Origin of the sequence: Nocardia sp. CS682 (assembly GCF_004634405.1) — a bacterium.
GTDB lineage: Bacteria > Actinomycetota > Actinomycetes > Mycobacteriales > Mycobacteriaceae > Nocardia > Nocardia ninae.
The window spans coordinates 2,862,540-3,319,137 of record NZ_CP029710.1 but is presented as its reverse complement, the minus strand read 5'-3'; the positions used below and the strand labels follow the sequence as shown (position 1 = coordinate 3,319,137).

Annotated in this window: 424 protein-coding genes, 1 tRNA gene and 1 pseudogene (2 of these 426 only partly in view); 198 read left to right on the top strand and 228 right to left on the bottom strand. The window is 68.1% G+C overall.

Annotated features, from left to right (window positions below; genetic code table 11):
- The 4 genes from DMB37_RS14990 to DMB37_RS14975 all read left to right on the top strand — a co-directional run.
- Positions 1 to 1,078, top strand: partial view of an FAD-dependent monooxygenase gene (locus DMB37_RS14990; protein ID WP_167768845.1) — the 3' portion only. 23 nt of this gene lie to the left of the window's left edge; 1,078 of the gene's 1,101 nt are visible here — the last part of the coding sequence; the start codon falls outside the window, past its left edge; the stop codon is at positions 1,076 to 1,078.
- A 215-nt stretch (positions 1,079 to 1,293) separates the two neighbouring features.
- A complete protein-coding gene (locus tag DMB37_RS14985) occupies positions 1,294 to 2,013 on the top strand; it encodes a DUF3558 family protein (RefSeq protein ID WP_135233235.1) in 720 nt (239 codons plus the stop codon).
- Between the two features lie 229 nt (positions 2,014 to 2,242).
- Entirely contained in the window at positions 2,243 to 2,794 is a 552-nt protein-coding gene (locus DMB37_RS14980) for a hypothetical protein (RefSeq protein ID WP_135233234.1), read from the top strand.
- An 85-nt stretch (positions 2,795 to 2,879) separates the two neighbouring features.
- A complete protein-coding gene (locus tag DMB37_RS14975) occupies positions 2,880 to 4,928 on the top strand; it encodes a thioredoxin domain-containing protein (RefSeq protein WP_135233233.1) in 2,049 nt (682 codons plus the stop codon).
- Positions 4,929 to 4,938: 10 nt separating this feature from the next.
- Here DMB37_RS14975 and DMB37_RS14970 read toward each other — a convergent pair whose 3' ends face one another.
- Complete coding sequence (locus DMB37_RS14970) at positions 4,939 to 6,525, bottom strand: adenylate/guanylate cyclase domain-containing protein (protein WP_135233232.1); 1,587 nt, start codon at positions 6,523 to 6,525, stop codon at positions 4,939 to 4,941.
- Positions 6,526 to 6,621: 96 nt separating this feature from the next.
- On the bottom strand, positions 6,622 to 7,245 hold the full coding sequence (locus DMB37_RS14965) for a hemolysin III family protein (protein WP_135237588.1): 624 nt from the start codon (positions 7,243 to 7,245) through the stop codon (positions 6,622 to 6,624).
- Positions 7,246 to 7,459: 214 nt separating this feature from the next.
- Between DMB37_RS14965 and DMB37_RS14960 the strand changes: the two genes are divergently transcribed.
- Complete coding sequence (locus tag DMB37_RS14960) at positions 7,460 to 8,239, top strand: isoprenyl transferase (protein ID WP_135233231.1); 780 nt, start codon at positions 7,460 to 7,462, stop codon at positions 8,237 to 8,239.
- Between the two features lie 30 nt (positions 8,240 to 8,269).
- Positions 8,270 to 8,884, top strand: a complete 615-nt coding sequence (locus DMB37_RS14955) for a hypothetical protein (protein WP_135233230.1) — start codon at positions 8,270 to 8,272, stop codon at positions 8,882 to 8,884.
- 6 nt (positions 8,885 to 8,890) lie between these two features.
- Here the strand turns inward: DMB37_RS14955 and coaA are convergent, their stop codons facing one another.
- Complete coding sequence (coaA, locus tag DMB37_RS14950) at positions 8,891 to 9,823, bottom strand: type I pantothenate kinase (RefSeq protein WP_107659191.1); 933 nt, start codon at positions 9,821 to 9,823, stop codon at positions 8,891 to 8,893.
- A gap of 235 nt (positions 9,824 to 10,058) precedes the next feature.
- On the opposite strand from coaA, the gene DMB37_RS14945 reads away from it, so the two are divergent.
- Positions 10,059 to 11,255, top strand: coding sequence for a DUF885 domain-containing protein (locus DMB37_RS14945; RefSeq protein WP_135233229.1), 1,197 nt, complete (start codon positions 10,059 to 10,061; stop codon positions 11,253 to 11,255).
- 311 nt (positions 11,256 to 11,566) lie between these two features.
- Here DMB37_RS14945 and DMB37_RS14940 read toward each other — a convergent pair whose 3' ends face one another.
- Entirely contained in the window at positions 11,567 to 12,016 is a 450-nt protein-coding gene (locus tag DMB37_RS14940; protein WP_135233228.1) for a nitroreductase family deazaflavin-dependent oxidoreductase, read from the bottom strand.
- A gap of 18 nt (positions 12,017 to 12,034) precedes the next feature.
- Positions 12,035 to 12,493 carry a PaaI family thioesterase gene (locus tag DMB37_RS14935; protein ID WP_107660922.1) on the bottom strand — a complete coding sequence of 153 codons (459 nt, stop codon included), beginning with the start codon at positions 12,491 to 12,493 and terminating at the stop codon, positions 12,035 to 12,037.
- 95 nt (positions 12,494 to 12,588) lie between these two features.
- Here DMB37_RS14935 and DMB37_RS14930 point away from each other — a divergent pair, with 95 nt between their 5' ends.
- Positions 12,589 to 13,221: a TetR/AcrR family transcriptional regulator gene (locus DMB37_RS14930; protein WP_135233227.1), complete on the top strand. Its 633-nt coding sequence runs from the start codon at positions 12,589 to 12,591 to the stop codon at positions 13,219 to 13,221.
- Between the two features lie 9 nt (positions 13,222 to 13,230).
- On the top strand, positions 13,231 to 14,526 hold the full coding sequence (gene glyA, locus DMB37_RS14925) for a serine hydroxymethyltransferase (protein WP_135233226.1): 1,296 nt from the start codon (positions 13,231 to 13,233) through the stop codon (positions 14,524 to 14,526).
- 131 nt (positions 14,527 to 14,657) lie between these two features.
- Here the strand turns inward: glyA and DMB37_RS14920 are convergent, their stop codons facing one another.
- The 5 genes from DMB37_RS14920 to DMB37_RS14900 form a co-directional block, all read right to left on the bottom strand.
- Entirely contained in the window at positions 14,658 to 15,401 is a 744-nt protein-coding gene (locus DMB37_RS14920; RefSeq protein WP_135233225.1) for an ESX secretion-associated protein EspG, read from the bottom strand.
- Positions 15,398 to 16,597: a hypothetical protein gene (locus tag DMB37_RS14915; RefSeq protein ID WP_135233224.1), complete on the bottom strand. Its 1,200-nt coding sequence runs from the start codon at positions 16,595 to 16,597 to the stop codon at positions 15,398 to 15,400. Before DMB37_RS14915 ends, DMB37_RS14920 begins: the two co-directional genes overlap by 4 nt.
- Positions 16,598 to 16,619: 22 nt before the next feature.
- A complete protein-coding gene (locus DMB37_RS14910) occupies positions 16,620 to 17,204 on the bottom strand; it encodes a DUF3558 domain-containing protein (protein WP_135233223.1) in 585 nt (194 codons plus the stop codon).
- Positions 17,201 to 17,590 (bottom strand): hypothetical protein, encoded by a 390-nt coding sequence (locus DMB37_RS14905; RefSeq protein ID WP_135233222.1) that lies wholly within the window; start codon positions 17,588 to 17,590, stop codon positions 17,201 to 17,203. Before DMB37_RS14905 ends, DMB37_RS14910 begins: the two co-directional genes overlap by 4 nt.
- Before the next feature lie 170 nt (positions 17,591 to 17,760).
- Positions 17,761 to 18,957 carry an FAD-dependent monooxygenase gene (locus tag DMB37_RS14900; protein WP_135233221.1) on the bottom strand — a complete coding sequence of 399 codons (1,197 nt, stop codon included), beginning with the start codon at positions 18,955 to 18,957 and terminating at the stop codon, positions 17,761 to 17,763.
- 112 nt (positions 18,958 to 19,069) lie between these two features.
- Here DMB37_RS14900 and DMB37_RS14895 point away from each other — a divergent pair, with 112 nt between their 5' ends.
- On the top strand, positions 19,070 to 19,801 hold the full coding sequence (locus DMB37_RS14895; protein ID WP_135233220.1) for a TetR/AcrR family transcriptional regulator: 732 nt from the start codon (positions 19,070 to 19,072) through the stop codon (positions 19,799 to 19,801).
- Positions 19,802 to 19,853: 52 nt separating this feature from the next.
- Positions 19,854 to 20,273 carry a limonene-1,2-epoxide hydrolase family protein gene (locus DMB37_RS14890; RefSeq protein ID WP_135233219.1) on the top strand — a complete coding sequence of 140 codons (420 nt, stop codon included), beginning with the start codon at positions 19,854 to 19,856 and terminating at the stop codon, positions 20,271 to 20,273.
- 10 nt (positions 20,274 to 20,283) lie between these two features.
- Here DMB37_RS14890 and DMB37_RS14885 read toward each other — a convergent pair whose 3' ends face one another.
- Positions 20,284 to 20,994 carry a GbsR/MarR family transcriptional regulator gene (locus DMB37_RS14885; RefSeq protein ID WP_135233218.1) on the bottom strand — a complete coding sequence of 237 codons (711 nt, stop codon included), beginning with the start codon at positions 20,992 to 20,994 and terminating at the stop codon, positions 20,284 to 20,286.
- Positions 20,995 to 21,231: 237 nt separating this feature from the next.
- Here DMB37_RS14885 and DMB37_RS14880 point away from each other — a divergent pair, with 237 nt between their 5' ends.
- A complete protein-coding gene (locus DMB37_RS14880; protein WP_135233217.1) occupies positions 21,232 to 22,416 on the top strand; it encodes a cytochrome P450 in 1,185 nt (394 codons plus the stop codon).
- Positions 22,417 to 22,429: 13 nt separating this feature from the next.
- A complete protein-coding gene (locus DMB37_RS14875) occupies positions 22,430 to 22,636 on the top strand; it encodes a ferredoxin (RefSeq protein WP_135233216.1) in 207 nt (68 codons plus the stop codon).
- Positions 22,637 to 22,675: 39 nt separating this feature from the next.
- On the opposite strand, the gene DMB37_RS14870 is transcribed toward DMB37_RS14875, so the two are convergent.
- Entirely contained in the window at positions 22,676 to 22,948 is a 273-nt protein-coding gene (locus DMB37_RS14870; RefSeq protein ID WP_107659177.1) for a hypothetical protein, read from the bottom strand.
- 316 nt (positions 22,949 to 23,264) lie between these two features.
- On the opposite strand from DMB37_RS14870, the gene DMB37_RS14865 reads away from it, so the two are divergent.
- The 3 genes from DMB37_RS14865 to DMB37_RS14855 all read left to right on the top strand — a co-directional run bounded on the left by DMB37_RS14865 (position 23,265) and on the right by DMB37_RS14855 (position 26,346).
- The gene (locus DMB37_RS14865; protein ID WP_135233215.1) at positions 23,265 to 24,650 is read left to right on the top strand and encodes a PhoH family protein; all 1,386 of its coding nucleotides are present in this window, start codon (positions 23,265 to 23,267) and stop codon (positions 24,648 to 24,650) included.
- Between the two features lie 169 nt (positions 24,651 to 24,819).
- Complete coding sequence (locus DMB37_RS14860; protein WP_240772394.1) at positions 24,820 to 25,386, top strand: esterase; 567 nt, start codon at positions 24,820 to 24,822, stop codon at positions 25,384 to 25,386.
- A 102-nt stretch (positions 25,387 to 25,488) separates the two neighbouring features.
- Positions 25,489 to 26,346, top strand: a complete 858-nt coding sequence (locus tag DMB37_RS14855; protein WP_135233214.1) for an acyl-ACP desaturase — start codon at positions 25,489 to 25,491, stop codon at positions 26,344 to 26,346.
- A gap of 347 nt (positions 26,347 to 26,693) precedes the next feature.
- Here DMB37_RS14855 and DMB37_RS14850 read toward each other — a convergent pair whose 3' ends face one another.
- The gene (locus DMB37_RS14850) at positions 26,694 to 28,097 is read right to left on the bottom strand and encodes a class II fumarate hydratase (RefSeq protein ID WP_135233213.1); all 1,404 of its coding nucleotides are present in this window, start codon (positions 28,095 to 28,097) and stop codon (positions 26,694 to 26,696) included.
- 204 nt (positions 28,098 to 28,301) lie between these two features.
- Positions 28,302 to 29,345: a class II fructose-bisphosphatase gene (glpX, locus tag DMB37_RS14845; RefSeq protein WP_135233212.1), complete on the bottom strand. Its 1,044-nt coding sequence runs from the start codon at positions 29,343 to 29,345 to the stop codon at positions 28,302 to 28,304.
- A gap of 191 nt (positions 29,346 to 29,536) precedes the next feature.
- On the opposite strand from glpX, the gene DMB37_RS14840 reads away from it, so the two are divergent.
- Together DMB37_RS14840 and DMB37_RS14835 are read left to right on the top strand one after the other, a co-directional pair.
- Positions 29,537 to 30,103: a DUF4245 domain-containing protein gene (locus tag DMB37_RS14840; RefSeq protein WP_135233211.1), complete on the top strand. Its 567-nt coding sequence runs from the start codon at positions 29,537 to 29,539 to the stop codon at positions 30,101 to 30,103.
- A 104-nt stretch (positions 30,104 to 30,207) separates the two neighbouring features.
- Positions 30,208 to 30,414 (top strand): hypothetical protein, encoded by a 207-nt coding sequence (locus tag DMB37_RS14835; RefSeq protein ID WP_135233210.1) that lies wholly within the window; start codon positions 30,208 to 30,210, stop codon positions 30,412 to 30,414.
- Here DMB37_RS14835 and DMB37_RS14830 read toward each other — a convergent pair.
- The 4 genes from DMB37_RS14830 to DMB37_RS14815 form a co-directional block, all read right to left on the bottom strand.
- Entirely contained in the window at positions 30,411 to 30,755 is a 345-nt protein-coding gene (locus tag DMB37_RS14830; RefSeq protein ID WP_135233209.1) for a VOC family protein, read from the bottom strand. The two genes, DMB37_RS14835 and DMB37_RS14830, sit on opposite strands and share 4 nt — an antisense overlap.
- Complete coding sequence (locus DMB37_RS14825) at positions 30,752 to 31,000, bottom strand: exodeoxyribonuclease VII small subunit (protein WP_135233208.1); 249 nt, start codon at positions 30,998 to 31,000, stop codon at positions 30,752 to 30,754. Before DMB37_RS14825 ends, DMB37_RS14830 begins: the two co-directional genes overlap by 4 nt.
- Positions 31,001 to 31,002: 2 nt before the next feature.
- Entirely contained in the window at positions 31,003 to 32,349 is a 1,347-nt protein-coding gene (gene xseA, locus DMB37_RS14820) for an exodeoxyribonuclease VII large subunit (RefSeq protein ID WP_135233207.1), read from the bottom strand.
- Positions 32,350 to 32,425: 76 nt separating this feature from the next.
- Positions 32,426 to 33,100: a lipid droplet-associated protein gene (locus tag DMB37_RS14815; RefSeq protein WP_135233206.1), complete on the bottom strand. Its 675-nt coding sequence runs from the start codon at positions 33,098 to 33,100 to the stop codon at positions 32,426 to 32,428.
- A gap of 163 nt (positions 33,101 to 33,263) precedes the next feature.
- Here DMB37_RS14815 and DMB37_RS14810 point away from each other — a divergent pair, with 163 nt between their 5' ends.
- Both DMB37_RS14810 and DMB37_RS14805 read left to right on the top strand, forming a co-directional pair.
- Positions 33,264 to 34,274, top strand: coding sequence for a 4-hydroxy-3-methylbut-2-enyl diphosphate reductase (locus DMB37_RS14810; protein WP_135233205.1), 1,011 nt, complete (start codon positions 33,264 to 33,266; stop codon positions 34,272 to 34,274).
- Between the two features lie 226 nt (positions 34,275 to 34,500).
- Positions 34,501 to 35,448, top strand: a complete 948-nt coding sequence (locus DMB37_RS14805; RefSeq protein WP_135233204.1) for a phosphotransferase — start codon at positions 34,501 to 34,503, stop codon at positions 35,446 to 35,448.
- A 10-nt stretch (positions 35,449 to 35,458) separates the two neighbouring features.
- Here the strand turns inward: DMB37_RS14805 and DMB37_RS14800 are convergent, their stop codons facing one another.
- Together DMB37_RS14800 and DMB37_RS14795 are read right to left on the bottom strand one after the other, a co-directional pair.
- Positions 35,459 to 36,337, bottom strand: a complete 879-nt coding sequence (locus tag DMB37_RS14800; RefSeq protein ID WP_206055253.1) for a DUF6542 domain-containing protein — start codon at positions 36,335 to 36,337, stop codon at positions 35,459 to 35,461.
- A 57-nt stretch (positions 36,338 to 36,394) separates the two neighbouring features.
- A complete protein-coding gene (locus DMB37_RS14795) occupies positions 36,395 to 37,552 on the bottom strand; it encodes a DNA recombination protein RmuC (protein ID WP_135233203.1) in 1,158 nt (385 codons plus the stop codon).
- Between the two features lie 393 nt (positions 37,553 to 37,945).
- Here DMB37_RS14795 and DMB37_RS14790 point away from each other — a divergent pair, with 393 nt between their 5' ends.
- Together DMB37_RS14790 and DMB37_RS14785 are read left to right on the top strand one after the other, a co-directional pair.
- On the top strand, positions 37,946 to 39,124 hold the full coding sequence (locus DMB37_RS14790) for an exonuclease SbcCD subunit D (RefSeq protein ID WP_135233202.1): 1,179 nt from the start codon (positions 37,946 to 37,948) through the stop codon (positions 39,122 to 39,124).
- Between the two features lie 88 nt (positions 39,125 to 39,212).
- Complete coding sequence (locus DMB37_RS14785) at positions 39,213 to 42,626, top strand: AAA family ATPase (protein WP_135233201.1); 3,414 nt, start codon at positions 39,213 to 39,215, stop codon at positions 42,624 to 42,626.
- A 109-nt stretch (positions 42,627 to 42,735) separates the two neighbouring features.
- Here DMB37_RS14785 and DMB37_RS14780 read toward each other — a convergent pair whose 3' ends face one another.
- From DMB37_RS14780 to DMB37_RS14765, 4 genes are all read right to left on the bottom strand, one after another.
- On the bottom strand, positions 42,736 to 43,308 hold the full coding sequence (locus DMB37_RS14780; protein WP_135233200.1) for a methylated-DNA--[protein]-cysteine S-methyltransferase: 573 nt from the start codon (positions 43,306 to 43,308) through the stop codon (positions 42,736 to 42,738).
- Positions 43,305 to 44,918 carry an Ada metal-binding domain-containing protein gene (locus DMB37_RS14775; RefSeq protein WP_167768844.1) on the bottom strand — a complete coding sequence of 538 codons (1,614 nt, stop codon included), beginning with the start codon at positions 44,916 to 44,918 and terminating at the stop codon, positions 43,305 to 43,307. Before DMB37_RS14775 ends, DMB37_RS14780 begins: the two co-directional genes overlap by 4 nt.
- Before the next feature lie 170 nt (positions 44,919 to 45,088).
- Positions 45,089 to 45,268, bottom strand: coding sequence for a YbdD/YjiX family protein (locus DMB37_RS40515; protein WP_107660914.1), 180 nt, complete (start codon positions 45,266 to 45,268; stop codon positions 45,089 to 45,091).
- Positions 45,269 to 45,348: 80 nt separating this feature from the next.
- Positions 45,349 to 47,643, bottom strand: coding sequence for a carbon starvation CstA family protein (locus DMB37_RS14765; RefSeq protein ID WP_135233198.1), 2,295 nt, complete (start codon positions 47,641 to 47,643; stop codon positions 45,349 to 45,351).
- A gap of 369 nt (positions 47,644 to 48,012) precedes the next feature.
- Here DMB37_RS14765 and DMB37_RS14760 point away from each other — a divergent pair, with 369 nt between their 5' ends.
- The 3 genes from DMB37_RS14760 (at position 48,013) to DMB37_RS14750 (ending at position 51,079) form a co-directional block, all read left to right on the top strand.
- Complete coding sequence (locus DMB37_RS14760; RefSeq protein WP_240772392.1) at positions 48,013 to 49,296, top strand: sugar ABC transporter substrate-binding protein; 1,284 nt, start codon at positions 48,013 to 48,015, stop codon at positions 49,294 to 49,296.
- Between the two features lie 65 nt (positions 49,297 to 49,361).
- Positions 49,362 to 50,240: a carbohydrate ABC transporter permease gene (locus tag DMB37_RS14755; protein ID WP_135233196.1), complete on the top strand. Its 879-nt coding sequence runs from the start codon at positions 49,362 to 49,364 to the stop codon at positions 50,238 to 50,240.
- A 26-nt stretch (positions 50,241 to 50,266) separates the two neighbouring features.
- On the top strand, positions 50,267 to 51,079 hold the full coding sequence (locus tag DMB37_RS14750) for a carbohydrate ABC transporter permease (RefSeq protein WP_135237584.1): 813 nt from the start codon (positions 50,267 to 50,269) through the stop codon (positions 51,077 to 51,079).
- Positions 51,080 to 51,174: 95 nt separating this feature from the next.
- Here the strand turns inward: DMB37_RS14750 and DMB37_RS14745 are convergent, their stop codons facing one another.
- Together DMB37_RS14745 and DMB37_RS14740 are read right to left on the bottom strand one after the other, a co-directional pair.
- Complete coding sequence (locus DMB37_RS14745; RefSeq protein ID WP_135233195.1) at positions 51,175 to 51,597, bottom strand: VOC family protein; 423 nt, start codon at positions 51,595 to 51,597, stop codon at positions 51,175 to 51,177.
- 4 nt (positions 51,598 to 51,601) lie between these two features.
- Complete coding sequence (locus DMB37_RS14740; RefSeq protein WP_135233194.1) at positions 51,602 to 52,444, bottom strand: AraC family transcriptional regulator; 843 nt, start codon at positions 52,442 to 52,444, stop codon at positions 51,602 to 51,604.
- Between the two features lie 144 nt (positions 52,445 to 52,588).
- Between DMB37_RS14740 and DMB37_RS14735 the strand changes: the two genes are divergently transcribed.
- Together DMB37_RS14735 and ychF are read left to right on the top strand one after the other, a co-directional pair.
- Complete coding sequence (locus tag DMB37_RS14735) at positions 52,589 to 53,530, top strand: zinc-binding dehydrogenase (RefSeq protein WP_240772391.1); 942 nt, start codon at positions 52,589 to 52,591, stop codon at positions 53,528 to 53,530.
- 171 nt (positions 53,531 to 53,701) lie between these two features.
- Positions 53,702 to 54,781: a redox-regulated ATPase YchF gene (ychF, locus tag DMB37_RS14730; RefSeq protein ID WP_135233193.1), complete on the top strand. Its 1,080-nt coding sequence runs from the start codon at positions 53,702 to 53,704 to the stop codon at positions 54,779 to 54,781.
- Positions 54,782 to 54,856: 75 nt separating this feature from the next.
- Here the strand turns inward: ychF and DMB37_RS14725 are convergent, their stop codons facing one another.
- Entirely contained in the window at positions 54,857 to 56,185 is a 1,329-nt protein-coding gene (locus DMB37_RS14725; protein WP_135233192.1) for an RNA polymerase sigma factor, read from the bottom strand.
- 189 nt (positions 56,186 to 56,374) lie between these two features.
- On the opposite strand from DMB37_RS14725, the gene DMB37_RS14720 reads away from it, so the two are divergent.
- Positions 56,375 to 56,689 (top strand): hypothetical protein, encoded by a 315-nt coding sequence (locus tag DMB37_RS14720; RefSeq protein ID WP_135233191.1) that lies wholly within the window; start codon positions 56,375 to 56,377, stop codon positions 56,687 to 56,689.
- Positions 56,690 to 56,707: 18 nt separating this feature from the next.
- On the opposite strand, the gene DMB37_RS14715 is transcribed toward DMB37_RS14720, so the two are convergent.
- Positions 56,708 to 57,091, bottom strand: coding sequence for a VOC family protein (locus tag DMB37_RS14715; RefSeq protein WP_135237582.1), 384 nt, complete (start codon positions 57,089 to 57,091; stop codon positions 56,708 to 56,710).
- A gap of 315 nt (positions 57,092 to 57,406) precedes the next feature.
- Here DMB37_RS14715 and DMB37_RS14705 point away from each other — a divergent pair, with 315 nt between their 5' ends.
- Together DMB37_RS14705 and DMB37_RS14700 are read left to right on the top strand one after the other, a co-directional pair.
- The gene (locus tag DMB37_RS14705) at positions 57,407 to 57,988 is read left to right on the top strand and encodes a TetR/AcrR family transcriptional regulator (protein ID WP_135233190.1); all 582 of its coding nucleotides are present in this window, start codon (positions 57,407 to 57,409) and stop codon (positions 57,986 to 57,988) included.
- A 107-nt stretch (positions 57,989 to 58,095) separates the two neighbouring features.
- Complete coding sequence (locus tag DMB37_RS14700) at positions 58,096 to 58,671, top strand: NADPH-dependent FMN reductase (RefSeq protein ID WP_135233189.1); 576 nt, start codon at positions 58,096 to 58,098, stop codon at positions 58,669 to 58,671.
- 169 nt (positions 58,672 to 58,840) lie between these two features.
- Here DMB37_RS14700 and DMB37_RS14695 read toward each other — a convergent pair whose 3' ends face one another.
- The 3 genes from DMB37_RS14695 to DMB37_RS14685 form a co-directional block, all read right to left on the bottom strand.
- Complete coding sequence (locus tag DMB37_RS14695) at positions 58,841 to 60,670, bottom strand: lipase family protein (RefSeq protein WP_135233188.1); 1,830 nt, start codon at positions 60,668 to 60,670, stop codon at positions 58,841 to 58,843.
- 341 nt (positions 60,671 to 61,011) lie between these two features.
- Complete coding sequence (locus DMB37_RS14690) at positions 61,012 to 61,329, bottom strand: hypothetical protein (RefSeq protein ID WP_135233187.1); 318 nt, start codon at positions 61,327 to 61,329, stop codon at positions 61,012 to 61,014.
- An 81-nt stretch (positions 61,330 to 61,410) separates the two neighbouring features.
- Positions 61,411 to 62,313: a DMT family transporter gene (locus DMB37_RS14685; protein WP_135233186.1), complete on the bottom strand. Its 903-nt coding sequence runs from the start codon at positions 62,311 to 62,313 to the stop codon at positions 61,411 to 61,413.
- A gap of 64 nt (positions 62,314 to 62,377) precedes the next feature.
- Between DMB37_RS14685 and DMB37_RS14680 the strand changes: the two genes are divergently transcribed.
- Positions 62,378 to 63,208: an AraC family transcriptional regulator gene (locus DMB37_RS14680; protein ID WP_206055252.1), complete on the top strand. Its 831-nt coding sequence runs from the start codon at positions 62,378 to 62,380 to the stop codon at positions 63,206 to 63,208.
- Between the two features lie 38 nt (positions 63,209 to 63,246).
- Here DMB37_RS14680 and DMB37_RS14675 read toward each other — a convergent pair whose 3' ends face one another.
- Complete coding sequence (locus DMB37_RS14675) at positions 63,247 to 63,729, bottom strand: MarR family winged helix-turn-helix transcriptional regulator (protein ID WP_135233185.1); 483 nt, start codon at positions 63,727 to 63,729, stop codon at positions 63,247 to 63,249.
- A 75-nt stretch (positions 63,730 to 63,804) separates the two neighbouring features.
- Here DMB37_RS14675 and DMB37_RS14670 point away from each other — a divergent pair, with 75 nt between their 5' ends.
- On the top strand, positions 63,805 to 65,262 hold the full coding sequence (locus tag DMB37_RS14670) for an MFS transporter (RefSeq protein WP_135233184.1): 1,458 nt from the start codon (positions 63,805 to 63,807) through the stop codon (positions 65,260 to 65,262).
- Positions 65,263 to 65,320: 58 nt separating this feature from the next.
- Here the strand turns inward: DMB37_RS14670 and DMB37_RS14665 are convergent, their stop codons facing one another.
- Together DMB37_RS14665 and DMB37_RS14660 are read right to left on the bottom strand one after the other, a co-directional pair.
- The gene (locus DMB37_RS14665) at positions 65,321 to 65,971 is read right to left on the bottom strand and encodes an HD domain-containing protein (protein ID WP_135233183.1); all 651 of its coding nucleotides are present in this window, start codon (positions 65,969 to 65,971) and stop codon (positions 65,321 to 65,323) included.
- Between the two features lie 153 nt (positions 65,972 to 66,124).
- Positions 66,125 to 67,093 (bottom strand): YafY family protein, encoded by a 969-nt coding sequence (locus DMB37_RS14660; protein WP_135233182.1) that lies wholly within the window; start codon positions 67,091 to 67,093, stop codon positions 66,125 to 66,127.
- A gap of 92 nt (positions 67,094 to 67,185) precedes the next feature.
- Between DMB37_RS14660 and DMB37_RS14655 the strand changes: the two genes are divergently transcribed.
- Positions 67,186 to 67,833 (top strand): TIGR03086 family metal-binding protein, encoded by a 648-nt coding sequence (locus DMB37_RS14655; RefSeq protein WP_135233181.1) that lies wholly within the window; start codon positions 67,186 to 67,188, stop codon positions 67,831 to 67,833.
- 134 nt (positions 67,834 to 67,967) lie between these two features.
- Here DMB37_RS14655 and DMB37_RS14650 read toward each other — a convergent pair whose 3' ends face one another.
- The 6 genes from DMB37_RS14650 to DMB37_RS14625 all read right to left on the bottom strand — a co-directional run bounded on the left by DMB37_RS14650 (position 67,968) and on the right by DMB37_RS14625 (position 72,312).
- Positions 67,968 to 68,942, bottom strand: coding sequence for a glycine betaine ABC transporter substrate-binding protein (locus DMB37_RS14650; RefSeq protein WP_135233180.1), 975 nt, complete (start codon positions 68,940 to 68,942; stop codon positions 67,968 to 67,970).
- Complete coding sequence (locus tag DMB37_RS14645) at positions 68,939 to 69,721, bottom strand: ABC transporter permease (protein ID WP_135233179.1); 783 nt, start codon at positions 69,719 to 69,721, stop codon at positions 68,939 to 68,941. The genes DMB37_RS14650 and DMB37_RS14645 overlap by 4 nt, the downstream gene beginning before the upstream one ends.
- The gene (locus tag DMB37_RS14640) at positions 69,718 to 70,917 is read right to left on the bottom strand and encodes an ABC transporter ATP-binding protein (RefSeq protein WP_135233178.1); all 1,200 of its coding nucleotides are present in this window, start codon (positions 70,915 to 70,917) and stop codon (positions 69,718 to 69,720) included. Before DMB37_RS14640 ends, DMB37_RS14645 begins: the two co-directional genes overlap by 4 nt.
- Complete coding sequence (locus tag DMB37_RS14635) at positions 70,910 to 71,560, bottom strand: ABC transporter permease (protein ID WP_135233177.1); 651 nt, start codon at positions 71,558 to 71,560, stop codon at positions 70,910 to 70,912. The genes DMB37_RS14640 and DMB37_RS14635 overlap by 8 nt, the downstream gene beginning before the upstream one ends.
- A 105-nt stretch (positions 71,561 to 71,665) precedes the next feature.
- Positions 71,666 to 72,058 (bottom strand): type II toxin-antitoxin system VapC family toxin, encoded by a 393-nt coding sequence (locus tag DMB37_RS14630; RefSeq protein ID WP_135233176.1) that lies wholly within the window; start codon positions 72,056 to 72,058, stop codon positions 71,666 to 71,668.
- On the bottom strand, positions 72,055 to 72,312 hold the full coding sequence (locus DMB37_RS14625; protein ID WP_167768843.1) for a type II toxin-antitoxin system VapB family antitoxin: 258 nt from the start codon (positions 72,310 to 72,312) through the stop codon (positions 72,055 to 72,057). Before DMB37_RS14625 ends, DMB37_RS14630 begins: the two co-directional genes overlap by 4 nt.
- Before the next feature lie 161 nt (positions 72,313 to 72,473).
- Here DMB37_RS14625 and DMB37_RS14620 point away from each other — a divergent pair, with 161 nt between their 5' ends.
- The 3 genes from DMB37_RS14620 to DMB37_RS14610 all read left to right on the top strand — a co-directional run bounded on the left by DMB37_RS14620 (position 72,474) and on the right by DMB37_RS14610 (position 75,555).
- Positions 72,474 to 73,127: a CHAP domain-containing protein gene (locus tag DMB37_RS14620; RefSeq protein WP_135233175.1), complete on the top strand. Its 654-nt coding sequence runs from the start codon at positions 72,474 to 72,476 to the stop codon at positions 73,125 to 73,127.
- Between the two features lie 211 nt (positions 73,128 to 73,338).
- On the top strand, positions 73,339 to 74,553 hold the full coding sequence (locus DMB37_RS14615) for a hypothetical protein (protein ID WP_240772390.1): 1,215 nt from the start codon (positions 73,339 to 73,341) through the stop codon (positions 74,551 to 74,553).
- Between the two features lie 291 nt (positions 74,554 to 74,844).
- Positions 74,845 to 75,555 (top strand): DUF1906 domain-containing protein, encoded by a 711-nt coding sequence (locus DMB37_RS14610; RefSeq protein ID WP_135233174.1) that lies wholly within the window; start codon positions 74,845 to 74,847, stop codon positions 75,553 to 75,555.
- Between the two features lie 52 nt (positions 75,556 to 75,607).
- On the opposite strand, the gene DMB37_RS14605 is transcribed toward DMB37_RS14610, so the two are convergent.
- Positions 75,608 to 75,967 carry a hypothetical protein gene (locus DMB37_RS14605; RefSeq protein WP_135233173.1) on the bottom strand — a complete coding sequence of 120 codons (360 nt, stop codon included), beginning with the start codon at positions 75,965 to 75,967 and terminating at the stop codon, positions 75,608 to 75,610.
- A gap of 202 nt (positions 75,968 to 76,169) precedes the next feature.
- Positions 76,170 to 76,952 (bottom strand): hypothetical protein, encoded by a 783-nt coding sequence (locus tag DMB37_RS14600; protein WP_135233172.1) that lies wholly within the window; start codon positions 76,950 to 76,952, stop codon positions 76,170 to 76,172.
- Positions 76,953 to 77,292: 340 nt separating this feature from the next.
- Here DMB37_RS14600 and DMB37_RS14595 point away from each other — a divergent pair, with 340 nt between their 5' ends.
- Positions 77,293 to 78,519 (top strand): mannosyltransferase, encoded by a 1,227-nt coding sequence (locus DMB37_RS14595; protein ID WP_240772530.1) that lies wholly within the window; start codon positions 77,293 to 77,295, stop codon positions 78,517 to 78,519.
- 6 nt (positions 78,520 to 78,525) lie between these two features.
- Here the strand turns inward: DMB37_RS14595 and DMB37_RS14590 are convergent, their stop codons facing one another.
- On the bottom strand, positions 78,526 to 78,822 hold the full coding sequence (locus DMB37_RS14590; RefSeq protein ID WP_135233170.1) for a 4a-hydroxytetrahydrobiopterin dehydratase: 297 nt from the start codon (positions 78,820 to 78,822) through the stop codon (positions 78,526 to 78,528).
- Positions 78,823 to 78,998: 176 nt separating this feature from the next.
- On the bottom strand, positions 78,999 to 79,175 hold the full coding sequence (locus tag DMB37_RS40510) for a hypothetical protein (protein ID WP_167768842.1): 177 nt from the start codon (positions 79,173 to 79,175) through the stop codon (positions 78,999 to 79,001).
- A gap of 153 nt (positions 79,176 to 79,328) precedes the next feature.
- Between DMB37_RS40510 and typA the strand changes: the two genes are divergently transcribed.
- From typA to DMB37_RS14565, 6 genes are all read left to right on the top strand, one after another.
- Entirely contained in the window at positions 79,329 to 81,227 is a 1,899-nt protein-coding gene (gene typA, locus DMB37_RS14585) for a translational GTPase TypA (protein ID WP_135233169.1), read from the top strand.
- Between the two features lie 11 nt (positions 81,228 to 81,238).
- The gene (locus tag DMB37_RS14580) at positions 81,239 to 83,026 is read left to right on the top strand and encodes an ABC transporter family substrate-binding protein (RefSeq protein ID WP_240772389.1); all 1,788 of its coding nucleotides are present in this window, start codon (positions 81,239 to 81,241) and stop codon (positions 83,024 to 83,026) included.
- Positions 83,023 to 83,898, top strand: coding sequence for an N-acetyl-1-D-myo-inositol-2-amino-2-deoxy-alpha-D-glucopyranoside deacetylase (gene mshB, locus DMB37_RS14575; protein ID WP_135237579.1), 876 nt, complete (start codon positions 83,023 to 83,025; stop codon positions 83,896 to 83,898). The genes DMB37_RS14580 and mshB overlap by 4 nt, the downstream gene beginning before the upstream one ends.
- Positions 83,899 to 84,077: 179 nt before the next feature.
- Positions 84,078 to 85,547 (top strand): amino acid permease, encoded by a 1,470-nt coding sequence (locus DMB37_RS14570; RefSeq protein WP_135237578.1) that lies wholly within the window; start codon positions 84,078 to 84,080, stop codon positions 85,545 to 85,547.
- A gap of 45 nt (positions 85,548 to 85,592) precedes the next feature.
- The gene (locus tag DMB37_RS40505; protein ID WP_167768841.1) at positions 85,593 to 85,751 is read left to right on the top strand and encodes a hypothetical protein; all 159 of its coding nucleotides are present in this window, start codon (positions 85,593 to 85,595) and stop codon (positions 85,749 to 85,751) included.
- 26 nt (positions 85,752 to 85,777) lie between these two features.
- On the top strand, positions 85,778 to 86,176 hold the full coding sequence (locus DMB37_RS14565; RefSeq protein WP_240772388.1) for a hypothetical protein: 399 nt from the start codon (positions 85,778 to 85,780) through the stop codon (positions 86,174 to 86,176).
- On the opposite strand, the gene DMB37_RS14560 is transcribed toward DMB37_RS14565, so the two are convergent.
- Positions 86,173 to 87,681, bottom strand: a complete 1,509-nt coding sequence (locus DMB37_RS14560) for a PH domain-containing protein (RefSeq protein WP_135237577.1) — start codon at positions 87,679 to 87,681, stop codon at positions 86,173 to 86,175. The genes DMB37_RS14565 and DMB37_RS14560 overlap by 4 nt on opposite strands.
- 59 nt (positions 87,682 to 87,740) lie before the next feature.
- A complete protein-coding gene (locus tag DMB37_RS14555) occupies positions 87,741 to 88,238 on the bottom strand; it encodes a PH domain-containing protein (protein ID WP_135233167.1) in 498 nt (165 codons plus the stop codon).
- A gap of 264 nt (positions 88,239 to 88,502) precedes the next feature.
- On the opposite strand from DMB37_RS14555, the gene DMB37_RS14550 reads away from it, so the two are divergent.
- The 5 genes from DMB37_RS14550 to DMB37_RS14530 all read left to right on the top strand — a co-directional run bounded on the left by DMB37_RS14550 (position 88,503) and on the right by DMB37_RS14530 (position 95,478).
- Positions 88,503 to 91,103: a bifunctional FO biosynthesis protein CofGH gene (locus DMB37_RS14550; protein WP_135233166.1), complete on the top strand. Its 2,601-nt coding sequence runs from the start codon at positions 88,503 to 88,505 to the stop codon at positions 91,101 to 91,103.
- A 261-nt stretch (positions 91,104 to 91,364) separates the two neighbouring features.
- The gene (gene fdxA / locus DMB37_RS14545) at positions 91,365 to 91,688 is read left to right on the top strand and encodes a ferredoxin (RefSeq protein ID WP_107659126.1); all 324 of its coding nucleotides are present in this window, start codon (positions 91,365 to 91,367) and stop codon (positions 91,686 to 91,688) included.
- 7 nt (positions 91,689 to 91,695) lie between these two features.
- Complete coding sequence (gene dapC, locus DMB37_RS14540; protein ID WP_135233165.1) at positions 91,696 to 92,805, top strand: succinyldiaminopimelate transaminase; 1,110 nt, start codon at positions 91,696 to 91,698, stop codon at positions 92,803 to 92,805.
- 76 nt (positions 92,806 to 92,881) lie between these two features.
- Positions 92,882 to 94,516 (top strand): L-glutamate gamma-semialdehyde dehydrogenase, encoded by a 1,635-nt coding sequence (gene pruA, locus DMB37_RS14535; protein ID WP_135233164.1) that lies wholly within the window; start codon positions 92,882 to 92,884, stop codon positions 94,514 to 94,516.
- A gap of 5 nt (positions 94,517 to 94,521) precedes the next feature.
- Positions 94,522 to 95,478, top strand: a complete 957-nt coding sequence (locus tag DMB37_RS14530) for a proline dehydrogenase family protein (protein ID WP_135237576.1) — start codon at positions 94,522 to 94,524, stop codon at positions 95,476 to 95,478.
- Between the two features lie 14 nt (positions 95,479 to 95,492).
- On the opposite strand, the gene DMB37_RS14525 is transcribed toward DMB37_RS14530, so the two are convergent.
- Positions 95,493 to 96,362, bottom strand: a complete 870-nt coding sequence (locus tag DMB37_RS14525; protein ID WP_135233163.1) for an oxygenase MpaB family protein — start codon at positions 96,360 to 96,362, stop codon at positions 95,493 to 95,495.
- A gap of 156 nt (positions 96,363 to 96,518) precedes the next feature.
- Here DMB37_RS14525 and DMB37_RS14520 point away from each other — a divergent pair, with 156 nt between their 5' ends.
- Positions 96,519 to 97,151: a TetR/AcrR family transcriptional regulator gene (locus DMB37_RS14520; protein WP_135233162.1), complete on the top strand. Its 633-nt coding sequence runs from the start codon at positions 96,519 to 96,521 to the stop codon at positions 97,149 to 97,151.
- A gap of 40 nt (positions 97,152 to 97,191) precedes the next feature.
- On the opposite strand, the gene DMB37_RS14515 is transcribed toward DMB37_RS14520, so the two are convergent.
- Together DMB37_RS14515 and DMB37_RS14510 are read right to left on the bottom strand one after the other, a co-directional pair.
- A complete protein-coding gene (locus DMB37_RS14515; RefSeq protein ID WP_135233161.1) occupies positions 97,192 to 97,902 on the bottom strand; it encodes a hypothetical protein in 711 nt (236 codons plus the stop codon).
- A gap of 117 nt (positions 97,903 to 98,019) precedes the next feature.
- Complete coding sequence (locus DMB37_RS14510) at positions 98,020 to 98,874, bottom strand: oxygenase MpaB family protein (RefSeq protein WP_135233160.1); 855 nt, start codon at positions 98,872 to 98,874, stop codon at positions 98,020 to 98,022.
- A 145-nt stretch (positions 98,875 to 99,019) separates the two neighbouring features.
- On the opposite strand from DMB37_RS14510, the gene DMB37_RS14505 reads away from it, so the two are divergent.
- Positions 99,020 to 100,447 carry an acyl-CoA synthetase gene (locus tag DMB37_RS14505; protein ID WP_206055251.1) on the top strand — a complete coding sequence of 476 codons (1,428 nt, stop codon included), beginning with the start codon at positions 99,020 to 99,022 and terminating at the stop codon, positions 100,445 to 100,447.
- A 14-nt stretch (positions 100,448 to 100,461) separates the two neighbouring features.
- On the opposite strand, the gene dapD is transcribed toward DMB37_RS14505, so the two are convergent.
- The gene (dapD, locus tag DMB37_RS14500) at positions 100,462 to 101,409 is read right to left on the bottom strand and encodes a 2,3,4,5-tetrahydropyridine-2,6-dicarboxylate N-succinyltransferase (RefSeq protein ID WP_135233159.1); all 948 of its coding nucleotides are present in this window, start codon (positions 101,407 to 101,409) and stop codon (positions 100,462 to 100,464) included.
- Positions 101,410 to 101,662: 253 nt separating this feature from the next.
- Between dapD and dapE the strand changes: the two genes are divergently transcribed.
- The 9 genes from dapE to DMB37_RS14455 all read left to right on the top strand — a co-directional run bounded on the left by dapE (position 101,663) and on the right by DMB37_RS14455 (position 112,190).
- On the top strand, positions 101,663 to 102,769 hold the full coding sequence (gene dapE / locus DMB37_RS14495; RefSeq protein WP_135233158.1) for a succinyl-diaminopimelate desuccinylase: 1,107 nt from the start codon (positions 101,663 to 101,665) through the stop codon (positions 102,767 to 102,769).
- Positions 102,770 to 103,063: 294 nt separating this feature from the next.
- Complete coding sequence (locus DMB37_RS14490; RefSeq protein WP_135233157.1) at positions 103,064 to 103,873, top strand: TIGR00730 family Rossman fold protein; 810 nt, start codon at positions 103,064 to 103,066, stop codon at positions 103,871 to 103,873.
- On the top strand, positions 103,867 to 104,436 hold the full coding sequence (locus DMB37_RS14485; RefSeq protein WP_135233156.1) for a TIGR00730 family Rossman fold protein: 570 nt from the start codon (positions 103,867 to 103,869) through the stop codon (positions 104,434 to 104,436). Before DMB37_RS14490 ends, DMB37_RS14485 begins: the two co-directional genes overlap by 7 nt.
- Positions 104,437 to 104,451: 15 nt before the next feature.
- Positions 104,452 to 106,209 (top strand): long-chain-acyl-CoA synthetase, encoded by a 1,758-nt coding sequence (locus DMB37_RS14480; protein ID WP_255508383.1) that lies wholly within the window; start codon positions 104,452 to 104,454, stop codon positions 106,207 to 106,209.
- A gap of 166 nt (positions 106,210 to 106,375) precedes the next feature.
- Positions 106,376 to 107,260 carry a dihydropteroate synthase gene (gene folP, locus DMB37_RS40975; protein WP_135233155.1) on the top strand — a complete coding sequence of 295 codons (885 nt, stop codon included), beginning with the start codon at positions 106,376 to 106,378 and terminating at the stop codon, positions 107,258 to 107,260.
- Complete coding sequence (locus tag DMB37_RS14470) at positions 107,257 to 108,195, top strand: glucosyl-3-phosphoglycerate synthase (protein ID WP_186818664.1); 939 nt, start codon at positions 107,257 to 107,259, stop codon at positions 108,193 to 108,195. Before folP ends, DMB37_RS14470 begins: the two co-directional genes overlap by 4 nt.
- Before the next feature lie 214 nt (positions 108,196 to 108,409).
- Positions 108,410 to 108,943 (top strand): (2Fe-2S)-binding protein, encoded by a 534-nt coding sequence (locus DMB37_RS14465; protein ID WP_370465380.1) that lies wholly within the window; start codon positions 108,410 to 108,412, stop codon positions 108,941 to 108,943.
- A complete protein-coding gene (locus tag DMB37_RS14460) occupies positions 108,940 to 109,950 on the top strand; it encodes a xanthine dehydrogenase family protein subunit M (protein ID WP_135233154.1) in 1,011 nt (336 codons plus the stop codon). Before DMB37_RS14465 ends, DMB37_RS14460 begins: the two co-directional genes overlap by 4 nt.
- Positions 109,947 to 112,190 (top strand): xanthine dehydrogenase family protein molybdopterin-binding subunit, encoded by a 2,244-nt coding sequence (locus DMB37_RS14455; RefSeq protein WP_135233153.1) that lies wholly within the window; start codon positions 109,947 to 109,949, stop codon positions 112,188 to 112,190. Before DMB37_RS14460 ends, DMB37_RS14455 begins: the two co-directional genes overlap by 4 nt.
- A 234-nt stretch (positions 112,191 to 112,424) precedes the next feature.
- On the opposite strand, the gene DMB37_RS14450 is transcribed toward DMB37_RS14455, so the two are convergent.
- The 8 genes from DMB37_RS14450 to sigE form a co-directional block, all read right to left on the bottom strand.
- Complete coding sequence (locus DMB37_RS14450; RefSeq protein WP_135233152.1) at positions 112,425 to 113,501, bottom strand: XdhC family protein; 1,077 nt, start codon at positions 113,499 to 113,501, stop codon at positions 112,425 to 112,427.
- A gap of 90 nt (positions 113,502 to 113,591) precedes the next feature.
- Complete coding sequence (locus DMB37_RS14445) at positions 113,592 to 113,813, bottom strand: hypothetical protein (RefSeq protein ID WP_135233151.1); 222 nt, start codon at positions 113,811 to 113,813, stop codon at positions 113,592 to 113,594.
- A gap of 22 nt (positions 113,814 to 113,835) precedes the next feature.
- On the bottom strand, positions 113,836 to 114,408 hold the full coding sequence (locus DMB37_RS14440) for a hypothetical protein (RefSeq protein WP_135233150.1): 573 nt from the start codon (positions 114,406 to 114,408) through the stop codon (positions 113,836 to 113,838).
- A gap of 148 nt (positions 114,409 to 114,556) precedes the next feature.
- Positions 114,557 to 115,414 carry a hypothetical protein gene (locus DMB37_RS14435; protein WP_135233149.1) on the bottom strand — a complete coding sequence of 286 codons (858 nt, stop codon included), beginning with the start codon at positions 115,412 to 115,414 and terminating at the stop codon, positions 114,557 to 114,559.
- Positions 115,415 to 115,556: 142 nt separating this feature from the next.
- Positions 115,557 to 115,973: a Sec-independent protein translocase protein TatB gene (gene tatB, locus DMB37_RS14430; RefSeq protein ID WP_135233148.1), complete on the bottom strand. Its 417-nt coding sequence runs from the start codon at positions 115,971 to 115,973 to the stop codon at positions 115,557 to 115,559.
- Between the two features lie 33 nt (positions 115,974 to 116,006).
- Complete coding sequence (locus DMB37_RS14425) at positions 116,007 to 117,518, bottom strand: S1C family serine protease (protein WP_135233147.1); 1,512 nt, start codon at positions 117,516 to 117,518, stop codon at positions 116,007 to 116,009.
- A 10-nt stretch (positions 117,519 to 117,528) separates the two neighbouring features.
- On the bottom strand, positions 117,529 to 117,918 hold the full coding sequence (locus tag DMB37_RS14420) for a hypothetical protein (RefSeq protein WP_135233146.1): 390 nt from the start codon (positions 117,916 to 117,918) through the stop codon (positions 117,529 to 117,531).
- Between the two features lie 63 nt (positions 117,919 to 117,981).
- Complete coding sequence (sigE, locus tag DMB37_RS14415) at positions 117,982 to 118,638, bottom strand: RNA polymerase sigma factor SigE (protein ID WP_135233145.1); 657 nt, start codon at positions 118,636 to 118,638, stop codon at positions 117,982 to 117,984.
- 296 nt (positions 118,639 to 118,934) lie between these two features.
- Between sigE and DMB37_RS14410 the strand changes: the two genes are divergently transcribed.
- From DMB37_RS14410 to DMB37_RS14400, 3 genes are all read left to right on the top strand, one after another.
- On the top strand, positions 118,935 to 119,567 hold the full coding sequence (locus DMB37_RS14410) for an O-methyltransferase (protein ID WP_370465379.1): 633 nt from the start codon (positions 118,935 to 118,937) through the stop codon (positions 119,565 to 119,567).
- 107 nt (positions 119,568 to 119,674) lie between these two features.
- Positions 119,675 to 119,902 carry a hypothetical protein gene (locus tag DMB37_RS14405; protein WP_135233144.1) on the top strand — a complete coding sequence of 76 codons (228 nt, stop codon included), beginning with the start codon at positions 119,675 to 119,677 and terminating at the stop codon, positions 119,900 to 119,902.
- 387 nt (positions 119,903 to 120,289) lie between these two features.
- Positions 120,290 to 120,508, top strand: coding sequence for a hypothetical protein (locus DMB37_RS14400; RefSeq protein ID WP_135233143.1), 219 nt, complete (start codon positions 120,290 to 120,292; stop codon positions 120,506 to 120,508).
- Here DMB37_RS14400 and DMB37_RS14395 read toward each other — a convergent pair.
- Genes DMB37_RS14395 through glgC form a run of 3 tightly spaced genes read right to left on the bottom strand, consistent with a single transcriptional unit; the run spans position 120,486 to position 123,436 of the window.
- Complete coding sequence (locus DMB37_RS14395; RefSeq protein WP_135233142.1) at positions 120,486 to 121,658, bottom strand: DUF6545 domain-containing protein; 1,173 nt, start codon at positions 121,656 to 121,658, stop codon at positions 120,486 to 120,488. The two genes, DMB37_RS14400 and DMB37_RS14395, sit on opposite strands and share 23 nt — an antisense overlap.
- Positions 121,659 to 121,676: 18 nt before the next feature.
- The gene (locus DMB37_RS14390) at positions 121,677 to 122,177 is read right to left on the bottom strand and encodes a hypothetical protein (RefSeq protein WP_135233141.1); all 501 of its coding nucleotides are present in this window, start codon (positions 122,175 to 122,177) and stop codon (positions 121,677 to 121,679) included.
- Positions 122,178 to 122,221: 44 nt separating this feature from the next.
- Complete coding sequence (gene glgC / locus DMB37_RS14385; RefSeq protein ID WP_107659100.1) at positions 122,222 to 123,436, bottom strand: glucose-1-phosphate adenylyltransferase; 1,215 nt, start codon at positions 123,434 to 123,436, stop codon at positions 122,222 to 122,224.
- A 138-nt stretch (positions 123,437 to 123,574) separates the two neighbouring features.
- Between glgC and glgA the strand changes: the two genes are divergently transcribed.
- Entirely contained in the window at positions 123,575 to 124,732 is a 1,158-nt protein-coding gene (gene glgA, locus DMB37_RS14380) for a glycogen synthase (protein WP_135237572.1), read from the top strand.
- A gap of 157 nt (positions 124,733 to 124,889) precedes the next feature.
- On the opposite strand, the gene DMB37_RS14375 is transcribed toward glgA, so the two are convergent.
- The 9 genes from DMB37_RS14375 to DMB37_RS14335 all read right to left on the bottom strand — a co-directional run bounded on the left by DMB37_RS14375 (position 124,890) and on the right by DMB37_RS14335 (position 132,668).
- Positions 124,890 to 125,741, bottom strand: a complete 852-nt coding sequence (locus DMB37_RS14375; protein ID WP_240772387.1) for a putative RNA methyltransferase — start codon at positions 125,739 to 125,741, stop codon at positions 124,890 to 124,892.
- The gene (locus DMB37_RS14370; protein WP_011211259.1) at positions 125,728 to 125,895 is read right to left on the bottom strand and encodes a DUF3117 domain-containing protein; all 168 of its coding nucleotides are present in this window, start codon (positions 125,893 to 125,895) and stop codon (positions 125,728 to 125,730) included. The genes DMB37_RS14375 and DMB37_RS14370 overlap by 14 nt, the downstream gene beginning before the upstream one ends.
- A 141-nt stretch (positions 125,896 to 126,036) precedes the next feature.
- A complete protein-coding gene (locus tag DMB37_RS14365) occupies positions 126,037 to 126,648 on the bottom strand; it encodes a DNA-3-methyladenine glycosylase I (protein WP_135233140.1) in 612 nt (203 codons plus the stop codon).
- Positions 126,645 to 126,965, bottom strand: a complete 321-nt coding sequence (locus DMB37_RS14360) for a DivIVA domain-containing protein (protein WP_135233139.1) — start codon at positions 126,963 to 126,965, stop codon at positions 126,645 to 126,647. Before DMB37_RS14360 ends, DMB37_RS14365 begins: the two co-directional genes overlap by 4 nt.
- 190 nt (positions 126,966 to 127,155) lie before the next feature.
- On the bottom strand, positions 127,156 to 128,292 hold the full coding sequence (locus DMB37_RS14355; RefSeq protein WP_107659096.1) for an Mrp/NBP35 family ATP-binding protein: 1,137 nt from the start codon (positions 128,290 to 128,292) through the stop codon (positions 127,156 to 127,158).
- A gap of 19 nt (positions 128,293 to 128,311) precedes the next feature.
- Positions 128,312 to 129,175 (bottom strand): lytic transglycosylase domain-containing protein, encoded by an 864-nt coding sequence (locus DMB37_RS14350; RefSeq protein ID WP_135233138.1) that lies wholly within the window; start codon positions 129,173 to 129,175, stop codon positions 128,312 to 128,314.
- 142 nt (positions 129,176 to 129,317) lie between these two features.
- Positions 129,318 to 130,478, bottom strand: a complete 1,161-nt coding sequence (locus tag DMB37_RS14345) for a lytic transglycosylase domain-containing protein (protein WP_370465378.1) — start codon at positions 130,476 to 130,478, stop codon at positions 129,318 to 129,320.
- 350 nt (positions 130,479 to 130,828) lie between these two features.
- Positions 130,829 to 131,389: a DUF1003 domain-containing protein gene (locus DMB37_RS14340; protein ID WP_135233136.1), complete on the bottom strand. Its 561-nt coding sequence runs from the start codon at positions 131,387 to 131,389 to the stop codon at positions 130,829 to 130,831.
- A complete protein-coding gene (locus DMB37_RS14335) occupies positions 131,382 to 132,668 on the bottom strand; it encodes a magnesium transporter MgtE N-terminal domain-containing protein (protein ID WP_135233135.1) in 1,287 nt (428 codons plus the stop codon). The genes DMB37_RS14340 and DMB37_RS14335 overlap by 8 nt, the downstream gene beginning before the upstream one ends.
- A gap of 57 nt (positions 132,669 to 132,725) precedes the next feature.
- Here DMB37_RS14335 and DMB37_RS14330 point away from each other — a divergent pair, with 57 nt between their 5' ends.
- The 3 genes from DMB37_RS14330 to DMB37_RS14320 are packed head-to-tail and all read left to right on the top strand — an operon-like array spanning position 132,726 to position 134,777.
- Positions 132,726 to 133,688 carry a CoA ester lyase gene (locus DMB37_RS14330; RefSeq protein ID WP_255508382.1) on the top strand — a complete coding sequence of 321 codons (963 nt, stop codon included), beginning with the start codon at positions 132,726 to 132,728 and terminating at the stop codon, positions 133,686 to 133,688.
- 12 nt (positions 133,689 to 133,700) lie between these two features.
- Complete coding sequence (locus DMB37_RS14325; protein WP_135233134.1) at positions 133,701 to 134,192, top strand: general stress protein; 492 nt, start codon at positions 133,701 to 133,703, stop codon at positions 134,190 to 134,192.
- Between the two features lie 3 nt (positions 134,193 to 134,195).
- Positions 134,196 to 134,777 (top strand): suppressor of fused domain protein, encoded by a 582-nt coding sequence (locus DMB37_RS14320; protein WP_135233133.1) that lies wholly within the window; start codon positions 134,196 to 134,198, stop codon positions 134,775 to 134,777.
- A 7-nt stretch (positions 134,778 to 134,784) separates the two neighbouring features.
- Here DMB37_RS14320 and DMB37_RS14315 read toward each other — a convergent pair whose 3' ends face one another.
- Positions 134,785 to 135,855 (bottom strand): magnesium and cobalt transport protein CorA, encoded by a 1,071-nt coding sequence (locus DMB37_RS14315; RefSeq protein WP_135233132.1) that lies wholly within the window; start codon positions 135,853 to 135,855, stop codon positions 134,785 to 134,787.
- A 138-nt stretch (positions 135,856 to 135,993) separates the two neighbouring features.
- Between DMB37_RS14315 and DMB37_RS14310 the strand changes: the two genes are divergently transcribed.
- The 4 genes from DMB37_RS14310 (at position 135,994) to DMB37_RS14295 (ending at position 140,748) form a co-directional block, all read left to right on the top strand.
- Complete coding sequence (locus DMB37_RS14310; RefSeq protein WP_135233131.1) at positions 135,994 to 136,848, top strand: PHP domain-containing protein; 855 nt, start codon at positions 135,994 to 135,996, stop codon at positions 136,846 to 136,848.
- A complete protein-coding gene (locus DMB37_RS14305; protein ID WP_135233130.1) occupies positions 136,845 to 137,111 on the top strand; it encodes a hypothetical protein in 267 nt (88 codons plus the stop codon). The genes DMB37_RS14310 and DMB37_RS14305 overlap by 4 nt, the downstream gene beginning before the upstream one ends.
- Before the next feature lie 107 nt (positions 137,112 to 137,218).
- On the top strand, positions 137,219 to 139,111 hold the full coding sequence (locus DMB37_RS14300) for an FAD-binding protein (RefSeq protein ID WP_240772386.1): 1,893 nt from the start codon (positions 137,219 to 137,221) through the stop codon (positions 139,109 to 139,111).
- A gap of 440 nt (positions 139,112 to 139,551) precedes the next feature.
- Positions 139,552 to 140,748, top strand: a complete 1,197-nt coding sequence (locus DMB37_RS14295; protein ID WP_370465377.1) for an NADP-dependent malic enzyme — start codon at positions 139,552 to 139,554, stop codon at positions 140,746 to 140,748.
- 4 nt (positions 140,749 to 140,752) lie between these two features.
- Here the strand turns inward: DMB37_RS14295 and DMB37_RS14290 are convergent, their stop codons facing one another.
- Together DMB37_RS14290 and DMB37_RS14285 are read right to left on the bottom strand one after the other, a co-directional pair.
- The gene (locus tag DMB37_RS14290; RefSeq protein WP_135233129.1) at positions 140,753 to 140,974 is read right to left on the bottom strand and encodes a hypothetical protein; all 222 of its coding nucleotides are present in this window, start codon (positions 140,972 to 140,974) and stop codon (positions 140,753 to 140,755) included.
- Positions 140,975 to 141,015: 41 nt separating this feature from the next.
- Positions 141,016 to 141,903, bottom strand: coding sequence for a glycine betaine ABC transporter substrate-binding protein (locus DMB37_RS14285; RefSeq protein ID WP_135233128.1), 888 nt, complete (start codon positions 141,901 to 141,903; stop codon positions 141,016 to 141,018).
- A gap of 196 nt (positions 141,904 to 142,099) precedes the next feature.
- Here DMB37_RS14285 and DMB37_RS14280 point away from each other — a divergent pair, with 196 nt between their 5' ends.
- The 7 genes from DMB37_RS14280 to DMB37_RS14250 all read left to right on the top strand — a co-directional run bounded on the left by DMB37_RS14280 (position 142,100) and on the right by DMB37_RS14250 (position 148,510).
- Positions 142,100 to 143,032 (top strand): ABC transporter substrate-binding protein, encoded by a 933-nt coding sequence (locus DMB37_RS14280; RefSeq protein ID WP_135237568.1) that lies wholly within the window; start codon positions 142,100 to 142,102, stop codon positions 143,030 to 143,032.
- Between the two features lie 10 nt (positions 143,033 to 143,042).
- Positions 143,043 to 144,206 (top strand): ABC transporter ATP-binding protein, encoded by a 1,164-nt coding sequence (locus tag DMB37_RS14275; RefSeq protein ID WP_135233127.1) that lies wholly within the window; start codon positions 143,043 to 143,045, stop codon positions 144,204 to 144,206.
- A complete protein-coding gene (locus DMB37_RS14270) occupies positions 144,203 to 144,871 on the top strand; it encodes an ABC transporter permease (RefSeq protein ID WP_135233126.1) in 669 nt (222 codons plus the stop codon). Before DMB37_RS14275 ends, DMB37_RS14270 begins: the two co-directional genes overlap by 4 nt.
- A complete protein-coding gene (locus tag DMB37_RS14265; protein WP_135233125.1) occupies positions 144,868 to 145,584 on the top strand; it encodes an ABC transporter permease in 717 nt (238 codons plus the stop codon). The genes DMB37_RS14270 and DMB37_RS14265 overlap by 4 nt, the downstream gene beginning before the upstream one ends.
- A 240-nt stretch (positions 145,585 to 145,824) precedes the next feature.
- Positions 145,825 to 146,514 carry a PadR family transcriptional regulator gene (locus DMB37_RS14260; RefSeq protein ID WP_135233124.1) on the top strand — a complete coding sequence of 230 codons (690 nt, stop codon included), beginning with the start codon at positions 145,825 to 145,827 and terminating at the stop codon, positions 146,512 to 146,514.
- Positions 146,515 to 146,579: 65 nt separating this feature from the next.
- Positions 146,580 to 148,061 (top strand): DHA2 family efflux MFS transporter permease subunit, encoded by a 1,482-nt coding sequence (locus DMB37_RS14255; RefSeq protein WP_135233123.1) that lies wholly within the window; start codon positions 146,580 to 146,582, stop codon positions 148,059 to 148,061.
- A gap of 122 nt (positions 148,062 to 148,183) precedes the next feature.
- Positions 148,184 to 148,510, top strand: coding sequence for a hypothetical protein (locus DMB37_RS14250; protein WP_135233122.1), 327 nt, complete (start codon positions 148,184 to 148,186; stop codon positions 148,508 to 148,510).
- Between the two features lie 20 nt (positions 148,511 to 148,530).
- Here the strand turns inward: DMB37_RS14250 and DMB37_RS14245 are convergent, their stop codons facing one another.
- The 6 genes from DMB37_RS14245 to DMB37_RS14220 form a co-directional block, all read right to left on the bottom strand.
- Entirely contained in the window at positions 148,531 to 150,105 is a 1,575-nt protein-coding gene (locus tag DMB37_RS14245) for a molybdopterin-dependent oxidoreductase (protein WP_135233121.1), read from the bottom strand.
- A 127-nt stretch (positions 150,106 to 150,232) separates the two neighbouring features.
- Positions 150,233 to 150,889, bottom strand: coding sequence for a transcriptional regulator (locus tag DMB37_RS14240; protein WP_135233120.1), 657 nt, complete (start codon positions 150,887 to 150,889; stop codon positions 150,233 to 150,235).
- A gap of 252 nt (positions 150,890 to 151,141) precedes the next feature.
- Positions 151,142 to 152,935, bottom strand: a complete 1,794-nt coding sequence (locus tag DMB37_RS14235) for a long-chain fatty acid--CoA ligase (RefSeq protein ID WP_135233119.1) — start codon at positions 152,933 to 152,935, stop codon at positions 151,142 to 151,144.
- Between the two features lie 119 nt (positions 152,936 to 153,054).
- Positions 153,055 to 153,969, bottom strand: a complete 915-nt coding sequence (locus DMB37_RS14230) for an alpha/beta hydrolase (RefSeq protein ID WP_135233118.1) — start codon at positions 153,967 to 153,969, stop codon at positions 153,055 to 153,057.
- A 14-nt stretch (positions 153,970 to 153,983) separates the two neighbouring features.
- Positions 153,984 to 154,814 (bottom strand): SDR family oxidoreductase, encoded by an 831-nt coding sequence (locus DMB37_RS14225; protein ID WP_135233117.1) that lies wholly within the window; start codon positions 154,812 to 154,814, stop codon positions 153,984 to 153,986.
- On the bottom strand, positions 154,811 to 156,340 hold the full coding sequence (locus DMB37_RS14220; protein WP_135233116.1) for an NAD(P)/FAD-dependent oxidoreductase: 1,530 nt from the start codon (positions 156,338 to 156,340) through the stop codon (positions 154,811 to 154,813). The genes DMB37_RS14225 and DMB37_RS14220 overlap by 4 nt, the downstream gene beginning before the upstream one ends.
- A 60-nt stretch (positions 156,341 to 156,400) precedes the next feature.
- On the opposite strand from DMB37_RS14220, the gene DMB37_RS14215 reads away from it, so the two are divergent.
- The 5 genes from DMB37_RS14215 (at position 156,401) to DMB37_RS14195 (ending at position 162,890) form a co-directional block, all read left to right on the top strand.
- Entirely contained in the window at positions 156,401 to 157,042 is a 642-nt protein-coding gene (locus tag DMB37_RS14215; RefSeq protein WP_135233115.1) for a TetR/AcrR family transcriptional regulator, read from the top strand.
- 161 nt (positions 157,043 to 157,203) lie between these two features.
- Positions 157,204 to 157,821: a LysE family translocator gene (locus DMB37_RS14210; protein ID WP_135233114.1), complete on the top strand. Its 618-nt coding sequence runs from the start codon at positions 157,204 to 157,206 to the stop codon at positions 157,819 to 157,821.
- 57 nt (positions 157,822 to 157,878) lie between these two features.
- On the top strand, positions 157,879 to 161,325 hold the full coding sequence (locus tag DMB37_RS14205; RefSeq protein WP_135233113.1) for an aminotransferase class I/II-fold pyridoxal phosphate-dependent enzyme: 3,447 nt from the start codon (positions 157,879 to 157,881) through the stop codon (positions 161,323 to 161,325).
- 10 nt (positions 161,326 to 161,335) lie between these two features.
- Positions 161,336 to 162,097 carry an SDR family NAD(P)-dependent oxidoreductase gene (locus DMB37_RS14200; protein ID WP_135233112.1) on the top strand — a complete coding sequence of 254 codons (762 nt, stop codon included), beginning with the start codon at positions 161,336 to 161,338 and terminating at the stop codon, positions 162,095 to 162,097.
- Positions 162,098 to 162,176: 79 nt separating this feature from the next.
- Positions 162,177 to 162,890, top strand: a complete 714-nt coding sequence (locus DMB37_RS14195) for a GAP family protein (RefSeq protein ID WP_135233111.1) — start codon at positions 162,177 to 162,179, stop codon at positions 162,888 to 162,890.
- 125 nt (positions 162,891 to 163,015) lie between these two features.
- On the opposite strand, the gene DMB37_RS14190 is transcribed toward DMB37_RS14195, so the two are convergent.
- The 12 genes from DMB37_RS14190 to DMB37_RS14135 all read right to left on the bottom strand — a co-directional run bounded on the left by DMB37_RS14190 (position 163,016) and on the right by DMB37_RS14135 (position 179,012).
- A complete protein-coding gene (locus tag DMB37_RS14190) occupies positions 163,016 to 163,528 on the bottom strand; it encodes a hypothetical protein (protein WP_135233110.1) in 513 nt (170 codons plus the stop codon).
- Positions 163,529 to 163,692: 164 nt separating this feature from the next.
- A complete protein-coding gene (locus DMB37_RS14185) occupies positions 163,693 to 164,367 on the bottom strand; it encodes a pentapeptide repeat-containing protein (protein WP_135233109.1) in 675 nt (224 codons plus the stop codon).
- Positions 164,364 to 165,851, bottom strand: coding sequence for a hypothetical protein (locus tag DMB37_RS14180; protein ID WP_206055250.1), 1,488 nt, complete (start codon positions 165,849 to 165,851; stop codon positions 164,364 to 164,366). Before DMB37_RS14180 ends, DMB37_RS14185 begins: the two co-directional genes overlap by 4 nt.
- A gap of 3 nt (positions 165,852 to 165,854) precedes the next feature.
- Positions 165,855 to 166,154 carry a WXG100 family type VII secretion target gene (locus tag DMB37_RS14175; protein WP_135233108.1) on the bottom strand — a complete coding sequence of 100 codons (300 nt, stop codon included), beginning with the start codon at positions 166,152 to 166,154 and terminating at the stop codon, positions 165,855 to 165,857.
- Entirely contained in the window at positions 166,151 to 166,492 is a 342-nt protein-coding gene (locus DMB37_RS14170; protein WP_135233107.1) for a WXG100 family type VII secretion target, read from the bottom strand. Before DMB37_RS14170 ends, DMB37_RS14175 begins: the two co-directional genes overlap by 4 nt.
- Before the next feature lie 145 nt (positions 166,493 to 166,637).
- Positions 166,638 to 167,315: a hypothetical protein gene (locus DMB37_RS14165; RefSeq protein WP_135233106.1), complete on the bottom strand. Its 678-nt coding sequence runs from the start codon at positions 167,313 to 167,315 to the stop codon at positions 166,638 to 166,640.
- 407 nt (positions 167,316 to 167,722) lie between these two features.
- Positions 167,723 to 171,508 carry a multifunctional oxoglutarate decarboxylase/oxoglutarate dehydrogenase thiamine pyrophosphate-binding subunit/dihydrolipoyllysine-residue succinyltransferase subunit gene (locus DMB37_RS14160; protein WP_135233105.1) on the bottom strand — a complete coding sequence of 1,262 codons (3,786 nt, stop codon included), beginning with the start codon at positions 171,506 to 171,508 and terminating at the stop codon, positions 167,723 to 167,725.
- Between the two features lie 126 nt (positions 171,509 to 171,634).
- Positions 171,635 to 175,315: an ABC transporter ATP-binding protein gene (locus tag DMB37_RS14155; RefSeq protein ID WP_135233104.1), complete on the bottom strand. Its 3,681-nt coding sequence runs from the start codon at positions 175,313 to 175,315 to the stop codon at positions 171,635 to 171,637.
- A 61-nt stretch (positions 175,316 to 175,376) separates the two neighbouring features.
- Positions 175,377 to 176,159, bottom strand: a complete 783-nt coding sequence (locus DMB37_RS14150; RefSeq protein ID WP_135233103.1) for an ABC transporter permease — start codon at positions 176,157 to 176,159, stop codon at positions 175,377 to 175,379.
- Positions 176,156 to 177,163 carry an ABC transporter ATP-binding protein gene (locus DMB37_RS14145; protein ID WP_135233102.1) on the bottom strand — a complete coding sequence of 336 codons (1,008 nt, stop codon included), beginning with the start codon at positions 177,161 to 177,163 and terminating at the stop codon, positions 176,156 to 176,158. The genes DMB37_RS14150 and DMB37_RS14145 overlap by 4 nt, the downstream gene beginning before the upstream one ends.
- Entirely contained in the window at positions 177,160 to 177,891 is a 732-nt protein-coding gene (locus DMB37_RS14140; RefSeq protein WP_135233101.1) for a hypothetical protein, read from the bottom strand. The genes DMB37_RS14145 and DMB37_RS14140 overlap by 4 nt, the downstream gene beginning before the upstream one ends.
- A gap of 98 nt (positions 177,892 to 177,989) precedes the next feature.
- Positions 177,990 to 179,012: a glutathione S-transferase family protein gene (locus DMB37_RS14135; RefSeq protein ID WP_135233100.1), complete on the bottom strand. Its 1,023-nt coding sequence runs from the start codon at positions 179,010 to 179,012 to the stop codon at positions 177,990 to 177,992.
- A 116-nt stretch (positions 179,013 to 179,128) separates the two neighbouring features.
- Here DMB37_RS14135 and DMB37_RS14130 point away from each other — a divergent pair, with 116 nt between their 5' ends.
- Both DMB37_RS14130 and DMB37_RS14125 read left to right on the top strand, forming a co-directional pair.
- On the top strand, positions 179,129 to 179,923 hold the full coding sequence (locus tag DMB37_RS14130) for an enoyl-CoA hydratase/isomerase family protein (protein WP_135233099.1): 795 nt from the start codon (positions 179,129 to 179,131) through the stop codon (positions 179,921 to 179,923).
- A 92-nt stretch (positions 179,924 to 180,015) separates the two neighbouring features.
- A complete protein-coding gene (locus tag DMB37_RS14125) occupies positions 180,016 to 181,284 on the top strand; it encodes a class I adenylate-forming enzyme family protein (protein WP_135233098.1) in 1,269 nt (422 codons plus the stop codon).
- A 7-nt stretch (positions 181,285 to 181,291) separates the two neighbouring features.
- On the opposite strand, the gene DMB37_RS14120 is transcribed toward DMB37_RS14125, so the two are convergent.
- Positions 181,292 to 182,038: a tyrosine-protein phosphatase gene (locus tag DMB37_RS14120; protein WP_135233097.1), complete on the bottom strand. Its 747-nt coding sequence runs from the start codon at positions 182,036 to 182,038 to the stop codon at positions 181,292 to 181,294.
- A 416-nt stretch (positions 182,039 to 182,454) separates the two neighbouring features.
- Here DMB37_RS14120 and DMB37_RS14115 point away from each other — a divergent pair, with 416 nt between their 5' ends.
- On the top strand, positions 182,455 to 182,934 hold the full coding sequence (locus tag DMB37_RS14115; protein WP_135233096.1) for a TetR family transcriptional regulator: 480 nt from the start codon (positions 182,455 to 182,457) through the stop codon (positions 182,932 to 182,934).
- Positions 182,935 to 183,017: 83 nt separating this feature from the next.
- Entirely contained in the window at positions 183,018 to 184,196 is a 1,179-nt protein-coding gene (locus tag DMB37_RS14110) for an amino acid deaminase/aldolase (protein ID WP_135233095.1), read from the top strand.
- 1 nt (position 184,197) lies between these two features.
- Here DMB37_RS14110 and DMB37_RS14105 read toward each other — a convergent pair whose 3' ends face one another.
- Both DMB37_RS14105 and DMB37_RS14100 read right to left on the bottom strand, forming a co-directional pair.
- The gene (locus tag DMB37_RS14105) at positions 184,198 to 187,563 is read right to left on the bottom strand and encodes a bifunctional RecB family nuclease/DEAD/DEAH box helicase (protein WP_240772385.1); all 3,366 of its coding nucleotides are present in this window, start codon (positions 187,561 to 187,563) and stop codon (positions 184,198 to 184,200) included.
- Between the two features lie 259 nt (positions 187,564 to 187,822).
- Positions 187,823 to 189,613: a DEAD/DEAH box helicase gene (locus DMB37_RS14100; RefSeq protein ID WP_135233093.1), complete on the bottom strand. Its 1,791-nt coding sequence runs from the start codon at positions 189,611 to 189,613 to the stop codon at positions 187,823 to 187,825.
- A gap of 62 nt (positions 189,614 to 189,675) precedes the next feature.
- On the opposite strand from DMB37_RS14100, the gene DMB37_RS14095 reads away from it, so the two are divergent.
- Together DMB37_RS14095 and DMB37_RS14090 are read left to right on the top strand one after the other, a co-directional pair.
- On the top strand, positions 189,676 to 190,524 hold the full coding sequence (locus DMB37_RS14095) for a carbon-nitrogen hydrolase family protein (protein ID WP_135233092.1): 849 nt from the start codon (positions 189,676 to 189,678) through the stop codon (positions 190,522 to 190,524).
- 191 nt (positions 190,525 to 190,715) lie between these two features.
- Positions 190,716 to 191,339, top strand: coding sequence for a phosphoribosyltransferase (locus tag DMB37_RS14090; RefSeq protein ID WP_135233091.1), 624 nt, complete (start codon positions 190,716 to 190,718; stop codon positions 191,337 to 191,339).
- Positions 191,340 to 191,400: 61 nt separating this feature from the next.
- Here DMB37_RS14090 and DMB37_RS14085 read toward each other — a convergent pair whose 3' ends face one another.
- From DMB37_RS14085 to DMB37_RS14070, 4 genes are read right to left on the bottom strand one after another with little or no spacing between them, the layout of a single operon-like run.
- Positions 191,401 to 192,174, bottom strand: a complete 774-nt coding sequence (locus DMB37_RS14085; protein WP_135233090.1) for an ESX secretion-associated protein EspG — start codon at positions 192,172 to 192,174, stop codon at positions 191,401 to 191,403.
- Positions 192,171 to 193,484, bottom strand: a complete 1,314-nt coding sequence (locus DMB37_RS14080; RefSeq protein ID WP_135233089.1) for a hypothetical protein — start codon at positions 193,482 to 193,484, stop codon at positions 192,171 to 192,173. Before DMB37_RS14080 ends, DMB37_RS14085 begins: the two co-directional genes overlap by 4 nt.
- Positions 193,477 to 193,938, bottom strand: coding sequence for a hypothetical protein (locus DMB37_RS14075; protein ID WP_240772384.1), 462 nt, complete (start codon positions 193,936 to 193,938; stop codon positions 193,477 to 193,479). Before DMB37_RS14075 ends, DMB37_RS14080 begins: the two co-directional genes overlap by 8 nt.
- An 18-nt stretch (positions 193,939 to 193,956) precedes the next feature.
- On the bottom strand, positions 193,957 to 194,682 hold the full coding sequence (locus tag DMB37_RS14070) for an alpha/beta hydrolase (protein WP_135233088.1): 726 nt from the start codon (positions 194,680 to 194,682) through the stop codon (positions 193,957 to 193,959).
- 191 nt (positions 194,683 to 194,873) lie between these two features.
- On the opposite strand from DMB37_RS14070, the gene DMB37_RS14065 reads away from it, so the two are divergent.
- Positions 194,874 to 195,785: an SMP-30/gluconolactonase/LRE family protein gene (locus DMB37_RS14065; protein ID WP_135233087.1), complete on the top strand. Its 912-nt coding sequence runs from the start codon at positions 194,874 to 194,876 to the stop codon at positions 195,783 to 195,785.
- Here DMB37_RS14065 and DMB37_RS14060 read toward each other — a convergent pair.
- A complete protein-coding gene (locus DMB37_RS14060; RefSeq protein ID WP_135233086.1) occupies positions 195,770 to 196,759 on the bottom strand; it encodes a YafY family protein in 990 nt (329 codons plus the stop codon). The two genes, DMB37_RS14065 and DMB37_RS14060, sit on opposite strands and share 16 nt — an antisense overlap.
- 96 nt (positions 196,760 to 196,855) lie before the next feature.
- Between DMB37_RS14060 and DMB37_RS14055 the strand changes: the two genes are divergently transcribed.
- Positions 196,856 to 198,001, top strand: coding sequence for an epoxide hydrolase family protein (locus tag DMB37_RS14055; protein ID WP_135233085.1), 1,146 nt, complete (start codon positions 196,856 to 196,858; stop codon positions 197,999 to 198,001).
- A 42-nt stretch (positions 198,002 to 198,043) separates the two neighbouring features.
- Here DMB37_RS14055 and DMB37_RS40500 read toward each other — a convergent pair whose 3' ends face one another.
- The gene (locus tag DMB37_RS40500; RefSeq protein WP_167768840.1) at positions 198,044 to 198,928 is read right to left on the bottom strand and encodes a hypothetical protein; all 885 of its coding nucleotides are present in this window, start codon (positions 198,926 to 198,928) and stop codon (positions 198,044 to 198,046) included.
- Between the two features lie 207 nt (positions 198,929 to 199,135).
- On the opposite strand from DMB37_RS40500, the gene DMB37_RS14040 reads away from it, so the two are divergent.
- Positions 199,136 to 200,308, top strand: a complete 1,173-nt coding sequence (locus DMB37_RS14040) for an acyl-CoA dehydrogenase family protein (RefSeq protein ID WP_135233082.1) — start codon at positions 199,136 to 199,138, stop codon at positions 200,306 to 200,308.
- A 9-nt stretch (positions 200,309 to 200,317) separates the two neighbouring features.
- Positions 200,318 to 201,445, top strand: a complete 1,128-nt coding sequence (locus DMB37_RS14035; protein ID WP_135233081.1) for an acyl-CoA dehydrogenase family protein — start codon at positions 200,318 to 200,320, stop codon at positions 201,443 to 201,445.
- Between the two features lie 38 nt (positions 201,446 to 201,483).
- Here the strand turns inward: DMB37_RS14035 and DMB37_RS14030 are convergent, their stop codons facing one another.
- A complete protein-coding gene (locus tag DMB37_RS14030) occupies positions 201,484 to 201,984 on the bottom strand; it encodes a hypothetical protein (protein WP_135233080.1) in 501 nt (166 codons plus the stop codon).
- Positions 201,985 to 202,275: 291 nt separating this feature from the next.
- Here DMB37_RS14030 and DMB37_RS14025 point away from each other — a divergent pair, with 291 nt between their 5' ends.
- Both DMB37_RS14025 and DMB37_RS14020 read left to right on the top strand, forming a co-directional pair.
- A complete protein-coding gene (locus DMB37_RS14025) occupies positions 202,276 to 202,569 on the top strand; it encodes a hypothetical protein (RefSeq protein WP_167768653.1) in 294 nt (97 codons plus the stop codon).
- A gap of 117 nt (positions 202,570 to 202,686) precedes the next feature.
- Positions 202,687 to 203,520 (top strand): GNAT family N-acetyltransferase, encoded by an 834-nt coding sequence (locus DMB37_RS14020; protein ID WP_135233079.1) that lies wholly within the window; start codon positions 202,687 to 202,689, stop codon positions 203,518 to 203,520.
- Positions 203,521 to 203,580: 60 nt separating this feature from the next.
- Here the strand turns inward: DMB37_RS14020 and DMB37_RS14015 are convergent, their stop codons facing one another.
- A complete protein-coding gene (locus DMB37_RS14015) occupies positions 203,581 to 205,353 on the bottom strand; it encodes a serine/threonine-protein kinase (RefSeq protein ID WP_135233078.1) in 1,773 nt (590 codons plus the stop codon).
- Positions 205,354 to 205,356: 3 nt separating this feature from the next.
- Entirely contained in the window at positions 205,357 to 207,159 is a 1,803-nt protein-coding gene (locus tag DMB37_RS14010) for a serine/threonine-protein kinase (RefSeq protein WP_135233077.1), read from the bottom strand.
- A 340-nt stretch (positions 207,160 to 207,499) separates the two neighbouring features.
- On the opposite strand from DMB37_RS14010, the gene DMB37_RS14005 reads away from it, so the two are divergent.
- The 6 genes from DMB37_RS14005 (at position 207,500) to tuf (ending at position 212,912) form a co-directional block, all read left to right on the top strand.
- Complete coding sequence (locus DMB37_RS14005; protein WP_107659041.1) at positions 207,500 to 208,270, top strand: deoxyribonuclease IV; 771 nt, start codon at positions 207,500 to 207,502, stop codon at positions 208,268 to 208,270.
- 59 nt (positions 208,271 to 208,329) lie between these two features.
- A complete protein-coding gene (locus DMB37_RS14000; RefSeq protein ID WP_135233076.1) occupies positions 208,330 to 209,547 on the top strand; it encodes a CaiB/BaiF CoA-transferase family protein in 1,218 nt (405 codons plus the stop codon).
- On the top strand, positions 209,544 to 209,702 hold the full coding sequence (locus DMB37_RS40495) for a hypothetical protein (RefSeq protein WP_159080695.1): 159 nt from the start codon (positions 209,544 to 209,546) through the stop codon (positions 209,700 to 209,702). The genes DMB37_RS14000 and DMB37_RS40495 overlap by 4 nt, the downstream gene beginning before the upstream one ends.
- The gene (locus tag DMB37_RS13995) at positions 209,699 to 210,628 is read left to right on the top strand and encodes a hydroxymethylglutaryl-CoA lyase (RefSeq protein WP_135233075.1); all 930 of its coding nucleotides are present in this window, start codon (positions 209,699 to 209,701) and stop codon (positions 210,626 to 210,628) included. The genes DMB37_RS40495 and DMB37_RS13995 overlap by 4 nt, the downstream gene beginning before the upstream one ends.
- A gap of 455 nt (positions 210,629 to 211,083) precedes the next feature.
- Positions 211,084 to 211,323, top strand: coding sequence for a hypothetical protein (locus DMB37_RS13990; RefSeq protein WP_135233074.1), 240 nt, complete (start codon positions 211,084 to 211,086; stop codon positions 211,321 to 211,323).
- Positions 211,324 to 211,733: 410 nt separating this feature from the next.
- Entirely contained in the window at positions 211,734 to 212,912 is a 1,179-nt protein-coding gene (tuf, locus tag DMB37_RS13985; protein ID WP_135233073.1) for an elongation factor Tu, read from the top strand.
- Positions 212,913 to 212,963: 51 nt separating this feature from the next.
- On the opposite strand, the gene cqsA is transcribed toward tuf, so the two are convergent.
- The 4 genes from cqsA to DMB37_RS13965 form a co-directional block, all read right to left on the bottom strand.
- Positions 212,964 to 214,199 carry an alpha-hydroxyketone-type quorum-sensing autoinducer synthase gene (cqsA, locus tag DMB37_RS13980; RefSeq protein ID WP_135233072.1) on the bottom strand — a complete coding sequence of 412 codons (1,236 nt, stop codon included), beginning with the start codon at positions 214,197 to 214,199 and terminating at the stop codon, positions 212,964 to 212,966.
- A gap of 233 nt (positions 214,200 to 214,432) precedes the next feature.
- A complete protein-coding gene (gene fmdA, locus DMB37_RS13975) occupies positions 214,433 to 215,686 on the bottom strand; it encodes a formamidase (protein ID WP_135233071.1) in 1,254 nt (417 codons plus the stop codon).
- Positions 215,687 to 215,702: 16 nt separating this feature from the next.
- Positions 215,703 to 215,981 (bottom strand): FmdB family zinc ribbon protein, encoded by a 279-nt coding sequence (locus DMB37_RS13970; RefSeq protein WP_135233070.1) that lies wholly within the window; start codon positions 215,979 to 215,981, stop codon positions 215,703 to 215,705.
- A 103-nt stretch (positions 215,982 to 216,084) separates the two neighbouring features.
- On the bottom strand, positions 216,085 to 217,158 hold the full coding sequence (locus DMB37_RS13965) for a substrate-binding domain-containing protein (protein WP_135233069.1): 1,074 nt from the start codon (positions 217,156 to 217,158) through the stop codon (positions 216,085 to 216,087).
- A 64-nt stretch (positions 217,159 to 217,222) separates the two neighbouring features.
- Between DMB37_RS13965 and DMB37_RS13960 the strand changes: the two genes are divergently transcribed.
- The 4 genes from DMB37_RS13960 to DMB37_RS13945 all read left to right on the top strand — a co-directional run bounded on the left by DMB37_RS13960 (position 217,223) and on the right by DMB37_RS13945 (position 222,098).
- On the top strand, positions 217,223 to 217,660 hold the full coding sequence (locus tag DMB37_RS13960; RefSeq protein WP_240772383.1) for a MarR family winged helix-turn-helix transcriptional regulator: 438 nt from the start codon (positions 217,223 to 217,225) through the stop codon (positions 217,658 to 217,660).
- A gap of 81 nt (positions 217,661 to 217,741) precedes the next feature.
- Positions 217,742 to 218,518, top strand: a complete 777-nt coding sequence (locus DMB37_RS13955; protein WP_135233067.1) for an ABC transporter ATP-binding protein — start codon at positions 217,742 to 217,744, stop codon at positions 218,516 to 218,518.
- Between the two features lie 11 nt (positions 218,519 to 218,529).
- On the top strand, positions 218,530 to 221,043 hold the full coding sequence (locus DMB37_RS13950) for an ABC transporter permease (RefSeq protein WP_135233066.1): 2,514 nt from the start codon (positions 218,530 to 218,532) through the stop codon (positions 221,041 to 221,043).
- Positions 221,044 to 221,270: 227 nt separating this feature from the next.
- Positions 221,271 to 222,098 carry a phosphatase PAP2 family protein gene (locus DMB37_RS13945; RefSeq protein ID WP_135233065.1) on the top strand — a complete coding sequence of 276 codons (828 nt, stop codon included), beginning with the start codon at positions 221,271 to 221,273 and terminating at the stop codon, positions 222,096 to 222,098.
- Positions 222,099 to 222,295: 197 nt separating this feature from the next.
- Here DMB37_RS13945 and DMB37_RS13940 read toward each other — a convergent pair whose 3' ends face one another.
- From DMB37_RS13940 to DMB37_RS13920, 6 genes are all read right to left on the bottom strand, one after another.
- Entirely contained in the window at positions 222,296 to 222,724 is a 429-nt protein-coding gene (locus tag DMB37_RS13940; RefSeq protein ID WP_167768839.1) for a PIN domain-containing protein, read from the bottom strand.
- Positions 222,721 to 222,960 (bottom strand): AbrB/MazE/SpoVT family DNA-binding domain-containing protein, encoded by a 240-nt coding sequence (locus tag DMB37_RS40490; RefSeq protein ID WP_167768838.1) that lies wholly within the window; start codon positions 222,958 to 222,960, stop codon positions 222,721 to 222,723. Before DMB37_RS40490 ends, DMB37_RS13940 begins: the two co-directional genes overlap by 4 nt.
- Positions 222,961 to 223,027: 67 nt before the next feature.
- A complete protein-coding gene (locus tag DMB37_RS13935; RefSeq protein ID WP_135233063.1) occupies positions 223,028 to 224,188 on the bottom strand; it encodes a VWA domain-containing protein in 1,161 nt (386 codons plus the stop codon).
- Between the two features lie 94 nt (positions 224,189 to 224,282).
- A complete protein-coding gene (locus DMB37_RS13930) occupies positions 224,283 to 226,748 on the bottom strand; it encodes a DUF5682 family protein (protein WP_135233062.1) in 2,466 nt (821 codons plus the stop codon).
- Positions 226,745 to 227,839, bottom strand: a complete 1,095-nt coding sequence (locus DMB37_RS13925; protein WP_107659029.1) for an AAA family ATPase — start codon at positions 227,837 to 227,839, stop codon at positions 226,745 to 226,747. The genes DMB37_RS13930 and DMB37_RS13925 overlap by 4 nt, the downstream gene beginning before the upstream one ends.
- Positions 227,840 to 227,841: 2 nt before the next feature.
- Positions 227,842 to 230,715: an SWIM zinc finger family protein gene (locus DMB37_RS13920; RefSeq protein ID WP_135233061.1), complete on the bottom strand. Its 2,874-nt coding sequence runs from the start codon at positions 230,713 to 230,715 to the stop codon at positions 227,842 to 227,844.
- Positions 230,716 to 231,136: 421 nt separating this feature from the next.
- Between DMB37_RS13920 and DMB37_RS13915 the strand changes: the two genes are divergently transcribed.
- From DMB37_RS13915 to DMB37_RS13900, 4 genes are all read left to right on the top strand, one after another.
- Positions 231,137 to 233,554 carry an AAA family ATPase gene (locus tag DMB37_RS13915; RefSeq protein WP_135233060.1) on the top strand — a complete coding sequence of 806 codons (2,418 nt, stop codon included), beginning with the start codon at positions 231,137 to 231,139 and terminating at the stop codon, positions 233,552 to 233,554.
- A 172-nt stretch (positions 233,555 to 233,726) separates the two neighbouring features.
- Positions 233,727 to 234,179, top strand: coding sequence for a hypothetical protein (locus tag DMB37_RS13910; RefSeq protein WP_135233059.1), 453 nt, complete (start codon positions 233,727 to 233,729; stop codon positions 234,177 to 234,179).
- 71 nt (positions 234,180 to 234,250) lie between these two features.
- Positions 234,251 to 234,640, top strand: a complete 390-nt coding sequence (locus DMB37_RS13905; RefSeq protein ID WP_234391231.1) for a YchJ family protein — start codon at positions 234,251 to 234,253, stop codon at positions 234,638 to 234,640.
- A gap of 44 nt (positions 234,641 to 234,684) precedes the next feature.
- Positions 234,685 to 234,960 carry a SelT/SelW/SelH family protein gene (locus DMB37_RS13900; protein WP_107659024.1) on the top strand — a complete coding sequence of 92 codons (276 nt, stop codon included), beginning with the start codon at positions 234,685 to 234,687 and terminating at the stop codon, positions 234,958 to 234,960.
- Between the two features lie 47 nt (positions 234,961 to 235,007).
- Here DMB37_RS13900 and DMB37_RS13895 read toward each other — a convergent pair whose 3' ends face one another.
- Positions 235,008 to 235,232, bottom strand: a complete 225-nt coding sequence (locus DMB37_RS13895) for a zinc ribbon domain-containing protein (RefSeq protein WP_107659023.1) — start codon at positions 235,230 to 235,232, stop codon at positions 235,008 to 235,010.
- Between the two features lie 151 nt (positions 235,233 to 235,383).
- On the opposite strand from DMB37_RS13895, the gene DMB37_RS13890 reads away from it, so the two are divergent.
- On the top strand, positions 235,384 to 236,982 hold the full coding sequence (locus DMB37_RS13890) for a carboxylesterase/lipase family protein (RefSeq protein ID WP_135233058.1): 1,599 nt from the start codon (positions 235,384 to 235,386) through the stop codon (positions 236,980 to 236,982).
- 50 nt (positions 236,983 to 237,032) lie between these two features.
- Here DMB37_RS13890 and DMB37_RS13885 read toward each other — a convergent pair whose 3' ends face one another.
- From DMB37_RS13885 to DMB37_RS13875, 3 genes are all read right to left on the bottom strand, one after another.
- Positions 237,033 to 238,340: a cytochrome P450 gene (locus tag DMB37_RS13885; RefSeq protein WP_135237566.1), complete on the bottom strand. Its 1,308-nt coding sequence runs from the start codon at positions 238,338 to 238,340 to the stop codon at positions 237,033 to 237,035.
- A 113-nt stretch (positions 238,341 to 238,453) separates the two neighbouring features.
- The gene (locus tag DMB37_RS13880) at positions 238,454 to 239,176 is read right to left on the bottom strand and encodes a TIGR03089 family protein (RefSeq protein WP_135233057.1); all 723 of its coding nucleotides are present in this window, start codon (positions 239,174 to 239,176) and stop codon (positions 238,454 to 238,456) included.
- A gap of 3 nt (positions 239,177 to 239,179) precedes the next feature.
- A complete protein-coding gene (locus DMB37_RS13875; protein WP_370465376.1) occupies positions 239,180 to 240,658 on the bottom strand; it encodes an LCP family protein in 1,479 nt (492 codons plus the stop codon).
- A gap of 242 nt (positions 240,659 to 240,900) precedes the next feature.
- Between DMB37_RS13875 and rfbD the strand changes: the two genes are divergently transcribed.
- The 5 genes from rfbD to DMB37_RS13850 all read left to right on the top strand — a co-directional run bounded on the left by rfbD (position 240,901) and on the right by DMB37_RS13850 (position 246,332).
- On the top strand, positions 240,901 to 241,770 hold the full coding sequence (rfbD, locus tag DMB37_RS13870; RefSeq protein WP_135233056.1) for a dTDP-4-dehydrorhamnose reductase: 870 nt from the start codon (positions 240,901 to 240,903) through the stop codon (positions 241,768 to 241,770).
- Between the two features lie 11 nt (positions 241,771 to 241,781).
- Positions 241,782 to 242,684 (top strand): glycosyltransferase family 2 protein, encoded by a 903-nt coding sequence (locus tag DMB37_RS13865; protein ID WP_186818902.1) that lies wholly within the window; start codon positions 241,782 to 241,784, stop codon positions 242,682 to 242,684.
- A gap of 248 nt (positions 242,685 to 242,932) precedes the next feature.
- Positions 242,933 to 244,012 carry a sugar phosphate nucleotidyltransferase gene (locus DMB37_RS13860; RefSeq protein WP_135233055.1) on the top strand — a complete coding sequence of 360 codons (1,080 nt, stop codon included), beginning with the start codon at positions 242,933 to 242,935 and terminating at the stop codon, positions 244,010 to 244,012.
- 130 nt (positions 244,013 to 244,142) lie between these two features.
- Positions 244,143 to 244,475: a hypothetical protein gene (locus DMB37_RS13855; protein WP_135233054.1), complete on the top strand. Its 333-nt coding sequence runs from the start codon at positions 244,143 to 244,145 to the stop codon at positions 244,473 to 244,475.
- A 450-nt stretch (positions 244,476 to 244,925) separates the two neighbouring features.
- Positions 244,926 to 246,332: a hypothetical protein gene (locus tag DMB37_RS13850; RefSeq protein WP_135233053.1), complete on the top strand. Its 1,407-nt coding sequence runs from the start codon at positions 244,926 to 244,928 to the stop codon at positions 246,330 to 246,332.
- 66 nt (positions 246,333 to 246,398) lie between these two features.
- Here DMB37_RS13850 and DMB37_RS13845 read toward each other — a convergent pair whose 3' ends face one another.
- Positions 246,399 to 247,097 carry a response regulator gene (locus DMB37_RS13845; protein ID WP_107659019.1) on the bottom strand — a complete coding sequence of 233 codons (699 nt, stop codon included), beginning with the start codon at positions 247,095 to 247,097 and terminating at the stop codon, positions 246,399 to 246,401.
- Positions 247,094 to 248,680 carry a sensor histidine kinase gene (locus tag DMB37_RS13840; protein WP_240772382.1) on the bottom strand — a complete coding sequence of 529 codons (1,587 nt, stop codon included), beginning with the start codon at positions 248,678 to 248,680 and terminating at the stop codon, positions 247,094 to 247,096. Before DMB37_RS13840 ends, DMB37_RS13845 begins: the two co-directional genes overlap by 4 nt.
- Before the next feature lie 125 nt (positions 248,681 to 248,805).
- Between DMB37_RS13840 and DMB37_RS13835 the strand changes: the two genes are divergently transcribed.
- Positions 248,806 to 250,173 (top strand): cation:dicarboxylate symporter family transporter, encoded by a 1,368-nt coding sequence (locus DMB37_RS13835; RefSeq protein WP_135233051.1) that lies wholly within the window; start codon positions 248,806 to 248,808, stop codon positions 250,171 to 250,173.
- A gap of 57 nt (positions 250,174 to 250,230) precedes the next feature.
- Here the strand turns inward: DMB37_RS13835 and DMB37_RS13830 are convergent, their stop codons facing one another.
- Both DMB37_RS13830 and DMB37_RS13825 read right to left on the bottom strand, forming a co-directional pair.
- A complete protein-coding gene (locus tag DMB37_RS13830; protein ID WP_135233050.1) occupies positions 250,231 to 250,446 on the bottom strand; it encodes a DUF4287 domain-containing protein in 216 nt (71 codons plus the stop codon).
- 189 nt (positions 250,447 to 250,635) lie between these two features.
- On the bottom strand, positions 250,636 to 251,061 hold the full coding sequence (locus DMB37_RS13825) for a DUF4267 domain-containing protein (protein WP_135233049.1): 426 nt from the start codon (positions 251,059 to 251,061) through the stop codon (positions 250,636 to 250,638).
- 113 nt (positions 251,062 to 251,174) lie between these two features.
- Between DMB37_RS13825 and DMB37_RS13820 the strand changes: the two genes are divergently transcribed.
- A complete protein-coding gene (locus DMB37_RS13820) occupies positions 251,175 to 251,765 on the top strand; it encodes a TetR/AcrR family transcriptional regulator (RefSeq protein WP_135233048.1) in 591 nt (196 codons plus the stop codon).
- Between the two features lie 177 nt (positions 251,766 to 251,942).
- Positions 251,943 to 253,397, top strand: a complete 1,455-nt coding sequence (locus DMB37_RS13815; RefSeq protein WP_135233047.1) for an NAD(P)/FAD-dependent oxidoreductase — start codon at positions 251,943 to 251,945, stop codon at positions 253,395 to 253,397.
- Here the strand turns inward: DMB37_RS13815 and DMB37_RS13810 are convergent.
- From DMB37_RS13810 to DMB37_RS13780, 7 genes are all read right to left on the bottom strand, one after another.
- A complete protein-coding gene (locus DMB37_RS13810; RefSeq protein ID WP_135233046.1) occupies positions 253,394 to 254,314 on the bottom strand; it encodes a cation diffusion facilitator family transporter in 921 nt (306 codons plus the stop codon). The two genes, DMB37_RS13815 and DMB37_RS13810, sit on opposite strands and share 4 nt — an antisense overlap.
- A 110-nt stretch (positions 254,315 to 254,424) precedes the next feature.
- Positions 254,425 to 255,642 (bottom strand): mannose-6-phosphate isomerase, class I, encoded by a 1,218-nt coding sequence (gene manA, locus DMB37_RS13805; protein ID WP_107659011.1) that lies wholly within the window; start codon positions 255,640 to 255,642, stop codon positions 254,425 to 254,427.
- A complete protein-coding gene (locus DMB37_RS13800) occupies positions 255,642 to 256,844 on the bottom strand; it encodes a tobH protein (RefSeq protein WP_135233045.1) in 1,203 nt (400 codons plus the stop codon). Before DMB37_RS13800 ends, manA begins: the two co-directional genes overlap by 1 nt.
- 118 nt (positions 256,845 to 256,962) lie before the next feature.
- Complete coding sequence (locus tag DMB37_RS13795) at positions 256,963 to 258,339, bottom strand: phosphomannomutase/phosphoglucomutase (protein ID WP_135233044.1); 1,377 nt, start codon at positions 258,337 to 258,339, stop codon at positions 256,963 to 256,965.
- Positions 258,340 to 258,402: 63 nt separating this feature from the next.
- On the bottom strand, positions 258,403 to 258,783 hold the full coding sequence (locus DMB37_RS13790) for a DUF3499 domain-containing protein (RefSeq protein WP_135237563.1): 381 nt from the start codon (positions 258,781 to 258,783) through the stop codon (positions 258,403 to 258,405).
- Positions 258,784 to 259,023: 240 nt separating this feature from the next.
- On the bottom strand, positions 259,024 to 259,503 hold the full coding sequence (locus tag DMB37_RS13785; RefSeq protein ID WP_167768837.1) for a metallopeptidase family protein: 480 nt from the start codon (positions 259,501 to 259,503) through the stop codon (positions 259,024 to 259,026).
- A 177-nt stretch (positions 259,504 to 259,680) separates the two neighbouring features.
- Positions 259,681 to 259,914 (bottom strand): WhiB family transcriptional regulator, encoded by a 234-nt coding sequence (locus DMB37_RS13780; protein ID WP_029901515.1) that lies wholly within the window; start codon positions 259,912 to 259,914, stop codon positions 259,681 to 259,683.
- A gap of 522 nt (positions 259,915 to 260,436) precedes the next feature.
- Here DMB37_RS13780 and cofD point away from each other — a divergent pair.
- The 8 genes from cofD (at position 260,437) to DMB37_RS13740 (ending at position 267,220) form a co-directional block, all read left to right on the top strand.
- The gene (gene cofD, locus DMB37_RS13775; protein ID WP_135233043.1) at positions 260,437 to 261,435 is read left to right on the top strand and encodes a 2-phospho-L-lactate transferase; all 999 of its coding nucleotides are present in this window, start codon (positions 260,437 to 260,439) and stop codon (positions 261,433 to 261,435) included.
- Entirely contained in the window at positions 261,432 to 262,787 is a 1,356-nt protein-coding gene (locus DMB37_RS13770; RefSeq protein WP_135233042.1) for a coenzyme F420-0:L-glutamate ligase, read from the top strand. Before cofD ends, DMB37_RS13770 begins: the two co-directional genes overlap by 4 nt.
- Positions 262,784 to 263,302 carry an NUDIX hydrolase gene (locus tag DMB37_RS13765; RefSeq protein WP_135233041.1) on the top strand — a complete coding sequence of 173 codons (519 nt, stop codon included), beginning with the start codon at positions 262,784 to 262,786 and terminating at the stop codon, positions 263,300 to 263,302. Before DMB37_RS13770 ends, DMB37_RS13765 begins: the two co-directional genes overlap by 4 nt.
- A 183-nt stretch (positions 263,303 to 263,485) precedes the next feature.
- Positions 263,486 to 264,736 (top strand): alkane 1-monooxygenase, encoded by a 1,251-nt coding sequence (locus DMB37_RS13760; protein WP_135233040.1) that lies wholly within the window; start codon positions 263,486 to 263,488, stop codon positions 264,734 to 264,736.
- Entirely contained in the window at positions 264,733 to 264,906 is a 174-nt protein-coding gene (locus DMB37_RS13755; RefSeq protein ID WP_135233039.1) for a rubredoxin, read from the top strand. The genes DMB37_RS13760 and DMB37_RS13755 overlap by 4 nt, the downstream gene beginning before the upstream one ends.
- A complete protein-coding gene (locus tag DMB37_RS13750) occupies positions 264,903 to 265,085 on the top strand; it encodes a rubredoxin (protein WP_135233038.1) in 183 nt (60 codons plus the stop codon). The genes DMB37_RS13755 and DMB37_RS13750 overlap by 4 nt, the downstream gene beginning before the upstream one ends.
- A gap of 40 nt (positions 265,086 to 265,125) precedes the next feature.
- A complete protein-coding gene (locus DMB37_RS13745) occupies positions 265,126 to 265,746 on the top strand; it encodes a TetR/AcrR family transcriptional regulator (RefSeq protein ID WP_135233037.1) in 621 nt (206 codons plus the stop codon).
- A gap of 193 nt (positions 265,747 to 265,939) precedes the next feature.
- Entirely contained in the window at positions 265,940 to 267,220 is a 1,281-nt protein-coding gene (locus DMB37_RS13740; protein ID WP_135233036.1) for an alkane 1-monooxygenase, read from the top strand.
- Positions 267,221 to 267,239: 19 nt separating this feature from the next.
- Here DMB37_RS13740 and DMB37_RS13735 read toward each other — a convergent pair whose 3' ends face one another.
- Complete coding sequence (locus tag DMB37_RS13735; RefSeq protein WP_135233035.1) at positions 267,240 to 268,286, bottom strand: glycerophosphodiester phosphodiesterase family protein; 1,047 nt, start codon at positions 268,284 to 268,286, stop codon at positions 267,240 to 267,242.
- Positions 268,287 to 268,387: 101 nt separating this feature from the next.
- Here DMB37_RS13735 and ahcY point away from each other — a divergent pair, with 101 nt between their 5' ends.
- The 7 genes from ahcY to hpf all read left to right on the top strand — a co-directional run bounded on the left by ahcY (position 268,388) and on the right by hpf (position 276,882).
- Positions 268,388 to 269,872: an adenosylhomocysteinase gene (gene ahcY, locus DMB37_RS13730; RefSeq protein WP_135233034.1), complete on the top strand. Its 1,485-nt coding sequence runs from the start codon at positions 268,388 to 268,390 to the stop codon at positions 269,870 to 269,872.
- Positions 269,873 to 269,997: 125 nt separating this feature from the next.
- A complete protein-coding gene (locus DMB37_RS13725; RefSeq protein ID WP_135233033.1) occupies positions 269,998 to 270,645 on the top strand; it encodes a dTMP kinase in 648 nt (215 codons plus the stop codon).
- A 78-nt stretch (positions 270,646 to 270,723) separates the two neighbouring features.
- Positions 270,724 to 271,401 (top strand): MtrAB system response regulator MtrA, encoded by a 678-nt coding sequence (gene mtrA / locus DMB37_RS13720; RefSeq protein ID WP_040738310.1) that lies wholly within the window; start codon positions 270,724 to 270,726, stop codon positions 271,399 to 271,401.
- A gap of 70 nt (positions 271,402 to 271,471) precedes the next feature.
- Positions 271,472 to 273,244, top strand: coding sequence for an MtrAB system histidine kinase MtrB (gene mtrB, locus DMB37_RS13715; protein WP_135233032.1), 1,773 nt, complete (start codon positions 271,472 to 271,474; stop codon positions 273,242 to 273,244).
- Between the two features lie 92 nt (positions 273,245 to 273,336).
- Entirely contained in the window at positions 273,337 to 275,160 is a 1,824-nt protein-coding gene (lpqB, locus tag DMB37_RS13710) for an MtrAB system accessory lipoprotein LpqB (protein WP_135233031.1), read from the top strand.
- Positions 275,161 to 275,302: 142 nt separating this feature from the next.
- Entirely contained in the window at positions 275,303 to 275,947 is a 645-nt protein-coding gene (locus DMB37_RS13705; RefSeq protein WP_135233030.1) for a ComF family protein, read from the top strand.
- Positions 275,948 to 276,129: 182 nt separating this feature from the next.
- Positions 276,130 to 276,882, top strand: a complete 753-nt coding sequence (gene hpf / locus DMB37_RS13700) for a ribosome hibernation-promoting factor, HPF/YfiA family (RefSeq protein WP_370465375.1) — start codon at positions 276,130 to 276,132, stop codon at positions 276,880 to 276,882.
- Positions 276,883 to 276,963: 81 nt separating this feature from the next.
- Here the strand turns inward: hpf and DMB37_RS13695 are convergent, their stop codons facing one another.
- Genes DMB37_RS13695 through DMB37_RS13680 form a run of 4 tightly spaced genes read right to left on the bottom strand, consistent with a single transcriptional unit; the run spans position 276,964 to position 279,826 of the window.
- Positions 276,964 to 278,100, bottom strand: coding sequence for an MAB_1171c family putative transporter (locus DMB37_RS13695; protein WP_135233029.1), 1,137 nt, complete (start codon positions 278,098 to 278,100; stop codon positions 276,964 to 276,966).
- Positions 278,097 to 278,621: a hypothetical protein gene (locus tag DMB37_RS13690; RefSeq protein WP_135233028.1), complete on the bottom strand. Its 525-nt coding sequence runs from the start codon at positions 278,619 to 278,621 to the stop codon at positions 278,097 to 278,099. Before DMB37_RS13690 ends, DMB37_RS13695 begins: the two co-directional genes overlap by 4 nt.
- Positions 278,622 to 278,670: 49 nt before the next feature.
- Positions 278,671 to 279,108 (bottom strand): hypothetical protein, encoded by a 438-nt coding sequence (locus DMB37_RS13685; protein ID WP_135233027.1) that lies wholly within the window; start codon positions 279,106 to 279,108, stop codon positions 278,671 to 278,673.
- 10 nt (positions 279,109 to 279,118) lie between these two features.
- Positions 279,119 to 279,826, bottom strand: coding sequence for a helix-turn-helix domain-containing protein (locus tag DMB37_RS13680; RefSeq protein ID WP_135233026.1), 708 nt, complete (start codon positions 279,824 to 279,826; stop codon positions 279,119 to 279,121).
- Between the two features lie 318 nt (positions 279,827 to 280,144).
- Here DMB37_RS13680 and DMB37_RS13675 point away from each other — a divergent pair, with 318 nt between their 5' ends.
- Positions 280,145 to 281,437 carry an acetyl-CoA C-acyltransferase gene (locus tag DMB37_RS13675; protein WP_135233025.1) on the top strand — a complete coding sequence of 431 codons (1,293 nt, stop codon included), beginning with the start codon at positions 280,145 to 280,147 and terminating at the stop codon, positions 281,435 to 281,437.
- 218 nt (positions 281,438 to 281,655) lie between these two features.
- On the opposite strand, the gene DMB37_RS13670 is transcribed toward DMB37_RS13675, so the two are convergent.
- The 3 genes from DMB37_RS13670 to DMB37_RS13660 form a co-directional block, all read right to left on the bottom strand.
- Positions 281,656 to 281,901 (bottom strand): hypothetical protein, encoded by a 246-nt coding sequence (locus tag DMB37_RS13670; protein ID WP_135233024.1) that lies wholly within the window; start codon positions 281,899 to 281,901, stop codon positions 281,656 to 281,658.
- A 178-nt stretch (positions 281,902 to 282,079) separates the two neighbouring features.
- Positions 282,080 to 282,700 carry a 5,6-dimethylbenzimidazole synthase gene (gene bluB, locus DMB37_RS13665; RefSeq protein ID WP_167768836.1) on the bottom strand — a complete coding sequence of 207 codons (621 nt, stop codon included), beginning with the start codon at positions 282,698 to 282,700 and terminating at the stop codon, positions 282,080 to 282,082.
- Positions 282,701 to 282,993: 293 nt separating this feature from the next.
- Entirely contained in the window at positions 282,994 to 284,268 is a 1,275-nt protein-coding gene (locus tag DMB37_RS13660) for a fatty acid desaturase (protein WP_135233022.1), read from the bottom strand.
- Positions 284,269 to 284,632: 364 nt separating this feature from the next.
- Here DMB37_RS13660 and DMB37_RS13655 point away from each other — a divergent pair, with 364 nt between their 5' ends.
- A complete protein-coding gene (locus DMB37_RS13655; protein ID WP_135233021.1) occupies positions 284,633 to 285,631 on the top strand; it encodes an endonuclease/exonuclease/phosphatase family protein in 999 nt (332 codons plus the stop codon).
- A 48-nt stretch (positions 285,632 to 285,679) separates the two neighbouring features.
- Here the strand turns inward: DMB37_RS13655 and DMB37_RS13650 are convergent, their stop codons facing one another.
- From DMB37_RS13650 to DMB37_RS13635, 4 genes are all read right to left on the bottom strand, one after another.
- On the bottom strand, positions 285,680 to 287,116 hold the full coding sequence (locus DMB37_RS13650) for a fatty acid desaturase (protein ID WP_135233020.1): 1,437 nt from the start codon (positions 287,114 to 287,116) through the stop codon (positions 285,680 to 285,682).
- A gap of 82 nt (positions 287,117 to 287,198) precedes the next feature.
- Positions 287,199 to 288,356, bottom strand: a complete 1,158-nt coding sequence (locus tag DMB37_RS13645) for a ferredoxin reductase (RefSeq protein ID WP_135233019.1) — start codon at positions 288,354 to 288,356, stop codon at positions 287,199 to 287,201.
- Positions 288,357 to 288,506: 150 nt separating this feature from the next.
- Positions 288,507 to 289,043 carry a hypothetical protein gene (locus DMB37_RS13640; RefSeq protein WP_135237561.1) on the bottom strand — a complete coding sequence of 179 codons (537 nt, stop codon included), beginning with the start codon at positions 289,041 to 289,043 and terminating at the stop codon, positions 288,507 to 288,509.
- A gap of 10 nt (positions 289,044 to 289,053) precedes the next feature.
- Positions 289,054 to 290,466, bottom strand: coding sequence for a wax ester/triacylglycerol synthase family O-acyltransferase (locus tag DMB37_RS13635; RefSeq protein WP_135233018.1), 1,413 nt, complete (start codon positions 290,464 to 290,466; stop codon positions 289,054 to 289,056).
- Here DMB37_RS13635 and DMB37_RS41930 point away from each other — a divergent pair.
- The 3 genes from DMB37_RS41930 (at position 290,398) to DMB37_RS13620 (ending at position 295,041) form a co-directional block, all read left to right on the top strand.
- The gene (locus tag DMB37_RS41930; RefSeq protein WP_370465374.1) at positions 290,398 to 291,186 is read left to right on the top strand and encodes an Rv3235 family protein; all 789 of its coding nucleotides are present in this window, start codon (positions 290,398 to 290,400) and stop codon (positions 291,184 to 291,186) included. The two genes, DMB37_RS13635 and DMB37_RS41930, sit on opposite strands and share 69 nt — an antisense overlap.
- Positions 291,187 to 291,391: 205 nt before the next feature.
- The gene (gene secA / locus DMB37_RS13625; protein WP_135233016.1) at positions 291,392 to 294,244 is read left to right on the top strand and encodes a preprotein translocase subunit SecA; all 2,853 of its coding nucleotides are present in this window, start codon (positions 291,392 to 291,394) and stop codon (positions 294,242 to 294,244) included.
- Between the two features lie 395 nt (positions 294,245 to 294,639).
- The gene (locus DMB37_RS13620) at positions 294,640 to 295,041 is read left to right on the top strand and encodes a nuclear transport factor 2 family protein (RefSeq protein ID WP_135233015.1); all 402 of its coding nucleotides are present in this window, start codon (positions 294,640 to 294,642) and stop codon (positions 295,039 to 295,041) included.
- Positions 295,042 to 295,061: 20 nt separating this feature from the next.
- Here the strand turns inward: DMB37_RS13620 and rsgA are convergent, their stop codons facing one another.
- From rsgA to DMB37_RS13605, 3 genes are read right to left on the bottom strand one after another with little or no spacing between them, the layout of a single operon-like run.
- Positions 295,062 to 296,078: a ribosome small subunit-dependent GTPase A gene (rsgA, locus tag DMB37_RS13615; protein ID WP_135237559.1), complete on the bottom strand. Its 1,017-nt coding sequence runs from the start codon at positions 296,076 to 296,078 to the stop codon at positions 295,062 to 295,064.
- Positions 296,075 to 297,385 (bottom strand): 3-phosphoshikimate 1-carboxyvinyltransferase, encoded by a 1,311-nt coding sequence (aroA, locus tag DMB37_RS13610; RefSeq protein ID WP_135237560.1) that lies wholly within the window; start codon positions 297,383 to 297,385, stop codon positions 296,075 to 296,077. Before aroA ends, rsgA begins: the two co-directional genes overlap by 4 nt.
- Positions 297,386 to 297,413: 28 nt before the next feature.
- Positions 297,414 to 298,922, bottom strand: coding sequence for an aldehyde dehydrogenase family protein (locus DMB37_RS13605; RefSeq protein ID WP_135233014.1), 1,509 nt, complete (start codon positions 298,920 to 298,922; stop codon positions 297,414 to 297,416).
- 209 nt (positions 298,923 to 299,131) lie between these two features.
- Here DMB37_RS13605 and DMB37_RS13600 point away from each other — a divergent pair, with 209 nt between their 5' ends.
- Positions 299,132 to 299,917, top strand: coding sequence for an SOS response-associated peptidase (locus tag DMB37_RS13600; RefSeq protein WP_135233013.1), 786 nt, complete (start codon positions 299,132 to 299,134; stop codon positions 299,915 to 299,917).
- A 23-nt stretch (positions 299,918 to 299,940) separates the two neighbouring features.
- Here the strand turns inward: DMB37_RS13600 and DMB37_RS13595 are convergent, their stop codons facing one another.
- Together DMB37_RS13595 and ybaK are read right to left on the bottom strand one after the other, a co-directional pair.
- Positions 299,941 to 300,255 carry a hypothetical protein gene (locus DMB37_RS13595; RefSeq protein WP_135233012.1) on the bottom strand — a complete coding sequence of 105 codons (315 nt, stop codon included), beginning with the start codon at positions 300,253 to 300,255 and terminating at the stop codon, positions 299,941 to 299,943.
- A gap of 72 nt (positions 300,256 to 300,327) precedes the next feature.
- Positions 300,328 to 300,822 (bottom strand): Cys-tRNA(Pro) deacylase, encoded by a 495-nt coding sequence (ybaK, locus tag DMB37_RS13590; RefSeq protein ID WP_135233011.1) that lies wholly within the window; start codon positions 300,820 to 300,822, stop codon positions 300,328 to 300,330.
- Between the two features lie 299 nt (positions 300,823 to 301,121).
- On the opposite strand from ybaK, the gene DMB37_RS13585 reads away from it, so the two are divergent.
- Together DMB37_RS13585 and rsrA are read left to right on the top strand one after the other, a co-directional pair.
- A complete protein-coding gene (locus tag DMB37_RS13585; RefSeq protein WP_107660877.1) occupies positions 301,122 to 301,757 on the top strand; it encodes a sigma-70 family RNA polymerase sigma factor in 636 nt (211 codons plus the stop codon).
- Between the two features lie 20 nt (positions 301,758 to 301,777).
- A complete protein-coding gene (rsrA, locus tag DMB37_RS13580; protein WP_135237558.1) occupies positions 301,778 to 302,053 on the top strand; it encodes a mycothiol system anti-sigma-R factor in 276 nt (91 codons plus the stop codon).
- A 76-nt stretch (positions 302,054 to 302,129) separates the two neighbouring features.
- Here the strand turns inward: rsrA and DMB37_RS41925 are convergent, their stop codons facing one another.
- The gene (locus tag DMB37_RS41925; RefSeq protein WP_022597109.1) at positions 302,130 to 302,204 is read right to left on the bottom strand and encodes a 50S ribosomal protein bL37; all 75 of its coding nucleotides are present in this window, start codon (positions 302,202 to 302,204) and stop codon (positions 302,130 to 302,132) included.
- Between the two features lie 135 nt (positions 302,205 to 302,339).
- On the opposite strand from DMB37_RS41925, the gene DMB37_RS13570 reads away from it, so the two are divergent.
- Both DMB37_RS13570 and DMB37_RS13565 read left to right on the top strand, forming a co-directional pair.
- Positions 302,340 to 302,555: a biotin/lipoyl-binding carrier protein gene (locus DMB37_RS13570; protein WP_107658974.1), complete on the top strand. Its 216-nt coding sequence runs from the start codon at positions 302,340 to 302,342 to the stop codon at positions 302,553 to 302,555.
- 22 nt (positions 302,556 to 302,577) lie between these two features.
- Entirely contained in the window at positions 302,578 to 304,092 is a 1,515-nt protein-coding gene (locus DMB37_RS13565) for a sensor histidine kinase (protein WP_107658973.1), read from the top strand.
- A gap of 112 nt (positions 304,093 to 304,204) precedes the next feature.
- On the opposite strand, the gene DMB37_RS13560 is transcribed toward DMB37_RS13565, so the two are convergent.
- Positions 304,205 to 304,459: a WhiB family transcriptional regulator gene (locus tag DMB37_RS13560; protein WP_011211115.1), complete on the bottom strand. Its 255-nt coding sequence runs from the start codon at positions 304,457 to 304,459 to the stop codon at positions 304,205 to 304,207.
- Between the two features lie 252 nt (positions 304,460 to 304,711).
- Positions 304,712 to 305,656 carry a diacylglycerol kinase family protein gene (locus DMB37_RS13555; RefSeq protein ID WP_135233010.1) on the bottom strand — a complete coding sequence of 315 codons (945 nt, stop codon included), beginning with the start codon at positions 305,654 to 305,656 and terminating at the stop codon, positions 304,712 to 304,714.
- Between the two features lie 96 nt (positions 305,657 to 305,752).
- Here DMB37_RS13555 and DMB37_RS13550 point away from each other — a divergent pair, with 96 nt between their 5' ends.
- A complete protein-coding gene (locus tag DMB37_RS13550) occupies positions 305,753 to 306,187 on the top strand; it encodes a hypothetical protein (RefSeq protein ID WP_167768835.1) in 435 nt (144 codons plus the stop codon).
- A gap of 21 nt (positions 306,188 to 306,208) precedes the next feature.
- On the opposite strand, the gene DMB37_RS13545 is transcribed toward DMB37_RS13550, so the two are convergent.
- Genes DMB37_RS13545 through DMB37_RS13535 form a run of 3 tightly spaced genes read right to left on the bottom strand, consistent with a single transcriptional unit; the run spans position 306,209 to position 307,999 of the window.
- The gene (locus DMB37_RS13545) at positions 306,209 to 306,895 is read right to left on the bottom strand and encodes an endonuclease V (RefSeq protein WP_135233009.1); all 687 of its coding nucleotides are present in this window, start codon (positions 306,893 to 306,895) and stop codon (positions 306,209 to 306,211) included.
- Positions 306,896 to 306,905: 10 nt separating this feature from the next.
- Positions 306,906 to 307,391 (bottom strand): GNAT family N-acetyltransferase, encoded by a 486-nt coding sequence (locus DMB37_RS13540; protein WP_135233008.1) that lies wholly within the window; start codon positions 307,389 to 307,391, stop codon positions 306,906 to 306,908.
- Entirely contained in the window at positions 307,388 to 307,999 is a 612-nt protein-coding gene (locus DMB37_RS13535) for an acid phosphatase (RefSeq protein WP_135233007.1), read from the bottom strand. Before DMB37_RS13535 ends, DMB37_RS13540 begins: the two co-directional genes overlap by 4 nt.
- On the opposite strand from DMB37_RS13535, the gene DMB37_RS41700 reads away from it, so the two are divergent.
- Positions 307,998 to 308,120 carry a hypothetical protein gene (locus DMB37_RS41700; RefSeq protein ID WP_255508379.1) on the top strand — a complete coding sequence of 41 codons (123 nt, stop codon included), beginning with the start codon at positions 307,998 to 308,000 and terminating at the stop codon, positions 308,118 to 308,120. The genes DMB37_RS13535 and DMB37_RS41700 overlap by 2 nt on opposite strands.
- 44 nt (positions 308,121 to 308,164) lie before the next feature.
- On the opposite strand, the gene DMB37_RS13530 is transcribed toward DMB37_RS41700, so the two are convergent.
- The gene (locus tag DMB37_RS13530; protein ID WP_135233006.1) at positions 308,165 to 309,400 is read right to left on the bottom strand and encodes a PQQ-binding-like beta-propeller repeat protein; all 1,236 of its coding nucleotides are present in this window, start codon (positions 309,398 to 309,400) and stop codon (positions 308,165 to 308,167) included.
- 27 nt (positions 309,401 to 309,427) lie between these two features.
- The gene (locus DMB37_RS13525; protein WP_135233005.1) at positions 309,428 to 311,188 is read right to left on the bottom strand and encodes a DEAD/DEAH box helicase; all 1,761 of its coding nucleotides are present in this window, start codon (positions 311,186 to 311,188) and stop codon (positions 309,428 to 309,430) included.
- A 368-nt stretch (positions 311,189 to 311,556) separates the two neighbouring features.
- On the opposite strand from DMB37_RS13525, the gene DMB37_RS13520 reads away from it, so the two are divergent.
- The 3 genes from DMB37_RS13520 to DMB37_RS13510 are packed head-to-tail and all read left to right on the top strand — an operon-like array spanning position 311,557 to position 314,284.
- A complete protein-coding gene (locus tag DMB37_RS13520; protein WP_135233004.1) occupies positions 311,557 to 312,414 on the top strand; it encodes a hypothetical protein in 858 nt (285 codons plus the stop codon).
- Positions 312,415 to 312,468: 54 nt separating this feature from the next.
- Entirely contained in the window at positions 312,469 to 313,536 is a 1,068-nt protein-coding gene (locus DMB37_RS13515) for an alpha/beta fold hydrolase (RefSeq protein ID WP_135233003.1), read from the top strand.
- A gap of 58 nt (positions 313,537 to 313,594) precedes the next feature.
- Entirely contained in the window at positions 313,595 to 314,284 is a 690-nt protein-coding gene (locus DMB37_RS13510) for a ferritin-like fold-containing protein (RefSeq protein WP_107658964.1), read from the top strand.
- Positions 314,285 to 314,287: 3 nt separating this feature from the next.
- Here the strand turns inward: DMB37_RS13510 and DMB37_RS13505 are convergent, their stop codons facing one another.
- Complete coding sequence (locus DMB37_RS13505) at positions 314,288 to 315,124, bottom strand: helix-turn-helix transcriptional regulator (protein WP_135233002.1); 837 nt, start codon at positions 315,122 to 315,124, stop codon at positions 314,288 to 314,290.
- A gap of 102 nt (positions 315,125 to 315,226) precedes the next feature.
- Between DMB37_RS13505 and DMB37_RS13500 the strand changes: the two genes are divergently transcribed.
- Both DMB37_RS13500 and DMB37_RS13495 read left to right on the top strand, forming a co-directional pair.
- A complete protein-coding gene (locus DMB37_RS13500) occupies positions 315,227 to 315,778 on the top strand; it encodes a YceI family protein (RefSeq protein ID WP_135233001.1) in 552 nt (183 codons plus the stop codon).
- Positions 315,779 to 316,026: 248 nt separating this feature from the next.
- Positions 316,027 to 316,254 carry a DUF3107 domain-containing protein gene (locus DMB37_RS13495; RefSeq protein WP_135233000.1) on the top strand — a complete coding sequence of 76 codons (228 nt, stop codon included), beginning with the start codon at positions 316,027 to 316,029 and terminating at the stop codon, positions 316,252 to 316,254.
- Between the two features lie 75 nt (positions 316,255 to 316,329).
- Here the strand turns inward: DMB37_RS13495 and DMB37_RS13490 are convergent, their stop codons facing one another.
- Positions 316,330 to 316,986: a TetR/AcrR family transcriptional regulator gene (locus DMB37_RS13490; protein WP_107658960.1), complete on the bottom strand. Its 657-nt coding sequence runs from the start codon at positions 316,984 to 316,986 to the stop codon at positions 316,330 to 316,332.
- 309 nt (positions 316,987 to 317,295) lie between these two features.
- Here DMB37_RS13490 and DMB37_RS13485 point away from each other — a divergent pair, with 309 nt between their 5' ends.
- The 3 genes from DMB37_RS13485 to DMB37_RS13475 all read left to right on the top strand — a co-directional run bounded on the left by DMB37_RS13485 (position 317,296) and on the right by DMB37_RS13475 (position 320,697).
- Entirely contained in the window at positions 317,296 to 318,465 is a 1,170-nt protein-coding gene (locus tag DMB37_RS13485; protein ID WP_370465373.1) for a DUF3152 domain-containing protein, read from the top strand.
- Positions 318,466 to 318,561: 96 nt separating this feature from the next.
- Positions 318,562 to 319,746 (top strand): adenylyltransferase/sulfurtransferase MoeZ, encoded by a 1,185-nt coding sequence (moeZ, locus tag DMB37_RS13480; protein WP_135232999.1) that lies wholly within the window; start codon positions 318,562 to 318,564, stop codon positions 319,744 to 319,746.
- Positions 319,747 to 319,842: 96 nt separating this feature from the next.
- Positions 319,843 to 320,697, top strand: a complete 855-nt coding sequence (locus tag DMB37_RS13475) for a TIGR02569 family protein (RefSeq protein ID WP_135232998.1) — start codon at positions 319,843 to 319,845, stop codon at positions 320,695 to 320,697.
- An 85-nt stretch (positions 320,698 to 320,782) separates the two neighbouring features.
- On the opposite strand, the gene DMB37_RS13470 is transcribed toward DMB37_RS13475, so the two are convergent.
- The gene (locus tag DMB37_RS13470) at positions 320,783 to 322,273 is read right to left on the bottom strand and encodes an MFS transporter (RefSeq protein WP_135232997.1); all 1,491 of its coding nucleotides are present in this window, start codon (positions 322,271 to 322,273) and stop codon (positions 320,783 to 320,785) included.
- Between the two features lie 208 nt (positions 322,274 to 322,481).
- Positions 322,482 to 323,153 carry a FadR/GntR family transcriptional regulator gene (locus DMB37_RS13465; protein ID WP_107660875.1) on the bottom strand — a complete coding sequence of 224 codons (672 nt, stop codon included), beginning with the start codon at positions 323,151 to 323,153 and terminating at the stop codon, positions 322,482 to 322,484.
- A gap of 65 nt (positions 323,154 to 323,218) precedes the next feature.
- Between DMB37_RS13465 and DMB37_RS13460 the strand changes: the two genes are divergently transcribed.
- The 8 genes from DMB37_RS13460 (at position 323,219) to DMB37_RS13425 (ending at position 335,861) form a co-directional block, all read left to right on the top strand.
- Complete coding sequence (locus DMB37_RS13460; protein ID WP_240772381.1) at positions 323,219 to 324,478, top strand: MFS transporter; 1,260 nt, start codon at positions 323,219 to 323,221, stop codon at positions 324,476 to 324,478.
- A 321-nt stretch (positions 324,479 to 324,799) separates the two neighbouring features.
- Positions 324,800 to 327,310: a nitrite reductase large subunit NirB gene (gene nirB / locus DMB37_RS13455; RefSeq protein ID WP_135237553.1), complete on the top strand. Its 2,511-nt coding sequence runs from the start codon at positions 324,800 to 324,802 to the stop codon at positions 327,308 to 327,310.
- A gap of 64 nt (positions 327,311 to 327,374) precedes the next feature.
- A complete protein-coding gene (gene nirD / locus DMB37_RS13450) occupies positions 327,375 to 327,776 on the top strand; it encodes a nitrite reductase small subunit NirD (protein ID WP_135232996.1) in 402 nt (133 codons plus the stop codon).
- Positions 327,777 to 327,780: 4 nt separating this feature from the next.
- Positions 327,781 to 329,004: a uroporphyrinogen-III synthase gene (locus tag DMB37_RS13445; RefSeq protein ID WP_135232995.1), complete on the top strand. Its 1,224-nt coding sequence runs from the start codon at positions 327,781 to 327,783 to the stop codon at positions 329,002 to 329,004.
- Entirely contained in the window at positions 329,001 to 329,756 is a 756-nt protein-coding gene (locus DMB37_RS13440; protein ID WP_135232994.1) for a sirohydrochlorin chelatase, read from the top strand. Before DMB37_RS13445 ends, DMB37_RS13440 begins: the two co-directional genes overlap by 4 nt.
- 347 nt (positions 329,757 to 330,103) lie before the next feature.
- Entirely contained in the window at positions 330,104 to 334,360 is a 4,257-nt protein-coding gene (locus DMB37_RS13435) for an amino acid adenylation domain-containing protein (RefSeq protein WP_240772380.1), read from the top strand.
- A 139-nt stretch (positions 334,361 to 334,499) separates the two neighbouring features.
- Positions 334,500 to 335,477, top strand: a complete 978-nt coding sequence (locus tag DMB37_RS13430; RefSeq protein WP_135237551.1) for an alpha/beta hydrolase family protein — start codon at positions 334,500 to 334,502, stop codon at positions 335,475 to 335,477.
- Between the two features lie 45 nt (positions 335,478 to 335,522).
- Positions 335,523 to 335,861 (top strand): TfoX/Sxy family protein, encoded by a 339-nt coding sequence (locus DMB37_RS13425; RefSeq protein WP_135232993.1) that lies wholly within the window; start codon positions 335,523 to 335,525, stop codon positions 335,859 to 335,861.
- Between the two features lie 4 nt (positions 335,862 to 335,865).
- Here DMB37_RS13425 and DMB37_RS13420 read toward each other — a convergent pair whose 3' ends face one another.
- Positions 335,866 to 337,569, bottom strand: coding sequence for a metallophosphoesterase (locus tag DMB37_RS13420; protein ID WP_135232992.1), 1,704 nt, complete (start codon positions 337,567 to 337,569; stop codon positions 335,866 to 335,868).
- Between the two features lie 249 nt (positions 337,570 to 337,818).
- Here DMB37_RS13420 and DMB37_RS13415 point away from each other — a divergent pair, with 249 nt between their 5' ends.
- The 3 genes from DMB37_RS13415 to DMB37_RS13405 all read left to right on the top strand — a co-directional run bounded on the left by DMB37_RS13415 (position 337,819) and on the right by DMB37_RS13405 (position 340,411).
- On the top strand, positions 337,819 to 338,712 hold the full coding sequence (locus DMB37_RS13415; RefSeq protein WP_135232991.1) for a hypothetical protein: 894 nt from the start codon (positions 337,819 to 337,821) through the stop codon (positions 338,710 to 338,712).
- A 285-nt stretch (positions 338,713 to 338,997) separates the two neighbouring features.
- Entirely contained in the window at positions 338,998 to 339,852 is an 855-nt protein-coding gene (locus tag DMB37_RS13410) for an aminoglycoside 6-adenylyltransferase (RefSeq protein WP_206055249.1), read from the top strand.
- A gap of 109 nt (positions 339,853 to 339,961) precedes the next feature.
- The gene (locus DMB37_RS13405; RefSeq protein ID WP_135232990.1) at positions 339,962 to 340,411 is read left to right on the top strand and encodes a VOC family protein; all 450 of its coding nucleotides are present in this window, start codon (positions 339,962 to 339,964) and stop codon (positions 340,409 to 340,411) included.
- 33 nt (positions 340,412 to 340,444) lie between these two features.
- On the opposite strand, the gene DMB37_RS13400 is transcribed toward DMB37_RS13405, so the two are convergent.
- The gene (locus DMB37_RS13400) at positions 340,445 to 341,251 is read right to left on the bottom strand and encodes a CPBP family intramembrane glutamic endopeptidase (protein WP_135232989.1); all 807 of its coding nucleotides are present in this window, start codon (positions 341,249 to 341,251) and stop codon (positions 340,445 to 340,447) included.
- A 118-nt stretch (positions 341,252 to 341,369) separates the two neighbouring features.
- On the opposite strand from DMB37_RS13400, the gene DMB37_RS13395 reads away from it, so the two are divergent.
- Positions 341,370 to 341,801, top strand: coding sequence for a YdeI/OmpD-associated family protein (locus tag DMB37_RS13395; RefSeq protein WP_135232988.1), 432 nt, complete (start codon positions 341,370 to 341,372; stop codon positions 341,799 to 341,801).
- A 5-nt stretch (positions 341,802 to 341,806) separates the two neighbouring features.
- Here DMB37_RS13395 and mtnC read toward each other — a convergent pair whose 3' ends face one another.
- The 5 genes from mtnC to DMB37_RS13370 all read right to left on the bottom strand — a co-directional run bounded on the left by mtnC (position 341,807) and on the right by DMB37_RS13370 (position 347,678).
- Positions 341,807 to 342,496, bottom strand: coding sequence for an acireductone synthase (gene mtnC, locus DMB37_RS13390; protein WP_135232987.1), 690 nt, complete (start codon positions 342,494 to 342,496; stop codon positions 341,807 to 341,809).
- On the bottom strand, positions 342,493 to 343,068 hold the full coding sequence (locus tag DMB37_RS13385) for an acireductone dioxygenase (protein WP_135232986.1): 576 nt from the start codon (positions 343,066 to 343,068) through the stop codon (positions 342,493 to 342,495). Before DMB37_RS13385 ends, mtnC begins: the two co-directional genes overlap by 4 nt.
- The gene (gene mtnA / locus DMB37_RS13380; RefSeq protein ID WP_135232985.1) at positions 343,065 to 344,798 is read right to left on the bottom strand and encodes an S-methyl-5-thioribose-1-phosphate isomerase; all 1,734 of its coding nucleotides are present in this window, start codon (positions 344,796 to 344,798) and stop codon (positions 343,065 to 343,067) included. Before mtnA ends, DMB37_RS13385 begins: the two co-directional genes overlap by 4 nt.
- Before the next feature lie 115 nt (positions 344,799 to 344,913).
- On the bottom strand, positions 344,914 to 345,261 hold the full coding sequence (locus DMB37_RS13375) for a DUF1330 domain-containing protein (protein ID WP_135232984.1): 348 nt from the start codon (positions 345,259 to 345,261) through the stop codon (positions 344,914 to 344,916).
- 104 nt (positions 345,262 to 345,365) lie between these two features.
- Positions 345,366 to 347,678, bottom strand: coding sequence for an arylsulfatase (locus DMB37_RS13370; protein ID WP_135232983.1), 2,313 nt, complete (start codon positions 347,676 to 347,678; stop codon positions 345,366 to 345,368).
- A 106-nt stretch (positions 347,679 to 347,784) separates the two neighbouring features.
- Between DMB37_RS13370 and DMB37_RS13365 the strand changes: the two genes are divergently transcribed.
- Complete coding sequence (locus DMB37_RS13365; protein WP_135232982.1) at positions 347,785 to 348,072, top strand: hypothetical protein; 288 nt, start codon at positions 347,785 to 347,787, stop codon at positions 348,070 to 348,072.
- A 107-nt stretch (positions 348,073 to 348,179) separates the two neighbouring features.
- Here the strand turns inward: DMB37_RS13365 and DMB37_RS13360 are convergent, their stop codons facing one another.
- The 5 genes from DMB37_RS13360 to DMB37_RS13340 all read right to left on the bottom strand — a co-directional run bounded on the left by DMB37_RS13360 (position 348,180) and on the right by DMB37_RS13340 (position 352,699).
- Complete coding sequence (locus DMB37_RS13360) at positions 348,180 to 348,938, bottom strand: class I SAM-dependent methyltransferase (RefSeq protein WP_135232981.1); 759 nt, start codon at positions 348,936 to 348,938, stop codon at positions 348,180 to 348,182.
- Positions 348,939 to 349,016: 78 nt separating this feature from the next.
- Positions 349,017 to 350,753, bottom strand: coding sequence for an NTP transferase domain-containing protein (locus tag DMB37_RS13355; RefSeq protein WP_135232980.1), 1,737 nt, complete (start codon positions 350,751 to 350,753; stop codon positions 349,017 to 349,019).
- Between the two features lie 77 nt (positions 350,754 to 350,830).
- Complete coding sequence (locus DMB37_RS13350) at positions 350,831 to 351,580, bottom strand: VOC family protein (RefSeq protein ID WP_135232979.1); 750 nt, start codon at positions 351,578 to 351,580, stop codon at positions 350,831 to 350,833.
- Positions 351,581 to 351,620: 40 nt separating this feature from the next.
- The gene (locus DMB37_RS13345; protein WP_107658936.1) at positions 351,621 to 351,917 is read right to left on the bottom strand and encodes an MGMT family protein; all 297 of its coding nucleotides are present in this window, start codon (positions 351,915 to 351,917) and stop codon (positions 351,621 to 351,623) included.
- A 5-nt stretch (positions 351,918 to 351,922) separates the two neighbouring features.
- Positions 351,923 to 352,699, bottom strand: coding sequence for an alpha/beta fold hydrolase (locus DMB37_RS13340; protein WP_135232978.1), 777 nt, complete (start codon positions 352,697 to 352,699; stop codon positions 351,923 to 351,925).
- A 71-nt stretch (positions 352,700 to 352,770) separates the two neighbouring features.
- Here DMB37_RS13340 and DMB37_RS13335 point away from each other — a divergent pair, with 71 nt between their 5' ends.
- Both DMB37_RS13335 and DMB37_RS13330 read left to right on the top strand, forming a co-directional pair.
- Positions 352,771 to 356,580 (top strand): ATP-dependent helicase, encoded by a 3,810-nt coding sequence (locus DMB37_RS13335; RefSeq protein ID WP_370465372.1) that lies wholly within the window; start codon positions 352,771 to 352,773, stop codon positions 356,578 to 356,580.
- A 279-nt stretch (positions 356,581 to 356,859) separates the two neighbouring features.
- Positions 356,860 to 360,855, top strand: coding sequence for an ATP-dependent helicase (locus DMB37_RS13330; protein ID WP_135232977.1), 3,996 nt, complete (start codon positions 356,860 to 356,862; stop codon positions 360,853 to 360,855).
- Here DMB37_RS13330 and DMB37_RS13325 read toward each other — a convergent pair.
- Positions 360,812 to 361,225 carry a hypothetical protein gene (locus DMB37_RS13325; protein WP_135232976.1) on the bottom strand — a complete coding sequence of 138 codons (414 nt, stop codon included), beginning with the start codon at positions 361,223 to 361,225 and terminating at the stop codon, positions 360,812 to 360,814. The genes DMB37_RS13330 and DMB37_RS13325 overlap by 44 nt on opposite strands.
- Before the next feature lie 139 nt (positions 361,226 to 361,364).
- On the opposite strand from DMB37_RS13325, the gene DMB37_RS13320 reads away from it, so the two are divergent.
- Together DMB37_RS13320 and nudC are read left to right on the top strand one after the other, a co-directional pair.
- Positions 361,365 to 362,420 (top strand): TrkA family potassium uptake protein, encoded by a 1,056-nt coding sequence (locus DMB37_RS13320; RefSeq protein ID WP_206055333.1) that lies wholly within the window; start codon positions 361,365 to 361,367, stop codon positions 362,418 to 362,420.
- Positions 362,421 to 362,465: 45 nt separating this feature from the next.
- Entirely contained in the window at positions 362,466 to 363,365 is a 900-nt protein-coding gene (gene nudC / locus DMB37_RS13315) for an NAD(+) diphosphatase (RefSeq protein WP_135232974.1), read from the top strand.
- Between the two features lie 109 nt (positions 363,366 to 363,474).
- Here the strand turns inward: nudC and DMB37_RS13310 are convergent, their stop codons facing one another.
- Positions 363,475 to 363,771: a mycoredoxin gene (locus DMB37_RS13310; protein WP_135232973.1), complete on the bottom strand. Its 297-nt coding sequence runs from the start codon at positions 363,769 to 363,771 to the stop codon at positions 363,475 to 363,477.
- Here DMB37_RS13310 and DMB37_RS13305 point away from each other — a divergent pair.
- The gene (locus tag DMB37_RS13305) at positions 363,738 to 364,046 is read left to right on the top strand and encodes a hypothetical protein (protein ID WP_135232972.1); all 309 of its coding nucleotides are present in this window, start codon (positions 363,738 to 363,740) and stop codon (positions 364,044 to 364,046) included. The two genes, DMB37_RS13310 and DMB37_RS13305, sit on opposite strands and share 34 nt — an antisense overlap.
- Before the next feature lie 9 nt (positions 364,047 to 364,055).
- Positions 364,056 to 364,514, top strand: a complete 459-nt coding sequence (locus DMB37_RS13300) for a MarR family winged helix-turn-helix transcriptional regulator (protein ID WP_135232971.1) — start codon at positions 364,056 to 364,058, stop codon at positions 364,512 to 364,514.
- Here DMB37_RS13300 and DMB37_RS13295 read toward each other — a convergent pair.
- Positions 364,509 to 365,768, bottom strand: a complete 1,260-nt coding sequence (locus tag DMB37_RS13295) for a low temperature requirement protein A (RefSeq protein WP_135232970.1) — start codon at positions 365,766 to 365,768, stop codon at positions 364,509 to 364,511. The two genes, DMB37_RS13300 and DMB37_RS13295, sit on opposite strands and share 6 nt — an antisense overlap.
- A 48-nt stretch (positions 365,769 to 365,816) precedes the next feature.
- On the opposite strand from DMB37_RS13295, the gene DMB37_RS13290 reads away from it, so the two are divergent.
- The 3 genes from DMB37_RS13290 to DMB37_RS13280 all read left to right on the top strand — a co-directional run bounded on the left by DMB37_RS13290 (position 365,817) and on the right by DMB37_RS13280 (position 368,905).
- Positions 365,817 to 367,991, top strand: a complete 2,175-nt coding sequence (locus DMB37_RS13290) for an ATP-dependent DNA helicase UvrD2 (protein WP_370465371.1) — start codon at positions 365,817 to 365,819, stop codon at positions 367,989 to 367,991.
- Positions 367,992 to 368,101: 110 nt separating this feature from the next.
- A complete protein-coding gene (locus DMB37_RS13285; RefSeq protein WP_135232969.1) occupies positions 368,102 to 368,443 on the top strand; it encodes a hypothetical protein in 342 nt (113 codons plus the stop codon).
- A 192-nt stretch (positions 368,444 to 368,635) separates the two neighbouring features.
- The gene (locus DMB37_RS13280) at positions 368,636 to 368,905 is read left to right on the top strand and encodes a WhiB family transcriptional regulator (protein ID WP_135232968.1); all 270 of its coding nucleotides are present in this window, start codon (positions 368,636 to 368,638) and stop codon (positions 368,903 to 368,905) included.
- Positions 368,906 to 369,035: 130 nt separating this feature from the next.
- Here the strand turns inward: DMB37_RS13280 and DMB37_RS13275 are convergent, their stop codons facing one another.
- From DMB37_RS13275 to DMB37_RS13255, 5 genes are all read right to left on the bottom strand, one after another.
- Entirely contained in the window at positions 369,036 to 369,659 is a 624-nt protein-coding gene (locus DMB37_RS13275) for a helix-turn-helix domain-containing protein (RefSeq protein ID WP_240772379.1), read from the bottom strand.
- Positions 369,660 to 369,770: 111 nt separating this feature from the next.
- Complete coding sequence (locus DMB37_RS13270; protein ID WP_167768834.1) at positions 369,771 to 370,187, bottom strand: SSI family serine proteinase inhibitor; 417 nt, start codon at positions 370,185 to 370,187, stop codon at positions 369,771 to 369,773.
- A 103-nt stretch (positions 370,188 to 370,290) separates the two neighbouring features.
- Positions 370,291 to 371,634: an AarF/ABC1/UbiB kinase family protein gene (locus DMB37_RS13265; protein ID WP_135232965.1), complete on the bottom strand. Its 1,344-nt coding sequence runs from the start codon at positions 371,632 to 371,634 to the stop codon at positions 370,291 to 370,293.
- 78 nt (positions 371,635 to 371,712) lie between these two features.
- The gene (locus DMB37_RS13260; protein WP_135232964.1) at positions 371,713 to 372,618 is read right to left on the bottom strand and encodes a hypothetical protein; all 906 of its coding nucleotides are present in this window, start codon (positions 372,616 to 372,618) and stop codon (positions 371,713 to 371,715) included.
- Between the two features lie 86 nt (positions 372,619 to 372,704).
- A complete protein-coding gene (locus DMB37_RS13255; RefSeq protein ID WP_135232963.1) occupies positions 372,705 to 374,132 on the bottom strand; it encodes a zinc-dependent metalloprotease in 1,428 nt (475 codons plus the stop codon).
- 126 nt (positions 374,133 to 374,258) lie between these two features.
- Here DMB37_RS13255 and DMB37_RS13250 point away from each other — a divergent pair, with 126 nt between their 5' ends.
- Positions 374,259 to 375,284 (top strand): PDZ domain-containing protein, encoded by a 1,026-nt coding sequence (locus DMB37_RS13250; RefSeq protein WP_206055248.1) that lies wholly within the window; start codon positions 374,259 to 374,261, stop codon positions 375,282 to 375,284.
- A gap of 5 nt (positions 375,285 to 375,289) precedes the next feature.
- Here DMB37_RS13250 and DMB37_RS13245 read toward each other — a convergent pair whose 3' ends face one another.
- On the bottom strand, positions 375,290 to 375,895 hold the full coding sequence (locus tag DMB37_RS13245; RefSeq protein ID WP_135232961.1) for a PPA1309 family protein: 606 nt from the start codon (positions 375,893 to 375,895) through the stop codon (positions 375,290 to 375,292).
- A gap of 225 nt (positions 375,896 to 376,120) precedes the next feature.
- Here DMB37_RS13245 and DMB37_RS13240 point away from each other — a divergent pair, with 225 nt between their 5' ends.
- Positions 376,121 to 379,126, top strand: coding sequence for a UPF0182 family protein (locus DMB37_RS13240; protein ID WP_135232960.1), 3,006 nt, complete (start codon positions 376,121 to 376,123; stop codon positions 379,124 to 379,126).
- A 78-nt stretch (positions 379,127 to 379,204) separates the two neighbouring features.
- Here the strand turns inward: DMB37_RS13240 and DMB37_RS13235 are convergent, their stop codons facing one another.
- On the bottom strand, positions 379,205 to 379,762 hold the full coding sequence (locus DMB37_RS13235; protein ID WP_135232959.1) for a transglycosylase family protein: 558 nt from the start codon (positions 379,760 to 379,762) through the stop codon (positions 379,205 to 379,207).
- 552 nt (positions 379,763 to 380,314) lie between these two features.
- Between DMB37_RS13235 and DMB37_RS13230 the strand changes: the two genes are divergently transcribed.
- Positions 380,315 to 380,388 (top strand) — tRNA-Met (locus DMB37_RS13230).
- A gap of 67 nt (positions 380,389 to 380,455) precedes the next feature.
- Here DMB37_RS13230 and DMB37_RS13225 read toward each other — a convergent pair.
- The 3 genes from DMB37_RS13225 to DMB37_RS13215 all read right to left on the bottom strand — a co-directional run bounded on the left by DMB37_RS13225 (position 380,456) and on the right by DMB37_RS13215 (position 384,122).
- Positions 380,456 to 381,046 (bottom strand): TetR/AcrR family transcriptional regulator, encoded by a 591-nt coding sequence (locus tag DMB37_RS13225; RefSeq protein ID WP_135232958.1) that lies wholly within the window; start codon positions 381,044 to 381,046, stop codon positions 380,456 to 380,458.
- A 57-nt stretch (positions 381,047 to 381,103) separates the two neighbouring features.
- Positions 381,104 to 382,783 (bottom strand): ABC-F family ATP-binding cassette domain-containing protein, encoded by a 1,680-nt coding sequence (locus DMB37_RS13220; RefSeq protein WP_135232957.1) that lies wholly within the window; start codon positions 382,781 to 382,783, stop codon positions 381,104 to 381,106.
- 76 nt (positions 382,784 to 382,859) lie between these two features.
- The gene (locus tag DMB37_RS13215; RefSeq protein WP_135232956.1) at positions 382,860 to 384,122 is read right to left on the bottom strand and encodes an MFS transporter; all 1,263 of its coding nucleotides are present in this window, start codon (positions 384,120 to 384,122) and stop codon (positions 382,860 to 382,862) included.
- A 203-nt stretch (positions 384,123 to 384,325) separates the two neighbouring features.
- Here DMB37_RS13215 and DMB37_RS13210 point away from each other — a divergent pair, with 203 nt between their 5' ends.
- Positions 384,326 to 385,132 carry a VOC family protein gene (locus DMB37_RS13210; RefSeq protein ID WP_135232955.1) on the top strand — a complete coding sequence of 269 codons (807 nt, stop codon included), beginning with the start codon at positions 384,326 to 384,328 and terminating at the stop codon, positions 385,130 to 385,132.
- Here the strand turns inward: DMB37_RS13210 and DMB37_RS13205 are convergent, their stop codons facing one another.
- From DMB37_RS13205 to DMB37_RS13195, 3 genes are read right to left on the bottom strand one after another with little or no spacing between them, the layout of a single operon-like run.
- The gene (locus DMB37_RS13205) at positions 385,133 to 385,594 is read right to left on the bottom strand and encodes a CinA family protein (RefSeq protein WP_135232954.1); all 462 of its coding nucleotides are present in this window, start codon (positions 385,592 to 385,594) and stop codon (positions 385,133 to 385,135) included.
- Between the two features lie 28 nt (positions 385,595 to 385,622).
- A complete protein-coding gene (locus DMB37_RS13200; protein WP_135232953.1) occupies positions 385,623 to 386,294 on the bottom strand; it encodes a response regulator transcription factor in 672 nt (223 codons plus the stop codon).
- On the bottom strand, positions 386,291 to 387,454 hold the full coding sequence (locus DMB37_RS13195) for a sensor histidine kinase (protein ID WP_240772378.1): 1,164 nt from the start codon (positions 387,452 to 387,454) through the stop codon (positions 386,291 to 386,293). The genes DMB37_RS13200 and DMB37_RS13195 overlap by 4 nt, the downstream gene beginning before the upstream one ends.
- A 266-nt stretch (positions 387,455 to 387,720) precedes the next feature.
- On the opposite strand from DMB37_RS13195, the pseudogene DMB37_RS13190 reads away from it, so the two are divergent.
- Positions 387,721 to 388,326: pseudogene (locus tag DMB37_RS13190) on the top strand (sterol desaturase family protein); the annotation flags it as partial.
- 212 nt (positions 388,327 to 388,538) lie between these two features.
- Here DMB37_RS13190 and DMB37_RS13185 read toward each other — a convergent pair.
- A complete protein-coding gene (locus DMB37_RS13185) occupies positions 388,539 to 389,345 on the bottom strand; it encodes a nuclear transport factor 2 family protein (protein WP_135232951.1) in 807 nt (268 codons plus the stop codon).
- Positions 389,346 to 389,497: 152 nt separating this feature from the next.
- On the opposite strand from DMB37_RS13185, the gene DMB37_RS13180 reads away from it, so the two are divergent.
- Entirely contained in the window at positions 389,498 to 390,844 is a 1,347-nt protein-coding gene (locus DMB37_RS13180; protein WP_135232950.1) for a TIGR01777 family oxidoreductase, read from the top strand.
- Between the two features lie 9 nt (positions 390,845 to 390,853).
- On the opposite strand, the gene DMB37_RS13175 is transcribed toward DMB37_RS13180, so the two are convergent.
- Positions 390,854 to 392,116 carry a cyclopropane-fatty-acyl-phospholipid synthase family protein gene (locus DMB37_RS13175; protein ID WP_135232949.1) on the bottom strand — a complete coding sequence of 421 codons (1,263 nt, stop codon included), beginning with the start codon at positions 392,114 to 392,116 and terminating at the stop codon, positions 390,854 to 390,856.
- A gap of 407 nt (positions 392,117 to 392,523) precedes the next feature.
- Complete coding sequence (locus DMB37_RS13170; protein WP_135232948.1) at positions 392,524 to 393,369, bottom strand: MerR family transcriptional regulator; 846 nt, start codon at positions 393,367 to 393,369, stop codon at positions 392,524 to 392,526.
- Positions 393,370 to 393,562: 193 nt separating this feature from the next.
- Here DMB37_RS13170 and DMB37_RS13165 point away from each other — a divergent pair, with 193 nt between their 5' ends.
- Positions 393,563 to 394,174 carry a lipocalin family protein gene (locus DMB37_RS13165; RefSeq protein WP_370465370.1) on the top strand — a complete coding sequence of 204 codons (612 nt, stop codon included), beginning with the start codon at positions 393,563 to 393,565 and terminating at the stop codon, positions 394,172 to 394,174.
- A 125-nt stretch (positions 394,175 to 394,299) separates the two neighbouring features.
- Positions 394,300 to 395,625, top strand: a complete 1,326-nt coding sequence (locus DMB37_RS13160; RefSeq protein ID WP_135232946.1) for a deoxyribodipyrimidine photo-lyase — start codon at positions 394,300 to 394,302, stop codon at positions 395,623 to 395,625.
- 216 nt (positions 395,626 to 395,841) lie between these two features.
- On the opposite strand, the gene DMB37_RS13155 is transcribed toward DMB37_RS13160, so the two are convergent.
- Together DMB37_RS13155 and DMB37_RS13150 are read right to left on the bottom strand one after the other, a co-directional pair.
- Positions 395,842 to 397,356: a cell wall metabolism sensor histidine kinase WalK gene (locus DMB37_RS13155; protein ID WP_135232945.1), complete on the bottom strand. Its 1,515-nt coding sequence runs from the start codon at positions 397,354 to 397,356 to the stop codon at positions 395,842 to 395,844.
- Positions 397,357 to 397,612: 256 nt separating this feature from the next.
- A complete protein-coding gene (locus DMB37_RS13150) occupies positions 397,613 to 398,158 on the bottom strand; it encodes a peptide deformylase (RefSeq protein ID WP_135232944.1) in 546 nt (181 codons plus the stop codon).
- Between the two features lie 46 nt (positions 398,159 to 398,204).
- Between DMB37_RS13150 and DMB37_RS13145 the strand changes: the two genes are divergently transcribed.
- Positions 398,205 to 398,750: a PadR family transcriptional regulator gene (locus tag DMB37_RS13145; protein WP_135232943.1), complete on the top strand. Its 546-nt coding sequence runs from the start codon at positions 398,205 to 398,207 to the stop codon at positions 398,748 to 398,750.
- 9 nt (positions 398,751 to 398,759) lie between these two features.
- Complete coding sequence (locus tag DMB37_RS13140) at positions 398,760 to 399,296, top strand: AAA family ATPase (RefSeq protein WP_135232942.1); 537 nt, start codon at positions 398,760 to 398,762, stop codon at positions 399,294 to 399,296.
- Between the two features lies 1 nt (position 399,297).
- Here DMB37_RS13140 and DMB37_RS13135 read toward each other — a convergent pair whose 3' ends face one another.
- Together DMB37_RS13135 and ctaD are read right to left on the bottom strand one after the other, a co-directional pair.
- Positions 399,298 to 399,930, bottom strand: coding sequence for a class I SAM-dependent methyltransferase (locus DMB37_RS13135; RefSeq protein ID WP_370465407.1), 633 nt, complete (start codon positions 399,928 to 399,930; stop codon positions 399,298 to 399,300).
- Between the two features lie 93 nt (positions 399,931 to 400,023).
- Positions 400,024 to 401,808 carry a cytochrome c oxidase subunit I gene (ctaD, locus tag DMB37_RS13130; RefSeq protein ID WP_135232940.1) on the bottom strand — a complete coding sequence of 595 codons (1,785 nt, stop codon included), beginning with the start codon at positions 401,806 to 401,808 and terminating at the stop codon, positions 400,024 to 400,026.
- Positions 401,809 to 402,007: 199 nt separating this feature from the next.
- On the opposite strand from ctaD, the gene DMB37_RS13125 reads away from it, so the two are divergent.
- The gene (locus tag DMB37_RS13125) at positions 402,008 to 403,303 is read left to right on the top strand and encodes a cytochrome P450 (RefSeq protein ID WP_135232939.1); all 1,296 of its coding nucleotides are present in this window, start codon (positions 402,008 to 402,010) and stop codon (positions 403,301 to 403,303) included.
- Positions 403,304 to 403,309: 6 nt separating this feature from the next.
- Here DMB37_RS13125 and DMB37_RS13120 read toward each other — a convergent pair whose 3' ends face one another.
- Complete coding sequence (locus DMB37_RS13120; protein ID WP_135232938.1) at positions 403,310 to 403,534, bottom strand: hypothetical protein; 225 nt, start codon at positions 403,532 to 403,534, stop codon at positions 403,310 to 403,312.
- Between the two features lie 231 nt (positions 403,535 to 403,765).
- Between DMB37_RS13120 and DMB37_RS13115 the strand changes: the two genes are divergently transcribed.
- Positions 403,766 to 404,596 carry a mycofactocin-coupled SDR family oxidoreductase gene (locus tag DMB37_RS13115; RefSeq protein WP_135232937.1) on the top strand — a complete coding sequence of 277 codons (831 nt, stop codon included), beginning with the start codon at positions 403,766 to 403,768 and terminating at the stop codon, positions 404,594 to 404,596.
- Positions 404,597 to 404,720: 124 nt separating this feature from the next.
- The gene (locus DMB37_RS13110) at positions 404,721 to 406,694 is read left to right on the top strand and encodes a cytochrome c oxidase assembly protein (RefSeq protein WP_135232936.1); all 1,974 of its coding nucleotides are present in this window, start codon (positions 404,721 to 404,723) and stop codon (positions 406,692 to 406,694) included.
- A 19-nt stretch (positions 406,695 to 406,713) separates the two neighbouring features.
- Here DMB37_RS13110 and DMB37_RS13105 read toward each other — a convergent pair whose 3' ends face one another.
- Both DMB37_RS13105 and DMB37_RS13100 read right to left on the bottom strand, forming a co-directional pair.
- Complete coding sequence (locus tag DMB37_RS13105) at positions 406,714 to 408,978, bottom strand: cation-translocating P-type ATPase (RefSeq protein ID WP_135232935.1); 2,265 nt, start codon at positions 408,976 to 408,978, stop codon at positions 406,714 to 406,716.
- A gap of 13 nt (positions 408,979 to 408,991) precedes the next feature.
- A complete protein-coding gene (locus tag DMB37_RS13100) occupies positions 408,992 to 409,735 on the bottom strand; it encodes a zf-HC2 domain-containing protein (protein ID WP_167768833.1) in 744 nt (247 codons plus the stop codon).
- Between the two features lie 142 nt (positions 409,736 to 409,877).
- On the opposite strand from DMB37_RS13100, the gene sigC reads away from it, so the two are divergent.
- Positions 409,878 to 410,444, top strand: a complete 567-nt coding sequence (sigC, locus tag DMB37_RS13095) for an RNA polymerase sigma factor SigC (RefSeq protein WP_135232933.1) — start codon at positions 409,878 to 409,880, stop codon at positions 410,442 to 410,444.
- 5 nt (positions 410,445 to 410,449) lie between these two features.
- Here the strand turns inward: sigC and DMB37_RS13090 are convergent, their stop codons facing one another.
- From DMB37_RS13090 to DMB37_RS13050, 9 genes are all read right to left on the bottom strand, one after another.
- Entirely contained in the window at positions 410,450 to 411,238 is a 789-nt protein-coding gene (locus DMB37_RS13090; RefSeq protein WP_135232932.1) for an ABC transporter ATP-binding protein, read from the bottom strand.
- Entirely contained in the window at positions 411,235 to 412,281 is a 1,047-nt protein-coding gene (locus tag DMB37_RS13085) for an iron ABC transporter permease (protein WP_135232931.1), read from the bottom strand. Before DMB37_RS13085 ends, DMB37_RS13090 begins: the two co-directional genes overlap by 4 nt.
- Positions 412,278 to 413,330, bottom strand: a complete 1,053-nt coding sequence (locus DMB37_RS13080) for an ABC transporter substrate-binding protein (protein ID WP_135232930.1) — start codon at positions 413,328 to 413,330, stop codon at positions 412,278 to 412,280. The genes DMB37_RS13085 and DMB37_RS13080 overlap by 4 nt, the downstream gene beginning before the upstream one ends.
- Positions 413,324 to 417,718, bottom strand: coding sequence for a non-ribosomal peptide synthetase (locus tag DMB37_RS13075; protein WP_167768832.1), 4,395 nt, complete (start codon positions 417,716 to 417,718; stop codon positions 413,324 to 413,326). Before DMB37_RS13075 ends, DMB37_RS13080 begins: the two co-directional genes overlap by 7 nt.
- Positions 417,715 to 417,951, bottom strand: a complete 237-nt coding sequence (locus DMB37_RS13070; RefSeq protein WP_135232928.1) for a phosphopantetheine-binding protein — start codon at positions 417,949 to 417,951, stop codon at positions 417,715 to 417,717. Before DMB37_RS13070 ends, DMB37_RS13075 begins: the two co-directional genes overlap by 4 nt.
- Positions 417,952 to 417,956: 5 nt before the next feature.
- On the bottom strand, positions 417,957 to 419,495 hold the full coding sequence (locus DMB37_RS13065) for a long-chain-fatty-acid--CoA ligase (protein WP_135232927.1): 1,539 nt from the start codon (positions 419,493 to 419,495) through the stop codon (positions 417,957 to 417,959).
- Positions 419,492 to 420,031, bottom strand: a complete 540-nt coding sequence (locus tag DMB37_RS13060) for an FcoT family thioesterase (protein ID WP_135232926.1) — start codon at positions 420,029 to 420,031, stop codon at positions 419,492 to 419,494. Before DMB37_RS13060 ends, DMB37_RS13065 begins: the two co-directional genes overlap by 4 nt.
- Positions 420,028 to 420,903 (bottom strand): TauD/TfdA family dioxygenase, encoded by an 876-nt coding sequence (locus DMB37_RS13055; protein WP_240772377.1) that lies wholly within the window; start codon positions 420,901 to 420,903, stop codon positions 420,028 to 420,030. Before DMB37_RS13055 ends, DMB37_RS13060 begins: the two co-directional genes overlap by 4 nt.
- 109 nt (positions 420,904 to 421,012) lie before the next feature.
- Positions 421,013 to 421,600 (bottom strand): TetR/AcrR family transcriptional regulator, encoded by a 588-nt coding sequence (locus DMB37_RS13050; RefSeq protein ID WP_135237546.1) that lies wholly within the window; start codon positions 421,598 to 421,600, stop codon positions 421,013 to 421,015.
- Between the two features lie 95 nt (positions 421,601 to 421,695).
- Between DMB37_RS13050 and DMB37_RS13045 the strand changes: the two genes are divergently transcribed.
- Positions 421,696 to 422,127: an STAS domain-containing protein gene (locus DMB37_RS13045; RefSeq protein ID WP_135232925.1), complete on the top strand. Its 432-nt coding sequence runs from the start codon at positions 421,696 to 421,698 to the stop codon at positions 422,125 to 422,127.
- An 18-nt stretch (positions 422,128 to 422,145) separates the two neighbouring features.
- Here the strand turns inward: DMB37_RS13045 and DMB37_RS13040 are convergent, their stop codons facing one another.
- On the bottom strand, positions 422,146 to 423,210 hold the full coding sequence (locus DMB37_RS13040; RefSeq protein WP_135232924.1) for a DoxX family protein: 1,065 nt from the start codon (positions 423,208 to 423,210) through the stop codon (positions 422,146 to 422,148).
- Positions 423,211 to 423,410: 200 nt separating this feature from the next.
- On the opposite strand from DMB37_RS13040, the gene DMB37_RS13035 reads away from it, so the two are divergent.
- Entirely contained in the window at positions 423,411 to 423,695 is a 285-nt protein-coding gene (locus tag DMB37_RS13035; protein WP_107658887.1) for a hypothetical protein, read from the top strand.
- 8 nt (positions 423,696 to 423,703) lie between these two features.
- Here DMB37_RS13035 and DMB37_RS13030 read toward each other — a convergent pair whose 3' ends face one another.
- The 5 genes from DMB37_RS13030 to DMB37_RS13010 all read right to left on the bottom strand — a co-directional run bounded on the left by DMB37_RS13030 (position 423,704) and on the right by DMB37_RS13010 (position 429,883).
- Positions 423,704 to 424,561, bottom strand: a complete 858-nt coding sequence (locus tag DMB37_RS13030; RefSeq protein WP_167768831.1) for an alpha/beta fold hydrolase — start codon at positions 424,559 to 424,561, stop codon at positions 423,704 to 423,706.
- 85 nt (positions 424,562 to 424,646) lie between these two features.
- Positions 424,647 to 426,296 (bottom strand): class I adenylate-forming enzyme family protein, encoded by a 1,650-nt coding sequence (locus DMB37_RS13025; protein ID WP_135232922.1) that lies wholly within the window; start codon positions 426,294 to 426,296, stop codon positions 424,647 to 424,649.
- A 17-nt stretch (positions 426,297 to 426,313) separates the two neighbouring features.
- On the bottom strand, positions 426,314 to 427,354 hold the full coding sequence (locus DMB37_RS13020; RefSeq protein ID WP_135237545.1) for an NAD(P)-dependent alcohol dehydrogenase: 1,041 nt from the start codon (positions 427,352 to 427,354) through the stop codon (positions 426,314 to 426,316).
- Entirely contained in the window at positions 427,354 to 428,505 is a 1,152-nt protein-coding gene (locus tag DMB37_RS13015) for a serine hydrolase (RefSeq protein ID WP_135232921.1), read from the bottom strand. The genes DMB37_RS13020 and DMB37_RS13015 overlap by 1 nt, the downstream gene beginning before the upstream one ends.
- 10 nt (positions 428,506 to 428,515) lie before the next feature.
- Entirely contained in the window at positions 428,516 to 429,883 is a 1,368-nt protein-coding gene (locus DMB37_RS13010) for an NAD(P)/FAD-dependent oxidoreductase (RefSeq protein WP_135232920.1), read from the bottom strand.
- A 235-nt stretch (positions 429,884 to 430,118) separates the two neighbouring features.
- Between DMB37_RS13010 and DMB37_RS13005 the strand changes: the two genes are divergently transcribed.
- Positions 430,119 to 430,748, top strand: coding sequence for a TetR/AcrR family transcriptional regulator (locus tag DMB37_RS13005; RefSeq protein WP_240772376.1), 630 nt, complete (start codon positions 430,119 to 430,121; stop codon positions 430,746 to 430,748).
- A 162-nt stretch (positions 430,749 to 430,910) separates the two neighbouring features.
- On the top strand, positions 430,911 to 431,684 hold the full coding sequence (locus tag DMB37_RS13000) for a DUF6319 family protein (protein ID WP_135232918.1): 774 nt from the start codon (positions 430,911 to 430,913) through the stop codon (positions 431,682 to 431,684).
- Between the two features lies 1 nt (position 431,685).
- On the opposite strand, the gene DMB37_RS12995 is transcribed toward DMB37_RS13000, so the two are convergent.
- Both DMB37_RS12995 and DMB37_RS12990 read right to left on the bottom strand, forming a co-directional pair.
- Positions 431,686 to 433,167 carry a GGDEF domain-containing protein gene (locus tag DMB37_RS12995; RefSeq protein WP_135232917.1) on the bottom strand — a complete coding sequence of 494 codons (1,482 nt, stop codon included), beginning with the start codon at positions 433,165 to 433,167 and terminating at the stop codon, positions 431,686 to 431,688.
- 86 nt (positions 433,168 to 433,253) lie between these two features.
- On the bottom strand, positions 433,254 to 433,820 hold the full coding sequence (locus DMB37_RS12990) for a hypothetical protein (RefSeq protein WP_135232916.1): 567 nt from the start codon (positions 433,818 to 433,820) through the stop codon (positions 433,254 to 433,256).
- A 171-nt stretch (positions 433,821 to 433,991) separates the two neighbouring features.
- Between DMB37_RS12990 and galK the strand changes: the two genes are divergently transcribed.
- The 3 genes from galK (at position 433,992) to DMB37_RS12975 (ending at position 437,341) form a co-directional block, all read left to right on the top strand.
- Positions 433,992 to 435,125, top strand: a complete 1,134-nt coding sequence (gene galK, locus DMB37_RS12985; protein WP_135232915.1) for a galactokinase — start codon at positions 433,992 to 433,994, stop codon at positions 435,123 to 435,125.
- A 248-nt stretch (positions 435,126 to 435,373) separates the two neighbouring features.
- On the top strand, positions 435,374 to 437,077 hold the full coding sequence (locus DMB37_RS12980) for a sodium:solute symporter family protein (RefSeq protein WP_135237544.1): 1,704 nt from the start codon (positions 435,374 to 435,376) through the stop codon (positions 437,075 to 437,077).
- Between the two features lie 9 nt (positions 437,078 to 437,086).
- Positions 437,087 to 437,341 (top strand): hypothetical protein, encoded by a 255-nt coding sequence (locus DMB37_RS12975; protein ID WP_135232914.1) that lies wholly within the window; start codon positions 437,087 to 437,089, stop codon positions 437,339 to 437,341.
- Between the two features lie 64 nt (positions 437,342 to 437,405).
- Here DMB37_RS12975 and DMB37_RS12970 read toward each other — a convergent pair whose 3' ends face one another.
- Complete coding sequence (locus DMB37_RS12970; RefSeq protein ID WP_135232913.1) at positions 437,406 to 437,885, bottom strand: DUF4383 domain-containing protein; 480 nt, start codon at positions 437,883 to 437,885, stop codon at positions 437,406 to 437,408.
- Positions 437,886 to 437,902: 17 nt separating this feature from the next.
- Positions 437,903 to 438,364, bottom strand: coding sequence for an SRPBCC family protein (locus tag DMB37_RS12965; protein WP_107658875.1), 462 nt, complete (start codon positions 438,362 to 438,364; stop codon positions 437,903 to 437,905).
- Positions 438,365 to 438,653: 289 nt separating this feature from the next.
- Here DMB37_RS12965 and DMB37_RS12960 point away from each other — a divergent pair, with 289 nt between their 5' ends.
- Complete coding sequence (locus tag DMB37_RS12960; RefSeq protein ID WP_135232912.1) at positions 438,654 to 439,145, top strand: FBP domain-containing protein; 492 nt, start codon at positions 438,654 to 438,656, stop codon at positions 439,143 to 439,145.
- 201 nt (positions 439,146 to 439,346) lie between these two features.
- Here the strand turns inward: DMB37_RS12960 and DMB37_RS12955 are convergent, their stop codons facing one another.
- The 8 genes from DMB37_RS12955 to DMB37_RS12920 form a co-directional block, all read right to left on the bottom strand.
- On the bottom strand, positions 439,347 to 440,705 hold the full coding sequence (locus DMB37_RS12955; RefSeq protein WP_167768829.1) for a PepSY domain-containing protein: 1,359 nt from the start codon (positions 440,703 to 440,705) through the stop codon (positions 439,347 to 439,349).
- Positions 440,706 to 441,080: 375 nt separating this feature from the next.
- Entirely contained in the window at positions 441,081 to 441,641 is a 561-nt protein-coding gene (locus tag DMB37_RS12950; RefSeq protein WP_135232910.1) for a hypothetical protein, read from the bottom strand.
- A 185-nt stretch (positions 441,642 to 441,826) separates the two neighbouring features.
- Positions 441,827 to 443,485, bottom strand: coding sequence for an acyl-CoA synthetase (locus DMB37_RS12945; RefSeq protein WP_135232909.1), 1,659 nt, complete (start codon positions 443,483 to 443,485; stop codon positions 441,827 to 441,829).
- A 172-nt stretch (positions 443,486 to 443,657) separates the two neighbouring features.
- Positions 443,658 to 445,283, bottom strand: coding sequence for an acyl-CoA synthetase (locus DMB37_RS12940; protein ID WP_135232908.1), 1,626 nt, complete (start codon positions 445,281 to 445,283; stop codon positions 443,658 to 443,660).
- A 408-nt stretch (positions 445,284 to 445,691) separates the two neighbouring features.
- A complete protein-coding gene (locus tag DMB37_RS12935; protein WP_135232907.1) occupies positions 445,692 to 446,183 on the bottom strand; it encodes a helix-turn-helix transcriptional regulator in 492 nt (163 codons plus the stop codon).
- A 111-nt stretch (positions 446,184 to 446,294) separates the two neighbouring features.
- Complete coding sequence (locus DMB37_RS12930) at positions 446,295 to 446,927, bottom strand: hypothetical protein (RefSeq protein ID WP_135232906.1); 633 nt, start codon at positions 446,925 to 446,927, stop codon at positions 446,295 to 446,297.
- Positions 446,928 to 447,665: 738 nt separating this feature from the next.
- Positions 447,666 to 448,895: an acyl-CoA dehydrogenase family protein gene (locus tag DMB37_RS12925; protein WP_107658868.1), complete on the bottom strand. Its 1,230-nt coding sequence runs from the start codon at positions 448,893 to 448,895 to the stop codon at positions 447,666 to 447,668.
- A 33-nt stretch (positions 448,896 to 448,928) separates the two neighbouring features.
- A complete protein-coding gene (locus tag DMB37_RS12920) occupies positions 448,929 to 450,323 on the bottom strand; it encodes an acyl-CoA dehydrogenase family protein (protein WP_370465369.1) in 1,395 nt (464 codons plus the stop codon).
- 129 nt (positions 450,324 to 450,452) lie between these two features.
- On the opposite strand from DMB37_RS12920, the gene DMB37_RS12915 reads away from it, so the two are divergent.
- Positions 450,453 to 451,943 carry a glycosyltransferase family 39 protein gene (locus tag DMB37_RS12915; protein WP_135232904.1) on the top strand — a complete coding sequence of 497 codons (1,491 nt, stop codon included), beginning with the start codon at positions 450,453 to 450,455 and terminating at the stop codon, positions 451,941 to 451,943.
- Positions 451,944 to 452,106: 163 nt separating this feature from the next.
- Here DMB37_RS12915 and DMB37_RS12910 read toward each other — a convergent pair whose 3' ends face one another.
- On the bottom strand, positions 452,107 to 452,868 hold the full coding sequence (locus tag DMB37_RS12910) for an alpha/beta fold hydrolase (protein ID WP_135232903.1): 762 nt from the start codon (positions 452,866 to 452,868) through the stop codon (positions 452,107 to 452,109).
- A gap of 58 nt (positions 452,869 to 452,926) precedes the next feature.
- On the opposite strand from DMB37_RS12910, the gene DMB37_RS12905 reads away from it, so the two are divergent.
- A complete protein-coding gene (locus tag DMB37_RS12905; protein WP_135232902.1) occupies positions 452,927 to 453,295 on the top strand; it encodes a MerR family transcriptional regulator in 369 nt (122 codons plus the stop codon).
- Between the two features lie 150 nt (positions 453,296 to 453,445).
- Here DMB37_RS12905 and ftsX read toward each other — a convergent pair whose 3' ends face one another.
- The 5 genes from ftsX to prfB all read right to left on the bottom strand — a co-directional run.
- A complete protein-coding gene (ftsX, locus tag DMB37_RS12900; RefSeq protein WP_107658863.1) occupies positions 453,446 to 454,351 on the bottom strand; it encodes a permease-like cell division protein FtsX in 906 nt (301 codons plus the stop codon).
- A complete protein-coding gene (ftsE, locus tag DMB37_RS12895; RefSeq protein ID WP_107658862.1) occupies positions 454,351 to 455,040 on the bottom strand; it encodes a cell division ATP-binding protein FtsE in 690 nt (229 codons plus the stop codon). Before ftsE ends, ftsX begins: the two co-directional genes overlap by 1 nt.
- Before the next feature lie 73 nt (positions 455,041 to 455,113).
- On the bottom strand, positions 455,114 to 455,293 hold the full coding sequence (locus DMB37_RS12890) for a hypothetical protein (protein WP_159080682.1): 180 nt from the start codon (positions 455,291 to 455,293) through the stop codon (positions 455,114 to 455,116).
- 25 nt (positions 455,294 to 455,318) lie between these two features.
- On the bottom strand, positions 455,319 to 456,164 hold the full coding sequence (locus DMB37_RS12885; protein ID WP_107660856.1) for a mechanosensitive ion channel family protein: 846 nt from the start codon (positions 456,162 to 456,164) through the stop codon (positions 455,319 to 455,321).
- Positions 456,165 to 456,279: 115 nt separating this feature from the next.
- Positions 456,280 to 456,598 carry the end of a peptide chain release factor 2 gene (gene prfB, locus DMB37_RS12880; RefSeq protein ID WP_135232900.1) on the bottom strand. The gene runs 797 nt beyond the window's last position, so the window shows 319 of its 1,116 coding nt (coding positions 798-1,116); the start codon falls outside the window, past its right edge; it ends in the stop codon at positions 456,280 to 456,282.

Sequence of the window (456,598 nt, the reverse complement as noted above, 5' to 3'; positions counted from 1 at the left end):
CGTCGTCGGGGCCGGGGTCGCCGGGATGGCCGCCGCGGCCGCGCTGGATCGGCGCGGGTTGTCGGTGGACATCATCGAGCGGCGGACGCACAGCCCGGCCGGGGCGGGACTCTTCTTGCCGGGCAATGCAGTTCGGGCGATGGCCGAGCTGGGACTCGGGGATGCGTTGCGCGACGGTGTGCCGATCCGCACGCAGCGCCTGCTGGACCACCGGGGTCGAACGCTCGCCGACATCGACATGGCCGCCCTGTGGCGGGGCGTCGGGCAGCCCGTGGGCATCACCTATGACCGGTTGCGGTCGGCGCTGGCGGACAAGCTGCGGCTGCCTGTCCGGACCGGGGTCACCGTGCGCACGCTCACCGAATCCGATGACGGCGTGGCGGTGACGTTCAGTGATGGGACCAGTGGCCGCTATGACGTCGTGGTCGGTGCCGACGGGGTGCACTCCGAGCTGCGGCACATGGTGAATCCGCACGCCGAAGCCGTCTATGCGGGGCAGATCTGCTGGCGGTTCGTCACCGGCAATGCCGCGGGTATCGATGACTGGACTGTGTGGCTGGGGCGAGGGGCGACCTTCCTCGCGGTTCCGGTCGGCGAGGACCAGCTGTACTGCTACGCCGATCTGTCCATGCCCGAACCGGCTGCCGTCGCACCGGCGGGAATGCCACTGGCCGAACGCTTTTCCCAGTTCGACCGGGAGGTTCGAGATTTGCTCGCGGTCCCGGACGCCCACTTCTCCGCCATCGAGGAGGTCACCGACTCGACCTGGCGGACCCGGCGCATCATCCTCATCGGTGACGCCGCGCACGCGAGTTCGCCCAATATGGCTCAGGGCGTGGCGATGTCGGTGGAGGACGCACTGGTACTGGCCGAATCCCTCGGTGACACCGGCGAAATCGAGCACATGCTGGCTCGCTATCGGCTGCGGCGTCTCCCGCGTACCCGATGGGTGCAGGCGCGGGCGCGGCGCCGCGACAGCACCAGGGGCATGGCCCCGGTTGTCCGTGACGCGGTGCTCCGGCTGGCAGCACCTCGAATCTACGAGCGCGACTACGGACGGCTCCGCGCCCTCCCATGAGCCGCTGAATTCCTTGCTGCGCAGGACTTTTACGCCTCGCGGTGCACGGCCCGACGCGCCTGTGCTTGCGACCGAACAGGCAGGCAGGTGACTACGTGTCCTTAGCTCGCGTTAACAAACTGGTCGTTCTACCGATATCAGAAGCACGCGCTGCGGATGCAGTAGCGAGAACAGCCAATCGGTGGGGAAATCCCTTGGCAGTGAGGAACTTCGAGATGTTCACCAGGAATACCGCGCGCGGTGTCGCGGCGCTGGCCTGTGGGGCGGCCATGCTGCTCGCCGGGTGCGATGCCAACTCCGCGGATAGTTCGCCGAAGCCCGGCGCGACCGCCTCAGTGACAAGCGCCCCCGCAGTGCCCGCGCCGGTTCCGGGGGACGCCGGCGCACCTGCCCCTGCGCCCGCACAGGCGCCCGCGCCGGTACCAGCACCTGCACAGGCGCCCGCACCTGCACAGGCGCCCGCACCTGCACCTGCGACCGCTGCGCCTGAGAGCCCAGCCAAAGTCGAACAGCCTGTGGCCGGCGCACTCTGGGACCCCTGCTCCCTCCCGGAATCCAAGATCTCCGCCGCCGCACTGGACACGTCCACCAAGAAGCGGCTGACCCATCCCAACCATCCCACCTGGCAAATGTGCCAGTGGCAAGCCATCGACCGATCCTTCGAATTGGTGATCGGCACCTCCGACCGCACCATCGACGACCTACTCGAACCAGGAACCTTCCAGGATCTCCGCCGAACCGAGTATTACGGCCGCCAGGTAGTCCTCTACCGCTCAGTCCAGGACACCCACAAACGAACCTGCAACGTCGGCACCCCCGCCCCCTTCGGCAGCACCGAACTCGCAGTCCGCACCACCAAAATCCAAACCGACGATTTCGACTCGTGCGCCGACGTACAACGCATGGGCGCCGCCCTGCTCACCTCGCTGCCCTGACCCCGGCACCGAACACGCGCGCCCGCTACTGAGCGCGCGGACACAATGGCCCAGCGGAGATAAACCGCTGGGCCATCGGCCGATTCGGGCTGCCGTCGGCAGCTGGCCGCTGTTGCTGCTCGGTAGTGGTGCCCCGGTGGGGAATGGGTGGATCGAATTCCCTACGGTCCTCGTGATGCCGGCATTCCTGGCAGTCTCTACCGATCTGCTGCTCCGAGGAGTCGTTGTCATGAAGATTCCAGCCCCGTTGTCGCCGGCGAGTGCTATTCCTGTCACGGATTTCGCCGATCCGTGCACCCGTGCTCTGCTGGCGAACAACGGCACCACGACACTGCTCCTGGAGGCCGCGCTTCGCACCTCGGTCACCGTCGTGGTCCAAGACCAATACCTGCAGAGCGCAGGCGAATTGCCGCCGGACGTCGGTCGGGCCCTGCAGCTGCCGGGGCAGCATCGAGTACTAGTGCGGCACTCGATCCTGATGACGCCCGACCAGCGCCCGGTCTCGTGCAACCGGGCAATCATCGCCGCGCCACTCGAAAGTCCGCTGTCCGCTCTCGGCGACGACCAGCACACGCCACTCGGCCGGACCCTGCTGTCCGCCGGTATCGAACAGCACCGACAAGTCTTGACCACCGGTCACCATCCGTGGCCCCTCACCGCCGAGTTCCGGGCCGCCGCGGGCAAGACCTACCTCGTCGGTATCGACGGCCGACCTCGGCTGCACCTGACCGAGACCTACAATCCGGACCTGTTCTCGGCCGATCTCGACCCGGTCACCTGACGGGACGATCGGCCGTAGTGCCGCGCATCCCCGGCGGATCGACCACCTACCGACCTGTGCACCGTGATTGTGAGACGGTGGAGTCATGAATCGGCTCGGGAACGCGACCTCTCCGTACCTGCGGCAGCATGCGGACAATCCGGTGCATTGGCAAGAGTGGGATGCGGCGGCGCTGGGGGAGGCGCGGGAGCGGGATGTGCCGATTTTGTTGTCGGTGGGGTATGCGTCGTGTCACTGGTGTCATGTGATGGCGCACGAGTCGTTCGAGGATGTGGCGACTGCGGAGTTGATGAATGCGAACTTCGTGTGTGTGAAGGTGGATCGGGAGGAACGGCCTGATCTGGACGCGGTGTATATGAATGCGACCGTGGCGATGACGGGGCAGGGGGGCTGGCCGATGACGTGCTTCCTCACGCCGGAGGGGGAGCCGTTCTACTGCGGTACTTATTACCCGAAGTTGCCGCGTGGGGGTATGCCGTCGTTCACGCAGTTGCTCACCGCGATCACCGAGACCTGGCAGCAGCGGCGCGATGAGGTGCACAAGGCGTCGGCGCAGGTGACCGAGGCGCTGCGGGCGCAGGCCGGGGGGTTGCCGGACTCGGATCTCACGCTCAGTGCGGAACTGCTGGATCATGCGGTGGCGGCGGTGCTGCGGGATGAGGATCCCGAGCATGCGGGATTCGGTGGGGCGCCGAAGTTTCCGCCGTCGGCGTTGCTGGAGGGCTTGCTGCGCAGTTGGGAACGGACCGGTGATTCGGCCGTTCTCGCGGCGGTGACTCGGACGGCCGACGCTATGGCGCGGGGTGGGATCTACGACCAGTTGCGCGGGGGTTTCGCGCGTTACTCTGTCGATCCGGCCTGGGTGATACCGCATTTCGAGAAGATGCTCTACGACAATGCTCAATTGCTGCGTGCCTATGGGCATTTGGCCCGACGGGCGCCGGTAGACGAGCCGGAGTCGTTGGCGCACAGGGTCACTAGGGAAATCGTACAGTTCCTACTCGATGACCTGGGGACCGAGCACGGCGGCTTCGCCTCAGCCCTCGACGCCGACACCCATCTCGAACCCGGCCAGCCGGGAGTAGAAGGGGCGACCTATGTCTGGACGCCGGCTGAGCTGGTCGGCGAACTCGGGCCGATCGACGGTGCCTGGGCCGCCGAGTTTTTCGGCGTGAGCACCGCGGGGAACTTCGAGCAGGGCACCTCGGTGCTCACTCGATACACCGATCCCGCGCCCGCCGACGCCGATCGGCTCGAACAAGTCCGTACGGCGCTGCGGAAGGCGCGAGACGGACGGCCGCAACCGGACCGCGACGACAAGGTGGTCACCGCCTGGAACGGGATGGCGATCACGGCACTGGCCGAGGCCGGGGCCGCACTCGGTGCCGACGACTGGGTGTCCGCCGCAGTCCGCTGCGCCCGATTCCTGTTGTCCGAGCACGTGGTCGACGGCCGGGTGCGCCGCGCCTCGCTGAACGGTGTCGCGGGTGCGTCGCCCGGCGTGCTGGAGGACTACGCCTGGCTCGTCACCGGCCTGCTGGCCCTGCATCAGGCCACCGGCGAACTCAGCTGGCTCGACGAGGCACAACGGTTGCTGGACACGGCAATCCAGCACTTCGCCGACCCGAACGTCCCGGGCAGCTGGTTCGATACCGCCGACGATGCCGAAATCCTGGTCACCCGTCCCCGCGATCCCATCGACGGTGCCACCCCCGCGGGCGCGTCGTCGCTCGCCGAGGCGCTGCTCACCGCGGCCGCGGTCAGCGAGGCGGATCGGGCCGTCCCGTACTTCGCGCTCGCCGAACAAACTCTGCAGCGCGGCGCCGTCGTGCTGGCACGCGCCCCGCGCTCGGCGGGACAGTGGCTCACGGTCGCCGAGGCCGCGCTCCGCGGTCCCCTTCAGGTCGCCATCGCCGCCGAAGCTCCGGGTGAGTCCAGTGCACTGCTTGCCGCCGCTCGCGCCGCAGCGCCCGGCGGCACGATAGTCATTGCCGCCCCGCCGAACTCGGTTCCCCTGCTGGCCGACCGACCGCTGGTGCACGGCGAGCCTGCCGCCTACGTCTGCCGAGGCTCGGTCTGTGACTTACCGGTATCCACCGTCGCCGAACTACAGGAAGCCTTGGCGCGGCCGTAGCGGCGCGGGGTCAGTCGGTTTCCGTTGCGGCGGTGCGCACCTCGACGACCGCACTGCGCTCGATCGTCGGGTCGGCGGTTCCGGACGGTTCCGCCTCGGCTCCCGGCACAGCGGCGGCCGGGTGGTCCAGATCAGTCCAGCATGCCGTCGGCTTCTTCATACCCCGCAGCAGGATCGTCTCGTAGAGCGTCCATTTCGCGCGCTCATGATCCGCAGCGGCCTCGATGACCGCCCCGCTCACCAGGATTCGGTGCGGCACCTCTTTGGCCTCGGTGGTCAGCCGAGCGGCCTCGTTGACCGCATCACCGATAACGGTGTACTCCAACCGAGTGTCGGTGCCGACGTCGCCCGCGAAGACCCGGCCGTGCGCGACACCGATGCCGATATCGAGTTCACCGGCCGCGACCACCTCGTCGCGGATCCGGCGAGCGGCGCGCAAAGCAGGAGTCGCGTTGTCCCGCAGGGCGATCGGAGCGCCGAAGATACACAGCGCGGCATCACCCTCGAACTTGTTGACCAGCCCGTTGTTCTCCTCGGTCGCCGTGACGACGGTCGCGAGCAGCCGATTGAGCTTGGCGACGAACTCCTCGGGCGGTAACCCGGTGGACAGCTCGACCGAGCCGGTCACGTCGACGAACAGTGCGGTCACCACCCGCACGTCACCGGTCAGATCCACCCCGCCGGCCAGCGCGCGCTCGGCCACCTCGGTGCCCACGTGCCTGCCGAACAGGTCCCGCATGCGTTGGCGCTCACGCAGATTGGCGACCAGCTCGTTGACCGAGTTCTCCAGCCGCCCGATCTCGCTGGTGCTGCCCACCGGGACCCGCACATCGAGATCACCCCGGGTGATGCGGTCCAGCGCCCGGCGCAAGGTGCGCATCGGCGTGGCCACCGCACGGGCCAGGAAGGCGGTGGCCAGCGCGCCGACCCCGAGCCCGACCACCGAGAGGTAGATGGCGGTGCGCACCCGGTCGGACGGGTCGGCGACCGGATTGGCCAGGACCACGATCAGCATCAGCAGCGGCAATGCCGCCGCCACCGCCCAGCTCACCACCACCCGGACCAGCACCGAGGAGCTCCAGTGCATGGTGGGTCCGAGCACCGCGGCCACGATCGGAATGGTCGGCCGGATCAGCCGGTCGACGATGAGGAAGGTCAGCCCGACCGATTCGAACCCGCCGAAGGTGAACAGGGCCGCCATCACCGCGGGGTCGTTGTCGGGCGTCAGCCGCATCAGCATCACCGTGGCCACGATGACGCCGGTGATCCACACCACGAACGCGCGTGCGGTGATGGTGATCGGCAGCCGGAGCAGCTGCCGCGCCTCCTCCTCGGTCGGTTTGCGCCCCTGATCGAGCCAGCCGAAATGCGAGGACCGGTCCCGGATGGCGAGCGCGACTCCGGCCACGAAGCCGATCGAGGGATAGATACCCACCAGCGCGGTGGAGCGGATCCAGTCGGGCCCGAGCCTGCTGAGCGATCCGCTGAGCCACAGCTCGGTGATGATGACGGCCAGACCGCTGAGATTGGCGGTGATCACCACCGCCGCCAGCCCCGCGCGGGCTTTGAGGGCCCAGATGACCAGCCGGGCGATCATGGCGTTCGCACGCGCACGACGGCCCGTCCGGGCAGCGCGGCGCTGCGAACGGCAGTGACTAGGAACACGATCGAGCAGCTTAGCCGTTGGTGCTGGTCACCGGAGGACGACGAGCCAGACCGCCACATAGTGGGTGAGCGCGGCGAGCACGGTCGCGGCATGGAAGAACTCGTGATGACCGAAAACGGTCGGCCACGGGTTGGGCCACTTGGTGGCGTAGAGGATCGCGCCACCGCTGTAGAGCAGCCCGCCGACCAGCAGCAGGATCAGCGGCGCGATGCCGATCTGGGTGTTCAGCTGCCCGGCGACCGGCACGATCGCCCAGCCGAGCAGCAGGTAGAGCGGCACGCCGACCCAGACGGGGGCGGTGGGCCACAACAGTTTCAATGCGACCCCGGCCAGCGCGCCTGCCCACACCACGAGGAGCAGCGTCTGTCCGGTGCGGCCGGGCAGACCGAGCAGTGCGAACGGCGTGTAGCTGCCCGCGATGAACAGGAAGATCATCGAGTGATCCGCGCGCTTCATCCGGATCCGGGCCTGCGGCGTCGGCCAGGTCACCCGGTGATAGATGGCACTGATGCCGAACAGTCCGCACACCGTCAGCCCGTAGATGGCGGTGGACCAGCCTGCGGTCGCGGAGAGGGTGGCGGCCTTGGCGACCAGCACGATCGCGGCGATCGCCGCGATGCCGACCGCCCAGGTGTGGATCCAGCCGCGCATCCTGGGTTTGACCAGCGCGTCGGGCGCCGACTCGGCGGCTGACCCCGATTTTTCGGTCACTCCGGTGCCTGCCGCACCGACCGATTCGGCCACGAGCTACCTCCTGGTTGAACTCACCGGTAACCTACGGAACCGTAGGTTGCGGCCCTCCGTCACTGTACCGGGAGTACCCGGTCGCTGCCGGGATCGTGCCGGTGGGGCGTAGGGTGGCCGCGTGGAGCTTCCGGTTCGGGTGCGGGGTTTGCCGTATCGCATCTACGAGGCCCGGCTCATGAAGCAGCTGGCCGGCAAACAACATCCCCGGCACGTCGCGGTGATGTGTGATGGTAATCGGCGGTGGGCCCGGGAAAACGGATTCACCGATGTGAGCCACGGACATCGGGTCGGTGCGGTGAAGATCGCCGAGCTGGTCGGCTGGTGTCAGGCCGAGGGTATCGAGATGGTCACCGTCTACCTGCTCTCCACCGAGAACCTGCAGCGCGACCCCGACGAGCTGGAGACGCTGTTCGAGGTGATCACCGATGTGGTCGAGGAACTCTCGGCGCCGGAACAGAATTGGAGCGTGCGGATCGTCGGCTCGCTCGACGGGTTCCCGGAGCTGATCGCGAAGCGCATGCGCACCGCCGCCGAACGCACCGAGGGCCGCGACGGCGTGCATGTGAACGTGGCCATCGGCTACGGCGGCAGGCAAGAGATCACCGACGCGGTGCGCTCGCTGGTGCGCCAGGAGATCGCCGCGGGGGAGACCGGCGAGGATCTCGTGCAGTCGATCACCGTGAACGCCATCGGCCAGCACCTCTACACCTCGGGTCAACCGGACCCGGACCTGGTCATCCGCACCTCCGGAGAACAGCGACTCTCCGGATTCCTGCTGTGGCAGAGCGCATACTCGGAGATATGGTTCACCGAGGCATACTGGCCGGAATTCCGGCGTGTGGACTTCCTGCGAGCACTGCGCGACTTCGCGGCACGGCACCGCCGCTTCGGGATCTGACGCCCGCCCCGAGACGCCGCGGGGTGCGTGATGAGTGAGCTCGACAGCCGCGCCGACGGACAACGGGCCGCACCCGCCGCGTCGACCGATGCGGTGCCGTACATCAGCTACGAGGAGTTCGGCAGGCGGTTCCTCGAATACGCCGCCACCGAACAGCGCATCCTCGGCGCCTTCGACCAGTTGACCGGCGCCGCCTTCGATTTCGGTCCGATCGGGGTCGGCCCAGGGCGGCTGGCCAAGGCGAGCGCGCAGGTGCAGCTCGGTCAGGCCCAGGTGCGCCGCGATCTCGACGAGGTGATCTCCTTCGCGCTGAAGATCCCGCTGAGCGTCGACATGCTCATCGACCTCGCGCTGGACAAGCACCGCTTCGAGGTGGACGGCCACATCCATTTACAGCTGATCGTGCGCGCCGCCGAGCCGCTGCGCGTGGTCATCGACATCGCTACTCCGCGCTCCAGCGACGTGCGCATCAATGTCGCCACCGACACCATTCGGGGGCAACTACTGCGCATCCTCGCCAGCGTCGACCAGGAGATCCGGCGATTCATTGCCCGCTATATCGCCAAGGAGATCGACAAACCGCACATTGCCGCGGCCCGCGATATCAATGTGGCGAAACGCCTCGACGAAGCCTGGAAATTGTAAGCGGGATCACAATTTACGCAGGCGCAGTCTATTGATGCTGTGGTCGGCGTCCTTGCGTAAGACCAGGGTGGCGCGCGGCCGGGTCGGCAGAATGTTCTCCACCAGATTCGGGCGGTTGGTGTTGTTCCAGATCTCCTGGGCCGCGCCGGTCGCCTGGTCGTCGGTGAAGGCGGCGTAGTGGTGGAAATGCGCGTTCGGGTCCGCGAACGCGGTCTTGCGCAGCGCGAGAAACCGTTGCACGTACCAGTTCTCGATGTCCTCGATGCGGGCGTCGACGTAGATGGAGAAGTCGAACAGATCCGAGACCATCAGCCGCGGCCCGGTCTGCAGCACGTTCAAGCCCTCGACGATGAGAATGTCGGGTTGGTGCACGCAGTGGAACTTGCCGGGCACGATGTCGTAGGAGATGTGCGAATACACCGGCGCGCACACCTCGGCCGCGCCGGATTTCACCTCGGTGACGAATCGCAGCAGCTTGCGGCGGTCGTAGCTCTCCGGGAACCCCTTGCGGTGCATGATGCCGCGACGGGTGAGTTCGGCGGTGGGATAGAGGAATCCGTCGGTGGTGACCAGATCGACGCGCGGATGGTGGTCCCAGCGAGCCAGCAGCGCCTGCAGCACGCGGGCGGTGGTGGACTTGCCGACCGCGACGCTGCCCGCGACACCGATCACGAACGGCACCTGCTGATCGGGGTGGGTCTCGCCGAGGAAGGTCGCGGTCGCGGCGAAGAGCCGCTGGCGCGCGGCGACCTGTAGATGGATGAGTCGAGCGAGCGGCAGATAGACCTCCGCTACTTCTTCGAGGTCGATCTGTTCGCCGAGACCGCGCAGGCCCCGCAGTTCTTCCTCGGTGAGCACCAAGGGAGTCGACTTTCGCAGTGTGCGCCACTGTTTCCGGTCGAATTCCACATACGGACTGGGCTCGCTCATTCGTCCCACTTACCCGACGCTCCAGTTCGGCAAACGCGTACACATACCGTGCCGGCTCCGTGTGATTCGGTCTAACTCTCGCCGCATAACCGAATTCTGCTCTGCCTCAACAGCGTGCGAAAAGCGGGGTACCGATAAGGGGCTATCCGGGACGATGCCGACGGCTTTCACCGGGGCGAGCACACGGCGGCCGCGCGCGATTATGCCGCGCGCGGCCGCCCGCTGAGCGACTAATGTCGGGCGGATGGCAGCGCATCCACTGGTGACCGAGTACCTGCGGCTCGGCTTGGCCTTCGACCGGCTCGAGGACGGATTCGTCGACGCGTACACCGGCGATCCAGCGCTGCGTCGCGACGTGCAGAACGCCCCCGCGCCGGAGCCGGGGCAGCTGGCCCGCCGGGCCGCCGAGCTACGCGCCGAGTTGCCCGAGGCCGGGCTGAGCGCGGAGCGCACCGAATTCCTCGACGTGCACCTGCGCGCGCTGGAATGCTCCGGCCGCAAGTTCGCGGGGGACGACATCGGTTTCGTGGAGGAGGTCCGCGCCTACTTCGACGTGGACATCGTGCCGGGTGACGTCGAGGACTACCGGGACGCGCATCGGCAGATGGACGAGGTGCTGGCCGGGGACGGCCCGCTGGCCGAACGGATGGCCGCGCACCGCAAAGCTGACGAAATCCCGCCGGAGCGGCTGCCCGCCTGCGTCGAAGCCTTCTCCAGCGCGCTGCGTGAGCTGGTCCGCGAGCGTTATCCACTGCCCGACCACGAGCACGTCACCTACGAGGTGGTCGGCGACAAGCCTTGGTCCGGTTTCAACTACTACCTCGGCAACTTCCACTCGCGCGTCGCGATCAACTCCGACCTCAAGCAGCACATGACCCATCTGCCGACTCTGATCGCGCACGAGTCGTATCCGGGGCACCACACCGAGCACTGCCGCAAGGAGGCCGGGCTCGTCGCCGCAGGCCAGGCCGAGCAGACCCTGTTCCTGGTGAACACGCCCCAGTGCCTGATGGCCGAGGGCCTGGCCGACCTGGCTCTGCACTCCATCGTCGGTCCCGGCTGGGGCAAGTGGGCCCAGGAGATCTACGCCGACCTCGGCTTGCGCTTCGACGGTGAACGCGCGGAGCGACTTTCGACCGCGGCGGCCGGGCTGATCAGCGTCCGTCAGGATGCGGCCCTGCTGCTGCACGATCGACACCGCAGCGAGGACGAGGTCGCCGAGTTCCTGCAGACCTGGAGCCTGGTCACCCCGGTCCGCGCCCGTCAGTCGTTGCGTTTCCTGTCCTCGCCGCTCTGGCGCGCCTACATCTCCACCTATGTGGAGGGCTACCGACTGCTCGGCGACTGGCTCGACCGCGCCATCGACGCGGACGAGCGGGCCGATCGTTTCCGTCGCCTGCTCGACGAACCACTGACACCGGGCGCTGTGCGCCGCGGCTGATACGGAGTCGCCCCCGCTGCCGGGCAGTGGCAGCGGGGGCGAATCTTCGGCGCGTACAGCGACGGTCTTACTGGATGACCGCGCAGTTGGTGCCGGAGGAGATGGAACACATGATGAAGGCGAGCTGACGGAGCAGGCCTTCGAGCGGGTTGGTGGGAACCGCGATCAGACTGAACATATAAACAACCTCGTGATGTTGAGATGGACAACCTCACGAGATTAACCGGTTGGGTTCGGGCGCCTGTTACGGCTCCGCATGCCCCGAAATCCGGTGTCGGAAGAAGCGTTGTCGACGGTGTGACAGCGCTGCTTCAGGCGTCGGCAAAGGTGATGCGCACCGAAATCGGGTCGCTTTCCAGCGCTTTCATGGTCCATTCCGCGGCGGACTCGGGCACGCGGCCCTTGGCGAAGCTGCGGGCGCGGGCGACCACGTCGTCGTCGGGGACGAAGGCGGCGGTGCCGGTGTACCAGCGTTTGCCTTGGCGCAGGCGGACTTTCGGGTCCGCGACGATATTGCGAGCCCAGCCGGAGCGGCGGCCGTGCTGTGAGATGAGCCAGGCGCCCTGCTCGTCTATCGAGACGGTGACCGGAACGCGGCGCGGCTGACCGGTTTTCGCGCCGGTGGTCTCCAACTCCGCGAGCAGCGCGGAGCGGATGCCGAGACGGTCGAGCAGGCCGACGGCGGGGTTCGCCAGATAGCGGCCGACGAGGCGTTCGCGCCGGAACTTGCGGACAGCGGCGCTGGTGCTGCGTTCACGCATGGCGGTACTCCTTGTGTCTCAACGGTTTCCACGGAAGATGACGCAGGTGGTGGTGGCGTGCGCGACCAGGCGGCCCTGCTCGTCGACGACCCGGCCCTCGGCGGTCGCGGTGGTGCGGCCGACGTGGATGGTGGTGCCGGTGGCGGTGAGCCGCTGGCCGTCGGTGGGCACGGCGCGGATGTAGTTGATCTTCAGTTCCAGCGTGGTGTAGCCGACGCCCGCCTCGAGCGTCGAGTGCACCGCGCAGCCCATCACCGAGTCCAGCAGGGTGGCGCAGATGCCGCCGTGCGTGGTGCCGAGCGGATTGGCGAAGTCGGGACGGGTCCGCAGCGCGAACACCACCTTGCCCTGCTCGAGCAGGTCAACCTCCATGCCGAGCAGGTCGCCGATGAACGGTGGCCGCCCCTCCATGGTCATGGCGGTCCGGAGCAGCTCCAGGCCGGACAGTTGGGCCAGATCGAGCGTGGTTTCCGACATTGATTCGTCCTTTCGGTGAACCGATCGGTCCACATCTGTCATGATTGGAGCATGAACCGATCGGTTCACGCAAGCAGGTACCGGAGGGAGCTGGCATGACCGGCCCACGCGCGCGGCTGATCGAGAGCGCCATCGAACTGGTGCGCGTACAGGGCGTGCACGCGGCAGGCCTCACCGCGCTGCTCGACCGCAGCAAGGCCTCCCGCAACTCGCTCTACCAGCACTTTCCGTCCGGAAAGAGCGAACTGGTCGCCACCGCGACCACCATCGCCGGTGCTCGCCTCACCACCGTGTTCGAGAAGATCACCGCGTCCCGGTCGCCCGATCGGTGGCTGGAGTCGCTGATCGGCTGGTGGGTCACCACGTTGCAGACCAGCGCGTACCGCTCCGGCTGCCCGATCGTGGGTGCGGCGCTCGCCGAATCCGAGCCCGAGATCCAAGCGGCGGCCGGCGCGGCCTTCGCCGACTGGCACGACAAACTCGGGGCAGGCTTCGCCGCCGCGGGCATACCGGCCACGGAAGCGAAGTCCTTCGCCAGTTTCGTGATCAGCGCGCTGGAGGGCGCCATCGTCCAGTCGCGCGCGGTGAAGTCGACCCAGCCGCTGACCGACGCGCAAAAGCACCTTTCGGTTCTGCTCGACCACTACCTCCCGGCCCCGGCCGAGGGCGATGGCGCGGTCGCGACATCGGGCGAACCCCGTGCCGAACAGCACAGCGGCGGCCAATAGACTGAGGCCGTGACGCAGACGACGGCCTCGGTCAATACTCAGTCTCTCGGTGAGCTCGATCCGGAGCTCGCCGCCGCGATGGCGGGTGAGCTCGCCCGCGAACGAGACACGCTCGAGATGATCGCCTCGGAGAATTTCGTGCCGCGCGCGGTGCTGCAGGCGCAGGGCAGCGTGCTCACCAACAAGTACGCCGAGGGTTACCCCGGCCGGCGCTACTACGGCGGTTGCGAGCACGTCGATGTCGTCGAGACCCTCGCCCGCGACCGCGCCAAGGAACTCTTCGGCGCCGAATTCGCCAATGTGCAGCCGCATTCCGGCGCGCAGGCGAACGCCGCGGTGCTGATGGCGCTGATGAACCCCGGCGACCGGCTGCTCGGCCTCGACCTCGCGCACGGCGGGCACCTGACCCACGGCATGCGGCTGAACTTCTCCGGCAAGCTGTACGAGACGCACTTCTACGGCGTCAGCAAAGAAGACCACCGCATCGACATGGACGAGGTGCGCAAGACCGCGCTCGACGCCCGTCCGAAGGTGATCGTGGCAGGCTGGTCGGCCTACCCGCGCCAGCAGGACTTCGCCGCGTTCCGCTCGATCGCCGATGAGGTGGGTGCCTACCTGTGGGTGGACATGGCGCACTTCGCCGGTCTGGTCGCGGCCGGCCTGCACCCCTCGCCGGTGCCGCACGCCGATGTGGTGTCCTCCACCGTGCACAAGACCCTCGGCGGTCCGCGCTCCGGCCTGATCCTGGCCAAGCAGGAATTCGCCAAGAAGCTGAACAGCGCGGTCTTCCCCGGCCAGCAGGGCGGCCCGCTCATGCACGCCATCGCCGCCAAGGCCGTCGCCTTCAAGATCGCCGCGGGCGGTGAGTTCAAGGAGCGTCAGGAACGCACCCTGTCCGGCGCCAAGATCCTGGCGGAGCGGCTCACCGCCGACGACGTCAAGAACAAGGGCGTCAGCGTGCTCACCGGCGGCACCGACGTGCACCTGGTGCTCGTCGACCTGCGCAACTCCGAGCTCGACGGCCAGCAGGGCGAGGATCTGCTGCACGAAATCGGAATCACGGTGAACCGCAACGCCGTTCCGTTCGACCCGCGCCCGCCGATGGTCACCTCCGGCCTGCGCATCGGCACCGCCGCGCTGGCCACCCGTGGCTTCGGCGACACCGAGTTCACCGAGGTCGCCGACATCATCGGCACCGCGCTCGCCGGTACCTCCGATGTCGAGACCTTGCGCGGCCGGGTGACCAAGCTGGCGCAGAGCGTTCCGCTGTACGACGGGCTGGAGGACTGGCGCCTGCTCGGCTGAGCCTGCGTTTGCGCGAATCCGTTGTCGGGCTCGTACCTCCGGTGGTCTGCCGGGGTACGAGCCCGAGCTGTATGCCGCTGCTCAGCGCCCGAACGGTGGGGGATCTACTCCGGCCGTTGTCGTGTGCGACGCTACGCGGAATCCATTCTGGCCCTGGCGCGGGCAATCGCCTCGTCCAGATACCGGATGATGTCGGCGCTGGTGCCGGGGCGGATCATCAAGGCACGGTTGGCGGGTACCTCGTAATACCGGCCGTCGGCGGCATCTATCCAGCGGAGGCGACCGGTGCGCAGCGGTTCGGCGTTGCGTGGGCCGAGCAGGACCGTCGCGGCGCCTCGGGTGGCACAGGGTTGGCGCCAGAAGCGGCGGTAGCGGTCCTTCACCTCGCTGGCCTCGGCGTTGCCGAAGAGGTCGGGGCGTTCATCGGTGAGATCGTCCAGCAGGAAGGACTTTTCGCCGGTGGTGCCCGCGCCGGTGTTCGGTAGCAGGCGCACCAGCTCGGACGTGAGTTGCTCGGTTCGGCAGCGGCGCAACTGAACCCGGCCGCCGGTGGGGGCGGGTGTCTGCTGCGCGATCACGCCCGCTCCGCCGCGGGTGGCGCAGCCGATCGCGCGCAGCTCGACGCCGTCGCGGGTGTTGTCGTAACCGAAAAGCTCGATGCGCCAATCAGGTCGGGCGAGCACGGTGATGGCACGCGAGAGTGGGGCGCGTTCCGGGCGGGCCAGCTCGTCCCGGAATTCCTGCTGGTAGGTCTGGTATTCGCGCAGGCCGGGGAAGCGGCTGGTGAAGCGGAACGGAAAAGGTAAGCGGTCGAGGCCGGTACCGAACCAGGCCGCCGCGAACTGCTCGGCGGACAACGACCACTGCGCCGTCATTTCTCGCCGATCACCGGCGGCACAGTCTTTTCCCTTTCACCCAGTAGTTCTTTGGCGTGCTCGGCGGTGCGCAGGTAGCCGGGGGACTTGTGTTCGTCGTCGTCCTCGCCTCGGCTGCGCGCTCCGGGCGGAAACATGCCGGGATAGCCGGCTACACCCGGGGTGCCCGGTCGGCCGGGGGTGGCGGCGGGTTGTGGGCCGGCGGCACCGGTGGTGGTGGCCGGTGGTGCGGGGCGTGAGGTGCCGGGCTGGGCTTCGCTGCGCGGACTCGCGGAGGTGCTGGGGTTAGCGGAAGTGCTAGGCGTGCCCGTCCGGCTCGGAGTTCCGTTAGCGGCGGCCGCGACCGTTGTGGGGGTGGACGGGAGCGTGCTGGTCGGGAACGCCGCGGTGATCGGACTTGCCGTGCTGGCCGGGGTGGTGATCGGGGAGTTCGGGGTGGACGCGGCCGTCGTTGTGGCGGCAGGGGTGGTCGGCGCCCCGTTGTTGCCCTGCTCCTGGGAAACCGCTTGCGGAGTGGTCTCTTCCGATGTGGGCTCGGTCTCGGGTGTGCTGGTTCCCGTTGGGTTGTCGGTCTCGGCTGTCGCGGCCTGCTTGCCGGAATCCCCGGTGCCCGAGCCGTTCTCGGCGGGGCTCGTGCTCGTGCCGGGGGTGGTGCCGGGGTCGATACTGCTGTCACCGCCGGGCGTCGGTATGGAGATCGGGTTGATCGGTGGCGGCAGTGTCGGAATGGCCGGGGCGGTGGTCCCGTACGGCTGGATGTACTGGGTGGTCATCTCGTCGCGGGCCTGCTCCTCGCTGGAGTTCCGCAGCTCGGCTCCGCGAGGATTGGTCGAGGTGTCCACCACGTCGGGCACCGACATCTTGAACTTCGCGGCCGCACTCGCCGCCTGCGACAGGGGCGTGCTCTGCGCGTTCAGCGTCTCGCCGAACTCGCCGACCCTGGTCGCGTAGTCCCGGATGCCACGCACCGCATTGTCGGCCGCCGCACCCTCCCAATGCTGTTCGACGGCCTGCTTGATGGCCGTCTCGAATTGGTGACCGGCGTTCGTCACCGCTGCCGCGATCTTCGACCAGGCGTCGAATGCGCTGCCGAGCCCGGCCGGGTTCATCTCGTCGGCCGCCTGCTTGATCTCGGCGTGCGTAAAGCTCTGCGCGTTCTCGGGATTGGTGATCGCGCGGCCGTCGGTCTGTCTCATGATCGCTCCCCCGTGGGGTTGTTCAGCTGCCCGCGGGCAGCAGTGGTGCGACTGCTTGGGCGATTTCGGTGGCGATATCGCAGGCGGCGAGGTTCCTGTTCGCCGGTGTCTGCGGAACGTTGGTCAGGATGTACAGCGAGCCGGCTCGCATCTCGATGTTGATCGAGCACCCGCCGGGGACATCGGGGCGCGCTTCGTAGCGCACCGCTTTGCGAGGGCCCGCCGGGATCTCCACGGCGGCAGGGAATTTGTCGCGCACCTGGCTGAATGTGTTGTTGGTCGTCTCGATCACGAAGCCGTAGCCGGCCTTGGCGACATAGCGGCAGCCCTTCCAGGTGACGCCGCCCGCGCTGTCCTGCTTGGGTTCCGGTGGCTTCGCGTTCCACTGCTGCTGGGCCAGGAACTGCGGTGTCAGCGCTGTGCACGGGTCGAAGGCGACGTGTGGATTCGACTCGCTGGATATTTTCGGTACGGCGGACGATGTCGACGTGGCCGGTGTCGGTGTGCCCGCGGCCTTTTCACCGACGCATCCGGTCAGCAGCAGTAATCCCGCCGCAACCGCGAAAACGGCACCGGGAGTCGCGGTTCCGCCGGAACCCGGATTCATACGCTGAGCTCCCGCAGCTTGGCGGCGAACCCGGCGTCGGTGCGGACGTAGGTGTCGCGGATGGCGGTGAACATGGCTTGGATCTCTTGTGCGACAGCGATGTAATCGGCGATGGTGTCGAAGGCGTTGTTCGGGCCGCCTGCGGCCTTCTCGCGGAACAGGGCGACCAGTTCGACGGCGGAGGACAATCGCGCATTGCCTTCGCCCAGGCCCCAATACGATCGTTCACCGAGTTCGCGCGCGTCGGTCTGCACTGCCACCAGCGAATCGATCAACTCTTGACACGCCTTGTCGATATCGACGAATCCCTGCGGGTCCATCCGCACCGTCAACGCCCCGGCCTTCGCATCCTCGATGTACCCGGGAAACGGGCTGTCCACCGCCATCACCGTCCCCTTTCATGAGTGCCTCTGACCCTATAGACGCGCCCCGCCCCGCTTCGGTTCCATCGAAACACAGCGGATTCTCCGGTGCGACCGGATCGGCGCATCGACCGTGCATACCGGTCGGCCTCGAATCCGCGCGAAAGATCGAAAACTCGCTGCGGCCAACGCTTTCAGTTGATCTCGCGCTGCCGCACCATGGCCGGGTAGTCCTGCAGGTCGATGTCGTTGGCGGCCTTGTCGGCGTACTTCGCCATGAGGGTGAACAGCCACGATCCGAGGAACCAGTTGCGCACCCGGATACCGAGGGCCGTCTTCGGCGCGAGGAACTTGCCCGTGTTGTTGTTGTCGGCGATCTTGGCGTAGCTCCGCATGATCTCGTCGTAGCGGGCGAAGGCCACCGGGTAATCGCCGTCGGCGACGGCGAGTTCGCCGGCGATGACGTAAGCGCCGATCAGCGCGAGCCCGGAGCCGAAGCCCGCCAACGTGTTTCCGTAAGCGGAGTCGCCGACCAGCGCGATCCGCCCTTTGGTGTAGCCGCCCGGCAACCGCATCCGGCTGAGCGAATCGAGATAGATGTCGTCGACGTCGGCCAGCTCGCTGAGCATCCGCGGTACGTCCCAGCGCACGTCGGCGAAGACCTGCTCGATGATGCGTCGCTGGGCGGCGGTGTCGTCGCGGGAGTAGTCGAGCTCGGGGGACGCGAACATGTAGAACTGCTGCGCTTTCGGGCCGCCGCTGATGGCGAGTTTGCCCGGCGCGTTGTGGCCGTAGGCGGTGGCGCGGGCACGCGGTCCGGTCGCGTTCGCGGTGGACGGGGCCGCGCCGGCGATGCAGTAGTAGTGGCCGAGGTATTCGACGAAGTCCTTTTCCGGTCCGAAGGTGAGTCGGCGCACCCGGGAGTGGATGCCGTCGGCGCCGAAGACCAGGTCGAAGGTGCGCGCGGGCCCGTGCTCGAATTCGACGTGCACGCCGTCGGCGAGCTCGGTGAGCGCGCTGATCGAGTCGCCGAACAGATATTCGCAGTGTTCCGCAGTGCGCTGGTACATGATCTCGGCGAGATCGCCGCGCAGGATTTCGAGGTCCCCGCCGGTGAAGTCGCCGGACATGGTGGCGAGCCGATTGCCGTTCGCGTCGACGAAGACGGTGTCGGTGGTGCCGGTCCGGCGCTGCTCGAGGTCGTCGCGCAGGCCCATGCGGTCCAGCACGGTCAGTTGGGTGCGGCCCTTGAAGTCGATGGCCTGGCCGCCCGGCCGCAGCCCGCGAGCCCGCTCGACCACGGTGACGGCGAAGCCGTAGCGGTGCAGCCAATAGGCGAGGGCAGGGCCCGCGATGCTGGCGCCGGAGATGAGAACGGTCTGGTTACGCATGAGTGCTCCATCCACATTTATCTGTGTCCAACGGATTCTGTTTCCGCCGGACACAGAGCAGCGTATGGTAGACACAGTTTCCGAGTCAAGCTGCCCTCGAAAGGATCCGGTCATGCCGACCCCGACCACCGTGCAGCTGCTGTGGGGCACCCAGCAGCGGCCCAAGCGCGGCCCGAAGCCCTCGCTTTCGCTGGACGGGATCGTGGCCGAGGCGATCGCGCTCGTGGATGCCGAAGGCCTGGCGAACCTGTCCATGCAGCGGCTGGCCGAGCGGCTCGGTTTCACCAAGATGTCGCTGTACCGGTACGTGCCGGGCAAAGAGCAGCTGACCGCGCTGATGCTCGACGCCGCGATGGGCACACCACCGGATATCGCTGCGTGGCAAGAGGATCCGTCCGCCGAGCGGTGGCGAGCCGGGCTGCGCCGGTGGGCCGAGACGATCTACCAGCGCTACTGCGCGCATCCCTGGATCATCGAACTGACCGTCGGTGCGCGGCCGTTCGGCCCCAATGAGATGGGCTGGCTGGAGAGCGCCCTCGTCGCGCTCGCGGACACCGGCCTCACCGGTCCGGAGCAGCTCGACACCATCGTGCTGGTCAACGGCCACGTCCGCAGCCTGGTCCAGCAGACCCAACCCTTGGGCGATGACCCGACCGCGCAGTTCGCCGAGATGATGAGCGTGGCGGGCGATCGCTACCCGGCCGTCACCGCCGCTTTCGCGGCGGAGGCGGCGGCAATGAGCGCACCACCAGACTCCGGCGGTGCGAACGACGCCCTGCGCTTCGGTATCGAACGCGTGCTGGACGGTTTGGGCGTCCTGATCGCCCGCCGAGGTGGCGGCTGAATCGGCCGACGGGGACTCCCCATCGCCCCCGGCCAGGGCCTATCGTCGGACCATGACCCAGGACCTGGAACTTCAGCAAGACGCGATCACCACTGTGCGGGAGTTTCTTTCCGCGCTAGAACTCGGCGCCGTCGACGAGGCGTTGGAACTGCTGCACCCGGACGTCGTCTGGAAGAACACCTCGCTGCCCGACGTCGGCGGCGGGCTGGCCCGCAAGATCCTGCGGAACCTGAATCGGGACCCGTTCGGTTTCGAGGTCGACGTGCACCACATCGCCGCCGACGGCAATATCGTGCTCACCGACCGCACCGACTTCCTGCAGTTCGGCCCGCTGAAGATCGGGTTCTGGGTGACCGGGACCTTCGAGCTGCGCGACGGCCGGATCATCCTGTGGCACGACCACTTCAGCTGGGAGAACCTCCTGCGCGGCACCGCCGTCGGGGTATGGCGCGCCGTGTTCTCCCGCGACTGAACCGGCAGGCTCAGTCCTGAATCCGCTGCTGCTGGAGCAGTTTGCGCCAGCGTTCGGCGGATTCGACCATGTCGTGGCCGACGAAGTCGAGGAATCGACTGGTGTTGTATGCGCGTACGCCAGCCGGTGTGTCGCTGCCGAGCAACTCGGCGCCGCGCCGGGTCACCGCGGCCAACTCGCATACCTCTTGCGCGCTGACCACGGTCGCGTGGACCCAGATGTTGTCGTCGACGAAGTAGCGATCCCGGCGGCTGCGGGCATCGCGTTCTCTTTGCACCAGTCCTTGGGTTTCGAGCATGTTGATGGCCGAGGAGATGGTGGCCGGGCTGACCCGAAGTCGTTGCGCCAGTTCGGCGGCGGTGAGGCTGCCGCTGTCGGTGATGTAGAGGCAGGCCAGCGCGGCCGCTGCGGTGCGCGGAACTCCGGTCCTGGTGATCTGCGCGACGAACTGCGTCACGAATTCGTCGAGCACCACATCGCCTGCCGCCGGGGCGCTTTCGGCGGTCGCGCCGCGCGCTCGGTGGCGACGCGCGCGTAACTCGGTCGCTCGGTGCGCCCGCCCAGGGTGGTAGCGACCTGGTCCGCCGTTGCGGATGACCTCCCGGCTGACGGTGGAGGTAGGCCGGTTCAGCTGCCTGGCGATCTCGGCGTACCCGAGACCTTCCGCGAGGCCCTCGGCGATCTGCCTGCGATCGTCCTGGGTCAACCTGCCACCCGGCATGAACCGCCTCCCTCGTGGTCGAGTGGTTCGTCGTGCCGAACCGTTCCGCGAGTATTGCGCTCAGTGGCAGACCATTGCAATACCTAGGTCAGCAAGGCGCATTCAGCGGCATCTTCATTGCAATTCGTTTCTGGAATCTACCTGCTGATATGGCCTGATAGCCTGCTTTTATCGTTGGAAGATAATTGAATGCAACGTAGCGTTCGGGCATACCCAAACTCGAACGAAGTAGGAATCATGGTGCATCAACCACTCTCCGAATCCGTCGAACTCCCCACTACGCGGCCAGCCGGTTGCCCCTTCGACCCGCCCGCGGAACTGGCCGCGCTGCGCCCGCTGGTGCGCATGACTTTCCCCGACGGCCATCAAGGCTGGCTCGCCACCGGGCACGCGACGGTCCGCGCGGTCTTCGCCGACCCGCGCTTCAGCGTGCGCTACGAACTCGGGCACAACCCGCTGGCCGACAGCGGCCCGATGCCGCCCGCCCCGCCGGGCGACCTGCTCGGCGTCGACCCACCGGAACACACGCGCTATCGAAAACTGTTGTCCGGCAAGTTCACCGTGCGCCGAATGGCCATGCTCACCGAGCGCGTCGAGGAGATCACGGCCGACCACCTGGACGCCATGGCCCGCGACGGCGGACCGGTCGACTTGATCGAGGCGTTCGCCTTTCCGGTCCCCGCGCTGACCATCTGCGAGTTGCTCGGCGTTCCGTCCGCCGAGCGCGACACCTTCCGCGAGTTGGTCGCCGTGGCCAACGACCTGGCCACGTCCGTCGACGAGCGGGTGGCGGCCTTCGCCGACGGCGAGAAGTACCTGCGCACCTTGGTACTGGCAAAGCGCGCCGAGCCCGCCGACGACCTGCTGAGCGACCTCACCGACACCGACCTGACCGATGACGAGCTCGCCGTCGTCGGCACCCTCCTGCTCGGCGCGGGCCTGGACACCACGGCGAACATGCTGGCGCTCGGCACCTTCGCTCTGCTGTCGTATCCCGACCAGCTCGCCGAGCTGCGCGCCCGGCCCGAACTCGCCGATCAGACCGTCGAGGAGCTCATGCGCTACCTGAGCATCGTGCACACCTCGTCGCGGGCGGCGCTCGAGGATGTCGAGCTGGATGGTCAGCTGATCAAGGCGGGGGAGACGGTCGCGCTGTCGACCCAGGCGGCCAACCGCGACCCGGCCAAGTTCGACGATCCGGACACCTTCGACATCCGGCGCAACGCGGTCGGACATGTCGGCTTCGGGCACGGCATCCATCAGTGCCTCGGCCAGCAACTCGCCCGCGTCGAGATGCGAGTCGCGTTGCCTGCCTTGGTGCGTCGCTTCCCGACGTTGCGGCTGGCCGTCCCGGCCGAAGAGGTCCCGTTGCGACACGACATGGACATCTACGGCGTGCACCGGCTCCCGGTCACCTGGTAGCGGGCGGGCACCGATGAAGATCACGATCGACCGGCACCGCTGCATCGGCGCGGGCATGTGCGCGCTGCTCGCACCCGAGGTTTTCGATCAGGACACCGACGACGGAAAGGTGCGGCTGCTCGACCCCGCGCCGCTGCCAGCTCGGCATGCGGTGGCACGAGAGGCGGAGCACGCCTGTCCGTCCGGCGCCATCGACGTCGTTCCGGACGGAGGATCGTAATCGCAGGTCAGGTGGGATAAATCACACCTGTGCGATCACTCAGCTGTGCTCGTTCAGGTACTCCAGATAGAACGGCCGCAGCACCTCGGCGACCTCACCGTCGCCCGCGTGGATGTAGTCGTCGATCATCGGCAGCACGTACTTGATGTCGGCTTCGCTCTCGCCGAGGTTGCCCGCGGCGGCCTCGGCGGCCGGGATCGAGGTGAGCAACCGCCACAGGAACTTGACGTCCCCGTGCCGCACGGCCAGCTTCACCGCGCGATCGTGCAGTTCCTTCGACGACAGCTTCTCCAGGTCCTCGTTACCGGCCATGCCAGCGACTCTAACCGGCGCGCCGGCCCGGCCGCGACGGCCCGGCCATTCCGGTCGGCGAGTGAGGTTAACGACAAATTCACGGACACGCCTACCTGTGCGGGAGCGGGGAAGCGTAGTTCGGCGGTAGCGTCGATGGTGCGGGCCGCGGCGGTGTGGCTCGTACGGGAGGTCCTGACCGTGACTGAGCTATTCAGTACGAGGGGGCCGGCACCCGGCCCTCGTGGCATCTGACGGCAACGTCAGGTCCCATCAGGACGGACCGGTCCAGCGAGATCGTTCGCGCGGGTGCCGTGCGGACACAGAGGAGCCCACCGTGACTGCTTCACGCTCCGTTCCCGCTCCCTCGGCGCAATCCCGTTCCGCGAAAGGCGGAACCGCCGCGAAGGGTGCACACCCCTCGCATTCCCTCGCCAATACCTTCGTCATCGACACGTCGGTCCTGTTGTCCGATCCCTGGGCGTTCACCCGGTTCGGCGAACACGATGTGGTGCTTCCGCTGGTGGTCATCAGCGAACTCGAAGGCAAACGGCATCACCACGAATTGGGCTGGTTCGCGCGGGAAGCCCTGCGCAACCTGGACGATCTGCGTCTGCTGCACGGCAGGCTGGATCAGCAGGTGCCGATCGGCACCGAGGGTGGAACGCTGCAGGTGGAACTGAACCACACCGATCCCGCGGTCCTTCCGGTCGGATTCCGCACCGACACCAATGATTCCCGAATCCTGGCCTGTGCACTCAATCTGGCGGCCGAGGGCCGTCAGGTGGTGCTGGTGTCCAAGGACATTCCGCTACGGGTCAAAGCGAGTGCGGTGGGCTTGCAAGCCGACGAATATCACGCACAGGACGTCGTCACCTCCGGCTGGTCCGGCATGGTGGAGCTCGACGTCAGCTCGGGACAGATCGACCAGCTCTACTCCGAGTCCGTGCTCGACCTCGACGACGCCCGGGAACTGCCCTGCCACACCGGAATCCGGTTGTTGGGCAGCAGCTCGAGCGCGCTCGGCCGGGTCACCCCGGACAAGCGGGTTCAGCTGGTGCGCGAACGCGAGGCGTTCGGCCTGCACGGCCGCTCCGCCGAGCAGCGCATCGCGCTCGATCTGCTGCTGGACGAGAGCATCGGCATCGTCTCGCTCGGCGGCCGGGCCGGTACCGGCAAATCCGCGCTCGCGTTGACCGCGGGCCTGGAGGCGGTGCTGGAGCGGCGAACTCAGCGAAAGGTGGTTGTCTTCCGTCCGCTCTACGCGGTCGGCGGTCAGGAGCTCGGTTACCTGCCGGGCAGCGAGAGCGAGAAGATGGGCCCGTGGGCCCAGGCGGTCTTCGACACCCTCGACGGGCTGGCCAGCCGCGAGGTGATGGAGGAGGTGCTCGCCCGCGACATGCTGGAGGTGTTGCCGCTCACCCACATTCGCGGCCGGTCGCTGCACGACTCGTTCGTGATCGTGGACGAGGCCCAGTCGCTGGAGCGCAATGTGCTGCTCACGGTGCTCAGCCGGCTCGGCACCGGGTCGCGGGTGGTGCTCACCCACGACGTGGCCCAGCGCGACAACCTGCGGGTCGGCAGGCACGACGGCGTCGCCGCGGTGATCGAAAAGCTCAAGGGCCACCCGTTGTTCGCCCACATCACGCTGACCCGCAGTGAGCGCTCGCCGATCGCGGCGCTCGTGACCGAGATGCTGGAGGAGTACGGCCCCAACGCCTGAGCCGGTTGGTGTGTTTCCCCTCACAGTTGCCGGGTAATATCCCGGCGATAGCTGTTCGGTATGACCCGGCGTGTCCCTGGAGGATTCGCCGGGTCATTGCTGAACATCGGCCTAGGCTGCCAGCGGCGTCACCGAGTCGGCGACGTTTTCGGTAGCCACTTTCGAGAGGATGGAAATGCACCACTTCGCTCGACGAACGGCTGGATACACTGCCCTGCTCGCCGCCACCGGCCTGATCATCGCCGGCTGCAGCAGCAATGACGACGACGACAAGAACGACAGCGCGGCCTCGGCGGGAGCGTCGGCGGCCTCGGCGCTGATGACCACCACGGTCCCGATGGGCACCACCGAGGAGCACACCTCCGGTGCCGCGGAAGAGACCAAGATCGCGACGCAGCGTGGTGACATCGCCGTCTCCGGGCACATTTTCGACAAGTACGTGCAGACCGGCGGCCCGACGGGCCCGCTCGGCGCTCCGCTGGAAGCGCAGGAAGACGGACCCGACGACGGCAAGTACCAGGACTTCGTCGGCGGCACCATCTACAAGGCCAAGGACGGCCAGCCGCACATCGTCTGGGGCGAGATCCGCAAGGCGTGGGAAGACAACGGCGGCGCCAAGGGCAAGCTCGGCTACCCCACCAGCGACGAGAAGGACATCGCGGGCGGCAAGGAGAGCGACTTCTCCGGTGGCACCATCACCTGGGTCGACGGCAAGACGACCGTCACGCCGAAGTAGGTAGTCGGTTCGGCGCCCGGGACGGCTCGGCCGGTCCCGGGCGCCCGTCCGGTCTCATCCAATGAATGCCCGTATTTCGGGCTCAACCGCTAGGTTGGCTAGGTGCAAACTCTCTTGACCGATCGCGAGTTGCTCGAATCCCTCGCGCTGGACGTGGAATCCATTCTGCGTCGCCACATCGACGCCGCCGACGGATGGCAGCCGCACGACTTCGTACCGTGGGACGACGGCCGTAACTTCGCGTTCCTCCACGGGACCGACTGGGCGCCGGAGCAGTCCGAGCTCAGCGAGGTCGCCAAGCTGGCGTTGACCGTCAGCGTGCTGATCGCGGACAACCTGCCCTCGTACCACCGCGAGCTGGGCAAGTACCTGCGCACCGGCGCGTGGTGGCGCTGGGTCGGCCGGTGGACCGCCGAGGAGAACCGCCACGAGATCATGATCCGCAACTTCCTCATGGTGACCAGGGCGGTGGACCCGGTCGAGCTGGAGCGGATGCGGATGAAGCACATGACCGACGGCTTCCGCCGCCCGGGCATGCACCTGCTCGACGTGCTGGCCGCCTGCGCCTTCGAAGAGGTCGCCGCCGCCATCCGGCATCGCAACACCGCGGCGCTCGGCGAGAGCCCGATGGTCACCGCGATCGCCGAGCGGATCGCGCTCGATGACGAGATGCAGGCGGTCGTGTTCGCCGAGCTGGTCGAGGCGGGCCTGAACGTGGCGCCCGATCAGGCGATGCGCGCCATCGCCGACCAGGTCGCCGGCTTCAAGGTGCCCTCGGTGACGCTGGCCGACGGCCGCAACAGCGACGAGGTGCTCGCCGCGGCCGGGATCTACGACCCGGCCAAGGAGAACGAGTTGGTCTTCAAGCCGCTGTTGCAGCGGTGGAACGTCTTCACTCGGACCGATCTCGGCGAAGCGGGCGAAGCGGCTCGCGCCGAACTCGCGCATCTGCGCGACTGAATTACCCCCGGTCGGCGCGTGGATTTACCGCGCCGACCGGATTTCTTTCCTTTTCCGCGTAGTTGTGATGAAACAAACGCGGCATTGCCAGCGATTAGCTGAGTACATCCGCATTACGCGGGAGAAGGAAAGGAAAGAACCATGATTTCAGCAATTCTAGGCGGCCTCATGGCGCTGGCCACCGTCGGCGCAGGTGCGTTCCTCGCGGCACTCGGCATCTTTTTGTGATGCCCCGCGCGGGTATGTCGACTTCGGCTGACATACCCGCGCACACGCTTGCTCGAGCGTCACGCCGGACCAGTATGAGGGTGTCCGGCGTGCCGCTCGACCTGCGTCGAAAGTACTGACTATTTCTTATCTTCGACCTTCGCCATGGACAGCACATCCAATCGGCGGTCGAGTTCTTCCTCGGTGAGCTTTTCATCGAGCAGACCGCGATCGATAACCGTCTGGCGAATTGTCTTCTTGTGCTTCAACGCTTCTTTGGCAACGGCCGCCGCCTCCTCGTAACCGATCACCGAATTCAGCGGGGTCACAATGGAGGGCGAGGACTCCGCCAACGTGCGCAGATGATCGACATTGGCGACCAGTCCGCGCACACACTTGTCGGCGAAGAGCCGGGAAACATTGGCGAGCAAGCGAATCGATTCCAGCAGATTGCGCGCCATCACCGGGATATAGACATTCAGTTCGAAGGCGCCGTTCGCGCCGCCGAAAGCGACAGTGGCGTCATTACCGATCACCTGCGCCGCGACCTGCGTAACCGCCTCGGGCAGCACGGGATTGACCTTGCCGGGCATGATCGAACTGCCGGGCTGCAGATCGGGCAGCTGGAGCTCGCCCAGGCCGGTCAGCGGGCCCGAGCCCATCCACCGAATGTCGTTGGCGATCTTGGTGAGACTCACCGCGACGGTGCGCGCCGCACCCGACGCCTCGACCAGCCCATCCCGGGCCGCCTGCGCCTCGAAGTGATCCCTGGCCTCGCGCAGCGCGTCGAGACCGGTCGACCGGACCAGCTCCGCAACGACCTTCCCGCCGAAGCCATCCGGCGCATTGAGGCCGGTGCCCACCGCGGTGCCGCCGATGGGCAGCTCGCCGAGGCGCGGCAAGGTCGCCATGAGACGGTCGATGCCCGCGGCGATCTGCCGGGTGTAACCGCCGAACTCCTGACCGAGGGTCACCGGCACCGCGTCCATCAGGTGGGTGCGGCCCGACTTGACCACGGTCCGCCACTCGGTCGACTTGTCCAGCAGGGCCAGCCGCAGGTGCTCGAGCGCGGGCACCAGGTCGGTGATGATCGCCTCGGTCGCGGCGAGATGCACCGCGGTCGGGAAGGTGTCGTTGGACGACTGCGACATGTTCACGTCGTCGTTGGGGTGCACGGTGACGCCGTTCGCCTTGGCGATCGAGGCGATCACCTCGTTGGCGTTCATGTTCGAGCTGGTGCCCGAGCCGGTCTGGAAAACGTCGATCGGGAACTGGTCGTCGTGCTTGCCCGCGGCGATCTCGTCGGCGGCGGCGATGATGGCGTCGGCCTTCGCGGGGTCGAGCAGCCCCAGATCCCGATTCACCTTGGCGCAGGCGGCCTTCAGCAAGCCGAGCGCGCGGATCTGTGCGCGCTCCAGGCCGCGTCCGCTGATCGGGAAGTTCTCCACGGCCCGCTGGGTCTGCGCCCGCCACAGCGCGTCCACCGGGACCCTGACCTCGCCCATGGTGTCGTGCTCGATGCGGTACTGCGTCTCCTCCGTCATGTTTCCGACCATATGCCCGAGACGACCGTCATGGGGCTGCCACGCCTGTAGTGATTCGCACACCCGCGGCTGTGTCGCACCCGGAATATCCGAGGGACGGTCGACAGGTCGCGGCGTGTGACCATTCGACTCGCCTCGATTCCGCCGAAAAAGCAGAGACGCGCAGGGGATACCTGCGCGTCTCTGGGTCTCGATGGTGCCGGATCAGGGCAGCGGCGGCACCGCGTGCTCGTCACCGATGAAGTCGACCGAGGAGTACTCGCGCAGCTTGGTCAGCCGGTGGTAGGCGTCGATCATCCGGACCGTGCCGGACTTGGAACGCATCACGATCGACTGGGTGGACGCGCCGCCACCGTAGTAGCGCACGCCGCGCAGCAGGTCGCCGTCCGTGACGCCGGTCGCGCAGAAGAAGACGTTGTCGCCTGCCACCAGATCCTCGGTGGTGAGCACCCGATCCAGATCGTGGCCCGCGTCGATCGCCTTCTGCCGCTCGTCGTCGTCGGTGGGGGCCAGCATGCCCTGCAGCTCGCCACCCATACAGCGCATCGCGGCGGCCGCGATGATGCCCTCGGGGGTGCCGCCGACCCCGACCAGGATGTCGGTGCCCGAGTCGGGCCTGGCCGCGGCGATGGCGCCGGCGACGTCGCCGTCGGAGATCAGCCGGATACGCGCGCCCGCGTCGCGGACCTGCTGGATCAGCTCGGCGTGCCGGGGGCGGTCCAGGATGCAGACGGTCAGGTCCGACTTCGACAGGCCCTTGGCCTTGGCGACCCGGCGGATGTTCTCACTGATCGGGACCGAGATGTCGATCACGTCGGCGGCGTCCGGGCCGACCGCGATCTTGCTCATGTAGAACACCGCGGACGGATCGAACATCGCGCCGCGCTGGGCGACCGCGAGCACCGCGATGGCACCGGGGGAGCCCTTCGACATCAGCGTGGTGCCGTCGACCGGGTCGACCGCGAAATCGACCTCGGGGCCGGTACCGTCACCGACGAGCTCGCCGTTGAACAGCATGGGCGCCTCGTCCTTCTCGCCCTCGCCGATGACGACCACGCCGCGCATGGACACCGAGTTGACCAACTGGCGCATCGCGTCGACCGCGGCGCCGTCGCCCCCCTCCTTGTCGCCGCGCCCGACCCACCGACCGGCGGCCATCGCACCGGCCTCGGTGACGCGGACCAGCTCGAGCGCGAGGTTGCGGTCCGGCGCCTCGCGGCGGCTCGGTGTCGGGGAAGATGCCGTCATTGCGGGGTGCCTCCTGTGCGTCGGTACAAAAGCTGTGCGCCGCGCGCGGGGTCCTGGGTGGTTACGCAAGCTGCATGACCGCGCGCGTCGGTCCGGACGATTGTCTCACCCGAACTGAGACGGGCGTACACCCTGCTCGGTCGATCGGGGTGCGTGCGGGCGCACCGGACGCGCGAGTGGATACTGAGTGCGTGTCCCCGCAAAAGCCACGCATCATGAACGACTACCGGGATCTGTTCTGGTCGCTGATCCCCCTCGTGTTGATCGCCGTGGTTTTCGCCGGCCTGGCGAGCCAATGCAGTTTTGCCGCAAAGGGTCCGACCCAGGGGCAGATCCCGCACTTCGATGCCAAGGCCGCGCTCACCTCCGACGCACGCAGCCTGCCGTTCCCGATCCGGAACCCGGCCGTGCCCGCCGACTGGACCCCCAACTCGGGCAGCCGCGAGAACATCAGCGGCAACGGCGGCGGACCGATCAGCACTGTCGGCTATATCACTGACCACGGCGCCTACATGCGCTTCAGCCAGAGCAGCGCGACCGAGGAAGCCCTGTCCCGATTCGTGCTCGGCTCCCGCTACGCCACCGGTACCGAGCAGATCGGCGACCAGAAATGGATCGTCTACGCCGAGCCCGGCTCGGAGTCGGCCTGGATCACCGACCTCGGCCAGGCACGGGTGCTCATCACCGGTGCCGGTCAGCGTGAGTCGTTCGTCACGCTGGCGCAGGCCATCACCGCGGCACCGCCGATCAAGCCCTGACCTCGGGTGCGCGTCGAGCCCTGATGAATGGGGTCGTGCGCAGCGGACGAAGTCGTCGAATACTGCGTGCTGGGCGGGGATTCGGACGAACTCGGACAGAGCTGATGCAGAAAACCATTGCAGGCCTCGCGGTCGCCACCATGCTGCTGGCACCGGCGACGGCGACCGCCGCCACTCCGCTCGATCACTCGCCCGCGGCGCTCGTCGCCGACAGTGGTTCGGCAGGCGACTACCTGTGCAGACTGCTGCGGATGTTGCGCGCCGGATGGGTAGACAGCTCGGGCGGCGGCCCCGCCTGCACGTTTCCCTAGCGGTGGTTGACCACGTTGACGATGGTGCCGCTGGGGTCGCGGACGAAGAAGCGGCGCACGCCCCACTGTTCGTCGGTCAGCGGATAGACGATGTCGGCGCCCGCGGCGGTCATCGCCGCGTGCACCGCGTCCACGTCTTCCACCTCGACGCTCATGTTCGGCTGCAACTTCTCCGCGCCGGGGCCGATGAGCAGCACCTGGGCGGTGGGGTTGGCGGGGGAGGCCATCGTGACGACCCAGCCGAGGTCCATCGCCTCCTCGAAGCCGAGCAGCCGGTAGAAGTCGCGGCTGCGCTCGATGTCGGTGGTGTGGATGTCCGGCGTCGCCCGGCGGATCGTCATTTCTCAGCCTCCAGGTCGGTGCGTGACAGCGCGTCCTCGACGCGCTTCCTGGCACCGGCAAGGTGTTCCTCACAGCGGTTGGCGAGCGCTTCGCCGCGCTCCCACAGGGCGAGCGACTCATCCAGATCGAGGCCGCCTTGTTCGAGCATCTTCACGACATTGACCAGTTCGTCGCGGGCACGCTCGTAGCCGAAGGTGGCGATCTCAGCCAATTCGGTCTCGGCATCCTTGCCGGGCTCGGCCAAGGTCAGCTCCTCCTTGTTGCGGTGTCGTCGGTCTTGTCCTTGGTGCGGGGGCCTAGTGCCTGGGTGCCGAGCGCGGCCGCGGTGACGGCGCCGTCGGCGACCCTGATGCGCAGCTGGCTGCCCGCGGGTGAGTCCTCGATCGTGCGCACTACGTGCCGTTCCGGGCCTGCGACGCGCTGCACGACAGCGTAGCCACGGGCCAGGGTGGCGGCCGGGCCCACCGCGGTCAACTTCTCGCGCAGGTGGCGGGTCGCGGTGGCCTCAGTGCGAATGAACTGCTCGGCACAGCGGCGGGTCGAGGCGCGAAGGCGCTCGATCTCCTCACGGCGCCGGTCGATTTCGCGCAGCGGATCGGCGAGCACCGGGCGCGAACGCAGTTGAGTCAGCGCGCGGGTCTCGCGGTCGACCCAGCCGCGCAGCGCGGCGGCGGAGCGGGCGCGCATATCGCGCACGCCGGCCAACTCCGCGGCGGCGTCGGGCACCACGCGCTTGGCGGCGTCGGTGGGCGTCGCCGCGCGCACATCGGCGACGAGATCGCTGAGCGGGTTGTCCGGCTCGTGGCCGATCGCGCTCACGATGGGAGTGGTCGCGGCGACGATGGCGCGGCACAGCGCCTCGTCGGAGAAGGCCAGCAGGTCCTCCACGCTGCCGCCGCCGCGGGCGAGCACGATCACCTCGACGGACGGGTCGCGGTCGAGCTGGGCGAGCGCCTCGAGCATCTGCGGCACCGCGGTCGGGCCCTGCACGGCGGTATTGCGGATCTCGAAACGCACTGCGGGCCAGCGGTTTCTGGCCACCGTCAGCACGTCGCGTTCGGCGGCGCTGGCCCGGCCGGTGATCAGGCCGACGGTCTTGGGCAGGAACGGCAGCGGCCGCTTGAGCCGCACGTCGAAGAGGCCTTCGGCGGCGAGCAGGGCCTTCAGCCGCTCGATGCGGGCGAGCAGTTCGCCGATGCCGACCGGGCGAATCTCGATGACGCGCAACGACAGCGTGCCGCGGCCGGTGAAGAACGAGAGTTTGCCGTAGACCACGACCCGGCTGCCTTCCTGCAGCGGGATCGGGGACTTGCGGATGAGGTCCGGGTCGCAGGTCACCGACAGCGACATGTCCGCGGACGGGTCACGCAGCACCAGGAACGCCGTGCGGGTGCCCGGTCGCAGGTTGATCTGGGTGATCTGGCCCTCGACCCAGATGCTGCCGAGCCGGTCGATCCACTGCGCGACCTTGATCGCGACGGAACGCACCGGATACGGCTGCTCGGCGGAGTTGGCGGGCGCGGCGGAACCCGAGGGCGCGGCGGGGGCCTGCGCGGGCGGTTGGCCGGTGCGCTCCGGTTGACCGGGGGTCACCCGGCCAACCGTCGACGAAGGTGTGCGTGGCACCTGAGGCCGGGGGCCCCGAGGAGGCTTACGCGCATGGTTTCGGTCACTGCGCCTGCACGGTGGCGATCCGATTCGTCAGCATGGTCACGAACGGCGCCCGGTTGCGGGTCTGCTGCTCGTAGTCCAGCAGCGCGGTGAGGTCTTCGACGGTCAGCATGCGCAGGCGGGCGCGCAGCTGAGCCAGGGTCATGCCGCCGTAGTCGTAGCGGGTGGCTACTTCGGGCACGCTGATCTCCGGCGCGGGGTCGGCCGCGGGGACGATCTCCAGCTTTGTTTCCGACACCGGCTCAGTGGTTTCCGGCTCGTCGGCGCTCGGCGCCGAGGTGCTGTGGCCGTTGCCCTCGGCGGCACGGGCGGTGTCGGCGGGCAGTGTCCCGCGAGCCGTGAAGGTGGCAGGCTCGGGCTCGTCGGTGGCGTACAGGTCGAAGCGGCTGGTGCGCGTCGTGCTGCCGCTCTGGGTCGGCTCCGGGTCGAGGTCCTCGTCGAAGGTGGCCCACTCCGGCTGTTCCTCCGGAGAATTGGCCAATCGATCGAAGACCGCGTCGCCCTTGAGCGCGAGGCTCGTCACGAACTGCTGGACGTGCATCGTCGTCTGCAGCAGCTGGCTGATGGCGGTGATCGGTAAATTCATTGCGGCCGTGGGTAGCCGACGAGTTTCCTCAACGGCGTATACGGCGGCCCCGGCGGCTACCCGGGCCAGGAACGGTGGTCGAAACATGGTCCTAGCCTGCCCGAAATGGTGTGCTATGCAAAGGTCGGGGCTCACGAGAGTGATTCTGGCGTATGTCACGGCGCGCACGGACCACGCCTCGCCGCACGGTAGCGACTTCGGCGCACTGCCCGGACGGCGGGTAGTCGGTCGGCGCACGTAAGCTGTCGGCATGTCCTCGGCCATACCCTTGAACGTCGGAATCACCCGCTCAGCGGGTGCCGGAACCGTCGATCCCGTCGGCGGCAAGCGGGTGCTGCTCGCCGAGCCGCGGGGGTACTGCGCCGGCGTGGACCGAGCGGTGGAGACCGTCGAGAAGACGCTGGAGAAGCACGGTGCGCCGATCTACGTGCGCAAGGAGATCGTGCACAACCGCCACGTCGTGGAAACGCTGCGTGAGCAGGGCGTCATCTTCGTCGACGAGACCGACGAGGTGCCCGAGGGCTCGGTGCTCGTGTTCTCCGCGCACGGTGTCTCACCCGCGGTGCACACCTCGGCCGCCGCCCGCAACCTGCACACCATTGACGCGACCTGCCCGCTGGTGACGAAGGTGCACCAGGAGGCCAAGCGGTTCGCCCGCGACGACTACGACATCCTGCTGATCGGCCACGAAGGCCACGAGGAAGTCGAGGGCACGGCGGGCGAGGCGCCCGAGCACGTGCAGCTGGTGGACGGCCCCGCCTCGGTGGACAAGGTCACCGTTCGCGACGAGTCGAAGGTGATTTGGCTCTCACAGACCACGTTGAGCGTCGACGAGACGATGGAGACGGTGCAGCGGCTGCGTGAGCGCTTCCCCGCGCTGCAGGATCCGCCCAGCGACGACATCTGCTACGCCACCCAGAACCGTCAGGTCGCGGTGAAGGCGATGGCGCCGGAATGCGATCTGGTGATCGTCGTCGGCTCGCGCAACTCCTCGAACTCGGTGCGCCTGGTCGAGGTCGCGCTCAATGCCGGTGCCAAAGCTTCGTACCTGGTCGACTACGCCCGCGAGGTGGACCCCGCGTGGCTCACCGACGTCCGCACCGTCGGCATCACCTCGGGCGCCTCGGTGCCGGAGATCCTGGTCCGCGGTGTGCTGGACATGCTCGAGGAACATGGCTACGCCGACGTTCAGCCGGTGACCACGGCGAACGAGACCCTGGTCTTCGCGCTGCCGCGCGAGCTGCGCACCGCCCGAAGCTGACCTGCGGCGAACGAGGGGTTTCGAGTTGCGGCGAACCATGCGGGGTTGAGTTGCGGCGAACAATCCGGCGGTGAGGCTGAGCCGAATTGCCCGGGTGTGAGCTGCGCCGAGCTGTTCGGCCGGCTATGCCGGCGGCGAGTGGTCGGATCAGCGTCCGATGCCGATTCCGGCGCGCAGCGCTGATAAATATGTCGCGCCGCGGCCGTCGGCCTGACACCATCGCCGCATGCCAGCAGCCATGACATCCGACCAGCTCGCCGCCCGCACCACCCGAGCGGTCACCGCGGCGGTCGACGCGGGCCGTGACCTCGGGCTGACGGTGACCGACCCGAAGGTCCTGCACGACGCGTTCTCCGTGGTCGTGCACCTCGCTCCGGCGCCGGTGGTGGTCCGGGTGCCCACCGTCCTGCTCTCGCCCGATCTCGATCCGCAAACGACACGCCAGCGTTCGGAGCTCGAGGTGGTGGCGTGGCTGGCGGAGCAGGGCATCCCGGTGATTCCGCCGAGCCCGCTCGTGCCTCGGGAACCCGTGCGGCGCAACGGTTTCTCGATGACGTTCTGGCAGTTCGTGGAAGTGGACGCGAGTGTCGAACCCGACTACGTGCACAATTCCGGTCTGATCGCGGACCTGCACGCCGCGCTGCGCGCTTACCCGGGCGAGCTGCCGTTCCTGTCCTCGGCCGAACCGGCGGTGGTCACGGAGAGCCTGGCCGCCCTCGCGCAGAGTCCCGACCTCATCGACGCCGCGGATCTCGCTCGTGCGCAGCGGGAATGGGAGATCCTGGAGCCGGTCATCCGGTCGCGCGCGGCGTTCGAGGCGGAGTTCCCCGGTATCGACCTTCAGCCGATCCACGGGGACGCTCCCGCGGTCAACGTCGTGCACACCCCGGGTGGACCGTTGTACGCCGACTTCGAGCTGACCACGCTCGGCCCGGTCGAATGGGATCTGGCGTTTCTCGGCCCCGAATGCGAGGCCGCGTACAACGCCGCGGCGCAGCGCCGAGGCCTGCGCCCGCTGGACGAACGCCTGATGCGTTTCATCAACGCCGTAGGCATGGCCAGAACGCTGGCGTGTCTAGCGGTGGTGCCGCAGCTGCCCATGCTGGCTGAGGCTTTGACACCGTCCATCGAGTACTGGCGGTCGATGCCGTTCGCAGGCGGACTGAGTAGCTGAGCGACCGCGGCTAGAGGTTTTCGGGCCTGCGGCGGTCGGTGCGGCTCGAATCCCGTTCGCGGTAGCGGACGTTGGGCTGGGGGTGCGGCGGCGGCAGATCGCCCCGGCGGCGCGGCGGATTGCCGCGCGGCGGTTCGTTGTCCGTGCGCGGTGGCGCCGCGGCGGGCCTGCCGCCGGTGCGCGGGGCGGGGCGTCCCTCGCGGGGCCGGGCGGGCGCGGCGACCCGCGGCGGTGCGTCGGCCACGGAGGGTGCGGGCCGACGGGACGGGCGTGGGGCCTTCTCCTCGAGGTCGTGTTCGAGGTCGTCCGCTTCGTCCTTGGGGCGGCGGGTGCGGCGGCGGGCCGACTCGGCCAGGCCCGCGGCGCCGGTCCGGCCGGAGCGCGGGCGCTTGGTGGCGGTCCGGCCCCAGCTTTCGCCGCGCCGCGATTCCGTCGCGCGCTCGCCGGGCTCGCTGCGGCGCTGCATCATGATGCGCGCCCCACCGATCAGCAGCACCAGGGCGGTGGCGAGGAACATCGTGGGGAACCGCTCCACCAGCGGGACCGCCAGCTTCAGCAGGATTTCGGTGATCGAGCTCATCGCGACGCCGGTCAGCTGCTTGTAGGCGAGCGGGACGGCGACGAACAACAGCAACGGCGGCAGCACCATGGTGGTGAACAGGCCGCGATAGCGGACCGTCAGCACGGCTGCCAGACAACCGACGATGTACAGCGCGGCGAAGGTACCGGTCAGATCGGTACTGTCGCCGTTCGCATCGATCAAGAAACCCAGAAACGTGCAGGCAACCGCGATCAGGACCGCCGCACCCACCGGGAGACCCGGAACGGTCGGCAGTATCGAGCGTTGCGGCGCGGGCACCCGGGTTCGCACACGTTGGGAAGCAGCCACATTGTGAACACTAACCGGCGCCGCGCCGGAGGGCGTTATGGCACGGCGGTTACCCGGCTAATCAGCGGCGTCGGCGAAGCCCACCGCGCGGGGCCAGGAATCCACCCGCTGGATTGCCGGCACCTCCTCTTCCGCAATTTCCAGGTCGTGCAGTTTGCGTGCGGTGACCATGACCCGCGATTCCACCGATGCCACGGTGTAGTTGAAAGCGTCCACGGCTTTACCGAGTTGCGCGCCGAGCCGATCCAGATGCCGGCCGGTCATGCCGAGCCGGGCGTACAACTCCTTGCCTAATTGCTGAACGGTTGCCATATCTCGGGACAGTGCTTCTTGCCGCCAGCTGAACGCGACCGTGCGCAGCAAGGCGATCAAAGTGGTCGGCGTCGCGAGGATCACGTTCCGGCCGAACGCGTACTCCAGCAAGCCGGAGTCGGTGGTCAGCGCGGCGTCCAGGAACGGATCGCCGGGCACGAACAACACCACGAACTCCGGCGCGGGATCGAAAGCGGCCCAATACGCCTTGTCGGCCAGCTGGTCGATATGTCCGCGTAGGTGTTTCGCATGCCTGGTGAGATGCTCGGCCCTGATGTCCGGATCGTCGACCGTGCTGGCGTCGAGATAGGCACTGAACGGAACCTTGGCGTCGACCACGATGTGCCTGCCGCCCGCCAGGTTCACCACCAGGTCGGGCCGGACGTTGCCGGTCCGGTCGCCCGCGCCGTTGCCGCGGGCCGCGCGGGTCACCTGGGTGTCGAAGTCGACGTGCCTGGTCATGCCTGCGAGTTCGACCACGCGCTCCAACTGGATCTCGCCCCATCGCCCGCGCACCTGCGGCGCCCGGAGCGCGGCGACCAGCTGGCTGGTCTGGCTGGTCAGCTGCAGCGAGGTGCGCTGCATGCCCGCCACCTGCTCGCGCAGACCCGAATACGCGTTGATCCGATGGTGCTCGACCTGTTGGATGTGCTGGTTCAGCGCGCCGACCGCTTCGCGCAGCGGGTCGACCATGGCCCCGATCGCGTGCGAATGCCTGCGCGCCGCATCCTCGTTCGCCGCGGTGAGCGACTGCCGCAGCAGCCGCTCGTTGTCGGTGGCCGCGGCCAGTCTTGCCTCCGCCGCGGTGGCCCGGTGCCCGGCGCGCGCGGCATGGCCGAGCCAGCCGAGTCCGACTCCAGCGGCGAATACCAGCATCAGTGCGACAAGCATCGGTGCGGTCATAACGCCGATAGTGCCGCACGCCACCGACAAGTACCGCCGGTTGGCAATTACCCAGCGCCGTGTCGGCAAACGAGGTGGTCAAGCCGTACATACGGCGCGCTCGGTCATGACGGGGCAACCGAATTCGTGACCTACCTCGCTTCTCGGCCGCCGGTCGCGCGGTGCCCGCGACCCGCCGCCGCGTGGCGTGACCCCGAAAACCTTGCTCCCCGTGGAACTCTGAGCCGGCCGCCAGGGCGATACGGATCGATTCCAGCAGGTGCGCGCGCACCGCGGAACAGCCATCGGAGTGCCGGACGAATCACCGCTGACACGCCGGAGAAAAGGGCGGCAATCCGACACGGCGGTCACGGCAATTGAATTGTGTCGGTGCGGTGGCCTACGGTTTCGCGGATGCGGATGCTGCACACCTCGGACTGGCACATCGGGCGCACGTTCCACGGGGTCGATCTGCTTGCCGACCAGGCACGTTCACTGGCCGCGATCGCGGAGCTGGTGGCCGAGGAGTCGGTCGAGGTGGTGGTGCTACCCGGCGACGTGTACGACCGCTCCATTCCGAGTGCCGACGCGATCGCGGTGTGCAACCGCGGATTCGAGGCCATCCGTGCGGCGGGCGCCCGGATCGTCGCCACCTCGGGCAACCATGACTCGCCCGCGCGGCTCGGCGCGGGCGCGAGCTTCGCCGCGGCGGGCGGGCTGTATCTGCGCACCACCGTCGCCGATGCCGACCGCCCGGTACTCCTCGACGACGAGCACGGTCCCGTGGCGTTCTACGGCATTCCGTACCTGGAGCCCGACATCACCCGCGCGGAACTCGATGTGCCGCAGGCGCGTTCACACGCGGAGATCCTCGACGCCGCCATGCGCCGGATCCGCGCGGATATCGCGCAGCGCGACGGCACGCGCACGGTGGTGCTCGCCCACGCCTTCGTTGTCGGTGGCGAGGCGACCGGCTCGGAGCGTTCCATCTCGGTCGGTGGTGTGGAGACCGTGCCCATGTCGGCCTTCGACGGCATCGACTATGTCGCGCTCGGCCACCTGCATTCCCCGCAGACGCTGTCGGAGTCCGTGCGCTATTGCGGCTCCCCGCTGCCGTACTCGTTCGCGGAGAGCTCACATCGCAAGGCGGTGTGGATCATCGAGCTGGATGCCGCCGGACTGCACGCGGTCGAACGGCGCGACCTGCCCCTGGTCCGCGGCCTGAGCAAACTCACCGGAACGCTCGACGAGCTGCTCACCGACACGAACCACGCGGCGGCCGAGGAGCACTACGTCTCCGCGGTGCTCACCGACTCCACCCGCCCGGTCGACGCGATGCGCAAGCTGCGCGAGCGCTTCCCGCACGCGGTGCACGTCGAGTGGGTGCGCCCCGAAGGCAACCCGGAACTGCGCTACCGTGAGCGGGTGCACGGCCGCCGCGACACCGAAGTAGCGCAGAGCTTCCTCACCGACGTCCGCGGCGAGCCGAGCGCGGGCGAAATGGCCTGGCTGGAGCGGGCGCTCGCGGCCGCCGTCGCGGAGCCGGATCAGGCGCTGACGGCCGCCGACTCGGCAGCGGAACTCTCGGCGTGAGGGCGCGGCTCGCCGCTCGCCCCGCGATACCGAGCGGTCCGCGCGCGGGTCGCCGCCGCACGACGGCCGACCGCGGTGGTGCCGCCGGATGAGGCTGCACCGGCTGGAGATGACCGCGTTCGGCCCGTTCGCCGAAACCACGGTCGTCGACTTCGACGCGCTCGGCGCCGACGGACTCTTCCTGCTGCACGGGCAGACCGGCGCGGGGAAGACCACCGTGCTCGACGCGATCGCCTTCGCGCTCTACGGCCGGGTCCCCGGCGCCCGCGGCGAGAGCAAACGCCTGCACTCCGACCACGCACCGGATCAGACACCGCCGCAGGTGATCCTGGAGGCCACCCTCGGCGGCCGACGGGTGCGTCTGACCCGCATCCCCGAGTTCGAACGCCCGAAGCTACGCGGCACCGGCATGCGCACCGACCCCGCCAAGGCGACGCTGGCCTGGCTGGACGGGCGCGGCGAAAACCTTTCCCGGATACCGGATATCGGCGAGGAGATCATCCGGCTGCTCGGCATGAGTGCCGACCAGTTCTTCCAGGTGGTGCTGCTGCCGCAGGGCGACTTCGCGCGGTTCCTGCGGGCGGACAACGAGGATCGCGAGAAGCTGCTCGAAAAGCTCTTCGACACCGAACGATTCGGCAGCGCCGAACAGTGGCTCGCGGACAAACGCCGTGCCTCCGCCGCCGACCTCGATACGCGCAAGCAAGGCATCGACCGGTTGATCGCACAGCTCGGTGTCGCGGGTGGCACCAGCGCGGCCGAGACGCTCGGCCCGCTGGAGGCCGTCGGCTGGTCACAGGACCTGCTCGCCACGGCGCGCACTGATCTGACCACCGCGGCCGCGGCAGCCGAACGCTGCCAACAGGAGTCGGCGCGGGTGCGGGGAGTTGCCGAGGAGCAGCGCCGCCTGCACGAGCTACGGCGTCGAATGTCCACCGCCCGTAAGCAGCTCGAAGACTATGCCGCCGCAGCGGAGCAGCGCGCCGCTCTGCAGGCCGAACTCGAACTCGCGCGGCGTGCCGAACCGGTCGCGGCAGCCATCGACGAGGCACGCGACGCGGTCATGGCGATGCGCCGCCGGGCGGCCGAGGCGCGCAGCGCCAGTAAGCAATTGGCCGCACGGCTGCTCGAACCCGGTGCCGTCGATCTCGGTGGCGCGGAACTGGTCGAGTACGCCGATGCCGACGCGAGTGTGGGCGCCGATCGGTCGACCCGTGCGAATCACCATGGCGCCGGGACGGATCGGGTAGGGGAGGCCGAGTCTGCGACCGCCCCAGGCCAGGCCGTCATCAAGGACGACGCCGACATCGATGGCGCGATTCGCCGCTGGAGTGCGCAGATCGGCGCACTGGACGAGGTGCGCGTCGACGCGACGACGGCCGATCGGCTCACCAGGGAGCTGGCGGGGCTACGTGACCAAGATGCGGCACTCAACACCCAGGTGACCAAACTGACCCGGCTGCGTGAGCAGCTCCCCGGCTCCCTCGCCACCCTCGAGGCGCGCCTGCGCGAGGCGACCACCGCGGCCGCGACGCTGCCGACCTTGACCGCGGAATGCGAGCGTCTACAGACGGCCGCCGCCGCTGCGGTCGAACTCGCTTCTCGCAAAACAGCTCTGGATCACGCACGGGTCGAGTTCGAGTCGGCCCGCGCCGCGCACAACGATGCCAAGGAGCGCGTCCTCGACCTGCGCGAACGCAGGCTGGCAGGCATGGCCGCCGAATTGGCGGCCGGGCTGACCGACGGTCTGCCCTGCACGGTGTGTGGTTCCGCCGATCACCCCGCGCCCGCTCGACCCACCGCGGGCGCGGTCGCCAAGGAGGCCGAGGAGGCGGCGGTCGCGGCCGAACGCGCCGCTGAGGACGCCCGGGACCGAATTTTCGCCCGAATCAGCGCCTTGGAGCGGGAGATCGAGGCACTCACTGCCCGCGGCGGCGACGTCGACCGCGTGGAGTTGGCCGCCGCGTTGCGTGCGGCCACCGATCGCTACGAGGACACCGCCGAGCTGGCTGCCCTCGCCGACGGCCTGACCGCGGAACTCGCCCGGCTGCGCACCGACGAGGCCCGCCTGCACGACGAACTCCGCGACTCCGATTCGCGCCGCAGCACCGTCGCCGCGAATGTCGCCACCGTGACAATCCGTCTCACCGAACTCAACGACCGCCTTCGCGCCGCCGCGGGCGCGGACGAGACCATCGACCGCCGCTACGCCCGGCTCACCGCCCTCGTCGCCGACGCTACCGCCCTGCGTGACGCGCGCGCCGCCGCCGCAGCAGCCCGCGAGCAGGTCGCCGTGATCGCCGACCGCGTCGAAAACCTGGCCCGTGCAGCCGGTTTCGTACCCGAGCAGGAGAATGCGGCCCGGCCCGGCGTTGCAGGGTCCGGCGCTGCCGGAGCCGACATAGCTGGAGTCGGCGCTGCAGCCGCAGATGTTTCTGGCGCCGGAGTCGCTGGGGTCGCAGGCGCTGCAGGGGACAGTGTTGCTGGGGTCAGCAGTGCCGGGGGCGCAACCGCAGACGCTGCTGACGCCGACGACGTCGCAGGGGCCCGCGCTGTAGGCGCCGACAATGCTTCGCGGAGTGCCTATGTTGCGCAGGGAGTTTCGGCCGCAGTCCCACGAGATGAGGTAGCGCGACTGACCGCGTACGCGCGAGTGGTCAACGCGGCCAGCCGGACTCCGCAACGGCAGTCTGCGATCGAAGCTGAACTCACGTCCGCCGACCGTGCCCGCGCGCACGCGGAAGCCGTGCTCGCCGAACCGGAAGTCCAGGCGGCGGCATCGATCGAACCCGGCGACCTGACCGAGCTCGAAGCCGCCGTCGCGGCAGCGCAGACCCAGCTGAATGTCGCTGTCGCCGCGCACGCCGAGGCGACCAGGCGAGTCGCCCTGCTCGAAGATCTCGGCGGCCAGCTGTGGGCAGCGGTGGACCGGATCGCGCCACTCCAGCGCACGCACGACGAACTGGCCGGGCTCGCCGAAGTGGTGGCCGGTCGCGGCGAGAACAATCGCCGGATGTCGCTGCGCTCTTACGTTCTCGCCGCCCGACTGGAAGAAGTGGCGCAGGCCGGTTCGCTGCGCCTGCGTCGAATGTCCGGCGGCCGTTACGAATTCGTGCACACCGACAAGGCAGGACCGCGCGGCCGCCGCGGCGGTCTCGGCCTGGACATCCGAGATGACTACACCGGCGCGATCCGGCCCGCCAAAACCCTTTCCGGCGGCGAAACCTTCATGGCGTCACTGTCTTTGGCGCTCGGCCTCGCCGACACCGTCGCCGCCGAATCCGGCGGCCTGGTGCTGGACACCCTCTTCATCGACGAGGGCTTCGGCGGACTCGACGCCGACACCCTCGACGCCGTGATGGGCGTTCTCGACGAACTCCGCGCGGGCGGCCGCGTGGTCGGCGTGGTCAGCCACGTCGACGAGATGCGCCAGCGCATCCCCAGCCGCCTGCATGTACGTCGCGGCCGCAACGGTTCCCGGCTCGAGGCAACCGTCGCCTGACCGGGCGCCCGAAGGCCACGGGTCAACATGGGTATCTCCGGCGGTCGCGGGTGCGGGGGGCGATGCCGGAGTGCGCGGCTCGCGGTAGCGATCTCGGCGATCGCGGCCCTCAGGTGGTGGCGAACAGCGCAGACCGCGACTCACCCTCGTGATCGAGCAGCCAGCGCTTGATCGGCAGCCCCCAGCGGAACCCGCCCAGCGCACCGCCGATGCGGAAGATGCGGTGGCACGGGATGAACAGGGCGGCCGCATTGCGCGCGCATGCGTTGGCCGCGGCGCGGGTGGCGTCGGGGCGACCGGAGATGGCGGCGTATTCGGTGTAGGTGATGGGCGCGCCTGCCGGGACTTTGCGCAGGACTTCCCAAGCGTGCAGCAGGAATTCGCCGGAGTGCTGGCGGACCGGGACGGTGTCGATCGCGGTGAGGTCGCCCGCGTGATAGTCGGTGATGATTCGAGTGAGCTCGCCGAGCGAATCGCGTCGGCGCAGTTCGGCCGGGCGCAAGGCCGGGTGGATCAGGCTGCGCAGATTCTCCGCGTCGGCGGTCCACCCGGAGGCCAGCACGATGCCGTCGGTGTCGACGAGGGCGGTGAACGGCCCGATGGGCGTGTCCGTGGTCGCGAAATCCGCGGTGCTGGTACCGATGTGGCGCTGGGTGGCGCGAACAACGGTGGGGGCGTTCATGCTTGGGCACTCGCTTTCGAGGAGGTGGACCTGGCGGCCTTGGATCGGTCGGCGCGATCGGTCAGCGCCGCCTTCCACAGATGCATGGAGAGGTAGGACCGCCACGGCGCCCAGCGCGCGGTGTCGGTGAGGTCGATGCCGAGCACCGCGGCACCCTGGCGGACCACCAGGTCGGTGCTGAGCAGCACGTCCGGGTCGGCGAGCAGACGCATGGTCACGTAGTCGGCGGTCCACGGCCCCACCCCGTCCAGCGCGAGCAGGTCCCGGCGGAGATCCGCGGACGTACGGCCCTGATGCAACGCCAGTTCGCCACTGGCCAGCGCTTCGGCGGCCCCGATGATCGAGCGGATGCGCCGGGTGGGGCCGGTGAGCACCTCGGCGCCGCGCTCGGCGATCACCGCCGGGGTGGGGAACAGCAGGGGTATCGGCCCCTCGACCCGCTCGCCGAGCGCCTCGACCAGTCGTGCGGTGTGCGTGGCCGCCGCCGACACCGAGATCTGTTGACCGATCATGGTGCGCAGCAACAGTTCCGGCCCATCGAGGCAGCCGGGCACCCGGATACCGGGGGAGAAGACCGGCCGCCGCACGTCGACCGGGTCGAGCGCGGCCTCGGCGTCCGGTGGTGAGCCCGCGCCGGCGTCCGGTAGCCGAGTGGGATCCGGGTCGGCCGGCTCTGGTGCTGAAACCCACCGTCCCGGAGCGACGCCCAGCGCCTCGTCGATGCCGATCGGGTCGGCGTCGAGGTCGAGCAGGTGCCGCAGCCGGGCGACCGTCGGCGCCAGGTCGCGCATGTCGTGCAGGGCCAGCTCGGCCCGCACGTGGTCGCGCTGGAAGCTGAGCCGCGTGGTCGCATGGCCGTGCGGAGTGCGCAGGTTTCGGGTGTAGACGCGGTTCTCCCACAGCTCCATGCCCGGCGCCACATGCGAGGAGAGAAACCACTCCAGCCAGGCACGATCCAGCGGCTCGCGGTAGGGCAGCCGGAGGCTGAGCGTCCCGTTGACGGCGGGCACGGGGCGGCCGTTCGCGCCCGACTTCACCCGGTGCGCCTCGGCCCGCATGGTGGTCGGGCTGACCGCGAACACCTCGCGGACCGTGTCGTTGAACTGACGGATGCTGGCGAATCCGGCCGCGAAGGCGATGTCCGACATGGGCATCGCCGTCGTCTGGATCAGCAGCCGCGCTGTATGCGCCCGGTGCGCGCGGGCCAGCGCCAGCGGTCCCGCGCCGAGCTCGGTGGTCAAGACCCGGGTCAGCTGCCGCTGTGAATAACCGAGCGTGGCGGCCAGCGCGGGCACGCCGCCGCGTTCGATCACGCCGTCGCCGATCAGTCGCATCGCCCGCGCGGCAAGGTCGGCGCGGGTGTTCCAGAGCGGGGAGCCGGGGGCCGCGTCCGGCAGACAGCGGCGGCAGGCCCGGTAGCCCGCCTGTTGCGCGGCCGCCGCGGTTGGTAGAAACGATACGTTTGCCCGTTTCGGCGTAATCGCCGGACACGAAGGGCGGCAATAGATTCCGGTGGTCCGCACCGCGGTGAAGAACTGCCCGTCGAAGCGGGAGTCCCTGGTCGATACCGCGCGATAGCACAGGTCGAAATCAAATGCCGTGATCGTCACGCCCACCACAATGTCAGTTGAGCACAGCCTCCGCTAGCGGGAATCTGCCATCACCCCTCCGGTGGGCCTGATCGATCCCCGAAGGCGGACGGGCCGAGCCGCGTGTACGCGGCTCGGCCCGTCGGTCGGCGGGGCAGAGCGGCACCCTCATCGCACCGCCCTGCCGTGCCTCAACAGCAGCGGTTCGTCGGATTGTTGTCCGCGTCCGCGTGCCGTGTCCGCCAGTACTCGCGTTCCGTCGGCACCTCGCAACCGGGATGGTTGCGGGCCAGATGGTCCACATACCGCCGGTAGTCCTGGCCGCCGAGAATCGAGTCGAAATACCAGACAACCTTGCGAAGCGCTGTCACGCAAGCGTTTCCAGCGTCGCGCAGGCGCCGCGGCACGGCCGATCGGGTGGACCGGCCGTCCCACGAGGCGTCCTGCACGGTCAATGAATCGCTTTCGCGTGCGCGGCGCCGGGTGCGCGGACCTTGCCTGATTCGATCAGGGCGTCCCATTCCCGTTGCACCTCCTTCTCGGCAGGGGTCGCGAAGAAGGCCTTCGGCGCGAAGATCTTCGACGGTTCGTCCTCGGACTCGCTGCTCGGCCCGCCACCCGCGCGCCAGGCACGCACACAGACCAGCACGCCGACGATGGCCACGACCAGCACCAGTACCGCGAAGATGATCGACAGGGTGCCCTGGATGAAGGTATTGCGCACCACCTTCTCCATGTCTTCGACCGTCTTGGCGGGTGCCAAGATCTTCCCGGCGTCCAGCGCGTTGCTGTAGTTGCTGTGCTGCTTCCAGTAGCCGATTTTCGGGTCGGCGGAGAAGATCTTCTGCCAGGACGCCGTCATCGTCACCGTCAGATCCCAGAACAGCGGCACCGCGGGAATCCAGGCCCACTTGATCAGGCCCTTCTTGATCACGATGGTCAGCACCACGGTCAGCGCGATCGCGGCGAGCAACTGGTTGGAGATGCCGAACAGCGGATACAGCGTGTAGATGCCGCCGAGCGGATCGGTGACACCCATCAGCAACACCGAACCCCAGGCGGCGACCACGATGGCCGAGCAGAGCCACGCGCCCGGCCGCCAGGACGGATCCTTGAACTTGCGGGCAGGCCCACCGAAGTTACCGAGCGAGTCCGACAGCATGAACCGCGCGACCCGGGTGCCCGCGTCGATCGTGGTGAGGATGAACAGCGCTTCGAACATGATCGCGAAGTGATACCAGAACGCCTTGAGCCCGGTGCCGCCGAGGAACCGGTGCAGCACCTCGGACATGCCGACGGCGAGCGTCGGCGCGCCACCGGTGCGCGAGACGATGCTGGTCTCGCCGACGTCGGAGGCCGCCTTGTTCAGGTCGGCGGCCGTGATCGGATCTCCGGCCAGCCCAAGGCTATTGGTGTAGGCCGCCGCCTTCTCCGCGGTGCCGCCGGTGAGACCTGCGCTCGCGTTCATGGCGAAGTACAGGTGCTGGTCGATGATGCTCGCGGTGATGATCGCCATCACCGCGACGAACGACTCCATCAGCATGCCGCCGTAGCCGATCATCCTGGCGTGCGACTGCTTCTCCAGCAGCTTGGGCGTGGTGCCGGAGGAGACCAGCGAGTGGAATCCGGACAGCGCGCCGCAGGCGATGGTGATGAACAGGAATGGGAACAGGCTGCCCGCGAAGGACGGGCCGTTACCGGAGAACGCGAACTCCGAGACGGCAGGCGCCTTCAGCACGGGCATGGTGACCAGTACGCCGACCGCAAGCAGGACGATCGTGCCGATCTTCATGAAGGTCGACAGGTAATCGCGCGGGGCGAGCAGCAGCCACACCGGCAGCACCGAGGCGATGAAGCCGTACAGGATCAGGCCCCACGCGATGGTGGTACCCGACAGCGTGAACCAGTCCTGGCCCCAGCCGGACCCGGCGACCCAGTTGCCGGAGATGATGGCCAGCATCAGTAGCGCGAACCCGATGAGGGAGACCTCGCCGACCGCGCCAGGCCGGAGGTAGCGCAGGTACACGCCCATGAACAGGGCGATCGGGATGGTCATCGCGATGGAGAACACGCCCCATGGGCTGCCACCGTGCAGCACCCCGTCCGGGCCCGGTGTCGCGGCCAGCGCGTTCACCACGACGATGCCGAGCACCGCGAGCAGGATCATCATGATCACCAGCACGGCGATGATCGCGGCCACGCCGCCGATCGCGCCGAGCTCGTCGCGGGCCATTTGCCCGAGACTGCGTCCCCGGCGGCGGGTCGAGGCCCACAGCACCAGGTAGTCCTGCACCGCGCCGGCGAACACGACGCCGATCACGATCCAGATCGTGCCGGGCAGGTAGCCCATCTGGGCGGCGAGGACGGGGCCGACGAGCGGGCCCGCGCCCGCGATGGCGGCGAAGTGGTGCCCGAACAGCACCCGCCGGTCCATCGGCATGTAGTCCTTGCCGTTTTCCAGGATCTCGGCCGGGGTGGCCTGGTCGTCGCGTGGTTTGACGATCTTGTATTCGATGAGCCTGGAATAGAACTGGTAGGCGAGCACGTAGGTGCTCACCGCCGCGACCACGATCCAGACCGCGTTGACGGACTCGCCGCGGGCGATGGCGATGATGGCCCAGGCGATCGCGCCGATTATCGCGATTCCGGCGAAAATGCCCTTTTTAACAGGCGTGATAGGCGAACGGTCCACGACACCCACGGGAGGTAGGTCGGGATCTGTCCGGAGGTATTCGATGGTCGCCATGCGAACTACTCTCCCGTGATATAGAGCTGGACTTGCTGAAACGTTCACAACGTAGCTGAACTGAAGCGGCTATGAGCCGGACTTAGTGAAGTCTGAACATTGCGACGCGGATCGAGATCGCCGCGACGACTCGTGCTGTGGGTTTCTCCGAGCGGGGCTCGATCCGGTACGCGGCGGGTATGGGTGGCCCGCGGGGCGTCAGCTGCCCGTCGGCCGATGTTCACGATCTCCGGGTGTTCGCGCGTGCGCGTGGGCGTGTTCCCTCGCACGGCGATGTTGCCATCCGTATGCTGCCATGCTGGCTCCGGCAGTCGCCGATCGGTCCGTTCCCTGCCGAGATTCACGTATCCACCGCCGTGGAGGAGCAACGTGTCACCGGTTCGTCGTCGCACCCTGCTCGGCTCGGCGCTGGCCGCGCCGCTGCTGACCGCGACCGGCTGCGGGTCCGCCGACGACGCGCTGACCTTCTTCTTCCAAGCCAGGCCGGAAGAGGCGCGGGTGCGACTGGCGATCATCGAGGAATTCCAGAAGCGGCACCCGGACATCAGGATTCGCACCATCATGTCCGGTCCGGATCCGCAGCAGCAGCTGCTCACCTACTGCGCGGGCGGTAAATGCCCCGACGTCGTGATGGCGTGGGAACTGCTCTACGCGGGGCTCGCCGAGCGTGGTGTGCTGCTCGATCTGCGGACACTGCTGAGCAAGGAATCCGAGTATGCGGAAAGGTTGCGCGCGGACAGCTATCCGGCGCTGTACGACACGTTCACCTATGCCGGTGGGCAGTACGCCTTGCCCGAGCAGTGGTCCGGGGTGTTCCTCTATTACAACCGGGAGCTGTTCGACGCGGCCGGGCTGACGCCACCCACTCGCTGGCGCGGCGCGTGGTCGTTCGACGAATTCCTCGACGCCGCGCGGACACTCACGCGACACCGGCAGTGGGGTTTCGCGGATGCGTGGGTGCCGTACTACTCGGCGGCCTGCTTCGGCATGAACAACGGCGCGGAGTGGTTCACGCCGTCGGTGGCGCCGACCAGGGCCAACCTCGGGGATCCCCGGTTCGCCGCGGGGTTCCAGTTCTACGCCGACCTCGCGGTGCGGCACCGGGTGGCGCCGAAAGTGGCTGACCAGCTGTCGGTTTCGGCACCGGATCTGTTCCGCGCGGGTCGGGCGGCGATGGTGCTCGGCGGGCATTGGTTGTACTCCGAATTCGCAGGGCAGGAGGGGCTTTCGATCGATGTAACCGTGTTGCCGGTCGGGCCGCAGGGCGGGCCCGGTGCGATCACCGACGTCGGCAGCACCGGGTTGGCCATCGCGGCGGGCAGTCCGCGTATCGAACAGGCGTGGGAGTTCGTCAAATTCGCTACCGGGCCGGTGGGGCAGGCCATCATCGCCGCCTCCGGACTGTTCGTGCCGGTGCTGAAATCGGCGATGGGTTCGCCGGGTTTCGCTGCCGCGCATCGGGAGATCCGCAACCTCGCCGTCTTCACCGAGGGGCCGGACAACTCCCGCCCGCTGCCGGTGACGCCCGCCTGGGGCAAGGTCTCCGCGCTGCTGGAGCGTGGAAGCAACCGTGTGCTGCGCGGTGCCGCCACCGCCGACTCGCTCGACGGTCGATTCACCGCCGACCTCGACGCGCTGCTGGACGCTCCGTGAGTGGCACACGGCTGCGGCGAATCGCGAGCAGGGCGCACCACCGTGTGCCACTCACAGAGCGCGGGATGCTGGCACGCAAGCGCGAGCGGGCGGGGTGGGCTTTCGTGGCGCCGAATGTGGGGGCGGTGGCGGTCTTCCTACTGTTTCCGCTCGGATTTTCGCTGTATCTGAGTTTTCATTCGTGGGACTTGTTCCGGCCGATGCGGTTCGTCGGGGTGGCGAACTATCAGCGGTTGTTCGGGGCGGATCCGTTGTTCTTGATCGCTTTGCGCAACAGCGCGGTGTTCACCGTGCTGACGCTGGTGCCGACGGTGCTGCTCGGCTTGGCGATCGCGGCGGCGTTGAACCGGAAGCTGGCCGGTATCGGGATCTTTCGGACGGTGGCGTTTCTGCCGTTGGTCGCGTCAACGGTGGCGATGGCGGTGGTGTGGCGGTTCATCTTCACCGAGGACGGGGTGCTGAATATCGGGCTCGGGTGGGTCCGGTTGGGGCCGGTGCCGTGGTTGACCGATCCGGATCTGGCGTTGGTTTCGCTGAGCGTGGTCACCGTGTGGAAGGGCGTGCCGTTCGCGACGGTCATTTTGCTGGCCGCGCTGCAAGGGGTGCCGGAGCCGCTGTACGAGGCGGCGAAGATCGACGGAGCCGGTGCGCTGCGGCGGTTTTCGGCGATCACGCTGCCGTTGATTCGTGGGCCGCTGTCGTTCGTCTTCGTGATCACCGTGATCAACTCGGTGCAGGCGTTCGATCAGGTGTACGCGCTCACCGGTAGCAATGGCGGACCGGAAACGGGGACTTATCTGCTGGGGATCATGTTGTTCCAGAATGCCTTCGGGTTCTATGAGGTGGGGTACGCGTCGGCGTTGGCGTGGGTGATCTTCGCGATCCTGCTGGTACTCACCCTGGTGCAGTTGCGGTTTGCCCGGCGGGGCGCGGTGGATCTGTGAGGGTGCGGCATGCGGTGCTGCGGCGGATGGTTCGTGGTGCGGGGATCTACGCGGTGTTGATCGGCATCGCGTGGTGCGCGTTGGCGCCGGTGCTGTGGGCGTTGTCCGGGTCGTTGAAGCGGGACGGGGAGATCGTCGAGCCGACGCTGCTTCCGGCGGACCCGCAGTGGTCCAACTACAGCACGGTGTTCGAGCTGCTGCCGCTCGGGCGGATGCTGGTCAACACCGCGATGTATGCGGTGTGTGTCACCGCAGGCCAGGTATTCTTCTGCTCGCTGGCCGGATACGCGTTCGCACGCTTGCGATTTCGCGGCCGAGAGGTGCTGTTCGTCGCCTACCTCGGCACGCTCATGGTGCCGTTGACCGTCACAGTGATTCCGCAGTTTCTGGTGATGCGGGCGTTCGGCTGGGTGGATACGCCGTGGGCGATGATCGTGCCCGGGCTGTTCGGCAGCGCGTTCGGTACCTATCTGATGCGGCAGTTCTTCGCCACGCTGCCGGTCGAATTGGAGGAGGCGGCCATCCTCGACGGCTGCTCCACCTGGCAGGTCTACTGGCGAGTGCTGTTGCCGCACACCCGTCCTGCCCTGATGGTGCTCGGGGTGCTCACCTGGATCACCGTCTGGAACGACTTCCTGTGGCCCCTGGTCATGATTCAGCGGAATGAGATCGCCACCGCCACACTGGGATTGGTGCGTCTGCAAGGGCAGTATCACACGCAGTGGCCGATTCTCATGGCCGCCTCGATGGTCATTCTGTTGCCGCTGCTGGTGGTGTACGGGGTCGGCCAACGCGCGTTCATTCGCGGCATGGCCATGTCCGGACTCGGTGGCCGATGAAGTTGCCTATGGCCCAACGGTATTGAATGCCGCCGGGCCTAGGCCCCCAGGTGAACTTACGCTGTGCTCCCGGCTGTTTTCCGCTGTGTTTAGGGCTATTCGCCCCAGTAGGTGCCGAAGCTCCAGAGGTTGCCCTCGGGGTCGCGGACGGTGAAGCCGCGCGAACCATAGTCTTCGTCGCGCAGGCCGCGCAGCACCTCGGCCCCGGCGGCGGTGGCACGCTCGAACAGCGCGTCCGGGTCCTCGCAGACGACGTAGGTCGAGTCGTTGCCCGGCACGCGCTTGCCGAACTCGCTCTCGTCCTTGCACGCGGAGCCGAACATCACGCCACCGCCGAGCGGCCAGCGCAGTTCGGCGTGCTCGACGATCGACGGGTCGTCGTCCCGGGTGTACATCGCGGTCTGCACGAAGCCGAAGGCTTCGACGAGGAAGGCGGACATGGCCCGTGCGTCGCGGAAGGTCAAAGTGGGCCACACGGCGGTGCGGGTGGCGGTCTCGGTAGGTGCTGGATTCGTCATGCCCTCAGCGTCGTCCGGCGGACCGGTCGGTGTCTTGGACGGATGGAATCTCCTCGCTCAACCAGTTCGTCGGGCTGGTTCCGGCCAACTCGGCGAAGTCGCGATTCAGGTGGGCCTGGTCGTAATAACCACAGCTGGCCGCCACCTGCGCGATGCTGATGTAGGACGGGGTGCGTTCGAGCATCCGCCGCGCCCGTTCGAAGCGGGTGATGCGGGCCGCGAGCTTCGGGCTCAAGCCGAACTCGTCGTTGAATCGGCGCGCGAGATGCTGTCTGCTCCAACCGATCTCCTCGGCCAGCGCGCCGACGGTCAGTACCCCGCCGGACCCGACGACCGACCGCCACGCCCACGCCAGCTCGGGTGCGACCACGCGATCGGGGGAGGCGAGGCGGGTCAGGATCCGATCGACGGTGGCGAAGCGCTCCGGCCAGCCGAGCGGTTCCTGCAACCGCTCCCACAGCTCACGGCCCAGCGGGCCGACCACATCGGCGCATTCCACCGAGGTATCCCAGAGTGCGGCGGCAGGCATCCCGAACAGCGCGCGGCTACCGAGCGGGGTCAGCGCGATCGAGACACCCTCCTGGTAGCCCTCGTGCGCGATGATCGCCGAGCTCGCCTGCAACCCGCTCACCGAACAGCGGTAGTCCTGCGGGGACTGGCTCGGATCCGTCTGCGCGACTACATCAATGGACGCGCCGATGCTGACGATGAACGTCATGTGCGCGGACGGCAGGCCACGATGCAGCCCCGCCGCGTACCCCACCATGCGATAGCCCATGTAGTGATCGATGAACGGCGCGAGCATGGGCGCCGGCCGCGCCGTCACCATCTCGGTGCTCGGCTCCATGCAGGTCACGGTACGCCGCACGGGAGGTTGTGCAAGGTGGGTCGGATGACTCCGTGGGTGGGTTACCGGCCCGTGAGATGGAGCACTCGGGGCCGAAATCGAGTAGGAGCGCACAGCGGGGGCTGGTTACCGTTGCGTCTTCTCATGAGCTTGGAGGTGTACATGCGGCGGGTCCAGTACGAGCACAGCGGTGGTCCTGAGGTGCTCGAGGTCGTGTCGGCCGAGGTGCCGACGCCGGGGCCCGGTGAACTGCTGGTCCGGGTCGAGGCGATCGGGGTGACCCTGCCGGTGGTGCGGAAGGTCCGCGAGCAGCGTGAGCCGATCGCGCTGGGTGGTGAGGTCGCGGGTGAGGTGGTCGCCGTCGGTGAAGGCGTCACCGGATACGCGCCGGGGTATCGGGTGACCGGGCTGGTGTTCGGGCACGGATACGCCGAGTACGCGCTGCTCGCGGTGGCGATGGCGACGCCGATTCCCGACGGGGCGTCCGCCGTCGACGCGGTCGCGCTGGTGCGCAGTGGTTTGGTCGCGCTTGGTGCGCTCGAAGCGGCGAGCCCGAAAGAAGGGGAGTCGGCGCTCGTCACGGCGGCGGCCAGTGGCGTGGGGCATCTCGCGGTGCAGCTCGCGCGAGTACGCGGGGCGGCGCGGGTGGTCGGTGCGGTGTCGGATCGGGCCAAGGCGGAGTTCGTGCTCGAGCTCGGTGCGGACGAGGTGATCGAGTACGGGCAGGAGTCGTGGGGTGAGCCCGTCGACTACGCGCTGGATGCGGTCGGTGGTGAGCTGCTCGGGCCCGCTGTCGCGGCGGTCGCACCCGGCGGGCGTCTGGTGGCCTACAGCTCCGGCGGCGGCACGATCGAGGCTTACGACCTGCTGGTCGGTGCGAAGTCGGTGATCGGGTTCCAGATCGCTCGCATCGCGAAGGGGCAGCCGGATCTGTACGACCACTGGCGGCAGGAGCTGTGGCAGTACGTCGCGTCCGGGCAGCTTCGGCCCGCGGTGCACGCGGAATTCGCGCTCGACGAGGCGGCCGAGGCGCACCGGGTGATCGAGGGGCGCGCCAACCTAGGCAAGGTCGTCCTCATCCCCTGACACCTCGATTCGGCTCGCTGGTCGCGCTGAATTGATCGCGCAGGACGGCCATACCGTGCACACCGGGTGCAAGGCCCGGTGCACGGTGTGGACGCCTGTGAGACTCGGGGGTTTCCGCTGGGGACGGGCGCGGGGCAGGGGATCGGGGTTGCGGCGTAGACTCTCGTCCTCGTGAGTCTCACTCTTGGAATCGTCGGTCTGCCCAACGTCGGAAAGTCGACGCTTTTCAATGCGCTGACCAAGAACGACGTGCTGGCCGCGAACTACCCGTTCGCGACCATCGAGCCGAACGTCGGCGTGGTGCCGCTGCCCGACCCGCGGCTGAACACCCTGGCCGAGATCTTCGGTTCCGAGCGCATCGTGCCCGCCGTCGTGTCGTTCGTCGACATCGCGGGCATCGTGAAGGGCGCCTCCGAGGGGGCCGGTCTGGGCAACAAGTTCCTCGCCAATATCCGCGAGGCCGACGCCATCTGCCAGGTGGTGCGCGTGTTCGCCGACGACGACGTGGTGCACGTGGACGGCCGCGTCGATCCCGCCGCCGACATCGAGGTGATCGAGACCGAGCTCATCCTCGCCGACCTGCAGACCCTGGAGAAGGCGGTCGTGCGGTTGGAGAAGGAAGCCAAGATCAAGAAGGACCGCAAGCCGGTCGCCGAGGCCGCGAAGGCCGCGCAGGAACTCCTGAACAACGGCACCACCCTGTTCGCCGCAGGCAACAAGGTGGATACCGAACTGCTCAAAGAACTTTCGCTGCTCACCACCAAGCCCTTCCTCTACGTCTTCAACGCCGACGAGTCCGTGCTCACCGACGAAGCGAAGGTCGCCGAGCTCAAAGCCTCTGTCGCACCGGCGGATGCGGTCTTCCTCGACGCCAAGGTCGAGGCCGAACTCCTCGAACTCGACGACGAATCCGCCCTCGAACTCCTCGAATCCATCGGCCAGACCGAACCCGGCCTGCACGCCCTCGCCCGGGCCGGTTTCCACACCCTCGGCCTGCAGACCTACCTCACCGCAGGCCCGAAAGAGTCCCGCGCCTGGACAATCCACCAGGGCGACACCGCCCCCAAAGCCGCAGGCGTCATCCACACCGACTTCGAACGCGGCTTCATCAAAGCCGAAGTGGTTGCCTTCACCGACCTCGTCGAAGCAGGATCCATGGCCGCTGCCAAGTCGGCGGGCAAGGTGCGGATGGAAGGAAAGGACTACGTCATGCATGACGGCGACGTAGTCGAATTCCGCTTCAACGTATAGCTTTTCGCTTCCGGCGGGTAAACAGTTCGCCGAATGGTGGTGGGCAGATCGGGGCTGAAGGCAGGGGCGTCCCGGTTATCGTCTGCCGCGGCACCAGTCCCACGGCACGCCTTGGTAACCGGGCTCGATGAGGCAGACGGTGGCCCTGCCGGCCGGTACGAAGGTGCAGGAGTCGCCGGTGGAGGTCGAACCCATGGGGCAACCCCACCACGTGAGCGTTGCGTCGGGTGACGCGTATTCGCCTCGTTGGGATGTGAGCGTTACGCGGGTGCCGGGGCGTAGCCGGACGTCGCAGTTGCTCCGCTGCACCGGGGTGCACGTCTGTCCGGTCGGCGCGACGTACACCGCGTAGGCGGCGGGGACCCAGATCTCCAGCCGCACCGTGTTAGGTGTGTTCGGTAGCTTGTCGAAGACGTTGGGGAACAGTTTGGGTCCGAGCGTGCCGACGAGGGCAATGATGAATACCACCTTCAGCAAGCCGAAAAAGCCATCCAGTAGCCAATTGTTTTTCTCGACTTTCTTGTCGGCGCCCCCGTCCAGTGCCACGCCTGCGGCGGCGAGGCGCACGCCATCGTGCTTGTCACTGCGATCGCGTTCTTCTTCATCGAGGAGTCGACGGATGATCTCGGGTATTTTCTCCAACAGCTCCGGCGCAATGAGAATCGGGATCAAAACCGGCGAATAGACCATTTTGAGGCGGACCTGCTGTTGGTCGCAGGTGCCACAGTTATCGCATTTGCGGCAGGTGCCGAGGTGGCGGACGATGCGTTGCCGCAGGACGCGGGTGAACTGCTCGTCGCCCCCGCCATGCCAGCCGGACCGATCGAGAATTCCGGCCAGTTGAGCGCAGAAAGGCCGACCATGCTTGGCCAGGATCAGGGCACCGAACCCCTCATCCAGTCGAATCTTGTTCTCGTAGGCGAATTTGTAGGCGTTCTTCGCGGTTACTGAAAGGGCGGTGGCCAGCGCCTTTCCGTGTAATTCCTGACGTATATGGAATTGGTAGATCTTCCGCTGCTGCGAAGTGAAGGTCGTCGCGACGATGTCGAGCATGCGATTGACCTCGTCCAGTCTTCGCGAGCTGTCCAGCTCCTCGTCGTTCGTCGTCAAGGTCTTCAGGGGCAGGGGCCCCTCGCTACTGCGGCTTCGGCGGTCCTCGTGACATCGGTTGCGAGCGATCCCGCACAGCCACGCCCGCAGTTTGTCGGGCTCCCGCGGGTTCTCCCCCCGGACAAGTTCTTTCGTGGCGACCTCGACGGCGTTCTGGACGACATCCGCAACGCGATCGAGGTCATCGAGGTTGTAGACGCAGACGGTGGACATGGCCTTGTGGTAGCGCCGGAAGATCTCGTTGAGTGCCGCTTCCTGCTCGTCCCGGTCGATCGGGCGTCGGGCGCGTTCCACCAGCCCAGTGTCCGAGACTCGGACCCAGCGGGGCTCGGTAGGCATCACTAACCCCCGGGGCATTCCTGAGAGTTCCCTGAGAACCCTGACAACTTCGGGGGAGATTTCGGCCGTCCCGCTCCCAAGCCTCCACAACCACAATTTCGAGGAGGTACATCATGATCGATAATGCGTACGGCGTGGTGGGGCGTGAGCGCCATGGGTAGCTCGAGAACCGTTGGCAGCCTGGCGTTTGCAGCACTGGCGGCGGTGGGCCACCACACCCTCGGATTAGTAATCGGCGCCATGGTGCTGGTCCTCGCCGTGCTGGTTCCCGTTCTTGCGCAGGCCATCTCGGAACTGTTCTGGCTCAGGGCGCTGAACAAGCCCGAAAATAACCTCCGCTGGATACTCAACCACGCTGCCTCGCTCAGCGAGGCAGAACGCATGATACGGCTTTTGCGTGGTGCTCAGCGCGACATACTGGACGCCCGAATTAAATCCGGGCAAAGTCCACGGCGGTGATCATCGCGGACGGAGGTCTCACCACTCGCGTTCTTCGGATACGCCGATGATGTAGCCGTCGGGGTCTTGGAAGTAGAACAGCTTCATGCCGTGTTCGGTGTGTTCTTTGATCACGTTGACGAGGGGGCGGATTTTGGTGGTGTAGGCCTCGTGGTCTTTGACGGAGAGGTAGAACATGCCGAAGGCTCCGGTGGGGAAGTTTTGGAGTTGGGGGAGCCATTGGCGCAGGTTGTCTGCGTTGTAGACCATGAAGGCGAAGTTGCCTTGCCAGGTGAGCATGCGGATGTCGTCTTCGGGGTTGTCGCTGCCCGGGGCGGCTTCGAAGCCGAGGCTTTCGTAGAAGGTGACGGACGCGGTGGTGTCCGCGACGCCCAAGCAGGGGGCTACGCCGGTGGCTTTCATGGGGAACTCCTTCTGGAGGTTGGGATTTCGAGTGATGTCAGGCGCCGGTTCATGGCTGGCTGATGCAGAAGGCTGGCCGGAAGGGTCGAGTAGGACGGTCCAGTTTTCGCCGCCGGGCCGGTGGTCGGGTTTGGTTGCGAATGGCGGCATCATCAGGGTGCTCGTACCGCTGGGCGAATGTTGAGCAAATCGCACTGAGTACATTTGTACCTTACGACGCCACGGTGCGACAGTGGGTTGTGACACATATCGCATCAGGGTACATATGTACCCTGATGGGCATCTACCCGCGGAAAAAGTTCTGATGGAGGCGCAGTGGCCGACGAACCAGCCGTCCAGGCCAAACCTGTCCGGCGACGGCGGTTCGATCCGCACCGCCGCCGACGCATTGCGGAAGCCGCGATCCAGGTCATCGGCGAACGCGGCGTGGAGGGTCTCACGCACCGGGCCGTCGCCGAGGCGGCGGACGTTCCGATCGCGGGCACGACGTACCACTACAAGGACAAGGAAGACCTGCTCCAAGCGGCGCTGGAAATCTGTGTGGCCGACTATGCCGCGATCATGGCGGCCATCCCATCGAGCAATCCCGATCTGACGATCGCCGATGTCATCGACCAGACGGCGGATGCGCTCATCGGATGCTTCACCACCGAGCGCACCATCACGACCGTCCAGCTCGAGCTGTATGTCGCGGCTATTCGACGCCCCTCGCTGCGGCCGATCGCCGACCGCTTCATCGGGGCTACTCGAACGATGTATGCCCACTACACCGATCAGCCCACGGCCACCCTGCTCGCCGACGCCGCGCAGGGAATTACGTTGCGCGGCATGGCAAGTGCTGAGCCCCCAACCCTGGATCAGATCCGCGACCTACTCCTTCGCTGCCTGCCCCGGTAGTCGGCGTGCCCCGGGGTCGGCTGGTCGCCGATGCGCCGACTTGACCTGAACCATTGTTGATGTTCGACGCTTGCAGTCATCACCTGCACACGTCGAAAGGAACTGTCATGACGGAGAATCCGATTCAGCTCGCAGTGATTGTGGGAAGCACCCGGCCGGGGCGCTTCGGCCCCACGGTCGCCAACTGGTTCGTCGAACATGCAGAACAACGTGCCGACATCGCGATCGAACTCATCGATTTGGCGGAAGATGAACTGCCCCGGCATGCTTCGGACCCCGCAGGCACCCGCTCATCGCAGCCCGTCGGTGCGCGACTTGCGGCAGCCGACGGGTTCGTCATCGTGACACCTGAGTACAACCACAGCTACCCGGCGCCCCTCAAAAGCGCGATCGATGCTCATTACACCCAGTGGCAGGCCAAGCCGATCGGATTCGTCTGCTACGGAGGCGTTTCCGGCGGCCTGCGCGCCGTCGAACACCTCCGCCACGTGTTCGCCGAACTCCACGCCGTCACCGTCCGCGACACTGTGAGCTTCCACGGCGCCGCCCAAGTCTTCGACGGGACAGGCAAACCCACGGACCCGAAGCCTGCGGCCGCAGCCGCCGACCAACTCCTCGACCAACTCGTCTGGTGGGGAGCTGCACTCCGTTCGGCCCGCGCCGAACGCCCCTACGTGGCCTGATCAGCGCGTGGCGCGGTGCGGGCCCGGGTGATCCTTGCGACGGATGCAGGCGACACCGGCGCGGGGAAGCACGGCGCCACAGCGTGGTTCGCCGCGCTCGCCGACGATCCGGCTCAGGGTAGCCAGCATTGACTCCAGCGCGCGCCGAGGCGGCGGCGGTCGAGTGTGGCTAGTGGCCGGTGAGGGTGGCGGGGAGGGGTTGGCCGCAGTTGTTGGGGGTGGGGGTGTGGGTGAGGTGGTCGGCGAACCATTGGATGACGCGGGGGGCGACGGCTTTTTCGTTGGCGTTGTCGTGGCCGACGCCGGGGTTCCACTGGGTGGTCACGGGGGTGCCTGCGGTGCAGTAGCGGTCGACGAGGGCGGCGGTGAATTTTGGGGGGACGAGGGTGTCGTCGAGGCCTTGGGCCAGGTAGACGGGGATGCCGGGGGGCATGTCTGGGGCGCGGTTCTCCTCGAAGGCGCGGCGCCAGGCGGGGTCGGCGAGGGGGTCGCCGTTGAAGTAGTCGCCCATGCCGGGGACGATGGTGAGGCGGGCGAACAGTGCCGCGAAAGGTGTTGCGGCGCAACCGGCCGCCGCCATTTCCTGGTTGCGCGCGGCGGCCTGCGGGGTGAGCAGTGCGTTGGGGTCGAGGTGGGGGTAGGCCTTGGCGTACTGGGTGGTGAGGAAAGGGGTGACGGCCCAGCCGTTGAGGAGTTGGGGCGGACTCTCGCGGAGGATGCCCGCGATATCGGAGGCGGGCGCGGTCGCGGCGTCGGCGACGAGGTGGAGTTCGGGGGCGTAGGTGGGCGTTTGGGCGGCGGCGGCCAGGGAGATGAGGCCGCCCTGCGAGACGCCGTAGATCAGCATGTCGTTGCCCGCATGCGTGTCGGGCAGATTGCGGGCGGCGCGGGCGGCGTTCACGGTGTCGCGGCCCTGATCGGTGGCGACGAGATAGTGCTCGCCGTCGCCGGTGCCCGCGGCGCCGGCGTAGTCGCTGGCGGCGACCACCCAGCCGCGGCCGAGCGCGTCGTTGAGCCAGGGCATCGATGAGGCGATCTCGGATTGCCTGCTCGGCGCGCATTCGGCACCCAGACTGACGGTGCCGTGCGCGAAGTTCAGGATGGGTCGATCGGTGCCGTCGGTGAGCGGCGTCCAGATCATGCCGGAGGACACCGTTGGGGTGCCGTGCCGGTCCTGCGACCAATAGAGGATGCGCTGGCCGTGTCCGTTCACGCCCGGTAGCGACATCGGGGCCGAACGGATCACGGTGCCCGGCGGGCCAGGTGAAATGCCTTGTGGCACTTGATAGAACGCGTCCAGTCGAGTTTGCTCCGCGTCCTGTCGGGCAGCTTGGGTGACGACCGTTCCATACCAGCCGACCGCCACCGCGAGCACGACCAGCTGCACGCTCACCGCGACGGGCCGCCACCAGCGCAGCGTGCTCGCGCGGGGCAGCGGAGCAGTCAGCCGGACACCGCGGACCACCATCGCCGCGCCGGTGATCAACAGCGTGATGATGGTCCACGCGGTGAAATCCAACCCGGTACGAAACGGCAGCGTCGCGAGGATCACGCCGGCGAGCACCTGCCAGCCCGCGAACGCCGCGGAGGCGACGAGTACATCATCGCGGCGTGCACCGGCCGTCAGCCCGCAAACGCCGAGCCCGATCCAGCACGCCCCGACCCAGAGCAACGACGTCGACACCGACATGGTCAGTGCGGCAATGCCGAGCGCACCGAACCCGGTGGCGACAAGCGCCTCGACGCCCAGCAACCGTTCGGCGCGCACGTATCCGGCGGACTCGTGGACCGGCAGCTGACTATCGGCCCGTGCCCACCACCACCGCGCGGCCGCTGACCCGCCGAGCATCAGCATCGCGGCCGCGACAACAACCCGTCCCTCGATGAGCGAGACACCGAAGGGCGAGTACAGGAGAACACCCGACACGAACACGGCCAACCCGGGCAGCCACCACGCGATCCCGCGTAGGTTCCAGGTCCGGGCCTGACCGCGGGTCACGCCTGCACCTCGCTGGTGAGCAGCTCATCCGCGCGCGGGGATGCGTTGTGCCTGCGGTTCACACGCAGACACCCGCTCACGACTGCGCCTCGCTAGCACTCGGCTCCGCTGGGCTCGCAGGAGCACTGTCCCGTCGGTTCACTCGCTGACGCTCGCTCACGGCTGCGCCTCGCTGACGCTCGGCTCCGCCGTGCGCGAGGGCGCACTGTGCCTGTGGTTCACTCGCTGACGCTCGCTCACACCGCGGCCTCCGTCCTTCGGTTACGCGGCAAAAAGCTGGATGCCGACAACTCTACGGACGGCTGACGAACGGTCGATGTGATCTTCGTCGGCCTGTGGCTTCAGCGGTCCCGCCACCGCCGTCGCGCCCATTTTCGCGCCGCCGGGCTGACGGCGAGAATTGGGAGCAACAGAACGAATCCGACCAATGCGACCGGAATCAGCAGGTAGATGAGTAGTTCGCCGAGGATTTGAACGATGGTCGGAATCGCGAACGGGACCGCCAGCGCCGCGAGCGTGATCGCCACCGGGTAGGCCCCACCCGAGGCTGCGGCGATCGCCGCGATGGCGAATCCGGCCGCGAGGACGAGCCCCAACAGGGCGACGAGATAGTTGTCCCACCATGCGTGTTGTTTCGTGTGAATCGAAGCGCCTCCCAAGACGTCGGGTCCGACCCAGCCGCAGAGCCTAGCGCGGTGTCACCACCATGACCGGCGAAGGCACGGAACACATTGTGCTGGTCAGGAACTCAGCGTGACAGGCTGAACGGTCGGTGGTATCGCTTCGCGCGGCGTTTCCTTGCGTGTGTTCAGCCAAGCGCCCACGAACATCAGCGCCGCCCCGACACCCTGTACCGGCGCGATCGTTTCACCGAGAACGACCCAGGCGCCGGCCAATCCGAATGCGGGCACCAGGAACATGGCGGTCGCGGCGGTGGCCGGCCCGACCTGTCCGACGGCGCGGTAGTAGAGGACATACGCCAGCGCGGTCGGCAACACCCCGAGATAGGCCTGGTTGAGCCAGAATTCGGGACCGAGCTCGGACCACGCGACGCCCGGCAGCGCCGGTGCCGCGAACACGCCCAGCGCCGCCGTGCCCGCCGCGGACGCGTAAACAGTGACGGTCGGTGCGGCGAGCCGAGCCAGGATCGGCGCGCCGAGCATGGTGTAGCAGGCCCAACAGGCCGCAGCGCCCAAGAAGACGAGATCGCCGAGCAGGCGTTGCCCGCCGGACGACGGGATGCCGACGAAGAAGACGACACCGCCGATCACCGCGGCGGCAAGGCCGAGCGCTCGCGCACCGGACGGGCGCGTACGCGAGCGCACGGCCAAGACGACGACGGTGATGACCGGCGCGGTCATCGGCACGATCACGCTGCCGTCGGCCGCGGGCGCGAGGGACAGACCGAGGAAGAACAGCACGTTGTAGCCGAAGACGCCGATCAGGCCGAGCCCGGCGACGCGGGCCGCCTCCGTCGTCGGCAGTCGGGGCAGCCGCAGCACGATCACCAGCACCACGGTGCCCAGCAAGAACCGCAGGAACCCGGCGACCTCGTGCGGCACATCGTGCACCGCCAGCTTCGAGGAGGCGAACGCGCTGCCCCACAACGCCATGACCAGCACAAGCAAGAGTCGAATACGCACGCTTGCGATCCTGGTTCCGAGACCGGTGCGCGGTATTGAACGCTGGTGCGGTGACAATGGTTCGGTGGCCGAGCAGGAATGGGTGACGTACCGGCGGATGGCGCACCGCCCGGTCGAGGTGATGCACGCGCACTTCGAGCGGCACGTCTACCACCTGCACAGCCATGAGACGTACTCGTTCGGGCTCACCGAGTTCGGCGCGCAGAGTTTCGATTGCCGCGGTGCGTCACGGGTGAGCGCGGCGGGCATGGTGATGGCGTTCAACCCGGACGAGCCGCACGACGGTCACAGCACCACCGAGCTCGGTTTCACCTACTCGATCGTGCACATCGGCACCGAGCTGATCACCGATCTGCTGTCCGACCAGACCGGGCGCCCCACCGGTCTGCCGCTTTTCGCCGACCCCGTCTTGCCGGACCCACTGTTGTCGTCCGCGCTACATCGACTGTGCGCCAGCCTGATTCAGCCCGCCACCGAGCTGGCCGCGGACGAGGCGCTGGCCGCTTCGGTCGCCGCCATGGTGCGCCGCGGTGCCCGCCGTCCGCTGGTGAACTCGTCGGCCACCCTGCACGGCGGCGCGAGCGCCGATATCGCCCGCCGCGTCCGCACCGTTCTCGACGACCGCTACCTCGACCCTCTCTCCATGGACGACCTCGCCGAAGCCAGCGGCTGCAGCCGTTTCGCCCTCTACCGCGCCTTCCGCACCAATTACGGTCTCTCCCCGAGCGATTACCAACGCCTGCTCCGCCTCCGTGCCGCCCGCCGTCTCATCGCCGCAGGCCATCCCGTCGCGCGAGCCGCCACCGAATCCGGCTTCGCCGACCAAGCTCACCTCACCCGCTGGTTCCGCCGCTGCTACGGCATCACCCCCGGCATCTACGCCACCGCAGCCTGAATCGCGAAAACCGGGGCGGTACCAGGTAACCGGATCGGCTACCGCACCTCGGGCGGCCGCGGCCACGGGTTGTCTTCGATGTGTTCGACGGACTGGTTGAAGCGGGCGATCAGCCTGCTCAACTGGTCGACGTCGGTGTCGTCCCAGTCGGCGACGACCGTGCCGATCCCTTCGCGGCTCTGTCGGCGGTCGGCGGCCAGTACTTCGAGACCTTTGCTGCTGGCTTGGATCTTGCGGGCGATGCCGCCGTCGGGGTCGGGGACGCGGTCGACCAAACCCTGCTTGAGCATCGCGGCGACCTGGCGGTTGATGGTGGAGATGTCGAGTTGGAAGGCTTCGGACAGCTCGCGCAGGCTCAGGGCGGTATCGAATTCCAGCCTGGTGAGGATGAGAAAGGCCGAGCGGTCGAGCTGGAAGCCGGGGCGCCGGAGTAGCGACGCGGGGAAGTGCCGGGCGAGCAGGGTCAGCTCGAAGACCAGGCGGGTGAGGGCCGCGTTGTCGGCGGGACCGGATTCGGACATGGCGCTCACTATGTCGTGTTCGTCACGACGATATCAAATTGTGCACGATACACATCGTGTGTAGCGTGCACATTCGTGACTGTTGCTGCCGACGCGTCTTCGACCGCCTCCGATACCGATGACGGACGGCGCCCGGCGCCTGCCGTGCTCATCGCGACCCTCGGTATGGTCGGTGTCGTCGTCTCGCTGATGCAGACGCTGGTCATCCCGATCATTCCGACGTTGCCCGACCTGCTGAACACCTCGGCGTCCAACGCCTCCTGGGTGGTCACCGCGACCCTGCTCGCCGGTGCGGTGGCGACGCCGATCAGCGGTCGCCTCGGCGACATGTTCGGTAAGCGACGGGTGCTGTTCGCCAACCTGCTCTCGCTGGTCGCCGGCTCGGTGGTCTGCGCGACCTTCTCCGCGCTGGTCCCCGAGATCATCGGGCGCTCGCTGCAGGGTGCGGCGGTCGGCGCGATCCCGCTGGGCATCAGCATCATGCGCGACGAACTGCCCGCCGAGAAGGTGGGTTCGGCGATGGCGATCATGAGCGCGACGCTGGGCGTCGGCGGCGCCCTCGGCCTGCCGCTGGCCGCGGTGATCGCGCAGAACGCGGACTGGCACATGCTCTTCTGGACCGCGGCCGGCCTCGGCCTGGTCTGTGCCGTCCTGGTTTTCGTCTTCGTGCCGGAGTCGCCGGTGCGCACCCCGTCCCGGTTCGATTTCGGTGGCGCGCTGGGTCTTTCGATTGCACTGCTGGCGTTGCTGATTCCGATCACCAAGGGTGCGGACTGGGGCTGGGGCAGCCCGACGACCCTGATCCTGTTCGCGGTGTCGCTGGTGGTGTTCCTCGGCTGGGGCTGGTACGAGCTGCGTCAGGGTGCGCCGCTGGTCGACCTGCGGGTCTCGGCGCGGCCGCGGGTGCTGTTCACCAACGTGGCCTCGATCGCGGTCGGCTTCGCGCTCTACGGCATGTCGCTGACCTTCCCGCAGCTGCTGATGGCGCCCGAACAGACCGGTTACGGCTTTGGCCTGAGCATGGTCAACGCCGGATTGGCGCTGGCGCCAACCGGTTTCGTGATGATCCTGCTCTCGCCGGTGTCGGCGAAGCTGTCCGCCGCGCGCGGTCCGAAGATCACGCTGGCGCTCGGCTCCGCGGTGATCGCGGCGGGCTACCTGTGCGCCGTGGTGCTGATGAACAGCGTCTGGGAGATCATGCTGGCGTCGATGATCGTCGCGGGCGGCGTCGGCCTCGCCTACGCCGCGATGCCCGCGCTGATCATGGGTGCGGTGCCGATCACCGAGACCGCGGCGGCCAACGGACTCAACTCGCTTATGCGCTCCGTCGGTACGTCCACCTCGTCGGCGGTGATGAGCGTCGTGCTCGCGCACATGACCATGCAGCTCGGCGTGCACGTGTTCCCGTCCCGCGACGGATTCCACACCACCTTCCTCATCGCCACCGCGGCTGCCGTGGTCGCGATCGTGCTGACCACGCTGATCCCGATGCGCAAGGCGCCGGATGCGGCGGCGACGGTGGGACACGCCTGACCTGAACCGAATCGAGGCCGACCCGAGTTCGCTCGGGTCGGCCTCGGCTGTTTCCGGGTCAGTTACCCCAGCGGCTCACTTGGGCAGCTTTCTCGATCAGGGTTGTCTCGCCCGGCTGAGCCCGTACCCGCAGGAATTCGGCGGCCGGGGAGAACGGTGGCGCCTTGGTCGGTCGTGCCGTCGCCTGCTCGACAATGATGTCCACCAGTGCGGTAGCCATCGAGTGCCGCGGATACCGGTCGTGGATCGCCGCGCCGACCTCATCGCTGATGAACGCGCTCTCGGCGCCGAAATCCAGCACGATCCCCATGCGGGTGAATTTGCACAGGGCGTTGCGATTTTCGGCGATCTGCGAGGACGTGTGCAGCGCTATCGCATCCCAGACCGCGTCGACGGCCGCGGCCTCGAGGCCGTGCTCGGTCAGGAACTCCGCGGCTTTGTTCGCCCCGTCGACCTCGAAGCGCAGGTCGCCGTTGGCCGCATCGCTGAGGCCGATGTCGTGTAGCAGGCAAGCGGCGAACAGTAGCTCGGTGTCGTAGTCTGCCGCCGGCTTTGCCCCGGCGTGCTCGGCGAAGAGTCTCGCGAACAGGAAGCTGCGGATGCTGTGATGGGCGACCTCCGGTGTCTCCACCCGCAGCACCAGCGCCAGCACGTGCTGGGCAAGCGCCGTCTGTGGCAGCGCCAGTGCCGTCGTTGTCTGGCTGGTCATCCGCGACCCCTCTCACATCGACCTGGAAGGAGCGCCGATACAGGCAACTGGACAGTGAAATGCCTGCAAGCATAGGAGAGGCGGCGACCAGCGGGGGCGTGAGAAGTGATACAGCACGTGCTGGGAACTTCGACCGGCCCGCCACCGACACGGCTAGGGCGCGGTGGCCTCGGTGTAGCGGCGGGCCAGGGTGCGGATGTGCGCGACCAGCTCGGGTGGGCCTTCGACACGGAAGTCCATCATCAGCATGCTGAGGTAGATGGCGATGGTTTCCAGGGCGTCGGCACCGGTCAGCAGTACACAGGTGTCGGCGTCGACGGCTTCCACGACACCGACCGCGGGATTGATTCGGGCGATGACGGTTTCGGCGGGGGCCAGCACGGTGACCCGCGCGTGCACCTTCCAGCCGGTGCTGGCGATGTGCCGCATGACGAAGGCAACCAGGTCGTCGTCGGGGAGGGCGCGGGCGGCGAAGCGGCGGCTGCCCGGCCTCGCCTGCTGGATTCTGGCGACGGGAATCGCACTCCAGGAATGGGTTTCGAGATGGTAGGCGACCAGGTACCAGCGGCGCTGCCAATTGATGAGTCGATATGGCTCGACTTCCTCGTGGTGCACGGGGTCGATCTGCTCGATGGAAACCGTTGCCCCGTCCCGGATAGCACCGGCCAGCGTGGTCAGGACCGCGGCCGGGACCGGGGCATCCGGTTCCCTGGAGCCGGTGGTGGCCGGGCCGATGGCGGTGGCCTCGCGTAACGCGGTCACCTTGCGCTGCAAGCGTTTCGGCAGGATCTGGTCCAGTTTGGCCAGGGCGCGGGTGACGTTGTCGCTGATATCCGCGATCCCGGTGGCACCGTCCTCGGCCAGTCCGACGGCGACCGCGACGGCCACCGCTTCGTCGTCGTCCAGCAGCAGCGGCGGCATGGTGGAGCCGCGACCGAGCCGGTAACCACCGATCGCGCCACGTTGCGCCTGCACGGGATAGCCAAGATCGCGCAGGCGCTGGATGTCGTTGCGCAGGGTGCGATCGGTGATGTCCAGCCGCTCGGCCAGTTCCCGGCCGGTGTGGGCGCGGTCTTGTAAAAGCGCCAGCAAACGCAGCACGCGCACTGTGGTCGGCGTCACATCAAGCCTCCGGAAAATTAGGAACGATATCAGCCTAATGGACTCATAAGCTCATGTCAGAAGCAAGGAACACCCACTCGAAAGGCCCTGACATGAACGCCACCAGCACCGCCATCGCCACCCTGAACCCCGTCTGGCGCGACGTGCTCGCCGAGTCCTACCGCGCCCTGGCAACCGTGGTCGCCGGCGTCCGCGACGACCAGTGGCAGCTGCCGACCCCGTGCTCGGCGTGGAATGTGACGCAGGTGGTGCAGCACGCCGCGGGCGATCAGCTCGCCTACGCCGCGACCCTCGGCATCGGCGGCGGGCCGTCCGAGAACCCCTTCGAGCCGTCCGGACACATCGACGGCGCACCGGCCGCGCTGGTCGGCGACGCGATCGAGCAGACCGCCGCTGCCTGGGCGACCGTCGCCGACGGCACCGAATCCGTGCCGACGCCGCTGCCGCACGGCGTCCTCGCCACGCCGGTCGCCGCCGTGATGGGCGCGCTGGACGCCGCGGTGCACGCCTGGGACATCGCGATCGCCACCGGCCAGCCGTCGCCGCTGACCGAGGAATTGGCCGGCTATCTGCTCACCGCCGCGCGCTCCGGCCACCCCGCACCCGGCAGTGGCGAGGAGACGGAAATCGTTGAGCCGCTCCGTCAGTGGGGCGCTTACGCTGCGATCGTCGACGGTAAGTCCGAGGACACCGCGGTCGACCAACTGCTGCGCTACCTCGGTCGTGACCCGCAGGCCTGAGGCAGCGAGCGCGGCGCCGCTCCGGTTCGTCGCCGACCCGAGAAACGCACCCCCTTTGACTTCCCGCACCCGAAATCGCAAATGATTCGATGTGTGGGGGATCAAAGGGGGTGCGGCCGTTAGGCGTGTGCCGATCACCGAGCGGTGACGAACCCCTGCGCGACCATCCAGTCGCGGGCCACCTCGGCCGGCTCCCGGCCCGCCACGTCGACCTGACGATTCAGCTCGGTGATCTCCGCATTGGTGAGGCGCTGGGAGATCGGCGCCAGGACGGCGGCGACCTGGGGGTGGGCGTCGGCGAAGGACTTCCGCATCACCAGCGCCGCATTATATTTCGGGAAGAAGCCCTGATCATCTTGCAGCAGCACGAGATTCAGGGCGGGAATGCGTCCGTCGGTCGCGGCGACCGAGCCGAACCGGCACTGTTTGGCGTCGGCGGTGGCCTGATAGACCACGGCATCCTGCACGATCTGCTTACGAACCTTGCCCGCGTCGATGTTGTACTTGCGGGCCAGACCGGGGAATCCATCCTGGCGCACGTTGAATTCGGTGCCGACGCAGGTGGCCGCGGCCGCAGGGTCTTTCGCGATCAACGCGGCGTAGTCCGACAGCGTCCGGACGCCGGTCTCCTCGGCGGTACGCGAGCTGGTCACCAGCGCATAGGTGTTGTTCATCGGCGCCATCGCGGTCCACACCATGCCGTGCGCGGCGAGGTCGGCCTCGCGGACTGCCTCGAACTGGCCGACCTCGTCCGGGATCGGGGTCTCCTTGCCGAGGTAATTGATCCAGCCGGTGCCGGTGTAGTCGTAGGCGACATCGATCTGGCCGTGCAGCTGGGCGTCGCGCAGACTGTTGGAGCCCTGGATGTTCGTCAGGTCACGCACCTCGGCACCCGCCGCCGACATGGCGAATTCGATGAGGTAGCCGAGGATGTTCTGCTCGGTGAAGTCCTTGGAGCCCACGATGACTCGGGCGCCTTCGAGTTCGGGAACCGGACCGATGCTGCCCGGACCCACCCGAAGGGGCACCGCGCCACCGGATTCCAGTCCGCAGCCGGCGACCAGCAGCAGCCCGGCCGCCACCGCCAGGCCACGCCACCACCGGTTCACTTGAGCCCCCTCGGTCCGAGGAACTGCTCGGCGAGCGCGCCGAGCCAATCGACCAGCAGGGCGAGCGCGACCGCGAGGACAGCGCCGACCACCAGCGTGACGTTGTCGCGCAGCTTGTAGCCGGTGTCGATGAGGATGCCGAGACCGCCGGCGCTCACCAGGAAGGACAGCGTCGCGGTGCCGACCGCCAGCACCAGCGAGGTGCGCAGGCCTGCCAAGATGTAGGGCACGGCGAGCGGGAACTCGATGCGGCGCAACACCGTTACCGCCGACATGCCCTGGCCGCGCCCGGCGTCGGTGAGGGTCTGATCGACCTGCTGGTAGCCGAGGATGGTGTTGCGCAGCACCGGAAGCAAGGAATAGAACGCGATCGGCGCGACACCGATCCAGAAGCCGGTGGTGCGGGTGGCCAGATAGCACAGCACGATGAGCCCGACGGCCGGTGCGGCCGCGCCGATATTGGCGATGCCGACGAAAACCGGTGCCAGACGGCGGTATCCGGGCCGGGTGAGCAGGGTGCCGAGCGGTACGGCGACCACAACGACGATCAAGACAACGGTCGCCGTGATCACCACGTGCTGCCAGGTGACGGTCATGATGTTGCGGGCATTGAGGCTGGCCTGCTGGGTGGTGGTCAGGTCCCGGGCGAAGGCCCATACCAGCACGCCCGCGGTGAGCAGCAGCACGACCACCGGTTGGATGAGCAGCCGGATGCGTTCGGCCCGGCGCTGGGCGGCGGGCGCGGACGTCGCGGGTGGTGTTCCCGTGGCCGCCGTCACGGCGCGGCCCCCGGTGCGGGCCGGCCGGAGCCGTGCTCGGCGCGCATCGCCGACAGGTGCGCGACCAGCGTGTCGATGGTGATCAGCCCGGCGTACTCGCCGCGCTTGCCGGTGACCACCGCGTTCGCCGTCTGATCGGCGAGCAAGGCCTCCAGCGCGTCCTGCAGGGTCGACCGCAGCGACAGCGGCTCGCCGATCGGTGATCCGGTGCCGCGCAACGAGTTCGCGTGCGCCAGGTGCTCGGAAGATACCCAGCGCAACGGTCGTCGTTGCTTGTCGAGCACCAGTGCCCACGGCCAGTCCTGTCCGGCCAGCGCGGCTCGCAACACCTCGACCGGCTCGTCTTCCGTGGCGGTCGGGCATTGCCCCAGTTCGACATCGCTCACCCGGGTGAGGGTGAGCTGTTTGAGCGACGCGTCCGCGCCGACGAAGCCGGCGACCGTCTCGTCCGCGGGGTCGGCGAGAATCGCCGCCGGAGTGTCGTACTGCAGGATGCGGGACTGGTTGCCCAGCACCGCGATTCGGTCGCCGAGCTTGACCGCCTCGGTGAAATCGTGGGTGACGAAGACGATGGTCTTGCCCAATTCGCCTTGCAGCCGCAGCAATTCGTCTTGCAGCAGGCCGCGGGTGATCGGATCGACCGCGCCGAACGGCTCGTCCATCAGCAGCACCGGCGGGTCGGCGGCGAGCGCGCGGGCGACGCCGACGCGTTGCTGCTGGCCGCCCGACAGCTGTCGGGGGTAGCGATCGCGATAGGTATCGGGATCCAGGCCTACCAGGTCCAGCATCTCGTCGGTGCGGGCGGCGATCTTCTTGCGGTCCCAGCCGATCAGGCCGGGCACCGTCGCGACATTCTTGGCGACCGTCATGTGCGGGAACAAGCCGGCCTGCTGGATCGAGTAGCCGATACCGCGGCGCAGCTGGTCGGGATCTATCGACGCGGCGTCGCGTCCGCCGATGGTGATGGTGCCGGACGTTGGCTCGATCAGCCGGTTGATCATCCGCATGGTGGTGGTCTTGCCGCAGCCGGAAGGCCCGACGAGCACGACGATTTCGCCCGCCGGGATGGTCATCGACACCTGGTCGACGGCCGGATCGCGCTGGCCGGGATAGTGTTTGGTGACGCCGTCGAGCACGATCTCCTCGCCGGACACCGCCGATTCGGTGGCGCCGGAACGGGTTTCGGTGTCAGTCACGAATTCCCCTCGAGGTGGTGAGACGGCCGATCAGGACGTAGATCCCGTCCAGTACGAGCGCGAGGACAACGATCAGCACCGTGCCGACCAGGGCCTGTGGCACCGCGTTCGGGCTACCGAGACGGGCCAGTCCGGAGAAGATCAGGTTGCCGAGCCCCGGTCCCTTGGCGTAGGCGGCGATGGCGAGAATGCCCATGATCAGCTGCGTGCTGACCCGCATGCCCGCCAAGACGGCGGGCCAGGCGAGGGGGAGTTCGATGGCGGTGAGTATCCGCAGCCGGTTCATGCCGACGCCGCGGGCCGCGTCCGTGACCGTGGGATCCACCGAGGACAGGCCGATGATGGTGTTGCGCAGGATCGGCAGCAGGGCATAGAGCACCAGCGCGGTGATCGTCGGGGCGACACCGAGGCCGAGTATCGGGATCAGCAGGCCGAGCAGTGCGAACGACGGGACGGTGAGGATGGCGCTTGCCACGGCCGTCGCGATCGAGGAGCCGAGCGGGCTGCGGTGCACCAGGATGCCGATCAGCACCGCGACGATCGTCGCGAGCAGCACCGACTGCACCACCGCCGACACATGCAGGTAGGAGTCGATGAGCAGCTGATGTCGCCGGTGTACTACGAAGGTCCACAGCGTGTCCAGGGTCGTACCTCCCCGTCGCCCGGTGTCCTGGGAGGGTAGCGCGGATTCGGTTCGCCCGGACGGTATTCCGGGCGGCGGCGCGCCGCCCGGAATCGAGCTCCGAGGTCAGACCGCGGATCGGATATCGGTGTGGCCGAAGTCGTTGCCCTTGTACAGCAGCGGCTTCTTGGTGACGGTGGCGAGTGCGTAGGCGAAGCAGTCGCCGAGGTTGAGTTGTGCCTTGTGTCCGCTGCCCTTGCCGAAATCGCGATACGCAGCACGTGCGATAGCGGCCTGCTCCAGCGAGACGGGAGCGAGCTCGATGTCGCCGTCGTTGATCAACTCCGCGAACCGGCGCGCGATGATCGGGTCCGGACTGCGATCTACTTTGATCGCCACTTCGAAGTGGTTGACCACCGACATCGACCGGCTCTCCGCCGAATCGAGTGCATCGATGAAGCTGCCTCGTTCGGGTTCCTGGTTGATGATGGCGAGCAGAGCCGATGCGTCGACGATCATGCGGGCAGCCCCTGATCGTCGTAGAGATCATCGGTGGTCAGCAAGGTGCGGGTCTCCGGTGTCATCCTGGCGTCGATATCCGCCACGATCTCCCAGAGCCGAGCCTTTCGGGTCTGTCGTGCCGCTTCGCGCTCGGCATCCAGTTCCTTCAACATGCGTTTCAGTGCCTCCTCGACAACGCTGGTTTGGGACATCCCCGTCCGCTCCGCTGCCTCACGCACCAAGGCGTGCACCTTCTCATTTTTTATGTTCAAGCCCATTGGATTCTACCTTCCGTGGACCGGGATGGTAGACACTCTACCCTGGTACCCCTATTCAGGGAAATAATTATTCGAGCGGGAACCCGACGGCCGCCTCGTTCGTCCAACTCAGCAAGGACCAACGACGGTCGCGAGCACGATGAACCGGGGGAGAGATGGTGGAGCGACAGGTCAGCGCCTCGCATCGGGTGCGTTCCTACAGCGCAGGCGCCAGGCACGGCCGCCCGGACCGGCGCACCGGCCCGTGGCTCGCGGTGGCGCTGGTAGTCATCGCGCTCGTGGTGGCGGGTGCGTTGGGAGTGCGCTGGTGGCAAGACCATTCGAACCCGGCCGCGATCGTCGGGCAGCGCGGCACCGAGTTCCCGGTGATCGACCGGTCGACGCTGGACCAGACGCAGGCTCGAATCGTCGCGGTGGCAGAGCGGGAGTTCCGTAGCCCGGGCGCAGGCACCAAGTACGCCGAAGGGGTGACCGAACCGTGGTGCGCGGACTTCGTGAGCTGGGTGATGCGCGAAGCAGGCGCACCGCTGGCGAACCCGAATTCGGGCTCGTGGCGAATACCTGGGGTCTACACCCTGCGGGAGTACTACGCGAGCGCCGGAAGGTTCGCGCCCATCGGCTACCAGCCACGCACCGGCGACGTCCTGCTATACGACGGCACCAGCCCGTTCGGTCAGCACACCAATATCGTGCTGAAGTCCGACGCAGGCACCGTGACGACCATCGGCGGAAACGAGTTCGGGGAGATCAGCATCCACACGTTCCCGTTGGCGGCGGCCGGGGGAATTGTCGGATTCGGGCGATTGTGAGAACCGTTGTCGGCCAACGACGGTCGGTGCGGGGTGCGCGAGTCGGGCGAGCCGCGGTGATAGCCCTACGATAGAAGTGGCGGCGCCCGGCAGCGCCGTCGCCGATCCCCGCCCTGCCTCCCCCTCATCGGCAGGACGGGGATCTCGGGTTCAGACTCGTGCAAGTTCCGGGCAATGTCGGTCGCGTAGCGTGTCGAGTGTCCATCGAGAGGTGAGGGTTCCGGAACATCTGATGCAGCCGACCGACGAAACGAGCAGCGATCCCGCCTGGATCGACTATGCCGACTTCGGCGAGCGCTTCGTCACCGCCGCGGTGACGAAGGACCGGATCGAGGCCGCGGTGGCCGGGATGACCGGCCGCGGCATGACGATCGGCCCGTTCTCGCTGGGTCCGGCCGGCCTCGCAGGCTTCGTCGCCGAGGGCAAGGTCGGTAAGCCGGAGGTGGTGCACAGCGGCCCTCACGTCACCTTCGAGGTCACTGTTCCGGTGTCGTTGGCACTCAAGGTGATGCTCGGCGGCAAGAAGTTGCGGCTGGAGGCACGCGTCGAGATCGACCTGACCCTGCACGCGCGCACCGCCGATCCGCTGCTGATCGTCATCGACATCCCGCCGGTCACCCCGTCGGATGTCAGCTTCGTACTGCGCGCCCAGGCGGTGGACGCGGCCGGAGAAGTGCTGCTCGACCCGATCGCGGGGCTGGTGCAACGTGAGGTCGCCGCCCGGGTGAACGGCATGCTCGCCGACGCGCAGGCACGGCGCAGCCGGGTCTTCGATGTCGAGGCCATCGTGAGCGGTACCCCCTCGGCGCGCCGCGAGCAGGCCGAGTTCGACTGGATCGGCTACGACGAATTCGGGCACCGATTCTTCTCCCACATCGTCACCCGGGATCGGGTGTTCGACGTGGTGGAGCGGCTGGCAGGCCGGCCGATCGAGGTCGGTCCGCTCAAGACCGGGCCGGGAAAATCGGCGACCGTCACCGTGCGCGGCAATGTTCGCGTGCCGCAGCTGGCCGACAAGGCAGATACACCACGCGCTTTCGACTTGACGCTGCCGGTCAGCCTCGACATCACCGTGGACGTGCTGAAGGCCAATCGCTATCGCGCCGATGTGGAGGTGCCGCTGGTGTTGACCGCGCGCGCCGCCGACCCGCTGCTCATCGTGATCGACGTGCCGCCGCCGGACCCGGACGATATCCGGCTGGAGTTCAAGGCGCACGGTGTTCGCGCCGCGACGCTCGGTGCGCTCGCGGGGATCAAGAAGCAGGTGGTCGCCCAGGTCGCCGGGGTGGTGCGGAAAGAGCTCGCCGACAGCTCGGGCCGGACCATAGACGTCGCCGCTCGGATCGGGTCGTCGGCTCCCCGAAGTGCTCCTGGCTCCTCCGCATCCGCAGCGGCCGACTCGGCAGAGGCGTCCAGCCGGTCTTAGCCGCGGGTAACGCTCGCCGGTGACAGCCGCGTGCCGATGCCCGGGAGTAACCGATTCCTGCGAAGCCGAGGCTTCGCGAAATCCAGCGCGCCGGATTCCGGTAGCCCGTGCCCTAAGCAGGTCGATCCATGTGACCAATGTGAAAGGGTATATCCGGTGGGTCTGGCGGTTCCCATGTGAATATGGTGAAATAAGTACACGTTCGAGGCTCCCGGCGCGCACACAATGTTTGGGGAAGGTGCGCCGGGCACGCTGCCAGCCATAGTCGGGGTTGCGCGAAGGAGTCCTGCGATGCGTTCTAGTTCGGTGTCCCGGCGTGAGCTATTCGGGTATGCCGCGGCTGCGGCCGCACTCGGCATCACCGCCGCGGCGACGCCCGCCACTGCCGCCGATGCCTACGGCACCCTCATCGACTACTCGGGCGGCGTGCCGTCGGCGGAGTCGATCAGGGACGCGGGGCATCTCGGCGTGATCAGGTACGTCTCCGACCGGCGTCCCGGCGCGGAATGGATGGCGGGCAAGCCGCTGCGCGCCGACGAGGTGGACCAGCTGCACGAGACCGGCCTGCACATCGTGTCCTGCTATCAATTCGGCAAGGGGCCCACCGCCGACTGGCGCGGCGGACTGGAGGCAGGCAAGAAGCACGCCCAGCGCGGGCTCGACTTGCACCGTGCCGCAGGCGGTCCCGACAACGTGCCGATCTACGCCTCCATCGACGACAACCCGACCGCGGTCGAGTTCGCAACCATGATCGCGCCCTATCTGCTCGGCTGGGAGTCGGTGCTCGGCAAGGAGAACACCGGCATGTACGCCAACGCGCCCACCATCGAACTGGCCCGCGTCGCAGGCCTGGGTTCCTGGTACTGGCAACACAATTGGGGCTCCAAGGGCGTCGTGCACCCCGCCGCCCACCTGCACCAGTTCGAGATCGACAAGCGCTCACTGGACGGCATCGGCATCGACCTCAACAACATCCTCGCCGCCGACTTCGGCCAGTGGTAGCCCGCCGGAGGTAGACCCTCGAGTCCCATCCGGCCGGACCTCAGCACGGGACCTAAGTTTGGCAGTGGCTCAGCGGCTCTTCGCGCAGGTCGGGTTCCTCATCGGGCACCACCCGCAACGTCGGACGCGTGTCCGGAGCCTCGTGGTCGCCGAGCCAGGAGAACAGCGACCACCGGGACAAACCGGAGAACGCCGAGCCCAGGCTGGTGAACGAGAACGAGGAGATGGCCGACCCGAACGAGCCGATGGAGCCGATGGACAGCACCGAGCCGACGCTGCCGATCGAGAGGATCGAGTAGGCCGAGCCGATGGACAGGATGGAGCCCTCGGATCGGATGGACAGTATCGATCGATGCGAGCGCCTGCTCCGGATGGAGCGGCCGGGCCGTATCGAATGTTCGATCGTCGCCATAGTTAGCGGTCTACCACAATCGGCACCGCCGCATGCGTCGTTCCGGCGGCCGGGTTGCCGTTTCGAGTGATTCCGTGCCAACAGATTTCGTGAGCACATGGGTAACTCGTCGGGCACGCCCAGAAATCCTGGGCGCCCAGCCGCCGGCCCGCGAGGGGACTGACGAGGCTCTTACGACCGGCAAAAGGCGCGCAGAGGCGGACTAGACGGTGAAGAATCCGAGCGTCGGGAGGAAAGAGCAGGTGCGCGGGTCCGCGTCGTCGGCCTTGGTGGTCAGCGAGCCGGACACCACCGCGACGACCCGGCCGGAACCGGTGTCGGCGATCGCGGACAGCGTGGCCGGGCCACCGGGGTTGATCTTGGCCTCGTCGGTCAGCGGCTGGAAACCGGTCTGCCGGGTATCCAGGTTCATCCACTGCACCGTCATCGGCGGGTTCTGCTCCGCTGTCGGCGCCTTGGTGCCGAGCGCGGTGAACACGAACCCGGCCTGACCGGCCTTCGGTCCGGGCGGCGGCAGCTGGGCCGGGCCGGACACGGCGAGCGCGGTACCGATCGAGTCGGCGGTCGGGCCGATGCAGCCCTTGCCGATGGTCGGGTACAGGAACTGGGCGATGACCGGGCCGTCCTGCGGCAGTTCGGGGCCACCGCCACCGCTGCCGTCCAGGAAGGTGATGATCCGTTCCAGGGTGGACTTGATCTGCGGCGGCAGGCCCAGCGTCGCGAGCAGCCTGCGGGCTTGATCGAGGATGGCGGACTGCGGACCAGCCGCGATATCGGCGGGGCCGGCGATCGAACCGATGATGGCGGGGGCCAGGGCGGCGAGGGCGTCGATCGGGACGCCTTCCGGAACCATCGGCACGGTGTTCGGGGACGCCGCAGGCGCGGGCGCGGGCGCCGCGACTGCTGTCGTCGGCGCGGCAAGCGTGGCACTCGCCGCGATGGCGAGCGCGGACAATGCAATCCGCGATCCTCGGGTGCGAAGCACTGGTCTAGCCGTCCTTACCTCGGGTACATCTGGGGCCGATGCTGAAAAGCCATCGTTTCGGGGGTCACTCTAGGGACATCGCGGCTATGTGTACAGCTGCAGCGCCCTACTGATGGTGCGGACGATCAGTGTTATCAGACGTTAGCGCGCCCCAGGTGTTACTGGTGTTAAAGGTGATGCAAATGTTATCAGTGATTCCCATGGAGCCACTGACGCCAGGGTGCGACGACCGGGATCGACGCTGCGGTTAATCTAGTCGCAGCCGTCCATCCTTGTCGCCGAACACTCGCATCGCCGGGTGCCGGGCCGACGTACCGCACCCGAGTCGAAAGCCTGCGATTTGAACCGTCAACTCCGATGGGCTGTCTCGGCACTCGGTCTGTCCGTGCTGGCCAGGCTGCTCTGGATGTTCTTGAACAAGAACGGGATCAACGTCGTCGACCTCCACGTGTACGTGGACGGCTCGGCGTCGCTGCTGACCGACCGGCTCTACGACTTCACCTACGCGGAGAAGACCCCGGACTTCCCGCTGCCGTTCACCTATCCACCGTTCGCGGCGCTGGTGTTCTTCCCGCTGCACTATCTGCCCTTCACGGTCGTCGCCGTCGGCTGGTTGCTGGCCACCGTCGCCGCGCTCTACGTCGTCGTGCGGATCGCGCTGGAGTTGATCCTCGGCACGGAGCGGGTGCGCGAGCCGGGCTGGCAGGCCGCCGCCGTCGGCTGGACCGCGCTGGGCCTGTGGATGGAGCCGGTGCGAACCACGATCGACTACGGCCAGGTCAATGTCTTCCTGGTGCTCGGCGCGATGGTCGCGGTGCGCAGCTCACGGTGGTGGCTGTCCGGCGGGCTGATCGGTGTCATCGCCGGGATCAAGCTGACCCCGGCGATCAGCGGTCTGTACTTCGTCGCGCAGCGGCGCTGGCTCACCGTGGTGTGGTCGGCGGTGGTGTTCGGCGCGACGGTCGGGATCAGCTTTCTGATCGCCCCGCACATGGCGGACCACTACTTCGGCAAGCTGCTCGGCAAGGCCGACCGGATCGGTCCCGTCGGCTCGGTGTGGAACCAGTCGCTGCGCGGCGCGCTGAGCCGGATCCTGGGGTACGACGTGGAATCCGGCCCGTGGTGGCTGGCGGGGGTCGTGGTTGTCGCGGTGCTCGCCCTGCTGGCCTGGCGGGCACTCGCCTTCGACGACCGGATGGGCACGCTGATCGTGGTGCAGATGTTCGGGCTGCTCGTTTCGCCGATCTCCTGGTCGCACCACTGGGTCTGGCTGCTGCCCACGGTGTTGTGGCTGCTCTACGGTCCGCTGCGGCAGGCGCCCGGCGCCAAGATCATGGCGGGCTACTGGCTGGTGACCACGTTGATCGGGGTGCCGTGGGTGCTCTCGTTCGCCCAGGACTCGATCTGGACCATCCCGCGACCGGCCGTGCTCGCCTGGCTCGGCACGGTGAACGTGCTCGGGGCGCTGGCGTTCTTCGTTTGGGTGATCAAGGTCGGGCGTCGCCCGCAAGCGGACCCGCCGGAGACGGCGCGCGTGCTCGCCGGAGGCCGCACGCGCGCCGCTTAGGGGGTATCAGGCGAGCTCGGCGGTCAACTGGTCGATCTTGCGGGCCAGCTCGACGTCCAGCGCGGTGAGACCGCCGGAATCATGGGTGGACAGCGCGAACCGCACCTTGCGCCAGCGGATATCGATATCGGGGTGATGGTTGGCGGTCTCGGCCGCTTCGGCGACCTGACGGACCAGCTCGATGCCGGCGAGGAAGGTCGGCGCTTGGACGGTACGGGTCAGGACATCGCCGTCCCTGGTCCAGTCCGGCAGTTCGGTCAGTGCCTCGGCGAGTTCGGTTTCGGTCAGCAACGGAGCGCTCACGACTGCGCCTCGCTGACGCTCGGCTCCGCCGTAACCGCTCTGGTGGCTGTGTCTCTGGTTCGCTCGCTACGCTCGCTCATAACCCGGTTCTACTCCTGTGCCGGGAGTGATGTCCGTCATTGTCGGATCAGCCGAGCGCAGCGGGTCGCGCGGGCCGGCGCGGCGGCGCGAAAAGGTCAGGCGGCGCGCGCCTGCTTGAGCGCCTTCTTCAGGTCTTTGCCGCAGATGCCTGCGGCTTCGCACTTCTTCATACGCATAATGACCACAGGGCATTTCAGGCAGCGCGTCTTTTTTCGACAGCACTTTTTCTTCGGTTTCAAGCGTGAAACCTGCTTAGCCTTGACCTTGCCCATGTCGGTTAGCATACCCTTAGTACGGTGCCTGAAGCGTTGGGGTGACCCGAACGCAGGTAGGGTGTATATGGCCGCAATGCCCGGTGAGTTTCGATTCTCCACCTGTTTGCAGGGGTCGGCCGGTACCAACACCTAACAGCAGGAGGATTCAGCGTGTCGTCTGCGCGCGATTTTCGCAACGTCGCCATCGTGGCCCACGTCGACCACGGTAAGACGACGCTGGTCGACGCCATGCTCCGCCAATCCGGCGCCTTCGCCGAACGAGCCGAGCTCGTCGATCGGGTGATGGACTCCGGTGATCTGGAGCGCGAGAAGGGCATCACCATTCTCGCCAAGAACACCGCGGTGCATAAGCACCACCCGGACGGTTCCGTCACCGTCATCAACGTGATCGACACACCGGGCCACGCCGACTTCGGTGGTGAGGTCGAACGCGGCCTGTCCATGGTCGACGGTGTCGTGCTGCTGGTCGACGCCTCCGAGGGGCCGCTGCCGCAGACCCGGTTCGTGCTGCGTAAGGCACTCGCCGCGTCGTTGCCGGTGATCCTGGTGGTCAACAAGACCGACCGTCCCGACGCCCGGATCGAGGAGGTCGTCGAGGAGAGCCACGACCTGCTGCTCGACCTGGCCTCCGACCTGGACGACTCCGCCGCCGAGGCCGCCGAGCTCGCGCTCGACCTGCCGGTGCTCTACGCCTCCGGCCGTGAGGGCAAGGCGTCGAAGGAGCGTCCGGAGAACGGGCACGCCCCCGACGCGGAGAACCTCGACGCACTGTTCGACGTGCTGCTCAACAACATCCCGGCGCCCAAGGGCGATCCGGCCGCGCCGCTGCAGGCGCACGTCACCAACCTGGACGCCTCGGCGTTCCTCGGCCGCCTCGCGCTGGTCCGCATCTACCAGGGCGAGCTGCGCAAGGGCCAGAACGTCGCGTGGATGCACGCCGACGGCGTCAAGCAGGTGAAGATCACCGAGCTGCTGCAGACGATCGGTGTCGAGCGGCAGCCCGGCGAGGTCGCCGTGGCCGGTGACATCGTCGCCATCGCGGGCATCCCGGAGATCATGATCGGCGACACCCTCGCCGATACCGACAACCCGGTCGCACTGCCGCGCATCACCGTCGACGAGCCCGCCATCTCGGTGACCATCGGCACCAACACCTCGCCGCTGGTCGGCCGGGTGCAGGGCCACAAGCTCACCGCCCGCATGGTGAAGTCGCGGCTGGACCAGGAACTGGTCGGCAACGTCTCGCTGCGGGTGCTCGACATCGGCCGTCCGGACGCCTGGGAGGTGCAGGGCCGTGGTGAGCTCGCGCTGGCCATCCTGGTCGAGCAGATGCGCCGCGAGGGCTTCGAGCTGACCGTCGGCAAGCCGCAGGTGGTCACCAAGCAGGTCGACGGCAAGGTGCACGAGCCCTACGAAGAGCTCACCATCGACTGCCCCGACGAGTACCTCGGTGCGGTCACCCAGCTGCTGGCCGCCCGCAAGGGCAAGATGGTGCAGATGGCCAACCACAGCGCGGGCTGGGTGCGGATGGAGTTCATCGTCCCGTCGCGCGGCCTGATCGGTTTCCGCACCGACTTCCTCACCGAGACCCGAGGCACCGGCATCGCCAACGCCGTGTCGCACGGCTACGCACCGTGGGCAGGCGAGATCCGGGCCAGGCACACCGGTGCGCTGGTGTCGGACCGGGCAGGCACGGTGACCCCGTTCGCGATGATCCAGCTCGCCGACCGCGGCCAGTTCTTCGTCGAGCCGGGCGCGGACACCTACGAGGGCATGGTCGTCGGCATCAACCCGCGCGCCGAGGACCTCGACATCAACGTGACCCGCGAGAAGAAGCTGACCAACATGCGCAGCTCGACCGCGGACGTGTTCGAGACGCTGGCCAAGCCGCTGCAGCTCGATCTGGAAGCCGCGATGGAGTTCTGTGCCGACGACGAGTGTGTCGAGGTCACCCCGGAGGTGGTCCGGGTGCGCAAGGTGATCCTTGGCGCGACCGAGCGTGGTCGCGAACTGTCGCGCCGGAAGGCTCGGGACCGGGCCGCGCTGTAAATCGCGGTAGAGTGCGCAGCGTGAGCTCGGGGGCTGTATCTGGTCGCGCCACGTGGCGCACGCTGCTGGTCATCGTGACGGCATCGTTGACGGTGTTCGCCGGTTGCACGGCGAACCCGCCACCGCCGATCGAGAGCACCGACAGCCCGAAGACTACGCCCGCCAAACCGGGCAAGACCACGGTGGTCGCCGCGATCGACACCATCGGTATCGGCTTCAATCCGCACCTGCGTTCGGATCAGTCGCCGGCCACGGCGGCGTTGAGCTCGATGGTGCTGCCGAGCCCGTTCCGTCCGGTGCCGAACCCGGTGGCGCCCAACGTCACCGACTGGGTGCCGGACACCTCGCTGATCAGCACGGCCGATGTCACCGCGCAGGAGCCGTTCACCATCACCTACACGCTGCGCAACGAGGCGAACTGGTCCGACGGCGCGCCGATCGCCGCCGAGGACTTCCAGTTCCTGTGGCAGCAGATGATTTCGCAACCCGGTGTGGTCGACACGGCGGGCTACCGGTTGATCACCGACATCGGCTCCGCCGGCGGCGGCAAGACGGTGACGGTGACGATGCGCGAGCCGTACCCGGCGTGGCGGCAGCTGTTCGCCAATCTGCTGCCGTCGCATCTGATGAAGGACTCGCCCGGCGGCTTCCAGGACGGCTGGGTGCAGAGCATCCGGGTGTCGGGCGCGCAGTTCACGATCAAGAACATCGACCGCGGCCGCGAGGAGATCCTGCTCGAGCGCAACGCCCGCTTCTGGGGCACCCCGGCCGCGCCGGACGAGATCCTGTTGCGGCGCGGCGGAACTCCCGCGCAGCTGGCGGAGTCGCTGCGCACCAACGACGCGCAGATGACGCTGGTGCACGGCGGGGTCGCGACGCAGGCGCAACTAGCCGCCATCCCGTCGGTGCGCACCGCGATCATGCCGCAGTCGCGGGTGCTGCAACTCGCGCTCAACGGCCGGACCGGTCCGGTGAGCGATATCCGGGTCCGCCGCGCGGTGCTCGCACTGCTCGATCCCGCGCTGCTGGCCACGGTCGGCGCGCAGACCGGCGGCTGGGTGGAACCGGCTCGCGCGCAAATACTTTCACCGTCCGACCCCGGCTACGCGCCGACCGCCCCGCCGCGCCCACCCGCCGAGGAAGCCTTCGCGCTGCTCGCGGACGCGGGCTATGGCCGTGCGCCGGAGCCGCCGCCGGTGAATTCGCCGACCTCGCCCGCGCCGACCCCGCGGCCGGTCGCGAAAAACGGTAAGTCGCTGACGATGCGGATCGGCGCGGTGGAGGGCGACCTCACCGCGCTCGCCGTCGCGAACACGGCCGCCGACCAATTGCGCAGTGCCGGAATCGATGCCACGGTGCGTAGCGTGGCCGCCGATCAGCTGTACGGCCGCGAGCTCGTCGAAGGCACGGTCGACGCGATAGTCGGCTGGGAGCGTGCGGGTTCCGATCCGGCCACCGTGCTCGCCTCCCGATATGGTTGCCCGCCACCGGATCCCGGCACGGGTACCGCGGGAACCGCGCAGCAGAGCGCGGATCCGGCGCGGCGCGCGCCCGCCAACCTGTCCGGAGTGTGCGACCCGGCGCTGCAGTTCCCGATCGATGAAGCATTGCGCGGCATCGAGACCGGCCGGGTTATCGCCGAGGCCGAGCCCAAGCTGTGGGAGCTGGCCACGGTGCTGCCGATCGTGCAGGACAACCTCGTCGCCGCGGCAGGCCCCCGGGTCGACGGTGCGTCGCTCAGCGGCAGCATCCAGGTCGGCATCTTCGGTGACGCCGGACAGTGGCGAAAGATCCAATGACCGGCGGTCTGCTGCTGGTGCACGCGCACCCGGACGACGAATCCATCACCACCGGCGGCACCATCGCGCACTACCGCCGCCGCGGCGTGCCGGTGACCGTGCTGACCTGCACCCTCGGCGAAGAGGGTGAGGTGATCGGGGACGAGTGGGCACAGCTCACCGCCGACCGCGCCGATCAGCTCGGTGGCTACCGCATCCTCGAACTGACCAGGGCATTGCAGGCTCTGGACGCCGCGCCGCCGCGCTTCCTCGGCGGGGCGGGGCACTGGCGGGATTCCGGCATGGCGGGCACCCCGGCGGCGGACAAGCCGCGCGTCTTCGTGAAATCCGGCGACGAAGCGGTGCAGGCGCTGACCGAGGTGATCCTGGAACTGCGGCCCCAGGTGGTGATCACCTACGACCCGAACGGCGGCTACGGCCACCCCGACCACATTCGCGCCAACCAGATCACCACGGCCGCGATACCCGCCGCGGCCGAACGCGGGTGGGACACACCGAAGTTCTACTGGACCGTCACCGACACCGACATGCTGCGCCAGCACACGGCCGCGCTGGCCAAGCGCACCGTGGACGGGCTGCCCGGCAGGCTGCCGCCGGGCTGGCGGCTGCCGGCCGAGGGTGAGCTCGCCAGTGTGCCGAGCCGCACCGTGACGACCACCCTCGACGTGTCCGACGCGCTGGCCGCCAAACGCGCCGCGCTGCGTGCGCACGCGACCCAGGTGACGGTGGCGCCGTCCGGTCGCGAATTCGCGCTGTCCAACAATGTTGCTCAGCCGGTACTGCCGGAGGAGTGCTTCGTCCTGGTGCGTGGTCACCGGGGCCCGGTCGGAGCGGACGGCCGTGAACATGATCTGTTAGCCGGGCTTGAATAGTGAACTTCTGTCGATTGTCCGGCTAGCCTTCCGCAGTTCCTGCCATATCACGGCATAATCACCGAATGCCTCCTGATCTGCGAATATTCGTAGCTTGAGGGTTGCTGTAACCCCGAAAACTTTCGCCGGGTACCGTTCCCGTGATCTCGAATTCATCGATGTGGAGGGCGAAGCGGTTCATGACGGCGGTCGGCGACAAGGCGCACCTCAGCATCGAGGACGAGGGGTACCACAAGAGTCTCAAGCCGCGGCAGTTGCAGATGATCGCCATCGGTGGCGCCATCGGCACGGGGCTGTTCCTCGGCGCGGGCGGCAGGCTCGCCAACGCGGGACCGGGCCTGTTCCTCGTCTACGGCGTCTGCGGATTCTTCGCGTTCCTCATCCTGCGCGCGCTCGGTGAACTCGTGCTGCATCGGCCCTCGTCCGGGTCGTTCGTCTCCTACGCGCGCGAGTTCTTCGGCGAGAAGGCCGCGTTCGTGGCCGGCTGGATGTACTTCCTCAACTGGTCGATGACCGGCATCGCCGACACCACCGCCATCGCCCAGTACTTCCACTACTGGTCCGGGTTCAGCAGCATCCCGCAGTGGCTGCTCGCGCTCATCGCACTGGTCGTGGTGCTCAGCATCAACCTGATCTCGGTGAAGTGGTTCGGCGAGATGGAGTTCTGGGCCGCGCTGGTCAAGGTGTTCGCGCTGAGCGCGTTCCTGATCGTCGGCACCATCTTCCTCATCGGCCGCTTCACCGTGCAGGGACACCCGACCGGGCCGAGCGTGATCGCGGAGAGCGGCGGCCTGTTCCCGACCGGCGTGCTGCCGCTGGTCGTCGTGGTCTCCGGCGTCGTGTTCGCCTACGCCGCGGTCGAATTGGTCGGCACGGCGGCGGGCGAGACGGAGAACCCGGCCAAAATCATGCCGCGCGCGATCAACTCGGTGATCGCCCGCATCGCCATCTTCTACGTCGGCTCGCTGGTCCTGCTCGGCCTGCTGCTGCCTTACACCGCGTACACGGCCAAGGAAAGCCCGTTCGTCACCTTCTTCACCATGCTCGGCGTGCCCGGCATCGGCAGCGTGATGAACCTGGTGGTACTCACCGCAGCGTTCTCCAGCCTCAACGCCGGGCTGTACTCGACCGGCCGCATCCTGCGGTCCATGTCGATGAACGGCAGCGCGCCGAAGTTCACCGGCGTGATGGGGCGCAACGGCGTTCCCTACGGCGGCATCCTGCTGACCAGCCTGATCGCGCTCGTCGGCATCGCACTCAACGGTGTGGTGCCGGACCGGGCCTTCGAGATCGTGCTGAACATGGCCTCGCTCGGCATCGTCGCCTCCTGGGCCACCATCGTGCTGTGCCAGTTGCAGCTGTGGCGGTGGTGCCAGCAGGGCAAGGCGGAGCGGCCGTCGTTCCGCATGTTCGGCGCGCCCTATACGGGCCTGCTGACGCTGGTGTTCCTGTTCTTCGTGGTGGTGCTGACCGGTTTCGACTACCCGGTGGGCACCTGGACCGTCGCCTCGCTGGCGTTGATCATCCCGATGCTGATCGTCGGCTGGCTGGTCGCGCGCAAGCGGGTGCTGTCCATCGCCGAGCAGCGCGCGGGCTACACCGGCGAGTTCCCGGTGGTCGCCAACATCCCGATGGATGGGGACAAGTGATCATGCGGGTCCCGCCCGCGGCAACGCCGGAATAGACTCGTTCGCATGTACAACTGGTCGGTCCAGGACGCGATCGTCGCGTTCGTGGACAGCATGAAGCCGAACTGGCAGGCGCAACACGACCTGTACCTGAGGGTGCTGTACGGGTTCGTCGATATGCAGAGCCACCTGCTGACCCTCCTCGGCTTCCCACCGGTGCCGTGAGGGCGGCCGTCGACGGTCAGGTGCCCGTGACGTACCGGGAGTTACCCACCGCCGCACTGCCCTGGCTGGCGCCGCTCACCTTGGCGGTACTGGTGCTCGACGCGTTCATCACGCTCGCGTTGGAGGTGCTGTACCTGCCGTTCTACTTCGGTGGCACCGCGTTCCCGCTGTCGGGTGTGCTGGCCGGTGCCGTGAATGTCGCGCTGGTGCTCGGCGCCCGCGCCGTCTCGCCACGGACCGCCGCGATGTTCTTACCCTTGGCCGCTTGGACTTTCGGGTTCCTGCTGTGCGCGAGCACCGGTCCCGGCGGGGACATCATGCTCGCCAGCGACTGGCGCACCGTGCTGCTGCTGTGCTGCGGCCTGGTGCCGCCGCTGGTGTTCATCTACGTCCGCCTGAATTCGGGGTTGTTCAGCAAGCGTTAGCGACGGCCCAGCTGACCGGGGGTCACCGCATCGATGAGGGCCCAGGCCTCGTCGAGCGGGATATCGACCACGTGATACCGCTTCTTGCCCGCGGCGGCGGCCGCGACCAGGGTGGCGACGCCCGCCCGGCGCTGGAAGAACGTCTGCCGGACGGTCCAGCCGATCACGCCGGGGGCTTCCAGGCAGTCGCGGTCGCGGTCGAGTGAGCCCGAACGCGTGATCAGCCAGGTCGGGCTGGTGGGGGTCGCGGGGAGCACGGTGTGGCCGAGGCCGCGATAGCGGTCCTCCGCCAGCGCGAGCGCGACCGGAACCAGTAGCACGGGCACCAGCCACCACAATGGCGAAAAGTCCGCGCCCGCAACGGAAAAGGCGAGCATGACGAGCGCCGCCACGGCGATCGGCGTCAGCGTGCGGGTATGGCGCCTGCGGCGGGCGACCGGCCCGTGCGCGAGCAGCGGTGCGCTACCGGGGCTCGGGCCCCCGGCGGGCCGGGCAATGGTCTTGTCCTGGAACTCGTTCGGCGCGAGCAGGTGGCTCAGGGTGTGTTCGATGGCGGTGCGCGGCGCCTGGGGGAGGATCTTCTGGCGCGGGTTCTCCCCGACCATGATCGCCTCCAGTTCGGCGGCGCCGGCCAGGCGCAGCAGCAGCGGCTCGTTCACCGTCGCGCCGCGGAAGCGGGCCAGATCCAGGGTGATCTGGCGGGTGGTGAACAGGCCGTGCCGCAGGTGCAGCGTCCGGCCGTCGTCGGTGACCCGCAGGCCGAAATAGGTGGTCAGATAACGGGCGCAGGCGGCGAGGCTGACCACCAGTACGATCACCGCGATGAGCGCGATGGTGCCGAGGGCGATGATCACCGCGCCGCCGTTCTCCACCCGCTGCACGGCGTCGGAACGGAACAGCACCTGGCCGACGCCGTACTGGAACGCCAGACCGACGATCGGCGCGACGATCGCGAAACCCGTCAGCGACAGTGGCGCGTACCGCACCCAGCTCGGATTCCAATGGGCGATCTCGCGTCGGGGCCGTGCCTCCGGGGCTTTCGCCATCGTGACACCGGTTGGGTCAACGGTCGAATCAGGTGGCCCGGCAACGCTTTGCGGCGTTCCGGTGTGCGCGAGCAGGGCGGTACGCAGGTCGGGCACCAATCGCGCGTCCAGCGCGTCCAACTTGAACTTCTCGCCCGACTCTGCCTGCTGCCCGGTGCCGATGGCCAGCACCGCGAGCCCGAGCAGGCGGTGCAGCAGGTCCGCCTCGATGTCCACCGACCGGATCCGGGACCGCGGCACCGCCAGCTTCTTACGCTGAATCAACCCGGTGCGCAGTTCGACATGGGTCGGCCCGACCCGATAGGTGGTGGTGAACCAGCGGGTGAGCGCGAACCCGACGATCAAGATGAGCGGGAAGACACTCCACACATGATTGCCGCTGCTGGTGCCGAGGATTACCGAGCCGATCAGCACCGGAATGAACTTGATCACCTCGGTGACCGGGTGCACCAACAACATTCGCTTGTCCAGCCGCGACCACGGTTGATCCGTCTCCGGCGCGAGAGCCGCTGCCGAGTTCACGTGGCGTCTCCGCGATGCTGCGCGGCGATTCGGGTCAGCCGGGTCACCGTCTCCTCGGCCACCGGCAGGTCGAGGGCGGAGATCTGCACTGCGCCCGCGGACGAGGCGGTGGTCACCGTGACGGTGGCCAGCCCGAGCAGCCGCTCCAAGGGCCCGCGTTCGGTGTCCACCGTCTGCACCCGCGAGATCGGCGCGACCCGGCTCTCCTGCGACAGCCAGCCGACCCTGGTGTAGACCGCCTCCTCGGTGACCTCCCAGCGATGCACCGCATATCGCCACCACGGCACCACCGCGATGTTCAGCACGGCGAGCACCAGCGTCACTGAGAACACCACCAGCTGCCATCCCCGGTGCCCGGAGTCGAGGATCGCCCAGACGAGCTGCGCCGCGAACGGAACCACCCAGACCAGCGCACCCTGCACGGTCCACAGGAGTTTGGCCTTGGGGCTGGGACGCCAGGCCGGATCGGCCATGATCGTGCGCGGCTGCGACATGCTTGCCATGGTTCCATGAACTTCGGCCGCCGGGGCTGCCGATCGTGTGCGGCGCGGCGGACCTGGCAGCCGTACCACACCGGTCGCCGCGGGATTTTCCTGGCCCGGCGATGGAATAGGGCCGCGCTTCGCGCAGTTGTCAACGCTCACACGGTCCCTCGTTAGCAGAGGGCGCGTGGTGAGCGCAGCGTCCCGCCCCGGTGAGTCTCGGTCGCTACGCTCAGTCATCAGCATCGGAAGGAGACAGGTCCGGATGGTTAGCGCATGATCGAGGACGTGACTGAACTGCCGAACCCGAGCATTCCTGCTGCACCGCCTTCGCCATCGGCCATGCGGAGGGCGCTGCGGCGAGCCCGCGACGGCGTCACGTTGAACGTGGACGAGGCCGCGGTGCTGCTGCATGCGACCGGCGACGATCTGAAGGATCTGAGTCACAGCGCTGCCAGAGTGCGCGACGCGGGGCTGGAGTCGGCCGGGCGGCCGATGACGATCAGCTACTCGCGCAATGTCTTCATCCCGCTGACCCGATTGTGTCGCGACAAGTGCCACTACTGCACGTTCGTCACGGTGCCCGGCAAGCTGCGCGCCGAAGGCAAGGGCATGTTCCTGGAACCGGACGAGGTGCTCGACATCGCCCGCCGCGGCGCCGCCCTCGGCTGCAAGGAAGCCCTCTTCACGCTCGGTGACCGTCCCGAGGACCGCTGGCCCGAGGCCGCGCAGTGGCTCGACGAGCGCGGCTACGACTCCACCCTGGACTACCTGCGCGCCGTCTCGATCATGGTGCTGGAGGAGACCGGCCTGCTGCCGCATTTGAATCCGGGTGTGATGTCGTGGGAGGAGATCTCCCGGCTCAAGCCGGTCGCGCAGTCGATGGGCATGATGCTGGAGACCACCGCAACCAGGCTGTTCACCGAGAAGGGCAACTGCCACTACGGCAGCCCGGACAAGGATCCGGCGGTCCGGCTGCGCGCCATCACCGACGCCGGCAGGCTGTCGGTGCCCTACACCACCGGCCTGCTGGTCGGCATCGGCGAGACGCTGACCGAGCGCGCCGAGTCGATCATGGCGATTCGCAAGCAGCACAAGGCTTTCGGGCACATCCAAGAAGTGATCATCCAGAACTTCCGGGCCAAGGACGACACCGCCATGCGCGATGTCCCCGACGCGGGCATCGAGGAGTTCCTGGCCACCATCGCGGTGACCAGGCTGCTGCTCGGCCCGGACGTGCCGGTGCAGGCGCCGCCGAACCTGGTGTCGCACGAGGACTGCCAGGCGCTGATCGACGCGGGCATCGATGACTGGGGCGGCGTGTCGCCGGTGACGGTGGACCACGTGAATCCGGAGCGGCCGTGGCCGAACCTGGACACCCTGCGCGAGATCACCGAGGCGGCCGGTTACCAGCTGGTCGAGCGGACCTCCGCGCATCCGAAGTACGTGCGGGCAGGCAGTCCGTGGATCGATCCGCGGATCGGCGTGCATGTCGCCGCGCTGAGCGATCCGGCGACCGGCCTGGCGAACCCGGACGCGATGCCGGTCGGGCTGCCCTGGCAGGAGCCGGACCAGTCCTGGGAATCCGCAGGCCGAGTCGACCTGAACACCGCCATCGATACCGAGGGCCGCAACACCGAGAGCCGCAGCGACTCCGCGATCGGCCAGGACGTGGTCGGCGCGTTCGGTGATTGGGACACCATCCGCGAACAGGCCCGCGATCTCGCGATCGTGGCGCCGGAACGGCTCGACTCCGAGGTGCTCGCCGCGCTGCGTGCGGCCGAGAAGGACCCGGCCGGGCTCAGCGATGCCGAGTATCTGGCCTTGGCCACGGCCGACGGCGCGAACCTTGAGGCCGTCGCCGCGCTGGCCGATCAGTTGCGCCGCGACACCGTCGGCGACGACGTCACCTACGTGGTGAACCGGAACATCAACTTCACCAACATCTGCTACACCGGCTGCCGGTTCTGCGCGTTCGCCCAGCGCAAGGGTGACGCCGACGCGTTCACGCTGAGCATGGACGAGGTCGCCGACCGGGCTTGGGAGGCGCATGTCGACGGCGCCACCGAGGTCTGCATGCAGGGCGGCATCGACCCCGACCTGCCGGTCACCGGCTACGCCGACATCGTGCGGGCGGTCAAGCAGCGGGTGCCGTCGATGCACGTGCACGCGTTCAGCCCGATGGAGATCGTCAACGGCGCCTCGCGCGGCGGGCAGAGCATTCGGGACTGGCTGGTCGCGCTGAAGGAGGCCGGCCTGGACACCATTCCGGGCACCGCCGCGGAGATCCTGGACGACGAGGTGCGCTGGGTGCTCACCAAGGGCAAGCTGCCCACCTCCGCGTGGATCGAGGTGATCACCACCGCGCATCAGATCGGCCTGCGCTCCAGCTCGACCATGATGTACGGCCACGTGGACAACCCGAAGCACTGGGTCGGGCACTTGCGCGTGCTGCGCGGAATCCAGGACGAGACAGGCGGTTTCACCGAATTCGTGCTGCTGCCGTTCGTGCACCAGAGCGCGCCGCTGTACCTGGCGGGCGCCGCGCGACCCGGCCCGACGAACCGGGACAACCGGGCCGCGCACGCGCTGTCGCGGATCATGCTGCACGGCCGGATCGACAACATCCAGACCAGCTGGGTGAAGCTCGGCACCACCGGCACCAGGGTGATGCTCACCAGCGGCGCCAACGACGTCGGCGGCACGCTGATGGAGGAGACCATCTCCCGGATGGCAGGCTCGCAGCACGGCTCGGCGAAGACCGTCGCGGAACTGGTGGAAATCGCCGCGGGCATCGGACGGCCGGCCCGCGAACGGACCACCACGTACGGCATTCCGCAGCACAAGTTTTCGGCACTGCCGCTCTCGGTCGGCTAGCCGCGTAGGCTTTCGGTGGCAGTCTTCTCGGCGGGAGGGCGGCACGCGCCGACCGGGAAGCTGCCGACTGGATGGACCGGACCCGCAATGACGTGGACGGCTCCGAACAGCCTGGTCCTGACGGGGGTTTCGCAGCACGAGAAGTGGCGTGCGGAACATCTGAAGTTAGGCAAGGCTGACCCGGAGTAGCGTGGGGTGTCCGGATAGGGTTTCGCTGGGCGGACTATCCCCGCAAGGTGAGGACAGACTAGGAGAACGGCAGTGCCGTACATCATCGCTGAACCGTGCGTTGACGTGAAGGACAAGGCATGCATCGAGGAATGCCCCGTGGACTGTATCTACGAGGGTGGTCGCATGCTGTACATCCATCCCGACGAGTGCGTGGACTGTGGTGCATGTGAACCGGTGTGCCCGGTGGAGGCGATCTTCTACGAAGACGACACCCCGGACCAGTGGAGCGGCTACGTGAACGCCAACGTCGACTTCTTCAACGAGCTCGGCTCGCCCGGCGGCGCGACCAAGGTCGGCCAGGTCGACCACGACCCGCCGTTCATCAAGGAACTGCCCCCCATGGCGAGCGAGTAGCTCTGCCGTGTCCGTTCGTGGCCGGGAGAGCAGTCTGCTTCCCGATTTTCCCTGGGACACCATCGCTTCGGTGAAGGCGAAGGCGGCGACCCATCCCGGCGGGATCGTCGACCTGTCGGTCGGCACCCCGGTGGACCCGGTCGATCCGGTCATCCGCGCGGCATTGAGCGCGGCGGCCGCGGTGCCGGGTTATCCGGCTACCCACGGCACGCCGGAGCTGCGCGCGGCCGCGGTCGACGCGCTGAAGCGGCGCTACGGGATCACCGGCCTCGACCCGGCGGCGGTGCTGCCTGCGATCGGCACCAAGGAACTGATCGCCGGACTGCCTCGGTTGCTCGGTCTCGGTGCGGACGACCTGGTCGTCATCCCCGAGGTCGCCTACCCGACCTACGAGGTCGGCGCGCTGCTCGCGGGCACTCGGATCGCGCGTGCCGACGGGCTGACTCAGCTCGGTCCGCGCACGCCTGCCCTGCTGTTCGTGAACTCGCCGTCGAACCCGACCGGGCGCGTGCTCGGGGTCGACCACCTGCGCAAGGTCGTCGAGTTCGCCAGGGAGCGTGACGTGATCGTCGCCTCCGACGAGTGCTACCTCGGCCTCACCTGGGAGGGCCGGGCGGTCTCCATCCTCGATCCCGAGGTGTCCGACGGCGACCACACGAACCTCCTTGCCGTGCACTCCCTTTCGAAGACGTCCAACCTGGCCAGCTACCGGGCCGGTTTCGTCGCGGGCGATCCCGCGCTGATCGCCGAGCTGCTCGAGGTGCGCAAGCACGCGGGCATGATGGTGCCGTTCCCCATCCAGGCCGCGATGACCGCCGCGCTCAGCGACGATGCGCACGAGTCGCAGCAGCGTGAGCGATACCGGGCACGGCGGGAAATCCTGCGAAAGGCCTTGCTGGCGGCCGGTTTCCGGATCGATCACTCGGAGGCCGGACTGTACCTCTGGTCGACCCGCGGCGAACCGTGCCGGACCACCCTGGAGTGGCTCGCCGAGCGCGGCATCCTCGCCGCCCCCGGCGACTTCTACGGGCCGACCGGCGCCGAACACGTGCGGATCGCGCTGACCGCCACCGATGAGCGTATCGCCGCCGCCGCCGAACGACTGACCGCAGGCTGACCACCGCCCCGACGACACGCCGGATTACTGACGGCTGGGCCGGAGCCTCGGCAACGCCGGAGCGCTAGCCTGGGGTATGGACGCTGTCACGGTTGTTCCTACCCCGAGTAACGAGCCGGTGCATTCGTACGCGCCGGGCAGTCCCGAGCGGGAGCTGCTGGTTGCCAAGCTCGCTGAGATCGCCGCGGAATCCGTCGAGGTGCCGCTGGTGATCGGCGGTAAACACCGGCCGGGGATCGGGAAGCGGCACGATATCGTCGCGCCGCATCGGCACCGTCACGTGCTGGGAACCTATACCGATACCACGCATTCGGAAGCACAAGGCGCGATCGACGCCGCGATGGCCGCGGCCCCCGGCTGGCGCACCCTGCCGTTCGACGAGCGGGCCGCCGTTTTCCTGCGGGCCGCCGATCTGCTGGCGGGGCCGTGGCGGGAGACCCTGGCCGCGGCGACGATGCTCGGGCAGTCGAAGTCGGCGCAGCAGGCCGAGATCGACGCGCCGTGCGAGCTGGTCGACTTCTGGCGGTTCAACGTGGCGTTCGCGCGGCAGCTGATGACGCAGCAGCCGGAGTCGAGCGCGGGGGTGTGGAACCGGCTCGACTATCGGCCGCTGGAGGGTTTCGTCTACGCGATCACGCCGTTCAATTTCACCGCGATCGCCGGAAACCTGCCGACCGCGCCCGCCCTGATGGGCAATACCGTGGTGTGGAAGCCGTCGCCGACGCAGACACTGTCCGCGTTCTACACGATGCGGTTGCTCGAAGCGGCCGGCCTGCCGCCGGGGGTGATCAATATGGTGACCGGTGACGGCATCGACCTGTCCGAGGTGGCGCTGGCCGATCCGCGGCTCGCCGGGATCCATTTCACCGGGTCCACCAAGACCTTCCAGTACCTGTGGCAGCAGGTCGGCGCGAATATCGGCCGGTACCACGGTTATCCGCGGTTGGTCGGGGAGACCGGCGGCAAGGACTTCATCGTCGCGCACCCGTCGGCGGACCCGGATGCGTTGCGGGCCGCGTTGATTCGTGGCGCTTTCGAGTATCAGGGGCAGAAGTGTTCCGCCGCTTCCCGCGCTTATATCGCGCGTTCGGTCTGGCGCAAGATGGGCGACGACTTCCTGCATCTCACCGACGGGCTGACCTACGGCGACGTGGCCGATCTGTCCAATTTCGGTGGCGCACTGATCGATCGACGCGCCTTCGACAAGAACGTGGCCGCCATACGGCGCGCCAGGGACGCGGGAATCACCATCCCCGTCGGTGGCGGCTGCGACGACAGCGAAGGGTATTTCGTCCGGCCGACGGTGCTGCTCGCGGACGACCCGCACGACGAGTCTTTCGGCACCGAGTATTTCGGGCCGATCCTGTCGGTGCACGTCTACGACGACGCCGAACCCGGCGCCTACGCATCCATGCTGGCCGAGGTCGACACGGCGGCGCCGTACGCGCTCACCGGTGCGATTTTCGCCCAGGATCGGCAGGCGATCGAACAGGCGAGTGCGGCACTGCGATTCGCGGCGGGCAACTTCTACGTCAACGACAAGCCGACCGGCGCGGTGGTCGGTCAGCAGCCGTTCGGCGGTGCCCGCGCCTCCGGCACCGACGACAAAGCGGGCTCTCCGCTCAACCTGTTGCGCTGGGTGGCACCGCGCACGCTCAAGGAAACCTTCGCTCCGCCGAGCGAATACGCCTACCCGCACATGCAGGCGTGATCGAGGTGAATCCGCTGCGCCCCCTCATCCTCGCCGCGGCGGAGTCGCCGCGGTTGAAGCGGGCGCTCACCGGCATTCCGGTCACCGCCGATATCGTGCGGCGGTTCGTGGCGGGGGAGACGCGCATCGACCTGATCGGGGTGGCGCGGACGCTGTTGAACAGCGGGCGGATGGTGAGCGTGGACTTCCTCGGGGAGAACACCACCGACCGGAATCAGGCGGAGGCCACAGTGGCCGAATATCTGTCGCTGATCAATGATTTGGCCGCGCTGGACCGGCCTGTCCTGCCGGGGATCGCGGTGCCGCCGGTAGAGGTGTCGGTAAAGCTGTCCGCGCTGGGCCAGGCCCTGCCGGTGGACGGTCCGGCGATCGCCACGGAGAACCTGCGCATCCTGTGCACCAAGGCCGCGCAGGCCGATGTGTGGGTGACCGTCGACGCCGAAGACCACACCACCACCGAGGCCACGCTGGCTACCGTGCGGGAGCTGCGGTGCGAATTCCCGTGGCTCGGTGCGGTTTTGCAGGCGTACCTGCACCGGACCGAGTCGGACTGCCGCGAAATGTCCGGGTCTGGATCGCGAATCCGGTTGTGCAAGGGCGCCTATCGGGAACCGCCCGAGGTCGCCTTCCAGCGCGCGAGCGAGGTGACCGACTCGTATCTGCGCTGCCTCGAAGTGCTCATGCGTGGCGAGGGTTATCCGATGGTCGCCTCGCACGACCCGGTGCCGATCGCCGCCGCGGCGGATCTCGCGGCGCAAAGAGGCCGAGACGCAGATCGTTTCGAGTACCAGATGCTGTACGGCATCCGCTCTCCCGAGCAACAGCGGTTGGCCGCGGCGGGTAGCGCGGTGCGGGTTTATGTGCCCTACGGCAGCCAGTGGTACGGCTATCTGACCAGGCGGCTGGCCGAGCGGCCCGCCAACCTGGCGTTCTTCCTGCGCGCCCTGGTCAGCAAATCCTGAAGGCCCGAAAGTTCCTACACCAGCGGCTTTCCCAGTCGCATCCGCCTACGCAGGTCGAACAGGTAGATATTCAACGGAAACAGCCGCGCCTGCTTCGGCAGCCGGTTGTGTACGAGGGAGATGCCTCGCAGCAACCGATCGAAGCGGGCCTGGTCGCGTTCGGTCCAGGTCATCCGCATCTCGTCGCGCACATGCTGCGGCAGCAGCCCGGCCACGATGAACCGCTGCAGCTTGGCGAAGGTGAATCGGACTGGGCGCGGCATCATTTCGAGGTCGATGAGGCCGTCGAAGTAGTCGCGCAGGGCGGGCTCGATGCGGTGCTGCGCCAGGGTCTGCTCCCACCACGGGAAGAACTCGGCGCGGCTGGCGGGCCACATCTCCGGCCGCATCTGCAGAGTGGTGCCGAGTCGCGCGCTGTACTGGTAGAGCGCCTCGGCTACCGCCGGATCCAGCGGTCCGTGCATGCGGGTGTAGAGGTCTTCGATGCCCCAGTAGATGGTGCCCGCCACCCACAACTGCAGTTTCGGGTCGAAGGCGTTGTACTTGACCGGGCTCTGCGGGCCGGAGCGGATGGGGCGGTGCGAGCGGTTGACCGCCTCGCGGTAGGCCACGCGCTCTTCGTCGGAGCCCATCATCGCGACGGCGATGTAGGTCAGTGTGGTGCGCAACCGCTTGACCGGGTGCAGGGTGACCTTGCCGCTGTCCACGGTGCTCTCCAGCACGCCGCGGCCGACCGGTCGCAAGCTCAGCTGCATGATCACGTTGGCGGTGCCGCCGAGGAAGGCTGCGAGACCGTCCATGTACTGCTCGACGCTGTCCGGCGTGAGGGGCTCGGCGAGCTGCGGAACCGGGTCGTGCGCGGGGGTGCGCAGCGGTGCGGTCATCGTTGACCTCGTCTTTCTGTGGCCGGACGCGCCGCAGGCGGGCGAACGGATGAGAAGGTTCTTAACTCACTTTCTCACTGCCTCGTCGGCTGTGTCAATGATGCGCTGCAATGGTTCTTGTGTCATCGTTTCGGCGACCCGGATAGGCTGACAGGCATGGCGAGGCTGAGCAGACTGCTGCCGCTGGTGCGGAGCGCCGGTCCGGAAGACCGCAACCAGGCCCGCGTGCTCGACGCCGCGATGCTGGCCTTCCTCGACTTCGGCATCAAGCGCACGAGCATGGTCGAGGTGGCCCGGCGCTGCGGTCTCTCGCTGGCCACGCTGTATCGCCGCTTCGCCAGCAAGTCCGATCTGATCGAGGCGGTCGGGTTGCGGCAGACGCGCGAGTTCGTCGAGGAGGTCGACGCCGCCCTGCAGCGGCAGGTCGATCGCGACGCCGGCGCACAAGAACAGATCATCGAGCTGTTCGCCGCGTTCATCACCGGCCTGCGGAACAACCGGCTCGTGCACCGGCTGCTGGCGACCGAACCCGAGTTGGTGCTGCCGTATCTCACCACCAAGGGCGCGCCGGTCCTCGAGCTCGGCCGGGACTACGTGGCCGAGTTCATCGCCCGGTTGCAGCAGGAGGGCAAGTTGCCTCCATACGATCCGGAGCCACTGGCGGAGATGATCGCGCGCACGGCGTTGTCGCTGGCATTGACGCCGCAGACCGTGATTCCGCTGCACGACGACGCGGCGATCCGGCAGTTCGCGCGCGATCACGTGGTGGTGTCGTTCCGGGTGCCCTGAAATCCGTTCTGCCGCACAGTGATCGGTTGGATAGGCGGAGCTACTCGGTTACGAGCAAGCCGACCGTGGCCATCGGGAACGCGGCCATCAGGTCGAGGGTCTGTTCGGCGGCGGTGCCGTGGGTGTGCGCGACCACCACGAAGCCGGTGCCGTACGAGGCGGAGGCGACGTCGGGCGGGCCGATGTCCGACCAGCCCCACTTGGTGCCGCGCACGAACGGCCAGCGGGCGGTGCCCCAATCCTGTTCGGTGCCGTCGGCGGCGGTGGCGCCCGCCGCGGCCATCCATTCGAAGATCGGCGAACCCGGGTCGGTGCGCAGCTTCGTGATCAGGAAGTCGGCCACGTCCGCGGTGCTCGTCGCGGCCAGGCCCCACTCGCCGAAGGACTGAGTATCGGACAGCTCGTACTCGGCAGCGACGGCGTCGATCGCTTGCGGATACTTGGCCTCGATCGCGCTCGCGGCGCCGTCGTCGGAGTAACGGATCATGTGTTCGGCGAGTTCGCGATCGTGCTCCGCGCCGTCGCCGTGCCGCAGGGCGTAGTCGGCCAGGTACAGCTTGACCAGCGACAGTGCCGCACGGGACTCGTGCTCGTTCGGGGTGCTCCAGTCGCTGCCGCCTGCCACGGTGCGGAACGAGAGGGCGGTGCGTGGCGGCACCAGGTCGGGCTCGAACGGTTTCGCACCGGCGGTGGGTGGGTGAAAAGCGAAGCAGAGTGCAATGGCGAGCACCGCGATGGTCCCACGGTTCACGAGTCCTCCTAGCCGCGTCCCCTTTGTGCCGAATGCCCGTCTCAGTCGAGATAACACTGCTCGACGCCGAAAAGTCGGCAGGACATGCGTGGGTTCGGCGGATTTGTGCCCGGAGGGCTACACCAGGCGCAGGCCGAGCTTGCGGCGGAGGCGGAAGTCGAGCAGGTAGGCGTTGACCGGGAACAATCGGGCCGGGCGGGGGAGCAGGGTCGCTGCGGTGCCGACGGTGCGCAGGATGTGGGCGAGGGCGCGGTCCTCGCGTGCGGACCAGGTGAAACCCATCTGGTCGCGGAGATGTTCGGGGAGCAGGCCGATGACGAAGAAGCGGTGGATCCGCGCGAAAGGCAGCCGCAGCGGTAAGGGCAGCATCTTCAGATCGACCAGATCGTGGAAATAGTCGCGGATCGGCGGATCGATCGCGGTCCTGGCCAGATGCTGATTCCAGTAGGCGGCAAAGGCTTTCCGGTCGGCGGGCCACATGTCCGGGCGCACCTGCAAGGTGGTGCCGAGGCGGGCGCTGTGTCGATAGAAGGCGTCGGCGGTCGCCTCGTCCATCGGCCCGTGCAGCCGCGCATAGGTGTCCTGCGCACCCCAGTACAAGCAGGCGGCCACCCACAATTGCAGGTCGGGATCGAAGGCGTTGTAGCGCACCGGGCTCGACGCGGTCGAATGCACCGGGCGATGGGAACGGTTGACGGCGTCGCGGTAGTCGGCTCGCTCGGCGTCCGTGCCGAGCATGGCCACGGCGAGATAGGTGATGGTCGTGCGCAACCGCTTGATCGGGTGCAGCATGACATTCCCGCTGTCGACGGTGCTCTCCAGGACGCCGTAGCCGACCGGCCGGGTGCTTAGCTGCATGATGACGTTCGCGGCCCCAGCGAGCAGGCCGGCGATGCCGTCGATGAACTGCGTGATGTCGAGCTCGTCCGGCGGTGCGGCGTCGGGCGTCGGTGCGCGAAGTGGCCTGGTCATCGTTGACCCCTGTCTCATTGAGAAGGCTATGCGGCAACTGTCTCACCGCCTCATCCGCTGTGTCAACCGTCACATCAACGGGTATTTGCGGGTTCTGGGCCGAGGTTCCGGGAGCACGGCGAGGTGCGGGAAGTAGTTTGGGCGCATGTCGTTCGGTCCGCCCTTGCTGCTCAGTTCCCTGCACCCGCTCGCCGTCGCCAGCGGTGCGGACATCCCGGATGCCGTCACCATCGACGGGGTGACGCTGTCGCGCAGCGATCTACTCGGCGCCGCGACCTCGGTCGCCGAACGCGTGGCCAGGGCCGATCGGGTCGCGGTACTCGCCGAGCCGACGGTGACCACGGTGCTCGCGGTGGTCGGCTGCCTGATCGCCGGCGTGACCGTGGTTCCGGTGCCGCCGGATTCGGGCACCGCCGAGCTCGCGCACATCCTGGCCGACTCCGGAGCACAGGCCTGGCTCGGAAAGGCTCCTGCGGGCAGCGAGTTGCCGGTCGTGCCGGTGCGGGTGCACGCCAGGTCGTGGCATACCTATCCCGAACCCGACGCCGCGACAACCGCTTTCGTGCTCTACACGTCCGGGACGACCGGCTTGCCGAAAGGTGTCGTGCTCAGCCGCGGCGCCATCGCGGCCGGGTTGGATGCGCTCGCCGACGCGTGGGCCTGGACGGCGAATGACGTACTGGTGCACGGGCTTCCGCTGTTCCACGTGCACGGACTGATCCTCGGGTTGCTCGGCCCGCTGCGGGTCGGTAGTCCGCTCGTGCACACCGGCAAGCCGACCCCGCAGGCGTATGCCGCCGCGCCGGGCACGCTGTATTTCGGGGTGCCGACGGTGTGGTCGCGGATCGTCGAAGACCCCGACGCCGCAAAGCAATTGGCCGCTGCCCGGCTGCTCGTCTCCGGTAGCGCGCCGTTGCCGGTTCCGGTGTTCGAGCGGTTGCGCGAACTCACCGGACACGCGCCGATCGAGCGCTACGGCATGAGCGAAACCATGATCACGCTGTCCACCCGCGCCGACGGTGAGCGCCGTCCCGGCTGGGTCGGTACCCCGGTGCAGGGTGTACGAACGCGGCTGCGCGACGAGTCCGGCGCCGATGTCGCGCACGACGGCGAAAGTATCGGCGGGCTCCAGGTTTCCGGCCCGATGCTCTTCGACGGATACCTCAACCGGCCCGACGCCACCGCCGACAGCTGGACCGAGGACGGGTGGTTCAAGACCGGCGATGTCGCGGCGATCGATCCGGACGGCTTCCACCGCATCGTCGGCCGGGAATCGGTCGACCTCATCAAGTCCGGTGGTTACCGCATCGGTGCGGGCGAAGTGGAGACCGTGCTGCTCGGCCACCCCGAGGTAGCCGAGGTCGCCGTCGTCGGCCTCCCCGACCCCGACCTCGGCCAGCGCATCGCCGCTTTCGTCGTATTACGCGGCACCGCACCGGACTCGATCGAGCAGGACCTGGTCGCCCATGTCGCCGAACAACTCTCGAACCACAAACGCCCCCGGGAAATCCGCGTGGTCGACTCGCTGCCCCGCAACGCGATGGGCAAGGTGCAGAAGAAGCGCCTCACCTGACCTGCGATACGAAATCAGTCGTTCGCGTGCAGGGCGGCGTTGAGTTCGATGCCGGTTCCCTTGCGGGGCACCACCTCTACCGCGCCGCTGACGGAGTTGCGGCGGAACAGGAGGTTGTTCTGGCCGCTGAATTCGGCGGCCTTGACGAGGGTGCCGTCGGGGGTGCTGACCTTGGTGCCTGCGGTCAGGTAGAGGCCTGCTTCCACCACGCAGTCGTCGCCGAGCGGGATGCCGAGACCGGAGTTGGCGCCGAGCAGGGAGCGCTCGCCGATGGAGATGACGGTGGTGCCGCCGCCGGAGAGGGTGCCCATGGTGGAGGAGCCGCCGCCGATGTCGGAGCCGTCGCCGACCACGACGCCCGCCGAGATCCGCCCCTCGACCATCGAGTTGCCGAGGGTGCCTGCGTTGAAGTTCACGAAGCCCTCGTGCATGACCGTGGTGCCGGAGGCGAGGTGCGCGCCGAGGCGGACCCGGTCGGCGTCGCCGATGCGCACGCCGGAGGGCAGGACGTAGTCGACCATGCGCGGGAACTTGTCGACGCTGTACACGGTCACCGGACCGCGGGCGCGCAGCTTGGCGCGGGTGGTCTCGAAACCTTCCACCGCCGCCGGGCCGTGATTGGTCCACACCACATTGCTCAGCAGCCCGAACTGACCGTCCAGATTCACCCCGTGCGGCCGGACCAGCCGGTGCGAGAGCAGGTGCAGCCGCAGGTAGACGTCGTGCGCGTCGACCGGCGCGGCGGACAGGTCGGCGATCGTCGTGCGCACCGCGACCACATCGACGCCGCGCGCCTCGTCGAAACCGAGCAGCGCCGCGTACTCCGCGGGCGCGTCGTCCAGCCGCTTGGTCCCCGTCTCGGCGAACTCGCCGAGTTCCGGACTCGGGTACCAGGTGTCCAGGACGGTCCCGTCCGCGGTCACATTGGCAATACCGACTGCAGCTGCTCCCTGAGTACTCACGTCCACAGAGGTTACCGACCCATCGTCACCAGCGGTGACCCCGCTCCGCCCATGTGCCGCACTCCACTGCGCGCGGCAGGCGGACTGAGCTCGACGGCGGCACCGATCCGCGTCGAGAGCACGAGCTTGCCCGCGCTGCTCGACCGGCTCCTTGTCCCGTGTGGGGACGGCTGGCGCGGGACCGTTGTTCGTGGGCGGGCGACAAGGATGCGCGGCGCTGCCGTCGCGAGTGCGGCGGTCGTAGGGTGGTCAGGTGACCATTGACCTGCGTGCCGACCCGATTACGCTGACCGCCGCTCTCGTCGATATCCCGAGTGTTTCGCGGGACGAGGCGGTGATCACCGACCTCGTCGAGCAGGCGCTGCGCGAGCAGACCAGTGGGTTCGAGGTGCTGCGGCACGGCAACGTGGTGCTGGCGCGCACGCATCGAGGGCTGCCGACGCGGGTGGTGCTGGCCGGACACCTCGACACCGTGCCGATCGCCGACAACGTGCCGGGGCACTTCACGGTGAACGCGGCGGGGGAGCGGGTGCTGTACGGGTGCGGGTCGGTCGATATGAAGTCCGGCGACGCGGTGTTCCTGCACCTGGCCGCGACGGTCGCCGAACCGGTGCACGACCTGACGCTGATCTTCTACGACTGCGAGGAGATCGCCTCGGAGTTCAACGGGCTCGGGCACATCGAACGTGACCTGCCGGAGTGGCTCGCGGGTGATCTCGCCGTGCTCGGCGAACCGTCCGGCGGCTGGATCGAGGCGGGTTGCCAAGGGACGCTGCGGGTTCGGCTGTCCACCGCCGGGATCCGCGCGCATTCGGCGCGAGCCTGGCTGGGCGACAACGCGATTCACCGCCTGGCGCCGATCTTGCAGCGGCTGGCCGACTATCGGGCCCGCGAGGTCGATATCGACGGGTGCGTCTACCGCGAGGGCTTGTCCGCGGTGCGCGTGTTCGGCGGGGTGGCGGGCAATGTGGTGCCCGACGCCGCCGAGGTGGACGTCAACTTCCGCTTCGCCCCGGACCGCACGGTCGCCCAGGCCATCGAGCACGTCCGCGAGGTCTTCACCGGGCTCGAGCTGACCTTCGAGGTCACCGACGCCGCACCCGGCGCGCTGCCCGGCCTGACCGCCCCGGCCGCCAAGGACCTGATCGCCTCGGTGAACAGCCACGGCGGCGGCGGAGTGCGCGCCAAATACGGCTGGACCGACGTTTCCCGTTTCGCTGCCCGCGGCATCCCCGCCGTGAACTTCGGCCCCGGCGACCCCAACCTCGCCCACAAACGCGACGAACATGTCCCGGTCGACCAGATCACCGCCGTCACCGCCATGCTGCGGACTTACCTCACCGGCGGTGGCACGCACTGATCGGCCACGACCCGTATGCCGCCCTTTCGGCGCCTGAGCTAGGTGTCGAACCCGCGTCCCCAAGATGGGGCGGTCAAGTAGCGAGCAGCGGACACCGGTGTGACCACCTCATCGGCCGCGACCGAATCCGCGTCGACCCGACCGCGACCGCACGACTGATTTCGTGAACACATGGGTAACTCATCGGGACGGGCTGACTTGACGGCGACATAACCGCCGGTCGCCAACGTCACTGGTGTGGCACCTGAATCTGGCCTGAATACGCGGAGAGGCGGATGAGCTAGCGTGATCGGCATGTCTACTGACGCCGCTGACCGCGAGGTTGCCAACAAGCCGAAGTCGACAGCCAAGTTCCGCGGGCCAGTCATGTTCCGCCGTGACCGCAAGGACGGTATCGGCACTGCCGACCGGAATCTGCTGGATCGGCGCGGCGACACCGATTGGGTGCACACCGACCCGTGGCGCGTGCTGCGCATCCAAGCTGAGTTCGTGGAGGGCTTCGGCGCGCTCGCCGAGGTGCCACGCGCGGTCACCGTGTTCGGTTCGGCGCGCACCGGACCGGATCACCCGGAGTACCAGGCCGGCCGGGCGATCGGCGCCGCGCTGGCCAAGGCCGGTTTCGCGGTGATCACCGGCGGTGGGCCGGGCGCGATGGAGGCGGCCAACCGGGGCGCGTGCGAGGCGGGCGGTTACTCGATCGGTCTCGGCATCGAGCTGCCGTTCGAGCAGAGCCTCAACGACTGGGTCGATCTGGGCATCAACTTCCGCTACTTCTTCGTCCGCAAGACGATGTTCGTGAAGTACTCCGAAGCGTTCATCTGCCTGCCCGGTGGCTTCGGCACCCTGGACGAACTGTTCGAGGCGCTCACCCTGGTGCAGACCCGCAAGATCACCCGTTTCCCGATCATCCTGTTCGGCAGCAGGTACTGGTCCGGCCTGGTCGATTGGCTGCGTGACTCGCTCGGCGGTTCCGGCAAGATATCGCCCGGTGATCTCGATTTGATCCACGTGACCGACAGCGTCGAGGAGGTCGTGCAGATCATTCTCGCCAACGCGGAGGCGAACGGCGCGGAGGATGCGCTGGGCACGGAGGATCAGTGGTGACCGAGCCGGTGCAGCCGTACTCGATCTGTGTCTACTGTTCCGCGAGCACCGCGGATCCCGACTACCTCGCGCTGGCCGCCCAGGTCGGCACCGAGATCGCCCGCCGCGGTTGGCAATTGGTGTCCGGCGGCGGCAATGTCTCGATGATGGGCGAGGTGGCGACCGCGGCACGGGCCGGCGGCGCGAACACCGTCGGCGTCATCCCGAAACACCTGGTGCACCGGGAGGTCGCCGACGTCGACGCCGACGAGCTGATCGTCACCGACACCATGCGCCAGCGCAAGCAGACCATGGAGGACCGCGCCGACGCCTTCCTCACGTTGCCCGGCGGCATCGGCACGCTCGAGGAGTTCTTCGAAACCTGGACCGGAGGCTATCTGGGACAGCACAATAAACCGGTGGTGTTGCTGGACCCGAATGGCTTCTACCGAGGCCTTTTCCAGTGGCTCGACGAATTGCACAACCGGAAGTTCGTCCCCCAGCCCGCCATGGACCGCATCACCGTGGTCACCGATCTACCGTCGGCCTTCGCGGCGTTGGAGGCGCGAGCAACACCTTCCTGATGAGGAGCATGGCAAGTGAGTGACCGTGTGAGCCTGCTGAACCTGGCAAAACACCTACCCGCGATGGCGCTCGACGCACCGGGCATGCTGCGCAACGCGACGGGCATGCTGGTGAAGCCGGACGACAAATCCTCTGTCGGGCTGTACTTTCAGCGCACCGCGCACCGGTACCCGGACCGTCCGTTCCTGCGCTTCGAGGGCACCACCTACACCTACGGCGCGGCCAATGCCGCGGCGAACCGCTACGCGTCCGTGCTCGCCGAGCACGGGGTCGGGCGCGGCGACGTGGTCGGTGTGCTGATGACCAACCGGCCCGAAACCCTGTTCGTGGTGCTGGCTTCGGTGAAACTCGGCGCCACCGTCGGACTGCTCAACCACAATCAGCGCGACCACGTACTCGCGCACAGCTTCGGGCTGCTGAACAGCGTGCTCAACGTGATCGGCGAGGAATGCAAAGAAGCGCTGGACTCGCTGTCCGAGCCGCTCGCGAATACGTTGTCCGCCAACGACTTGCAGGTCGCCGCCGAGTCGGCGGCGGCCACCGATCCGCCGGTGTGCGCGGAGGTCACCGCCAAGGAGCGGGCTTTCCTCATCTTCACCTCGGGCACCACGGGTCTGCCGAAGGCCAGCGTGATGACGCACCTGCGCTGGACCAAGAGCATGGCAGGGCTCGGCGGGCTCGGAATTCGCTTGCACGGCAACGACACCCTGTACTGCTGCCTGCCGCTGTACCACAACAACGCGCTGACCGTCGCGCTGTCGGCGGTGGTGGGCGCCGGCGGCACCTTGGCGCTCGGCAGGCAGTTCTCGGTGTCGCGTTTCTGGGACGAGGTGATCCGCGAGGAGGCCACCGCGTTCATCTACATCGGTGAGCTGTGCCGGTATCTGCTGAACCAGCCCGCCAAGCCGACCGATCGGCGGCACCGGGTCCGGCTCGCGGTCGGCAACGGGCTACGCCCGGAACTCTGGGACGAGTTCAAGCAGCGGTTCGGCATCAACCGGATCGTCGAGTTCTACAGCGCCAGCGAGGCGAACGTCGCCTTCATCAACGCGTTCAGCGTGGACCGCACCGCGGGCTTCGGACCGCTGCCGTACGCGGTGGTCCAGTACGACGAAGAGACCGGAAAAGCCAAGCGCGACAACAACGGTCGGCTGCGCAAGGTCGGCACCGGCCACGTCGGGCTGCTGCTGTCCAAGGTGACCGACCGCTCGCCGTTCGACGGCTACACCGACAAGGAAGCCTCCGAGGCCAAGCTGCTGCGCGACGGTTTCCAGCAGGGCGACGTCTGGTTCGACACCGGCGACCTGGTCCGCGACCAGGGCTGGCATCACATCGCGTTCGTGGACCGGCTCGGCGACACCTTCCGCTGGAAGGGCGAGAACGTCGCGACCACCGAGGTCGAGGGCGCGCTGACCCGATCCGACGCGATCGCCGAGGCGGTCGTCTACGGCGTAGATGTGCCGGGCGCCGACGGTAAGGCGGGCATGGCCGCGGTGACGCTGAGCCCGGACGCGCAGTTCGACGGCAAGGCGATCGCCGAGCTGGCCTACCGGCAGCTACCCGGCTACGCCGTCCCGCTGTTCATCCGCGTGGTCGACGAGCTGGAGCAGACCTCCACCTTCAAGAGCCGCAAGGTCGAGCTGCGCAAGCAGGGCTACGCCGCCGACGGCGCCGGCACCCTGTACGTCCTGGCGGGCCGCTCCGACGGCTATGTCCCCGCCTACGAGGACTACGCCGAGGATGTAGCCGCGGGCCGCGCCCCGAAGAACTGAGTCGCCCCGGTTGTCCCGACGGTACGGCTGATTGCGCGCGAACATGGGTAACTCACCGGGTATGGGCTGACTTCGCCGACCTCGCGCCGCCGGTCGCCGACGGCGCTGTGGTGGAACCTGGGTCTGGCCCGAGTACGCGGAGAGGCGGGTTAGCTACAGTCAAGGGATGTTCCGCACCACCGCAGAGCCGCTTCCTACGCTGTGCGGCAAGCCGGTGGCGACCGATCGGGCGCTGGTGATGGCGATCGTGAATCGCACACCCGATTCGTTCTATGACAAAGGCGCCACCTTCACCGACGCGGCGGCGATGGACGCCGTGGCCCGTGCGGTGGACGAGGGTGCGGATCTGGTCGATATCGGCGGGGTGAAGGCGGGCCCCGGCTCGCTGGTCGACGCGGCCGAGGAAGCGCGCCGGGTGATCCCGTTCGTCGCGGCCATTCGCGCGAAATACCCCGAGCTATTGATCAGCATCGACACCTGGCGGGCCGAGGTGGCGCTGGCCGCGGTCCAGGCGGGTGCCGACCTGATCAACGACACCTGGTCCGGCGCCGACCCGGATCTGGTGCGGGTGGCCGCCGAGCAGGGCGTCGGCATCGTGTGCAGCCATACCGGCGGTGCGGTGCCGCGTACCCGTCCGCATCGGGTTCGCTACGCCGATATCGTGGCCGAAGTCACCGACACCGTGGTGCGGGCGGCCGAAAACGCCGCCGCCGCCGGGGTGCGCAAGGATTCGATTCTGATCGATCCGACCCATGATTTCGGCAAGAACACTTATCACGGGCTCGAGTTGTTGCGCGGAGTGGACGTTCTTGTAAATACCGGGTGGCCAGTCCTGATGGCACTCAGCAACAAGGATTTCATCGGGGAGACTCTAGGTGTCGATCTTTCCGAACGGCTGGAGGGCACATTGGCAGCAACAGCATGGTCGGCCGCCGCAGGCGCCAGAGTCTTCCGCGTCCACGAAGTCGCCGCGACCCGGCGGGTGGTGGACATGATCGCCGCGATCCAAGGCATCCGGCCCCCAGCACGCACCCTGCGAGGTTTGGTATGAAATTCCACCACCGCGAGCCCCACTGGGCGACGACGAATACCTGGGACACCCCCGACTGGACGGTCGACGAACTCGTCGCCGCCAAGGCGGGCCGCACCGTTTCGGTGGTGCTGCCGGCCCTGAACGAGGAAGACACCGTCGCCGACGTGGTGGCCAGCATCATGCCGCTGCTCGGCACCCTGGTCGACGAGCTGGTCGTGCTCGATTCCGGCTCGACCGATGCCACCGCCGAGCGGGCCGCCGCCGCGGGCGCCGAGGTGATCACCCGCGAGCAGGCGGTACCCGAGCTGGACCCGGTGCCGGGCAAAGGCGAGGTGCTGTGGCGTTCGCTGGCGGTCACCAGCGGCGATCTGATCGCCTTCGTAGATTCCGACCTGATCGACCCCGATCCCGCTTTCGTGCCGAAACTGCTCGGCCCGTTGCTCACCGTCGACGACATGCATCTGGTCAAGGCCTACTACCGCAGGCCGCTGCGGCAGGGCGGTGCGGTGGACGCGCACGGTGGCGGCCGGGTCACCGAGCTGGTCGCCCGCCCGCTGCTCGCCGCGCTGCGCCCCGAGCTCTCGCAGGTGCTGCAGCCGCTCGGCGGTGAGTACGCGGGCAGCCGCGAGCTGCTCACCGCGGTCCCGTTCGCGCCGGGCTACGGCGTGGAGATCGGCTTGCTGCTCGATACCTACGACCAGCTCGGGCTGTCCGCGATCGGGCAGGTGAACCTGGGGGTACGCACGCACCGCAACCGTCCGCTGGCCGATCTCGGCGTGATGAGCAGGCAGATCCTGGGCACCGTGCTCGGCCGCAGCGGCGTGCAGGACTCCGGGGCCGCGCTCACCCAGTTCCCGCTGATCGGCGACGCCTTCACCGCGCACAGCACCGAGGTGTCGCTGGCCGATCGGCCGCCGATGAATACGCTGCGCCCCGCGTGGGTAGCGGCCTGAGCACAGCCTGATCAGTGAACCCGGGTGCCGTCGGCGCTCGGGTTCACTGCTTTTTCGTCCAATCACCTGCGCTGACAACGTATGCGATCTACGCATTCACGATTTTGCCCAGCGCGTTAGCTGATCGGACGCTAGGGTGAGGATGGTCTTACGTTCGCTTTCTGTACTTCACGGTGTTGCGTCCATCGCACGCTCATGAGCAGGAGATACGTCGATGACTATTGGTGAGCTACCCAAGCAGGACACGCGGCAACCAGAGTTTGCCGGTCCCGATTACACGCTGGCGACATTGCGGGTGAACGGCCACGTTTTCCCGGTGGCCCTGGAACCGAGAGTCAGCTTGCTCGACGCTTTGCGCGAATACCTCCGGCTCACCGGCACCAAGAAGGGGTGCGACCAGGGTGCCTGCGGCGCGTGCACGGTATGGGTCGACGGTAAGCGCGAATTGTCGTGCCTCACCTTGGCATTGAGCGTGGAGGGGCGCGAGGTCACCACGATCGAGGGCGTCGCGGAGGGGGAGGAACTGCACCCGGTGCAGCGCGCGTTCATCAGCTGCGACGGCTTCCAATGCGGCTACTGCACGCCGGGACAGATCATGTCGGCGATCAAATGCATCGAAGAGGGCCACACCGGCAGCGACGCGGAGATCGCCGAGTGGATGAGCGGCAATATCTGCCGCTGCGCCGCCTATCAGAACATCAGGGACGCGATAAAGAGCGCAGAGGCCGAGCTGGGGGAGACTCGATGAAACCCATCGCCTTCGCCCGCGCCGAGACGGTCGACCAGGCGCTCGCCGCGGTGGCCGCCCGCCCGAACACCGTATTCCTCGCCGGCGGCACCACTTTGGTGGACATGCTGCGGATCGGCGCGATGGAGCCGGACAACGTCGTCGACATCAACCGGTTGCCGCTCACCGACCTGGAGCACCGCCCGGACGGCGGCCTGCGCATCGGCGCGATGGTCCGGATGAGTGAGGTCGCCGCCGATCCCGGTGTGGTAGAACGCTTTCCGTTTCTATCAATTGCCCTGCGGAAGGGCGCGTCCGCGCAGATCCGCAACATGGCCTCGATGGGCGGCAACCTGATGCAACGGGTGCGCTGCCCGCAGTTCCGCGATATCGCCTACGCCTGCAACAAACGCGACCCCGGTAGCGGGTGCGGCGCGCAGGAAGGACTGCACCGCGGCAATGCCGTGTTGGGTACCAGCGAGCACTGTTTCGCCATGCACCCCTCCGACATGGCTGTCCCGCTGACCGCCCTCGACGCCGTCGTGCAGGTGCAGGGACCGCGCGGCACCCGCGCCATCGCCTTCGACGACTTCTTCCTCTTGCCCGGCGACACACCGCATCTCGAACATCCGATCACCGCCGACGAGCTGATCGTCCGAATCGACGTGCCGCCCTTGGCGTTCGCGCGGAACTCGCACTATCTGAAGGTGCGTGACCGCGAATCCTATGAGTTCGCCGCCGCTTCCGCGGCGGTGGCGCTCGAGCTGACCGACGGTGCGGTGAGTGACGTTCGCATCGGCCTCGGCGGCGTGGCGACCAAGCCCTGGCGCGCCAAGATGGCCGAGGCGCTGCTGATCGGCAAGCCCGCCACCAAGGAGAACTTCGCCGCGGCCGCGGCCACCGAACTCGCCGCCGCCGACGGCAGCCACGAGATGAACCGGTTCAAAATCGAACTGGCACAGCGCACCATGGTGCGCACGCTGGAGACGGTCACCGCGCAGATCACGCAGGCGGGAGGCCGGAAATGAGTGCACCCACCGCCCCGAAGCTCGTCGGCCAGGGCCTCGACCGGATCGACGGGCACGCCAAGGTCACCGGTGCCGCACGGTATACCGCCGAGATCCCGATGCCGAACGCCGCCTACGGCGTCATTGTCGGTGCCGAGATCGGCAGCGGCACCGTGACATCCATCGATGTCAGCCACGCGTTGCGCGCCGGTGCGGTGGCCGTGCTCACCCACGAGAACCTGCCGCGGGTCCCGTCGGTGCCGCTGATGCCGTCCCTGTTCGGCCAGCCCTCGCCCGGGCAGACCTTCTTTCCCATGCAGGACACCACGATCCACTACTTCGGCCAGCCGATCGCCGTGGTGGTCGCGGACACCTTCGAGGTAGCCCAGCAGGCCGCCAGGCTGGTCGAGGCCACCTACGACGCGAAGCCGGCACTGGTGCAGTTGGACGACGGACGCGCCGAGCAGTACCTGCCGGACAGCATCTTCGCGGGCATGGTCCCCGCGTCCCAGTCGCGCGGCGACTTCGCGAGCGCGAGCGCGGCCGCCGCGCACACCGTCGACGCGACCTTCCGTTTCGCCGCCAACCACCACAATCCGATCGAATGCTCGGTCACCGCCGCGATGTGGAACGGGGATTCGGTCACCGTCTACGACGCCACCCAGGGCATCGTGGCCAGCCAGCTGACCATCGCGGCGCACCTCGGTATCTCGCCGAGCAAGGTGCGGGTCGTCGCCGATTATGTCGGCGGCGGGTTCGGCGCCAAAGCCCTGATGTGGCCGCACGTCACGCTCGCCCCGCTGGTCGCGCGCGAGCTCGGCAGGCCGATCCGGGTGATCCTGAACCGCGAGCAGATGTTCTACGGCACCGGATTACGGGAAGAGCAGGAGCAGCGCGTCACCCTGGTCTGTGACGCCGACGGCCGGTTCACCGGACTGCGCCACCACAAGCTCTCCGTCACTTCGCATTTCGACGACTGGGCCGAGCCGTCGCTCGAGGTAGCGAGCAAGGCGTACGGAATCCCGCACTGGGAGGGTCAGTATCGGCTGATCAAGGGCAACACGATGACGCCGACCTTCATGCGCGGGCCGGGCGAGGCGTCCGGCATGATCGCGCTGGAATGCGCCATCGACGAACTCGCCGATCAGCTCGGTGCCGACCCGGTCGAACTGCGACTGCGCAACCACGCCGCCGTAGACCCGGAGAGCGGAAACCCGTGGAGCTCGGACGGTTACCTCGACTGCCTGCGGCTGGCCGCCGAGCGTTTCGGCTGGAAAGACCGTAACCAGACCCCCGGACCACACACCGACGGCAACTGGCTGATCGGCTGGGGCGTCGGCACCGCGGGCTACCCCGTGTACGAACCGGGTCAGCCGCAACGAGCCCACGCACGATTGCGTTCGGACGGCTCTTTGGTCGTGCAGACCGGCACCCAGGAGTTCGGCACCGGTGTCGCGACCGCCATGTCCCAGGTCGCCTGCGATGCCATGGGCATGCCGTTCGACCGCATCCGCTTCGAGATCGGCAACACCGACTACCCGAACATCGCGGCCACCGTGGGCTCGATCGGCGCAAGCGCGGTCAGCGCCGCGGTACATACCACCTGCACCCAGTTGCTCGCGCAGCTCATCGAGATCGCGGTCGCCGACATCGACTCGCCGCTGCGCGGCCGGACGCCCGACGAGATCGAAGGCGTCGCGGGCGTGCTGCGGTTGATCGACGACCCGTCGGTGTGCGATGCCTACGCGGAAGTACTGGAGCGCAACCATCTTTCGGATATCGAGACCACCGGTAGCTGGCGGCCGGACACCGCCCCGTCGGGCTACGCGAAGATGAGCTTCGGCGCCCAGTTCGCGGAGGTCGCGGTGGATCCGGAACTCGGCCTCATCCGGGTCCGCCGGATGGTCGGCGCCTTCGCACCCGGCCGGGTGCTCAACGTGAAGCTGGCGCGCAGCCAGGTACTCGGCGGCATGAACTGGGGCCTGTCCCAAGCGCTGATGGAGGCGAGCCTGCCCGATCCCAGGGACGGTCGCTGGGCCAATGCGTCACTGCTGGAATACCTGCTGCCGGTCAACGCCGACGCCCCCGAGGTCGACATCTCCTTCGTGCCGGTCGAGGACGCGGTGGTGAACCCGTTGGGCGTCAAGGGCATCGGCGAACTCGGCATGATCGGTGCCGCCGCAGCCATCATCAATGCCGTGCACCACGCCACCGGCCGCTCCATCCGCGACATACCCCTGCGCATCGAACACCTGCTCTGAGCCGAACACTCACCCCCTCGGGATCCGCACCGCGTCGGGTGGCCGCACGCGGTGCAGGTCTCGAGAACGGGTGCAACCTGGGGTCTGCACTCCCTGTCCGGGGGCCGCCCGCAAGCGGTGGGGGTCCCGGGAGCGGGCTGCACTCGCTGTTGGGATCCGCACCGTCTCGGGCGCCCGCGTGCCGTGCAGGTCCCGAGAACGGGTGCGCTCTTTAGCTGGTTGCGGGGCGCGGGGTCAGCGGTGGATAGGGCCGTCGGTGCGATCCAAAGGGCGGGCTGAGGCGTTGCCGCGGTCGGCGAGGATCTGGGCGGCGATGGAGATGGCAGTTTCATCCGGGGTGCGGGCGTTGAGGTCAAGGCCCAGTGGGCTTTTGAGCCGCGCGAGACTGCTCTCGGTGACGCCGGCCGCGCGTAGTCGATCGGTGCGTTCGGCGTGCGTGCGGCGGGAACCGAGGGCCCCGACGAACGCGATCTCCTCGATGCTCAAGGCCGCCACAATGGTCGGCACGTCGAACTTGGTGTCGTGGGTGAGGACACAGACCACGGTGCGCCCGTCGATGCGCCCCGCCTCGTGCTCGGTGCGCAGGTACCGGTGCGGCCAGTCGACCACGACCTCGTGCGCGGACGGGAAACGTGCCGGGGTGGCGAAGGTTTCGCGAGCATCGACGACGGTGACCCGGTAGCCGAGTTGGCGGCCGGTGCGGCTGAGTGCGCGCACGAAATCATTGGCACCGGCCAGGATCATCCGCGCGGGGGTGGCGAAGACCTGCACGAAGACCCGGGGGCGTGGTGAGGCGTCGGCCTCGCATTCGTCGGCACCGACCACGCCGCTGTGCCCCGCGGCGAGCAGTGCGAGGACGTCGCGATCGACGCCGTGCCACGGCTCGGTCGAGCCGGTGTGCGACAACTTCCATTCCGCCGTCGCGTCCAGCCGGGTGGCCAGCGCGACGGGGCTGCCATCGGTGGTCCGGCGGTGCAACTCCGACAGCAGCGGGAGGTGTTCCGGTCCCACCTGTTCGACGAAGACCTCGATCTCGCCGCCACAGGTCAGCCCGACCGCGAGACCGTCGCCGTCGGCATAGCCGAACCTGTCGGTCACCGCTTGGCCGGTGGCCAGCACCTGCCGCGCCGTCTCGACGACCGCGGCCTCCACACAACCGCCCGACAGCGAGCCGACGATCTCACCCGAGCCGGTGACGATCATTGCGGCCCCTGTTTCGCGCGGTCCGGGACCGGTCGTATCCACCACCCGAGCCAGGGCCACCGGCCCCCGCCCGGCGAGGGCTATCAACTGCTCGAGCATTGCGCGCATCAGCACGGATCCTCTCTCGAGCCGGCACGCCGGAGTAGACCGGCTACCTCGAGCCTAGCTACTCGAAAGCTATTCGTCCGTGCGCGCGGGTCAGGACTCCCGTTGCTGCGCGCTCGCGTGCTCCATCTCCGGCGCGACCAGGCGTTCGGCCGTCTCGTCGGCCGCAGGAGCGTCCTCCTCGGCGAGTCGCCGTTGCAGCGCGGCGACGGTCAAGTGTCCCGGCGACGCGGCGGGTCTGCGCAGCATGGTGACGATCAGGATGAGCAGGCCGAGCGCCAAGAGGGCGCCGCCGGCGATGGCGAGCGGATTCATCACTGCCTCCTCGGGACACGCATCATTCGGCCGTTTCGCGGAGGGCGAGGCCGGGTGGGACCGTGCCGGTGTGGAAGTAGCCCGCGAAGATCTCGGCCGCGTCCTCGGCGGTGAAGACCTCGTCCGGGTAGATCCACGGAGCAGGCATGCTCTCCGGAACCTGCACGCAGATGCCGGGCTCGCCGTCGCGGCTGCCCGCCCGGCCGACGACACACCGGCGCGCGGCGCCGTCGACGACGGTGTGCAACTCCAGGATCAGCGCGTCGGCCGAGCCGGTGCAGCGCAGGTAGTTCTGGCCGGGCGCGGAGCTGATCGCGGGAGTGATGTCGGCCGGGCGCATCGGCGCGGGCAGGCGGGTCAGTTGCACCGAGAAGCGGTGGTGGCCGTCCAGCCTGCGCAGCGGGCGCAGGAAGTTGTCGATGCTCTCACCGGTGCCGATGAACAATTTCAGCCGGTCGCTGTAGGTGACCCGATGGGTCGTGACGATCGGCTCGGCCGCGTCGACGGTGGCGGTCGGTGCCTGTTCGACCGGCTGCCGTCGCGCCGTCCGGACCGTGGGCGCGGAGCTGGCCGCCGTCGAAAGTTCAACACTCATCAGAGCTCACCTATCACGCATAGTTATCTTCTAGCTATTCAAGCATCGCACCGCGATTTGCCTAAGGGAAGACCTGAGTGACCTGAGACACAATTCGGTCACGGTTGTCATCGGCCACGCCCTGCGCAGGCCCGACTGCCAGCGGAAATCAGCGACGGATACCCGGTGCGGGCAAACGGGTTTCGGGATCGTGCCGGTAGACCGGCGTGAGTAGCTCGGCTTCCAGCGGTTCGCCGGTCGCCCGGTCGAACCGGCAGGCGACCAGCACCGAGAACAAGTGGGTGCTCGCTCGTTCGTGCAGAGTGGCCAGCCGGGTGGCGAGCAAACGGATGGCACCGAGCGAACCCGGCGGGTGCATGCCGTCGATCATCAGCACGCTGCCGCGCCCGTCCGGACGTGGCAGTCGTGCCAGGTAGGCGATGTCGTGCGGGTCGGGTCCGCCGGGCCGATATACCCGCCGCGCGGCCCGGTCCTCGATGCCGCGCCTGGCATCGCCCGCCCTGGCCACCGCGCGCCGCAGCCGCGGATCGGCCGCGATGAGCTGCCGCACGCTGGGCGAGAGCTCCGGGCCGCCGAGCACGATGAGACCGTCCCGGTTCAGGTCGACCGGTCTACCGGGTAGGAAGTGTTCGATCGATGCGGTGAAACCCAGCTCGCGTAGTAGCTCGACGAGCCGATGCGGCGCCGCGGGATCCGGTGCGCCGATCACTCGGCCCGCCCGCACCTCCGGCACCAGCACCGTCAGCGTCCCGTGCCCGAAGAACAAGCCCTCCGGTGCGGGACCCTGGGTACTCACCTGATGAATTCGAGCGCGGGAAAGCCCGGCTGCCGCACCGATTCTGGCGAATGTCCAGCCTTCGGCGTGGAGCTCCCTGATCACCGCACGGCGGATCCTGGTGAGCTCGTTGATGGTCTGCTGGGCCGCAGCCACACCATCGGTGGCCGCCTTCAATCGCTCGACCTTGTCCTCGATCGCGAAAACGCGCGCCACGTCATCGGCCGACATGTGGGAAGTCTAGACAGCTGGACAGGCCAAAGTGTCTAGTTCGGTTGACACTGCGGCCTTCTCGTGACGCGTTCGGGCCGGCATTCGGCGGAGAACGGCGGTCCGGCGGTGTCGACTCGGGCAGTCCGCCGGGCGGGTGAACTCAGGTGGCGTCGGTGTCGATCGGGGGACGTTCGTTGCGCTCCAACGGCTTTTCCAGCTTGGGCATCGGATAGTCCGGCATGCCGCTGTTCGTGCCGTAGATGTCCTTCTTGTCCGGCAGTGCGTCCTCCATGTTGCGGAAGATCGAATCGTCGCCATTGAGAAGGTGTTTGGTCACCATCGAGCGTGGGCTCATGCCGCGCAGTTCGTTCAGGTCGGCCAGCGGCTTGCGTAAGTCCTCGAACTCCGGGCCGAGCTCGTCCTTGAGCTGCGAGGTCGCGCCGCTGGCGTAGTCGCGTACCTGACGCAGGCTGCGCGTGGTCCAGCGAACCGCGCCGGGCAGTCGCTCCGGTCCGAGGATCACGAGGGCGGCGACGAGCAAGATCATCATCTCGCTCCAGCCGATGTTGCTGAACACCTAACCAGGCTACCCGGCCATTCGACCAGCGGCTCAGTCGGATTCCAGGGTCGCCGTCACGTCCACCCGCCTGCCATCGCGGATCAACTGCACGTTCACCGTGTCGCCGATCTTGTGCATCTGCACCGCGACGACGAGCTCGTCGCGCGAGGTCACCTCGCGATCACCGACCTTGACGATGACATCGCCCTCGACGATGCCGGCCTTGGCAGCGGGGCTGCCCGGCGAGACATCGGCGACCCTGGCTCCGGAGATGACCTCGTTGGCCACGTTCTTCGTCTGCGCGCTGACGCCGAGCTGCGCGTGATGGATGGCGCCGTCGCGGATCAGCGTCTGCGCCACGCTGGTCACCCGGTCGACCGGGATGGCGAAGCCGAGGCCGACCGAGCCGCCGGATTCGCTGCGGATCGCGGTGTTGATGCCGATCAGCCTGCCCTCCATGTCGACCAGTGCGCCACCGGAGTTGCCCGGGTTGATCGAGGCGTCGGTCTGCACCGCGTCGATCACGGCTTTGGTGTCACTGCCCTCGCCCTCCAGGTTCACGGGGCGGTGCAGTGCGCTGACGATGCCGGAGGTGACCGTCTTGCTCAGCCCGAGCGGCGAACCGATGGCCAGCACCTCGTCGCCGACCTGGACGTCGTCGGATTTACCGAGCTTGGCGACGGTCAGGTTCTTGACGTCGACCTTGAGCACGGCGAGGTCGGTCTTCGGGTCGCGCCCGACGATGTTGGCGGGCACCTTGGTGCCGTCGGCGAACTGGACCTGGATGGTGGCCCGGTTGGTCTTGTCCTGGGCGGCCATCGAGACCACGTGATTGTTCGTCGCGAGGTAGCCCTGGCCGTCGAGCACCACGCCGGAGCCGGTCGCGCCGTTGTCGCCGACGGTGACCCGGATGGACACCACCGACGGCAACACCGCGTTGGCGACGTTGGCGATCTGGCTGTGCGGCTGGTCGCCGCCGTCGTCGGTCTGCTTCAGCGTCACATTGCGCGAGGTGAGGCTGGAGGCCTGTTCGGCCGTCAGCCTGCCGACCAGACCGCCGAGCACGCCGACGGCGAGGGCGACGAGCGCGAGCAGCGCGAGAGCCTTGGGGGCGACACGGGAGCCGAAGAGAACCTCGCGGGCGCTGAGGCGGTGGGCCTGCGGCAGCGGCTCGGCCTTGGGGGTCGGCACCGCGGGGGCGCCGAGCCGGGCTGCGGAAGTCGGGTCACGCCACGGATCGACCGGCCCGGCCACCGGTGTGCTGGTGTCGGCCGCGTCGGGGTCGCGCTGCAGGAGTTCGGTGGAACCCTCGGGGCGACCGAACGCCTCGGCGAGCACGGCGTCCGGCGGGCGGTTCTGGGCGTCCTGGCCCGCGATCGGCCCGGCACCGCGGGGCAGCGGCTCGGCGAACGAGCCGGACAGGCCCGCAGGCCTGCGGAAGGCGCGGGCGGTGTGCTTGTCGACATGGGGTCGATAGACCGGGCGCGGCCCGAGGACGGGCGCGTCCGGCGGCCGCAGGTTCCCCCTGTTGGCGCCTATGGTTCCCTCGCTACGCTCAGTCACTCGGGAAACTCTACTTGCGCCACCACGTAGTCCACCGGGTCGCGGCGAACGAATCGGTAAGAAAGCCGAAAACCGCCTCGTTGCGCGGAGTCCCGTTGGTGCTCGCGGTCTGGCTGGATGCGCCGCCGGGCAGATCGGCGAGCGGAATCCGGGTCAGGCTGTCGTGCAGGCCGTGCGGAATCGAGATCGGGCCGGACTGGCGCAGCGCGATGCGCGCCTGCTGCTGTGCGTCGACCTCGCCCGCGCATTCCGGGCATTGAGAAAGATGCTGGGCGGCACGCAGATAGGCGTTCATCCGCAACTCGCCGTCCACATAGGCCGCGACCGCTTCGCTGGCCAGATGCTCGGTGGGACGGAATCGAGGCGGACGACGACCGGGCGTGCTGGAGTCGCCACTCATTCGGTGCTCACCCTTCCAACCGACATCATCCGATCCGTAGGGTGATGCCGGCTTTCGTCCAGCTCACCCGAGGCTTGCTTCAGCAGCGAACCGCTGCTCACTTCCATTATGCGCAAGGTAGTCGCGCAGTGCCTGTCGCCCACGATGAATCCGGCTGCGCACGGTGCCGAGCTTCACGCCGAGCGTAGCGCCGATCTCCTCGTAGGAGAGTCCTTCGATGTCACACAGCACGACCGCGGCCCGGAATTCCGGGGCCAGCGAATCCAGCGCCCGCTGCAGATCCGGGTCGAGGCGGGCATCGTGATAGGCCTGCTCCGGGTCGGGACCCTCGGAGGGGACCCGGTCGTAGTCCTCGGGCAGCGCCTCCATCCGGATGCGGTTGCGGCGCCGGACCATGTCCAGGAACAGGTTCGTGGTGATGCGGTGCAGCCAGCCTTCGAAGGTGCCGGGCTGGTAGTTGGACAGCGAACGGAACACGCGGATGAAGGTCTCCTGGGTGAGATCCTCGGCATCCTGTGCGTCGCCGGAGAGACGGTAGGCCAAGCGGTACACCCGGTCGGCGTGCTCACGGACCAGGTCGTCCCAGGACGGCATGGCCGCCCGGTCACCGGTGGCATCGAAAGCAGCGGTACCGGTGAGATCGACGGCCTCTTCGGCGTCGGACTCGATCGGGAGGATCTGCTCGGGAAGGGTGGCGTGCTCACGCGCCGCATCGACCATGTGGATGGGGCTACCTCCTACTAGGGACCGTAAACTCGGAACTCGGCTCGGTTCCGAAATCTCTTTCGGAGGTGGAACCGTTACGTTCGGATACAACCGACAACCTGTATGCCGTTGTTCCCGCGTCCCGTGTCGAAGGTCGACTGGTCTTGCGTTGCCCCTACTCTTTCCTAGCCTGATATGGCCTGGATATGGAGATGCTGAGGGACACCTGAGAAAACTGGCGGCGAGATTGCCCGGCGGGGCAGGAGTTCGGAACGCGCGGATACCAGCTGCCCAGCATTAACCTCATACCCGTGGCATCGAATTTGGAGCGAAATCTCGCCTACGTGGAGGAATCCGTCGTGGAAGACGAGATCCTCGTCAGCGCGCGCGAACGGGCCACCGAGCTCGGTGCGGTGCCGGTACCGCCGTCGGTGGGGGCATTGCTGAGCATGTATGCGCAGCTGCTCGACGCCAAAGCGGTGGTCGAAGTGGGTACCGGCGCGGGAATCAGCGGGCTGTGGCTGCTCGACGGCATGCGCGAGGACGGCACGCTGACCACCATTGATTCCGAGCCGGAGCACCAGCGCGCTGCCAAGGAGGCTTTCCGCGCGGCCGACATTCCGCCCGCGCGCACCCGGCTGATCAACGGCCGCGCACTCGATGTGCTGCCGCGGCTCGCCGACGGCGCCTACGACCTGGTGTTCATCGACGCCGCGCCGCTCGAGCACCCGCAATACGTCACCCAGGCGGTGCGGTTGCTGCGTGCGGGCGGGGCGATTCTGCTGCACAACGCGTTGCTCGGCGGCCGGGTTCCCGATGCGGCGCAGCGTGATCCGGCGACCCAGGCGGTGCGCGCGGCCACCCGTGCGATCGCCGAGGATCCGGAACTCACCAGTGTGCTGATCCCGGTCGGCGACGGTTTGCTCTGCGCCTCGCGCGGTTAGTCGCGTCACCATTCGGTGCCCATAGTGGATATCCGTGCGTGACATGGGATTCCTCCGCCTCGCTCCGGGTACCCGATGGGCAGCCAATGGCGGCGGAGGTATAGCAAATGCGTGGATACGAACTGTTCGAAATCGGTCACGTCGGTCATGTCGTCGTAGAACATCGATCGAGTTGGTTGCGGCCCACGCTGTTCTTGCTCGGTTTGGTCATTGTCGCCGCGATCGTGGTGATGCTGGTGGTGAGTAACACCGATTTCGATACCGGCCCCGCGAAATTCACTCCGACCCCGGGTCCCTGCGAACCGTTCTGCACGGCGCCGCCCGCGCCCCGATAGGTAGTCCACCGCGCGCACGCACACCGGCAGGTGATGCGTGTTTTCCTGCTGCCCGCGGTGCAGGCGAATTCACTTGTCGCACTGAGCATTGCGCGTCCCGGTCGGTGACAGATCATGGAATGCGAAGGCTCGCAACGGATGTACGATGGCCGGTTGCCCTTCGGGAGGTCGCGTTCGCAACGCCGAGTACCGGTACCGCGCGCGCACGGAGGACAACCGGATCGCCGGTGACCGACCCCGGAGGGGTGGGCCGGTCGCCGGCGCTGCCCTCGGCCGAGTCGCCGAATACAGCAACAGCGCGGCGATTCGAGGCGCATGCTGCTCAGAGCACGTCTGTACCGGAGAGGTAGTGCCCCGCTCGACGCCTGCGGAAGAGGTGCGACCCGAGTGATCTACTACATCTTGAACAACAACAATGCCGACGGACGTCCGCCGATCCACTGGGGCGGGGCGATGATCGCGTTCGCCCTGGTCTTGGTCGGCGCGGTGCTGGTGGTCTACCTGGTCAGCACCGCCGACTTCGGGCAACCGGCGACGTCGACGGTGCCGCGCACGCCGGGCCCCTGCGCGCCGTTCTGCCCGGCTACGCCCGTGCCGCCGCGCTGATCGCCGGGTCGGCCACCAGCGCCTGTGCACGGGACCACTGCGCGGCGATGGCGGCGAGTTGCGCGGCCTCCTCCACCAGGTTGTCGCCGGCGCAGTGGTGCATCGAGCCTGCGCCCGTCGGCGCATCGCCACGAGACTTGGCGGCGCAGGCGCGCACGAGTCGCACCGCGAGGTCCAATGCTTCGCGTTCCGGGGCGGTGCGGGCGGACGCGGTGATCGCGGCCCGGAGCTCCGCCGGCGTGGGGGTGGCGTACCGGGCCAGGATGAGCACACTGTCGCGGATCTCGATGACGGTGCGATGCAGGAAGTAGCGGCTGCGATGCGCAGCCACCGGCACCGAGGTGCGATGCACGATCTCGGGGCAGGCTTTCGTCAGATCGAACCACAACGGCAGCAGACGTTTCCGGCGTCGTGACCAGGCATCGAGCCCGATCGCATCGATGAGCCAGGCCGCCACCGGTACCGCGCCGATCACCAGGAACGGCAACGCCTGGAAGAACACCGCGTTGTTGTCGATGACGAGTTGCGCACGCGTCAGCCGGTTCTCGTGCCCCAGCGCGCGCAGGCCGGTGCTGACGAAGGTCAGGCTGAACATCAGGAAGACGGTGCAGCCCGCACCGAGGACCGTGGCGTGCAGGGCGCGTTCGCGGCGAGCGTGCTGGGTGCGCATCTCGGCGATGCATACCCGGCCGAAGTAGAAGACCATCCAGTAGGACAGCGGCGCCAACGCCAGCCAGAAGCCGAACTGGCCCCAGCCCGGCTGCTCGTACATGGTGAACGGGCTCGGCCCCTGTGCAGGCCCGCTGAAGAGGATTCCCACCGCACAGGACGCGCCCGCGAGCCCGTAGACGGGGGCGGCCGACTGCGCACGACCCAGCATGGCGGCCGCGACCAGCAGACTCGCCGCGGTGCTGAACATGAAACCGATGGCGCCGAGCTGATAGATCAATCCGATGCTCAACCGTCCGCCGGAGAGCGCGCTGAGTTCTGCGCGCAGCGTCGGCTCGTGCGTCGTGAGGATCCCGGTCACCGTCGCGAGCAACATGTTGAATCGGCGTTCCGCCAGCGTGGTGCGGAAGCGGAACAGGCGGACCGTCAGCAACAGCCATGAGGCGACCGTGATCGGCAGTGTCACGGCGATCGGCAGCATCAGCGCGTATCCACGTCCCTAGCGGCGGAAGATCGCCCGGCCGAGCACGGAACCCGAACGGGGAGCATCGGTTTCGGACATCACCAGGGAGGCGAACAGTTCGGCTTGGCTTTCGAGAACGTCATCGTAGTCGGTCCGCGCCAGCACGCGGAGCACAACGTCGGTGTCCACTTCGGTGAACAACTGCTGCAGTGTGCGCAGGCGCGACGAGGGAGATACGTAGCCCGCGTGATCCAGCAGCAGGTGCGCGATCTCGTGCAGCACAATGTGATCGGTGTGGTAGCCGGAGCTCGCCGCGTCATAGGCGACGAGGAAACTGTCCGGTCGTTCGATGACCACCCCGCACGGAAACCCCTTGGCGGTCAGTTCGGGTTGCGGGAACAGCGTGATCGGCTTGCCGAGCAGCGTCGCGACATGATCGACGAAAGTTTCCAGGTGCCAGGGGCGCGGCACATCGAGCGACGCGGTCAGCGTGCGGACCTGTTCCAGCGCGGGGTCGGACGGCGCGCGCCTGAACATGACTCCATCTTCCGGGCCGAAAGCCCTTGCTGTCCAATGTTTCGCTACACCCAGACACCCTTGCCGACGGTGACGACGCCACCGTTGCTGATGGCGAAGCGTTCCCGGTCGCGCTCCAGATCGACGCCGATGATCTCGCCCTCGCCGACCACCACGTTCTTGTCCAGGATGGCCCGGCGCACCACCGCGCCACGGCCGATGCGCACACCCGGCATGAGCACGCTGCCCTCGACGGTCGCCCCGTCGTCGATCACCACATTGGAGCTGAGCACCGAATTGCGCACCGTGGCGGCCGACAGGATGCTGCCCGCGCCGACGATGGACTCCTGCGCCAGGCCGCCCTGGGCGAACTTGGCGGGCGGCAGGTTCTCCGCGGCCCCGCGGATCGGCCAGTGCCGGTTGTAGAGGTTGAACACCGGGTGCACCGACACCAGGTCCATGTGCGCGTCGTAGAAGGCGTCGATGGTGCCGACGTCGCGCCAGTACCCGCGGTCGCGTTCGGTCGCGCCGGGTACGTCGTTGTCGGCGAAGTCGTAGACCCCGGCCTGCCCCGAGGCGACCAGCGACGGGATGATGTCGCCGCCCATGTCGTGATCGGAGTCGGAGTTGTCCGCGTCGGCCTTGATCGAATCCACCAGCACCTTGGTGGTGAAGACATAATTGCCCATTGACGCAAAAGTGACATTGGGATCATCGGGCGTGCCCGGCGGATGCGCGGGCTTCTCCAGGAACTGGGTGATCAGGCCGGACTCGTCGGAGTCGATGCAGCCGAACGCGCTGGCCTCGCTGCGCGGCACCCGGATACCCGCCACCGTGACGCCCGCGCCGGACTCGATGTGGTGGTTGACCATCTGTTCCGGATCCATCCGGTACACGTGGTCGGCGCCGAAAACCACGATGTAGTCGGGATCTTCGTCGTAGATCAGGTTCAGCGACTGCATGATCGCGTCGGCGCTGCCGGTGTACCAGCGCGGGCCGAGCCGCTGCTGCGCGGGCACTGGGGTGATGTATTCACCCCCGAAACCGGACAGGCGCCAGGTCTGCGAGATGTGCCGGTCCAGCGAGTGCGACTTGTATTGGGTGAGTACGCACAGTCGCAGAAAACCCGCGTTGACCAGGTTGCTGAGAACGAAATCGATCAGTCGATAGGCACCGCCGAACGGCACCGCTGGTTTGGCACGGTCCGCCGTGAGTGGAAAGAGTCGCTTGCCCTCGCCACCGGCGAGCACGATCCCGAGTACGTGCGGCTGGCTCCTCACACCTGCCAAACTACCGGGTAACTGGCGCGCGAGTGGCCCCAGCGGTGGTGAACGTCTACTTTGAAGCGGGTGAGTTTCGGCACGGACACCGGTCGCTCGACGGCGGATTCCGGCGCGCACGACCGGCTTCGGGTCGCGATGCTGACCCGTGAGTACCCACCCGAGGTCTACGGCGGTGCGGGGGTACACGTCACGCAGCTGACCGCCCAGCTGCGCAAGTTGTGTGAGGTCACCGTGCATTGCATGGGTGTCGCGCGCAGCGATGCCGTGGTGCACCAACCCGATCCGCAGCTCTACGCCGCCAACGCGGCGGTGCAGATGATGTCGGCGCAGCTGCGCATGGCCGACGCCGCCGGACAGGTGGATGTCGTGCACTCGCATACCTGGTACACCGGCCTGGCCGGGCATCTGGCCGCCACCCTCTACGGCATCCCGCACGTGCTCACCGCGCATTCGCTCGAGCCTCGACGGCCGTGGAAGGCCGAACAGCTGGGCGGTGGCTACCGGCTCTCTTCATGGTCGGAACGCAACGCGGTCGAGCACGCGGACGCGATCATCGCGGTGAGCGAGGGGATGCGCCACGACGTGCTCGACGCCTACCCCGCCGTCGACCCGGACCGGGTGCACGTCGTGCACAACGGCATCGATGCGGGCGTGTGGTACCCGGGTCCGGTGGCGGCGGGCGCGCGGCCGGTGCTCACGGTGCTCGGCGTGCGGACCGACCGGCCGATCGTTGCGTTCGTCGGACGGATCACCCGGCAGAAAGGTGTCGGGCATCTGCTCGCCGCCGCGCGCGACTTCGACCCGGACATCCAACTGGTGCTGTGCGCGGGCGCGCCCGACACCAAGGAGCTGGAGGCGGAGACGGCCGCCGCGGTCGAGGAGCTCCAGCGCAGCCGGGGCAATGTGTTCTGGGTGCGCGAGATGCTGCCCACCGAGCAGATCCGGCAGATCCTGGCCGCCGCGACGGTGTTCGTGTGCCCGTCGGTGTACGAGCCGCTCGGCATCGTCAACCTGGAGGCGATGGCGTGCGCGACCGCGGTGGTCGCCTCGGATGTGGGTGGCATCCCCGAGGTGGTCAGCGACGGTAGCACCGGGCGGCTGGTGCATTACGATCCGAGCGCGCCGGAGGCGTACGAGCAGGCGTTGGCCGCGGCGATCAACGAGGTGGCCGGTGATCCGGTGCTGGCCGCGGAGTTCGGGGCGGCGGGGCGGGCGCGGGCCATCGCGGAGTTCGATTGGTCGCGGATCGCGGCGCAGACCGTCGAGGTGTACGACCAGGTTCGCAAGCTCTGATCCGAGGTGAGCTCACCCGGTGGGACGTGGCCGGTGACTGGACTACCTGGCGCGGTCGGACGTCGATGGCGGCAGCGGGCCAGGTCGGAGACGACGGCGGCGGGCTAGATCGGGGAACGACGGCGGCGGGGCTGAGCCGGGGGACGAGTGCGCCGGGCTAGGTCGGGAGATACGTGGCGACCAGGACCGAGGCGGTGACCTCGAGGGCATCGGGGAGGGTGGCGATGCGCGGATCCTCGGTCGCGGCGTGATGGGCTGACGGCCCCATGCCGACGACGTTGGCCACGTCGGCCCGCGTGAGCTTCATCGGATACTCGACCAGCACGCGTTCGGCCGCCGTGAAATGCCCGGACATGGCCGCGTCGAGCCTGCGGTCCTTGTCCGGATCGATCGTCACCATGCCGAGCGGGCCGATCAATTCGCACAGGTGCCGGTCGGTGGGGGTGGCGACGACGAATCGGCCGTCCGCATCGAGCACGCGGGCGACCTCGGCCGGATTACGCGGGGCGAACACCGACAGCACGGCGCGCAGCGCGCCGTCGCGGACGGGCAGCCCACGCCAAGCGTCGGCGAGGACGGACGCCGCCCGTGGATGGGCGCGGGCACAGCGCCGGGCGGCAGGCTTGGCCACGTCCAGCGCGATCCCGGTGCCGGCGGGTGCGGCGTCGAGCGCACCGGCCAGGTAATAGCCGGTGCCCGCGCCCACCTCCAGCACTGTGCCGGACGCATGCTCGTCCGGCCCGACCGCCTGTGCTGTCGCGGCGGCGATCGGTGCGAAATGTCCCCCACCTTGAAAGGCGGCACGCGCGTCCAGCATGGCCGCGGTGTCGCCGGTCATCTTCGTCGACGCGCCGGTCAGCAGGCTGACATAGCCCTGCTTGGCGATGTCGAAGCTGTGCCCGTGCGCACACCGCAATGCCCGATCACGCGGCTCGAGTCCGAGCGCGCATTCCGGGCAGGACAGCAGGCCGGCCACAGCTGCCAGCGCTGAAGTATCAGCTGGTGACACTCTTCAGTTCGTCGCCGAGCGCCGCGGCCTCGTCCGGCGTGAGTTCGACGACCAAACGCCCGCCACCCTCGAGTGGAACCCGCATGACGATTCCACGCCCTTCCTTGGTTGCCTCGAGGGGACCGTCCCCGGTACGGGGCTTCATGGCCGCCATCCTCTGCTCCCTCCAGATCTGCGCGATATGCTGCGCACTTTCTTGGAACTCCAGTTGTCACCAACCAGCGAGCTCGCCGGCATTTGGCGAGCTACACCTGTCCCATTCTTCCCTATCGCGGATGTGGACGGATACCTGAGTTCAAAAAGTGACCGGTCGGACTGTGTCGGACACGTCACTACCGACCCAGCAATCGGCCAGGTGATCGTCTACCATCCCCGTCGCCTGCATCAGTGCGTACGCTGTGGTCGGTCCGACGAAACGGAACCCCCGCCGCTTCAATTCTTTTGCCAGAGCGACGGATTCAGGTGTGCTGGCGGGCACATCGGCACCGGTTTTCGGGCGCGGCCGCGGGTCGGGTGCGAAGGACCAGAGCAGTGTGTCCAGTCCGATATCGAGGTCGCGGGCAACCCGGGCGTTGCCGATCGCCGCCTCGATTTTCAGCCGGTTGCGGACGATGCCCGTGTCGGCGAGCAGCCGCGCCACATCGGCCTCACCGAACTCGGCGACCCGCGCGATCGAGAATCCGGCAAACGCCGCCCGGAAGGCGGGCCGCTTGCGCAGGATGGTGATCCAGGACAGCCCCGACTGGAACGCCTCGAGGCACAGCCGCTCGAAGAGCGCGTCGTCGCCGTGCAGCGGCTTGCCCCACTCGAAGTCGTGGTAATCGCGGTACAGCTGGGTCTCCAGCGGCCAGGCGCAGCGGATCCGGCCGTCGTCCTCGGCGCGGCGCAGCAGCTCGGGCGAGCTCATTTCGATTCCGGGGTGGCCGGGGTCTGCCAGCGCGCGGCCTGCGCCTCGGCGAGCTGGTGTTGTAGCTCGTCGATCCGCGCGGCGAGCCGGGCCAGCGCCCAGTCCACCTCGGACGCCTTGTAACCGCGCACCACCTGCTGGAACCGCAGCGCCCGGACATCGGCGCCGGAGACCCCCTCGGCGGGCAAGACCGTCGCCGTCGTCCCCTCCGGCAGCGGCCCCAATTCCTCGGCCCGCCCGAAGACCGCACTGGCGAGCAGGAACAGCACCGCGGCGACGAGACCGACGATCAGCACGTAGAGCAGCAACGTGAGCATGAGACGAGCTTATTGGCTGGGTCCGACACCGGGCACGCCGTGCCCATGCGGAAATCGGACGTCGAGGTCACCAGCACAGCTGATTTCGTACGCGGGTAGCCAACTCGCCGGGCATGGGCCGCCTTCCACCAGGCCGCCGACACGACTGCTACGGCACCGGTGTCCCGGCCCGAATACGCGCAGCGTCGGACTATCCGTGACGCGTGGTGTCGATGTTGAGGGACATGCCCGCCAGACCGCGGCGGCGGACTGCCAGTTTGTCGGCGATGTCGAGCAGCGCCTTGGCGGCGGGGGAGTCGGGGCTGCGCAGGACGATCGGCGAGCCCTCGTCGCCCGCCTCGCGGACGGCCTGCTCGATCGGGACCTGGCCGAGCAACGGCACGTCGGCGCCGACGGCGCGGGTGAGGCGGTCGGCGACCACCTGTCCGCCGCCGGAGCCGTAGAGCTCCATCCGGCTGCCGTCGGGCAGGTCGAGCCAGGACATGTTCTCCACCACGCCGGCGATGCGCTGCCTGGTCTGCAAGGCGATGGCGCCCGCGCGCTCGGCCACCTCGGCGGCGGCGATCTGCGGGGTGGTGACGACGAGGATCTCGGCGCCGGGGATCAGCTGGGCGATCGAGATGGCGATGTCGCCGGTGCCGGGCGGCAGGTCGAGCAGCAGCACGTCCAGATCGCCCCAGAACACGTCGGCGAGGAACTGTTGCAGCGCCCGGTGCAGCATCGGGCCGCGCCACACCACCGGCGTATTGCCCTGGGTGAACTGCGCGATGGAGATCATCTTCACGCCGTGCGCCTGCGGCGGCATGATCATCTTCTCGACCTGGGTCGGCCGGGCGTCGGTGCCGAGCATGCGCGGGATGGAGTGGCCGTAGATGTCGGCGTCCAGGATGCCGACCGAGAGCCCGCGCGCGGCCATGGCGGCGGCGAGATTGACGGTGACGCTGGACTTGCCGACGCCGCCCTTGCCGGACGCTACCGCGTACACGCGAGTCAGCGAGCCGGGCTGGGCGAACGGGATGACCGGGTCGGCCGAGTCGCCGCGCAGCTGCTTGCGCAGATTGGTGCGCTGCTCGTCGTTCATCACGTCGAGGTCGACGGTGACCGCGCCGACGCCGGCGACATCGGCAACGGCCTTGGTGACCCGCTGGATGATCTCCGTGCGCAGTGGGCAGCCCGCCGTGGTCAGGTAGACCTCGATGTGGACATTGCTGTCCGGACTGATCGCAATGCTCTTCACCATGCCCAGTTCGGTGATCGGCTTGCGGATCTCCGGATCGTCGACCTTCGCGAGCGCGCCCCGCACATCCGATTCCGTAACTACTGGCATGGCAGGAATTTTAGGCGTGTCAAATTCTGGGCAGGTCCCCGGCCCGTGGTGCGACACCACTGCTGTAGGAGGTTTCCCAGGCCATGACGTTCGCGACGTAGGCCATCGAGTTGTTGTAGCGCAGGATCGCCTTGGACTGCTGGGCAAAGTCGCGCATGTTCAAACCGCCGTCGCACAGGTACTTTCCGGCGGTCAGTGCCGCGTCGAAGAGGTTCTGCGGATCGGCGATGCCGTCGCCGTTGCCGTCGGCGGCGTAGCGCTTCCAGGTTTGCGGCAGGAACTGCATCGGGCCGATGGCGCGGTCGTAACTGCCGAGGCCGTCCAGCTCGCCGCCGTCGGAGTCGCGAATGACGTTGTTGCCCGCCAGGCTTCCGTCCAGCACCGGACCGTAGACCGGGGTGAGCGGGTTGCCGTCGGCGTCGGCCTTGCCGTAGGCATGGGTGGATTCGACGCGGCCGATTCCGGCGAGCATCGACCACGGCATGTTGCAGGTGGGGTTGTCCGCGGCGAGGATGCGCTCGGCGTTCTCGTAGGCCGCGATCGCGATGCCCGGAACGCCCATCGGGCCGACGGGCAAAGCGGCGAGCTGCCGATTATCTGCCAGCGCAACGGATTTCACCACCGGCGGGCCGCTCGGCTTCGCCATCTTGTTGACGACGAACTCGGTCTCGGCGGCCGGCTCCAGCAAGGTCTGCGGCTTCGCGCCGACCGCGATCTGATCATCCCCCGGGAGATGCTGCTCCACCGCTGCCGCGGCCTGACTCGCGTTACCCACATCGGACGCGGCAGTGACTGCCACGAGTCCAGCGGGAACCAATCCGGTAAGTGCGAGAACCGAGCTGCGCCTGACGGTGACAGCCGGTTGTTTACGGTGACGCCCCACTGTGCGGTGACCCTCCAACGGCTCTTCGTGAGCCCTTCGTGATCTGACGAAGAGGAGACTACCGCATTCGAGACCCTTTTGTTACTGCTTCGTGACCTGCTTCGAGTTTGGCATCAGCCTTGGGGGGCAGGCGGCAGCGGAATCACGATGCCGAACGGCAACGTGATGCCGGGCGGCGGAGTAGGTGTCGCCGCGGCCGTGGGGGTGCGGGCTCGACCGTTACCGTCGGCGGCGCGTCCGGCGTCGGCACCGTCCGCTGCTCGGGCGCGGGCGCCTGCTGGGGTTGCGGTTGTGGTTGCGGCGCCTGTGCTTGCTGCTGGGCCTCGGGCGGCGTGCACACCGGCACCACGGGCGGCTGCTCGGGGTGCGCGGGATCCTGCGGAGCGGCCGCTCCCGCGCCGAAGGTCTGTCCGGGTGCGCCGGGCACGATCGCGGGCTCAGCGGGCTCGCCAGGGCGCGGCATGGGCGCCGGAATCACGGCGGGCTCACAGGGATTGAGCGGCTTCGGCGGCGGCGGGCAGAAGATGCCACACGGGATCGGCGGCAGACCGGGGATGGTGATCATCACCTCGGTCGGCGTCGGTGTCGTCGTACTGGTCTGCGGCGCCGCGGGCGTGGTCGTGGCAGGCGCGGCGTTGGTGTAGGTCGCCGCGGTCATGTTCGGGCCCTGGGCTGGTGTGCTGCTGCCGGGCGGGATCAGGTCGGGAGAGATGGTCACCTGGGTCGGCGCGCCACCGGTGCGGTAGGCCGCCGCCCAGCTGAGCACGTTGGCCGCGTAGGCGGTGGAGTTGTTGTAGCGCAACACCGCGCGTAGTTCCTGGGCTTGGTCGCGCAGGTTCAACCCGCCCGAACACAGGTACTTGCCCGCGGCGAGCGCGGAGTCGAAGACGTTGTTCGGGTCGGCGACACCGTCGCCGTTACCGTCGGCGGCGTACTGGCTCCAGGTGCCGGGCAGGAACTGCATCGGGCCCATCGCGCGCACGTAACCGCCGCTGGCGGCCTTGATGATCTCGTTGCCCGGCAGCGTGCCGTCCAGCGCGGGGCCGTAGATCGGGGTGACCGTGGTGCCCGCGGCGTCGGTGCGCCCGCCGCCCGCGTGGCCGGATTCGATCCGGCCGATGCCCGCGAGCAGGCTCCAGGACAGTCCGCAGCCGGGGGTGGAGGATTCGAGCGCGAGCTCGGCGTTGCGGTACGCGGCGAGCACGACCTCGGGGATCCCGAGCGCGCCACCGATCAGCGGGAGCGAGATCTCCTGCAACGGCACCCGTCCGGCAAACGGCGCCGAGCCGTCGGACGGGGTCATAGCCCGTAGTTTGCGGGGAGCTTCCTGGGTCACCGGGAGCAGGCCGACTGTCTTAGACAGTCCTGTTTCACTTGCCTTGCCCGTACCGCCCGTCGGATTGGCGGACGACGCGAGCAAAGCCTCGGGTGCCTGCGGCGCGCCGGTGGAGGTGGTGGGGTCGGAGGTCGAGCCTGTGGCTACCAGACCAGCTACGACCAGGGCCGAGACGGTTATCGGAGCAGATATACGCATTCAGCCACACCAATCCTCTACGTCGTTTGAGCGGCTGTCCGGGACATCCCCTTCCCGAGCCGCTCGGGACAACGCTGTCCAGGTTACCCACCAGTCAGGTAGTTGTTCGGTATTTCCCGTCAATCATCAGCTACAGCCGGTGAAACCAGGGTGGACGTCTGCTTTCGGCCGGAGTTTTTCTTGCGCTGCGGGTTGTCGTCGCTCGCGCCCTCGATCCGATCGAGTATCTCCTTCATCTCCTCCAATTCCCTGCGCAAATAGTCGCGAGTCGCCACTTCGCCGACCGCGATCCGCAACGCTGCGAGTTCGCGGGCGAGGAATTCGGTGTCCGCCTTGGTCTGCGCGGCCCGCATCCGGTCCTCCTCCAGGGAGACCCGGTCGCGATTGTCCTGCCGGTTCTGCGCAAGCAGGATCAACGGCGCGGCATAGGCGGCCTGGGTGGAGAACGCCAGATTCAACAGAATGAACGGATACGGGTCCCAGCGCAATGCGATGACGAAGACATTCAACGCGATCCAAATAATCACGATGATCGTCTGAATGGCCAGGTAGCGGCCGGTGCCGAGGAAGCGGGCGACCCGCTCGCTGCTGCGCGCGAGCGCCTCGGCATCCCACTCGATCCGGAACCGGGACTCGACCGGCGTCTCCAGCCGCTGCCGAGCGCCGCCTTTGTCAGTCATGACGGACTATCCCTTCGTGCAGCTCTTCCTGATCCCGCCAGTCGTCGGGCAGCAGATGGTCGAGCACATCGTCGACGCTCACCGCGCCGAGCAGGTGGTTCTCCTCGTCCACCACCGGTCCGCAGACCAGGTTGTAGGTCGCGAAGTAGCGCGTGACCGCGGCCAGCGGGACGTCGGGGCGCAGCGGAGCCAGCTCCGCGTCGAGAATGCCGCCGACCAGATGGGCCGGTGGCTCGCGCAGCAACTGCTGGATGTGCACCGAGCCGAGGTACCGGCCGGTGGGTGTCGCGGTCGGCGGGCGCACCACGAACACCATGGACGCCAGCGCGGGCGTCAGATCGGGGTTGCGTACCCGGGCGAGCGCCTCGGCGACCGTGGTGGACGGCGTCAGGATCACCGGCTTCGGCGTCATCAGGCCGCCCGCGCTGTACGGCGAATGCTCGAGCAACCGGCGCACCGGTTCGGATTCCTCCGGGTCCATCAGCGCGAGCAGCGATTCGGCCTCACTGACCGGCAGCTCGCCGAGCAGGTCGGCGGCGTCGTCGGGATCCATGGCCTCGAGCACGTCGGCAGCCCGGCGCACCTCCAAGTGGCCGAGCAGGGCGACCTGCTCGTCGTCGGGCAGCTCCTGCACGACATCGGCGAGCCGTTCGTCGTCCAGCGCGATGGCGACTTCGATGCGCCGCTTCTCCGGCAGTTCGCGCAGCAGATGCGCGACATCGGCGGGGCGCAGTCCCTCGAACTGCTCCAGCAGCTGGGTGACCTCCTGGCCCGGCCGATCGATCTCGGTCGGCGTCAGCCCCGATACGTGGATCCAGTCCACCACGTGCACGGTGCGGCGGCGCCCGATCCTGCGGTGCCCGCGTACCGCCACCCTGGTGACCCGCCAGTCCCTGGTGCGGGTCTGCTCCATGCCGAGATCGACCACCACCACATCCACCCCGGCGAGGTCCGGCAGATCCGGATCCTCCACGCGCACCGCGGAATCCACGATCTGCGCGAGCGCGAGCATCTCGCCGGGGCGCTGGGTGAACCGGCGCAGGCTCACCGTCCCGGTGTTCAGTGTCACCACCCCCGGCTCGATCGCGGTGACCCGCAGGATCGGCACGAAAATGCGCCGACGGGTGGGCAATTCGACGACGAGACCGTGGATCCTCGGCTGTTGCCGGTCGTACCGGATGGCCACGACGACATCGCGGACCCGGCCGATAGACTCGCCGTCCGGTCCCAACACCGCCAGGCCGGCCAGCCTGGCGACGTACACCCTGGTAGCTGCCATGCTTGCCAGGCTAGAGGTTCGCAGGCGGGGGCAAGTACCTCGCCACGATCGACGGGAGTGATCTTGAAGCCGCGCCGTTCGGTGCTCGCCTGTCCGGGCAGCAACAAGAAGATGATCGAAAAGGCCAAGGGCCTGCCCGTCGACGAGGTGTTTCTCGATCTGGAGGACGCCGTCGCGCCGGCCGCCAAGGCCGAGGCGCGGGCGAATATCGTGGCGGCGCTGAACGACTCCGACTGGGGCGACCAGCTGCGCGTGGTCCGCGTCAACGACTGGACCACCCAGTGGACCTACGCCGACGTGATCACCGTCGTCGAGGGCGCGGGCACCGCCCTGGATGCCATCCTGCTGCCGAAAGTCACCGACGCAGGCCAGGTGCGTGCCCTGGATCTGCTGCTCACCCAATTGGAGAAGGCGACCGGGCTCGAGGTCGGCCGGATCGGCATCGAACCGCAGATCGAAAACGCGCTGGGGCTACGCAATATCGACGAGATCGCCACCGCGAGCCCGCGGGTGCAGGCGCTGGTCTTCGGGCCCGCCGACTTCATGGCGAGCATCAACATGCGCACCCTGGTGGTCGGCGAGCAGCCGGAGGGCTACGACACCGGTGATGCCTATCACCACATCCTGATGACGATCCTGCTCGCCGCCCGCGCGCACGGTTTGCAGGCGATCGACGGCCCGTACCTGCAGATTCGGGACGTGGACGGCTTCCGGCGGGCCGCCGCGCGCACCGCGGCACTCGGCTTCGACGGCAAGTGGGTGCTGCATCCCGGCCAGATCGAGGCGGCCAACGAGATCTTCAGCCCGCGCCAGGCCGACTACGATCGCGCCGAGCTGATCCTGGACGCGTACGCCTTTCACACCTCGGCCGAGGGTGGTGCCCGCGGCGCGGTGATGCTCGGTGACGAAATGATCGATGAGGCGAGTGCGAAAATGGCTCAGGTGATCGCGGAAAAGGGCCGGGCCGCGGCAATGACGCGTACCACGCGTTTCACACCCCCGGGAATCCGGTCGGAATAGCAGAATAGAGACATGACGAATCCCTTGGGGAACTCGAATCGCGCACGGCAAGCGCTGCCGACGCCGCCGTCCGGCTGGCCGGTCGGCTCCTATCCCACCTACGCCGAGGCCCAGAAGGCCGTCGATTACCTGGCCGACAGCCAATTCCCGGTGCAGGACGTCACCATCGTCGGCGTCGACCTGATGCAGGTCGAGCGCGTCCTCTACCGGCTGACCTGGGGCAAGGTCATCGGTGGCGGTGTGGTGAGCGGAGCCTGGCTCGGCCTGTTCCTCGGCTTACTGCTCAGCCTGTTCACCACCAGCGGCGCGCTCGGCCCGCTGCTGGTCGGCCTGGTCGGCGGCGTCATCTTCGGCGTCATCTCCACCTCGATCCCGTACGCGGCGACCAAGGGGCAGCGCGACTTCGCCTCCACCATGCAGTTGGTGGCCGGGCGCTACGACGTGCTGTGCGACCCGAAGTCCGCCGAACAGGCGCGGGACATGCTTGCGCGGCTGGCCATCTGACGCATGGAGGTGGTGTCGACGGTCCGCACCGGTGTGCTGGACCACTTCGGTGTGCAAGCGGCCGGCGTCGATTCGGCGTCGGTGACGTTCCTCGGCTTGGAACCCATCGAGATCCTGCGGATCGCCGACGGCGAACTGGTGCACTACGCGACGGTGGGCGGCTCGCGCCATCCGATGGGCGATCCCACTGCGCTGCTTGCCGATCCGGTCAAAGGCCCGCGGGCCGAGCTCGTGCTCACCTTGCGCGGCACGGCCGGTGCGAGCTCGGGTCTGGCCAAGACGCTCGGTGTGCTCGCCGCCGCGCCCGCCGTGGAAGGCGTTGTGCTGCAAGCGGATGCGCTGATGGACCTGGGCGAGCCGATGTGGCAGGGCGCGCCGTTCTCGGCAGTGTTGTTGGGCGAGAGCCGGATTCCCGAGGTGGTGCTGCCCGCGCCCGCCGAACCGGTGCGGTACTTCGCGGTGACGCCGGTGACCGCGACCGAGGCGGCCTGGGTGCGGGTGCGCGGCGCGCAGGCGTTGCGGGATGCCTGGGCGGAGGCGGGGATCGACGTGCGTGACCCCGAAAGAGGCGCCGCCAGTCTGTGATCCGGCGCTACAGCCAGTTGTTGCGGTGAAAGTTGACGTACAACCCCACGCAGATGCCCAGGGTGACCACGACGACCAGCCAAAAGCCCCATACGTCTTCGGATCCCGGGATGTGGGTGAAGTTCATGCCGTAGAGGCCCGCGATCATCGTCGGCACCGCGGCGATCGCGACCCACGCCGAGATCGTGCGCATGTCGGTGTTCTGCTGCACCCCGACCTTGGCCAGCACGGCACTGATCAACGCGCTGAGTGCCTCATCGAAATCGGTGATCCGCTCGGCCACCCCGGCGTGGTGATCGGCCACGTCACGCATGTAGCGTCGAATCTCCTTGGGCAGCGGCACATCCGGCTTGTGCCCGAGCACCTGGAGCGGGACCGCGAGCGGGTTCACCGCCCGGCGTAGCTCTACCACTTCGCGCTTGAGTTGATAGATCGACTCGATGGTGATGTGGTTGCGCGGCGTGAAGACCGCTTCCTCCATCGCGTCGATATCGAGTTCGATCGACTGCGTCACTTCGATGTAGGTGTCCACCACGTGATCGGCGATCGCGTGCAGCACCGCGCCGGTGCCGAGCATCAGCTTGGCCGGATCGGCCTCCAATTCCTTACGGAGCGAGGCCAGTTCGGAGTGTTCGCCGTGGCGCACGCTCACCACGAAGTCCGGCCCGGTGAAGACCATGATCTCGCCGGTCTCCACGATCTCGCTGACGCTGTGCATCTCGTGTTCGACGTAGGCGACCGTGCGCATCACCAGGACCAGCGTGTCGTCGTAGCGCTCCAGCTTCGGGCGCTGGTGCGCGTGCACCGCGTCTTCGGCCGCGAGCGCGTGCAGCCCGAACGTCTCGGCGATATCTGCCATCTGGCCCTCGTCCGGATCGTGCAGGCCGACCCAGACGAATCCCGCGCCCCGGTTGCGCACCTCGGCGAGCGCGTCGCGGTGGGTGAATCGGCCGGGCAGCCGATGACCATCGACGTAGACGCCGCAGTCCACAATGGCCCGCGCGGTCGGAATCGGAATGCGCGGCAGCTGCGGCTGTGGTCCGCGGCCGGAACCACGGAACGACGGTATCGATGGCACACGGCGATGCTACGTCGCCGGTGGATGCGGTTCGGGGTGCACGCCCGCGGCAGGAGCGACGGGCCCGGAGGCGGTAGCGAAGCGTCACCACGCAGGGACCCGCGAGTGCCGCCGATCGAGCACTGTAAGACTGAGGGCGTGCGCATTGATCTGCATACCCACTCGACCGCGTCCGACGGCACCGACACCCCGGCGGAACTGGTTCGCAACGCGGCCGCCGCGGGGTTGGACGTCCTCGCGATCACCGACCACGACACCACGTCGGGCTGGACCGAGGCGGTCGAGGCGCTGCCGCAGGGGTTGACGCTGGTCCGTGGCATGGAGATGTCGTGCATCGGCCTCGGCGAGGACGGCTGGCCGGTGCCGGTGCATCTGCTTGCCTATCTCTTCGACCCGACCGACCGCAGTTTCGCCGACGAGCGGGAGCGGTTGCGCGGCGAGCGGATCGAGCGGGTGCGCGCGATGGCCGAGCGGATGGTGGCCGACGGGTTACCGATCGATCCGGATGCCGTGCTCGCCTCGGCCGGGCCGTCCGCGGGTCGGCCGCACTTGGCCAGGGCGCTGGTGGCGGCGGGTGTGGTGCCCAGTGTCGACGCCGCCTTCGAGGAATTGCTCGCGCCGCACGGCCCGTACTACGTGGAGAAGGCCGACACGCCGCTGCGGCGCGCGGTCGAGATGATCGCCACCGCGGGCGGGGTCAGCGTGATCGCGCACGCGCGAGCCCGTAAGCGCGGCAGGCTGCTCGCCTTGGACGACATCAGGGAGTTGGCCACGCTCGGCCTGGGCGGCGTAGAGCTCGACCATCCGGACCATTCCGCGCAGGACCGCGCGGTGCTGGCTGACCTGGCCGCCGAGCTCGGCCTGCTCACCACCGGCTCGTCGGACTACCACGGCACCAACAAGACCATCCGCCTCGGTGAGTTCACCACCGACCCCGCGCAATACGAGGTGCTGGTGGGCAAGGCGACCGGTGTGCCGGTGATCGCTTCGTGAGGCTCCTGCGTGGCCTCAGCGGGATCGTCGCCGCGGGCACCGTCGCGCTGATGCTGGTCATCGTCGGTACGGCGTTCATGGCGGGTCGCCGCGACTTCCCCGGTCCGGGTGGCGAGTCGGTGGCGTGGCATGTGGTGGTGGCCGCGATAGCCGTTGCGGCGCAGATTTATTCGGACAAGCGTCGGGGTTTGGCCGCCTTTTCCGGATCGGCGGTTGTTTTTATCTTCGCTGGATTATTGCTGTGGACGCAGTGGTGGAGTTGATCTACGGCGGCGTTATGGCATTCGGCTGACATCGAATCGAAAACGCCACCGCTAAATATTCCGCTAATGGTTGCGGCAACGTGAATTGTGGCCGAATATTTCTCATTGTGACCGAACTCGAGACGGACGTGCTGGTTCTGGGCGGAGGCCCCGCCGGAACCTGGGCCGCCGTCTCCGCCGCCGCCACCGGCGCCCGTGTCGTGCTCGCCGATAAGGCCAGATGCGGCACCAGCGGCCCGACCGCACACGGCACCACCTCGTTGTGGAACATCCCGCCCGGACCGGCCAGGGACGAGGCGGTGCGCCGCGGGTACGCGCACGGCGGCGGACTCGGCGATCCGGAATGGATGCACCGCGTGCTGGAGGAGACGCACCTGCGGGTAGAGCAGCTGGCCCGCTGGGGGTATCGATTCCCCGGCGCGGGACCGGGATCGTCGCTGCGGGTGTATCTGGACGGCGCGAGTTACCTGCGCCGGATGCGGCGCAGCGTGCTCGACGCGGGGGTGCGCGTCCTCGACCATCATCCGGCCCTGCAACTGCTCGTCGATCGCGACGGCGGCGTCGCCGGAGCCACCGGGGTACAGCTGCACAACGACTGCCGGGGGTGGTCGGTCCGGGCGGGCGCCGTGGTGGTGGCCACCGGTGGCTGTGCCTTCCTCTCCGGTGGCGCGGGCACCGACGTGGACACCGGCGACGGACTGCTGTTCGCCGCGGAAGCCGGCGCCGAGCTTTCCGGCATGGAGTTCTCCAGTGCGTACGGCCTGACACCCGTGACGCATCTGCCGAATACCGCCCGGCCGAACTCGGTGTCCGGGCTCGGTCTGCATTTCGCCACCCTGTACGACGAGTCGGGGGCGATCCTCGAAGGTCACCGCGCGGCGGCCTTCGCCGCCATCGCCGACGGCCACCGGGTGTTCGCGGCACTCGACGACGTGCCCGTCGCGATGCGCGGTTGGCTGACCGAGCAGGGCCTGGTCGACCACACCGGCCGGGTACCGCTGCGCGCGGTGCTCGAGGGCACGGTGCGCGGCACGGGCGGGTTGCGGGTCGCGGACCGCGACTGCGCGACCACGATCGGCGGGCTGTTCGGTGCGGGTGACGTGACCACCAGGGAGCTGATCACCGGTGCGGTCAGCGGCTTCGGCGGTCAGGGCGGCGCATGGGCGATCGCCTCCGGGGTGTGGGCCGGTGCCGGCGCGGCCAGGTACGCGCGCGCGGCCGACCTGCGCAGCCCGGTGCGCGAGGTGCCGGGGGCGGGGCTGAGCGAGGTGTCGCGCATCGATCCGCGCGCGGTGGTCGGGCTCGTGCAGGAGCACACGCTGCCGCTGCGACGCAGCTACTGGCGCAGCGCGGGCAGCCTGGTCGACAGCATCGGCGAACTCGACTCGATGTGGCCCGGCGCCGAATTCGACCTGGGCGGTACCGGATTGGATCGGTTGCGGGCGCGGCAAGCGGCCGCGCTGCTGGCCGTGGCGCGGTGGACCAAATACAGCGCGCTGGCGCGGACCGAGAGCCGCGGCATGCATCGGCGCACCGATCACCCCGGGGCCGAGGCGGATTGGCGGGTGCGGTTGATGTCAGGAGGCCTGGACAACGTGTGGGTGCGCCCGGACGCACGCGAGATCGCCGCATTGGACGCGGGCATGGTCGGTGCCAAGGAGATTGCTGTGCCGCCCGCCCGCGAGCCGGTCGCGCGGGGCAGGCGCGAGACGCTCGTGCTCGAGGCGCACGACCCGTCCGTCCGGCGGGAGACCCTGGTGTTCGACGCACGCGGTCCGGCCACTCGCCGAGAGACGCTCGTGCTCGACGCCCGCGGTCCGTCGAGGCGCGACGCGCTCGTACTCGATGCTCGCGGACCGGCCGTCGCGCATGCCCGCGAGGCCGGCGTGCTGAGCACGCGGTCGGCGGCGATTCCGGACGCGCCGGAGATCCGGCCCGCGGACGACATACCGGCGGTGACCGACGAGCACCTCACACCGGCCGACCCGATCGCGATGTGACAACTCACCGCCCGATCGGAGCGGTACGCGAGTTTTCGCTTACCGTCCGGTAATTCCGTCGCAGTAAGCTGGCTGCGGGCAGGCGACACGGCGAGAACCAGACCGGTTTGGCAAGTCGCAGACCGTGCTGGCAGAATGTGTCGGATTCCTTACCCAAGCCACCGCCGGGTACTGGAGTTACGGAGATCTCCGCCTCGCGACGCACCGTCGCGACCCGAGGATCACGCCGCATGTTCTGTCCGGACCCACCCGTCCGGCTCCCGCTCCGCGGATCAGTGCCGCGCCACGTCAGCGAAAATCGGCAACGGGTTTTTCGTGACCCGCCGTAACACGCGAAACGTACCGGTCAGCGCACTCGATGAGCTTAAAGAATCTACTAATACCTATATACCCGGCGGTAACCGTCCCCCGGTTTGTCCGGCCCGAGCAGGAGTGAAATCGTGTCACCTGTGACTGACGCACCGAATGCCACTGCAAGTCTTTCCGAAATCACCCACGACGAGATTTTCGCGGGACATCTCGGAGGCAAGCTCTCGGTAGAACTCAGCTCGCCGCTGGAAACCCAGCGCGACCTGTCGATCGCCTACACCCCGGGCGTCGCTCAGGTGAGCCGGGCGATCGCGCAGGACGCCGAGCTCGCCAAGCGCTACACCTGGACCGACCGGCTCGTCGTGGTGGTCAGCGACGGCACCGCGGTGCTCGGTCTCGGCGATATCGGCCCGCGCGCCTCGCTGCCGGTGATGGAGGGCAAGGCGGCGCTGTTCAAGAAGTTCGCCGACCTCAACTCGATCCCGATCGTGCTGGACACCAAGGACGTCGACGAGATCGTTGAGACGGTCATCCGGCTGCGCCCGAGCTTCGGCGCGGTGAACCTGGAGGACATCTCGGCGCCGCGCTGCTTCGAGGTGGAGAAGCGACTCATCGAGGCGCTCGACTGCCCGGTCATGCACGACGATCAGCACGGCACCGCCATCGTGGTGCTCGCCGCCCTCAACGGCGCGGCCAAGGTGCAGGGTCGCGCCATCGCCGATATGAAGGTGGTGGTGTCCGGTGCGGGCGCCGCCGGGGTCGCGTGCACGAATATCCTGCTGGCCGCGGGTGTTCGGGACGTCACCGTGCTCGACTCGAAGGGCATCATCGCCCGTGAGCGCACCGACCTCAACGACGTGAAGGCCGAGCTGGCCACCCGGACCAACCCACGCGGGCTGACCGGCGGCGCGGCCGAGGCCCTCACCGGCGCCGACGTCTTCCTCGGCCTGTCCGCGGGCCTGATCGCCGAGGAGCTCATCGCCTCGATGGCGCCGGAGTCGATCGTGTTCGCGATGTCCAACCCGGACCCGGAGATCCACCCCGAGGTCGCGCGCAAGTACGCCGCGATCGTGGCCACCGGCCGCAGCGACTTCCCGAACCAGATCAACAACGTGCTCGCCTTCCCCGGCGTGTTCAAGGGAGCGCTCGACGCGGGTGCCCGCCGGATCACCGAGGGCATGAAGATCGCCGCCGCCGACGCCATCCTCAGCGTCGTCGCCGCCGAGCTCGGCCCGGAGAAGATCGTGCCGAGCCCGCTGGACCCGCGGGTCGCTCCCGCGGTCGCCGAGGCCGTCGCGGCCGCCGCGCGTGCCGAAGGTGTTGCCTAGCAACTCACTCGCTGGAAGGCGCCTTGTCCCGATCGGGGCGGGGCGCCTTTCGCGTATTGCGCTGCCGACGGTTGGACAGGTGGATCCAGACGTTCATGGCGATCATCGCGCACAGCGCGAAAACCAGGGACGCCGCGAACACGGGATTGCGGTCCGTGTTGGTCGCCCACACGAACAGCAGAATCGCCACGAGCGCCACATAGCCGCCGATGAACCTGATACTCACTGGTCAGACGTTAGCGATGTCCGGTGCCGGACGTGCGGTGTTTACAGCGAGTGGTCGTCGAGCCACTTGCGCGCCAGCTCCGCGGGCTTCGCACCCTCGTCCCGGACGCCGCGGATCATCGCCGCGAGCTCGTCGGTGGTGAGTTCGCCCGCAACGTAATTGAGCTTCTTGATCTGCACCTCGTCGAGCACACCCTTGCGGAACAGCGGCAGCACGTTCTCCGCGCGCAGGGCGTAATCGGCGTCGGACAGGATCGTCAGCCCGTCGGTCGACCCGGGTACGACGGCGGGCGGACCGGTCAGCAGCCCGGCGTGAACCTGCCCGTCCAGCAGCGCCTTTCGCAGCGCGGCCGCGTCCGGAAACCGCACGGTCGCGGCGCAGTCCGTCACCTGTTCGAGCGCGGGTGGCAGGGCGATCAGGTCGGGGACGGGCGCAACGCCGATCGTGAGCGTGCCGCAGCGGGGCACGAGATCGCCGACGGTGCGCACATTGTCACGTGCCGCGGCCGCGCTGCCGAGGACGACGCGCGGCCGCAGATCGGTGCCGTCGGCGGCATCGGTGACCACCAGACCCTCGGGCAGCGACTTGCTCAGCGCCTTACGCACATGATCGGGTGTGCGGTCGGGGGCGGTGGTGTCGAGGAAGGCCAGCAGCGCACCGTTGTGCTCACCGACCAGGTCGACCCGCCCCGCGTCGAGCGCGGCCAGATAGTCGGCGCGCCCGCCGAGTCGCGCCTCGATCGAGGTGCGCGCGCCGGTGCGAGCCAGTGCGCCCGCATATATTTCGGCGAGCAGCCCCGACTCGATCGAATCACCGGCGCCGACCGTGATCCGCGCGCCCTGCGCACCGTTCCCGCAGGATACGGCCAGTGCGGCGGTCGCGACGACCAGTAATCGGGCCAGCATCCGCAGCGACGCGGGCAACACCATCCGGCGACACCAACTCTCCGAGAGACCGACAGAGCTAACAGGAAGACCCTGAAGCGGGCAGTATGGACACCCAGAATGTACCGGTGGCTGTGCTGCACCGGGACCTCGCACTGCCCGTCATGCCGGAAGGACTTCAGTGAAAACCTCGATCACCCCCGATGCCGCGCGGCACGGTCGGTCGGCGCTGCGGCTCACCATGCGCGCCGTCCGATTCATCGTCGCCGCGACGGCGTTGGCCGCCGCCATGATCCTGTCCGCCTGTGGCAACTCCGACCCGCTCGCCAGCAAGGGTGACTGCGAAGGCGACGGCCTCATCGTCGGCTCGGCGAACTTCCCGGAGTCCGAGACCGTCGCCGAGATCTACGCGGAGGTCTTGCGGGTCAACGGATTCAAGGTCGAGACCAAGCTGAACATCGGCAGCCGGGAAGCCTACGTCCCGGCGGTGCGCCAGTGCGCGATCTCGGTGATCCCCGAGTACACCGGCAACCTGCTGCAATACCTGGACAAGAACGCCACCGCGACCAGCGCCGCCGACGTCGACGGCGCGCTCGCCAAGGCCCTCGGTTCGGAGCTGGCCATCGGAACCCCGGCCCCCGGTGAGGATTCCGACGCCGTGGTGGTCACCAAGGCCACCGCGGAACGCTGGAACCTGCAGTCCATCGCCGATCTGGCCGCCCACTCCGCCGAGGTGAAATTCGGTGCGCCCGCCGAATTCCAGGAGCGCCCGGGCGGCCTGCCCGGCCTGAAGAAGAACTACAACCTCGACATCGCCGCGAACAACTTCGTGCCGATCGCCGACGGTGGCGGGCCCGCCACCGTGCGCGCGCTGGTCGAGGGCCAGGTGACCGCGGCCGATATCTTCACCACCTCGCCCGCCATCCCGCAGAACAACCTTGTAGTGCTTGCGGATCCGAAGCACAACTTCGCCGCGCAGAACGTGGTCCCGCTGTTCAATGCGGCCAAGAAGTCGGACAAGGCGCTGGCCGCCCTCAACGCGGCCTCGGCGAAGCTGACCACCGCGGAACTGATCAAACTGAACGAGGCCGTCTCCGGTAGCAGCAAGACCGAGCCCAAGGCCGCGGCCGCGGCGTGGGTGGCCGCGCAGGGGCTGAAGACCCCCACCGGGTAGGAGAAAAGCGTTGTCCGATATCGAATTCCGCGGTATCAGCAAGACCTATCCGGACGGCACGCACGCCGTCACCGACCTCGATCTGCGCATCGACTCCGGTTCGTTCACCGTGTTCGTCGGCCCGTCCGGCTGCGGCAAGACCACCTCGATGCGGATGATCAATCGGATGATCACACCCAGTTCCGGCACCATCACCATTGCCGGACAAGACATTTCGACGGTCGACCCGGTAAAGCTGCGGCTCGGTATCGGTTACGTGATCCAGAGCGGTGGACTGCTGCCGCACCGCACGGTCGTCGACAATGTGGCGACCGTGCCGGTGCTGCGCGGTGATTCGCGCAAGGCCGCCCGCGCGGCGGCGCTGGAGGTGCTCGACCGGGTCGGGCTGGATCGGTCGCTGGCCGGCCGGTATCCGGCGCAGCTGTCCGGCGGTCAGCAGCAGCGCGTCGGGGTGGCCAGGGCGCTGGCCGCGGACCCGCCGGTGCTGCTGATGGACGAGCCGTTCAGTGCGGTGGACCCGGTGGTACGGGCCGAGTTGCAGACCGAGATGCAGCGGCTGCAAGCCGAATTGCAGAAGACCATCGTGTTCGTGACGCACGACATCGACGAGGCAATCACCCTCGGTGATCGCCTCGCGGTGTTCGGCCGTGGTGGGGTGTTGCAGCAGTACGACCCGCCGGATCATGTGCTGGCCCAGCCTGCCACCGATTTCGTTGCCGATTTCGTCGGACGCGACCGCGGCTATCGCGGGCTCTCCTTCCGATCGGCGAAAGACGTTCCGCTGCACGAGATTCGGACCGCGACATCGGCGGAGGTGCCGTCGCTGCGGCTGGACCGCGGCGACTGGGTGTTGATCGTGGACGCCGAAGGTAAGCCGTCGGGCTGGATCGACGTCTCCGGGGTGGAGGCGGTGCGTGGCGGCCGCTCGCTGGCGGAGAGCACGTCCGCGGGCGGATCGCTGTTCACACCGTCGGGTGATCTGCGACAGGCGCTGGACGCCGCGATCTCCTCGCCGTCCGGAGTCGGTGTCGCCGTGGACGACTCGGGTGCGGTGCGGGGCGGCGTGCTGGCCACCGAGATCCTGCAACGGCTCGCCGATCAGCGCGCCGTCGAAGACGCCGAGCGCAACAGGCACTTCTTCGAACAGGAAGTGGGCGGCGGGGGATCGACGTGAGGTACCTGATCGACAACTTCGCCGAGATCATGGGGTTCACCAGAACCCATCTCTACCTGGCGCTGGTGCCGCTGGTGCTCGGCTTGGTGATCGCGGTGCCGGTGGGTGCGCTGGTGCGCCGGGTCTCCTGGCTGCGCCGGACGACGGTGACCGTGGCGAGCCTGGCGTACACCATTCCCTCGCTCGCGCTGTTCGTGATCATCCCGCCGCTGGTCGGGATTTCGACGATCGACCCGTTGAACGTGATCATCGCGCTGACCGTGTACTCGACCGCGCTGCTGGTGATCGCGGTGCCCGCGGCGCTGGACTCGGTGTCCGCCGAGGTGATCGACGCCGCCGACGCGGTGGGTTTCAGCTCGCTGCGGCGCACCTTGACCGTCGACATGCCGCTGGCCATCCCGGTTTTCGTGTCCAGCCTGCGGGTGGTGGTGGTCACCAATATCGCCATGGTGTCGGTCGGCGCGCTGATCGGGGTCGGCGGGGTCGGCAAGCTGTTCACTCAGGGCTATCAGCGTGACTATCCGGACGAGATCGTCGCGGGCATCATCGTGATCCTGGCGCTTGCCCTGATCTTCGACCGTCTCGTCTACGCGCTCGGCCGCTGGGCCACGCCGTGGGTGCGGGCCGATGCGCGATCGGCGCAGGCGAAAGGCGTTGCGGCATGAACCTTTTCATCGATGCCTGGCACTATCTCACCGACGGCGCGAATTGGAATGGCCCCGCGGGCATCGAACACCGTATCGCCGAACATCTTTGGTACAGCTTCCTCACCATCGTCGCGTCCGCCGCGGTCGCGCTGCCGCTCGGTCTGGTGATCGGACACACCAAACGTGGCGCGGCCGTGCTCGTCGGCTTCGCCAACGCCATGCGGGCGCTGCCGACCCTGGGCCTGCTCACCTTTCTGGTGCTCGGCCTCGGCCTCGGTTTGATCCCGCCGCTGCTCGCCCTGGTGACCGTGGGTATTCCGCCGCTGCTGGCCGGCGCCTACGCCGGAATCGCCAATGTCCCCGCCGATGTCGTCGACGCCTCGCGCGCCATGGGCATGACCGAGACCCAGATCCTGTTCCGGGTCGAGGTGCCCAACGCCATGCCGATCCTGCTCACCGGCCTGCGCGGCGCCACCCTGCAGGTCGTGGCCACCGCGACCATCGCCGCCTACGTCAATCTCGGCGGACTCGGCCGCTACATCTTCGACGGCATCAGCCTCTACCGATACGACCGTGTTCTCGTCGGCGCGCTGCTGGTCGCGGTCCTGGCCATGGTTCTCGACGGGTTGCTCGCCATGGTCGTGTGGGCGAGCGCCCCGGGCACCGGGCGGCTCCGTCGCGCCACTGTCCTGCCGGTGGCCCCTGACCTCAGCGTGCGAACCGCTGGCTGAGCCGCCGAACCCGCCAGTTCAACCCGGCCTCCGACTGATGTCGGGGGCCGGTCTGCTGTGCCCGCGATCACCGCTGCGCGCGGTGGCCAAACCTTGCGATCGTATTGTTCCGCGCCGTATATTCCACGTGGAGTATTTAGTGTGGAGTATGTCGGCAGCCGAGGCTACGTTCGCCTCGCGGGCCGATGACTTCGGCTCGTGCGGTGACCACGCGCGAGTGATCTGCGGGAGGTGACGGAGATGGCGCAGCAAGCGCGTCCGGCGGTGACGCCACTGGCGATCGCTGTGCTCGCGCTGCTCGAGGAGCAGCCCATGCATCCGTACGAGATGTACCAACTGCTGATCGCGCGCCGGGAAGACATCCTGGTAAAGGTGCGGCCCGGCTCGCTGTATCACACGGTCACCCGGCTGGCCGAGCATGGTTTGGTGCAGGCCGAAGGGGTGGACCGGGAGGGAAATCGGCCCGAACGCACCACCTATCGCATCACCGAGCACGGCCGCGTGGCGCTGCGCGGCCGGATCGCCGAGATCCTGCGCTGCCCCGTCCCGGAGTATCCGGTGTTCCCGATCGCGCTCGGCGAATCGCACAACCTGCCCAAGGACGAGGTGCTCGCGTTCCTGCGGGAGCGGGCCGAGCACCTGAAAACCGAGCTGGCCGAGGTCGAGCTGATGATCGGCTGGGCGGGCGAGCGCGGGGTGCCGCGCCGCTACGTCATCGCGCTGCCGTACCTGCACGCCATGCTCGGCGCCGAGATCGCCTGGATCGAGAGCTTCCTCGTCGAATTGGCCAGTGGGGCACTCGAATGGGAGGACTTCGACCCGGCCACCGGCGATCGGCCCGTCAAGCACCACCAAGGCTGGACCAGTGATGACCTCACCGGGGTGCCACCGGTGACCAAGATCCGGCGCGGCGCGGGCGCACCGCCTTGATGCCGCGGCTCACCGACTTCGTTCGCCCGTCATCGGGAACCTCCGAGATAGGAACTGTCGAATCCATGACCACTCAACGCAATCCGTGGCTGGCGCTCACCGCGCTGGTTGTCGGCTTCTTCATGATCCTGCTCGACATGACGATCGTCGCGGTCGCCAACCCGGCGATCATGGAGGATCTGCACGCCGACATCTCGAAGGTGATCTGGGTGACCAGCGCCTACCTGCTCACCTACGCGGTGCCGCTGCTGGTCACCGGCAGGCTCGGTGATCGCTTCGGCCCCAAGAACATCTATCTGATCGGCCTGACCGTGTTCACCGCGGCGTCGCTGTGGTGCGGCCTGTCCGGCACCATCGGCATGCTGATCGCCGCGCGGGCCGCCCAGGGCATCGGCGCCGCGCTGATGACGCCGCAGACCATGGCGGTGATCACCCGCACCTTCCCGCCGGACAAGCGCGGCGCGGCCATGGGACTGTGGGGCGGCGTGGCCGGGCTCGCGACGCTGGTCGGGCCGATCCTCGGCGGCGTGCTGGTCGACGGCCTCGGCTGGAAGTGGATCTTCTTCGTCAACGTGCCGATCGGCATCGTCGCCTTCGCGCTGGCCGCCTGGCTGGTACCCGCGCTGCCGACCAACCGGCACAAGTTCGACATCCCCGGCGTGCTGCTCAGCGCTGTCGGCATGTTCCTGCTGGTGTTCGGCATCCAGGAGGGCAACAGCAACGATTGGTCGCTGCGGATCTGGTTGGTGATCGGCGCGGGCGTACTGGTGCTCGCCGCGTTCGCGGTGAACCAGGCGCGCAATACCGGCGAGCCGCTGCTGCCACTGAAGTTGTTCAAGGAACGCAACTTCGCGCTGTCCAACACCGCCATCGCCGCGATGGGCGCCACCGTCACCGCGTTCAGCGTGCCGTCCTACTTCTATCTGCAGGCGGTGCGCGAGATGTCGCCGACCGAGTCGGCGCTGGTGTTCGCGCCGATGGCGATCGTCACCCTCGTGTTCGCGCCGTTCGTGGGCCGGTTCGCCAACCGCCTGCACCCGCGGGTCCTGCCGACCGTCGGGTTCGCGCTGTTCGCCGTGTCGGTGTTCTGGTTCTCGGCATTGATGACGCCGGACGCGCCCATCATCTGGTTCCTGGTGTCCGCCGCGCTGGCCGGTTTCGCGAACTCGTGCATCTGGGGTCCGCTCGCGACCACCGCCACGCACAACCTGCCGGTGCAGCAGGCCGGTGCGGGCGCGGGCGTCTACAACACCACCCGTCAGGTGGGGTCGGTGCTCGGTAGCGCGGCGATCAGCGCCTTGATCGCCGCTCGGATGTCGGCCAACGGACTGGGTGGCGGCAAAGTAGCCGAGGGTGGTGCTGGCCAAGGACCCATCCCCGAATTCGTCAAGGATTCGTTCAGTACCGCACTGGGCCAATCAATGCTGTTGCCCGCGGGCATCCTGCTGATCGGTGTTATCGCCTCGGCCCTGTTCATTCGGCACGGCAAACCTCCGGTGGCAGACCCGAAGGACACCCCTGCCAAGGCGGAGTCGCTGACCGGCTGACAATTCGGTGCCACTGCGCCGCACGGACATTCGTTTCGTGGGCGCAGTGCCGCACGCGGACCGTAAGCTGTCCGCACGCCGTTGCCTAACGCGGCATTGGAGTCGGTGGGGGTTGTGCAGGTATGGCAGAGAACTATCGCGTCGTTTTCCCGGAGGGGTATCGCGGCCGACGGGAGGCGGAGACCGCGGACAAAGGGTGGCTCGATGTCGAAGTCGCGTTTGCCGACGGCTCGGTATTCCCGGTCTCCTTCTACGACCCGGGCCGGCTGCGACAAACCATCGAAGACGAGATCGCCGGTGGGAGTCTCTATTTCACCGAACCGAATCTGGTAATTCTCAAGAAAGTCACCACCGCGAACATCGAACTAGCGGTCAAAGACATGGTCGATACCGGTTTCTTCGACAGCATCGAGCCCAAGGACGGATTCACCGGCGATTCTGGCCAGTGAACAGCGCGGATCGTGATCGTTCAGTTGACCTGGAGGGTGACCGAGGGATAGCCGGTGGCGCCGTCGGGGACTACATCGCGGCGTTCGGCGGTTTGCACCTCGCCGGTGCCGTCGGTGGTGCGGGCGCGCAGGGTATGCGGACCCGGGGTGGCGTCCCAGTCGAAGGTCCACTGGCGCCAGGTATCGATGGAGTGTTCTTCGGCCAGCTGGGCGGGTTGCCACGGGCCGTTGTCGATCTGCACTTCCACGGCGCGGACGCCGCGATGCTGCGCCCAGGCGACGCCCGCGACGACGGTGCGGCCCTGTTTGATTCGGCCACGGGGTCGCGGGGTGTCGATGCGGGTGCCGGTTTTGACCGGACCCAGGGCAGACCACCCACGACGGGTCCAATAGGCGGTGGCGCGATCGAACCGGGTGACCTCCAGCTCGGTCACCCACTTCGTCGCGGAGACATAGCCGAAGAGCCCGGGGACCACCAGCCGGGCGGGATAGCCGTGCACCACGGGGAGTGGTTCGCCGTTCATGCCGACGGCGAGAAGGGCGTCGCGGCCGTCGGTGAGCACCGACAGCGGAGTGCCCGCGGTCCAGCCGTCGGTGCTGTGCGAGAGCACCATGTCCGCGTCCGCGTGCGGTCCCGCTTCGGCGAGCAGGTCGTCGAGCCGGTAGCCGAGCCAGCGGGCGTTGCCGATCAGGTCGCCGCCGACCGGATTGGACACGCACGCCAGCGTGACCAGTCGCTCCACGGCCGGTCGATTCGCCAAATCCGCCCAGGTGAGCCGGATTTCCCGGTCCACCATGCCGTGGATGCGCAGCGACCAGTCGTCCTTGGAGACCTGCGGCACGATGAGCGCGGTATCGATGCGGTAGAAGTCCGAGTTGGCGGTCAGGTAAGGCGTGAGGCCGGGGACCCGCAGATCGGCGCCCGGCGCGATCGGTACCTCCGGCGCACTCGGCTGCGGCAACTCGACCGCCGCTCGCTCACCCGACACATCGCTGCGCCGCACCCCGAATAATCGTCCGCCGACGCCGGTGACCACCGCCAGGCCGCCCACCACCAGCATGCCTTGCAGCACCTGCCGTCGCTCCGGAGTCGCGTCGGCGGCGACCTGCTCCGGCGCACCCGTCACGGATTCCCCGCCAGCGCTCGGTGTTTCAGCGTCGCTCCGCGGTTCGGTGGCATCGATCCGCCGGGTCAGGACGCGCAACGCGTAGATGCCGGCGCCGACACCGGCGATGGTCGGCAGCGCACCGGACGCACCGGTCCGCGCGACCGCCGCGCAGACCGCGACGACGCCGAAGACCGCGAGGATCGCCGAACCCGCCGCCCGCGAGGTGCGTTCGACCGCACCCGCCACCGCAGCGACGACCACCGCGACCACCGCCATGCAGGCATACAGCACCGCCTTGTCGCTGGTGCCGAAAGTGCTGATGGCCCATTCGCGAATGCCGTCGGGCGTGTGGTCGACCACGGTCGCGCCGAGGGCATTGAGGGGCGCGCTGTCGGCGCCGACGAACGCCGCGAGCAGTTCCGCGACGCCGAGCGCCACACCTGCCGAGACGATCCCAGCCGCGACCCGCACTCGCAGATTGGCCATGAACTCGAGCGTACTGCCGGGTCACCTCCGCCAGATGACCAATCAAGGAAGGTGATAGGCAGGGAAATCGACCAAGATCAAGGTGAACTGGCGGCGGCGCCTTTTCGCGCGACGCCTACCGATCTTGTTAATCTGCGAATTCGTCGGCCAAGGTGTTCCAGAACATGAGTTCGTAGCTCTGGAAGAGCCGGGCGTAGAGGTGCGCCTCGTCGGTGTTAAGGCGCGCGGAGTCGATGCCTGCTTGGATGGCGCGCAGCGCTTGCTGTTCGACCTCGGGGGCGTCCGCGGCGAAGTGGTCGAAGAACGCGCAGGCCGCGTCCTCGAAGCCGTAGTGCTCGCGCATGCCCGCGGCGACATTGCGGCAGTAGCGGCCGAAGGTGGCGAGATTCGCGAAGATGCCCGCGGCGACCGCGGCCGGTTCGCCATTCAGTGCCAGCCAGGCCACGTAGGCGGGGTACGCCTGGCAGCCCGCGCGCGGCAGTTCGGCGCCGGGGTCTCGTCCGGCCGCCACCACCAGCGCGTGCAACATCTCCTGCGCCTGCTGTTCACCCGGCGCGAGCATGCCGAAGAAGGTGCGGGCATGCGGGTGGTCCGCCCGGGCCGCCAGCGCGTGGAAGCTGCGCCAGTCGCTGCTGGTGATCCGCCACTCCTCGGTGGCGATCGCGGCGAACACCGCCCGCGCCGCCTTACCCGTGGTGATCAGCGGTACGAGCCGATTGTCCGCGTCCCGCGGCGCCAGCTCCGCCTGGATCGTGGCGAGCAATTTCCTTGCGCCATCAGTCATCTCAGCAACCTCCGGTTCGCGATGGGGTTGCTCCATTGAAACCCGAACAGCGGGTGGTGCGCCGCAAAAGGCCGAAAAGTCATCTCGCACTGGAGAACTCGGCCGGGTACTGGATCGTGACCCGAATGGCGGCTTTGCTCCGCTGAGTACCTGGCTGCTCACCGGCCGGCCGGATCGCCGCCGCCCCCGCAGACAGCCGAAAGGCGCCGCGCACGAGGAAACCTCGCGGGCGACGCCTCCGGGCGTTTCAACTCAGCTGTAGATCTTCGCTACGTCGTCGGCGTGCTGCTTCATCACAACCGCGCGCTTGAGCGACAGCTTCGGGGTGAGCTCGCCACCCTCCTGCGTCCAGTCGACCGGCAGGATGCTGACCTTCTTGATCCCCTCGGCATGGGAGACCTTCTTGTTGGTCTCGGCGACCGCCGCGTCGATCTCGGCGACCAGCTCCGGGTTCTCGATCAGCTTCTCGATCGGGGTGTCCGCAGGCACGTTGTGGTTCTTCTGCCAGCCAGGCAGCGCCTCCGGATCCAGCGTGATCAGCGCGGCGATGAACGGCTGACCGTCGCCGACCACCATCACCTGACTGATCAGCGGGTGCGCCCGCAGCGAGTCCTCGAGCAGCGCGGGGGACACGTTCTTGCCGCCCGCGGTGACGATGAGTTCCTTCTTGCGGCCGGTGATGGTGATGAACCCGTCCGCGTCGATGGCGCCGAGGTCGCCGGTCTTGAACCAGCCGTCCTGGAAGGCTTCCTCGGTGGCCGCCGGGTTGCCCCAGTAGCCGTCGAACACCACCGAGCCGCGCAGCAGCAGCTCGCCGTCCTCGGCGATCTTGGCGGCGTGGCCCTGGATCGGCTTGCCGACCGAACCCACCCGGATGTGCTCGGGGGTGTTCACGGTGATCGCCGCGGTGGTCTCGGTGAGCCCGTAGCCCTCGTAGATGGTGACGCCGACGCCGCGGAAGAAGTGGCCGAGGCGCGCGCCCAGCGGGCCACCGCCGGAGACCGCGGCGTCGCACTGGCCGCCGAGCGCGGTGCGCAGCTTGCTGTAGACCAGCTTGTCGAACAGCGCGTGCTTGAGCTTGAGCACCAGCCCGGGCCCGCCGTTGTCGATCGCCTCGCTCCACGCGATGGCGGTGTCCGCAGCGGCGTCGAAGATCTTGCCCTTGCCGCCGTCGTGTGCCTTCTGCTTCGCGCTGTTGAACACCTTCTCGAACACGCGCGGCACCGACAGGATGAAGTGCGGCTTGTACGTGCCGAACTGGTCGACCAGGGTGGACCAGTCGGAGGTGTGCGCGACGGTCACCTTGGCGTCGAACGCGACCAGCGCGACCGCGCGGGCGAAGACGTGCGCCAGCGGCAGGAACATCAGCGTCTTCTTGCCCGGCCGGATGAACGTGGCCAGTGCGATCCCGTCGGACCTGGACTCGGCGTACAGGTTGGCGTGGGTGAGCATGACGCCCTTGGGGCGCCCGGTGGTGCCGGAGGTGTAAATGAGGGTGGCGGCCGAGTCCGCGTTCACCTGCTTGCGCCGGTCGTGCACGAGCTGGTCGTCCAGCTCGGCGCCGCGGGTGATCAGCTCGTCGACGACACCCTTGTCGATCTGCAGGGTCTCCTTCAGCTCCGTCAGCGCGCCTGCCTCGATCTCGTCGATGGTGGCGCGGTGCTTGTCGCTGTCGACGATCAGCAGCTTGGTGGCGGAGTCCTGCAGGATCCACTTGGCCTGCTCGGCGGCCGAGCTGTCGTAGATGGCGACGGTGCAGCCGCCGACCGCCCAGATGGCGAAGTCGAGCACGGCCCACTCGTAGCGGGTCGGGGCCATGATGGCGACGCGGTCGCCGAGTTCGATGCCCGAGGCGATCAATCCCTTGGCGACGCCGGTGACGGTCTTCGCGAACTCCGCGGCCGTCACGTCCCGCCAGCCGCCGTTGCCCGCCGGCACGTTGAACAGCACCGCGTCGGGCGACTGCTCGGCATGCCGGAAGACGTTGTCGGAATTGTTCGCGTCTTCCGGAATGGTGTAGGAAGCCGGGACTTCGAACTCTCGCATCAGTGCCCTTCCACGTGGGTTTACTCGCCAGTAATCTACGACACCTGTGTCAGGGCCGTGAGGTCGACCACCAGAAACGGATCCGTGCGTAACACCCGAGCTACGGACCCGCTTCGTAGTTATCCTAAGTCCCGGACATCCGCCGGTTGAATCGCTTCCCGCAGGAACGCGGCCAGTTCGCTGAGCGCCGCGGCGGCCGGAGCGACCAGTGCGGCCTGCAGTTGCGCGACGTGCCACAGGCCGGTGCTCTCGGTGAACCGCACCGTGACCCCGGCCGCGCGCAGCGCGTCGACCAGGTCCCCGCACTGCCCGTGCAGCAACTCGTCGACGTCGACCTGGACGTAGGTCGGCGGCAGCCCGACTAATACGCCGGTGAGCGGCGCGTAACCAGGATCACTCGAATCTCCGCCACCGAGATAGGCCGCGGCGCAGGCGCGCGACCACCGCCGGTTGATCACCAGGTCGCCGTCGCGTTCCGGGACCTGGTTCGGGTCGGTCCACGGCGCGATCAGGCCGAGTGCGGCCGGGGTGTGCCCGTGCCGGGCGATCAGCCGCTGTGCGGTGGCCAGCGACAAACCGCCGCCCGCCGAGTCACCGGACAGGGCGATCTGGTCCGGGCGGTAGCCCGCGCTGTCCACCAGCTCCAGGAAAGCCGCCTCGGCGTCGTCGAGCGCGGCGGGGAACGGATGCTCCGGAGCCAGTCGGTAGTCGGGAACGTAGACAGCAGCACCGGTTTGGTGGGCGAGCCGGGCGGCCAGCGACCGGTGGGTGGCCGGCGAGCCGACCGCGTAACCGCCGCCGTGCAGATAGAGCACCGCACCGGTGGGCGTCGGGGTGGCCGTGAGGCGTTCGGCGGGCCTGCCGCCGAGTCGAATCCGTTGCACGGTGGTGCCCGCGGGCACCAATTGCGCGACCGAGCCCAGTTCGAGCAAGCGGCGCTGCAGCCACCACGGCGCTCGCTGGTTCAGCGTGGCGCGGAAGATGGGACGCAGCACCGCTCGTGCGACGGGCATCGGAAGGTTGAGATCCCGCATGGGTCAAACTCGAATCAGGGTAGGAACGGGCGATTCACGACGGCGGCGATGCGCTGGTAACCGGAGGCGGTGACCCGGACGAACACGTCGAGCAGCTTGGCCTCCCAGCCGATCAGCACCCGCCCGTGGCCCTTGCGCACGCCCTCGGTAATGGTCTGTGCGGCCATCTCCGGTGAGTGCATGGCCAGCTTCGCGTCGAACATCGAGGCGGCCTTCTTGCCGTCGATGCCCTCGGCCCAGGTGGCGTTGCGCGCGACGGCGGTCTTGATGCCGCCGGGGTGCACGCAGGTGACCTTGACCGGGTGCTTGCCGACAAGCATCTCCTGGCGCAGCGACTCGGTGAACCCGCGCACCGCGAATTTCGCCGCGTTGTAAGCACTTTGGCCGGGCACCGCGATCAGCCCGAACAGGCTGGACACATTGACCACGTGCCCCTCGCCGGACTCCATCAGGAACGGCAGGAACGCCTTGGTGCCGTTGACCACGCCCCAGAAGTCGACGTCCATGATGCGCTCGATGTCCTTGAACTCGGACTTGATCACGTCACCGTGGTAGGCGATGCCCGCGTTGTTGTAGACCTGGTGCACCTTGCCGAAGTGGGCGTGCACCGCGTCGGCGTAGAGCAGCACGGCCTCGCGCTCGGCCACGTTGATCCGATCGGATTTCACCTCGGCGCCGAGCTGTTCGCAGCGGCGCACGGTCTCGGCCAGACCTTCGGTGTCGATATCGGACAGCGCGAGTTTGGCACCGCGCTTGGCCAGGTTTTCGGCGAGTGCGCGACCGATACCGGAGCCTGCCCCGGTGATCACACAAACCTTGTTCTGGAAGTAAGCGTCTTTGCTCACTGCGCTCCCACTTTCTCGGCACGGGACAATGTGGTTGTCTCATAGGCGGACAGGTCGAAATTCTTGGTGAGCCTACGGAATTCGAAGGTGAAGTCCGGCCACAGCGTGGTGTTGTTGCCGTGTTTGTCCAAGTACCAGCTGGCGCAGCCACCATTGATCCAGACGCTCTTGCTGAGTTTGCGCTGCAGGTCCACGTTGTATTCGTCCTGCACGTCGCGGCGCACCTCGACGGTTTTCAGGCCGAGCCGATCGACGGTGGCCAGCGCGTCGGCCACATAGTTGAGCTGCGACTCGATCATGTACACCATCGAGGTGTGGCCGAGGCCGACGTTCGGGCCGAGCAGGAAGAACATATTGGGGAAGTTGGCGATGGTCGCGCCCTTGTAGGCCTGCTGACCGATCTCGTCGAACACCTCGCTGAGCGTGCGACCGTCGCGCCCGGAGATGGTCTCGTAGGTCGGCGAATCGGTGACGTGGAAGCCGGTCGCCACGATGAGCGCGTCGATCTCGCGCTCGGTGCCGTCCTCGGTGACGATCGAGTTCGCCCGCACCTCGGTGATGCCGGCGGTGACCACGTCCACGTTGTCGCGGCTGATCGCGGGGTAGTAGTTGTTCGAGATCAGCATGCGTTTGCAGCCGATCCGGAAGTTCGGCGTCACCTTGGCGCGCAGCTCCGGATCGCGGACCTCGTACCGCAGCTTGGCCTTGGCGAGCAGCTCGAACGCCTGCATCAGCGCGGGGAACTTGGCCAGGCCGACCACCTGGGTCTCGCGCGCGGCGTAGATGGCGGCGCGGGACAGGCGCTGGAAGCCGGGCACGTACTTGAAGGCGAGGTGTTCGGCCTTGGTGTACGGGCGGTCGATGCGGGGAAGCAGCCAGGGCGCGGTGCGCTGGTAGACGTCGAGGTGGGCGACCTTGTCCGCGATGGCAGGCACGATCTGGATGGACGAGGCGCCGGTGCCGATGATCGCGACGCGCTTGCCGGTCAGGTCGGCCTCGTGGTTCCACCGGGCGGAGTGGAAGATCTCGCCCTCGAAGTCGTTGATGCCCTTGATATCCGGCAGTGCGGGCTCGCACAGCGCGCCGATCGCGGAGACGAGGGTGTCGGCGACGAAGCTGCCCTTGGACGACTCGACTTCCCACTCGGCGGTGTCGTTGTTCCACCGTGCGCTGGTGACGTCGCAGTTGAAGACGTGCTTGTCGAGGACCCGGTACTTCTCCGCGACGCCCTTGATGTACTGCTGGATCTCGCCTTGCCGGGAGAACGAGCGCGACCAGTCCGGGTTGAGTGCGAACGAGTAGGAGTACAGGTGCGAGGGCACGTCGCAGGCCGCGCCGGGGTAGGTGTTGTCGCGCCAGGTGCCGCCGACATCGCCACCGCGTTCGAGCACCAGGTAGTCGTTTCGACCCTGCTGGCTCAGGCGGATGGCTAGGCCGAGGCCCGAGAATCCGCCACCGATGATGATCGTCTTGACGCGGCGAACGGGCCGGTCGCCGACAGCTTTGTCTGTAACCTTGCGACTCATATAACCGAGCGTAGAGGCTTATTGAGCAGCAGTCAACAGTATTGAATCACGTTCAGTAGGATGTCGGTTGTGAGTAGCAGTCGTTCCGGTTCAGGAGAGACCAAGCGCGTCCGGCTCAGCCCGGACGAGCGCCGACTACAACTGATCACCCTCGGTGCCGAGATGCTCGCCGAGCGGGCGCTGGAGGATATCTCCGTCGAGGACATCGCCAAGCAGGCGGGCATCTCCCGCGGCCTGCTGTTCCACTACTTCAGCTCGGTGCACGAATTCCACGAGGCCATCGCCCGGCAGGTCAGCGCCGAGTTCCTGATCGCGACGGCGCCGGACCGCAGCCTCGGCCTGTTCGACATGCTCCGCGACTCGGTCGAGCGCTACGTCGACTACGTCGAGCAGAACCGGGCCGCCTACCACGCCATCCTGCGCGGTCCGTCGAGCTACAACCCCGGCATGGTCACCTACGTGAACGAATCCCGCAGCGCGATCGCCGAACTCGTACTCACCGAGATTCCCATTCCGCCGGACGATCCCGATCGGCCCCGGCTGTCGCTGGCTATTCGCGGATGGATCGCCTTCGTGGAGGAAACAATTCTCACCTGGATGAGCGAGAAACCCATTCCGCGGGCGCAACTCATCGAATTGCTGGTGGAATCGCTACCGGCACTGGCGTTGAGCCCGGAACTTACCGCCGCATTGCGCGGTTGAACAACCCCCCGACCGGGGGCAAGTTGTTGTCATGCTGCACCCAGAATTCCTGTCATGACGTCCGTCGGATGACGAGATAGCGTTTATCCCAATGCCTTCCGAGCGCATTGCGGCGAGGTCCGCCGCCGGGTACAGGGAGTTCAGGGGGAGGGGGCCCAACGATGTCCTCCATCACGCAATACGCCGCATTCGCCGGGGTGATGTTGGTGGTGTCGGCGTCACCGGGGCCAGACCTCGCGGTGATCATGAGCCGGGCGTTGAGCGGTTGGGCGGCCGGTGCGGCGGCGACGCTCGGGGTGGCGGCCGGGATGTTTCTGTGGGTGCTCGCGGCGGTGACCGGAGTTTCGGCCCTGCTCGCGACGTCGTCGGAGGCGTTCACCGCGGTGCGGCTGCTCGGGGCGGCGTATCTGATCTTTCTCGGGGTGCATGCGCTGGTACAGGCGCGGCGCACTGCCGGTGAAGCTATGCTCGGACCTGTTGCCGCGCAAGGATTCCGGCGCGATCTGGGGCGCGGGTTCGGTAGCAGCATCCTCAATCCCAAGACGGCGGTCTTCTTCGTCGCGTTGATCCCGCAGTTCATTCCGGACGGGGCGACGGTCACCGATGCGGTGGCGCTTCCGCTGGTCGCGGTGGTGGTGGTGACGGCGTGGTTCCTGTTCGTCACCAGTGTGGTGACGTGGCTGCACGCGCGGTTCGCGCAGGCGCGGACGCGTCGGCGGATCGATACGGGGGTTGGCGTTGCTTTGGTGACCGTCGGAGTGGGAGTGGCCCTTCAGTAACCAGCGCGGCGAGGGTTCGGCGCGAACGATATAACGAGTGGGACAAAGCAATTGAGCATGATCAGCAATGACACCATCGGTATCGACAACAATTCGCTGCATCGCGCCTATCGATCCGGTGCTTTCGTGGCTCGTGTGGACTGGGAGCCCCAGGTAATTGCGGTGGCGCTGCATGTGCTGCTCGATCGGGTATTCGGCACGGGGGGCAGTATTTTGATCGCCACTTCGGCGCGGCTGCGGGTGGTCGATGTGTCCGGTATCGATGTCGAGCGGCACACGCTGGCGGATCTGGGTAAATTGATCGAGGCTTCGCCGGTGGTGCGTGAGGTCGATGTCGCGGCGGGACATCTCGTCTCCGATGTCGAACCGGCGCGGCACCTCGAGTTGATCGAGCGGTTCCGGCCGGCGACCGCGGTGCACATCGGTAGCGGCGAAATCAGTGTTGCCCTACCGCAAGACGGAGATGTCGATGTGCGCGAGGTCATCGAGGTGATGTCCGGCGCGTGGGCTCAGGGGGTGTTGGCTCGGGCCGAAGTGGTTCTGCAAGAAGCGTTCACCGGGCCGAGTTTCCAGACGCGTATTCGTGCCGATGAGCCGGACCTTTTCGTCACTCGTTTCGTCCAGATGGCTCGCGAATATCCTTCGCGGATTGCCATCGAGACGGCCAGCAAGGCGATTTCCTACGCCGAACTGGATCGCACTGCCGACGGTATCGCCGCGGACCTCGAGCAGCGCGGCGTGCGGGCCGGCGAGACGTTGCTGCTCGTGCCCAACCGGGATGAGACGCTCGTGGCGACCTTTGTGGCGGCGCTCAAGGCCGGGATCACCGTATCGATCGCTGATCCCGACGCTCCGACCAGCTATATCGAGGAGTGTGCGCGGGTCGCGGGCGCCGATCATGTGGCCGATCTTGCCGGTGTGGGCATCGCAGGGGCGTTCACCGCACTCGGTCTCGAATCCGCCGTCGAGCCCGATCGTTACGAGGCCGAACGGTTCCGGCGCGACGATTGCGCGATCATCACCTTCACCTCGGGGACCTCCGGGACGCCCAAGGCGGTGCGTGGACGGTACGGCTCGCTCACCTACTTCTTCGATTGGATGGACAGTCGATTCGGCTCGCTGCGCGGCGCCAGGTTCGGTATGTGTTCGAGCATCGGTCACGACCCGTTGCAGCGGGACATCATGACTCCGCTCTATCTCGCCGGCACCATCGTGGTGCCCGAGCATCGGAGTTCGACTGTCACCGAGGCTTTTCCGCGTTGGCTGGCCGAGCATCGGGTACAGGTCGTGTGCGTCAATCCGGCGGCGATCCGGCTGCTCGCGGGTGCCGATGATCCGCTGTCGGAACTGGCTGTCGTCTTTCTGGTCGGCGCGGCGCTGACCCGTGCACAGGTAAAGACGGTGGCCAGGGTTGCGCCCGGCGCGCGCATCGTGAATCTCTACGGCTCTACCGAAACACAAAGGGCCGTCGGCTATTTCGAGGTCGACACCAGTGCTGCCGGATTGGCCGGGGTGCCCGAGGTCATTCCGGTCGGTTCGGGCATGAAGGACGTCGATGTTCTCGTTGTCACGCCGGGGCGGCGAGTTTGCTTGCCCTTGCAGACCGGGCAGATCGTGGTGCGCAGTTCGCAAGTCGCGCTGGGCTATGCAGGCGATGCTGAGCTGACCGCTTCCAAATTCTGTACCGGGATACCGGAGGGCAGCATGATTCCCGCTTATCTGACCGGCGACCTCGGTTATCGTTCGCCCCGCCACGGGGTCATGTTCGGAGGGCGCGCGGACCATCAGGTCAAGATCAACGGCTACCGCATCGAACTCGACCACATCTCGGAGAAGTGCCGCACCATGCCCGCGGTGAAGGACGCGGCCACCATCGGCTTCGAGCTCGACGGTGCTACGGCGCTGGCGGTGTTCCTCGTTCCCGTGGATGATTCGATCCGGTTCGAGCCCATGGCCTTTCGGGCCTCGCTTGCGGCACGGGTACCGAAATATATGCTGCCGCAGCGGGTGCTGACGGTGACCGGTATGCCGATGACGCGCAACGGGAAGGTCGATGTCACGGCCTTGCGTGCGATGTTGTCCGAGCCGAGCCCGAGGGGGGATGCCGCGGCCACGGGTACGGAGGCACAAATCCGTGACTATCTGCGCTACACCACGGGACTCGATGAGCCCGACATGAATGCGCCGTTCGACGCCCTCGGCATCGACTCGCTGCGGTTCGCCGCGCTGCTCAGCAGAGTTGCCGGGCCCGGAGCGTCGCGGGCCGGTATGACCAACGCGCTCACCGCTGCCGAGCTGGTGGAAGCCCTCTTCGACACCGAAGTGCGCAAGCCTGCCACCCCGTCATCCAGTGCGCCGGCGCCGACGCAGCTCGATGTGCGCGCGCTGCTCGGTCCCGCCGCCGAGGTCAGCGAAACCACGATCCATTTTCGCGGTCGGCGCTTCGACCATCTGTGTTCCAACAGCTATCTCGGCTTGAACTCACACCCGGAGATTCGTGCGGCGATGGTCGAGTTCGCCCGGAGTTCCACGACTTTCGGTTCACACGGGTCCGGCGCGATCAACGGTTACACCGTCGTGCATCAACGATTGACCGATGCACTGCGGTCCCTGCTGCAGTGCGAGGCCATAACCCTTTACAGTTCCGGCTATTTGGCGAACGTCTCCGCGATTCCCGCGATCGCCGGGCCCGACGACGCGTTGTTCATCGATGAGCGGTGCCATCGCTCACTGCTGGACGGCTGCCTGCTCAGCGGTGCCGCCCTGCACATCTATCGGCACAACGACCCCGACGACCTGCGTGGACAGTTGCAGCGCTTCCCCACCCGCGGACGACGAGTCATCGTGTGTGAGGCGATCTTCGGCGTCGGCGGGGACATCGCCGACCTGCCCGCGCTCGTCGCCTGCGCCCGTGACGCAGGCGCTGTGCTGTTCGTCGACGAGGCGTCCTCGGTGGGCCAGCTCGGTCCGGGTGGGCGCGGCATCGAAGCGCACTACGGGATGCCCGGAAGCATCGATGTCCGGGTCGGCTCGCTCGCCAAGGCGTTCGTCGGTGGGGGCGGGTTCGTCACCAGCTCAGGTGAGTACGCCGAGCAGCTGCGCCGGCATCGCGGGGCTACATTTTCCACGGTGATCGCGCCGATGGCGGCTGCGCTGGCCGCCGCGTCCGTCGAGTTGCTGCTGCGCGAGGGAGACACGTTGATGGCACGGCTCGCGATGAACCGAGCGACATGGACGACCGCGCTGCACTCGGCGGGATTCGATACCGGTGTCTCCGCGACCGCGATTGTGCCGCTGCTGTTTCCGGACGCCGGGGATACCGCCCGTTGGTTCCATGCGGCGCTGGATGCCGACGTCTTCCTGTTGCCGCTGTCCGGCGCGTGGAGTTCGCGGCCCGGTGGTGCGTTGCGGTCGACGGTAACCGCGGCACACGATCCAGAAGTGCTCATCGATGTGGCGGATCGTCTGCGGCGAGCGGGATCTCGCCTGGCTGCGGCGGAATAGGTTGGACACCATGGGAAATCGTTCGGTTCAAGTAGTGGTCGGCGGAACCAGAGGGATCGGCGCCGCGACCGTCGAACTACTCGCCGCGGACCCACGCAACCACGTCGTCTTCTGCGGACGGGACCGCGCCGCCGGACACGATCTGTGCGAAAAGCTCGGCGACAACGTCGAATTCATCGCCGCCGACGTCACCCGCCCCGCCGAGGTCGATTCCTTCTTCGACACCGTCGAGAAGTACGCCGGCGACTTCGCCGGCGCCTTCAACGCCGCAGGCGTCATCGGCACCGACACCATCCTGCGCGGCGCCCGCTTCCACGACTCCACCGAAGCCCAGTTCGACACCGTCTTCGACGTCAACGTCAAAGGCCTCTGGCGCTGCCTCCGCCGCGAACTACGCATAATGTCCGCCAACGCCGCAGGCGCCATCGTCAACTGCTCCTCGGTAGCCGGCCTACGCGCCGCCGACAGCCTCTCGGTCTCCTACACCGCCAGCAAACACGCAGTCGTCGGTCTTACCCGCGCCTTGGCCGCCGAATACGCCCGAGACAACATCCGCATCAACGCCGTCTGCCCCGGCGTCATCGACACCGACATGCTCGGCGGCCTACACGACCAACTCCTCGCCCACCTGCGCGCCAAAAACCCCGGCGCTCGCATCGGCGACCCCGTGGAAGTTGCCGGGGTAGTGGAGTTTCTACTGTCGGAGCGAGCGTCGTACATCAGCGGAGCTGCGATTCCCATCGATGCAGGCGGGTTGTACGGGGCGCTCTGAGGTCCTCCCTTAGTCGGACGCGGCAGCGCAACGGATACGACAGCATCAGAGCCGTGTCGTCTACCGGAACGGAACACCGATGACCCTCCCGCTCGTCGCAGGGCTGATCGCCCTCGCCCTCGTCGACAGCACCAGCTTCGGCACCCTGCTCATCCCCATCTGGCTGCTCCTGACCCCCGGCCGCCTCCGCCCAGGACGCATCGCCGTGTACCTCGCCACCGTGGCGATCTTCTACTTCGCCGTCGGCGTACTGCTCGTCCTCGGCGCCGATACCGCACTGACCGCCATCCGCACCGGCTCCCTCGACCTCCCCGAATTCCCCCTGCGCATCGCCCAACTCGTCCTCGGCCTCCTCGTCATCGCCCTCAGCTACTGGCTCGAAGCCAGAGCCAAACGCCAAGCAGGCCAACCCGGCAAAATTCACCGCTGGCGCACCAAAGCCATGTCCGGCACCGGCAGCCCCCGCAGCTTGATGAGCCTCGCCCTAGCCGCAGCCGCCCTAGAGGTAGCCACCATGCTCCCCTACCTGGCAGCCATCGCCCTGATCGCCAACGCCGACCTCTCTTGGTCGCTGACCGGCCTAACCCTCGCCGCCTACTGCATCCTGATGACAGTCCCCGCCCTCGCCCTAGCCGCCGCCCGCCTGATAGCCCACCACCGAATAGACCCCCTCCTCCAACGAATCAACAACTGGCTAACCAAAAACAGCGCCACAGCCATCGGCTGGACCGTAGGCGGCATAGGAATCTGGCTAACCCTCAACGCCGCCGCCAACCTGCTCTCCAACGGATAGCGCCCCACACCGCCACGACCTAACGCGCAAAGCATCCTCTCGAGGCACGCTGCTACCTTCGTCAAGAGCCAGCTCTATACGTCAAGTCGATCAACGCGACATGGCCTTGCGTTGGAGTGGTTGCGTCAGTCGTTTATATCGTCCGAATCGTAATTGATCGGGAGGTCGTCGGGCTTCGATGGCCATGGCGGCGCCGTAATTTGCTCTCCAGTCCAACGATCGACCTGTACCACAGAATATTCTGTCTGATCCAACAGGCCAGTTCGGTCCGATATCAATGTCTCACCGGAGAAAACTGCGAAAGCAAGGTCCGGCTGTCGATAGGACACAAACATGATCCACCCATTCCGGAAGCCCAGTCGAACGCGGCCGGATTTGAAAAGGACCGCAGAAACTATCGGCGCAGAAAGATTGCGCTCTACTACGGTCGTCGGCCAGTGAGTGATCACGTGCCGATCGGGATGGTCTAGAGCCAACGACTGCGGCGATAGCTCGGCCCCATAGCCTGCAACGATCCGCAATGGAGAATCCAGCAACAGCTCAAAGCTATCCGAGCCCCACTCGATACCGACAACACAGCTGCCTCGCAAGGGTCGCAACAACCATCTGTCATCGTATTCGATAATCTCCCGGATCATCCGTTCCTTCTTCGTGCCAGCAAGAACAGTCCGATAATTAGTTTACGAACACTGAATTATCGTCGGTGGCGAAAAGGGCGATGGTTGTCGCCGGATCTCGCCACTCGGAGTATTCGGTCCGCTCGTTGGCTGGGGCGTAATCGACACGATGGTTCGTTCGCTGGTCAGCCCTGTGGAGAAGCGTGGATTTCGACGTCCGGTGCGGCATGAGCGGCGAACCAGGCCTTCAATGGGGCGCCGGCGAGGATAGAGGTGGACTGGTCGCCGACATCGACCGGGCCCAGGATCATTCCCCTGGCTCCTTCCACATTGCTGCCGCCGATTCGACAGTTCGAGAGATCGGTCCAACCGAATTGGCAACGGCGAAGATCTGTATCACGCAGGTCGGAGCCTGCGAAACTGGTGTCATGAAGATTTGCCTCGTGGAAATCAGCCTGTCGGAAATCGGCGTCCTCGAATACTGCGCCCTGTAGCTGTGCTTCCCGAAAGATTGCGTTGGCGGCTTGGCAGCCCCGACCTTCGATCTTCCGAAGGTCGGAGCGTGTCAGGTCGGCATGGCTTATATTGGCGGACATCATCCACGCTTGGTATAGATCGGCTTCCACCATACGAACATTGCTCAGATCGGCTTCGTTGAGCGCAGCCTCTTGTAGCTGCAGACCGGAGAGGTCCGCACCGGCGAAGTTCAACCCATCAGCCGCCAGCAAAGAACCCTCCATCAACGATTCTGGCGATCCCGCTGAAAGTCTGTCCAGATATCGCTGGAGAGTCTCGCGTGTTTTCGCGTCGTCAGGCCACGCGACCACACTCTCGCTCGACCGTCCGTACACTCTGGTCATCGACCCCAAACTACCTTTCCTTGCCAATTCGGATTGTTTGCCACCAACTGCTCGAGATGGGCTCGACGAGCAGGTGACATGCCGTCAGGATCGAGAAGTACCTTTTCGCCGGTAGCGATGTCCTTGTCGACCATTCTAGTGAATGCCTCGTCCGTCTGCGGGTTAGGGATCGGTTTGCCGGCCTCCGGCCGGTAACTCGGATGGGAGTCCGGCGAGCTTTTCACGTCCCACCGTTCGTTCTTGGAATCTACGAATTCGCCCTGATCTTCGCCGTTCGGGCCGGGTTGTGCCCTGGTTATCGGCCCAGGGATCGCACCGTCATGCTCGGCCTGCAGGCCGACTTCCGCTTCTCTTCTGGACTGCGGGCTGGATGCGCCGTTCTTGGCGGGGTCTCTAGCCAATTCGTCCACGCGCCTTTGGTACTCGCTGCTTCCCGGGGTATTGCCTGAGTTCGCCGGGCCAGTGGCGCCGTCATCATCGATCAGCACGCGCATGGCGATGATGGAGGCCAGGGAGGTGAGGGTGGTGCCTAGGTCGGGGACCTTGTCGAAGGATTGGATTACGCCGACGGCTCCGGCGGCGGCGGTGGCCAGGCCTACCGCTTTCAGGAGGTTGCTGCCTTGGTAGACGGTGCGGATTGTGTTGATGGTGTTGGTGACTATGACGCCGACACCGCCGGCTCCTGCTGCGGCGCTGCCGCCGAAGGTGAAGAAGGCGGCGGCTGCCGCGGCGACTACGGTGAGGCCGATGGCCCATTCTGCTTGGGTGATGGAGGATTCGATGTTTCCGCGCACCTGGACGGTGCCTGCGTGGTAGTCGGCGACCGGCGCGGCCAGGTTTTGGGTTGCGGCGGCGACCTGGGTTGCGCCGTTGCGCAGGGTTTCGAGGTGGTCCAGCAGTGGCGGGAGGTTTTCTTCGTCTTCGATGTTGTGGAACAGTCCGATGATCGTGGTGATTCGGGCTGCGGCGCCGGTGACGGTTTCGTGGTTGGCAAAGGTCGTCCAGGTGGAGGAGGCCTTCTCCAGCTTCTTGATGTCGCCGTTGGGTAGCTTTCCGAACTTCTCCAGGATTTGCGCGATCAGGAGATCGAAGAGTTCCTGGACTCCGCCGTGGTGTTCGATGCCGATGCCGTTGTCGCGCACCGAGGTCGGGATGGTGACCTGGTATTGCGGTACCTCGCGGACATCGGGGCGAGGAGGTGGCGGATTGCTCTTGTTGCCGATGCCGTAGTTGTAACCGGTCGCGTACAGCACGTATCCGAAATTGGTGAGGGCGTCAGCCAGGTTCGTGCACGACTGCATGGTGTCGCGCGCGGTGCGGTCGTACTTCTCGCCCCATTCTTTGCAGCCGGGTGCGTCGCCGGCCATGCCTGCGCACTCGCCTTTGACGGCGTCGTGCACCGGCTTGTCGGCCTGGCGCAGTTCGGCGGCGAGATCGTGGCATTTCTTGGCGGCGTCGTAGTAGGTCTGCCAGTCGATGCGCACGGCTCAGCCCCCTCGCAGCATCTTGCTGTTCAGTTCGATCGCCCGGGTATAGCGGCCGTGCGCTTTCTTCGCCGCATCACTCATCTCGCGCACCCCCTCGACGAATTCGCGTGCGCCGGTAGCCCATTGACGGTGGGCGTCGGAATAGGCGTCGGCGGCAACACTTTCCCACCCGGTGCCGTGCAGTGCCGCGACGCGGTCGTCGATCTCATCGAGGTGCTCGGCGACGAAACCGGCCAGTCCGGCGAGCCGGGCGACGATCTGGTCCAGGTGTTCGAGGTCGACCGAGAATTCCGAGCTCATGGCAGGTCCAGGGTGGAGGTGTTGAGCGCGGCGGCGTTGTTTGCGTCGCGGGCCTGGTAGGTGTCGGCGGTGACGCCGAGTTTCTCCGCCATGCCGGTCAAGGCCGACATGATGGCAACGCCCCCGTCCCGCACGTCGGTCCAGCCATTGGCGAACTCGGTGGCCGAGTCGCCGGTCCAGCTTCCGCTGGTCAATGCGTCCACGTCTTTGGCGGCGGAATCCAACGCCGATCGGAGAGCCTCGGCCAGCTCGTAGACGTATTTCCCGACGTCACGCACCTGCTCGGGAACGACCGAAACCTGCTGACCGGATGTTGTCGGCGTACCCCCGTCGCTCATGGTGGCGAAGTTTACTGACGGCGCTGTGCACTGTCGACCACGGAAAACGCCGGACGCCGGGTCGAATCCGCAGGAAAGCGGAGTCGACCCGGCGTCGTTTCAGTGAATCAGTTGGTCGCCTCGAAGGTTCGGCGACGACTGATCATCAGGGCAGGACCTGCGGGATCACGTGCGGGGCAGCCGCACCGAGGATCGCGCCGATCACGGCAGCGAACACGACGTAGCTGATGCCGCTGGCCACCACGCAGGCGAAGTAGCCGATGACGAAGGCGAGCACGGCGGGGATGCACAGGATGGCCGCGATGCCCAGACCGACCAGGGCGCCGGCCGCGAGACCGTTGGCGACCGGGTCGTGATTCTGCGCGTCCGGGTTGGTGGCGATGGGCTTCAGGTCACCGGTGGCAGTGACGTTCTTCAGCTCAGCGGCGGCCTCCGGGGTCACCTGCGGGGTGACGACCAGGGTCTTACCGTCCGCAGATACCTGCGGAGCCAGCGAAATCGTGTTGCCCGCAACCGTCTTCAGGGTCATCGGGAACTCGGTGACCTGCGCACCGGTGGTGGATTCCACGCGCACCGTCGATGAATCCGCGGCCAAGGTGAACTTGCCGCTGTTCAGCTCGGTGGAGATGGACTTCAGGTCCGGTGCCGTCGTGGTCTTGTATTCGACGCCCTGCTCGTTACCCGTCGCAGTCAGGCTCTCGGCCCACCGTGTCTGCTGCGCGGCGTAGTCGGTCGCGGACGCGGTGCCCGCGTTGGCGAGGCTGGCCACTACCGCGAAGGGCAAAACCACGGTGAGGATCTTGCGGACAGTCTTGTGGAACATTTCGGTTTCTCTCCCGCCCCCGATCACCATGGAACGCCTTGTCCCCCAGTCGAATCGAAGCGTTGATGTTGTTCGAACACCGATATTCATATCCGACGCCGCTTCGAAAACTGGAATTATGTGACGAGTGCCACATTTTGTGCAGCGAAACCGCTACTTCTGGGGCGCAGTCGACCGGATTCGTGCGAAATGAGTACTTCGATCTGTAGGAAACTCCGCGTAACCCACGAAGCGGGGATTCGCTTGCGGGCCAAGCATTTCGGTGGTAGGCGGAAAGTCGACAATTGTCAGCAGGCAGCCAATCCTGAAAATCCATCGAAACGGGCTCGATAAACGCCGAACGCCGAGTCGAATCCGCTTCATACATACGCGGATTCGACCCGGCGTCCGGGGTCGACGGTGAACTGCTAGCTGGTCGGCTCGAAGGCTTCGGCGACGATCTCCGCCTGCTCTACCGCGTGCACCTTGCTGGAACCCGAGGAGGGGGCCGACATGGCGCGGCGGGAGATGCGGCGCAGTTTGCCGAGGCGGTCAGGCAGGACCTCGGGGAGGTTGAGGCCGAAGAAGGGCCAGGCGCCCTGGTTGGCCGGTTCCTCCTGGACCCACACGATGTCGGTCGCGTTGGTGTAGCGGTCGAGCGACTCGTTCAGGCGGTAGGTGGGCAGCGGGTAGAGCTGCTCGATCCGCACGATCGCGACGTCTTCGCGCTTCTGCTTCGCCTTCTCGGCGGCCAGCTCGTAGTAGAGCTTGCCGCTGGTCATCAGGATCCGCTTCACCTTGCTGCGGTCGCCGATGCCCTGCTCGTAGGCGGGCTCGTCGAACACCGAACGGAACTTGCTCTCGGTGAAGTCCTTCAGATCCGACACGACGGCCTTGTTGCGCAGCATCGACTTCGGGGTGAAGACGATCATCGGGCGGCGGATGCCGTCCAGCGCATGGCGGCGCAGCAGGTGGAAGTAGTTCGCCGGGGTGGACGGCACGGCGACCGTCATCGAGCCCTCGGCGCACAACTGCAGGAACCGCTCGATCCGACCGGAGGTGTGGTCGGGGCCCTGGCCCTCGTGGCCGTGCGGCAGCAGCAGCACGACGTCGGAGAGCTGACCCCACTTGGCCTCACCGGAGGAGATGAACTCGTCGATGATGGACTGCGCGCCGTTGACGAAGTCGCCGAACTGCGCCTCCCACAACACGAGTGCGTTCGGGTTGCCCAGCGAGTAGCCGTATTCGAAACCGACGGCGGCGTACTCGCTCAGCGCCGAGTCGTGCACCGCGAACCAACCGGGGTTGGTGCTGCCGATGTTGTGCAGCGGGGTGTACTCCTCGGCCGTCTTGCGGTCGATGATCACCGAGTGCCGCTGGGTGAACGTGCCGCGGCGCGAGTCCTGACCGGTCAGGCGCACCGCGCGACCCTCGTCGATCAGGGTGCCGAAGGCCATCAGTTCGGCGAAGGCCCAGTCGACCTTGCCCTCGTAGGCCATCTCGCGGCGCTTCTCCAGCACCGGCTTGACGCGCGGGTGCACGTTGAAGCCGTCCGGCACGTTCAGGAACGCGTCGCCGATGCGTTGCAGCACAGCCTTGTCCACGGCCGTCTGCACGGTGGTCGGGACCTTCTGGTCGTCCTCGACCGACTCGCTCGGTTCCGGCGTGTACTTCTCCAGCTCGCGGACCTCGTTGAACACCCGCTCCAGCTGACCCTGGTAGTCGCGCAGCGCGTCCTCGGCCTCTTTCAGCGAGATGTCGCCACGGCCGATCAGGCTCTCGGTGTAGGCCTTACGCACCGAGCGCTTGGTGTCGATGACGTCGTACATCGACGGCTGGGTCATCGACGGGTCGTCGCCCTCGTTGTGGCCACGGCGCCGGTAGCAGACCATGTCGATGACGACGTCCTTGCGGAACTTCTGCCGGAAGTCGACCGCGAGGCGAGCCACCCAGTCGCAGGCCTCCGGGTCGTCACCGTTGACGTGGAAGATCGGCGCGCCGATGAACTTCGCGATGTCGGTGGAGTATTCGGTGGAGCGGCTGTTCTCCGGCGCGGTGGTGAAGCCGATCTGGTTGTTCACCACGATGTGGATGGTGCCGCCGACGCGGTAGCCGCGCAGCCCGGACAGGTTCAGCGTCTCGGCGACCACACCCTGACCCGCGAACGCGGCGTCACCGTGCAGCATGAGCGGCATGACGGAGTAGCCGTCCGGGCCGTCGCCCTTGTCCAGCAGGTCCTGCTTGGCGCGGACCAAGCCCTCGAGCACCGGGTCGACCGCCTCGAGGTGCGACGGGTTGGCGGTGAGCGAGACCTCGATCTCGTTGTCGCCGAACATCTGCAGGTAGGTGCCGTGCGCGCCGAGGTGGTACTTCACGTCGCCGGAGCCGTGTGCCCCGGCCGGGTTCATGTTGCCCTCGAACTCGGTGAAGATCTTCGAGTACGGCTTGCCGACGATGTTGGCGAGCACGTTGAGGCGACCGCGGTGCGGCATGCCAATGACGACCTCGTCGAGACCGTGCTCGGCGCACTGGTCGATGGTCGCGTCCATCATCGGGATGACGGCCTCGGCGCCCTCCAGCGAGAAGCGCTTCTGCCCGACGTACTTGGTCTGCAGGAAGGTCTCGAAGGCCTCCGCCGCGTTCAGCCGGTTCAGGATGTACTTCTGCTGCGCGACAGTCGGTTTGACGTGCTTCTGCTCGACCCGCTCCTGGATCCACTGCAGCTGCTCGGTCTCCAGGATGTGGGTGTACTCCACCCCGACGTGCCGACAGTAGGCGTCGCGCAGGACCGAGAGGACCTCGCGCAGCTTCATCTGCTCCTGGCCGTGGAAGCCGCCGACGTTGAACGTGCGGTCCAGGTCCCACAGCGTCAGGCCGTGCTGGGTGACGTCGAGGTCGGGGTGGCTGCGGAACTTGTCCTTGACCAGCCGCAGCGGATCGGTGTCCGCCATCAGGTGGCCGCGGTTGCGGTAGGCGGCGATCATCTCGAGCACGCGGGTGCTCTTGTCGACGCCGCGTTCGCGAATGTCCTTGCGCCAGCGCACCGGCTCGTACGGCACGCCGAGGCCGTGGAAGATCTCGTCGTAGAACTCGTCGGAGATCAGCAGCTGGTGGATGGTGCGCAGGAAGTCACCGGACTCCGCACCCTGGATGATGCGGTGGTCGTAGGTGGAGGTGAGCGTCATCAGCTTGCCGACGCCGATGTCGGCGATGCGCTCGTCGCTCATGCCCTGGAACTCGGCCGGGTACTCCATCGCGCCCGCGCCGATGATGGCGCCCTGGCCCGGCATGAGGCGGGGCACCGAGTGCACGGTGCCGATGGTGCCGGGGTTGGTGAGCGAGATGGTGACGCCGCTGAAGTCGTCGGCGGTCAGCTTGCCATCGCGGGCGCGGCGGACGATGTCCTCGTAGGCGGTGTGGAACTGGCCGAAGGTCATCGACTCGGTGCCCTTGATGGCCGCGACGACCAGCGATCGGCTGCCGTCCTTGCCTGGCAGGTCGATGGCGAGACCGAGGTTGGTGTGCGCCGGGGTGATCGCGTTCGGCTTCCCGTCGATCTCGGCGAAGTGCCGGTTCATGTTCGGGAAGGCCTTGATGCCCTGCACGATCGCGTAGCCCAGCAGGTGGGTGAACGAGATCTTGCCACCGCGGGTGCGGGCCAGGTGGTTGTTGATGACCAACCGGTTATCGATCATCAGCTTCGCCGGGATGGCGCGCACGCTGGTCGCGGTCGGAATCGACAGCGACAAGGCCATGTTCTTGGCGACCGCGGCGGCGGCGCCACGCAGCACCTTGGCCTCGTCGGCCGGGGCGTCGGTCTTCGGGGCGCCGGAGGTGGGCGCCGCGTTGGAGGTCGGCGCGGGCGTGGTCTGCGGCGTGCGCGCGGTGGTCTTCGCCGGGGCGGGCGCGGGGGCCGCGGGCTTGGCCGGTGCGGGCGCGGCGGCCTTGGGCGCCGAGTTCTCCTTGGGGGCCGAGTTCACCGGCGCGGGTGCCGGAGCCGGGGTCGGCGCCTGCGCGGGAGCGGCCGCGGCCGGGGCGGCCGAGCTGTTACCGGAATCACCCGTGGCTTCGGGCGTGTAATCGGCGAGGAACTCGTGCCAACTCTCATCGACCGAAGATGGATCTTGCTTGAACTTCTGATACATCTCATCGACTAGCCACTGGTTCTGTCCGAACTGGGAAGTTGAGCTGCTCACAGCAGGTGTTCGCCTCATTTCGTTCTTCGCGCTGCGACGTTTGTGACGTGCCCGGCACGGGGATCAGCGGATGCGCGCCGATGCGCCCTATCTGAGGATAGGCCCAGCAGCAAACCGACGGAGCGACTGACCACCCGACAAACCTCACCTCATAGAAGACGACTTGTCCGTAACCGAGAATATTCCCCCGGTTTCACGTGCCGCTGCCCACAGTCGGGCATACCCGCCACCTTCGGCGAGCAACTCGACGTGAGTGCCGATTTCGGCGATCCGGCCGTGTTCGACGACGGCGATGCGATCGGCTCGCGCCGCCGTACCGAGCCGGTGTGCGACGAGGACGGTGGTTCGCCCGCGGGTCAACGATCGACTCGCGGCGAGCACCGCTGCCTCGGCGTCCGGATCGAGGGTAGCCGTCGCCTCGTCGAGCAGTAGTAAGTCGGGGCGCACAAGCTCGGCGCGGGCCAGCGCGACCAGCTGCCGCTGACCCGCCGACAGGCCGCGGCCGCGCTCGCCGACCGGTTGGCGCATGCCGAGCGGCAGGGCCGCGATCATGTCCGTCGCGCCGACCGCGGCGGCGGCTTCGGCGATGTCGGCGTCGGTCGCGCCGGGCTTGCCGAAGGCGATGTTGCTGGCGACGTCACCGCTGAACAGGTGCGCTTCCTGCGGCACGATGCCTAGGCGGGCGCGGTAGTCGGTGAGCCGGTAGTCACGGATGTCGGTGTCGTCGACCAGGATCGCGCCGGTGCCGTCCGCGTCGGGTGGCAGGTCGTACAGCCGGGCGAGCAGCTTGACGATGGTCGACTTGCCCGCGCCGGTCGGGCCGACCAGCGCGAGGGTGCTGCCCGCGGGAATCCGCAGCGAGACGTCAGCCAGGGCGAGTTTCTGCACACCGGGGTAGTGGAAGCGCACGTCGTCGAGGACGACCTCGCCGCGCAGCCCGTGCTCGATCGGGACCGCGTCCGCTCGGTCGCTCGCGATCGCCGAGGGCGTGCGCAGCAACTCGCCGATCCGGCGCAGCCCGACGCGCGCCTGCTGATATCCGTCGAACACCTGCGACAGCGCGAGCACCGGTGCGAACAGCAGTTCCAGGTACAGCACGAAGGCGACCAGGGTGCCTGCCGTCGTGGTACCCGCCGCCACCTCGCGGGCACCGACGAAGATCACCGCGGCCAGCGAGATCCCCGACCAGGCGGTGATGAACGGGAAGTACAGCGCGATCGAGGTCTGCGCGCGCATCCGGCTGTTTCGGTACCGATCGGAGTACTCGGCGAAGCGGCGGGCCGCGACGGGCTCGTGCCGATTGGCCTGGACCGCGCGCAAGCCGGCGACGTTCTCCTGGAAGTCGGCGTTCACGGTGGACACGTTCTCCCGCGAGACGGTATACGCCGTGGACGCGAAGCGCCGGAACAGCACCGTCGCCACGAACAGCGGCGGCAGTGTGGCCAGCACGACCAAGGCCAGCGACACGTCGATCACCAACAGCGCCACCGCGATTCCGATGAAGGTCAGCCCGCCGATCAACGAGGTGGCCAGCCCGGTCTGCAGGAACGTGGACAACGAGTCGAGGTCGGTGGTCATCCGCGTCATGATCCGGCCGGACAGTTCGCGCTCGTAGTAGTCGAGGCCGAGCCGTTGCAGGTGCGCGTAGCTGCGGATGCGCAGCCCGTAGAGCACCCGTTCGCCGGTCCGCGCGGTGATCAGCGTGTTGGCCGCGCCGACCAGCCAGCCCCCGGCGACCAGGGCGATGCCGAGCCCGGCGGCCAGCCAGAGTGCCCCGGAATCACCGCCACCGACGCCGGTGTCGATCGCGAATCGCACGATCGGGGGGAAGGCGACACCGACCAGTGCGTCGAGCAGCAGCAGGGCAACCGCGGCGATCACCAGCGCGCGAACCGGCCGCAACAGCCTGGTCAGCCGGAACTTCGGATCGGGCTGCCGCAGCCGTTGGTCGTCCAGTTTCGGCTGCTCGTTCGCGGGTGGCAGGCGCGCGATTTCCCGGCGTAGCTCAGGCGTTTCGGTGAGGTCGGCGGCGGCCGCGGCGAAGGTGTGGCCCGCGCTGCCGTTGGCCGTGGTGGCCGGAGTCGGGGCGGCTGCTTTGTGTTCGGTCAGCTGCGCACCCACCGGTGCGGGCAGCCGGATCACCCGATCGGCGTGGGCGAGGGTCGATTCGCGGTGCGCCAGGATCAGCGTGGTGCGCCCGGCCTGATCGGGCAGCGTGCCGAAGATCGCGGCCTCGGTGATCGCATCCACCGCGGAGGTCGCGTCGTCGAGCACGAGGATGCGCGGCCGCGCGAGCAGGGCTCTGGCCAGCGCGATGCGTTGGCGTTGCCCGCCGGAAAGGGTCAGGCCGCGTTCACCGACCACCGTGTCGTAGCCGTCGGGGAGTTCGCCGATGAAGTCGTCGGCGGCCGCGGCCTGCGCGGCCGCCCGGATCTCGGCATCGGTGGCCTCCGGGCGGCCGATGGCGATATTGGCGGCGATGGTGTCGGAGAACAGGAACGGGTCGTCGAACACCACGCCGATGGCGCTGCGCAGGTCGGCGGCGCGCAGGTCCGCGAGGTCGACGCGGTGCTCCGGCTCGGCGCCGAACAGACGGATGTGGCCCGCGTCGGGCGCGTAGAAGCGGGGGAGCAGCAGCGAGAGCGTGGTCTTTCCCGAGCCCGCGGGCCCGATGATCGCCACCGTCTCGCCGGGGCGCACGGTCAGGTCGAGTTCGCGCAGCACCGGCTGTTCCGGGTCGAATCCGAAAGTCAGCGAGTCGATCTCGATGCCGAGCGGGCCCGCGGGCAGCGGTGCGGGCTCGGGTGGATCGGTGATCACCGGCGCGGTGTCGATCACCTGGTACACGCGCTCGGCGGCGGCGCGGGTCAGTTGCGCGAGGACCAATGCCCCCGACATGATCCGCGCGGTACCGCTCATCGTCGCGACGTACGCGGCGAAGGCGACGAACGTGCCAATCCCGATCGTCCCGTGCAAGGCGAGCAGCCCGCCGACCACGATGACGCCGACCATGCCGAGTTGCGGAATGGCGGCCACCGTCGGCGCGAAGCGCGAGTTCACCGCCGCCGCGCGCATCCGCTCGGCATACAGGGTGCGACTGTGCTTTTCGAGCACGTCCACCATCCGGGCTTCCTGCCCGAACCCCTTCACCACCCGAACCCCGGTGACGGTCTCCTCGACGTGCTGGGCGACATCGGCGGCACGCTGCTGCGCGGACCAGGTGGCCGCGTAGAGCCGCGGCCGCAGCCGGTAGACCACCAGCGCGATCGCGGGCACGATCAGCAGCGCGAGGAGCGCGAGCGGCGGCGACAGCCACATCATCACCACCGCGGCGAGCACGAACTGCACCACCGCCATGCTCGCCAGCGGCACCATCGCCAGCAGTCCTTGCACCAGTTGCAGATCGGTGATCGACCGCGACACCACCTGACCGGTCCGGATCGCGTCCTGGCCGACCCCGTCCAGCCGTTGCAGCGACCCGAGCAGGTCCACCCGCAGCGAATGCTGCACGTCCAACGACAGCTTCCCCGCCAGCAACCGCCGGCCGAATCCGGCCGCGAACCGGCCCACCGCGAGCAGCACCAGCAGCCCGGCGACGACCCCGATCACGGCGGTCTGCCCGGTCTCCGCGGCGTCGATGGCGCGCTTGGTCAGCAGCGGCCCGGCGATCTCCACCGCGGCCCCCGCCAGCACGGCAGCGCCGAGACCGGCGAGCGTGCCGCGGTGCGTCCGGCTCTCGCCCCACAGCCGGCGAATCCAGCCGGCACCGCCCGGGTCGCGCTCAGCTGACCCGGTTTCCGCACCCGCTTCGACTACCCCGCCCATAACCATCCACGGTAATGACGCGCACCGACACGTCGTTGTTCCCGTTCGTCAGCTGCCGGGTTCAGAGGTCGAGACGGCGCAGGTTCCACCAGCCCGCGCCGCCGATGCCGATGGCCCACAGCAGCAGCACCACGATGGCGGCGGGGGTCGGCGCGAGGAAGTCGCTGTCAGGGTAGGACCCGACGGCGATGGTGCTGATGGTGGCGGAGCCGGGGAACAGGGTGACGAAGCCGGTGGCGCCGACGCCGTTGGCGATCAGCCAGAGCAACGGCTCGGCGATGACGAACCAGCCGAGCATGACTCCGATCGCGGTCGACGACGAACGCAGCAGGAACCCGAGGCCCGCACCGATCAGCGACCAGCAGACCACGGCGAACAACCCGCCGCCGAGGACGGCCGCCAGATCCAGGTCGAAGTCGAATTTGCCTCGGCCGAAAGCCCCGAGCGTCAGCACGGAGACCAGTTCCACCACCACCGCGACCGCCAGCGCGAACACACCGGTGACTCCCAGCTTCGCCGCCGCGAGCCGGTCGCGATCCCCGGCGAACAGCGCGGTGATGGGCATGGTGTGGTGCCCGTACTCGGCGCCGGTACTCATCGCGCCGAACACCGCCGCCGCCACGACCACCACCGCGAGGCCGATGTACAGGCCAAGGGTCGCGGTGCCGGTAATGGGTTCGCCGCTGGGATCGGCCTTGCCCGCCATGAGCGCGCTGGCCATGCTCGCGAGGAGCGCGACCACCAGCGGCACCCAGACGAGCAGCCGGTTCGCCGGCAGCGTGGCCACCTTGCGCACCTCGGAGTTGACGGAGGGCACGAGCTCCGGCGGCAGAATCGTGATCATCGAGGAATTCCGTAGGGCATCGGCGTCGGATGATGAGCGGTCCCGGACAGGCCGGGGTAGGGCGAGATCGCCGGCGCTTGTGGTTTGGTCAGCGAGGCCAGCACCCGATCGGGATGGATCAGGTCGGGAATGATGCTGTCCAGCCGGACCTGTGCGGCCGTTGCGGCGTCTCTGATGTCGGCCTCGGTCGCCTCGGCCACCGCCAGCCGCCCGTCCGGCCGGATCACGGCGTCGGTGAAGCCACGCGCGGCCAGCACGGTCGCCAGGGCGATCGGAGTCGAGGCCGCGACGACGAGCCGATCGGGGTGCCCGCGGCGCAGTCGCGCCGGACTGCCCTGATAGACCACCGCACCGTTGCTCAGCACGATGACGTTGTCCGCACCCGGCAGCACCGCCGCGAGGCTCTCACTGGTGACCAGTGCGCTACCGCCGCGCTTGGCGTGCCTGCGCAGAAAGTCTTGCAGCCAGCCACGTTCGGCGGTGTCGAGGCCGTCCATCGGTTCGTCGAGCACCAGCAGCGGCGGGTCGCCGAGCACCGCGGTCGCCAGTGCCAGCCGCGTCTGCTGTCCGGCCGACAGCGCACCGGCCTTCGAGCGGGCCACGTCACCGAGCCCGACGAGCTCGAGCACTTCCTCGACTCGCCCGTCCGGCACGCCGACCGCCGCGGCGTAGACCCGGAGGTGGTCGCGCGCGGTCCGCCCGGCATGCAGTCCGCGTGGCGCGAGCACCCCGCCGACGACCCGAGCCGAGCTGCCTGCGTCACGATCCGCGTCGCCGCGGGGCCGATTGGTCCCCGGCCCGCCGACCGACGCGGTCCCCGAGGTGGGTTCGAGTAATCCGAGCAGAGTCCGCGCGATGGTGGTCTTGCCCGCACCGGGCGGCCCGACCAGGGCGGCGGTGGTGCCGGACGCGACGGTGAAACTCACGTTCTCGACGGCGGAGACCAGGCCGTAGCGCTTGGTCATGGCGCGCACGGCGAAGGCGAGCGATGTCACCCCGGTCACTGCGGCTTGGTCGGCGGTTGCGGCTGCGACGGGTCGATCGCGGTGAGCGGATCGGCATCCACGATGAGGTGCCGATCGGCGGGCCAGACCACCGGCGGCGGCCCGAAGGCCTGGCGCGCGTTCTTGATCGTGGTCTTACCCATCGCCCGGTTGCCGACGCCGCCGATCACCGCGCCGATGCCCGCGGGCACCACCTTGCCCGCCATCAGCGCCGCGCGGCGGGTGATGAAGCGGACGATGAACCGCTTGAGCAGCGAATCGTTCATCGACGAGAGACCGGGAATCCGGTTGGCGAACACCGTGCCCCAGTTCTTCGCCGACGTGCCGACGGTCTTCTGCACGATATCCATGCCGCCCTCGCCGAGCACGACGGCGAGCACCAGCGCCCGGCGCTGCTCCTTGTCCTCCGGCGAGATGCCGTGCACGGCCGCCACCGCGAGGGTGAACACGGCTGAGGCCTCCATGAAGAACGTGGTCTCCGCGCTGACCGCCGCGACCGCCGCGACCGTGCCGACGCCGGGCACCGCCGCCGCCGCGCCGACGGCGCCGCCGCTACCGGTCACCGCGAGCAGGTACTGGTTCTCCAGGCGCTCGATGATTTGTGCTGGGCTTTCCGACGGGTGGGAGCGCCGGATCCGGTCGACGTACTTGGCGACCGCGGGCGCCTGCATACGCGACCCTGAATCGAGTAGCTGGACCACCGTCTTCTCGAACGCGCCTTTGAACATCGGCGGCACCCTCCTCTTCCGGTCTGCTGGTTGAACTCTATGGCACCTACGCCGACCAGCTCGTCATGACAACGATGTACCCAGCCTCGTCGGTTCCATCAGTCCGGCTGCTGCAGCGCGGGCACCCGCTCGGCCAACGGCGGCGGAGGCGGCGGCGTGCCGTCGCCGAACGGCCTGCCGCCCAACGCCTCCCGGCCGTGCGGGGTCAGCCAGTTCGCCAGGTCCGGTCCCTTCGGCACGATCCCGGTCGGATTGATGTCGCGGTGCACCACGTAGTAGTGCTCCTTGATCTGCGCGAAGTCGGTGGTGTCGCCGAAGCCCGGGGTTTGGTAGAGGTCACGCGCGTACGCCCACAACACCGGTAGCTCGCTCAGTTTCGAGCGGTTGCACTTGAAGTGGCCGTGATAGACCGGGTCGAACCTGGCCAGCGTGGTGAACAGCCGCACATCGGCCTCGGTGATCGTGTCGCCGACCAGATAGCGTTGCGTCGCAAGGCGTTCGGAGAGCCAGTCCAGCCGGGCGAAGAGCCGGTCGTAGGCGGTCTCGTAGGCGTCTTGTGAGCCGGCGAAACCGCAGCGGTAGACGCCGTTGTTGACGTCGCGGAACACCGCCCGGTTCACCTCGTCGATCTCGGCGCGCAGCGCTTCGGGATACAACTGCGGCGCGCCGGGCCGATGGAACTCGGTCCATTCGGTCGAGAAATCGAGGGTGATCTGCGGGTAGTCGTTGGTCACCACCTGCCCGGTCGGCACGTCCACCACCGCGGGCACCGTGATGCCGCGCGGGTAGTCGGGGAACCGGGCCAGGTACGCGTCGCGTAGTCGGGGGATGCCGAGCACCGGATCGACGCCGCCGGGATCGAGATCGAAGGTCCAGCTGAGCTTGTCGTGCGTCGGCCCGCACAACCCCAGCGAGAGCACTTCTTCCAGGCCGAGCAGGCGACGCACGATGAGCGTGCGGTTGGCCCACGGGCAGGCCCGCGCCGCGATCAGTCGGTAGCGTCCCGGCTCGACGGGGTAGCCGTCGCGACCGTCGGCCGTGATCCGGGTGGTGATGTAGTTCGTGTCCCGCTTGAACTCGCCGGGCTCGACATAGGAGCCGCTTTCCGCCGACTTGGTCACCTCGACAGTCTGGCAGACGAAGGTCTTACGCTGACCGGCATGAGTGAGCGAAGCGAACGAATCAACGACACAGCCCCCACGGGGATGCCGGAGCCGAGCGCCAGCGAGGCGCAGGCATGACCGATGCGAAGGCCACTCGCCTGGAACGCGAAATCACCGACGGCGGCGCCGAGGTAGCGACTCTGACGCTCGCCAACCCGCCGCTGAACCTCTTCGACCGGGCGATGCTCGACGCCCTGATCGAGGACTTCGCCGAACTGTCGGCGAACCCGCCGCGCGCGCTGCTGCTGCGCGCCGAGGGCAAGCTGGTCTCCGGCGGCGTCGACGTGCACGTCTTCGACGGCCTGTCGGTGGACCAGGGCGCCGAACTCTGGCGGACCCTGTTCGCACAGATCATCCACCCGGTCGAGGCGCTGCCGTGCCCGGTGGTGTTCGCCGCGCACGGGCTCACGCTGACCGCCGCCTTCGAGATCGCGCTGGCCTGCGACATCATCCTGGCCGCGCCGAAGGCGAAGTTCGGTCTGGTGGAGACCGTGGTCGGCCTGACGCCGTCGATGGGTGGCCCGCAGCGGCTGGCCGAACGCGCGGGCTCGGGCCGGGCGCGCGAGTTCGTGATGACCGGTGACCTGTACGACGCGGCGACCATGGCGGAGTGGGGCGTGGTGAACGCCGTGCACGACGACGTCGACACGGCCGCAAGGGCATTGACGCACCGCCTCGCGCAGGGACCGACAATGGCGCACGCCGCGACCAAGAAGATCATCGAGGCCTGGCGTTCCGGCGGTGTCGCCCACGCGGATTCGGTGACACCGGAGGTGTCCGGCGCGCTGTTCGACACCGCCGATCTGCAGGGCGCGGTGCGCAGCTTCCTCGAGGTCGGGCCGGGGAAGGCCACCTACACGGGGCGGTGACAGCTAGGACACGTTCGTCGCCTCTGCCCGCGAAAATGTGACTCTCGTCATATAGTCGCAGTGCCTGCTGACTCGAGGCGCGCGGAGGACGGATGTCGCAGTTGCTCGTCGAATACCCCCTGACCCATCCGCATGCCCGTGATGCCCCGCTGGCTCGCGGCGCCGACGGGGTGCTGCGCTACGGCAACCTGACCCCGGCGCTCACCGAGCTACTCGACCTGCAGGTGCACGCGTTCTCCACGCGGGAGGCCGTGGTCGAGGTGGGTGGCCCGCGGCTCACCTACCGGGAGCTGTGGCACTCCGCCTCCCGCATCGCGGGCGGGTTACAGGAGCACGGCATCGGTTACGGCGACCGGGTCGCGGTGCACATGCCCCCGGGCGTGCGCTGGGTGCAGGCGTTTCTCGGCGCCCTGCTCAGCGGCGCGGTACCGGTGCTGGTGCACGACGGCTTACCCGACGCGGTGGCCGAGCGGGTGATCGCCGACAGCAGTGCGGATTTCGTGCTCGGCCGCGAGATCGCGCGCGGCGCGGAGCTGCCCGACGGTGCCGCGTTCATCGATGACGGTGCGGCACTGGGGGATCTGGCGCTGCTCAGCTACACCAGCGGCACCCCACGTTGCGCGACCACCGCGCCCAAGGGGGTTGAGCTGACAAACGAAAACCTTTTGTCGGCAATACGTTCGGTGGTCGCCGCGCTCGACCTGCCGACCGACGGCCTGCGCAACCTGGTGCTGCTGCCGCTCGCCCATGCCAGCGGCTGCGTCGACCAACTCTTACCGACCTTCGCGGTCGGTGGCACCGTGGTGCTGGCGCGCGACACCCGCGGGCTCGCGGAAGCCATTGTGGCCGAACGCATCGACATGGTGTCGGCGACGCCGCGGATCTTCGCGGGCCTGCTGCCCGAGCTCGCCGCGTTGCGCGCGGACGGCGTGCACACCGAGGGCATCGCCAGGATCAGCAAGGCGGGTCATCGGGGCGAGCGGGCCGTGACGCCCGCTACCCCAGCCGATTTGGCCGTCGAACTGCGCGAGATGTTCCCGGTCGCCCGGCAATGGTCGATCTGGGGCGCCACCGAGACCAGCGGCATCGGCCTGGCCGTCGACGACGCGGCGGAGTCGGCCACCGACGCCGACACCGTGCTCGGATTCCCGTTCGGCGGTACCGAACTGGCGCTGTGGGGACCGCGGGCGCAGGCGGGCCACGGCGAACTGCTGTGCCGCGGCCCGAACGTCTGCCCGCGCTACTGGAACGACCCGACGACCACCGCGGCTCGCTTCACCGGTACCTGGTTCCACACCGGCGATCAGGTCACCATCGATACCGACGGCCTGGTGCGCCGCGACCCGGCTCAGGCCGAATAGTCCTGCGTCACTCCAACATCCGCTCGCGCAGCCGTGCGCGCAGCTCCGGGGTGATCCCGGCGGCCGTCAGGTAGGAGTCCACATCACCGTGCAACTCGTGCATGGATGCGGTAGCGGTGCTGAGGTATTCCTCGCGCACGCCGAGCAGATCCACCGAGAGTTCTTCACCGCCGAGCAGTTTCGTCGTCATCATGGCGCGCAGGGCGGGGATGGCGCCGTTGCTCAGCAGGAAATCGGCCTCGACGTCGGTCTCGGTCACGCCGACCGCGCGCAGCAGCGTGGCGACGGCCCAGCCGGTACGGTCCTTGCCCGCCGCGCAGTGCACCAGCACCGCGCCCTCGCCGCGCGCGATCGACTCGGCCAGCGCGGTGATCGCCGCGTGGGCCTCGGGCAACGCGGGGAACATCCGATAGACCTCGAGCATGTGCGTGAACGCGCCCTGGGCGTCGGTGTGGTGCGGCGGCGCCTCGGCCATCCTGGCGTCGAACGGCGTCACGTTCAGCCGGACGCCCTCGGGCAGCCGGTCGCTGCCGATGTGGTCGATCTCGCGTTCGCCGCGCAGGTCGTGCACGTCGCTGACGCGCAGTTCGCGCAGGGTGGCCAACCCGGCGTCGTCGAGGCCGGTCAGTTGGGCCGAGCGCAGCAGCACGCCGGGACGGACCTTCGCGCCGTCGTCGGTGCGCAGCCCGCCCAGATCGCGGAAGTTGAAGGTGCCGGAGATGAAGTACTGGTCGGCTGGCGGCGAGAGAGTCACCGACTCAGGCTATCCGGCCGCAGGCGTCGCGCGGGTGTCGTTTCCGGATCGGACTCGACACCGGTCGATGACCGTTTTGCGTGCTTCACCTGTGTGATCGGCCACAGGATTCGGGGCACGTCGGTACGCGCCCGTACAGTGGACAACGGTCTGCTTATCAGCCGGGCAGGGCTGAGAGTGACCCCGAGAGAGGGAAATCCGGGCAGGGCTCGATGGCACCCCGACCATTCCGTTTGGGTAACAAAACATTCTTGCGGTCTGGAAATACCCATTGAACCTGTTCTCAAACCCCGAAAACCCTCTACCATTGATGAACGTTGGACCGGGCAGCCTGGGATTTCCAGCGGAGTGCCCGCCATGTTCGACGAGTCGCGCCGACGAGGGTGCGCGAGATCTTTTCGCCGAGGGAGTCGTCGTTGAGCGTACGAGGAGACACCGCAGTGGTTCGGCTGCGGCCGACCATCTGCGAGGCCGTCGAGAAGGCGGCCGCGTCACTGGATCACGGAGGAGTGCGCGCACTACGGGTGCTACTGCACGCCGGTGTGAGCGCGTACTGGCCATTGGTGAAGGCCGCCCCATCCAAGCAGGTGCAGGCCTACGAGGCCACGGTGCAGACCCTGCGTCAGCGCTGGGAGGCGCAGACCGATTGCCTGGCCGACCCCACCGCGTCCGCGGTCTATCGGGAGATGGACACCGAGGTCGCCGCCTTCCTGCAGCTGTGTGCCGACCGATCGGGTGTGCAGTGGCTCGAGCCGGTGGAGGCCATCGCGACCTACGCGGTCTCGGTGCTGCAAGGCACCGTGTTGCGCTGGCTCGCCGATTGCAACGACGAAACAATGCTGGTGGTCCTCGACGATCTGGTGAGCAGCCTGGCCACCCGTGCCGCCGAGGTCTAGTCGCCGCCGGGCGTGCGGTGACCTCGGAAAATGGGTTACCGCAAGTACTGGACGTTTGACCAGTTTGGTGGTTGAGTTGAGGGGTGACGGACACGTCCCCCATCGCGGGGCTGCACGCGGCCACCGCCGAACTCGACCCGCCGCTGGCCGCTCTGGACCTGCCAGCCTTGCGCGCGAACGCCGCCGACCTGGTGCGCCGCGCGAACGGTGTGCCGATTCGGGTCGCCAGCAAATCCGTGCGCTGCCGCGCCGTCCTCGAAGAAGTGCTCGGCGGTGAGCTCACCGCCTCTGGTGGCTTCGCAGGCCTCATGAGCTACTCGTTGCCCGAGGCCATCTGGCTGGCCAGGCAAGGCGCCCGCGACATCCTGCTCGGCTACCCGACCGTCGACCGGGCCGCACTGGCCGAACTCGCCGCCGACGAGACGCTGCGCCGTTCGATCACCCTGATGATCGACGATGTCGCCCAGCTCGACCTCATCCGCGCCGCCCTCGGAACCGACCTGGTCCACCCAAGGGTGTGCCTCGATGTCGACGCCTCCCTTCGGATCGGCCCGATCCACCTCGGGGTGCGCCGTTCGCCGATCCGCACTCCCGAGCAGGCCGCCACCCTCGCCGCGGCAGCGTTGCGTCGCGGGTTCGAGGTGGTCGGCGTGATGACCTACGAGGCGCAGATCGCCGGCATGCCCGACAGCAATGTCGCACTGCGCCTGATGAAGCGGGCCTCCGCCGCGGAAATCACCAAGCGCCGCAAGCGGGTACTCGACGCGGTGCGTTCGGTGACCGGCAAGCTGGAGATCGTCAACAGCGGCGGCAGCGGGTCGATCGAGGTCAGCATCGCCGATCCGGATGTCACCGAGGTGACCGCGGGTTCCGGGCTCTATGTGCCGACGCTGTTCGATCACTACCGGTCCTTCACACCGAGGCCCGCACTGTTTTTCGCCACCTCGGTGCTGCGGCGGCCGACCCCTTCCATCGCAACGGTTTTCGCGGGCGGCTACATCGCGTCCGGCCCGACCGGTGCGTCGCGCGTACCGATGCCGGTGTGGCCCAGCGGTTTACGACTGATCGGCACCGAAGGTGCGGGCGAGGTGCAGACCCCGCTGACCGGTGCGGCGCAGCTGCGCATCGGCGACCGGGTGTGGTTCCGCCATGCCAAGGCGGGCGAACTGTGCGAGCGCTTCGACAAGGTGCACCTGGTCGACTCGGACGGCACCAGGACCACCGTGCCCACCTATCGCGGTGAAGGCAACTGTTTCGGCTAGGTCAGAGCCGCAAGAACCCGGCGAGCTCGGGCATCTCGTCCGGGCTGGCGGGCAGGTATTCGCTCAGCAGCGGTGAGCGGATGATGATCGCCTTCCACATCGCGCGGCACAGCGCGGCGTGAATCAGCGCGCGCGACAACAGGAATGGCATTCCATAGGGCGCGTCGGCCGGACTGGACGTGGTCATCGAGAGCAGGACCACGGCGGCTTCCCTGCCGCGGAATCGGTCCGGGGTGCCGACCAGCACGTCCTCGATCCTGGCCCGGGCGAGCAGCGTTCGGATCCGCCCGACCTGCGCCGCGTACGGCGCGACCACGAAGATGTCGTGCGGATGCAACCGCCGGGTCATCGCCCCGATGGTCCAGTTCATCGCGAGCAGTGCGCGTACCCGGCGCACCACCTCGCGAGCCTCGGCTGCGGATTCGGTGGCGTTGCCGTGATGGGGCACCAGGACGGTGCTCACGCCGGGCGACTCGCCGTCGAGTTCCCTTGCCAGCGTGACGGTTTCGTTGGCCCGCAGCCGTCCGTCGTAGTACAGCCGGGAGATCGGGTCGCACACCTGCGGATGCATCCGCCAGGTGCGATCCAGGAAGTAGCCGCGCTCGCCGGGCAGCGTGTGCCGCCCCTCGGCGAGCCAGCCGAGCACCGATTCGCCGACCGGTTCCGGGTGGGCGCTGTGCGTGGCAGGCGGCACCGGATCGCCGAGCAGCAACAGGTTTCGTGCGCTGACGCCGACCGCGACGGCGTCGGCCAGCGGGAACCGGCCCGCGTCGGCGATCACCAGCAGATCGAGCCCCGCCCTCGGCACCATCGCCTCGTTCGCGAAATCCGTTGGCGTGCCGCCGAGTACGCAGCCGCTGATGGCGTTGTCCAGGAAACGCGCGTACCGGGAGGCGTCGATGACCACCCATTCCGGCGCCACCGACTCGACGTCCTTCTTGGCGACCAGCTCCGGCAGCACACCGACCCGCACGACCGCGTCCAGCAGGTTCTCCACGGTCGAATGAGTCTGCCCGACAATGCCGATCCGCCATTTGTGCCGGGTGACCAGGCGCTCGAGCACCCGGGCGGCGGTGGAGGTCTTGCCGGTGCCCGACGGGCCCTGCACGGCGAGGTAGGAGTGGTCGAGTTCGCGCATCGCGGCGGTGATCGCCGCGGCATGGTCGCCGTGCACCTCGGGCAACGTGGCGCCGCCGCGTAGCCGGGGTGGGCGGCGGGCGAGCAGGTCGAACACGGCGCCCTCGGGGATCTCCGGGAGCGCGACGAGCAGCTGCTGGGCGGCGAATTCGACCGCGGTCTCGGCATTCCAGTCCCACGCGGGTAGGCCGGGTGCGATCGCGGTGGGTAGTTCGTCGTAGGGTTCGCAGCCGTCCGGCAGCAGCTCTTCGAGCCGGACCGCGTCGTCGAATTCGGCGTCCACCGAGCAGCCGAGCACGGTGGCGACGGCGGTGGCGCGGCGCCCGACAGCGGTGACCATGCCCGCGGCCGCGGGCCGGTCGTAGAAGGTGTAAACGGTGGTGCCCGGCGTCAGCACGGTGGCCGGTCCGGGGCCGCCCGCACTCCAGCTCGAACCGATCCGGCCGGTCAGCGTGAGGTAGCGCCGCATGGTCGGGCGGTCCGGGCTGCGATGCCACTTGGTGTCGACGGTGCCCCATTCGGCGACCAACACCCCTGGAGCGTCGGCCCATTCGTCGACCGGGTGGCTGAGCCGGTCGACGTGCGCCCACCACAGCGGCTGCCGTTCGCGGCGGTGATAGCCGAGCGCCGCGGCCATCATCGCGGCGACGTGGCGCGGTTCGTCCTGTGCCGCGGCGTATTCGGCGAGCGCCGCCTCGAATGAGGAGGGCCGCGAGGGCGGGATGGGCTCGAGACCATCGGGACCGGCCACCTGACACCAGGATCCGGTCCGCTCCAGCGTCACCGCCTGCGGGTCGATGCGCTGTTCGGCGGCTTGATCCAGCAGCCAGTCCCGTAGGCGCAGCACGGTCAGGCAATCCCGTTCGGCGTCGGCCGAATGCGCCGCGCCGGGCAGCAGCCGCGCCAGCCTGCTCAGCCGGTAGGAGCGTTCCCCGATGATCAGCGCGTTGCGCACGATCGGATACAGGTCGACCAGCACGCCGTCGCACAGCAACTCGTCCACGATCTCTTCGCCGACGCCGGTGCTGCCGGTGCAGTGCAGCAGCGCGGTGCGCACCGCGGCGGTGTAGTGGTAGACGTGCATGTCCGGATACATCCGCCGCCGCTGCGCGAGATAGTCGAGCACCTCCTCCAACGCGCGCCGCTGCCCGGCCGCCTCGCTGCCCGGTTCGCCGTCGACGCCGAAGGGGCCGCGGAAGGTCAGGTGCACGGTGCCCGGCCCGCCGACGTCGACGGCCAGCGGGGTGCGCCCGCCGCCGACGACGGTCAGCGAGAGGTCACCGGCGGAGGGTGGCGGCAGTGCGCCGAGTGCGATCGGGTCGACCAGGCTGTGCGTCGGCTGCCCGGAATCCTCCCGGCGCAGCTGGATTTCGGCCTGGCGGCGCAGCGCGGTGAAGGTCCGCGGTGGCACGCCGCGCACCGTGGACTCGGTGCCGACCAGCCGGTCGATGGTGCTCACGCCCGCCTCGCGGAGCCGGGCCCGCGTGGTGGTCGGCATACCGGCGACGAGGAGGAGATCGCGTGCGGCCGCCGCGGCCGTCGTGCAGGTCCCGCAGCGACCGCAGGCCAGATAGCGCGGATCACCCCACTGCGCGGGTAGCAGTTCGCTCAGCTTCTCGTCCAGGATGCGTTCGACTCGGTGCCTGCGCGCGCGATACACCGGGATCAGATCGCTCAACGCATATGCGCTGTTGTCCTCGCCGAGATGTAGCCGGACCAGCGGGCCGGTCAACGATCCGCTGTGGTCCACCGCGTCGGCGCAGGCGGCGAGTTCCAGTGCGGTGCCGACGCGGTCGGCCTTGCTGTGCGCGGTGCCGTGCACGGTGTAGCGCACCCGATGACCGGCGCGCACCAGGAAATCGCAGGAACAGTCGAAGGTTCCGTCGAAGAAGGTGGCGCCGTGGATCACGTGCACGCCGGCCCGCAGCGCCGCGATGGTCTCGGCATGCGCGGCCGTCAGCGCCGCGATCAGCGTCTTGCCGGTGTCCGATTTGTACTGCGGGCGTTGGATCTCCACCATCGAGCTGCCGAAGCGGTCGCGGAAGTCGCTGAGCCTGCGATCGCGCGCGTCGTCGAACCAGGTGCGCGGCTGGGGCGCCCATTCCGCGGTGGTCGCCGGATCGGCCGCGACGGTTCCCAGTTCGGTATCGAGGGCGCGAAGCAGCGCGAACTCACAGCGCGCCGCGCGCACGAGGTCGACGGCGGAGCAGACGACACGATCACCGAACACGAACAAACGCGGCCCTCCTGTGTCTTGCGGGACACCCGCACCCGATTCGTGACGACGAACGGGCTGCGCGATTGTCGCCCATCGACACCTCGGGCCGCTGCGGGACATCCGCACCCGGCCGGCATCGATGAGCGGGCAGCGCCATTGTCGCTCATCACGTCTCGAGTTTTCGCGGGACACCCGCTGCCGTCAGCACTAATTACGTACCGGACGGCAACACTCTAGCTAGCGAGGCTGACCTCGCCGTACTCTCCCCGGCTCAGGAGCGCGGCTTACGCCGCTCCGGCCGCTTCGCGTTCCCGCCCTCGCGGCGCGGGCCGCGGGTGAACGAGCGCTGTCCCGGCGGACCCTGGTCCGGGGTGAGCTGGATGAGGACGCCGCTGATCCTGGTGCGGCGCAATGCTTCCAGCGTCTCGGGGGACAGGTCCGCGGGCAGCTCTACCAGACTGTGGTCGGGCCGGATACTGATGTGCCCGAAGTCGCTGCGGCGTAAACCACCCTCGTTGGCGATGGCGCCGACGATCGCGCCGGGCACCACGCGGTGCCGCTTGCCGACCGAGATGCGGTAGGTGGCCAGCTCGGTGCCGTTGGCCCGGCTGTGCGAACCGAAACCGGTCCGATCGTCCTCACCCTCGAACCGGCGCGGCCGATCCGGGCGTTCGCGGCGCTCGCGCACCGGCTCCGGCGGTTCGGGCTGCATCAGGAAGTTGTCGCCGTCGCGGGACAGCACGGCCAGCGCCGCCGCGATGTCGACCAGCGGAATGTTGTGCTCGCGTTCGTAATCCTCGATGAGCCTGCGGAACAGCGCCAGGTTCGACGAGGTCAGGCTCTCGGTGATGTCGTCGCCGAACTTGGCCACGCGCTGCGCGTTGACGTCGTCGACGCTGGGCAGCTGCATCTCTTCCAGCGGATGCCTGGTGGCCCGCTCGATCGACTTGAGCAGGTGACGCTCGCGCGGCGCGACGAACAGCAGCGCCTCACCACTGCGCCCGGCCCGGCCGGTGCGGCCGATGCGGTGCACATAGGACTCGGTGTCGTGCGGGATGTCGTAGTTCACCACGTGCGAGATGCGGTCCACGTCCAGACCACGCGCGGCCACGTCGGTCGCGACGAGGATGTCCAGCGCGCCGGACTTGAGCTGGCCGATGGTGCGCTCGCGCTGGTTCTGCGCGATGTCACCGTTGATGGCCGCGGCGGAAAAGCCCCTGGCGCGCAGTTTTTCGGCGAGCTCCTCGGTGGCCTGCTTGGTGCGCACGAAGATGATCATCGCCTCGAACGACTCGACCTCGAGCACCCTGGTCAGCGCGTCCAGCTTGCGCTGATGCGAGACCTGCACCCAGCGCTGGGTGATGTTGGTGGCGGTCGAGGTCTTCGACTTGACGGTGATCTCGACCGGATTGTTCAGGTACTGCTTGGAGATCTTGCGGATCGCCGCGGGCATGGTCGCCGAGAACAGCGCGACCTGCTTGGTGGACGGCGTGTCCTTGAGGATGCGCTCGACGTCCTCCTGGAAGCCCATCTTCAGCATCTCGTCGGCCTCGTCGAGCACCAGGTACTTCAGCTGCGACAGGTCGAGGGTGCCCTTCTCCAGGTGATCGATCACCCGGCCCGGCGTGCCGACCACCACGTGCGCGCCGCGGCGCAGGCCGGACAGCTGCACACCGTAGGCCTGGCCGCCATAGATCGGCAGCACGTTCAGCCCGGGGATGTGCGTGGCGTAGCGGCCGAACGCCTCGGCCACCTGGATGGCGAGCTCGCGCGTCGGCGCCAGCACCAGCGACTGCGGGAGTTTGCCGGAGGTGTCGAGACCCATCAGGATCGGGATGGCGAACGCCGCGGTCTTGCCGGTGCCGGTCTGCGCGAGGCCGACCACATCGGCGCCGCTGAGCAGTGGCGGAATCGTCGCGGCCTGGATCGGCGACGGCGACTCGTAGCCCACATCGGCGATGGCCGCGAGGATGCGGTCATCGATCCCGAGATCGGCGAAAGTCGGGCCGTCGGTGTCCCTGTCGTTGTCGCCAGGAACGCTGTCGACCTGATTGGTACTCATTGACCAGGAGTTTACTGCCTCGTGCTGGCCTGCCCGGCCACCGCCCCAATACGGTGAGACGTATGCAACTGGATAGCTCCGAAACGAATCAGACCCCAGCACCGAACCAGCTGGACGTGGCGGTCGTCCAGTTCGCCCCCGGCACCGATCCGTCGGCCAACCTTTCCGCACTGCGCGAGCACGTCCGCACCGCGCGCGATCGAGGCGCCCGCGTGGTCGTCGCGCCGGAATACTCGATGTTTGCCGTCACCCGGCTCGATGAACGCGTCGTGGCCGTCGCCGAACCGCTGACCGGGCCGTTCGTCACCGGACTCGGTGCGATCGCCCGCGAATTCGGGGTGCATCTGGTGGCCGGAATGGTGGAGCAGGGTGAGCCCGGCGGCGGCCGGATCCGCAACACGCTCGTCGTCCTCGGACCCGATGGAGCCCTCGCCGCGGTGTATCGGAAGGTGCACCTCTACGACGCCTTCGGACACCTCGAATCGGAGACGGTGGAGGCGGGCCCGATCACGGAACCGGCCACTTTCGATGTGGCGGACGTGACATTTGGTTTGCAGACCTGTTTCGATCTGCGCTTCCCCGAGGGCATCCGCCGGGTGGCCGCCGCGGGCGCCCAGGTGCTCGTGCTGCCCGCGCAGTGGATCCCCGGTCCGGGCAAGGTCGATCAGTGGACGACGCTGGTGCGTGCGCGCGCCATCGAGAACACCGTCTACGTGGTCGCGGCCGATCAGGCGGCGCCGCGCGGGGCCGGGGCGTCGATGATCGTGGACCCGACCGGGGCCGTGCTCGCCGAGATCGGCGACGAACCGGGGGTGCTGACCGCGAGTGTCGATCTGGACCACCTGGCGAAGGTTCGCACCACCAATCCGAGTCTTGCGTTGCGGCGGTTCGCGATCACGGAGCGTGGCTGACGCGGTATTGCCCGGGGATCGAGGGCGTTGCCGGGCCCGGTCGCGCGCAGCGATTCGATGCGGGGTGGTGGCCGTCGACGAGGCTGCACATTGCGGAGCGATTCCGTGGGTTCGGGCGACAGGCCGCGTTATCGCGAAGCGATTCCTTGGGGGTGGTGGTCGGGTGACGGGTGGGCGTAGCGTTTTGATGGATGATCTACCCCGATCGGACACTGGCCGGTCGCGCGCTCGCCACGCATCTGGAGGACCTGCGCGCGGCCCATCCGCTGCTGCTCGGTCTGCCGCGCGGTGGGGTTCCGGTGGCCGCCGCCGTGCGCGACGTCATCGGCGGTGACCTCGACATTCTGCTGGTCCGCAAGCTCGGCGTGCCGTGGCAGCCGGAGCTGGCGATGGGTGCCATCGGCGAGGACGGGGTGCGCGTACTCAACCCGGATGTGTTGTCGCACACCGGGATAACCCAGCGGGAGTTCGCCGAGATCGAAGATGCGGAGCGGGCGGAACTGGACCGCCGCCGGGCGGTGTGGCGCGGCGACGTGAAACCGATCCCGCTCGACGGACGCACCGTGGTGATCGTGGACGACGGCATGGCGACCGGCGCGACCGTGGTGGTGGCCTGCCGGGTCGCGCGCCTGCACCAGCCGAGCCGCATCGTGGTCGCCGTGCCGGTCTCCTCCGCCGAAGCGCTGCGCCGCGTCGCCGCCGAAGCCGACCAGGTCGTCTGCCCGCTGGTCCCGCACTCGCTCGGCGGCGTCGGCACCGCCTACGAAGATTTTCACCAACTCGAGGACGCAGAGGTCACCGACCTGCTCACCTAGGCACTGTGTCGAAGTACTGACGGCCCCCGGATGCATCAGTCCGGGACTTCGGTTGAGAGTCTTACCAGCGCTGGGCGTAGGTAATGGTGCGCTCGGCGGCGGTGACCATCGGGCGCAGCTGGGCGATCAAGCCGTGCGCGGTGACCGGAACGATGTCGACATCGGTGCCGGTGCGCACCGAGTAGCGGCCGTCCTCGCACACGTCGATCCAGCAGAGCACCCCGAACGGACGCAGCTCGCCGTCGCCGCGCCGGGCCGACACCACGATCTGGCCGATGCCGTCCCTCGGTTGCCGCAGCATCCTGCGGATGCGCGCGGGCACCGTCGGCCCGGCGACCGGCACGGTGACCAGGTCGCGGCTGTCCTCGCCGACGCGTGCCAGCGGGGCGGTCAGCCGGGGTGTGGTGCCCGGGGAATTCTCCGGCAGCATCGAAACCACCCGGGCCGTCAGACTTTTCACGCTGCCGACGAACAGCCGGATGTCACCGCCGTGGTCGGCGGTCGCGCCGGGGCGCTGCGCGGCCACCACCGCGACATTGCCCGCCGCGGCACCGAGCACCCGCACCGGCCGGACCGCCGCATCGTCCGGTCCCGGCGCACTACCGCGCTCGCCGTACACCTCGATCCGCAGTTCCGGCGCGCCGAGCACCCGCAGTGCCGCCTCCAGGTCGGCGTCGAGCACCCGATCGCACCAACTGTGCAACGCCGGTAGTTGCGCGTCCCGCTCCTCGGTGTCGCGCGCGGAGAGCCGAACGGCCAGTGGATAGGGCATCCGATCGCCGTCGGTGCGCGCCCAGGCCAGCGCGAACTGGTCCGGCGTCAGCGTCCAATTCACTCCAACTCGGTCCACTCACCGAGCACCGGTGGCGTGGTCGGATCGATGGCGCCGATCAGCTCGCCGTTGTCGTCGGCCGGTTCGAGGAAGGTCGGCAGGTCGTCGAAGTGGAAGTCGTCCTCGTCCTCGTCGTCGTAGCGGGTGGCGCGGGCGGTCGCGTTCGCGGCGTTCGCGGCCACGCTGGATCCTTGGCGCGGTGCGTCACCCATGGCCATCGCACCGCCCATCAATCCGCCCATCGCGCCCGCGCCGAGCCCGGTGACCGCGTCACCGGTGCTGTCCCTGCGCCGCTCGTCGCGTTTGCGTTGCTCGTCGGGCGCGGCCGGGGCCGCGGTCCCCGGCACGACGACCTGCGGCGCCGCCGACGCGGTGGTGGTGTTCGGTGCGGTGATCGCGCTGGAGCTCGGCGCGGTGCCTGCCGCGGCCGGGGCCGAGGTCTGCGGAGCATCTACTCCGGCGGTGGTGACATGCAGGGGCGTCGGTGCCGAGACACTTCCGGCGACCGCATGGGCAACACCGTTCGCCGAGGCAACCGTCGCAGGCGTGGTCTCGGTCGGCTGCTCTTCGGCAGCGACAGTTTCCTCGGCCTGCGGTGCGGCTACCGGTTCACCGACGAGCCGGCTCGTCTCCGCGGGCGCGTCCCGCGTAACCGTGGGCGCGACAGGGCTTTCCGCGCCGAGTCCGGGCCCGGCGATCTTCGCGACCGGTGTCGTATACGTGGTGACCGGCGCGTCGCCGGACTGCTGGTCGCCGAACGCGGGCACGTCGGTGCCGGTCGGGATGAACACACCGGCGTAGATGTCGTTCATCGCCCGCACGATGTCCTGGCGCGTGTGCTCGGCCGACTTCTGGTCGGCGATATTGCTGGTGGCCTGCGTCGGATCCAGCAGCGCCGCACCGAGATCGGGCGCCTTCGCGGTCGGCGCGGACACCGCGGCCCGCAGCGCCTCGGCCGCGTCGCCTGCCTGACCGAGCCGTTGCGAGACCACCGCGAGCACGTCGGCGAGATCCTGACCGGTCTGCTCGAACGCGTGCACGGCGTCGGCGGCCTGCTGCGCCGCGCCGCCGCGCCAGCCGTCGGCGATGGCCGCCCTGACCTCGAGATGCGCCTGCGCGACGGCGTCGGCCAGTCCGGCGGCCGCGTCGCCCCAGGCCTGCTGCCCACCCGCGAGCACCGCGGGCTTCAGCAGCTGAACCTTCTCGTGGATTTCGCGATGGGTCATGCTGTCGAAGATCTCGACGTTCGGCGCGTAGGGCGGGTCGTTGCGCCGGACGAACGTCTGGCCTGGCGTGTGCGGCAATCTACGCATGGGCCGTTCCCTCCGCGTCGATCCGGCCGACGGACGCCGCGAGCAGCGAGTCGGCGCCCTGATAGGCCGAGCCTGCGGCGCGGAAGGTGAGCGCCAATTCCCTGGCGGCTTCGGCGTATTCCCACAGCCGGGTGAGCGCGCCGTGCGCCTTGTTCTCGAAACCCGCGCGCAGTGCGTCGCCGGAGGCGAACCCGCCGAACCCCGGCAGCGACGAGGCGGCGCTGAGTAATCGCATCTGTTCTTCGATCTGGTTGGCCAGCTGCTCGTAGCGGCGCGCGCACTTTTCGTGCACGCCCTCGGCCACCAGCATGCCGTCGATCCACAGCGCTCCGTCGTCGACCGCGGTGTGCAAGGCGGCGACGGTGACGCCGGGCGCCGTGACTATGGACAGATCCGGGCGTCCGACACCGTTGGCGTTCTCGTTCGATGGCACCTCGACGTCCCCCTTCCTCATCTCTGAGCGAGGCTCAGTTCACGGGCGCCGTGCCAACCCCACGACGACACCCTGCATCCAGTCCGCGATGTCGGCAGCGACCCGCGCGTGCACCGGCTCGTGCAGAAGATCATGCCCGGCGTCGGCGTACGCCCGTAAATCTACCGATTCGTGGCGCCGAGTCCATACCTTCACCGCATCAATCGGCGCCCGCCGGTCCTCGACGCCGTGCACGGCGAGCACCGGAAGGTCGCGTGGCAGTGCGGAACCCGGCGCGCCGGGGGCGCCCCCGCCGAGGGCTCGTTTCGGCACGCCGGACAGCACCACGCCGGTCACCGCGTCGGTCGGGATGGCGGGTCGCAGCGGATAGTCGCGTTCCACAATCGTCGGATCCGTGGTCGCGTCGCCCGGATCCGGCACCGCGGCACCGAACATGCCGAGCACGGTGACCGCGCCGAGCGAGTGACCCATCAAGATCAAGGGGGGTTGCGGCTCGGTCGCACGTACGAGGTCGAACAGCCGTAGCGCGTCCGCGACCAGCTCGGCCAGCGTGCCGGGTTTGCGTGGATCGCCCTCGCTCAGTCCATGACCCGAGGTATCGAGCGCCCAGGTCCCGATGCCTGCGGCCGTCAACGACCGCGCGAAGCGGTGGTAGTGGCCGCTGTGCTGGCCTAGCCCGGGTAGCAGCAGCACTGTCGCAACGCGGTTTTCGCTCGGCCACCGCCGATAGTGCATCCGGCCACGGGCGCCGTCGAAAAAGGGCATGCCGAGATCTTGCCAAAGATCTTGGCGCTCAGCGGACTTCACGATGACATCGCACCGGTGCCGGACCGCCTTCGCCCCGGCCAGGGTCGGTATCGGGCCGGACGGACGTTGTCCAGGTGGCTAGACTGCCCGCAGATTGCTGTGTCGGCTTGCAGAGACCGAGGTGCTCGTTGAAAAGACTCCGTCGCCCCTTGTCCCGGTGTTCCCTGCTGTGGCCGGCCGCGCTGGTCGCCCTCGCCTGCACCGCACCGGTCGCAGTCGCGGATCCGGCTGCTGCCGCGCAGCCGATCGCCTCGTGCGCGCCCGCGCAGGCCGCGACCGCGGTCCCCGCCGGCATGCCGGTGCTCGACTGGTCGGAGAACGTCGGCTACGACGCCCAAGGCAATCTGTGGGTCTCCCGGGTCTACCGCAACGAGGTGCAGCGCTACGACCGCTCGGGTGCACTGACCGCGACCGTCCCTGTCGAGTTCCCCGGCGCCGTCCGCAGCGGACCGGACGGGTTGCTCTATGTCGTCTACGGTGATTCGCCCACCAGTGCGATCCGCCCCGGCGGCGTCGTTCGTTTCGATCCGGCGGCCGCCGACCCGAAGCCCGAGGTCTTCGTCTCCGGCTTCACCATGCCCAATGGCGCCGCCTTCGATGCGACCGGCACTCTCTACGTCGCCGCCATGTCCGGTGTCATCCGGGTGCGTGCGGACGGCAGTGTGGATACCGCCTGGACCGAGAAGGCGGCCGAAGCGGGGGCTAACGGCATTGTCGTGCAGGGCAATTCGCTCTACGTGACGGCTAACGGGAGCGCGCTCGGCCGGCTCGTCCGCATGGCGATCGACGACCCGAGTGCGCAGACGGTGGTCGCGAATCTCGCCTCGCCGCTGCCCGGTGTGCCGGATTTCGCCGACGACCTGCACATCGATGCCGACGGGATCCTGTACGTGACCACGCTGTCCGGCCGGCTCATCCGCGTCGATCCCGCGACCGGTGCGGCCTGCGCGGTGCTCACCGGCCAGCCGTTGACGTCGGTGGTCGCCACGCCTGGGCAGCCGAACCAGCTGCTGGCGGGTACCGAGAGCGGCGCCGTACTGCGTATTCAGTTGCCCCGCTGAGCTTGCGCTTGCCGACCGCCGACGGCGCGCTCGATGCGCGCGGAGACCGTGCGTAGCTGGCGGAGCAACTCCGGCGACTCGTGCACCTCGAAGTCGGCGCCGAGCGCGATGAGCCGGTGCGCCAACCACTCCGGTGAGTCGTCGCGGAGGGTGTCCAGGCGGCAAGAGTTTTCATCGATCGCGACGAGGTCGCCCGGATCGTCGCCGAGCCGGCCCGCGACCCGTTGCGCGGGTGCATGAATGGTGACAGCGAGCCGGAAAGTCGGTGTACCCCAGTCGGTTCGGCGTCCCGCCACGTAGGCGGCGGGATCGGCGGCGGGAAGTTCGCGCGGGGCGAAGCGAGCGGCGGTCGGCTGTACCTGATCGACGCGATCGACCCGGTAGACGCGCCAGTCGTCGCGATCGATGTCGTAGCCGACCAGGTACCAGCGGTGCCGGACCGGAGCGAGTCCGACGGGTTCGGCATGCCTGCGAGATTGCCTGCCACCGCCGTCGCGATACGTGAAACGCAGCCGCTCCCTGTTGGTTACGGCGGCGGCCAGCGCCGTCAGCACCTCCGGATCGACCAGTGGTCCGGTGTCGGTGGGCGGTGCCAGCGCGGTGCCGAGTACCCGCACCCTGCGGCGCAGCTTCGCGGGCAGTACCTGCTCCAGCTTGGTGAGCGCGCGCACCGACGCCTCCTCGATGCCCGCGACCGCGTAGCCGGCCGCGGCCCGCAACCCCACCGCGATGGCGACCGCCTCGTCGTCCTCGATCAGCAACGGCGGCAGCGCCGACCCCGCCACCAGCCGATAGCCACCCGCCGCACCCATCGTCGCCTCGACCGGATAACCGAGTTCGCGTAATCGGTCGATATCGCGGCGCACCGTGCGGTCGGTGACGCCGAGTCGTTCGGCCAGTTCGCTGCCGGGCCATTCGCGTGGGGTCTGGAGCAGCGACAGCAGACGCAGCAGGCGAGCGGGGGTGTCGTTCATGAATCTCAGATTGCCAGACAACTAGGACATAGATGGTCCTACATGGTTTCTAACGTAGTGCTCGGATCGAACGACCGACACACGAGGAGCCTCTCGATGACCGACCACCGCACCGCTGTTCGCCCGTTCCGCATCGACATCGCCGAGGCGGACCTGGACGACCTGCACGACCGGCTGAGCCGGACCCGCTGGTCGGCCCAGCTGCCCGGTGCCGGACGCGAGCGCGGCGTGCCCGTCGCCTACCTGCGCGAGCTCGCCGAGTACTGGCGGACCGAATTCGATTGGCGGGCACAGGAAGCGGCGCTCAACGAGTTTCCGCAGTTCATTACCGAAATCGACGGCCTCGACGTGCATTTCCTGCATGTCCGCTCGCCCGAGCCGGACGCGGTGCCGCTGATCCTGACCCACGGCTGGCCGAACACCTTCGCCGAGTTCAGCAAGACCATCGGCTTGCTCGCCGATCCGCGCAAGCACGGACTCGACCCGGCGCAGGCCTTCCACGTGGTGGTGCCGTCGGTGCCCGGCTTCGCGTTCTCGGCGGCGCCGCGCGAGGTGGGGATGACGCCGCAGCGGGTGGCCGAGATGTGGCTGGTACTGATGGATCGGCTCGGCTACCAGCGATTCGGCGCCCAGGGCGGCGATCTCGGCGCCTACGTCGCTCCGGAGATGGCGATCGCCGCGCCGGACCGCGTGCTCGGCGTGCACATCGACGGCGGCATCGGCATGCCGAGCGCGGCCGACGTGCCGACCATGACCCCGGACGAGCGTGCCGAATGGGATCTCATGCAGCAGTGGATGACCGGCGTGAACCACCACGAACTGCTGCGCGCCGCCCCGCAGACCTTCGCGCACGCGTGGACCGACTCCCCGGTCGGCCTGCTGGGCTGGCTCATGCACAAGTTCAACGAATTCGCCCCGCTCGCCGATCAGGCCGAGGATGTCATCGACCGCGACCATCTGCTGACCACCGTCAGCCTGTACTGGTTCACCAATACGGCGGCTACCTCGTCCTGGCCCATGTACAACGGACTCGGGGACAACGGATTTGTTTGGCCGAAGGGGCAAAAGCGGGTTCCGACCGGCGTTTACGGTGGGGGATCAGCGCTGATGCTGCGACTTGCCCAGCGCGACAACGACATCGTGCACTGGCCGGAGGGCAATACCGGCAATCACTTCGTGGCGATGGAACTGCCCGAAACGCATGTGGCCGATATCCGCGCCTTCTTCGCGAAGGTGTGCTGAATCAGGTTGTGCGGCACCGTCCCCCGTGGCGGTGCCGCCGAGTCAGCTGGCAGGCTTGGTGAACTCGCCGTGCACCGCGGCACCCGCGGGCGCGCCGGGGGTGGTCGGTGCCGCCGGGGGCGCCGGGGCGGGCGCCGGAGCAGGTTCGGGTGCCGGGGGAGCGGCGGGGGCAGGCGCGGGCGCGGGCTTGGGCGCGGCCGACGGCGCGGGGGCCGGCGCCGGGCCGATCTCGGTCCCGTTGGGACCCGGGGCGGTCAGTCCGGGACCGTTCGTGTTCGCCGGATTGCTCGGCTGGTTCACCGGCTGGTCCGGCACCATGAAGGTGCCGACGGTCGGCGTCATCACACAGTTCGCGAACGGGTAGTTGATGATGCCCCACATCGAGGCAATTACCGTGCCTGGTCCGCTGTGCACCGTCTTGGACAGCGACGGGAGGCCGTACTCGGTGAGGTCGTCGAGCGAATCGATGCCGCTGGCGCCGTTGTTGATGTTCACCCAGGCCACGACGAGGCCGGAGGCGAGCGGCGCGCCGGTGTGCGCGGGCGTCGCGCTGAACCGCAGCGTGCCCGGCGCGATATTGAGGTCCTGGTTGTTACCGACGCCGTCGGTGGTCGCGGCCGCGATGATCGTGGTGACCGGGCCGACGCTGCCACAGCCGAAAGTGGGCGCGGCGTAGGCGAACGGGGTGAAGGCGCTCGTCACGTGGCGCAGTCCGGCGACGTCGGCGAGCTTGGTGTACTGCGTCAGCGCGCCGACACCCGCCTGCACGGTCGGGTCCGGGCCCGCGATCTCGGCAAGATGGGTCAGTCCGGCGTCCACCGGTGCCGGTTCGGGGTCGGCGGTGGCCGGGCCACCGAGGGTCAGTGCCGCGCCGATGCCGAGAGCTGCCACGGCCGTACTGGCTCGTGCGATGGTCCTGCCGTTCACTCGAACTCCTCGATACGCAAAGTCTCGGGGTCCCCAACCCACGTGCAGCAACGTACCAGTTCGTCCGAGGTGCCGCCCAGGTAGCGCCGGTGTCCACCCTCGGTTGACGCCCGCCGAGCGTGTCCTACCTGTGTGATCCAGTCGACAGAGGAGGATTACCGGAGGGTAGGTTGGACTCGGACGTACGAGACACAGACGGAGCTGCGTATGAAAATAAGCCTGTCCCCCGATGAAGTCGCCTTCCGCGACGAACTGCGAAACATCTATCGGACCGAGATCCCCGCCGACATCCGTGAGCGCTTCAAATACGGCCGGGAGCTGTCCCGCGACGACATCGTCCGCTCGCACAAGGCCCTCAACGACCACGGCCTCGCGGTGCCGAACTGGCCCGTCGAGTGGGGTGGCAAGGACTGGACCCCGATGCAGCGCCACATCTGGCAGGACGAGATGCAGCTCGCCTCGGTGCCCGATCCGCTGACGTTCAACGCCCAGATGGTCGGCCCGGTGATCGCGCACTTCGGCTCGCCGGAGCTCAAGCAGCGCTTCCTGCCGCCCACCGCCGCGCTCGACATCTGGTGGTGCCAGGGCTTTTCCGAGCCCGACGCGGGGTCGGACCTGGCCTCGCTGCGCACCACCGCGGTGCGCGACGGCGACTCCTACATCGTCAACGGCCAGAAGATCTGGACCACCCTGGCCCAGTACGCGGATTGGATCTTCTGCCTGGTGCGCACCGATCCGAGCGCGCCGAAGAAGCAGGCGGGCATCTCGTTCCTGCTGTTCGACGTGAAGTCGCCCGGCGTCACCATCCGCCCGATCAAGCTGATCGACGGCGGCTACGAGGTGAACGAGGTGTTCTTCGAGAACGTCCGGGTGCCCGCCGATCAGCTGGTCGGCGAGGAGAACATGGGCTGGACCTACGCCAAGTTCCTGCTCGGCAACGAGCGCACCGGCATCACCGGCGTCGGCCGCACCAAGGTGAAGATCGGTGTGGCGAAAGAGTATGCCGCGCAGACCAGGTCGGGCAGCGGAACCCTGCTCGAGGATCCGCTGTTCGCCGCGCGGCTCGCCGAACTGGAGAACGAGCTGCTCGCGCTGGAACTCACCCAGCTGCGCGTGGTCTCGAACTCCTCGGACGGCAAGCCGAACCCGGCGTCCTCGGTGCTGAAGCTGCGCGGCTCGGAGTTGCAGCAGGCCGCCACCGAGCTGCTGCTCGATATCGCGGGCCCGGACGCGGTGCCGGTCGGCGCCGACGACATCGCTTCGCCCGGTTGGGCGCAGCGTAGCGGTCCCAGTTACCTGAACTACCGCAAGACAACCATCTACGGAGGCTCCAGCGAGGTGCAGCGCACCATCATCGCCTCCACGATCCTCGGATTGTGAGGCGCCGCCATGGATTTCGATCTCACCGATGAACAGGAAATGCTGCGGGACACGGTGCGTGAGCTGCTCGCTCGCAACTACGACCCGGAGACCAGGCTGAAGGTGACCGACACCGAACTCGGCTGGAGCCGTGAGGTGTGGCAGCAGCTCGCCGAACTCGGCGTGCTCGGACTGACTTTCAGCGAGGACGACGGCGGCGTCGGCGCGGGCCCGGTGGAGACCATGGTGGTGCTCGAGGAGGTGGGGCGCAGGCTGGCGCCGGAGCCGATTCTCGATGCGGTGCTGGTCCCCGGCGCGCTGATCACCCTCGCGGGCAGCACCGAACAGCGGCAGCGCGTGCTGCCCGAGGTGGCCTCGGGCAGCAAGTTGCTTGCCTTCGCCCATGCCGAACCAGGCGTGCGCTGGCCGTCCACGGAGCTGGCGACCACCGCTGTGCCGCAGGGCGATTCATACACGCTGACCGGCGTCAAGAACCCGGTGACGCACGGCGACTGCGCCGACGAGCTGGTGGTCAGCGCGCAGCTGCCGGGCGGCGGGACCGGGCTGTTCCTGGTCGCCGCCGATGCCGAGGGCGTGACCCGCAAGGCCTACCGCACGGTGGACGGGCAGCGCGGCGCGCAGCTCGAGTTCGATCAGGCCGCGGCCGAACTGCTCGGCGGCGAAGTCGATGCGGCCGAGGCGATTCGGGCCGCGCAGGGCCAGGCGCAGGCGAGCCTGTGCGCGGAGTCCATCGGTGCGATGGAAGAGGCGCTGCGGTTGACGACCGATTACCTGAAGCAGCGCAAGCAGTTCGGGGTCACCCTGTCGAAGTTCCAGGCGCTCACGCACCGGGCGGCGGACATGTATGTGTCGCTGGAACTCGCGCGCAGCATGAGCCTGTACGCCACCGCGGCCGCGGCCGACGGCGCGATCGACGACCAGGTGGCCTCGCGGGCCCGACTCCAGGTCGGTCGCTCGGCGCGGCACATCGGCCAGGAGGCCATCCAGTTGCACGGCGGGATCGGCGTCACCGCCGAGTACCCGGTCAGTCACTACGTGGCCAGGTTGACCGCGATCGAACGCACGCTCGGCGGCGGCCTGGAGCATCTGCGGGTGCTCAGCGCGCGGGTCGGCGAGCACGAGCTGCCCGAGCTGTAAATCCTTGCGGTGGTGCGTGCTTCGCGCACCACCGCGGGTCACTCGTGGTCGGTGTTCAACCCGCCGGACGGGCTTTCGGACGGGCGGGTGGTCGGCTCGTCCGGAGTCGTCGGCCGCGGCCTGGTCGGCCGGGTGGTGGTCGGCCTGGTCGTGGGCGCTTCGGTCGTCGTGGGCGCCTCGGTGGTGGTGGCCGGTGGGCGCGCGTCCTCGGACGGGGTCTCGTGCGGTGGAATCCCGTGCGACTCTTCCGGGGCCGGCTCGCCGGACGTCGTGGTGGCGAACCCGGTGAACGGTGTCGCCTGGGGCGCTTGATACGGGGCGATGCGCCAGGTCGGCGACGGCGGAATCGACACTTTCGGCACCGTCACGCTGGTTCCCGAGTGCACCACGGGCGCGACATTCGGGTCCGACTGCAACGGTGGGGGTGCGACGTAGGTGTCCTGCTTGCCGATTCCGCAGGCGCCGATGAGGACTAGCCCGACGGAGATCGCGCCTGCGGCGATCGCCGGACCTGCGATCTTGGTCCTGGTGCTCTCCATCGGTGACAACTCCTGCTGCGGTTCGAGTGGGCATCACCTTACTCGAGCGCGGTCCACCGGGCCAGGCGAAGCGGTCGCCGCCGGTGCGTCGGACATGTCCATTTTAAACGCCGGTAACTCAGATATCGAATTGGTCTCTTCGGCGTGTCGTGGGCACGTGTCGCTGTCATATGGCGCGGCATGGTCGTAGCGTGTGAGCAAAGTTACGCGTGAGACGCCTGTACCCAGATGAGAGAAGCGTTGTGTGATGAACGCGGCATTGGTTCTCTGATCGGCGTCATCGAGGAGTAGATGATGGGAGCTTACTCGACAGCGTCGCAGCAGGAGTCGTCCGCAGCCGCCAAGGATGCGGTGTCGGCTTCTTCGCAGCATCTCGTGTCGAACGGGTCAGCGCGCTCGCTGTCCACGATTCTTTCGCGGACACTCGCCTGGCTGATCTTCATTGGCGGCATCGTCGGGGCTGTCCTCGGCATCGCAGGCCTACACGTCGAAATCACCGTCGCCGGACTGATTCTCGCGTGCACCGCAGGGCTGGTCCTGCTCAAACTTCGCACAGGTGGCCGTGGCGGCAACGAAACGGATTGACGCCGAACCCAACTGAACTGCTGCGCCGACTCGACCACCGGTCGGTCGCCGGGTGATCGTGGCAGGCCGGGCGAGACACGCGGGCACGCAACGTATCCGCCGCCTACCGTGGTGATCATGAGGATCGAGATCAGCACGGACGCGGCCGAGTTCCGCTCGCGCACCGAGGCTTTCCTGCTCCGTGATCCGCTGCGGCACACCGTGATCAGCACCAGCATCGCCAACCAGGTGGCCGGCCTGCAGGCTGGCGACGGCGGCTCGCGATTTCTGGCGTTGTACGGCGACGGCGCGGCCGTGACCGGGGTCGCCATGCGGGTCGCGGACCGGGACATGTACCTCGGCGAGCTGCCCGAGGGCGGCGCGAGCGCGGTGGCGGACGCGCTGGCCGAAGTGGCACCGGAAAGCGCAGGGGTGGAAGGACTCGCCGCCGACGCTGACATCTTCGCCAAACGGTGGAGCGACCGCCTCGGCGTCGGCGTACAACCGTCCTACACCACCAGGCTGTACCGGCTCGGTGCGCTGCGTATCCCCGATGTGCCCGGGAGTCCGCGCCGGGCAACTGAATCCGAGGTCGAGCTGTGTGTCGAATGGGCCGAGGCCATGCGAACCAAGGCCGGGATATCTCCGCCCGGCATCGATGAGGCGACCATCCGCAACCGGGTCGCGGCGGGGCTGATGTGGTTCTGGGAGCGCGATGGCCGACCGACAAGCTTTGCCGCCCACCATATTCCCGTACATGGGTGGTCCCGCATCGGTCTCGTCTACACGCCGCCGCAGGAGCGCGGTCACGGCTACGCCAGCGCCGTCACCGCCCATATCGCGCAACTCCTGCGCGCCGAAAACTTGAACGTGTGCCTGTTCGCTGACATCACCAACCGCACATCCAACAAGATCTATCAGTCCATCGGCTTCCATCCGACCCACGAATTCGTGCACCACGCATTCGGTTGAGCGCTGAGGGCCTTCCGGCTGCAGCCGTCCGCGTTACGCGTCGGCGAGTAGCCGGCTGGCTCAGTTCAGTGGGGCGTCGGTCCACCACTGCATCAGCTCGGACTCGGTGGCGATGAAGCCCGCGCTGTACATCAGGATCGTGGCGCGTTGCGGGTCGGCGGTGAACTCCGTGATCATCCGCGGGCGCCGGGTACTGCTGTTGTGCAACGTGTAATTGGTGTATGTGTGGCCGTGATTGGTGGCCGCGGTCCGGTCGTTGGCGGGTAAGGCGTCCAGCGCGGCGCGGACGTCGGCGGGGGAGTTGTAGAGGTAGAAGGAGAAGGCCGCTTTGTTCTCGGTGCCGCCGAAGCAGCGCCACATGACCAGCCAGGCGCCGAAGGCGGGATCCTCCTCGTCGATGGTCGGCGCCGAAGCCGGGTCATAGGAGAAGCAGCCCGCCTCGTGGTAGCCCGATCCGGACTGAACCAGCTGCTTGGCAGTGGTTTTCGGCAGCATCGCCGGGAACTCGGCGCTGAGCGCCGCCGCGTTCGCGCCCACCTGAGCGGGGTCGGCGGTCGTCGCCGGTGGTGCCGAGGTCGGCGGCTCGGCGATGGCGGTGGCGCGTGGCGCGGTCGCGGTCGTGGTGACCGTCGGTCCCGCCGAACCTGATTCGCCGCGCGAGGACATGATGAGCGAGGCGATGAGTCCGAGCACCAGCAGTACGCCGATTCCGCCGCCGAGCTTGGCGTTGGACTTCGGGCGTTGCACGGGCACTGGGCTGCGCCGGGCCGGACTGGCGTCGTGCCCGTTCTGCCCCATGGCGCGTTGCTGATTCAGCGGGTGAGGCGGCGCGAACTGGCTGGGCGCGGAGGACGGTGCGAACTCGTGCGGTGCGACGGAGGGCGAGGACTGGTTCGGTGTCGAGGACGGCGTGAGGTGCTGTTGTGCCGGCGATGGCGGGAACTGTTGCTGTGCCGAGGACGGCGCGAATTGCCGCTGCGCCGAGGGCGACCCGAACTCTTGCGCCGCGGTGAGCGCACGCCGAGCGGCACCGGCGAATTCGGCGCACGAATCGAACCGCCCGTCGGCCCGTTTCGCCATCGCCTTGGCCAGCACCGCATCCAGCGCCACCGGCAGCCCCGGCCGCAACCGGCTGACCGGCGGTGGCGGCACCTGCAAATGTCCCTGGATCACCGCGACCGGGTTGGTGGCGTCGAACGGCACCGTGCCGGTCAGCAGCCGAAACAGCGTGCAGGCCAGCGAGTATTGGTCCGAGCGGTGATCGAGCAGCGCACCCGACAGCTGCTCCGGTGACGCGTACGCCAAAGTGGCGGTGAAGGTTCCGGTCTGCGTGAGCCGTCCGGTGTCATCACGGAAGCGCGCGATCCCGAAATCGGTGAGGAACACCCGCTCGCCCGCGCCCGCAGTGCGTTCCAGCAAGATGTTGGCGGGCTTCACATCTCGGTGCAGCACGCCGCGACGGTGCGCGAAGTCGAGCGCCTTGGCGGTCTCGCCGATGATCTGCACCGCGCGTTCCGGCGGCAACGATCGCGCGTCCACCCCGGCGGCGTCGGTGCCGTCGATGTACTGCATCGAGATCCACAGCCGCTCGTCCTCGACGCCGCGGTCGAACACGGTCACGATGTTCGGGTGATCCAGCCGGGCGACCAGGTCGGCCTCCCGCTCGAACCGAGTACGGATCTCCTTGTCGTGGAACACTTCCGGGTTCAACAGCTTCATCGCCGTCAACCGCGGCAGGCGGGGGTGCCGCGCCAGGTACACCGAGCCCATGCCGCCGCGGCCGAGCAGCCGTTCGATGGTGTACCCGGCGAATATCTCTCCGGGATGCAGCATGGCTCAGTTCAGCGGCGCCGAGCGCCACCAGCGCAGGGTCTGATCGATGGAGCCGGAGCCGTCGGTGAACATCAGGTACTGGGCACGATCCGGATCACCGGTGAAGGCGGTGACGATCTTCGGGCCGCCGGTGTCGTATTTGTAGTTGGTGTAGGACTTTCCGCCGTTGGTGTCGGTGGACTTGGTGTTGGCGGGCAGCGTGTTCAGCACCGCTTGCACGTCGGCGGCGGACTTGTAGACGTAGATGCGATAGAGCGGGTCCGAGCTGTCGCCGCCGCCGTAGCAGCGCCACTGCCAGGCCCAGTCACCGAACTCCGGGTCGCCCTCGCTCGGCGACGGCGTGTACGTGGCGTCGGTCTCCCAGCATTTGGCGCCGTTGTAACCGACCTGCTCGGACTTGGTGGCGGGCACCATGCGCGGGAACTCGGCACTGATCGAATCCGCGGTCGCGGGCACCGTGGTGCCGGGCCCGTTCACGCCGGACGCGACCGAACTCGGTGTCGTATCGCCCCCGGAGGCGGTCGAATCGCTGATCGCGCCGATGATGGCCAGCGTCACCACGAGCAGCACCACGACTCCGACACAGATGCCGATGATGACGCCGACGTTGGACTTCTTCGGCGGCCGTCCGGCGACGCTGACCGGAGACATGGGCGGCGGGCCGTAGTTGTTGCCGAATTGCTGGCCGGCGTATGGGGCGGTCGGCTGCGGTGCCTGGCCGTTGCCGTACTGCGGCGCGGCCAGCGTGGCCGGTGGTGGCGTGAACGGTGATCCCGCAAGGTGATTCGGCCCGCTGGTCGGCTGGCCGTACTGCGCCGGGTATGGCGCGCCGGTGGTCGGGGTGGGCGGCCCGGTGGTGGGGCGGGGTCCGGTGGTCGGCCTCGGCCCGGTGGTCGGCCGTGGTCCGGCCACCGCCGTCGGTGGCGCGGTGAACGGCCGCGGCCCGCCGGCCACCGGCATCGAGGGCACGCTGGGATTGGTCAGGGCGTGCCGCGCGGCGGCGGCGAAGTCGGCGCAGCTGGGGTACCTGTCCTCCGGTCGCTTCGCCATCGCCCTGGCCAGCACGCTGTCCAGCGCGTAGGGCAGGCCCTGGCGGTGGCTGCTCAATGCCGGCGGCGCACCTTGCAGATGACCCTGGATGACCGCCGCGGGGTTGGTCGCGGAGAACGGGCCGGTCCCGGTGAGCAACCAGAACAGCGAGCACGCCAGCGAGTACTGATCCGACCGATGGTCCAGCGACGAACCGGTCAGCTGCTCGGGCGAGGCGTAAGCCAGTGTGGCGGTGAAGGTTCCGGTCTGCGTGAGGTGGCCGGTGTCGTCCCGGAAGCGGGCGATGCCGAAGTCGGTGAGGTACACCCGCTCGCCGCGGCCACCACCGCCGCGCGCCAGCAGGATGTTCGCGGGCTTCACGTCGCGGTGCAGCACACCGATGCCGTGCGCGTAGTCGAGGGCGTCCGCGGTTTCCTTGACGATCTGCACGGCCCGCTCCGGCGGCAGCGCCTGCGGTTGCACCGATGCGGCGTCGATGCCGTCGATGAACTGCATGGAGATCCACAGCTGCTCGGCCTCGAGCCCGCGGTCGTAGACCGTGACGATATTCGGGTGGTCGAGCTGGGCGACCAGATCCGCCTCCCGTTCGAACCGCGCCCGCACCTCCTTGTCGAAGAACATCTCCCTGTTCAACAGCTTCAACGCGGTCAGGCGCGGCAGCCGAGGGTGTTTCGCCAGGTAGACCGATCCCATGCCACCGCGACCCAGTTGCCGCTCGATGACATAACCGGCGAAAACGTCACCGCTGGCCAGCATGTCTGCTCCACTTCCCGCCGCCCGCCGGGACCCACCGACGAACAGGCGTACAGCATAAGAACGCGCGATCAGGCACGGGCCGGACCACGGAAAACATCGAAACCATAGCAGTAGTCACTGGTGCGGTGGCCCGTCGGCGAAGGCGGGGCAAGGCCGGTCGAGGACGCCATCGAGAACCTGGCCGGCGACGACATCGTCGGTCTGCAACACGGTATTCACCCCCGTTGTCGGGTCGAGCGCGCGGATACTACCGATGTATCTCGCCGGACTCCCGCGATGCAACATATCCAGGTTCGCCGTCCGCGGCTCGCTGTCGGTGGTGGTCGTTAAGCTGGCCCTCATGCAGATTGGCGCACATGTCCGGCTCGACGGCGATCCGATCGGCTTCGGCGAGAAACTCGGCGCCGACGTCATCCAGATGTTCGTCGTCGACCCGCAGAGCTGGGACAAACCCACCCCGCACCCGCGGACCGAGGAGATCGTGGCCAGCCCGATCGACGTGGTGGTGCACTCGTCCTATCAGATCAATGTGGCGAGCCTGAACAATCGCCTGCGCATGCCCTCCCGCAACGCGGTCGCCCAGCAGGCCAAGGCCGCCGCCGACCTCGGCGCGATCGGTCTGGTCGTGCACGGCGGGCACGTGCGCTCCGACGCCGAGCTCGAGACCGGCGTCGACAACTGGCGCAAACTGTTCGAACGCCAGCAGGACAAGGGCGGCTTCGCGGTGCCGATCCTGATCGAGAACACCGCGGGTGGCAACCACGCGATGGCGCGGCATTTCGACTCGATCGCCCGATTGTGGGACGCCGTCGGCGATTTCGGCGCGGGCTTCTGCCTCGACACCTGCCACGCCTGGGCGGGCGGCGAGGAACTGATCGGCGTCGTCGACCGCATCAAGGCCATCACCGGCCGCATCGACCTGGTGCACCTGAACTCCTCGCGCGACGAGTTCAACTCCGGCGCCGACCGCCACGCCAACTTCGCCGACGGCACCATCGACCCCCAGCTACTCGCCGAGGTCTGCAAGAGCGCGGACGCCCCGGTCATCCTGGAAACGCCCGCCGACGGAGTGGCCGAGGACCTGGCTTACCTGCGCGAGCACGTGGGGTAGATGGGTCCCAGCGAGGTGTCGTCGCGCGCTGCCGCTGCGGCCCCTGAGACACTGGTGCGATGAGTATTCGGCCGTTGGACGGTGTTCGCGTCCTGGAGCTGGGCAATTACATTGCCGCGCCGACCGCCGGGCGCATCCTCGGCGACTTCGGCGCCGAGGTGATCAAGGTGGAGCGGCCGAAGGCCGGGGACGAGCTGCGCAACTGGCGGCTCTACGGCGGCGACACCTCCATGCTCTACCGCACCGTCAACCGGAACAAGAAGTCGATCACGCTGGACCTACGCAGCGAAGCGGGCCGCGCCGTCGTGCTCGACCTGATCCGCCGCTGCGATGTGCTGCTGGAGAACTTCCGCCCCGGGATGCTGGAGAAGTGGGGGCTCGGCCCGGAGGTGCTCAACGCGGCGAACCCCGACCTGGTGATCACCAGAATCTCCGGCTACGGGCAGACCGGACCGCACGCGTCCCGGCCGGGCTTCGCCGCCGTCGCCGAGGCGGTCGGCGGCCTGCGCGAACTGATGGGCGAACCGGACCGGCCGCCGGTGCGCACGGGCGTGTCCATCGGTGACTCGATCGCGGGCGTCTATGCCGCCTTCGGCACGGTGATGGCGCTGTTCCAGCGTGAGCGCAAACCGGACGAGACGTCGATTCCGTTGCGCGAGCGGGTCATCGACGTCGCCCTCAACGAGACGATCCTGTCGGTGATGGAGTCCCTCGTGCCCGATTACCTTGCCTACGGCATCAAACGCGAGCGCACCGGCGGTCTGGTCGAGGGCATCGCGCCGAGCAACGCCTACCCGTGCAGCGACGGCGTCAGCATCATCATCGGCGGCAACGGCGACGCCATCTTCCAGCGCTACATGCAGGTGATCGACCGCCCCGATCTGGCCGCCGACCCGGAACTACACGACAACGCGGGCCGCTGGCGCAACCACGACCGCCTCGATGCCGCGATCACCGAGTGGACCAGCAGGCACACGCGCGCCGAGGCACTGAAGATCCTGGAGGCCGCGGGCATTCCGTGCGGTCCCATCTACACCGCGGCCGACATCGTCGCCGACGAACAGTACAAGGCGCGCAACATGATTCAGCAGTTCTCGGTGGATGTCGGTGCGGCCGAACCGAAGACGGTCGGCTTCCCCGGCATTGTCCCGGTGATCGGCGAACAGTCCCTGCCCATCCGCAACGTCGGACCCGATCTGGGGGAGCACACGCACGAGGTGTTGTCCGGGCTACTCGGCATGAGCGACAGCGAGATCGACGCCTTGGAGGCGAAATGAGGGAAGACCGCAGGCGACCGCCGCGACGCGGCCCACGCGACATCCGTTCGCCCGGGTTCACCCGGCCGACCGTGCATCCCAACCCCGCGGGCGTGCACGAAAAGCCGTGGGGCGGCGTGATGTGCGCGCCGCGGCAGGAGCGGGACGAGCGGTGAGCTCGGCGATCCTGCGCGACGTGACCCTGCGCGACGGCTTGCAGCTCACCGGAAAAATGCTGCCGGTCGAGCAGAAGGCCGACCTCGTCCGGCGGCTGCTCGGGCTCGGCGTGCCCGCGCTGGAGATCGGCTCGATGGCGCGACCCGACCTGGTGCCGCCGATGGCGAACACCATGGAGCTCATCGCGGCGCTGAGTCCCGAAGAGCTGCAACGCTGTTGGGTGTGGGTGGCCACGCCGCGGCACGTGGAGAAGGCGGCCGCGGCGGGGGTGCGCAATTTCCAGTACTGCTTCTCCGTCTCGGACGCGCACAACAAGGCCAATATCGGCCGCAGCACCGAGGACAGCGTCGCCGCCATGCCCGACGCGGTCCGGCTCGCCACATCCGTGGACGGCTCGATCCAGCTGTGCCTGGCCACCAGTTTCACCTGCCCGTTCGACGGCCCGGTCGATCCGGAGCGCGTCCTCGCCATCGCCAACGACCCGCGCACCGCGGGCGCCGACGACATCGTGCTCGCCGACACCCTCGGCCAAGCCCATCCCGGCGAGGTCGCCGCACTGGTCTCCGCCGTCCGCACCCGAACCCCCCAGCGCCGCATCGTCTTCCACGGCCACGACACCTGGGGCATGGGCGTAGCCAACACCCTGGCCGCCATCACGGCCGGCGCCACAATGGTCGACGGCGCGCTGGGCGGCCTCGGCGGCTGCCCCTTCGCCCCCGGCGCCAGCGGCAACACCGCCACCGAAGACATCCTCTTCGCCACCCGCCCCGCCTGGTTCACCCCCACCACCCTCGCAACCCTGGTCGACCTCTCCGAAAGCCTCCGCACCGACCTCGGCGAACCGAACCGCTCCCGCACCGCCGAAGGCGCACGATCAAAAGCCGCAGCCTTCGAATGGGTCAGCCCCCAGCCCGCTGATTCATGACATCCGTCGGCATCGGGTAAACACCCAGAAAGTCCTCGGGCGGTGAAGTAGTAGTGGCTGATTCACCGAGTCGAGCCGTGCATGGCGAGTTCTTCATGGCGAATGTTGCAGGAACCATTGCGGCTGGTCGTCTTTCCCTGCGTCCGATCGTGTGTCACACCGCTGACCAGGCATCACTTCGTCCGATATGACCGATGTGTGAGCCATATCTCATAATAACTAGAGGGTTGCCATGGCGGCGGTGTGGTGACGAATCATCGAACGTTCACTGAACAGTGGTGGCGTCGAACACCTTCCGGGGCGAGGGTTGGGTGGCGTGCCCGGAATCAATCCGGCTAGACGTGCGAATCTCTGGTTACCCAGATTGTGGACGTATGTCCAGGAACTGCGCCGCCGTGTTACTGCTCCGTGATATCTCTATCGGGACCGGCACCCGAGGTGGGTGCCGAGCACCTATGAATGGGGAAGTCTTGAAGAAGTTCCGTACGTTCGGTTTCCTGTGTGTCGGCGCGACCGCCCTCGTCTTCGGCGGCTCCGGCCTCGCCTCGGCCGAGGTCGCCTCGACCGTGCCGGTCGCCGAGACCCAGATCGCCGACGCCCCGCTGACCGGTTCGGCTGCGTTCGGCGCCGGCATCGCGAAGATCCTCGGCTCCGGCAGCTCGGCGTACTGCCCCGGTGGCGTCTGCCCGAAGTAGTCGACCCTGGCGCGCGGGGTCGCTGATCCCACCCGCCTGCGCCGACTGACGAGCACCGAATCCGATCCCGATCATCCCCGGGATCGGATTCGTCGTTTCCAGCCCACTGTCGACCGCGCCGACGTCCCGGCCCGCGCGCCCGGAAAATGCGTCGCGCTCGGTAGGTCTCGACGCTTACCATTCCCAGCATGTTCAGCTACGCCATCGTCGCATCGTCCGCAGTCGCGGGCGCGATGGCTGCTGTCCTGGCCGCCTCGGCAGCAAGTGCCGCGCAGCTCGACGGAGCCCGAAGCTGACCTTCCCCGGGATGTCCCGGGACCTCGGACGGGGAAGGTCGCCCCGTCGCTGAGGTCCCGCTCGACATCGTCGGGCACATTCGCTCGTGCCCGCCAGGCAAACCAGGAAAAACCATGTCCAAGAAGACCTATGTCCGCACCAAGCCGCACCTCAACATCGGCACCATGGGCCACGTCGACCACGGCAAGACCACGCTCACCGCGGCGATCACGAAGGTGCTCGCGGAGCGGGGCGGCGGCAGCTTCGTGCCGTTCGACCGGATCGACCGGGCGCCGGAAGAGGCGCAGCGTGGCATCACCATCAATATCGCGCACGTCGAATACGAGACGGCGACCAGGCATTACGCGCACATCGACATGCCGGGCCACGCCGATTTCGTGAAGAACATGATCACCGGGGCGTCCCAGCTGGACGGCGCGATCCTGGTGGTCTCCGCGCAGGACGGGGTGATGCCGCAGACCGCCGAGCACGTGCTGCTGGCCCGCCAGGTCGGCGTCGAGCACATCGTCGTCGCCCTCAACAAGGCCGACGCGGGTGACCCGGAGCTGCTCGACCTGATCGAGCTGGAGGTACGCGAACTGCTCACCGCGCAGGGCTATCCCGGCGCCGACCTGCCGGTCGTCCGGGTCTCCGGCCTGCGTGCGCTGGACGGCGACGAGCGGTGGACGGCCGCGTTGCTGGAACTGCTGGACGCTGTCGACACGTCCGTGCCGACACCCGTCCGGTACACCGACGCGCCGTTCCTGCTGCCGGTGGAGAACGTCCTCACCATCACCGGTCGCGGCACCGTGGTCACCGGTGCGGTGGAACGCGGCCGGGTCCGGCTCGGCGATCGGGTGGCCGTGCTCGGCCTCGGTGACGAGCTCACCTCGGTCGTCACCGGCGTCGAAACCTTCGGCCGCACCATGGATGTCGCGGAGGCGGGCGACAATGTCGCGCTGCTGCTGCGCGGCGTGCAGCGCGATCAGGTCCGCCGCGGCCAGGTCGTCGTCGAGCCCGGCAGCGTCGCCGTGCACAGCGGGTTCACCGCCCGCGTCTACCTGCTCGGCGCGGCGGAGGGCGGCAGGCGCACGCCGATCACCACCGGCTACCGCCCGCAGTTCTACATCCGCACCGGTGACGTGGTCGGTGACGTGACACTGCCCGGCGACATCCGGGTGGCGATGCCGGGGGAGACGGTCGAGCTGACCGTCGAACTGGGCCGCCCGGTGCCGTTGGAGCCAGGTCTGGGCTTCGCCATCCGGGAGGGCGGCCGCACGGTGGGCGCGGGCACCGTGCTCGCCATCGGCTAGCGGTGCGACGCCGTGCGCGGGGACTTCTCGGTTCCCGCGCACGGCCGTCGCTCAACCGGCGGTGGCCGATGTTTGCGCATGTCGAGGTGGTGCGCTCGGCTTGGGGTACGGCTCGACCGGTGGCATCGCACCGAACCTGGTGCGAACTTCGGTGCACGCGTCGATGATCCGGTCGACGGCGTGGTCGGTGAGGCCAGCGTGCAGGCAGAAGCGGATCAGCGTGTGATTGCGTGCGGTGCTGGGCGGGCACAGCAGGGTGCCGTAAATGCCGCGGATCTCCAGGAAGTCCCGGATGGCTGCGGCCCGCAGGTCCGGTCCGGCCTGTAGCGCGACGATGTGGCTGGCCGAGCCGGCCAGGTCGAATTCGAGTGCGGTCAGCGCCCGGCGCACCATGGTCGACAGCTCGCGTAGTCGCTGGCGCCGCCAGTTGTCGGTCCGGATCATCTCGAGCGTCGCGGCCAGTCCAGCGATTTCATACGGCAGCATGGTCGAGGAGAAGACCGCCGGATGCGACTCCAGCTTGAAGTAGTCCACGAAATCGATGCTGTTCGCGCCGACGAACCCGGCCCGGCCGCCGAAGGCTTTGGCCAGGCTGGCGATTCGGTACGGCACCCGATCGGTGAGGCCGAGCGCCGCGACCATCCCCGCCCCGGCGGGACCGTCGGTGCCCAGCGCGTGCGACTCGTCGACGACGAGCACGCTGTCGGTTTCGTCGGCGATATCGCACATGTGGGTCAGCGGGCACCGGCTGCCGGTATTGCCGTAGATGGCGTCCACCGCGATGATGCCCGGCCCGTGCGCGCGGATCTGCTCACGTAGGTGACCGGGAAAGTTGTGCCGGAACGAATAGATCGGCGCCCCAGCCGCCCGCGCGCCGTGCCAGAACGACATATGGGCGAATTGGTCGATGTAGACCGGGGTTTCGGCGTCCGCGATCGATTGCAGCAGCCCGACATTCGCATCCCAGCCGGATTGGCAGAGTATTCCGGCGGGTGCCCGCAGATGATCGGCGAGCGCACGTTCCAATAGCACCTGCGGGTGGTCGTCGCGCAGGAAGGCGCTCGCGGCGAGCCTGCCCGAGGTCGGGGCGCGTAGCGCGGTCTCGAGCGCGTGGGTGATCCGCGGATCGGCCCACAGTGCCAGATAGTCGTTGCTGGTGAGCACGACATCACCGTGGTCGGGGACACCGCCGTGCAGAATGTGCCGCCCGCCCCAGTGCCCGGCGAGTCTGCCCGAGTGAAAGCTATCGACGCGCAGGCGAATCCGTTCGGCGACAGTAGGGCCCATGGAACTCCTTTCGCTACCAATAGCTACTTCAGAGCACACGCCTCTCGATTGAACCACCGTGGCTGCGGGCCAGGGCGATATTCGATAACTTGACGGATGACCACTAATTCACCTGCGTACGAACGCCGACCGCACGGTTTGCCGCAGTTCTGAGTATGGACACCCGCAATGATTCAGCAATCACACAGCGGGCCGGTTGTGACCGGCGTGCACAACCGGCACCGCGTGGTCGGTCAGCGGGTGGCGCGCGGTGCGCCGAGGCCTGGATCGATCCGAGTCGGTCCGGCTGCGGTCGGGAGCACGGGGAAGTCGAAGATCGCGGTCGGAATGTAGACGGTGGCACAGGAATTCGGAATATCGACGACGCCGGAGAACCGACCCTCGATGGGGGCGGCACCGAGTAATAAGTAAGCCTGTTCCGGCGAGTAACCGAACTTGGTGAGGTAGTCGATGGCGTGCAGGCAGGCCCGCTCGAAGGACAGTTGCGAGTCGAGATAGCGCTGTTCGCCGTCGAGAGTCACCGAGGTGCCCGAAAAAGCGAGGTACTCAGAGTAATTGGGTCCGGAGTTACCCGGAACGAAGATGGCGTTCTCGCTGACGCCGTAGAGCTCCATGCCGTTCTTGATGAGATCGACCCGCAGGTCGATGAATCCGCCCATCTCGATGGCGCCACAGAAGGTGATCTCGCCGTCGCCCTGGGAGAAGTGCAGGTCGCCGACCGAGAGGTGGGCACCGTCGACGAACACCGGATAGAACACCCTGCTGCCCCGGGTGAAGTTCTTGATGTCCTGGTTGCCGCCGTTCTCCCGCGGCGGCGCGGTGCGCGCGGCATCGGCGGCGACCCGATCGAACTCGGCACCCGTGAGCGTGCCGAGAACGGCGTCGCGCGGTTCGGGCGGCAGCGCCAGCGGCGGCACCCGGTGCGGGTCGGTCGCGATCAGTGCCTCCTCCCGGGCGTTCCATGTCGACAGCAGCGCGGCGGACGGGGCGGTGCCCATCAAGCCGGGGTGGGTCATGCCGGTGAACTTCACGCCGGGGATGTGCCGGGAGGTGGTGGTCTGGCCGCTGAAATCCCAGATGGCCTTGTAGGCGTCGGGGAAGTGCTCGGTGAGGAAGCCGCCGCCGTTGTCGGTGGCGAAGATACCGGTGTAACCCCAGCCCTGACCGGCGAGTGGTCCCGCGTCCTCCTGGGGGATGGGGCCGATGTCGAGAATGTCGACGATGAGCAGGTCGCCGGGCTGCGCGCCCTCGATCGCGAACGGGCCCGACAGGCAGTGCACCGTGCTGAGCGGCGCGTTCAGTACGTCCTCGGCGGAGTCGTCGTTGCGGATGGCGCCGTCGAACCACTCGCGCACGTGCACGCGGAACTCGTCGCCCGGTTTGACGGTCACCGCGGCGGGGATGTCGGGGTGCCACCGGTTGTGGCCGACGATCTTCTGCTCGGTGAACCGCTTGCTGGAGTCGAGCGGGAACAGTAACTCGGGCATAGTGTTTCCTTCGGGGTCAGGGGCGGGGCAGCTTGCGGTGCAGCGGATTACGCGTCACCGGCACCGACCGGCGCGGCGGTGGCCCGGCGACGACCGACGGCTCGCTCGCGGTGCGTTCGGTCATCTCGATGAGCCGGGTGGCCGAGGAGCCGGGCCGGATCAGTGCCGCGACGCCGAACTGCCGTTTGCTGCTCGTCGCGCAGTCCGGGCACGGCGCGGCGGCGGGCACGTCGGCCATCGTGAAGGTGAGATCGAAGCCGCCGCAGGCGCGGCAGTGGAACCAGTAGAGGGGCACGGAGACCTCATTATTTTCATTTGAATATGTTTCGTATGACGACGATACAAAGCCCGGCAGGTCGCCGCAGCGAAACCGCAAGGTGAAGTTCGTGTTACGAGATTCAGGAGTTCAGTTCGGCGAGCACGCTGAATTCGAGCGCGTCGGCGTCGGCCAGATAGACCGGCTGGGTGGTGTGCGCGCCGCGGACCCGTACCTCGCCGCGCGGGCCGCCGTAGCTGACCCGAGGGGCGTTGCGTTCGATGGCGCGCAGGTCGAGGCTGCGGGCGGATTCGGCGAGCGAGGCGAACAGCAGCAGTCCCTCGTAGCAGGATTCGCCGATGTTGTTGAGCGCGGGCCCGGCCGGGCCGAACTCGTGCAGGTAGCGCGCGCCGAAATCCATTCCGGCCGGCGACACGACGCTCTCGAAATAGCCACTGGCGGTGAACAATCCGCGCGTGCTGTCGGCGCCGCCGGCGTACAGCACGTCCTCGCCGATCATCATGCTCAGCCGCAGCCTGCCGTCGTCGAGTCCGGCCTCGGCGAAGGCCAGGTTGAACGCGGCGCAGTCCGCGCCGACCATGAACAGCAGCACGCCCTGCGCCGGGGAGCGGCGGACCAGCTCCAGCGCCTGCTGGAAGTCCCGGCCGCCGAGCGGGACAAAGGCCTGCCCGACCACCTCGATATCGGTGGTCAGTGCGAATTCCCTGGTGGCCCTTGCGGTTTCCCGCGGCCAGACGTAGTCGTTGCCGACCACGCACCAGCGGCGGATGCCGTGCTCGGCGCGCAGCCAGCGCAGCGCGGGGAACAGCTGCTGCTCCGGGGTCTCGCCCACCATGTAGACGCCGTCGGAGTCCTCGCCGCCCTCGTAGAAGGTGGTGTAGACGTAGGGCACCCGGCCCGCGGTGTGCGGCGTGATCACCTTGCGCGCGTTGGACAGATGCCAGCCGACGACGCCGTCGACCATCCCGGTGCCGACCATCCGGTCGATCGTCGCGGCGAGCACGGGCAGCGGCGCGCCCGCGTCGACGGGGTGCAGCCGGACCGGTCGATCGAGGATGCCGCCCGCGGCGTTGATGTCGCCGATCGCCAAGGCGGCGCAGGCCTCACAGGAGGGCCCGAACATGCCCGCCGTGCCGCTCAGCGGCACCACCAGCGCGATGTCTACCGTGGATCGACGAAAACCGGAGCGCGACAACGGAAATCACCACCGTATATTTCCATTTGAATATTTACCATACGGGGTTGGCTATAGTACTGCTGTGGACGATAGCACCGCCCCCGTCGCGCTGGAGGAGCTGGCCCGGCTTGTGCGCCGGGCATCGCAGGAACTCGACCGGGCCATCGCGACCAGCCTCGGCGAGAGCTCCGTCGCGCGCTGGCACGTCCTGGCCGCGGTGGTGGACGGCGTCGGCCACCCCATGTCACACCTCGCGGAGGCGACCCTGCTCACCGGGGCCAACCTGACCCGGTTGATCGACGGGATGATCGCCGACAACCTGGTGCACCGCAAAGTCGACGACACCGATCGCCGCCGGGTGCTGGTGTTCCCGACCCGCCGTGGTCTGCTCGCCTACCAGACGATGAACCGCGCCGTCGGTGCCAGCGGCCTCGATGTGCTCGCCACCGGTCACGGACGATTGGCCAAGTCGCTGGCCGCCATGGTCGACCAGCTGCACGCCGAACCCGCTACCACATAGCCCGCCGCGGTGCATCGATACCGGAGGAGTCGGGGAATTCCCTGATGGCGCGCGGGGGCGAACCCGGTAAGACTGGTGTGCATGACTTCGCAAGCTTTGGGTTCCGACACCGCCGAAGTGGCGGTTCCGACCGATGTCGCGGCCCGCGCTATCGACCTGGTGAAGGTCTACGGGTCGGGAGATACGCAGGTCCGGGCCCTGGACGGGGTGTCGGCCGAGTTCGCGAAGGGGGAATTCACGGCGATCATGGGCCCCTCCGGATCCGGCAAGTCGACCCTGATGCACTGCCTGGCCGGACTGGACAGCGCGAGCTCGGGCACCGTCCGGATCGGCGACACCGACCTGGCCGGGCTCTCGGACAAGCAGATGACGCGGCTGCGGCGCGACCGGATCGGCTTCGTCTTCCAGGCGTTCAACCTGGTGCCGACGCTCACCGCGCTGGAGAACATCACGCTGCCGCTGGACATCGCGGGCCGCAAACCGGACCAGGAGTGGCTGGACACCGTGCTGAAACGGCTCGGCCTCAACGATCGGCTCACCCACCGCCCCAGCGAGCTGTCCGGCGGGCAGCAGCAGCGGGTGGCCTGCGCGCGGGCGCTGGCGGCCAAGCCGGAGATCATTTTCGGCGATGAACCGACCGGCAACCTGGACTCCAAGGCCTCCGAGGAGGTGCTGTCGATCCTGCGGGCCGCGGTGGACGAGTTCCGGCAGACCGTGGTGATCGTCACCCACGAGCCGCACGCCGCCGGGTTCGCCGACCGGGTGGTGTTCCTGGCCGACGGGCAGATCGTCAACGAGATGCGGGACCCGACCTCGGAGACCGTGCTCGATCGGATGAAGGCGCTGGAGCAAGCCTGATGGGTAGTCCGATGCGCAAGGTTGCTCTGCGTAACCTTGCGGCACACAAGGTTCGGCTGGCGCTCACCCTGTTGTCGGTGGTGCTCGGCACCGCGTTCATCGCGGGCTCGTTCGTGTTCACCGATACGCTGCAGCGCACGTTCGACGGTATCTTCGCGGGCCAGGCGAAGGGCGTCGATGTTCGGGTAAGCCCCAAAGAGCGCCAAGCGCAAGGGATTCCGAACAATATCGTCGACGAGCTGCGAAAGTATCCCGGGGTGCGCACGGCCGCGCCGAGCGTGAACGGCGTCCTGGTGCTGCTGACGCCCGATGGGAAGAAAGCCATCCAGACCGGTGGCGCGCCCACCTTCGGCCAGTCGTATCTGCCGCCGGAGCAGGCGGTCGCCGAACCGAACAAGTTCGTCCAGGGTGCCCCGCCCACCAAACCGGGCGAGATCGCGCTGAACGCCACCGGTGCCGAGCGGGCGGGATTGAAGCTCGGCGAGCACACCAAGGTGATGATCCCGTCCCAGGGCAATCCCCTCGATGTGACCCTCACCGGCATCTACGAGGTGCCCGCGGACACCAGCGGTTTCATCGGTGTGCTGTTCGACGACAGTCAGGCGCGCAAGCTGTTCACCGACGGGCTGCACGTGGCCTATGTCGATCTCGCTGCCGCAGGCATCCCGGGTGACCAACTGCGCGACGACCTCGCCAAGGCGCTGCCGAATTACAAGGTGCAGAACGGCGATCAGGTGCGCGCGGACCTGAAGAAGGAAGTCTCCAACGCGCTCAACTTCATCAACTACTTCCTGCTTGCGTTCGGTGCGATCGCGCTGATCGTCGGCACTTTCATCATCTACAACACCTTCTCGATGATCGTCGCGCAGCGGCTGCGCGAACTCGCGCTGCTCCGAGCCGTCGGTGCGAGCAGACAGCAGGTCGGCCGGTCCGTCGTCGCCGAGGCGTTCGTTATCGGATTGATCGGCAGCGCACTGGGTTTGGCCGGTGGTGTCGGGCTGGCGTTCGGCTTGTCCGCGGTGCTCAACGCCTTCGACCTCGGGTTGCCCACCGGGTCGATGGCGGTGCTGCCGCGCACCATCGTGGTCGGGTTGCTGGTCGGCCTGGCCGTGACGATGCTCAGCGCCTACGCCCCGGCCCGGCGGGCGGCGAAGATTCCGCCCGTCGAGGCGATGCGCGAGGAATTCGCTTCGGCCGGTGACTCTTTGCGGGTGCGCACGCTGGTCGGCGCGGTGCTCGCGGTGGCCGGTGGCGTGCTCGTGTACGTCGGCGCGCAGTCCACCGGTGGCAACGCGGCGTTGACCGTCGGCATCGGCGCGCTGGCGCTGATCCTGGCGGTGCTGCTGGCCGCTCCCGCGCTGTCGCGGCCGGTGGTGGCCGGGCTCGGCGTGCTCATCGGCCCGTTCGGTCCGATCGGGCGGATGGCGCGCAACAACGCCGCGCGCAACCCACGCCGTACCGCCGCAACGGCTTTCGCGCTCACCCTCGGATTGATGCTGGTGACCGCGATCGGCATGCTCGGCGCCTCGGCGAAGGCGAGCGTCGGTGTGCTGGTGGACAAGGGCGTGAAGTCCGAATACGTGCTCGCGGGACAGCAGTTCGTCGGCGTGCCGTTCGGTGCGGCCGACGCGGTCCGCAAGTCGGTGCCCGGCGTCGCCGACGTGGTCGGGATTCGCGGGGTCGGCTTCAAGATCGGTGACGACCAGGTCGGCGGTGCCTCGCCGGACGGGCAGCTCGATCGGGCGCTGAACTACGAAATACTGCGCGGCAGTGCCACTCTCGGCGATCGCGACATCCTGGTGTCCGAGGACGAAGCCGACAAGCGTGGCTGGCGAGTCGGCCAGCAGGTGTCGCCGAGCAGCTTCGACGGCAAGAAGGTGCCGCTCACCGTCACCGGCATCTACCGCAAGACCCCGCTGCTCGGCGCGTTGGTGGTGTCGCCGGTCGTGTACAGGGAGGTTGTGCCGGTCAACTTCCAGAGCAACTTCGTGGTGCTGGTCACCGCGCAGCCCGGCACGGACCTCACCGAGTTGCGTGCCGATCTGGAGAAAGCGGTCGAACCGTTCCCGGTGGTCCAGGTGCAGGACCGGGAAGAGTTCAAGGGCGCGCAGGGCCAGCAGATCAACACGCTGCTCGCCATCCTCTACGGCCTGCTCGCGCTGGCGGTGGTGATCGCCATCCTCGGCATCGTCAACACGTTGGCCTTGTCGGTGGTGGAGCGGCGCCGGGAGATCGGCATGTTGCGCGCGGTAGGGATGCAACGTGCCCAAGTGCGCCGGACCATCTATCTGGAATCCATGCTCATCGCCGTGTTCGGCGCGATCGTCGGCATGCTGCTCGGCCTCGGGCTCGGTGTGGGGTTCCTGCGGACCCTGCGTGATCTCGGTCTGGATCAGATCGCCATCCCGTGGTCTCAGCTGGTGCTCGTTCTGGTGAGTTCGGCGGTGGTCGGCGTACTGGCGGCGCTATGGCCTGCGGTGCGTGCGGCTCGCACCCCGCCGTTGGCGGCGATCGCGGATCTGTAGTAGCGCGTTATCCGGCGGGCCCCGATTTTCGGGGCCCGCCGTTTTGTGCCGGGGGTGATTCGAATCAGCTGTCCCGCAGCAGGTCTGGCGCGGGTCGGTCGATCGCTCTGTCTCCCTGATCACCCCTGTGGAAATCGACAGGATGGCGCTGCTAAATTAAACGGAGGATATAGCTCCACTTAATTGCCGGGATCGGCCTGGTTCAACGGAGAAGGAGGCCGCAGGCAATGGTGGCTGTGGGTCTTGATGGGCCCGGTGCGGGTCTGGAGTTCGCGCCGAGCGGGCTCATCGAGCGGGTGCGGGCGGCGGTACACGGCCGTGGTGGCGAGGCTGTGGGACAGTTGGCCCTGATCACCGTGCTCTATCTCGGTTATCGCGTCGGCCGGATGTTCACCGCCGACGACACGGTGCGTGCGTTCGGCAATGCGCGTGGTCTGCTCGGTCTGGAGGATCGGCTCGGGCTGCCTGCGGAGACGACGGTGCAGTCGATCTTCGTGCACCGCGACTTCTTCGCGGTGCCGGCCAACTTCTATTACGCCACCGCGCACTTCACCGTTGCGGTGGCGGTCCTGTTGTGGCTGTGGATGTTTCGGCCCGAGCATTATCGATGGACGCGAAACCTGATGGTGGCGTTGACCGCCGCGGCCCTCGTCGTGCACGTTCTGGTCCCGCTCGCGCCGCCGCGCATGCTGCCGGAGCACGGTTTCGTCGATCTGGCCGCGGTGTACGGCCAATCCGTCTACGGCTCGGCCGAATCCGGCGGGCTGTCCAATCAGTTCGCCGCCATGCCGTCACTGCACGTCGGCTGGGCGTTGCTGCTCGCGTTCGCCGTCGTCGCCGCGACTCGCACGTCGTGGCGCTGGCTCGCCCTGGCCCACCCGGTGCTCACCACCGTGATCGTCGTCGGCACCGGCAACCACTACTGGCTCGACATCATGGTTGCGATCGGTTTGCTAGCTCTGGCCGCCCTGCTACATCCGAAACTCGTCCCGACCGCGGCGACCGCCTGGGGCATCATGGGTCCTGTTTCGGCAAAACCCACTGTGACCAGCTGAAACCAAGCGCACGGCGGTATGTCGAACCGGACTCGTCCCCGCGATCTCTGTCGTACGATCTCCTGAGCTGTCCGGTTCGCCCGTTCAGATAGGAGCCCGATGGATCTCTCCACCCTCTCCACCTTGCTCGGCATCGCCATCCAGCTGGTCAACCTGGCCTCGGCCCTCTCCAGTCTGTCCGGATGAGTCGGTTCCGGTCAGGGCAGGCGGCCCTTGCTGTCGGGTAGCGGATGGACTTTGCCACCCTCCAGACGCACGACTTCGGCGAGTGCGGGATCTGCGGTCGCAAGGGGCAGTTGCTCGGACAGCGCGGTAGCCGCAGCGACGCAATCGGACAGGCTCACGGCCATCCGTTCGCGGTGGTAGTGCCGCGTTCGCAATCGTCCGGCGAGCACCCCCAGTTGGGCGGTCACCGGGGCGAGTCGCATGCCGATCGAGGAGAGCAACGCGATGTCCGCCTCGACGTCGTCGGGGTGGCGGCCGTAGATGCGCGCGAGTTGGTCCATCACTTCCGCGGCATTCGCGGTGGACATCACGCTGGGCTGGGCGAGCAGACCCGCGACTTCATGGGCTGACGGTTCGGCGCGGAAGTACGCGATCACCGCGTACGCATCGAGGACGGTCACCGTGGCCTGCTGGTCGGCTCGGCGGAGCGCTCGGCCGCGCGGGCATCCTCGCTGTCGGGTCCCGGGCCTGCGTGGGCGCCCAACAGTGCGCTGATCGGGTCTTCGGGTACCGGCCGCACGATCGCGTAGTCGCCGCGATCGATGACGAGCACCGAGGAGGCGCCCCACCGGCGGCGTAGGTCCGCTGGGAGGGAGATCTGACCGTTTCCGGTCACCTTGGCGTGTGCCGAGCTCATGACTTGATAGTACTACTGATGTTCGGCATCCAACAGATCCTTAATTCATAGTATGTGTGCGGTGGTATCAGTTATGGCTCGAGTTGGCGTTGGCCCAGACTTGGAGGTCGCCGCGGTCCAGGGCTACGGCGAGCAGGGCGGGGAACTTGTCGGGGGTGCAGGCGAAGGCGGGGACGCCGAGGGCGGCCAGGGCGGCGGCGTTGTCGTGGTCGAAGGCGGGGGCGCCCTCGTCGGAGAGCGCGAGCAGGACGACCACCTGGACGCCGGATTCCTTCATGGCGTTGACCCGGCGCAGCATCTCGTCGCGGACGCCGCCCTCGTAGAGGTCGGAGATGAGGACGAAGAGGGTGTCGGTGGGGCGGGTGATCAGGGTTTGCGAGTAGGCGATGGCGCGGTTGATGTCGGTGCCGCCGCCGAGCTGGGTGCCGAACAGGACATCAACGGGATCGTCGAGTTTGTCGGTGAGGTCGACGATTTCGGTATCGAAGACGACCAGGGAGGTCTTCAGCGAGCGCATGGAGGCGAGGACGGCGCCGAAGACGGAGGCGTAGACGACGCTGGCGGCCATCGAGCCGGATTGGTCGATGGCCAACACCACATCGCGCTGTACCGCTTGAGCTTTGCGGCCGTAGCCGACCAACCGCTCCGGCACGACGGTGCGATGTTCGGGCAGGTAGTTGGCCAGGTTCTTGCGGATGGTGCGGTCCCAGTCGATATCGCGCAGCCGGGGGCGCGAGACGCGTGCGGCCCGGTTCAGGGCGCCGGAGACGGCGGCGACGGTGTGCGCGGCGATGCGCTGTTCGATCTCGCGCACCACCTTCTCCACCACCAGCCGCGCGGTGGCCTTGGTGGTTTCGGGCATCACCCGGTTCAGGCTCAGCAGGGTGCCGACCAGGTGCACGTCGGGCTCCACCGCCTCGAGCAGCTCCGGCTCGAGCAGCAGCTGGGTGAGATTCAGCCGCTGCACGGCGTCGCGCTGCATCACCTCGACGACGGTCGAGGGAAAGTAATTGCGGATGTCGCCGAGCCAGCGCGCCACCCGGGGCGCGGACCCCTCCAGCCCGCCCGAGCGTTTGCCCGAGGTCCGTTCGTCGTCGTTGTACAGCGCCGACAGTGCGCGATCCATCGCGACGTCGTCGGCCGAGCCGAGGCCGCCGAGTCCCTCCTCCGCAGCGGTGCCGAGCACCAAACGCCAACGCCGCGCCTGGGTTTCGTTGTCGGTGTTCATCGCATCCCCTGAGTGGTCGAACTGACGAACGGCGCAGGCCGCGCGGATCGAGCCCGGGCGACGGCGCCGGACGGCGCGGCAAGCAGTGGCGTACTCACACCGCGACCCCCAAAATCTCTGCGGCGGAGCGCAGTGCGATGCTGCCCCGCGCCATATCGAAACCTCCGTCGCCGTCGGAGCGGACGGCGGCGGCACCCCCATCGCGCACCGCTCGGCCGATCGCCCGGCGCTCACCCGATTCGAAAGCGCCGAAAGTTCTGCGCAGCAAGGGCAGCGTCTCGACGAACTGGTCCTCGCGTAGTTCGCTCAGCCAATCGTCGATGAGGCGCAACAACTCTCGGTCGTGCACCAGCAGCAGGCCGCGGCCGCCGAGGAAGCCGTCGATCCAGGCGGCCTTGGCGGCGGCGATGTTGCCGACCGACAGTGCGGCGGAAAGCCGACGGGCGGAATCGGTCTCGTCGATGATGCCCGCGTCGCAGAGCAGCCGGACGGCGCGGCCGACCAGGGCGCCGTGCACGTCGTCGCGGTCGGCGAGCTTGCGCAGCGCGCCGAGCCATTCCCCGGTGGCCCAGCCGTCGTCGCGGGTGTGGATGGCGGTGTGCGCGGCGTCGAGCTGGGCGCGTAATTCGGTGGCCGCGTCGGTATCCAGCCCGGTGACGGCGCCGGGCAGGCCCGCGCAGACGCGCACCAGCAGGCCGTCGGCCACGTGCGCGAGGGCCTTGGTGTCGGTGCCGCGGACATCGCCGTAGCGCAGCGTCCTGATGAGGCCCGGCAATGCGGCGAGCAGATGGGTGATGTCGTGGTCCAGCGCGGCGGCGGATTCCAGCCTGCTGATCAATCCGTCGGTGGCGCCGCCGAGGTCGGCCAGCAGCGCGACCTCCAGTGCGGCGGTGAGGTCGCCGACGGTGCTGTCGTCCCGTGCGGCCGTGTCGAGGATCTTCGCCTCGGCGGCGGTGCGGATGGTGGTGCCCCAGCGGGAGGCCTCGATGATGGAGATGGCGTACTCCGGCCGCCACTGCAGCGTCCAGGTCTCGCGGAAGGTGCCGGTGCTGCGCACCTCGCTGGTGGTCAGCTCACCCCACGGGATTTCGAGCACGCGCAGCCGGTGCAGCAGGCGCGATCGTTCGACCTCGCGCTCCTTGCGCAGGTCGAGGTCGAGCACCCGGGACGAGGCCTCCTGCTTCATCCGCAGCGAGCGGGTCCGGGCGCGCAGGTCGGCGTCGAGCGGGACGGTCGGCGTGCCCTCGGGCACGGTGCCGAGGGCCTCGCCGACGACGAGTTCGTTGACGACCAGCCGCAGCATCGTCTCGTCGCCCGCGCACATCACCGCCCTGGTGGCCTCGGTGACCTCGGACAATCCGGCCAGCGGGCGATCGCGCATGGCGGCGAGCGCGTCCGCGAGCCGGACGGCTTCGATGATGTGCGCGCTCGACACCGGCAGATCGTGCGCCCGCAGCACCCCGGCGACCTTGGTGAGCCAGCGCACGATCGGCCGCTCGGTCTCGGTGAACAGATGGTGGTACCAGCCGGGCGAGGTGATCCCCGCGCCGTATCCGGAGGTCGTGGCCAGCCGCGAATGCGTCCACGGCACCCAGGTCAGCGTGGCCTTCGTCTTCGGAAGTCCTTTCAACAGGCGGGTATCCGGGGCGGCGGGCCCGAGCCGGCCGGCCAGCGCGGGCGCGTGCCAGGCCCCGCACACCACCGCGAGCCGGACCGCACCGTCCTTCAGCGCCTTTCGCATCGTCTGCCGCATGTAGGCCTCGCGCCGCAGCGTGTGCGCGTCGATGCGGACGGGCCCGAGTCGGATCGGTTCCAGCTCGAGGGCATCGTCGGTGGCCTCGGCGACCGAATTGGCCGCCGGTTCCCCGCGGTCAGCCTCTGGCCGCAGGTCGATGGATGGGGACGAATCGTTCTCGGCAGCTCCATATTCGGGCCTCAGGTTTACCGGCGGGGGCGAATCGTTCTCGGCGGCTGCATGTTCGGCCTCGCCGCGGCGGCCGTTCGTCGCGGTGTCAACCGGCTCCAGCTCGGCCGCGATCTGCTCGGCACCTTCGCGCAGCGCACCCATCGCCTCGGTGATCGCCTCGAAAGCGCCGGCGTCGGGCGAGGATTCGACCACGGCGTCCCACCAGCGTTCGGCATCGTCGTAACCGCCCGCCGCGGCCAGCTCGGTCAGCGGATCGAACCGATCACCGGGCTCCTCCTCGGCGGCCAGCACCATGCTCGCCGGCAGATCGCAGAACCGCACGGGCACATCGTGTTCGGCCGCGTAGGCCAGCGCCTGCCACTCCGGCGAGAACACCGCGTACGGCCAGAACGCGGCTTTCGCGGGCGCGTCGGGCACGTAGGCCAGCAGCGCGACCGGCGGCTGCATCCCTTCGGCCGCGACGTAGCCGACCAGCGGATCAGCGTCCGCGGGCCCCTCGATCAGGATGGTGTCCGGCCGGAATTCCGCCAGCGCGAGCCGCAGCGAGCGTGCGGAGCCCGGCCCGTGATGGCGGATGCCGAACACCCGGGTCAGCGCACCGCCGTCCGCCGAACAGGGATCGGCGGCGCTCATCCGGAGACCTCGCGGCAGGCCCGGTAGAAGTCCGACCACTCCGGGCGTTCGCGGACAACGGCTTCCAGGTACTCGGTCCACACCACCGCGTCGGCGACCGGATCCTTGATCACCGAACCGAGGACGGCGCCCGCGATGTCGGCGGCCCGCAGCACGCCGTCCCCGAAGTGCACCGACAGCGCGATCCCGTTGGTGATCACCGAGATCGCCTCGGCGGTGGACAGCGTGCCGGAGGGCGACTTCAGCTTGGTGCGGCCGTCGGCGGTGATCCCGGAGCGCAGTTCGCGGAAGACGCGCACCACCCGGCGCACCTCCTCGGCCGCGGCGGGCACCTTCGGCAGTTCCAGCGAGGCGCCGAGCTGTTCGACGCGGCGGCTGACGATGGCGACCTCTTCGTCCTCGCTGGCGGGCAGCGGCAGCACCACGGTGTTGAAGCGGCGGCGCAGCGCGGAGGACAGCTCGTTCACGCCGCGGTCGCGGTCGTTGGCGGTGGCGATGACGTTGAAGCCCTTGGCCGCCTGCACCTCCGTGCCGAGTTCCGGTACCGGCAGTGTCTTCTCGGACAGCACGGTGATCAACGCGTCCTGCACGTCGGATGGGATGCGGGTGAGCTCCTCGATCCTGGCGATGGCGCCGCCGCGCATCGCGGTCATCACCGGCGACGGCACCAGCGCGCCCTCGCTCGGGCCCTCGGCGAGCAGCCGCGCGTAGTTCCAGCCGTACCGGATCGCCTCTTCCGCGGTCCCCGAGGTGCCTTGCACGAGCAGCGTCGATTCGCCGCAGATGGCGGCCGAAAGATGTTCCGACACCCAGGTTTTGGCGGTGCCGGGTACACCGAGCAGCAGCAGCGCCCGGTCGGTGGCCAGCGTCGCGACCGCCACCTCCATCAGCCTGCGCGGCCCCACGTACTTCGGGCTGATCACGGTGCCGTCGTCGAGGGTGCCGCCGAGCAGGTAGGTGACCACCGCCCACGGGGACAGCCGCCAGGACGGCGGGCGCGGACGCTCGTCGGCGGCGGCGAGCGCGCGCAGCTCGTCGGCGTAGGCCTGTTCGGCGTGCGGACGCAGCAGGTCGGGCGTCACGTCGGTCATGGTCACTGCAACTCCTCGAGCATCATCGAGCGGTGGTTGAGGTCGTGTGCGAGCTGATCGAAGGCTCGCTCCCAGGCGGGATCGCCGCACCGGCGCGCGACCACGGCGGCGGCGTTCGCGGCGGTAACGGGCAGGTGCACCGACGCGGCGGACAGCAGCGACCGGTGCGCGTTGGGGGTATTGCCGTGCGCCTCGGGGCGGCGGGCCGCCGCGCGGGCACGTTCGAACAGCAGCAGAATCAGGTGCTGCGCCAGCGGTTCCGGCCATGGATGCCCCATCGCGGGCAACAGCGCCTCGATTTCGGAGAGCCAGGAGCCGTCCAGCTCGAGCAGGTGCCGGGTGCGATCGGCCAGTGGCAGCAGCGCGAACAGCTCACGCCTGCGCAGCATCGCGACGTCGGTGGGCACGCCCGCATCGAACAGCGCCCGCGCCCAGGACGAATCATGCTGCGCGAGTGCGGCATCCACCCAGCCGTCGAAGATCGGCTGGCGGAAGCGGTCGTCGATCGCCACCTTGACGGCCTTGTCCGGCGCGCCGAGCACGCTCGCCCAGTGGCTGAGCGGTGTCGCCGCGACCAGCTGTCGTAACCTGCCCGCGGTGACGTCGGGGCCACCACCCCAGCGGTAGGTGAATTCGACGCTGCGGTCGGTGATGCCGTCGCGGTGCGCGGGTGAATCGAGCGTATCGGGCAGGGCGACAACGAGTTCGGTGTGCAGCAGCCGGTGCTCGACGCGGATCCAGTCGCTCGCGCGGCGGGTCATGCGCTGCGCGAACGCCGAATCGGGCAGCAGGGTGAGCAGCCCGGCGGCGGTCCGCCGGACATCGGAGCGCCGATCGTCCAATCCGGCCTCCAGCAGCGGCTCGTCGGCCCGGGAGATCCCGTCGGCGAGGACGGCGAGCAGCTCCGCCTTCAACGGCCCGGACTCCTTCGGCCAGGCCGTGGCGAGCGTTTCCCGCGCCGCATCCGCGTCCCGCCTGCGCAGCTCGGCCAGCCACGCTCGCCGTTCCGGCGGCTGCCCGAACTGCCACACCTCCTCGGTGGACACCGTGGCGGGCTGCTTGCGCACCAGGTTTCGCCATTCCGGATGCTGGCCGGCCAGCCATCGGCCGCGGGTGCCGGCCAGGCGCAGCAGCGGCTCACGCAGCTCGGCGTTGCTCTTCGCCTGATCGAGCAGCTGCCCGCACAGCGCGTCCGGCGCGCGGTAGTCGAACGGCGTGGCCGCGGCGAACCATTCGGGCAGAAAAGGGGAGCGTTCCTGGAGCATGCGCGCGAGGTGGCTCGCGGCGATGGATGGCAGCAGTCGCCGGGTGTCGTCCTCGGCGGGTTCGGGTGCGGTCGCGGTGACCGCACGTACCCCGCCGCGCGCGAAAACGTCTTGCAGCGCGGCAGATTCGAGCAGGCGCAGTGCCGGATCGGTGGGCAGCCGGTCGGCAGCGTTCGCCACCGGCGCCGCGAGCTGGGCGAGGTCCGGTGCCCGGCGCGCGGTGCCGAGCAGCGCGACGGAGGTCAGATCCGCCGAGTTCGAGGACTGTGCGGTCCGGGTATTCGGCGTGCTCCGGCCGACCGGATCGAGCCTGGCCAGGTCGATCACCTCGCCCGTGCTGAACACCGAGATCGGCACCAGGCCCTCGCTGGTCCACTCGCCGGCCACGGTCACCGGATGGCCGCCGGACACACCGAGTAGTCGCCACGGCTGCTCGCCGGGCGCTACCGGCAACGCAGTGCCGTCGGATTCGGTGATGTACCAACCCGTTTCGGTGTGCGCCGGTATCACATCGACGAGCAGCACCGGCCAGCCGCGCAGCCACGGATCGGCGCCGAGTGCGGCGGCATGGTCATCGAGCGCGGCGGCCACCGTGCCGGGGGGGTCCGGATCGATCGGCAGGGTCGTGAAAGGTTCTGCCGCACCGTGGCGTTCGCCCCACAGTGCCCGCAGCGGCGCGGCGCCGGGGTAGTAGTGCAGGTCCGCGTCGGCCAGCAAGCCGAGCGTCGGCACGTCCGCGGGGAAGCCCGGCGAACCGAACGAGTGGTCGACCACCAGCGCCCAGCGCCGAGATGTGCGCCCGTACAACCACGTTCGCCGCGTGTAGAGGCGCTCGTCCTCGGAGATCCGGACGCCGAGCACCATCCACCGGTCACGGACCGCGGGCTCGGTGCGCACCGTTTCGGCGGGATTCGGGTAACCGACGTGCGTGCGCACGGTAGCGGACAACTCGGGCGAAAGCTCATCCAGCCGCCGGTGCGCGGCGATGAGCAGGTGCAGTCGCGCGTATTCGCGCAGCACGACCTCGGGCCAGTCGGCCCTGGTCACCACGGCGGTCGGCAGCTGGCGCAGCGCCGCGGCGACGCCGGGTGCCTGCGCGTCGACCATTCGAGCGGCGATCGCCTCGAACGCCCGGAACGAGCGGTCGGTCTGCGCCAGCCCGGTCCGCACCTGATCGCCCAGCCAGACGTCGAGCTCGGCGAGCCCCGCGGTGACCCGCACCCGGCGCTGTTGCGCGGTCGCGGGATTCGCGGTGCGGGTGGTGGGCTCCGCCGCAGGCTTGGCGGCCTTGGCCACCCGGCCGTCGATCCAGCTCGCCGCGAAATCGGCGATCCCCGGCGCCTGCTCGACCCGGCCCGCCGCCCACTCGAGCAACAGCGACAGCGCGTGCTTACACGGGAACTTGCGGCTGGGGCAGGAGCACTTGTACGCGGGCCCGGACAGGTCGACGATCGTTTGATACGGCTTGGCGCCGCTGCCCTGGCACAGTCCCCACAGCGCGATGTCGTGCTGGCCGGTGCCGCGCCAGCGACTCGCGAGTTTCCGCGCGGCCGACAGCGAGCTCGCGTCCGGCGCGAGCGCCGTGACCTGGTCCTCGCTCCAGCGCGTCATGTTTCCCCCGTTCCTCGGTTGTCCGGATTTGTACCCCAGGCCACCGACAAGTGCCGCGTCGACCGGTGTGGTTCGCACGGAAATACCTGTGCCATCGCAGGTTTCAGTGCTGAAAACATCTTGCATGTGTGGGTGTTCTCTGGCATTCTGTCCTGTTCGGCTCGACCGAACCATCCAAATCGGGTGATACACCATCGAGCTGCCCGCCGGGGCTGGCGAGGGGTGGACATCGAGGCGCGGCCCCAGCCGTTTCGATGACCATATCCATCCCCGCGGGCAGGTTCGCATGGCTGCCGGAGGTCTCACCTCCGGTGGGCGAATCCGACGGGATCGGGTAGCGTTTCGCACAGCTTCGACAGTGGCGCCGCGCACGGGATCGGAGGACGTGTAGCGGCTCGGTGGTGGAGGGGGTCCGACCAAATTGCGTCCCGACGCCGATCCGGTGCCTCGGCTGACCGAGGTGGTGACCCGGCGGCTGGCCGACGATCCCGCGGTGACGCCCTCGGTCGCACGAACCGTCCTGCGCGCCCTCGGCGGCAGTGAGAACGATGATCGGGCAACCCGATTCGATGACGGCGGGATTTTCCTGCGGGCCATCCGGGTCCGCGGCTTCCGCGGCATCGGCCCGGAAGCCGAACTGCAACTACCGCCCGGGCCGGGCCTGACCTTGGTCGTCGGCCGCAACGGCAGCGGCAAATCCAGCTTCGCCGAGGCCGCCGAGCTGGTGTTCACCGGCGGAAACCGCCGCTGGGACGGCCGATCCGCGGCTTGGCGCGAAGGCTGGCGCAACCTGCACGACGGCGGCACCGCCCGCATCGAAGTGGAGCTGCTCACCACCGGCAACAAGCCGCAGCTGACCATCGCCAAGGAATGGGCCGCCGACGCCGACCTCCCCGACGCGCAGTGGACCGAACAGCACCCGCCCGCCGCGCCAACGGAATTCGACATCGACCGCTGGGCGGGCAGGCTGGAGCTCTATCGCCCGTTCCTGTCCTACAGCGAGCTCGGCGCGCTGGTCGACGGCAAACCGAGCGACCTGTTCGACGCGCTGCACCAACTGCTCGGCCTGGACGAACTGACCCTGGCGCAGGAACGAATTCGGATGCGCCGCCTGGAACTGGAACGCGCCGTGCGCGATTCGCGCCAGGAACGCCTCGAGCTGCTGGAGGCGCTCGAGACGGTGGCCGACGACCGCGCCATCCGGGTGAACAGCCTGCTGCGACCCGCCCAACCGGACCTTGCCGCGGTGGGGCGCGAGGTCATCGGCACCTTCGACGACCAGAGCGGCCCGGCGAGTCTGCGCGCGATCGTGCGGCTGACGCTGCCCACCGCCGCCGAGGTGGCGGAGGTGGCCACCCGGCTCGCCGAATGCGGTACCGCGCTGACCCGCGGCACCACCGCCGACGCCGAGGCGGACCTGCGCGTGCTCGAGCTGTTGCGCCGGGCCCGCGACCACCACACGGCGAGCGGTGACTGCCCGTGCCCGGTGTGCGGTCGCGGCGACCTGGACGACGCGTGGGCGCGGGCGGCGGACGCCTCGATCGCTACTCTCGCCGCCCGCGTCGACGCGCTGACCACCGCACGCACCGAACTCGGCCAGGCACTGCGCGCGGCGCGGTCGCTGCCGGATCTGGTTCCGCCGGAACTGGATTTCGACCCGCGCAACCCACCCTCGGTGGACACCTCCGCCGTGCGCCGGGCCTGGGCCGACTGGGCCGCGCTCACCTCCGCCGACTACACCCCCGACCTGCCGGACCGGCTGCGCGGCGCGCACGCCAGGCTCGTCGACGAGCTCAACCTGGTGCAGCAGGGCACCCGCAAGGAACTGGACCGCCTCGACGAGGTGTGGACACCCCTTGTGCCGCGCATCGTGAGCTGGCTGGAGGGCGCCCGCGAGGTCGCGGCGCACGCGGCCGAACTGCGCACCGTCAAGAAGGCCGAGGACTGGCTCAAGTCCGCCACCGCGGGCCTGCGCGGCGAACGCATGACGCCGCTCGAGACGACCGCGCGCTGGGTGTGGCAGACGCTGCGCCAGCAGAGCAATGTCGAGCTCGGCGCAATTCGCTTGCAGGGCAACGCCGGAACCGCGCGCCGGGTGTTGCTCGACGTCACGGTCGACGAGGTGGACGGCGCCGCGCTCGGCGTGATGAGCCAGGGTGAGCTGCACGCGCTCGGGCTGTCGCTGTTCCTGCCGCGGGCCACGGTCGAGGAGAGCCCGTTCCGCTTCGTGATGATCGACGACCCGGTGCAGGCGATGGACCCGGCTAAGGTGGACGGCCTGGCCAGGGTGCTCGCCGCCGTCGCGTGGACGCGGCAGGTGGTCGTCTTCACCCACGACGAGCGCCTCGCCGAGGCGGTGCGCCGGATGCAGCTCGACGCCACCGTGCTGGAGGTACAGCGCCGGGATCGTTCGGTGGTCGAGGTCCGGGTGTCCAGCGACCCGGTCCGCCGCTACCTCGACGACGCGCGCGCCCTCGTGCGCACCCCGCAATTGCCGCAGGCCATCGCCGACGAACTCGTCGCCACCTGCTGTCGCTCCGCGGTGGAAGCCGCGAGCCTCGGCCGGGCCAGGCGCACCCTGCTCGCCGACGGCATGAACCATCGCGAGGTGGAGCGCCACATCGACGCGGCCCAATCCACCAGGGCCAAAGTGGCTCTCGCGGTGATGGGTGTCGGCGGCAAGGTCGACGACCTCAACAAGTATCTGGTCGCGCGCGAAGGGAAATGGGTGGTCGAGGCGTTGCGCGACGCCACCGCCGGCGCACACGTGCCCATCGGCCGCGGCATGCGCGAATTGATCACGGAGACCGAAAGATTCGTCGCATGGCTCGCCCGCTGACAGCGTGGCACGGTCGCAGGCCGGGGCGGAGTGCGGGCATGCGCGAGCACAGCAGCTTGCAGCGGCGTCCCACGCGCGCGGGAATCGGGCACCGGCGAGGTGCGGGCATCGGCGAGCGCAGCACCCGAGTGCGTTGGTGCAGTCCGGGGCCGAGCAGCGGCGAGGCCTGGGCATGAACGCGCAGCGTGGACCGCGCCGCGGACCGATCGGCGGTCGCGGAACCAAGCGCGGACCCGCGAAAGGCCCTAAACGCCCGCGCCCGTCGGTGGCCGAGCGGCTCGACACCGTGGACCGTCTGCTGGCCGGCGCGGTGACCGACGCGGGCGGGCTGTGGTCCCGCGCCACCGCGTGGATTCTGCGAATCGCGTTGGAGCAGTCCGTGGATGAGCTGTGGAGCCGGCTCGCACCGGCGCTGATGCGCTGCCCGATGCGCGCCCAGCTGATCGCGCTGCGCACCTTCGCCGGACCCGAGGTGGCGGCGCAGGTGGCCGCGCTGTGGGCGGCGCTGTCGCGGGCCGCGCACCACCACGACTACGAGTTGGCGCCCAGCGTCACCGACCTGCGCCGTTGGCGCGAACAGACCGTGGCGATCGCAGGCGCGCTGGCCGCTGTCGAGTCGAGGTGACCGGCGCCTCAGCGGCGCAACAGGCCACCCGGGCGGACCGGCACCGGGGGCGGCACGCGAGAATCGGGGACATGAGTGGGACCCGGATGTGTCCGTGTGGCCGGGGCGAGGCCTTCGACGACTGCTGCGGGCCGGTGCTGAACGGAAAGCGGGCGGCGGCGACCGCCGAGGCGTTGATGCGTTCGCGCTACACCGCTTTCGCGGTGGGGGACACCGACTATCTACGCCAATCGTGGCATCCGCGCACCAGGCCCGCCGAGCTGGAGCTCGATCCCGGCCAGCGCTGGTTGTTCCTGGAGATACTGCGCACCGCCGACGGCGGGCTGTTCGACGAGACCGGTTTGGTCGAGTTCGTCGCACACTATCGGGCGGATGGCTCGCGCGGGGCACTGCACGAGGTCAGCAGGTTCCTGCGCGCCGACGGCGCCTGGGTCTACCTGGACGGCGAGATCGAGGCGTGAGCGCGTGCGGCGCGGTGCGGGCCCGAACGGTAGCGTGAGCCACCATGTCCCGTGTCGCGATCGAGTACTGCACCCAGTGCCGCTGGTTGTTGCGCGCGAGCTGGATGGCGCAGGAACTGCTGAGCACCTTCGGCACCGAACTCGGTGAGGTGGCTCTGATTCCGGCGACGGGCGGCCTGTTCCGGATCACCGTCGACGGCGAGCAGGTGTGGGAACGCAAGGCCGACGGCGGTTTTCCCGATATCGCGGTGTTGAAGCAGCGAGTGCGCGACCGGGTCGCGCCGGACCGTGATCTCGGCCACGCGGATCGCCGCGACTGAACCCGGCAGCTGCGGCGCCGAACCTCCCGGCGATTCCGAAGCGAGACTCAGCCGCAGCAGCCGCCACCGCAGCAGCCGCCACCGCCCTGCGGCGCGGCCTGGCTCGGCGCCGGAGCCGTGCCACCACGGCTGACCGTGGCAAACGTGGTCAGCAGCTTGACTGTGTCGGCATGGCCCGCGGGGCAGGACGCCGGATTCGACGACTCCGCCATCGGTCGGTTCACCTCGAAGGTGTCGCCGCAACTGCGGCACCGGTAGCTGTAGCTCGGCATCGGTCAAGCGTACCGTCGCGATCTCAGCTTGGTGCGTCGCATATCCAGGTCGCCGGTGGGTAAGTACCCTCGAATAGGAGATCACGAGGTGCGCGGCCAGCTGGAGCAAACCGGCAGCACACCGATGGATCGCTGGCAGGAGGTGCGAACAATGACTACTCAGTTCGAGAAGGAGCCGGGCTGGGAAGTGCGCGGCGCCGAGCCAGTCGCCACCACGACCTCGGGTGATGTACGCGGCCGCTGGAACGGTCCGGTGGCGGTATGGCGCAGCATTCCCTATGCGGCGCCGCCGAGCGGGCCACATCGGTTCATGCCGCCGCGGCCCGCACCCGAGTGGGACGGGATCCGCGACTGCGCCACCTTCGGCGAGATCGCGCCGCAGACCATGGGCAATATGGTCCCCGTCGACTCCGACCTGCGGATGGGCGAGGACTGCCTCTGGCTCAACGTGTGGTCACCCCGGCGCGACGTCGGCGACCTGGTGCACACCTTCGACACGGGCGAACCGCGTCCGGTGCTGGTCTGGTTGCACGGTGGCGCCTACTGCCTCGGCACGGCCGCGCAGGGCATCTACGACGGCCGCAAGCTGGCCGAGACCGGTGACGTCGTCGTGGTCACCGTGAACTACCGCCTCGGTGCGCTCGGTTTCCTCGATCTGTCCTCGCTGCCCGGCCCGTTCACGCCGAACCTCGGCCTGCACGACCAGATCGCCGCGCTGGAATGGGTGCGCGACAACATCGCCGCGTTCGGCGGCGACCCCGGCAATGTCACGCTGTTCGGCGAATCGTCCGGCGCTGGTTGCGTTACCGCGCTGCTGACCTCGCCGCGCGCGGCCGGGCTGTTCCACAAGGCGATCGCGCAGAGCCCGCCGGCCACCACGGTATTCGGCCAGGAGCGGGCGGCCGCGGTGGCGCGGCGATTCCTGGAATTGCTGGAATTGCCCGCCGAAAGGGCCGTCGAACTGCTCGACTGGCCGGTCGAGAAGATCGTGGAGGTCGCGGGCATCCTGCTGGACGAGATCCCGTTGAAGGAGCCGGGCAGGCTGGCGGCGGCGCCGGTGGTCGACGGCGATCTGCTGCCGACCTATCCGATCGAGCGGTTCCAGCACGGGCGTTCGCACCGGGTACCGCTGATGATCGGCGCCAACAAGGACGAGGCCTCGCTGTTCCGGGTGTTCCGTTCGCCGATCATGCCGGTGACCCCGGACGCGGTGAACGCGATGCTCAACGATGTGGCGGCCAGCCACCCGGAGCTCTCGCACGAGCGCATCGCCGAAATCACCTCGGCCTACCCGGATCTGGACAAGACCAGGGGCGCGCTGGCCATGTCCGGCGACGCCGCGTTCCGGATGCCCGCGCACTGGGTGGCCGACGCGCACGCGCAGCATTCACCGACCTGGATGTACCGCTTCGACCACGCGACGCCGATGCTGCGGGCGGCCCGGGTCGGCGCGGGGCACGCGACCGAATTGCCTTATGTCTTCGGCAATTTCGGTTCATTCAACCACGACCCGACGTTCTGGCTCGGTGGTCGTAAGGTGGCCATGGAGGTGTCCGGCCGAATGATGCGGCGCTGGTTGGCCTTCGCCACCCACGGGGTCCCTGCCGCGCTGGACGGTTCGAAACACTGGCCGCCGTACCGTCCGGACATCCGCACCACGCTGCTGATCGACACGGTCGATCGGGTGGTGGACGACCCCGACGCGGAATTGCACACCGCCTGGGGTGCGCAAGCCGTCGGTTTCAGCTGAAACCTGTTGTCTCGCCGTGCGGCTCGTAGGTACCGAGCCGCTCGGCGAAGTCAGACGGTGGTCGGTTCGGGGGCGGGTGCGCGCCGCCCGAGGCGGACCGGCATCTGCTCGTATCCGTGCAGAGTGAACAACTTCCGGCGTTGCGGTGGCCCGTCCAGTTGCAAGTCGGGGAAGCGGTCGAACAGAGCTTGCAGCGCGTAGACCCCCTCCATGCGGGCCAGGCTGGCGCCCAGGCAGACGTGGATGCCGTTGCTGAACGACAAGTGCTCCTTGGCATTCGCGCGGCCGACGTCGAAACGGTCCGGCTCGGCGAACACCGCGGGATCGCGATTGGCGCCGGCCAGCGACAGGACGACCGTGTCGCCGGCGCGCAGTCGCTCGCCGGCGATCTCCACGTCGCACATCGCGGTGCGCGCTGTCGTCTGGACCGGTGAGTCGAAGCGCAGCACCTCTTCGATGGCGTTGGGCCACAGCTCGGGTTCGGCGCGCAGCCGCGCCAGCTGCTCGGGATGGTCGAGCAGCTGCGCCACCCCGTTGCCGATCAGGTTCACGGTCGTCTCGAAGCCCGCGCCCATCAGCAGGCTCGCCGAGGCCTTGAGCTCGAACAGGTCCAGCTCGCCCGCGGTGACCAGGGTGCTGAGAATGTCGTCGCCCGGGGTGCGGCGCAGGCGCGCGATGTGTTCGTCGAAGTAGGCGTTCATCACCTCCATGGCCTGCAACGCGCGCTGGTGGGCGCGCCAGGAGATGCCGACATCGAGCAGCGGTGTCAGTTCATCGCCCCAGTGCAGGAATCGGTCCTTGTCCGAGTCGGGGAAGCCGAGCATTTCGGAGATGATCGCGATCGGGACCTGGGCGGCGAAGGCGGTGATCAGATCGGCGGATCCGCCTGCGGGCAGCGCGTCGAGTAGTTCCGCGGTGACCGTTTCGACGCGGTCGCGCAGCCTGCCGATGGCGCGCGGGGTGAACGCGGAGGCGACCGGCTTGCGCATCTTCGTGTGCTCGGGTGGGTTGATCACCAGCATCGACGGTGGCTCCACCGGGTTCGGCGGCAACGGGAAGTAGTTGGCCAGCTTCTGGAGCGGACCGGGGATGTCGAAGCTTTCGGTGGTACGCACGCCGAATCGGTTGTCGCGCAGAATGGCTCGACACAGCTCGTGGTCGAAGGTGGCCCAGGAGATCGAGGTGCGGATCAGCCTGCCCCGGCCGCGCAACCGCTCGATGAGCGGATACGGATCGGCGAACCCACCTGGCCCGCCCATCAGTTCGGCGAACGCGTCACCGCGCTTGGCTTGGCGGCGCAACACCAACCGAGGCGCGCCTTGCACGGACAACCAGCGGAACCAATACTGCGGCTTCATCATTCACCAACTCCGTCGTTGTGCGATAAGTCCACCGTACGGAACCCGGCCAGCATGTGGAACGTCCTCTAGTCGGACTTCCACCTATACCGTGGTAGGAGGTGCCGGCACCATCAGGCCCGTTGCGCGGTGACGCGTTCGGTTTCGATGCGGCGCTCGCGCAGGGCGGGGTCGGGGTTGACGACCTGCACGAGGGAGGCGCCTGCCGCGAGCACCGCGATGTACCCGTCGATCAGTTCGGCGGGGGTGTCCCACGGCGTGCTCGACAGCACCCGGTCGCCCTCGGAAAACCCTTGCCGCATGGCCGATTTCTTCGCTTCGGCGAGCACCTCGGCCACCGGCATGCCGTCCAGCGCGGCACCCGCGCCGCCGGGCAGGAACTGATCACCGTGCACCCGCACAGAGGTCGCGAAGTCGGTGACGCCGATCGGGAGGTCGCGCACCGGCGCGCCCATCGCGTCCAGCGACAGCGCCGCGACCTCGGCGACGCCGTCCGCGTCGTCGAGCCGGTCGGGTGTCACCAGGGCCAGTTCGGCGTGCTCATCGGGGCGCAGCACCACCTCGGTGCCCGCCCACCAGCAGCCGAGCAGCACGGCGGCGGTCTGCCAGTGCGCGGGCAGCAGCACCGCGATCCGGGCGCCGGGACTCAGGCCGAACTCGTCGCGAATCAGGTTGGCCGTCTTGGCCGCCCAGTTCGCCAGGGTGAGCCCGGACAGCTCGATCCTGGCTCCGGTGGCGTCGTCGTAGTAGGTGACGCGCGGCCCCGCGGGGTCCCGCGCGAGAATCGGATCGAGCACTTTTTCGGTGAGGGTGAGCGCCTTGTCGAATTCACGCATTGTCTAATTCACGCATTTCGGTCCGTTCTGGCCTGCGTCGATCGGTGGGGCGGGCGGGACTGGCGTCGCGGCGGCGCTCGACGTTCCGGAGAAGTCGAACATGCTTCCTGCCGCCGAGCCCGGACCAGAATAGTCGCTCGCCAGCACAACGCTCACCGAATCCGGCGACAGCGTCGTATCCGCGAGCACCGGCAGCCCACCGAGCGCCTTGGCCACCGCCTTGGCTTTGGCGTCGGAGGTCTTCGCGGCGAGCACCCGGCTGCCGGACACATTCGGGCCGGTGTAGTTGCCGACCAGACCCTCGTGGAATCCCTTACCGCTCAACGCCTGTGCGACCTGACCGGCCAGGCCGCCGATGCCGCTGGCGTTGTACACGCTGACCGTCACCGTGGCCGGGTCCAGCGCGGGCTCGTCCGACTCCGTCTTGTCGGCCTTACCGTCGACCAGCGAGCCCACATACGACTTCACCGCCGCCGGATCGACCCGCACCACCGATTCACCGCTGGTGGTCAGGTAATTCAGGTCGGTGACCGGAATGGTCTCGAATCTCACCTGACCGCCCGAGAGATCCTGCAACTGCTGCAGGAACGCGAGCACGTCCCAGTCGTCGTCGAGCACAACGGTGCGCCCGACCGCGTCGCTGAGCTGCTTCATCCGCCCTGGATTACTGAGCGTCTTCGCGTTGAGCACCTGCCCGACCAACTGCGCCATGAACACCTGCTGGCGCACAATGCGATCGAGGTCACCGCGCGGCAGATTGTGCCGCTGCCGCACGAAACTCAACGCGGCCGGGCCGTCGAGGCGCTGGCGGCCCGCCGGGAAGTCGGCGCCGGACATCCATTCGTCGACCGGATTGTTCAGGCACACCTCGACCCCGCCCACCGCGTCGGTGAGCAGCACGAAACCGAGCAGGCTCACCTCGGCGTAGTGATCGACGCTGATGCCGGTGAGGTTGGCCACCGACTTGATCAACGCCTGACGACCCGACTGGGTGGACTGCTTGTCCGCGTCGGCCTCCGGAACACCCTGGTTGATCAGCTCGAGGCGTTTGGTCTCCTTGGTCGCGCCGTACGCCGAATTGATCTTGCCCTTGCCGAGATCCGGAATGTCGACATAGGAGTCGCGGGGGATGGAGATGGCGGTCGCGGACCGGCCGTCGTTCGGCACCCGGATCAGCACGATGGTGTCGGTATTGGTGCCGACCTCATCGCCCGCGTGCAACAGCGCGCGCTCCCGGTCGCTCAGCGGATTGCCGTGCGCGTCGGTGCGACTGTCGACGCCGACCAGCAGGATGTCGACGGCGCCGTCGCGCCCACCGCCGAGGCCGAGATTGCCGATGCGTTCGATGTTGGAGATCAGGCTGTCGACGCTGTGCCAGGCGAAGCCGGTGATGACGAGCACCACCACCGCGAGCACCGCGGCGCCGGCTCGCAGCGGACCGCCCGCCGGTAACCGCGATTGCGTGCTGCGTGGCCGGGTCACCCGGAACCCTCCGCCGCAGCTACTTTGTGTCCTCTCGCCAACACGACATCCTTTCGACACGCTCGGGCCCTCTTACGACAGCACGGTCCGACCGACCACCCCACCTTTCCGTAGCCCCCGCACCCTTTCAGCAAACCCATGTTCGCGGGTGGGTGTCAGCCGAGGGCAACTGACTGAAGGCTAACGAATACCGGCCCGGGCACCCTCAATCCGCAGGTGTGGCGGCGTGCCAGACTCGACCCGTGACAGCTTCGACAGCATCCGGCGCCGCCGCGCCCGCCCGCCTCGTGGTGACCGGGGCAGGTGGACAGGTCGGCCGGGAACTGCTCGCCCTGGCGCCTGCCGCTCGCGCGTTCGGTCGCCGTGACCTCGATATCACCGACGCGGGCGCGGTCGCCGCCGTGCTCGAACCGGGCGATGTGGTGATCAACTGTGCCGCCTACACCGCAGTCGACCGCGCCGAGTCCGATGCGGCCGCGGCATTCGCGGGCAACGAAACCGGCCCGGCCGTGCTCGCCACCGCCTGTGCACGGGTCGGTGCCAGGCTGATTCACCTGTCCACCGACTATGTGTTCGCGGGCGTGCACGATCGTCCCTACGAGACCACCGATCCGACCGGACCGGTCAGCGTCTACGGCCGGTCCAAACTCGCCGGCGAGCACGCCGTGCTGACCCGCGCCCCGCAGTCGCACGTGGTGCGCACCGCGTGGGTATATGCCGGGCGCGGAAGTGATTTCGTCGCCACCATGCTGCGGTTGGAGCGCGAACGCGACACCGTCGACGTGGTGAACGACCAGCTCGGCGCACCCACCTACGCCGCCGATCTCGCGGGGGCGCTGCTGGAACTCGCGGGCCGGCCGGCCGCGCCGCGGCTGCTGCACGCGACCAATGCGGGCCAGGCCAGCTGGTTCGACCTGGCGCGGGCGGTATTCGCGGGGGTCGGCGCCGATCCGGAGCGGGTCCGGCCCTGTGACTCGTCCGCGTTTCCGAGACCCGCACCGCGCCCGGCATATTCGGTGTTGTCGCACCGGGCCTGGGATGAAGCCGGGTTGACGCCGCTGCGGCCCTGGCAGGTGGCACTGGGGGACGCGCTCGCGCGGTTGTCCGACTAGGCTCTCGGGCCGTGGACGTATCCGACTCCGCCCATAAGGGGCTGGCCGTCGTCACGGTGACCTATTCACCGGGCGAGCACCTCGAGCACTTCATCACCACGCTGGCTGCCGCCACCACCGAGAAACCGCAGGTGATCCTCGCGGACAACGGCTCGACCGACGGGGTGCCGGAGCTGATCGCCGAGGCCAATTCGCATGTGCGGCTGCTGCGCACCGGCGGCAATATCGGCTACGGCGGCGCGATCAACCGGGCGGTCGCCGAGATCGATCCGGACATCGAGTTCGTGGTGATCGCCAACCCGGATATCCGTTGGGGCACCGACTCCATCGATCAGCTGCTCGCCGCCGCGAAGCGCTGGCCGCGGGCCGGTGCGCTCGGCCCGCTGGTGCTGGAACCGGACGGCAGTGTCTACCCGTCGGCCCGCCGGGTGCCAGGTCTGCTCGACGGAGCGGGTCACGCGATCCTCGGCACGGTGTGGAAGACGAACCCGTGGACCCAGCGCTACCGCCAGGACAACGAAGAGATCTCCGAGCGGGCCGTCGGCTGGCTGTCCGGCTCCTGCCTGCTGGTTCGGCGCGCGGCGTTCGACTCGATCGACGGCTTCGACTCGCGCTACTTCATGTACATGGAGGACGTCGACTTCGGCGATCGGATGGGCAAGGCGGGCTGGCACAATGTGTTCGTGCCGTCCGCAGAGGTCACCCACGCGAAGGGGCACGCCGCGGGACGGCACCCCGAGGTGATGCTGCCCGCGCACCACGCGAGCGCGTACCGGTTCCAGGCCGATCGGCATCCGCACTGGTGGCAGCTGCCGTTGCGGCTGGCGCTGCGGGCCGGACTTGCGGTGCGCTCCCGGATTGCGGTTCGATCTGCGCTGCGTCAACAGGCGCAGGACGCGAGTCAGCAGGCGTAGGGCGCAAGCCAGCAGCTGTCCGGCGCGAGTCGACGTATGCAGGACGCGCGCCGATATGCGCAGGACGCGAGTTAGCAGGCGCAAACCGCGAGCCAATAGGGTGCAAAGCGTGACTCGCTGGTCACCCGGCCGAGCGACAATCGAGGTAGGGCCCGCACCAATCGGTGCGGCCCGAGTGAACTGGCGCGCAGCCGAGTGTCGATCGGCGCGCGAGCAACAATCGATCCACTGTGAACAGGGGACCTTGAATGGCAGGAAATGCAGGCACCGACGCCGTGATCCTGGTGGGCGGGCAGGGCACACGGCTGCGCCCGCTGACCCTCTCGGCACCGAAGCCGATGCTACCGACGGCCGGACTGCCGTTCCTGACGCATCTGCTCGCTCGGATCGCCGAGGCCGGGATCACGCACGTGGTGCTGGGCACCTCCTTCAAGGCGGAGGTGTTCGAGGACCACTTCGGTGACGGTTCGGAGCTCGGCCTCGAGCTGGAGTACGTCACCGAGACCGAGCCGCTCGGCACCGGCGGCGGTATCCGCAACGTGCTGCCCAAGCTGCGCGCCGACACCGTGATGGTGTTCAACGGCGACGTGCTCGGCGGCACCGAACTCGGCGCGGTGCTGGACACGCACGAGTCCACGAACGCCGATGTCACGCTGCACCTGGTGCGGGTGAGCGATCCGCGCGCCTTCGGCTGCGTGCCGACCGACGAGAACGGCCGGGTCACCGCGTTCCTGGAGAAGACCCAGGATCCGCCGACCGACCAGATCAACGCGGGCTGCTACGTCTTCCGCCGCGAATACATCGAGAAGATCCCGGCGGGCCGCCCGGTCTCGGTGGAGCGCGAGGTCTTCCCGCAGCTGCTCGCCGAGGGTGCCCGCGTGCAGGGCCACGTCGACACCTCGTACTGGCGCGACATGGGTACTCCCGAGGACTTCGTCCGCGGCTCCGCCGATCTGGTCCGCGGCATCGCGCCCTCGCCCGCCCTGCCGGGCCAGCGCGGTGAATCCCTGGTCCATCCGGGTGCGGGTGTCGCGCCCGGCGCACTGCTCATCGGCGGCACGGTCGTCGGCCGCGGTGCCGAGGTCGGCGCGGGTGCGCGCCTCGACGGCGCGGTCATCTTCGACGGCGCGGTCATCGAGGCGGGGGCCACCGTCGAACGCTCGATCATCGGGTTCGGCGCCCGCATCGGCCCGCGCGCGCTGGTGCGCGACGGCGTCATCGGTGACGGCGCGCACGTGGGCGCGCGCTGCGAACTACTACGGGGCGCGCGGGTGTGGCCGGGCGTCGAGATCCCCGACGGCGGGATCCGCTTCTCCACCGACGTCTGATTGTCGCTGCCTCGAAAACGGTTTCGTCGCGACGGTGCTTCTGGCAGGGTGCTGCCCAGGGTCCCGGGGCTCCGTCGCGGGATCGCTTCTTTGCTCACTGTGCCAATGGGAATAGTTGAGGAGAACGTTTATGGGGAAGTCCGTCTCCGGTGTCCTGTCCGCAGCGGTTTTCGCTGGGGTTGTCGGTATCTGCGCGGCGCCGAACGCCACGGCGGCACCTTCGATCTACGAACCGAGCATCACCCCGTGTAGCCACCTGTTCAGAACGCCGTTCGAGCCTGCCCGTCCGGGTACCAGCGCCTACTGGAGCCCGTTCGGTACAGCCGACATCGTCTGCTACGACGCGGGTTTCGGCGTCAGTCACTACCAGCGTGACCCCGGCGGGCAGTGGCATGCCATGAATCAACTGATTCCCGGCAACTATTTCATCAACATATTCGGTTACAACCACCTGCCCGCATAGAACTCGCAGCGCTTCTGCATCTTTCACAGGGTTGTCCCGTCCTGTGGGAGGTGTAGACACTCTGCGGGGGGTTGATGACGCGCGGCGGTCCCGTTGTGGCCGCGCGGTGGTCATGCTGCGCACGTGGCCGAAATCCGTGACGTCGGCTCGGTCGCCAGATGGACCTATCTGTCTGGGTTACTGATTCCGGCTGCCTGTTGGGCAGCTATAGATGCAGGTAGTAGTGCCTCGATTGGCGGTAGGTGCCAACGGATATCCGGCGCGCCTCTGCCATTGGGGTGACTCTCTTCGGTAACTGTCTGAGACAATCGTTGCGATCCGGCCTGTCTGGCGTCTAAAGTACGGCTTAACCGCAGTTAGAGAATGTTTAGTTTCTAACTGTCGGAGCTTCAGCCCAGGTCAATCCGTGCTGATGACTCGTCCTCTCCGATCGCGAAGGGTGGCACCCCCATGCCCAGACAGTTGGTATTCACGGCGTTGATCACCGCCGTAGTGGCGACCGTGCCGCTGGTTGCGGCAGCGCAACCACCCATAACGCCAGAGCCCCCCATCGACCCCGTCGCCTGTGGCATCTGGGGTTGCACCGACCAGGCTCCGGTTCTGCCGGTTCCGATACCGGACGCGGTGGCTCTGCCCGAGTCGCCGCCGGGGGGCTGGTCGGCAGACGATCCGCCGCCGCGCTCGGAGCTGCTGTACTGGCAGGACTTCGACAGCGACGGTGCCGTGAACTGGGCCGACAACTGCGTCCTGGTGCCGAATCATGATCAAGCCGCGGCGATTCGGCCCCCGCACGCCGCCGACCCGGTCAATCCCAGCTCGCACGCGCTGGCGATGGCGTGGAAGGCGTCGAATCCCGGTGCGATGTACCGGACCTCGGATGAATTGGGCGAAGCCTGCTCCAATTACAACGACAACTGGCGCCGGACCATGGTCGCGTTCCGGGTATCGAGCAACGATCGCAAGCGCGACATCTTCAAGTTCCTCGGTCAGGGTGGGCCGATGTTCGGCGACAACACGCTGACGTTGGCGGTGCCGACCTGTTCACGTCTCGACACGGTGATGAACATCCTCGAATGGGGGCTGCACATCCCCGAGGGCCTGATCGCCAACGCGCTGAAGGCGCTCCTCACCCCCGCTATCACCGACCACTTCGGTTGCAGCACGGGTATTCTCGCTCGGCTCGCGGAAGAGCTCGGGCAGTTGGTGTGGGCAGGCAAGCGGCTCTATACACCGACCAACGACGGCGGCGCGATCACCAACCGGTTCTTCGCACCCGTCACCGAGATCGGCGTTTTCGATCCGCTCATCAAGGCCATGCCGTGGCTGTTCCCCGGCGGTACCGGGCAAACCGTGCAGGGCCGGGTCCGCAACGACGCGGTATCACCATGGGACGGCCGCAATTCCATCGCGATCGACTGGCGTGACGTCTCCGACACCGGGATCGGGCTGCGGGGCAACCGGTGGCCGATCACCGACCAGTCGTTGAGCGAACTGCTCAATGCCATGATCGGGGTCGGGCAGGTCGCCGGCCCCGGCATCGAGGGCCAGATCATCCGTGCTCTCCCGATCGCGCTCGGCAACATCATGAAGATGATTCCGATCATCCGGGATCTCGACGTGCAGTATCTGATCTACGACTCGTGTCGTGCGCTGCAAGAAGGATTCACCCCCTGCACCGCCGAGATCGCGCTGAGCAGGCCCGCAGACGGGGCGACCCGCTGGTATCAGGAGGGCTGGATGCCGTTCAGTACCGTCGACCCGGATATCTTGCACCAAACCGCCTGGGAGATATCGCATTTCAATGAGATGCAGCCCGCCTTCTACAATCTCCCGCCGAACGTCGGTATCGATAACTGACCGCTGCACCGGAAACGCCACGCGGGTCACCGGAGCGAGCCCGGTGACCCGCGTGGTCGCCGCGAATCACGCTCGGGTTTTCCAGACGTAACGGGTTTTGGGGCGCCCGGCGCGGCCGTAATCCGAACGGCGGGTGACCAATCCGTCGTCGGCCAGCTTTTCCAGGTAGCGCCAGGCGGTGATCCGGGAGACGCCGATGGTGGTGGCGGTGTCGGCGGCGGTGATGCCCTCGGGGGCGGCGCGGACGGTGCGGGAGATCTCGTCGAGGGTCTGCGGCGCAACACCTTTGGGTGTGGTGGCGCGCTGGTCGGGGGTGCGTAGCGCGCTGAGGGCGCGGTCGATGTCGTGCTGGGAGACCGCGGTCTCGCCTGCGGGCAGCGCCGTGCGGAATTCGCGGTAGCGGTCCAGCTTGTCGCGAAAAGCGGCGAAGGTGAACGGCTTCAAGAGATAGAGGACAACGCCGTGCGAGACCGCGGTGCGCACCATGGCGAGGTCGCGGGCCGAGGTGATGGCGATGACGTCGGGCCGGGGCGCCAGGCCGGTGAGGGCCGCCGCGACGTCCAAGCCGCTGGCATCGGGTAGCCCGATATCCATCAGCACCAGGTCGATCGGCGTGCCCTCGGCCGCGGCCTCGGCGGCCGCCCGCATCGCCTCGCGGCCGGTGTGGGCCACTCCGACGGGCGTGAAGCCCTCGATGCGGTCCACATAGGCGCGGTGTGCCTCGGCGATGAGTGGTTCGTCCTCGACGATCAGCACTCGGATCACTGTGCGTCCTTTCGCGGAATCGTCACGGTTACCGCGCTTTCCGGATCTAGTTCGGTACGAATGGTTCCCCCGTGCCTGGCCACCAGGCGGTGGACCAGTGCGAGGCCGAGCCCGTGATGGTCGGCCTTGGTCGAATAGCCGCGCTGCGACGCCCGCGCGAACGTCTCCTCGGACATGCCGGGGCCGCTGTCGGCGACCCGCACGTACAAGGCCGAAGCTGGTTCGGCGCGAACAGCTTCGGGATCGTCGCCGCAGTGCCGCACGGTGACCTCCACCCAGCCCGACGGGCTGTCGGCGGCGGCGTCGATGGCGTTGTCGATGAGATTGCCGACCAGGGTGACCATCTCCTGCGGGGTCAGCGGCTCGATCGAGTCGAGCGCGGTGTCCTCGGTGATGGTCAGTTCGATGCTGCGCTCGGCCGCCTGGTTCACCTTGCCGAGCAGCAACGCCGCCAGCGCAGGCGACCCGACCGCGTTCAGCAGTCGATCGATGAGGGCTTGGGACAGTTGCAGTTCCGAGGTGGCGAAGTCCACCGCCTCCTGATACCGGCCCAGTTCGACCATGGTGACCACGGTGTGCAGCCGGTTGGCGGATTCGTGCGCCTGGGCGTGCAGCGACTCGGCGAAACTGCGCACCGAGTCGAGTTCGCCCATCACCGCGCGCAACTCGGTGTGGTCGCGGATGGTCATGACGGTGCCGATCGGCCTGCCCTCCCAGCTGACGATGTCCTGGTTGATGAGCAGGATCCGGTCGCCGGTCACGTGCATCTCGTCGCGGACCACGCCCCAGCTCATCTGCTGCATCGAGGTCGGCAGGTCGCTGCGGCGCACCTCGCCGTCGGGCAGTTCGAGCAGCCTGCGCGCCTCGTCGTTGACCACCTCGGCCAGCTCGCCCGCCATGCCGAAGACCACCAGTCCCTCGTGGATCGAGTGCAGGACGGCGTCGTGCTGTTCGTACATGGCCCGTAATTCGTCGGGTGCGAGCCCATGGGTCTGCCTGCGCAGGCGGCGGCTCAGCAGGAACGACCCGCTGCCCGAGACCGCGAGGCCCGCCGCGGCGATGCCCAGGATCAACGGCAGCTGCGCGGCGACCTGATCACCGATCTTGGCGCGGGTCACCCCGGCCGACACCAGCGCGACCACCTTCCCGCCGTCGTAGACCGGTGCCACCGCCCGGATCGACGGCCCGAGGGTGCCGGTGAAGGTTTCGGTGAAGGTCTCCCCGGACAAGGCGCGGTCGATGTTTCCGCTGAACGGCTTGCCGATCATGTTCTGATTGGTGTGCGTGTAGCGGGTGCGATCCGGCGCCATCACCACGATGAAATCCATGCCGGTCGCATGCCGGATGCGCTCTGTCACCGGTTGCAGCCGAGCCGTGGGATTGATCGTGTACACGGCGGACAGGGTGGACGGGGCTTCAGCGACACTCACCGCGACATCTCTCACTTCGCGGGTGGTCGTGACGTCGCTGTGGCGCCGCGCGTCGACCACCGCGAGGACCGCGCCGACAGCCACCATCAGGGTCAACACGATCAGCTGCAGAGCGAAGGCCTGACCGGCCAGGGATAGCCGACCACGTCTCACTAGCTGTTTTCCTCCGCTGAACGTAATGCACCAAACCGTGACCCGCGTCACCAGGGCCGTCATCATTCTGCCTGGAAGGCGTGAGGCACTTCACGTCGGCACCACTTCGGAGGACATCACTCGGTATGAGCCAAGCAACACCAGCAGCACCCCCACGCAAGCGCGACCGCACCCACTGGCTGTATATAGCCGTCGTCATCGCGGTCATCGCGGGCATTCTGGTGGGTTGGCTGGCGCCCGGTTTCGGGGTGTCGGTTGCTCCGCTCGGCACCATCTTCGTCAACCTGATCAAGATGATGATCGCGCCGGTCATCTTCTGCACCATCGTGCTCGGCATCGGCTCGATCCGCTCGGCGGCGACCGTCGGCAAGGTCGGCGGGCTGACCATCGCGTACTTCATGATCATGTCGACCGCCGCGCTCATCATCGGGCTCGTCGTCGGCAATGTGATCTCGCCGGGTACCGGGTTGAATGTCGGCGAGAACGCGAAAGCGGTCAAGTCGCTCACCGACACCGCGCACAAGGCGGGCGGCACGTGGGACTTCTTCAACAGCATCGTCCCGACGTCACTGCTGTCCTCGCTGACCTCGGGGAGCACGCTGCAAGCCCTGTTCGTCGCGCTGCTGGTCGGTTTCGCGGTGCAGGCCATGGGCAAGACCGGCGAGCCGATTCTGCGCGGTGTGGCGTTGCTGCAGAAACTGGTGTTCCGCATCCTGGTGATGATTCTGTGGCTGGCGCCGATCGGTGCGTTCGGCGCGATCGCCAACCTGGTCGGCAAGAGTGGACTGGACGCGGTGCTGAAGTTGGCAACGTTGATGATCGCGTTCTACCTGACCTGCTTGATATTCGTGTTCGGTGTGCTCGGAGTGCTGCTGTGGGCGGTGGCTCGGGTGTCGGTGCTGAAGCTGGTTCGCTATCTGGCCCGCGAGTACCTGTTGATCCTGGCGACCTCGTCCTCGGAGTCGGCACTGCCTCGGTTGATCGCGAAAATGGAACACATGGGCATCGAGCGGACGACTGTGGGTGTGGTTGTGCCGACCGGATACTCGTTCAATCTGGATGGCACTGCAATTTACCTGACAATGGCGTCGTTGTTCATCGCTGATGCGATGGGAAAACCGCTCACCCTCGGCGAGCAGATCGGCCTGTTGCTGTTCATGATCGTCGCGTCCAAGGGGGCGGCCGGCGTCACCGGCGCGGGCCTGGCCACACTGGCCGGCGGGCTGGAGAGTCACCGCCCCGAATTGCTCGACGGCGTCGGCCTGATCGTCGGTATCGACCGCTTCATGTCCGAGGCCCGCGCCCTCACCAATTTCTCCGGCAACGCCGTCGCCACGGTGCTCCTCGGCACCTGGACCAAGACCATCGACGCGGACCGCGTCAAGGAAGTTCTCGACCGCAAGCTGCCCTTCGATGAACAGACCATGGTCGATGACGACCACGGCGCGCAGCCGCAGCAGGAGCCCGACACCAAGGACCTGGTTCCGGCTTAGCTGCACTGTGAAACACGAAGGGCCCGCAGGATCTGCGGGCCCTTCGCGCATTTCGGGTCAGGAGGCCCACTTCTCCGGGTTGAGGTGGTACTGGGCGAGCGCGGTGGCGTGACCGTGGCCCATGGCGTGCTCGGACTTGAGCCACTCGACCAGCGGCTTGTGCGACGTCAGGCCGGACTCGCCCATCGCGGTGCGCCACTCGTCGATGGTGCGGCCGTACTTGGCCTCGATGGACGGGAAGTAGGACGCGGGTCCGTGCGGCTTGGTCGACATGGTGGTCGTCTCCTGTGATCGTCGTGCGTTCAGTGGTGTGGACGGCGGCGCGCCGGAAAATTCATCGGGCGCGGGAGGTTTGTGTGCCGGATCACCGGGTGCGTGCGAATTCTGGTCTGCGCGAGCGGGTCCGGACGCGGAACTGTCCGGCACGGTGAAAACCGGTACCGGACAGTGGGTGCGGTGGGGTTAGGCGGGGACGGCGATGGGCAGCGGGGTGGCCCGCTGGGCCAGCTGGTGCTCGCGGATCAGCAGGCCGCCGGCGAGGAAGACGAGCGCGGCGGTGAGGCCGTGGATGCCGAAGGCAGCGGCGGTGGAGCCGTTCCAGGCGAGGACGGTCAGCATGTCGCCGACCGGGACCAGGGCGATGACCAGGGTGGCGATGCCGAGCGCGTAGCGCTGCTTCGCGGCGAGCAGCACCAGGATGAGCACGCCGAAGACGGTGTCGCGGACGCCCTTCAGGTTCATGAACGCGGTCGCCTCGCCGTCCGGCCACGCGGGCAGGCCGAAGCCGGGGGCGATGGTCTCCGGGCTGATCAGGTAGCTGAGGCCGATGTAGAGGATGAAGGCCGCGCCGATGAGGGACAGTGCGGAGGCGATGCGCGAGGTGGTCATGGTGCTGCTCCTTGGTGCGGTGCTCGGTCCTGCTCTGAGTTCTAGCATTGCTAGGTTCGAGAGCAACCATAACGGAGCTTCGGTAGGTTGTCTAGCGCTGCTAGAATTTGGGCATGACCCTCCAGGCGCGCAAGGAACGTGAACGAGCCGAACGTCGTCAGCGGATCATCGATACCGCGCGTGAGTTGGCCGAAGAAGAGGGCTGGGAAGCGGTGACGGTACGCAAACTGGCCGAGCGCATCGAATACAGCCAGCCGGTGTTGTACAGCCATTTCGCGGGCAAATCGGCCATCGTGGCCGCGGTCGCGGAGCAAGGAATCGCCGATCTCTCCGTCGTCCTGCACCAGGCGCACGCCGAGGCGACGAGTCCGGCCGACCGGATGGCCCGCGTCGCCCGCGCCTACCTGGATTTCGCCGCCGCCAACCCGGCCCGCTACGACGCCATGTTCGTGCTGAACGTCGACCTCGTGTTCGGCCTGGAGGCGTCGCAGACGCTGCGGGACGCCTTCGCGGAACTGGAGGCGATGTTCCGGCCGTTCGTCGACGAGGCGGAGCTCGGCGCCCGCACCGAGGTGGCCTGGAGCGCGATGCACGGCCTCGCGACCCTGGACCGCGGTGCCCGCCTGCGCCCGGAGTTGCGCGAGCAGCGCCTCGACATCCTGGTCGCCGAGTGGCTGGCCGCGGTCGGCGCGACGTCGGGCTGACCGCACCCGACTCGTACCGCGCTTGCCGCGGCGAATCCTGTTCCCGCGGACCGAATCGACCACGGCGGGTGACAGTCGACACCTTCGCCGCGATCCGGCAGGTCCGACCGCCGTTCACCGTGGCAACGCGTTTCGCGGGCAGGCAAGCACCGACCGCGGGCCGGTAGCGTGGGGGATATGCCTGATGTTGTGGTCGTCGGCTCCGGGCCGAATGGTCTCGCCGCCGCGGTGATTCTGGCGAAGGCCGGACTCTCCGTGGAGGTCTACGAGGCCGAGTACGCGGCGGGCGGTGGGTCGCGGACGGCGGAGCTGACCCTGCCCGGCTACCGGCACGACGTGTGCGCGGGCGCGCACCCGATGGCGTTGGCCTCCCCGTTCTTCCGGGCGTTCGATCTCGCGGCGCACGGCGTCGAACTGCTCACGCCGGAAGCCTCTTACGCGCACCCGATGGACGGCGGCACGGCCGGCATCGCCTGGCGTGATCTGGACCGGACCGTCGACGGTCTCGGCCGTGACGGTGCCGCGTGGCGCTCGCTGTTCGGTCCGCTGGTGCCGCACTGGGCGGCGATCGTCGACCTGGCGATGTCGGATATGCGCCGACCACCCAAGGACCTACTGACCGCGGTGCGGTTCGGGCTGCGGACGCTCGAGCAAGGATCGCCGTTGTGGAACACCAGGTTTCGCGACGACACTGCCGCCGCGCTGCTGACCGGCGTCGCCACCCACGCGATCATTCCGCCGCGTGCGGTGCCCGCCGCCGGGGCCGGACTGATGCTCGGCACGCTGGCGCACGCGGGTGGCTGGGTGATCCCGCGCGGTGGCAGCCAGGCGATTCCGGACGCGCTGATCGCCGAGCTGGAACGCCTCGGCGGGCGGATGCACACCGGCCACCGCATCGACGCGCTCGGCCAATTCGACGACGCCCGCGCGGTCGTGCTCGACCTCGCGCCCGCGGAATTGCTGCGCATCGCCGGTCATCGACTGCCGGACCGATACATCAAGCGGCTCCGGCGTTTCCGCTACGGCGGCGCCGCGTGCAAGGTCGATTTCGCGCTCGCGGGCCCGGTGCCCTGGCAGGCCGCCGACCTCGACCGCGCAGGCACCCTGCATCTGATCGGCACCAGGGACGAGGCGATGGCCGCCGAGCGCGCGGTCGCCGCGGGCCAGCACGCGGAACGGCCCTATGTGCTGACCATCCAGCCCGGTGTGGTCGACTCGACCCGCGCGCCGGCGGGCAAGCACACCCTCTACACCTACGCGCACGTGCCGAACGGTTCGGCCCGCGACATCAGCGAGACGATCATCGCTCAGGTCGAGCGCTTCGCGCCCGGCTTCCGTGACCTGATCCTCGCCAAGCACGTCTACACCGCGGCCGAAATGCCCGCGCACAACGCCAATTACATCGGCGGCGACATCTCTGCGGGCGCGATGACCCTGCGCCAGTGGGCCTTCCGCCCCGCACCGCGCTGGAACCCTTACGCCACACCGCTTCCGGGCGTCTACCTGTGCTCCGCCTCGACCCCGCCGGGTCCCGGTGTGCACGGCATGTCCGGCTTGCACGCGGCCCGCCACGTCCTACGCCAGCGGTTCGGCATCACCACCGACCCGCTGGCGCTGCTGCGTAATCCTTAAACGCTCTCGGTGCGGTAGAGGTCGGGCTCCAGGTAGATCACCCGGGCGGCCGGAACGGCGGCGCGCACGCGGGCTTCCGCGTCGTTGATCGCGGCCGCGATATCGGCGATATCCAGATCGGCGACGATCGAGACCTTGGCGGCGACCAGCATCTCCTCCGGGCCGAGGTACTGGGTCTTGAGGTGGATCACGCGCTCGATGCGCGCGCCGTCGGCCAGGTTCTCCCGGATGGCGCGGTCCTCGGCGGGGGTGGCGCCCTCGCCGATGAGCAGGCTCTGCATCTCGATGATCAGGATGACGGCGATGACGCCGAGCAGCAGGCCGATGGCCAGGGTGCCGATACCGTCCCAGATTGCGTCGCCGGTGAGCATCGTCAGGCTGACGCCGACGAAGGCGAAGATCAGACCGACCAGGGCGCCGGTGTCCTCCAGCAGCACCACCGGCAGCTCCGGGCTACGCGAGGTGCGGATGAACCGCCACCAGCTCGCATTTCCCTTGAGCGGCCGGGACTCCTTGATGGCGGTCATGAAGCTGTAGGTCTCCAGCCCGATCGCGATCAGCAGGATGACGATCGCGACGATCGGCGAGCTCAGATCCTCCGGGTGCTGGATCTTGTGGACGCCCTCGTAGATCGCGTAGATCGAGCCGATGGTGAACAGCACCAGCGCCACGACGAACGAGTAGAAGTAGCGATTGCGCCCGTACCCGAACGGGTGCAGCTCGTCGGCCTCCTGCGCGGCGCGGCGCTGACCGAGTAGCAGCAGGCCCTGATTGGAGGTGTCGGCCACCGAGTGCACCGCCTCGGCGAGCATCGACGCCGAACCGGTGATCGCCGCACCGATGAACTTCGCTACGGCGATCCCCGCGTTCGCCGTCAATGCGGCGAGAATCGCCTTCTTGCCACCACCAGCCGACATGGGTTGGATGTCCTCTCTCCGATTGCCCGAACCTGGCTAACTTAGCGTGTGCCGAGATCGGATACCCGATACCGGAGGTGATCACCCGGCCGGGGCGACACCGCGCCGGCTCACACCTTGCCGACGCAGGCGCAGAAGAGCTGGGCCGAGCCGTCAAGGGCGCGGGCGCGAATATCGGTGTCGGCGGCCGAGATCCACGCCGCGGCACCGCGCTCCAGCGTCAACTCGGACGCGCCGTGCAGCAGCCGCACCGACCCCGCCGTGCACAGCACGATGCCTGGGCCCGCCGCGGTGAGCGGGACCTGCGCCGAGCCCGCGGTCAGATCGAAGCGGCGCAGCTCGAACTCCGGCGCGGGCGTGCGGTAGCGCACCGAGCCGTCGCCCGCCGGTTCCGGCAGTACCACGGGCAGGTCGATCGGCTCGAAGTCGAGCACCCGCAACAGTTCCGGCACGTCGACGTGCTTGGGCGTGAGACCGCCGCGCAGCACGTTGTCGGAGTTGGCCATGATCTCCACGCCGAGTCCGCGCAGGTAGGCGTGCAGGTTGCCGGCCGCGAGGAACAAACCCTGCCCGGGCTCGAGTGTCAGCCGGTTCAGCAGCAGCGCCGCGAGCACGCCCGCATCGCCGGGGTAGGCCTCGGCGAGTTCGAGCGTGGTGCGCGCCTCGGGGGTGAACCCGCGCTTGCCTTTTCCGGACAGGTAGCGCACGCAGCCGTCGAGCACCTCGGGTAGCAGCGTCGCGAGCACGTGCTGCGGCAGGGTGATCCAGGTGGTGAACAGGGTGCGCAGGCCGTCCGAATCCGGCTGCGCGGCAAGCAGATCGGCGAACGAGGCGAGTCCGTCCACGTCGAGCGCGCGCAACAGTTCGACGGTGCGGTGCGGCTCGCGGAAGCCGGCGAGTGCCTCGAACCGATCCAGCGCCACCACCAGTTCCGGCTTGTGGTTGTCGTCGCGGTAGTTGCGCATCGGCGAGTCGAACGGCACCTTGGTGCGGTTCTCCCGTTCGAACCCGGCGCGCGCCTGCGCGGTGCTCGGGTGCGCCTGGAGCGACAGCGGCTCCTCGGCGGCCAAAATCTTCAACAGGAATGGCAGCTTGCCGCCGAATTCCTGGGCGGCGGGGCCCAATTCGCGCTGCGGATCCTCGGCGACGAAATCCAGCAGCGAGCGGGTGCGGTCGTCGATCAGGACGTGCGCGGGGTCGGCGGGGTGCGCGCCGAACCACAGTTCGGCCTCCGGATGCGCGGACGGAACCGGCCTGCCGCACAGCTGAGCGAGCGCGGTGCGCGAGCCCCAGGCATACGAGCGCAACGCACCAACGAGTTCGTGCACTAGTAGCTTCCCCCGTACTGCCCTCGACTGTCGGGTGCGGTACCGCGGGTTCCGATCAGCCGTAGGTAGGCGGCGGCCATTTCCAGCCGCAGCGCGAGCACGGCGAGTTGTTCGAGTTCACCACCGGCGCCGGGAGCGGGCTCCTCGGGGCGCGGCGGGGTGGGCAGGGAGGGGTCGGTGAGGCCGGTGTGCAACAGATCGAGCTCGGCGCTCACCAGATCGGCGTCGACCAGGCTGGATCCGGTGCCGCCGAACACCGCGATCCGGCGCCGCGCGGCCGACTGGTCCGGGTCGATGCTGAGCACGAAGACCCGCATGCGCTCGACCTGCATCGGGCCGTCGAGTTCCTCGTCGTGGAACATCGGATCGAAGCCGGGCGCGGATTCGCCTGCGGCCTCGACCATTCGGGTCTTGGCGGCCACCGCCTCGGCCAGATCGACCGCGGTGGCGACCCGGCCCGCCGACTGCAGCAGCACCTCGGCGCCGTGCTCGGCCAGCTCGGCCGCGGCGGGGGAGTCGCCGGCCAGCACCACACCGCGCTGATGCATGCGCGAGGCGAGGGTCTTGGCCGGGTTGCGGAAGACCTCGTTGCCGGGTCCGGCGCGCAACGCCTCGGCGTCGAGCACATCGGCCAGCTCGGTGAGGTCGGGCACGAACGTGCCGCTGCGGGCGGGGTCGACCGCGCGCAGGACGGCGATTCCGGCGGCCAGGAAGCGCAGCAGGCGGTTGTGATCGAGCACCTGGACCCGAGGTGCCAGCACGGCGGCCCGGCCGGCCGCTACGGCGCGCATCGGTCCTTCGATGGGGGTGGCGACGACGACCTCGGCCCCGCGGCGCAGCGCCCGGTCGACCGCGTCGGTCAGGCGTGGGTCGCCCGCGTCGTCACCGGCGACCAGGACGACATCGAGCGGGCCGACCCAGGGCGGCAGCGCGGTGACGGGCACGACGGGCAGGCCCGCGCGGTCACCCAGGGTGGCGACGAGCAGGCTCGCGGCGCGCGCGGCGCGGCCGGAGCCGGAGACGAGGACCACGCTGCGCGGGCGCAGACCGGCCAGGCGCGCGAGCGCGTCCTCACCGACTGCTGCCGCGGTGGCCCGGACCTGAGCGCCGCCGGAGGCGGCCGAGCGCAGGGCGCCGCCGGTATCGGCCGCCTCCAGCGAAGCGGCATCGTCGAGGTCGAGCACCGGTGTTCCAGCGATCATCGGGCGTCCCACCTCCCCTCATCGCGCTGAGTCGTTATCGCCTTCGCTCGCACCCGGGTCAGCTGCCACGCCGGGCCCGAGTCGGGCGAATTCAAGGCCTGTGATTCCACTATTCCAGTCAGGACCGGACGATGCTCAGGATCTCTGTTACGAGTGCATCTACATCTTCGGTTGAGCGGGCCTCGACGTTGAGCCGAAGCAGCGGTTCGGTGTTCGACGCGCGCAGGTTGAACCAGGCGTCGTCGGCCAATTGCACGGTCACGCCGTCCAGCCTATCCACCGAGATCGTCCGGTCCGCGAAGGCCTCCACCACGGCAAGCGTCCGCTCCTTCGCGTCCGGCACGGTGGAGTTGATCTCGCCGGAGGCCGCATACGTCTCGTAGGCCGACATCAGCTCCGAGACCGGCCGATCCTTCTCGCCGAGCGCGGCGAGCACGTGCAGTGCGGCGAGCATGCCGGAGTCGGCGCCCCAGAAATCGCGGAAGTAGTAGTGCGCGGAGTGTTCGCCGCCGAACACCGCGCCGGTCGAGGCCATCTGCTGCTTGATGAACGAGTGGCCGACCCGGGTGCGCACCGGGGTGCCGCCGAGCGCGGTGACGAGCTCGGGCACCGCGTGCGAGGTGATCAGGTTGTGGATGATGACCGCGCCGGGCTCCTTGATGAGCTCGCGCTCGGCGACCAGCGCGGTGATGGTGGACGGCGACACCGGGTCGCCCTTCTCGTCCACCACGAAGCAGCGGTCGGCGTCGCCGTCGAAGGCGAGACCGATGTCGGCGCCCGACTTGACCACCAGGTCCTGCAGGTCCACCAGGTTCTTGGGATCGAGCGGGTTCGCCTCGTGGTTGGGGAAGGAACCGTCGAGCTCGAAGTACAGCGGCACGATGGTCACCTGCGGCAGCGCGTCGAACACGGCGGGCACGGTGTGGCCGCCCATGCCGTTGCCCGCGTCCACCGCGATGGTGAGCGGGCGCATCTCGCCGAGATCGACCAGGTCGCGCAGGAACGCCGCGTAGTCGGCGAGCAGGTCGGTTCTGGTCTCGGTGCCGCGCGGCCCGTCGTAGCCGGGCACGCCCTCGGCGACCTCGGTCTTGATGGTGGCCAGGCCCGTGTCCTGGCCCACCGGAATGGCTTTCGCGCGGCACATCTTGATGCCGTTGTAGCGCGCCGGGTTGTGGCTAGCGGTGAACATGGCGCCGGGGCAGTCCAGGCTGCCGGAGGCGAAGTAGAGCTGATCGGTGGACGCGAGCCCGATGTGCACCACGTCGAGGCCCTGGGCCAGCACGCCGTCGGCGAAAGCCTCCGACAGACCTGGGGAGGACTCGCGCATGTCGTGTCCGATGACGGCCCGCGTCGCGCCTTCGGCACGCATCAGCCTCGCGAACGATGCGCCGATGTCCCTGACGAATTCGGCGTCGATCTGTTCACCGACCACACCGCGAACGTCGTAAGCCTTGATCACCGCGTTTACGAATTCGGCAGAGCGGGCGACTGTCATGCCCACCACCCTAGGGGATGGCGGGCGGCGGAGCTGACGGGGGATGACCCGGTTCTCAGTGGTTCAGGACGGCGGGTCGGGGAGTACCCGCAGATGTCCGCGGCGCCCGGTGCGAGTGGTGCGCTGCGGCGGCGGGGCGTAGTCGCGGTAGCCGCGCTGTTCATGCTCCGGCGGGCGGCGGCGCAGTCCGGCCTCGCGGACCGCTTCGGCGAGCGCGGTCAGATCGTCGTCATCCGGTGTGCTGGAGGAGAACCCGCCTTCGTGGCGGACCATTTCCCAGCCCTTCGGGGCGGTGATGCGGGAGCCGTGCGTTTCGCAGAGATCCCAGGAGTGTGGTTCGGCGACGGTCGCGAGTGGTCCGACTACGGCGGTCGAGTCCGAGTACACATAGGTGAGCGTCGCGACGGCCGGATTCTTGCAACCTGGACGGCAGCAACGACGCATGGGGATCACGCCGATGAGAGTAACCCTCCTGGCGGTCCGATGTGGATAGACACGCTCATGATTCGGGCAAAAACTCCCGCCACGCGGCGGCTGCCGCGGGCGGGCGCGGGGCGTCGGGCCGCGGGCGGCCCGGGCCGGTGTCGGTGCGCGGTCTGCGGGCCGCGCACGCGGTGTCGGTAATCAGTTATCGCCGCTCGCAACAACATTCGTTACCGAGGCGAGGTCGGCTGGGTGTGATTTCTACTCGGGTTCCGGATCGATGATGTCCGGATCGACGCCGAGATAGGTGGCGATCTGCTGGACCAGCACCTCGCGCAGCAGGTCGACCAGGTCGTCGGGGTCGCTGGCGCGCAGCTCGAGCGGTTTGCGGAACAGCACCACCCTGGCGCGGGTCGCGGTGCCGTGCCGGTCGACGCCTGCCGGGATGAGCCGGGACAGCGGCACCGGTCCGTCGGCGACCACCTCGTCCGGCCAGGTGACCGAATCAGGGTGCAGCGGACGGATTTTCGGCACGTCATCGACGGCGATATCGAGTTTGGTGAGCCGGTCGTGCCAGCGGGTGTCCAGCGGTGCGAACGCCTCGAGCACCAGCCGATCGAACTTCTGTCCCCGGGTGCGCCACGCAGGCACGGTGGGCGGCAACATCGGCCCACGTACCCCGCGACCACGGCGGATCACCGACCGGGCGGTCGGCGGACGACGATTACGGGAACGTGCCATGGGTAAAACCTAGCCAGCCCGCACCCGGCCCGTGCACCCAGTGCTACTTCGGCCGGTCGGCGGGCGCGCCGCCGGGGCTCGGGCGTACCCCCGGAGCTACCCGTATGTTCGCGAGAACCGTTGTCGCCGTAGCGAGTTGTCGCGCGTGCGGATAACTCGGGGGCCAACCCAAGTCGGCTAGCCGATGCCGCGCTTCAGGCGGCGGCGCTCTCGTTCGGAGAGGCCACCCCAGATGCCGAAGCGTTCATCGTGGGCGAGTGCGTATTCCAGGCACTCGTCGCGTACTTCGCAGCCCATGCAGATCCGTTTCGCCTCGCGAGTCGAGCCGCCCTTCTCAGGGAAGAACGCCTCCGGATCGGTCTGTGCGCACAGGGCACGCTCCTGCCACTGCTCTTCGATGGATTCGAACATCTCGTCGAAGCCCGTGACGACCAGGCTGAGCCGGGGCGCCGAGACTTCGTCGCCCGAGCCGAGCACGGTCGCCGAGACTTCGTCACCCCCCTCGCGATCCTTCCAGCCGTTGTCTGCGCAGACGCCACGTGCTGCGCCTGCTGTGGAATCGGTCGGCGAGACCATCTCATTGGCCATCGCTCCGCCTCCTCACTGTGTGTTAGCGCAGAATGATTCGTTCCGTCGGACCAACACGCATACCGACGGCCATACCCCGCGACGTTGTCCCGCGGACGTCCCCGAGCTCGTCATCTCGATGCGAACATCTGTTCGAAAAGCCGTTCGCGCCTTGCACTCTCGCGCGAACCCGAAATGACATGACTGTGATTAGACACGCCGGACGTGTCGATGGTCAAGCGGCCGTCGCTATTCCGTTACTATCCGCGAACGCTTTCGAAGATGATCTTGAGTCGGAGTAGGGCAAATGACCAGCAACTATAGCCCGAACATCGCCCGGTCCGACAGCGCATAGGCTGTGCGGATGTGACTTCCCTTCAAGCGGACAGCGACTCCCTCGGCGGCCCGAGGATTGCCGTACTGGTCGGGGGTGTCGGCGGCGCCCGCTTCCTCCAGGGCGTGCGGGAACTGCTGCCCGATGCCGATGTCTCCGCGATCGTGAACGTCGGCGACGACGTCTGGATGCATGGCCTGCGAATCTGTCCTGACCTCGATACCTGCATGTACACCCTCGGAGGCGGCATTGATACCGAGCGCGGCTGGGGCAGGCTCGACGAGACCTGGCACACCAAGGAAGAGCTGGCGAAGTATCACGCGCAGCCGGACTGGTTCGGGCTCGGCGATCGCGACCTCGCCACGCATCTGGTGCGCAGCGAGATGCTGCGCGCCGGGTACCCGCTCTCCGCGGTCACCGAGGCCCTCTGCAACAGGTGGCAGCCGGGCGTGAAATTGATCCCGGCAACCGACGATCGTTGTGAAACGCATGTGGTTGTGACCGACCCGGACGACCCTGGCGAACGTCGCGCGATCCATTTTCAAGAGTGGTGGGTTCGCTATCGCGCGAACATCCAGACCCATGGATTCGCCACAATTGGGGCCGAGGACGCCAAACCGGCCCCGAATGTGATCGAGATCATAGAGTCCGCGGATGTGGTCTTGCTCGCTCCGTCGAACCCCGTGGTGAGCATCGGCGCCATCTTGGCGGTGCCTGGCATTCGTGGCGCGCTGCGCACAACTGCGGCCAAAGTTATTGGTATATCCGGTGTGATCGACGGCAAACCTCTGCGCGGCATGGCCGATGAGTGTCTGTCGGTGATCGGGGTCGAGACGACCGCCGAGGCGATCGGCCGTTACTACGGCGCCCGCTCGGCCACCGGCATCCTGGACGGCTGGTTGATCCACACCACCGACACCGCCGACGTGCCCGGCGTCGAGGTGCGCAGCGTCCCGCTGCTGATGACCGATCCGCCGACCACCGCCGAGATGGTGCGGGAGGCTCTGGACCTTGCGGGGGTGAAGCCGTGAGTCAGGATGAGTATGTGAATGACCATGCCGCAGGGGAACTGCGCATCCTGCCGATCACCGGCCTGCCGGAGTTCCGGCCCGGCGACGACCTCGCCGCGCACATCGCGGACCGCGCGCCGTGGCTGGCCGACGGTGACGTGCTCGTGGTGACGAGCAAGATCGTCGCCAAGGTCGAGGGCCGCCTCGTCGACGTGCCGCTGGATCCAGAGGAACGCGACGCCGCGCGGCGCGCCCTGGTCGAGCAGGAGGCGGTGCGCGTGCTCGCGCGCAAGGGCCGCACCCTGATCACCGAGAACAAGCTCGGCATCGTGCAGGCGGCGTCCGGCATCGACGGCTCCAATGTCGAACAGGGCGAACTGGTTCTGCTGCCCGCCGATCCCGACGCCAGCGCCAAGGCCTTGCGGTCGGCGCTGGCCGAGCGGCTCGGCGTGCAGGTCGCCGTGGTCGTCACCGACACCATGGGCCGGGCCTGGCGCAATGGCCAGACCGACGCCGCGATCGGCGCCGCCGGCCTGCGGGTGCTGCACGATTACGCGGGCGCCGTCGACGGGCAGGGCAACGAGCTGCACGTCACTCAGGTTGCGATCGCGGACGAGCTGGCCGCCGCGGCGGATCTGGTGAAGGGCAAGCTCGGCGGCGTGCCGGTCGCGGTGGTGCGCGGGCTGCCGGTCACCGACGACGGGTCCAGTGCCGCGGATCTGCTGCGCGGCGGCACCGACGACCTGTTCTGGCTCGGCACCGCCGAGGCGATCGAGCAGGGACGCCGCGAGGCGGTGCTGCTGCGCCGCTCGATCCGGCAGTTCGCCGACGCACCGGTCGATCCCGCCCGCGTGCGCGCCGCCGTCGCGGTGGCACTGACCGCGCCCGCGCCGCACCACACCCGGCCGGTGCGCTTCGTGTGGGTGCGCGACGCCGAGCTGCGGACTCGATTGCTCACGGAGATGGCCGACAAGTGGCGGGCCGACCTCACCGCGGACGGCCTGGCACCCGATCGGGTGGAGCGCCGAATCGCCCGTGGCCGAATCCTTTTCGACGCACCCGAGGTGATCATCCCGTTCTGCGTGCCGGACGGCGCGCACGACTATCCGGACGAGCGGCGCCGCGCCGACGAGCGCACCATGTTCACCGTCGCGGTCGGCGCGGCCGTGCAGGGCCTGCTCGTCGCGCTGGCCACCGAGGGCCTGGGCAGCTGCTGGATCGGCTCCACCATCTTCGCGCCGGAGATCACCCGCGCGGTCCTCGGACTCGAGGACAACTGGAATCCGTTGGGCGCCATCGCCATCGGCCACCCGATCGAGGAACTCCGGCCGCGCCCGGTGCCCGGCGCAAGTTTCGGACTGGTCGAGCTGTGAGCGCGGATTCCCTGCACGCCTCGGCCATCGAGCTGCTCGAAAAATGGTCGCCCGGCGCGGATTACGACCAGTCGCTGCGGCACGCGATGCTCGCGTTCCTCGGCTCGGCCCCGCGTGGTTGTCTGCGTGAGCACGTGCCGGGCCACATCACCGCCTCGGCGGTGGTGTTCTCGCACGACGAACGCGAGGTCCTGCTGACTCTGCATCCGCGGGTCGGGTCCTGGATCCAGCTCGGCGGGCACTGCGAGGAGAGCGACGACACGGTCGCCGATGCCGCGCTGCGCGAAGCCACCGAGGAGTCGGGCATCAGCGGTCTGCGGATGGAACCGGAACTGTATGGCGCGCAGGCGCACTCGATCACCTGCTCGCTCGGGGTGCCGACCAGGCATCTCGATCTGCTGTTCCGGATCACCGCGCCCGCTGGCGCCGTCCCGGTGCGCAGCGCGGAGTCGACCGACCTGCGCTGGTGGCCGGTCGACGCGCTGCCCGAGAACGCCGAAGTGCTGCTGCGGTAACTCCCCTCGACAACAAACACCCCGGCCGGAGATCGCTCCGACCGGGGTGTTTGTGTCGGAGCCGGTCGTTCTGCTTTACAAATTGGCGAATTTGTCTAGACAAACGACAAATCGATCTCTATCGTCCATTTCAGAGGTAACGCACGTCACACGTGACGTGCCGCTTTTGGATGGGAGACAACGATGTCGACAGAGGCCGACACGTCCGCGCAGCCGGTGGCAACCCCGGACTGGCGCGATCGCAAGCGCTACATGTGGCTATGGGGATTGTTCGCCCCCACCGGCCTTTTCACGATCGGCATCCCGATCATCCTGGCCCTCAACGCGATCGGCTGGCAGACGCTGGCGCAGGTACCGTTCTGGCTCGGCCCGATCCTGGTATACGTGCTGATTCCGTTGGCGGACATCTTCTTCGGACCCGACGGTGACAATCCGCCGGACGAGGTGATGGAGTATCTGGAGCACGACAAGTACTACCGCTATCTCACCTACCTGTATCTGCCGTTCCAATACGCGTCACTGGTCATGGCCTGCTATCTGATCACCGCCGATCAGGTGAGCTGGCTCGGCTTCGACAACGGTCTGCACCTGGTCGACAAGATCGGCCTGGCGATCACGGTCGGCATGCTCGGTGGCATCGGCATCAACACCGCGCACGAACTGGGCCACAAGAAAGTGCACCTGGAGCGCTGGCTGTCCCGGATCGCACTGGCCCAGTCCTTCTACGGGCATTTCTACATCGAGCACAATCGCGGCCACCATGTGCGCGTCGCGACACCGGAGGACCCCGCGAGTTCCCGTATCGGCGAGACCTTCTGGGCCTTCTGGCCGCGCACCGTGTGGGGCAGCCTGACCTCGTCGCTGCGGTTGGAGAAGGCCCGCCTGGCCCGGCTCGACAAGAAACCGTGGAGCCTGAAGAACGAGGTGCTCAGCGCCTGGCTGATGTCGGCGGTGCTGTACGCGGCGCTGGTCGCGGTGTTCGGGATCGAGCTGTTGCCGTATCTCGTGCTCCAGGCGGTGATCGGTTTCAGCCTGCTGGAGGCGGTGAACTATCTCGAGCACTACGGTCTGGTCCGCCAGCGCACCGCATCCGGCCGCTACGAACGGCCCGCGCCGGTGCACAGCTGGAACAGCGACCACATCGTCACCAACATCTTCCTGTACCACCTGCAGCGGCACAGCGACCATCACGCCTACCCGACCCGGCGCTATCAGACGCTGCGCAGCTGGGACGGCGCGCCGAACCTGCCGAGCGGGTACGCCAGCATGATCCTGCTCGCCTACTTCCCGCCGCTGTGGCGCCGGGTAATGGACAAGCGGGTGCTCGCGCACTATCACGGCGACATCACGCTCGCGAACATCCACCCCGCCAAGCGGGACAAAGTGCTCGCCCGCTATCAGGGCGGTACGGCGACCGGCGAGGTGCGGGGATGAATCGCTTCCGCTGCCCGGTCTGTGAATACGTGTACGACGAGGAAAAGGGCGAGCCACACGAAGGTTTCCCGCCGGGAACGTCCTGGGAAAAGATTCCCGACGACTGGTGCTGTCCGGACTGCGGCGTCCGGGAAAAGATCGACTTCGAACCGACGGGAGCCGTCCGATGAACGATTACAAACTGTTCCAGTGCATTCAATGCGGCTTCGAATACGACGAAGCCAAAGGCTGGCCGGAGGACGGGATCGTCGCGGGTACCCGCTGGGACGATATCCCCGACGACTGGACCTGTCCGGACTGCGGCGCGGCAAAGGCCGACTTCTACATGGTCGAAATCGAACGGTCGTGAGATTTTGACTGCGGCAACCGCCCGTGACAGTGTCGCCGGTATGCCGCGCTCCGGAACCCGCATCCCTTATCAGGAGGCGGCGCGTGAACTCCTGCGCGCCTCGGTCCTCGATGCCATGCGCGAGCTACTCACCGAACGGGACTGGTCCAAGATCACCCTCGGAGACGTGGCGGGCAAGGCCGGAGTCAGCAGGCAGACGCTCTACAACGAGTTCGGTTCGCGCAGTGGCCTTGCGCAGTCCTACGCACTGCGCCTGGCCGACGATCTGGTCGACCACGTCGACGCGGCCATCACCGGCAATGTCGGTGATGTCCGCGCGGCGTTCCGCGAGGGCATGACCAATTTCTTCGTCGACGCCGCGGCCGACCCGCTGGTGCAGTCGCTGCTCGCGGGCGAGGTGAAATTGGATCTGTTGCGGCTGATCACGCTGGACGCCGGACCGTTGCTCGACCAAGCCACCCGCCGGCTGTCGCTGGCGTTCCAGCACAGCTGGGTGGCGGCCACGGCGGCCGAATCGGACATCATCGCGCACGCGCTGGTGCGCATCGCGCTGAGCTATATCCCGACGCCGCCCGGTCCCGGCCGAGACGCGCCCGCGGAGTTGAGTGCGTTGCTGAGTCCATACGTCGAAGCGATTCTGGCCGCCCGGATCGAGCACTGATCCACCCCTGAAGAACCCCGGTCCGTTTGCGCTGAGTAAGCCAGGGCTTCAACTACATGTGAGCCCACTTAAAAGCTAGCCCCCATAGCTGTAACGCTCATCACGTTTCAACCGTCAAGGTCTGCGAAACAGCCGTACAGTCTGGAACTATTCTCGTACATCGGAGTTAGGGTTCCTATTTAGCGGGGCAAACGTGCAAACGGTTGGCAAACCGGCGGTATCTTCAGATCCCAAACGACACTTATGGGTTTTCGGGCTGATCGCTCCACTGAGCGCACTCCTGCCCTCGCAACTCGTGTTGCAGACGGGCGCAAGGGTGTTCTGGTGGATCGGTCCAATCATCGTGTTGATCGTCATCCCGGTCCTGGACTGGGTTGTCGGCGAGGACGGCACCAACCCGCGCGATGAGGATTACGAGTTGCTGAGCAACGACCGGTACTACCGGTGGTGCACCTATCTGTTCCTTCCTGTGCAGCTGCTCGGCCTGCTCATCGCCTGCTACATGTGGGCGGGGCACGAGCTGAGCATCGTCGACAAGCTTGGCCTGGCCGCGACGCTGGGCTTCGTCAGCGGCATCGGCATCAACGCCGCGCACGAGCTCGGGCACCGGGTCGAGCACGCGGAGCGCTGGCTGGCCAAAGTCGCGCTGGCGCAATCGTTCTACGGCCATTTCTTCGTGGAGCACAACCGTGGTCACCACGTGCGGGTGGCGACGCCGGAGGATCCGGCCAGCGGCAGGCTCGGCGAGACGCTGTGGGAGTTCCTGCCGCGCAGCGTGTTCGGCAGCTTCCGCTCGGCCATCGAGCTGGAGCGGGTGCGGCTGGCGCGCAAGGGCCTGCGCTGGTTCAGCGTGCACAACCACATCCTGCAGGCCTGGTCGATGAGCGTGGTGCTGTTCGGCAGCCTCATGGCGCTCTTCGGTATCGGCGTGCTGCCGTGGCTGATCCTGCAGGCCGTGATCGGCGCGTCGCTGCTGGAGACGGTGAACTTCATCGAGCACTACGGCTTGCTGCGGGCAAAGAAGCCGAACGGGAACTACGCGCGCTGCTCGCCGCGCGACAGCTGGAACAGTGACCGGCTGGTCACCAACATCTTCCTGTTCCATCTGCAGCGGCACAGCGATCACCACGCCAATCCGGGACGTCGGTACCAGACGCTGCGCAGTTCGATGCAGGCGCCGCAGTTGCCCGCCGGTTACGCGACGATGATCCTGTTCGCCGTGGTGCCGCCGCTGTGGCGGGCGGTGATGGACCATCGGGTGCTCGAGCACTACGAAGGCGACGTCACCAAGGCCAATATCCACCCGCGCAAGCGGCGCCGGATCCTGGAGACCTACGGGACCGTCGCCACGCTGACCGGTGCGGCCCAGGCGAATTCGGCCAAGGGCACGTCGGCGCAGACGGTCACGCCGCATTCCGGTTCGGCGCAGTCGAACCCGGCGGAGTCCGACGTGCGGGAGTCGGGCGCGGCATAGGTCACCGGCTCACCCCGGCTCAGCGGTGGTAGGCAGGAGGCAGGGGTAAACCCTTCTCCTGCAACACCTCCCGCATCCGGTCGGGGTAGTCGGTGATCACGCCGTCCACGCCGGTATCGAGTTGCGCGGCGATCGTGGCCTTGTCGTTCACCGTCCACGGGATCACCCGCAGATCCAGCTCATGGGCGCGCTCGACATAGGCCCGATCGGCCACCAATTCGAAGCCGCGCTCACCCGCCTTGCGGCCGTAGGGGACCGAGTAACCGGGCGAGGCGGCATTGGCGCCGAGCGCCTTCACCGCGCCGAGCGGATCGCCCGCGTAGTCCTCGTAGCGGATGGGGCCGAGCCACTTCGAGCCGGCCACGAAGGTGGTGTCGTCGTAGAGCGCCACCAAGGGGATCGTCGGATTCGCCTTGCGTACCAGCGCAAGTGCGCGCCAGTCGAAGCTCTGGATGCCGACGTTGCCGGTCTCACCGGCCGCGGCGACCGTGCTGAGGATGACGTCCACGAACTCCTGCGGCGTCGCCGACTGCTCGGGGTGCTCGGCCTCCAGCTTGGTCTCGATGTTGTAGCGCAGGTGTGCGCCCCGGTAGGTCTTGACCAGATCGAAGAGGGCGGGCAGCGTCGCTATCTTGTTGCCGGGCAGCCCCTGCTGGTCCGGGTAGTCGGCCAGGGTCTTGCCGCAGTCCAGCGTCTGGGTCTGGGCGTAGGTCAGGTCGTGCACCAGCTTGCCCACGTAGGGGAACTGCGGATCGTCCGGCGTGACCGGCGCGGTGTCCGCGCACTTGGTCGCGAGCACCGTCGGGTCGTGCCAGATCATCGGCATCTTGTCCTTGGTGAGCACGATGTCGAGCTCCAGCGTGCTCACCCCCAGCTCGATCGCCTTGCTGAAGCCCGGCAGCGACTCCTCGACGGTCAGACCGCGTCCGCCGCGGTGCGCCTGCAGCTCCACTGTTCGCGGCGCAGTAGCCGGTGACGAGTCCGCTGAGCTGTCGCACGCGGTGCTCAGACCGAGGGCGAGCGACCCGGCGACCGCGGTCGTGACGATGGCGCGAAGGTTCGGCATCGCGCCAAGCTAGCAAGGGTGAGTACGGTGTACCCACCCGCCGCGCCAGCGACTAACCTTGCGTGTTGGTACCGACTTACCAGGAGAGGCAGATAGAGGCTATGACGACCTCAGAACTTCCCGCGCGAACCGAGCTCACCGCCGATGTGCGCAACGGCATCGACTTCAAGGTGGCCGATCTCGGGCTGGCCGAATTCGGCCGCAAGGAGATCCGGCTGGCCGAACACGAGATGCCCGGCCTGATGGCGCTGCGCCGCGAGTACGCCGAGGTGCTACCGCTGCAGGGCGCGCGCATCTCCGGCTCGCTGCACATGACCGTGCAGACCGCGGTGCTGATCGAGACCCTGGTCGCGCTGGGCGCGCAGGTGCGCTGGGCCTCGTGCAACATCTTCTCCACCCAGGACCACGCGGCGGCCGCCGTCGTGGTCGGCCCGCACGGCACCATCGACGAGCCCAAGGGCACCCCGGTCTTCGCCTGGAAGGGCGAGAGCCTGGAGGAGTACTGGTGGGCCGCCGAGCAGATGCTCACCTGGCCGGACGAGCCGGCCAACATGATCCTCGACGACGGTGGTGACGCCACCATGCTCGTGCTGCGCGGCGCGCAGTTCGAGAAGGCCGGCGTGGTGCCGCCGGAGGACGAGAACCACTCCGCCGAGTACAAGGTGTTCCTCAACCTGCTGCGCGAGCGCTTCGAGACCGACAAGGGCAAGTGGAGCGCCATCGCCGATTCGGTGCAGGGCGTCACCGAGGAGACCACCACCGGCGTGCTGCGGCTGTACCAGTTCGCCGCCGCGGGCGAGCTGGTGTTCCCGGCGATCAACGTCAACGACTCGGTCACCAAGTCGAAGTTCGACAACAAGTACGGCACCCGCCACTCGCTGATCGACGGCATCAACCGCGGCACCGATGTGCTCATCGGCGGCAAGAAGGTGCTGATCTGTGGTTACGGCGACGTCGGCAAGGGCTGTGCGGAATCGCTTGCCGGACAGGGCGCCCGGGTGCAGGTCACCGAGATCGACCCGATCAACGCGCTGCAGGCGCTGATGGACGGCTACGACGTGGTCACCGTGGAGAAGGCGATCGGCGACGCCGACATCGTCATCACCTCGACCGGCAACAAGGACATCATCACCCTCGAGCACATGAAGGCGATGAAGGATCACTCGATCCTCGGCAATATCGGTCACTTCGACAACGAGATCGATATGGCGGCACTGGAGCGTTCCGGCGCGACCAGGATCAACATCAAGCCGCAGGTCGACGAGTGGACGTTCCAGGACTCCGGCAAGTCGATCATCGTGCTGTCCGAGGGCCGCCTGCTGAACCTGGGCAACGCCACCGGCCACCCGTCGTTCGTCATGTCCAACAGCTTCTCCAACCAGGTGATCGCGCAGATCGAACTGTGGACCAAGCCGGACGAGTACGACAACGAGGTCTACCGCCTGCCCAAGCACCTCGACGAGAAGGTCGCGAAGATCCACGTGGAGGCGCTCGGCGGCGAGCTGACCAAGCTCACCAAGGATCAGGCCGAGTACATCGGCGTGGACGTCGACGGACCGTTCAAGCCGGAGCACTACCGCTACTGAGTCTCGATGCCTCGGGCGCGATGACATGAGATGACAGGAGGCCGCCGGATCCACGGGATCCGGCGGCCTTCGCGTTTCTCCGGCCGCGGCGCGACCCGCGGTGCACCCTCGGTACCCTGCGTGCCATGGGCGCGCTGATTGTCATCGAGGGGCTCGACGGTGCGGGCAAGCGGACGCTGACCGAGGCCGTCACGACCCAATTGCGGGACGCCGGACTGCGAATCGACTCGCTGGCGTTTCCGCGCTACGGCCGTTCGGTGCACGCCGATCTGGCGGCGGAGGCGTTGCACGGCGCGCACGGTGACCTCGCTGCGTCGGTCAACGCGATGGCGCTGCTGTTCGCGCTGGACCGGGCGCAGGCACGCGACGAACTGACGAAGTTGTTGGCGGACAACGACATCGTGCTGCTCGACCGGTACGTCGCCTCCAATGCCGCCTACAACGCGGCCCGGCTCGGCGAGCAGGCCGACGGCAAAATCGTCGGCTGGATAGGCGAATTGGAGTACGAGCGGTTCGCGCTGCCGACGCCCGCGGTGCAGGTGTTGCTGGACGTTTCGCCCGAACTCGCGGCCGAACGGGCGCGCAAGCGCGGTGAGCTCGACCACAGCCGCGCGCTCGACGCTTATGAACGGGACGGACAACTTCAGCAGCGAACCCTCGCGGTGTACCGTGAGCTGGCTCAACACAACTGGTATGGGCCGTGGTGGATATTCCGATCAGGTGACGATCCAGCCACATTGGCTGCGCGATTGGCGGATTTGATTACCCGCTAGGGTTAGATGTGCGGCGGGTTCACACCAGTGTTGGCGTGGCAGCCCGATCCTGGCCTGGGAGATGACACCATAGTAATTATGAAGCCGAAGATTCTGGTCGTCGACGACGATATGGCGCTCGCAGAGATGCTCACGATCGTCTTGCGCGGGGAAGGGTTCGACCCGCATGTGGTCGGCGACGGCACACAGGCCCTGGCGGCGGTTCGCGAGATCCGCCCCGATCTGGTGCTGCTGGACCTGATGCTGCCCGGCATGAACGGCATCGATGTATGCCGTGTGTTGCGGGCCGATTCCGGAGTCCCGATCGTGATGCTCACCGCGAAGACCGACACGGTCGACGTGGTGCTCGGTCTGGAGTCCGGTGCCGACGATTACATCGTCAAGCCGTTCAAGCCGAAGGAACTCGTCGCCAGGGTGCGTGCCCGGCTGCGGCGCACCGAGGACGAGCCCGCCGAGCTGTTGTCGATCGCCGACATCGTGATCGATGTGCCCGCGCACAAGGTGACTCGCGCCGGTGCGCAGATCTCGCTGACGCCGCTCGAGTTCGATCTGCTTGTCGCGCTTGCCCGTAAGCCGCGTCAGGTGTTCACCCGCGAGGTGCTGCTCGAGCAGGTCTGGGGCTACCGGCATGCCGCCGATACCCGGCTGGTCAACGTGCATGTGCAGCGGCTGCGCGCCAAGGTCGAGAAGGATCCGGAGAACCCGGAGATCGTGCTGACCGTCCGTGGCGTCGGCTACAAGGCCGGACCGCCGTGATCCGTCGCGTTGAGCGAGTGCTGGCAGTGTTCGTGCGGACGGAGGCATCGAGCGCCGACGAGGCTCGGTCGTGATCGATCGCTCCAGCAACAAACTGGAGCGGCGACTGGCAGCGGTGGGTGCCAGATTCACCGAGCTCGGTACGGTGCTCGGTCATCTCTGGCAGCGCTCGTTGCAGCTGCGGGTCGCGGTCTCGACGATCACCCTGTCGCTGATCGTGATCACCATCCTCGGTGTGGTGCTGACCGATCAGATCACCAACCGGATGCTGGACACCAAGATCAACGCGGCGGTCGAGGAGATGGTCCGTGCCCGCAACGCGGCGCACAGCCAGCTGGTGGGTACGCACGACACCGGTACCCAGCTCAATCGGCTCGTCGAGGCGCGCAACGCGCTCTCCAGCGACGGTAGCCCGCAGACCGGGGTCGCGGGCAGCTACGACGTCGCGCTGGTGATGGTGGACAGCGGCCAGCAGGAGGTCGCCGCGGGCCCGATCCAGGACGTGCCCGCCGAACTGCGCAACTTCGTGCGCAGCGGCCAGGTCAGCCGGCAGTTCACCACGGTCTCGGACTCCAGCGGCTACCGCGGTCCCGCGTTGATCATCGGCAGCCCGAGCACCGAAATACCCACGCTGGAGATCTATCTCATCTTCCCGCTGTCCACCGAGGCGCGCAGCCTGTCGCTGATCCGCGGCACCATGCTGATCGGCGGCATCGTGCTGCTCGTCTTGCTCGCCGCCATCACGGCCTTGGTGACCAGGCAGGTGGTGCTGCCGATCCGCTCGGCCGCGCGGATCGCCGGTCGCTTCGCCGACGGCAGGCTCAAGGAACGCATGCTGGTGCGCGGCGAGGACGACATGGCGCGGCTGGCGCAGGCGTTCAACGAGATGGCCGAGAGCCTGTCCAACCAGATCACCCAGCTGGAGGAGTTCGGAAACCTGCAGCGCCGGTTCACCTCCGACGTCAGCCACGAGCTGCGCACCCCGTTGACCACCGTGCGGATGGCCGCGGACCTGATCCACGGCAGCAGCGACGATCTCGATCCCGCGCTGGCCCGCAGCGCGGAGCTGCTGGTCAACGAGCTGGACCGGTTCGAGGGCCTGCTCAACGATCTGCTCGAGATCAGCCGCCACGACGCCGGCGTCGCCGAACTCCAGGTCGAGTCGCTGGACGTGCGGATGTGTGCGCGGGCGGCGATCTCGACGGTGCGGCACCTGGCTAAGGACGCGGGCGTCGAGGTGGTCATCGATCTGCCCGAGGAACCGTTGGTCGCCGAGGTGGATCCGCGCCGGGTCGAGCGGGTGCTGCGCAACCTGCTGGCCAACGCCATCGACCACAGCGAGGGCAAGCCGGTGCTGATCAGGATGCGCGGCGACGTCGACGCCAACGCGGTCTCGGTGGTGGTGCGCGACCAGGGCGTCGGGCTGCGGCCGGGCGAGGAGAAGCTGGTCTTCAACCGGTTCTGGCGTTCGGATCCGTCCCGCATGCGCCGCTCCGGCGGCACCGGGCTCGGCCTGTCGATCAGCGTGGAGGATGCGAACCTGCACGAAGGCAGGCTGGAGGCCTGGGGCGAGGTCGGCGTCGGCGCGAGCTTCCGGTTGACGCTGCCGCTGGTGCGCGGCAAGAAGCTCGGGGTCAGCCCGCTGCCGCTGGAGCCGGTGCGCAAGCAGGCCGTCGTGCGGCAGGTCGAGCTGGAGGCCGCTCCGGTTTCGCCTGCGCCGGAACCGAATCCGGTGTCGGGTGCGACGTCGGCGGCGGCCACCGGGAACGGGTCGACCCCGCCTGCGGCGCCGTCATCGGCGGGGGCCGACTCGGCGCACGAACCGGGGGACGTACCGTCATGACTCGGCGTTACCCGCCCGGTGCGCGCCCGGCGCGAGCCTTCCGAGACATACCCCCGACGATGGAAGCGCTCGGTCCCGGGGGAAGGGGTTTCATGGCAATGCGTGTCGGTTCCGCGAGGACACAGCGGCTGTTCGCGTGCGCCGCGGCGGCCCTCGCGGCCTTGGTCGTGCTCTCCGGATGTGCCAGCCTGCCGGAGTCCTCGGCGCCGCAGGCACTGGGCACCATCGACCGGGAGCCCACCTCCGAGGGCCCGCCGCCGCCCGTCGCCGGGCGCGACCCCGATCTGCTGCTGCGCGACTTCCTGCTGGCCACCGCCGACCCGACCAATCGGCACCTGGCGGCCCGCCAGTACATGACCCCGTCGGCCGCCGCGCACTGGGACGACGCGGCGGGCACCACGATCGTGGAGAAGCCGGATACCTTGCGCGAGTCGCGAACCGGCGACAAGGCGACCTATCGCATCCGGGCGCGCAAGGTCGCCGAGCTGGACACCAACGGCGCGTACCGCGCCTCGGCCGACCCGCCGCTGGAACACAAGATCGAGATGACGAAGGTCAACGACGAGTGGCGCATCGACGAGCTGCCCGACGGCGTCGTGATGGACTCCATCGCGTTCGGCAAGTCGTATCGGCGCTACGTGCTCTACTTCGTCGATCCGACGAGCAGCGTCGTGGTGCCCGATCTGCGCTGGGTGTCCGTACCCAAGGCGCAGCTGACCCAGCGGCTGCTCGCCATGCTCGGCGAGGGCACCCAACCCGCGCTCGCCCCGGTGCTGCGCAACGAGCTGGCCGCGCCGATCACCTTGCGCGGCCCCATCACCAAGGCCAACGGAGATCCGGACGAGGTCGGGGTCGGGATCGGCGGCGTGAAGATCGACTTCGCCGGCGCGTCCGCGCTCAACCCACGCGATCGGGAGTTGCTTGCCGCGCAGGTGGTGCTGACCCTGGCGGGCGCGGACATTCTCGGCCCCTATGTGCTGCTCGCCGACGGCAAACCGTTCGATGACCGGTTCACCGGCAGCGGCTGGTCGACCGCCGATGTCCAGCAGTACAGCCAGCCGACCGTCGGGAACAACCAGGTCGGCCTGCACGCGCTGCGCGGCGGCGCGCTGGTGCAGGTGCCGGAGAACAACGCCGTCATCACCCCCGCACCGGGGTACTTCGGTGCCGTGAACAACCTGCTGTCCGCGTCGCTCTCGCCGGACGGTCAGCTGGTCGCCGGGGTCGCCGACACCGGACGGCCCGCGCCGGAACCGCCGCGCACCTTGATGATCGGCACCTACGGTGGCAACGCCATTCCGGTCGCCGCGGGCGCGACGATCACCCGGCCGTCCTGGAATGTCGACGGCACCGCCGCGTGGGCCGTCATCGACGGCGAACGGGTGATCCGGGCCGTCAACGACCGGACCACGAACACCGTGTCGGTTCAGGATGTCGACACCTCGGCGCTCACCACCTCGAGCTCCGGGTCGAATTTCCGGCCACCCATCACCGAGCTGCGGCTGTCCCGGACCGGCGTGCGGGCCGCGCTGATCGCCGACGGCAAAGTCTATGTGGCGGTGGTGGTTCCGAAGCCAGGCGGCGGGTACGCCTTGGCCTCGCCGCTGCCGGTGGGCGTCAACGCGAGTGCGAACGCCGTGTCGCTGTCTTGGTTCGGGAACGACCGGTTGATCATCTCCCGCGAAGGCAATGTCGACCCAGTAGGCACCGTGTCGATCGACGGTTCACAGCCGATGCCGCAGACCAGCCGCAACCTCACGGCGCCGGTGCGGCAGGTGAGTGCCTCGCCGGAGCACCAGTACGCCGCCGATTCCCGGGCGGTGCTGGAACTGACCAGCAATCCGGACGGTGGCGAACCCTACTGGCGCGAGGTGCCGGGTCTGGGGGCGAACGCCGTGCCGGTGCTGCCGGGCTGACGGATTTCTGCGGAGCCATCCGTACCGATTCCCCCGGACGGCGCACGCGTAAACAGTTCCCTGGCAACGGTATCGAGGAAGCGGTAGCAGCCGGGCTCCGCCGAGCCGGCCGCTTGTCGGTGGGCAGGCGCACACTCGGTCGATGCAGACCCTGTTGGATCTGATCCTGCCCGCCTCGTGTGCGGGCTGCCGGGCGGCGGGGGTCGGCTGGTGCGCCGACTGTGCGGGCGCGCTCGCGGGGCCGCCGATCCGGGTGTGGCCGCGGACCGATCCGGGGGTGCCGTGCTGGGCGCTCGGGCCCTACGCGGGGCCGGCGCGGCGCGCGGTCCTCGCGGCCAAGGAGCGTGGGCGCCGGGACCTGGCCGAGCCGCTCGGGCTGGCGCTGGCGGGTGGGCTCGCGCGCTTGCGGACGGCCGATCGGCCACTGGTGCTGGTGCCCGCGCCGAGCCGGAAGGTGGCGGCGCGCAGGCGCGGCGGCGATCCGGTGCTGCGTGCGGCGGAGGTAGCCGTGGGTTGGCTGCCCGATAGCCGAATGATATCCGTGCTCCGGGTGTGGTGGGGTGTCCGTGATTCGGTGGGGTTGACACCCGGTGCGCGGGCACACAATCTGCGCGGGCGGATCACGACGATACCCGCTTGCCCGGCGCTGCGCGAGATCGCGGAAAACGCCGAGGTAGTGCTGGTCGACGACGTGCTGACGACCGGAGCGACGGCACGCGAATCGGTGCGCGCGCTTGCCCGGATCGGATTACGGACACGTGCCGTGCTGGTTACCTGTGCTGCTTGACTCCGGGAAATTTGCGTGAACACTGGCGCACTCCCGAATGTCGTACTACCGTCGCGATCACACACCCGAACCGGGAGTTTGGAGGTGGCGCCTCGGACATCATGTGCCGAGAGATCGTCGATCGGCACGGCTCAATCCCGCCGCACGCACATTGTCTGTGCGGCCATATTCGGGAGGTACGCGTGACGACTTCTTCACGACCTTCAGTGCAAGACGCTGACCCTTCGGTGCTGGACGACCGCACCGTCGACGTGACCGAACAATCCACTGCGGACCGCACCAGGACGCCCCGTGCGGACGTCGTGGTGAAGGGTCGCAATGTCGAAGTTCCGGATCATTTTCGAATCTACGTCGCGGAGAAACTCTCCCGCCTCGAACGCTTCGACCCGTCCATTTTCATTTTCGACGTCGAGCTGTTCCACGAGCGAAATCGACGGCAGCGCAAGAGCTGTCAGCGCGTCGAGATCACCGCGCGCGGCAAAGGCCCGATCGTGCGGGCCGAGGCCTGCGCCGATAGCTTCTACGCCGCGTTCGAGTCGGTGACGGCCAAACTGGAGAGCAGGCTGCGCCGCACCAAGGACCGCCGCAAGGTGCACTACGGGGACAAGACCCCCTTGTCGGTCGCGCAGGCCACCGCGGATCTGGTGGACGAGTCGCTGTTCGCGCAGCCGAACGGCTCCGGCGCGCACGACCACCCAGACGGCGACACCCGCCGCTCCGAGGAGCAGGCGGAGAATCAGGAATACGCGGCCGGGCCAGGGCATATCGTGCGCACCAAGGTGCACACCGCGACCCCGATGTCCGTCGACGACGCCCTCTACCAGATGGAACTCGTCGGCCACGATTTCTTCCTCTTCCAAGACCGGGAGACCGACCGACCGTCGGTTGTCTACCGTCGACACGCCTTCGACTACGGGCTCATCCGGCTCGCGTAGTTCGGCTTCCACCCTCCACCGCTCCGGGTATCCAACGCCCGAGTTGGGTGCCCGGAGAACCCGCAACCGTCCCGGCGATCGTCAGCCGCTCCGGCTGGGCTTCGACAGTAACTTCGTCAAACCTGTTGGTACCGTGTGAGTTTCGCGTATCTGCCAAGCTCGTGCCAGTTCGAGCAGCCGGCGGATGTCGGAGTCGAGATCGCTGGACGGTGTGCCGAATCGATCGGCCTCCCTGGTGCCCGCGGCGGGGGCGGCACCGGCCCGCTTGGCGGTGATCGCCTGCCGCAGTCGCCGGGCGTAATACTCGTTACTCGGCGGGCCCGGCGTGGTCTGCTCGGCGGGCAGATACCGGTGCAGGTGCATCAGCGCGTCCCGGATCTCCACCGTCATCCGGAGCAGGCGGGCGTCCGGCGGGACCGGACCGCTTGCGGGCAGCACGATCTCGGGTACCGCCGCGGTCAGTTCGGACCACAGCGGCCGCAGGCGACGGCAGCGCCGGCCGGCCTGGTCCCACCCGGCCCGCGCCGACACCAGCTCGGCCAGCGGTACCGCCAGCATCGCGGCCAGCACGAACACGGTGCCGAAATTCGGTGCCGCCCAACGGGTCAGGTGCGGGTCGTCGGCGTTCCAGCGTCCGGTGTGCCGGGCGATCGAGCCGACCAGGCTCGCGCCCGCGATGACCGGCGCGGCGAGCAGCGCGGTGAAGACGGCCCGCTCGTACCCGCTGGCCTGACCGGTGCGCAGCTCGCGCAGGCCGACCCGCCAGACCAGCCTGCCCGCCGCGATCAGCGGAACCCACATCACCGCCGACACCACGAACTCCTGCCAGCTGCTGTCCTGCCCGAGCAGGGTGCCTGCCTGCCGGTAGGGCGTGCCGATGAGCAGGATCAGCCCGACGGAGGCGACGGCGGCCAGGTCGTAGTACCGCTGCCGACGCGCCGCGACGCGCGGATCGGTGTCGGCCCACAGGGTCGCGGCACCGTAGATGTTCGCGATCGCGAGCATGGTGGCGCCCATCGACAGCTGGTGCATCAAGCTGCCGAATTGCGGTGCGATGCCCCGTTCCAGCAGGACGAGCGACACCGCGGTCCAGGCCAGTGTCCGGTTGAGCAGCCGGTCGATAGCAGTGGTGTTGAGCACCGCGAAACGGCCGAGGGTCACGGCGACGACGAAAGCGATCACCGGCACCGCGAAGACCGCGGGGACGGGGGAGCTCACCGACGACGGTCGCGGAAGAATGTCCGGTGTAGCAACGAGTCTCGGCGCGGCGGACGCATGGCGTGCAGCATGACCATGTCGGCGAAGGTTTCGGCGTCCCGCTCGCGGGTGGTGCCGTAGTCGGTCCGGCCCAGCACGTGTGCGATGGATTCCGGCGAGATCGAGGGCAGTAGTTCGGCGACCGCGGCCACCGTCGGGGTGGACGCCGCGGGTTCGTCGTCGGTCGGCTGCTCCGGGCCGTGGCCGAGCAGCATGTGACCGAGCTCGTGCACGATGATGTGCTCCGCGTGCCACTCGGTGGTGTCCGCGCCGTAGACGATGACGTCACTGTCCTGCTTCGCGATCCACAGACCGCTGCCGGTGCCGCACCCGGTGCCCGCCAGCAATGCGGTATCGATCGGCAACAGACTGATGCTCCGGCCGCGATAGCGCGCGACATCGTCGAGATAGCTCGACAGATCCCACGGGTGGGGTATCGGTACGTCGCGGGTCAGGTTCCGGAACCGGGCCTGCATGGCCATGCGATCGATCTCCTACAGCAAGCTCGTTGCCCCCATGTAGGTGGAGATGTTACCGACTCGGCGGTACGGGACGATCGGTGCTCTCGATGATCCGGGCCAGGATCGACTGATCGACATTGGAACCGCGCAGCGCGATGCTGGAAACGTTGGCATCGCGCATGGTCGCGAGCAGCTCGAGCTCACGGTCGATCGCCGCGGCCGCCGGGCCCGTGGTGGTGAGGTAGTCCGCGGCGACGCCGAAGCTCTGCGCGATCGCCGCGAGGACCTCGGGTTCGATTGCGGCGGAACCGTTTTCGCCGTCGAAGTCACCGCGGCGTAGTCGCTCCAGCTGGCTCGCCGGGATGGTCCGGCGCAGGTAGTCCCCGGCCTGCTCGGCCACCGTCGCGTTGGTGCGCTCGGGGGCGGAGCGGGGGTGCACGACGGCGAAGAGCCGGTTGATCTTGTGGCTCAGCGTGAGCGTCCCATTGGTCGGCGCGTTGTTCGTCATCTCCGTCACCTCAGTGCCCGCCGTTTCGACTCGCGGTCGTGGCCAGGTTGGCAGCCAGCCACCGTGCCCGGAACTGGGCTTCTGTCGCAGCATCCACGTCCTCCGATCGTCCGGCCAGCCAGCGCCGGTATCGCCGTTCCTGTAGTTCGATAGCGTCGCTGACTTCGGCGGGCACCTCCAGCAGATGCGCGAAGGCCATTTCGACGAGGGGGTGCAGGGCGCGGCCCGGTCCGCCGTTGCGTTCCAGCATGGTGGTCGCGTAGCGCGCCGACAGTTTGGAGACCACCCGGTTGAGCTCTTCGATGGCCGCGACCAGCTGCGGGTCGGTGGCCTGACCGCGCTCGACCGCGTCGTTGAGCCGTCCCGCGGTGGCGAGCAGGCCGGTGAGGTCGGCGATTTCGAAGCGGATCGAGTCGGGCCCGGCCACCACGGATTCGCCGGTGTGGCGGGCGGCCGGACCCGGCTCGTCGGCGGTCGGCGTGCCGCCCGCGTAGGTGCGCGCGGCACTGCCGGGCAGCCAGCGCAGTGGCGCGTCGAGTTTGTTCAGCGTGTGCGTGCTGATCGCCGCGTCGCCGTCCTCGATCTTGCGAATCGTCGGTGCTGAAGGCCCCCCGAGGTCGCCGATCTGTAACTGCGTGAGTCCGAGCTCGTCCCGGCGCTCCTTGATGATTCGGCCGAATCTCTTCTGGCGTCGCGACAGCTCCGAAGGGCTATGCATAGTGGCTTCAGGGTAGGCGCGAGCAGGGCTGAAAGCAAATCGATAGAAAGTGTTTGAAAAATCAGTGGAAATATTGCTACTGTTCTGAGGCGCCGAGTCGTATCCGACATCGGCCTTGCGGAGCGTTCCGGGACGAGCAGGGGCGTTCGTCGGGACGGGCGCCTTCCGGTCTGTTGCGCAACGGCGCGCGGCAGGCCGGAATCAGCGACGGTGGAGGGGATCGCCGCTGCGCACGGGGTCACCGTCGGCGAAGGGGGTCGACGGTGAACTTACTATGGAGTAAGTTTGGTGGTCATAGATCTCTCGAAAGGAAATCGCATGGCCACCAAGGCTGCTCGCCGTGCCGTCATCGTGTCCGGTGCGCGCACGCCGTTCGTGCGTGCGTTCACCGGATACACGCGGATGGACTCCATCGCCCTCGCCGATGCCGCCGTTCGGGGATTGCTGGAGCGCACCGGGTTGCCCGGCGCACAGGTGCAGGCGATCGTGTGGGGCGGGGTCATCCTGCCGAGCGCGGCGCCGAACATCGCCCGGGAAATCGCCCTCGACCTGCGTCTGGACCCTGGCTGCGAGGGGTACACGGTGACCAGGGCCTGCGCGTCCGGCCTGCAGGCGGTGACCTCCGCCGCGGCCGCGATCGAGCGCGGCGAGTACGACATCATGATCGCGGGTGGCAGCGACTCCACCTCCAACGCCGAGGTCAAACTGCCGCAGAAGGTGGTGCACGCCGCCGCGCCGTTGGCGCTCGGTAAGCCGAAGCCGAAGGACTATTTGTCCGCGGTCGCGCAACTCGCGCCCTTCACCGACCTGTTGCCGAGCAGGCCGAAGATCGCCGAGCGCACCACCGGCGAGGTGATGGGGGAGTCGGCCGAGAAGATGGCCCGCATCCACGGCGTCAGCCGCGCCGACCAGGACGAATTCGCCGCCCGCTCGCACCATCGTGCGGCCGCGGCCATCGACTCCGGTCGGTTCGACGACGAGGTCCTGCGGGTGCGCACCCCCGAGGGTGCCGAGATCGCCCGCGACGGACTGGTCCGCGGGGACACCAGCATCGAAAAACTATCGAAACTCAAGCCGGTGTTCGCCGAAAACGGCACCGTCACGGCCGGCAATGCCAGCCCGCTCACCGACGGTGCGTCCGCGGTGCTGCTGATGAGCGAGGAGAAGGCCCTCGAACTCGGCTACCGGCCGCTCGCCGCGTTCCGCTCCTGGAGCTACGTCAGCGTGGATCCAACCGACCAGGTACTCATCGGACCCGCCATCTCCATGCCGCGGGCGCTCGACAAGGCCGGGATGTCGTTGGGCGACATCGACTTCGTCGACATCCACGAGGCCTTCGCCGCGCAAACCCTGTCCGTGCTCGCGGCCCTCAGCAGTGACGAGTGGGCCAAGACCCGGCTCGACCGGGACACCGCCGTCGGCGAGATCGACATCGACACCCTCAACGTGCACGGTGGTTCGGTCTCCCTCGGCCACCCCTTCGGCGCCACCGGAGCCCGCATGGTCACCACCATGGCGAACGAACTCGCGCGCACCGGGAAGAACGCGGCACTGCTCGGCATCTGCGCTGCGGGTGGTATCGGTGCCTCGGCGGTTCTGGAGCGCGTCTGACCCGTCACGCCCTGCGCTACATGGCGGTCTTGGGACGCGTCTGACCGCCATGCTCCGCGCTGTATCGGCACTCCGTTGGTGAACCGCACATCGTTTTCATGAGCTGCACAGCCCTTTTCGTGATCCGCGCACCCCGTATAGCGGGTGCGGGGCTCACGCAGAGGGGGTGTGGTGTACCGAAGGGCGGGTACGGCTTTCGGCCGAAGGTTGGGCTCGGGCTAGCGCGGGCGGCGGGGGCGGTCCGGGGGGATCACCGGGATGGTGCCGTCGGCGGTGGGGCGGGCGCCGTAGGGGGTGAAGGTGCGGCGCGGGGTCTGTGATCGCCCGCCTTCCTCGGCGATGATCCGCAGGCAGGTGTCGTGGTGGGTCTCGCCGGGATGGCCCTCGCGGCGCAGGCGCAGCATGGCATGCGCGAGGTCGATGCCCAGCTCATGCGACAGCCGGACGGCGTCGACATTGGCCATGGCAAACCTCCTGAGCTGACGAGCTTTTGTGCGCGAGACGAATCCATTGTCCTAGATGGATATCCTCCATGCGTACCCACTCGGCACCCAGACGAATCCTCGAGGTGGCAGGTCGGTCGCCGCACAGCCGGTGATCCCCCGCACATCGAATGGCAAGCGGGACAAAGGCAGCCGTGCGTCAGGCGCGGTAGGTCTCGTGGTGGACGGCGTCGTGCAGGGGGCGTCGGGCGCGCCAACCGAATCGTTCGAGGTCGGGGACCTGCTGGAATTTTTGCACCGGACCGACGCACAGCCAAGCCACCGGCCGGATGCCCTCGGGCAGCGCGACGAGGTCGGCGAGGAATTCGGGGTCGTAGAACGACACCCAGCCGACGCCGACCTCCTCGGCGGTGGCGGCCAGCCACAGGTTCTGGATGGCGAGAACCGCGGAGTAGACACCGGTTTCGGGCACGCTGGCGCGTCCGAGTACCTGCGGCCCGCCGCGGCCGTGGTCGTAGCTGACCACGATGCCCGTGCCGCTCTCGATGATCCCCTCGATCTTGATCGGGTCGAACGTCGCCGTTCGCTCCGGGGGCAGCGACGCACGGAACTCCACCCGCTTGTCCGCCACGTGATCCGCGAACTTGCGCAACGTGCTCGGATCGCGCACCACTACGAAATCCCACGGCTGCGAATTCCCGACGCTCGGCGCTCGATGCGCGGCCTCGAGAATCCGCCACAGTGTCGCGTCGTCCACCAGCTCGCCGGTGAACTCCGCGCGCACGTCCCGCCGCACCCGAATCGCCTCGTAAACACTCAACCCGTCAGCACCCACGCGCCTACTCAACCACTCGGCCCTACTGCGCATACGAGCAGCGTCATATGGTCGTTGATCGATCTGGATCAGCCACCATATGACTCTGCTCGTTTACCGCGGACGACCATATGACTCTGCCGTTCCCGGAGTGGCCCGGAAGTCGACTGTGCGGGCGGTTGTAACAGCCGCCCGCACAGTGAATTTCTCGATTATTCGGTGATCACCGCCGCGACCATTGCGGAGCAGCGGCAGGTACTGTCCTCGACGGCCCGGGTCGGAACCCCGGGCCGACCGGTTCACTTCGTGAGTTGCAAGGCGCGCTCGACCGGCGCGGGGCGGCGGGTGAGGCGGCGCCGGCCGGAGGCGAGGGCGGTGCGCAGGCCGTGGCGTTTGCCGGTGACCGGGTCGATGAACGGGCCTGTTTTGCCGGCGAACTTGCGCTCCGAGGCGGTTTCGGGGGCGTCGTCGGCGGTGTCGCGCAGGTACTTGTCCGGCAGCGACAGTTTGAGGATGGTGCGCCAGGCCTTGAAGTACTGCACCGGCAGTGAGCCGGTGGTGTAGGGCAGGTCGTACTTCTCGGCCAGTTCCCGCACGCGCACCGCGATCTCGGCGTACCGGTTGCTCGGCAGGTCGGGGAAGAGGTGGTGTTCGATCTGGTGGCTGAGGTTGCCGGTCATGAAGTGGGTGAGCGGTCCGCCGGAGATGTTGGCGCTGCCAAGCATCTGGCGCAGGTACCACTGGCCCTTGGTCTCGCCGTCGACATCGGCCTTGGTGAACTTCTCCGCCCCGTCGGGGAAGTGCCCGCAGAAGATCACCGCGTTGGACCACACGTTGCGGATCGCGTTCGCGGCGAGGTTGGCGGTGAGCGTGGAGAAGAACGCGGGGCCGGTGAGCGCCGGGAAGATCACATAGTCCTTGAGGACCTGCTTGCCCATCTTGGTCAGCGCTTCGCTGCGCTTGCGCTCGAACTCGGCTCGCTCGGGGGTGCCCGGCTTGAAGCGGCCCGCGGCCAGCTTGCCGAGCTCCATGTGCTGGATGGCGACGCCGTATTCGAACAGCAGCTGCAGCACCAGGTTGTAGATCGGGTTGCCGAGGTTGAACGGCTTCCAGCGCTGATCGCGGGTCACCCGCAGCAGGCCGTAGCCGATGTCGTCGTCCATGCCGAGCACGTTCGTGTACTTGTGGTGCAGGTAGTTGTGCGTGTGCTTCCAGTGCTTGGCCGGGCCCGCGTTGTCCCATTCCCAGGTGCTGGAGTGGATCTCCGGATCGTTCATCCAGTCCCACTGCCCGTGCATGGCGTTGTGCCCGATCTCCATGTTCTCGATGATCTTGGAGGTGCTCAGCAGGGCGACACCGGCCAGCCAGGCCGGCGGTAAGAAGCTGGCGAACAGGACGCCGCGGCCGCTGATCTCGAGGGCACGCTGCAACCGGATGACGTTGCGGATGTACCGCGCGTCGCGCTCACCGCGCGAGGATTCGATATCCCGCCGGATCGCGTCGAATTCCGCGCCGAGTGCTTCCACGTCGGCCTCGGTGAGATGTGCGTATTCCTTGACATCCGAGATCGCCATGGCGGTTACAGTACCGTAAGTTACGTGACCGTAGGTTACGAGAGGCTGAACGCCGATGTGGTAAATCCCCCATTGCGATCACGATCATATGGTGCTAGATCAAGTATGCGGCCGTACGGCGTAAAGCCTTCTCTCGCAGGGCGTTACGGCTCGGCCGTGACCGTGGGTGCGTGCTCGACCTCGACCCGCCGAGCGAATCGCGACCGGCCTTCCCGCGCAAACTATGCCGCGTCCCGCGCCGGAGCGCCATTCGAACTGGGGATGCCCCATCAACCAGCCACTTTGTCGAACTTTTGCCAAAAAGTCACGCGCTGTTCCGAACATTCCCCTAACTTCCAGCGTCCCTGACGAATGGAGTTCGATCATGCGATTTTCCAAGGCGTTGCTCACGGCTGTTCTGCTGGCGAGCACCGTGCTGGTGGGGGTCGCGCCGGCGGCGCAGGCCGGCGATCACGAGCGGATGCGCGTGCTGACCTGGAACATTTTTCACGGCGGACGTGAGCCCACGCCGGACAATCTGAACGACCTGCTCGACCAGGTCATCGATATCAAGCCGGACGTGTTCTTCGCCGTGGAGACCTACGGCTCCGGCGACCTCATCACCGATGCGCTGACCCGCCGGGCGCACAACGGCCGCTACACCGGTGTCCGCATCACCGACCGGCCCGCCGGGCAGGACAACCTGTGGATCTTCACCAAGTACGAGGTCGTCGCTACCTACCCGAAGCCGCAGGGCGGCCCGGTGAGCGACTTCAATCTCGGCGGGGTCCGGGTCCGGGTGCCGCACGACGGTGAGCTGAATCTGTTCGCCACGTGGCTGACCTACACCGATCCATGGGACGGCTACCTGATCGACGAGAACGCGATCGACCGCCGCGACGGCCGCGAACCCCGTCACTCGGTCGCCGCGGTCGTGCAGGCCGAACGCGCCCAGACGCAATACATCACCGACATCGTGCAGAACCAGCTACCGAGGATGCTCGGCGGCAACACCGCACCCGTGCTGCTCGGTGGTGACTTCAACACACTGCCCGGCGCGGACTGGACGCCGAGCCAGGCCGACTGCCCGAACCACTTCGGGCTCAGCTACCCGTTGACCGCAACCAAGGTCGTCACCGATGCGGGTTTCGTGGACACCTTCCGCGCGGCCAACCCTGACGTCTGCGCCGTCCCCGGTCGCACCTGGAGCCCGCTGCCCACCGAGAAGCTGATCACCGATCAGCGGATCGACTTCCTCTTCGCCAAGGGCAATGTCGAAACGCGGGCGGCCCGCATCGTCGATCAACGCATGCGGCGCCACGGTCCCGGCGTCTTCTACTCCGACCACGCGGCGGTCGTCAGCGATCTGAAGGTGCGCTGGTAATCGACCGACCGAGCCGGGAGCTGATCACTCCCGGCTCACCCGATCAGTTCAGCGTCGTCGGCGATTGCGGAACAACGCCCGCTGCCGCTCGGCCTTGCGCCGCAGCGACGCCTGCTCGGTGCGGGCCCGGTCCTGCAGCGCCACGGTGGCCTCGCGCAGCACTTCCTTCTCGTGCTCGGCCTTCTCGCGCAGCGCGCGCTTGGCCTCGCGCAGCATCTCTTTCTCCTGCCGCGCCTTCTCCTTCAGCACCACTTTGGCCTCGCGCATCGCCGAACGCAGCCCGCGCCGCTGCCCGGTCTCCGGGTCGACGCCGAGCCAGCTCGCGGTGTCCGAACTCGGCAGCGACGGCAGCGTGATGCCGGCGAACTTGCGTTCCGAGGACGTCTCCGGCGCGTTGTCGGCGGTGGCCTTGAGAAAACGGTCCGGCAGCGCGAGCTTGTGGATGGTCCGGAAGGCGAGCAGGTACTGCTTGCCGAGCGAGCCGGTGGTGTAGGGCAGGTCGTACTTCTCGCACAGCTCGCGCACCCGCACGGCGATCTCGGCGTACCGGTTGCTCGGCAGGTCCGGGAACAGGTGGTGCTCGATCTGGTAGCAGAGGTTGCCGCTCATGAACGCCATCGCGGGCCCGGCCTTGAAGTTGGCACTGCCGAGCATCTGCCGCAGGTACCACTCGCCGCTGGTCTCACCCTCGAGCTGCTCGATGGTGAATTTCTCGGCGCCGTCGGGGAAGTGGCCGCAGAAGATCACCGCGTAGGCCCACAGGTTGCGCACCAGGTTGGCGGTCGCGTTCGCCTTCAGTGTCGACAGGAAAGCGGGCCCGGTGAGCGCCGGATAGAACACGAAGTCCTTGCCCACCTGACGCGCGATCTTGCGGGCGAACTCGCGGTTCGGCTCGGACCGCCACCCGGGCGGGGTGCCGGAGAGCTCTTTCTCGATGTCCCAGTCGTGCAGCGCGATACCCCACTCGAAGGTCGCGGCGAGTACCAGGTTGGCCAGCGGTTGCACCAGGTGGACCGGCCGCCAGGCTTCGTCGCGGGTCATCCGGAGGATGCCGAAGCCGAGGTCCTCGTCCTTGCCGAGCACGTTGGTGTAGGTGTGGTGCGAGTAGTTGTGCGCCCGCCGCCACTGCGACGACGGCCCGGTCTGGTCCCATTCCCAACTGCTGGAATGGATCTCCGGGTCGTTCATCCAGTCCCACTGCCCGTGGCTGATGTTGTGCCCGAGCTCCATGTTCTCGACGATCTTGGCGACCGACAGCAATGCGGTACCGGTGAGCCAGGCCCAGCGGTTGCGGCTGCCGAACAGCACGGCGCGTCCGGCGACCTCGAGGCAGCGCTGCGCGGCGATGGTGCGCCGGATGTACTTGGCGTCACGCTCGCCACGCGACTGCTCCACCGAGCGCCGGATCGAATCGAGCTCCTGCCCCAGTGTTTCGATGTCTGCCGCAGTCAGGTGGGCGAACGCCTGAATATCGGTGATTGCCACCGGGTGTCCTTTCGCTGCTCAATTTCGTTTGAGGGTACCCAAACACCGGCGGCGGCGTCGTGAGCCGAGGCTCGGCGCGCGCTCACACGTCGAGGGTGCAGTCGCCTGCCGCGGCGGAGATGCAGGTCTGCACCTTGTCGCCTTCGCGATGCTCGTCACCGTTGCGTAGGTCACGTACATGCCCGGAATTCAATGTCACGACACAGGTTTGGCAGATGCCCATGCGGCAACCGAACGGCATCTGCACGCCGACGGACTCGCCCGCCTCCAGCAGGCTGGTCGCGCCGTCCACCTCGGCGGTGCGCCCGGTTTTGCCGAAGGTGACCGTGCCGCCCTCGCCGACCGCGGAGCGCGCGATCTCGAACCGCTCCACGTGCAACCGGTCGGACAGGCCGGCGTCGCGCCAGTGGTGTTCGATCTCGTCCAGCATCGCGGCGGGGCCGCAGGCCCAGGTGTGCCGCTCGCGCCAGTCGGGGAACTTCTCGTCGAGCCCGGCGAGGGCGAACTTGCCGTGCTCGCCGGTGAGGTGCAGGTGTGAGTCGAAGCTCGGGTGCCGGTCGTGCAGGTCGCGCAGCTCGGCGCCGAACATGACGTCCTCGGCGGTGCGCGCGGAATGCAGGTGCTGCACGTCGGTGACCATGTCGCGGCGGTCCATTGCCCGCAGCATCGCGAGCACCGGGGTGATCCCGCTGCCCGCGGTCAGGAACAGCACCTTCTCCGGCGGCGGGTAGGGCAGCACGAAACCGCCCTGCGGCGCGGCGAGGCGGACCACGGTGCCGACCGGAACGCCGCTCACCAGGTGGCTGGACAGAAAGCCCTCCGGCATCGCCTTCACGGCGATCGAGATGACGCGCTTGCCGCCCGCCTCGGGGTCAGACCAGTTGGGCGGACAGGTGAGCGAGTAGGAGCGCCAGTGCCAGCGCCCGTCGATCAGCACGCCGATGCCGATGTACTGGCCCGGCTCGTATTTGAAGTCGAAGCCCCAGCCCGGCTTGATCACCAGGGTGGCCGAGTCCGCGGTTTCCTTGCGCACGTCGACGATGCGACCGCGCAGTTCGCGGGCCGACCACAGCGGGTTGGCCAGATGCAGATAGTCATCCGGCAGCAACGGGGTGGTGACGCGTGCCACGGCCCCGCGCAACACGTTCAATCTGCCGCCGCGCTCGGCGACCGCGGCGGCCGGTGCCTCCAGCCACTCCCGCACGCTGCGCACGGAGAATCCCCCAGTTTTCGAGCTCATCGCTGCCGTTCGTCTTCCTGTTCGTCGGATGCGCTGCCCACGCCTCAGCAAGGTTACGGCATCGTAGGTTAGCCGGGAGGTCGTGGCCGCTCCACTCCATCATCCCCGGCGCGCGAGCGCGCGCCAGTCCGCGCGGGCGATAAGGGAGCGTCAGAGCAGCTCGAGCAGGAACGGCAGCTCCTGCGCGGCGTACCAGGCGAGCTGGTGATCCTCGGCGTCGCCGAGCACGAACTCGGCGTCGGTGTCGCCCAGATCGGCGGCGTCGACCACGTCGACGGCCTTGGCAACCTGCGGCTCGGCCTCGGCCAGGTCGACGTGCACGCAGCCGATCTGGTCGTAGGTGATCGGCCCGGCCAGCTTCACCACGGCGTCGTCGAGGTCGGAGCGCAGCTTCGCGCCGGTCACGTCGGCGGCGATCACCGCGCGCCGGTAGACCGGCCTGCCCGCGTCGACCGGCGCCGCGTCCGCGTCGTCTTCGGCGTCGTCGCGTTCGGCGGCGAGCAGCCGCAGCGAGGCGCGGGCGGCCTCGCCCATCGCCACCTCGGCCAGCTCCTCGTCGTCGCCGGAGGCGTACGCCTCGCGCAACGCGGGGGTCACCGCGAAGGCGGTGCCGCCGATCGGGCGCAACTCCCGGTTCGTGACGAGCTCGCGCAGCATCGGCACCGTCGCGGGGATATAGACCCGCATTTTCTCCTGATCAGACGCAGGCACCGAGCATCTCCTCCATGGAATCGCGCACCGACGCGGCCAGCACGCCGATGTCGGCCATCGCGTCGCGGTCGGCGTTGAGTCCGTAGAAGACGCGTCCGTCATAGGACGTGATCCCGATGCTCGAGGCCTGATTGCGCAGCAGTGGCGACACCGGATACATCTCCAGCATCCGCGCGCCGCCGATGAACATCGGCGTCTGCGGACCCGGTGCGTTGGTGATCACCAGATTGAACGTGTGCTCTGCGAAGGTACTCGCCGCACGCACGCTCATGGCATGCAGGCTCGCCGGAGCGAACCCGGCCAGGTGCACCAGGGTGCGTGCGCGAACGCCGCGATGATGCTTGCCGTTCGCCTCGGTGGCGTGCGAGATGTGCGAAAGCCGCATGACGGGATTGGGTTCGCCGACCGGCAGGTCGATCAGGAACGAGGAGACCTCGCTCGCCGGTTTCAGCTGATCGCTGTCGGGCCCTTCGACATACACCGACATCGGCACCACGGCGCGCAACGTGGTCGATTCGGTGAGCGCCTCACCCCGCGACAGCAGCCAATTGCGCAGCGCACCGGAGACCACCGCGAGGATGACGTCGTTGATCGAGCAGTCGAACCGCTTGCGAATCTTGCGGTAATCCTCGAGATCGGTGCGCACCACGTCGAAGCGGCGGTTGCGTGAGGTGCGCGCGTTCAACGGGCTGTCCGGCGCGCCGGTCGTCGCCGCGCGCACCGCCGAGACCACCGAGTCCACCGCCCGGCCCGCGGCGCCGATCACCGCGAAGGCGTGCCCGCTCGCGTGCCTGGCCACCTCCAACGCCTCGCGCGGTTGTGCGGCGAGGTGGGTCAACGCCCCGACGAGCAGCTCGACGTCGTTGGGTTCGCGCGGCGCGTGCCAGGCGTTGGTCGCGAGCTCGCGCGGCGACGGCCCGGTATCGAGGATCACGTGGCCGATCTCCAGCGCGGTGTCGCCGTCGACCAGGGCCGAGTGCGTCTTGGTGAAGATCGCGCAGCGGCCGTCGGACAGACCCTCGATCAGATACATCTCCCACAGCGGCCTGCTCTGATCCAGCGGCCGGGAGGCCAGCCTGGCGACCAGGTCGTGCAGTTGCTCGTCGGTGCCCGGAGTGGGCAGTGCCGAGCGGCGGATGTGATAGGTGATGTCGAACTGGCTGTCCTCCACCCAGACCGGGCGGCCGAGGGCGAACGGGATCTCCACCACCTTGCGGCGATAGCGGGGGACCAGCGAGAGCCTCGCCTCGACCAGATCGATCAGCCGGTCGTAGTCCAGCACGGGATCGGCGCCGTGCTCGGCATTCCGGACGATCGCGAGGGCGCCGATATGAATCGGGTTGCTGCTCGACTCGAGCCGATAGAAGGACGCGTCCTGCGGCGTCAGTCTCGTGATCACGCTGCCCGATGCTCCCTTTTTCCGATGCCGCCTCACGCCTATTGTGCTGCTGCCACAAGGGTTCAGCTGCTCCGCTGTGGCTTATTCGGTGAAATCGGCGTTCCCCTTTACCCGCTGCGGCTTCCGTGGCAAGCTGTCTGCCTCGAGCCAGGGGAACTCGATTCGAACACAGGGGGACACCGGATGCACAGTCGACGACCATCGCTTACGCCCGCGCCGCGGCTCGAGCCACCGCTGGATGGTGATCGGCCGGGCCGCCCTCGGTCGGAGGCGTTGTCGCCACGAGCCGCGCTGCCCTGTCACCGTCGCATGCCGTCACATAGCGGGTCGACCAGTCGGGCGGCGGAGCGACGCGCCCGGCACGACGGTCGTTCTCCATCGTACGGCAGGGATGGTGAAACAGGTTCGGCCGCAAGTCGATTCGCGGAAAGTTCGCTGCGGCTGGTGCTCGAGGTGCTGGACGGCCGCCGCCCCGCGGTCCAGCTGCGCAGGCTCGCCTCCCCGTCGGTGCTCGCCGCGATCGAGACGCTGGCGCGGTCGGCGCCGCCGGGCCGCAAACTCGGTCCGGCCACGTTGACCAAGCTCGGTGTCGAGCTGACCGGCCCGAACACCGCCGAGGTGTACGGCAGATATCAGCGGGGGAATCGGGAGTTCGCGGTGGCCGCGTGCGTGGTGTTGCACCGGGCCGGCTGGCAGCTGACCGCCTTCCGCGTACTGTGAGTACCAGGGCGGACGACACGGCCACGGGCTGATGTCGCCGAACGGCGCTGCTCGTCGGCACTGACGTACGGCGCCGCATTACCATGAAGCGTGCAGCGGATTCCGCACTCGTAGCGCGAACCCGCACGCCGGCCGTGAGTCCACCCCTCGGCCCGGCGCCGACGACGACACGAATGACACACCGACCAGAGGACTGACGAGACCCGTGCCTGCGCTGACACTGACGAGGTTGCTACGGATTGGTGAGGGTCGCATGGTCAAGCGGCTCGCCAACTTCGCCGATCAGGTTCTCGACCTCGAGTCGGAGTACGAGCAACTCACCGACGCCGAGCTGCGCGGCAAGACCGACGAATTCCGCGAGCGCTACTCCGACATGGTCGAAGAGGGCGCGGCCGACCCGCTCGGCGCGCTGATGGCCGAGGCGTTCGCGGTGGCGCGGGAGGCGTCCTGGCGGGTGCTCAACCAGAAGCACTACAAGGTGCAGATCATGGGCGGTGCCGCGCTGCACACCGGCAACATCGCCGAGATGAAGACCGGTGAGGGCAAGACGCTCACCTCGGTGCTGCCCGCCTACCTCAACGCGATCAGCGGCGACGGCGTGCACATCGTCACCACCAACGACTACCTCGCCAAGCGCGACTCCGAGTGGATGGGCCGCGTGCACCGCTTCCTCGGGCTCGAGGTCGGCGTGATCCTCGGCGGCATGACGCCCGCCCAGCGGCGGGTGGCCTACGGCGCCGACATCACCTACGGCACCAACAACGAGTTCGGCTTCGACTACCTGCGCGACAACATGACGCACTCGCTCGACGACCTGGTGCAGCGCGGGCACAACTTCGCCGTGGTCGACGAGGTCGACTCCATCCTGATCGACGAGGCGCGGACCCCGCTGATCATCTCGGGTCCGGCCGACGCCTCCAGCAAGTGGTACGCCGAGTTCGCGCGCATCGCACCGCTGTTGAAGAAGGACCTGCACTACGAGGTCGACATCAAGAAGCGCACCATCGGCGTGCACGAGGCCGGTGTCGAGTTCATCGAGGATCAGCTCGGCATCGACAACCTCTACGAGGCCGCCAACTCGCCGCTGGTCAGCTACGTGAACAACGCGATCAAGGCCAAAGAGCTCTACACCCGCGACAAGGACTACATCGTCCGCGACGGCGAAGTGATCATCGTCGACGAGTTCACCGGCCGCATCCTGGTCGGGCGTCGCTACAACGAGGGCATGCACCAGGCGATCGAGGCCAAGGAAGGGGTGGAGATCCAGCCGGAGAACCAGACCCTGGCGACGATCACCCTGCAGAACTACTTCCGCCTCTACGACAAGCTGTCCGGCATGACCGGTACCGCCGAGACCGAGGCCGCCGAGCTGCACCAGATCTACAACCTCGGCGTCGTCCCGATCCCGACCAACCGGCCGATGATCCGCGCGGACCAGTCCGACCTGATCTACAAGACCGAAGAGGCCAAGTTCGCGGCCGTGGTCGACGACGTCGTCGAGCGGCACGAGCGGGACCAGCCGGTGCTGATCGGTACCACCAGCGTCGAGCGCTCGGAGTACCTGTCCAAGCAGTTCACCAAGCGTGGCATCGCGCACACCGTGCTCAACGCGAAGTTCCACGAGAAGGAAGCCGAGATCATCGCCGAGGCCGGTCGGCCCGGCGCGGTGACCGTCGCGACGAACATGGCCGGTCGCGGTACCGACGTCGTGCTCGGCGGCAACCCGGACATCATCGCCGACCTCATCCTGCGTCGGGAGGGCCTCGACCCGGTCGAGACGCCGGACGCCTACCAGCAGGCCTGGCTGCCGACGCTGGAGCAGGTCAAGGCGCAGACCGCGGCCGACGCCGATCGGGTGCGCGAGGCGGGCGGGCTCTACGTGCTCGGCACCGAGCGGCACGAGTCGCGCCGCATCGACAACCAGCTGCGTGGTCGTTCCGGCCGTCAGGGCGACCCCGGTGAGTCCCGGTTCTACCTGTCGCTGGGTGACGAGCTGATGCGCCGGTTCAACGGCGCCGCGCTCGAGGCGATCATGACCAGGCTCAACCTGCCCGACGATGTGCCGATCGAGGCCAAGATGGTCTCCAAGGCGATCAAGAGCGCGCAGACCCAGGTCGAGCAGCAGAACTTCGAGATCCGCAAGAACGTGCTCAAGTACGACGAGGTGATGAACCAGCAGCGCACCATCATCTACGGCGAGCGCAACCGGATTCTGCGCGGCGAGGACATGGAGGGCCAGGTCCAGGGCATGATCACGGACGTGATCACCGCCTACGTCAACGGCGCCACCGCCGAGGGCTACGTCGAGGACTGGGATCTGGACAAGCTGTGGACGGCGCTCAAGACGCTGTACCCGGTCAAGATCAACTACAAGGACCTGACCGGGGAGACCGCGGTCGGCGAGGCGGGCGATCTCAGCCGCGACGAGCTGCTCGAAGCGCTGCTCGACGATGCGCACGACGCTTACGCCCGGCGCGAGGCCGAGATCGACGGGCTGGCCGGCGCGGGCAGCATGCGCAATCTCGAACGGCAGGTGCTGCTTTCGGTGCTCGACCGCAAGTGGCGCGAACACCTCTACGAGATGGACTACCTCAAGGAGGGCATCGGCCTGCGGGCCATGGCGCAGCGCGACCCGCTGGTCGAGTACCAGCGCGAAGGCTTCGACATGTTCACGGCGATGCTCGAGGGCCTGAAGGAGGAGTCGGTCGGCTTCCTGTTCAACCTCCAGGTAGAGGTGCAGCAGCCGCAGCCGGACGGCGTCTCGGTCGATCAGGGCCTGCGTTCACCGGTCGGTGCGATGGCCGCGCCGCGCCCGCTGCCCACCGACGAGGTGCCCGTCGGCAACGGCACCGCCGCCCCGGCGGCGTTGCGCGCCAAGGGCATCGACTCCGGTAACCAGCGTGGTCTCAGCTACTCCGGACCCGACGAGGGCGGGCACCGCGAGGTGCACAGCGACGCCGAGGAGTACGGCGACGGCACCACCCGCCGCGAGCGCCGCGAGGCCGCCCGCGCGCAGGAAAAGCCCAAGCGCGCACCCAAGCCCCGTCGTCGCCACTGACGCGCACAGCTGAATCCCGAAGGCGCCCAAGGACTCCGGTCCCTGGGCGCCTTCGCGTTTCCGCGACAAGTCGTGTTCCCGAGTCGGAAATACTCTGCGGGACAACTGATTCGTAAGCAACTCCCCGGGGACGGGCGAACCCGGCCGCTCGACTGCCGCCGGCCGCCGGCCACGCTGTTGTCGCACCTGAGTCTGGCCTGGATTCGCAGAGAGGCGGTACAGCGTCTGGCTTGGATTCGCGGAGCGGCGGTACAGCGTCTGGCTTGGATTCGCGGAGAGGCGGTACAGCGTCTGGCTTGGATTCGCGGAGAGGCGGTACAGCGTCTGGCTTGAATTTCCGGAGCGGCGGGACAGAATCCGCGCGTCGGTTGCTGAAGAGGCGTACTTTTTTCTGGGTGGACCGAAGCACAGTTGAGGCATGGGTCAGCGAATATGAACGGGCCTGGCGATCGCCGGGCACGGACAAACTCGGCGACCTCTTCGCCCCCGAAGTCGGATACCAAGTCTCCCCGTGGGCCGAACCGCTCACCGGGCTACCCGCGCTGGCGAAGTTCTGGGAAGCGGGGCGGGACGGGCCGGACGAGACGTTCTCGATGGAGCCCGAGGTCGTCGCCGTGGACGGACTGACCGCCGTCGTCCGGGCGGAGGTCGAATACCCCGGTCAACCGGCGCGCTGGCGCGACCTGTGGGTCCTGCGCTTCGACGGGGAGGGGCGCTGCACCTGGTTCGAGGAGTGGCCATTCGCTCCCGGCCAGCCGGACGGGCAGGACCGGTCCAGCGAAGCACTGCGTAGCTGAGCGGAGCGGCAGCTAGGGCCCTAGTCGATCGGCCGTGGTCCGCTGTTGTTCTGCCAGTGCTCGTTGGAGTTCAGCGCGGTGAGCAGCAGGCGGATGGCGGCCACCCGGCGCTCCTTGCCGGGCAGTTTGTCCAGTGCGCATTCGGGGTCGGCGGGCGGCCCGAGGTGGGTGCAGCCGCGAGGACAGTCCTCGATGGCGGCCGCGAGGTCGCTGAAGGCGGCGACCACGTCGTCGGGGGTGATGTGGGCCAGGCCGAACGAGCGGATACCCGGGGTGTCGATGACCCAGCCGCCGTCGGGCAGCGGCAGCGCGACGGACTGGGTGGAGGTGTGTTTGCCCTTGCCGACACCGGACACCTCGCCGACGGCCCGATACGCGTCCGGCACAAGGCGATTCACCAGCGTCGACTTGCCGACGCCGGAGTGGCCGATGAACGCGGTGAGCCGTCCGGTGAGCAGCTCGAGCACCGGCGCCAGCGGGTCGTCGACCCCGCCGTAGACGATGGTGAGGTCGAGATCCTCGAAGGCGGCGGCGAATTCGGACTCCGCGGCCAGATCGTGTTTGGTCAGGCACAGCACCGGGTGCAGCCCGCCGGCGTACGCGGCGACCATGCAGCGTTCGACGAAGCCGGTGCGCGGCGGCGGGTCGGCCAGGGCGACCACCATGAACAGCTGTTCGGCATTGCCGACCACGATCCGCTCGAACGGATCGGTGTCATCGGCGGTGCGTCGCAACACCGTTCGGCGGTCGGTCACCCGCACGATGCGGGCCAGCGAGTCGGGCCTGCCGGACAGATCGCCGACCACGTCCACCTGATCGCCGACCACGATGGGGGTGCGCCCCAGTTCCCTGGCGCGCATGGCGACGATGTGCCGGTTCGGGTCGCCGCCGAGCACACAGCCCCAGCGGCCGCGATCCACGGCGACCACCATCGCGGATTCCGCATCGTTGTGCTGCGGACGGGTTTTCGTGCGGGGACGCGAACTCTTGCCCGGGCGTACCCGGACGTCGGATTCGTCGTACTCGCGCTTCCTCAGTGCGCCGCCCCCTGATCGGAGCGCGTCGGATCGAGCATCCGCTCCCACAGCGCAACGAAGTTCGGCAGCGTCTTGGCCGTGGTGCCGATGTCCTCGATCTCGATGCCCGCCACCCGCAGCCCGAGAATCGCTCCGGCGGTGGCCATTCGATGATCGGCGTAGGAATGCCAACGGCCGCCGTGCAGTTCGGCGGGCTCGATCTCGAGTCCGTCCTCGGTCTCGGTGACCTTGCCGCCGAGCCGGTTGATCTCGGTGGACAGCGCGGCCAGCCGGTCGGTCTCGTGGCCGCGCAGGTGCGCGATGCCGCGCAGGTGCGACGGTGAATCGGCCAGTGCCGCAAGGGCTGCGACGGTCGGGGTCAGCTCGCCGACGTCGTGCAGGTCGATGTCGATGCCGGCCAGGCGGTCGGGTCCGTGCACGGTCAGCACGCCGTCGAAGACCCGCGCCTCGGCGCCCATCCGCACCAGGATCTCGCGGATCACGTCGCCGGGCTGGGTGGTCAGCCGCGGCCAGTGCGGGATCTTCACCTCGCCGCCGGTGACGGCGGCGGCCGCCAGGAACGGCGTCGCGTTGGACAGATCCGGCTCGACGTCCCAGTCCACCGCGCGGATGGGGCCGGGAGAAACCTCCCAGGTCTGTGCCTTGCGGCTGTGCTCGGGCGCCTGCACCTGCACATCGGCCCTGCGCAGCATCTCCACGGTCATCTCGATGTGCGGCATGGACGGCAGGGCCTTGCCGTCGTGGTGCACGATCAGGCCCTCGTCGAACCGCGCCGCCGACAGCAGCAGCCCGGACACGAACTGGGAGGACCCGGAGGCGTCGATGGTCACCGTGCCGCCGCGCAGCGCGCCCTTGCCGTGCACCCGGAACGGCAGCGCATCGCCGTCGATGTCGGCGCCGAGGCCGCGCAGCGCGTCCAGGATGGTGCTGAGCGGGCGCACCCTGGCCTGGGCATCGCCGTCGAAGGCCACCTCGCCCGCGGCGAGCGTGGCCACCGGCGGCAGGAAGCGCATCACGGTGCCTGCGAGCCCGCAGTCGACGGTGCCGCCGCGCAACGGGGCCGGGGTGACGGTGAGCGTGTCACCGTCACCCTCGATGCCGGTGCCCAGTGCGCACAGGGCCGCGATCATCAGGTTGGTATCCCGGCTGCGCAGCGCGCCGGACAGTGTCGACGGTCCGTCGGCCAGGGCAGCCAAGATCAATGCCCGGTTCGTGATCGACTTCGATCCAGGCAGGGTCACGGTCGCGTGCACAGGGACATCGACATGGGGCGCTGGCCAGAAACTCACCTGTCCATCTTCGCCCATCATCCGGCCGGACACGCGGGCGGTGTACTTACTTGTGCCGACCGTGCAGGAACGGAACCAGCTTGCGCAGCAGCTTCATGGTGGACTGGGTGCGCGAGTAGCTGAGCAGCGCCATGCCGGGAATCGCGAAGCGCTGCACCGCGATCGAGTGCGGGCGGGCGAATTCGCGCAGGCCGGGCTCGCCGTGGATGCGGCCGATGCCGGAATCGCCGACGCCGCCGAACGGCAGGCCGGGGATGGCGGCGAAGGCGAGCACCGAGTTCACCGAGGTGGCCCCGACGTGCAGCCTGCGCGCGATCTCCAGGCCGTTCTTCTTCGAGTACACCGCCGAGGACAGCCCGTACTTGGAGCTGTTGGCCAGCTCGACCGCCTCGTCCACGCCGTCCACGGTGCGGATGGTGACCGTCGGGCCGAAGGTTTCCTCCTGCACCGCTTCGGATTTCTCGTCCACGTCGACCAGCACCACCGGCTCGATGAACGGCGCCTTCACCGATTCCGGGCCGCCGAGCACGGCGGTGCCGCCGTTCTTCAGCGCGGACTCGATGTGGCGGCGCACGATGTCGACCTGGCTCGGCATGGTCATCGGGCCGTAGGAGGCGTCGGCGCCCGAGCCGGGGCCGACCTTCTCCAGGATCTTCTTCACCTCGGCAACGAACTCGTCGCGCACCGACCGGTCGACGTACACCCGCTCCACGCCCGCGCAGGTCTGGCCGCTGTTGGCGGTGGCGCCCCAGGCGACCGCGTCGGCGGCGGCCTTCACGTCCGCGTCACCCGCGACGATCACCGCGTCCTTGCCGCCGCATTCGAGCAGCACCGGGGTGAGGTTCTCGGCGGCCGCGGCCATGATCCGCTTGCCGGTCGCGGTGGAGCCGGTGAAGGCGAGCTTGTCGACGCCCGACTTCACCAGCGCCGCGCCGGTGGCGCCGTAGCCGTTGATCGTGATGAACACGCCCTCGGGCAGGCCGGGGTTGGCCTTGGCGAACGCCTCGGCCAGGAAGTTGCCGATGCCGGTGGAGTACTCGCTCGGCTTGAACACCACGGTGTTGCCCGCGGCGAGCGCGTAGCCGATCGAGCCGTTAGGGGTGTAGACCGGGTAGTTCCACGGGCCGATCACGCCGACCACGCCGAGCGGGCGCTGCTCGACCCTGGCGGCGAAGTTCGACATGAACGCGCCGGGGGAGACCTTCTTGGGCGCCAGCACCTTCTTGGCGTTCTTGGCCGCCCAGGCGATGTGCTCGAGCGCGAGCATCAGCTCCAGGAAGGCGTCGTCGAGCGGCTTGCCGTTCTCGGCGTGGATCAGCTTGCAGAACTCGTCGGAATCCGCGACCAGCCGGCTGGACCAGCGCAGCAGGTGCGTCTTGCGCTCGTCGTAGCTCAACGCGCCCCAGGTGGCGGCGGCGGTGCGGGCCTTCGCGACGGCCGCGCGCACCGCGTCCTCGTCCGCGATCGGGTAGGTGCCGATGACCTCGCCCGTCGCCGGGTTGACCGACGTGAGCGCCGTATCGTTGTCGGCCGGTTTGATGTCGGTGGAAGTCACGGTGAGTCTCTCCTCTTGCCGGTGATTGCTCGGGACGACGTCGATCCCGGTTGCTCCTGGCGGTGGCCGGTCGGGGCGCGCATGCGTCAGCGGACGGGCACAGCGACCACCCATCCTCTGAGAGAATGTTAGGTCAAAACTCTCAACTGGTCACCAGCTATGGATCAATTGTCCATGAGAGTGTCGGTGGGAGGTGGAAGTATCGAGATATGTGCGGACGATATGCGACCACGACAGACCCCGGCCGGCTCGCGGTCGAGCTGGATGCGATCGACGAAACCGAAAGCACGCCGGGCTCGGGCAATTTCACCAATTACAACGTCGCGCCGACCACCCAGATCCTCACCGTGGTGGAGCGGCACGAGCACGGCCACAAAGACGATGAGCCCAAGTTGCGGCTGCGGCGGATGCGTTGGGGCCTGATCCCGGTGTGGACCAAGGTCGCCGAGCCCGGGGTGCCCGTGAAGGGCAAGCCGCTGTTCAATGCCCGAGCCGACAAGGCCGCGACCACTCCCTCGTTCCGGGACGCGGTGAAGTACCGGCGCTGCCTGGTGCCGATGGACGGCTGGTACGAGTGGGTGGTCGAGCCGGACCCGGCGGCCAAGGGCAAGGTGGCCAAGAAGCCCTTCTTCATGGCCCAGGAGGACGGCTCCCGGCTGTATATGGCCGGGCTGTGGTCGGTGTGGCGGGACCGGTCGCTGCCCGACAGCGAGCCGCTGCTGTCCTGCACCATCCTGACCACCGACGCGGTCGGCGATCTGACCCGCATCCACGATCGGATGCCGCTGCCGATGCCGAGGGAGCACTGGGACGCCTGGCTCGACCCGGACCACCCCGCGCCGTCGAGCCTGCTGGAGACGCCCGGCGAAGACGTGATCGCGGGCATCGTGGCGCGACCGGTGCCGTCGCTGGTCAACAGCGTGAAGAACAATGGCCCCGAACTGCTCGCCCGGGTGAGCGAGCAGGAAGAAGCCGGGCAGATCAGCTTGCTCTGACCGCCCGGCCTCCGATCAGCTGATCAGATCGAGCACTTCACGGCGGGGCTGGCGATATTCAGGCCGCACTTGACGATGCCGGTGACCAGGTCGATCACCTTGCTGGTCACCGTGCCGCCGAGCTTCTCAGCCTTGCCCGCCTTGTCGTCCGTCTTGGGGGCGTTCGGCGTGCTGGGGGCGTCGTCTTTGCCGAGGCCGTCGAAGGGGAAGTCGATCTGAGTCGCCGTCGGCGGTGCCGCGGTGGCCGTCGGGGCTTGCAGCGCCACCGCGCCGAGGGACAGGGCGAGAGTTCCGAGCAGGGCGACGATCACGGTGCGTACACGCTGGTGCGCGGGCATTTCGCATCACATCCTCGAGTCGGACGAATCTGGCCCGTCCATTGACGCACAGATTGTGCCGAATCGAGTGGATTACCCGGTCCTCACTGTGGCGGTCACCGCCGAGGTCAGCCGGATCAGGTCGGCGGGTGCCAGCTCGATCTCCAGCCCGCGTCGCCCGGCGCTGCACAGAATGCGATCCCAGGACAGCGCGGACTCGTCCACCACGGTCGGCAACGGCTTGCGCTGGCCGAGCGGGGAGATGCCGCCGAGCACATATCCGGTGCTGCGCTCGGCCTTCACCTTGTCGGCCATGGCCGCCTTCGGCACCCCCAGCGCGGCCGCAGCGGCCTTGAGCGACAACGTATTCGGCACCGGAAGCACGGCCACGGCGAGCGAGCCGTTGGCCAGTTCGAGCACCAGTGTCTTGAAGACCTGCGCCGCCGTCACCCCGAGTTCGCCGGCCAGCGCGTCCACCGCTTCGGTGCCGTAGGAGTCGGCGCGCGGGTCGTGCTTGTAGGCGTGCACCCGATGGGCAACCTTGGCCTGCGTCAGGGTCCGGATCGCCGGGGTCGAGGCTCCTGCCATGGCGGACACCTTAACGAGCAGACCCGCCCGGGCCGCAATGGATTTTGCGGTCCTGGCGTTTCGCTGCGGGAACACAGGACGTGTCCCGCATGTTGGAAGCGAATACACAGCGCCCGGCCGGGACGAAACCCTCGGCCCCGCGACTGATCAGCCCCGTGAACGACGTGAAGGAGATGTCGGTGCCCCTGCTGCTCGACGAACGTCCGAGAGGGACGACGGCGTCGCTGACGGAAGCCGGATTCCCCTTCGAATTGCCAGTGCCGGTAGATTTGGCAGGTACGGCGATCGAAGGGACAGGTGTGACGAGCGACGATGACGTGGTGACCGACGGTGTCGGTGCCGCGGTCGACGAAACCGAGCTGGCCCAGCGGTTCGAGCGCGATGCGCTCCCGCTGCTCGACCAGCTCTACGGTGCCGCGCTGCGGATGACCAGGAATCCGGCCGACGCCGAAGACCTGGTGCAGGAGACCTACGTCAAGGCGTTCCAGGGTTTCAAGTCCTTCAAGGAAGGCACCAATCTGCGTGCCTGGCTGTACCGGATCCTGACCAACACCTACATCAACTCCTACCGCAAGAAGCAGCGCCAGCCCGCGCAGTACCCGACCGACGAGATCACCGATTGGCAGCTCGCGGCTACCGCCGAGCACACCTCGCAGGGTCTGCGCTCGGCCGAGGTCGAGGCCCTGGACGCGCTTCCCGACGACGACATCAAGGCCGCGCTACAGGAGCTGCCGGAGGAATTCCGGATGGCCGTGTATTACGCCGATGTCGAAGGCTTCCCGTACAAGGAAATCGCCGACATCATGGGCACCCCCATCGGTACCGTGATGTCCCGGCTGCACCGCGGCCGCAAGCAGCTCAAGGGTTTGCTCGCCGATGTGGCGCGCGAACGTGGATTCAACCGTTCGGGGGAACGCCAGGAGGTCAAGCAGTGAACACCGAGCGGGATCCGGACATGGATCTTGATTGCACCGCGGTGCTCACCGATATCTGGTTGATGCTGGACGGCGAGTGCAACGATGAGACTCGCGCCCGGTTGCAGCACCACATGGACCATTGCTCACCCTGCATCGAGGCCTACGGCATCGAGGAGAAGATCAAGGGTCTGCTCAGCCGCAAGTGCGGTGGCGACCGCGCACCGGACGCCCTGCGCGATCGGCTGACCTTCGAGATCCGTAAGACGGTCACGATCACCCAGGTGGAATCCAAGATCGAGACCTCCGACTCCTAGGTCCTACGCAAACACCAGCGGCACGCCTTCCTCACGGAAGTGCGTGCCGCTCTGCGTTTTTCGGCCGAGCTCTCGCTCAGGCGTTTGGCCGCTTGCCGTGGTTGGCTGCGTTGCCCTTGCGACTACGCTTCTTACGTCCGCGCTTACCCATGAGTAGTCTCCCTTCTGATTGAAGGCCATTCTTTCACGTGTGGTTGGCTATACCTGCAGCGGATACAGGCCGCACGGCTCGGCTGCTCGAACCTGCCGGGCGAGCCGCGTGAACCAACCGAGTGAATGGGGTGTCATGGCCGAGGAAGTGCTCGCCGAGCTGGTGTCCGTCGTCTACCAGGTCGTGGTGAACGAGGGGGACGTGGTCAAGGAGGGCGACACCCTGGTGATCCTCGAGTCGATGAAGATGGAGATCCCGGTGCTGGCCGAGGTCGGCGGCACCGTCACCTCGATCGGCGTCAAAGAGGGCGACGCCATCAAAGCCGGTCACCTAATCGCCGTCATCTCCTAGAAAACGTTAGCGGTAGATCTTCATGGCGACGCTGAGCGAGCTATTAGCCGAACACACCGACTTACCCGGCGTCGCCGTGGATCACCTGCAGCGGGTGGTGGGCGATTGGCAGCTGCTTGCCGATCTGTCCTTCGCCGATCTGCAGCTGTGGGTCGGTGCGGGACCGATCGCGGCCGGCGCCGACATCGTGTGTGTCGCGCAGTGCCGCCCCACCACGGCGTCCACCGTGCACCACGAGGACCTGGTCGGCACCCTGGCCCTGCAGGCCGATCATCCGCAGGTGTTCGAGGCGTTGATGTCGGGCAAGATCGTGCGCGCCGATCGGGACGTGGAGACCGCGGGTGTCTATCACCCGACTCCGGTGCACGCGATCCGCGAGGCCATCCCGGTCCGCTGCGGCGACGATGTCATCGCGGTGCTGAGCCGCGACACCGACGTGCAACGCTCGCGGGTGCGCAGCACGCTCGAAATCGCTTATGTCGCTTGCGCCGACGACCTGTGCCAGATGATCGCCGACGGCACCTTCCCGACCACCGAGGACCGCGCGGCCACCCACTCCAGCCCGCGCGCCGGCGACGGTTTCATCCGGCTCGACACCGAGGGCATCGTCGTCTACGCCAGCCCGAATGCCCTGTCCGCTTATCACCGGATGGGCCTGCAGGCCGATCTCGCGGGCCAGGATCTGGCGGTGCTCACCCGCTCGCTGATCACCGATCCGTTCGATGCCCAGGAGGTGGTCGGCGACATCCAGGCCGCGCTGGCCGGGCGCACCGGCCGCCGGATGGAGGTGGAGGCGCGCGGCGCGACCGTGCTGCTGCGCACCCTGGTGCTGCGCCCGCACGGCGAATTGGCGGGTGCCGCGGTGCTGGTGCGCGATGTCACCGAGGTCAAACGCCGCGATCGGGCGCTGCTCAGCAAGGACGCCACCATCCGGGAGATCCACCACCGGGTGAAGAACAATCTGCAGACCGTCGCCGCGCTGCTGCGGTTACAGGCGCGGCGCACCGAGAACGAGGAGGCGCAGGTCGCGCTCACCGAGTCGGTGCGCAGGGTCACCTCGATCGCGTCGGTGCACGAGATGCTGTCCATGTCGGTGGACGAAGAGGTCGACCTGGACGAGGTCGTCGACCGGCTGTTACCGATCATGGCCGACGTGGCCACCGTGCACACCGCGCGGATCAAGGTGCGCCGCGCGGGTTCGCTCGGCGTCTTCTCCGCCGAACGCGCGACCCCGCTGGTAATGGTGCTCACCGAACTGGTGCAGAACGCGATCGAGCACGCCTTCGATTCGGGCGAAGACGGCACGGTGACAATCCGTTCCGAGCGTTCCGCGCGCTGGCTCGACGTGATCATCAGCGACGACGGCCGCGGCCTGCCCAGCGGATTCAGCCTGGAATCCTCCGACCGTCTCGGCCTGCAGATCGTGCGCACCCTGGTGACCGCCGAACTCGGCGGTTCCATCGGCCTGCACCCCGGCGCCGATATCGGAACCGATGCGGTGCTTCGTGTTCCGCTGGGCCGTCGCTCCGGTCGCTGATAGCCGTTTCGTTATATGTGTTGGGACACAAGAGAGCCCGGCACCTCGAAGGTGCCGGGCTTAAATGCGTTCACCGGACCGGGCTGAATGGTCCGGTAAATCCGATCGTCTGCTAGACGACGGTGCGGGTGCGCGTGCGTGCGTTACGACGCTTGAGCGCCCGGCGCTCGTCTTCACTCATACCGCCCCACACGCCGGCATCCTGTCCGGACTTCAGGGCCCAGGACAGGCAGTCAGCGGTTACGGGGCAGCGAGCGCAGACCAGCTTGGCATCGGCAATCTGCGCGAGCGCAGGACCACTGTTACCCACCGGGAAAAACAGTTCGGGGTCCTCGTCGCGACAGATGGCCTTGTGGCGCCAGTCCATTCCTCTGCTCCTTTGCTGGGCGCCGCAAATGGCGCCGACGGTTTGTGGATCGTTCACTTGTGCGACTCGAATGTTTCCGCACGGTTGCTTGTGAATGCTTTCACGAACACCGTAGATGTCAATAGGTATCTGGTGCACCGTGGGGAAGCTCACGCTCTAACGGCCCCCGCTAGGGGAACCTGCCCGGTCCTTTGTACTCGCTCTACCCAGTTTTCGCAGCACTACCACGATGTTTTTCGTGCGTTTCGTGCATCACTCTGGTCGCGGCGCCACGACATCCAAGACGGCGGGCACGGCCGTGAAATCCACCACGTTGCGCTTCCCGATAAAGTCGCCATCGATTTGCAGACCGATGGGTTCCTTCGTCTCGATACGCACGGACGGAACGTTGTCTTCGCGAAACAAATTGCGAGACTTGGGGTTTCCGTCGACTGCCAAGAGCTGTCTGGCAAGCAGCAGTGTAGGCAGTACGGACATCGAACGCACGGCAAACACGCCGAGACCGTCTTCGAACCTGGTGCCCGGGTTGGTGTGCACCGGGGTGGTGTTCAGGTAGGTCCAGGGGGTCGTGTTCGTTACGAAGGCGTAATGCACTTCGGTGACCGGTTCGTGCCCCGGGACCTCGATCCGGACGGTCGGCTCCTTGCGCCGGGCCCGGAAGAACTGCCGCACGGTTGTCCGGAGGTAGCGGGCCGGGGTGGCCGTCTTGCCGTCGGCGCGGCTGGCGTCGATCGCCTCGCAGACATCGGCGTCGAGGCCGACCCCCGCGCTGAAGGTGAACCACCGGTCGTCGGCGAGGCCGAGTCCGATCCTGCGGTCCCGGTCCAGCGTGAGCAGATCGATGAGCTGGTTGGTTGCTGTCACCGGGTCCGGCGAGATACCGAGCGCCCGTGCGAACACATTCGCCGAGCCGCCGGGGATCACCCCGAGTCGCGGCAGCCAGGCCTGCCCGTCGTTGAGTTCGGGCAGCGGCAGGAAGCCGTTGATGGTCTCGTTGACCGTCCCGTCGCCGCCGTGCACGACGATCAGGTCCATCTCGTTGGTGGCGGCCCACTGGGCCAATTCGGCGGCGTGGCCGCGATGCTGGGTGTGCGCGACGGTCAGCTGTGTGCGGCTCTCCAGCGCGTGCGCCAGCAGATCCCGAGTCGCCGGAGTGGTCGAGGTGGCATTCGGATTCACGATCAGCAGCGTCCGCACGACCCGCAGCCTAATCGTCGCCGGATCCGGTCCGAAAAGCCGCTGAACCGGAGCGGTCGGGAGGACGGCCACTACGGCGGGTCGTAGGCTTGCCGGGTGGCTGAACGCAAGGGTGACGGTGGCGTGCCGAGGACGGTGCGCGGCGCGGGTGGACTGGTGACGCTGGAGGGGGCGGTCGCGGTGATCGTCGCGCTGGCGTTGATCGTGCGCGGGCTGCTCGGCCACGACCAGACCGCGACCAGCGGGTACGGCACCGCCGCCTGGTTCGGCATCCTCGGTGGCGCGGTGCTCGCCGCGGGCATCGGTCTGCTGTTCGGCAAGCGCTGGGGGCGGGCGATCGCCGTGATCGCCCAGTTGCTGCTGCTGCCGGTCACCTGGTCGCTGCTGACCGACTCACATCAGCCGGTTCTGGGCACGCTGCTCGGCGTGGTCGTCGTGGCTGCGCTGGTGTTGCTGTTCGCCCCGCCCTCGACGCGGTGGATGGCCGCCGACTACGCCATCGAGCCGGAGAAAGCTGACCCATCGAGCTGACCGCGGCATTGTCGCGCGCGGCTATGCGGTGAGTGCGGTGCGTAGCTCGGCGCGGCACAGGGAGTCCGCGCGCCTGGTGGTCTCGGGGAGCCGGTAGCGCGGCGTGAGGGCCAGTACCTGAGCGCACGCGGTGTCCAGGTCGATGCGGTGGCCGACGGAGACGAAGACGGGTTTCACGTCTGTTCTGGTGCGCAGGGCGCGGCCGACGACCTCGCCGTCGATGGTGATGTCGGTGCGGGCGCCGCGCTCGGGACCCGGTTCGCGGTAGTCGCCCCAGGCGGATTTGGCGACGCCGATCGTCGGTATACCGGTGAGCACACCGAGGTGGCAGGCCAAGCCGAAGCGGCGGGGATGCGCCAAACCCTGTGCGTCACAGACGAGTAGGTCCGGTGCGGCGCCGAGTTGCGCCAATGCCCGCATGGTCGTGGGCAATTCGCGGAACGCGAGCAAACCGGGGTGGTAGGGAAAGTTCGAAGTGCCGTGCGCGACAGCCGATTCGATGGTTTCCAGGGTGGTCGCGCGCAACACCACCACGGCCGCGGCTACCTCGCCGGACTCGGCGTAGGCGGAGTCGAGCCCGGCGATGGTGCCGAATTCCCCGTCCTGCCGGGTGGTTTGGACCTTCGGCCGCAATTCGTCCTGTACCGCGATGGCCGCGTCGGGGGTGCTCGGCCAGGCGTCCTCGTCGAAATGTTCGAGCCACGTCATCGTCGGTGCACTACCGCGCTTCCTTGGCCAGCTTGCCCAGTGGCTCACCCGTGAGGCGGTAGCCAACCCACTCGTTCTGCGCTGCGGCACCGAGGGATTCGTAGAAATCGATGGAGGGTTTGTTCCACGTCAGCACGGCCCAGTCGAGCCTGCTGTAGCCGTTGTCCACGGCTTCCTTGGCCAGTGTGGCGAGCAGGGCCTTGCCGTAACCCTTGCCGCGCGTCTCCGGCTTGACGTAGAGGTCCTCCAGATAGATGCCGTGCACGCCGTTCCAGGTGGAGAAGTTGAGGAACCAGATCGCGCAGCCGACCAGCTCGCCGTCTTCGTCGACCACGTGAGCGAAGACCTTCGGCTCGGCGCCGAACAGCGCGGTGTCGAGTTGGGTTGCGGTGACGGTGCATTCGTCGCTGGCCCGCTCGTACTCGGCCAGCTCATGGACGAGGCCGACCAGGCCGGGTACGTCGGCGGGAACGGCGCGACGCAGCTCTACGGTCACAGTGTTTCTCCCTCAGCGGTGGGAACCAGGTTGTGCGCCAAGATGGTTCGCACGTCGTGTTCATGGCCGAGCACGGTCAGCGCGCCGGTGGACATGGCGAACCGGCGGCCCTCCCTGACGCTGAACTCGGCCCAGCGGGCGATCAGCGCCCGGGAGAAGTGTCCGTGCCCCACGAGCACGATATCCCGCTCGGGCAGCCGCGGCGTCACGGCGGCGAGCACCCGATCGGCGCGGGCCTGCACCGCGTCCGCGGACTCGCCGCCCGGTACGGCGCCGGTCCAAATGGTCCAGCCCGGCGCGCTCTCCCGGATCTGCGGGGTGGTCAGGCCCTCGTAGTCGCCGTAGTCCCATTCGGCGAGGTCCTCGTCGACCGTGCTCGTGGTCAGTCCGGCGAGCTCCGCGGTCTGCCGCGCCCGTTGGCGCGGGCTGGTGAACACCAGCGGATCGCGCAGCTTCAGCGCGCTCAGCAGCGGGCCCGCCGCCCGGGCCTGCGCCTCGCCGCGCTCGGTGAGCGGCAGGTCGGTGCGGCCGGTGTGGCGGTGCTGGGTGGACCAGGTGGTCTCGCCGTGTCGGAGCAGTACCAGCCGGGCATCGTCGAGTACGGACATGGATCCATCATGGTTCACCGGTGCGCCGCCGAGTCGTCCGGCCGGTGCTACCGCCGGTCGGCTGGGCTGGTCGAAGCTCGGCCCGACCAAGGGCAGCGGGCGTTCGATCTGGGATCGGTAGTCCGCGAGCAGGGGATTGTTCGCCGGTGGCGCCGGAGTTCCGCCTCAGCCGAGGGCGTAGAGCTCGGTGCCGCGCTGCTCGAGGATCGTCGTGCCGAGCACCGCGAGCGAGATGGGCGCGCCGCTGTAGCCGGGCCGGTCCACCGGGATGCGGCCGACCTCGGCGCCGGACGCGGGATCGAGCGCGGCGATCGCACCCGCGGTCGGCATCAGCAGCCTGCCCGCCATCATGCTGGGGGAGCCGAGTGCGCCGGCCGCGGTCCAGATCGGGTCGAAAGTACTGCCGTTCAAGGCGATCACGCTGTTGCCGGTGAAAACCAGGTAGGCCGAACCGATTCGGGTGGTCGCGGTCTTGTCGCTCAGCGGGGCCGAAAGCTGATGCACCACAATCGGATTACCGGACGCGTCGTAGACGGCGAGCCGTGGTGCGGCCGCCTCCGTCCCGGCGGCGGCCGGGGTGCCCGGCAGGTAGAGCACGATCCTGTTGTCCGACACCGCGAGTACCCGCGCGTCGGGGGAGTCCGCACCGGGGCCGGACAAGACGTGCGAGCCGGACTCCTCGGGCACCGTGTTGTCCTTCGGCGCGGGATTCAGCATGGTCAGCCGGTTGGCGGCGTCCTCGGGGCAGCGTTCCAGCACACCGAGCCGGGACGGACTCGAGCCCGCCGAGAGCAGCGTGCAGCCCTTGCGCGGTTGGGTTTTCACGTTCACCGGCGCGTCCACGAAGCCGTATTCGATGGTGCGCACCAGGTCCGAGCGCCACATCTCCAGCCGCTTCGGCCCCTGCGCGAGCACGTAGGTGCCGTCGACGGAGAGCCGCACGGACGGGTCCATGTAGCTGCTGCGCGCGGTGCGCCTGGCACCGCTGTCGCCGGTCAGCAGCGTGGCCTGGCTACAGCCACGCTCGTCCAGGTAGACCGCGACCACGGTGCTGAACTGGCTCTCGATCCCGCAGAGCGGCATGTCGCGCCGGTAGTACCACAGGTCCTTGCCGGTGAGCGGGTCGTGCCCGGTGACCGTGCCGTCGTCACCGGTGACAACGACACCACCCGCGGTCAGCGCCCGGGCGCTCGCGGCGTTGGGCGCATGCCACAGTTCACGCAGTGAGGTCGGGAGCTGGTCGGCGGCCACCGGGGTCGGTACGGGCGAGCTCGCGGTCACCGACTCGGTGCCGCTCGCATCGCCGCGCACCCATACCGCCACCGCCGCGATCACCACGAGTACGGCGATCGCGGCAGCGGAGATGACGTCGGCGCGCGTTCGCCGCTCGGGTGCGAGCACGGTTGCGAGAGTAGCGGATCCGGCCGGTCAGACCGAAGCCGTGGCGGGCTCTACCGTGCTGGCGCTGTCTTCGGTGCCGTTCTCGCCGGCTGGCTTACGGCGCCGGCGCCTGCGCCGCGCGGGCTGGTCGCCGGACTCCGCGTCACCGTTCTGGGGGTCGGCCGAGGCGTCGGCGGCAGCGGTTTCGCCACCGTCGTCGGCCTCGCCCGCGGGCTTGCGGCGACGGCGCCGACGACGGGCTGGCTGGTCGCCGTTGTCATCGGTGGACGCGTCGTCGCTCGGCGGCGCGTCATGCGGTGCCGAGTCCGCGGTGCCGTTGGTGGCGGTGCCATTGGTGTTCGACTCGGTCTCGTCGATCGGCCTGCCGCGCACGGTGCGCTTGCGGTTGCGCGTGCGCGGGGCTCGCGCCGGGCGCTCCACCACGACCGCGTCCTCATCCCGCTCGGCCGGCTTGGCCTTGCGGATGGTGCCGGTCACGCCCTCGGGGATGCCGAGTTCAGCGAACAGGTGCGGCGAACGCGAGTAGGTCTCCACCGGCTCCGGCATACCCAGGCCGAGTGCCTTGTCGATGCCGGCCCAGCGGCCCAGTTCGTCCCAGTCGATCAGCGTCACCGCGATACCGGTGCGCCCGGCCCGGCCGGTACGCCCGATCCGGTGCACGTAGGTCTTCTCGTCCTCGGGGCACTGGTAGTTGATGACGTGGGTGATGTCGTCGATGTCGATGCCGCGGGCCGCGACGTCGGTCGCGACCAGCACGTCGATGCCGCCCTTGCGGAACTTGTTGAGCGCCTTCTCGCGGGCGATCTGACCGAGGTCACCGTGCACGGCGCCGACCGAGAAACCGCGCTCGGCGAGATCGTCGGCGACCTTCTGCGCGGTGCGCTTGGTCCTGGTGAAGATCATGGTGGCGCCGCGGCCCTCGGCCTGCAGGATCTTGGCGACCAGTTCGCTCTTGTCCAGCGCGTGCGCCCGGTAGACGAACTGCGCGGTGCGGTCGTGGATGGCCGTCTCGTGCGCTTCCTCGGCCCGGATGTGCGTCGGGCGGCTGAGGAAGGTGCGGGCCAGGGTGATGATCGGGCCCGGCATGGTGGCCGAGAACAGCATGGTCTGGCGCTTGTCCGGGACCATGGTCAGGATGCGCTCGATATCGGGCAGGAAGCCGAGGTCGAGCATCTCGTCGGCCTCGTCCAGCACGAGCACACCGACCTTGCCCAGGATCAGGTGGTTCTGGTTCGCCAGGTCCAGCAGGCGGCCCGGGGTGCCGACGACGACGTCGACGCCGTTGCGCAGCGCCGCGATCTGCGACTCGTAGGGGCGGCCACCGTAGATGGAGGCCACCTTCAGCGAGCCCTGGTGGTTCTTCAGGTACTTGCCCGCGTTCTCCAGGTCGGAGGTGACCTGGATGCACAGCTCGCGGGTCGGCACGATGATCAGCGCCCGCGGCGTGCCGTCCAGCGGCGTGGTGCCGGTGTCGGCGGTGGCGATGCGGTGCAGCAGCGGCACACCGAAGCCGAAGGTCTTACCCATGCCGGTGCGGGCCTGGCCGATGAGATCTTCACCGGCCAGCGCCAGCGGCAGGGTGAGTTCCTGAATTGCGAAAGTACGTTCGATGCCGATCTCGTTCAGTGCGCGCACGATTTCGTCGCGAACGCCCAATTCGGCAAATGTCGGTGCGGTATGTGTTGCGTCCAGTTCGGCGGTCAACAGCGTCTCCGCTACCCCGGGTTCCTGTTCGACAGTGATCTTGCTCAGGTTCGTGCCTTCCTCGTAATCGCGTCCCGCGCGCACGAGGTGGGGCGGACCGGTCGGCCCGCGACGACCACGTCTCCGCCTGTGATACTCACCCGGCCACGCTCTGGAGATCTTCGGGTGCCGCGACTGGGCGGCTACATCGGGAGATCTCGGCGCGGCGCACTGGTGATGCGGAGCTGGTGCGCGCACATTTTCCTGGACCACGAAATCGCTGCTCGTTATGCCGATCGGATCGGTACCGCTGGGCGGTGTACGCACAGATCAGGCAAGTCGGTCGAGCGAAACTTTTCGTTGTCCGGTGCGATTGTAGCGTGATATTGTGCGCGGCTCGAATTGCCACCGTCGATTATTCGGAAACCGAACTCGGCTATCGCCGGGTGGTTCATCGACGTACGCTGCGCCACATGGCAATTCATCCCGCGCGGCAAATCTGGAAGACTCTCGAGCCACTACATGACGTGGTCTATTTCGGGACCGGCGTCAAGGAGGCCGGTGTCGCGATCGGACTGCGCGGTTACTGGCAAACTTACTTCGCATTTCGGGCGGCGCCGCTGGGGGCGGTGACGCCCGCCACAGTCGAGGCGATCTTCGCCGGTTTTCATCCGGAAATGGTGCGCAAAGCGCTGCCCGGCGCCTGGTCCCGGGCTACCCCCGAGCAGTGCCTGGCGGTCCGGCTCGACCTGTCCACCGCGCTGCTGCGTGAACTCGGCGCCGGTGAGGCCGAGTGTGCTCGCGCCGTCTCGCTGCTCGCGCCGGTGCAGGAGCAGGCCGACCCGACGGGCAGGCCGCTGTTCGCGGCGAACGCGGCGTTGCCGCTGCCCGCGGACCCGGTGGGCGCGCTCTGGCAGCTGACCACCTCGTTGCGCGAGCATCGCGGTGACGGGCACGTGGCCGCGCTGGCGACGCACGGCCTGACCGGGCGGCAGGCGATGGTCATGCAGGCGGCGGCGGGCAAGGCGGCCGAATCGGTGCTGCGCGGGGCGCGCGGGTTGTCCGAACGGGAGTGGGCGGACGCGTTCGACGAATTGCGGGCCAGGGGAGTGGTCGAGGGGGAGCCGGTCAGCCCGGCGCTGACCGGCAGCGGTGCCGAACTGCTCGGACGGGTCGAGCAGAGCACCGACGACGCGGCCTGGAACGGTGCGCTCGCGGCGTTGTCCGCCGACGCCGTGACCGAGCTGACGACCTCGCTCGCGCCGCTGGCCGACCGGGTGCACGCGGCCATCGTGCCTGCGGCGAATCCGCTCGCCATGGGCAAGCGGTAACCGCAAACCGGACTTGCCTGTTACCGCCGGTACCGGATGTGAGACATTCTCCGGGTGAATATCGCGGACACCGTCACGACCGCCGCCCGCAACGCCTGGGCGCTGACCTTCGGTTCGGGCGTAGAGGCACCGGATCCCACGCCGTCGACGGTGCTCTGGGACGAGCCGCATCGGCAGCTGCGTCGCTTCGAGCACCGCCAGGGTGACACCGAAACCGCCGTGCCCGCAACGGATTCCGCGGTCCTGCTGGTGCCGCCGCTGGCCGCGCCCGCGACCTGCTTCGACCTGCGCCCCGACCAGAGCCTGGCCGGCTTCCTGCTGGAGACCGGCCGCGCACCGTACGTGATCGACTACGGCGACATCACCTTCGGCGACCGGCGGATGGGCTTCGAGGACTGGATCGACGAGATCCTGCCCGAGGCGGTGCTGCGCACCTCCGCCGACCGCGACGGCAAGCCGGTCGACCTGGTGGGCTGGTCACTCGGCGGCACGCTGGCGCTGCTCACCGCCGCCGCGCACGCCGAGCTGCCGATCCGCTCCATCACCGCGGTGGGCGCACCGCTGGACTACGACAAGCTGACCGGCATCCCGCAGCTGCGCGCGGTGGCCAAGTTGACCGGCGGGATCGCCACCTCGACGCTGGTGCGCGCCGCCGGTGGCGTGCCCGCGCCGCTGACCAGGATCGGTTACAAGATCACCGCCTGGGACCGCGAGCTGACCAGGCCGTGGTTCGTCGCCAGCAATATCGCGCGCACCGAGACGCTGGCGCGGATGGAGACCATCGACCGCTTCATGGCCGAGATGCCCGGCTACCCCGGCCGTTTCTACGGCCAGCTGTGGGGCAGGTTGATCCTGAACAACGACATCGGCCGCGGCGTCGTTCAGCTCGGTAAGCGGCGTGTCGAGCTGGCCCAGGTGAGTGCCCCCGTCCTGTTGGTCGGCGGTCCTACGGACGTGATCACCCCCGCCGCCGCGGTCGAAGCGGGCACCCGGACGCTCACCGGCGCGGCCTCGGTCCGCTTCGAAACCGCCCCGGGCAGCCACCTCGGCATCCTCACCGGGCCGGAAGCCCGCGACTCGACATGGGCATATTTGGACAAGTTCCTCACCGAGGCCGCGTGAAAAGGGACAACTTTCGCGCTGCGGCGGCGTGACTCTCGCGGAGTACTAGGCTGGGGCCATGGGAGCACAGTCACCTGCCGCGCTGGGTGTTTCGTCGACCGATGCCGACCTCGCCGACCACCCGGGCGTCATAGATCTGTTCGCGGTGCTCGCCTACGGTGAGATCTCCGCGTTCTATCGGCTGGCCGAGGAAGCCAAGCTGTCGCCGACACTGCGCGGCAAGGTAGCCGTGGCCAAGATGGCCTCCGCCGAGATGGGCCACTTCAACGCGCTCGAGGCGGCGCTCGCCGAGCGCGGGGTCGATATCTTCGACGCGATGGCGCCGTTCGTCCGCGCGCTGGACGCCTACCACGCCTCCACCGACCCCTCCACCTGGCTCGAGTCGATGGTGAAGTTCTACGTCGGCGACGGCATCGCCGCGGACTTCTACAACGAGATCGCCGGTGCGCTGCCGCCCGAGGTCGCCGAGGTGGTCCGCGACGTGCTCGCCGAGACCAGCCACTCCGAGTTCGTCGTCGAGGAGGTGCGGCGCGCGGTCGAGGCCAGCCGCTCCGAACGCGACCGGCTCACCCTGTGGGGCAGGCGCCTGCTCGGCGAGGCGATCACGCAGGCGCAGTACGTCATGGCGCAGCGCGACGAGCTGACCGAACTCGTGCTCGGCGCCGCGGGCGACCTCAACGGCATCGCCTCGCTGTTCGAGCGCATGCAGGCCAGCCACGCCGAACGCATGGCGAAGCTGGGTATCTGAGGGCTACTCGTTGACGGCCGCAGGCCGGACCAGTCGCAGGCCGGGTGTCTGCGTCTGGGCCTGATCGGTGAGCCACACGATGATGCTCTGGTCGCGATCGGCGTCGAGCGTTTCGAACGGGACGTGCACCAGGCCGTGCACCGGATGGTCGATCTGCAGCATGCCCGAGATGGGCGCCCCGACGTGGTGTGGCTTCCAGCGGGTCGCGAACTCGGGGTGGCGGCGCAGTGCGTCGATCGTCTCCACCAAGGAATCGTCGCCGGGCCAGCGCAATTTGGCGCGCGACAGTGCCGCGGCGAAGGTGTCCGCCACCTCGGACCAGTTTCGCAGCACCTGTCGCGCGGTCGGTTGGACGAACGTGTACCAGGCCAGGTTCGGCTGTTCGTCGCCGTCGAGCAGGCCGAGCGGCGCGGCGAAGTCCGCCCACGCCGCGTTCCAGCCGAGCACATTCAGCCTGCGCCCGACCACGAACGCGGGGGTCGGCTGCAACGCACGCAGGATCGACTGGATCGTCTCGGCGACCTTCTCCTGCGCCGATTCGCTACCGGGGCAGTGGGATTCGTTGCCGGAGGCCAGCGCGAGCAGGCTGAAATGGTGGCGCTCGTCGCCACGCAGCAGCAGTGCATCGGCGAGCGCGTCGATCACCGCGACCGAGGGATTGGTGTCGCGGCCCTGCTCGAGCCGCGCCAGGTAGTCGGCACTGACGCCTGCGCGCACGGCCACCTCTTCACGGCGTAACCCCGGCGTGCGGCGCCGCCTGCCCTCGGGCATGCCGACATCGGCCGGGCGTAGCTCCGCGCGTCGCGCGACGAGGAATTCGGCGAATCCGTTGCGTGCCATGGGTCCCATCGTGCCGTGTCCTAGGAGGCTTAACCTCGCCCTACGGGGGCCATGATAACTGCGGTCTGGTTAACGGACCGTGGTCCGGCAAAGGTGGTTGGCATGACAACTTCTTCCGAGTCCACCACGACCACCCAGTCGCTGAAGCCCGGCTCCTGGACCCTGGACACCGCGCACTCGTCGGTGGCCTTCACCATCCGTCACCTCGGCATCTCCAAGGTGCGCGGCGGATTCACCCGCTTCGAGACCGAATTCGTGGTCGACGAGTCCGGCGCCGCCACCCTCGGCGCGACCATCTACCTCGACTCGTTCGACACCGGCAACGCCGACCGCGACGCGCACATCCGCACCGCCGACTTCCTCGATGCCGAGAACCGCCCGACGCTGACCTTCCGCGCCACCGAGCCGGTGCAGATCGCGGAGAGCTTCGAGGTGCAGGGCGAGGCCACCCTCGGCGCGATCACCAAGCCGGTCACCCTGGACGTCGAGTGGGGTGGCGTGCAGGAGTTCGGCGCGACCGGCAACCGGCACGCGGGCTTCTCCGCCACCGGCACCATCAAGCGCACCGACTTCGGCGTCGGCGGCCCGCTGCCCGGCATGCTCAGCGACAAGGTCAACATCGAGCTCGAGATCCAGCTCATCGAACCGAAGTAACACTGGCCGGGACGGAGTTCGCGATGGGCGAACACCGTCCCGCCGATACGTCTTTCGGACGCGGCGCAACGACTGATTTCGCAGGTACATGGGTAACTCGCCGGGTACCAGCTAACTCAAATGGAGCCTTGCCGCCGGTCGCCAACGACACCTGACGTGGCACCTAAGTCTGGCCTGAATACTCGGAGAGGCGGGGGAGCACTAGCCTTGGATCGACAGCACAGGACTCTTACGTTCGGAGGTTGGCCGTGGAGGTCAAGATCGGTATTTCGGATAGCCCGCGCGAGCTCTTGATCAACAGCTCGCAGACCCCGGACGAGGTCGAGGCGCTGGTGGCCGACGCGCTGAACGGCAGCGGCGGCGTCGTGTCGCTGACCGACGACAAGGGTCGCAAGTTCCTGATCCAGGCTGCGAAGGTTGCCTACGTCGAGATCGGCACCGTCACCAGCGGTCGCGTCGGCTTCGCCACCGTCTAGTTTTCTCGGCCCCTGGGGCCGACAGCAACGAGCCCCTGCAACCTCGGGATGCAGGGGCTCGCGTCGTTCGTTTGCTCAGTCGATGGGGTGCAGCGGGACGTGCGACAGACCGCCCCAGGCGAGGGAGACGGTGGTGTCCACAGCCTCTTCCTTCGGGATCGGCCGATCCGCTTCCAGCCAGTAGCGCGCGGTGAATTGGCTCGCGCCGACCAGGCCGACCGCGAGGATGCGGGCTCGGTACGGGTCCAGGCCGGAGTCGTGCGCCACCACGTCGAACACCGCGTCCACGCAGGCCTCGGTGGCCTGCTCGACCCGGCGCTGCACCTGCGGCTCGCTGGTCAGGTCGGATTCGAAGACCAGCCGGAAGCCCTGCATCTCGTTGTCGACGAAATCGAAGTAGGCCTGTACCGCGGCCCGCACCCGCTGGCGGTTGTCGGTGGTCGACCGCAGCGCCTGCCGGACGCTGGACACCAGCATGTCGACGTAGTTCTGCAGCACCGCCAGATACAGCTCCAGCTTGCTGGTGAAGTGTTGGTACAGCACCGGCTTGCTCACTCCGGCGCACTGCGAGATCTCGTCCATCCCCGCGGCGTGGTAGCCGCGCTGCACGAAGACTTCGCTGGCGGCCGCGAGTAGTTGTTGACGTCGCTCATCGCGCGGAAGCCGGGTGCCGCGTTTGGCGGGCTCGGACGACGATCTACGGGACGCCATCCGGTCCACGAGGTCAGTCATTTCGGCTCTCCCAGTTGATTCCCCGGCAAGGGGTAAGCACCGGGTATCCCCAGAACGATACTCGGTTGTTGCCCGCCCGCAGACCGGGCCCGGAGAACTGAGGGAACCCGGTGAGAAATGTCGCACCGCCCGGCGGTTGTGGCGTGCCCGACGGCGCCGCAGGCCCGCTGTGAGAACCTGGTGTCCGTGACTTTCCGCGCCGACCGACCCGGGGAGCGGCACGCAGACCCCCCGGTCACGTCCGGCGGTGGACGCGATCCGCGCCGCCGTGCTGGCCCCGGCGCGCCCGGTTCCGTAGGGTCGGAACCCGTGGCAAGGTCAGGCCCAGAAGCACGACCGGGCGCAGCCGCCCGCACCGGCGCTGCGCCGCCGCTCGATGCCGAAGCGGGCTCCGCCCGCAGGCCGGACCGCAACGGTCGCCCCAACGGTGCCGATCCGCTTACCAGGCAGCCCGATTCGACCGCCACCCGCCGGGACCGCGACGGCGTCGAGATCTACGACCCGCTCGGTCTCTACGCTCAGCCGGACCGCTCCCATCAACCGCTGCGCGCCAGCTGGGATCCCACCGCTGCGACCGAGGGCCGAACCAGGGAACGCCCCGACCGCAGCATCAAAAAGCAAAGTGCGCTGGGCAGATTCGTCTCCACCTACGGCTGGCGGGCCTACGCGTTACCGGTGCTGTTCGCCGTCACGGTGCTGGTGGTGGTCGACGCGGTGCGCGGCTCCGACCCGGCGACCACGGTGAGCGGCGTGCCCGGCCTCGGCCACCTGAGTCCGCGCGCCGCGAGCGACGGCATCATCGGCGGACCGGCCGGCGACGGCCAGTTCCCCACCGACCTGCCGACCGGCGCGCTGCCGCAGGGTGGCAACTTCGCCGAAACCGGCACCGGCACTTGGCATGTGGTGCCCGGCGCGTCCGCTCAGGTCGGCACCGGCACCGACTCGGTCTTCCGCTACACCGTGGAGATCGAGGACGGCATCGACACCACGGGTTTCGGCGGCGACGAGTCGGTGGCGAAGCTGATCGAGTCCACCCTCGCCAACCCGAAGAGCTGGACGCACGATCAGAAGTTCGCGTTCCGCCGGGTCGACCAGGGCGACACCGAGTTCCGCATCTCGCTCACCTCCCGCGAATCCACCCGCAAGGCCTGCGGATACGAGATCCCGATCGACTCGTCCTGCTACAACGCCGAGCTCGGCCGGGTGGTGCTCTCCGAGGTCCGCTGGGTGCGCGGCGCGATCGCCTTCGAGGGCGACATCGGCTCGTACCGGCAGTACCTGATCAACCACGAGGTCGGCCACGCCATCGGCTACCACCAGCACCAGCCGTGCGAGACCGACGGCGGCCTGGCCCCGGTGATGATGCAGCAGACCTTCGGCACCAAGAACAACGACATCGCGACCCTCGAGCCCGACGGCGTCGTCCCGATGGACGGCAAGCGCTGCCGCTTCAACCCCTGGCCGTACCCCCGCGGCTGACGCGACACCCCGTACGCGACGATAGGTCGGGAAGAACGGTCTGGTCGCGGGTGTTGCACAACGAGATCGACCCATTCGATTCGAGGAGTCCTGGACGTGTCATCACCTAAGTCCCTGCCGCCGCTGGTCGAGCCGGCCGCGGAGCTGACCAAGGACGAGGTCGCCCGCTACAGCCGCCACCTGATCATTCCGGACCTGGGCGTCGACGGGCAGAAACGGCTGAAGAACGCCAAGGTCCTGGTGATCGGCGCGGGCGGGCTCGGCTCCCCGGCGCTGCTGTACCTGGCCGCCGCCGGCGTCGGCACGCTCGGCATCGTCGAGTTCGACGAGGTGGACGCCTCGAACCTGCAGCGCCAGATCATCCACGGCGAGTCCGACATCGGCCGCCCGAAGGCCGACAGCGCGCGCGACTCGATCCTCGAGATCAACTCCGGCATCGACGTCCGGCTGCACAAGATCCGCTTGGAGCCGGAGAACGCCGTCGAGCTGTTCGCCGACTACGACCTGATCGTGGACGGCACCGACAACTTCGCCACCCGCTACCTCGTCAACGACGCGGCGGTGCTGGCGGGTAAGCCCTACGTGTGGGGCTCCATCTACCGCTTCGAGGGCCAGGTCTCGGTCTTCTGGGAGGACGCCCCCGACGGTCGCGGCATCAACTACCGCGACCTCTACCCGGAGGCCCCGCCGCCGGGCATGGTGCCGTCGTGCGCCGAGGGCGGCGTGCTCGGGGTGCTGTGCGCGTCCATCGGTTCGGTGATGGTGACCGAGGCGATCAAGCTGATCACCGGCATCGGCGAGCCGCTGCTCGGCCGCTTGATGGTGTACGACGCACTGGACATGAACTACCGGACCATCAAGCTGCGCCGCGACCCGGAGCGTCAGCCGATCACCGGACTGATCGATTACGAGGCGTTCTGCGGGGTGGTGTCCGAGGAGGGCCAGGCCGCCGCGGCCGACTCGACGGTCACCGCGCGCGAGCTGAAGGATCTGCTCGACGCGGGCAAGGAGATCGAGCTGATCGACGTGCGCGAGCCCGTCGAGTGGGACATCGTACACATCGATGGCGCACGGCTCATCCCGAAGGACCGCATCCTGTCCGGCGAGGCACTGTCCGAGCTGCCGCAGAACCGCCCGATCGTGTTGCACTGCAAGACCGGTGTGCGTTCGGCGGAGGCCTTGGCCGCGCTCAAGCGCGCGGGTTTCGCCGACGCCACCCACCTGCAAGGCGGGGTCATCGCGTGGGCGCGGCAGATCGACCCGTCGCTGCCCGTCTACTGATCCGCTGAAGGACGCTGTGACCCCTGCCCTAACGGCGGGGGTTGCACTTCGGCGCGGCGTCCTGTACGGCGTCCACCACGGCGGTACGGTACGGCCGTGACTTCTGTGGAACCTCCCGAGCACGTGCGTGCCACGTTCGGTCTGCGCGAAGTTTCCCCGGTCACGCTGGGCGATTGGGAGGGTGGCTGGCGGTTCGGGGACGTGGTGCTCAGCCCGGTCGCCGATCACGCGCGGGCGGCGTGGTCGGCGAAGGTGCGCGAGACGCTGAAGGTGGATGGGCTGCGCCTCGCCCGGCCGGTGCGCGCGACCGACGGCCGCTACGTGGTCTCCGGCTGGCGCGCCGACACCTATTTGGAAGGCATCCCGGAACCCCGGCACGACGAAGTGGTTTCGGTGTCGCTGCGCCTGCATCAGGCGACGACCCATCTCGAGCGGCCCCGGTTCCTGGTGCAGCCGCCGGTGGCGCCGTGGGTCGATGTGGACGTGTTCGTCGCGGCCGACCGGGCGGCCTGGGAGGCGGTGCCGCTGCGCAGCCTGCGTGCGGGCGGACCGCTGCCCTCGGCGGATTCGCCCGACGGCCAGCGCAGCATGGAGCTCATCGGCCAGCTGGCCACCCTGCGTAAGCCGGTGCAGACGCCTGCCCAACTGGTGCACGGCGACCTGTTCGGCACCGTGCTGTTCGCCGGGACCCACACTCCGGGCCTCACCGACATCACGCCGTACTGGCGGCCCGCGCCGTGGGCGGCCGGGGTGATCGTGGTGGACGCGCTGGCCTGGGGTGGCGCCGACGACGGCCTGCTGGAGCGCTGGCGCGATCTGCCGGAATGGCCGCAGATGTTGTTGCGCGCGGTCATGTTCCGGCTCGCGGTGCATGCGCTGCATCCGCGCTCGACGCCGGAGGCGTTTCCCGGCTTGGCCCGGACGGCTGACATGGTCCGATTGATGGTGTAGCGCAAACGAAAACGTCGGCCGCCGAGAGGCGAGCCTTGCGGCTCAGCGCCTTTCGACGACCGACGTGCGTGCTGCGTTGTGCCGGTTACACCTTGGCGTAGGCCAGCGACGGCATCCGCTGGACCGCGAACGAGGACCGTAGGTAGAACCACCAGGTGACCGCGCCCATCAACAGGAACGCCACGGCATAGGCCCAGAACGCGGGCGCCATCGAGTGGTAGTGAATGTTGGACAGCCGCAACGCCTGCTGCAACAGCCAGCCGCCCGAGGCGCCCACCGCGCCGATCACGCCGATCGCGGCACCGGCCTGGCGCCGGGCCGACGCGGTCGACTCGGTGAGGTCCAGACCGTGCTCGGCGGCGTACTTCTTGGAGATCGCGCTGAAGATGGTCGGGATCATTCGATAGGTGGAGCCGTTGCCGATGCCGGTCATGACGAACAGCAGCAGGAACGAGATCAGGTACAGCGGGAAGTTTTTCAGCTCCAGCGCGGCCATGATCAGCGCGACCGAGACGGCCATGCCGCCGAACACGCACACGGTGATCTTGGCGCCACCGACCTTGTCGGACACCCAGCCGCCGAACGGCCGGCTGAACGAGCCCACGAACGCGCCGAGGAAGGCCAGATTGCCGATGGTGCTGATCCAGCCGATCTTGGCCAGCTCCGGGAAGTTGGCCTTGATCAGCGTCGGGAAGGCGAAGGAGAAGCCGATGAACGAGCCGAAGGTGCCGATGTACAGCAGCGCCATCACCCAGGTGTGCTGGTTGGTCAGCGCCAGCCGGTAGGACTTGCCGTCGGACTTGGCGCTGGCGACGCTGTCCATGTAGCGCAGCGCGCCGAACGCCGCGACGAGGATGAACGGGATCCACACCAGCACCGACAGCGTGATGCCGAAGCGGTAGCCCGCCGGATCCTTGGCCGTGAGGTGCGTGCCCAGGGTGATCAGCAGCGGCAACGCCAGCTGGGTCTGTGCCACACCGAGATTGCCGCCCGCGGCGTTGATGCCGAGCGCCGCGCCCTTCTTGTTCTCCGGGAAGAAGAAGTTGATGTTGGCCATCGACGAGGAGAAGTTGCCACCGCCGACACCGGCGAGCGCGGCCAGGATCATGAAGACCCACATCGGCGTGCCCGGCTGGTTCACGAAGTACGCCAGCCCGAGGGTCGGAATGAGCAGCATCGCCGCGCTGAACGCGGTGAAGGCCCGGCCGCCGAATTTCGGGATCGCGAAGGTGTAGGGGATGCGTAGCGCGGCGCCGACCAGGGTCGGGGTGGACGACAGCAGCAGCGCGTTGCTCACCGCCGTCGGGTTGCCTTTGCCGAGGCCCTCGAGGAAGGGGAAGCCCGCGGCGCCCATGCTGGTGACCACGGTGCCCCAGATGACCCAGATGCTGAAGCCGAGGTTCTCGGCGAACACCGAGAAGATCAGGTTCTTGCGTGCCGTGCGCGCGCCACCGGACTCCCAGAACTTCAGATTGTCCGGCTCCCAGTGTTCCAGCCAGCGGCCACGGGTCTGGTGCTGGAAGGTCTCGGATGCGGTGGTCGACTCGGTGCCGGTGGCGGCTGCGATGGCAGTCATCGGCTTCCTCTCGTTCGCACTCGACCGGCCCTCATCGCGGCTGGCGCCGCCGGCGGAGTCGAGTTGCCTTTCTAGGTCGTTTCACAACGTAGGGGCCGGTTGTTGCGGCTCCGTGGCGACGCGTGACGTTCCAGGCAATTCCGACTCACATGCGAAGCGGACGGCGCGTGAGTGGTTATTCACGTGCCGTCCGCAGGGGAGATTGCTGTTATCGAACGTCGGGGTATTCGGCGATGAGCGACTCGAGGAAGCAGCTGGCCGCTGACGCGGCGCGCTCGGGGTCGCCGTCGATCACGGCGTGCACCAGCTCGGCGTGCTCCTCGGGGTAGGAGTCGTCGGACTTCAGGGTCCTGGCCCGGATCACCTGCTCGATGATCGGCAGCAGCGAGTCGTAGAACTCGAGGTAGACCGCGTTGTGGCTGGCGACCACGATCGCGCGGTGCAGCTCGACATCGGACTCGATCGCGGCCGGGTTGTCCTCGTCGTAGGCCTTGTCGCGCTCGGCGAGCAGCTGCAGTAGGTTCGCGATGTCGCCGTCGTCGCGGCGGCGCGCGGCCAGCGCGGCGGCCGTGGTGTCCAGCGCCAGGCGTAGCTCGAGGACATCGCGCTCTTCGGCATCGGCGAAGTACTTGCCGAGGGTGCCGCCGAGGTCGGAGGAGGCGATCACGTAGGTTCCCGAGCCTTGGCGGCGCTCCAGCATCCCCGCGTGCACGAGGGCCTGGACGGCCTCGCGCACGGTGTTTCGACCCGTTCCGGTGAGCTCGGTCAGCTCCGGTTCGGTGGGGATGCGGGACCCGATGGGCCAACGGCTGGAACGAATTTCGGCACGCAGCTGCTCGGTGACCTGGGCGATGAGGCTGGTGCGCCGGACTGGTTGCACCGCCATAGAGTACCGCTCATCACAAATCGTTGCCTCCTATCATCCGGTCATCCTATGATTTCGCAGTGACTGCAACCCTCCAGAAAACTCCGACCGGACAGGAATCTCCGCAGGTCGAGCAGCGCCGACGCGCGCTGACGGAGGGCCGTCTGCTCGTTCTAGCCGCCATCGTTATGTCGGCGCTTACCCTGCGGGTCGCGGTCACCGCGTTCAGCCCGCTTGCCGAACGCATCGGCGCCGATGTGGGCTACGGCACCGCGGTGGTCGGCGTCTTCGGCATGATCCCGACCGCGATGTTCGCGCTGTCCGGCCTGCTGACCCCGGTGCTCGTGCGGCGTCTCGGGCTGGAGCGCACCGCGCTGGTCGCCATGCTGATGGCGGGCACCGGCCAGCTGGTCCGGGTGCTGCTGTCGGGCACCGCCGAACTCCTCGTCTTCTCCGCCCTGGCGCTGGCCGGCATGGGTATCGGCAACGTGGTGATTCCACCGCTGGTGAAGCGGTACTTCGCCGATCGGGTCGCCATCGTCAGCTCGCTCTACATCGTGATGGTGCAACTGGGCACCGTGGTGCCCGCGTTCGTCGCGGTCCCGATCGCCGACGCGCACGGCTGGCGCATCTCGCTGGGCCTGTGGGCGATCCTCGGCTTCGCCGCCGTGGTGCCGTGGCTCGGCGTGCTGCGCGACCGGCGCGGCCACGACGTGCAGGACACCACCGCCCTCGGCGCGATCGACGCGCCGCGCACCGGGCGGGTCTGGCGGTCGCCGGTGGCGTGGGGCATGGCGGGCATGTTCGGTATGACGTCGTTGATCACCTACGCGATGTTCACCTGGTTGCCCAAGATCCTCAGCGACGCCGGAGCAAGCGCAGGCTTCGGCGGCTCGATGCTCGCGCTGTTCGCGGTGGTCGGTCTGGTTGCGGCGCTCAGTGCGCCGACGGTCGTCACCCGGTTCCGTAATCCCTTCCCCGTGGTGATCGGCTGCGCGGTCTTCTTCGTCGCCGCCTTCGTAGGACTGATCGTCGCCCCGATGAGCGTGCCCATCCTGTGGGTCGTGCTGTTGGGTCTCGGCCCGAGCACCTTCCCGATGGCGCTGACCCTGATCAACCTGCGCACCAACACCCCCGGTGGTTCCGCGGCTCTGTCCGGCTTCACCCAGGGCGTCGGCTACGCGGTGGCCTGCATCGGACCGCTGCTGTTCGGCGTGCTGCACTCGGTCACCGGCGGCTGGATCGCTCCGTTCGCACTGCTCGGGGTGGCCGTATTGGTGCTGCTCGCCGGTGCATGGCAGGCCTGCAAGCCGCGGATGCTCGAAGACACCTGGCAGTAAGTCGGCTCTCCGGTGCTGCTCTGTTACCCCGCATCGACTGATTTCTGGAGAACATGGGTAACTCGTCGGGCACGGGCTCACCGCTGCGGTCACCTCCCCGCCGGTCGCCGACGCTGCCGGTGTGTCACCTAGGTCTGGCCTGAATTCGCGGGGAGGCGGATGAGCCGAGCTCACCCTGGTGAATCCGGGTCCGTGAGCAACCGTTGATGCGCCGGTCATCGTGCGCAGCATGGCGGCAATACCTGTTTCCTACCGTGGGGCCAACCGGATCTTGGGAGGCCCTTCTTGAGCACGTCGACGAATCACTCAGTCGAACCAGCCCTGCGCAAGACCGCGGTCGTCGTCGGCCACGGCATGGTCGGGCATCGTTTCGTGGAGGCACTGCGCTCGCGCGACGAGGCAGGACAGTGGCAGGTTGTCGTGCTCAGCGAGGAACGGCTGCCCGCCTACGACCGCGTGGGTCTGTCGACCTACGTCGGCGCCTGGGATACCGCGGCGCTGGCCCTGCCCGGCAACGAATACGCCGGCGACGCCCTCGTGGACCTGCGGCTCGGCCAGCGCGCCGAGTCGATCGACCGGGACGCCCGCAAGGTCACCACGTCGGCAGGCGACACCATCGCCTACGACGCGCTGGTGCTCGCCACCGGCTCCTATCCCTTCGTGCCGCCGGTGCCCGGCCACGATCGCCCGGAATGCTTCGTCTACCGCACCATCGACGACCTGGACGGCATCCGGGCCGCCGCCGAGGCCGCCGGACCGGGCGCGGTCGGCGTGGTGGTCGGCGGCGGCCTGCTCGGCCTGGAGGCCGCGAACGCGCTGCGGCTGCTCGGCCTCACCCCGCACGTGGTCGAGTACAACCAGCGGCTGATGCCCGCCCAGGTGGACGAGGGTGGTGGCGCCATCCTGGAACGGTTGGTCACCGATCTCGGCCTGCACGTGCACACCGGCGTCGGCACGTCCTCGATCGAGGCAGGCGACAACGGCATCCGGGTCAGCCTGTCCGACGACTCGGTCATCGAAGCCTCGCTCGTCGTCTTCTCGGCGGGTGTCCGCCCGCGCGACCAGATCGCCCGCGACAGTGGGCTGGAGGTCGGCCCGCGCGGCGGCATCATCACCGACCTCGGCTTACAGACCTCGGATCCGAGCATCTGGGCCATCGGCGAATGCGCCGCGGTCGAGGGCACCTGCTACGGCCTCGTCGCGCCCGGCTACACCACCGCCGAGATCGTCGCCGACCGATTGCTCGGCGGCGCAGGCGAATTCCCCGGCGCGGACATGTCGACCAAGCTCAAGCTGCTCGGCGTCGACGTGGCCAGCTTCGGTGACGCGCACGGCACCACCGAGGGCGCGCTGTCGGTGGTGCTGCACGACGCCGCCAAGGGCACCTACGCGAAACTCGTTGTCTCCGATGACGCGCAGATCCTGCTCGGCGGCATCCTGGTCGGCGACGCCACCGCCTACGCCGCGTTGCGCCCACTGGTCGGGCGGCCGCTGCCTGCCGAGCCCGCCGCGCTGATCTCGCCCGCCGGTGCGGAATTGGGCGCCGACGCGCTACCCGACGACGCGCAGATCTGCTCCTGCAACAACGTGTCCAAGGGCGCGATCTGCGGCGCCATCGCCGAGGGCGCCTGCGACATCCCGGGCATCAAGAAGTGCACGACCGCCGGAACCTCCTGCGGCGGTTGCGTTCCCATGCTCAAGAAGCTGCTCGAGCAGTCCGGCGTGGAGATGTCCAAGGCGCTGTGCGAGCACTTCACCCAGTCGCGCGCCGAGCTGTTCCAGATCGTTCAGGTCACCGGCATCCGCACCTTCTCCGGCCTGATCACCAAGTACGGCAAGGGCACCGGCTGCGACATCTGCAAGCCGACCGTCGCCTCCATCCTGGCCTCCACCTCCAGCGAGCACATCCTCGACGGCGAGCAGGCCGCGCTGCAGGACACCAACGACCACTTCCTGGCCAACCTGCAGAAGAACGGCACCTACTCGGTGGTGCCGCGGATGCCCGGCGGTGAGGTGACCGCCGATCAGCTCATCACCATCGGCCAGATCGCCAAGGACTTCGACCTGTACGTGAAGGTCACCGGCGGCCAGCGGATCGACCTGTTCGGCGCCAGGGTGGAGCAGTTGCCGCAGATCTGGCAGCGCCTGGTCGACGTCGGCATGGAATCCGGTCACGCGTACGGCAAGTCGCTGCGCACGGTGAAGAGCTGCGTCGGCTCCACCTGGTGCCGCTACGGCCAGCAGGACTCGGTCGGCATGGCGGTGTTGCTCGAAAAGCGTTACCGCGGACTGCGTTCCCCGCACAAGCTGAAGCTGGCCGTGTCCGGTTGCGCCCGCGAGTGCGCCGAGGCGCGGGGCAAGGACGTCGGCGTGATCGCCACCGAGCACGGCTGGAACCTCTACGTCGGCGGCAACGGCGGCCTCACCCCGAAGCACGCGGTGCTGCTCGCCGGTGACCTCGACGACGAGACCCTGATCAAGTACATCGATCGGTACCTGATGTTCTACGTCCGCACCGCCGACCGGTTACAGCGCACCGCGCCGTGGCAGGAGGCGCTCGAGGGCGGCATCGACTACCTCAAGCAGGTCATCTGCGAGGACAGCCTCGGCATCGCCGAGGAACTGGAGGCGGTGATGGCCCAACATGTCGCCGGCTACCGCGACGAGTGGGCGGCCGTGCTGGAGGACGAGGAGAAGCTGTCGCGCTTCGTCTCCTTCGTCAATGCCCCGGATGAGACCGACCCCACAATCGCGTTCGATGAAACCGGGGAACGCAAGGTACCGGTGTTGCTGGGCATGCCGGACGTGCCCGCCGCCATGCTCGGGAAATAACGGCTTAACCGCATAGAAACAGGACGCCTGTACCAATGGGTAAGGCGTTTGGAGGATGACACCGATGACCGTGATCGATACCCCCGGTTTTGCCGCTACGACCGCCACCGGCTGGACGCAAGCATGCCGGCTCGACTACCTGATCCCCGGCCGCGGCGTTGCGGTGTTGCTGAAGGGCGGCCGTCAGGCCGCGTTGTTCCTGCTGTCCGACGGCATGCTCTACGCCGTGGGCAACATCGACCCGATCGGACGCGCGGCGGTCATTTCGCGCGGCATCGTCGGCGACCGCGGCGGCGTCCCGGTCGTCGCCTCACCCCTGCTGAAGCAGGCGTTCTCCCTGGTCGACGGGCGCTGCCTGGACGACGAATCGGCGGCGCTGCCGGTGTACGCGGTCCGCGTAGCCGAGGGCATCGTGTCGATCTCCAACGAGCCGGTCACCGCCGGGCTCGCCTCCTCGGACGGATGAACGCATGACAACCATCGAGCCGGGCCCCTGCCTTGCCGGATTCACCATCGGCATCACAGCGGCCAGACGGGCCGACGAGTTCGCCACGCTGCTCGTCCGACGCGGCGCCGACATCGTGTCGGCGCCGGCCATTCGCATCATTCCGCTGGCCGACGACACCGAGCTGGAGCGGGTGACCCGCCAGCTCATCGTCGAACCGCCGCAGATCGCGGTGGCCACCACCGGCATCGGCTTCCGCGGCTGGATGGAGGCCGCCGAAGGCTGGGGCGTCGCGGAGGAGTTGCGTGCCACGCTCGGGGCCACCCGGATGCTGGCGCGCGGCCCGAAAGCCAAGGGCGCCATCCGCGCCGCCGAACTGCGTGAGGAGTGGTCGCCGGCCTCGGAGTCGTCCGCCGAGGTGCTCGATCACCTGCTCGCCGAGGGCGTGGAGGGCGTGCGGATCGCGGTGCAGCTGCACGGCGCCACCACCGAGTGGGAGCCGGTGCCCGACTTCTGCGAGGTATTGCGTTGTGCCGGTGCGGATGTCGTGCCGGTGCCGGTGTACCGGTGGATGCCGCCGGAGGATCAGGGTCCGATGGACCAGCTGATCGAGGCCATCGTCACCGCGAACCTGGACTGTGTGACGTTCACCAGCGCGCCCGCGGTGGCGTCGATGTTGATGCGCGCCAAGGAAACCGGACTGCTCGAGGGTGTGCTGCACGCGCTGCGCGGCCGGGTGCTGGCCGCCTGCGTCGGCCCGATCACCGCGGCGCCGCTGGAGGAGCTCGGTGTGGCGACGTCGATGCCCGGTCGGGCCCGGCTCGGTGCGCTGGCTCGCCACGTCGCCGAGGAACTGCCGCGACGGGCCAACCGCATCTATGCCGCGGGCCACACGCTCAGCGTGCGTGGCGGCTGCGTGGTGGTCGACGGTGAGGTGCGTCAGCTCGCGCCCGCGCCGATGGCGCTGATGCGGTCGCTGGCGCGCCAGCCCGGCCGGGTCGTTTCCCGGGAGAACCTGCTCGCCGCGCTGCCCGGCGGCGGTGACGACACGCACGCCGTGGAGACCGCGATCGCCCGGCTGCGGGCCGGGCTCGGTGCGCCGAAGGCGATTCAGACGGTGGTCAAGCGCGGCTATCGACTGGCGCTGGACGCGGCCGAATGCATCGACAACAATCCGCGTCCCGAGCTGTCGGGGCCGCAGGCGCCCGGTGCGCCGACGCGGTACGTGCAGACGTTGGGGTCCTTGTGACCCCGCCCGCCCTGGTGCTGGTGGCGCACGGCACCAGGAGCACCCGTGGGGTTCAGATGATCGCCGCGCTGGCTGAGGCGGTGGCCAGGGAGCTCGGCGTCGCGGTTTCGGGGCGCGACGCCGAGCTGCCCGATCCGGCCGTGCGGACCGCTTTCGTGGACGTTCTCGGTCCGTCACCGGCCGAGGTGCTGCGCGATCTGGGCGACACGGCGGGGGAATCCGTTCCCGCCGTGGTCGTTCCGGCGTTCCTCGCCTCCGGGTACCACGTCTACCAGGACGTGCCACGGGAAGTAGCCGAGAGCGGGCATGCCGCCGTGGCCGTCACCCCGGCCATGGGTCCGGACCCGGCATTGGCCCGGATCATGACGATGCGGCTGCGGGCCGCTGGCTGGCGTCCCGGTGACGCGGTCGTCTTCGCCGCCGCCGGATCCTCCGATGCTCGTGCCCGCCAGGATGTTCGCCGGGCCGCCGCCATGCTCGCCGAACACCTCGGTACCCCAGTCCGGATCGGCTATATCGCAACCGGTGCGCCGCGGGTTGCGGAAGTCGTTGCCGCCCTGCGGGAGTCGGGTTCGCAACGGGTCTTCGTCGCTTCGTATCTGCTGGCGCACGGTCTGTTCCAGCAACGCCTGCACGATGCGGGCGCCGACGGCGTCGCCGAGCCCATCGGTGTGCATCCCGCCGTGGTCCGGCTCATCGTCGACCGTTATCGCGCGGCCGCGCGGGAATTGGTGCGGACCCGGGCCGCTTGAGTTCGCGCTTCGAGCTGGGGGTGTCATCGACATGGTGAGCCGAGATAAGTTCGTGCTGTCGGCTGCCGCCGGTAAGTGAACGGCTCCACCACGACGCCTCTCATTGAGTGAACGGCTCAATGGTGACGCCTCTCATTGAGCCAACGGCTCCACGTAGCAGGGTGTGTGCCGAGATGCGTTCGTGGTGGGATATTCGTCGAATCCGATAGACCAGCGCCCGCTGTCTGTCCAGGCAGCGACCCTTGCACGCGCCGATCATGCTGCAATTACGGCGAGTTCGGGCCTGGATGCCGTAGGTTTGCCCGAGAAACGATTCAGCGGTGGCTTCCGAATGCATGGGAGGCGTGTTGACCGGAGCCGACGACGCCGTGCCTGGCGATGCCACGGCGCAGCGGATGTACCCACTCTCGACCGTGCAACAGAGTTGGTGGGTGGCCCAGCAACTGCAACCCGAGGTGCCGCTCACGGTCGCGATGTACCTGGATCTGTGTGGACCCCTCGACATAGCACTGATGGCACGTTGTGCCCGGCGCGCGGCCCGGGAACTCGAATCGCCGCACGTGCGACTCCGGACCGTCGACGGGCAGCCGCGGCAGTATGTCGATCCGGACGCGGAGCTGCCGATCGAGGTCGTGGACCTGACGACCGGCATCGACCCGGTCGCTACCGCGCTCGCCGCGATGGAGCGTGACTACAGCGCACCGCTGGATCCGCGCACCGACGACCACACCGTCGCCACCCTCTTCCGGGTAGCGCCGCAGCACCACCTGCTGTACCTGCGCAGCCACCACCTCGTACTGGACGGCCTCGGTGCCGCGGCGGTGCTGCGCCGCACCGGGGAGCTCTATCGCGCCGAAGTCCTTGCGGCCCAGCGGGACACCGAGCCGCGAGTAGTGCGCGGGACGAGCGACGCGCTGCTCGACACCGGCCGCTTGGTCGGAGCGGGCCGTCGCCCGTCCGGGCGAGTGCTGTGGCGGTCCGCGGATCATCGCGCATCGACCGAAACGCGCGAAGCGGCAGGCGAATCCACGCAGCGCGCCGGTACCGTGCTGTCGAACGGTGCCGCCGATCGCGCCAAAGCCGGTTCGGTGCAGGACCTTCCGGCGCTCTCGGTGCCGGAAATCTTGGCAACCGAGCAGGCCTACCGGGATTCACCACGCCGAGCGGTCGATCGGGACTACTGGCTTGATCGGCTCGCCGGACTTGGTGCGCCGGTGAGCCTGGCCGGCCAACCTGCCGCACCGCAGGCACGGCCGCACCGGGTGACGGCGACCGTCGATGCCGCCACCGCGGAGCTACTCGCCGCCGCCAGGACCCGCCACGGCGCGACTTTCCCGGAGTTGGCCCTCGCGGCGTTCGCCTGCTTCCTGGCCCGGATGACGGGCAACGGAGAGGTCTGCCTGACCCTGCCCGTCCCCGCGCGCACCACCGCGGGACTGCGGCGCTCGGCCGGTTCGCTGTCGAATGTGGTGCCGCTGCGACTATCCCAGCTCGACACCAGCACCGTCGGTGCGGTCATCGCCCAGGTCCGGTCGACCGTCATCGGCGCCTTGCGGCACCAGCGCTACCGCTTCGAGGACATGCGCCGCGACAGCGGCCGGGATCAGGCCCTCGGCAGCGGATTCGGACCGTTGGTCAATGTCCTCGGCTTCGCCGAACCGCTCCGGCTCGGCCCGCTGACCGGCCAGGCCAGGCTGCTCGCGCTCGGACCCGTCGAGGATCTGATGGTCAACGGCTACCAGGCCGGTCCGGACGACCGCTCGGTCAGCATCGATTTTCAGGCCAACCCGACGCGCTACCGCCACGACACCGTGGTGTGGCAGCACCGCATGTTCCTGGAGTACTTCCGCCGCTTCCTCGCCGCGGCGCCCGACTGCCCGATAGTCGCGGTCGACGGCGCCCGGCCCGCTCCGGTCGTCGCGCCGCCCGCCGGGCCGGTGCGGGTGCTGCCCGAACTGCTGTGCGCACACTCAGCCTCGGATGCTGTTGCGGTGCAGGACGATACCCGCACCATGACCTACCGCGAACTGGACGAGGCGTCCTCGCGGCTGGCCCGCGAGTTGATGGCAGGTGGCGCGCGTCCCGGTGAGTTCGTGTTGGTCGCCGTACCGCGATCGCTGGAATCGGTGCTGGCCCTGTGGGCGGTCGCGAAGACCGGCGCCTGCTTCGTCCCGGTCGATCCGTCCGATCCGGCCGCGCGGATCGCCACGGTCATCGCGGATTCCCGTGCCCGGCAAGGCATTACGATCAGCGCGGTGCGGGAGAAGTTTCCCAGCGACACCGGATTCTTCGGCCGCCTCGACCCTGCCGCGGCAGACGCGGGCCGCGCGAGCGACCATGACGCACGCGGCGGGACCGGGTGTGGCATCGACTGGTTGGTGCTCGACGACCCGCGGTGTATTGCGGAGGTCGAGCGCCGGTCGGCGACACCGGTGGCCGACGCGGAGCGGCCGCGTGCCCTGCGACCTGCCCACCCGGCCTATCTGATCTACACCTCCGGCACGACCGGGCGGCCGAAAGGGGTGGCGGTCAGTCATCGCGGCCTCGGTTCGCTGACCGACTACATCGTCGAGCACTGGGGCGTCGGCAGAGACTCGGTGGTGCTGCATTCGCACGCCCCGTCTTTCGACGCACATCTCCTCGATGTCCTTGCCGCGTTCGCGTCCGGTGCGCGCTTGGTGGTGCAGCCGCCGTCGGTGGTATCCGGCGCCGAACTGGCACGGCTGCTCCGCGCGACAGGCTGCACCCATTACCTGACGACTCCTGCGGTGCTCGCCACGCTCTCCCCGGCGGAGGTGCCCGGTCTCTCGGTGGTGGCCATCGGTGGCGAGGCTTGCCCGACGAAGCTGGTGCGCGAATGGGCGCCGCACGTGCGGTTGTTCAACGGATACGGGCCGACCGAGGCCACCGTGATGGCGACGGAGACCGCGGCGATGGCGATCGACGCGCCGGTCACCATCGGGCGCGCGCTCCCCGGGGTGCTCGCGGTGGTGCTGGACTCCCGATTGGCGCGGCTGCCCGACGGTGCCCGGGGTGAGCTGTATCTCGGCGGCATCGGCGTCGCCGATTGTTATGTCCGCAATCCGGCGGGCACCGCGGTGCGGTTCATCGCCGATCCGTTCGGGGTCGGGCGGCGGCTGTACCGCACCGGCGACCTGGTCAGCGCGGGCCCCGACGGGGTGTTCGAGTTCCTAGGTCGCGTCGACGCCCAGGTCGAGGTGCGCGGGCGGCGGATCGAGCCCGCCGAGATCGAGGCGGCGCTGCTCGCCGGACTGGACATCGAGTACGCGGTCGTCACGGTCGCCGACGCCGGTCGGCCCGAGGCGCGACTGGTGGGTTACGTGGTCGCCGCCCCCGGCGTCGCGTTCGACGCGGCGGCCACGCTGCACCGATTGCGCGCGACGCTGCCCGCCGCGCTGGTGCCCTCGGCGCTCATCGAACTCGACCGGCTTCCGGTGGCGAGCAACGGAAAACTGGACCGTGCCGCTTTGCCGCCGTCGATCATCGTGCAGCGGCCATATCGCGCCCCGGAGAACATGATTCAGCGTCTGGTCGCCGAGCGCATCGGCACGGCCACCGGGCAGTCCAGGGTCGGCCTGAACGACGACTTCTTCGAACTCGGCGGGAATTCGATACTAGGCGTGGCGGTCTCGGCCGAATTGGCCGCGGCGACCGGGGTGCCGGTGACGGTGCGCTGGTTGTACGCGGCGCCGACCGTGCGGGCGCTCGCCGAGCGGATCACCACCTACGACGGCACCGATACCAGCGACGACGACGCGTTCGGCGTATTGCTCGCGTTGCGCCGCAACGGAACTCGCCCGCCACTGTTCTGCGTCCACTCGGCGGTCCCGCTGGCCTGGTGCTACGCCGGATTGGCGCGGCACATCACGGACCGGCCGGTGTACGGCCTGCAGGCGCCGACGCTGACCGGACCGCGCCGCACGCTCGGCACCATCGACGAGCTGGCCGACAGCTATGTCGATGCGATGCTGCGCGTGCAGCCGGAGGGGCCGTACCACCTGCTCGGCTGGTCCCTCGGTGGTCAGATCGCGCACGCGATCGCGGTGCGCCTGCGCGCCCGCGGTGCCGCGGTGGCGGTGCTGGCCATGCTGGACAGCGTCGTCTTCCCCGACGGCGTCGATCCGCCGCCCGCGCCTCGGATGCGAGATCTGCTGACGCACTTGCTCGGTGACGAGCCGGAAGACGGCGACGCGGCCCCCGAGCTGACGGCCGCGCAGGCCGCCGATGAATTGGCCTGCGCCGGTGCGTCATTCGGTACCGGCCTGTCGGCGGCGCAACTGGAACGGCTGCATCGCGGTTATGTGGACGGCGTCGCCCTCTCGCATGGCTACCGGCCCGGCGTCTTCGACGGTGACCTGCTGTACTTTTCGGCTACCCGCGGTGTGACCGAGCTGTTCGGCGCCGAGATATGGCGGCCGTTCATCACCGGTGACCTCATCGAACATCCCGTGCAGGCGACGCATGCGCAGCTCACCAACGCGGATGTGGTCGGCGTGATCGGACCGATATTGGCGCGGCATCTGGAGCGCACGGCGGTGCCCGTCGCGGTGCGGCAGCGCGCGGTGCACGGTTCGAGCGCGTAGGGGTACTTGCCGTCGCTGGTCGATAGCTGGATATCGGTGATCGCCGATGGTGCCATTACCGACCTGCGCGTTCAATCGTTGCCCGAACACGCCCGGTGAATGCCGGATGTCCCGGCGGCCCTGGGAGATACTCGACGCCATGCGCCGGCTGATGCGATGCCTGGTTCCCCTTCTCGCGGTCGTCGCCGCGATCGTCCCGGCCGGTCCGGCCGCCGCCGATCCCGACTCCCGCATCCTCGAGGTACGCCCGCTCGACGGGCGGCAGCTCGAGGTCGTCGTGCACTCGGCGGCGATGAACAAGCCCATCACGCTGTGGATGTCGCATCCCGGTGCCGGTGCGCCCGCGCTGTATCTGCTCAACGCGGTCGACGGCGGCGAGGACGGCGGGCCGTGGACGCGGCGCACCGATGTCGCGGAGTTCTTCGCGGACAAGAACGTCAACGTCATCGTGCCGATGGGTGGGCGCGCCAGTTACTACACCGACTGGCTGCACGACGATCCGGTGCTCGGCCGCAACAAGTGGACCACCTTCCTGACCCGCGAACTGCCGCCGTTGCTGGAGGGCAGGTTCGGCATGACTGGGCGCAATGCCGTTGCGGGACTGTCCATGTCGGCGACCTCGGCGTTGAACCTCGCGACCGGCGCTCCCGGCCTCTATCAGGCGGTCGGTGCCTACAGCGGGTGCCCGCGCACCAGTGATTCGGTGGCGCAGGCCTACGTCTCGTCGCAGCTCGCGGTGTTCGGCGCGAACGCCGCGAACATGTGGGGCGGGCCGGACAGCCCGGCCTGGGCCGAGCACGATCCGATGCTGAACGCCGAACGCTTGCGCGGTGTGGCGCTGTATGTTTCGTCCGGCACCGGCGCACCGGGGGAGCACGACACCATCGGTGACCGCGGCATCGACGGCAACCCGGCCCGGTTGCTCGACCGCATGCTCGTCGGCGGAGTGATGGAGACCGTCATCGGCGGCTGCACCCGGCCGTTCGTGGATCGGCTGCACCAACTCGGCATCCCGGTCACCGCGAATCTGCGGCCTGCCGGTACCCACGCCTGGACCTACTGGGAAGACGACGTGCACCTGTCCTGGCCGTTGTTCGCCGCGGCGATCGGCGCGTGAGGCTTTCGCCGAGAATCTGTCGGTGCCAGGGTCGACAATTCCGCTATGGCATATGACGAGGAGTTGGCCGATCGCATCCGGCTGCTGATCAAGCCGGGGCCGGAGCTGTCCGAGCGCAAGATGTTCGGCGGCTTGGCCTTTTTGATCGGCGGCAATATGGCGGTGGCGGCCAGTGGGCAAGGCGGCTTGCTGGTCCGGGTCGACCGGACGGAAAGCGACAGGCTGCTCGCGAACGAATTCGTGGAGCCCATGGTGATGGGCGGCCGGGAAATGGTCGGCTGGCTGCGCGTCACCCCCGAGGCGGCCGACGACGACACCGTGCTGCGCGAATGGGTCGATCGTGGCGTCGGCTACGCGCGGACGCTGCCGCCGAAGAAGAAGTAGCCGGTTACCCGCGCACCTGCCTGCGGTAGGTGACCCGGTCGAATTCGTGGCCGTACTCGTCGACGGCGATCACGTCCATCTCGCTGGCGAAGATGCCGGGACGGACGTCGACGCGCAGGAACGAATAATTTCGGAACCGCACCCGCGACCACGGGGCCGCCTCGTCCTGCTTGTCGCCGCCGGGTGCCCACACGTAGCTGTTCGGTACGGACGTGTCCGGTAACTCGTTGCCCCGGTAGGACTCTCGGGATCCTGGTTGGAAGTCGTAGCGGGGCCGACCGCCGCCGCCGACCGTGTAGTAGACGGTGCCGTCGGTCTCCGGGTACACCACCGAATTGTCGCCCGAGACCTTCGTCGCGACATTGCCGCGGATCGGGTCGGTGCGTTCGAAAACGTGATTGTGCCCCTGCAACACCAGATCCACCTGGTAGCGGTCGAACAATGCGACCCAGGCGTCACGCACGCCGCCGTCGCTGGCGTGCGCCTCGGTCGTCGAATAGGCGCAGTGGTGGAAGAAGCAGACCAGGAAATCGATATCCGGGTTCGCCCGGTAGGCGGCGAGCGTGCGCTCCACCCAACTCGTCTGCGCCCCATCGGAATACCCGGTATTCGCGCGAATCTCGTAGGAGACGTCATTGGCGTCGAGCGAGAGCACCGCGACATTGCCGTAGGTGAACGAATACGCCGACGGGCAGCCGGCCGGCCCGTTACCGGGAAAGTCGAGGCGCGCCGCGTGACCGCCGTAGCCGTGCGAACCGTAGGTCGCCTCCATATCGTGGTTGCCGGTGGCGAACATCCACGGCGTCTGAGCGGCGCTCACCTCGATGGCGCCGAAATAGACGTCCCAGACGTACGGATTGAACTTGTCGAAGCCGTGCGCCGATTTCGCACCGTGCGAGACGAATTGGTTCGGTTTGCCCGCACCGGACGGATCGGCGTAAGCGATGTCGCCCGCCAAAATATGGAAATCCGGTTTGGCCCTGGCGATTTGGCGCAGCACACTCGTGGCGTGCGGGACATTCGGATCGTTGTCCGCCTTGTAGTACTTGTCGTCGTAATCACCGGGCGCGACACCCGACGGCAACGCAGGCGTTTCGTCGGTCCCCTGATCGCCCATCATGGTGAAACGAAACGGCACGAGCGCCGCCCGCGCGGTCGGCATCGCCGTCGCAGCCGCACGGATATCACCGGCGAAGCCGTCCGCCGTGCGCCAGCGATAGTAGTGCGGCACCCGCCCCGGCAACCCGTCCACCGGCGCGTGCACATAGAACTGCTCGGCCGCCAGCACGCCGCCATCACTACTCGGCACCTGCGTCAGCAGATTGCGCACCTCCGCCTCCACCGTCGCACCGAGCGCAGGGGTCGGCCCATGGTCGAGAAACACCTTGGTACCCGCGGGCCGCCTGGACAATTGCCCCGCAAACCGCAGCTGACTGGTCGCATCCGCCCCGAACCCCACATGCCGCCCCCCAACCGCCAACGGCGCATCCTGCGCATAAGCCCGCCGCCCGAACGGCGAAGTACCCACCGCCGCCACGGCCGCCGCAGCCGCCGCCCCCCGCAACACATTGCGCCGCGAAACCCGATGCCGCCGCAAATACTCCCGATGCCACTCATGCTGCTCAGCCACAGTCATCTCGGCAGACAGCCCACCCGGTATCCCGGTCTCCGGAACATCACCAACAGGATTCAGCGGATTCGACCCCATACCCACCGATGCTGTACCCCCCGCAAGCCTCCAGCAACTCGACACCGCAAGCCAAGTGCGAACACTGGATGAACTCTCCCGATCGGAGCGCTACATCCCGGCAATCACGACAAATCTGCCCCAATTCCACAACCACAGCCGGATTCGGCCGCCCCTTCGAAGACGGCCTCGCCTTGTGTCGAGCCCGAATCCAGCTGCCCCCCAATGTGAATCGAACATATTTTCGAATATCGAGGTACCTTCGGCGGAATGGTCGGTTCCCAGCACGAGGCGATGCACCGGATCTTTCAGCACGACCCAACAATGTTCGCGCGCGCATTCCGCGCGTTGGACGTGCCATTAGACGATCCAACCGAAGTGGTCTTGCTACCAACGGATCTCACCGAAGTCAGACCGCTGGAGCGACGAGTAGACACTCTATTACGGTTCACCACGGCCACGGGCCAGTTCCTGCTCCTGGTCGAGGCGCAGGGGGAGGACGACCCGGCCAAACCTTCGGCATGGGCGTACTACCTTGCGCACGCGCACGCGAAGTACCGCCTCCCCGCACTGCTGCTGGTCGTCTGCCACGACCACGCCACCGCGCTGTGGGCGGCCCGTCCCGTAGCGTTCGGCCAGCCGTTCTGGTCGAGCCTCACGATGCGCCCCCTCGTCCTCGGCCCGGAAAACGTGCCCGTAATGACCGACCCCGACAAGGCCGCCGCCGACATCGCGCTCACCGCACTCTCCGCGATGACACATGCCAAAGACCCCTGCATCGGTGAGATACTGAAGGCGCTCGCCGCCGCCCTGCGGGGGATCGACGAGGAGGACGCCCACGTCATCGCCGAACTCACCGAACTCGGCCTGGGTAAGAGCCCGGCCGCCAACACTTGGAGGCACCTGATGTCGATCGACCCATCGTTCTTCCGCTCGGAGACGTCGCAGCGCCTGCGGGAAGAGGGGCGGACCGAGGGGCTAATCGAGGGGGAGGCGAAGACGACCGCCAGAAACATTCTGCGGGTCCTGGAGCGGCGCGGAGTCACCGTCGGGGATGATGCGCGAGGCCGGATCACATCGTGTACTGACCGTGATGTGTTGGCGGGTTGGCTCGATCGGGCGGTGACGGTGACCGCTGCCGTTGAGCTTTTCGAGTCCGAGTAGTGGAGATCCACGTCCACCCGTCTGTCGTGGCGGAGATTTCCCGGCGGGTCCAGGCCCAAAGGCGTGCCGAGGCGCGTGCTGAGGGACTGATTAAGGGGGAGACGAAGGGTGTCGTGGGCAGCATTCTCGAGCTCCTGGATGAGCGGTCGATCGAGGTTTCGCTTGATGCGCGGGCCCGCATCGCGTCGTGCGAAGACCGGGACGTACTTCGTTTGTGGCTCCGTCGCTCGGTGACTGTGACCAACGTCGCCGACCTTTTCGAGTCCGTCGGGCAAGATTGCGATCATGGATCGCTCGCTGATGGGGATTGCTGAGGACGAACCGATGGTGGGGCGGGTGGTGGAGTGGGCTCGGGGGCGTGACGATGTTCGGGTGGTGTTGCGGACGGGGTCGCGGGCTCGGGGAGACGGCGCGGTGGATGCGTTGTCGGACCACGATATCGAGCTGTACACCACGGATGTGGAGCGGTATTCGGGGGATGACGGGTGGGTGCGGGAGTTGGGGGAGGTGTGGGTGAATGTCGAGTTGGCGGGGCCGTATGACAATCCGGCGCATCTGGTGTTCTTCGAGGGTGGGGTGAAGGTCGACTTTCAGGTGGTGCCGGTGCAGCGGCTGGGGGAGATGGTCGAGGGCGGTCTCGACGAGCTGCATGAGCGGGGATATCAGGTGCTGTTCGATCGGGATGGGTCGGCGGCGGGGCTGCCTGCGGCGACCGGGTCGGCACCGGTCGGGGAGCTGCCTGATCAGGAGGAGTTCGGGGCGCTGTGCTCGGAGTTCTGGTTCGAGATCGCCCATCTGCCAAGGTATTCGGCGCGCGGTGAGCTCTGGGTCGTGAAGTCTCGGGACTGGGAGACCAAGGAACTGCTGTTGACGATGATCGAATGGCATGCGATTTCGCGGCACGGCAGTGGGCACGATGTTTGGCATGCGGGCACCAAGATGCGGCAGTGGGCGGCGCAGGGGGTGTGGGAGCGGGTCGAGGGGATCTTCGCGATCGGTGATCCGTTGCGGCAGGCGCAGGCTACGGCGGATCTGTTCGGTGAGCTCGCCAGAGAGGTCGCTACGGCCGGTGGACTGGACTACCCCGAAAAGGCGGAGAAGACGATCCGGCCATCCCTCGACCAGCTGCCGTCGCTCTGACAGGCCTCGCCGAAATATCTCGAGAAATTTCGACGAGATAGGTCGAGACAGCGAAAACGGCTCCGACCAGAGGGTGACAGCAAGTCACACCACCGGCAAGGAGCCCATCATGTCCGTCAATACTTTCCTCTGGTTCGACAGCGCCGCCGAGGAAGCCGCCACCCGGTACACCACCCTCGTGCCGAACTCCCGGATCACCGACGTCGCCCGCAACTCGGACGGAACGGCGTTCATCGTCGCGATCGAACTCGACGGCCACGCGGTCACCTTGATGAACGGCGGCCCGGGACACGCGCTCACCGACGCAGCCTCGCTGCAACTGGTCGTCGAAACCCAGGACGAGATCGACCGACTCTGGGACGCCCTGACCGACGGCGGCGAGCCGGGCCCGTGCGGTTGGCTCACCGACCGCTACGGCCTGTCCTGGCAGGTCACCCCGGCCGTGCTGCCGAACCTGATGAGCGGCGACCCCGCCAAGACGATCGCCGTCGGCACCGCCCTGCGCAGCATGTCCAAGCTCGACATCAAAACCCTCCAGGACGCCTACGACAACGCCTGAACCGACCGCCCGCCTCCGCCGAGAGGCGGGCGTTCAAATCTTGCCGCTGACCGCCGTACGTTCCGAGAGCACGAGCCGCCGTCGCCACACTCCCGCGAGCAGGCAGGCAAGCAGACCCGTACCGAGCATGACGAACAGCCCGGTATCACCGGCGAGGTACTCCCCGAACACCACGGGATGATCAGTCGCCACGATCGCGGGCAGCACCGCGAACGCCCAGTTGTGCGCGAAGTGCGCAAGCACCGGCGGCCACACGCTGTCCGACGCGAGCCGCAGATAACCGAAGAAGAAAGAGAACGCGAGCACGCTTCCGATGAACAGCGAAAGAGTAAGCAGGCGATTGCCTTCGCTGTGGTAGTAGGGCGTGAACAGGATGTAGGGCAGATGCCAAGCCGCCCAAACCCCGCCGACGAGCAGCATGGCCCGTCGCTCGCCCAGCCACATCACCCGCGGGAGAAGGTAACCGCGCCAACCGATTTCCTCGGCGAACGCGAGAATCGGCCCGGTGATCGCCAGCACGAGCATATTCATCCACATGTCCGAGCCAGGCGAGGTGAACGACGCGTAGCCGAGCAACACCACCAGACCCGTGGCCACCACCGACACCGCGATACTCCCACCGACAGCCAGCGGCCACTGCCGAATCCCACTGCGGGACAACCCGACCCGGTCCCACCCTGCGTGACCGTCTCGAGTAACCGCCAGCAGCAGCACGGTGACCAGCACCGGCGACAACGCCAGCACCAACCCGCCGGCCACCTCGGCCGTCGCCACTGCGATCCCCAGCACCAGGACAATGAAGACGGCCGCGGCCGACCGATCCGAAACCTGACGCCGCACACTACCTCCACCGATGACCGACCGACCGACGCTCACCGTAGGCCGGACCGGCGCACCCCTGCTATCGGGGAACACCCTGAATCCCGAGGTCAGCACGCCTCAGGGCTAAGGTCGGTTCATGCGATTCGAAGCGAGAATCGAGTCCGGCGCCGGCGGCGGCGCGTACGTCGCGGTGCCAACGGAGGTTGTCGCGGCGCTCGGTGGCGGCGGCCGCATCCCGGTCGAGGCGGACTTCGACGGCATCGGCTACCGGGGCTCCATCGTCGACATGGGTTCCGGGCCCTGTCTCGGCCTGCTGAAGGCGATCCGTACCGAGTTGGGTAAGGCACCTGGTGACACGGTGGTGGTGACGGTGTCCCGAGACGACGCCGAACGCACCGTCGACATCCCGGACGACCTGGCCGAAGCACTGCGCTCCGCAGGCCGCCGCGACGCCTTCGACAAGCTGTCCTACTCGCGCCGCCGCGAACACGTCACGGCCGTCACCGACGCCAAGCGCGCGGATACCCGCGCGAGACGGATCACGAAGATCGTCGACTCGCTGGGCTGATCCGCCTACACGGCGCCCGGATCGATGTCCGCGAACGTATCCACCCAACGATGCGGTGGCCGAGGCGGATTGGGCTCGCCGGGCCTGGCGAGGCCGACGGCATGCCAACCGGCCGCGACGGCCGCGTCGAGCTCGTCCGGATGGTCGGACAGGAACAGGATCCGATCGCCGGACACGCCGATCGCACCCGCGATCTTCTCGTACGACGACGGCTCACGCTTGCCGCCCGCCGTCGACAGGTCGAAGTAGCCGCGAACCAGCGAGGCCAATTCGCCGCCACGCGCGAAGGTGAACCAGTCCTGTTGATTACGAACAGATCCCGACGAATACACGTACACGGCGAGACCGTCCGCATGCCAGGCGCGCAGCGCCGGTGGCACATCGGCGAAGAACTCCCCGTGCAACGCGCCGTTGCGGAACCCCTCCGCGCAGATCAGCCCCTGGGCGGCCTTGAGCGACTCGGCTTTGACGTCGGAATCGAGCCAGCCGCGCAATATCGCCGCGACCTCATCGGTGCCGGCCGACGGCTGCCCAGCCTGCGCCTTGGCCGCCGCGAGAATGGGAGCCGCTGCGCCCGTGCGGTTCTCGGCCAACCACGCCGGAAGACGCGCACGGGTATAGCCGTACAGGTCTTCGCGCACCGAACTGGTCGGGCTGGTGGTCCCTTCGATATCGAGGACGACCGTCGTGATCATGAGGTGGCGAGCAGCTCGTCGAGGGTCGGAAACCCCGCGCTGATCCGGTCCCCGGTGAAGTCACCCACCCAGCCGTCCGCCTCCTCGAAGAAGCGGATGGCGATGAAGTCGGGCCGACTGCCCATGTCGAACCAGTGCAGGGTGCCCGCGGGCACCGAGAGCAGATCGCCGCCCTCGCAGACCACGGCCAGCACCTCCTGCCCGAGATGCAGGTAGAAGCAGCCGCGGCCGGCGGCGAAGTAGCGGACCTCGTCCTCGGCGTGCCGGTGTTCGTCGAGGAACTTCGCCCGCGCACCCTCGGCGACCTTCGGCCACTCGGGGTCGGCGTCGTCCGGGTGGATGCGGGCGACGTCGATGTGCTGGTAGCGCCCGGACTCGTTCAGCGCGGCGACCTGGTCGGTGTAGTGCGCGAGCAGCTCATCGGAGGCGATCGCCGCCGCATTCTCCACCACCGGCCAGCGGCCGAAAGTTATGCCGTGCTTTGCCAATTCGGTGCCGATCACCGCGTCATCGGTGGTCCGCACCCGCACGTCGGCCGCGTTGTCGGCGGCCATCACCTGGAGCAGGGTCATGTCAGTCCAATCTCGAGAGTCTCGTCGCGCGACCCGAACGCCTGCCTGCGACCGGTGCGGGCCACCAGCTCACACAGCGCCTCCAGGCATTCGGCACGATCACGCGCCTGGGAAAGATTGTCCCCCCACGCGGTGATCCCGTGACCGGTGATGAACAGGATCGGGGGAGCGGCGGGGTGGTCGGTGAGATAGCGCTCGATATCGGCGCCGATGCGCGGCACGTCCGGCCAGTTGGGGAACACGGGAATGTCGATGACCGCCGGGTTGCTGCCGCCGAGACCCTTGATGAGCTCGTAATCGGTGATCCGCAGCGAGGTCACCTCGTCCGAACCGCCGGCTCGCGTGGCCAGCGCGGTGGCATGGGGCGGATGGATGTGCACGACCGCCTGCGCGGCGGTGGCGCGGTAGGCCGCCGTGTGAATTGTGGTCTCCGCCGAGGGCTTCCGGCTGCTCCCGGCCACCGGTGTCGAATCCGCGACCCGGACGGTCACCATGTCGTGTTCGGTGAGTTCACCTTTGGACAACCCGCTGCCGGTGATCACGGCGGTCTCGCCGGTCCGCACCGAGATATTGCCCGCGGTGCCCGGCATCCAGCCCCGCTGGTACAGGCCGCGCGCGATATCGGCGATCGTCCTGCCGGGCAAGGGATTACCGCTGGCCGCGGCCGGCCCGGCACCAGCAGGCCGATGATCGCCCGGGACGAGGGTTCGGGTCGACCCCGCCCCGGTCGTCGCGTCGCAGCGATGCACCACACCGAGTTCCGAGACCACCGCCGTCACCAACGCACCGGGCGTCACATCGAACGCCGGGTTGAACACCGCGGTCCCTTCGGGAGCCGTTGTCACACCACCGAATCCGATCACCTCGGCGGCGGCCCGCTCCTCGACGACGATGTCGCGCCCGGTCGCCATGTTCGGATCCCTGGTCGATTCCGGCGCGACCACGATGAACGGAATGCCGTGATGCCGCGCCGCGAGCGCGAGCGAATACGTGCCGATCTTGTTTGCGACATCACCGTTCACGGTGACCCGATCGGCGCCGACCAGTACACAGTCGACCTGCCCCGTCGCCATGGCCCAGGCCGCCGCGGCATCGATGGTCAGCCGATGCGGAATACCCGCCTCGGCGAGCTCCCAGGTGGTGAGCCGCGCGCCCTGCAACAACGGCCTGGTCTCGTCGACCAGCACGTTCGCGAGCGCGCCGCGTTCGAACAGCACGCGCAGCGTGCCGATCGCGGTACCGAACGCACTCGTCGCGAGCCGCCCGGTGTTGCAGTGGGTGAGTACCCGCAACGGCCGGTTCGGGCATAGCTCCTGCACCAGGTCGGCGGCGTGCGTCGCGGCGGCCCGGTTGACCCGGCCGTCCTCGGCGAGCATGTCCATGGTTTCGGCGAGCACGGCGTCGGCGCCCAGTGCGATCTTGGCGCGCACGCGCTGCACCGCCCACGCGAGGTTCACCGCGGTCGGCCGTGCGGCCGCGATGCGATCGGCGTCGTCGTGCACCCTGGCCTCGTCCACCACGCCGTCGACGGTGTGCGCGGCGGTGGCGATGACCACGCCGAACGCCCCCGCGATACCGATGGCGGGCGCGCCCCGGATGGCGAGCACCCGGATGGCGTCGATGACCGCGTCGACCGTGTCGAGCCGCAGCTCGCGGACTTCGTGCGGCAGTCCGCGCTGGTCGATGGTGACCAGCGCACCGTCGTCCCAGCTCAGGGAACTGTCGTCCATCAGGCGCATCCTTCGTCGCGTGGAACCGTGTTGTGCCTGGTCAACGGTATCGGACGCGAACGGCGCGGAGAAAGTCGGCCGAGTGGCCGGAACCGGACGAGCCGAGGGCGCCCGGTTACCCGGATGCGGCTTCCGCCCGCAACTTCACGGCCCGTGCGCGCGGGTCGTAGTTCGGTTCGACCCCCTCGATCAGCAGCAGATCGCCGTCGATGTGGTCGGTGCGCAGGTGCATGATCCGCTGATACGCGGGCGAGTGGTACCACGCTCGTGCCGTATCCAGATCGGGGAACTCCAGCAGCACCATGCTGCCCGGCCAGTCGCCCTCGACCACCTCGGCGGGCGGTCCGTGGATGACGAAGCGGCCGTGGAACGGATCCAGGGTGTCCTGAATGCGTTCGAGGTACTCGAGAATGTCGGGGTGCGGCCTGCGGGCGCGCAGGTGGGCGAAGCCATAGGCGGACATGAGCGGCTCCCGTCGTCGGTGGCGTCGCCGGAGCACGACGCCGATCCGAACGTAGGCCGCGCGCCGGTGCCGGACAATTACCTCGGAGGTAAGCGTCGATCTGCTTACTCCGCAACGAATTCCGCCTCCCGCTCGACCGCCTCGATGGTGCCCGCAGGCACTCGGATCGGGCCCGGGGTGTAGGTGATCGCCCGTAACGCGCCGGTGTAGCGGAAGGTGCCGCGACGCTCCCGCAGGTCCCACGAGACCGGTCCGCGGGCGTCCACGCCGACGGAGATGCCGGTCCACGGCGACATGCCCACCAGTTGCACCTGGTCGCGGAGCTCAGCGACCGGGGCTCCGTCGACCTCGAGCACGAAATCCCAGCGCAGGCGCGGACGGACCGTCGCCGTCACCGAGATGCGGCGGGTACCCGGCGCGAGCGGACCGGCCGACGCCGAGTCGTACCTGCCGTAACTGTTCATCCCGAAGGTCAGCCAGCCGTCCTCGAGGTAGAGCAGGTAGCCGCCGAGCGGATCACCGTGGGCCACCAGGACGCCCTCGTCGCCGGGCCGATAGTTGTCCAGCTCCGCGTCGATGGTGAAGTCCCGGTAGGCGATCAGCCGCTGCGACCGGTAGCGCTCCAAGGTCGGTGTCCCCGGTAGCAAGCGGAGGGGTTCCGCGAGGCGCCGCTCCTCCGGCCGCCTGCGAGCCAGGTCCTGCCGGGTGAGCAGGGGGAAAACGGTGTTTGCCCAGGCGGATTCGTCCCAGGCGGCGGCCAGCTCGGCGGCTCGCTCGGGAAACCGTTCCGAAAGGTCGTGCAGCTCGGTCGGATCGGCGCGGACGTCGAACAACTGCCAGTTCGGCGCGTCGATATCGCCGCCGCGGTCGTGCAGGGACAGCAGCTTCCAGCCGTCGCGATAGAAGCCGCGATGCCCGGTCATCTCGGAGTACTGCTCGGTGTGCCCGGTCCTGGCGCGCGGATCGCGTAGCAGCTCGGCGGCGGAGACTCCGTCGAAGTCCTTGGCGGGCAGACCGTTACGCACGCTCGGCCGTTGCAGTCCGGCGAGCTCCAGCAGGGTCGGTGCGAGATCGGTGACGTAGGCGTATTCGTGGCGGATGCCGTTGTCACCGTCGTTGCGCGGCAACCCCTTCGGCCACGAGACGAGCAACGGCACTCGCACGCCGCCGGCGAAAGTCTGTCCCTTGTAGAACCGGAACGGCGTGTTCGACGCCTGTCCCCAGCCGCGTGGATAGTGCACGCCGAGCCGCGCGGTGCCGATCAGCTCCTCGTCGAGCGGGACATCCCCGATCCAGTCCGGGTCATCGATGTGCGCGAACTCGGCGAAGTAGCTGCGGGTGCCCTCCGGTCCGCCCTCGGCGGTGCCGCCGTTGTCGGAGGTGAACACCACGATGGTGTTGTCGAGTTCGCCGAGCTGCTCCAGGGTTTCGAGAATGCGGGCGAGGCTCTGGTCGATGCTGTCGACCATGCCCGCGTACACCTCCATGTACCTGGCGAAGCGGCGCTGCTGCGCCGCGGTGAGCGAATCCCATTCCGCCGCTTCGTAACCGGGCTCGGTATTGCGCGGCTTCTGCTCGGTGCCCGGTGGGAACAGGCCCTGCGCGAGCTGAGCGGTAAACCTGCGCTGGCGCAACCTGTCCCACCCCTCGGCGTAGCGACCCCGGTATTTGGCCAGGTCCGCTGGCTTGGCCTGCAAGGGACCGTGCATGGCGACGTGCGCGAAGTAGAGGAAGAACGGCTTGGCCGCGTCGTGTGCGCGCAGATCCTTGAGGTAGGAGATCGCCTTGTCGGTCAGATCATCGGTGAGGTAGTAGCCAGGCGGGTACTGCTCGACGTCGACGACGGAGCTGTCCGACACCAGCTGGTTCGGGTAGTAGAAGGAGTTCAGTCCCTCCAGCGAGCCGTAGTAGCGGTCGAACCCACGCTGGGTCGGCCAGGAGTCCCGGTGCGCCGCCGGGTTCATCGTGGCGTCGCGCACCAGATGCCACTTGCCGACCGCGTAGGTCGCGTACCCGTTGGCGCGCAAGATCTCCGGCAGGGTCAGCACGTCGTCGGCCAGCTCCAGTCGCAGGCCGGGGTAGCCGGGATCGGCATTGGCGACGAAGCCGAAACCCGCACGGTGGGAGTTGATTCCGGTGAGTAGCGCGGCCCGCGACGGCGAGCACAGCGGGGTGGTGTGGTAGTTCGTCAGCCGGACACCGCGCGCGGCGAGCCGATCCAGCGTCGGGGTCTCGATCTCGGATCCGAACGGGCCGATGTCGCTGTATCCCAGATCGTCGACCAGCACCACCAGGATGTTCGGCGCGCCGGCCGGGGCCGCCGGCGGGTAGGTCCAGTCGGGGGTCGACGCCGCGGCGGTGCGTCCGATGGTGCCGGCGAAGGACTCGTAGCCGCGGGCATGGGAAGGAACAGGCATCCACCCAGTAAAAGGCGGGGTATGCCCAGGTCACCAGCGTTTCGCGCACGGTGCGTGCAACCGGCGGTCCGGGGACGCGCCGTTTCGGCGAGCTGTCCGGCGCCGAATGCACCGCAACGACCACAACCGCGGCCGCCGGTTCGGTGAACCGGCGGCACGCGGTGCGGATCAGTTAGTTCTGGCCCATCCTGCGCTGGTCGGCATCGCGCCGATCATCGTCGGACTGGCGCTGGTTCGGCATGCGCTGGCCGTCTGCGCCTGGGCGGTTCATGCCCTGGTTCTGGTTTTGATCCTGGCGCTGTTGCTGCTGCTGCCGATCCATCTGCCTAGGCATTTTCTTAGGCGTTTTCTTCGACTTTTCAGCCATCTCCACTCGGTCCTTTCCGGGGATTGATATTCGCCTAACGTCACTCACGATAGCGAGCATCGAGCAATTCCGGAAGGGAAAGTGAAAAAAGCCTGTCGCACCGGCGATCCTAGGCATTTCCGCAGGTAGATGCGCTATGGCTTGCGTGCTTCGATTAGGAATCGGGTCGAATGGGCGATGAATGGACCATTTGCTTCGATCTCGTCGTGCAAGGTCCGGAGGCGGTCGCGGTATCGGTTCACCGTGAAGTCGGGGACCATCCACGGCACCTTCCGCAGGAAGTACACGACCGCGCCGATATCGCCGAACTCGACGCGCAACCGTTCATATCGGAGATCGATGATATCGAGACCCGCGGCCGCCGCGGCGGCCCGATCGTCATTCGGATTGCGGCGCTTACGAATTTCCGCAGGCTGTGCACCGAGGAAATATTCGACGAGTTCGAAAACGCTTGCATCGCCGACATGTTGCGCCAAATAGGTGCCCGACGGACGGAGCACCCTGGCGATCTCCGCCCACCAGACGGTGACCGGGTGTCTGCTGACCACCAGATCGAAGGCGTTGTCCCCGAACGGCAACGGCGGTTCGTCCGGATCCGCGATCAGCGCCACGCCCAGCGGATGCAGCAGTTGGGTCGCCTTGTCGATATTCGGCGGCCACGACTCGGTGGCCACCATCAGCGGCGGAAAGTTCCCGGCGCCAGCCAGCACTTCGCCGCCGCCGGTCTGAATGTCCAGTGCCGCAGCGACTTTGCCGAGCCGCTCACCCAGCACCCGCTGATACCCCCAGGACGGTCGCTGTTCGCTGGCCCGCCCGTCGAGCCAGCCGAAATCCCAGCCTGCCACGGAGGCCGTGCCTGCCTCCGCTACCAGGTCCTCGAAGTTGCGTCCCATGCCCCGATTGTTGCCGAGCGGTTGCCGGAGGGGCAACAGGTTTATCTACCCGCGCGTCGGCATGCTTACGCGCGCTACCTAGCGCGGCAGCGGCAAGAACTCGACCGTTGCACCGTCGGTGGCGTCGGCGGGCACGATGACCAGACCGTCGCGGTCCACCAGACCGCCGAGGTGAGCGGTGCGAATGTGCGGGTCGCCGACCCAGCCGCCCGCCTCGGCGAAACGAGCGGGCACGATGCGCGCGACCGGTCCCGCTATCTCCGACGCGTTGTGCAGCGGGCCGAGCAAGGAGCGTCGCGGTGCGCAGCCGGTGCGACCCTCGGCGAGCGCTGGGGCCAAGGCCAGCAGCGTAGCCACGGCGGCGAACGGGTTACCGGGCAGGCCGAGAACCGTAGTGCCCGTGGTGAGTTCCGCGACGATCGTGGAGCCGCCCGGCCGTAGTCGCAGTCGTCGCACCAGTACCCGGGCTCGCGAGCGGTCGACCGCTGCGCGTAGCTGATCGGCCGCCCCGCCGCCCGTCGCGCCGACGATCACCAGTAGGTCACACTCCGGCGCCGCGGCGAGCACCTGGTCGAAGCCGTTGGGGGTATCGCGCAGATGCACCCGGTCGGCGGTGCGAATACCGCACAGCGACAGCAGCTCCGGCAGGATCGGGCCGATCGAATCGCGGGTCTGGCCCGCGTGCAGCGGACCTTCGCTGCGGATCTCGTCGCCGGTCATCACGATCCTGGCCCGGACCGGTCCGCGCACCGGCGCTGCGGTCACCTCCACGCTCGCCGCCGCGGAGATCAACGCGGCGGTGACCGGAGTCCCCTGCGGCGCAACGAGATCACCGGGCTGCCGGTCCTCGCCCCGGCGGCGCACATCGTCCCGGATCGGGGTATCCGGTAGTCGGTGCAGACTCTCCTCCGCTGTCACCCGGACGAATTCGTCGCGCAGCACGCTGGTGGTGCCGTCGGGCACGTGTGCGCCGGTGGCGATGCGCACCGCCTCGCCGGACAGCAACCCGACCGGGCGCTGACCGCCCGCGAACCCGATGTCGCGGCGCAACCGCCACGGCCCGTCGCCGGCCACCGCGTACCCGTCCATCGCGGAGACGTCGAAGCGGGGCAGTGGACCGACGGCCGTCAGTGGTGCCGCGAGCGCCGCACCGCGCACCGAGGCCAGGTCGGCGGTGTAGGTGGTGAGCCGGGCGAGGTTGTCGCGCAGAATGTTCCGAGCCTCGTCCAAGGACAGCGGTGGTGCCGGGTCGACCGAGGCACGGGCCTGGCGGACCTCCTCGTCGGTATCGCAGTCGGCGACCCCCGGCAGCGCGATGATCGCCGAGTCGGCCGGTATCAGCGCCTTCATCGGCTGATTGATCAGCGACTCCAGTCCATCGAGGGCCGCGGCCAGCGCGGTGCGTCGCCACACCCCGATCAGATACTGCGGCCGCCCCGACTCGTCCGCCGCGAACACCGCCTCGGCCCCGGATTCACCGGCGTGCCTGATCAATTCGGTGACCGACCAGTCGGACAGGAACGGTAGATCGGCCGCGAGCACCACCACGAGCGGGGCCGCCGAGCCGAGTGCGTTCAACCCGGCCCCGATCGCCGCGACCGGCCCCGACCCCGGGGGTACCTCGCGGGTCTGCCTGATCTCCGGCGGCAACTCCGGCCGATGTGGTCCGACCACGACCGTGTGCACACACGAGGTGACCGCGGCCAACGCGGCATCGAGCATGGAGCGACCGCCGATGACGATCGCGGGTTTGTCGACACCGCCCATACGGCTGGCTCGCCCGCCGGCGAGCACGATGGCGTCGGCGGCGGTCACCGAGCAGGGCCTAGGTACAACATGGCGGACATGCTAATTCGTCACCGCCGTGAACCCGGGAGGCGGACACCGACGGTTTACACGGTCGAGCAGTCGCGCACCGGCCGCCGCAGGCAGAACTCGTTGGCCTCGGGGTCGGCGAGGGTGAGGCCGGGCGCGGTGCCGACGTTCCCGCCAGCGTGCTCGATCGGCGTGGCACCGGCAGCTCGCAACCTGGCCAGCTCGGCGGCCTGGTCGTCGAACGAGGCCAGGTCCAGGTGCAGCAGGTTGCGGCCCGACTTCGGCTCCGGCGTGCGCACGAACTCCAGCCACGAGCCGAGCCCGGTCGCCGACCGCAGTCCGGCCAGCTGCGCGCCGCCGTGCGCGACCGGCCAGCCGGAGGCGGCGGACCAGAATTCGGCCAGCCGCAGCGGATCCCGGGTGTCCATCACGATGGCCGCGACGGCGCCGGTGTCCACGTATTCTTCGCGCGGCTCCAGGACACAGAATTCGTTGCCCTCGGGATCGGCGAGCACCACCCACGGCACCGTGCCCTGCCCGATGTCGACGCGGCGCGCCCCGAGGGACAGCGCGCGATCCACCTGCAGGCGTTGATGATCGATCGAGCGGCTGGCCAGATCGAGGTGAATGCGGTTCTTGCCGTGCTTGGCTCGCGCGGCAGGCAGGAAGGCCAGGGCCAGATCGGCGCCGTCGGGATCGTGGGCCGCCACATCCACCTCGTCCGGGCGGTCGAGAGTCACGCCCCAGCCGAGCAGCTCGGCCCAGAAATCCGCGATGAACCGCGGCCGGTCTGCATCGAACACGACACACGCCAGGCGGGTGGACATGCTTCAACGGTAACCGTCGCGCGGCGCGCGCCGGGTGGGTTTACCCAAACGGAAAACGTGCGGCCCGCAAGTTCACTCGGCCCTCACGGATCGGCACCCCTTCGGCAGCGAGCAGGCGCAGCTGGCGGTCGGCCAGGTGTGCGGCGGGCTTGCCTGCCGCGCCGATCACCCGATGCCACGGCAGGTCGGCGGCGTCGGTGCGCATGATCCAGCCGACCGTGCGCGGCGTGGACAGCCCGGCGGCCGCGGCGATGTCGCCGTAGGTCGCCACCCGGCCGGGCGGGATGGACGCGACCAGCGCGCGCACCCGCTCGACCTGATCGTCGGTGGTGGCCATCGTGCTCAGAGCACCGAGCGGATGAGCGAGGCGGCCTCGGCCGGAAGGGCTTGCGGGATCATGTGATCGCACTGCCACTCGTGCACGGTGAGACGCGCGCCGAGGTGCTCGGTGAGCGCCGCGCGGAACTCGGGTGTGACGAACGGTGGCTGTACCTTCATCGCCTGCACCAGGACCGTGGGCAGGTCGGCGGGCGGCAGTACGAAGGGGCGGGCGAGCTGGCCCCAGTAGGAGGTGATGGCGGGCAGGCTCATCCGCCAGCCGACGCGGCCGTCCGCGGTGGGCACCAGGTGTTCGGCGAGTTCGGCATCCAGGCGCTCCGGCGCGACCTCACCCCACGAGGAGGCCAGCTTGTCCTCGCGGGCGCGGGCCACGCTCTCGTAGTCGGGGGAGGCCAGCAGCGATTCGGCGATGTCGTTGATCAGTGCCGGGTCGATCGCGATGGCCGGATCGAACAGCACGAGCTGCCGGATCAGGTCCGGATGGCGATCGGCGAGATGAAGCGCACACGCGCCGCCGAACGAGTGCCCCACCACCGTCACCGGCTCGGTGGTCTCCGCGGCGAGCAGCTCGACCAGATCCGCCACGACGGCCTCGAAGGTCCACGGCGGCAACGCGCTCGACCGCCCGTGTCCGCGCAGGTCAGGTGCGATGATCCGGACACCGGGCAGATGGTTCGCGGCCAGGTCTTCCCAGCGTTTGCCGTGGCCGGTCACCCCGTGCAACGTGAGGACGGCCGGTCCGGTCGCCGGGCCGAATCGATAGACATTGAGAGCAGACACCGGTCCATTTTGACCTGCGTAGCGCACGGCCGCTCGGCGAGTTGCCCAAGGGGGGCGTCGGCGTGTCGGTCGTGTCTGTTGCAATAGCCCGCGTGGTGCGATCGGATAGCGCGGTGCGACTTGTTCGCCGGAACGTGGCGGCACCCCGGCCGCGCGCCTGGGGTGCCGACGTTCGCGCGCTGTTCGAGGCCGCGGCCGCGGCCGGGCCGACGCGCCCGGGGTGGCGACCCTGGCAGGTGCTCGGCGGACCGGGCACGGGCAAAACAGCCCTGCTCGTCGATCTCGCCGCCGACCGCATCGCGGCGGGCGACGATCCCGAATCCGTGCTGGTCCTTGCCCATTCGAAGCAGGCGGCGAGTGCGGCCCGCGACGCCATCACCGCACGCCTGGCCGGCCCCGACGCCGAGGGCGGCGTACCGGGCGCGACCAGGGAGCCGCTGGCCCGCACCCTGCACTCCTACGCCTTCTCGGTGCTGCGCAGGCACGCGACCGCGCACGGCAACCCGCCGCCACGTTTGCTGACCGGTGCCGAGCAGGATGCGGTGCTGCGGGAAATGCTGCGCGGAGACCTGATCGACATCGCCGAGGGCGCGGACGACCTGTGGCCGGAACGGCTGCAACCCGCATTGGCACTCGGTGGGTTCGCCGAACAGTTGCGTGACCTGATGTTGCGCGCCACCGAACGCGGGCTGGGACCCGAGGATCTGGTGCGGCTCGGGCGCGAGCACGGTAAACCGGAGTGGGTGGCGGCGGGCAAGTTCGCGGTGCGCTACGAGCAGACGATGCTGCTGCGCTGGTCGGTGGGCGTCGAGGCGCCGGAGGCGACCGCGCCCGCACTGGACGCCGCCGAACTGATCGGCGCCGCGCTGGACGCGCTGGCCGGCGACGCCGATCTGCTTGCCGCCGAACGCGCGCGGATCAGGTACCTGCTGGTCGACGATGCACAGCATCTCGATCCGCAGGCCGCGATGCTGGTCAGGGCGATCGGGCACAGCGCGCACACCACCGTCGTCGCGGGCGACCCCGACCAGGGCATCTTCGCCTTCCGCGGCGCGGACGCCCGGTTCGTCGCCGACCTGCCCGCCCCCGACGGACAGCGAATCGTGCTGCGGGACAACCATCGTTCGGGCGGCCCGGTGGAGCTGGCGGTCGCCAGGGTGGCGGCGAAGTTGCCCGGCAGTGCGCCACAACGCTTTTCGTCGCCGAAGCGGGCGGATCAACCTGCGGACGACGGCACCGAGGTGCGGGTGCGGGTGCTCGCCACGCCCGCGAAGGAAGCCGCGCTCATCGCCGATCACCTACGGCGGGCGCACCTGACCGGTGGGGTGCCGTGGTCGCGGATGGCGGTGATCGTCCGGTCGGTGCCGCTGTCGTTGCCGCCGCTGCGCCGGGCGCTGCTGGCGGCGGGGGTGCCCGTGCAGCAGCCCGCGTTGGACACTCCGCTGGCTCGGCGGCGGGGCGCGGCCTGGATGCTGCTTTCGCTCCGGGCGTTGCTCGCGGGCGAGAAAGGCGCGGCGTTCGAGCCGGAGGACGCGCTGGACCTGCTCGCCGGCCCGCTCGGTGGCGCGGATCAGATCACACTGCGGCGGTTGCGGCGTGGTGTGCGACGCAGCGTGCTGGAGTCCGAGCGGAACAAGGCGAAGTTCGGCCGGGGTGCGGACGAGGCTCCGGAAAGCGAGTACTCCGAGCGGAATCCGGGTGAGCCCGATCGGGCTATCGAAAGCTCGGAGCGGGAAACCGGGCTGCCCGAGCCGAGTCCGGGCAGCGTCGAGCGGGCCGCGGACGATGCGGATTGGTATGGGGTCGACGCCGAATGGAGCATCGAGGACTCCGAATGGCGTGGCATCGAGGTCGAGCAAGAGGGTGTGGACGCCGAGCAGACCGCCGCTGCTGACACAGGCACCGCCGACAGCACCGTCTCGCAGGCGAGCGATCCCGGGGATACCGCGGACGATTCAGTGGCCAGTGGTGAATCCGCCGTACTCCGGCACGGCATAGATCAATCGTCTGCGGAAGTCCTGCGGGATCTGCTGATCGGGACCGGCGACCTCCGCATCCTGGACCGGCTGACCGATGTCGAGGCGGCACCGCTGCGCCGGGTGCTCGACGCGCTCGAGCGGGCGCGTAAGGCGCGTCGCCGCGGCGCGGGGCTCGAGGATGTGTTGTGGGCGCTGTGGACCGCCTCGCGGCTCGAACGACGGTGGGTCGCGCAGTCCGAACGCGGTGGCGCGGTGGGCATGCAGGCCGACCGCGATCTCGATGCCGCCGTCGGCTTGTTCGACGCGGCCGCGGCCTATGTGGATCGGCTGCCCCGGGCGAGTATCGAGGGCTTCGTGGAATACCTGCTGCAACAGGAGATCCCGAACGGCTCGATGTCCCGTACGGCGCCCAAGGAGGCGGTCGCACTGCTGAGTGCGCACGCCGCCGCGGGCCGGGAGTGGGACGTCGTCGCGGTCGCCGCTGTGCAGGAAGGGATTTGGCCGAACCCGCGGGCGCGCGGGACGCTGTTGAACACCGAGGACCTGGTGGACCTGACCGCCGGTGTCATCGACGGCGGCGAACAGGTGAGCCGGGCCGCGCCGATCCTCGCCGAGGAACGCAGGCTGCTGCTCGTCGCGTGCAGCCGGGCCCGGCGCTCCCTGCTGGTCACCGCGGTGGAGTCGGTCTCGGGGGAGCGGGATCTCGTTCCGTCCCGGTTCCTGGCCGAGTTGCTCGGGCACGACGAGGACGGGGAACCCGGCGCGCTGCCGATCGCCGACCCCGGCCGCGCCCTGGTCATGCATTCGCTGGTCGCCGAATTGCGCGGCGCCGTCTGCGATCCCGAGGCCGATGCGGACCGCAGGCAGCGGGCCGCGCACCAGTTGGCGCGCTTGGCCAGCGCCGGTGTGCCGGGCACCCACCCCGACGAGTGGTACGGCACCGCCGAATTGAGTTCGGCACGGTCCCTGTGGGAGGCGGACGAGAGCCCGATCGGTCTCTCGCCGTCCACCGTGGAGCTGCTGCGCACCTGCCCGCTGCGCTGGGCGCTGGAACGGCACGGCGGCACCGACGGCGACAACCCGCACGCCGTCAAGGGCAACCTGGTGCACACCCTGGTGCAGGCGCTGGCCGGACAGGTGCCCGAGGCGCAGGTGCGTGCCGCGCTCGAAAAGGCCTGGCAGTCCGTCGATCCCGGCTCCGGCTGGCATTCCCGGCAGGAGCTGCGCCGCACCGAGGCCATGCTGGAAACCTTCATGGCGTGGGTGCGCAACACCCGCGGCGAACTCACCCAGGCCGGGGTCGAGGTGCCGGTGGACTGCGTGCTGCCGCCGCGGACGGAAGACGAACGGCCCGTGCGAATTCGCGGCCGGGTGGACCGGTTGGAGCGGGATGCGCTTGGCCGCTTCGTGATCGTGGACGTGAAGACCGGGAAGTCGCCGGTCACCAAGCAGGCGGCGGTCGACCACGCGCAGCTGGCGACGTATCAGGTGGCGGCGGCGATGGGCGCGCTCGACGCGGCCACCGAGGAAGCGCAGGAAGAATCAGGCTCCGCCGATAGGCCGTCGGATTCGGCTGCAAGCGAATCAACCACGGCCCCAGGCGAACCGGACCCGGACGAACAGACCTCGGACGAAGACGATGCTCCCGGTGCACTGGGTGAACCCGGTGGTGCCCGGCTGGTCTACGTGGCCAAGCCGAGCAGTAAGGAGGGCGCCACGCAGCGTATGCAGCCGCCGCTCGATCCGGAAGCTCTGGACAAGTGGCGCAATACCATTCACGACGCGGCCGCCGCCACCGAGGGCCCGAGCTACCTCGCGATGCGCAACGACGGCTGCCGCCACTGCCCGGTCGCAGGCAGCTGCCCCGTCCAGGACACCGGCAGGCAGGTGACCGACGAGTGAGCGAGCGCCGGCGAGTCGATCGCCAACACAGCGTGCTGTCGGGCACCACAGCGCCGAGCCGCAGCGAGGTGAAGTCGTGAACGACAAGCCCCGCCGCGTACCGCTGCCGATCTGCGGAGTCGAGTGTCTGTGCTGCTCCGTGATACCGGAGCGGGCGATCGACGCCGCAGCGCACTCGAGTATCGGGCCACGTCGCCGGGCCACCGGCGCACGTCGGCCGCGACCAGGCGGACCTGTGCCACCCGGCACCTCGGAGTGCGGTACCACCGAGGCGCAGTCGTGACCGGCGGACGGGTAACCCCGCACCAGCTGGCCGACGCGCTCGGCCTGCCGCCGCCCACCGACGAACAAGCGGCGGTGATCGCCGCGCCGCCGGGCCCGACCTTGGTCGTCGCAGGCGCCGGGGCGGGGAAGACCGAGACGATGGCCGCCCGCGTGGTGTGGATGGTGGCCAACCGCCTCGTCCTGCCCGATGAGGTACTCGGCCTGACATTCACCCGAAAAGCCGCGCAGCAGTTGACCGCTCGCATCCGGACCCGGCTGGCCCGGTTGGCCGGTGCGCCGCTGTTGCGCGAGCTCGACCCGTCCGGGCAGTTACGGGCGCAGCTGTCCGGCGCCGAGCCGGAGATCAGCACCTACCACTCCTACGCGGGCAGGCTGCTCACCGAACACGGCCTGCTGCTGCCGGTGGAGCCCTCGGCGACGCTGCTCACCCAGACCCAGCTCTGGCAGCTCGCGCACCAGGTGGTGCGCACCTGGGACGGTGACCTGGACACCGACCGCACCCCCGTCTCGGTCACCGAGGCGATCCTCGCCCTGTCCGGGCAGCTGGCCGAGCACCTGGTCGAGCCGGAACAATTGGCGGAGGCGCACACCGACCTCGAGAAGCTGGTGCACACCCTCCCGTCCGGCCCACGCCAGCGCGGTGGGCCGAGCCAAGCCCTGCTGAGCATCCTGCAGGTCCAGCGCGAACGCATCGCCCTGCTCCCGCTGGTGCAGCAGCTGGCCGACGCGTTACGCCGCCGCGGCGCACTGGATTTCGGTGCTCAGATGTCGTTGGCCGCCCGCCTCGCCGCCGAACACCCGGAGGTCGCCACCGCCGAACGCGCCCGTTTCCGCCTCGTCCTGCTCGACGAGTACCAGGACACCGGCCACGCCCAACGAGTGCTGCTGGCCGCCTTGTTCGGTGGCGCGCCTGAGTCCGACCCGTCTGCGCGCGCTGAGCAGCCGACGAGTGCGCGGGAGCCGCGGCACACCGGACGGCAGCCGAGCGAGGAGTCGCGGCCGGGCAAGCGACGCGGCGCTGCCGAGTCCTCGAATGCCGATGCGCGGGAGTCCTCGTCGCGCGACGGACAACGACTGGCGGTCACCGCGGTCGGCGACCCGATGCAATCGATCTACGGCTGGCGCGGTGCCTCCGCCGCGAACCTGCCGCGCTTCGCCACCGACTTCCCCAGTGCCCCCGGCGTTCCCGCGCCGACACTGCCGTTGCTGACCAGTTGGCGCAATCCGCCCGAGGCCTTGGCGCTGGCGAACCTGGTAGCGGACCCGTTGCGCCGCAAAGCCATCGAGGGTGGCGGCGTGACGGTCGACGCCCTGCGCGCGAAACCCGATGCGGGGCAGGGCGTGGTGGCGCTGGCATTGGCGGAGACCGTTGCCGAGGAACGCGAGTGGCTGGCCATACGGATCGCCGAGGAGTGGGCGGCCCGTCGCGCCGCGGGGGAGCCGCCGCCCACCTCGGCGGTGCTGGTGCGCCGCAACGCCGATGCGTCGCCGCTCGCGGAAGCGCTACGCGCCCAAGGTTTACCGGTGGAGATCGTCGGGCTCGGCGGTCTGCTCGCCACCCCCGAGGTCGCCGATATCGTCGCCACGCTGCGCCTGATCGCCGAGCCGGGCTCGGGTAGCGCGGCGATGCGGGTCTTGACCGGTGCTCGCTGGCGTATCGGTGTCGCCGATATCGCGGCGCTGGCCCGGCGCGCGCGCACGCTGTCGATCAGCCGCTTCCACAGTGCTGACGCGCCGGACATCACCGACGGCAACTCGCTGGCCGAGGCTTTGCGCGAGGTGGCGCCGGAACCCGCCGAGCAGGCGGGCTTGGCCGACGCGATCGCCGATCCTGGCCCGCGCGAACAGTATTCGGAGTCGGGTTTCGCCCGGATCGAGGCCTTGAGCAGGGAACTCGCCGCTCTGCGCGAACGCAGCGGCCAATTGCTGACCGAGCTGGTCGCCGACGTGGAGCGCACCATCGGCGTCGGCGTGGAGACCCAAGCCCGCCGGGCCATGTCGGGCACCGGCGCGGGGCGTGAGCATCTGGACGCCTTCGCTGAAGTGGTCGCGGGGTACGCGGCCGATTCCGGTGCGTCGCTGAGCGGCTTGCTGTCTTTCCTCGCCGCGGCCGAGTCGGTCGAGAACGGCCTGGAGCCAGGCGAAGTCGAGGTCGCCAAGGACCGGGTGCAGGTGTTGACCGTGCACGCGGCGAAGGGTCTCGAGTGGGAGATCGTCGCGGTGCCGCACGTGGTGCGCGGTGTCTTCCCCTCGGGGACCGCATCGGGTACCTGGCTCGGTGCCCTGGCCGAACTCCCGACCAGGCTGCGTGGCGACCGGCAACAGGACGACGCGGCCGAAGGCGTGCCCGTCCTGGACCTGGCCGACCTGTACGACCGCGCCGACCTGGAACGCGCGATCAAGTCCCATAAAGAAGCACTGGAGCGCCGTCGCATCGATGAAGAGCGCCGCCTCTTCTATGTCGCCCTCACCAGAACCGAACGCGTGCTGCTCGTTTCGTCGCACCACTGGGCCGAAACCGGCAGCACGCCGAAGGGCCCTTCAGACTTCCTGCTCGAACTGAAACATGCCAGCGAATCCGCCGACAGTCCCGCCAACGGCGTCGTCGACGTCGCCCGCTGGGACGACCCACCGGCGCACGACGCAGTGAACCCGTTCACCGACAACCCGGCCACCGCCGAATGGCCGCGCGACCCCCTCGGCGACCGCCGCGATCCCATCGAGCAGGGTGCCGCGCTGGTCCGCGCTGCCCTGGCCGAACTCCGCGCCAAGCCGCCCGCGCCGCGAGCAACAGCCCGCGAGAAGAAGATCGCAGCCGGACAACCGGGCGCGGTCGTAGAAGCGGCGGCTGTCCTCGAACCGGGCGCTGTTCGGGAACCGGGCGCTGCGCTCGAGCCGGGCGCTGCTTTCGAGCTCGGCAGTGCACCGGAGCCGGGAAATGCTCTCGAACCCGACGGCGTCTCGGCAGATCTCTTCGACACCACCTCGACCACAGCAGGATTCAGCGACCCTTACCCGTTCGAGCCGCCGGACGACATCGACGCCTTGCCACCGGACCCCATGGACGCCCTGCCCCCGGACCCCGACACCCTGCCACCGGACCCCATGGACACCCACCCCACCGAGACCCGGCACCTCAGCGACATCCCACCCGACCCCATGGACGAGCCTCTCTCCGACGAGGACATCGCCTTCGCCACCGCACAATTCGCCGCAGACCAGCCCCTCGACCCGATCACCCCCGCCCCCGACCCCGACGACCCCGACGGCTGGGCCGCCGACGTCGACGCCCTACTCGCCGAATTCGAATCCGAGCAGGCCGCCGCCGAGGAGGTCGAACTCCCCGGCCAGATCGCCGCGACCGCCCTGGTGGAGATGCGCGCCGACCCGGCGAAACTCGCCGCGCGCCTGCGCCGTCCGCTCCCGTTCCCGCCGAGCCCGCTGGCCCGCCGCGGCACCGCGTTCCACGCCTGGGTGCAGCGCTGGTTCGGCTCGACCCGGCTGCTCGGCCTGGACGAACTCCCCGGCGCGGCGGACAGCACCGCCGCCGACGCGGGTGTCGACGACGAGCTGACCGCGATGCAGGACGCGTTCCTGAACTCCTCGTGGGCCAACCGCAGCCCGATCGATGTGGAGGTCCCGTTCGAGACGTCGCTCGCGGGCACCGTGATTCGCGGCCGGATGGACGCGGTGTTCGCCGAGCCGGGCGGCGGCTGGATCGTGGTCGACTGGAAGACCGGCGCCGAGCCGACGCCCGCCGAGGAGCCCGCGGTCGCCATGCAGCTGGCCGTCTACCGGCTGGCGTGGGCCAGGCTGATGGCGTCGAGGGAGGGCAGGCCCGAGCAGGAGCTGCTCGAACGCATCAGTGCCGCTTTCCATTACGTGCGTACCGGCCGCACCATCGCACCGACGGCGCTGGCCGGACCGGACGAACTGGCCGAGCTGATCAGGAATTCCGCGCCGACCGGCTCACCTTCAACGCCTGGATGATCAGCGGAACCTGCAACGGCAGCCGCAGCACCGTGCCGACCTTCATCAGCTGGGAGGCCTTCTTGTTGCCGAGCGTGTCGACGGCCATCTGCACGTTCGCGGGGAACACCGCGATGAACAGCAGCGCGGCCAGCCGCCCGCCGAGGCCACGGGTCCGCGGGATCGCCAGCGCCGCGGCGACGCCGATCTCGGCTACGCCCGAGGCATAGGTGTAGTTGCGCGCCTCGCCGGGCAGCGCGCGGGGCACGATCCCATCGAAGAACTTCGGCGCGACGAAATGCAGGACCCCCATGGGGAACAGCAGGGCGGCGATGGCCAGTGCGGGGCGGCGACCGGCGGCGCGGGAAGGTAGGTGAGCGTTTTCTGCCATGAGGCACCTTCGCATTCCGCGGGTGTTCGCGTCGAGACCGGGTGGTATCCCGGGAAACAGGTAGGCTCCCGTGCTGTGCTGGAGGGACAAGCAGAGCCGGGTACAGCCGGCTCGTTGAATACCAGGGCGGGTGAGTCCGCTGTTCGGTGATCGGGCGCGCACGCTCGGGCTGTCGAATCGCCCGCATTTCGCGTTGGTCGGCGTGCTGCGCATCCCGGAAGTGCAGACCAGCCCGTGGATTTCGCTGACCCGCCGCGTGTTGTTCGCGATCGGGCTGCTGTTCGCCGCCGCGATGGTGGTGTTCATCGGCCGGGACGGTTACCGCGACAATTCCGGCGATCCGCTGTCGTTTCTCGACGCGTTCTATTACGCCACGGTGTCGCTGTCGACCACCGGTTACGGCGATATCGCGCCGATCACGCCGCAGGCGCGACTGGCCAACATCATCATCATCACGCCGCTGCGTGTGCTGTTCCTCATTGTTCTCGTCGGTACCACCCTCGGCGTGCTGACGGAACGGTCCCGGCAGGCTTTCAAGATTCAGCGATGGAGGCACAGCGTGCGCAATCACACCGTGGTCGTCGGATACGGCACGAAGGGGCGGACCGCGATCGACGCGATGCTCGGCGACAATGTCCAGCCCGCCGACATCGTGGTGGTCGACACCGATGTGATCGCGCTGGAGGCGGCCGCGAACGCGGGCCTGGTGACGGTGCACGGCTCGGCGACCCAGTCCGATGTGCAGCGGCTGGCCGGTGTGCAGAACGCGTCCTCGGTGGTGGTCGCGACCAACCGCGACGACACCGCGGTGCTGGTCACCCTGACCGCCCGTGAGCTCACCAAGAGCGCCAAGATCGTGGTCGCGATCCGCGAGGCGGAGAACACCCACCTGGTCCGGCAGTCCGGCGCCGACTCGGTGGTGGTCTCCTCGGAGACGGCCGGTCGGCTGCTCGGCGTCGCGACGACGACGCCCTCGGTGGTCGAGATGATGGAGGACCTGCTCACCCCGGAGGAGGGGTTCGCGATCGCCGAGCGCGATGTCGACCCCTCGGAGATCGGCGGCTCCCCACGGCATCTGAGCGACATCGTGCTCGGCGTGGTGCGCGCGGGCGTGCTGGTCCGGGTGGGCGAGCCGGAAGTGGACTCGCTCGAGGGCAGCGACAAGCTGCTCTACATCCGCCGCACGGCCAAGTAAGGCCGCGCCACGGGTGCTGGGCGTTCGGCGCGATAGTCTCGGAGGGTGCCGGTCTTTCAGCTCAATGGTGTGCCCTTGCTGTCCCGTTCCGTGCTCGATCGCGCCGAGGAGACTCGGGCCGACGCGCAGGCCCTCCTGGAAGGCTGGCGCGATGCCAAGCTGCTGCGGGTGAACGCGCGCGGCCAGGTCAGATTCGAGAACGGCGCGCTCGTCCTGGACAAGGCCATCGACCTGTCGCCCGAGCCGAGCCCCGACGCGGTGTTCCTCGGTATCGACGGTGTGCACCTGTGGGCCGTGCGCGACCGGGAGCTCACGGGCTCGCTGACCGATCTGCGCGGCATGTCGAACACGGTCGACGATCTCACCGCCGGGGTGCTCTCCACCGCGGTCGCCCTGCTGAACTGGCATGACAAGGCCGGATTCAACAGCGCCGACGGCACCGCCACCACGTCGAGCAAGGGTGGCTGGTCGCGGGTCACCGAGAGCGGTTACGAGGAGTTCCCGCGGATCGATCCCGCGGTCATCTGCCTGATTCACGACGGCGCCGACCGGGTGCTGCTCGCGCGCCAGCACAGCTGGCCGGAGACGCTGTTCTCGCTGCTCGCCGGGTTCGTCGAGGCGGGGGAGTCGCTGGAGCGGTGCGTCGAGCGGGAGGTGAAGGAGGAGGTCGGCGTCGATGTCCGCGACATCCACTACCTGGGTAGCCAGCCCTGGCCGTTCCCGCGCTCGCTGATGCTCGGGTTCGCGGCGGTCGGCGATCCGGCGCAGCCGCTGGTCTTCTCCGACGGGGAGATCGCCGAGGCGCACTGGTTCACCCGGGCCGAGGTGCGCGCGGCGCTGGCGGCGGGCGACTGGTCGGCGCAGGGTTCGGGCGCGCGGCTGTTGCTGCCGGGGTCGATCTCCATTGCCCGCACCATCATGGAATCCTGGGCCGCGCTCGACTGAGTTCGGCGCACGCGAAAGGACCGCGGCGGGCCGGAGACTGCCCGCGCGGATACGGGTATTGAGCAGGACTTGCGGAAACCGTTGCGTGCCGAGTTGGCACGCGGGCTGATCAGGCTAGTGCGGCGAGCGCCTTCTTGACGTCCACCAGCGACGGATTGGTCGCCGTCGAGCCGTCCGCGAACTTCACCGTCGGCACCACATGGTTGCCGCCGTTGACGCTGCCGACGAACTCGGCCGACGCCGGATCTTGTTCGATGTCGATCTCGATGTAGCTGATACCGGACTCGTCCAGCTGCTTCTTCAGCCTGCGGCAGTAACCGCACCAGGTGGTCGAGTACATCGTCAGGTCGGGGGTTGCGTCAGTCACGAAGGATGCAACGCTGCCAGGGCCGATGGTGTTCCGCATGGTCGTCGATCCGTGCCTGCACCTCGATCGGCACCATCGATGACCGCCCCGCCTGGCAGGCCGACCCGGTCGACCTGCCGGACGGCAGCTGCTTCCAACCGTGGCGCCGCTCGGTCAGCTATCGGACCGCGGCCACGGAGGTCCCGATCAACGACCTGCGCGGCGAACTGGCGCTGACGAGCACCCCGAACTGGGGAATGATATTGCGCCGCGGCCTGATACAACTCACCGAACACGACCATGCGGTGATCGCGGCAGCGATGTCAGGCGAGTGAGGCAGGCCGATGCGAAACAATGGGCTACGCAGCGAATTCGAGCACGCCGGCGAAAGTCCGGGCCTGCTGCTCTGGCAGGTGACCAACCGCTGGCAGGCCGCCCAGCGCGCGGCGCTGGCACCATTCGAGCTCACCCACGTGCAGTTCGTGCTGCTCACGTCGCTCACCTACCTTGCGGTCGCCGGTGATCCGGTCATGCAGCGTGACCTCGCCGCGCAGGCCGCCACCGATCCGATGATGACCTCCCAGGTGCTGCGCGTACTCGAGCAGAAGGGCCTGGTCGAGCGGCGCGATCATCCGAGTGATCGGCGGGCGAAGTCGCTGGTGCCCACCGAAGCCGGTGCGGCACTGGCGAATCGGGCGGTGGTCGCGGTGCAAGCCTGTGACCGCGAGTTCTTCGGTCCGCTCGGCCCGCGGACCGGGCAATTCGGTGTCGACCTGCGGCGATTACGCGACCGGCGGCTATAGCACCTCGTCGATCCCGAGACCGTGCTTCGGCCGCCGCCACCGCCTGCGGCGATCGGGACCGACGCCCCACTGTCCTGCGGCATAGGTCTGGCACAGCACCGCCCACAGGAACAGGGCCACCACGCCGTATACCAGCCCGAGCGCGCCGAGGTGCGGGCCGAACGCACCGAGCAGCACCGCGAGCACCGCACACGGCAGCGGCCAGGTCAGCAGCCAGCGCCACCCCGCCCCGCTGCGCGCGCCGCCGAGTCCGGTGATCACGAAATACGCGGCCGCGCCGCCACCGAGCGACCAGCCGATGCCGGTGGACACGTGCCCGTCCGCGTGTTCGACGGCCAGCCCGAGACCCGCGGTGATCGTGGCGATCGCCGCGGTGATCCAGCAGTGCATCGCCATCGCGTACTGGCTCGGTATCGAGCCGTCCGGGTCGCCGCCGATCATCAGGCGCGGCACGAAGCCGTACATCAGGGTCAGCGCCCACAAGCTCGCCAGGACCACGAACGCGCCGAAGCCGAGGGCGAGCACCGGTGCGTGCCACCGCACGCCGCCCACCGCGGCGATCACCGCGATGACACCCTCGCCGAGCACGATGATCACGTACAGCCCGAGGCGTTCGCCGAGATGCGCCGAATCGGCATGCAGCGCCTTGATTTTCGGCGGCTCGACATTCCGGAAGCGGCGCGAGTTGCCCAGCCTGCGATCGATCGCCTGCTGCGCGCCCGCCAGCATCCGCTCGCCGGTCATCGCGAACATCAGCCACAGATCCAGCGCGAGGCCGAGCGCCCAGAGGCCGTACTTCCACGGCTCGGGCACCCACAGCGAGACGATCCACGGCAACACACCGATGGACAGCTGCGCGATCGGCCAGTCGACCACCAGCGTGCCGCGGCCCCAGACCTGCGCGGCGACCATGCGCACGAGCACGTAGACCGCCGCGAAGGTGGTCGCGTGCCGGTCCGGAATTCCCGCGACCGCACTCGCCATCACGCCGAGGCCGAGCATCGCCGCCAGCATCAGCCGGATCCTGGTGCGGTCGCGTGCGATGTTGCCGTACAGCATCATGCATGCCCAGGCCGTCCAGAAGGCCAGGTAGAGCAGCAGATACAGGCCGAAGTCGCCGAGCGAGGGCCCGCGGTGCAGCAGATGGGTGAGCTGACCGATCCCGGCGACCGCGACCAGGTCGAAGAACAGTTCCATCCAGGTCGCATGCCGGTCGGTCGGTTGTACGTCCGTTGACGGCGTGTCGTGTGCCACCAGGGGAGAGTATTGCGCGGGCCGCGTGAGTTGTCGGCGGTCACTGTCATGATGGGTGCCGTGTCGTCAACCAGTACACACCGACCGACCGGCCTCGAGCTGGATTCGCTCGACCCCGAACAGGCCGCCGCCGTGCGCGCGCCACGGGGTCCGGTGTGCGTACTCGCGGGGGCGGGCACCGGCAAGACTAGGACCATCACCCATCGCATCGCGCACCTGGTCTCCGCTGGACATGTGAAGGCCGATCAGGTGCTGGCGGTGACCTTCACCGCACGGGCGGCGGGGGAGCTGCGCAACAGGTTGCGCGCCCTCGGCCTGGGTGGTGACGCGAACCAGGTGCAGGCGCGCACCTTCCACGCGGCCGCGCTGCGCCAGCTGAAATACTTCTGGCCGCAGATCGTCGGCGACGTGCCGTGGCGGCTGATCGACGGCAAGTTCCCGATCGTCGCGCAGGCGGCGAACCGGGCGGGGCTCTCCTCGGCCACCGACAGCGTGCGTGACCTGCTGAGCGAGATCGAGTGGGCGAAGGCCTCGCTCATCGCCCCCGAGGACTATCCGGCGGCGGTGGCCAAGAACCGCCGCGAGACGCCGTACGACGCGCTACGGGTCGCCGAGGTCTACGCGGGCTACGAGAAGCTCAAGGCCACGCCGGACGGACTGCTGCTCGACTTCGACGATCTGCTGCTGCACACCGCGGCGGCGCTGGAGGACTATCCGGCGGTGGCCGACGAATTCCGCGGCCGCTATCGCAGTTTCGTCGTCGACGAGTACCAGGACGTCACCCCGCTGCAGCAGCGCGTGCTCGACGCCTGGCTCGGCGACCGCGACGACCTGACCGTGGTCGGCGACGCCAACCAGACGATCTACTCGTTCACCGGCGCGACCCCCGGCTACCTGCTCGACTTCTCCCGCCGCTTCCCCGACGCCACCGTGGTCCGCCTGGAACGCGACTACCGCTCGACCCCGCAGGTGGTGTCGCTGGCGAACCGGGTGATCGGTGTGGCACGGGGCCGCATCGCGGGCACCCGGCTGCAACTGATCGGCCAGCGCCCGGACGGACCCGAGCCGGTCTTCGCCGAGTTCGAGGACGGCCCCGCCGAGGCCGCCGCGGTGGCGAAGTCGATCAAGCGGCTGATCGATGCGGGCACGCCCGCCGCCGAGATCGCCGTGCTCTACCGGATCAACGCCCAGTCCGAGAGCTATGAGCAGGCGCTCACCGAACGCGGCATCCCGTATCAGGTGCGCGGTGGTGAGGGCTTCTTCTCGCGTCCCGAAGTGCGGCAGGCTGTTTCGGCGCTGCGCCAAGCCGCCTCGCGCGACGACCTGCCGGGCGAGGCGCGCAGCGGCGTCGCGCTGGTCACCCTGGTGCGCGCGGTGCTGGCCCCGCTCGGCCTGACCACGGCGGAACCGGCCGGTGTCCAGGCCAGGGAGAAGTGGGCCTCGCTCGTCGCGCTGGTCACCTTGACCGAGGAACTGGTCGAGCACGACGAAAAGCTCGACCTGCCCGGCCTGCTGCGCGAGCTGGCCGCCCGGACCGAGGCGCGGCACCCACCGACCGTGCAGGGCGTCACGCTCGCCTCGCTGCACGCCGCCAAGGGGCTGGAGTGGGACGCGGTCTTCCTGGTCGGCGTCGCCGACGGCACCCTGCCGATCGCGCACGTGCTCGCCGACGACGGCTCGGTCGGCGACGAGGCGAAACTGGAAGAGGAACGGCGGCTGCTCTATGTCGGCGTGACCAGGGCGCGGGTACATCTGCAGCTGTCCTGGGCGCTGGCCCGCGGCGAGGGCAAGCGGCGCACCCGGCGCCGGTCCCGGTTCCTCAACGGCCTCGTGCCCGACGATTCCCCGGCGTCCCGGATCGCGGCGCCGGTCTCGGAAACCGCGAAGGGCATCCGCCCCACCTGCCGAGTGTGTGCGAAGCCACTCATCGGCACCTATGCGACTATGCTCGGCCGCTGTCGCCGTTGTCCGGCCGACCTCGACGCCGAGCTGCTGGTGGCACTGCAGGAGTGGCGCGCGGAGAAGGCGCAGGCACTGCAGGTGCGCGAATTCGTGGTGTTCACCGACACCACGCTGACCGCCATCGCCGAACAACTCCCAGGTGACGACGCCGCGCTGGCCGCGATCGCCGGGATCGGCGCGAAGAAGCTCGAACAGTACGGCGCCGACGTGCTCGCGATCATCGCGTCACGGCTGCGCGCAAGACCCCAAAACCGCAGGTAGAAAATAGGTTGTACCGTTTGGCGAACTTGCCTATGGTGGGTTCTACGCACCGGGAGGTCATCCCGGCGCGCACAGTCATCAGACACAACGAGTTATGGAGGGAGGCAGACGTGAACATCAATTACTTCAGCGGCAGCGACGTTGCGGTGACTACACCCATGTCGGCCTCCCGGGGGATCCTCGCCTTGCAGGGGATCGGTCTGTCCGAAATCGGTGCGTTCGGCACGCAGGCGCAACTCGCGCCCATGCATGCCCATGGCTGCACCGTCATGCAGGACAAGCCCAACGCGGGTAGCTGGCACCCGTCTGTCGTCACCACGACGGCAGACAACGTTGTCGTCATCGCCGCAGAGGCCGGTTATGAGCCGGCGGATCTGCAGGCAGCACGCCTCCGCCCCGCAAACCAAGCGATCGTGATCAGGACTCGGCAGAGATGTCGAATACCTAGGTAGGGAATCTCCCTCCCAGACCTCCTGGCCACGGATCGCACGAAGCGAAACCGTGGCCAATCTTTTTCGGCCCTTCAGCCAGCCGGCACCGGTTTCGCGGACAACACAACGAACCGCTGCAACGAGCTGAAGGAGAACGACGTGTTCACCGCCCAGGAATGGCCAGAGGCCACTACTGACGTGACATGCCGAACCGTGGCCCCCATCACCCGGGCCAGGGAGGTCAACAAGGTTCTGCCTTGCCGTGCCGGAGATCCCGATCTCTGGTTCGCCGAGAGCCCTAACCAGTTGGAGCAGGCCAAGGCGCTGTGCGCCAGTTGCCCCATCCGGAAGGGCTGCTTGACCGCAGCCATGGATCGGCGTGAGCCGTGGGGTGTCTGGGGTGGCGAAATCTTCGAACAGGGAGTCGTCATCGCCCGCAAGCGCCCGCGCGGCCGTCCGCGCAAGATCGCGGTCCCGGCATGAATCCGGGAGTAGCTTCCCTCCCTCCGGTCGATGTGCTCGATTCGGTTGGTCCTGACACGGGCCGAGCCAACGAACGAGAAAGCAGACGAACCGCTCACCGTTGCCCGGTGGGCGGCTCGTTTGCGTTGTGCTACAGGGGTTTTGGAAGTCCGGTTCGCCGTGGCCCGTGGGGTGCCCGGCGGACCGTCAGCCCGTCGGCAACGGCGAGCAATAGTGTTCTGGTGTCGTCGGCGTGCGCCCACCAGCGGTGGCGCACGCCCGACGGGCAGTAATAGGAGTCTCCGGTGGACAGGATCACCTCTTCGCCACTGGCGACGACCGTGATCGTCCCGGAGACCACATAGATCAGTTCGTCGTTGCCATGGGTGAATTCGCGCTCGCCCCGCCTGGTTCCGCCGGTGAACTCGAGCGCCCGCAGCTCCCTGGCGCCGTGCACCAGCGACCGCACCGAACCGTCGTTGTCCCAATCGGTTTGATCGAGGCTGCCCTCGCCCGCGCGCACGATCACCGAGCCGGGTGTGCTGTCGGCCGCCGCCAGTAGCTCCGTTGCCGTGGTACTGAGCGCGTCGGCGATGCGTTGCAGCGAGCGCAGGCTGGTGTTGGTGCGCCCGTTCTCCAATTGGCTCAGAAATGATTGCGACAATTCGGTCTTCGCCGCTAGTTGGGCCAGCGTGAGCCGAGCCGCACGCCTGCGGTCGTGCACGACGTTGCCGAGTCCAGGCCACCGCGCCTGGTCGTCGCTTCCGTACCGCACCTGCCGAAAAACCTCTCTCGATCCCATCGCACAGTGGCAGGAGTGCGGTACTGAATCCGCGTGTTTACATCACACTGATCCGAATACTTCCCAGCGACGTCCGGATGCTGCCTAGAAGTCGAAGACCGCGACCGTGGTGGCGTGCAAGACGCACTCGTTCGAGAAGAAGCCATGGTCGGAGACCGGTTCGCCGCGCCAGACGCCGTCGATGGCGGCGACCACCGGCACGAAATCCTGGGAGCACAGCGGCGGCACGGTGAAATCGGCGAGTGCCCGGATATTGCCGTCGGCCGCCGCCAAATTCGCACAGGCCTGCTCGGCTTTCGGATGGGTGCCGCCGATCCTCGGTGCACAAATAAGGCTGACGACGCGTTTGCCACCCACCTCGGTCGATACTCCCGGCCCCACCGACAGCGAGACCACCGACTGCGCCTCGGCGGCGGGTTCGGCACCGACCGGCGCCATCGATACCCCCAGCGCCGCGGCCGCGCCGATCGAGACACCGACTATCCGACCGGTGCGCGACATGGTCATCACCCTTCGTCGACGGAGACGATCCGAGCCGAGGATGAGGGTAATCGACCGGCGACCCCGCATCCCGCAATTCGCGTCGCGGGCCGGGTCACCAGATTCAGCTGACCGTGCGCTCCTCGCGGAAACCCGGCATCCAGGTGCGGACCAGTTCCATGAACGGCAGCTCGGCGTCGAGCTGGGCGAGGATGCCGACGGAGCCGCCGAGCACCCGGAAGATCATCACGTATTCCGCCGGAAGTTGCAGGGCGCGTGCGGTTTTCATCTCCTGGCTGGAGATGTCGGAGGCCTTGCCCGCGACCCGCTGCATCCACTTGCGGGTGAAGTGGAACGAGTCGGACTTGATCGGGTCGGTGAACGGGCGCAGGTAGTCGGCGATCTCTTGATGGGTGACGGTGCGGCCGGGGATGACCCAGCCGTTGTCGTACATGAGCTCGGTGAGTTCCTCGAAGCGCTCCTCGACCGCGAGCGCGAGCATTCGGCCGAGCACGGGGGGAAAGCCGTTCGGCAGCGGCGCGCAGGCGCCGAAGTCGATGACCGCGAGTTTGCCGTCGGCGAGCATCATGAAGTTGCCGGGATGCGGGTCGGCGTGCAGCAGGCCGACGGTCTCGGGGGAGGAGAAGTGGAACCGGCCCATCAGGGTCGCGACTCGGTTACGCAGCTCGCGGGTGCCCTCGGGATCCGCGGCACCGGCCTGGATGATCGAGGAGACGGCGGTGCCGTCCAGCCATTCGGTGACGATCACCTTCGGCGCGCTGGCGACCACCTTGGGCACCACGATCTCCTGGTGCCCGTCGAAACCCTTGGCGAAGGCGCGTTGATTGGCCGCCTCGTTGCGGTAGTCGAGCTCTTCCTCGGTGCGCTCGGTGATCTCGGCCAGGATCGGCTTCACATCGGCGCCGGGGATGACCGAGGCGAGCAGTCCGGTCATCCGGTTCAACGTCTTGAGGTCCGCGCGCAACGCCTCGTCGGCGCCGGGGTACTGCACCTTCACCGCGACGGTGCGCCCGTCCGACCACACCGCCTTGTGCACCTGGCCGATGCTGGCCGACGCGGCGGGGCTGTCGTCGAACTCCTGGAACCGCTGTCGCCACTGGGTGCCCAGTTGCTGATCGAGCACCCGGTGCACGGTCTCGGCGGGCATCGGCGGCGCGGCGGCCTGCAGCTTGGTGAGTGCCTCGCGGTAGTGCTCGCCGAACTCCTCGGGCACGGCGGCTTCCATCACGCTGAGGGCCTGCCCGAACTTCATCGCGCCGCCCTTGAGCTCACCGAGCACGGTGAACAGCTGCTCAGCGGCCTTCTGGTTCAGCTGCGCGTTGATCTCGGACTTGTCGCCACCGGCCAGCTTCTTACCGAACCCCACGGCGGCCCGCCCGGCGATGCCGAGCGGAATCTTGGCCAACTTGGCGTTACGGGACGAGCGACGGCGCACGATCTCAGACACGTACCCATCATGGCGGAAGGAAGCACTTCTTAGCCACGGCAATCTTGCAATAGACACCGCTGATGGCAGTGACCCCGATCACTCGGACTCCACCGCGGTCGGGGTATCCGAGCGATCTCGACACGCGGTGAGCCCGGCCGGAATTCGACGGCATCCGCAGTCCTCGTGCCGCGGCCAATGCCGCCGATCGAGCAGGTACGCGTCCAGGTCGACCTCGAGTGTCGCGTCCAAGGTGGCCGGTGATCGGCGGGTCGACAGGGCCAGGACGGCCTCCACCTCGCTGACCGCGAGGGCCGCGGTGGCCGCGATCTTGGCGGGCGAGGCGTGGCCGACCCGGCCGAGCAACTGCGCGGCCATGTGCGGCCAGTCCGCGTCGTAGTCGGCGCGCAGCAGATCGGCACAGCGCAGGCAACTGGTCGCGCCCGGCAGCACCAGCGGGCCGATCACGCCGCGGCCGTCGCGGATCCGCACCGGCAAATGGGCGATCCGGTGCTGCACGAGATCGTCGGTGAGCCGTGGGTCGGCGACCAGCACATCGGCCAGCACCACCAGGTCGGTCTGCCAGCCGGACACCGGGGCCGCGTGCGGCCGGTAGTCGCGGGAACGGCTCGGCCGCACACCGAGTTTGCGCAGGCCCGTGGTGATCGCGTCGGACATCGGGCCGAGCCCGTGCACCCGCACCGACCTGATCCGCCCGCCGCTGTCCTCGGGATGCTCGAGCAGTCCGGCCTGGTCCAGCACGTCCAGCAGCGCCATCGCGTGGTCCGGTTCGATGCCGCATTCCCCGGCGCGCCAGACGATTTGGGGTCGCGTCTGCGTCCCGTCCAGCAGGCGCAGGAAGGCGAGCACGGTGTCGGCGTCGAGCCCGGCGGGGTCGAGGAGCAGGGCGGTCTCGGGATGCCAGCCGAGTTGTACGACGCCGGACGGACGCACCAGCACGGCGATCTGCGGGGGCAGCAGCGGGCCACGACACAGTGAGGTCATGCCCGGCAGTATGCGGACCCCGCACCCGCCGACCAGCCACGAATCCCGTAGTTATGCACAGGGATTCGTGGCTATCAACAGGACACTCAGGCGGACGGGCCGCTGTCCTTGCCCAGGTCCGGCCCGGGCTCGTTGTCGTCCGCACCCGGATCGGCCGCGCCGGTCTTGTCCCGCTCGGCCTTTTCGCGCGCCTCGGTCTCCGCCAGCTGCGCCAGCGGATCGTCGAACGCGGTGGTGCCGCCGCCGATCACCGCGTCGATGAAGCCGGCGGGGGAGTCCAGGTCGTTGGAGTCGGGCAGCAGGTCCGGATGGGCCCAGACGCCGTCGCGCTTCTCCACACTCGCGTCGGTGGTGAGCCTGCGCCACAGCGCGGCGGCCTCGCGCAGTTTGCGCGGCCGCAGCTCCAGCCCGACCAGGGTCGCGAAGGTCTGCTCGGCGGGACCACCGGTGGCGCGGCGGCGCCGTAGGGTCTCGGCCAGTGCACCCGCGCCGGGCAGTCGATCGCCGACGGCGTCGGTGACCACGACCTCCACCCAGCCCTCGATCAACGCGAGCAGCGTCTCCAGCCGCTCCAGCGCCTGCTTCTGCTCCGGCGTCGTCTGCGGCTCGAACGCGCCCTGCGACAGGATTTCCTCGAGCTTGCCTGGATCGGTCAGCGCCATCGGGTCGATGCCCTGGGCGGCTTCCTCCAGCGCGGAGAAGTCCATTCGGATGCCGCGCGCGTAGTCCTCGACCGCGGCGAGCACCTGCTGGCGCAGCCACGGCACGTGACCGAACAGCCGCTGGTGCGCCGCTTCCCGCGCGGCGAGGAACACCATGATCTCGCTCTCCGGCTGCTCCAGGCCCGCGCTGAAGTCCGAGATCGCGGCGGGCAGCAGCGCGGCGGTACCGGTCGGGCCGAGCGGCAGGCCGATGTCGGTGGAGGTCAGCACCTCCTTGGCGAGCTGGCCGAGCGCCTGACCGAGCTGTGAACCGAAGGCGAGGCCGCCCATCTGACCGAGCATGCCCACCATCGGCGCCGCGAACTCCTTGGCTTCCTCCGGCAGGGACGCGGTCCACATGCCCGAGATCTGCTGCGCCACCGGGTCGCACAGCCGCTGCCAGGTGGACAGCGTCTCCTCGATCCAGTCGTTGGCGGTCCACGCGACGGTCTTGGTCGCGCCCGCGGGCAGGGTGGTCGCGCCGTCGAGCCAGAGCTCGGCGAGGTGCGCGGCATCGGCGATGGCACTCGCGGTGCTCGCCGACACCGGGGTCACGCTCGACCCGAGCTGCTGGCGGGCGAGTCGCTTGGCGACGTCGTAGTTCACCGGACCGGCCTGCGCCGAACCGGGCTGACCCATGCCGCTGAGCATCTGACCGAGCGAGGTCAACATCTGGCCGAGCTGTGACGGATCGAAGCCGCCGCCGGGCCCACCGACTCCGAACGGATTATTCGACTCGGGACCGCCCGGCTCGTCACCGCGCTTGCGGTCGTCGTCGTCGCGGTCCGAAAATCCGAAGGGGACGTCACTCATACGGCCAACATTACGCGTGTAGTGCAGGCACTTGATGTTCGCGCGGCGCGAAACCGGGGACGCGCGGGAGCATCGAATGTGCGCCTCCGGCGTCCTCCGACGGCGGCCATCACTACTGTGGTCCAGGTGAATCGTCGGATCCTCACCCTGGTGGCCGCCCTGATCCCGGTGCTCGTGCTCGGCGCCCTCGGCAGCGTGCTCACTGTGCCGTTCGTCGCACTCGGCCCCGGCCCCACCTTCAACACCCTCGGCAAGGTCGACGGCAAAGAGGTGGTCGACGTCCGCGGCACCGAGGTGGACCCGACGACGGGTCATCTCAATATGACCACCGTGTCGGTGCGCGACGGGTTGAGCATCTTCGAGGCGTTCGGCTTCTGGGTGAGCGGCAAGCACGGGCTGGTGCCGCGCGCCGAGGTCTACCCGCCCGGGGTGTCGCGGGACGAGATCGACAAGTCCAACCAGCAGGACTTCAAGGATTCCGAGGGCAACGCCGAGGTCGCGGCGCTGCACTACCTGAACATGCCGACGGTGGTGCTGCTGCGCAAGGTGGCCGAGGACGGCCCGGCCAAGGACGTGCTGAAAGCCGGCGACGAGATCATCAGCATCAACGGCGCGCCGATCGCCGCGCCGAAGGACGTGGTGACGGCCGTGTCGGAGCAGCCGCCGGGCGCGCAGCTGACCGTGCAGGTGCGCCGGGAGAACGCCGAGCAGACCCTGCAGGTGACCCTCGGCGCGCGACCCGACGACAAGGACAAGGGCTACCTCGGCGTGACACCGGGGGAGGGCGCGCGCCCGCCGCTGCAGGTGTTCTTCAATCTCGCCGACATCGGCGGACCGTCGGCCGGGCTGATGTTCAGCCTCGCGCTGATCGACAAGCTCACTCCCGGCGAGCTCGACGGCGGCAAGTTCGTCGCGGGCACCGGCACCATCGATCAGGAGGGCAAGGTCGGCCCGATCGGCGGCATCCAGTACAAGATGATGGCCGCGCGCGACGCGGGCGCGGAGACCTTCATGGTGCCCGCCGCGAACTGCAACGAGGCCAAGCAGCGAACCCCCGAGGGGCTGCGCCTGGTCAAGGTCGAAAACCTCACCGGCGCCGTGCAATCGCTCAACGACATCAACGCGGGCAAGGAGACCGTCAGCTGCGGCTGAGCCGGTCAGTCGCCTGCCCACTCCAGGGTGGCGTGCAGCGCGTCGATGAGGTTGGGCGCCAGGTTCGGGTAGGTGCGCAGGTCCAGATCGCCGAAGTCGTCGGCGTCCTCCTCGGGTCGCAACTGCAGCAGGCTCAGCGACGCGCCCTCGCGCAGCACCGCGGCGAACAGGCGGGCCTCGCGCCGCTCCGGATGCGACTCGGCCGCGGCCCTGGCGGCGGCGTCGGCCGCCTCGTGGTCGGCGAGCAGCGGCACCAGCGCCTCGTCCAGGGTGGACTCGGCATCCGGCGGCAGCACCACGATCTCCTGCACCAGCACACAACCCTGGACGGCGGGCGGCCAGCTGGTGGTCGCGAGGTACTCGTCCAGCGCCACCGAGCCGCCGGTCACCTCGTCCGGATATGACTCCTGCGCAACAGGAGTGAGTTCCGCCGCCTCGTCGACCTCTTCGAGCAGCTCCGGCTGCGCCGCGACCAGGTCGGCGGTGGGCACCAGCGCGAACATCTGCGGCGGTCTTCCCCACCCTTCGGCGTCGACGAAATCGGCCACCTCCCGGACGGCGCGGGCGAGAACCAATTCGGCGTGCAGATCTGCGGGGGTCACGGGGGACATCCAATCAAATCGACCGGACACGCTATTCACAAACCCGAGCTTGACGCTCAATTTTGCGCCACGAGCGAGTTTTCGAGCGTCGAATCGCGGGCAGAGCATGTGATCAGTGTCCGATTCCGTAGAGTGGGCCCCGACGGTCCGTAAGGACCACCCCGCAACATCGGACTGCGGCGTCTCGGCCTGCTGTATCGGCGCGAGTGCCGCCGGACCTTGGAGAGTGGCATCGTGGGCATGCGGCCCCCCACCGGCTTACCTTCGCTTTCCCGACGCAGCCGCGTGCTGCTGCTGGCGGCCATTGCCTTAGCGGCGTTGCTGCTACTCGGTCCACGGCTGACCGACACCTATACCAATTGGTTGTGGTTCGGCGAAGTCGGTTTCCGCGAGGTGTATCTCACGGTCTTGGTGACCCGGATCCTGTTGTTCGTCGGCGTGGCGATCTTCGTCGGCGTGATCGTCTGGCTGGCGTTGCTGATGGCCTATCGATCCCGGCCGGTGTTCGTGCCGGTGGCCGGGCCGAACGATCCGATCGCGCGCTACCGCACCACGGTGATGAGCAGGCTGCGGTTGTTCGGGGTCGGCATTCCGGTGCTGCTCGGGCTGCTGTCCGGTCTGGTGGCGCAGTCGAATTGGGTCACGGTGCAGCTGTTCCTGAACAGCAGCAACTTCGGCCAGGAGGACCCGCAGTTCCATCTCGATGTCAGTTTCTACGCCTTCGAGCTGCCGCTGTATCGGATGGTGCTGAACTGGTTGTTCGTCGCGGTGGTCATCGCGTTCTTCGCCAGCCTGGTGACGCACTACATCTTCGGCGGTCTGCGGCTGAGTGGTCGCGAGGGTACGCTGACCCGCGCCGCGCGCATCCAATTGGCCGTGCTGGCCGGGCTTTTCGTGCTGCTCAAGGCGATCGCGTACTGGTTCGATCGCTATGAGCTGTTGATGAGCAGCCGTAAGGAGCCCACCTTCACCGGTGGTTCCTTCACCGACATCAACGCGGTGCTGCCCGCCAAGCTGATCCTGCTCTCCATCGCGGTGATCTGCGCGCTCGCCTTCTTCGCAGGCATCGTGCTGCGCGATCTGCGGGTGCCCGCGATGGCGGCGGCGCTGCTCGTGCTGTCCTCGATCCTGGTCGGCGCGGTATGGCCGCTGGTGGTCGAGCAGTTCTCGGTGCGCCCGAACGCCGCGGACAAGGAAAGCGAATACATCCAACGCAATATCGCCGCGACCAGGCAGGCGTTCGGGATCACCGACGACAAGATCACGTATCAGGACTACAAGGGTGAGAGCAAGAAGAACCCGCTGGACGTGCCGGTCGACGCCGCGACCATCGGCAATGCCCGACTGCTCGATCCGAACATCTTGTCGCCCACCTTCACTCAGCTGCGCCAGCTGAAGAACTTCTACGGCTTCCCCGAGTCGCTGGACATCGACCGCTACAACCTCGACGGCGATGTGCAGGACTACATCGTCGCCGCGCGCGAGCTCTCGCCCGCGGCGTTGAGCGGTAACCAGAAGGACTGGATCAACCAGCACACCGTCTACACCCACGGCAACGGTTTCGTGGCCGCGCCGGCGAACCGGGTCAACAAGCCGCAGTCCGACGATCCGAACGCGGCAGGCGGCAGCAGCGACAGCGGCTACCCGATCTTCATGGTCAGCGACCTGTTCACGCCGAAGGACAAGCAGCGGATCAAGGTAGACCAGCCGCGCATCTATTTCGGCGAGGTGATTTCGCAGGCCACCCCGGACTACTCGATCGTCGGCACCACGGAAGGCCAGCGGCCCCGTGAATACGACTCCGACACCGCGCAGTTCACCTACGACGGTAAGGGTGGCGTGCCGATCGGCAACTGGTTCAACCGGCTCGCCTTCGCCGCCAAGTACGCCGAGCGCAACATTCTGTTCTCCTCGGCCATCGGCGACAACTCCAAGATCATCTTCAATCGCGACCCGCGCGACCGAGTGCAGAAGGTGGCGCCGTGGCTGACCACCGACGGCAATGCCTACCCGGCGGTCGTCGACGGCCGGATCCAGTGGATCGTGGATGCCTACACCACCCTCGACAACTACCCGTACGCGCAGAAGACCTCGCTGGACGGCATCGAGGACAGCATCGACAAGAAGACCGGCAGGCTGATTCCGCGCAAGGAGGTCAGCTACATCCGCAACTCGGTGAAGGCCACCGTCGACGCCTACGACGGCACGGTGAACCTGTACGAGGTGGACTCGAAGGATCCCGTGCTGAAGGCATGGCGCGGCGTGTTCCCCGGGGCGGTCAAGCCGGAGAGCGAGATCACTCCGGAGTTGCGCGCGCACTTCCGGTATCCGGAGGATCTGTTCAAGGTGCAGCGCGAGATGTTGACGAAGTACCACGTCGATGATCCGCGAGAGTTCTTCACCAACAACGCCTTCTGGTCGGTGGCGGCCGATCCGACGATCGAGGGTGGCGCACCGGCCAACCAGCCGCCCTACTACGTGTTGCTGGGTGACTCGAAGGGCGGGAACAAGCCGGTCTTCAATCTGACCAGTGCCATGGTCGGCTACAACCGGCAGTTCCTGTCGGCGTATATCTCGGTGCGGTCGGATCCGGACGACTACGGCAAGTTCACGATCCTGCGATTGCCGACCGATACGCAGACCCTCGGCCCGCAGCAGACTCAGAACCGGATGACGACGGCGCCGGAAGTCTCCAGGGAGAAAACGCTGCTGTCCAACTCGAACAAGATCAAATATGGCAACCTGCTGACCCTGCCGATCGCCGACGGCGGCATCCTCTACGTGGAGCCGTTCTACAACGAACGCAACACCGGAGCGAACACCGCGACCTTCCCGCAGCTGCTGCGCGTCCTGGTGAGTTACCGGGATGACGCGGGCAGCGTAAAGGTGGGCTACGCCTCGACTTTGGCCGAGGCGTTGAACCAGGTGCTGCCTGGCAGCGGTGCGTTGGCCACTCCGTTCGGTGGCGATTCCGGTACTCGGCCGCGCCCCGGTAGCGTCCCGCCACCCGCGGAAGGCACCACCCCGCCGCCGAACACCGGCGGCACTCCCGCCCCGCCGCCGGGCGGTGTCGCCCCGCCACCCGGCTCGTCGCCCGCCAAGGACGCCGCAGCCGCTGAGCTGAACCGGAAGATCGACGCTTTGCGAAATGCCATGCGCTCAGGCAACTTCCAGGAATTGGGCAAGGCGCTCGACGAGCTGGACGCCGCAGCCAAGGCGTACCAGGACGCCGGTCGCTGAGGTAGGTCCGAGCCGAAACACGAAGCGGCGCTGCTGTCCCCAGGGACAGCAGCGCCGCTTTCGTTGTGCAGCAGGCGCTTATCGGCCGGCGATCGCCTCGATCAGCGAGCCGTTCTGCTCCAGGATCTGCAGGTACTGGGCTTCCAGGCCGTGCTGCTTGGCCAGGTCGCTGCCCACGGCCTTGGCCTGGTCGACCAGCGCCTTGGAGCTGCCCGGCAGCGGCAGGGCGGGGGCGGCGGGCTCGGGGGCCGGTTCCGGCTCCACGACGGCCTCGGGCTCCGGGGCGGAGGTGCCCGGGCGCAGGTACTTGCCGCAGGACGGCCACGCGCCGACACCCTGGGTGGCGAGCACGTTCTCCGCGACGCGGATCTGCTCTTCCTTGCTTGCGGTGTGGGCCGAGCCCTGGCCGCCGTTGGCCGCCCAGGTGCTCGGCGAGAACTGCAGGCCGCCGTAGTAGCCGTTGCCGGTGGCGATGCCCCAGTTGCCGCCGCTCTCGCACTGTGCAACGCCGTCCCAGTCGTGGGCGGGCGCGGCGGATGCGGTCGCGGTGGAGAATGCGAACGGGACGGCAACAAGGGCGCCGGTAACAGCGGCAAAGCCGAGGGCGCGGGCGTTGAACTTCCGGTTCTCAGTCATAAGTGCATTTCCCTCCCTGCGCCTACCAGCCTCGGCGGTCCAGCTGCCGGGCCCCTGCCCCCAGGTTGTCGGGGATCCTCGAACCGCGGGACAGGGTCGCCGGTATACGAACGGTTCGAGTTCGAGCCCTTCACGGATGATCCGGGCCGTGAACGCACGGTAACGAAGAAATCTCGGCAGATCACGTCTTGATAACACTCGCATTGCATGAAGTGAATAACCCGAATATCATCCTTTGCGCAGGTCGGAAATATCATCGACACGCATTCTGGACGGTCTGTTATAGCAACGTTATGTGTTCGAGATCACTACGATATAGTGACCCGGATCACGTTTAAGCGGTTGCCGTAGGCAGTGATAGGCCCATCGGCATAGCGAAACCGGGTGCTTCGGGCACGGCTCGCCGGCGTCGGCCAGGTGTGGTGCTGGTCTCCGGCTCGTTTTCCGGCAGCCGGGACGCCCGCCGCGATGGCGCTCAGTCATCGCAAATATGCCCGCCGACCAGGCGATTTGGCATCGACGTGAACCCGTGTGTAATGTTGTGTTTACCGACGCGGGGTGGAGCAGCTCGGTAGCTCGCTGGGCTCATAACCCAGAGGTCGCAGGTTCAAATCCTGTCCCCGCTACAAATGGAAGAGGCTTCCGGATCACTCCGGGAGCCTCTTTTCTTATGTCGAGAGCTGCTGGATCTCGTCAGCCGAGCAGCGAACGCAGATGTGCCCGAAGCGTCTTTCGTAGGCGCTCGACCGTCAGCGAACCGTGCGGCGTCACCGCGTCGAGGCTCAGCCCTTCCATGATCGCGGTGAGCAGTTCGGCCTGCTCGCGCGGCTCGGGGACGGCGAGGGCGCGCAGGGCATCGGTGACCGCCTGGCGCAGATCGGCGGCCATCTGCTCGGTGACCGGGCGGAACACCGGCTTCGTCCGGGCGGCGACGATGAACTCCAGCAGCACGATCGACTCGACTCGGCGTTCCTCGTCGATCGGCAGTAGCTCTTCGAGTAGTGACTGCAGGGCGTCGACGGCACGTCGGCCGGTCAAGTCGCGCAACGCCGCGATGGGGTGGCGGGAAAGTCGTTGCCCCATGCGGTCGCCGACCTCGGCTGCCGCGGCGGCGAGGAGGTCCTGGTGGTCATCGAAGTAGTGCCGTACCGACCCGATGTTCAATCCTGATTCGACGGCGACCTTGCGCAGCGAAAGGCCGTCGAGGCCTTCGGCGACGACGAGGCGGAAGGCCGCCTCGACGACGTGCCTGCGCCGCTGTTCGGCGTCGATTCGAGCTGGCATCGGGTCAATGTAGCGCAGCTGTGATAAACGCTGGGGCGCAACACCGTTGGTGGCGGATCAGGCTCGGTGGCGGGCGACGCGTCCTTCGTCCCACACCGGCTCGGCCGATTCGTAGACGCCACCATCGGCGCCGAAGACGAGGAAGCGGTCGAAGTCCTTGGCGAACCACCGGTCGTGCGTGACCGTCAGCACAGTTCCGTCGAAGCTGTTCAACGCCTGCTGTAAGGCCTCGGCGGAGACGAGATCGAGGTTGTCGGTCGGTTCGTCCAGCAGCAGCAGTGTCGCACCGCCGAGCTCGAGCAGCAGGATCTGCATCCGAGCCTGTTGCCCGCCGGAGAGCGAGTCGAACGTCTGCTCCGCCGCGCCTGCCAGTTCGTATCGGGCCAGCACCCGGGACGCCTCTTCACGCGGCAACCCGGCCCGATGCTCGTCACCGTGGTGCAGGATCGACAGCAGCGTGCGGCCGGCCAGATCGGGGCGGCCGTGTGTCTGCGCGAACCATCCTGGGCGCACCCGCGCACCGAGCCGCGCCCGCCCGGTGTGTGACACCGGTTCGACGGTCAGGTCGCCGACCGGTCGATGCTCGGGATCCGGGTCGGTGCCACCGGCGGCGAGCAGCCGTAGGAAATGCGACTTGCCCGAGCCGTTGGCGCCGAGCACGGCAACCCGATCGCCGTACCAGACCTCCAGGTCGAACGGTTGCATCAAGCCGGTGAGCTCGAGGCTCTCGCACACCACGGCGCGCTTACCGGTCCGCCCGCCGCGCAACCGCATCGCTACGTGCTGCTGCCGTGGCTGCGCTTCGGGTGGTCCGGCCTCCTCGAACCGTGCGAGGCGGGACTGCGCCGCGCGGTATCGCGACGTCATGTCCGAGTTGTAGGCGGCCTTCTGCTTATACATCTGCACCAGTTCTCGGAGCTTGAGCTGCTCGTCGTCCCATCGCCGTCGCAGCTCGTCGAGTCGCGCGAACCGGTCGGCGCGCGCTGCCTGATACGTCTCGAACCCGGCCGGGTACACCCACGCGCTGTTCCCGGCCGTGCCGAGCTCGACGGTGACGATGCGCTGCGCGGAGCGGGCGAGCAGCTCGCGGTCGTGGCTGACGTACAGCACGCTCTTCGGCGTCTCGATCAGCCGACTCTCCAGCCAGCGCTTGCCGGGCACATCGAGGAAGTTGTCCGGCTCGTCCAGCAGCAGCACCTCGTCCGTGCCGCGCAGCAAAGCCTCCAGCACGAGACGCTTCTGCTCGCCACCGGACAGCGTCCGCACCGCACGCCGCAGGCATCGGTCGAACGGCACGCCGAGCGCTTCGATGGTGCACACATCCCACAGCACCTCGGCGTCGTATCCGCCCGCGTCGCCCCATTCGGCGAGCGCGGACGCGTACCCCATCTGTGTGTCGATGTCGTTGCGCGCCAACATCTTCGCCTCCGCCGCAGCTACCGTCGCCGCAGCCCGGCGCAGTCGCGGCGGCGCGACTGACAACAGCAGGTCGCGCACGTCGGCGTCGTCCCGGGCGATGAACTGCCGCATGACGCCGAGGCTGCCGCTGCGCGTCACCGCGCCGGCGCTGGGCGTCAGATCTCCGGCGATGATGCGCAGCAGCGAGGTCTTCCCGGAACCGTTCGCGCCGATCAGAGCGACCTTCGCCCCTTCGCCGACGCGGAACGAAATCTCTTCCAGCAGAACGCGACCGTCGGGAAGGGTGTACCCGATCCCGTTGATGTCGATGTGTCCCATGCGGCGAAAGTATCACGGGTGTGATAAATAGACGAGCTGTTTTCTGATGCCAGGCGAAGTCCTCAGCGGCGGCTGCTCACTCCGCGTCCAGCGCCCTCCTGCCGGTGAGCGGGCCCCAGATGCCGACCAGGGCAACCATGGTGAGCAGCGCGACGGTGATCACCGAGAACACCAGGCCCGGCCCGTTCGGGCGGTCCAACAGCGGAAGCAGCAGGAACGGCAGGAGGGCGGTGCTGACCTTCGACAGCGAATAGGTTGCACCGGAGGCGGTTCCGCGTACCGCGGTGGGGAACGACTCGGGTAGGTAGGCGTGGATGGCATCGGAGAAGACGTTGCTCGCCACCGTGAACAGCCCGCCCGACAACAGGATCAGCGGCACGCTGGTGGCGAAGCCGAAGGTGAGGCCGAAGATCGCCATCAACGTGGCGGTTCCCATGACCAGGTGCTTGCGTTCGATCCGCTCCATCAACGGGATCGCCAGCAATGAGCCCAGCGGATAGCCGAGATAGGTGACGGCCAAGTAGCTCAGGGAGGTCACCACCTCGAATCCCTTGCGGTCCAGCACGAGTACCGCCAAGGTGCCGAACCCGTAGTAACCGAAGACCTGCAGGATCATCACGGCGGAGAACAGTGTGGTCCTCGCCCGATAGGGCGGCCGGAGGATCGCACTGAACGGCGTGAGGGCGGTTTTGTTCTGCTGGCGAGCAATCCAGTGCGGCGATTCGGGCATGTCACGCCGCGCGAACACCACCACGGCCGCGCCGAGCCCGCCGATCACGAACAACCAGCGCCAGCCCTCGATGCCGAAGGGCTGCAACGGAACCAGCCACTTGGCGAGGAACCCGACGGTCGGCACCGCACAGAAACCGATCGTGTACGCCATGGCGATCATCCGGCCACGCACCTGCGGCGGAACAACTTCCGACAGATAGGTGTCCGACACCGTCATCTCGGCGCCGATCCCGAGTCCGGCCAGGAACCGCGTCGCCATCAGAAACGTGATGTTCGGGCTGAACGCGCCGAGCAGCGTGAATCCGGAATACAACGCGATATTGATCATGAACATGCGGCGCCGGCCGAACACATCCGACAATCGGCCGATCACCAGCGCGCCGAGGAACTGTCCGGCGAACGCCGACCCTACGATCCCGCTGAGCTGAAACGTTGACAGGTGCATCTCTTGTTTCAACACCCCGGTAATGGTCCCGGCGAGAAACAATTCGTACAGATCGAAAAACAATCCGGCACCGACGAGCAGGACCAATTTGCGATGAATGGGACGAACCGGAAGTTCGTCCAGCCGCAGACGTTCACGCCCGACGTCGGATGTTGTGATCATCCCGCCATACTCCTGATCATCCCTTGTCAGGGCAACAAATCAGTACGGTGTGTCCGGTTCGCGAAGCTTCTCCGATGGCGAATTCGATGTGCCGTGCCGGAATTGTCGATCGGCTGATTCGCGAGTGCCGCGGTGGTTGACTTGGCGCCGTGCAGGCCGCAACCGGCCGCACTTCAGCGCACCGAGGTCAGGAGGCCACGGATATGCCCACGCACGACGGAAAATGGCCGCAGGGGACACCGAGCTGGGTCGACAGTCAGGTCGACGACACCGCGCGGGCCCGCGAGTTCTACGGGGAACTGTTCGGCTGGGAAATCATGGACGGCCCGCCGGGGGCGGGCGGCTATCTGATGGCGCTACGGCACGGCAGGCCCGCCGCGGGTATCGGACCCAAACCCGACGGCATGGCGATGCCGTCGGTGTGGACCACCTACTTCGCCGCGGACAGCGCCGACGCGATCGCCGAGAAGGTCACGGCGGCAGGCGGTTCGGTGCTGATGGCACCCTTCGACGTGCTCGATGTCGGCCGGATGTTCGTCGCGACCGATCCCGCCGGTGCGGCGTTCGGCGTGTGGGAAGCCAAGGCGCACACCGGGGCCGGGATCCACAACGAGCATGGCGCCTACTGCTGGAACGAGCTGCACACCGATCGGTACAAGCAGGCGCAGGAGTTCTACGCGGCCGTATTCGGCTGGCACTACACCGAAATCGGGGACGGCCAGAACGTCGTCTACTCCACCTTCGGCCTGACCCAGGACGGCGACCCGGTCGGCGGCATCAACGACGCGACCAAGACGCCAGAGGACTCGCCGTCGTTCTGGCTGGTCTGGTTCCAGGTCGACAACACCGACGCGGCCGTCGCCAAGGCCACCGAGCTGGGCGCGACGGTCCTGATGGACGTGTTCGACAGCCCGTTCGGCCGGATGGGCGTGGTACAGGGCCCACAGGGCGAGGCGTTCGGCCTGGTCGACCCGTCGACGACAGTGGGTGAGCCGCCGACGGGTACGTGATCAGTGCCGCCGCGCCGCCTCCAGTAGCAGTTCGAGGGCGCGCTGCACGGTCTGCTCCAGCACTTGCTCCGGATCGCCGTCGAACTGGCGATGCGAGGCCGTCACGCTGTCATCGGCGACGGAGAACCACACCGACCCGGCGGGTTCGCCGTCCTGTGGGCCCGGTCCGCCGACGCCGGTGACAGCGACCGACAGCGTCGCGCCGAGGAGAGAGTTGACCCCTTCGGCCATCGCCTTGGCCGCCGTCTCCGACACCACCGGCACCTGGGGCACGCCGAGTACTTTGTGCTTGACCTCTGCCGAATAGGCGACGACGCCGCCGCGGAACCACTCGGCGGACTCGGGTGCGGCGCCAAGGGCGGTCGCGATCTGCCCGGCGGTCAACGACTCCGCGACCGCCACCGTCAGACCGCGACGCCGGACTACCTCGGCAAGCTCTTCGGCAATGGCGTGATCATTCATGCCATCCATGATGCGCACCGCCGCACGGTCACCACGGGCCGGGTGGGGTGCGGGGGACAAGGCCGTGCTGGTGGGCGTAGACGACCGCGTGAATACGGTCGCGCACACCGAGTTTGGCCAGGACGCGGGAGACGTGCGTCTTCACGGTTTCCTCGCCGACACCGAGCAGGCCGGCGATCTCGGCATTGCTGCGGGCGTCGGCGAGCAGCAGCAGCACTTCGAGTTCGCGGGCGGTGAGCTGCCCGATCTCGGGCGGGTTGGGCGGCGGGGCGAGGGTGGCGGCGAAGCGAGCGGCCAAGCGGCGGGTCATCGACGGATCGATCAGGGCGTCGCCGCGAGCCGCGATCCGGATCGCGGCGACGAGTTCTTCCGGCGGCAGGCTCTTCAGCAGGAAGCCGCTCGCCCCCGCGCGCAGCGCTCGGTAGAGGTTGGCGTCGCTGTCGTAGGTGGTGAGCACCAGGACGTGGGTGCCGCCCGCGGCGACGATGGCCTCGGTGGCGGCGAGCCCGTCCAGTTTGGGCATGCGCACGTCGAGAATCGCGACATCCGGGCGCAGCCGGGCGGTTTCGGCGATGGCGGTGCGGCCGTCGCTGACCTCGCCGACGCAGTCGAGGTCGGCCTGGCTGTCGAGGACCGCGCGCAACCCGGAGCGGAACATGCTGTGGTCGTCGGCGATCAGGACCCGGATCGGCACGGTCATCCGCCACCGATCGGGACGGAAACGGTGGTGTGCCACCAGGTTCCGTCAGGATCGAGACCGTAGTCGAGCGTGCCGTCGAAAAGCTCGGTGCGGCGGCGAATCCCGCAGAGGCCGCGCGGTGCCGCGGTATCGGTGGCAGTCGGCGTGGGTGGCATCGGATTGGTGGCTCGGATGACCACCCGATGGGGGAGGTACTGCACCGTCAACCGCGCATGCTCGCCGTCACCGTGGCGCAACGCGTTGGTCAGCATCTCCTGCACGATCCGATACACCGTGACATCCAACGACTCCGGCAGGTCGACCACCGCACCACGCACGGCGACCTCGACGGCCAACCCGGCGGCCCGCACATGCTCGACCAGTCCGTCGATATCGACCAGACCGGGTTGGCGCTGCCCCTCGTCGTCGCGGCCGTGCAGCAGATCGAGTTGCCGCCGCAGGTCCACCATCGCGGCCCTACTGCTCGACTCGACCGCCGTGAGGGAGCGGGTCGCCGCACTATTCGTGCTGTCCGCCAAGGCCATTCGCGCCGCGCCCGCGTGGATGCCGATGGCGCTGACATGGTGGGAGATCACATCGTGCAGGTCCCGCGCGATCGCGGCGCGTTCTTCGGTCACCGCCCGCTCCAGCGCCACCTGATGATCCCGGCGGCGCAGGCGTTCGCGCTGCTCCAGGTCCGCGATGTAGGCGCCGCGCGCCGCGGTGTAGCGCCCGACCAGCCACGGCACGCAGCCCGCGGCGACCGTCGAGGTGACCAGTATCCGCCAGTCGCGGGTGGCGTAACTCGCCGTCAGCAGATGCCCCGCCGCGACACCGCCACACATCACCAGCATGGTCAGCACCGATCTCGGTCCGGCCAGCCACGCGCCCGCCCGATAACCGGCCACCAGAAAGCCGACATCGGCGAAGCGCGCGCCGAAGCCGTGCCAGTGCAGCAACCACGCGCCCATGAGCCGGACAACGACGTGGGCCACCGCGACCACACCGGCCGTGCGAGGCGGCGCGGCCAAGGCCAGATCGACGGCGACGAAGCCCGCCACCGCGACGACGGTCTGCCACGGCGCGACCGTGAACACCCCGCTCAGCCCGAGCACCACCGCGTCGATCAGCGCCGCCACCACCGCGACCAGCAGTGACTGGCGGGCGAGCGACCGGCTCACGTCCACTGGTCCGCCACCGCCTTCGCCTCGTCGGAGCTCTCGATCCTAGCCAGCTCGGCGCGTCCGGGCCGGGCACTGCCTGCGCCAACTCTGCCCGCAGGCGGGTGTTGCCGCGTCCCCCGCGCGAGGGACGCCGAATCCCTCGGCGGCGCGATGTTTGCGCAGGCCATCGCCCGTAACGTCGGGATCACCGCCGGAGGAGTCAAGGAGATCTCGTGGGCAGAGTGGAGCTGTTGAGCTATGCCGTCCCCGCTTTCGCGTTGTTCATGCTCGTGGAGTGGTTCGCCTACCGTCGCGATCCCGATCGCCCCAGCAACGCCGGATCCGGCCGCGACACCGCCAGCAACGTGGCGACCTTCGCGATCGGCCGGCTCACCAAACCGCTGACGCAGTACCTGATTCCGTTCTCGGCGGTGGTCGCGGCCGCCGCGATCACCCCGCTGCAGCTGTCCCCGCAGGCGTGGTGGGTCTGGGTGCTCGGCCTGGTGGTGACCGATTTCTGCTACTACTGGGCGCACCGGGCCGACCACCGGGTCCGGCTGCTGTGGACCTCGCACAGCGTGCATCACTCCAGCGAGCACTTCAATCTGTCCACCGCGATCCGGCTGCCCTGGGTACATCCGGTGACCAATGTGCTGCGCGGAATGGCTTGGGTACCAGCGGCTTTGCTCGGCCTGCCGGTGTGGATGATCTTCGTGCTGCAAAGCATCGGGCTGCTGTATCAGTTCCCGATCCACACGCAGCGGGTCGGCACGCTGCCGCGTCCGATCGAGTTCCTGTTCAATACCCCCGCCCACCATCGCGTCCACCACGGGTCGAACCAGCCCTACCTCGATCGGAACTACGGCGGCATCTTCATCATCTGGGACCGGATGTTCGGCAGTTTCGCCGCCGAATCCGAGCCGATCCGGTACGGGCTGACCAAGAACATCGATACGCACAATCCGGTGAAGGTCAATTATCACGAGCTGGCCGGGCTCGTTCGGGACGTGCGCGGCGCACGCACCTGGCGTGGCCGCCTCGGTTATATCTTCGGTCCGCCCGGCTGGACGGAGGGCGGCGAGCCGCTATCCCACAACGGATCTCACGCGCGATCGAGAAAGAAGCGCAGGCTGGCGATGCTCGGCGCACCCGCGGCGAATTCGACGAACGCCACCCCGCGGGTATCCCCGAACCGAACGCTCGCGCTCACCGTGCGACCCGCGGCGATCAGCTTGCCCCACCGCATGTTCCGCGCCCGGTTGGTGAACTCCTCCGCCGAAACCGGTGTGCCGGCAGGGAACTCGACAACGGCGTAGTGTCCGAGCAGCCCGCGGACGCGAACGATGTCCGTGCTGCCCGCCGCGGCGAACAGCCGGGAGGACACGCGCTTGCCCGTCCGCCCCACCCCGCCGAGCGCACGCAGCATGCCCAGCGCGCCGCTGACGCCCTGGTGGCGAATCAGTTGCGGTCCGAGCTGCAGCGCGGCGCCGAACCCGCTCGGCCCGGTGCGCAGCAGCTGCACGATCATCGGTGCCAGTTCCCAGTGCGCGGCCAGCTGGGTGATCTTCCAGCCGTCGGGGTCCTCGGTGAGCTGGTAGCGCAGGTGCATCGGGACCGAGACCCTGGCGCCGGTCGACATGGTGGTCTCGATGGTCAGGTCGCGCACCACCGTCGGCGGGTGCACGATGTCGCGCTCCACCCGGAAGGCGATGTCGTTCGGGCCGATGAAGGTGTCGTAGAAACGCTCGATGGCGGCGCGCCCGACATGCGGGCGGGCGCCGACCGGGTCGTTCACCTCGGCGTCGGCGGCGAATAAGTCGACCCACGCGGACTTGTCGTGCGCGGCGACCGCGGTCGGCGACGCCTGGACGGCGGTCAAGAGCTCCGCGGCCGAGGGTTCCAGCGGCATGACAAATCCTCCGATGTCGACGATGACTCGTCATATGGTAGAACAAGTTTCAATTTGACGGTATCGCGTGGGCGGGCGGCCGATCCGGAGCGATTTTCGGAATAACGATGCATGAACGTTGCAAAGCGCCGCTACCTCGCTAGAGTCGAGTGATGGGCATCGAGTGTTCGAGCGTCGTCGCGGCACCCCGGTCCGAGGTCTTCGAGTGGCACGCCCGACCAGGCGCGTTCGCGCGGCTCGCGCCGCCGTGGCAGCCGGTGTCGGTGCTCGCGGAGGCCGATTCGCTGGCCGACGGCCGGGCCGTGCTCGGCCTGCCCGGTGGGCTGCGGTGGGTGGCGAAACACGACCCGGCCCGTTATGACCCACCGCAGCGGTTCGTCGACCGCATCGCCGTGGACGGTCTCGGCTCGTTGCCCGCGGGTCTACTGCTGCGCTGGCGGCACACCCACGATTTCGAGGTCGTCGACGACACGCACACCAGGGTGGTGGATCGGGTCGAGTCGCCGGTGCCCGCGTTCACCCTGCGTCCGATGTTCGACTACCGATACCGGCAGTTGGCCGACGACCTGGCCGCGCACGCCGACGCGGCCCGCGCGGGCTTCGCCGCCAAAACGATCGCGGTGACCGGTGCGTCGGGGCTGGTCGGCTCGGCCTTGACCGCTTTCCTGTCGACCGGTGGCCATACCGTCCTTCGGCTGGTCCGCCATGCGCCGCAAGCCGGTGAACGGCAATGGAATCCGGACGATCCCGCGCCCGACCTGCTCGACGGGGTCGACGCGGTGGTGCACCTGGCGGGTGCCTCGATCGCGGGGCGGTTCACCGACGAACACAAGCAGGCCATTGTGGACAGCCGGATCGGTCCGACCGAGCAGCTCGCCCGACTCGCCGCCCGCGCGGGTGTCCCGACCTTCGTCAGCGCCTCAGCCATCGGCTACTACGGCTACGACCGCGGCGACGACCGACTACCCGAAGACGCCTCGCGCGGTGACGGCTTCCTCGCCGACGTGGTCGACGCATGGGAGGCGGCCACCAGCGCCGCCGCCGACGGCGGGGTCCGGGTGGTCAAGGTGCGCACCGGCATCGTGCAGTCGCCGCGCGGCGGTACACTGCGCCTGCTGCGGCCGCTGTTCGCTACCGGGCTAGGCGGCCGGATCGGTGACGGCGAACAGTGGCTGTCCTGGATCGGCATCGATGATCTGGTGGATATCTACCATCGCGCGCTGTGGGACAACTCCGTGTCCGGGCCGGTGAATGCCGTTGCCCCGCAGCCTGTTCGCAATAGTGAGTACACCCATGTTCTGGCCGGCGTGCTGCGCAGGCCCGCGCTGCTCCCGGTGCCCGAGTTCGGTCCGGCCCTGCTGCTCGGCGGACAGGGCGCGCGGGAACTGGCCGCCGAGAGTCAACGGGTGGTGCCCGCCGTGCTCGACAAAGCCGGGCATCGTTTCCGCACACCGGATCTCGCGTCCGCGCTGAAACATCTGCTCGGTCGCACCCGCTGAGTTACCCGCTCACGCGGCGCGGGTGAGCAGGATCTGGTGGACATCGAGGTAGCCGCAGCGGAACCCGGCCTCGGCGTGCGCCAGGTACAACCGCCACATCCGGCGGAAGATCGGATCGAAGCCCAGTTCCGCGACGCGGTCGGCCCGCGCGTTGAACCGCTGCTGCCACAGGCGCAGGGTGTGCGCGTAGTGCTCGCCCATCGAGAGTTGTTCGCGGACAACGAGTTCGGTGCGCCGGGCGGCCACGTCGGCGAGCAGCCGGGTGGACGGCAGGAAGCCGCCGGGGAAGATGTACTTCTGCACCCAGGTGTAGGTGTCGCGGGTGGCGCGCATGCGGTGGTGCGGCATGGTGATCGCCTGGATCACCGCGCGGCCGCCCGGTGCGAGCACCCGGTCGATGGTCTCGAAGAAGGTGTCCAGATATTCGTAACCGACGGCCTCGATCATCTCCACCGAGACCACCGCGTCGAATTCGCCGTTCACCCTGCGGTAGTCGAGCAGATCGATGGTGACGCGCTCGGACAGGCCCGCGGCGGCAATCCGGTCGAGCGCCAGTGCGCGCTGCTCCGTGGACAGCGTCACCGAACGTACCGACGCGCCGCGAGCGGCCGCGCGCAGCGCCAATTCGCCCCAGCCGGTACCGATTTCGAGCAGCCGGGTGCCCGGACCGACGCCTGCGCGGTCGAGGATCCGGTCGATCTTGGCCTGCTGCGCGGCGGCGAGGTCGGCCCACCGGGGCGGTGGCGCGGTCGCGGGAAACAACGCGCTGGAGTAGGTCAGCGTCTCGTCGAGAAACAGCTCGAACAGGTTGTTCGACAGGTCGTAGTGCCTGGCGATATTGCTGCGGCTGTTCGACTCGCTGTTGTGCTCGGTGGCGGGATGTTTCGACACGTATAGACGGCGTAGCGCCCGAAGCGGGGCGGGGACGAGCCGGTCGATGCGGGCGGCGAACACCGTCAGCGTCGCCGCCGGATCGGGCGACGACCAGTCGCCGGCCATGTACGACTCGCCGAACCCGATCAAGCCGCCTACCCCGAGCCGCGCGGTGAAGTCCGCCGGGCGGTGCAGGATCAGCCGCGGCGCGTCCGCCCCGCCACGGCCGAGCACCTTCCCGTCCGGGTACTCGACCCGGATCGGCAACGTGCGCACGGCGCGGCGGAACAGCCGATCCGCCAGCGCGGCGGCGATGGTGACGCGGGTGCCGGTGGGCACGTGTTCGACATCGGGCCATGCGGTCGAGGGTCGTGCCGTGACGTGCGATTGGATGCTCACCGCGAAGACTCCTCGAAGTGTTGGGGCGGTCCGGGGACGAGTGGCAGGCCGCGTGCTCGGAGCGGCACGCCGGGCCTGCGCAGGAGCGCCGAGACCACAAGTGGGGCAAGGGGTACCGCCACTGTCGCGTGCAGGGTGGTACGGACGGTGGCCGACGAGCAACGCCCGGTCATCGAGGCGGCGAAAATCGGCCGGCCAACGCCGGCGGTGCGGGTGGCCCGCGTTCGAGCGACCGGCTGCTTCGGCTCGGCGCGCTGGTCGAGGTCCCCCCGCAGGCCGCCGATCTCACGCGGCAGGGAGGTGACTGATCGGTTGCCACCGCACATACGGCAGCGGATAACCCGACGGTTATCCGGCAAACGGGCCAACGGCCGAGTGCCTCGTTATTGCATCGGTTTCCGGGCGGGTCAGCTCAGATGCTCGACGGCGTCCGTCAGGCTCGTCACCCGCTCGGTCGACTCGGGCAGGATCACCGAGTCCCAGCCCGGCCCGCCGACGAACACTCGTGCGCCCGCTTCCTGGCAGGCGCGCACCGCCGAGGTCAGCGCCGTCGATTCCTGCTGGGACCACAGCACCACCGAGGCGGGCTGCTCATGGCGCGCGAGACTGTCGGTCAGCGCGCTGGTCGGGACGTCCGCGCCGAGCATGTGCGCGCCGACTTCGCACTCGGCGAGAGCCGCGCGCAGTACTTCGAGTGGCAGCGCGTGCGTCTCGCCGCTGGTGCAGGCGAGGATCACCGGTTGCGGCACGGGCGCGTCGGGCGGCGGATTGGTGCGATGCAGCACCGAGGTGATGCACCACGACAGCAGATGCTCCACGTCGATGCAGCCTTCGCCCGCACCTTGGCGTGCGACGATGTCGGCGAATGCGGGGCGACACAACTGATCCCAGGTGTCCACCACACCGTAGGCGCGGAAGTGCGCCTCGAGATAGTTGGACACCGCACGTGTCTCCAGCGTGAAGGCCGCGGCGAGCAAGGGGAATCGGTCACCGAGCTGCGGCGCCGGGCCGCGCACCGCCGCTGCCGCGCCCGCCGGGCTCGCGCCGTCCTGGATCAGGGTCAGCATCCGCCCGAGCAGTGCGATGTCGGCCTCGGTATAGAGGCGGTGTTTGCCGGGGCGGTGCTGGGGCGGGCCGATGTTGTAGCGGCGGTTCCAGCTCCGCAGGGTCGCCGTGGGGATGCCGAGGCGCTCGGCGACCGCGCGGACCGTGTACCCGGCCGCGTCGGAAACGGGAGCGGAACCGGCGGACATCGCCCTATTCTGCCTGTTCCGGTTCGCCCGCTTCACCACGCCCGGGCGGCTGCGCATCGCGCGCGGCGTCCGGGGACCGGGTCTGGCAAACGGTCCTGTGTGACGGTCCGCCTCGTAGTTCTCGGCATCCTGAATCGCTTGTGCATCGTTATCGGCTACCATGGTCGGTGTCGTCGATTCCCGAGGAGTTCGCGTGACATCACGAACAAAGCGGTATCCCGTTCGCCTGCTCGTTGCTCTGGCTGGTCTGGCCGGCTCACTCTTGGCCGTGGGCGGTGCGCAGGCTGCCCCCGTCGCCGCACCGGCGCCGGTCCCGTCGCTGGACCTGAACCGGTACCTCGGTACCTGGAATCAGCTCGCGGCGGTCCCGCAGTACTTCAATCTGGTCTGTGCGCGCGATACCCAGGCCAACTATGCGCTCGACCCACAGGGCAACATCGCGGTGCGCAACACCTGCACCACCTGGACGAACACGAACAACGAGATCATGGGCACCGCGACGGTCAACGACCGGGCCACCGGTGCGCAGTTGCACGTCAGCTTCCCCGGGGTGCCCACCCAGGACCGGCTCGACGGGCCGACCAACTACATCGTGACCGCCCTCGGCCCGGATTACTCGTGGGCGCTCGTGACCAACCCGGAGCGGACGTCCGGCTTCGTGCTGGCCCGCGCACCGATGCTGGATTCGGCCGAATGGTCGCGGGTGCGCGCGGAAATCGTTGCGGCAGGCCAGGACCCGTGCCTGTACCTGACCTCGCCCAGCACCGGCGGCCGGACGGATATCGTCCCGCTCTGCACGCTCTGACCGAGTTCTCCGGCGCCCGCCAGGGTCGCGTCGACGGGGTCCAGCATTGAGCCGCCCGTGGCACCGTGGCGCCACCCTTGTGGGTGCCGGAGTGATTTGTCCCCGCACTGGCCGAAGAGGAGCAGATGACCGTCACCATCGCAGTGTTCACCCGTGACCTGCGGGTGCACGACAATCCGGTACTCACCGCCGCCCATCGCGAGGGCGCAGCGGTGGTACCGCTGTTCGTCATCGACGACGCCATCGCGGCCGGGCGTTTCGCCGCTCCGAACCGGGCGCGCTTCCTCGCCGCCGCACTGGGCGAGCTGGACGCCGAATTGCGGGCCATCGGTGGCCGGCTGGTGGTGCGGCGCGGCAATGTCGTAGACGTGGTTGCCGAGGTGGCGGCGCAGGTGCACGCCGACAGCGTGCACATCGCCGCCGATGTGAGCGGGTACAGCCGCAGGCGCGAACAGGCCCTGCGGGAACGCCTCGAAGAGCGCGGTTGCCTGCTGCACAGCCATGCCGCGACGATCACCGCCGCCGATCCCGAGGTGCTCGTCCCGTCCACCGGGCGGGATCATTTCGCCGTCTTCACCCCGTACTTCCGCCGCTGGTCCGAGGCGCATCAGCGCAAACCGTTCGGCAAGCCGCGCGAGCTCACCATGCCGCCGGTGGCCAGCGATCCGCTGCCCGAAGCCGAGCAACTCTGCGCGGGTCCGACCTCGCCGCAGCTCGCCGTGGGTGGCGAGACGACCGGGCGAAAGCTACTGCGGGACTGGCTGTCCGGGCCGATCGCGGGCTACGAGGACAACAATGACGATCTCGCCGCCGACGCCACCTCGCATCTGTCGCCGTATCTGCACTTCGGGTGCGTGTCGCCGGTGGAACTGGTGCATCGGGTGGACATGGCGACGCCGGGCGGGCATGCCTTCGCTCGGCAGCTCGCGTGGCGCGACTTCCACCATCAGCTGCTCGCCGCAAGGCCGGACGCCGCGTGGTCGGACTATCGGCCCCGGTCGGTCACCTGGCGCGATGATCCGCAGGCCGTCAAGGCCTGGCAGGACGGACGCACCGGCTACCCGGTCATCGACGCGGCCATGCGCCAATTGCAGGCCGAAGGGTGGATGCCCGGCCGTGCTCGGCTGATCGCCGCCAGCTTCCTGGCCAAATCGCTGCGGGTGGACTGGCGCATCGGGGCCGAGCACTTCCTGCACTGGTTGGTCGACGCCGACCTGGCGAACAATCAACTCAACTGGCAGTGGGTGGCAGGCACCGGCACCGACACCCGGCCGAATCGGGTGCTGAATCCGCTGCGCCAAGCCAAGCGCTACGACCCGGACGGCGACTATGCGCGCCGGTGGCTGCCCGAACTGGCGCACATCCCGGGCGCCGCCGTGCACACGCCGTGGCGCGAGAACGTCGATCCGAGCGTTTATCCGGCGCCGATCATCGAATGCGTCGGGATGTAGCGGCTGGATTTCGTCACCGAGATGACGCCACGGTCTTCCTAATCCTGGACGCCGGGTCTTGAATCGATATATCGAGGCTTGACCTTGCTCGAGGAAAGGGGCCTGTGATGATGGGCACCGTCGATATCGTGATCACCATCGGCCATGTAGTCGAAACTCTGCAACGAGCATTGCTTCTGCTCGTGCTCGGCGGTTGAGTACGCCGCGGGGCCCGGGTCAGGTTGTCGCACAGGCGGTTTGCTCGCGGGGCAAGGTGACCGTGAAGATGGCTCCCTCGCCCGGCTTGCTGTGCACCGTGACTCGGCCGCCGTGTGCCGCCACCAGCGCGTGCACGATCGAGAGGCCGAGGCCCGCGCCGCCGCTCGCCCGGTTGCGGGAGCTGTCGGTGCGGTAGAAGCGCTCGAAGACGCGGGCGGCGGCCTCGGGCGCGAGTCCGGGGCCGGAGTCGATCACGTCGAGGCGCACCTCGTCGCGAAACGGGGTGAGCCGCACGATGATCGCGGCCTGTGACGGCGTGTGTGCCAGGGCGTTGCCGAGCAGGTTGGCCAGGATCTGGCGCAGTCGTGGTTCGTCGCCGATCACCTCCGTCGTGCCCTCGCCCGGGTCGACCACCACGCCGATGCGTCGCTCGATCGTTGCGGGCGTTGGCTTTTGGCGTGCGGCCATGGCTTGGGCGTTGTGTACCGCATCACCGGCCAGTGCCAGCAGATCCACCGGTTCGCGCTCCAGCGGGCGCTTTTCGTCCAGGCGGGCCAGCAGCAACAGATCCTCGACGAGCAGGCTCATTCGTTCGGACTCGGACTCGATGCGGCCGATCACCATGGCGGCATCGGTGCTCGCGCCCTGCCGATACAGCTCGGCGAAGCCACGAATGGTGGTCAGCGGGGTTCGTAACTCGTGGCTGGCGTCGGCGACGAACCGGCGCATCGTGGCCTCGGAACGGCGGGCGGCCTCCTCCGACGCCTCGGTCGCCGCGACGCCGTACTGGATCCGGGCGAGCATCTCGTTCAACGAGCGGGCCAGATGATCGACCTCGGTATCCACGCCGCGGACCGGGACCCGCCGGTGCAGATCGCCGCCCGCGATGGCGGCCGCGGTGTCCTCCACCTCGCGCAGCGGCCGCAGGCTTCGCCGGATCACCAGGTAGCCGACCACGCCAAGGGCGATCAACGCCGCTGTGCCGGTGGCGATCTCGATGAAGATCAAGTGCGAGACCGTCTCCTGGTTGTCGGTCAGCGGCAGGCCGATGGTGGTCGAGCCGTACTGGTTCTCGGTGGTCAATACCCGCCAGTGCACCGACGAGCCGTCGGCCGAGTCGACCGTCGCCGGAGCGTCCCCGGACTGCTTCGCGAGATCCGGTATGCCCGAAGCGTTGCCGCCACCGGCGACCTCGAAGAACACCTGCCCGCCCGCGCTCTTGTGCAATTCGAAGAACCGGCGCGGTTGGTCGCCGGGCAACCGTGGCAGCGGGCCGGGAGCGTCCGCCGGAACCCATTGCACGGCACCGTCACTCGTGCGCACCTGCTTCATCGGCCGCGGCTGGGCCCACGACCGCGCCGCGTCGTAGAGCTGCTCGTCGGTGCGTTGGGTCAGCGATCGGCTCAACGCCGAAGTGACCGCCACCCCCGAGGCGAGCAGCGCCGCTGTGGTCAGCAGCAGCAACGCGATCACCAACCCGACCCGCAACGGAACCGACGCCACCCGCCGGGCCAACCGCGCCCGCGCGCTCATAGCCGTGCCCGGTAGAGCCGCCGACCAGCGCCGAAGTATGCGAGATCAGTACCGACCATGCGCCCATAATCGCCGCGCAACCGCTGTCCGCCCTGCGAGCGAGCTGGGGATTCCCTGTGAGCCCAGCGGAGGGGTGTCCGCGCCGCGCCGTTGCGATGCGGACACCCGGGCCGGTTGGCTCAGCTACCGATCGTCGGCGATACGGCGTAAAGACCTAGTACCCATTCGGTGGGCATATCACCCAACGAATTTTCACTCAACCCGGCAACCAGGTCCGACCAGGCCGAGTCCAGTTCCGGTCCTTGATCATTCGGCGGGCCGCCCGTTGGTTGCGCCCGATCAGCCGGTCGAGATAGAGGTGTCCGCTGAGGTGGTCGGTCTCGTGCTGGAGGCAGCGCGCGAAGTAGCCGGTTGCTTCGACCGTCACCGGGCGCCCGGTGACGTCGGTGCCGGTGACCCGTGACCAGTGCGCGCGTCCGGTGGGGTACCACTCGCCCGGCACCGACAGGCAGCCCTCGAGGTCGTCGTCGGGATCGGGCATGGTTTCGGGGAGCGATGAGGTTTCCAGGACCGGATTGACGACATGACCGCGGTGGCGAACCGAGGCATCCACGAGGTCGTAGACGAATACCGCCCGGCCGTCGCCCACCTGATTCGCGGCCAAACCCGCGCCATTGGCGGCTGTGTTGGTCTCGAAGAGATCGGCTACGAACGCCGCGAGTTCCGCGTCGAAGGTGGTGACCGGCGTGGCTCGGGTGGTCAATCGAGGGTCGCCCGCGATGAGTATTGGTCGAACAGCCATGCAAAACAGAGTACTCAAATGCGAGTAGTCGTGACAGACTAGGACGGTGAACGAGACCCGGTTGTTCGTGCTCGCCGCCCTCGCTAAGCGGGGCCCGATGCATGGCCATCAGCTGCGCCGCGATGCGCGTTTGGACCGCGCCGATCTCTGGTCTCGGGTGAAACCCGGGTCGCTGTACGGCGCCCTACATCGCATGGAGGACGAGAACCTGATCCGTCCGCTGCGCACCGAGCAGCAGGGTGGGTTGCCCGCGCGAACCGTCTACGAGATCACCGACGAAGGCCGCCGCGAACTCCGCGTCCTGCGCGACGAAGCCTTCACCGACGTCGAAATCCGCCCGGACGTAGTCGATCTCGCCCTGGCCGTCAGCGCCGAACTCGACCGCGAACTCCTGCGCGGCTACCTCGAGGACCGTATCGCCGCACTCCGCGCCCGCGCATCCCGAATCGAACACCAACTCGACCGCCGCTGGCCGGACCAGAGCGTGGTCGACGACCTGATCGTCGACCACGCCAGAATGCGCATCCAATCCGAAATAGACTGGCACGAAAAGGTTCTCGCCAACATCGACAAACTGGAGTCCACTCGCTGAGGGGAACTGATGGCCGAATTCCTGGTGCTGGTCAACGGATTGCCGGGCTCCGGTAAGACCACGCTCGGGCGATCGCTGGCCGCCGCGTTGAGGGCGGAGTTCTTGTCGAAGGACACCGTCAAGGAGGCGCTGGCGGACTGTGTTGTCGACGCCGATGCCATTCCCGAGTTGGGTGGCATCGCGATGGACGCGGTGTGGGCGTTGGCGCGGGCGATGCCGGGTGCCGTTGTCATCGACTCGTGGTGGTTCAAGCCGCGGGACTTGTCGTTTGCCGCAACGGGAATCGACATGTCCGGGGCTGATCGGGTCGTGGAGGTGTGGTGTGACGTCCCCGCCGAACTGGCGAAAGCTCGCTATGCGGGTAGGCGCCGGGCCGCGATACATCGGGACGAGCGGCGCCTTGTCAGTGACTGGGCGGTGTGGGCGGCGCAGGCCGAACCGCTCGACCTCGCGCCGACGGTTCGGGTGGATACGGCGCGGCCGGTTTGTGGTGCCGAGGTGGCGGTGGAGGTCGAGCGGGTGGCCGTTCGGTGGGCGCGCAGGTGAATCAGTGGCGGCGGATGCGGAGGATGTTGTCCTGGCGGGTTCCGGGTTCGCCTGCTGGGCCTGCGTGTTCGCGGTCGACGACCTCGTCGACTTCGACCGTCCATTCGGTGGGGGTGAGGTGCAGGCCCGCGAGGACTTCGGCGGTGGTGGGGAGGTGGATGTTGGGCGGGTCTTGGACCCAGGTTGGCCAGCCGGCGTGGCCGACGATGAGGAGCCGGCCGCCGGGGGCGACGGCGTCGGCGGCGCGGCGCAGGATCTTCTCGCGTTCGTCGGCCTGTGCCACGGGGGAGTGCAGGTATTGGGCGTTGACGAGGTCGAATTGTCCGTCGGGGAAGGAGTTCGCGAGATCGTGTTGCTGCCAGTCGATGTCGGTGCTGCCCTCGTCGGCGGCGTGGGCCCGCGCGCGGCCCAGCGCGGTCTCCGAGACGTCGACGGCGGTGACGCGCCAACCGCGTTGGGCCAGCCAGACGGCGTCGGCGCCTTCCGCACACCCGAGGTCCAGGGCGGAACCCGGTGGGACCGACTCGATCTCGCGGACGAGGAAAACATTGGGCAGGCCGGACCAGACGCGTTCACGCTCCTGGTAGAAGTGCTCCCAGTAACCGACCGTATCGTCGCCGTCGTATGGGGTCATATGGCTGCTGCCGTGGTTGTGTGTCTCGGTCATGAGCACCACGATCCACCCGCGAGGCTGTTCTGGCAAACTTCTTTGCTGATTCAGCAAAGGCTATTCGGTGGTAGTGTCGGTACCCGGCTTTTTCTCCAGCGAGGGCCTGTTCTCCTCGTCGAGCGCACGATCCTGTACGAGCATGGTCGCCCGCTGCTCGGCACCCCAGCCCGCGTATGCCTCGGTTCGCATCTTCTCCACCATGTGCGGGTAGTGCAGTTCGAAGGCCGGCCGTTCGGACCGGATCCGCGGCAGCTCGTAGAAGTTGTGCCGCGGCGGCGGGCAGGTGGTCGCCCATTCCAGCGAGTTCCCGTAACCCCACGGATCGTCCACGGTGACCACTTCGCCGTACCGGTAGCTCTTGAAGACGTTCCAGATGAACGGCAGCATCGACGCTCCGAGCACGAACGCGCCGATGGAGGAGACGGTGTTCAGCACGGTGAACCCGTCGCTGGGCAGATAGTCGGCGTAGCGGCGCGGCATCCCCTCCGAACCTACCCAGTGCTGCACCAGGAACGTGGTGTGGAAGCCGACGAAGGTCGTCCAGAAATGCAACTTTCCGAGCCGCTCGTCCATCAGCCGCCCGGTCATCTTCGGGAACCAGAAGTAGATGCCCGCGAACGTCGCGAACACGATGGTCCCGAACAGCACGTAATGGAAGTGCGCCACCACGAAATACGAGTCGGTGACGTGGAAGTCGAGCGGCGGGCTGGCCAGGATGATGCCCGACAGTCCACCGAACAGGAAGGTCACCAGGAAGCCGAGTGACCACAGCATCGGCGTCTCGAAGGTCAACTGCCCGCGCCACATCGTGAAGATCCAGTTGAAGAACTTCACGCCGGTGGGCACCGCGATCAAGAAGGTCATCAGCGAAAAGAACGGCAGCAGAACAGATCCCGTCGCATACATGTGATGGGCCCACACCGCCACCGACAGCGCGCCGATCGAGATCGTCGCGTACACCAGTGCGGTGTAACCGAACAGCGGTTTGCGGCTGAACACCGGGAAGATCTCGGTGACGATGCCGAAGAACGGCAGCGCCACGATATACACCTCGGGATGGCCGAAGAACCAGAACAGGTGCTGCCACAGGATCACGCCACCGTTGGCCGGGTCGTAGATGTGTGCGCCGAGATGGCGGTCGATCGCCAGCGCGAACAGCGCGGCCGTGAGGATCGGAAAGGCAAGCAGCACAAGGATGCTGGTGATCAAGATGTTCCAGGTGAAGATGGGCATCCGGAACATGATCATGCCGGGCGCGCGCAGGCAGATGATCGTGGTGATCATGTTGACGCCGCCGAGAATGGTGCCGAGGCCGGACAGGATCAGGCCCATGATCCACAGATCGCCGCCCACCCCGGGCGCGTGCTGGAAGTTGCTCAGCGGCGTGTACCCGGTCCAGCCGAAGTCGGCGGCGCCGCCGGGGGTGATGAACCCCGCGGTCGCGATGGTGGCCCCGAACAGATACAGCCAATAGCTGAACGCGTTGAGCCGTGGAAACGCGACGTCCGGCGCCCCGATCTGCAAGGGCAGCACGGCATTCGCGAAGCCGAAGACGATCGGGGTGGCGTAGAACAGCAGCATCAGGGTGCCGTGCATGGTGAACAGCTGGTTGTACTGCTCGGGCGAGAGGAACTGCATGCCGGGCCTGGCCAGTTCGCCGCGCATCAGCAGCGCCATCAGTCCGCCGATGAAGAAGAACGACATGGCCGAGACCAGATACATGACCCCGAGCACCTTCGGATCGGTGGTCGTGATCATCTTCCAGATGTAGGAACCCTTCGGCCCCATCCGTCGCGGATACGGTCGAACCGCCTGAAGTTGTTCGGTCTGCGTCACACTCATGGCCGTCGCCACCTCCGAACCGCCGTCCAGCTTCGGCCGGCGCGACCGGCCTGTCTCCACCAAACCATGTGACCGCCGTCTCATGTCAGGGATTGATCGACTTTGCCGAAGGTTCGCTTCGTCTGCCACCACGGACCGATGCGCGCCGCGCCGCCGGTGCGTACCGTGAGGGAATTCGACAGCACAGGCGGGGGCCACGATGAAGAGTTGGATCAGGTGGGCGATACTGCACGGCGGTCCGGGCGCGTTCCTCCGAATGCGGGCCCGCCGCGGCGATCCCGTGGCCGAGATCCTGGCGGGCCGACGGGCCGGACCGAACCCCTACCCGTTCGGTGACCGCGTCCGCGCGCAGGGCCGGCTGGTCCGGACGCCGTTCTCCTGGGTCTCCGCCGACCACGAAGTCTGCCGGAACATTCTGCGCGACAAAAACTTCGGCGTCACCCCGCCGGAGACGATGAACCTGCCCGGCCCCCTGCTGCGCCTGCTACGGGCCACCGATCCGAAGCTGGCGAACCCGGTGGAGCCACCGTCGATGCTGATGGTCGACCCGCCGGAGCACACCCGGTACCGCAAGCTCGTCGCGCAGGAATTCACCCCGCGCGCCGTCGCCCGCCTGCGCGATCGGATCGCCGAGGTGACCGACGAACTGCTGGCCGACCTGGCGACCCGCCCCGCCGCCGACCTGATCCAGGACTTCGCGCGGCTACTGCCGGTGGCGATCATCTGCGAAATCCTCGGTGTGCCGAAGGAAAAGGAGGCCGAGCTACTGGAACTCGGCCACGCGGGCGCGCCGCTGCTGGACGTCGGCATCTCCTGGCGTGCCTTCCGCCGCGCGATGGCCGCCCTGCGGGACAGTCAGGACTACCTCGAAGGGCACATCGAGCAATTGCGCGCCGATCCCGGCGACAACATCCTCAGCGAACTGACCGTCGGCGGCCTGCTGTCCAAGCCGGAATTGATGGCTACCGCCACGCTGGTCACCGGGGCGGGCTTCGAGACGACGGTCAACCTGCTCGGCAACGGCATCGTGGCATTGCACGAGAACCCGGATCAGCTGGACCTGCTGCGGGCCGAGCCGCACCGGTGGCCCGGCGCCGTCGAGGAGATCCTGCGCTACGACAGCCCCGTGCAGATGACCGCGCGAATCGCGTTGTGCGACAGGGAGATAGCCGGTCACAAGATCGCGCGCGGCGAGATGGTGTCGCTGCTGCTCGGCGCCGCCAACCGCGACCCGGCCGTCTTCGCCGACCCCACGCGATTCGACGTGACCAGACCCAACGCGAAGGACCACCTGTCGTTCAGCAGCGGCGTGCACGCCTGTCTGGGCGCCAGCCTGGCCAGGACCGAGGGCGTGATCGCCCTGTCCGCGCTGTACGAGCGCTTCCCCGGGCTGCGGCTCACCGGCCCGCCCGAGCGCCGCGGGCTGGTCAATCTCCGTGGCTATCAACGGATACCGGCCGCGCCGGGATTGCCCGCGGCCAGTAGGACCGTCTGATCCCGCTCAGCAGTCGAGCGGGTCGCGCACCAGCATGCCCTCGACCGCGCGCAACCGGTCGCTCATGGTCGACAGCAGATCGATGGAGTCGTGCGAGAGCCCGACCACGGTGTACATCAGCCTGCGCAGCCGGGGGCTGTCCAGCGCGCGCACCACGGTCAGGTCGTAGTCGGTATCGATAGGTCGGACGAGCTGGTCGAGATCCACGGCGCGGTACTCACAATCGGTCATCTGGCCCCCTGGGACCATTGTGGGCGCGCTGGGCCGCGCGCCTGGGTGTTGTGGCGCAGACGAGTCCTACCGGATGCTGCGACACACACCGCATCCACTTCGTCGCTGCGCCGACCCGGAACGTTTCGTGCACTGGGCTGGACAATACGAACGTAAACGGCAACCGCGCACCGATCCGGCGTGAAACGATGGATTCGGCCGAACACATGCCGATCCGGTGAGGGGCCCGATATGGGGAATCTCGATGACAAGGTAGCGGTGATCACCGGCGGTGCCCGCGGGCAGGGTCGTGCTCATGCGGTCGCGCTGGCGGCGGCGGGCGCGGACGTCGTGGTCTGCGATATCGCCGAGCAGATCGCGAGCGTGCCGTATGCGATGAGCGCCGAGGACGATCTGGCCGAGACGGCCAAGCTGGTCGAGGAGACCGGCCGCCGCTGCGTGCCGCTCAAGGCCGATGTGCGAAGTCAGACGGAGATGAACGCGGTCGCCCAGCGCGCCATCGATGACTTCGGTCACATCGACATCCTGATCGCCAATGCCGGCATCGCGTCCAACGCGCCGATCGCCGAGATGGGCGACGAGATGTGGCAGGACATGATCGACACCAATCTCAACGGTGTCTTCCACAGCATCCGAGCGGTGCTGCCGCACATGATCGAACGCCGCTGGGGCCGCATCGTGGCCACCTCCTCCATCGTGGCCCGGATGGGCGTGCGCAACGCCGGTCACTATGCGGCCGCGAAATGGGGTGTGGTCGGTCTGGTCAAGTCGGTGTCGCTGGAGGTGGTGGAGTACGGGATCACCGTCAACGCGGTGCTGCCCGGCGGTGTGGACACCGACATGATCCAGAATCCGGCGATGTATCGACTGATGCTGCCGGACAAGGAGAATCCCACCAGGGAAGACGTGATGGAGATGTTCGCCTCCGGCCCGCCGAACGGTGATCTGATCGCGCCGGACGAGGTCGCCGACGCGGTCTTGCTGCTGGTGTCCGAGCACGGGCGGCACTTCAACGGCGAGGCACTGACGATCTCCGGCGGAATCAGCGCCAACACCGTCTGAGCCGCGACCTCCACCATCCACGAAATGTGACCTGCATCGCAGTCGGGTCGGCGCTGGAACTTTCCCGCCGCCGCGGCCGACCGGTCAGCGAGGCCTGGTTCAGGGGCAACTTTCGTACTCGAGGATGGTGGACGGCAACGTGCAGGTGAAACGCTCGACAGTCCACCTCGTCTGGCTGGTCGCGGCGGCCGTTCTGCTCGCGCTTGTCATCGGCTCGGTGGTGGAAGCGGGTGCGGCGCCGTACCGGGCGGCCGGAACCGCCTATCCCGGTTTCGCCGACGTGCTCGCGTACGTGGTGCTGCGCGTTGCCGCCGCGCTGGCGGGGGCGACCGCCTTCGGCGCCCTGGTCTATGCGGTGTGCTGTACCGCGGTCACCGGCCGCGGCCGCCTCGACGTCGACGGTTACTCCGGCCTGCGTCTGGCCGAGCGGGCCGGTGCGGTGTGGCTGGTGTCGGCGCTGGCGCTGATTCCGGTGACCGCCGCGAATGTGGGCGGGTTGACCGTCTCCAGTCTCTTCCGGCTCGGCGCGCTCGGTCCGCTGATCGACGCCAGCGAAAAGCCGAAGGCGTGGATCGTGGTCGCCCTGCTCGCCGCAGTGGTGACGCTCGGTGCTCGAATGATGTTGTCCTGGAACGGGGCAGCGGTGCTCATGCTGGTGGCCGCCGTCGGCGTACTGCCGCCGGCGATGGTGGGCAACGCGGGGGAGGGGCCGAATCACGACTACGGCACCGGCGCGATGATCATCTTCCAGCTCGCGGTGTCGGTGCTGCCCGGACTGCTGTGGTGCGTCGCGGAACACCTGCGGCGCAACGGGTCACACGGTCGCACCGCGGTACATCGCGGTGCGACGATCACTCTGCTGTGCTTGACGGCGGCGACCCTCAGCGGCGTCGTGCTCTGGCTGATCCTGCTGCCCTGGTCGGATGTGCTCGGTACCGGGTACGGGCGGCTGGCACTGGTGGTGGCCGCGGTAGGCGTCGACCTCGCGCTGACGATGCGCGTGGTGCTACGCCACCGGCAACCCGGCCCCCGCACTGCCTTCCTGATCGCTTCCGGCGGAGCGCTTTCCGCGATAGCACTCGGCGCGACGGTAGCCATGGCGGTACAGCCCGCTCCGGCCTTCGCCGACCGGTCGTTCACCGCGCAGCAGGTCTTCCTCGGCTTCGACCTGTTCGACCGGCCGAACCTGCTGCGGCTGATGACGCTGTGGCGCTTCGACATCGTGCTCGGCACCGCCGCGGTGGCCGCGATCGTGCTGTACGCGCTGGGCGTGCTGCGGTTGTGGCGGCGCGGCGACGAGTGGTCGAAGTGGCGCACCATCTCCTGGATCAGCGGTTGTGTGGCGCTGCTGATCGCGACCTCCTCGGGCATCGGCACCTACGGTTTCGCGATGTTCAGCATGCACATGATCACGCACATGGCCTTGAACATGTTCGTGCCGGTGCTGCTGGTGCTCGGCGCGCCGGTGACCCTGCTGCTGCGCGCGGTCCCGGCGGCCAAGCGCGGCGAGGTGCACGGTGTTCGCGAATGGGTACTCGCGCTGCTGCATTCGCGACCGACCGCGGTGATCGCCCACCCCGCGACCGCTCTGTCGTTGTTCGTGATCTCGCTCTACGGCTTGTATTTCACGCCGCTGTTCGAGAGCCTGATCCGCTACCACTGGGGGCACGTGCTGATGAACGTGCACTTCCTGATCGTCGGCTACCTGTACTACTGGGGCATCATCGGCATCGACCCCGGCCCGCGCAGGCTGCCGCATCTGGGCAGGCTCGGCATGTTGTTCGCGGTCATGCCTTTTCACGCTTTCTTCGGTGTCGCGGTGATGTCGATGAACACCGTCATCGGGTCGCGCTTCTACACCAACCTGCAACTGCCGTGGCGGATCGACCTGCTCGCCGACCAGCGCGTCGGCGGCGGCATCGCCTGGGTCTCCGGCGAGATCCCGATCCTGCTCGTGGTCGGCGCGCTGCTCACCCAGTGGGTGGCCCAGGACCGCCGCACCGCGGTGCGCACCGACCGCAAGGACGACGACTACGGCGACTCCGATCTCGCCGCGTACAACGCCATGCTGGACCAACTGGCCCAGTCCCGTCGTTGACGCCTTGCCGAGGGCGCGGCTAGCGATCGAAGCGAACTCGCCGCAGCCGCAAGCTGTTCGAGACCACGAAGAACGACGAGAACGCCATGGCCGCCCCGGCGATCAGCGGATTGAGGAAGCCGAGCGCGGCCACCGGGATGGCGATCACGTTGTAGCCGAAGGCCCACACCAGGTTTCCCTTGATGGTGCGCAAGGTGGCATGCGCCAGCTCGATGGCGTCGGCCACGGCGCCGAGGTCCTCGCGCACCAGGATGACGTCGGCGGCCGCGATCGCGACATCGGTGCCCGCGCCGATGGCCATGCCGAGGTCGGCGGTGGCCAGCGCCGCGCCGTCGTTGATGCCGTCGCCGACCATCACTACGCGCCGCCCCTGCTCCTGCATGCGGGCGATCAGCTCGACCTTGCCCTCCGGAAGCAGCTCGGCGACAACCTCATCGATGCCGATCTCGTCGGCCACCGACTGCGCCGCGTAGGCGTTGTCGCCGGTGAACATCATGACCCGCAGCCCGAGCCGCTGCAGCCGGGCGATCGCGGCGGCCGCGGTGTCCTTGACGGTGTCGGCCACCGCGAGCACCGCGACGACCGCACCGTCCACGGCGACCAGCACCACGGTGCGCCCGCAGCGTTCCTGGTGCCGGACAGTGCGATTCAGGTCCTGCGGGATGCCGATGCCCTGATCGTCGAACAGTCGCGCTCGGCCCACCAGCACGCGGCGGCCGTCCACCGTGCCGCGGGCACCCAATCCCGGTAGTGCCTCGAAGGATTCGACGGTGGGCAATTCCTCGACCACGTCGCGGGCGTGGCGGGTGATCGCCGCGGCCACCGCGTGTTCGGACGCCGCCTCCACCGCACCGGCCAGGCGCAGCACCTCCGCCGTGCGGAACGGTTCGCGCTCGGTCACCGCGACCACGCTCATCGCGCCGTTGGTGACGGTGCCCGTCTTGTCCAGCACGACGGTGTCGACGTCGCGGGTGGCTTCCAGCGCCTGATGTCCCTTGATGAAAATGCCCAGCTGCGCACCGCGTCCCGAGGCCACCATCAGTGCGGTCGGGATGGCCAGGCCCAGTGCGCAGGGGCACGCCACGACCAGGACCGCCAACGCGGCCGCTGCCGCCCTGTCCGCGCCGGCACCGGTGACCAACCAGGTCACGAAGGTCACGGCCGTCAGGACGAAGACGAACGGAACGAACACCGCCGACACCCGATCGGCGATCCGCTGCATGCGCGCCTTGCCGGTCTGTGCCTGTTCGACCAGCCGGATCATTCCGGACAGCTTCGTATCCGCCCCTACTGCAGCGGCTTCCACGATCAAGCGTCCGGTGAGCGCGGTGGTGCCGCCGATCACCGCCATGCCCGCTGTCACGTCGACCGGGAGGGATTCACCGGTCATCGCACTGGCGTCGACGCTCGATTCACCCGCTACGACAAGGCCATCGGTGGCGATGGTCTCACCCGGGCGCACCACGAAGCGCTGCCCTTCCACGAGTTCGCCGATGGGCACGCGTAATTCGCGGTCGTCGCGGGTCAGCACGGTGACCTCGCGGGCGCCGAGCGCGGCCAGCGCACGCAGCGCACTGCCCGCCGAGCGCTTGGCCTTCGCCTCGAAATACCGCCCCGCCAGCACGAATGCGGTGACACCCGCGGCCACCTCGAGGTAGATCGCGTCACTGGCCCAGACCGCCGCCCAGACCCCGTCGGGGGCGGGCCCGGAACGGTTGGGGTGCAGGAACATGGTGTCCAGCGACCACAGCGTCGCGGTGAGCACGCCGACCGAGACCAGGGTGTCCATGCTGGCCGCACCGGCCTTGGCATTGGCGAAAGCCTTGCGGTGGAACGGCGCCGCCGACCACACCACGACGGGCAGCGCGAGCACGGTGAGGATCAGCTGCCAGCCGGTGATCCGGGTGGCCGGGATGGTGGCGAACATCACCGAGAGGTCGGCCAGCGGGAAGAACGCCATCAGCGCGACGACCAGCCGCCGCAGCAGATCGCTGACCTGCGCGTCCTCCGGTGTCGAACGGATCGTCTCGGCGCGGTCGCTGACCGGCGACGCCCCGAAGCCGGTGGCCTCGACCTCGGCGCACAGCTGCTCGGCGGTCAGCTCACCGACCGCGTCGATCGTCGCGATGCCCGTCGCGTAGTTCACCGACGCGGTGACCCCGTCGATCTTGTTGAGCTTGCGTTCCACCCTGGTCGAACAGGCCGCACAGCTCATGCCGGTGACGGCGAGGGAGATGCGGTTCGGCGAGTCGGGTCGAGTGATCGGGTCGAGCTCGATGGTCATGAAAGTCCGTTCATCACGCGGCGGGATCCTGGGTCGAACGAAGGTGACGGGTGCGCCTGCCGAGCTGGGCGCCCGGCGGCAGGACCAGATCGGTGGGGACCCGGTCGCTGGTCGGTGGCGAGGTGTCCGGGCGGCGGGTCCGGTGCACGACCACGACCAGCACCAGCGCGATCACGAGCAGGCCGTGCGAGAGCACCCTGGAAACCGGCACCACACCGGAGTACAGGTCGGACACTACGAACGCGCTCAACGCGGCGACCAGCACGCCCAACACCGGAAGCACGCCCGAGGCGGCCTGCGGCCGCAGCGCGCAGTAGAGGAATCCGACGCCGATGGCCAGGCTCCACGCGGTGCTCTCGTTGAGCAGGTGGCGGGTCATCTCGGCGGCGTGGTGGTGGCTCATGCCGAAGTCGAACCCGGCCAGTTGGGCCAGCGCCAACGCGCACTGCACGACACCGAGCAGGCCGAGCAGCACACGGGCGGAAACGGTGCGCGAGGTCGGCACGGCGGCGCGCAGCCTGGACAGCCGCGACGGCTGCGGCAGCTCCAACTCGGCGGCGGCGAAGATCGCGCCGGTCAGGTCCGGCGCGTACGACGAGCCGCCGCGCAATCGCTTCGAGGTCTCCACCGCGGCGACGTACCAGGAACAGCACTCGGCGCACTGCTCCAGGTGCTCGTCCACCCTGGCCGCGGGAACGATTTCGCGCTCGCCGTCGATCCGGGCCGACAGCGCCGTCCGGCACACTTTGCACTCCACGTCCAGATTGTCGTCTATCCGGACACCGAAGTTCCCGCAGGTTGTCTTCGGTGGCCTCCGTCACCGCGCCCGCCGCGGTGACGCGGTTTACGGTCACCGGGCCGGTCTCTCGCTGCGGTAACCGCCGGTTATTGTCGACACCATGCCGACGCCCGCCGAGGATGACGAGACGACCCGCCTGGCACTGGCGGCGGCGCGCGGCGACCGGCGGGCACTGGAAGCCTTCATCCGGGCCACCCAGAAAGACGTGTGGCGACTGCTCGCCCATTTGACCGAGGTCGGCCGGGCCGACGACCTGACCCAGGAGACCTACCTGCGCGCCCTCGGCAGCATCAAGCGCTTCGAGGGCCGCGCCAGCGCGCGCACCTGGCTGCTGTCCATCGCGCGCCGCGTCGTGGTCGATCAGGTGCGGATGGCGGTGGCCCGGCCGAAGATCGCGCACGGCGTCGACTGGGCCGCGGCGGCCGACCGGCAGGTGCCGCGCCGGGACGGGCTGGCCGAGATCGTTGAGCTCAATCTGCTGCTCGACGACCTGGCGCCGGAGCGGCGCGAGGCGCTGGTGCTCACCCAGGTGCTCGGGCTGTCCTACGCGGAGGCGGCGGCGGTGTGCGGCTGCCCGGTGGGCACGGTGCGTTCGCGGGTGGCGCGGGGCCGCGAAGATCTGGTGGCCGCAACCCGATTCGGCGGCAGGCGCCGCGCGCACGGCTGAGGCCGTCACAGCTCAGCCAAAGGGTTTGCGGCGTAATGCAATCGGATGACGCCGTCGGCGTGCCTCGTCGCCGTGGCGTGCACGCCGAACACCTCGCGGAGTAGTTCCGGCGTCATCACCTCGAGCACCGCGCCCGCCGCGACGACGCCGCCGCGGTCGAGCACGACCAGCCGGTCACAACAGCGGACGGCCAGGTCGAGTTCGTGCAGCACCGCGAGCGTGGTGATGCCGGTGGACCGGATCAGGTCGAGCAGTTCGAAGCGGGCCCGGACGTCGAGATGGTTGGTCAGTTCGTCGAGCACCAGCAGCCGTGGTTGTTGCGCGAGGGCTCGGGCGAGCAGGACGCGCTGACGTTCGCCGCCGGACAGCGAACCTACGGTGCGGTCGGCGTAGGCGGTGACGCCGGTGCGCGCCATGGCGTCCGCGACGGCCCGGTGATCGGCCGCGGTGTCCCGGCTGAACAGGGTGTGATGTGGATTGCGGCCGAGGCCGACCACTTCGGCGACGGTCGATTCCGGTGCGCCGGAACCGTTCTGGAGTACGGCTGCGGTTGTCTGTGCCGCCGTGCGGATCGACATCCCGGTGATGTCGGCATCATCGATCGCGATGATGCCGGTGGCGGGTTGGAGTGATCGATAGACGGTGCGCAGCAGCGTGGTCTTGCCGCTGCCGTTGGGGCCGACCAGGCCGACGACCGTGCCGGGCGGGGCATGCAGGGTCACCTTGTCCAGGACTGTCGCGTCCCCGAACGTGACACTCACTCCGGCAACCGACAATTCGGCCGAGGCGCTCATGCCGGTCCACCGTTGCGGCGCAGCAGCCAGAGGAAGAACGGTGCGCCGAACGCGGCGGTGAAGATACCGAGCGGCAACTCGTTGGGCGCGTCGACGGTACGCGAAAGCAGGTCTACCGCAACCAGATACGCGGCACCGATCAGGGCAGACAGCGGCAGCACCCGTCGATGGTCCAGGCCGAAGCCGAGCCGGACCAGATGCGGAATCAGCAAGCCGACGAAGCCGATACCGCCGGCCACCGCGATCAGGACGCCCGTCAGCAGCGAGGCCAGCACCAGCAGGGTGATCCGGAGCGTGCGCACATCGACACCCAGCGCGGTGGCCTGCTCGTCGCCGGTGCCAAGCACATTGAGCCTGCGGCCGAAGGCGAGCACGACGGTTACGGTCACCAGCACCACCACGGTCACCGGTCCGAGCCGGTCCCAGCTTGCTCCGGCGACGCTGCCCATCGTCCAGAACAGCACTGCCCGTAGCTCGTTCGGTGTGGCCCGCAATTGCAGGTAGTTGGTGGCGGCGAGCAGGAGGTAGCCGACCGCGACACCGGCCAGCACCAGCCGGGTGGGCACCAGGGTGCCGCGTTGCTGCCCGAGCAGGAACACCACCGCGATGGTCGCCACCGCGCCGCAGAAGGCCGCGGCGCTCACCCCGATCCCGCCGAGCACGCCCCCCGTCGTGACGATCACGGTCACCGCGCCGAGCGAAGCACCGGAGGACAGTCCGAGGACATACGGGTCGGCCAGTGGATTGTTCACCAGCGCTTGCAGAATCACGCCCGCCACCGCGAGACCGCAGCCGCACAGCGCGGCCAAGAGTACTCGGGGGAGTCGATAGTGCCAGACGATCTGGTCGACGGTGAAGCCGACATCCGGTGTCTTGCCGGACAAATGGGCCAGGATCACTCGGCCGGTGTCGGCGATCGAGACGGTGACCGCGCCCGCGGCGATCGACAGCAGCATCACGGCGAGCAGCACCGCGGCCGAGATCGCGAGCACGATCGGCAACGGTGTCCTCGCCAACGGGGCACGGGTGGTGGCGCGAGTCATCGGAACTGCTCGGGGTGCACCAGGGTCGCGATGCGCCGCACCGCGACGTCGTTGCTCGGGCCGAGGTAGATCGAATCCGACAGCACCGCATAGTTTTCGGTCCGTGCGGCCGCCCACTGCGGGAACTGCGCGAGGATGCGTTTGGCGACCGCGTCGATATCGGGGCTGCGGTAGTTGACCACGACGAGCCCATCGATGGGCGTCACCGCGAGTTGTTCTTTGCTGATCGTCACGAACGTCGTGCCATCGTCGCGATCGAACGGGTTCACCGCGCCCGCCTTGCCGATCACGTCGTTCCAGATGCCGCCCGCCGCGATGGCGGAGAAGTCCGAGGAATCGCCCATGCCCATGCCGGGGAAGACGAGCAGCACATTCCTCTTCGGTTGCCCGGCGACCTGGTTCACCGTCTCGGCGATCGCACGCGTCGAGTCGGCGATCAGCCGTTCGGCCCGGCCCGGCACATCGAAGATGGTGCCGAGATCGCGCAGCAGCGCGTAGCTGTCCTCGATCGTCGGCGTGCCGGTGACGGCACCGGTCACGCTACAGTTCGCGCGGGGCACATAGGTATTGGCGCCCGCGGCGGCCAGCTCATCACGGGTCGCGAAACCCTGGTCGGCGGCGAAACCGCCGCCGCCGGTGGATATCACCAGGTCGGGGTGCTGGTTCAGCATCGCTTCGCGCGGGATGTCCTGAAGGCTGTTCGGCGTGATCCGACCGGTCGGCAACGCGTCGATCGCGGCGGCCCGGCCCGGTACGTCGGAGGCGCCGTAGGACTGGGCGTTGGCCACCACCCGGTCGGCGACACCCAGCGCGAGCAGTGCGGATACCTCGCCGACGGAACCACCGTTCATCACGACGACGCGCTTCGGCGCCTCGGTGAAGGTGTAGGTCTTGCCGCAATTATCCAGGGACACCGGGTATTTGGTGACACCCTCGGTGGCCGCCGCGGACGGCCTGTTGTCCGCCGCGTCGGTGACCGTGGTCGTGCAGCCGGTCACGGCGAGGGTGCTTGCCGCGAGTGCCAGCAGCAGCGCGCGTTTCGTCAGCATGGGTGCCTCTTCGATCGTTGCGCCGCCACAGCCGGTGGCGGAGGAAGGAAACGGGTGTCGATCAGGTAGTCGATCCCGGCGCGCAGCGGGGCGGCGGGATCCGGTTGCGGGAGTACGGGATCGAGTGCGGCGGCGGAGTTGTCATGCCCGTAGCTGACGGGGACACCGGGGGAAGTGAGGTGTGCGGCGTGCGCGCGGGCGATGGTCAGTGCATGGTCATCCTGCGCGGACGCCTGGTCCGCCATAGCGGTCAACCGGGCGTGCCAGGTCGGGCCGGGGATTTCGGTGATCGGATAGCCGCGGTCACGCAGTGCGTCGATGACTGCGGCGAATGGCAGCGGGCGGCGGCTGGTCAGGTGGTAGGTGGGGGCCGTCGGCCGGTGGGCGACAAGGTGGGTGATGGCGGCGGCGACCCAGTCCACCGGCACCAGATCGACGGTGCCCGCGTCGTAACTCTCGGCCGGGACGGCCGCGAGCACGACCATCGCGCGGATCAGGCTCCAGAACGCGTCGTCCTGGCCGGAAACGCCGGTCACCGAGTGGCCGCCGATGCGGCCGGGCCGGTACACCGTGACCGGTACGCCGCGGTCGGCGGCGGCGTACGCCAGACCCTCCGCCACCCACTTGCTCGCGACATATCCGTTGTGCGGCAACGATGTCGCCGCTACCCGTCGGTCTTCGGGGAGGACCGGTGGGTTGCCGTCGACGGCGAATGCGGTGTCGACGGAGGACACGAAGTGGACCGGTTTGGTCGTGCCGGTGGTCGCGAGACGCAGAATGCGTTCGGTGCCTTCGACATTCGCCGACCGAAGTCGGGAGTACGGCTCGAAGTGGTGGACTCGGGCGCCGTTGTGGACGATCACATCGATGGTGTCGGCCAGCTGTAGGTAATGCATCGGCGAAAGGCCTAGCCGGGGGAGAGTGAGGTCTCCCGCGATGGCCGTGACCCGGTTCCCTGGCGGGCGATCGAGACCGTAACGCGTGCAGCCAGATTCGATGCGGCGCAGTGCCGCGGCATCATCGTCTGCGCGGACCAGGCAGTACACCTGAAAGTCGGTACGTTCGAGGAGGGCAGCGAGCAAGAACGCGCCCAGAAACCCGGTCGCGCCGGTCAGCAACACCGCGTGCGGCTGTGTTTGTGGTTCGCCGGTCGCCCGGATGGCGTCGTCGAGCCGGGTGTCCGCTTCGAGATCCGCTGCGGTCCAAGATAACCCGCTGTTCTGGCCGGATTCGAGGCGTTCGGCGAGCCCGGCGACGGTGGGTGTGTCGAACATGGCGCGCAGGTCCCACCGCACTCCGAAGGCCTCCCGGACACCGTTGAGCACCCTTGCCGCCCGCAACGAATGCCCGCCGCGGGCGAAGAAATCGTCATCGATGCCCACCGACGCGACCTCGAGTGCCTCGGCGAACAAGCGGGCCAGCGCGCGTTCGGTGGGCGTGCGCGGGGTTCGGTCGGTCGGTAAGTTGTCCGGCGGTGCAGGCAAGGCGGCTCGATCCAACTTTCCGTTCGTGGTGTGCGGCAGGCGATCCAGCGAGACATAGACCGACGGCACCATGTAGTCGGGTAGCCGACCGGCCAGGTGTGTGCGGAGGTGCTGCGCGTCGGGCGCACCCGCGCCGGGCGTGGGCACCACATAAGCGACAAGGACTTCGCCGTGGATACGCACCGCGGCCGCGCCGACCTGCGGGTGTGCGATGAGCGCGGCCTCTACCTCGCCGACCTCGATGCGGTAGCCGCGCAACGACATCTGTTCGTCGCCGCGGCCCAGATACTCCAGATGGCCGTCGGTGTGCCACCGCACCAGATCGCCGGTGCGGTAGAGACGGCTGCCGTTCGCGTCGAACGGATCGGCCACGAATCGCGTTGCGGTAGCGGCAGGCGCACCGAGATACCGCTGCCCGACCGGCATCCCGCCGACGTACAGCTCACCGACGACCCCGGGCGGCACCGGCTGCAGGCGTCGATCCAGGACGTGGCAGCGGCCGTTGGTGACGGGAGAACCGATCGATGGTGCGGAGTGTGTGGCGAGGGTGGCCCAGGTGGCATCGACAGTGCATTCCGTTGGGCCGTACAGGTTGTAGACCGAGATGCCCGGCTCGGCTCGGAGCGCGGTCCACAAGGCCGGATCGGCCGCTTCGCCGCCCAGCGCCAGCACCCCCGGACGATATGCTCCGGCGTAGAGCCCGGCGGCCAGCAGTTCGCGCGTGAAAGTTGGTGTGACATCGAGGAAGTCGATGCGCTGCGCTTTGATGTAGCGCACCAGGCGGTCGGGGTCGCGGCGTAGGTCGTCATCGATGAGATGCAGCTCGTGTCCCGCGAGCAGCCAGAACAACCCTTCCCAAGCGGTGTCGAAGGTCATCGATGCGGTGAGTGCCGCCCGCATCCGCCGCCCACCTCGTGCCGCCACTGCGGGCTCGATGAGGTGCTCGCGATGGTGGTGGTACAGGTTCACGACCGAGTCGTGTGAAATCACCACGGCCTTGGGAGTTCCGGTGGTGCCCGAAGTGTGGACTACCCAGGCCGGGTGCTCGGGATGCAGGCGGAGCGGGGGGTGAGCGTGCGGAACTACCGGTAGGCCACCGTCATCCAGCACGACGCACCGGTCGCGTAGTGCGGCGGGAATCTTCGTGGCCAGCGCGGTCATGGTCACGACGGCACTGAGCTCGGTTCCCTCGACCAAGCCATCCAGGAGCATCGCCAATCGCGCGTCCGGCTGTCCGGAGTCGAGTGGGACATAGGTTGCACCGCTGGCGAGTACGGCGAACAGCGCCGCGATCGCATCGGTGGTGCGAGGAAGCAGCACCGCCACGGCGTGACCAGGGCGAGTGCCCACTGCGGTCAGTGCAGCGCGCAATAGCTCTGTCCGGCTGTCGAGTTCGGCATAGGTGAGCATCTGCCGAGTGCCGCCGGCACCGGTGGCCACGAGCGCCGTATCCGTCGGGGTGCGGTCTACCTGGGCGGTCAGCAAGTGATGCACCGTGCTGTCGTGCCGAGCACGTTCGGGACCGCTGCTGTTGGCACGCAGCCACTCTCGTTCCCCGGGCAGGAACAGATCGACCGCAGCGAGGGGCCGATCGGGCTCCGTCAGGAGGCGTCGGAGAAACGTCGTGAAACGCTGGAGATGCGTGGCCAGCTCCGCCGCCGTGTACGAGCTCGGATGGCCATCGAGATACAGCGCCGGCCCGGCGCCATCCATCCGGTCGTAGAGGTTGAAGACCAGGTCGTCGATCATGCCCGCGGTGACATTGCGGACCGTGCTGGTGCATGCACCGAAGCGCAGGTCGTAGTCGAACAGCATGATGTTGACCGACGGGCCGTACATACTGCGGTCGCTGCCGACCAAGCCGAGGTCGCGGCGCACCTGCTCGCTGCGGTAGCGCTGATGACGGCGGCTGCGGACCAGCTGCCGCGCGACCTGGCCGGTCAGCTCGGTCAGCGTCGGGTCGTCCGCGAGATCGGCCCACAGGGCCACACCGTTGAGCGTCATGCACGGCACTCGCAACGCGGGCGTCCCGGTACGCAACATCACCGGTAGCGCGAGACACACTTGCGCGGTGCCGGTCATCCGGTGCAGGTATGCGGCGACCGCCGCGATGAACACGTCGGTCCAATTGGCACGTGCGGCCTGTGCGACGCTGCGCAGCAGCGCGACGATCTCGGAATCGAGCGTGGTGAACTCTCGGAGTGCTTGGCCCGCAGCGGAAGTCGTCCGCGATGCGGCACCGGACAAGGTGACCGGCGCCGGGCGATCGCGGAGGTAGTCGAGCCAGAAGGTGCGATCGCGGTCGAGCTCGGGGGATACGGCATACGCGAGATCGGCCGCCACCACCGCATCCCAATCGCCGAATGCATAAGGCGGCGAAGTTGTTCCGGCTACCGACGCGGTGTACAGCTCGGCAACCCGGCGTGCGATCAGCGCCATGCCATAGCCATCGAGCAGGATGTGGTGCACCCGGTGATACCAGAGCGTCCGTCGTGCATCGAGCCGGAACACGATGTGCGCGAAGAGCACATCATCGGTCAGGCTCACCGGCTGCGAGACATCCCGATCCATCAGCGCGAGCGCCGCGCGCAACGGATCCGGCTCGCCCGAAACATCGACCACCTGAACAGCCCAGTCGGGTGATGCCGCGATCTGCCGAGGACCGTCCTCGACGAACCGAATGTGCAACGCCGCAGCCTCATCGACCACCGCCTGAATCGCGGCAATCAGCGCCTCGAGCACGATCGGTCCTGAAATCTCGACGTACTCGGCGATATTGAAGACCGCTGCGGCCGGATCGAGCTGTTGGCCGAGCCAGACACCGAGCTGTGCGGCGGTCAACGGTCGCGCGGCCGAACCCACGGCCGCCTCGGTTCCGTCGATTGCTCGGGCACGTGCGCTCACGGCGCACACCGTGGGGCGAGCAGCGGCCACCAGGCGGCGAGGGTGGGGTTCTCGGCCAGGTCCACGAAAGCCGGTGCGGCGCCGCGGGACTTCCACCGATCGATCAAGCCGATCAGCCGCACCGAATCGAGTCCGGCGGCGAACAGATCGTCGGTGTCGCTCAATTCGTGCGGTTCGAGATACAGCACGTCGGCGATGTCCGCGCGCACGCTGTCGTAGGTGAGTGGTTCCATCGCGCTCAGTTGACCTGTCTGTCCCGGTCGGCCCAGAACCGGTCGCGCAGCTGCCAGCGCAGGATCTTGCCGCTGGGATTGCGCGGAATGCGGTCGACGAACTCGAAGCGCACCGGAATCTTGAACCACGCCAGCTGCTCCCGGCAGAACGTCATCAGCTCACGCACCCGAACCTGCGCACCGGGCCGGCGCGCGACGAACGCGTGCACCGATTCACCCAGGATGTCGTCCGGCACACCGATCACCGCCGCGTCGGCCACGGCGGGATGCCGGGCCAGGGCGTTCTCGATCTCGGCGGGATAGATGTTCTCGCCGCCGACAATGATCATGTCCTTCAGCCGGTCTCGGATGTAGAGGTAGCCGTCGGCATCGACGTATCCGGCGTCGCCGGTGTGGATCCAGCCGTCGACCAGGGTTTCCGCGGTGGCCTCCGGCAGGTTCCAGTAGCCCAGCATGGCGGCGGGCGAGCGCAGGCAGATTTCTCCCACCTCGCCGGGTGGCCGCGGTGCACCGGAGGCGTCGATGACCTTGACGGACACACCGGGATACGGCCGGCCTGCGGCGGCCAACCGCGGATTGCCTGCCGCGTGCTCCGCGGGCGGCAGGCAGATCGCGGTGTTCCCGGTCTCGGTCAGCCCGTAGATCTGCGCGAACTCGGCGCCGAAGAGCTCCAACGCTTCCCGCAGCAGCGTCTCCGAAATGGGCGATCCGCCGTAGACGACTTTGCGCACCGACCCGACGGCCTCAGGCGTCACTCGCGGTTCGCCGAGGATCAGCCGCAGCATGGACGGGACGACACACATGGTGGTGATCCGGGCTTCCTCGATGATCGCCACCGCGGTGGTGCTGTCGAACCGCGGCATCGCCACATTGGTGATGCCTGCCGCGAAACCCTGCATGGCCCACCAGATTCCACCGACATGAAAGCCGGGGATGCCGATGAGATTGCGGTCTCCGTCGCGGAAGTCGATCCAGTCCAGCCCGGCCTGCGCGAGTGCTTCCGCGATGGCGAAGAAGCTACGTTGCGCCAGCACAACACCTTTGGGCAGTCCGGTGGTGCCGCTGGTGTACAGCTGGATCACCGCGTCGTCGCGACCCGATGGATGTTCGCCGGGGTCCGGGTCGCCGCCAACGGCCAGCCATCCGGCGAACTCGTCGCCGTCCATGCGGACCGAGCGAACGTGCGGCGCGGCGGATCTCACGATGTCGGCGGTGTCGGCGTCGACCAGCACCAGCGCGCTGCCCGAGTCCCGGATGATGTGTTCGACCTCCGGCGCGGTCAGCCGGAAGTTGATCGGCACCAGCACCGCGCCGAGCCGCGCGCAGGCGAAGAACAGCGCGTAGTAGTAGACGGACTCCTTGCCGAGATACGCCACCCGGCTGCCCTTATCGAGGTCCGCGGCACGCAAGGCACGGGCAAGTCGGATGCTGTCGGCGCGCAGCTGTGCGTAGTCGAGCCCTGTTCCAGCGCAGGCGATCGCCAGGGTGTCCGGACGACTCCGCGCGTGCTTCGCGAGGATCGAAGTCAGCGTGGGTGCACTCATCGCACCGCTCCCAGCGGTTGTTCGACGTCGACGATGGCCAACCGAACCGTGCCCGCGCAGCGTCCCCCTGCGTCGTCCCAGCACCGAAACGACGTGTCCAACGAGGTGAACGGCGCACCATCGATCGAGCTGACGCGTGCCTCGCTGCCGGCGAGGACGAACTCCCCGTAGAACCGCCGCGGATCGATCGGCCGCCGGAACTCGCTGTCCAGCCGGGTGATCAGGATGCCGGGCAGTTGGCGCCGCCAGTAGTCGTCCATGGTCCAGCCGCCGAACAGTGGACCGACGCGATGGCGCACCAGCACCGCGATGGTCTGGTAGAGCATCTGGTTATAACAGATGTTCACCTCGACTGAGTTGAGGTGACCGGTCGCATCGATGTAGTAGGACTCGGCGATCTCGAAAGTACCAGTGGCCGTTGCCTGTTCGCCCTGTGCCTCGACCGTCAGCTCGCGCAGATAACGGCAATGTGGCTTGTAGCAACGCAACACCTCCGACAGCAACAACGGATCGTTGGCGAACACCGCCCCGGTCACGCCGGGACGCCTTCGTCGTCGTACACGGTGACCCGGTGCGACACCGCGGGCTCACAGGTGGTGTTGTGCAGCGCCCGGTGCACCAGGCTGCGGTTGTCCCAGATGAGCAGATCGTCACGCTCGAAGGTCTGTAGCCGGATCGCCGGATGCTCGAAGGTTTCATCGAGTTGCCCAGTGGCGGCGAGCAATTCGTGCAGCAGATCAGGCCGGTCGGTGCCGTCGGCCGCGGTGATGGATTCGGTGAGCCCCTCGCTGACGTACACCACGGGCTCCCCGGTGTGCGGGTGCGGGTGCACCGTCGGCAGCGTCACCGGCGGCGTCTTCCGCTCGATCTCGGCGAGCAACTCGGACACGGGCCGGTAGACATCACTCGGCCGGATCTTGAAGTAGCGGCGCACGCTGTGCGTCGCGACCGTGTCGGCGACGGCCCGCCGCAGTTCGGGGCTGAGGTCGCGGTAGGCGCGGGCCAGGTCGATGAAGTAGGTGCCGCGGCTGTGCGTGGGCACCACCTGGGTGTGGGTGAACGTCAGGTCGAACGGCCGCGCCATGAACTGATAGTCCGAATGCCAGAACTTCCCGGTCTTGGGCACACCCACCCGCTGCCGGCCGGTGTCGACATTGGACGACACGAACACCTCGGGCACCTGCGGGTGGTGGTAGATCGGCTCGTAGTAGCGGACCGGGTCGCCGAAACCCCGGGCCAGCGCGACGAATTGGTGCGGATCGAGCTCGATGCCCTTGATCACCGCGATCCGCTCGCGGTACACGGCGCGCTTGACCGCGCGGACATCGTCGGGCGAGGTGGGGTCGAAGTCCTCGACCACCACACCGAAATCTCCCTGCGGGCTGATCCGCATGGCTGTTCGCTGCATAACCACGTAGTCGGCCAACTACGCCCTGTAGTTCCCCGGCATATCGTCGGTTGTGAGCTAGCCGACACTCGGTGTGCCCGGTGGCCGGACCGAACCCGAGCTCAGTGGGTCAGGCCGCAGGCTCGACGCGGTGACTGTCGATCAGGTTCCGCGCCATGGCTTGGGCACGTCGGGCCGCGTGCCGGTCGCCCTCGGTGGCGGACACGATCGAGCCCTTCATCAGGATGTGCCAGGACCTGGCGAAGTCGTCGGGGTCGCGCAACCCGGCTTCCTCGGCACGGGAGCGGACGAGGCCACGAATGTTGTCCAAGTGGTCGATGCTCGCCCGACCGGCGGGGTGCTCCGGGCCCATCTCCAGCAGCACATTGATGAACGTGCACGCCTCGAAGCCGTCGGTACCGAACCAGTCGTCGAGCACATCGAAGATGGCGAGCAGCCGTTCCTCCGCGGTGCTGCCGAGCCCGCGGGACCGCTGCTCGATCAGACCGAAGGTCCACAGCAGTTCGCGCCGGGCCAGCACCGCGAGGACCAGGTCGTCCTTGGTGCGAAAATGCCGGTACAGCGTCGCTTTCGCGATGCCCGCCCTGGCGATCACCTCGTCGACGCCGACATCTCGGATGCCACGCCGAGTGAACAGTTCGTAGGCGGTGGACAGGATCCGTTCGCGGGCACCGACAACCATGTCGTCGCTTGCCATCACGGTATAACCCTAACGCTGTACAGAGCTGTCGGGCCATGCTTCACTAGGAAGACAGGTCTGTCCCGTGTGGTGACAGACCGAGGAGTCGGCAAATGTCCCTCAATAACAACGAGCGGTTCTCCGGCCCGCCCCCGGACCGTTCGGTGCTGGAAGTTACTGAAGTTCTTCGTTTTTCGGTGTGCCGTCCGCGCCGCGACATCGCCGTGATGCTGGTGGTCGGCGAGATCGATCTGGGCACCGCGCCCAGTTTTCGTGATCAGCTCCGCCGACTGTTCAGCGGCGGTGCCGCCATGGTCGTGCTCGACCTCTCGCCGGTAACCTTCCTCGGCGCGGCCGGCCTGCGGGTACTGGTGGACGCGCAGACCCAGGCCGAAAAGACCAGGCGCCGAATGGTGTTGATCACCGAGGCGCGCTGTGTCGATCGCGTTCTGGAGGTGACCGGCCTGGCGCCCAGCTTCCACCGCGTGCGGTCGCTGGACGCCGCGCTGGCCGACAGCTCCGTGGGATACGAAGAGACGGCCTAGCTTTCGGCCTGGTGCTGCCTAGTTCAGCCTCTTCTCGACCCGATGCCGAGCGGTCTCGGCAAACCGGCCGCCGCGCTTGCGAGCGGTGTCGGCAAGCTCAGGGCCACGGTCGCGCGCGGTGTCCGCCAGCTCGGCGGCGCGCTCCCTGGCGACCTCCGCGTACTCCACCCCGCGCTCCCTGGCCAGCTCCGCCCACTCCGCGCCGCGGTGCTTGGCCACGTCGGCCAGCTCCGCGCCGCGCTCCCTGGCGAGCTCGGCCAGCTCGGCGCCGCGTTCACGAGCGAACTCGGCCCACTTCGGTCCGCGTTCCTTGGCCAGTTCGGCCCATTCGGCGCCGCGGTGCTTGGCCACGTCGGCCAGTTCCGCGCCGCGGTGCTTGGCGACATCGGCCAGCTCCGCGCCGCGCTCCTTGGCCGTCTCGGCCAGTGGAGCCGCGTGTTCCTTTGCGGCAGAAGCCCATTCGGGGCCGTGCTGCTGCACGGTCTCGGCGAGCTCGGAACCCTTGGCGGCCGCGGCGCTACCGAGACTGCCTGCCGCGGCGGCGACCTCGTGGGCACGGCGCTTCAGCAGCTCGCTGGTCGCGCCGTCGGAGGATCCGGTGAACGGCAGGGCCGCGGTGACCGTCGCCGCCGCATCACGGGCGGCCCGCTTGCCACGCCAGCCGAGCGAGGGCTTGCCCTCGGTGTCGGCGGCCGCGATCATCAGCCCGCCGAGCAACCCGAGATCCTTGAGGAACGCCTTGCGCTTGGTCGCCTTCTGCGCCGGATCCGGCTCGTTCCAGAAGTCCTGTTCGGTGACCGTGGCCGGGACGACGGTGGCCGCCAGCACCAGCGCGGCCAGGCGTGGCGCCTTGCCGAGGGCCAGCAGCACACCTCCGGCTACCTGAGCGCCCGCATTGATCCGTACGACGGTTCCCGGATCGCTCGGCAGCTTCGCGGCGTATTGCTCGGGCAGCTGACGCTGGCCTCGCTGCACCAGCTCGGTCGCCGCCTTGACTCGTGATTCCGGGCGTCGCAACGTATCGACACCCTCCACGACAAAGACAGTGGCCAAAAGCGGGCGGGCAAGTCGGCGTAACAACATGACGGATCCCTTTCCTCGACGGCTCTATTCGACCGGGTTCCCGGAAGGTGTCGCATCAAACCCGGTGGGCGGGGAGTAACGGGCGTATCGGACGTCGAATCTACACCGCGTAACAGCAATAATTTGGCTAACGATCAGCAGAGTGTGGATCCGAGGGATCCGCATGTCGTCGCTCAGCTGCCCGCCGGAAGGTACCGCCGATGAACTCCGCAACGGCCCCAACGACTTTCGAGGCCATCGTGGCCCCGCTGCCCGCCGCACCCGGCTGCACCTTCCGCTTCGATACCGTGCCCTGCCGACATCGCGCCGAATGGTTCATTCGCAAACGCGGCTGCTGCCACGTCGAGGGTGTCGACTTCATGTGCGATACATGTCACACCCGCGTCCACTGGCTGCTCACCCTCGGCGTCGAATTCGAGTGCGCCGGTTGCGGTGTGCGCTCGGACAGCTTCACCGAGCTGTATCCGACCGCAGGGCCGCTGTAGGGCAGCGCTCAGGACCCGCCGACGGCCTTCGGGACTGTGGCCCGGCCGGTCGTCGCCAGGAAGTCGGTGATGACCGCGGTGACCCGCTCCGGGTCCTCCATCATCGGCAGGTGCCCGCAGTCGGGCAGCTCGACCGCCGTGTGGACGTGCAGCCTGCGATTGAGGCGGGCGCCCGCGCGGGCCGAGAGAATGCGGTTCTGCTTCCCCCAGAGCGTGCAGATGGGCGGAAAGTCCGGCGGTGGGTCGAACCGATCGAAGGCGGCGTAGGCCGGGAAGTCCTGGACCAGGCCGTGCAGGGCGAACAAACGACCCCGATCGGACCAGTGGGCGCGCAGCCGCGGCGAATCCTGGAGTCGTTGCCGCTTGCCTCGGGTGCCCAGCTGGTTGGCCACGATCATCGACACGGCGCGGCCGGGCAGCGCGAGCCTGCGGGCCAGCGGGCCCAGCGGCAGCCGAGCGTCCGCCCAGGCGAGCGCCGCCGACTGCCCGGAGCTGACCGTGTCCCAGGTCAGCGGGTTGATCAGGACGAGCGCGCGTACCCGCCCCGGATGCCCCATCGTGTAGCTCAGCGCGGTGGCGCTGCCGAGGCAGTTGCCGACGAGCACCACGTCGGTGAGGCGGTGGGCGTCGAGGAAGGCGCCGAGCATGTGCACGTAGTCCGCGAGGCGGTAGCCGTCCGCGGGTTGCTCGGACTCGCCGTAACCGGGGAGGTCGAGCGCGAATACCTGGTGGTCGCGCCGCAGCACCGTCACCTGGTCGTCCCAGATATGGCGTTGGGTGCCCGCGTTGTGCAGGAAGACCACCGGCGCGCCGCTACCGGCCCGATCGAAGGCGACAGCCCTGCCCAGATGCTCGAAAACGTCCACAGTGACTCCTTGCGAGCGGCCGAGCGGCAATGCCCGATCCGTGCACAATTTTACGGCGTCGGCGTCGGCCTGTCCGAAGAGTGCTTCATACGTCGATGCCGGTGCGAACGACCTTCCCTGTCGCATTGCGCGGTAGCGCGGTGGTGGTCAGGCGCCACCGCGCGGGCACTTTGTAGTAGGCGATCAGTTCTGCGGCGAAGGCGCGCAACTCCTCTTCGGTTGCCGCCGAAGCGCTGTCGAGAACGACCAAAGCCGCGACCGTCTGCCCGAGATCGGCGTCGGGCACCCCGATCACCGCGCATTCGCGCACGGCCGGGTGCTCCTCGAGGCACTGCTCGATCTCGGTGGGGTAGACGTTCTCGCCGCCGCGCAGGATGAGATCCGAACGCCGGCCGGACAATCGCAGCCTGCCCTCGGTGAGCACGCCGATATCGCCGGTGCGCAGCCAGCGATCCTCGGTGATCGCGGCTGCGGTCGCCGCTGCGTCGTCCCAGTAGCCCAGCATCACGTAAGGGCTGCGCAGGCAGATCTCGCCTTCGGTGCCGTCCGGTACGGGGTTGCCCGCGCTGTCGCGGACCTGCACGGTGGCCCCGATGACGGGGCGGCCCACCGTATCCGGGAACGCCGCGAGCTCGGCCGGGCTGGCCAGGGTGGCTGCGGTACTGCACTCGGTGAGCCCGTAACTGGTGACCAGCGCTGTCCGCGCCACCGGAAGTTGTTCGCGCAGTCGCTGTTGCAGCGCGGCCGAGGACGGTGCCGAATTCAGCGAGAAGGAGGCCAGTGAGGACAGGTCGTACCGGGACAGGTCCTGGTCGAGCAGCCGGGTGGCCATGGTCGGCATGGCGCCCCAGTTGGTGATGCGCTCGCGTTCGATGAGGCGCAGCACCCGATCCGCGTCGAACGAGCCTTGATAGAGGACGGCGGTATCGCCGGTCACCAGCCGAGGCACCACCAGGTTGTGCAGGCTGGCGATGTGGAACAGCGGCGAGGTGAGCAGGAACCGCCGCCCGCTCGGCGGTTCGGTCGCGCCGGTGAACTCGGCGGCCATCGCGTCGTTGAACAGGTGATAGCCGATGACCGCCACCACGTTTCGATGCGAATGCACCGCGCCCTTCGGTCGCCCGCTGGTGCCACTGGTGTACAGAATGATCGCCGGGTCGTCTTCGTCCACCGCCGTGCGCGGGAGTTCGCTCCCACCGAATTCGGCGATCACGCCGGGCAACTCGTCTTCCATGGTGAGCACGGGCACGCGAATATCCAGCTCCGCCACCAGCGCCGCGCGTTTCGCGTCGACGACGAGCACGGCGGGCTCGGTGTGCTCGACACCGTAGGCGATTTCGCGGGGCGTCCACCACGCGTTGTAGCCCACCGCGATCGCGCCGAGGCATTGCGCCGCCCAGAACGTGACGACCCACTCGGGGGTGTTGGCGGCCAGAATGCCGATGCGGTCGCCCTTTCGGATGTCGTAGCGGTCGCGCAGCGCCGTGGCCAGCGCACCGACCGCCGCCGCGTGCTCGGCGAACGACATCCTGCGGTCCTCGGTGACGAGATAATCGCGCGCGCCCCAGGCGGTCGACGCCGCGAGCACGTCGCCGAGCGACTTGTCGCGGTGCCGCAGCACCGGCAGCGGCGCGCCGAGTACGTCCTCGACCACCATCTCGAATCGGCCACCGGGCCCGGTCAACCGGGCCGCCGCGGCCGCCGCGAACGCCTGCTGATCGAATGGCTTTGTCATATGCCGCACTTCCTCGTCTACGGAACCAATACCGCGCGGCCGGTGACCAGGCCGCGCTCGAGTCGGTCGAGCGCCTCGCGGCCTGCCGCCAGGTCGTATTGCTCGATCTCGACCGTGAGCTTGCCCGAGCGGGCCAGGGCGACGGACTCGATCAAGTCGGATTTGGTGCCGCCGTAGGACTTTCGGACCGACGCGCCCCACGGCCAGCCCGGCCCACCGGCGGGGCCCGCGGTGAGCTCCGGTGCGCCACCGCCGAGACCGATCATCCGGTACGCGCCGTTCGGGGCCACCGATTCCACGGCGAGCGTGGCCGTCTGATCGACGCCGACGAAGTCGAAGACCGCGTCGGCGCCGCGACCGTCGGTGCGGTCGAGAATGTGGCGGGCGGTGTCGGCGTCCGCGATCAGGCCCTCGGCCGCGCCGCATCGGGCGGCCAAAGCGAGCTTGTCCGCGCCGACGTCGACCGCGATCACCTGGGTCGCGCTGGTCGCGGCCAGGATCTGTACCGCGACATGACCGAGACCGCCGATGCCGATCACCACCGCGACCGAGCCGGGCCGAAGGTGTTCGCGGGCACCGCGAATCGCGTGATAGCTGGACAGCGCGGCATCGGCGAGCGGGGCGGCCTGGCGGAAGTCGAGGTCACCGATCGGCACGAAAGCGCTTGCCGGAATGCGGATGTACTCGGCCATGCCGCCGTCCGGACCGAGGCCGGGACACGGCGGCATCGCGGTGCGGCCTGCGGCCAGGCAGACATTCTCGTTGCCGGACACGCATTCCCGGCACACGCCGCAGGACCAGCACAGGTAGACGATGCCGCGTTCGCCGGCGGTGCGGCCGCCGACCTCGGCGCCGACCGCCTCGATGGTGCCAGCGACCTCGTGTCCGAGGGTCAGCGGTTCCTCGCGCAGCCGGAACGGGATGTGCAGCACATGCAGATCGGAGTGGCAGATCCCGGCCGCGCCCACCCGAAGCAACAGCTCGGTCGGGCCGATCTCGGGGACCGGAACCTCGCGCAGCTCCAGCACTCCCGGCTCGGTGAGTTGCAGTGCCCGCATCACGTGCGAGCCTCGGCGCCCACCGCGGTGAAGACCGCGCGCAGGTAGGCGTCGGCGCGGGCGGAGCCGATCAAACCCGGAGCCATCTTGTTCATGGTGTAGGCGAAGGTGATTCGGCGATCCAGGTCGTTGACGACGATGGCGCCGCCGAGCCCGGCCCACCAGCAGACCCGGCCGTCGGGTACCTCCGGTGCGGTCTGTCGCTGCGGCAGTCCGTAGCCGAGGCCGAAGCGCAGCGGCAGCAGCAGCGCCAGATCGGGGCCGTCCGACTGCTGCTCGAAGATCAGCTCGATCGTCCGCTCCGACAGCATCTTCCGCCCGTCCACCGTGCCGCCGTTGGAAACCAGCGACTGGATCCGGGCCACCGAACGGGCGTTGCCGTGACCGTTCACTGCACCGATCTCGGCCTGCCGCCAGGCGGCGCTGTTGGCCTGCTGAAGATCGAGCAGGGGGCTGGTAAGGGTCTTGACCAGGATGCTCGTCTGATCGAGCGAGGCCATGTCGAACTCCAGCATCGGCGGCGGTACCAGCGGCGCGATCCGGTGGTGGTGTTCGGGGGCGGTGCCGATATGGAAGTCGGCGGCCAGCGGCTCGGCGAGTTCTTCGGCGAAGAACTGCCCGAGGCCGCGGCCGGTGATCCGGCGGATCACCTCGCCGACCAGGTGCCCGTAGTTGAGCGCGTGATAGCCCGACGCGGTGCCCGGCGTCCACCACGGTGCCTGCGCCGCGAGCCGGGCGCTGGCCGCCTCGGTGTCGTAGATATCGGCCAGCTCGATCGGTTGCTCCCAGCCGGACACCCCGGAGGTGTGTCCGAGCAGCTGCCGAATCTCGATGTCGCCCTTGCCGTTCGCCGCGAACTCCGGCCAGTAGTGCGCGACCCGCTGCCGCACATCCAGCTCGCCACGGTCGACGAGCACCAGGGCGGCCAGCGCGGTCATTGTTTTGCTGATCGAGAAGACATTGACCAGCGTGTCCTCGGCCCACGGCACGGTGCGCTCGATATCGCGGTGCCCACCCCAGATGTCGACCACCGGTTCGCCGTCGACCGTCACGCAGATCGCCGCGCCGAGCTCCTCGCCCGTGGCCAGCTGGTTCGCCAATTCCGTACGTACGCCAGCGAATTGATCGGCGCAGAATCCCGAAGTAGTCATTGTCGCTCACTCACGCATGCTCGAGTGCGCGGGCAGGCACCGGTAGCGCATACCCCTTAGCCGCGGCACGCTTTGCGCCCCTTGCCATTTCCTTGTTCATGTCACGCACATACGGCTCGAACTCGATTTGGATCGTGTGCCGCGGCGAGTCGTAGTAGCGCCCGGCCCGGCGCTGCTCCGCCGCGCCGATCGCCGCGTGCATCTCCGTTTCGCTGGGCGGCAGGTACTTGCCGGTGAGGTAGGCGGCGACCAGTCGGCTCTGCTGCTCGGCGAAGTTCACCAGCGTCGGCAGCGGTTGCGCCAGACCCAGATAGAACAGGTTGTCCACTCCCGGCTTCATCATCTGCTGGAACAGTGGCATGCGGTTCTGCGCGTCCGGCACCAGGTTCGGATCCGCGAAGAACGGGAAGCTGATGTGATAGCCGGTGGCGCAGACGATCACATCCACCTCCTCGGTGCTGCCGTCGGCGAAGCGCACCCGTGGGCCGTCCAGCGCCGTGATGGCGGGCTTGAACGCGATATCGCCGCAGCCCGCGCGGTGCAGGAACTCCTCGCTGGCCGACGGGTGCGCCTCGAACGGCGCGTGATCGGGCTTGGGCAGCCCGTAGAACTCCATGTCACCGCGGAATTTACGCACGAAGCGCTGCTTGAGTTTCAAGCTGACCTTGCGCGGAATCCAGGCGGGCACACTCTGCTTGTCACCGACCTTGCCGTGCACGTACTTCGGCAGCACCCACACCCCGCGGCGGGCGGAGACGGTGAGCTTCGCCGCGACGAAGCGCTGCGACAGCTCCGAGGCGATATCCAGTCCGGAGTTACCCATACCGACGACAACGACCTTCTTGCCGCGCATATCGACCGGATCGAACGGATCGTTGTAAGCGTGGCTGTGGATGAGTACACCGTCGAATTCGCCGGGGTAGTCGGGCATGCGCGGATCCCAGTGGTGACCGTTGCAGACGATCAGCGCGTCGTAGTCGCGGGTGCGGCCGTCGTTCGCGGTGACCAGCCAGCGGCCGTCCGCCTGCCGCTCGGCCGCGGTGACCTTGGTGTTGAACAGGATTTTGTCCCGGAAGCCGAAATGGTCGACGTAATCCTTGAAGTACTGGAACAGCTGGGAATGGTGCGGGAAATCCGGCCAGCCCTCGGGCACGGGATAGTCCTCGAATGCCAGGCGGAACTTACTGGTGTCGATGTGCAGTGACTGGTAGCACGCCGACATTCCGTTGGGATTGTTGAAGTACCAGTTGCCGCCGACCTCGTCCGAGGCTTCGAACACCTCGAAGGGAATGCCGAAGTCTTGCAGGCGTTTCGCGGCGGTGATCCCGGAGGGGCCCGCGCCGATGACGCAGACCCTGGGCAGATCGGTTCGAGTCAATTCACTTGTCCTCGTGCTGGGAGGGGGTCACCAGCGGTGGCGCGCCCGGCGCCGAAACCGTCCGTAGCCGTGCGGCTTCGGGGGTGACGTAGGCAACAACGTAACACTGGCTAGACAGTGTGTCTAGTGAATGACGTATTGTCTAGTGAAGGCCATGGACGGCACGGGCATCAGTAGACTTGCCCCAGCGAAAGTCGCATGTCAGCACAACTTTCGACCGACAAGGGGTAAGCCGTTGCGCACGAACTCGACACCGGCGGGCGGCAGCCTGCGGGACGAGCAGAAGCAGCAGACCAGGGCCCGGCTGCTGGCCGGGGCCAAGGAGCTGTTCAGCACGCGCGGCTACGCGGCGGTGCGGGTGGACGACATCGTCGCGGCGGTCGGTTGCAGCCGGGCCACCTTCTATCTGCACTTCACCAGCAAGTTGGAGATACTGCGCGCGATCGCCGAGCAGAGCACCGCGCCCAGTGCCCTGCACTTCTACGAGGATCTCGACCGGGTGCTCGACACCGGCTCGCGCGCCGAATTCGTCGCCTGGGTGACCAGGGCCATCGACTGGTTCCACGAGTACAAGGACCTGCTGCCCGCCTGGGACGAGGCCACCGCGCTGGAGCCGGAATTCCGGGAGATCGCCCGCAACGGCATCCTGGCGCTGCCCAACGCGATGACTTCCTATCTCGACCGCTGGCCCGCCGAACGCGCCGACGAGGCGCGGCTGCGAGTGGAACTGCTTGTCGCCCAACTGGAGCGCTTTTTCACCCGCTGGGCGGTGCAGGGCACCATCAACGTCTCCGCCGAACGCGCGGCCGAGGTGCTCACCGATATTTGGTTCCCGGCGTTGCGCGCGCCGGTCGACGGCGACTGAGCGAAGCGGCGATCGGGCGCGGTATGCGGCCGTAGCTCGATATTCGCTGGCCCCGCGAGAATCGTGTTCTGGGACTCGATTTCGTAGCGGCCTGCGAATCTGTCGGTGCGGTGCGGCATCATCTGTGCACGCAGCCATCCACGAATATTGCTCGGAGTCACCATGCCGTCGCCTAAAACCAAGCCCAAGCCATTGTCGGACAGCGAGATTCAGCGGATCGCCACGGATATCGCCGGTGGCCGACCGCCCATGGTGTGGTTCACCGCCGCCGCGGTGGGCGTGCCGGAAGGACGGTCGGGAAAGGTGATCTCCCTCGGCGACCCGGCCGACGGAGACTTCCTGCAGGTCCGGCCCACCGGATCGAAGGATGTACTGTCCTTTTCTCCGACAGAAGTGACGTTGACCAAGCCGCCCCGCGGGGCGTCACCTGTTTCCACTGCCCAGCCGAAGTCGACAACCAGGAAGGAATCACCCGTGACCCAGCCGTCGACCTTGACGAGCACTGCGACACCACCCACCCCCAGTTCTGTCACGCCGCCACCGGTCGTCCCGAAACCCGTTGCGAGCACGCCGGAATCCGACGATCAGGACGGCGGTGCGAGCAAGCCCGCCGCCAAGTCCACCCCGGCCCCGGCGAAGGCCGCCAAGGCTCCCGCTCGGCCGAAGGCGAAGACGGCGGAGGTCACCGTCACCCTGACCGGCACCGCTGACGGCGAATGGTCCGTCGACGTGGTCAGCGGCAAGAAGCGCGCCGTGCGCGGGCTCGCGGTGCCGAGTTCGGCCGTGGCGCAGGCCGCCAAGATCCTGCACCCCGAGGTGGCCGACGTGGTGGCCGGCATCCTCGACGCGGCCAGGGAGGCGCAGGAGGCCAAGGTGCAGCAGTTACAGGCCGAGCTGGAGGCCGCCAAGCGCCTGCTCGACGAACTGGTCGACTAGCTCAGACCGCGGTGCTGGTGGACCTGGGGCTCGCGCGCCAGATCCGCCGGCCCGGCTCGGTGGCGGCATGCCGCGCCGGGTCGTTCGTCATGTGTCGCACCGCGGAGTCGGGCGCGTGCCGCGCGTCGTCGTGGAACGCGTAGCCGAGCGAGTATTCCTTCGCGTGATACATGGCCGAATCCGCATCCCGGATGAGGTCGTAGACGGTCGATTCGGCGCTGCGCGGGCTGCCGCAGGCGATGCCGATGCTCGCGGTGATCGGGATCTCGCCCGCGCTCAGGTCGAACGGCCGGACGAACGCGCCGAGCAGCTGCTCGGCGAGCGTCGCGGCCTGCTGCCGGTCGAGCGGGGACAGCACCACGAATTCGTCGCCGCCGTAGCGCGCGACCACATCCTCGCGCAGCACCACCCGGCGAATTCGCGAGGCCGCGTTCGCGATCAGCTCGTCGCCGACCGCGTGCCCGTAGCTGTCGTTGACCATCTTGAAGCCGTCCAGATCGATGAACAGCAGACACAGCGGCTGTTCGGCCCAGCGCTCGCTGTTGCGGTTCAGCGCGCGTAGCAACGCCGATCGGTTCAACAACCCGGTGAGCACGTCGTGGTCGGCCTGGTACTGCGCGCGCCGCTCGCTGCGGGAGCTGCGCACGATGGCGCGCTCGCTGCGGACCAGCACCCCGATGAGCAGCAGCGCGAACAGCGACGACACCACCACTCGGTTCAGCGGGTCCAGCGAGGAGCCGACCACCGGCACCAGCGAGGCCACGATCAACGCGACCGCGATGAAGCTGGCGCGCTGACGCGAGTGATGTGGATGGATCTCGCGCGGCGTACCCAGGCTCGTCATCGTCGGGTGCAGCGCCGCCACACCGACGATCGCGTACGCCGCCAGCAGTGGCGCCACCTGGATCTCGCGGCTGATCGCCGCGGTGCCCGCCGCCGTCATATTGTCGGCCAGATCGCCGAGCAGTGCCGCGATCAACCCGAGATGGATCAGATCCAGCGAGGTTTCCGAGCGGGTCGAGGTGGCCACCGAGTGCGCGACCAGCGTCAGCAGCAGCGCGTCCAGCACCGGATAGGTCGCCGCCACCATCGTCTTCAGCACCGTGTCGTGCGACTGGAGGATCGGTGAGATGAGGAAGGTCCAGGACGCGAGCAGCGCGCCGAGCCCGATCAGCCCGGAGTCCAGCAGCAGGTCGTGATTGCCGCGAGTCTGGCGCGGGCGCAGCCAGATCAGCGCGGCGAGGCCAACGGTCAGGTACCCGAGCAGGGTGAACGCGTCGTTGAGCCAGTGGTCGGCCTCGCGCAGCGCCACCCCGGTCGCGGACAGTACGGCCGAGGCCGACAGCAGATACCAGGGCAGGGGGCGGGTGGGCCGGTGCGTCCAGAGGCCGAAGCCGATCATGGTCAGCGTGCCCGCCAGGATGGCCGTCAGCGTGAGATACGACAACAGCGGGGCATCGACCCACAGGTGGAGCGCGATCATGGCCGCGCTGCCTCCGAGAAGCAGTGCGTACCATCGTGTTCGGAGCAGGTATCGCCGCTCCGACTGCCGCTCTGCGCTGACTGCCATCAGCCCCCCTTGGTCGCTCCATCCCCTGTGAACCAGGCTCGGTAGAAGGTTAATGAATCCTCCACCGAGACCTCGAGATTCGCTGCGTCGAGCACCGCCTGTACACATTCGGTGAACCAGAACCGAGTGTTGTTGTACGAGCAGACGTCCCAACCGACCGCGGCACGGTCGGCAACCAGAACCTGGACAACTGACTCGATCATGGCACGAAATGCGGGTCCTTGTCGTGCACTTGGCGCAACAAGGGTGATACCGACGTAATAGATCGCGTCGCGTGCCGCGTGCTCCGGATATCGGGAGGTGAGATATTCCGGACTGATCCACGAGATGGTGTCGAGGTGGTTGGTCAGGGTGGTCAGCCCGATCGGCTCCCCGGCGTCGTTCCATGCGACGTGTTTGTCCACCCGGGGATCGACCATTTCCGCACGGAATTCGTCGGGGTCCAGCACTTGCTTGACGATCGTTTTAGTGCGCAGCGGCCCGAACGACTCCTCGTAAAGGCGGTGGAATATCGCTATCTGGTCGTCCGGGATCTTGGTTTCGATGGTGATGCGCAGGTCGTTCATGAGGACTGACTCCAGGACTTCCAGGCTTGAGCGGATCTGAGCCTGTTCGGTGTTTCGACTGTGCATCATGGAACGCGAATCGCGCACCTGCGGCGGCCGAAAGCAGTGCTCGTGCGGCGTGTCTCGTAACGTGGGGCAGGGCAACCGGACTCGACAGACAGCGAGGGGCAAGTGCAGAAGTGGGTGGCACCGGGGCGGGTCAACATCATCGGCGAGCACACCGATTACAACGACGGCTTCGTGCTGCCTATCGCACTGCCGCTGGTGATGGAGTGCGCGGCACGGGTGCGCGCGGACGGGCAGGTGCGGGTGGCCTCCCGGCAGCGGCCCGCGGAGACCGTGCTGGTCGAGGTGGCCGAGCTGGCGAAACGCCGGGACGGGGTGCCCGGCTGGTCGCGGTACCCGCTCGGCGTCGTCGCCGAATTCGTGCGGCGCGGTCACCGGATCAGCGGGGTCGAGCTCGAGCTGGACGGCGCCGTGCCGATCGGCGCCGGACTGTCGTCGTCCGCGGCGCTGTCCTGTGCGGTGGCCATCGCGCTGCGGGATTTGTTCGCGCCCGCCGTCACCGATCGCGAGCTGATCGACCTCGCCCGCGCCGCGGAGAACGGCTATGTGGGCGCGCCGACCGGTTTGCTGGACCAGTCGGCCTCGATCCTCTGCACGGCGGGGCACGCGCTGTTCCTCGACGTGCGGCGCTTCGCCGCCGAGGCCGGCGATTCTGATGCGAATACTGTTGCGCACGAACAGATTCCATTCGATCTGGCGCGATTCGGACTGGAGCTGTTGGTGATCGACACCGGCCAGCCGCACGAGCTGGTCGACGGTGGCTACGGCGAACGACGCGCCCAATGTGAAGCTGCCGCCGCGGAACTCGGTGTGCCCGCGCTGCGCGACGTCGATTCGGTGACCGCGCTCGCCCGAATCACCGATGTGGTGTTGCGCCGCCGGGCGCGACACGTGGTGACCGAGAACGCCCGAGTGTTGACAGTTGCCGAAAAATTGCGGAGCGGTGCCGACCCGCGCGCCATCGGGCCGGTTCTCACCGAGGGGCACGCCTCGCTACGCGACGATTTCGAGGTGTCGACGCCCGAGCTGGACGCCGCCGTCGCCGCGGCGATCGCGGCGGGGGCGCACGGCGCGCGGATGGTCGGTGGCGGATTCGGCGGCAGTGCACTCGCGCTGGTCGATCGCGAGCGCACCGCGGCCGTGGTGGCGGCCGTGCGGAATCGGTTCGCCCGCGCGGGCTTTGCCGAGCCGCGCACCTTCGTCGTCGGCCCGGCGGCCGGTGCGCACCGCGCCGACTGAGCGACCGCCCAGGTTTTGTGCACGATTGTGGCCCCCGAGTGAGGCACAATCACGCAGAGTAGGTGTCGGCCGACACCATTCGGCCGGCGACGAGGGAGTCGCGCGCGCCACGCTGTACCCGTAGACGCACGATCTCGTACCACGAAGGATCTCGCTCGACGCCCGGTTTCACCGCCAGGAGGGACGCTGTGCCGCTTGTCGATTCACCCGTTCTGCCGTCCGCGCTGCTCGCCGCCGAGCCGCAGTCGATGGCATCGACCTATTTAGACGCCTCGGAGTTGCGACTGGACGCGGCTCCAGTCGACTTCGCCCTGGTCGCCTTATATTTCGTGTTTGTACTCGGCATCGGTTTACTCGCCAGACAGCGGGTCTCGTCCAGCATCGACTTCTTCCTGTCCGGGCGTTCGCTGCCCGCCTGGGTGACCGGGCTCGCGTTCATCTCCGCGAACCTCGGTGCCGTCGAGATCATGGGCATGTCGGCCAACGGCGCCCAATTCGGCTTCCCCACCTTCCACTACTTCTGGATCGGCGCGATCCCCGCCATGCTGTTCCTCGGCGTGGTGATGATGCCGTTCTACTACGGCTCCAAGGTGCGCAGCGTGCCGGAGTTCATGCGCAGGCGCTTCGGTACCGGCGCGCACCTGGTGAACGCGCTCAGCTTCGCGATCGCCCAGGTGCTGATCGCGGGCGTCAACCTGTATCTGCTCGGCACCATCCTGAATGTGCTGCTCGGCTGGCCGCTGTGGCTGTCGGTGGTCATCGCGGCGGTGATCGTGCTGTCCTACATCACCCTCGGCGGGCTGTCGGCCGCGATCTACAACGAGGTACTGCAGTTCTTCGTGATCGTGGCCGCGCTGCTGCCGCTCACGCTGGTCGGTCTGCACAAGGTCGGCGGCTGGGACGGGTTGCGGGAGAAGGTGTCCGCGTCGCCGGGTGGCGCCACGCAACTCGACTCGTGGCCCGGCAACGAGCTCAGCGGGTTCGGCAACAACATGCTCTCGGTGCTCGGCATCGTGTTCGGGCTCGGGTTCGTGCTCTCGTTCGGGTACTGGACCACCAACTTCGTCGAGGTACAGCGCGCGTTGGCGACGCACTCCATCTCGGCGGCCCGGCGCACCCCGATCATCGGCGCGTACCCGAAGATGTTCATCCCGCTGATCGTGGTGATCCCCGGCATGATCAGCGCGGTGCTGGTGCCGCAGATGAGCGAGTACAAGGCGGCGAAGACGGCGAATCCGGACTTCAGCGGTGACACCACCTACAACCAGGCGTTGCTGTATCTGATGAAGGACGTGCTGCCCAACGGCCTGCTCGGGGTGGGCATCGCGGGTCTGCTCGCGGCGTTCATGGCCGGTATGGCGGCCAATATCTCGGCGTTCAACACGGTGTTCAGCTACGACCTGTGGCAGCAGTACGTGCGCAAGGACCGTCCGGACGGGTACTACCTGTCGATCGGCCGGTGGGCGACCGTCGGCGCGACGGTGACGGCGATCTTCACCGCGTTCATCGCGTCGAGCTTCAGCAACATGATGGACTACCTGCAGACGCTGTTCAGCTTCTTCAACGCGCCATTGTTCGCGACGTTCATCCTCGGCATGTTCTGGAAACGGATGACGCCGACCGCGGGCTGGATGGGTCTGGTCTGCGGAACCGGTTCCGCCGTGGTGATTTTCATCCTGCACCAGATGGAGGTGTTCCATCTGTCGGGCCAGGGCTCGAGTTTCGTGGCCGCCGGTGTGGCGTTCGTGGTCGACATCGTGGTCAGCGTGCTGGTCACCCAGGTGACCCAGCCCAAGCCGGTCGCCGAACTCGTCGGCCTGGTCTACTCGGAGACGCCGAAGGAAGTGCGCACCGATCCGGAGCAGGCCTCGCTGCCCTGGTATCAGCGCCCGGTGCTGCTCGCGGGCATCGCCCTGGTGCTCGTCATCGCTCTCAACATCATCGTCGGATAAGGAGCCGCCATGCTTTTCGACATCCGCACCATCGTCGGCGCCCTACTCGGCAGCTACGGCGTCATTCTGATCATCACCGGTCTGGTCAGCCACACCGCCGCCGATGAAGCCAAAACCGGTGGCATCAATGTGAATCTCTGGGCGGGTATCGGCATGGGCGTGGTTTCCCTGCTCTTCATCGCCTGGGTCGTCTTGCGCCCGATCGCGGTGCCGGAGAAGGCGCCCGCCGCGGAGTTACCGGACGAGCCGTCGGAAATTCCCTGATGTACGCGCAACCCCGCCCGGATCGCCCGGGCGGGGCCCGCGTATTCAGTTGTGTCGCAGGGGATTATCGGAAGGCCTGGCGGCCCTGATCCGCGTGACCCGGCGCGCCGAGCCGTGGCAGCAGGGCGCCGAGGACGACCATGCCGAGGCCGAGGCCGAAGTGCAGCCAGTTGTCGGCATCGTTGACCGGGACGAAGTTGGCGGCGCTGCCCTTATCGATGATCAGGCCGTAGAGCCACAGCACCAGATAGATGGCGCCGCCGCCGATCAGGAACCAGCGGGCGCCCTGGAAGGTGCGTGCGGCGAGCAGGCCGGCTACGCCGAACAGCAGGTGCACGATGTTGTGCAGCACCGAAACTTCGAATACGCCAAGCAGTTTGGCGTCGGAGTGGTGCCCGGCGAAGGTCATCGTGTCGTAGTCGGTGGTGACGCCCGGAATGAAGCCGAGGACACCGACTATCAAGAAGACGGCGCCTACGGCGAGGGCGGCGATTCTGGTCGGCGTCCATTCGGTGGTTGCCGCGTTCGGCTGGAATGTTGCCATGACTGGCTGCCTTTCGGTCAGGCGTCCGGACGCGGGATATCGCCGCGCCAGGCGCCGGTCTCGTGACCTTGTTTTTCGATGAACTCCTTGAAGCGCTGCATATCTCCGTTGACGCGGTGCTTCAGCACGCCGAGCTTGTCGGCGGCGTGTTCCACGAAGCCCTCCGGATCGACCTCCATCTGGGCAGTTACCCGGGTGGTGGTATCGCTCAGGCGATGGAACGTGATGACACCCGCATGCTCGGGGCCGCTGTCGGATTTCCAGGCGACCCGTTCATCGGGATGCTGTTCGGTAATGGTGGCGTCGAATTCACGCGTGGCCGGACCGACATGGATCCGCCAGTGCGTGTGCTTGTCATCGAGTTGGCGCACCTCTTCGACGCCCTCCATGAATTGGGGGAACGTCTCGAATTGCGTCCACTGGTTGTACGCGGTGCGTACCGGGACTTCGACGTCCACTGTGGCGGCCAACGTACTCACATCTACCCCTTTCGTCGCCCGACCCCGCAGCCTCGCCGGGGCGGGCACTCACTCGGTCGCTCGTGTCGTGGCGACTCAGGACATCCCGCGCATACCCGGCGCGCTGGGTGACAAACAGGCCGACACGGCCCTCTGATCGCCGCAACAGCGACCGACCGGTCCGGTGATTCTCTTCACAGGGAGCTGACCTGCCGGTATCGGCGAGTGAAATACGTTTGTCCGGTGGCCGTCGCGCCCCGTAACGTCACTGCGGTTTGTTACCGATCAGAAGGAACGGAGTGGAAACGCCATGAAACCAGTGACCGAGCGCGACATCAGGTCGTCGTTCATCAACTGTTCCAAAACCGAGGCCAAACGGCTGCCGATGCCGCGGGAGCTCGACGAGCGCCCGTGGGACGACCTCGATTTCCTCGGCTGGAGCGACCCGTCGCTGCCGGGCCGGTGCTATCTGGTCATCCCGCAGGACGACGGCGAACTGGTCGGCGTCGCGCTGCGCTACGAGACCGGCGGGTCGGGTCGGGCCCAGATGTGTTCGATCTGCCTGACCACGCACACCGGTAGCGGCGTTTCGCTGCTCACGGCGGCCAAAGCGGGTCCGTCCGGACGCAAGGGCAACACGATCGGCACCTATATGTGCACCGATCTCGCCTGCTCGCTGTACGCGCGTGGCAAGAAGACCCCTGCGCTGGGCAACCGGTACCGGGAGAACCTGAACCCCGAGCAGAAGGTCGACCGGATGCTGGCCAATATGCAAGCGTTCATCGCCAGGCTCTACAGCTAGTCACCGCCGCTGACCGATCGAAACAATGAAATGGAGGTAGATGCCATGCGCCGACACTCGACACTCGGCTCGCCGAACCCGCACCCCGAGTTCCGCGACAGCGCAAGCACACTCGGGGTGCACGGGGTTCCTCTCCGGTCGAGACGGCCCGGCCACTAGACCAGCCGGACCGCCTCATCCGGAGAGGAACCCATTGCCGGGTTACGCGGCGCGCACCCTTGCCGCGACTCCCACCAGCACGTCGACCACGAGGAAGGCGAGCAAGCTCAACCCGACCAGCGGGGCGAACCAGCCGACCACCAGCGCTAGGGCCACCACCGGTACCGCGATCCATGGCGAGCTCCGGCGCAACGCACCCCGGCGCGGCGCTCGGCCCAGCGCGGGTCGGCCAGTCCTGCGAGTCGGACGCCTGCGCCACCACATGAGATAGCCGCGCACCAGCACGGTGATCAGCCCGATCATGACGGCGAGCAGCAGCAGCTGGTTGAGCAGCCCGAACAGCAATCCCATGTGGAACTGGATGCCCCAGTTGGTGAGTTTGGCCATCAGCGGCCAGTCGGCGTACGCGAGCCGATCGGTGACCGCACCGGTGGCGCCGTCGACCGCGGCGGCGTCGACCGTGTACGTGCCGGGCATCCGCCGTTCCTTCACGGCGAATGCCTGACCAGGCTGCGCGGGAATGGTGATCTCGACGGCCTGGGTCACGCCGTTGGCGCGTGCGGTCGCCTCGACCCGGTCGACCTCGGCGATCCGTTCGCTCGGATTGCTCGGCACCGGTGACATCTGGTGGCCGCCGTGATGATCGCTGCCCGAATCATGGCTGGGCGCAACGCTTCCCGGCAATGCGGTGGTGACCGCGGGAGTGGTCCAGCTCAGCTGCTGACGCAGTTCGGTGATGTTCGCGCCCGCGTAGGTGGACCAGGTCATGCCGGTCGCGGACAGCAGCAGAATGATCGGCAGCACCCACATGCCCACGGAGCCATGCCAATTCACCGTCCGGCCGCGCCCGTTCTGCGAACGATCCGGTGCGAGCAGCCAGCCCGCGGAGTTCCGGTTCCGCCGCGTGCGTACCCGGCGGATCCACACGATCAGGCCGGCCAGCGCGATCACCCACAGCCAGGACGCGGCCAGCTCGCTGTAGAGCCGGCCCGGCTCGCCCAGGTGCAGATCCCGGTGCAACCGGTCGATCCAGGTGCGCAAGGGCAGGGCGCCGGAGCTGCCGTAGACGACGGAGTCACCGACCGGCTGGGCCGTGTACGGGTTGACGAACACCGCGCGGCGCTCGGATTCGCCGAGCGACGGGTCGTCGAACAGCACCCGGGTGGTGTCCTCGGCGCCCGGCGCGGGTGCGACCGCGGCCAGCGCGAGCTGCGGCTGGGTGGCGACGGCGGCGCTGATCTGTTGGGACAGCGGTTTCGGTGTGCCGCTCGCCTCGACCGTCAGCAGGTCGCGCGACACGATCGACTCGAGCGTCGGTGAGATCGCGTAGAGGGCACCGGTGACGGCGGCGATGAGAATGAACGGGGCGACGAATATGCCCGCGTAGAAATGCAGTCGCATGGCCAATGCGTACAGTCCGTTTCGCGCCGCCGGTTTGCGCGCGGGCGCGGATTCGGGGGTGGCGGCGGTAATTCGGCGTCGGGAGTGATGGTTTCTGTTGTGCTCACGGTCTTTTCGTTTCTGCAGCTCGGGAAACCCGGTGTGCGGGCGTTGTTCCCGATGTTCGGTCGGGACTTCTGCGATGGTCGAAGACGGCATGCGTCGGCGGCGCGAGCGATGCTTAACGAGCGCTGGGCCGATATCCGTTGCGCGGCAATGTTTCGCGATGACGGCACGGCGGAATAACGCGTGCCACAGCGGTATCGAAGGCGACGACACCAATGCTGACGAGACGGCGACGAGCGATGTCTTCGTGTGAAAAGTGCTGAGTCGAGGTCAGCTGACCGTGAGTGGCGGACCCCGGGTCCGCAGCGACGCGGCGGCGAGGACGCGCAAGATGACGCGGTCGCGGTGTGTGGTGCGTAGCGGCGCGGGGTCCGCGAGCACGGGTGCGGATCGCGGCGACCGCAGCACTCGGAAGAGCACGGCGGTGCCGGTTCGATAGGCGGTTTCCGCGCCGCGGATCAGGAGTGCGGCGGCCATGGCCGCGAGCACGTGCGCGGTGAGCATTGTCGGCGTCAGCTGGGCATCACCGTGGTGCAAGTGCCCGGAATTGAACCCCATGGTGAAGTGGCCGAGCAGCTGCCCGGCCACGAGCGCGGTGATCAGACCGACGGACGTGTCACGCAGCGGCGCGAGCCCGGCCACCAGCGCGCCGATCACCGCGGCGGCCGCGGCCAGCAGGACGAGCGTGGTGCTGTCCGGCGGCATGCCCCCGGACGCCCAGCCATGGGCCGCAACGGAAATGGTCCCCGAGATCGCCCCGGCCGAACCACCGCGCACCCACGCGACGGCGCCGCGGTGCTCCGCGGTCGACCGGCCGAACTCGATACTCACGCGCTGATAGTAGCCGACCAATTGCGCGCATCTTCCGCGCCGACAAACGCCTGAAAACAGCGGGAAACCGAAAATGCCGATTACGTGCGATCACTGCTGCACCCGCACTGTCGTCCCCACACGAATTCGATTGTGAATTCGTGTGGGGAGCTCAGTTAACGGCGTATGGGCGGGACACCCGAAGTTCAGCTCGCTTCGATGTCCATCTCGACCAGCGGCTTGCGCAGCAGCTTGCCGGTGGCGTTGCGGGGCAGCTCGTCCAGGAAGATCACTTCGCGCGGCACCTTGTAGCGGGCCAGGTTCGCCTTGACGAAGTCCTTGATCTCCTGCGGATCGCGCTTGGAGTCCGGGCCGGGCACGACGAACGCCCGCAGCCGCTTGCCGAATTCGCGATCATCCACCCCGACCACGGCGGCCTCGAAGATGTCCTCGCGCCCGGCGATCAGGTTCTCCACCTCGAGCGGGAAGACGTTCTCGCCGCCGGAGACGATCATGTCGTCGTCGCGGCCGTCGATGAACAGCAGTCCGTCGGCGTCGAAGTGCCCGACGTCGCCGCTGGACATCATGCCGTCCACCACCTCTTTGGTGCGGCCGTCGGTGTATCCGGTGAACGCGAAACCGTTGTCCACGAAAATCGTGCCGGTGACGTTCGGCTCGGTGATCGGCTTGCGGTTCTCGTCGAGCAGTACGATCCGGATCCCGACCGGTGGCTTGCCCGCGGTGGTCGGCGCCTTGCGCAGGTCCTCGGGGGTGGCGACCGTCATGACCGCGCATTCGGTGGAGCCGTAGAGGTTGTAGAGGGTGTCGCCGAAGTAGTCCAGGGTGCGGGTGACGACGTCGGGTGCGATGGCCGAGCCCGCCGCGAAGATCACCTTGATGGTGCTCGGGTCGTACTTGGCCAGCACCTCGTCGTCGAGGTCGAGGATGCGCTGCAGCATGGTCGGCACGACCACCAGCGAATCGGCCCGGTACTTCACGATGTTGGCCAGCGTCTGCTCCGGGTCGAACCGGCGCTGCTGGAAGACGACCCGGTTACCGAGGGCGACGCCGATGGTGAACTGGGAGAGCCCGGTGCCGTGGAAGATCGGCGCGGCCATGATCATGGTGCCGTTGTGCGGCAGCGGCACCCGGTCGACGAACTGGGCCGAGGCGAACGGGCTCACCTTGTCGCGCGGCGCGCCCTTGGGGGTGCCGGTGGTGCCGCTGGTCAGGATGACCATGCCGCCCGGCTTGGCGGGCGCGGGCAGCGGATCGGTGGACCGGCCCGCCGACAGCGACTCGATGGTCGCGGCCGACGGGTCGACATTGTCCTTCGCGTCGACCCAGGTGAGCACCCGCGGGATCTCGGCGGGAATGGCGCTCATCAGGTCGATGAACTCGCTGTCGTGCAGCACCGCCTTCACCTGCTCGCGCGCGGCCACGTCGGCGAACTGCGGCTTGGCGAAGCCGGTGTTCATCAGCACCGTGCGCACGCCGAGCTTGCCGGTCGCGAGCAGGCTCAGCACCATGCCGCGATGGTCGCGGGCCAGTACCGCGACCACGTCACCGGGCTTGATGCCCTGTGCCGCGAGGCCGCGAGCCAGCGCGTTCGACTGCTCGTTCAGCTGGCCGAAGGTCAGCTCGCCCGCCTCGTCGACGATGGCGCCCGCCTCGGGCCTGGTCTGGGCGGCGTGCATGGCGACGCCCGCGAACGGGCCGAACTTGACCACGTTGAACGCCGAGCGCGCGGCGTGATCGAGCCGGAGCGGATTGAACAACCGCCGTTTGACCATGACATTCACGCCGAGGGCGAGAACGCCGGCCTTGCGGGCGGTACCACTCAACGCGGGGAAGGAGACAACCATTCGACAACAACCTTCCGGCGGCCCCACCCAGGGCTGAGCCGACGGATGGTGCGGACCGCAACTTCGGGATCCAGTGCTGTCGCTAACAATAGCAACCATCTGTAACCCGATGTGTCACGTATCTCAACAGCACCTACCGCCGGGTAACCAAACGGTGTCGCCCCGCGTCGGGTCAGGCGTTGACCTCGTACTCGACCAGCACCCGGCGCAGCAGTTTGCCGGTCGGGTTGCGCGGCAGATCGTCGAGGAAAATGACCTCGCGCGGCACCTTGTAGCGGGCCAGATTGTTCTTGACGTAGGCCTTGATCTCCTCGCCGTCGGGCGTCTGGCCCGGCTCGGGAACGACGAAAGCCCTTAGCCGCTTACCGAATTCGGCGTCGTCCACCCCGACCACCGCGGCGTCGAAGATGTCCGGCCGCTCCAGCAGCAGGTTCTCCACCTCCTGCGGGAAGACGTTCTCGCCGCCGGAGACGATCATGTCGTCGTCGCGGCCGTCCACCATGAGCAGGCCGTGCTCGTCGATGTGGCCGACATCACCACTGGACATGAAGCCGTCGATGATCTGCTTGTTGCGGCCGTCGCTGTAGCCCTCGAACGGCGTGCCGCTGCGGATGAAGATGCGCGCGGTCGTGTTGATCGCGGTGACCTGCTTGTCGTTGTCGTCGTAGAGCCGCACCTCGCAGGTGATCGGCGGACGCCCCACGGTGCCGGGCGACAGCGCGAGCTCCTCCGGGTTGGCCACCGTGGCGACCGAGCATTCGGTGGAGCCGTACACGTTGTACAGGACCGGCCCGAACACCTTGGTGGCCTTCATGGTCAGCTCGGGCGAGAGCGCCGAGCCCGCGAGCACGATGGCTTTCAGTGACGAGGTGTCGTACTTGGCGCGGATCGCCGGGTCCAGTTCGGTCATCCGGTGCAGCATGGTCGGCACCGCGACCAGCAACTCCGCCTTGTGATCGGCGATCAGCCCCAGCGTGGCCTCCGCGTCGAACCGCCTGCGCACGACCACCTTGTTGCCCATGGCCATGCCGACAAGCCCGGTGCCGAAGCCGGTGCTGTGGAAGATCGGCGACACGATCACCTGGGCGCCCTGGTAGGGGAACGGGATTCGGTCGAGGAACTGCGCGGTCGCCAGCGGGGAGACCTTGCTGCGCGTCGCACCCTTCGGCAGGCCGGTGGTGCCGCTGGTGAGGATGATGAAGCCGCCGGGCTTGGCCGGCTTGGGCAGTTCCTCGGTGGAATTGGCGGCCGCCAGATCGTCGAGCGTCTGTGCGCCCTCGGGCAGTTCGGTGCCCTCATCGACCCAGGTGAGGAAGCGGGGCAGGTCGGCGGGCAGCGCGTCGAGCAGGTCGAGGAACTCGCTGTCGTGCAGCATCGCCTTGACGTTCTCGCGCTGGCACACCTCGGCGAACTGCGGCTTGGCGAATCCGGTGTTCATCAGCGCCACCCGCACGCCGAGCTTGCCCGCGGCGACCATCGCCAGGATGAGGCCGCGGTGGTCGCGGGCCAGCACGCCGACGACGGTGCCCTCGGTGATCCCGGCGGCCTGCAACCCGCGCGCGATCGCGGTCGACTGCTTGTCGAGCTCACCGTAGGTCAGCTCGCCGCGCTCGTCGGCCAGGCCGGGGGAGTCGGGCGTGATGCGCGCCGCATGCCGGATCAGGGTGGCCTGGGGGCCGAAGATCTTGGATTCCTTGATCGTCCTGATGGTCTCCAGCGGCTTACGCGGGTCGGAAACCCCGCGGGACCGGAGCACCCCAAGCGCTTTGACAGTCTCCAGCGCGTGCGCCAACTTCATGGTCGAACACCTCCACCAGCAAACTCGCGTCGGTACTCGACCTAGCGAAATAGAAACGGCGTATCAGGTCACTACCGTAGCAGCGGGGTGTCGGGGATCACACCAGGGCGGCGATCTCGCGCCTTGACGGCGGCCGGATGGGCTCAGAAGGCCGTCGAGCCCACTGAACAGAGATGTCAGCGTGTTCACCGGCAAACCGGACCGGCGGTCATTGACCACGCAGCATCCGGTGCGTTCCATTCGTTCAAGGGGTAGCCAACAAGGAGGCTGAATCATGGTGATCGTCAGGCGATCGATGTCCGCGTTGCCGTCGGGTTGTCAGTGCGGCCCGAACTGCACGTGCGGGTGCCAGCAAGGCGGAAGCTGCCAGTGCGGCGGTGGCTGCGGCTGAGGTGTCGCGCCGCGGCGTCAACGCCGTGCGCTGGCCAATGCGATGAGTAGTGGCACCACTCGGGCCGCGGGCACCTCGAAACGCCCGCGGCCCGCGGTGTGCAACCAGCCGACGGCGGCTAGCTGGCGTAGATGGTGGTAGACCTGCCCGGAGGTGCCGACGCCCTCCAGCCCGACGAGTTCGGCCGCGGTCCTGCGGCCCCCCATGATCTCGCGCAGCAGCCGTAGTCGCACCGGATTACCCAGCGCGGCAAGGCATTCCGCGGTCTCGGCCCAGTCGTCCTCGATGAGGTCGCCGGTGGTGAACGTCGCCTGCCAGCCGTAGTGCTCGCCGGTCGGGAGCCGGGCCGAACCGGCGAACAGCACACCGCCGTTCGGCTCGTCGCCCGCGACGAATTCGTCGTGCAGGCGGGTCACCGCCCAGAGGTCGCCCGCCTCGTTCCCGCTCCTGTCGGCCACCATGTCGTCGAGCCGCCGTTCGAGTTCCGCAACCCGCTCTTCCAGACTCACGTCACCGAAGCTACGGAATTACGTAATTCCGGACAAGAGGTCGATCGCGGGTGCTCCGAGTATGTTTCGGCCCCCACGGCGCGTGCCGTGGGGGCCGAAACGTCGGGTCGATCAGTTGTAGACGGCGCCGAACGACGGCACCGAGATGGTGCCGCGCTGATACTGGAACCCGTCCGGGTTCGCGTCGCTGACCGGAACCGACCAGCGGTGCCACAGGCTGCCGTACACCGCGGCCACGATCATGCCGCCGCCGGTGTCGAGCTGGCGCGTCCTGATCGTGGTGTCCACGGGAATGTCCTGGTGCTCGTTGAGCACCTCGGTGCCGCTGCGTCCGTTGGACAGATTGATCCACAGCACTTCCAGCTTGGCGCCCGCCTGATTCGGCGCGATCGTGCCCGGTCCGCCGAAGAACCCGAACCGGAACCCGTCGATCCCGAGCGCGATGCCGGAACCGTAAACGCCCGGCCCGTCACCGCGACCGATATCCGACTGTGCCGGAATCTGGAACGGCTGCGCGGGCAGCGCCACCTCTCCGGCCTTGTTCAGCTGCCCTGACGCCACCAGGCGATCCACCGCCTGCTCGGCCGCCGGGTTACCCGCAGCGGCCGCCCGCAGCTGTTGCGCGGCACCGGCCCAGTCCACGGTCGCCGGCTCGGCACCGGCATTACCTGCAAAAACACTCGCTACCACCGCGGTCGCGGCAAAAACGGTAGCAAGACGACGCGTCACGCTCAGTCGTTCCATATCCAGTTGCTCCTCGAGGGTCTCTGGTACAGCTCGAAAGAAATTCGTCCGCTGAATTGTCGATCAAGAAACGTAGCCCGTTACGTTGCCAGCGTTCCCCGATCCGGTCCACTATCCGCCCCGCCGTGTCGGTTCCCGGGCCAGGGGGGTTCCAGACACATGCGTGTCTTGAAGTTCCCGACTGCAACCCCCCGTCGGCGCGGTGATTACCCGGGCCAAAAATGAAACGAATGCATTCGCACATGGTTTCGAGCGCGGCCGAAAGTTGTTGGTAGACGCGGGTATTGTGGTGCGCACTTCCTTCCGAGGGGCGATGGACATGGTCCAGACATCGCGCCCAGGGATGAGGTGGTGGGGAATGGCGAAACATCGCCGGAGGAAGAGCAAGGCCCCGGTCGATTACGGCATCGTAGTAACAGGCGCTGTCGTAATCGCCGGGGCGCTCATCCTGGTCCGCCGAGTTTGGCAGGCTAGGTAACCAACCCACCAGGTAGGGCCGTCGTTAGCGCGGCGGTCCTACCGCTCGGCATCACTCGCGTGACGACCTCATGCTACCAACCCACCCTGCTCGCATGCCAGCAAGCGGCCTGCTCAGCGGGTTTCGGCAGGCTTGGATCAGAACCGCTCGTGTTGACCTTTGTCACCCCAGATCTCGCCGACGCGGTGAACTCGGCCGCGTAATACAACAAACCGGCGCCGGCCCGAAGTGGGCCGACGCCGGTTTCCTTGTGCGACTTACTACTTCAGCTCGGCGCTGGTCTTGCCGAGGATCCGGCGGGCCACGATGAGCTGCTGGATCTGTTGGGTCCCTTCGAAGATGTCGAGAATCTTCGAGTCGCGGCCCCACTTCTCCAGCAGGGTGCGCTGCGAGTAGCCGATGGCACCGGCGAGTTCGACGGCCTTGAGGGAGACGTCGGTGCCGGTGCGGCCGGCCTTGGCCTTGGACATGGAGGCCTCGAGCGAGTTCGGCTTCTTGTTGTCGGCCATCCACGCGGCGCGCAGCGACAGCAGGTAGGCGGACTCGTAATCGGCTTCCATGCGCAGGAATTCGGCGGCGGCGGCGTGCTGGTTGTTCGGCGGGGTGTCGTAGGAGATCTCGACACCGGCGTCGGTCAGGATGGCACGCAGCTCTTCGAGGGCGGCGCGGGCGACACCGACCGCCATCGCGGCGACCAGCGGCCGGGTGTTGTCGAAGGTCTGCATGACCCCGGCAAAACCCTTCTCCACGTTGACTTCCGGGCTGCCGAGGATGTTGTCCTTCGGAATCCGGCAGTCCTGCAACAGCAATACGGCGGTGTCGGAAGCCTTGATGCCGAGCTTGTGCTCGAGCCGGGCCACCGACAGACCCGGAGCGTCACGCGGCACGACGAACGACTTGATCGCCGCGCGGCCCAGGCTCTTGTCGACGGTCGCCCACACCACGATGTGGGTGGATCGCTGGCCCGCGGTCACGAAGATCTTCTCGCCGTTGAGCACCCACTCGTCGCCGTCGAGGACGGCGGTGGTGCTGACGGCCGCGGAGTCGGAACCGAACGACGGCTCGGTGATCGCCATCGAGGCCCACACCTTGCCGAACCGCTTCAGCTGCTCGTCGGTGGCGACGGCGGCGATGGCCGCGTTGCCCAGCCCCTGGTAGGGGATCGAGAGCATCAGGCCGACGTCGCCCCAGGAGGTCTCCAGGGCGTTCAACAGTGCGGACATGTTGCCGCCGTTGGAGTTTCCGAGCAGCTCGGTGGCGTGGTTGTCCGACTCGCTGTCGTCCTCGCGGCCACCGGCGGCGCCGCCGATCTTCTGGGTGCCGGAGTCGGCGAGGCCTTCCACCATGGCGGCCATGGTGTCCAGCTCGACCGGGTACTCGTGCTCGGCGAGGTCGTACTTGCGCGAGATCGGCCGGAAGATCTCGGTGGCGACCTGGTGGGCCTGGTTCGCGCTGGCCCGCAGCTTCTTGGGGAGTTCGAGGTTGATCATGGGAAGTCTCCTGGAAGGTAAGGAACGAGCCGGTTAGATGAGCACGACACCTTCGGCGACGCCGATGCCCCGCAGGTCGCGGTACCAGCGCTCGACCGGGTGTTCCTTGGTGAAGCCGTGGCCGCCGAGCAGCTGCACGCCGTCCAGGCCGATCTGCATTCCCTTGTCCGTGGCCAGCTTTCGGGCCAGCGACGCCTCGCGGGCGAAGGACAGGCCCTGTTCCGCGCGCGATGCGCCACGCAGGGTCACCAGCCGCAGGCCGTCGAGCTCGATCGCGATGTTGGCGACCATGAAGGCGACCGCCTGCCGGTGCGAGATCGGCTCGCCGAACGCCACCCGCTCGTTCACATAAGGAATTACGTAGTCCAGCACGGCCTGGCCGGTGCCGACCGCGAGCGAAGCCCAGCCGAGGCGGGCCAGCCGCACGGCGTCGGCGTAGTCCTCGGCCCGCTGCTTGGCGTCGCCGTCACCCAGGATGGCGTCGGTGCCGACCGCGACATTGTCCAGCAGCAACCGGCCGAGACCGGCGGCCCGCAGACCCATGCTCGGATCGGCCTCGACCACCAGGCCGGGGGTGTCCGACGGCACGATGAAAATCGAAGGGCGACCGTCGAGTTCGGCGGCGATCAAGAACAGCTCGGCATCCGCGGCGGCGGGCACCAGGCTCTTCACGCCGGAGATCCGGTAGCCGCTCGGCGAGCGAACGGCCTTGGTCTGCAAGGCGAACGGGTCGAACAGGGCGCGCGGCTCGCTGATCACCACGGAGGCCTGCGGCACGTTCTCGCCGGTGAAGGCGGGCAGGTAGGTCTTCTGCTGCGCGTCGGTACCCCACTGGGACAGCGCGACCGCGACACCGCTCGGCGCCAGGATCGGCAGGGCCAGACCCATGTCGCCGTGCGAAAGCGCCTCGGCTACCAGGGAATTGGTGACCGCACCGCGCTCCGAGGCAGCGCCCTCGAGCTCCTCGGGGACGTTGATCAGGGTGATGCCCAGCTCGGCGGCGCGCTCGAGCAGGTCGCGCGGAGCCTTCGCGGCGGCATCGGCGTCGTAGGCGGCCGGGCGCAGGATCTCGGCGGCGAATTCCCGCACCGTCTCGACGATCATCTGCTGCTCGTCGCTGGGGGTGAGGTCGAAGAAGTCCTTGTTCTTGGCCTCGTTCGGGGCGAGCCGCTTCGGCTGACCGTTGCCGGTGACCTTGGCGAAGGCGCGGGTAGCGGCGCCGAGCGTGCGGAAGCCGGTCTTGGTGCCCTCGTAGGTGACTCGCTCGATCGGCTTGCGCAGGTTGTACTTCTCGGCGAGCTCCGACCCGGTAATGGTCGTCATCACCCGCATGGCCGCGCCCATCCAGTCCCGCTTGGGGTGGCTGAGGCCGACTGCGGACGTGTCTGGACTTCGCTTCGTTGCGCTGTCTCGAGTGCTCATCATCACCTGTTTTCTCGGGTGGGTGGGGTGAGGTCTTGTCCCGGCTATCTTACTCCTGAGTAAGACTATCTTACTCCAGAGTAAGAACCGCGTCGAGGTGCAGCATACGCCGCTTATCTGTGCCAGGCTGAACGGGTGCCCATAGTCGCGGCGTTGTTTGCCGTTGTTTTGATCGCATGTGCCCCGCGCTACGGGTATCACCGCGACGAGCTGTACTTCCTTGCGGCGGGTCGCCACCTGTCCTGGGGATACCCGGATCAGCCGCCACTCACGCCGCTGGTGGCCAAGGCCATGGCGGCGATCGATCCCGATTCGTTATTGATGCTGCGGCTGCCCGCAGTGCTGGCGGCGACCCTGGTGGTGGTGTGCGCCGGGCTGATGGCGCGAGAGCTCGGCGGTGGACGGCCGGCGCAGGCGCTGGCCGCCGCGGCGGTGGCGAGCGCGGCGTTCGTCATGGGGGTCGGGCACATGCTGAGCACGGCGGTGTTCGACCTGGCCGCGTGGTCGGTGGTGACGCTGGTGGTGTTGCGACTGATACGGGAGATCGGCGGACCTCGCGAGAGCGCGAATGGTGAGCAGGCTCGTCGATCCGCCGGGTGGCTCAGCGGTCCACGGTGGTGGCTGGTGATCGGCCTGGTCGTCGGCGTGGGACTACAGAACAAGCTGCTGTTGATCTTCCCGGTGTTCGCGCTCTTGGTGTCGCTGCTGCTGTTCGGTCCACGAAAACTGTTCGCCACCAAGTGGTTTCCGATAGCCATCGGGATTGCCGTGCTGATCTGGCTGCCGTATCTGGTGTGGCAGGCAGGTAATGGCTGGCCGCAGTGGGAGATGAGCCGGGCGATCGCGGGTGGGTCCTCCGGCACCTCGGATACGCCGATCATGTTCGTGCTCTTGCAATTCGGGCTGATGGGCCCGTTGTTGGTGCCGCTGTGGGCGTTCGGGTGGTGGCGGCTGGTGCGGGACGCCCGATATCGGGCGTTCGCGGGTGCCTACGGACTGCTTTTCGTGCTGTTCCTGGCGATCGGCGGGAAGGCGTACTACCTGGGCGGGATGTATCCGATCCTGCTCGCGGCAGGCGCTGTGCCGGTGGCGGCATGGCTGGCTGGCCGCCGAACACGGTGGGCGGCAGTCGGTTTCGGGGTAGCGGTGAACGCGATCGGCTCGGCCGTACTGTTCCTGCCGGTGCTGCCCGTCTCGATGCTGAAGGACACACCGGTCCTCGCGGTCAACTACGACGCGGGCGAAACGATCGGCTGGCCGGAATTCACCAGGCAGGTCGGCGAGGCGCGGGCCCGCCTCGGCCCCGACGTCGCTGTCCTCACCGCCAACTACGGTGAAGCCGGTGCCATCGAACGCTTCGGCGCACCCTACGACCTGCCGAAACCCCACTCCGGTCACAATTCCTACTGGTGGTGGGGCCCACCGAGCGACACCGCCACCGAGGTACTCACCGTCGGCCTCGACCGCGACTACCTGACGCGCTTCTGCACCGACATCCAACCCGTAGGCCATATCTACGTCGGCCTGGATATCGACAACGACGAACAGGGCGAACCCCTCTTCGTCTGCCGAAACCCGCGCGCCTCCTGGTCGGAACTCTGGCCGCGGGCCAAGCATCTCGGCTGACCAGCCGGGTCCGAACCCGGACATCCTCGGCTGACCACCCGGCCGACACCGGCACCACCGGGCCGAACAGCACGACAGCGGCAATCGATTGAACGCGCCGGGCGGGACAAGACGGCGTGCCCACTCGGTGAACGCCGCACCCCATGTCCCGTCCGGCAATGAATCAGAGCTGGTGGCGGACGAGGAAATCCTCGACGATCTTGCGCCACTGCTCGGGTTGCTCAGCCATGAAAACGTGCCCCGCCGCGATCTCGGTGTACTCCGCGCCGGGGATGGTGTCGGCGAGGAATCGCGAATTCGACGGATCGATCAGCAGGTCCCCGGTGGCATTGACGACCAGCGTCGGTACGGCGATCCGGCCCAGATCACCGGTCGTGTCGACGTTTTCGACCAGACTCGCCTGCTGCCTGGTTCCGCCGGGAATGGTTGTCACGCCCACACGGACGAACTCGTCGACCTGGTCGGCGGGCAGCCCGTTGAGAAACGCGGCGCTGAACGCCTGCGCGAGGGTCAGGCGGGAGAAGGTCGCATGGTCGCCGCGATCGAGCAGGTCCTGCCATATCTGCACGGACAGACGAGCACGGTTGTCGGCTTCGGCGAACCCCGCGGCGAGGATCAGGCCGCGCACCCGCTCCGGATGGCGCACCGCGGCGCGCACGGCGACCGTGCTCCCGAGTGAATAACCCAGCACGGTGAACTGCTCGACTCCGCCGTCGACCGCCGCCGCGACCAGTGCGTCGGCGAGACCGTCGAGGGTGAGCTGGACAGTGCCGTCCGGATAGTCGGGGGCGACCACGGTGTGCGTCGCGGCCAGCGCGGGAATCAGTGCGCCGAAGTTGGTGTCGATGGTGCCACCCGCGCCGTGCGCGAGGACCACGCCGGGTCCGGAACCGGTGACGGTGGTCTGCAGGGGAATTGCTGTCATGGGAGCCAAGTTAGGAATTGACATCAGTGTGAAGGCAAACGGAGGTAAGCGAGTTCCCATGTTGATCGGAGAGTTGGCACGCCGTACCGCCGTGAGCACCCGCTTGCTCAGGTACTACGAGGAGCAGGGCTTGCTCTATCCGCAGCGGGACTCGCTCGGCTACCGGTCCTATGCCGACGATGCGCCCGAACGGGTGGGTCGCATCAGAGCGATGCTGGCCGCGGGCCTGTCCACCGAGGACATCCGCGGCCTGCTGCCGTGCGAGATGGACCACGGCGCCTGGATCCAGTCCTGCGACAAATCGGTGCAGATCGTCGAAAGCCGATACAGCGACCTGGACAACAAGATCGCCGAACTCGAACGGCAGCGCGCGCTGCTCACTGTGCAGCGAGCCTCGATCAGGGATGCGATGCCCGCCGATCAGTGACCTGCCGCACCGGTCTTAGCGGACACTTTCGGTGCCGGACTGCCGGAAAACCGCCGTGCGGCACGAAAAGTGTCCACGGAGGCCGACTCCTCGAACAACACGAGCCGGCCCAGCACCCTGGACCGGCTCGCGCTGAGACTCGTACCTGCGCTACTCGCGAACGTAGTACCGCAACGTCCCGTACGCGGTCAGCGCGGCGAAGACGATGCCGACCGGCGCGATCACCAACGCGACCATCGCGATGTCGTCACCGGTGATCCGCGGAAAGACCTTGCTGGAGAACAGATCCCCGAGAGCCCGATCAATCACCAGCGGCCGAGCCACGAGTAGCCCGATCACCGCGACCAGCGAACCGGCCAACGCGGCAACCACCGCTTCCAGCAGGAACGGCAGCTGGGTATACCAGCGGGTCGCACCCACCAACCGCATGATGCCGACCTCGGTGCGCCGGGTGAACGCCGCGATCTGCACCATGTTCGCGATCAGCAGCAACGCGGCCAACGCTTGCAGCACAGCAAGACCGAACGCGGCATTGCGTAGCCCGTCGAACAGGCTGACCAACCGGTCCACAATGTCCTTGTCATTGCGCACCATGCCGACGCCCGGTCGCTGATAGAACTTCTCGTAGATCGACGGATACAGCTCCGCATTGCGCATCTTCACCCGCAGCGACGCGGGCAGCGGCGTCTCGCTGACGTATTTGGCCAGCTCGGGCTGGTCCTTGAACGTCTTCTCCTTGGCCTCGCGGACGGCGTCGTCGCGGCTGAGGTACTGCACGGATTCGACGTCCTTGGTGGACTTGAGATCCGCCATCAGCGTCTTACACGGATCGCGGGAGCAGTCCGGGTCGTTCGCCGAGATGTCCTCGGTGAGATACAGCCGCACCTCCAGCCGATCCAGAAAGTACTGCTCGGTCTTGTCCGCGATCCGCACCGCGAGCAGGCCGCCGCCCAGCATGGTGAGCGAGACCGCGACGGTCAGGATCATCGCGATGGTCATCGTGACATTGCGCCGCAGGCCGGCGAAGACCTCGCTGAACAGGAAACTCGCGCGCATCAGCGATCCACCCCGTACACACCGGTCGCCTCGTCACGCACCAGGCGGCCGCGGTCGAGTTCGATCACCCGCCTGCGCATGGCGTCGACGATGTGGTTGTCATGGGTAGCCATCAGCACCGTGGTGCCGATCCGGTTGATCCGCTCCAGCAGCATCATGATGTCGCCGCTGGTGTCCGGGTCGAGATTGCCGGTCGGTTCGTCGGCCAGCAGGACCAGCGGCCGGTTCACGAAGGCGCGGGCGATCGCCACCCGCTGCTGTTCGCCACCGGAAAGCTCGGAAGGTAGTCGATCGGCTTTGCCGCCGAGACCCACCATGTCGAGCACCTCGGGCACGGTGCGCTCGATGAACTGCCGTCGCTTGCCGATCACCTCCAGCGCGAACGCGACGTTGTCGTGCACCGACTTCTGCTGCAACAGCCGGAAATCCTGGAACACGCATCCCATCCGCTGGCGCAGCTTGGGCACCTTGCGACCCGGCAGCCGGTCGACCCGGAAGTCGGCGACCTGGATCTGCCCCGCCGTGGGGCTCTCTTCTTTGAGCAGCAGTCGCATGAAGGTGGACTTGCCCGAGCCGGACGGTCCGATGATGAAGACGAACTCGCCCTTGCCCACATCGACGGTGATGTTGTCCAGCGCGGGTCGCGTCGAGGTCTTGTACGACTTGGTGACGTTCCGCATGGTGATCACGGGGAGCCAGTGTAACCAGCAACCCCGTGCGCACCGCGTTGCCGAGCGCCGACGCCCGGCGAGTCCGCCGAGCTCAGCGTGGCGCTACGGCCGGATTCACCGCTGCCGGAACGGTGTTCAGGCTCGACTGCGGCGTATACGGTTGATCCGGTTTGACCACCAGGTACAGCACGAAGGTGGCGACCCAGGTGGCTATCAGGATCGCGGTGGATCGCCGTGGCCTCGATTCCTTCAGGAGTGTGGTGGGTCGCACCGATTCCTTCAAGAGCGTGATGGTTCTACGTGGTCTCACTGATTCCCTCCCGGCGCAACGCAGCGGCTACTCGTACCCGCAGTTCGCGTCCGACTTCGAACTGTTTGCCCGGCAAGGTGCGGGCAACCATTCGGATGTTCATTTGATCAACGGTCAAATCCTCGACGCCCATCACCGTGGGCTCGTCGAGTAGCAGTGGCTTGAGACGAGCGTCTTCGTACGCCCTTGTACCGACCTCGTGCAGGATCTCGTTGACCCTGGTGATGTCCGCGCTCGCGGACACCGGAACGTCGATCGCGGCGCGTGCCCAATCCTTCGACAGGTTCGTCACTTTCACGATCTGGCCGTTGGGCACGGTGATCACTTCACCGTCGGAGTTGCGCAGTGTGGTGATCCGCAACGTGACGTCTTCGACGGTACCCTCTGCCATCTCCGCGGCTCCAGTCACCGCGATGCGAACTACGTCACCGAAGCCGTATTGGCGTTCGGTGATCAGGAAGAACCCGGCCAGGATGTCCTGCACGATGCGCTGCGCGCCGAAACCGAGCGCGGCACCGAGCACCGCCGCGGGGGCGACCAGCCCGGTGATCGCGAAGCCGAGCCTGCGCAGCACCTCCATGCCGACCAGTACGTAGACAATGGTCAGCACCACCCAGGTGACCACCTGCGCCAGCGCGTGCCGGTGCTTGGCCGCCTCGGACCGGACCAGCGCGTCGCCGCCCTGGAAGCCCTCATCGATCTTGCGAGTGATCCGATCTCTGATGAAGGTGGCGAACCGGCTGAACAGGATGGCACCCAAGATCAACAGTACGATCTCGAGGCCGTTGGAACGTAGCCAGTTCGTCGTCTCCGAGGTCGTCGCGAGTGACATGGTCAACACCTCGACTGAACTCCCAACTGGACGCACGCCAGACAGGTTACCGCCGTACGTCCTACCATTCCGCGCAAGCGGCCCTGCTCGTCGGCTGTTGCGCTACCCGCAATGATTAACTCGGCTGCTCACGCATGCGCCAGCGGATGCCCGACTCGATGAAGCCGTCGATATCGCCGTCGAGCACCGCCGACGGGTTGTTGACCTCATAGTTTGTCCGCAGATCCTTGACCATCTGGTACGGGTGCAGCACGTAGGAGCGCATCTGGTTGCCCCAGGACGCACCCTCGTTGGTCTTCAGCGCGTCCATCTCGGCGCGCTCCTCCTGGCGCTTGCGCTCCAGCAGCTTGGCCTGCAGCACGCGCATGGCGGAGATCTTGTTCTGTAGCTGCGACTTCTCGTTCTGGCAGGTGACGACGATGCCGGTCGGAATG

Excerpts from the sequence above, each read along its gene's own strand:
- DMB37_RS14040 (WP_135233082.1), top strand. The coding sequence starts at position 199,136 with ATGAAAATAAGCCTGTCCCCCGATGAAGTCGCCTTCCGCGACGAACTG.
- DMB37_RS14980 (WP_135233234.1), top strand. The coding sequence starts at position 2,243 with ATGAAGATTCCAGCCCCGTTGTCGCCGGCGAGTGCTATTCCTGTCACG.
- DMB37_RS14205 (WP_135233113.1), top strand. The coding sequence starts at position 157,879 with ATGATCAGCAATGACACCATCGGTATCGACAACAATTCGCTGCATCGC.
- DMB37_RS14895 (WP_135233220.1), top strand. The coding sequence starts at position 19,070 with ATGCCGACCCCGACCACCGTGCAGCTGCTGTGGGGCACCCAGCAGCGG.
- DMB37_RS13255 (WP_135232963.1), bottom strand. The coding sequence starts at position 374,132 with ATGAGTGACGTCCCCTTCGGATTTTCGGACCGCGACGACGACGACCGC.
- DMB37_RS14365 (WP_135233140.1), bottom strand. The coding sequence starts at position 126,648 with ATGAGCTCGCCCGAGCTGCTGCGCCGCGCCGAGGACGACGGCCGGATC.
- DMB37_RS13830 (WP_135233050.1), bottom strand. The coding sequence starts at position 250,446 with ATGTCGACCAAGCCGCACGGACCCGCGTCCTACTTCCCGTCCATCGAG.
- DMB37_RS14000 (WP_135233076.1), top strand. The coding sequence starts at position 208,330 with ATGAGTATTCGGCCGTTGGACGGTGTTCGCGTCCTGGAGCTGGGCAAT.
- DMB37_RS14955 (WP_135233230.1), top strand. The coding sequence starts at position 8,270 with ATGAGTGAGCTCGACAGCCGCGCCGACGGACAACGGGCCGCACCCGCC.
- sigE (WP_135233145.1), bottom strand. The coding sequence starts at position 118,638 with ATGGTCGATGCGGCGCGTGAGCACGCCACCCTTCCCGAGCAGATCCTC.
- DMB37_RS13545 (WP_135233009.1), bottom strand. The coding sequence starts at position 306,895 with ATGACGTGGCTCGAACATTTCGACGAGGACGCCTGGCCGAGCACCCCC.
- DMB37_RS14945 (WP_135233229.1), top strand. The coding sequence starts at position 10,059 with ATGGCAGCGCATCCACTGGTGACCGAGTACCTGCGGCTCGGCTTGGCC.
- DMB37_RS14170 (WP_135233107.1), bottom strand. The coding sequence starts at position 166,492 with ATGAGCGACGGGGGTACGCCGACAACATCCGGTCAGCAGGTTTCGGTC.
- DMB37_RS14815 (WP_135233206.1), bottom strand. The coding sequence starts at position 33,100 with ATGTTTCGACCACCGTTCCTGGCCCGGGTAGCCGCCGGGGCCGCCGTA.
- DMB37_RS13215 (WP_135232956.1), bottom strand. The coding sequence starts at position 384,122 with ATGATCACAACATCCGACGTCGGGCGTGAACGTCTGCGGCTGGACGAA.
- DMB37_RS14195 (WP_135233111.1), top strand. The coding sequence starts at position 162,177 with ATGACCCTCCCGCTCGTCGCAGGGCTGATCGCCCTCGCCCTCGTCGAC.
- DMB37_RS14905 (WP_135233222.1), bottom strand. The coding sequence starts at position 17,590 with ATGGCGGTGGACAGCCCGTTTCCCGGGTACATCGAGGATGCGAAGGCC.
- DMB37_RS13905 (WP_234391231.1), top strand. The coding sequence starts at position 234,251 with ATGAGTGGGACCCGGATGTGTCCGTGTGGCCGGGGCGAGGCCTTCGAC.
- DMB37_RS13950 (WP_135233066.1), top strand. The coding sequence starts at position 218,530 with ATGCGCAAGGTTGCTCTGCGTAACCTTGCGGCACACAAGGTTCGGCTG.
- DMB37_RS12975 (WP_135232914.1), top strand. The coding sequence starts at position 437,087 with ATGCTTTTCGACATCCGCACCATCGTCGGCGCCCTACTCGGCAGCTAC.
- DMB37_RS13670 (WP_135233024.1), bottom strand. The coding sequence starts at position 281,901 with ATGGCCAATGTCGACGCCGTCCGGCTGTCGCATGAGCTGGGCATCGAC.
- DMB37_RS14915 (WP_135233224.1), bottom strand. The coding sequence starts at position 16,597 with ATGAGACAGACCGACGGCCGCGCGATCACCAATCCCGAGAACGCGCAG.
- mtrA (WP_040738310.1), top strand. The coding sequence starts at position 270,724 with ATGAAGCCGAAGATTCTGGTCGTCGACGACGATATGGCGCTCGCAGAG.
- DMB37_RS13325 (WP_135232976.1), bottom strand. The coding sequence starts at position 361,225 with ATGGCAGAAAACGCTCACCTACCTTCCCGCGCCGCCGGTCGCCGCCCC.
- DMB37_RS14005 (WP_107659041.1), top strand. The coding sequence starts at position 207,500 with ATGCAGATTGGCGCACATGTCCGGCTCGACGGCGATCCGATCGGCTTC.
- DMB37_RS13105 (WP_135232935.1), bottom strand. The coding sequence starts at position 408,978 with ATGACCATCGAGCTCGACCCGATCACTCGACCCGACTCGCCGAACCGC.
- ahcY (WP_135233034.1), top strand. The coding sequence starts at position 268,388 with ATGACGACCTCAGAACTTCCCGCGCGAACCGAGCTCACCGCCGATGTG.
- DMB37_RS14080 (WP_135233089.1), bottom strand. The coding sequence starts at position 193,484 with ATGCGTAGATTGCCGCACACGCCAGGCCAGACGTTCGTCCGGCGCAAC.
- DMB37_RS13125 (WP_135232939.1), top strand. The coding sequence starts at position 402,008 with ATGAAGAGTTGGATCAGGTGGGCGATACTGCACGGCGGTCCGGGCGCG.
- DMB37_RS13155 (WP_135232945.1), bottom strand. The coding sequence starts at position 397,356 with ATGAGCGCGCGGGCGCGGTTGGCCCGGCGGGTGGCGTCGGTTCCGTTG.
- DMB37_RS14900 (WP_135233221.1), bottom strand. The coding sequence starts at position 18,957 with ATGCGTAACCAGACCGTTCTCATCTCCGGCGCCAGCATCGCGGGCCCT.
- DMB37_RS14185 (WP_135233109.1), bottom strand. The coding sequence starts at position 164,367 with ATGACCAGAGTGTACGGACGGTCGAGCGAGAGTGTGGTCGCGTGGCCT.
- DMB37_RS14360 (WP_135233139.1), bottom strand. The coding sequence starts at position 126,965 with ATGCTCACGTTGCTGCTCTACGTGCTGATCGTCGGTCTCGTCGCCGCG.
- DMB37_RS14255 (WP_135233123.1), top strand. The coding sequence starts at position 146,580 with ATGACCACTCAACGCAATCCGTGGCTGGCGCTCACCGCGCTGGTTGTC.
- DMB37_RS14935 (WP_107660922.1), bottom strand. The coding sequence starts at position 12,493 with ATGTCGGAAACCACGCTCGATCTGGCCCAACTGTCCGGCCTGGAGCTG.
- DMB37_RS14520 (WP_135233162.1), top strand. The coding sequence starts at position 96,519 with ATGGCGAGGCTGAGCAGACTGCTGCCGCTGGTGCGGAGCGCCGGTCCG.
- DMB37_RS14550 (WP_135233166.1), top strand. The coding sequence starts at position 88,503 with ATGATCGAGGACGTGACTGAACTGCCGAACCCGAGCATTCCTGCTGCA.
- DMB37_RS14975 (WP_135233233.1), top strand. The coding sequence starts at position 2,880 with ATGAATCGGCTCGGGAACGCGACCTCTCCGTACCTGCGGCAGCATGCG.
- DMB37_RS14455 (WP_135233153.1), top strand. The coding sequence starts at position 109,947 with ATGAGTGCACCCACCGCCCCGAAGCTCGTCGGCCAGGGCCTCGACCGG.
- DMB37_RS14555 (WP_135233167.1), bottom strand. The coding sequence starts at position 88,238 with ATGTCGCAGCCGCGCACGATCATGGCCGATCCGGCCTGGCGTCCCAGC.
- DMB37_RS14035 (WP_135233081.1), top strand. The coding sequence starts at position 200,318 with ATGGATTTCGATCTCACCGATGAACAGGAAATGCTGCGGGACACGGTG.
- DMB37_RS14370 (WP_011211259.1), bottom strand. The coding sequence starts at position 125,895 with ATGGCGGCCATGAAGCCCCGTACCGGGGACGGTCCCCTCGAGGCAACC.
- DMB37_RS40510 (WP_167768842.1), bottom strand. The coding sequence starts at position 79,175 with ATGGGCAAGGTCAAGGCTAAGCAGGTTTCACGCTTGAAACCGAAGAAA.
- DMB37_RS41930 (WP_370465374.1), top strand. The coding sequence starts at position 290,398 with ATGAATCGGGTTGCTGCTCGACTCGAGCCGATAGAAGGACGCGTCCTG.
- ftsX (WP_107658863.1), bottom strand. The coding sequence starts at position 454,351 with ATGCGCGCGAGTTTCCTGTTCAGCGAGGTCTTCGCCGGCCTGCGGCGC.
- DMB37_RS14125 (WP_135233098.1), top strand. The coding sequence starts at position 180,016 with ATGTCGCAGTTGCTCGTCGAATACCCCCTGACCCATCCGCATGCCCGT.
- DMB37_RS14260 (WP_135233124.1), top strand. The coding sequence starts at position 145,825 with ATGGCGCAGCAAGCGCGTCCGGCGGTGACGCCACTGGCGATCGCTGTG.
- DMB37_RS13305 (WP_135232972.1), top strand. The coding sequence starts at position 363,738 with ATGCAACGCTGCCAGGGCCGATGGTGTTCCGCATGGTCGTCGATCCGT.
- DMB37_RS14435 (WP_135233149.1), bottom strand. The coding sequence starts at position 115,414 with ATGTCGGCCGATGACGTGGCGCGCGTTTTCGCGATCGAGGACAAGGTC.
- DMB37_RS14745 (WP_135233195.1), bottom strand. The coding sequence starts at position 51,597 with ATGACGAATCCAGCACCTACCGAGACCGCCACCCGCACCGCCGTGTGG.
- mtnA (WP_135232985.1), bottom strand. The coding sequence starts at position 344,798 with ATGGACGACAGTTCCCTGAGCTGGGACGACGGTGCGCTGGTCACCATC.
- cqsA (WP_135233072.1), bottom strand. The coding sequence starts at position 214,199 with ATGGGCCCTACTGTCGCCGAACGGATTCGCCTGCGCGTCGATAGCTTT.
- DMB37_RS14875 (WP_135233216.1), top strand. The coding sequence starts at position 22,430 with ATGAAGATCACGATCGACCGGCACCGCTGCATCGGCGCGGGCATGTGC.
- DMB37_RS13820 (WP_135233048.1), top strand. The coding sequence starts at position 251,175 with ATGACCCTCCAGGCGCGCAAGGAACGTGAACGAGCCGAACGTCGTCAG.
- DMB37_RS13945 (WP_135233065.1), top strand. The coding sequence starts at position 221,271 with ATGGTGGCTGTGGGTCTTGATGGGCCCGGTGCGGGTCTGGAGTTCGCG.
- DMB37_RS14655 (WP_135233181.1), top strand. The coding sequence starts at position 67,186 with ATGAACGCCACCAGCACCGCCATCGCCACCCTGAACCCCGTCTGGCGC.
- DMB37_RS13760 (WP_135233040.1), top strand. The coding sequence starts at position 263,486 with ATGTCGACAGAGGCCGACACGTCCGCGCAGCCGGTGGCAACCCCGGAC.
- DMB37_RS13795 (WP_135233044.1), bottom strand. The coding sequence starts at position 258,339 with ATGACAGTCGCCCGCTCTGCCGAATTCGTAAACGCGGTGATCAAGGCT.
- DMB37_RS13560 (WP_011211115.1), bottom strand. The coding sequence starts at position 304,459 with ATGGACTGGCGCCACAAGGCCATCTGTCGCGACGAGGACCCCGAACTG.
- DMB37_RS13935 (WP_135233063.1), bottom strand. The coding sequence starts at position 224,188 with ATGAACACCGACAACGAAACCCAGGCGCGGCGTTGGCGTTTGGTGCTC.
- DMB37_RS14015 (WP_135233078.1), bottom strand. The coding sequence starts at position 205,353 with ATGCTGCATCCCGGAGAGATATTCGCCGGGTACACCATCGAACGGCTG.
- DMB37_RS13745 (WP_135233037.1), top strand. The coding sequence starts at position 265,126 with ATGCCGCGCTCCGGAACCCGCATCCCTTATCAGGAGGCGGCGCGTGAA.
- DMB37_RS14780 (WP_135233200.1), bottom strand. The coding sequence starts at position 43,308 with ATGAACGCCCCCACCGTTGTTCGCGCCACCCAGCGCCACATCGGTACC.
- DMB37_RS13990 (WP_135233074.1), top strand. The coding sequence starts at position 211,084 with ATGAATGGGGAAGTCTTGAAGAAGTTCCGTACGTTCGGTTTCCTGTGT.
- DMB37_RS13735 (WP_135233035.1), bottom strand. The coding sequence starts at position 268,286 with ATGCCGAACCTTCGCGCCATCGTCACGACCGCGGTCGCCGGGTCGCTC.
- DMB37_RS13880 (WP_135233057.1), bottom strand. The coding sequence starts at position 239,176 with ATGCGTGAATTCGACAAGGCGCTCACCCTCACCGAAAAAGTGCTCGAT.
- DMB37_RS14620 (WP_135233175.1), top strand. The coding sequence starts at position 72,474 with ATGGTGGAGCGACAGGTCAGCGCCTCGCATCGGGTGCGTTCCTACAGC.
- DMB37_RS13900 (WP_107659024.1), top strand. The coding sequence starts at position 234,685 with ATGTCCCGTGTCGCGATCGAGTACTGCACCCAGTGCCGCTGGTTGTTG.
- DMB37_RS13025 (WP_135232922.1), bottom strand. The coding sequence starts at position 426,296 with ATGACAAAGCCATTCGATCAGCAGGCGTTCGCGGCGGCCGCGGCGGCC.
- DMB37_RS14010 (WP_135233077.1), bottom strand. The coding sequence starts at position 207,159 with ATGCTGGCCAGCGGTGACGTTTTCGCCGGTTATGTCATCGAGCGGCAA.
- DMB37_RS13520 (WP_135233004.1), top strand. The coding sequence starts at position 311,557 with ATGGCAATTCATCCCGCGCGGCAAATCTGGAAGACTCTCGAGCCACTA.
- DMB37_RS13410 (WP_206055249.1), top strand. The coding sequence starts at position 338,998 with ATGGATCGCTCGCTGATGGGGATTGCTGAGGACGAACCGATGGTGGGG.
- DMB37_RS14465 (WP_370465380.1), top strand. The coding sequence starts at position 108,410 with ATGACTATTGGTGAGCTACCCAAGCAGGACACGCGGCAACCAGAGTTT.
- DMB37_RS13370 (WP_135232983.1), bottom strand. The coding sequence starts at position 347,678 with ATGCCTGTTCCTTCCCATGCCCGCGGCTACGAGTCCTTCGCCGGCACC.
- DMB37_RS13780 (WP_029901515.1), bottom strand. The coding sequence starts at position 259,914 with ATGTTCGAATCCATCGAAGAGCAGTGGCAGGAGCGTGCCCTGTGCGCA.
- DMB37_RS14505 (WP_206055251.1), top strand. The coding sequence starts at position 99,020 with ATGTCGTTCGGTCCGCCCTTGCTGCTCAGTTCCCTGCACCCGCTCGCC.
- DMB37_RS14805 (WP_135233204.1), top strand. The coding sequence starts at position 34,501 with ATGCCAGCAGCCATGACATCCGACCAGCTCGCCGCCCGCACCACCCGA.
- DMB37_RS14560 (WP_135237577.1), bottom strand. The coding sequence starts at position 87,681 with ATGTTGTTGGTGCACCCGGTCACCGAGGTGATCAAGTTCATTCCGGTG.
- DMB37_RS14795 (WP_135233203.1), bottom strand. The coding sequence starts at position 37,552 with ATGACCGCACCGATGCTTGTCGCACTGATGCTGGTATTCGCCGCTGGA.
- DMB37_RS13640 (WP_135237561.1), bottom strand. The coding sequence starts at position 289,043 with ATGCGGGTCTATATCCCCGCGACGGTGCCGATGCTGCGCGAGCTCGTC.
- DMB37_RS40490 (WP_167768838.1), bottom strand. The coding sequence starts at position 222,960 with ATGAGCTCGGCACACGCCAAGGTGACCGGAAACGGTCAGATCTCCCTC.
- DMB37_RS14610 (WP_135233174.1), top strand. The coding sequence starts at position 74,845 with ATGCGTTCTAGTTCGGTGTCCCGGCGTGAGCTATTCGGGTATGCCGCG.
- DMB37_RS14715 (WP_135237582.1), bottom strand. The coding sequence starts at position 57,091 with ATGAAAGCCACCGGCGTAGCCCCCTGCTTGGGCGTCGCGGACACCACC.
- glpX (WP_135233212.1), bottom strand. The coding sequence starts at position 29,345 with ATGACGGCATCTTCCCCGACACCGAGCCGCCGCGAGGCGCCGGACCGC.
- DMB37_RS14220 (WP_135233116.1), bottom strand. The coding sequence starts at position 156,340 with ATGAGTCGCAAGGTTACAGACAAAGCTGTCGGCGACCGGCCCGTTCGC.
- DMB37_RS13395 (WP_135232988.1), top strand. The coding sequence starts at position 341,370 with ATGCGATTCGAAGCGAGAATCGAGTCCGGCGCCGGCGGCGGCGCGTAC.
- DMB37_RS14090 (WP_135233091.1), top strand. The coding sequence starts at position 190,716 with ATGATCTACCCCGATCGGACACTGGCCGGTCGCGCGCTCGCCACGCAT.
- DMB37_RS13180 (WP_135232950.1), top strand. The coding sequence starts at position 389,498 with ATGGGCATCGAGTGTTCGAGCGTCGTCGCGGCACCCCGGTCCGAGGTC.
- DMB37_RS14345 (WP_370465378.1), bottom strand. The coding sequence starts at position 130,478 with ATGACCCCGTCCGACGGCTCGGCGCCGTTTGCCGGACGGGTGCCGTTG.
- DMB37_RS14420 (WP_135233146.1), bottom strand. The coding sequence starts at position 117,918 with ATGAGTGGCGACTCCAGCACGCCCGGTCGTCGTCCGCCTCGATTCCGT.
- DMB37_RS14510 (WP_135233160.1), bottom strand. The coding sequence starts at position 98,874 with ATGACCAGGCCACTTCGCGCACCGACGCCCGACGCCGCACCGCCGGAC.
- DMB37_RS13200 (WP_135232953.1), bottom strand. The coding sequence starts at position 386,294 with ATGACCGTGCCGATCCGGGTCCTGATCGCCGACGACCACAGCATGTTC.
- DMB37_RS13065 (WP_135232927.1), bottom strand. The coding sequence starts at position 419,495 with ATGAGTGCACCCACGCTGACTTCGATCCTCGCGAAGCACGCGCGGAGT.
- DMB37_RS13115 (WP_135232937.1), top strand. The coding sequence starts at position 403,766 with ATGGGGAATCTCGATGACAAGGTAGCGGTGATCACCGGCGGTGCCCGC.
- DMB37_RS14240 (WP_135233120.1), bottom strand. The coding sequence starts at position 150,889 with ATGACTGATGGCGCAAGGAAATTGCTCGCCACGATCCAGGCGGAGCTG.
- DMB37_RS13350 (WP_135232979.1), bottom strand. The coding sequence starts at position 351,580 with ATGTCCACCCGCCTGGCGTGTGTCGTGTTCGATGCAGACCGGCCGCGG.
- DMB37_RS14060 (WP_135233086.1), bottom strand. The coding sequence starts at position 196,759 with ATGAACGACACCCCCGCTCGCCTGCTGCGTCTGCTGTCGCTGCTCCAG.
- ybaK (WP_135233011.1), bottom strand. The coding sequence starts at position 300,822 with ATGGCAGGAGCCTCGACCCCGGCGATCCGGACCCTGACGCAGGCCAAG.
- DMB37_RS14445 (WP_135233151.1), bottom strand. The coding sequence starts at position 113,813 with ATGAATCCGCTCGCCATCGCCGGCGGCGCCCTCTTGGCGCTCGGCCTG.
- DMB37_RS13300 (WP_135232971.1), top strand. The coding sequence starts at position 364,056 with ATGCGAAACAATGGGCTACGCAGCGAATTCGAGCACGCCGGCGAAAGT.
- DMB37_RS13170 (WP_135232948.1), bottom strand. The coding sequence starts at position 393,369 with ATGTCCGCCGGTTCCGCTCCCGTTTCCGACGCGGCCGGGTACACGGTC.
- DMB37_RS12980 (WP_135237544.1), top strand. The coding sequence starts at position 435,374 with ATGGCATCGACCTATTTAGACGCCTCGGAGTTGCGACTGGACGCGGCT.
- DMB37_RS13470 (WP_135232997.1), bottom strand. The coding sequence starts at position 322,273 with ATGACTGCCATCGCAGCCGCCACCGGCACCGAGTCGACCACCGCATCC.
- DMB37_RS14190 (WP_135233110.1), bottom strand. The coding sequence starts at position 163,528 with ATGATCCGGGAGATTATCGAATACGATGACAGATGGTTGTTGCGACCC.
- DMB37_RS13800 (WP_135233045.1), bottom strand. The coding sequence starts at position 256,844 with ATGATCGCTGGAACACCGGTGCTCGACCTCGACGATGCCGCTTCGCTG.
- DMB37_RS14200 (WP_135233112.1), top strand. The coding sequence starts at position 161,336 with ATGGGAAATCGTTCGGTTCAAGTAGTGGTCGGCGGAACCAGAGGGATC.
- DMB37_RS14630 (WP_135233176.1), bottom strand. The coding sequence starts at position 72,058 with ATGATCGTCGACGCATCGGCTCTGCTCGCCATCATCAACCAGGAACCC.
- DMB37_RS13645 (WP_135233019.1), bottom strand. The coding sequence starts at position 288,356 with ATGAGCTCGAAAACTGGGGGATTCTCCGTGCGCAGCGTGCGGGAGTGG.
- DMB37_RS13405 (WP_135232990.1), top strand. The coding sequence starts at position 339,962 with ATGTCCGTCAATACTTTCCTCTGGTTCGACAGCGCCGCCGAGGAAGCC.
- DMB37_RS13080 (WP_135232930.1), bottom strand. The coding sequence starts at position 413,330 with ATGCTGACGAAACGCGCGCTGCTGCTGGCACTCGCGGCAAGCACCCTC.
- DMB37_RS13000 (WP_135232918.1), top strand. The coding sequence starts at position 430,911 with ATGCCGTCGCCTAAAACCAAGCCCAAGCCATTGTCGGACAGCGAGATT.
- DMB37_RS14750 (WP_135237584.1), top strand. The coding sequence starts at position 50,267 with ATGGTTCGTGGTGCGGGGATCTACGCGGTGTTGATCGGCATCGCGTGG.
- DMB37_RS14790 (WP_135233202.1), top strand. The coding sequence starts at position 37,946 with ATGCGGATGCTGCACACCTCGGACTGGCACATCGGGCGCACGTTCCAC.
- DMB37_RS14215 (WP_135233115.1), top strand. The coding sequence starts at position 156,401 with ATGTCGGTTGTGAGTAGCAGTCGTTCCGGTTCAGGAGAGACCAAGCGC.
- DMB37_RS13855 (WP_135233054.1), top strand. The coding sequence starts at position 244,143 with ATGGGGAAGTCCGTCTCCGGTGTCCTGTCCGCAGCGGTTTTCGCTGGG.
- DMB37_RS14095 (WP_135233092.1), top strand. The coding sequence starts at position 189,676 with ATGCAACTGGATAGCTCCGAAACGAATCAGACCCCAGCACCGAACCAG.
- DMB37_RS13375 (WP_135232984.1), bottom strand. The coding sequence starts at position 345,261 with ATGTCCGCCTATGGCTTCGCCCACCTGCGCGCCCGCAGGCCGCACCCC.
- DMB37_RS14230 (WP_135233118.1), bottom strand. The coding sequence starts at position 153,969 with ATGCGGGATCTCAACCTTCCGATGCCCGTCGCACGAGCGGTGCTGCGT.
- DMB37_RS14885 (WP_135233218.1), bottom strand. The coding sequence starts at position 20,994 with ATGCCGGGTGGCAGGTTGACCCAGGACGATCGCAGGCAGATCGCCGAG.
- DMB37_RS14245 (WP_135233121.1), bottom strand. The coding sequence starts at position 150,105 with ATGGCCAATCTGCGAGTGCGGGTCGCGGCTGGGATCGTCTCGGCAGGT.
- DMB37_RS13150 (WP_135232944.1), bottom strand. The coding sequence starts at position 398,158 with ATGGCTGTTCGACCAATACTCATCGCGGGCGACCCTCGATTGACCACC.
- DMB37_RS13785 (WP_167768837.1), bottom strand. The coding sequence starts at position 259,503 with ATGGCACGTTCCCGTAATCGTCGTCCGCCGACCGCCCGGTCGGTGATC.
- DMB37_RS14165 (WP_135233106.1), bottom strand. The coding sequence starts at position 167,315 with ATGTTCCACAAGACTGTCCGCAAGATCCTCACCGTGGTTTTGCCCTTC.
- DMB37_RS12970 (WP_135232913.1), bottom strand. The coding sequence starts at position 437,885 with ATGGCAACATTCCAGCCGAACGCGGCAACCACCGAATGGACGCCGACC.
- DMB37_RS13135 (WP_370465407.1), bottom strand. The coding sequence starts at position 399,930 with ATGACCCCATACGACGGCGACGATACGGTCGGTTACTGGGAGCACTTC.
- DMB37_RS13235 (WP_135232959.1), bottom strand. The coding sequence starts at position 379,762 with ATGACTGAGAACCGGAAGTTCAACGCCCGCGCCCTCGGCTTTGCCGCT.
- DMB37_RS14075 (WP_240772384.1), bottom strand. The coding sequence starts at position 193,938 with ATGAGGAAGGGGGACGTCGAGGTGCCATCGAACGAGAACGCCAACGGT.
- DMB37_RS13070 (WP_135232928.1), bottom strand. The coding sequence starts at position 417,951 with ATGGAACCACTCACCTACGACAGCGTGCGCGCGGACATCGCCGACGTG.
- DMB37_RS14440 (WP_135233150.1), bottom strand. The coding sequence starts at position 114,408 with ATGAGTGTTGAACTTTCGACGGCGGCCAGCTCCGCGCCCACGGTCCGG.
- DMB37_RS13690 (WP_135233028.1), bottom strand. The coding sequence starts at position 278,621 with ATGGCCATGCAGGCCCGGTTCCGGAACCTGACCCGCGACGTACCGATA.
- DMB37_RS14930 (WP_135233227.1), top strand. The coding sequence starts at position 12,589 with ATGACCGGCCCACGCGCGCGGCTGATCGAGAGCGCCATCGAACTGGTG.
- DMB37_RS13185 (WP_135232951.1), bottom strand. The coding sequence starts at position 389,345 with ATGCCGCTGGAACCCTCGGCCGCGGAGCTCTTGACCGCCGTCCAGGCG.
- DMB37_RS13035 (WP_107658887.1), top strand. The coding sequence starts at position 423,411 with ATGAACTCCGCAACGGCCCCAACGACTTTCGAGGCCATCGTGGCCCCG.
- DMB37_RS14325 (WP_135233134.1), top strand. The coding sequence starts at position 133,701 with ATGACGAATCCCTTGGGGAACTCGAATCGCGCACGGCAAGCGCTGCCG.
- DMB37_RS14285 (WP_135233128.1), bottom strand. The coding sequence starts at position 141,903 with ATGGTGTTGCCCGCGTCGCTGCGGATGCTGGCCCGATTACTGGTCGTC.
- DMB37_RS13085 (WP_135232931.1), bottom strand. The coding sequence starts at position 412,281 with ATGACTCGCGCCACCACCCGTGCCCCGTTGGCGAGGACACCGTTGCCG.
- DMB37_RS14235 (WP_135233119.1), bottom strand. The coding sequence starts at position 152,935 with ATGCGAGAGTTCGAAGTCCCGGCTTCCTACACCATTCCGGAAGACGCG.
- DMB37_RS14460 (WP_135233154.1), top strand. The coding sequence starts at position 108,940 with ATGAAACCCATCGCCTTCGCCCGCGCCGAGACGGTCGACCAGGCGCTC.
- DMB37_RS13925 (WP_107659029.1), bottom strand. The coding sequence starts at position 227,839 with ATGACCGACGTGACGCCCGACCTGCTGCGTCCGCACGCCGAACAGGCC.
- DMB37_RS13490 (WP_107658960.1), bottom strand. The coding sequence starts at position 316,986 with ATGACTGACCTCGTGGACCGGATGGCGTCCCGTAGATCGTCGTCCGAG.
- DMB37_RS13110 (WP_135232936.1), top strand. The coding sequence starts at position 404,721 with ATGGTGGACGGCAACGTGCAGGTGAAACGCTCGACAGTCCACCTCGTC.
- DMB37_RS12940 (WP_135232908.1), bottom strand. The coding sequence starts at position 445,283 with ATGAAGTTGGCGCACGCGCTGGAGACTGTCAAAGCGCTTGGGGTGCTC.
- DMB37_RS14395 (WP_135233142.1), bottom strand. The coding sequence starts at position 121,658 with ATGCTGCCGATCGCCGTGACACTGCCGATCACGGTCGCCTCATGGCTG.
- DMB37_RS14740 (WP_135233194.1), bottom strand. The coding sequence starts at position 52,444 with ATGGAGCCGAGCACCGAGATGGTGACGGCGCGGCCGGCGCCCATGCTC.
- DMB37_RS14020 (WP_135233079.1), top strand. The coding sequence starts at position 202,687 with ATGAGGATCGAGATCAGCACGGACGCGGCCGAGTTCCGCTCGCGCACC.
- DMB37_RS12925 (WP_107658868.1), bottom strand. The coding sequence starts at position 448,895 with ATGATCAACCTCGAACTCCCCAAGAAGCTGCGGGCCAGCGCGAACCAG.
- DMB37_RS14355 (WP_107659096.1), bottom strand. The coding sequence starts at position 128,292 with ATGCCAGTAGTTACGGAATCGGATGTGCGGGGCGCGCTCGCGAAGGTC.
- DMB37_RS14920 (WP_135233225.1), bottom strand. The coding sequence starts at position 15,401 with ATGACGGCGCAGTGGTCGTTGTCCGCCGAGCAGTTCGCGGCGGCCTGG.
- DMB37_RS13220 (WP_135232957.1), bottom strand. The coding sequence starts at position 382,783 with ATGGGACACATCGACATCAACGGGATCGGGTACACCCTTCCCGACGGT.
- DMB37_RS13510 (WP_107658964.1), top strand. The coding sequence starts at position 313,595 with ATGGGAGCACAGTCACCTGCCGCGCTGGGTGTTTCGTCGACCGATGCC.
- DMB37_RS13595 (WP_135233012.1), bottom strand. The coding sequence starts at position 300,255 with ATGCCCGCGCACCAGCGTGTACGCACCGTGATCGTCGCCCTGCTCGGA.
- DMB37_RS14605 (WP_135233173.1), bottom strand. The coding sequence starts at position 75,967 with ATGGCGACGATCGAACATTCGATACGGCCCGGCCGCTCCATCCGGAGC.
- DMB37_RS13430 (WP_135237551.1), top strand. The coding sequence starts at position 334,500 with ATGCGCCGGCTGATGCGATGCCTGGTTCCCCTTCTCGCGGTCGTCGCC.
- folP (WP_135233155.1), top strand. The coding sequence starts at position 106,376 with ATGTTCCGCACCACCGCAGAGCCGCTTCCTACGCTGTGCGGCAAGCCG.
- DMB37_RS13310 (WP_135232973.1), bottom strand. The coding sequence starts at position 363,771 with ATGCGGAACACCATCGGCCCTGGCAGCGTTGCATCCTTCGTGACTGAC.
- DMB37_RS14570 (WP_135237578.1), top strand. The coding sequence starts at position 84,078 with ATGACGGCGGTCGGCGACAAGGCGCACCTCAGCATCGAGGACGAGGGG.
- DMB37_RS12955 (WP_167768829.1), bottom strand. The coding sequence starts at position 440,705 with ATGCGACTGCATTTCTACGCGGGCATATTCGTCGCCCCGTTCATTCTC.
- DMB37_RS14265 (WP_135233125.1), top strand. The coding sequence starts at position 144,868 with ATGAACCTTTTCATCGATGCCTGGCACTATCTCACCGACGGCGCGAAT.
- pruA (WP_135233164.1), top strand. The coding sequence starts at position 92,882 with ATGGACGCTGTCACGGTTGTTCCTACCCCGAGTAACGAGCCGGTGCAT.
- DMB37_RS13140 (WP_135232942.1), top strand. The coding sequence starts at position 398,760 with ATGGCCGAATTCCTGGTGCTGGTCAACGGATTGCCGGGCTCCGGTAAG.
- DMB37_RS14675 (WP_135233185.1), bottom strand. The coding sequence starts at position 63,729 with ATGTCCGAATCCGGTCCCGCCGACAACGCGGCCCTCACCCGCCTGGTC.
- DMB37_RS14450 (WP_135233152.1), bottom strand. The coding sequence starts at position 113,501 with ATGCGCGCAATGCTCGAGCAGTTGATAGCCCTCGCCGGGCGGGGGCCG.
- DMB37_RS13955 (WP_135233067.1), top strand. The coding sequence starts at position 217,742 with ATGACTTCGCAAGCTTTGGGTTCCGACACCGCCGAAGTGGCGGTTCCG.
- DMB37_RS14280 (WP_135237568.1), top strand. The coding sequence starts at position 142,100 with ATGCGCGCCGTCCGATTCATCGTCGCCGCGACGGCGTTGGCCGCCGCC.
- DMB37_RS13260 (WP_135232964.1), bottom strand. The coding sequence starts at position 372,618 with ATGACCTCACTGTGTCGTGGCCCGCTGCTGCCCCCGCAGATCGCCGTG.
- DMB37_RS14910 (WP_135233223.1), bottom strand. The coding sequence starts at position 17,204 with ATGAATCCGGGTTCCGGCGGAACCGCGACTCCCGGTGCCGTTTTCGCG.
- ctaD (WP_135232940.1), bottom strand. The coding sequence starts at position 401,808 with ATGAGTGTGACGCAGACCGAACAACTTCAGGCGGTTCGACCGTATCCG.
- DMB37_RS13505 (WP_135233002.1), bottom strand. The coding sequence starts at position 315,124 with ATGGCACGCAACGGATTCGCCGAATTCCTCGTCGCGCGACGCGCGGAG.
- DMB37_RS14250 (WP_135233122.1), top strand. The coding sequence starts at position 148,184 with ATGGCAGAGAACTATCGCGTCGTTTTCCCGGAGGGGTATCGCGGCCGA.
- DMB37_RS14175 (WP_135233108.1), bottom strand. The coding sequence starts at position 166,154 with ATGAGCTCGGAATTCTCGGTCGACCTCGAACACCTGGACCAGATCGTC.
- DMB37_RS13565 (WP_107658973.1), top strand. The coding sequence starts at position 302,578 with ATGGCGACGCTGAGCGAGCTATTAGCCGAACACACCGACTTACCCGGC.
- DMB37_RS13290 (WP_370465371.1), top strand. The coding sequence starts at position 365,817 with ATGATGGGTGCCGTGTCGTCAACCAGTACACACCGACCGACCGGCCTC.
- DMB37_RS12905 (WP_135232902.1), top strand. The coding sequence starts at position 452,927 with ATGTTGATCGGAGAGTTGGCACGCCGTACCGCCGTGAGCACCCGCTTG.
- lpqB (WP_135233031.1), top strand. The coding sequence starts at position 273,337 with ATGGCAATGCGTGTCGGTTCCGCGAGGACACAGCGGCTGTTCGCGTGC.
- DMB37_RS12995 (WP_135232917.1), bottom strand. The coding sequence starts at position 433,167 with ATGATCGCGCTCCACCTGTGGGTCGATGCCCCGCTGTTGTCGTATCTC.
- DMB37_RS13160 (WP_135232946.1), top strand. The coding sequence starts at position 394,300 with ATGACCGTCACCATCGCAGTGTTCACCCGTGACCTGCGGGTGCACGAC.
- DMB37_RS14390 (WP_135233141.1), bottom strand. The coding sequence starts at position 122,177 with ATGTTCAGGCGCGCGCCGTCCGACCCCGCGCTGGAACAGGTCCGCACG.
- DMB37_RS14160 (WP_135233105.1), bottom strand. The coding sequence starts at position 171,508 with ATGAGGCGAACACCTGCTGTGAGCAGCTCAACTTCCCAGTTCGGACAG.
- DMB37_RS13930 (WP_135233062.1), bottom strand. The coding sequence starts at position 226,748 with ATGAGCGCCGCCGATCCCTGTTCGGCGGACGGCGGTGCGCTGACCCGG.
- DMB37_RS14100 (WP_135233093.1), bottom strand. The coding sequence starts at position 189,613 with ATGAGTACCAATCAGGTCGACAGCGTTCCTGGCGACAACGACAGGGAC.
- DMB37_RS13415 (WP_135232991.1), top strand. The coding sequence starts at position 337,819 with ATGGTCGGTTCCCAGCACGAGGCGATGCACCGGATCTTTCAGCACGAC.
- DMB37_RS14755 (WP_135233196.1), top strand. The coding sequence starts at position 49,362 with ATGCTGGCACGCAAGCGCGAGCGGGCGGGGTGGGCTTTCGTGGCGCCG.
- DMB37_RS14700 (WP_135233189.1), top strand. The coding sequence starts at position 58,096 with ATGACGGAGAATCCGATTCAGCTCGCAGTGATTGTGGGAAGCACCCGG.
- DMB37_RS12945 (WP_135232909.1), bottom strand. The coding sequence starts at position 443,485 with ATGGTTGTCTCCTTCCCCGCGTTGAGTGGTACCGCCCGCAAGGCCGGC.
- DMB37_RS13050 (WP_135237546.1), bottom strand. The coding sequence starts at position 421,600 with ATGGCAAGCGACGACATGGTTGTCGGTGCCCGCGAACGGATCCTGTCC.
- DMB37_RS14070 (WP_135233088.1), bottom strand. The coding sequence starts at position 194,682 with ATGCCCTTTTTCGACGGCGCCCGTGGCCGGATGCACTATCGGCGGTGG.
- DMB37_RS13705 (WP_135233030.1), top strand. The coding sequence starts at position 275,303 with ATGCAGACCCTGTTGGATCTGATCCTGCCCGCCTCGTGTGCGGGCTGC.
- DMB37_RS14665 (WP_135233183.1), bottom strand. The coding sequence starts at position 65,971 with ATGACCAGCCAGACAACGACGGCACTGGCGCTGCCACAGACGGCGCTT.
- DMB37_RS14140 (WP_135233101.1), bottom strand. The coding sequence starts at position 177,891 with ATGTTCAAAGGCGCGTTCGAGAAGACGGTGGTCCAGCTACTCGATTCA.
- DMB37_RS13020 (WP_135237545.1), bottom strand. The coding sequence starts at position 427,354 with ATGCGGGCACTGCAACTCACCGAGCCGGGAGTGCTGGAGCTGCGCGAG.
- DMB37_RS13270 (WP_167768834.1), bottom strand. The coding sequence starts at position 370,187 with ATGTCGCGCACCGGTCGGATAGTCGGTGTCTCGATCGGCGCGGCCGCG.
- DMB37_RS14870 (WP_107659177.1), bottom strand. The coding sequence starts at position 22,948 with ATGGCCGGTAACGAGGACCTGGAGAAGCTGTCGTCGAAGGAACTGCAC.
- DMB37_RS14490 (WP_135233157.1), top strand. The coding sequence starts at position 103,064 with ATGTCTACTGACGCCGCTGACCGCGAGGTTGCCAACAAGCCGAAGTCG.
- DMB37_RS14985 (WP_135233235.1), top strand. The coding sequence starts at position 1,294 with ATGTTCACCAGGAATACCGCGCGCGGTGTCGCGGCGCTGGCCTGTGGG.
- DMB37_RS14525 (WP_135233163.1), bottom strand. The coding sequence starts at position 96,362 with ATGACCGCACCGCTGCGCACCCCCGCGCACGACCCGGTTCCGCAGCTC.
- DMB37_RS14055 (WP_135233085.1), top strand. The coding sequence starts at position 196,856 with ATGACCGACCACCGCACCGCTGTTCGCCCGTTCCGCATCGACATCGCC.
- DMB37_RS13825 (WP_135233049.1), bottom strand. The coding sequence starts at position 251,061 with ATGACCACCTCGCGCATCGCCTCCGCACTGTCCCTCATCGGCGCGGCC.
- fmdA (WP_135233071.1), bottom strand. The coding sequence starts at position 215,686 with ATGCCCGAGTTACTGTTCCCGCTCGACTCCAGCAAGCGGTTCACCGAG.
- mtnC (WP_135232987.1), bottom strand. The coding sequence starts at position 342,496 with ATGATCACGACGGTCGTCCTCGATATCGAAGGGACCACCAGCCCGACC.
- DMB37_RS14965 (WP_135237588.1), bottom strand. The coding sequence starts at position 7,245 with ATGCGCGGCTGGATCCACACCTGGGCGGTCGGCATCGCGGCGATCGCC.
- DMB37_RS12910 (WP_135232903.1), bottom strand. The coding sequence starts at position 452,868 with ATGACAGCAATTCCCCTGCAGACCACCGTCACCGGTTCCGGACCCGGC.
- DMB37_RS13210 (WP_135232955.1), top strand. The coding sequence starts at position 384,326 with ATGCCCACGCACGACGGAAAATGGCCGCAGGGGACACCGAGCTGGGTC.
- DMB37_RS14130 (WP_135233099.1), top strand. The coding sequence starts at position 179,129 with ATGACCGATGCGAAGGCCACTCGCCTGGAACGCGAAATCACCGACGGC.
- DMB37_RS40505 (WP_167768841.1), top strand. The coding sequence starts at position 85,593 with ATGTACAACTGGTCGGTCCAGGACGCGATCGTCGCGTTCGTGGACAGC.
- DMB37_RS13675 (WP_135233025.1), top strand. The coding sequence starts at position 280,145 with ATGGCCACCAAGGCTGCTCGCCGTGCCGTCATCGTGTCCGGTGCGCGC.
- aroA (WP_135237560.1), bottom strand. The coding sequence starts at position 297,385 with ATGGGCGAAGATGGACAGGTGAGTTTCTGGCCAGCGCCCCATGTCGAT.
- DMB37_RS13685 (WP_135233027.1), bottom strand. The coding sequence starts at position 279,108 with ATGACGAACAACGCGCCGACCAATGGGACGCTCACGCTGAGCCACAAG.
- DMB37_RS14785 (WP_135233201.1), top strand. The coding sequence starts at position 39,213 with ATGAGGCTGCACCGGCTGGAGATGACCGCGTTCGGCCCGTTCGCCGAA.
- DMB37_RS13920 (WP_135233061.1), bottom strand. The coding sequence starts at position 230,715 with ATGACGCGCTGGAGCGAGGACCAGGTCACGGCGCTCGCGCCGGACGCG.
- DMB37_RS13755 (WP_135233039.1), top strand. The coding sequence starts at position 264,733 with ATGAATCGCTTCCGCTGCCCGGTCTGTGAATACGTGTACGACGAGGAA.
- DMB37_RS12930 (WP_135232906.1), bottom strand. The coding sequence starts at position 446,927 with ATGGAACGACTGAGCGTGACGCGTCGTCTTGCTACCGTTTTTGCCGCG.
- DMB37_RS13345 (WP_107658936.1), bottom strand. The coding sequence starts at position 351,917 with ATGGCCACCACCGACGATCAGGTCGAGCGGGTGCGCGCGCTGGTCGCG.
- DMB37_RS14150 (WP_135233103.1), bottom strand. The coding sequence starts at position 176,159 with ATGATCACGATTCTGCCGCCGGAGCTCGTGCCCTCCGTCAACTCCGAG.
- DMB37_RS13910 (WP_135233059.1), top strand. The coding sequence starts at position 233,727 with ATGAACGCGCAGCGTGGACCGCGCCGCGGACCGATCGGCGGTCGCGGA.
- DMB37_RS13365 (WP_135232982.1), top strand. The coding sequence starts at position 347,785 with ATGCACCGCAACGACCACAACCGCGGCCGCCGGTTCGGTGAACCGGCG.
- DMB37_RS13045 (WP_135232925.1), top strand. The coding sequence starts at position 421,696 with ATGTCCCTCAATAACAACGAGCGGTTCTCCGGCCCGCCCCCGGACCGT.
- DMB37_RS14850 (WP_135233213.1), bottom strand. The coding sequence starts at position 28,097 with ATGACGGAGGAGACGCAGTACCGCATCGAGCACGACACCATGGGCGAG.
- DMB37_RS13885 (WP_135237566.1), bottom strand. The coding sequence starts at position 238,340 with ATGAAGCCGCAGTATTGGTTCCGCTGGTTGTCCGTGCAAGGCGCGCCT.
- mshB (WP_135237579.1), top strand. The coding sequence starts at position 83,023 with ATGACCGGCGGTCTGCTGCTGGTGCACGCGCACCCGGACGACGAATCC.
- DMB37_RS13850 (WP_135233053.1), top strand. The coding sequence starts at position 244,926 with ATGCCCAGACAGTTGGTATTCACGGCGTTGATCACCGCCGTAGTGGCG.
- DMB37_RS13570 (WP_107658974.1), top strand. The coding sequence starts at position 302,340 with ATGGCCGAGGAAGTGCTCGCCGAGCTGGTGTCCGTCGTCTACCAGGTC.
- DMB37_RS14335 (WP_135233135.1), bottom strand. The coding sequence starts at position 132,668 with ATGGCAGCTACCAGGGTGTACGTCGCCAGGCTGGCCGGCCTGGCGGTG.
- DMB37_RS14025 (WP_167768653.1), top strand. The coding sequence starts at position 202,276 with ATGATGGGAGCTTACTCGACAGCGTCGCAGCAGGAGTCGTCCGCAGCC.
- DMB37_RS13055 (WP_240772377.1), bottom strand. The coding sequence starts at position 420,903 with ATGCAGCGAACAGCCATGCGGATCAGCCCGCAGGGAGATTTCGGTGTG.
- DMB37_RS13660 (WP_135233022.1), bottom strand. The coding sequence starts at position 284,268 with ATGGCGATCTCGGATGTCAAGGAATACGCACATCTCACCGAGGCCGAC.
- DMB37_RS14320 (WP_135233133.1), top strand. The coding sequence starts at position 134,196 with ATGGAGGTGGTGTCGACGGTCCGCACCGGTGTGCTGGACCACTTCGGT.
- tuf (WP_135233073.1), top strand. The coding sequence starts at position 211,734 with ATGTCCAAGAAGACCTATGTCCGCACCAAGCCGCACCTCAACATCGGC.
- DMB37_RS13860 (WP_135233055.1), top strand. The coding sequence starts at position 242,933 with ATGGCAGGAAATGCAGGCACCGACGCCGTGATCCTGGTGGGCGGGCAG.
- DMB37_RS12885 (WP_107660856.1), bottom strand. The coding sequence starts at position 456,164 with ATGTCACTCGCGACGACCTCGGAGACGACGAACTGGCTACGTTCCAAC.
- DMB37_RS13360 (WP_135232981.1), bottom strand. The coding sequence starts at position 348,938 with ATGGGACGCAACTTCGAGGACCTGGTAGCGGAGGCAGGCACGGCCTCC.
- DMB37_RS13120 (WP_135232938.1), bottom strand. The coding sequence starts at position 403,534 with ATGACCGATTGTGAGTACCGCGCCGTGGATCTCGACCAGCTCGTCCGA.
- DMB37_RS14835 (WP_135233210.1), top strand. The coding sequence starts at position 30,208 with ATGCAGAAAACCATTGCAGGCCTCGCGGTCGCCACCATGCTGCTGGCA.
- DMB37_RS13015 (WP_135232921.1), bottom strand. The coding sequence starts at position 428,505 with ATGACTACTTCGGGATTCTGCGCCGATCAATTCGCTGGCGTACGTACG.
- DMB37_RS14970 (WP_135233232.1), bottom strand. The coding sequence starts at position 6,525 with ATGATCGCCCGGCTGGTCATCTGGGCCCTCAAAGCCCGCGCGGGGCTG.
- DMB37_RS13750 (WP_135233038.1), top strand. The coding sequence starts at position 264,903 with ATGAACGATTACAAACTGTTCCAGTGCATTCAATGCGGCTTCGAATAC.
- DMB37_RS13600 (WP_135233013.1), top strand. The coding sequence starts at position 299,132 with ATGTGCGGACGATATGCGACCACGACAGACCCCGGCCGGCTCGCGGTC.
- nirD (WP_135232996.1), top strand. The coding sequence starts at position 327,375 with ATGACCGTGATCGATACCCCCGGTTTTGCCGCTACGACCGCCACCGGC.
- DMB37_RS12960 (WP_135232912.1), top strand. The coding sequence starts at position 438,654 with ATGAAACCAGTGACCGAGCGCGACATCAGGTCGTCGTTCATCAACTGT.
- DMB37_RS13385 (WP_135232986.1), bottom strand. The coding sequence starts at position 343,068 with ATGACCCTGCTCCAGGTGATGGCCGCCGACAACGCGGCCGACGTGCGG.
- DMB37_RS13225 (WP_135232958.1), bottom strand. The coding sequence starts at position 381,046 with ATGCCAGCTCGAATCGACGCCGAACAGCGGCGCAGGCACGTCGTCGAG.
- DMB37_RS41700 (WP_255508379.1), top strand. The coding sequence starts at position 307,998 with ATGGATCCATCATGGTTCACCGGTGCGCCGCCGAGTCGTCCGGCCGGT.
- DMB37_RS13680 (WP_135233026.1), bottom strand. The coding sequence starts at position 279,826 with ATGCATAGCCCTTCGGAGCTGTCGCGACGCCAGAAGAGATTCGGCCGA.
- DMB37_RS13535 (WP_135233007.1), bottom strand. The coding sequence starts at position 307,999 with ATGTCCGTACTCGACGATGCCCGGCTGGTACTGCTCCGACACGGCGAG.
- DMB37_RS13090 (WP_135232932.1), bottom strand. The coding sequence starts at position 411,238 with ATGAGCGCCTCGGCCGAATTGTCGGTTGCCGGAGTGAGTGTCACGTTC.
- DMB37_RS40495 (WP_159080695.1), top strand. The coding sequence starts at position 209,544 with ATGAGGGAAGACCGCAGGCGACCGCCGCGACGCGGCCCACGCGACATC.
- DMB37_RS14405 (WP_135233144.1), top strand. The coding sequence starts at position 119,675 with ATGCGTGGATACGAACTGTTCGAAATCGGTCACGTCGGTCATGTCGTC.
- DMB37_RS14860 (WP_240772394.1), top strand. The coding sequence starts at position 24,820 with ATGGAAATGCACCACTTCGCTCGACGAACGGCTGGATACACTGCCCTG.
- DMB37_RS13655 (WP_135233021.1), top strand. The coding sequence starts at position 284,633 with ATGCGATTTTCCAAGGCGTTGCTCACGGCTGTTCTGCTGGCGAGCACC.
- DMB37_RS14810 (WP_135233205.1), top strand. The coding sequence starts at position 33,264 with ATGTCCTCGGCCATACCCTTGAACGTCGGAATCACCCGCTCAGCGGGT.
- DMB37_RS13425 (WP_135232993.1), top strand. The coding sequence starts at position 335,523 with ATGGCATATGACGAGGAGTTGGCCGATCGCATCCGGCTGCTGATCAAG.
- DMB37_RS14470 (WP_186818664.1), top strand. The coding sequence starts at position 107,257 with ATGAAATTCCACCACCGCGAGCCCCACTGGGCGACGACGAATACCTGG.
- DMB37_RS14210 (WP_135233114.1), top strand. The coding sequence starts at position 157,204 with ATGTCCTCCATCACGCAATACGCCGCATTCGCCGGGGTGATGTTGGTG.
- DMB37_RS13810 (WP_135233046.1), bottom strand. The coding sequence starts at position 254,314 with ATGTCGGCTGGTGGTGGCAAGAAGGCGATTCTCGCCGCATTGACGGCG.
- DMB37_RS14890 (WP_135233219.1), top strand. The coding sequence starts at position 19,854 with ATGACCCAGGACCTGGAACTTCAGCAAGACGCGATCACCACTGTGCGG.
- DMB37_RS14765 (WP_135233198.1), bottom strand. The coding sequence starts at position 47,643 with ATGGCGACCATCGAATACCTCCGGACAGATCCCGACCTACCTCCCGTG.
- DMB37_RS13205 (WP_135232954.1), bottom strand. The coding sequence starts at position 385,594 with ATGAATGATCACGCCATTGCCGAAGAGCTTGCCGAGGTAGTCCGGCGT.
- DMB37_RS13420 (WP_135232992.1), bottom strand. The coding sequence starts at position 337,569 with ATGGGGTCGAATCCGCTGAATCCTGTTGGTGATGTTCCGGAGACCGGG.
- DMB37_RS13790 (WP_135237563.1), bottom strand. The coding sequence starts at position 258,783 with ATGCGTCGTTGCTGCCGTCCAGGTTGCAAGAATCCGGCCGTCGCGACG.
- DMB37_RS13890 (WP_135233058.1), top strand. The coding sequence starts at position 235,384 with ATGACTACTCAGTTCGAGAAGGAGCCGGGCTGGGAAGTGCGCGGCGCC.
- DMB37_RS13245 (WP_135232961.1), bottom strand. The coding sequence starts at position 375,895 with ATGTCCCCCGTGACCCCCGCAGATCTGCACGCCGAATTGGTTCTCGCC.
- DMB37_RS13040 (WP_135232924.1), bottom strand. The coding sequence starts at position 423,210 with ATGTTGTTACGCCGACTTGCCCGCCCGCTTTTGGCCACTGTCTTTGTC.
- DMB37_RS13445 (WP_135232995.1), top strand. The coding sequence starts at position 327,781 with ATGACAACCATCGAGCCGGGCCCCTGCCTTGCCGGATTCACCATCGGC.
- DMB37_RS14880 (WP_135233217.1), top strand. The coding sequence starts at position 21,232 with ATGGTGCATCAACCACTCTCCGAATCCGTCGAACTCCCCACTACGCGG.
- DMB37_RS14830 (WP_135233209.1), bottom strand. The coding sequence starts at position 30,755 with ATGACGATCCGCCGGGCGACGCCGGACATCCACACCACCGACATCGAG.
- DMB37_RS14735 (WP_240772391.1), top strand. The coding sequence starts at position 52,589 with ATGAGCTTGGAGGTGTACATGCGGCGGGTCCAGTACGAGCACAGCGGT.
- DMB37_RS14340 (WP_135233136.1), bottom strand. The coding sequence starts at position 131,389 with ATGACTGACAAAGGCGGCGCTCGGCAGCGGCTGGAGACGCCGGTCGAG.
- DMB37_RS13725 (WP_135233033.1), top strand. The coding sequence starts at position 269,998 with ATGGGCGCGCTGATTGTCATCGAGGGGCTCGACGGTGCGGGCAAGCGG.
- DMB37_RS14940 (WP_135233228.1), bottom strand. The coding sequence starts at position 12,016 with ATGCGTGAACGCAGCACCAGCGCCGCTGTCCGCAAGTTCCGGCGCGAA.
- DMB37_RS14155 (WP_135233104.1), bottom strand. The coding sequence starts at position 175,315 with ATGGGCGGGGTAGTCGAAGCGGGTGCGGAAACCGGGTCAGCTGAGCGC.
- DMB37_RS13895 (WP_107659023.1), bottom strand. The coding sequence starts at position 235,232 with ATGCCGAGCTACAGCTACCGGTGCCGCAGTTGCGGCGACACCTTCGAG.
- DMB37_RS13500 (WP_135233001.1), top strand. The coding sequence starts at position 315,227 with ATGACAACTTCTTCCGAGTCCACCACGACCACCCAGTCGCTGAAGCCC.
- DMB37_RS12990 (WP_135232916.1), bottom strand. The coding sequence starts at position 433,820 with ATGAACGACCTGCGCATCACCATCGAAACCAAGATCCCGGACGACCAG.
- DMB37_RS14030 (WP_135233080.1), bottom strand. The coding sequence starts at position 201,984 with ATGGAGAGCACCAGGACCAAGATCGCAGGTCCGGCGATCGCCGCAGGC.
- DMB37_RS13815 (WP_135233047.1), top strand. The coding sequence starts at position 251,943 with ATGCCTGATGTTGTGGTCGTCGGCTCCGGGCCGAATGGTCTCGCCGCC.
- sigC (WP_135232933.1), top strand. The coding sequence starts at position 409,878 with ATGCCGACGCCCGCCGAGGATGACGAGACGACCCGCCTGGCACTGGCG.
- rsrA (WP_135237558.1), top strand. The coding sequence starts at position 301,778 with ATGGATCTTGATTGCACCGCGGTGCTCACCGATATCTGGTTGATGCTG.
- glgA (WP_135237572.1), top strand. The coding sequence starts at position 123,575 with ATGCTGACCCGTGAGTACCCACCCGAGGTCTACGGCGGTGCGGGGGTA.
- DMB37_RS13835 (WP_135233051.1), top strand. The coding sequence starts at position 248,806 with ATGAGCCAAGCAACACCAGCAGCACCCCCACGCAAGCGCGACCGCACC.